This is a genomic window from Vibrio sp. SCSIO 43133 (genome assembly GCF_023716845.1).
GTDB lineage: Bacteria > Pseudomonadota > Gammaproteobacteria > Enterobacterales > Vibrionaceae > Vibrio > Vibrio mediterranei.
The window spans coordinates 1,670,915-2,028,436 of sequence record NZ_CP068025.1 but is presented as its reverse complement, the minus strand read 5'-3'; the positions used below and the strand labels follow the sequence as shown (position 1 = coordinate 2,028,436).

Sequence of the window (357,522 nt, the reverse complement as noted above, 5' to 3'; positions counted from 1 at the left end):
TTTATCAACTCGAAAATGAGTCTCAAAAATAAAGCCAAACTGCACAAGTAAACAGTCATACACAAGATAACCACTTACTTATTGAGTCCGGTATCAATAAAATACAACACAAAACAATTTGTTATATTTTTGTTAACTAAAGGCTAGTTAGAGAATTAGAGATTCGCAAGGATAAAAATAAAAGGTCACTTTTTGTGATGGTGGCTTATCGATTACCGTTTAAATTTTGACAAACTGGAAAACTGATATCTCTAGAACAACGGAAGGCGTGGATTCTGTCATTGCTCACAAAATACGTAAAAAACCATGAACCACCCGTAGAAGTATTTTATTATTGTATGACAATATGGCATATTACTTCTATTCCCTTTAGACATACTTCGTATATACAAGAGAGTTGGTATGAGTAACGACAAATCATTCGATGCAATCAAGGCCATGAAGCTGGAAAACGACACTTCTGCTGGTAACTTGGTTGACCTACTACCTATTGAAGTTCAGAAACGAGACTTTGACCTGTCCTTCCTAGATAACCTTGCAGAGGCTCGTCCTCGCCTACTCATCCAAGCCAATGAACTAGCCGAATTTAAATCAAGAGTTAAAAAAGATGAATCTCACTGCATGTTCGATGACTTCATGAATAACTCGACGGCCAAATTTTACGATACTGAACCTTATCCAGAACCTCAGCCTTACCCAGAAGAAACGGTTGGCAAAGCCTCTCTTTGGCGACCTTATTGGCGTCAAATGTACGTTGATTGCCAGATGGCGCTCAATGCGACACGAAATCTAGCGATCGCAGGCATTGTCAAAGACGATAAAGAACTTATTGGCAAAGCTAAATCTTGGACGCTCCAACTCGCGTCCTATGATCCAGACGGTGTAACATCTCGCGGCTACAACGACGAAGCAGCCTTCCGCGTCATCGCAGCAATGGCTTGGGGCTATGACTGGTTACATGGTCACTTTACTGAAGAAGAACGTACAATAGTGCGTGAGGCATTAGTGACTCGTTTAGACGAAATTATGCATCACCTAAAGGTCACCGTTGACCTATTAAATAATCCATTGAACAGTCACGGCGTTCGTTCTATTTCTTCCGCTATTATCCCGACGTGTATTGCTCTCTATCACGACCATCCTAAAGCTGGTGAATATATTGCGTATGCATTGGAATACTATGCCGTCCATTATCCGCCATGGGGTGGTGAAGATGGTGGCTGGGCAGAAGGTCCAGATTATTGGAATACTCAAACCGCCTTCCTAGGTGAAGCATTCGATCTGTTAAAAGCATACTGTGGTGTAGATATGTTCAATAAAACATTCTACGAAAACACAGGAGACTTCCCACTTTATTGCATGCCAGTTCACTCGAAACGAGCCAGCTTCTGCGACCAATCTTCTATCGGTGACTTCCCTGGGTTAAAACTTGCCTATAACATCAAGCATTATGCTGGAGTAAATCAAAAGCCTGAATACGTTTGGTATTACAACCAGCTGAAAGGCCGTGATACTGAAGCACATACGAAGTTCTATAACTTTGGTTGGTGGGACTTTGGCTATGACGATCTTCGTTTTAATATTCTTTGGGATGCGCCTGAAGAAAAAGCGCCGTCAAACGATCCGTTGTTAAAAGTATTCCCTATCACAGGCTGGGCAGCTTTCCACAACAAGATGACAGAACGTGATAACCATATCCATATGGTCTTTAAATGTTCACCATTTGGTTCAATCAGCCATTCACACGGCGACCAAAATGCGTTTACTCTGCATGCCTTTGGTGAAACATTAGCGTCTATCACCGGCTACTATGGTGGCTTTGGCGTCGATATGCATACAAAGTGGCGTCGTCATACTTTTTCTAAGAACTTGCCCCTGTTTAATGGCAAAGGGCAGTACGGAGAGAACAAAAACACCAAATTTGAAGGTCACCAAGACCGCTTCTGTATCGAAGCAGGCGGTCAAATCACAGACTATGACACAGACTCTGACGTCAAATTTGTAGAGGGCGATGCAACCGAATCCTACAAGTTCTTTACACCAGATATCGAATCCTACAAACGTAAGATTTGGTTCGTGAAAGGCAAGCTCTTTGTCATCCAAGACAAAGCGAGCTTTGGCGAAGAGAAAGATCTCACTTGGCTAATGCATACCACGTTTAATACCGAGACAGCTCAAAAGTCATTTGCTATCCACGGTGACAAAGCTCATCTAGATGTGAGCTTTATCAATCAGAGCGCTGAGAAAATTACGTCAGTGACCAACGTCGAAGGCTTTGGCGATGTGGACCCTTACGAGTTCCAAGATCTCGAGATCCACCGTCATGTAGAAGTAGAATTTTCTGCATCAAAACAACACGACATTCTTACGTTGCTTGTCCCTAATAAGAACAACGGGGAACAGGTGCAGGTATCACACAGCGTTTGCGGTAGTGAACTAACGCTCATTGTAGACGGTGATACGGTAGTCATCGATTTATCGTAATCCGTAAAAAAGGAACACAGCCCCTTTTAGCCATGCTTCAAGGGGCTTTTTTATCACTAACAGCTTTCGACTCTGGTTCATCCGAAACATCAATTTATATACATAATCTAAAAACTGATTATCTATAGCTATCAATTATCAACAGAATAGACACCTGATAATCTCCGCTCTGCAATAAACAACGCATCGAACGCACTGTTGGTGCTGTTCATTGGAGAAACATATATGCAATATGAAGGTAAAGTTTATCGGCCTTGGCCCGAAGCGCGCAGCATCTTGATTCAGACCACTCTAGGTTGCAGTATTAATACTTGCACTTTTTGTAGCATGTTTGACGACAAACGCTTCAAAGTTCGAGATCTTGACGCTGTTTTTAAGGATGTTGACGACGCTAGATTCATCTATCCTCATGTGGACTCTATTTTCTTAATCGACGGTAATGTTATGGCAGCGCGCACCGAGTACCTTGTTAAGTTACTGGATAAACTGCGCAACACGTTTCCCGAAGCCTCTAAGATTTCGATGTACAGCGGCTTAAATGACTTTAGAAGAAAGACGGTCTCAGAGCTTAAAGAGATCAAAGATGCAGGACTGGATATGTGTTATTCCGGCTTGGAATCTGGAGATCCTGTCGTGCTGGAGCGAATCAAGAAACGTATGACCGCACAACACGCGATCGAAGGAATGGCAAGGGCGAAAGAAGCCGGAATTGAGACGCTGCTCTCTTTCATTTTTGGATTAGGTGGTCGTGAGCGTTCGAAAGAACATATCGTAGCAACGACTGAGTTATTGAATATCACCAATCCAGAACAAATTGCGCCCATGGCACTCGCGATTCAACCGGGTACCATCATGAAGCAAGAAGTGCAACGTGGCGAGTTTATTATGCCAACTCAGTTGCAAGTACTGGAAGAAGAAAAATATTTGTTAGAAAACCTCAATATCGATACTTTCTATTGGGGTGATCACGGTAATAACCTTGTACCTCAAAAAGGTTTCTTACTTGACTCACGCGATCAGTTTTTGGCAAATATAGATCGAGCCATCGTGGCGAATCCTTTAGCAAAAGATAATATTATTCATACGTTTGCTTGGTAGAGGTCACGTGCTAGTGTGGCGGCCTACTTTAGACTGCCCACTTCATCGCTTCTCAAGTTCCCAATATGGCTGGCTTCCAAAATAGTCCGAGAAAAAGTCGATAAACGCTCGAACTTTTGGCGCTAGCAAGCGCGAACTTGGGTAGACCGCCCAAATAGCGGTTTCAGATATCAAAGGGTAGTCTTCTAGAATCGGAATCAACTCCCCTCGCTCTAGATACTCGTAGCAACACCATGCAGAGCTTACCGTTATTCCTAATCCATGCACACAAGCGTCTCTTACTGCTTCACCATTGTCGGCTTTAAACTCGCCTTTAGGCTTCACAGATACCGGACCATCTGGTGTCTCGAATGTCCAATTTTCAAAGCCAGTTAAACAGACAAAATCATGTTCAAGCAAGTCAGTAGGATGAGTTGGCTTGCCATGTTTAATGAGGTAACTAGGAGATGCACATACAATTCTAGTATCGCTGGTAAGTTTACGTGCCACTAATGTTGAATCTTTGAGGGCCGCATTCCTTATTGCAACATCAAATCCTCCTTCAACTAAGTCGATAATAGAGTCCGAGAGTCGGCAATCGATTTTTAACCCCGGATGTGCATCCATAAAAGCCTGCATGGCTGGAATCAAATGCATACGTCCAAAAGACGCCGGAGCAGAAACTCGTAGAACACCACTTGGTAGCCTATTCCCCGCTCCTACCGATGCTCTGGCTATTTCTATACTTTCCAATACCTCTTCCGCGTGCGGGAGAAAAGCTACTCCTTCTTCGGTTAGCGATACTTTTCGGGTTGTTCTATGAACCAATCTAACACCTAAAGCGCTCTCTAACTTACTGATATAGGAACTTGCTACGGCTGGCGACAAGCCTAGCTCTTGGCCAGCTTGACTAATATTGTGCGTTGCCGCAAGACGAACAAATAGTTTTAGATGCTCAACATTCATGGTTTCCCTTATCTCAAAACATCAGTAGGCATACTCACTTAGTGAGTAAATTAAAACCTAGCGACGCACTTACACAACAATGACACTTCACCAATAGCATTCAATATCTAAATAATAATGCAAATATCGGACGATTATAAACGTTATCTATAAAGTATTTCAGGAAAACAAGCATAGTTTGCAAGCAACTATCACTCTAAAGTTAGGTCAATAGCAACGGACAACGGACCTGCATCGAGATCAGGTTTGGTGATTTCAATAGTTAATGATCAATAAAAGGAAGGCGATATGTCTATGTATTATTCAGTTTTAGAAGTGACACCAACAAGTCAAGATTGGGTAGCTGACTACATTGGTCCGGCAAATAAACTTGTCGCTAAATATGGAGGTAAGTATCTGGCCCGAACTAATCACCATGAGCGTCTTGAAGGTGAACGACAGGATCCTGCTCTGCGAATTATTATTGAGTGGCCTTCACACCAGGCGGCCAAAGACTTTATGAATGATCCGGAATACCTTCCGCACCTTACCGCACGAACCAAAGGTTCAGTCAGTCATCACGCGCTTATCGAAGCCAAAGATGACTTAACATAAAATAAAAAGCCATCACGTTCGCAGTGATGGCTCAAAATGTCAGCTAAAGAAACTTGATAGTTCAATAAAAATGTACCGTCTGCTAACCTAAATCGCCAGCCATTCCACCTCGACAATGGGTTTGCCTAGATACTTCACACGTCCTAAGAAACGATCACCAGAAACAATCTCGCCAACCCCTTGGGGCGTCCCGGTCATCACAATATCTCCATCTTGCAATTCAGTGTAAGAAGCCAGTTCTTGCAAAATCACAGCTGGTTTATACAACATTTGTTTGGTGCCACCTAGTTGCATTCGCATACTGTTGATAAACAACTCCACCTCAAGCTCACAGACATCCATATCTGATAATGGAATGAAACGGCTAAATTTGGCCGAGTTATCAAACGCTTTAGCTCTTTCCCAAGGCAGACCCTTCTGTTTCAACTTAGACTGTAAGCTTCGTTTGGTAAGATCTAATCCAAAGCCCACTGCGTAGAGTTGTCGGTTGCGGATAAGGAAGCAAATTTCTGCCTCGTAATGAAGAGGCTCATCAAGGTAAGAATAAAGCTCTGATGCGATACTAGAGTTTGGTTTGTTGAACACCACCATATCTTCAGGGATCTCATTCCCTAATTCATTGATGTGTTCGACGTAGTTACGGCCTACGCACAAGATCTTCGATGGGAAAAAAGAGTCATCTCCAACAAATACCGCTTTCATTGCCCTTCCTTGAATGACAGGTAAATTCAACACTAAGAACTGTGCATTTTAACGGATTTATAGTGACAGACTTATGATTTAGAGGAGTATTTTTCAAAGTTGAGGCAAGGATCGAGGTTTAAGTTGTTATCGTAGTTGCGCACCCAGCCCACAAATTTGATAGGAATTCATCTCACTCCTTGCATTTTAATTCAATTTCGACAACCATTTGTATATTCAATTTATCGAGTGACGAGTCGTTAATGTCCGCTGAGCCCCTGTATATTCAAATCAAACAATACATCGAACAGAAGATAGACCAAGGGCACTGGCCTGTTGGACAGCGTATCTCAACCGAAATGGAGCTCACCGAACAGTTTTCTGTCAGTCGAATGACCGTTAATAAAGCCATTAGGGATCTGGTGGGTGAAGGAAAATTAGAGCGACGACCAAGGCTTGGTACGTTCGTAAAAAAGCAGAGTGAAAAGGCTGAGAGTCCTCTACTTGATACACGGAACATCGCCAAAGAAGTCGCTTCTCGCGGTAAAACTTATTCGTGCGATGTCATTAAACACCTCGCAACCAAAGCCGACCAGAATATCGCCACCAAGCTAGGCGTTATGCTGGGGAGCTCGGTTTACTACAGTGAGATCTTACACAAAGAAAACGACCTTCCTATTCAGTTGGAATGTCGTTGGGTAAACGCAAAGTTTGCACCTGACTATTACAAACAAGATTTCTCGAAAATCACTCCAAACGAGTACTTGACGCTAAACTGCCCAATGACTGCAGTTGAGCATACCGTCGAAGCCATTATTTGTAATGATGAAATAGGTCAGAGACTCAAAATGACGACAAAGGAGCCTTGTTTATTGCTCCACAGAAGAACTTGGAGTGACGACCGCCTTATCAGTACAGCCCTGCTCTACCATCCCGGTAGCCGCTATCAGCTGAGCTCGAAAGTCACCCTTTAGTCACGTGTAATACTCTCGAATTAAACAACTCACTAATTTGTAAGCTAACTAACTATAATACAACGAGTTAGCTTACGTTGGCTTACCCCAATACCTAGGTTCCAATGTTAGGATTTCTCGCATAATAACCACACAAACCAGTGAGAAATCAGAATGAAAAAAACAGTCTTAGCACTTTCTTTAGCCATCGCCGCTTTTTCTACGGCACCTTTAGCCAACGAAGGCTTCTACGTTGGTGCCTCTTATTCAAAAATGAGTTACGACGCAGCGTTTGTAAGCAGTAACGAAGTGACAAATGGCTACTCTGTGAAAGGCGGCTATGATTTTCCTTTGGGTAGCTTTTTTGTACTTGGTACAGAGCTAGAATATAAAAACCTTGGTTCAACCAAAGAGTCTTTCCTCAGTGATTATTACACCTTGTCGATGACCTCATACGGAATCAATGTCATCCCAAAACTTTATATGGGCGATCGTTTTTACGCGCTAGCAAAACTAGGTTTCCACAAAATTAATTCTGAAGTTGAAACTAACGTTTCGGTCAACGGTTCATCAGTCTCCGACACTGCATCCGTATACGGACTCGGTCTTGGCTACGACATCACGGAACACTTTGCGATTCAAGCTAGCTACGAAATTCACAACATTGCCGTCTACAATACCAAGTCTGCCAACCTTGGAGTGAAGTTTAACTTCTAATCTTCCCTATATCTGGCAAATTGTACTCACTTCAGTAGGTCACCGTATAGTGGCCTACTTCTGTTTAAGAACATGTATATCAGTCAGTTAAGCCATAGAGTTACCGCCGTTAAGGTTTAAAATCACCTAACCTGATCCTTCTATTTAATCATCTACTAAAACCTCAAATCTTAGACGCTTAGATCACATTTTGTACGATGCACTATTGATCAATTGTATATATTCGACTAAATATTTGTATATACAATAAAGCTCTGGATTGAACATGCACTTAATTCTTAAAAATGCCCGACTTGTTACTATGGAAGAAGGTTCAACTGGATACACTCCTACGGAGCCTTGTTACCTGCTTATTCGTAGTGGGTTAATTGTCGCTATAGGTGAAGACCTATCCACACTCTACGGCAATACGCCAAAAGAGTGGTCAGATTGTCCAGTACTCGATTGCGCTGGCAGTATTGTGACACCCGGATTGATTGATCCCCATACACACTTGGTTTTTGCTGGGAGTCGAGCACAAGAATTCGAAGCACGTTTAAACGGCGAATCGTACCAAGCTATCGCTCAGCGTGGTGGCGGTATTACCAGTACGGTTGCATCGACTCGTGCCGCCTCTGTGGACGAGCTAATTGAACTTGCCCTACCAAGATTGGACAGTTTGATTAAAAGTGGCTGTACAACTATCGAAGTGAAATCAGGTTACGGATTGACGCTAGAAGATGAAGCGAAGATGTTGGTGGCCGCCAAGTCGTTAGAAAACCATAGACGCGTCAGTATTACCACGACGTTACTCGCAGCACATACTGTCCCCCCTGAATATCAGGATAGAGCGGACGACTACATAAACTACGTGGTAAACGACATCATCCCTCACGTCACAAAACACAACTTGGCAGATTCTGTAGACGTGTTTTGTGAATCCATAGGATTTACTCTAGAGCAAACTGAACGTGTTTTTGCCGCAGCTAAAGCGCATGGTCTTGCTGTCAAAGGGCACACCGAGCAGCTCAGTAATCTTGGCGGCAGTGTACTTGCCGCTCAATACAAAGCGCAGTCGGTCGACCATATCGAGTATCTGGACCAAGCGGGCGTAGAAGCTCTTGCCACTTCAGGGACCGTAGCAACACTTTTGCCTGGGGCATTTTACTTCTTAAGAGAAACACAGCTGCCACCCATTGAATGGCTGCGTGAGTTTAACGTGCCAATGGCAATCGGTAGCGACATTAATCCCGGAACCTCTCCATTTGCAGACTTACAGTTAATGATGAATATGGCTTGTACCTTATTCCGTCTAACGCCAGAAGAAGCGCTTCGTGGTGTGACATGCCATGCTGCGGCAGCAATTGGTCAGAAAGACACCATTGGACAAATCCGCAAAGGATTTAAAGCCAATTTAGCCATTTGGGATATCGACCATCCGAGCGAGCTTAGCTATCAGTATGGATTGAAAGGACTTAAACAACGTATCTTTGCTGGGAGTATCGAACATGTCGCCTAAAGCAATCAATACTCAGCACAGTTTTACTTGGTCTGGCCGTGACGACCTAGAAGATGGCGAGAAGCGTCTCAGAGTTCATCACGTCATTACACAGATTCATGAGCTAATGTCAGACACTTGTGGTGCTCAACTTCTAGGTTTTGAAACCGATGAGGGCGTGTCTAGAAACAAAGGCAGAGTTGGCGCTAAAACGGCACCTGATGCTATCCGTGGTGCCTTAAGCAATTTGGCTTGGCACTCAGAAACTAAGATTTTAGACCTAGGCAATTCAGGCTCACAAAACACATCTTTGGAACAAAATCAAAGTACAACGGCCAAAATCATTACCAATGCCCTCTCTCATGGACCTGTCGTTGTGCTCGGCGGTGGACATGAAATCGCTTGGCCATCTTTCTTAGGGCTATCAAACTACCTACGCCAAAGCGAACCCAATCCCAGAATCGGTATCATCAATTTCGACGCTCATTTCGATCTTCGAGAGTATCAATCTGAAACCGTGCCCTTAAAGCCGAGCTCTGGAACACCATTCTCACAAATTGCTGACCACTGCCAATCAGAGCAACTCGCTTTCGAATACCTTTGTATCGGCATCAGTTCAACTTCCAATACACAAGCCTTATTTGATAAAGCGCAGCGCTTGAGTGTTCGCTATATCGAAGACACAGAGCTACTGCTTAACCCCCACACACCAATGCTTGAGGAACTTGAACAGTTTATTGCCAGCGTCGACTACCTCTATCTCACAATCGATCTAGATGTGTTCAATGCAGCGCTTGCTCCGGGAGTCAGTGCTCCCGCTGCTATTGGTTTATCCATTGAACACTTCTATCCATTTTTTAACGCGATATTACAGCACAACAATAAGTTGCTGATGGCGGATATCGCTGAATATAACCCTACTTATGACATTGACAATCGCACCGCCAAACTCGCCGCTAGGCTCTGTTGGCAAATGCTGACGGCAATGTCCAAGCAGCAAAAATAGACAATAGATAACAATTAACAACCAATTACGTGAAACACAGTGCGACGCCGCATAACGAACCAACTTGGCGTCCACCATTCAAAAGGAAAACAAGATGACTGATAGTAATAATGCTCGTCTAGATGCAACTCGCAAAATCAAGGCACCACATGGTACTGAGCTAAATGCCAAATCATGGCTGACAGAAGCACCACTGCGCATGCTGATGAACAATCTTGATGACGAAGTTGCTGAGCATCCTCAATCATTAGTGGTTTACGGCGGTATCGGCCGAGCGGCGCGCAATTGGGAGTGTTACGACAAGATCGTCGAAGTCCTGAAACGTCTTGAAGACGACCAAACACTTTTAGTCCAATCAGGCAAACCCGTCGGTGTTTTCCCGACACATAAAGACGCCCCACGCGTATTAATTGCCAATTCCAACCTTGTCCCACATTGGGCCAATTGGGAGCACTTCAACGAGCTGGATAAGCAGGGCCTAATGATGTACGGCCAAATGACGGCAGGTTCGTGGATTTACATTGGTTCTCAAGGCATCGTTCAAGGCACGTATGAAACCTTTGTGGCGATTGCCAAGCAACATTTTAATGGCAATGCCAATGGCAAGTGGATTCTAACAGGTGGCCTTGGCGGTATGGGCGGCGCTCAACCTCTCGCGGCGACTATGGCTGGCTTTTCAATGATTGCTGTAGAGTGTGACGAATCTCGTATCGATTATCGTCTAAATACTCGTTATGTCGATACCAAAGCGCATAGCCTCGATGAAGCATTGTCCATCATTAAGAATAGCGACAAACCAATCTCAGTTGGTCTACTAGGAAATGCCGCTGATATCTATGCAGAATTGGTAGAGAAAAACATCACGCCAGATGTTGTCACCGATCAAACCTCAGCACACGATCCTCTTAACGGTTACTTACCGCAAGGCTGGACCATGGAACATGCTAAACAGCAACGTGAAAGCGATCCAACGGGCGTGGTGAAAGCGGCCAAAGCCTCGATGGCAGTGCAAGTTGAAGCCATTCTAACTATGCAACAACGCGGCTCGGTAGCAACTGACTACGGTAATAACATTCGTCAAATGGCGTTGGAAGAAGGGGTAGACAACGCGTTTGATTTCCCAGGTTTTGTTCCTGCGTATATCCGTCCACTTTTCTGTGAAGGTATAGGACCTTTCCGTTGGGCTGCACTCTCTGGTGATCCGGAAGACATCTATAAAACAGACCAAAAAGTCAAAGAGCTGATTCCTGATAATCCACATCTGCATAACTGGCTCGATATGGCGCGTGAGCGTATTCAGTTCCAAGGTTTACCTGCTCGTATCTGCTGGGTAGGCCTGAAAGATCGTGAGCGTTTGGGTCAGGCTTTCAATGAAATGGTTAAGAATGGCGAACTAAAAGCACCTGTGGTTATTGGTCGTGATCATCTTGATTCAGGTTCAGTAGCCAGCCCGAACCGCGAAACCGAAGGTATGATGGACGGCTCAGATGCGGTGTCCGATTGGCCATTATTGAACGCCTTACTCAACACCTCAGGTGGTGCTACTTGGGTCTCTCTGCACCACGGCGGCGGTGTAGGAATGGGCTTCTCACAACACAGTGGAATGGTCATTTGCTGTGATGGTAGCGATGATGCTGCTCGACGTATTGCACGCGTTTTACACAATGACCCTGCAACTGGCGTAATGCGCCATGCCGATGCTGGGTACGACATCGCTAAACAATGTGCCAAAGAACAGGGCCTAGATCTGCCAATGCTGAATCAAAATGATGATAACCGAGCTTAAGGAGTACACCATGTTGAAATTAGTTCTTGAGCCAGGTCAGCTAACGTTAGGGCAACTACGCCAACTCAGCCGTTCTCCTGTGAGCTTATCTTTGCATCCTTCAGCGGTTGAAGACATTGATGCCAGCACTCGAATTGTAGAGCAAGTTATCGCCGAAGATCGTACGGTCTATGGCATCAATACTGGCTTTGGATTGTTAGCCAATACACGCATCGAGCCAGAAGATCTCGAGATCCTGCAAAAGAGTATCGTGTTGTCACACGCCGCCGGTATTGGTGAGCTAATGAGTGACGAAACTGTTCGTCTGATGATGGTGCTAAAGATCAACAGTCTTGCACGCGGCTATTCAGGCATTCGACTTAAAGTGATTCAAGCCTTGATTGAACTGGTTAATTCACAAGTTTACCCATGCGTTCCTCAAAAAGGTTCTGTTGGTGCATCAGGTGACTTAGCCCCACTCGCTCACATGAGCACAATCTTACTCGGTGAAGGTGAAGCGAGACATAACGGGAAAATCATTAGTGGTCTAGAGGCTTTGCAAATTGCTGGGCTTGAACCAATCACGCTAGCACCAAAAGAAGGGCTAGCACTACTAAACGGCACGCAAGCCTCGACGGCGTTTGCTTTAGAAGGTCTGTTCTTAGCGGAAGACCTGTTCGCATCAGCAACACTATGCGGCGCAATGTCAGTAGAAGCCGCACTGGGTAGTCGTCGTCCATTTGACCCGCGCATCCATCGAGTAAGGGGACATCGTGCACAAATGGACGCCGCCTCGGCCTATCGCCACCTATTGGAAGGCTGTAGTGAGGTGGGTGATTCTCACCAGGGGTGTGAGAAGGTACAAGATCCATATTCACTGCGTTGTCAGCCTCAGGTGATGGGGGCATGTCTACAACAGATTCGCAACGCAGCAGAATCGCTCCAAGTGGAAGCGAATTCTGTCTCTGACAACCCATTAGTGTTTGCTGATGACGGCGATATTATTTCCGGCGGTAATTTCCATGCTGAACCCGTCGCTATGGCGGCAGATGGCTTAGCGCTAGCGATTGCAGAAATTGGCAGCCTTTCAGAGCGTCGAATGGCATTGCTCATTGATAGTGCCCTGAGTAAGTTACCGCCTTTCCTCGTCGACAACGGCGGTGTTAACTCAGGCTTTATGATTGCGCAAGTGACTTCAGCCGCGTTAGCAAGCGAAAATAAAACCCTTGCTCACCCGGCCTCAGTTGACAGCTTGCCAACTTCGGCTAACCAAGAAGACCACGTTTCTATGGCAACTTTTGCGGCTCGTCGCTTAAAAGATATGTCAGAAAATACGCGTGGTATCTTGGCAGTGGAATACTTAGCGGCGGCACAAGGGTTGGACTTCAGGGCACCACTGAAGTCCTCACCACGAGTAGAGCAAGGTAAACAAATCTTGCGTGAGGCGGTGCCGTTCTACGATAAGGACCGCTACTTCGCCCCGGATATCGCTAAGGCAAATGAGATTATCAAGCTTGCACTTCATAACGCACTGATGCCTGAGAATATACTTCCAAGCCTCTGATTTTATGGATTTAAAAAAGAGCCAGCATACTGCTGGCTCTTTTTTGTTGGACGCAAATATTTACCAATTAAATAACCGGACGACATGTTGGCAGTCACAAGTTTAAAATGAGCCTATGTGTACATGCATCAAATTGCGTTATAACAAATGTGCTTAATAAAAGAACAACGAGGCACAAAAGACATGGAAAATACGTTTAACCACCCTATGCCCAACGATGAGGGCTATTTTGGCGAATACGGCGGTAGTTTTATCCCTCCTCAGCTACAAGAAATCATGGATGAAATCAGCGCCGCTTACGACTCATGCCGCCAAGATCCAGATTTCAGAGCCGAGCTTGCACGCCTATATAAACACTTTGTAGGTCGCCCTAGTCCAATCTTCCACGCTCAAAATCTTTCTGATAAATACGGCGCACCTATTTATCTCAAACGGGAAGATTTAAACCACACCGGCGCACACAAGATTAATCACTGCTTGGGCGAAGCGCTGCTTGCTAAAAAGCTTGGTAAGAAAAAGCTCATCGCGGAAACTGGAGCGGGTCAGCACGGCGTTGCCCTTGCCACAGCGGCGGCTTTAGTAGGTCTAGAGTGTGATATCTATATGGGTGAAGTCGATATCGCAAAAGAGCACCCAAATGTAGTAAGAATGCGAATTCTAGGTGCTAATGTGATTCCTGCCACTCACGGTAGAAAAACGTTGAAGGAAGCGGTAGATGCTGCATTTGAAGCCTACTTAGCGGACCCGCACACTCAGTTATACGCCATTGGATCGGTTGTCGGTCCCCATCCATTCCCTGCAATGGTGCGAGACTTCCAATCGATTATCGGTAACGAAGCCCGCGTTCAGTTCCAAGAAATGACAGGTGAACTGCCCAATAATCTCGTAGCATGTGTTGGTGGAGGCTCTAATGCAATGGGTCTGTTTAGCGCGTTTTTGAATGATGAAGAGGTTAAAATCCACGGGGTCGAACCATCAGGGCGCGATTTGCATACCGAAGGTGAACATGCTGCGACGCTAACACTTGGTGAGCCTGGCGTTATGCACGGGTTCAAATCATACATGCTAAAAGACGGAGAAGGCGAGCCTCAAGAAGTATACTCAGTGGCAAGTGGTCTCGACTATCCATCGGTAGGACCCCAACACGCCTACCTCAAAGATACTGGCCGAGTGAGTTACGGCCATATTAATGATAAAGAAGCCATTGATGCTTTTTTCGAGCTATCTCGTTTGGAAGGCATTATTCCAGCCATTGAGTCGGCTCACGCCGTTGCTTACGCGCTGAAATTGGCAAAAGAGGGAGAAAAGGGGTCTATTCTTCTCAACTTATCTGGTAGAGGCGACAAAGATATCGATTTTGTTGTTGAGCATTATGGGCAAGACTTCGGTATTGAATCGCTGCTGTAGGCCGTAAAAGACCACAACATACCTTAAAGAGTTCTGCCTGATTGAGTCGCTTATCAGGCAGAATTAACATTCTCACTCATTGATAAAATCAACATTAAAACCAACGCTAGACCAGTATTTTAGAATAATCATCTAGAATATGTCATTTTAATGCCAACCTCGCCGATTTATTGAGTTTGATTCCATAAATAAAGCAAACCATTCGCCACACTTATTTTTCCACTCTAAATTACTTTCTATCACTTGCCGGATGCGAGTGACCATAAGAATAAAGACTTCCACTTGCGTGTTAATACGCATTAGAAACTGATTAAGAGAAGGTATTGGTATGAAACAGACAAGAGTCTTGCTTTCAATGGCGGCACTTGGTTTAGTTGCTAGCCCGTTAGCATACAGCCACGGATACGTTTCAGCGGTTGAAAGCGGTGTTGCAGAAGCTCGTGCAACGTTATGTAAGTATCCAGCCGACACTGGAGAAAAGAACGTAAATTGTGGCTCCGTCCAGTGGGAACCCCAAAGTGTTGAAGGTCCTGAGGGCTTTCCTCAAGCTGGCCCTCCTGACGGCCAAATCGCGAGTGCAGGCCTAACACAGTTTTCTCCTCTTAACGAGCAGACGTCTGACCGTTGGGTAAAGCGCCCTATTCAATCAGGTATGCAGACTTTTGAGTGGACATTTACAGCCAATCACGTCACTAAAGATTGGAAGTATTACATTACCAAGCCGAACTGGAATCCGAACCAAGCCTTGACGAGAGATTCATTCGATCTGAATCCATTTTGTGTGGTAGAAGGCAATATGCAAAAGCCACCAAAATTAATGAGCCACCAGTGTAATGTCCCTGAACGGGAAGGCTATCAAATCGTACTAGCGGTGTGGGATGTGGGTGATACTGCCGCTGCTTTCTATAATGTTATTGACGTACAGTTTAATGGTGATAATCCTGGCATCCCTGGCTGGTCTCAAGCAGGTACAATCAATCCAACGATGGATTTGAAGGTTGGCGACTCCGTTTTCACTCGCGTCTTTGATTCTAACGGTGAGCTACCAAACCTTTCTACCAGTATTACCATTACTTCAGAGCAACAAGGACAGGCAAATCAGTGGTCTCACGCTCTCGCGACACAAATTAATCATGAGCACACTGATATCAAAGCTGGACAGCAAGATAGTAACGGCAATATCTCACCAGTTTATGGTAGCAACACCGTGTATGTGGCAGATAATAGCGGCTTAGATCGCGTTGAAATTGGCTATGATATTGTGACACCTCCACCTTCAATTGGTGCAGACGTAACGGGACTGGAGCCAGAGTATCAAATCGGTGAAACACCAGTTGAACTGACACTGAATGTCGCGGCTACAGGTAACGTGGACGTGAGCATGAATGTTTACAACCACGCACAAGAATCTTTAGCGAGTCAGGAACTTAGCTTAGCGGATGGTGAAAACCAGAATGTAACCCTCATACTGTCTAAATCTGAAGCTGGCCACCATATGTTAGTGACACGCGTAAGAGACGATAAAGGCAATCTTGTCGACCAAACAACGCAGGACTTTATGCTGGTAGAACAAACCATCCCCGGCGACTATGACTTCGTTTTCCCTGATGGTCTGTCACAGTACACAGAAGGCACTAAAGTCCTCGCTAAAGATGGTCACATTTATCAGTGCAAACCATTCCCGAACTCCGGTTACTGTGTGCAATGGTCACCAACAGCAACGCAGTTTGAACCTGGCGTCGGTAGCCACTGGACATCGGCTTGGAACAAACTGAATTAATCTTACCTCTAAGGTAGCACCTTCCCCTATGGGTGTTGCCTTTCTTGTTTTCACTCTTTTGAGTGGCCAATAAAAAAGCCCATTAACCTCTAGTTAATGGGCTTTATAATTCGTCGGTCCAGCGTTTAGTTTTGCTGTTCGCCAACCATAGACAGAGCAAGCGCTTCTGCCACTTTGATACCATCTATACCTGCCGACAGAATACCACCGGCGTAACCTGCACCTTCACCTGCGGGGAAGAAGCCTTTAAGATTAACACTTTGATAGTCTTTACCGCGTTTGATGCAAACAGGCGATGAAGTACGAGTTTCAACACCAGTTAACAGGCCATCTGCACCAGCGAAGCCTTTGATCTTTTTATCAAACGCAGGAATCGCTTCTCTGATTGCTTCAATAGCAAAATCAGGTAGTGCTTTAGAGAGATCGGTTAGCTTGATGCCCGGTGTGAATGACGGTTCTACCTCACCTAAAGCACTTGGGTCATTACCTTTTAAGAAGTCACCAATTTTCTGAGCTGGTGCATCGTAGTTCTCACCACCTAGCAGATAAGCATTACTCTCTAATTCACGTTGGAATCGAATACCTGCTAATGGATCACCTGGGTAGTCTTGATCAGGTGAAATACCGACTACAATTGCACTGTTAGCGTTGCGCTCAGCACGAGAGTATTGGCTCATTCCGTTAGTCACTACGCGACCTTCTTCAGAAGTCGCCGCAACAACGGTTCCGCCTGGGCACATACAGAAACTATATACTGTGCGACCATTTTTGCAGTGATGCACCAGTTTATAATCAGCCGCGCCAAGGATTGGGTTACCAGCATTAGGACCAAAACGTGCTTCATCAATCACTGATTGTCTGTGTTCAACACGGAAACCCACAGAGAAAGGTTTAGCTTCCATATAAACACCACGTTCATGCAGCATTTCAAACGTATCACGAGCACTGTGACCTACCGCTAGTACCACGTGGCGTGATTTGATTTCTTCGCCATTTGACAGTGTCAAGCCAGTGATTTGCCCGTCTTCCATGTGAATATCATCAACGCGAGTACTAAAACGAATTTCACCACCTAGTTCGATGATTTTCGCACGCATTTTCTCAATCATGGTCACAAGTTTAAACGTACCAATATGTGGCTTACTCACGTAAAGAATTTCTTCTGGTGCACCAGCAGCTACAAACTCTTCGATGACTTTACGACCATAGTGCTTTGGATCTTTGACTTGGCTATAGAGTTTGCCATCTGAGAACGTCCCCGCACCACCTTCACCAAACTGTACATTCGACTCTGGGTTCAGTGTACGCTTACGCCAAAAACCAAAAGTATCCTTGGTACGTTCACGAACTTCCTTACCACGTTCAACGATGATCGGATTAAAGCCCATTTGTGCCAACACAAGGCCAGCAAATAGACCGCAAGGGCCAAATCCAATAACGACAGGACGCTCAGTGTTATCAGCTGGAGCTTTAGCAACGAATTTGTACTCCATATCCGGAGTGACTTTGACGTGTGGATCATCGGTAAATTTTTCAAGCAGTAATGCTTCATTCTGCACTTCTACATCTAGAGTGTAGATAAGAAGAATCTTGCTCTTCTTACGCGCATCATAGCCACGCTTGAACACATTGAATGACATCATCTGCTCAGCAGAAATGCCGAGTTTTTTAAGAATGGCAGCAGAAATTGCGCCTTCTTCGTGGTCAAGAGGAAGTTTAATTTCAGTTAAACGTATCATGGAGGGGTCTCGCCTAGTCGGTGTCTTAGCCTAATCGGTCAACTTGGGGACCGATAAGCTCACAATGGCGCGCATTTTACGTTAACTTGTTTTGTCTGTCATACTTAATTCACTTTAGGCAGGACTTAGATACACGAATAACCTGCTTCTAATATTGAATTTTGTTGGCGAATGAGTATTATCGCCCCTCCACAAATTTGGCAAATTAAGAGTTGATAACCATGGCTTTTGTCGTCACTGATAACTGTATCCAATGCAAATATACCGATTGTGTCGCGGTGTGCCCTGCTGACGCATTCTACGAAGGCCCAAACTTTATGGTCATTAGCCCTATCGACTGCATTGACTGTGGACTTTGTGTACCTGAGTGTGACGCTCAAGCAATTTTCCAAGAAGACGAGCTTACGGAAGACCAGCAAGTATTTATTGAGTTGAACGCTGAATTAGCAGAAGTCTGGCCCAATATCACCGAAGTCAAACCTGCTATGGATGAAGCAGAGAAATGGAATGGCGTGCCAAACAAGTTAGGCATGCTTGAAAAATAGCACTATGAACACCAAAAAAGGGCGTAATATCAATAAGGTATTGCGCCCTTTTTAGTTCTAATCGTGTTCTGGAAAAGCCGTTAAACTTCACTATGTTGGCGGCGGAAGTTATCGAGAATAATCCCCGTTGCCATGGCTACATTCAGTGATTCGGCACCACCAAATGCTGGAATGGTAATTTTATCTGTCACATACTGTTCAGCGTCAGGGCGGACACCGTGAGACTCACTACCCATTAGCAAGATTCCCTCTGAAGAAAAGGTCATCTTATGCACATTTTCGCCTTCTAAGAACGCTCCATATACCGGTAGTGACGCTTGCTCTAGGTAGCTAGGAAGATCCAAAAGCGTTACTTGAACACGCCCAAAGCTGCCCATCGTAGCTCGGATGGTCTTTGGATTATACGGATCCGCACAATCGGTACTGGCCACGATATGTTTGATGCCATACCAATCGGCGATTCGAATAATGGTGCCCAAATTACCCGGATCAGAGACCCCATCTAGGGCGATCATCATCCCCTTAGCCGCTGGTATTTCCGTTTGAGGGATCGCTACGACAGCCACTGCCGCATTGTTACTCACAAGAGAACTGGCTTTAGTCAGTTCCTCAAGCGATGCTTCGATACATTCAACACGTTGCAACGCTTCTCGATTGCTTGCCAAAAATTCACTGGTGGCAAAGACATGTTTTATCACCATGGATGTCTCCAATAGCTCTAACACGTTCTTCTCACCTTCTACGAGAAATAAGCCATGTGCTTTACGCTGTTTCTTTTGACTTAATGCACGAAGAAGTTTTAATTGGTTTTTGGAAATCATAGTCATACCCCAGATGAAAGCGCGGGCATTATATACTTAATTGAGAATCTGATGCGAGTAGCAAAACGCTGCCTAGCGTCATTTCTAAAACCTTGGCGTTTCAGAGAATATTGGGCAATAGCCATAAAGTTGCACTTATCGACGTTATGAACCAATTTGATAACAAAGTTTATAAAAACGCACACTAAAGAGCCTCAGCAAACGGTTGCCACCTGCCAATACAAAATAACCACAAAATAATCACCGTCACAATAAAACACCTAACTCAATGATTTTATTATGCTAAATATCAATATCACTCGGCTAGCTGTAAAAATACGACAATTCGCCTATTGACTCTCACATTTACATCACCATAATACGCGCCGTTTGCCTGAAATCTGGTAAATGGTGTATTTAAATTTAGATAATTGTGAGGTAAGAGATGTCTGCGGATAACAACTACAGTCTAGGTCCGGTTCCACAATCGGCTAGAAAGGGAGTCGCTTCATTAACCATGGTGATGTTAGGACTGACTTTCTTCTCCGCAAGTATGTGGACAGGTGGTTCACTCGGTACTGGTCTCTCCTTTAATGATTTCTTCCTCGCTGTTCTCATTGGTAACCTCATCCTCGGTATTTACACTTCTTTTCTTGGTTACATCGGCTCTTCCACTGGCCTCTCCACTCACCTCCTAGCTCGTTTCTCTTTTGGCTCTAAAGGCTCTTGGCTTCCTTCTGTTCTTCTTGGCGGCACTCAAGTAGGTTGGTTTGGAGTCGGTGTGGCTATGTTTGCCATCCCCGTACAGAAAGCAACAGGTATCGATACCAATACACTAATCATAGTAAGTGGCCTGCTCATGACAGCGACGGTTTACTTCGGTATTTCTGCGTTAATGGTTCTATCAGCCATCGCGGTACCTGCCATTGCTATTCTTGGCGGTTATTCAGTATTCACCGCAGTCGACAGTGTTGGCGGTATTGGCGAGCTTCAGAAAATTCAACCGGCGGAGCCTCTCGATTTCTCAATTGCACTGGCCATGGTAGTCGGGTCGTTCGTAAGTGCTGGTACACTTACTGCCGACTTTGTTCGCTTCGGTCGTAATCCAAAAGGCGCTGTATTCATTACAATGGTCGCTTTCTTTATCGGTAACTCTCTGATGTTCATCTTTGGTGCAGCAGGCGCATCGGTGACGGGACAATCTGATATCTCTGAAGTGATGATTGCTCAAGGTCTATTGCTTCCAGCCATTATCGTATTAGGTCTAAACATTTGGACAACTAATGACAACGCGCTTTACGCATCAGGTCTTGGTTTCTCGAATGTGACAGGCTTGCCAAGTAAGTATCTGTCTATGGCGAATGGTCTGGTTGGCACACTATGTGCGCTTTGGCTCTATAACAATTTTGTTGGTTGGTTGACCTTCCTATCGCTTGCTATCCCACCTATCGGCGGCGTAATCATCGCGGATTTCATTACAAACAGAAAACGTTACGCAAATTTTGAAACTGCGAAATTCCAAACTGTGAACTGGGCAGGTATCATTGCAGTAGGTCTTGGCGTAGCAGCAGGTAATTTTCTACCAGGTGTAGTACCAGTTAATGCTGTACTTGGCGGTGCCATCAGCTACGTCATATTAGACCGCCTTATCAACAAGAAAGCGGCGCAACTTAAACAAGCAGACGCTTAATAATTAGGAATTTGGTGTTATGTCATCTTTGCTCATTCAAAATGCTTCAATCAATATGAAAGAAGGTCTTTATGACCTTTTGATTGAAGACGGCGTTTTCAAGGCGATTGAACCTGCTGGCTCAAAAACGCTGACTGCGGACAAACACATTGACGCGACCGGTCATATGGCGACAGCGCCATTTTGTGAACCTCACATTCATTTAGACACGACTCAAACTGCCGGAGAGCCTAGTTGGAACATCTCGGGAACCTTGTTTGAAGGGATTGAACGTTGGGCAGAACGCAAAGCACTTCTGTCTATTGAAGACGTTAAGCAGCGTGCTAAACAAACTTTAAAGTGGCAGATTGCCAACGGTATTCAGCACGTTCGTACTCACGTTGATGTGTCTGACCCAACACTAACCGCGCTTAAAGCGATGGTGGAAGTTCGTGAAGAAATGAAGCAGTGGGTTGATATCCAGATCGTTGCTTTTCCGCAGGAAGGTATTTTGTCTTACCCGAATGGCAAAGAGCTCCTTGAAGAAGCGGTACAGCTTGGTGCGGATGTTATCGGTGCGATTCCACATTTCGAATTTACTCGCGAGTACGGCGTTGAATCACTTCATTACGTCTTTGAATTGGCGCGTAAATACGACCGCTTGATTGACGTTCACTGTGATGAAATTGATGATGAACAATCTCGCTTTGTGGAAACTCTTGCGGCGCTCGCTCATAAATACGAAATGGGCGACAAAGTGACAGCAAGTCACACCACCGCAATGGGTTCTTATAACGGCGCGTACGCATCTCGCTTGTTCCGTCTGCTGAAGATGTCAGGCATTAGCTTTGTCGCAAACCCACTGGTTAACATTCATTTACAAGGTCGTTTCGACGATTACCCTAAGCGTCGCGGTGTAACACGAGTAAAAGAAATGTTGGCTGCAAACATCAACGTCTGTTTTGGGCATGATGATGTTTTTGATCCTTGGTACCCATTGGGTACTGCCAACATGCTTCAAGTCTTGCACATGGGGCTACATGTATGTCAGGTGATGGGCTACGATCAAATCAATCAGTCACTTGAATTGATCAGTACTAATTCAGCTAAAGCGCTGAATATCCAAAACAAGCACGGTTTGGAAGTGGGCAAAGCAGGTAGCTTGCTATTGCTGCCAGCGGAAAATGGCTTTGATGCCGTTCGACGCCAAGTACCCGTCAGTTACTCTATTCGTAACGGTTCTGTCATCGCTCAAACGAAGCCAACCGAGACTCAAATCCACCTTGAGTCCTCTGAAAACGTTACGTTTAAACGCTAATCATCATCTCAAAAGAGCAAGTCACGAATGGCTTGCTCTTTTTGTAACTAATTCATAAGAAATTCATTTAATCCTTTGCTAGGTGTGTTACACTGCTTGCGCTCTGGTGTTCAGAGTTATTTAAAGTAAGAGTAAAAGAGTACGAGAAGTATTGTCAGATAATTTCCCTTGCGGGTATTTGTCATTCGTTTTTCCCATTTACGGCTTGATTAAATAAACGGAAACACAAAGCGAGATCGCCGAAAGGCAAATTTTAATCTTAAAAGTAAGGGACATAACATGTCTAACACAAATACTGGCACAGTAAAATGGTTTAACGAAGAGAAAGGCTACGGCTTCATCGCTCAAGAGAACGGTCCAGACGTATTCGTTCACTTCCGCGCTATCTCTGGCGAAGGTTTCAAAACTCTAAAAGAAGGCCAAGCGGTTTCTTTTGGTGTTGAGCAAGGCCAAAAAGGTCCTCAAGCTGTTAACGTTATTCCTCAATAATAACGACAGTTAAAGAATTTCTAAAAGGCTTCGAGTAATCGAAGCCTTTTTTGTATCTGCAAACACAACTACCCACCTCTCTTTTCCACGCTTTTCTAACACTGCTACATTAGGCTACTAAACTCATCATCTTTACGATATCTCCTGTCACTCACCGTGACATAGGCTGTCTCTCCGAGGCTCTAAATCAGGAGAGTCAGTCATCCGATCTTATGGATTTCCACGCAGGGATGCGATTTCGTCAGTTGGTATTTGCTAACTGTATTTTTGACAATTTTGGAATCGTAAAGACAATGAAAAAACTACTCGCATCTGCACTAATCGTGGCTTCTTCCTCTACTATCGCAGCAGGTATGGACGACGTTAATTTTAACATTTTGGCAGGTTACGACCGCAATGCACCTACGGTAGCGTTTGAAGTTGATTATTCAAACATTCTACTGGGTACTCAGCTACACGCTGAGCAAAACTCAAACGTAGCCGATGTAACATCAAAAAACGCAATAGCTCTAGGCACCGTAGAACGCAATAATTTCTCATTCTATTCAGGTTATCACTTTGACATGGGGCTTAGCCTTAAAGCAGGTGTCACCGTTAATAGTCTTAAGTTCGACCATGTCGCAAGTGAGATCGGTTCTTTTAGCAACCGTAAAGTACTGCCATTTTTAGGTGCTGGATATGAATTCAAAAACGGCCTCAATCTTAACCTGCACGGTACTATCGGCAAAAATGACAAACTAGATGTTGGCAGTGCAGGCGAACTGTCCATCGAGGATAAAGCCAACATCAGCTTCTTAGTCGGATACCGTTTCTAAAAGCCTTGTAACTAGTAGCCCACAGTAATGTCATCATTCGAAACAAGACATATGAAAACACTGAAATTAACTATGCTAGTCATTGGCGCTTCACTATTGTCAGGCTGTTCCGTCTACAACGCGGTGAAAGCAGGACAACTGCAAGCGGACTACGACCTAATCTTAAGAAATAGCGCCATTTATAATTCTGATAATGGTAGCCAATACAGTATTCCTGTGCCTCATAATGAAAGCAGGAACAAAATGCTGGTTTGTTATAACCAAAGCGGTATCTTCAGTGCCTCCGATTCTGGGGAGTTACGAGAAGTAGCCAATGAATGGCTAAGCAAAAATAAGCCGGGAAAGCTCGCTGGCGACGAACTAAACCGTTCTGGCGTTTGGGATTCTAGAACCTGTTACGAGTTCGACATTGTGGATATTCAACCGATTGGTGCGTATCTCGATGAAGAAACCGGGGAAGTCGTTATCGTCGGTGAAAGTCACGGATAAGCAATATATAAGAGCCTAGATTTAGGCTCTTTTACTTTATTCATACCACGACTCTGGGATGGGGTCATCGTACAAAAAGACATCTTGGTTTCGTTTTAAGAACGCTTGCACTATATCTGCCATTCCTTTCGCACTGGCTAAAAACGATCTTGCCTCGCCAATAGTCCCCCAATGGCCGATACCTTGTCTAACAAATGGACGCTCAAGCTTGTCATAGTTTTCATGAATGCTACCAAACGGACTTTTATGGCGACGCAGAATCGTCTCAATAGCCTCATCACCTTTAATGATCGTGATGGCTTCTGATTCAGAATCGATACGGTTAGGAATCGCACTCCACTCCTCCACACCATGTATGTATGTGTTACGAGTTAAAGGACACCCTAGAAAGAGAATCTGCGCATCAACGTCATAGAGTCTTCCCCAAGCGCCATGTCGAGGGCATGGAGACGTCAATGTTTCTTCGCCAGCAATAAACTGCTCGGCATTTTTCCCCAACGCGGCCATAGAGTGAGTAGGGTGAAGCGAACGAAGCACGCCCTCCCTTTGCCTAAACATCTCACCAAGGATACCGACACAAGAGGGTTCTGTTTTAGGATCATAAATACCATTAGCAAGATTGTGCTTATCCCAACTGTGCGTGGGTAGCAATAACAGCCCTTCCGACATAAACTCACTCAAAGCATCCAGTACTGTGTCAACCCCACCCTCAACGTCTCCTATGGCTTTCATGGAGGAATGTACGAGCAACGTTCCATTTGGATTGATGCCGATATCTTGAAAATCGCTAATTAATCTCTGTTTCGTGATCATTTTTTTGTTGGTTTTCGTTGTTTCGAAAGATACTGACAAAAACCGCAGTAAATAACCGTTAACCAGACGTGTATTCTGGTAAATTTACAGAGATATGACGAAAAAAGCCGGAGCAAAAAACTCCGGCTTAGCCAAAACTAGAGAACTTAGAAGAAGCCTAACGGACTAGTCGAATAACTCACCAACAAATTCTTGGTGTTTTGATAATGGTCGAGAGCCAGTTTATGAGTTTCTCGTCCAATGCCCGACTTCTTGTAACCACCAAATGCAGCGTGTGCTGGATATGCATGGTAGCAGTTAACCCACACTCGTCCTGCTTGAATTTCACGTCCCATGCGATACGCTAAGTTGCCATTACGAGTCCAAACCCCTGCGCCTAGACCATACTCAGTATCGTTAGCAATTCGCAGGGCATCGGCTTCGTCTTTAAAGGTGGTAATCGCGATAACAGGGCCAAAAATCTCTTCTTGGAATACACGCATTTTGTTGTTACCTGCAAGCATGGTTGGCTGAATGTAATAGCCGTCTTGTAAGTCACCTTCTTGCTTGTTCATGTCGCCGCCAATGATCACTTTTGCACCTTCTTGACGACCTATTTCAAGATAGCTCATGATCTTATCAAACTGCTCTTGTGACGCTTGAGCACCGACTTGCGTGGTCACATCCAGAGGATTTCCTTGCTTTATGGTTGCTGAGCGCTCCTCAAGCTTGGCGATAAATTTGTCATAAATAGACTCTTGAACCAATACTCGGGATGGGCAAGTACATACTTCACCTTGGTTAAAGAAAGCTAATAGTGTCCCCTCAATGCACTTATCTAAGAAGTCATCATCCTTATCAAAGATATCTTCGAAATACACATTCGGAGACTTACCTCCAAGTTCAACCGTCGAAGGTATCAAACTTTCCGCTGCGCATTTCAATATATGGTGGCCAATTTCCGTCGAACCAGTAAACGCTAGTTTATTAATACGCTCGCTAGTTGCTAACGCTTGACCGGCCTCGGCTCCATAACCGTTGACAATATTGACCACACCAGCAGGAATTAAGTGACCGATTTTTTCCATAAGCATTAAGATAGATGCTGGCGTTTGCTCCGCAGGCTTGAGTACCACGCAGCACCCTGCTGCTAATGCTGGTGCTAGTTTCCATGCTGCCATCAGCATTGGAAAGTTCCATGGAATGATTTGACCAACAACGCCCACAGGTTCTGGGAAATGGTAGCTTGCAGTGTTGGCATCAATATCCGCCGCAGATCCCTCCTGCGCACGAATACAACCAGCGAAATAACGGAAGTGATCCACGGCTAAAGGAAGGTCTGCAGCTAATGTTTCACGCACAGGCTTGCCATTTTCCCACGTCTCTGCGACGGCAAGTTCTTCAAGGTGTTGCTCTATCGTGTCAGCGATTTTGAGCAGGACGTTTGCTCGCTCAGTCACACTGGTTTTGCCCCAAGCTTCGCGTGCAGCATGGGCAGCATCGAGGGCCAAACTAATATCATCGGCATCTGAGCGAGGGACTTCGCAAAACGCTTTACCATTAACTGGAGATGTATTTTCGAAATACTTGCCGTTTACTGGTGCTACCCACTCTCCACCAATATAGTTTTCATATCGTTGCTTGTAGTTAACTACTGCGTTTTCCGTTCCTGGCTGAGCGTAAATCATAGCTTATCCTTTTGTTATTTAATCGAATGTTAGCAGCGTCGTATGCAAAAAAGTCATGCCTTATGTGTCATACGACATCGTGATAAACGCAACAATTACGCCAATCTAACAAAAGAGATGTTATAATTTTGTAAATTTATGATTAATATAATTTAAACGTAATTTGTATTTGTCCTTCTATTGTTGATGCTCAAATGGCCGTTGTTCCGTTATGTAGCATGATGTCACAGTGAACTGCTACAAAATGGAACACTCATGTTAATTAGCCATACAACTAACGAAAAGGCGTGGATCAAGGACTCTTGGAAACGCAGTATTCAAGCTGGTTTGAGTAGCCGCCATCTGCCCGAAGATCATCGACTTAGTAACGTCGAAGTTACTGAACGAATCGATAAGCATCAAACGTTAATAAATGTCATTGAAAAACATGCATACCCACTTTTTTGTCAGATATTTTCTCGTACAGATAGCCGACTTATCTTAGCGGATACCAATGGGGCAATAGTAAAGACGTGGGGACAAAAGCGATTTCGCGAGAAACTCACAGAAATAGCACTCGATCAAGGAGTGCTTTGGGATGAGGGACTGAAAGGTACAAACGCGATAGGGACAGCCTTGGTAGAAAAACGTCCAGTCTCCATCATAGGTGGAGAACACTTTATTAGGCATCATCATTTCATTAGTTGTACTGCCAGCCCGATCTTTTCACCCGCCGGAGAACTCATTGCTATATTGGACGTGACCAGTGAATATCAAACCCATAACGATGCCACTAGGGTACTTATTCAGAACATGGTCCAAAACATAGAGAGCGAACTACTCAACTTTATTCCCGATGCAGCATTAAAAATACGCCTTGGTCATGATAGTTCTGTTCTTAATAGTGGTTGGCAAGGAATCGTTGTCACCGATAAAAATGGGCAAGTGCTGGCTCAAAATGCTATTGCCTCCAGTGTACTAGCTAATCAGCTTAAACCGGGTGATCCTATTGAGTCTGTTATTGGCTCACTGACACTTGATCGTATCCGTAAAACAGACCAGTTTTATTATCAAGTTGAGTCTGTTAAACCTCTGCGTCACCTTCCTAAGAGTAAATCAAAAGCCGAGTCTTCAAGCTGCCCATTACACCAAGGAGATAGTTGTGTTGAAAAAGCTTGGCAACAAGCTACAAAAGTCATGTCAAAACGTATCGGCTTGGTAATTTCAGGAGAAACCGGAACCGGGAAAAATGAATTTGTAAAAGCGTTGCATAAACAAAGTTCACTTGCCGAAAGACCTCTTATTGCTATCAACTGTGGAGCGCTGCCAAAGGACCTTATTGAGTCCGAGTTATTTGGTTATGCTCCAGGAGCTTTTACAGGCGCTCACCCTAAGGGGTTCGAAGGTCGATTTAGGCAAGCCAATGGCGGTATTTTGTTTCTCGACGAAATTGCAGACCTTCCCCTTAACGCTCAATCTCGCCTCTTACATGTACTGCAAGAGAAAATTGTTGCACCCATTGGAGCCAATCGCAGCTATCCTATTGATGTCTACGTCATCGTTGCTAGCCACAAGAACCTGACTGATATGGTCGCTAAAGGGGAGTTCAGAGAAGATCTATGGTATCGACTTGAAGGACTGAGTATCACTTTACCAAGCGTTCGTGAAAGAGAAGACACTCAACAGCTGATTGAGTCAACGTTTACGCAGGAGTCCAATAAACAGCGTCTCTCAGATGACGTTATTGACCTCATGCTTAAGTATGATTGGCCGGGAAACCTTCGAGAAGTGCACTCTACCTGCCGTTTGATCGCCGCTCTATGTGATAATCCCATCGTCAATCTAGATGATCTTCCAGAAAACATAATCCGTAAGCTCACCACTACACGAACTGCTACTCTCGAACAAGATAACGACTTACAATCGACCATTGACAATAAGCTATTGAAAACTATCGAAGAAACAAACGGAAATGTGAGCTTGGCATCGCGAATATTAGGCGTGAGTAGAAACACTATTTATCGAAAATTGAGGAAGCTCGGGGTAGACAAAATTTCTTAATCGTTTCGAGAAAAACCTTTTGTTAGACATTAAACCCAATATATCCGTTAATGCGCACGACTCTTGAGTACCCTGCTCCACAACATTGGCACTCAAGAAGCTGTTCGTGACCATCATGGAAGATCATCACGAGGTTTGATTTTTCAGGTTAACGCTAATTCCCAATCATCAAATCGAGCGAAAATTCGAAAAAGAAAAAGATTAGTACCAGCCTGAGCGCATGATAAGTGAGACATGCCGTGACTAATACTTCCAAACTTGACCGCATCCGCGCCGACTACAACGTACAACACTGGAGCCAAAATTTCTTTGGCATCAATGACAGCGGCGATGTAACTGTTTCTCCTCGTAAAGACGGTCAACACCATGTTCCATTAACTCGTATTGCACAAGCACTTGAAGAAAAAGGCTTAACCTTGCCTGCCTTAGTGCGTTTTCCGCAAATCATCCATCAACGAGTTCATGGTATCTGCGACGCATTTAACCAAGCGATCAATGATTACGGATATAACAACGAATATCTATTGGTTTACCCAATTAAAGTGAACCAACAAAAAGACGTAGTAGAACAAATTCTTGCTAGCCAAGCAGAAGCAGAAACGAAACAGCTTGGTCTTGAAGCAGGAAGCAAACCTGAGTTAATGGCAGTACTGGCCATGGCTCAACGTGCGAGCTCAGTGATTGTTTGTAACGGCTACAAAGACAGAGAATACGTACGTCTTGCACTGATTGGCGAAAAGCTTGGCCACAAAGTGTTCATCGTTCTTGAGAAGCTATCCGAGCTGGATATCGTTCTTAAGGAAGCAAAAGCACTAAACGTTAAACCTCGTGTCGGTTTACGTATTCGCCTAGCATCACAAGGTGCAGGTAAGTGGCAAGCAAGCGGCGGTGAAAAGTCGAAATTTGGTTTGTCAGCGTCTCAAGTGCTACAAGTCGTTGAAAGATTGAAAGCTGAAGACCAGCTAGAAATGCTTCAGTTAGTTCACTTCCATCTAGGTTCGCAGATGGCCAACATCCGTGATGTACGCAATGGTGTGAATGAGGCTGCACGTTTCTACTGTGAGCTTCGCAAAATGTCAGTGCCTATTGCTTACTTCGACGTTGGGGGCGGCCTAGCCGTTGATTACGATGGTACACGTAGCCAATCAAGCAGTTCCATGAACTACGGCTTGGCGGAGTACGCTCGCAACATCGTAAGTACCGTAGGTGATGTGTGTGCTCTTTATGAAGAAAGCGCGCCAGTGATCATTTCAGAATCTGGTCGCTCACTCACTGCACACCACGCTGTATTGATTACCAATGTAATAGGTACGGAAAGCTATAATGTGGAAACGGTTGATGCACCGAGCGAAGACGCACCACTGCTGCTGCAAAATATGTGGCAGAACTGGCAAAACCTAAGAGCGGGCACCGATGCACGTGCACTTATCGAGATTTACAACGATACTCAAAGTGACCTGAGCGAAGCTCAAACACTCTTCACTTCTGGTGTCGTGGATTTGCATCAGCGTGCTTGGGTTGAGCAATTAAGCTTAAGCATTTATGGCGAGCTACATAAACAAATGGACAACAAGAATCGTTTCCACAGACCGATTCTTGACGAACTAAGCGAGCGTTTGGCCGATAAGTTCTTCGTGAACTTTTCACTGTTCCAGTCGCTTCCTGATGCTTGGGGTATTGAGCAAGTATTCCCAGTGTTGCCACTATCTGGTTTAGGAAGTGAAGAGCAGACTCGTGCTGTTATGCTAGACATCACATGTGACTCTGATGGTGCAGTTGACCAATATGTTGATGGTCAAGGTATTGAGTCAACACTACCAGTGCCAGCTTGGAACAAAGACCAGCCATACTTAATGGGCTTCTTCCTAGTAGGCGCATACCAAGAGATCTTGGGTGATATGCATAACCTGTTTGGCGATACGCACAGCGCGGTAGTTAACGTCACTGATAATGGTGATTTCGAGTTTTCTGCTATCGACCTTGGCGATACTGTTGAAGATATGATGCGTTACGTGCACATTGACGTAGAAGCGATCAAAAACAACTACAAAGAGCTTGTTGAAAAACACATCGAAGCCGATGAACAGGCCTTAATTTTAGAAGAATTAGAATACGGCCTAACAGGCTATACCTATTTAGAGGATTTTTAAATGAATGATTTGTTTACTAAAACTGATTATTCACTGTATTCAAACGCGATGACGTTTGTTCGTCGTCCATACGTGAAAAATCCAGTTTCTGCTGACGCAGATGTGGTTGTCTTGGGTGTTCCACTCGACATGGCGACCTCTGGTCGCCCTGGCGCTCGTCTAGGACCAGACGCCATTCGCCGAGCATCAGTCAATCTTGCGTGGGAAGGAAAGAAGTTTCCTTGGGATTTTAACGTATTCGACAAAACAAAAGTTATCGACTCTGGCGACCTAGTTTTCGACTGTGGTGACGCAGAAGATTTTACTTATCGCTTAGAAGCAGCGACTAGCGAAATTCTTAAGAGTGGCAAGACTATGCTTGCATTGGGTGGTGATCACTTCATCACATTACCGATCTTACGCGCCTACGCTAAACACCACGGAGAAATGGCGCTAATCCATTTCGACGCACATACTGACACTTATGCTAATGGCAGTAGTTACGACCACGGTACCATGTTCTACCATGCGCCAAAAGAAGGGTTAATTTCAGCCAAGAATTCGGTCCAAATAGGCATTCGTACTGAGTATGATTACGATGACCATGGTTTTAAAGTCATCAACGCAATGCAAGCGAATGACCAGAGTGTTGAAGAAATAGTTAGCCAGATCCGTGAAACTATCGGTGACAAACCAGTATATATCACGTTTGATATCGACTGCTTGGATCCCGCTTTCGCACCAGGAACGGGAACGCCTGTTTGCGGCGGACTAAACTCAGATAAAGTGCTTAAGATCATCCGCGCTTTGGCTGGTATCAACGTGGTAGGTATGGATGTGGTAGAAGTCTCACCTCCTTACGACCAAAGCGAACTGACTGCTCTCGCTGGTGCAACCATAGCGCTAGAGCTGCTTTATGTTTGGGCGAGTAGACCGACTCAAGATTAAACATAAAAAGCAGCAAGGCTTACTGGCCTTGCTGCTTTTCTAATCCAACCACATTTTCGCCAGCGTCGGTACCCCCATTCCATTGATCTCGACCCCTGATAAGTTGTGTGACGTCTTGAAAATCATGTCATCTCGCCATAATGGGCAATAGTAGAACTGTTGGATAAGCCAGTTTTCAGCTTTGTGCATCTTTAATAGGAAGTCGTCACTAGTTTCACTCTCTTCTAGCCATTCATCTAGAAAGCGGGTCATATTTTTCTGGTTCTCCACAGAGAGACACCTTCGGAAAACATCAGAAGTTAAGAGCCACTCGTAGTACTGAAATGCTTGGTCCTCACTAAACACATAGCAGTCAAAAGAGATGTCAACGCTGTAATTATGTGCTTCGTCTTTATCTACCACGACCCAAGATTCAGACGCGGCATCGATTTGCTCTAGCACTTTCAAAAGCAGGCTGCGATGTACGTGCCTGACTTCAATAACCACAGGTCTTCGAGGTAATGCAGATGTTGTCGTAAAGAAGTACAGTCCTTCCTTTTGATGACATCGCATTATGCTGTTTGCCTGACACATATTCACTTCAACCGCTCTGAATTGATTCACGATCCAATGTCGTTCTTCAGACGATAACATGTTGCTATGATGAATAAACTGAAGTACTAAACCACCATCTTGCTCAGCTACTTGGCTATCTTCATCATTGCTATGTGATAACTCTCTTAGTTCTTGAAAGTGGGCAGTTGTGGGAGAAGAATCCGCTTCCCAAAATTCGACTTGATCTATCAAGCCACCGAGTGCGAAATATCTGTGGTTTTTAGTAAAACTCCAGTGAAAAGTCTTAAACATACCAATAGAGTAAGGCCCCGTTCCGTTAGGAAAGCTTGGTTGTTCGGTATCAAAGATCCCTGAATGGACGTCCGCTAAAAGGTGAACAAATACAGGGTCATGTTGACGTAGTTTTATGTGAACCCATTGTCCCTCAATAGTGATGCTCTCTAAATGCCTGAATAGTATTTTGTAGCTATGCTCACTAGTATGCCTGATTAACAGATTGTCCTTCACTCTATCTGCCGTTAGTCTTTGATTATCATGAAAAAAGACGTCATTTCTTAATCGGAAGCTCAGTTGATTATCTTGATAGCTGAAATGGTGGGCAAGGTGCGGTATGACACGCTGAGTGACAGTATCAAATCTTAACAATGTATCAAATACGCCCTCAAGTAGCATGATAGAGCGAGACGAACGAGCATGCATCGGTCGCCATTCAGGAACTGGGAATGGAGTCGCATAGATCAACGTATTTTGCTTTCTTAGCTCACTTTCTGCATCTTGTAACCAATTAGAAAGGTTGGCTTTAAAGTCAATCTGGTAATCAAAGTGTTCCGCTAATTCAAACGCTGTTTGGACTTGTCCTGCACCAACTAAAGCTCTCAGCTGATCTAGGATAACTGCCTTAAAGTCAACAAGTAATGTAACTTTAGACAAGTTACCTCGCCCTCTACCTGCTTTCCAATCTAGCCACCCACGCTCCATCAAAGTGCCCATCAGCTTGCTGACATTACGTTCGGAACACGACAGATTTTCCGCTAGTTCTCCTATCGTAACAGGATGAATGGTTCCGACTGAATATAGCTGATTGAGCTGTTGGAGCCTTCTAAGTTGCGTTATCGAGTAAAAAGGTGAACTTCCCATAATCATCTCTTCATTCTTTGTTCGCCAATTAGTTTACATAATAACCACACACTCAACCCGGAGGTCAATATGTATCCTGTATATTATCCAACACACACTGTAAGGGCCGAACGCCAAGATTACCGCTATGCCGCCAAAGCGACCGAACCTAAGCTGCTGAGCATTTTATTTGTATTTCTTCAACTCATTCTTGTTCTGTAAGCGATTGGGGGAAAACCGATACCATGAGAGCAAACTCACATTTTGCAGATAGAAAAAAGCCTCGATACTGTTGCCAGCATCGAGGCTTCTAGAAAATACCTACTTACCACATCAAGTCATCAGGCACCACATACTGTGCATATGGATCATCCTCTTCAAGGACTTCCTCTTTCGATTCATTCTCGATGATAGTCTCTGAATCACGTTCCATGATCTTCTTGGCAACGATACTTGGAATAACGGTATAAGTGTCTTCTTGTCGTGCTATAGAAAGTATTCCTTTGCTAAGCTGATCTCGGACTTCTTGAGTCACATATATAGACTTCACAAGCGTGCCGTCAGTGAAATTGTATTTAATGTCACCGTCGCGCTGTTCAATAACATTTAATGTGATTAATTGTTTAACTTGAGCCTTAATCTCTTTGCTCAACTTTTCTTCGTCACGTTGTTTGTTTAACGCTTGATCTCGTTCTTTTTGAGCCGCTTTGTTCTCTTCAACAGCCGCTTTTGCTTCACGAGCTTGAACACGAGATTTTTTAGAGCCTTTTTTGGCTTTCTTCAGTTTTTTTTCGTTTACAAGGCCAGCTTTCAACATCTGTTCTTGTAGGCTTAGTTTCGACATGGGACGTAGACCTGAATCAATTTACCTATTGCCTTAATGTTCCCAAGAAATTCGCGCGAGAGCAAGTGCTACGCTGCTATCTCAAAATAAAAATCCGCCACATCAAATCAGAGATCACGTTGGTATTTAAACACTTTGAGACTTACGTAGGATTGCTATATGTTATTGCTTAGAAAATAACAAAAAATTAACGATTTTATGCTGCTCGACATCACTCAATTAGCCACCTTATTTGTTGCCGGTATTCTCGGCGGTATTCTCAACTCCATTGCTGGAGGGGGAAGTTTTATTACTTTCCCTGCCCTACTTCTAGCTGGTGTCCCTCCAATCACTGCCAATGCCACCAACACATTCGCCGCATGTGCTGGCTATATAAGTGGCACCTACGCGTTCAGACGAGAAATTGTCAGAGACAGAGCAAACCTTGCCAAGATCATTGTACTAAGCCTTTTTGGTGGTATTACCGGTAGTTTCCTTTTGATCCAAGTCTCTGAGCAACAGTTTGTTACTGCGGTACCTTGGCTTCTTTTAGTCGCTACCTTGTTGTTCTTATTTGGCGACGTCATCAATAACCACCTCAAAAAGGTCAGCAGCCACGCTAAGCTTGGCTTGTTAATATCGCTGATGCTTTCATTGTTCCTAATAGGGGTAGGTGTATTTGGCGGATTCTTCAATGCGGGTTTAGGGGTTATCGGGCTGAGTTATTTAGCGGTAGCAGGCTATCGTGACATCAACCTAATGAACGGACTCAAACTGCTGATTTCAACCTGTGTGTCAGCTATTGCCATCGTACTTTTTATCTTCAATGGATTGATTGATTGGCAATCAGGTATTGCTGTCATGCTGGGCACGTTAACGGGCGGTTACTTTGCTGCTGATTTATCACGAAAAGTACCCCAATCTTACGTTCGTGGCTTTGTGGCGCTGAGCTCTATTGCCATCACCTGCTATTTTTTCTACGACACATACCTATAACCAGTAGAAATAATCAATATAGCTTATATAACCCTCTGACCTATCAATGACAAAGTGATGACCGGACGGTAATCAACCAGGTGTGTGGATATGTTACTGATACTTCCTACCCTTATTAGTAAATGTATCCAAAAACACCGAGGCCTTCATGTCAGTACGCTACGCGGTTCTATTATCGCTTGTTTCATCGGCGGCTTTTGCACAGCCAAACCCTTTCCCGACCATTCCCAATGATACTGGGAAAGAGTTTATGGTCAGTGCTACCAACCCTTACGTCACAAGCACTGGCTACACCGTTCTCAAGCAAGGTGGAAATGCTATTGATGCTATGGTGGCCATGCAAATGGTTATGTCGGTTGTTGAGCCGGACATGACTGGTATTGGCGGTGGTACCTTCGCCTTATATTACGACAATGAAACCAAAAACTTTACCGCCTACGATGGACGAGATGCCGCTCCAGCGAGTGCAACGCCCGACATGTTTCTCGATGACAACGGCAAGGCAATAAGCCGAAACGACATATTGGGACCTCGCTCCGTCGCAATACCAGGGACCCTTAAGCTCCTCTACGAAACACATCAAAAACATGGCAAGTTAGAGTGGGCACAGTTGGTCCAGCCAGCTATAGATTATGCTGAAAACGGCTACGCCATGAACAGCTATACCTATGACATTGTCGTGCGTGAAAGTGAACGTTTAATCAATGACCCTGAGATAAAAGCGCTGTACTGGAAAGGAGAGACGATTCGGCCAACTGGTACCAAAATGACCAACCCTAAAATGGCGAAAACACTCAAAATGATCGCCCAACAAGGGGATAGCTATCTCTATCAGGGTCCATTGGCAGAGCGTATTGTTGAGACGGTCAACGGACAGCTAAAAGACGGACAAGCCAAACTCACTCTTAAGGATTTTACCGATTATCGAATGAAGCAACGCGATATCGTCCGCTCAAATTACCGAGGCAATCAAATCGTCTCATTTGGTTACCCTGCTTCCGGCGGTGTCCTTGTTTCCCAGTCACTTGATATGCTCGAGAAGTATGATATCTCCAACATGACGTACACCAGTGCCGAACCTTGGCGACTAATGGTAGAAGCGATGAGACTCGCTAAGGAAGATCGTATAGCGTACGCAGGCGATCCTAGCTACGTTGATACGCCCGTCAAAGAACTGCTTGCGGAAGACTATATCGATGATCGTTATGAGCTCATTCCTGAACAAGGGGCAGGTAATAAGAAATCGATAAAACCAGGGTTGCCTCCGGCTAAGACGCCAGCCAATCACGAGGGTTTTGAGAGTCAAGACACTGGACATATTTCTATCGTCGATGCACAGGGTAACGCGGTAGCCATGACGAGTACCGTCGGAACGGGAATGGGCTCCGGCGTTATGGTCGATGGCGTTTTACTTAATGCTCAGATGGCAAACTTCTCTTCAATTCCGAGTATCAAGGGTAAACCAGTTCAAAACTCTATCGAACCAGGTAAGCGACCACGTTCTGCCATCACGCCACTAATGATGATGGATGACAAAGGCCAGTTGCGTTTGGTGGTTGGCAGTCCGGGTAGTTCTCAGATTCCGGGGTATGTGCTAAAAACCATCGTTGGTATTGTTGATTGGAATCTTCCAGCTCAAGATGCTATCGACCTGCCCAACATTCAGTACGGGACAAAAATCGACCGTACCAAGCCATATAACCCCACAGGTCTATTGGTCGAAAAGCGCACCTTTGCAGAGTCTATGGTGCCGGAGTTTGCCGAAATGGGCTACAAAGTTCACGTCATCCCTGTGGTAAGCGGGCTCAACGCAATTGAAATTAAAAATGGCGAGTTACATGGCGCCACTGATCGTCGCCGAGCCTCGACTTCGTTAGGTGATTAAACTTCTCTTTGACATAGTTTCACTCACTTAAAAGACAGGGCCTCATGGCTATACTGAGGCTCCTGTTTTATAACTTAGCTGAACCTTCATAGACAATAAATGAACTAAATTGATAGAAACTATAAGAACTGCCTCAGGATTCAAAAAAGAAGGTTAACTCGAATCTTTACTTCCAACGATACTGAATAAGAAATATCCATCAGCGGTACTTTTTACAGTCCCACTACTTTTAGCTCCTCTGTGCTGTTTCTCCCTCTTCTCAAATTAAGTAGTGTAACTTCAGAGTAAGCTTTATTGACACTGAGTGACATGATGCTGTTTTAACCACTGGTTAATCTAGGCCTTAGTTAAATGAATCAAGACTTTACCTTTAACAGAGGCCAGACATGAAATATCAAGATCGTTTAGAAGAAACCGTGAACCATCTCGGCATGGTATTAGCAGAGCAAAAGCAGTTACTTGAAGAACACAAAGCAACCATGAACTACGCCGAGCGTCTTGAGAATATTCTCACTCCAACAGACACACTCACAACCAAGGGCGATGATCTGTTAATTGGAGGCTGCAAAGCAAACGATCTTATTGAACAGTATGGCAGCCCACTATTTGTGCTGAGTGAAGATACACTGCGTGGTAACCTGCGTCGTGTTAAAGCAGCGTTTGGGAATTACTGGCCGAAACCTGTCAACGTTATGTTCGCAATCAAGTCGAATACTAACTTCGCGGTACGTGCTATTTGTAATGAAGAAGGTGTTGGCGGTGATTGCTTTGGTCCGGGTGAAGTAGAAGCGACTCATACTGCTGGAGCAGATCCGAAAACGATCGCTCTCAACGGCACCGTAAAGCCTGAGCTAGCAATTCGCAAAGCGATTGAGTACGGCTATGCCATTCACCTAGACTCTTATGAAGAAATCGAAATAGTTGAACGTATCGCCCGTGAAGTAAAACCTGAGGACAAAGTAAGAATTGCTGTTCGTCTCAAGGTTCTACCAGACGACTTCTTCGACAACTTCTCACCAGATGCCTACCCATTCCCTGACTTCAAAGGTGCAATGAAGTGGATCAAGTTTGGTTTGTTGCGTGAAGAAGCGAAGAAAATCGTTAACCGCGTAAAAGAGATCGATATATTTGAATTCTACGGCTTCCACACTCACCTAGGTCGTTTCTCTAAAGATCCAGCAGGCTGGGATGCGTTGTATCGCCAATATGCTAAAGATGTGATTGAAATTTCTCGTGCTTGTGATGTTCAACCATTCCAAGTCGACCTTGGTGGCGGTTGGCCACGTGAACGTGAGCCTGAATGTCGTAGCAAAGAGCACATGATGAACGCCAATACCATTGAAGACTACGCAAAAGTGGTTTGCGCGGGCATGTTGGACGAATTCAACCGTGCTGGTTTTGACATCCCTCAGTTGTGGTTAGAACCGGGCCGTTATATTGCAGGTAACATAGGTACGCTTCTCACGTCAGTTTATGTCGTTAAAGACGATCAAGAAATGGACTACACCTACACTATGGTGGATGCGTCTACTTACCTAGCGACCTTGGTGGAATCTCAGGAGTCTAAAAACCCTGTCCTTCCAGCAAATAAAATGACACAACCAGTGGTAGCAAAAACCACTGAGATTGCAGGACCAATCTGCATCCCTTCAATCTGGGAAAGTGGTGCCACCATGCCAGAACTGCAACCAAAAGATGTACTGGCGATTATGGATGTAGGCCACTACGCTGAGTCTCAGGCCAGCCAATTTAACTCGTTACCGCGCCCGGCTACAGTACTGGTTAAGGATGGTCAATCTGAACTAATCAAGCGCGCAGAAACCGTAGAAGATGTGTTTGCAACTCAGATACTTCCAGAACGTTTTATCAAAGCAAAAGCGGAACTCGAAAAAGCCAGAACACCAGTGAAAAAGCCAGCACGTAAAGCTGCGACGAAGAAGCCAGCAGCCAAAACAGCAGCTAAAAAGCCCGCTGCCAAAAAGCCTGCGGCTCGCAGAGTGTCTCGTAGAAGCGCCGACAAAATATAGAGTAACGTAGAACGAAAAAGCTCCTCGCCACTGGTAGGAGCTTTTTTGCCTTAAGCTTATTTGGAGTAGATATGCCTAAACGTGAGATTAATCCTCGGTTCAACATGGCGGGCTGTTTTCGGTACCGTATGTAACCAATGGTGCTGTGTATCACCAGCCATCACTAATAGACTTCCACTGGGTAAATCTAGCGTTATCTTTTGCTTGGTTTCTCGATGTTTAAGCGCAAATCGGCGGGTGCCACCAAAGCTCAACGATGCGATCACTGGAGAGTTGCCAAGTTCTGGTTCGTTATCGCTATGCCAACCATTCGAGTCTTGTCCTGTTCGATACAGATTAGCTAAAACCGAATTAAACGGTGCTTCAGAAGCCAACTCACATCGCCGTCTTAAGTCTTCGAGATGCGGTGTCCAAGGTAGCGGATCCAACGTTAAATTGGAGTATTGATAACTCGCATCACCATACCATGCTTGCAACCTTGGTATCGTCACCCATTTACCAAACATCATGATCTTATCTTCACGCCATTGCAGCTCGCTGTTTAACAGACGAAACCACTCTAATGATTCGAACACGTCAATAAAATCAGGAATCCACAGTAGTTTGCCGCCCAGTACTTCAGTCCAACGTCCTTGTGCTAATTCCATAGTTAAAACTCGATAACTTCTCCGTCTTTGGGAATGAACACTTTATCTGATAGACCATGTTTTTCCAGTGATCGACGCAGCGTTTCTCGGTCAACTGGGCAGTGGTTTAGTGCTTCCATATGATTTGCGATAACTTTACCCGGAGACAAGCGGATGAACTCCATTACCTCATTGGTAGGCATCAATAACGGTTGCCCCACATCCATTTGCGCTTGACCTGCTGCCACAACAGTAATGTCTGGCTTAAGCTCGTTAAGCGCTCTTTTTACGTCCTCTGTCAACACAGTATCACCACTGATATAAATACTTGGTTCATTTGGAAGTCGTAAAAAGAACCCAAATCCATTTGCCATCACTTTATGGATCCAACCATGACCGTGCTGAGCAGGTACACCAACGATTTCTCCTCCTAGAAATGGTATTGGTTTCCATGCTTCGAGACCATTCGCTACCGTTATCCCATATTTTTCGAGATACGCTTTATCTTTGAGAGGAGTCGTAACAGGTACTTGATGATCAATTAAGAATTTTTCACCCGCGGGGTCTAAATGATCCCCATGCTGGAGAGGCTTAAAACCAAATGTCTGGCTGTGAGTAACAAGGGCTTGATTTACCCTATTAAGTATCGAATCCGCATTGGTTGGAAGATCAACGGTAGGGTTCTTTTCTGCTTTAAATCGAAACACAGAAAAAGGAGGCATTGACCCTTTTTCTCCAAGCATTGGGTCAATCAAAATGAAATTTTCGCCAGATTCAATAACAAACGTGGCGCTTCTTAAGTGATGAATTTTCATAGTTACCTCCTATCTGAATATAGGATAATTATGCAAAAGCCAAAGCGTGTGCAATACTGTCCCAAGGGACATCTATCGCTCATATCGGGTCACAACAAATAAAATGAGTCAATACACAGTCGCCTTAGTGGCACTTAACAATATTAGTGCATTTCATCTGTCGGTACCTTGCTTGGTATTTCAAGATGTCTTTGTAGAACAGCAACCGCTTTTTGAGTTGATGATCTGCAGTGAAAGTAGCAACCACATTTCACTCAGTACTGGATTTCAAGCTTCTGTCAGTCACGACTTGTCCGCGCTCGATAAAGCGGACATTATCATTGTCCCCAGCTGGCCTAATTCACTTCCCGAACCAAGTGAGACCTTACTAAAACGGTTACGAGTGAACTATCAACGAGGTGCCACCATCGTTGGTCTTTGTTTAGGCGCTTATGCCCTAGCAAAAGCTGGCTTATTAGATGGTAAACGCGCAACGACCCATTGGGGATTCCAACAGATTTTCATCGACGCTTTTCCACGAGTCGATATAGATTGTGAGCCCCTTTTTATCGAACAGGATAGAATCATCACATCAGCCGGAACAGCAGCCTCGCTTGACTGCTGCTTGCATATTGTTCGCTCTTTGTGCGGGAGCGATATTGCATCAAACCTTGCTCGTATGATGGTGACAGCTCCGTTTCGGAGTGGTGGGCAGCTACAGTACATTCCTAATCCGATCACCAAGCAACCTGACAAACCGACCAGCTTTGGCCACGTTATTGGTGAAATCGAGCAACACCTTGCCGAACATTATGATTTAGACAGTGTTGCACAGCGCTGCGCAATGAGTCGTCGCACATTTACACGACAATTTAAAGCGGCTTACGGCTGTACTTTTGGAGAATGGTTACTAAACAAAAGACTCGCTCTCAGCCAGCAACTACTAGAGTCAACCCACTATACAGTGGCGACCACTGCCGAACTTTCTGGGTTTGGCTCAGAAAGTGTGTTTCGTAAGCACTTCAAAGCAGCGTTTAACACCTCACCGAGCCAATGGCGCGCGACCTTCCAAGGTTAACGTACCTTATGTTAGCCACATGAGCTTCTGACCACCAACTTGGGCGGGAACACCACGCTTTTGTATGGCTGTTTGTCGCCCTCCATGCGAGACAGAATAATCTCTCCCGCCGCACGGCCAATTTCTCGTGCTGAGACAGAGATGGAAGTCAGCGCTGGATTGGTATCCGCGGATTCTGCTACGTCATCAAAACCTACAACCGCGATATCTTTGCCCACGGTTTTACCGAGATCTTTTATGGCTCGCATTACGCCAAAAGCAACAATATCTTGGTAGCCAATAATAGCGGTAATTTCAGGGTGCTGATCCAGTAACTCCCTCGTTACCTTAGCACCCTCAGAACGACTTGCTGAACAGCTTCGAATGTATCGTTCATTGAACGGGATGCCATGTTCCATCAACTTCGACATATAACCCCCAAGACGATGGGAACGCGTCTTCGAGATCTCCAGTCCACCAACGAACGCAATATGCTTGTGACCTTTTTTGATAAGGTGCTCGGTTGCCAACTGCAAGCCCATAAAGTTATTGGTACCAACGAAATCAAATTGATCTTCTCCAATAGGTCGAACAGCCAACACTATTGGGAAACCACGACTTTGTACTGTCTCCAAGAAGTCCAAATTAGTTTCCATCGCAGGACACATTACTACACCACCAGCGTTCTGGCTCAACAATGAATCAATGAACTTGCTTTGACGCTCAACGCTCTCTTCAGCATTAGCGAGAAACAGTAGCGAATCTTGCTCTTCAAGATAATGGCTAAGTCCTGCGATCATTTCAGAGAAAAAAGGGTTGGTAATATCAGGTGTGACGAGCCCGACTAGATTACTACGCTTATGTCGCAAGTTAGCCGCTGCTTGATTGTAAACATAACCAAGCTCCTTAACCGCCTCTAAAACCCGCTCACGAGTAGTCGCCGAGATTCGTCCTTTGTTAGTCAATACCATGGACACAGTCGCGGTGGAAACACCGCAATGCTTAGCCACGTCCGCAATGGTTGCTTTGGCCATGTTGAACTCCAGTAAATGAAATTAGCACCAGTTATAGCGACTTTCTTTTCTGATTAAAACAAGGTTAATCGATTAACCTAATCAACTGTCATTTATCGTCATGATTATGTGATTAACTACAAAATTGCCTTGCCAATTATTGGTTAACAACTGCTAAATGAGTGGTTAAACATGTTAACCAGTTTGTTAGTTGATTAACTGAGTGATTAGACTGTAGTCAAATGATTAACTCAAGGTGATGTATGAAGTACCTATCTGGTCAATCCAATTATGACAAGTTTCCAAATGTAGAAGTGAAGGGCTTTGACCAAGCTGCCGTTCGCGGTTGGGACAGTATCGTTGACACAATTGAACAACGCATTCAGGGCCAAGATAAACATATTTTGGTGATCGACACCTATCATGGTGTCAATCACAATGAACTCCTCGACCAGCTTGTTGCACCGCTCTCCCCAGCCCTTGTGGTGTCAATGGACGATGCGAAATACTCCGAAGAACACATCTTCGCCATGCTAGAACGCAACATTACCGATGATCGAGTATTTGGTGTCATTGCACCGCACAAGCTGGATGAGTTCTTTGACAGCGAGAAGCTACAAGGGCTAAAACAAACCGTTCGCGATGCGAGCTCTGGTTTGATCGTTGTTATTGGCCATGGCGCTAGACTGGTCGCCGATGGTGATACCTTTGTTTACGCCGATTTAGCCCGTTGGGAAATTCAGCAACGCTTCCGCCGTGGCGAACTTGGCAACTGGGGAGCAGGAAACTACAACGAAGACGTCCTGCGTAAATACAAGCGTTCATTCTTTATTGAATGGCGTGTCTTCGACCGCTATAAAACCAAGCTGTTGTCAGATGTTGATTTTCTCTTAGACACTAACACCGCTTTTGACCCCAAAATGGTTTCGGGCGCAGCGTTCAACGCAGGCTTACAGCAAGCGACAACTCAACCATTTAGACTGGTACCTTTCTTTGACCCTGGAGTCTGGGGCGGTCAATGGATGAAAGAAGTCTGCGACCTCGACCAAGACAAACCCAACTATGCATGGTGTTTTGACTGCGTTCCTGAAGAAAACAGCCTACTGCTTAAGTACGGTGACGTTGTTGTCGAGATTCCATCGCAAGACTTGGTATTAACACAACCGCGCGCTCTCTTAGGCGACAGTGTCCATGCACGTTTTGGCGCAGAGTTCCCAATTCGATTCGACTTCCTCGATACCATGCAAGGTCAACATCTAAGCCTGCAAGTACATCCGCTAACAGAATACATTCAGAACGAATTTGGGATGCACTATACCCAAGACGAGAGCTATTACATGTTAGACGCTGGAGAAAAAGCCAGTGTGTACCTTGGCACTAAGTCTGGCATCAACCCAGATGAAATGATGGATGATTTATATGCAGCGCAGCGCGGCGAAAAGTCATTCGATGATGAGCGCTTTATCAATCAATTCCCAGCGAAAAAGCACGACCATTTCTTAATCCCCGCGGGCACTATTCACTGCTCAGGCTCCGATTCTATGGTGCTTGAAATCAGTGCAACCCCATACATCTTCACTTTCAAACTGTGGGATTGGGATCGTCTAGGGCTTGATGGCCTACCACGACCAGTACATTTGGATCACGGTAAAGAAGTCATTCAATGGGAACGAAACACGGAATGGTGTCAGGAGCATCTAGTTAACGCCATTACGCCAATCGCAGAAGGTGAAGGCTGGAGAGAAGAAAAAACGGGCCTGCATGAGCGTGAGTTTATCGAGACCCGACGCCACTGGTTCAGCAAACCCGTTCTTCATAAAACTGAGGGAACCGTCAATGTTCTGAACTTAGTCGAAGGTAAAGAGGCAATTATCTTGAGTCCAGACAATAAATTTGAGCCATTTGTTGTTCATTATGCCGAAACCTTCGTTATCCCAGCTCACATAGACGCTTATGTCATCCAACCATATGGCGAAAGCGAAGGAAAAGAAATTGCCACTATTAAAGCGTTCGTAAGAGGTTAATCATGCTCCATTTTATCGTAGCCAGTCATGGTCCATTAGCCACTGCACTTATCAGCAGTGCCAACATGGTATTTGGCGAACTTAGTAACACGACTGCGATCTGTCTCACCGAAGAGGGAGGCATCGAGCAATTTAAACGAGATTTCCACCGTGAAATCACTGCGATAGCGCCCAATGTCGACGGCATTGTTGTGCTATGCGATTTGGAATGCGGCACGCCTTACAACGTTGCTTGCACTTACGCATTCAACCCAGATTTCAATCCAAAGGTTGAAGTCGTTACAGGGGTGAATTTCCCAACACTTTTAATGACGGCAGACTTTGTTGAAGAGATGGACGCTTCATACGTTGCAACGACCTTGCAGCAAGAAGCGCTAAAAACGGTTGTCGTTGCCAAGCCAGTAGAGCTGGCACAAGAAGACGATTTTTAAGGAGAAACACTATGGCTATTTCATTTGTGCGTATCGACGACCGCGTTATTCATGGACAGTTAATGACTCGTTGGGCGAAAGAACTTCCTTGCGATGGCATCGTAGCCATTGACGATGCTGTTGCAGCTGACCCATTGCTATCACAAGTCATGAAAGGCGCTGTAACCGACGTTAAAGTTTGGCTATTTGACACGGCGACCGCCGTCAGCAAGCTACCGAAGGTGATCGCCAGCGACAAGAAGTATTTCGTCATCGCGAAATCTCCAGTCACGCTGCGCCGTATTCGCGAAGCGGGTATTAGCCTTGAAAATCTCAATAACAAAATCAACGTTGGCCCAATGAGTGCTAGAGAAGGCACAACGACAATTGGCGGCAACCAATGCGTCAACCAAGAAGAAATCTCTGCATTTAACTACCTCTCAGAAGACGGTCACCACATCGACTTCAGATTGGTTCCTGATGCCAGTTCCTACACCTGGCAAGATGCACTGCAAAAACTGAAATAACAACAAGACAACCTCCACTTTTGACGCGACTTTTCGCGGCAAAAGTGGAGCAACTAATACGTGAGCTAAAGGATGACATTATGTTTATAGAAGCAGTATTTATCGGGATACTTTGCTATCTCGGTGCCCTATCCACCCCCTGGTTACTTGGATTAACAGGTGGTTGGTACACCATCACTCGACCACTGGTGTCCGGTATGTTGGTGGGTATCATCTTAGGTGATATTCAAACTGGCATCATGGTTGGTGTGGCAGTACAAGCCGTTTACATCGCAATGGTAACACCTGGCGGCTCTATGCCAGCCGACCTTAATTTCGTCGCCTACCCTGCTGTCGCGCTGGGCATCATGTCAGGACAGGGCGTGGAAGTCGCTGTTGCTATCGCTGCGACTATCGGTATCGCTGGAACCATCATTTTCAACTTTATGATGGTCATTAACTCTTACTGGAACCATAAAGCGGACTTAGCCATAGAAGCCGGTGATGAGAAAGGCGTGTACATGAACTCCGCCATTTATCCGCAGGTCACCAACTTCTTAATGCGCTTTATTCCGACCTTTATTGCGGTTTACTTCGGTAACCAATACATCGAAGGGTTTATGGCTAGCCTCCCGGATATGGTGATTAACACTATGACGGTTCTAGGTGGCATCTTACCTGCTGTTGGTATCGCAATTCTGTTAAAGCAGATTATCAAAGAGTCTACGATGCTGATTTATTTCTTAGTCGGTTTCGTTGGCATCGTATTCCTAAACCTCAACATGGTGGGTTTGGTAATGATTGGCGCACTATTCGCTCTACTTCATTACAACTACAAACCAGAACCACAAACAGCTAACGCTGCGCCAGTTCAACAGGCTGATGATGACGAGGATGAATTCTAATGACTGTACAACACAACAAAATTGGTACTGAGATCGAACCAAAGGTCGCACTCGACAAAAAAGATCTTAAGAAATGCTGGCGTGCATGGATGATGTACAACCTATCATCGATGAGTTTTGAACGCTTGGAATCGTTTGGCTTCTGTCTCGGTATGATGCCTGCTTTGAAAAAGCTCTATCCGAATCAAGAAGACCGAAAAGAAGCGATGAAACGCCATGCTTCCTTCTACAACACCGAACCGCAGTTGGGCGCTATCATCAATGGGATGGCTGTGGGTATGGAAGAGAAGAAAGCCAACGGCGAGCCTATTGACGGTGAGACCATCAATACACTCAAAGTCGGTTTGATGGGACCAGTTGCCGGTATTGGCGATTCCATGATTCCGGGTATGTTAGTACCTATCTTACTCAGTATTGGTATGGCACTAGCCGCTGGCGGTAGCATGCTAGGCCCGATCTTCTACATCGTGGCATTCAACGCCATCGCTATCATCGGCTCTTACCAGCTGTTTATGAAAGGCTACAAGATGGGTGCAGGCTCCGTTGAGATGCTTGTAAGCCACCGTTCAACCAAGATCCGTGAAGCGTTGTCACTATTAGGTGTCTTCGTCATGGGCGGTGTTGCGGCCAGTTACGTCAACCTAGGCACTGGTCTTGAGTTTGCAACCAAAGACGGCGTCGACATTAACGTACAAATGATGCTCGATGGAATCTTCCCTAAACTACTACCATTAGTTGTCGTTTTAGGCACGTGGTTTGCGATGGCGAAAAAAGGCCTTAGCCCAGTAAAAGCAATGCTTTCATTAGTGGTTATCTCTTTCATCGGTGTCGCTATCGGTCTCTTCTAATTTTTCAATACTTAGGGCGCTCATTGAGTGCCCTATTCTTTGGAGCAAACCATGGACTCCCTAACCTTTCAAATTGCTCGTTGCCAGCACTGGCTCACCCAGCATGCCCTACCTCGGTGGCAAAAAGCACAATCCCATCAAAACGGGATTTTTGCCGAAGGCTTACTTTCCGACGGACAAGAGTTTAGTGACAGTTTACTAAGATTTCGCGTACAACCACGCCAGGTTTACGTCTTCGCGCACGCCACTGAGCTCAATCTAATCGACGGTCGCAATCAAGTTTTAACTGCCATTGAACAAGGGTTTGCACACTTTGGCTCACCATCATCCGGTTATCGTTTCGCACTTTGCAAAAGCAGTGAGAGTGAGGCGATTAACCTATACGAACAAGCTTTCGCCCTTCTTGGGTTTGCTTGGCATTACAAACTAGCAGCGGATGAGAGTGCACTAGCCTCAATGGAAGCCATTTATCAATACATCTCAACGCACCTTTGGGATACAGAACAAGGTGGTTTCTTTCTGACTGAAGGCAACGCGGTCAACAAAGGGCAAAACCCCCACATGCATTTGTTCGAAGCGTTAATGGTCAGCTATGAGCATACCGACAACCCCAGTTGGCTAGAGCGAGCAACACAAATCTATCAGTTGTTCCAAACTCATTTTATGCAAAATGACCATTTAGCCGAGTTCTTTCAGGCCGATTTCTCACTTGACATGGAAACAGGTACCCATATTGACCCTGGTCATCATTATGAATGGATCTGGTTACTCAATCATTATCAGAAACTGACTGGCGTTGAAGTCCAAAAGACCATCGACGTGTTGTACCACTTTGCACAACAATATGGACACAACGACAATGGTCTTGTTAAGGACGAGATATACGCTAACGGCAAACCGTTGCGCTCAACATCACGCCTTTGGTGCCAAACCGAATACCTAAAGGCCTGTATTGCACTTTGGGAAAGAGATCCTAGCGAAACTCGCAGAGCCGCAGTCAGTCAAGCAGTGGAACATATCTTCATTCATTACTTGAATCCAGCGTTGCCAGGGTTATGGGTCGATCAAGTAGATAGCACGGGTGAACCGTTAAATGAACACTCTCCAGCGAGCAGTTTTTATCATCTATTTCTAGCCTTTTCTGAATTACTAAGAATCGCCAATAAGGATTAACATGCATTTATCTATTCCTCCTAGCATCAATTACTTAACTGGTCATATTGATGCAGAAAACGTCATCTGCAAAGAAACTACACTTGGCTCACTTGAAGGTGTATTTGCTGACGAAACCCAACGTGCCGCAAGTGCACAGGACCAAATTATCTACCAAGTGGAAATGCTACCTGCCCAGCATGCAGAAGGAGAACTAAACTTTGGTGTCTCGCATATTGAGCCCGGTTCTGTAGGTGATGAGTTCCACATGACGAGAGGTCACATCCACCAACGTAAAGAGCAAGCAGAGTTCTATTTCGGCTCGCAGGGTGAGGGTTTATTACTCATGCAAACAGAACAAGGAGAGGTGTCGATTGAGAAAGTATTCCCGGGCAGCGTGCATCATATTCCAGGCTTTGTCGCCCACCGATTGATCAATACGGGTAACACGCGATTATCTGCGCTTGCAGTTTGGCCTGCTATCGCAGGGCATAACTACGATTTTCTAAATGAGGTGGGGTTTAAAGTACGGGTACTAAAAAGTAATGACGGATACCAAATAGTTTCTGAGGAAGAGCAGCAAACCGTTTAACGATAGTGCAAATCCCTTGCACTCATCATTGTTGGTATTACACGTTATCTTCAACCACATAACCCGCATACTCGCGCCACTCAGGAATATCACGAGGGTCACCGAACTGACGGAAGAATCGGACTGAACTTTGTGGCGCTTTGCAATCAAGTTGATCTTGGCAGAAATTCGTCAGCTTATAATGGCTTTGATATCCCTCTGCCCATGCATCATACGCAAGGTGTGATTGTTTCCAGAAAACGTGGTCAACTTGACCTTTTGTCGCAAGGAATGGGTAACTTGGCTTTACCTGCTGCGTAGCGTAGACCGCGTGCCCAATAAGATTGAGTAACTTAGAAATACAATCGGCACCAATGTCTTCGATAGTCAGCGTCTTAATTTTATCAATGTCGTCTCCAACGATAGAGGCAACACGATTAATAATGAACTCCATATCAATAAGTGGTTGAAGCTCATAAGCAAGCCAATTAAGACGTTCGCCTATTTCATCTAAATATTCCTGACGCGTAAACTGCCCTTCTCTTACTGCTTTCGCATACTGTGCAACATTAGGATTTTTACGAGCCAAATATTCCTGAAGTTCCGGATAGTCGGTCAATGAAGCATGGTTTTTTGAAAGGACTTCTAGCAGAGCTTCCTGGTTCACTAATAGCTTACCTAGCTCATTTTTGGCGTTTTCGTTCATTTTCAATCTCACTTATGATTCGTTGATTATCTTATGGCCGCAATCATACGTTTTCAATCTCTTTTCAGTCTAATTCTATAGCTTTAGTAAAGAGTAGTAATAGAAAAAACAAAGCCCAGCATACACTGTTGCTGGGCTTAGGTATGCGAGCACTAACTAAGTTCGATGAGTTCGTTATTAGAAGGTGAACCAGAGAAGAACGCTTGGATGTTGTTCAATGTGGTATCAGCGATATTGTCCAGCGCTTCATGGGTTAAGAAGGCTTGGTGGCCAGTAAATAGCACATTGTGACAGGCTGACAGGCGTCTAAATACGTCATCAACGATGACATCATTAGACTTATCTTGGAAGAACAGATCTTTTTCGTTGTCGTAAACATCCAGACCAAGTGAACCTATCTTGCCAGACTTCAATGCTTCGATAGCCGCAGAGGAATCCAACAATTCGCCTCGGCTGGTATTAATGATCATAACCCCATCCTTCATCAAGCTAAACGCCTGCTCATTGAGTAGGTGGTAGTTGTCTTTCGTCATAGGGCAGTGCAGAGAAATAATATCACTGGTACGGAATAACTCTTCCTTACTACAGTAGGTTGCCCCTAATTCTAATGCTTGTGGGTTTTCGTAAGGATCGAAACACACCAACTTCATACCAAATCCTTTGAGGATTCGCATGGTTGCAACACCGATTTTTCCAGTGCCGACAATTCCTGCTGTTTTACCGTGGAGATTAAAACCCACTAAGCCGTCTAATGAGAAATTGGCGTCACGTGTGCGCTGATAAGCCTTATGAAAGCGACGGTTTAGACACATCATCAAACCTACGGCGTGCTCCGCCACTGCCTCTGGTGAGTACGCTGGAACACGAACTACCTGCAAACCTAACGCTTTTGCCGCGTCTAAATCCACTTTATCGAACCCAGCACAACGCATCGCAATAAGTTTTATCCCCTCTTGTTGGAGCTTAACCAGCACTTGCTCCGATAAGTCATCATTGACAAAAGCGCACACCACATCACACCCAGCTGCCATCTTGGCCGTTTTTTCGGTCAACCTGAAATCATGAAAATGCATTTCATTGCCAAAGCGTTGGTTCACCTTTGAAAATGAATCCTGGTCGTAAGATTTAGAGCTGAAAAAAGCAATCGAAGTCATACTTACTCTCCCATCGATTATTGTATATCTGTTAGCATACGCCGACTTTTGAGCAATTACACATGACAAAAAGTATGGTTAAACTGTTGATGAATTAATAAGTTATGGCTGTAACGTCTATAAAATTCATCCATTTTCCAATACATCTATCATTAGAATCGCCAACTTAGTTTTAAAATTGACAACCAAGTCAATATTTTGACTCTTCGATAAGTTTTTTGATTGCATATCACTGCTTGAGATCCTAGTATTTCGCGAACACCATCCCAAAAAAATAACAGGTGTGAAGTAACAAACGTCAGGAATAACAGGCAGTGACGCAAACAAATAAAAGAACACTCTCCAGCACAACTCAAAGAAGCACACAAACACTAAATAGTACGGATGCTTTAGCCATGATAGAGCATGGCGGGGATGTGACGCTTACGGTGACCACTCCCGTTGGCACCTCGTTTCGTAGTGCAACTAAATTCATTGGTGCTCACTCCGATCATCGCATTCTGTTAGAAATCCCCAATATCGATGAAAGTGACCTTAAGTACTTTTTTCAAGAAGGCTTTTGGTTAATCGTTCGTGCTATCTCTCAGCGCGGAGAAGGTGGGGTGGTTCAATTCCGTTCTCAACTGCTACATATAATTGATGAGCCGCTATCACTGCTCATCTTGTCGATTCCCCAATCCATGCAGGTGACCAACCTCCGCAAAGAGCCACGATATGAAGTCAATTTGGGCGCACGTCTTTATACTGGTGATACACAAGTTCGTTGTGAACTTCGTGATATGTCAAAAAGTGGATGTCGATTTATCTTACCAGCCTTAGGGAAAAGCTTGACCGTTGGACAGGAAGTCGCCCTCAAAGTAGCTTCGGGTGGAGACAAAGACCGCTTCTTTCCTGCGCTCTCAGGATTAATTTGTAATCAGCAAAAGTCTAGCCACTACACTGGTTACGGAATAAAGTTTGATGAAGAGGGCGAGAAGAACGCAAAAGAGTTGCTCTCTCATCTAAAATTCGATGGTACTAAACTCAAACTACGCGCCTAAAAAAGCCAAGTGATAACACTTGGCTTTCCCTTTAATAATGGCCTAACTACTTTCTAAGTGCATTGAGCCTTGCTTGCGCGATGCCATAAACGGTATCTATAGGATAACTGCCTTCCAATGACGGTGTACCCGCCTCTTTCCCGGTAAACAGTTCTATCGCTTCTGTTACATGATCAATCGCCCAAATGTTAAATTCACCTTTATCAACCGCTTTCACAATATCAGGTCTTAGCATTAGGTTATGAACATTTGAGCAAGGGATAATGACACCTTGTTCAGAGGTTCTACCTTTAATGGCACAAACATCGAAGAAGCCTTCTATTTTCTCATTCACACCACCAATTGGTTGAGATTCACCGAACTGGTTCATCGACCCAGTGATAGCGATGTCTTGTCGATTTGCCTGTCCTGAGAACGCCGACACTACCGCACAAAACTCAGCCATACTCGCACTATCACCATCAACACCACCATACGACTGCTCAAAGGTGATGGTCGTGGTAAGCGGGACTTTAGCAGTCTTACCAAATACCGAAGACAAGTACGCCGTTAAGATCATTACCCCTTTGGAGTGAATACTGCCACCCAAATCCACGCTGCGTTCAATGTCGATAACATCACCATCGCCGTAAGAGGTCGTCGCGGTAATACGATTAGGTGCGCCAAACATGTGGTCGCTGGTTGTCAGAACCGAAAGCGCGTTCACTTGCCCAATGGCCGAACCTTGGGTATGAATTAGCGTTGTGCCATTTACAAACCCTTCCATCACGTTATCTTGTAAGCGATTGACTCTCATCTGTTGGTATTCCAACGCCTGTTCAACGTGCCCAGCTCGGATCAAATTGGATTTGGCATTACGAGCCACATAGTTTGATTCTCGCAATAGGTTCGCTATGTGCGCTGAATGCAATGACAATTTATTTTGATCACCTGATAAACGAGAGCTGTGCTCGATGATACGAGCTATCGCTTTACGGTCACAATGCAACATATTGTTGTCATGAACGATACTGGAGATAAAGCGGGCATAATGTAGCTCGGAGTCCGCGCTGCGCGGCATCTCATCTTCGAAATCAGCAGTCACTTTAAACAACTCGCTAAATTCCGGATCGTAGTGTTGCAACAATTGGTAGGTACGATAATCACCAAACAAGATGATCTTAACGTCAAGAGGAATTGGCTGCGGATCAAGCGAAACCGTACCGGTCAGAGTGACTTCTTTCTCTAATGAGGTAAAACTTAATTGTCGTGAACGCAAAGCACGCTTCAAACCATCCCAGACATAAGGCTGTTCTAGTACTTTTACCGCATCCATTAACAATACGCCGCCATTCGCACGATGCAAGCTGCCAGCTCGAATCAAGGAGAAATCGGTAAATACTGTGCCTTTGTAGGTCGCCGTCTCGATATAGCCGAATAACGAGTGATAATTCGGGTTTTCTTCCACAATGATAGGAAAGTCGGAACAAGACTGCTTAACAATCAAGTTTACCTTGTAGCGACGAGGGAACTTTTTATCAAGGGAGGCAGACGCGATTTCGCCCTGCTCACTGCCCTCTTCTAAGAAAATATCAACGTTTTCACAGATGTCCTTTTGCAACTCTGTAAAGTACTTCTTGATTTCAGTGTAACCGTTATACTCTTTCTTAAGCTTTTTAATCAGATGGCTGATAACACCAAGCGTCACTTCTTCATTAAGCTTTTGAATATTGTCAGTATAGGTTTCTTCCCAGTCGGTTAGCTCACGAGCCATTCCACGTAGGCTTACTTCCAACTCATCGATCGTTAAACCAAAGCGCTCCTGCTCATCATCCGGCAATTCTGCAAAACTCTCTTCTGTATGCAGTTCCTCTTCGTTCATTGCCACAAATTGGTAGTCACCTTGAGGCGTAATGGTCAGGCTAATACCTTTCTCTTTAGCCTCTTCGCTGAGTTTTTGTAACTCTACTTGCTGTTTCTTAGCGAGATCATTTTTCAGCTTATCGGCACGACCAAAGTAAAGTTCATTGTCGAACGCCATAGGTATGGCTTTTACTAGCTTGAGGATAAGTTTTTCAACATCTTTTTTTAGCCTCTCGCCGACACCGCATGGCAACTTCAAGACTTTAGGCGTTCGAGTATCGGCAAAGTTAGCCACATAACACCAGTCATAGAGGTCACTGCTGTCATGAGGATGGCGACTTAAATAACGTAAGATCATCGTACGTTTGCCAAGACCATTCTGGCCAATAGCGTAGATGTTGTAGCCTTTCTCTTTAATTGACATCGCAAACTCAACCGCTTTCTGAGCGCGTTCTTGTCCGACGATTTCATCAATTGGTGGAAGTTCTTTGGTGGATTTACAAGGCAGTTTTTCCAGTTCTGCTGCGTGGTATAGCTGTTTTGTTTCTAATCGTTGGATCGCCATAACCAGCTCCTTATCATTTCCTTCTTCACTTCAGTTTAGCCGAATTGGCTTTACAATTTAGTGACTTAGTAAGAAATTACGTTTAAGTGGTCAGTTTTTAGACAAAGCAGTAGCTTGTAGTAGAAGTGAAAAGTGCCAGAGTAAGGGTATACTCTGGCACGCAGACAAGATGTTTAGCCAATAAACAGTAAGTCCATGGAGTTGTGCTTTCGAAGTTCAGATTCAGCGCCGGAAATCGCAGAGAAAAAGCTGTGCTCTTTACCAAACACAACTAGGTTCGCGTTCAATTCCTCAATCAGTTTAAGTAAGTGTTTCGTCACATTCCCTTCCGACATATGGATAGCACGAATGGGATAACTCGTTCCCTTAGCAAGCGCCATAAGCTCTTCAAACTTACGAAACTGTTCGGAGTCATGAAAAGACGCTAACTCGACTTCAAGATCATTGAAGCTGTTATTGCCGATTCCTGGCTCAACATAAACAACATGTAAATCGGCGTTGTTTTGCTCTGCAATAACACCAGCTTTCACCAATAATCGGTGAGAGCGCTCGTCAGCTGGGTCAAGCGCTAGAAGAATAGTTTGATAAAGCATGGTTTCGTCCCGTTAAGATACCTACCTATAATTTCGGTCTTAACACGATAAAACTCAAGATATTAGTGAATTAATTCCAGCAAGCTAAGTTTACATATTCGCTCAAGTTTCTTTGCTAGGCTGACATTCCAGACGATATAAACGATACACGGTGGTCGACAACACGATGGCATTAAATGTGTCGTTTAGCATCCCACCATAAGAACCTACTATCACCGCGTTAACCAGCCAAATGAGTGTGCAAAGCAAAAACGCCAATCGCATTTTTAAACCATGCCCAAGAAATAGTGCCCAGCAACTCAACGATGACGCCAGCCAAGGTAGAAGATCCTTCGCCTCCGAGTAATAGGTGATGGTCATTACGGTTTGGATAGCCAAAAATAACCAAAACATAGGCGCGCCTTTAAACCTCAGAGAGACAAACGCACGCACTGAATTGATCAATAGATTAATGGCAGCAACTACTGCTCCCATAAAGAAATAATGAGTTGAAAACAACAAACAAGAACAACAAATGAGGGCTCGCATTCTATTATCGTTGACTGTACTCCCAGCTAACAGGTTGACGCCAAACGCCATAAAGCCTAATGCTTGTATTAGTTCACTGCTCACTTAGCTCTCGTTAATTATTTTCGGTAAAGCACCATTATGTCACTTGTCTTGAAACGGTATTGTGATTAACAGCTAGGCGTTATCCATTCCTTACATTTAAAACGGCCCAACTCCTTTTTGTTGCAAATAACGCAGACATCTGAAGTTACTATTGGTGTGCAGATTTGGTTCGGAAAGCGGGTTATTAAGCAGTTGAGTGCTGTGACCTCGATAGAAACTTACGTTGCCATTTTGTTCCGTTTTTTCCAAATAGATATCTCGCAAGAAACACTCAAGACTAGATGCATGAACCACCACATGAAGCTCGCAACCAATGCAAAGTTCTAGAAGAGTTTTTGTTAGACGAATACGAACATCTTCAGCCAGAGCCCCATAACTGGCAAGGGAAAATACCCCGTTTTCAATGGAGAAGATCGCATGCCCAATAATTGCGCCACCGTGCAATAGCCGCAGCACCTGAGGCCGCTGAATATTCATCTTATTCAAAACATTCTCAAGAGGTAACGAAAATATTTTTGAGTGGCCCTGAGAGATAAGTTGCTTGCTAGTGTCCTCCAACATGTCCCAATGCGTTACTACCTGTTTATCAACGGTAAAATTATAAAGGCACTGCTGGGCTAATAGATTATCTTTATTTTTAAGTGCTTTTGAAATAATCGCAGTTTCAGATTCTTCATAAACATAATCTTTAGAGAAAAAACTTGCGATACCAATTCGTCTTAATAGAGAAGGCTCAACATTACCTCTTTCCCAGTGACTAATCATACTCTGGCTAACATTCTGATATAGCTTATGAGAGGTAGACAATTGATCAGTTAACTCTGTTTGGGATAATTTACATTGCTTTCTGAAATAACGCATCGCCTCGGAAAATGTTTGGCGGCTAAACGAATTCATATAACCTCGAATCATTATTATTAGATTTATTAGTAATGGATAAAACTTACACTAAGCCGTAGTCATCAAACGAAGTTTACAGCTAGCTACTCAAGTCTTTTCTTATTCGTTTTGTTCGTCACCGTAATGCGTTGGTTAGCGAACCTTTACACCCAATAACCTTTCAACAGGAAGCAGACAAAAAAAACTTTTCTACCCTAGCATTTAACCTATCGTTTACTCCTAAAATCACATCAGTTATGTTGTTTGTTATGCAAGATTGATGTAATGGGTTTAATACATGGAAAAGTTTATGGCGGCATCTAAGTTCGCCTTTTCGATTGCTTTGATTGTGATGGCAGCGTCCATCTATAACTTTACGCAGGAAGCGAGACAACTCAGACTCGAACTTCCTACGCTATTGGCACAAGTTGACTCGACCGCTCAGAAAATCACCCCGGTCATTCAAGAAATAAAAAATATTCAAGAAATTGTGCCTCAGATTCTGGCTCAAAGTGAAGAGTACCAGAGACTTATTCCAGAAGTTCTAAAACGAATCGATGATGTCAATCAGCAGGTTCCGGTTATTGTCAATGAGGTCGCTCAAGTGCGTGAAGCCATTCCACCCATTCTCGGTGAAACACAAAAATGGCACCAGTCTGTACCCGATATTTTGGCAGAGGTGGACAAAACCAATACAACGGTTCGTCAAACCAACCAGCAAATCGCGGCGACAAATAAACAAATTCCGCTCATTTTGTCTGAGAGTGCGGCTCTTAGAAAAGAAGTACCTGATATTCTTACGCAAGCAGAAGGCCTTGTTCAGCAAGCAGAGCAGGCAGGAAGAGAAGCGAGTAAAGGTGCAGTCTCCGGAGTCATTGGCGGTATTTTAAGCTCCCCTTTTCAATTGGTTGATAAAATAACCGAAGTGTCTGCTGATACGTTCGGGCTAAAAGAGAGCGACAGCTACACCAAGAAAGATAAAGAACTTCATAAAGAGGCAGTCGAAGCCTTAGTTAAGAATCCAAAATCAGGCCAATCGAAGACATGGAGTAACCGTTCCTCCGGTAATTCGGGCGTTGTTAGTATTCAATCAATGAAGGACTCGAGTGAATCGCGCTGTTTCACCATACTGAGTCGACTCACCATTGCCTCTGGCCCAGATAAAGGCACACACAGCGTAACAACAGATAAATGTATAAAACTCTAGGAAGTATCGTGACAGACATTAAATACATACTTGATGACAACGTAGACGACACCATCAACCAACAGTTGATCGCTTTATTAAGTCGCTGTTTTACCAAGCCCAGCGATGAGCGTTTTAAGGTGCAACGCTACTACAATGAGATGCCACAACACCGTTGGTATATTAAGTCACCATCAGAAGACGCCATTATTGCTCATCTAGCGGTACATGAGAAAACAGTTCGTATAGGCTCACAGCAAGCCTTGATTGGCGGTGTTGCTGAGGTGTGCGTGCATCCGGATTATCGAGGTCATGGGTATGTGAAGTTGTTGTTGAAACAGGCTCATAACTGGATGGCGCAGCAAGGCTATGTCTATTCGGTATTATTTGGTAGAGATGAAGTGTATAGCTCTAGTGGCTATGAACGCGTCACTAACCTTTACTTAGTTGGAGAAGAAATTCCACCACGTGCAACTTCAGTCTCCGCCATGGTCACCCCACTTACAGATAAAAAGTGGCCGCACTTCAAAGTTGAACTCAAAGGTTTAGCGTTTTAGTTCTCGAAAAATCTCGACATAGTTATGCTTAACGCTTAAACAAGATAACCTCTGTCACTAACTCGTTTGCGGTTACTTGTTCAGGATTATTGAGGTAACGCTCGATACCTAATGGCTTACGCTTCACTTTGACTTTATGATGCCGTGAAGCGTTCATTGCCATCGACCACGCATTGCCAAGGAATTGATACTCTCCAGTGTGCTTAACGACATATGTGTCACAAGCCTTTATCTGGCCACTTACAAATGGTTCCGGGACGCTCAATTGACGTTCTATTGGGACGCAGGTGATAAATTCAAAAAACTGAGTCTCCATTTTCATACTTTGATAATAACTAAAGGGTGCGCCGGTTGCTGGAAGCTGCTTTTCGTCGATGAGTACAGAGAGCTTTTCAATATGCTCTCGCATAATCGGACCTATTTCGTTTATCGTCCCACTCCCACGTAAGCCAATGTAATTTACGTTATCTTGTTGCCGCTCCCCAACTAGTAAAAGCTCAGAGTTGACTTGCCCGATTTCGAGTTTGGCTTTGAGCATTTTCAAGCCTCGATCATAATCCATACCTATCATGGTTTTGAAAAGACCTTTGAGAAAAAACAGATACCAGGGTACTTGACTTGACATCGTCCAGCGAACTTCGCTTCTTGCCCCCATTTGGACAGCTTGAAACGAAACGTGTGCCTCCGATTTGAACGGTTTGAAAAAGCGTAAATGCATCTCTAATTGATGTGACGTTCGCTTCATCAGAGTCATTTCGCCTGAGCCCACTAAGTCGCCATGCCAACTGTACCCGTCACCAATATTTCCCTGCTCTCCTCGATAATCTAACTTACACTCGCGCTCCATAATGAGCCAAGGTGACCATTCAGGCCAATTTCTATAGTCCGCTAAAAACTCAATTACGTGATCTGCGGTGGACTCTATGTCGATTCGTTTCTCTACGGTGTAGTTCAACATGGCTAAGGAGATCCTATCTTTTTTATCAATAGTTTAGTCACGATTTATGCAATATGCGAACTCAGCAATTAAGAGGTTTAACAGAAACTTGAAACGGTTTTAGTGATCGATAGAAAACTCAACACGTAACAGAGCTCTGCCTATATGAACAAACAAGGAACGCTACTATGAAACACCTTACATCTCGTGTGATCACCTTTTTTTCTGTGCTTCTATTTTCGTTTTCGGCTAGTGCAGGACATCATGGAAAGGATATTGTCGACGTCGCCTCTGAGAACGGCTCGTTCACTACGCTCGTTGCTGCGGTTCAAGCCGCAGGATTGGTCGATACGCTCAAAGGCCCTGGTCCGTTCACAGTCTTCGCTCCAACAGACGAAGCCTTTGCTAAACTGCCGGCAGGTACTGTTGAAAGTTTGTTAAAACCAGAAAACAAAGACAAGTTAGTCGCGATACTCACTTATCATGTCATTCCTGGTAAAGTGATGGCAGCTGACGTCATGGGACTCGACAAAGCAACTACCGTTCAAGGGCAAGACATCATGATTACTAAGAAGGATGGAAAGGTAATGGTAGATAATGCAACGGTTGTGGCGACCGACGTGATGGCGAAGAATGGTGTAATTCACGTCATAGATACGGTAATCATGCCGAAATAAACCCTGAATACCTTTGAGTAGGTGATCATCACAACGACCACCTACTTTTTATTCCTCTCGACAAGGCAACGCCCTAATTAGCTCTAGAGGGAATTAAGTTAAGCATTGAAGTAATGATTTTTTCCATTTCATGTTGCTGACTTGGTTCATCAATACGACGCTCAGTAGGTCCTTGTGCCAACACTCGCCAACGTGGGAAATCGCCAACTGGGGCAAAAGCTGCGACATAGACACTGCCTTTCTCACCTTCCTCACCAGGTTTTGCCTGCACCTTAATACCGGTAGATATTTGGGTCGATTCAAAGATCTCCTGATCATTCATACCAGACTCCGTCGCGATCCCAAAATCCATGAACATATTAGGACGTTGAGAAGAAGAAACTTGAACATAACCCTTATTGGCAAGCTCTTTATCAATAAGATCTTTAATAACTTTGAGATACTTTTCGCCATCAACATTATCCGATACTCTCGCCACTGCAGAGTCTGGTCTCCACGCGTAAGTCGCAACACCTTGAGTTGGCAGGAAAGAGAAATCGCCCGTGGTAGCGATACCATAGGACAAATTGGGCTGCGGTGAGATCGTAGTGGTTGTGCAACCAACAAGTGCCAATCCAGCAATCAGTAATAGGGATAGTTTATTCGTCATCTCGTCACTCTTCTATTAACCTTTCCGTTACAATACTAAATGACTCTAAAAAGAATGACACCGTTTTTCACACATTAGCGAAGAGCTTTCTACTCAAATACAGCGCGATAGGAGATACCTTCCAATCGCTTTCTGAGGCTTTGTGCCTTGCCTTGGCTATCATCAAAATTGGAGAGTATGTGCTCTAAATCAAAACCCTCACCATAGTAGGCCGTGTTAAGTTGATCATTTAAGGACAGTTGAAATGTATCGATACTGCCACCGAAATAGAGCCCCTTGTTTTCGGATACCATCATGGCACTGATTCCACTCGTTCCACCGATCACTTTACCACTAACACCTTTACCAATAGTCAGATCTGCCGTTCCTCCTAGTTTGAATGGTTCTTGTTGTAGTGTGGATAGCACATCATTTGAAAGTACAACACCAACGCCACTAATAGACTGGCCTCCGGCCAAAAGCCCAAACATAAAACTGTTAAAGTTGATAAAAACGGGCTGACTCCAATGGTGTGCTTGTCTAGTCATTAATATGCCCTGACCTCTTTGCATGCCTAGTAAAAAACCGCCTTGTCCACCGGAAGGGAAAATCACGATAGCTTTAGCAACACCAGTGAGATTTTTCACCGAGTCCCAATGAGATGTTGAGTCGAACTGGTCAATTTTCTCGGCAGAATCGACAATAATAGCGTGAGCTTGACGAAAAGATTGGTTATCTGATGATTCAATAGCATACGCCCTAGTCGGTAGCACCAAAGCTAACAGGGCAAAGGAAAGTAACATTGATAGAGTACGATGAGTTAACGACATATAAGCAAACCCAAGTAGAAATATGGATGAGAATTGTAGCAAAAAAAAGGTGACGCCAATGGCATCACCTATTTAAAATTCAGATACATTAAATGTAATTACTTATGAGCGACTGCCATCAGCACTTTTCGCACACCTTTGCCAGTGTCGATTTCAAATGGTGTCGTGACGTCAACTTTATCAAAACCCGCATTAAGCAATGTGTCTTTTGCTCGTTTCAGTGTCAAACCATAATCTTGGTTGTCTGTCTCTGCCACCCAATCCCAATGAACAAATAAACCGTATTCATCAAGCAACGTGTAAATGATATTAACCGTCTCTTGAAGGTTATCTAAAAAGCCGCATACCGAAGACGCGACGACAAGATCAAACTGATTACGAAATGCTGGATGCTGAGCAACCAAACCGCGAGTCAAAAGATCAACGACCGGCTCAACATTTTCCAAGCCTTTTTTGTCTAACTCTTCGATCATCGCTTCAGAGCCATCCAATGCCACAATCTCTTTCGTCTCAGGAGACATCAATTGGCTTAAAAGACCCGTTCCACAGCCAAAGTCTAATACCGATTTACGCTTAAGTGACGTGAGTTCAGTTAACTCTTTGAAGCAGGCTTGTGCAAAGGTTGCCGTCGCTTCGTTGTTTTCCCATGTCGCGGCGTACTCATCCCACTCGTTAGACATAGTTCACTCCATTATTTCTACTAGTACCACGATATCTCAGGCACCAAACTTTAATCCTTAATAACTAGGCATAGATTAAACCAGAACACCAATCAATTCCTAGTGTTATCTTCGTATTCTTTGGCACACATGCTATGATTTTTGTTCCGTTAAGTAACAGGTAGTTTCACCGCTATGTCGATAAATCTTTCTCAAATAGAGGCATTTTGTGCAGTGGCCGACACTGGTTCAGTCTCTGAGGCTGCAAGAGTCCTAGACTGCAACAGAACGAAACTTAGCATGGCAATCAAAGCACTAGAGAAAGATCTCGATACCGAACTGTTTGTGCGTACGGGCAACAACGTCTCTTTGTCTGAGACGGGTAAAGCGATCTACAAAGACTGTGAGAATTTACTGATTACTTCGGCGCGCATTCGTCAAACCTGTGCGCAAGTCTCTGGCGATTTTGCCACCGAGTTACGCATTGCCCATGATGACTCACTGCCTGACACCTTGTGGCGTGATTTCTCAATCCACTTAAATCAGCAGTTTCCTGCCATCTCTTTCAATGTGGTTCTAGTTTCTTCAGGAGACCTAGCCGACATTGTTGAGAAGAAACAGGTAGATTTCGCGTTTGGTGTTGATTTCGAGCGCGTTGAAAACCCTCGTTTGGCCTATCAGCCATTGGGTAAAATCCGCATGATGTCAGTATGTCGTTCGGATAATAAGCTTTCCAAGCTGCCTCGAGTCTCTGATGAAGTTCTACGCGACTCTATGCAGGTTTCCCTCGCTTACCTCAATCATCGCGATAACCCAGAACTATTGCCTTTCTCACTAAAGTACATTGGGTTTTCTAGCTTTGAATTTATGTTGAAAACGATTCTGTCCGAGGGAGCTTGGGGTGTACTGCCAGAGCCGCTGATAAGACAGCACCTAAGAGAGCAAGAACTCTCAGTCATCAAACACACTTATGGTCTAACACAAGAAGATTATTGCATGTTCACTTCAGCAGGTATGTCCGAACACCCCGCGATGATTTGGCTTGCAGACCAAGTCAGTGAATACTTGTTTGCTTTCTAAACCAAGTACCATCAGTGAGCGTCAACATTCCTGCCACCAGAAAAGCGTTCTAATATATTGATTTTCATAAAATTAATTCACACCATTAGATTTTCAAGTCATGTTTAGCAAACTTTTGTTTGAAAGATAACCAGCCTAGCTCAACAATGGATACAGATTTTAAAGAAGGTAAATCGTATGTATCCCAATAATCCACATAATGAGTCAAAAACTCTGACAGTATCAGCCATTATTGCAACAGGCTTTGCTATCGCAGGACTTGTTGTCGGTGTGGTGATGGGCTCATTAGTTATCGCTTTTGATGGTGTGTACTCATTAGTCAGCCTACTGTTAACTTTATTGTCGCTGGTTGCTGCGACACAGTTGAAAAAGCCAAACAGCACACTTGCCAAATACGGCCGCACGACAGTTGAAGGTACCGTGATCGCCATTAAAGCTTCTGTAATTCTACTGATTGTATTGGCGTCGTTGTATTCCGCAGTAACAGCAATGTTTGGTGGTGGCCGTCCAGTAGATACCTCTATTGCAACCATATTTGGACTGTTTAACGTTATCGGATGTGCGCTTTCATGGTGGTATATCGCTAAGAAAAACGTAGCACTTAACTCAAACCTTATTGATGCTGAAACAAAACAATGGCAAATGGACACCATGTTAAGTGTCGCTGTAATGACGGGCTTCATTGCAGCTTGGGTACTAGAGCAATCCCCATTCGCTGCATACAGCGTCTATGCTGACCCAATGATGATGATTTTGATCTCAGCGTATTTTATTAAGGTGCCTGCCGTCATGTTAAAGGACGCATGTGAACAGCTTTCTAGCCCACAAAGTAAGCAAGTATCAACGTCTAACGCTTAACTCAAATTCAATATAGCTTTATTTAAGCCGGAGCATTTTCATGCTCTGGCTTCTCTTTGGTGGCCCAATAACACACAAGTGACCCTATCGTTACTAATGCCACGCCTTGCCAAAATGAAGCGCCTAGAGCAACCGATAAATAGAATGAAGAGAAGATCGTCGAAAATACTGGCGTAAAGTAAGAGAAGGTCGCAAGAAGCACCATATTTCCGCCAATGATAGCTTGATTCCACAGTGCATAACCCGCTCCCATGACTACACCCGATATCAATAATGTTGATACAGATGAGAGCGTAAATGTCATTCCACTTTCAGAGCTGAATGCATATTGAATCCACAGGGTGATGGCTGTCGCGGCGAAAAATAATACTATTGCATTCTTCCCATTACTCATTTTCGGAGTGATATTACAGTAAAATGCCCAAATAAACGCCGCACTAAATGCCATAAAATAGGTAATCGGATTCGTCGCAATATTTGCTGCAAGTACAGACAACGCTAGACCAGAGTCCCCCGAAATACACCATGCGACGCCAACAAATGCCACCAATACACTTGGATACACCAGAGCACTGACTTTGCGTTTAGTCGATACAACGGCAAGCAATACCGTTAGGGCTGGCCACAGATAGTTGATCACCGCCATTTCCATCGCTTGATGACGGTCATTTGCCATTCCTAGCGCGAGAGCCAAGAAGATTTCGTAGCTTACAAAAAGTGCCCCACCTAGTAACAGATATTTACGATTGAAGTCTGATAACTTAGGAACTCCCATCACCATAGCAAGTGAAATGGTACTCACAGTGTACAGCATTGCTGCCCCACCAATTGGCCCAAACAACTCGGCAATATTACGAGTCAATGCCATTAACGTGCTCCACAATAATATTGCAGCAACTCCAAACAGCGTGTATTTGTTTGAACCAAGTCCAGCCATAATCTCTCCTTAAATAATGGCAGTTAATTTTCTATAAACTGATATCAGCAATTGCTATGCAACTGAGCGGGTTTCTATTAACCTTAGATTAAGCAAGTGTGAAAAATATCAGTCAAAAGCCTGAGGATACAGTGCATTTGCCAATGGAAGTGGCTAAACTCGCTCTGCATTTTTAGGAAATCACAATTTAAAGTAACACTTTAACTATGCTCAATTTTTTGTCTATAAAAAACCTGTTTTCTGTTTTACTGATTATTGCCTTAAGCGGGTGTGTATCATCAAGCATTGATCCATCGAGGTACGAAAAATCCCCGTCCTACACAATCATCAACGACACACCCACACGCTTGGACGACTATTTCTCACGAGAAGTCGCCTCACACTCCTTGACCACTGAGACCGGATTCTATCCACTAGACAAAGGTCATGATGCACTGCTTGCTCGTCTAGCGATAATTGAAACCGCGCAATCTAGCATTGATGTTCAATATTATATTTTCCGTGATGATGAAGCCGGCAACTTAATTGCTTGGCGTCTGTTCGAAGCAGCTGAACGTGGCGTTAGAGTTAGGTTGTTACTGGATGACATGCAAAAGTACGATGACAGCGACCTAGTGCGCTTCAGCAGTCATCCGAATATTGAAGTACGCATGTTTAACCCGCATCACTTGCGATCCGCTCGTGGTATCGCAATGCTTAGTGACTTTGAGCGACTCAACCACCGAATGCACAATAAGTCGCTGACCGTAGATGGCGTGGTTTCCATTGTTGGTGGAAGAAACGTTGGTAACGAATACTATTCCATCGAATCAACGGTCGAGTTTGCCGATTTAGATCTACTTATGGTTGGGAAATCGGTTCGACAAGTAAATCGCCAATTTGATCTTTATTGGAATAGTGATTACAGCGTTCCTATTGAATGGATAACACCTCAGATGGAACACTACACCGACGCAGATGTAGATACTTGGGTTAAAAATCTAGGGTTAGAAGCGAAGTTCTCAGGCGGTATTTATGATTTTGCTAAGCTGCCTCTTTATACCGATCTCATCAATGGAACCATTGATTTGTATTGGGGTGAAAGTGACTTGTTATATGATCTGCCTAATAAACCGGACAGCAAACAGAGCACCCTAATCGATAGCCTAGGCGCCGTATTAGATGAAGGAGAAACCTCTTTAGTATTCATTTCACCCTACTTCGTTCCCACGGAGCGTGGTACCCAAGACTTGGTGAATGCCGTCAAGGATGGCCTAGAAGTCGTCATTATAACAAACTCACTGGCTTCCAATGATGTATTTGCCGTTCACGGGTGGTATGCCAAATACCGTAAAGATTTAGTGGAAGGCGGCGTGCAACTATGGGAAGTGAAATCCCATGCCGAAATCAAGAAGAATTGGAGCCTGACAGGGAGCAGCCGTTCAAGCCTGCACACTAAAGCCATGGTTATCGACAAAACCAAGATCTTTGTAGGCTCAATGAACTTAGACCCACGTTCCGCGCACTTGAATACGGAAATGGGCGTTGTTGTTGAACAGCCTGAATACGCACAAAAGGTCTATGATGAGATTATGCGAGAAATACCCACTACTGCGTATGAGATTGCCGTCAAGGATGGTGATGTGGTTTGGATAGATCATTCAACAGGTAAAACACTCACCTCTGAGCCTGATGCCAGTGTCTGGCGCAAAATGGGCGCGTGGTTCAGTGGCATACTACCCATTGAAGAGCAGCTCTAATGGATGAGATAAAAACTAAAAAAGGTAGCCTTGGCTACCTTTTTTCTCAATCTTGAAAGTGATTATGCTTTCTTAAGATCACGTGCTGGGTAAGTTAGAGACATGCCGTCTACTTTAACGTGAACGTAGTAGCCACCACTGCTCAAACCAGTAACAACCATCTGACCTAGATCGATACCTTTTGTTGCAACAACAACATCATCAATAGCAAACATTTTGAACCCTTAATTGGAAATAAGATTAACAGCAATCTTTCGGGCGCTATTGAAGCAAAGTTGATGCGTTTGAACTAATCTGATTTTTTGTCGTTTGGACAAGATTATTTTGTTGTGGCAAGAATAAAAAAACCACCGCTGCGGCGATGGTTTTTACTATTCATAATCAATATATTACAGTGACACTGAGCCGAATGCTTGATGCCAAACTGTGTGGCGATTCTCACCACCGTTTTCTTTCTTGCGCTCTTCAGCTAACCAGCATAGAAGTTCCCAACCAAAACCAGCAGCAATGATGCCATCTTTGTCAGTTGGATCCGTATCAGGCGTGTATTCTGCAATATCTGCTCCCACCAAACGTACTTTGCCTGATGCCTTTACTTTACGAATGATATCGTAAACTTGCAGGTGAGTAAGGCCGAACGGATCTGGGCTTGAGTTTGAACGACAGAATGCAGTATCCAGAGCATCAAGATCAAATGTAAAGTATACCGGACCACCGTCACCACAAAGCTCGATGATCTTATCCGCAACAGCGTCTACGCCTTGCTCGTAAACTTCATTGGTCGTGAAACCTGTAGTCCCGAATGCAATATGATTACCTTTTACTAATGCCGTTTGACGACCACGCATACCAATTTGTACCGTGCGCTCTGGGTCCGCTAGACCTTCAGAGTAAAGCTTTGGTAACCAGTGACCTGATGTGTAAGGGTAATCAAAGTCTGCACGTGTCGACAAGTCATAGTGTGCATCGAAGTGAATCACTCGCAAAGGACCATACTTCTCACCAAGCGCACGCATCGTTGGATATGGGATTGTGTGGTCACCACCAAAAATCAGTGGAGTACAGTCTTTTTCGACCACCATGTGGTGTAGAAGCTCGGTTAACTGCTCGACTTCTGCTTTTAGTTCAAATTGACCTAAGCTGTCCCAGTTACCATAGTCAGAAACGCGGCACCATTCGAATGGAATTTCACCGTTATCACCAACCGTTCCCATCCCCATTTTACTCAGGTGACGTAGACGCTGTGGTGCGAACTTGTGAGAAGAACCAGTTGGAGAGCATTTCTCAATACCCATTCCATAGATAACAACATCAGTGTTATCCAAATCTTGCGAGAACGGCGCTTGATAGAAGCCTAGGTAATCTTTATTGATGAAACTCATCTGCTCGATACCTTTGCCACCACCTTGCTCTTTAACACGAGCTAAGTAAGCCGCTACTTCAGGATCAAGGTTATCTGCTGCCGATACGTTTTCCCAAATATGTTTATATTTAGCAACTTTCTCTGGGTCAATTGCTGGCCACTTCTTAACATTAGACATGGTATTGCCTCTCATTTCTGTTGAACATCATCACTTTAGCGACTCTGTTATGGCAAAACCAGTAGCAAGGGGTATGTTACTTAAGTAACCCTGACACGTCGTCTGGTATCAGGGTTACCAATAGTAAGTCGCGCCACCATTTTAGTGATATCAGGCTAAGCGAATACTCGCTGTAGTCGCTCAATGGCTTCTACCACTCGCGCTCTCGGTGTTGCTAGATTAAATCGCAAAAACTGTTCACCGCCCGTACCGAATGACGAACCATGGTTCGCAGCAATTTTTGCCTCGCTCTGGACTTTTTCAATCACTTGATCAGGGGTTAAACCTGTACCTGAAAAGTCTACCCACGATAAATACGTCGCTTGCAAAGTCATAGATTGCAATCCATCAATAGCATTAATCGCTTCATCAAAGAGACGACGGTTTTCATCCAAGTATTCCACCAGCGCTTCCAACCATGCTTCACCCTGTTCATAAGCGGCCGTTGCCATCAGCATACCGATACGGTTAGGACCAACACCGGCAGCATTAAGAACACTCGTATACTGCGCTCGTAACGTTTCGTTTGGAATGATGGCGGCACCGGTCAAAGCGGAAGCGATGTTAAATGTCTTAGTTGTCGCCGCAAGGATAACCATATTCTGTTCATGTTTAGGAGCTGCAAGTGTTGCCACAATGTGCTTATTAGGAGGGAAAACCAGATCATGATGAATTTCATCCACTACTAATATCAAGTCATGCTGAGCACAAAACTCGGCCACCTCACGAATTTCATCCGCACTCCAAACACGGCCGCCGGGATTATGAGGGGAACACAAGATCACCATCTTTTCTCGGCCATTAAGATTAGCCGCTAAAGCTGGTAGATCCATTTTGTAGTGACCGTCTTCCTGTACTAGCGGACTCTCTACCACAACTCGTTGATTGGCATTGATAACGCGCGAAAAAGCATGGTAGACAGGAGTAAACAAAATAACGCCATCTCCAGGCTTACTATACGCCTGAACGCAGAGTGCCGTACCTTGTACTAATCCTGCACAGGTTACTATCCACTCCGGCTGAACACTCCATTGGTGTCGTTTACTCATCCAAGTAATAACGGCATTTCTATAGCGATGGTCATCACCATAGTAACCATTAACCCCGTTATCCGCGGCTTCCATTAAAACCTGATTGACGGCAGGCGGCGCTTTAAAATCCATGTCAGCGACCCACATGGGTAACCCTTCATCAGGAGAAACACCAAAACTACTCTCCATCTCATCCCATTTGGCCGAATGGGTACCTCTACGCTCTACAATCTCATCGAAGTTAAACATTGCTTATTTCACCGTCCATTTCGTTGGAGAAACAGTTTAACTCGTTGATATTCAGGGAACCAGACAGTTAGCCCGACATTGTCAATTGAATGTGACCTGTGTGGGGGTCAAGGCTTTCATCAACAATGCTAAAACCACAACGATGATAAAAGCCTATTGCACGACAGTTGTGTTTATACACCGACAGGGATAACGCCTGGCTTTTCTCTCTGGCATCCGTTATTAAACGCATCCCAATGCCGTCGCCTTGTGCTTGTGGGTCAACAAACAAGGCCGCTAAATTAGAATTTACCAAAGAATAAAACCCCAAAACCCGTCCGGCTCGCTCATATACAAAGGTATCTGAGTTCGGAAGGTATTTGTTACGCATATCGTCTACACGTTGGTGCCAGAATAGCGGCTCAACAAAATCATGCGCTTCTACTGACGCGCTGAGCCAAATCTTTAACACACTGTCTAAATCTTCTTCGCTAAACTCTCTGATCATTGACCTATTCCATATAGTATTTGAATCCGTAGTGACTTTTCTCGAAACCAAGACGCTCATAAAACTGATGGGCACGTTCGCGAACTTGATTACTAACAAGTTGGACTATCTTGCACCCTTGATATCTAGATTGCTCAATAGCAAACTCAACCAAAGTAGCCCCTACACCTTTTCCTTGAGCATGATTTGCGACAAACACGCCTTCAATATTAGCTCGTATTTCGCCGTTATAGGTAAATTGAGGAATAAAACTCAGTTGCAACGTCCCAACGACGTTGTCATCAATAGTAGCGACATACAGGAAATGATCCTTAGATGTCGCAAAATGGTCAAATATCCGATACATATCGTCAGTAATTTGCTCATCGCAAGCTTGCTTTAATTCAGGCTTATCATCCCAAAACAAAGGCAGGATTGAAGGCAGATCATCAGAGTGGGCAATACGGATTTCTATGGTCATAACACGTTCACTTATTCAAATTGAGAAAGGTATCGTTAAGTATGCAGACCATTCATGACTAAAGCTTTACAGCTTAAAATCAACAAGTTGCTGCGCTACCTTGTCACAAATATACTCTCCAATCGGTATGGCGGATGTCGCTGCCGGAGAAGGTGCGTTACAGACATGCAAGCTTCTAGAAGTTTGAGCAAATAAAAAGTCGTGCACTAACGACCCATCTGCTTTGACGGCCTGCGCACGAATTCCGGCGGGGTAAGGTTTAAGATCATCCAAGACAATCGACGGGCAGTACTTGTGCACTAACCCTAAGTATCCGGGCTTCCAAATGGAATTTTTGAACTCATATAACCCAGTAGTTAAATGCTGCAACGTAACTTTCCAGTAACCTGAAAATGTCAGCATTTGCCAACAGTCACGCCAACTAATGTTAAATGAGCCGTAACCTTCTCGTTTCCAACCTTGCACTGCATTAGGGCCAACAGTAATAGAGCCATCGATCATTTTTGTTAAGTGAACACCTAAAAAAGGTAGCTCGGGATCGGGAATAGGATAGATAAGGTGGTTAACAACATCACGATGCTTATCAGCAAGCCGATAGTATTCACCGCGATAAGGAATGATTTGGAAGTCGGTTTTAATGCCTATCATAGTGGCCATTCGATCCGCCATTAAACCTGCGCAAACCACTAGTTGTCGACATTTAAGAGTGTTCAAAACGCCGTTTTGCAAGCAGGTTAACGTCACATGGTCGTCATACTCCTGCATCGCTTTTACAGATGTTGATAGCTGCACTACACCACCCAATAGCGAAAATTGCTGTGCCATCACTTCGGTAACCTTTCGATAATCAACAATGCTAGTTTCGGTCACTCGAATAGCTCCCAATCCCGATATATTGGGCTCTAACGCTGCTAACTGCTTTTGATCGATAAGCTCGACCTCAATTCCATTTTGTAGGCAGCGTTGATACAAACTCTGCATCCGTTGCATTTCTAGCTCAGAGGTCGCAACAAGTAGCTTGCCACAGTTTTCAACGGGTATTTGGTGTTGATGACAAAATTCTATCGTCGCTTTAAGACCACGCTTACAGAAATCCGCTTTTAAACTGCCGGGTTGATAGTAGACACCTGCGTGAACAACGCCGCTATTGTGTCCGGTTTGATGCTGCGCCACATGCGATTCTTTATCCACAACCAGAACAGAGCTGTCGGGATAACGCTGCTTAAGCTGCCATGCGGTCGATACACCTACAATGCCACCACCAACCACAATAAAGTCGTACATGTCTCTCATCCTTGTGAAACTCGATATTGACTACCTTACTCCGCTGGCTGCTAGGAGGAAAGTGAAGGTGTCACAGCTTTTAAGTACAGCGTTATTGACCCCTGATAAATGTCGTATTTCGCTTGCTGGTCAATCTCGGAAAACTGCATAGAGAATGCGAACCCATGCAAATAATCCGCAAGCAGACTCACTGCGTTTTGTTTCTCTGTCGTAGATAAATCAAGTTCCTCAATAACTTGATTGAACCGACTGATAAATACATTTGCGGGTCCTGCTGTTTTCATCTTGAACAGTGTTTCTAGCAAGCCCGGATATTGTCCCAATAGCTCAAGATAACTCCAACCCAGTTGCTGTAACTCCTGTTGCCATTCTCGTCCTTCCTCCGGCAGATATATCCCCTCAACCAAAGATACTGCTACAGCTTCTAGCAACTCATCCTTGTTTTTGAAGTAATAGTAGATGGCCATCGCATCTATATTCAGCTCAGTAGCTAGCCTTCTGATACTTGGGATCTTTCCATCCACTTGCATCAAGCGCTTTGCATTTTCTACTATCACTTCTTTGCTCAGCGTGACATTACCTTTAGTTGGACGTCCCCTTTTTTTGGCCTTGACAGTCATAAAAGATCCTAGCTAAACTAATATTAATTTCTACACTGTAGAATTATAGCAAAATGACCTTTAATATCAAATAGCGGAGTCTCAACAATGGCAAATATCGTATACATCGGAACCAGTCTAGACGGCTATATCGCAGACAAAAATAACGGTCTCGATTGGCTACATGATGTGCCAAACCCTGAGGGCTCAGATTTTGGTTTTGCGGAGTTTATGGACCGAGTTGATGGACTCGTCATGGGCAGAAACACTCTAGAGATCGTTCTGAGTTTTGGTATTGAGTGGCCCTACTCTAAGCCAGTATTTGTGTTAAGTAATACACTTACTAAAGTGCCTGAAGGCTATGAAGACAAAGTCTTTTTGGTGAAAGGTAAGCTAAGCGACATCGTTAGTGACTTGAACTCGAAAGGCTACAAAAACCTCTACATTGATGGCGGTAAGACGATTCAGAGTTTCTTAGCGGAAGATCTAATTGATGAGATGATAATCACCACCATTCCCGTTCTGCTTGGCGGCGGCATTCCATTGTTTGGCGAGCTCGATAAACCATTGAAGTTCCAACATGTCTCAGCAGAACGTTACGCTGATTGTATTGTTAAGAATCGATACGTTAAGGCTTAAGAATGACCACAGGTGCCAGAGTGATGATGCTCTGGTACCATTAACCACGTCAAAAATTCGCTATCTGTTTGATTTGGCCAACGAGCTGTTTTACGACTCGCCCCTGGTTCTTACTTGGTGCGCACCAAAGATCAATTCGGCACAGAATCTCGGTACAGGAAAACTCTGGATTAATAATGAGCAAGGATCCAACCTCTTGTCGTTGCTTTGCTAGAACCTTGGGAACAAATGCCCAGCCTAAACCTTGTTCCACCATATTCAATACATCCTCCTGATCCGTCATCACCCAGATTTCAGGAGATAAGCGTCCTTGAAGTGATAGTGAAGGGTTTTCAATCATGCTTTCACAACAAATCTGACGACGGGTTAATAGAGCCTCGTTATCGACGATTGCAGTATCCGCTAAATCGCTATCCGGCGCACAAACACAGCACATTTCCATGAGTGCGATATCAAAAAACTCCAATGATTTTGGTTCAGCTGCCGTCGCGCATTGCAAAACGAGGTCCAGTTCATGAAGCTCAATTCGGGATTGTAAGTTGGCATTAGTATCTCTCACAATATGGATAGCGGTATTTGGAAAATCGCTTGCTAGTTTTTGCAGGCCAGACTCAATCATGCAGCTAGGTATTAATCTATCTATACCAATTGTCACTTTGTCTTCCACTTGCTGAGCATAGCTAGTGGCCGCACTCTCAATTCGCTCGATATGTCTAACTAGTAAAGTGCATTGCTGGTAAAGCCTTTCTCCTGCTGAGGTCAACCGGGGATACTTAGTCGAACGATCAAAGAGATCGATACCTAATTGGATTTCAAGGTTTGATATCGAAATGCTGATAGCCGCAGGCGTTTTGTTGAGTAATCTTGCCGCTGCGGAAAAGGAACCTTGCTCGGCTGCAGTCTTAAAGATAAACAACTGTTCAGTACTTAACATCCGTTCGCTCCCTAATATAAATGTCCGTTTTCACCCTACCATCTTTAAATTTTATTTAAACTAACTTATTTAACCTTTCACTATTTCATAAGTATTGTAGCTCCATCTAAACCAACAGGAGCAAACCAATGACAACTTCAATGACTCGCAGAAAGTTCTTTTCACTCACTGGCGCAGCCGCCGCTGTCACAGGCGCCGCTGTTGTCGCACCTAAGGCGTTAGCAAATGCGTTAAAGACCGATACCGTTGCTACAAAAAGTACAAGCCTTGCAGACACCGCGAAGCGTATTCATGTGACAAGCGAATATGGCAGGCTAAAAGAGGTGCTCGTCGGACGCACCCCGAAGTTTGATGATAAATACTTTAACTATAGCGATGGCTACGAAAGAAATATGCCTTGGCTTAAACCAGAAACAGTGACATTCCTAAAAGAGAACCCAAATTCAACATGGGGAGATGTATACGGTGTTGAAGGCTATGAGAAACTCGTCAGCCAAGTTGAAGGATTTGTTTCAGCACTAGAACAACAAGGAGTGAAAGTTATTAGGCCAAAGGCCATTGAAGGCAAAAATGCGCATTATATTGACAGCACAATCGATCAAATATGGCCTAGAGATGTATTTTGTACAGTTGGCAACAACGTCATCGTCAGTTCCCTTCGTATGAGTTTTAAGCGCAAGCAGCAATATGCGTTCACCGGATTTTATTCCAACCTCATGAGACAAAAACAATGTAAATACCTCTCTGCACCACAGGCAGGACTGGATATTTTTACCAACGATGCCATTGCTAATGAACGAGCAAACTCGAAAAACATTTGCCTAGATGGCGGTGATTTCTTTGTAGACGGAAAAAACATCTATCTTGGCATTGGTGAAGGCTCCAACATGAATGGCTATGAATGGCTCGAATCAATGTACGGTGACGAATACACGATCACGCCTTTAATGCTTGATGAGAAAGCCTTACACCTCGATTGCGCACTATCATTACTAAGTCCTAACCTAGCATTGATTTGTCGAGATTGGATTAAATCCGATTTGCCTGAAAGCTTGGCTCACTACACCTTTATTGATGTTAATGAGAAAGAAGCCAGTTGGTTAGCGGCCAATGGGCTGCCTATTAGCCCAGATACGTGCATTATGGACAAAGCACATCAACGTGTAATCAATGAAGTTCGCAAGCACGGACACAATGTCATCGAGGTCGAATTTGATATGCCCTCAATGCTTGGTGGTGCGCTACGCTGTGCAAGCCAGCCTATATACCGTGAGCCTGTTTAAACGCATTTCAGGTATCTCACCAATATGAACACGGGAGACTATCATGGGTGGTATTAGTGTTTGGCAGCTCGCGATAATAGCCTTAATTATCGCGATATTATTTGGAACCGGAAAGCTGAGTACGATTGGCAGCGATGTAGGGAGCTCAATTAAAGACTTTAAGAAAGCACTAAGCGAAAGTCGTACTAGTGATCATAATCTAGATTAACCGCGACTCCGCTGGTCTGACACAGCACTTAGCCATGGAGGGCTAATTGGCGTTACTAGCTTTCAAATGAAAGCTTGTCACCAAACACTTCCAACCAATCTTTATCAAACTGTGCTACTGCTGGTTCAATGGCTGGATGCGAGAACATTTGCGCCGCCACATCAACTGGTAAAGTAATTGCACCAATTCCCAACTTCATCACATCCATCGCCTGCTGGACATTCTTGAAGCTTGCAGCGAGGATTTTTGTTGAAAGTCCATGTTTTTCGATCAGCAATTGAAGGTCACGAACCACTGCAACGCCATCACCATTCATAGCATCAATACGGTTAACGTAAGGCGCAAGGTAATCGGCGCCACACAATGCAGCCATGAATCCTTGCTGCACCGTGTATATTGCTGTAGCTAGAACCTGAATACCCTCTTGTTTCATTAACTTAATAGCAGCTAACCCTGCCTCCGTAGCGGGAACTTTTATCACCATATCGTAAGGAAGTTCACTTAGCTTCTTTGCTTCCGCTAACATTGAATGAGGATCTTTACTCACCACTTGAGCGTGAAAACGCGCCGTATCACCCAATACTTCTGTCATATTAGCAAGTGTCGTCGTGAGCCCCACCTTAGATTTAGCGACAATCGTCGGGTTGGTGGTCACTCCCTTTAACGGGAAACATTGGTTAAAACGTGCGGTCTCGCTGACATCCGCCGTATCTAAGTAGAGTTCAATCATCTTCTATTCTCAAACCTTTATTTGAACATTATCAAGTTACCAACAATATAGATCTTGCCAATTTGATGGATCTTGATTTCGATCAAGACAATCTTCATATGAAGAGTTAAAGTTTCATTTAATGAAAGTATATAACTTCTTAAAATGAAAGATTGGATGGCACATGTATTTTAATATCCAAAGATTCTCTACTCATGATGGTGATGGTATTCGAAGCCTACTGTTTCTCAAAGGATGTAGCTTGGCTTGCCCCTGGTGCCAAAACCCAGAAAGTCGCAGTGCTAAGCATTCTGTGCTATTCGATAAACGCAGCTGTTTAAGTGACTGTCATCGCTGCTCGGACGCTTGCCCTTCAATTGAAGCTACACCAGAAGGCATCAAGATAAACAGAGATACCCTTGATGATTCACAAATCATTGCTTTGCGAAATGTGTGCCCGACACAAGCGTTAACCGTGTGTGGAGAAGATGCTCAACAAAAAATGCTGTTCGATACCTTAATGAAGGATAAGCCGTTTTATGATCAAAGTAGTGGCGGGGTAACTTTCTCTGGTGGTGAACCATTAATGCAGTCGGATTTAGTGGCATCCTTAGCCAAGCAGCTCCAAGCAGAAGGTGTAAATACAGCTGTAGAAACGTGTATGCATGTACCGTGGAAAAACATTGAACAAGCAGCGCCCTATATTGATTGCTGGCTAACCGATCTTAAACACACCAATGAAACAAAATTCTTGGACTGGGCACAGGGTTCACTGAAACGTATTAAGAGCAACTTCCACAAACTAGCGCCTATTGCAAAACGAATCATCATTCGTGTACCCGTAATCCCAGACTTTAATGACTCTCCCGAAGAGCTCGAAGACATTATTGATTTCGCAGCTGATATCGAAAACTGCACCGAACTACACCTGCTGCCCTATCACACACTAGGCATCAATAAATACCGTTTGTTGGACATGCCCTATTTATGCTCCGACAAACCACTCAACAACCCCGAGCTGCTTGAATACGCGCAACAGTACGCCAAGCAGTATCCACGTATCAACGTGATTGTAAGAGGCTAATGACTATGGAACTCAATTACTTACCTAAGCGTATTCAAGAACATAAGAAAGCTCTGGTTAATATTATTACGCCACCTATTTGTACCGAGCGTGCGCAAGCATACACCAAAGTCTACCAGCAGAATGAAGACAAGCCTGTTATCGTCCAACGTGCACTAGCACTGGAAGAACATTTAGCGACACGCACAATTTGGATCGATAATAACGAGCTAATTGTGGGCAACCAAGCCAGCAAACTGCGAGCGGCGCCTATCTTCCCTGAGTACACCGTACGTTGGATTGAAGCAGAGATTGATGAGCTTGCTGACCGACCAGGAGCAGGCTTTGCTGTCACAGAGCAAGACAAAGACGTTATTCACGCCCTTACCCCATATTGGCGGGGTAAAACGGTACAGGATCGTTGCTATGGTTTATTCACCGATGAGCAGCAAGCCATCTTGGCAACGACCATTATCAAAGCCGAAGGTAATATGACATCCGGTGACGCTCACCTAGCAGTCGATAACGAGAAAATTCTCGCCATTGGTTTAGATGGGCTCATTACCGAGGTGGACGATCATCGTTTAAATAACGATATTTCCACTTATGAAGGACTTAAGAAAGAGCAGTTTTATAAGTCGGTCGATATTGTGTTACGTGCGATTCAGCAACACATTTTACGTTTCTCGGAGTTGGCATTGAACATGGCGCAACAGGAGTCGAGTACTCAGCGCAAACTAGAGCTTGAAACCATTGCCGCAAACTGTGAACACATTGCTTATCATCCACCTTGTAACTTCTGGCAAGCATTACAGCTCTGCTACTTTGTGCAATTGATGCTGCAAATCGAATCAAACGGTCACTCGGTGTCATTTGGTCGTATGGACCAATATCTTAATGATTTCTACATCACCGATATCAACAATGGCTCCTTACAGCCTAGCTTCGCCACAGAGCTACTGCAAAGCTGTTGGTTAAAGCTGTTGGAAGTCAACAAAATACGCTCAGGGGCTCATTCTAAAGCCTCAGCAGGTTCTCCCCTTTATCAAAATGTGTGTATTGGCGGTCAAAAGCTTGATGAGAACGGAGTGCCAATGGATGCGGTCAACCCACTCTCTTGGGCAATTCTTGAGTCATGTGGTCAACTCCGCTCCACGCAGCCTAACTTGAGTGTTCGCTATCACGAAGGCCTGAATCAAGAGTTCTTAATGGGTTGTATCGAAGTCATTAAGTGTGGCTTTGGTATGCCAGCGTTTAACAACGATGAAATCGTTATTCCTGAGTTTATAAAACTAGGGGTCGAGCGAGAAGATGCCTACAACTATGCGTCGATTGGTTGTATTGAAACCGCGGTCCCTGGTAAGTGGGGTTATCGCTGCACCGGTATGAGCTTTATTAACTTTGCTCGAATCCTATTGGCCGCGTTAAATGAAGGTGTCGACGCCACGTCTGGCGAGTGCTTCTTACCTCACGCTAAATCACTAGAGAAAAACAATTTCGCTAGTATGGATGAAGTGATGCACAGCTGGGCAGATCAAATCCGCTACTACACCAGAAAGTCGATTGAAATTGATACCGTTGTCGACTCTGTGCTAGAGCAGCAGGCGCACGATATCTTTTGCTCCTCGTTGGTTGATAACTGCTTACCAAGTGGCAAAACCGTCAAGGAAGGCGGTGCGAAGTATGATTGGATATCCGGATTACAAGTAGGTATCGCAAACTTAGGCAATAGCTTGGCAGCCATCAAGCATCTGGTGTTCGATGAAAAGCAGATCAGCCAGCCGGAATTGGCGAAAGCGCTGGCGGAGAACTTTGAAGGTTCACAACAAGAACAGTTGCGCCACCAGCTGATTAACTTTGCGCCTAAATATGGCAACGACGATGACGCTGTTGACCATCTACTAGCGCAAGCGTATCAAGTTTACATTGATGAGCTTAAACAATTCGTTAATACCCGACATGGACGAGGCCCGATTGGTGGTGGGTACTATGCGGGGACCTCTAGTATCTCTGCTAACGTGCCATTCGGAGCCTCGACGATGGCAACGCCTGATGGCAGAAAAGCGTCAACTCCACTTGCTGAAGGAGCAAGCCCTTCGTCTGGCTCAGATCGTTTGGGACCAACGGCTGTGTACAACTCAGTGGCAAAAATCCAAGCAAATCAGATTCTTGGTGGTGTGTTGTTGAATCAGAAACTCTCTCCTGCAGCGGTGCAGTCGGAAAGTGACAAACTGAAGCTATCCATGTTGATTAGAACTTTCTTCAATCATCATAAGGGGTGGCACGTTCAATACAATATCGTATCGAGAGACACCTTATTGGCGGCCAAACGTAATCCTGAACAGTATCGCGATCTCGTGGTTCGCGTTGCAGGATACTCAGCGTTCTTTACTGCATTGTCTCCAGACGCGCAGGATGACATCATCGCTCGTACCGAGCACGACTTATAACAAGTTTCAAATAACGACTTTCAAATGAAATTGAAACGAAAGAGGGCTATACTGGCCCTCTTCTTAATTGATGCATGCAAACACCCGGAGCCTCAATGAATTCCAGACAGTCTGAAATCTTAAACTTAGTGAACGACAGAACACGAGTGCAAGTCACCGACCTTTCTGAGCTCACTGGTGTTTCCGGTGTAACCATACGTCAAGACCTCAACTATCTAGAGCAAAACGGCTACTTAAAACGAGTTCATGGTGCCGCTGTTTCCTTGCAAAGTGATGACATCGACTCGCGCCTTGAAGTACATTTCGATATAAAACAGCAGCTTGCCAACAAGGCTGCTGATCTTGTTGCCGCTAATGAAACGGTGCTTATCGAAGGCGGCAGTGCCAATGCGTTACTTGCTCGTACACTAGCAGAAAGAGGTGATGTCACCATCATCACTCCTTCGGCCTACATTGCGCATCTCGTTCGTCATACCTCAGCCAACATCATTTTGCTGGGCGGTGTTTACCAACATCAAGGCGAAAGTTTAGTTGGGCCACTAACCAAGCTTTGCATTGAGAACATTCATTTTAGTACTGCGTTTTTAGGTATCGATGGCTTTGATATTGATACAGGCTTCACTAGTCGCGATATGATGCGTGCAGACATTGCCGATACCATCATCCGGAAGAAACGCCGCAATATCGTCTTAACCGATTCCAGCAAGTTTGGACAGATCTTTCCGTCGTCGATTGGCGACACCAGCGAAATCTCCATTTTGTTGACTGATGACGCAGTACCAGAAAACATGGTTAAGCATTTGCGGTCCAAGCACGTCGAGGTCATTATCGGCTAGCGATATTAATTCAAAGGCAATAGTATTAGTACTGATATGCTTTTATGTAATAAATGGTGAGCAAGGAAGATATGAAGACTCTTGAGCAGGAACTATCAAGAATAGACTTAAATTTGCTGGTATCACTTAGCGTACTGATAAAAGAGCGCAATGTGTCACGAGCGGCTGAAAAGCTCTACCTCTCCCAACCAGCGATGAGTCGTACCCTTTCCCGGTTGAGAGCGCTTTTTGACGATCCTTTGTTTTACCGCGAATCCAATGGTCTGCAACCCACAACTAAAACCCTTGAACTAGAGCCTGAACTCGATCGAATCCTGCTATCCATTGATGCCTTACTTAATGGACTGAACTTCTCGCCCAGTCAATGTGAACGCGCCTTTAGAATTTCTGTACCACCGTTAATGAGCCGCTTTCTCACTGCTCCTTTAGCCAAAGCAATTAAAGAAGTCGCCCCTAACGCATCCCTTGAAGAATACCCCTCGTCTCTCGACCCTACTCAGCTCTTAAAAGACGGGCAAGTGGATTTTTCAATTCACGTTGAAGAAGTGATACAAAGTGAGGAGTACCACTGTGAAAAGATTGGAAGCACTTACCCTGTTATCTATGGTTCGAATAGCCACCCATTGCTGGATAAACAGACTATAAGCATCAAAGATTGCTTAGAGTATCAATTTGTCGACCTATCTCTAGACGTGCGCTCTACTCAGCATTATCTCAACCCGATTGATATAGAGCTTGCCAATCAAGGACTATCAAGAACCATCGCTTTAAAATCAGGACAACTCGCCACATTGATGGAATCACTTGAAGACACCGATAGATTAATGATTTCGAGCCACGCACTGGCCCAAACGTTTGAGAAAAGCTCCAACCTCAAGATCATCAAGCCGTTTAATGACAAGCCGTATTTAGTCAGTATCTATTTGATTGAACATCGCCGCACCTTGAGCAGTCCCGCTCATAAGTGGTTTAAAACATTGATGTTGGAAACGCTGGCAGAAAAGATATCGGTATCAGGTAGTTAATCAAGATATACGCTTCATGCATATCTGAAATAAAAAGGTATCATTGGTAATAATACCTATCTCTACATAGTCTTAACCTCATTCAAGAACGCGATTAAATACAAGGTTGAGTTAATCGTCACTTTGGTTAATTACTACCCTCGGAGATAGTTATGATACTCAAGAAAACGTTACTCGCCACTTCTGTCATCAGCTTAAGCTTTGTGCTCAGCGCCTGTGGAACCACCACTACTAATAATGACAGCAACGAATTCATCAAAGTAACCGAGCAAAACTACGCGTTTGCAGAGACAGCACGCAACTATCGCAATTGGGCAGCGCTCGGAGCTAACCAACACATCACTCATATGCGAAACCTACCACCACGTGGTAAAGCCGCCCCTACAGTGCAAATGAATGATGACACGCTTTACTCTGTAGCCATTGTTGAAGCGCAGAATGGCTTTGTCTCATTCGATATCCCGCAAAGCGATGTCTATATGGCCGTTCAAGTAGTCAATGAGGGTGGCCATGGGGAACATTACGTCGTGGGTGAAGGTTCTTACACAACCAAAGTAGAAACAGACCATGCCTTTCTGATTTACCGCACTGGTACTGAGAAAGGCCTAGATGCAGCGAGAGCCGCTCAGGACAGAATTACGACTGACCAGTTGAAATTTGGTACTTATCAAGTCAAAAACTACGACTTCGACGAAGTAGAGGCATGGACTTCAAAGTTAACCGCTGAAACTCAGGGCAAAGTCTTCGCTTACACTTTTCCACGCTCATCGTCTGACATTACCGATCTTCATCAGTGGAACCTAGAAAATGCCAACGGCTGGGGAGGCTCTTCGCCTGAGGTCAACGTAGCTAACCTATATACTAACTCGGTCATGTTAAAGGCGAATCAGTGCCAGACAACAACATTCGAGAGTCCTGACTCCAAGTACTTTACATCCGTTACGCCATATGACAAAAACCGCTACCTAATCGATGGTGCCAATCATGTGTCATCAAATAACTGGCAGAAAAATGCGAATGGCTCCGTCACTGTCTCTTTCAACTGTGGGCAAGAGGCAATCAACAACATTGACACCAACGGCCAAAACTTCTCTTTTACCGTTCGCTATTACGGCGTGAACCAAAAAGTACTGGATGGGAAAATCACACCAGAGAAAACCGTAGTTAAGTCGTGACCTTAACTCGATTTCTCAACTGATGATGCGCTCCTAGCGCATCTCATTCTATCCATCGACTTTATTTGCTGCGTCTTAATCGAATTCTAACCACCATGAAGGAGAGTTTATGATTCCCGTTGTTTATAGCGACTATGCCACGAGTATTTTATCTCAATTGCGCCGCAGCGGTGTTGATGTTCACGAGTTCGTATCTTCGGCTGGTCTACCGACCGAATATGAACAAGCGGAACCCACATTTCTTCCTTTGCAAGCCGTCTTTCGTCTGGTTCAACTTACGTATGATCAACTGGGTCCTGAATCTGGCACACAAGTAGTGCGTATTGCATTACGAGAACATATTGTCCCACAATTGCTATGTAACGTAAGTTCAGAAACCACTCTCGAAGACGCACTGAAACAGGTTATTCAAGCACTTCAAGTTCAGTTACCTCAATCGGACATTGAGTTGAAACTATTTGGCGATCATTTTCTATTTTCTCGCTACAAAGCAGTAAATACTGAAGATACCACTTTTGTCTGGTCCGAAGTGTTTAGTCTTTGGGCAATGATAGAAACCATTCAAGCGTTAACCAAAACAGATTGGATACCAACGCAAGTGCACTTACAGTCATTGTGTCATGACGACATTATCCAGTGTTTTCCAGCAACAATTCAGTTTGTTCAAGCTCGCACTGTTTGTGGCGTGGTCATTGAACATTCATTGGCGCAGTCAACTATCACAGTGACGAAAAGTGAGGTGGGGTTTCGTAAAGAAGAAGAGGAAAACAACGGGATTTATTACAACGCCATCAGTCATATATACAGCGCGCTTCGTCCGTATGTATTAGAAATTAAGTTTGACCTAGAGCGAGCCGCTCAAGTGATCAATGTTAGTAAACGCACACTTCAACGGCGACTTAAGGAGCAAGGTATCACTTTTCGACAACTAAGAGACAACCTAATTTTAGACATAGCTATGGAACAACTGCAACGCGGTGAAACAGTATCGCGCGTAGCAGTTAATATGGGCTTCTCAAGTATATCTCAGTTTTCGCGCGCTTTTAAGCGACTGACGGGCATCTCACCATCGCGCATCGCTATTCGTCCGCTTTAGGTGGTGACCACTTTATCCGCACTCAACACACCTCAATTAATCGTCTGTAACAGCGCAGATTAGCTTGGAAACGAACCATATCTAAACCCGCACACTCTGGTTTGTTTCCATCAAGCTCACTATGTTGAACAATTCTTATCTCTCCAAACTGTCTCTCCAGTTGATAGACAATCGACAACGCTGCGTTCAACTGTTCATCGGTAAACACACCAGAGCGACCAATCAAGCATATCCCAACAGATTGAGCGTTGTGCCCTTTCACATGAGCACCTACTTCAAAAGGAGAGACCAAGGAATCGCTATTCAACGCTCGTCCAGTTTCAATGTGACCGTTATAGCAAGGATGATAAGATCTGGCGCTCAGCCAGCCATTCAAAATCACGTAATGATATCCAATCCCTTGCCAGCCTCTCGCCAGATGCCATTTCGCAATGAGCGCAGCATTACCAAAATGAGAATCAGAACAATGCAACACTATGGTTACCACGTAATTTGCTCCTTCACTCTCTGTTCAAGGGTTTTAGCGGAGTTGTCACTTTGTGCTTTTGACGCACCGGTTACCAATCGCGTAACCGAATTAGAGATGCCGCGTTTTTCGGCACTTCTCCCTAATGCGTAGGCACCTGCTACTGTTCCCCACATATACAGAAATGCCGATAATATTGCCGTAGAGCTTTCAATAACGACCGAGCTCGCTTCAAGGTGCGAAAGTAACGCTACTCTCAACCCAAGCAGTTCTAGAAACACAAACAAAAGCCCCGCATAAATCACTGTTGGCCTTGCTCGCTTAGTGTAAAGATCGGATTGGTGAAGCTCGGCGACAATGACATCTTTCGAGGCACTGATTTCTCGTTGGTAGGTATCGTGGATTTGTTTTTCGCGCTCTGCGATTAGCTGTTCTAGTTGAACTTTAAAGCGCTGTTCATTTTGTGCTAACTGTGAAGTAATCGCCGCCATTTGTGCTTTAAACTTTGTGCGATTTTTCTGTGCTGAGACGCTGTCTCTGCTCTTTTCTTCATCCGTATAGAAGTAATCATCTACGGCAGATTCTACCTGCTCAACTATCGAAGCTGCATTACCAGTCACAAATCCCCAGATCTGACTCCACATGTTCAAGTTCTCCTTATTCCTTTACACATCAAAACGTTGGGTAGCGAAATTATAATGACAACTAGAACACTGACGTCGCGTGAAGTATGAGATTTTTCGACCGTATTCACGTGTGAGGATGAAATGTTACCTAGGACTAGGGACAATTAGTTGAGTAGCGCTGAAGAGTTACTAACGTACTTCGCTTTCTAGGCTAACCACCAACTGTTTTGCATCGACAGTAAGATAAAGCAGCGGTTTCATCAGAGTCTCATCTGACGATGACAGAGTTTGCATTGTGACCTGACTAATATCTCCCGTTGCCATTTTGATTAAATACGCTTTGTCATTCACAAAACTACTTTGATCGATAGATTGGAACTGAACAAAAATGAAATCTCGATTGAAGTCCTCATACAGTTTTACACAAGATGCGGCATCAGACTGACATTGAGGAGGCAAGTCCGCCAATGGTAAGCGATATTCATCCGTTACATTTCGGAGGATATGAATGTATTCACTTCGTCCAACGGGCTCTCCATAAAAATGACTGTCGTCATCGCATTTGATGTTGGCCAGTTCGCCCTTAGAATCGTGAGAAACGGTAAGCGATTTGTCTACGGTATGATGAGACAGCGTGTTTTCAGTTAATCCAGCGATTTCAAATCCTCTATGATTGAGCTCCATTAAGAGATAGGTTGCGTCGTTGCTTCCATAAAGCCCATCAGTATAAGTGTAGGTATAACGGCCATTTTGAGCTTGATACTCCGAAGCAGCTCCTCGTGAATACCCTTCACACAGTGTCTTCATTGTCCCTGGCTGGCGTTCCTTTATAGTCAACTCAATGTTGTTAGGTTTACCGTAACGGTATGTCGTAAACCCTGTTTTATCAGTACAGAAACTAACAACCTTATCGTTACGAAGCTCGCATCCCGCTAACCAATTTTCTTCTTGGTGACACAAGGTACTTGCCTGACTTAACACTGGCACAAATGCAAGAAATGATATTAAACCAGATTTCAACCTATCTTCCTTTCTAAACTCCGCCCTTTCGTGGCGAGTCTAACATAGCTAATCGAACGAACTAAATGCCTACGTTGGGGAACGTTAACCACTCTCATCTGATGATTAAATGTGGTTACTACAATTTGAGAATACGAGATCATGAACACGACAAACGCTGTCCTCCTTGTGGCACAATAACGCCCTCATGCTTGAAACCATAGCGCCTCTCCTAAACTATCATTCTCAGCAGGAAAATCGGATGAACAAAGAGATGAAACTACTCGTGGTGGCAATAGTGATTGCTTTACTGAACATCATTTCCCACTTGTTACTTTCAAAATACTTCACCGACTTCCCTTGGCTAGAAATCTCCTTGGCGTCCATTCCTTTTATTATGATGCTTTTGTGTGTGTTCGCAGTTCGCTACGCAGCTAACGCCTTGAAGGAAAAACAGTCAACAGAAGATCGCTAGAGGATCTACGGCGGCATTTCATGGTTGCCTTTAAGTCCTTATGTTGCCCAACACCTTAACTAATATGGTGACTTGCCTAATACAAATATTTATATTGAAAAATCTAGGGTGTATACTTAGCTAAGTGAAATTAAAAAGTTTGTACACTGGAAACTAAATGTTAATAAAAAAAATGGACGCACCATTAGATATGCAAATAGGTGCGAGATTTGAAACTAAAAAGCATGGTTATGTTACTGTTGTGGAATACTACAATACACATACCGTCATTGTTGCGTTTGAAAATACCGGTAATATACGTTCAATTACAGCCGCTAAACTTCGAAGTGGTCAACTTACCGACCGTTCTGTTCCAGTTCAATCATCAATGGTTGGTGAAACTATTCAATCACCAAACCATGGTTTGTTAACTATTATTCAAGTTGAGTCAGATAACATTGTCGTATTGGAAAATGAACTCGGTGATGAAGTTCGCATGCTTTTACCTGCGGTACAGAAATTGAGAGATAAAGCCGAAGATACAGTCGAAGATTCCGATAAACCGCAGCTACCAACCTCATTAAGTGCTCTTACAAAAAGAAATAAAAAGACCAAGGACGTTAATAAGCTCCTTAAGAAAATGCTCACTGATTATGGTAAGTAATAACATCGTCCCCTACCAATTATAAACAAGTGAAAATCTATTCATATACACAGATCACATTATTTCTCTTGTGATGTTTCATCGCTACCATCCTATTAAATCCACAAATAACCCTTAAGTATTAGCGCTCAAGTTTTAATCGATATTACTCCACCAATACTGTGATCCAGATCATAAGGTCAACTTGATTTTGTGATTTGGATCCATGGCAACCCTCCTGTTTTTCGTTATGATGCACTCAATCCAATAGAGAGGTGAACGGCCTCCTTCTCAATAACTCTACAGAGAATGACGATATGAAAAAGATAATGGTTGTATGCGGAAACGGTCTTGGTACTTCATTAATGATGGAAATGGCAGTTAAAGAAGTAGCAGGGAAAATTGGTCTAGATGCAGAAGTTGATCATGAAGATCTATCATCAGCAGCATCAAGCAATGCTGATATTTGGGTAGCAGCTACTGATGTTGCAACGCAATTAGCAGATGCTGGTAAAGAGAATATTGTTAGCCTAGCGAATATTTTTGACAAAGCTTCAATTGAAGAGCAATTAAAAAAATTCATCTAAGGAAAAAGTATAATGGCTAACTTCTTCGAGTTTATGCTGGGCTTATTAAAAGAGCCCGCAATCATGGTTGGTTTAATAGCTTTCATTGGCCTTATTGCACAGAAAGCTGATGTTTCAACTATTCTAAAAGGCACTATTAAAACCGTAATGGGTTTCCTAATTTTAGGTTTTGGTGCTGGCGCTTTAGTTGGCGCACTAAATAACTTCTCCACTGTATTTACAGAAGCATTTGGTGTAAGTGGTGTTATTCCAAATAACGAAGCAATTGTTGCTCTAGCACAAGAAGCATTCGGTTATGAAATGGCACTAATTATGTTCTTCGCATTTATCGTCAATATTCTTTTGGCTCGTTTCACACCGCTAAAATATATTTTCCTAACTGGTCACCACACTATGTTTATGTCTATGCTAGTTGCAGTTATTCTGTCAACAGCAGGTATTAAAGGTGCGACTCTAGTTGCGATGGGTGCAATAATTGTTGGTTCTCTAATGGTCATTATGCCGGCTCTAGCTCAGAAATATACTGAGAAAGTTATGGGTACCGATCAATTAGCAATGGGTCACTTCTCAACACTGTCTTACATCGTTGCTGGCTTCATCGGTAGCAAATTTGGTAACCCAGAAAAATCAACTGAGCACATTAATGTTCCAAAGAGCCTTATGTTCTTGCGTGATACGCCTGTCGCTGTTGCTACAACTATGGCTGTGTTCTTTATGATTGCATCTATCTTTGCAGGCGGTGAGTTTGTAGAAGGTGTTTCAGGTGGTCAAAACTGGGTAGTATTCACCTTCATGCAATCTCTGACTTTCGCTGGTGGCGTGTACATCGTACTACAAGGCGTGAAGATGCTGATTGCTGAAATTGTACCGGCATTTAAGGGTATCTCGGACAAACTTGTACCAGGTGCAAAACCAGCACTAGACTGTCCTATGGTATTCCCAGTTGCTCCTAACGCTGTACTGATTGGTTTCCTATCTTCATTCTCAGCAGGTCTTGTAGCAATGGGTATCCAAGGCATGTTTGACTGGACCATTATCGTAGCAGGTGTTGTTCCTCACTTCTTCGTAGGTGGTGCGGCAGGTGTTTATGGTAACGCAACAGGTGGTCTTCGCGGTGCAGTACTAGGTGCATTCACTCAAGGTCTATGTATCTCGTTCCTACCAATGTTACTACTGCCAGTACTAGGTGGCTTAGGTCTTGAAGCAACGACGTTCGCTGACTTCGACTTCGGTGTAGTTGGTCTGATTCTAGGTTGGATTGTATCATGAGCATCATGAATCTAATTGGAGATAACGGCATCGTTATCTCTCACGAAACGAGCTTAAGCGTAGACGCGGCGTTAGATATCACATGTTCAAAGCTGATTGAACAAGGTAAGGTCGAGCCAAGTTATTTGGAAGCAATTAAGGTTAAGCACAAAGAAATTGGTGCTTACTATGTACTAGCTCCAAGAATCGCCATGCCACATGCTCGTCCAGAAGACGGCGTGAATGAGCAAGCGCTTCAAATCACGGTATTTAAGAATGGTGTTGACTTAGAATCAGAAGATAACGGCGACGTCTACTTCTCGGTCACATTGGCAGCGTTGGACTCTGATAGCCATATCCAAACTATCATGGCATTGGCAGAACTGTTCCAAAACGATGAAGACGTGGACGCCATCATCGCCGCGGATAATGAAGCCGCTATCGTGGAAATTCTTAAAAAGTACTAAGGGTTTAAAAGTTGCGTTAAGCATGCTATTAAATTTAAAGTAGCTAGATTGAAAAGACCTATTCATATAGGTCTTTTTTTGTACATTCAGTTCTAGACTGAAGATTGTCAGCAATATGAGCGCCTACTGGGAAGATAATGTGCGTTTTTCACACATTAAACGTAGAGAATCCCAATTGTATTTGGTCTATTAGCCATTGATGTTTCGGAGAATGTCTATTCCTTCTATGAAGATAGAGGCTAACGGGATAATTAACCAAATCTAGCATTTCAACAAATTCTATACTTTTTAGCTTGTCTGAATACTGCTCTACAATGTGTTTGGATGCCGGACAGAACATATTGGAGTGACAGAGCGTTTCTACGACAGCTTCAAGTGAACTCGAGGTAAACTCAGGCTCCAATTTCACTCCACACTGGCGCTCCGCTTCGTGGATAAAATGCCAGCGCTTACCACCTTCATCTAAATTCAGTTCTATCATTGCACAGCCGTAACCCGCCAACTCCTCAACTCTCGCCGTCTTGCTCGTGATAGGGTGATCTTTTCTAACAGCCATTACCAAAGGTTTGATCTTGAGTGGGAGTTCCATAATGTCTTTTGGAATATCAACCCTCGCATACTCAATACCTATATCTACATCCCCATGCCTGAGGTTACTTATAGTATTTTCTGAAAAACCATTGAAAGTCATGCTCGCTTGATGGGCGCTGGATTTAACCAAAGAAAAAAGCTTGGGTGCAAACCAACTGATAAAGTGTTGCCCTAAATCTATATTCACTCTTCCACTCAGCTTGGCTGGTTCAAACCCTTTTAAACTGCCAATATCGGAATAAAGTTGATTCAACAACGGCTCGACTCTTTCGTAGAGATGATCCGCCAAAGCCGTAGGTTCAAAGCCGGTAGGTACTTTAATAAACAACTCTCCTCCAAGCTCTTGTTTCAACTTATTGAGTTTGACACTTACCGCTGGAGCCGTGATAAACAGCCGCTCTGCAGCACGTTTTAAGTTGCGCTCTTTATAGGTAATCACAAACGCCTTTAAGAGGTTTAAATCTAAGTTCGTCAGAATATTACTCATAGTGTTAAATAAATCTAAAGATGATGCTAATTAATATTAAATATATCTAATCATGTCACCTTGGTAAATTATTTGTCATCAGGATGAATTAACAAGATCGAAGGACACTTTTAAAACCACACTCCAACCCACTTGGAGCAACGCGCAGACCAACACAGGCCAAGCATGAAAAAGACTCTTTTAGCAACCTTATTATCACTGACCTCATCAACCGTTTTCGCTTCGGAATTAGTAACCGTCACGGAAGAGAATTACTCAACTGCCATGTTTGATATGGCAATGAATGTTGAAGCGGGTAACGGTGCTCTTCAAGATTGGCATCATCATAGAGCACCCATTGCACTAGATGAGCAACCTGCACCGATGATGAATCGAGACACGCTATATTCATTCGTTATTGCAGATGCCCGCTCTGACATAAAGGTTACGATTCCAGAATTTGATGGACGTTATGTCTCTCTGCACGTCATGAATCACAATCATGACACCGCCTATGTCTTCTACGGGTCAGGTGAGCACATTATTAAAGCCACAGACACCAGTGACTACATTGCGTTTTATGCACGTACCCAAGTGAATGCCTCCCAAGCATCAGATATCGAAAAAGTAAATGATTTCCAAGATCAACTGCACTTTGAGTATGTAGACAGAGCTTTTGAACCAACACCATATAAAGTCACCGCTTGGGATATGGACACATTTAAACCTATACATCATAAATGGGTATCCATCGCTCAGTCACAGGGTATAGCCAATGCTATGGCAGATCTCCAGGCAGGTATCACGATAGATCAGGATGCACGAAATCGCGGTGTTGCCATCTCAACAGGTCTACTGCCTGATGCGCACGCAAGTTATAAGGTGGCCGAATATAACTTGGATAAAGACGCCTGCTACGTTGCTAATTACCCAAAACCAAAAATGGAAGATGAGGAGCTCGGATTTTTCTCAATCACCATCTACGACGATAAACAATATATCGCAACAGATGACTATTCCATTCTTTCAAATGAGGACATGGCGTTTAATCAAGATGGATCATTTACGGTGTATTACGGCAACACCGAGACCAGATCATGTGGCGAGGTAGATAACCTACTTCATATTCCGACGGACAATATTTCCATCAACATGCGAATCTACTTACCAAGTATGGAGCATATTGGGGCGTATACTCTGCCCGACCTGAAAGCAATTTAAGTCAAGCTAGATAACATTCGTCATGCAACCTCGCTAAGTCAGATGCACTTTGCCTTAGCGAGGTATCTCTCTAAAAGGTATCTATCTACAAATAGAGCCTTCGTAGAACTCGTCGTTATTCCCCCCTTTCCCAATCGAATAAGAATTTTAGAAATTGTCGTTGACCTGTCTATAACTTCACACTTTATAGTGACGACATCACATAAGCTAAGAACAGCGGCTTGATGCTTAAACAAGCGTGGCCAAATAGCAGGTAATTGCATGAAAATCAGAACAGAAACTCACGAAGATACTAAACAGATCCACTCAATAACATATCAAGCATTTGAGAACCACCCACATCACGAACCAGGTGCGAAACCAACAGAACATCTCATTGTCGACGGACTTCGTCGTGACAACGCACTTACTGTTTCTCTTGTGTGCGAAGCCAATAACGAGGTTATCGGTCATATTGCGTTTTCACCAATCCTAATAGATGGTGAAGCTTCAACTTGGGTTGGATTGGGTCCTGTATCTGTCATTCCAGAGCATCAAGGCAAAGGCATAGGCGGAGCGCTGATTCGAGAAGGGGAAGCTCAAATCAAACAACTCGGTTATCAAGGCATTATGTTACTTGGAGACCCAAGTTATTACGGACGCTTTGGTTTCGAATCTCATCCAAACCTAACGTTTGCAGATGTCCCAGCAGAATATTTCTTGGTGAAAGGATTTGAGAATACTATCCCTAAAGGTGAAGTAACCTATCACAAGGCGTTCTTTGAAACGGCATAAGGCATAACAAACAGATAAACCTCTCTGCATATCACAATGCAGAGAGGTTATTCACTATTGTGAGTTTACTGTTGGCACTGTTGAAGGCTACCTAGCATCGCCAGCAACAGCTGACTATATTGGTCTTTACCTACTGCGATATCAGCACCGATAGGATCCATCACACCGATGGTAGTAACAGTAGAGTTTTCAAACACTGAATTTACCAGTTGCGGATTAAACTGAGGTTCCGTAAACACACAAGTCACTCCGAGCTCTTTTACCGTGTTGCGAATTTGAGTAATACGCGCAGGGCTTGGCTTCGATGCGTCCGATACTGATATTGCTCCTGACGCTAACACTCCAAAACGTTGTTCGAAATATTGATAGGCATCGTGGAAAACAATGAATTTAATACCACCCAGATTCTGGGTTTGCTGTTTTATCTCAGAAGTCAGTTGTTGTAAGCGAGAAATCGTCGCTTTTGCGTTCTGCTGATAAATCGATGCATGCTCACTATCAGCTTCAGAGAGTGTTTTAGCGATGGCTTTAACCCAAACCTCGGCATTTTGAGGATCTAACCATACATGTGGGTCATGGCCTTCGTGGTGGTGAGCATGGTGCTCTTCTTGGTGTTTATCATGGTGGTCAGCGTCGTGATGTTCGTGTTCATGTTCATCATGATGAGCCTCATCTCCATGGTGTTCATGCGCCTCAAATGTGGCCCCCTCACGGAAGTCATACAAGGTTGTACCACTCACTTCCATCATCTCAACTTTCTTTGCTGATCCCGCTAAGCTGGATAGTGGTTTTTCGAGCCAAGGGGTCAACCCCTCGCCAACCCAAAATACAACGTTCGCTTCTGAGAGAGCTTTAGCCTCTGATGGACGCAAATGGTATTCATGTGGTGATGACTCGGGACGAATCAATAAGTCAGGCTCACCAACGCCATCCATCACCTGAGACACTAACGAATGCAATGGAGCAATATCCACTGCCACATTAGGTACCTTAGCGTAAGCGTTTGAAGCTACGACCAAACCAACCACCATGCCTGATAAGGCTTTTTTAAACATTTTCTTCTCCCTGTTTTTTTAAGATATAAGATTGGCAACTACAATTGTTATGTTATAACATAACTTTTATTCCAGACGTCTTGCAAGCATCTTTTCTTTATGCACAGGTTTGCAAATCGTCGTTACTTAGTAAGTTGAGAGAAGGTGAATGTTGATTTCATCCCACGGGTTGTCAGTTAAATTTGGCAGCCATTTAATATTGGACAACATAAATATCTCGGTGAGTCAGGGGGAAATAGTCACGATTGTCGGCCCCAATGGGTCAGGTAAATCCACACTATTGAAGACCTTAATAGGCGCAATCTCCCCAATTAGCGGTCACATCGAGCGCAGTGAGAGTTTGAAGATCGGCTACGTGCCCCAGCGTTTACATATTGATGAAACCCTACCTATGACGGTATATCGCTTTCTAACGCTTCCTCTGCGTCATTCCAAATCAAGGATAAAACAAGCCTTGGAGCAAGCTGGTGTTGCTAACTTAGAAACACAGCAACTTCGGTCGCTATCAGGCGGGCAACTACAACGCGTCCTACTGGCTCGAGCACTTCTGGAGCAACCGTCCCTACTGTTACTCGACGAGGCCACTCAAGGACTTGACCAGCGAGGTACTGTCGATTTCTACCAACAAATCGACGCGATCCGCAAACAAACAGGATGTGCTGTCATCATGGTTAGTCACGATCTTCACGTTGTTATGCGAAGAACAGATCGAGTGATCTGTTTAAACGGGCATGTGTGCTGTGAAGGTGTTCCAGAGAAGGTCAGTGCATCACCAGAGTACAAAGCACTATTCGGTTTGGATGATGAAGACGTGTTAGGTGTCTATCGACACCACTCTTCCCCAATCGCTCTCCAAGAAGGAAGACTCAATGTTGGATGATTTTCTCTGGCGAGCGGCCTTAGCAGGAATTGGCGTTACATTAGCCGCCGCGCCATTGGGCTGTTTTATTGTCTGGCGTCGCATGGCCTATTTTGGTGATGCTACCGCTCATGCCTCTATGCTGGGCGTTGCGTTGTCACTAGCATTTTCGCTGCCTATTTTTCCAGGCGTGCTGATTATTGCGCTTCTGATGGCCATAACCGTCTCCACCTTCAGCGGCAGAGGTTACGCCATGGATACCTTACTCGGCGTCATGGCTCATTCGGCATTGGCAATCGGTCTGGTTGCTGTCTCATTTTTATCCGGGATTCGCCTTGATCTGATGGCCTATTTATTCGGCGATATTCTGGCAGTAAGCAAAACCGATTTATTGGTGATTTGGCTGGGTACGTTACTGGTTGTTGGACTGATTGGCTTTCGTTGGTCTGGATTACTGCTCTCCACCTTAAACAAAGATCTCGCGTTAGCAAGTGGCTATTCTCCCAAAAGGGAGCAACTGATTCTCACAATCGCACTCGCTGTCGTCGTTGCAGTCGCCATTAAAGTGGTGGGTGTCTTGCTGATTGTTGCCATGCTGATCATTCCTGCTGCCACCGCCCGCCCATTTAGCCGCACCCCCGAAATCATGGTCGTATTGGCGGCGGTTATTGGAAGCAGTTCCAGCATTGTAGGTCTGCGCACTTCTTATCTAATGGATACGCCTACCGGCCCAACGATCGTTTGTGTCGCCGCTGGGCTATTTCTTGTTTCAAGCTTGGTTTGGAAAGCTACCGTCAAACGTCAAGAGAATGGAGGCTAAGCACTTATGCATAACTACTTAACCAATACAGCCACAGATCTGGGAATATCCCCTCCACTGCCACTGAGCCTGCAACCCAGCGCTCTGACGGGAATTTATCAGCCAGAACACAACATCGCGGTTTGGCATCGCTCACTCTCGACAGAAATGACACAAAGTATAAAGTTGCTGCTTCAAGAGCAGACATCTTTAGCGCTAGTGCAAACTGTCACACCCAGCAACACAGCACATTGGGTAAAGGAGAAGCTGGCTGGTCATGATTGCGCAGAGGCTTTAGGCGAAGACATTGCGCTTATCGTTGATATGTTCTGTTGTCTATTCGATTTAAAGGAGGCGGGCTTACGTCTGACTCGTTTAGATAAACCCATGTGTCCTAAATTTCATGTCGATCATGTCCCCTGTCGACTTGTGACGACTTATCTTGGCAGTGCGACCCAATGGCTAAGTAATAACGACGTTGACCGCCGTAAACTCGGTGCAGGAAGTCATGGTAAGCCCGATCATCTGTCTGGTATTTATCCTAATGAAGCTAGTATCAATCAACTGTCTTCTGGTGACGTTGCGTTGTTAAAAGGCAGTGGATGGGAAGGTAACGAAGCGTTGGGGCTGGTTCATCGCTCACCTGAGGTTCTGCCAAATGAACGAAGGCTGTTACTCACATTAGATATGGTATAGCGATTATGGGTGACATTAACGACATTATTGAGCATGCCGAAAAGCGCTGTAAGATTCGCGGTAAACAACTGACATCTAAACGTAAATTGGTCCTAAAAGCACTAGTTCATGCTGATAAAGCGTTATCCGCCTATGACTTAGTTGATTATTGTAAGACACATTTTGACCAGAATATTCAAGCCATGTCGGTCTATCGTATTTTGGAGTTTCTTGAGAGCGAGCACTTTGCTCATAAGCTCAATGTTTCTAACAAATACATCTTTTGCTCTCACATTCTTTGCGAACATGAGCACGGCGTTCCTCAGTTCCTTATCTGTTCTCAATGCAACAAGATCAGTGAACAAATCATTGATCCTAATGTGGTATCCGGCCTCCAGTCACACGCCAAAAAGGAAGGCTTTACCGTGCTAAGTCCACAATTTGAGATCAGCGGCGTGTGCGACGAATGTGCGAGAAACGACTAATCACCACCATTTAATAGCCTATTTCACTCAAAGGAGTCCCTAATTCCCATGTCTGCCACGCTTATCAAGAACGCGCGCTTAGTCAATGAAGGAAGCATCATTGAGACGGATATTAGAATTGTTGGCCAGCGCATCGAGATGATTGCATCCAATATTAGCAGTAGACCAAGTGACACAATTGTCGATGCTCAAGGAGGCTACATCATTCCTGGGATGATTGATGATCAAGTCCACTTTCGCGAACCGGGCCTTACCCATAAAGGAACGATTGCAAGTGAGTCTCGAGCAGCCGTAGCGGGTGGGATCACCAGCTATATGGAGATGCCAAATGTCAATCCAGCCACAACAACCATTGAAGCATTAGAGCATAAATTTAGCATTGCAGAGCAAAGCTCTTTCGCCAACTACTCATTTTACTTGGGTGCCACCGAAGACAATCTTGAGCAGATAAAGCGGCTTGATCCTCAGAAACATTGTGGCGTGAAGGTCTTTATGGGTGCCTCAACTGGCAATCTATTAGTTGAAGACCCAGCCGCATTGGAGGCTATATTTCGCGACTCACCAGTGCTCATCGTCACTCACTGTGAGAGCGGTGCTGTAATAAAGCAAAACCTACAGAAATTAGCACAAGACAAGTCACCATTGACCATCGACGATCACCCAATACTCCGCGATGAAGAAGCGTGTTTTGCTTCCTCATCCTACGCCGTCGAACTGGCAAAGAAGTATCAAAGTCAGTTGCACGTCCTGCATATCACTACCGCAAAAGAACTGTCTTTGTTTGAGTCTGGTTCAATTAATAAAAAACATATCACCGCCGAAGCGTGTGTTCATCACCTTTGGTTTAGCAACAAAGACTATGAGCGCCTTGGTAATCAAATTAAATGTAATCCTGCTATCAAATACCCAAATGACCGTGATGCCCTGCTTCAAGCTCTGAATACAGGAAAAATCGATATTATCGCTACCGATCATGCACCGCACACTTGGGCAGAAAAACATGTGCCGTACGAGGAAGCTCCAGCTGGACTGCCTTTGGTTCAGCACGCCCTACTCAGCTTACTCGATCAAGTGCATCAGGGTCATATGACTATGACGCAACTGGTTGAGAAAACGGCCCATAACCCAGCGGTCCGTTATGGTGTTCAGCAGCGCGGATTCGTTCGCGAAGGTTACTATGCCGATTTGGTTCTCATCGACCCAGATACGACGACCCTCGTTACTAACGACAATAGCCTGTACCACTGTGGTTGGTCGCCATTTAATGGACACTCTTTCTCTGCGCAAATCAACAAGACTTGGGTAAATGGCAATCTCGTCTATACCAATCAAAAAGTGGTTGAGCAGCCCGTGGGAGCAATGAGATTGGTGTTCAATAATTAGCTCAGACGACTTTTAATCATGCGATACAACGCAATTTTCACTCACTATTGAACAAAGAACACTATGCTAAGAAGAAACCCCAATGGTCATATGCCGCAAGTCTCTGAAACGGCTTTCATCGATCCCACTGCAATTATCTGCGGTAAAGTTATTATCGAAGACAATGTTTTTATTGGTCCTTATGCCGTTATCCGTGCTGATGAAACCAACGAACAGGGCGATATGGAAGCGATAGTCATCAAAAGAGACACCAATATTCAAGACGGTGTCGTTATTCATTCCAAAGCTGGAGCTTCGGTAATCATCGGTGAGCGAACCTCAATTGCGCACCGCTCTATTGTTCACGGACCGTGTGAGGTCGGCAATGATGTATTTATCGGCTTTAATTCCGTTGTGTTTAATGCTGTCATAGGGGAAGGATGCGTGGTACGTCATAACTGTGTGATTGATGGGCTTGACCTCCCTCAGCACTTTCATGTCCCACCTATGACCAATATTGGTGCAGATTTTGATTTAAACAGTATTTCTAAAGTACCACCTGAATATTCAGCCTTTTCCGAGTCGGTGGTTTCAGCTAACCATACGCTAGTTCAAGGCTATAGGAGAATCGCTAATGAACTCTGACAATCAGCCTATAACTGGCGTTCCAACTAACATCATTACTGGTTTTCTCGGTGTTGGAAAAACATCGGCAATTCTTAGTCTGATGAAGGATAAGCCCGAAAATGAGCGTTGGGCCATATTAGTTAACGAGTTCGGAGAAATTGGTATCGACGGTAGTCTGGTACAAGGCCAACACAAAGATAAACAGCAAGTCTTCATTCGTGAAGTCCCGGGGGGATGTATGTGCTGCGCAGCCGGGTTACCCATGCAAATTGCATTAAACCAGTTATTGTCGGAAGCAAGACCCGATCGTCTTTTGATAGAACCTACTGGACTTGGTCACCCTAAAGAGGTGTTAGAAGTCCTTTCTACCGAACACTATCGCCAAGTGCTTTCATTACAAAAAACAGTCACGCTTGTCGATGCTCGTCGTTTGTCCGACTCTCGCTATACTCAACATGACACTTTCAACCAGCAAATATCGATAGCTGACACTATCGTGGGTAACAAGTTCGATCTCTACCAGCAAGGCGATTCTGAAAAATTGACAACCTACGTAGCGAAAGTAGGCCGACCAAATACAAAGGTGATCTTTGCCAAACACGGTGCCATCCCCCTATCGGAGTTTGAAGGGGAGACAAGCATTCATCAACACCCACCTCATCACCACCACCATCATTCCCAAAGCAAGCCGCTAGTGTCTGAGCAAGACCTCCCAGAGAGTGGTTTTCTTAAAGCAGAAAATGAGGGGGAAGGCTTTCAAAGCGTGGGGTGGCGTTTTAGTCCCGATAAAGTATTTAACCGACAGAAACTCATTTTATTATTGGTTGAATTAGACGTTGAGCGCATGAAAGCAGTATTTATTACCGAAGATGGAATATTCGGTTACAACTTAACGTCAGATGGTTTAACAGAAGTCGTCCTCGACGATTATTTTGAAAGCCGAATCGAACTAATTTCAGATACTATTGATGATACGTTTGAAGAACAGCTCTTAAGCTGTTTGCAGGAGTAATCATCTTTGACGATTTATGAACTAAAAAATAGAGCCCGCCAAAAGAGCGAGTATTTATTGGTAGGTTTAGTCGCAGCGTTATTCGTTAACGCTGCTACGGCTCATCCTCACTCTTGGATTGAAATGAAAACACATATCAATGGCCAAGACGGTATCATCACAAGCTTAAGTATGGAGTGGTCTTTCGACGCAATAACCTCTATCTATATGCTTGATGGAGAAGATGTTTCTCCCGCTAAAGAGCAGGAAACGTTGCATAATTTGTCGATGTCAGTCCTCAACAATATGAAAGATGAACATTACTTCACTCACTTTTACGATGGTGAGAAAACAGTAAAGTACGGACTAGCACGCAATGCAAAGATGACCCGTGATAAAGCAAAATTGGTGCTCAGCTTTGAGATTCCCTTTACCAAACCGCTGCCTGTTACTCGCAATTCATTAAAGCTATTAATATATGAGCCGAGTTATTATGTTGATATGGCTTGGCGATCCACTAATGATGTCGTCCTGTCACCAGAGCTAGCCCGCCAATGTCAGGTCAACATCATTGAGCCAAACCCGACTCCAGAGCAAATGAGTTATGCCATGTCTCTCCCTGCTGACGCGGATCCGGATAACACATTGGGTCACCTCTTTACACAAACTGCAAGTATCCATTGTGCCAATGTTTCCGACTCGCAATGACAAACTCAAAGCAAATTGAATCAAACGTTATGAAGCAAAACAAGAACAATGTAACACTCAATCACACCAAAGAAGCACACTTACATTATCGACGTATCTTTGTAACGCTAGTCGTCTCTATACTACTGGTTGTAAGCTTATATCTGTTATGGCAAGCATGGCCGTCACTGGTCGTGATGAGCATTCAATGGCAACGAGAGGTGAACGCACAACTTGCCGATTTGCTATACGATGCTCAAACACAACCTTTGATCGCTGGTGGCTACTTGATTGGCGCCAGTTTTCTTTATGGAATGCTCCATTCCATTGGTCCAGGTCACGGTAAAGTCATCGTGACCACTTATCTGGCAACCCACCCAACCAAAGTTAAAACTAGCTTAGTTTTAACCGTTATTTCTGCGTTGTGTCAGGCACTCGTTGCTATTGTACTCGTGAGCGTCCTCATTTGGGGTTTCAATGCCTCAATGCAGGCCGTCAACCGTGATGCCATGATTTTTGTTTCAATTAGCTTTGCGCTCGTTACTTTATTGGGAGGCATTATTTGCTGGAAGGCCGCAGCGCAGATTTTTAAGCTCTTGCGTTCTCACAACCTCAAGATCCGTAGTCTAGCTCCGCTCTCTTCTCAAAACACGAAACAAAAAACAAAGCTTGAGGTAAATCCTGCCACCTACGCTATCAAGCCCTCACCTATAGTGGCTAAAGCAACAGGTATTCAACATCACCATTCCCATGGCGATAACTGCGGGTGTGGGCATCAGCATGTTGTTAGTGCACAGATGATCAACGAAGCTTCAACATGGAAAGAATACTTAGGCATTGTTGCATCCATAGGTGTTAGACCCTGCAGTGGCGCCATTATGGTCCTGCTTTTCGCAAACGTTGTTGGTCTATATTGGATGGGGGTAATCAGTGCGATTCTGATGGGACTAGGAACGGCTTTAACAACGTCACTGATTGCACTAATGACTCTGTCTGGCAAACATATACTTAAACGGTATCTAGTGGTGGCAAACAGTGAGCACTCCGTTAACTGGAAGCTAACTGGCAGTTATCTAAAGCTGGTTGGTGGCGTTATACTGATGATCATTGGCTTACTTTTCATGGGCGGGCAGGATTACGGAATGTCCCCTGTCTTGTCGAGCTGATCTAGAAAGCTCTAAATAGAAACTATTTAGAGCTTGTTTACTATGATATGCCACCTGTATTGCCTATCCAGAACATATCTCAGCGGGTTTGTGGTCATCGCAGTAGTCGCTAGATAAGATAGAAGCCCATCCTATCGAACTGAAACCGTGTGTTTCTCAGCCAAAGCCATCACGATATTCGAGTCACTGTAGGCACTCTCATTTATAAAGTGTGGGTATACCTCATTGTCGCTCTCCCAATAAATATCATGACCACTGAGAGTGGCCAACAAAGGCTCTCCCTTCCTTAGTACTTCGAAATCTCGCCCACATAGCGTGGGATGTACGACAGCTTCACGCATACCGTCGTTTCCGACTGGTGCTTTGACCTCTTCGGTATAGTAAAAAGCGTCATAATCATTCAGCTCACCAAGTTGCTTCAGGTTGTGCTTTTCTATGTAATCCAAAACCACAGAACACATCGTTTTCATAAGCTCTAACGTACTGTATTTTAGCGAGCTATGAGCTTGACTCCCGACCTCTATCATGACGCCATATTCACTAGCAGTGCAAAGATAGGGCTGATCACTCCAAGATTTCCTGCTTTCAAATAAGATATTTGCCTTAGGTAGACGTTGCTTCACATACGCGCCCATCATTCGATAAAACGGGCTATCCGCAAGTAGAATCAAGGTCGCCCCCATATTACTTGTGGTGTTATGCAGATCAATGATCAGTCGATCACTTGTGTTTGCGTGATGTTCAATAAACTGATTGGCGACTTTCGATTCGTGCGAATTCGAACTCTCAACCTTATTAGATGCAGAGAATTCACGATTTAAGTCAGAATCAATATATCTAATGTTCTGTTTTTGAGCCTCAGGGTTAGCAATGATGGAAGAGGCAGAAAACGTCGAGCGATCAACGGCATAAAGACCTTCTTTAATTAACTTATGTAGATAAATCCCAGAAAGTTCATTGCCATGGGTCCCAGCCACAATCAGGACCTGCTTGAGTTTATCCATTTATCTAATACCTCCAATTAAAATTAATAACATTCCTAAACTAGGGCCGATTGCCTACTAAGTGTGTAAAGGTAAGTCAGGAATAATTGATATGTTATAACATATCAATATAAATATAAAAAAGACTAGGTTTAGATAGGTCAAAAACACAAAAGAGCGGCTGACATGCCGCTCTCTTCTACTGCATTTTTTCTGAGTTATAGACTCCGTTGATGCGCTTCAATTAATGCTAACATTTTGGCTTCAGCCGATTGATTCGCTTGAGCGTAGTCCATCTCTGGTGGAAAATCGCTGATGACCTCATAGTAGCATTTAAGCTTAGGCTCGGTGCCAGATGGACGCACAATGACTCGCGATTGATCCTCAAGCAAATAAATCAGCACATCACTTGCGGGTAAATCGATGGTTTCTGTCGTTCCGTCTGCGAATTGTCGAACGGATGTATTTAGGTCTTCAATCACCTCAATGCGCTTGCCTGCAATCTCTGTCGGTGGGTTGCGACGAAGTTTCTCGCCAATAGGTGGCGACTTAGGATCTAACGCAATACTGCGTTGGGCATTAAAGTAGAAGCCATGTTGACGATAAAGCTCTTCAAGCTTATCCCACAGCGTTTTTCCTTGCGCTTTGAGCTTACCGGTTAACTGTGAAAACGCCACAAGTGCAGAGAGCCCATCTTTATCCCACACTTTATTGCCGACCGTATACCCTAATGCCTCTTCATAAGCGAACAGGAAGGGATGGTCCACGCTCTCTTGAGTCATTGCGACGTTGGTTAGCCATTTAAATCCCGTCAATGTTTGGTAATACTGAGCACTATGCGCCTTGGCAATACTTCTTAGTAGGCGCGACGAAACTATGGTATTCCCCACCAGCGCATTAGGTTGACCCGACAACAAGTAATCGCCAAATAGTGACCCTACTTGATCTCCCGTCAGCATTTGGTACTCATCATCAGGACGTTTAACTGCAACTGCAAAACGATCAGCATCTGGATCGTTGGCACAGGCAATATCTGCACCTACAGACTTGCCGAGCGCCATCACCATATCCATTGCTCCAGCTTCTTCTGGATTTGGGAAGTTAACGGTTGGGAACGCACCGTCCGGTTCTCGCTGCTCAGTTACACTCGCCACTTGGTTAAAGCCTGCGTCTGCTAACAGTGTTTCTGCCATGTCAGCACCGACACCATGCATCGCAGTATAAACAATGGAAATATCCGTATTGCTATCCGGTGTTAGAAGTTCACTTTGGTTTATGGCCTTACGATAGGTTTGATAGTAATCCTCTTCTAACCAAATCAATAACCCCTGTTGTTTCGCTTGGTCTAAGGGTAACAACGTTAGAGGTTGAGTCGCAGCATCGTCAATCTGTGCCGCAATACCAGAGTCATGTGGAGGAATAATCTGCGCCCCGTTTTCCCAATAGACTTTAAATCCATTGTATTCTGGTGGATTATGACTCGCCGTCACTACAACGGCTGCTGCTGCATTCAATTCACGAACACCAAAGGCAACGATAGGCGTTGCTGCAACTTTATAGGTCAGATACACCTTGATACCGAGCGCTGTTAGAACGGACGCGGTATCGTGCGCAAACTGCTTGGAGTCAGAGCGGCCATCATAACCGATCACTACACCTCGCGATGAAGCCTCGCTAACTTGTTCGAGAAGATAATGACCTAACCCAGTCGCAGTTTCTTGAATGACTAAACGATTCATACGATTTGGTCCAGCCCCCACTTTTCCGCGTAAGCCAGCGGTACCGAATGCAAGGCGAGAGCTGAATCGATCTTTCAACTCTCTTTCATCGTTCGAGTCCACCAGCTGCTGCAATTCGTGTTTAGTAATTGGATCAGGATCGCGTGCTAACCATTGAGAAATTTGTTCAGTCATAGTGATGTTTCCTTAATTGAGGCAACCTGATGGAGAGGGATATCTTTCAGGTTCTCATTTGTCTATTTAATAATAGTAAATGACTCTCAATATCATTAAAGAGAGAGCAACCGATAAAATGAACTCCAATTTGATAACAAGCTAGAACAGTAATGATAGGTAAACCAACACTTACCTACCAATGGACAGGGTGACTATGCCTCTTCAGGGTCTATATCGAACGACGCATCAATCAACTTCTGGGTATAGTCGCTCTTTGGATGATAGAAGATTTCATCTGTGGTGCCTTGCTCCATAATCTCACCCTTTTGCATTACCAGAACGCGGTCAGATAGCGCTTTAACCACGCTCAAATCATGGCTGATGAACAAGAAACCGATGTTATGTTTCTTCTGAATGTCTTTAAGAAGGTCTATGACGGTAAGCTGTACCGAGCGATCCAATGCTGAAGTAGGTTCATCAAGCAAGATAAATGATGGCTCAAGAATGAGTGCTCGGGCAATAGCAATACGTTGTCGCTGCCCGCCTGAAAACTCATGGGGATAACGGTTGATACTGTGAGGGTCAAGCCTAACTTCTTCTAAGGCAGTCCGTGCACGCTGCATGCGTTCGGCTTTTGACAAATTGGGATGATGAACCGTAAGGCCTTCTGTAATGATGTCGCCTACGGTCATTCGTGGCGAGAGCGACCCATAGGGATCTTGAAACACCATTTGAATGTCTTTTTTAAGGGCAAATCGAGCTTTAGCCGTCAGTTTGTCCACGTCTTGACCTTTGAACTTCACAGTCCCAGTGCATGGTAGCAACCCGATCAGTGCACGTCCTAAAGTCGATTTACCCGACCCTGACTCCCCTACAATACCCAAGGTTTCACCCTGCTTGAGCTGCAACGAAATCCCTTTAACCGCTTCAAAATACTGATTACGCTGTTGTATAAAGCTCGATTTAATCAAGAATTTCACTCGAATATCGTCAGCTTCTAGCAAAGTAGGGGCGGTTTCTTCTACTTCCTCTTTTTGTCCCTTAGGTACAGAATCGAGTAGCATCTTGGTGTAATCGTGCTGGGGTGATGAAAACAGCGCTTGGCATTCGCCTTGTTCGACAATATCCCCCTTACACATCACTATCACTCGGTCTGCCAAGTGTTTGACCACACCCAAGTCATGAGTAATAAACAGAATCGCTGTTCCAAGCTTAGCTTGGATTTCTTTGATGAGATTAAGTACTTCAGCTTGAACCGTTACATCAAGTGCAGTGGTTGGTTCATCAGCGATCAAAATGTCAGGCTCATTAATCAAGGCCATAGAAATCATAATGCGTTGCAGCTGGCCACCAGAAAACTCGTGAGGGTACTTAAAGTAAGCCGTTTCTGGTTCTGGCAAATGCACCAAATCAAACAGCTCCAAAACGCGTTTCTTGGCTTGTTGACCACTCACCTTTCTATGGCACATCAAAGCTTCCGCAACTTGAATGCCCACCTTCATATAAGGGTTGAGTGAAGTCATCGGTTCTTGGAAGATCATTCCGATACGGTCACCACGAATCTTTTGCATCGCCTTATCATCCATTTTCAGTAGCGAGTGGCCGTTAAATGCGATGTTTGAATCCGCGTGAATAATCGCATTGTTAGGCAGAATCTGCATCAGCGCGTTGGTTGATACAGATTTACCGCTTCCTGATTCACCCACAATAGCTAATGTTTCACCCGCAAAAAGATCGAAGTTGACTTGTTTCACTGCATCAACAATACCGTCATTGGTGGTAAAGCTTACGGAAAGATCGCGGACAGTTAGAATAGGGTCTTGAGACATAATGCTTCCTTGCTCATTCGAATTAGTAATGTGAGTTTGGTGTCGGGTTGGTGTGTGGATTCAAGACCGCAATACTATGATGCGATCGGCTAAGCTCATTGAATTTTCGAGTCCACTCAGCACTGTGTTGAGAAGCGCAGAAGGCTTCCATATGGCTGAGCACAAGATCCGTACTCTCTTCAATCGCCGCATAAACGATCTTGATAAGTTGAGTTTGCTCTAGTGACAAAAATTGCAGTAATGCATAACAGCGATTGAGTGTCTCAAACGCTTGCTGTGGCTCACCAATACTATTGAGGATACTTGATTGATAGATAGACGCGTCTCGTAATCCTGTCACCAAGAAAACGAACTGACATGGGCGAGTTTGTTTACATTCAAGTGCATGATAGACATGCGAAGGCAAGCTATCTAACACTTGTGAAAACAAGTGTTTTGCCTCAGGCCAACTGCCTTGTTTTAGTAATTTCTCTGCATTTACAAAACGAGACCAGCACTGTTGAATTTCCATTGGGTGAGCCTTTTTAAAACGATAGTTGCCTATTAAAATTCAAACCAAATGCGAATGCAAGTAATTATCATTTGACTAATGACTTCACTATTCGAAATTAATGAATACTAAATTCAAAATAAAGCCAATTATCAAATTTAATTAAATGAATACAATGAGCAGACAATAAACATCAGCCACTCAGGACATTCAACATGAGCAAGTTATTTGAGCAAACAGAGATTAAAGGTCTAGGACTTCAAAATCGTATCGCGATGGCACCAATGACTCGAGCACGCACTAGTCAGCCGGGCAATATTCCTAATGATATGATGGCCACCTACTACCAACAAAGAGCCACCGCTGGATTGATCATTTCCGAAGCGACGCAGATTTCCGATGACTCTCAAGGTTACTCTTTCACTCCAGGTGTTTATAGCGATGAACAGGTGGCTGGCTGGAGCAAAGTGACGCAAGCTGTGCACAGTGAAGGCTCAAAAATGTTCTGCCAACTTTGGCATGTGGGCCGAGTATCCCACCCAACGTTCCAAAACGGTGAAAAGCCAATGGCCCCCTCTGCTCTAGCACCAGTAGAAACTCAAGTATGGATTGCAGACGAAAACGGCAATGGCAACATGATAGATTGTGTCGAGCCACGCGAAATGACCAAAGACGACATTCAGCGTGTGGTTAACGATTTTGCCACCGCTGCAAAGCGTGCTGTAGAGGCCGGGTTTGATGGTGTCGAAATTCACGGTGGCAATGGCTACCTTATCGACCAGTTCCTTCGCACCAACTCCAATAAACGTGCCGACGAGTATGGCGGTACACGCGAAAATCGTATTCGTTTCTTACTTGAGGTTGTGGATGCAGTTGTCAGCGCGATAGGTGCTCACAAAGTCGGCGTCCGATTAGCACCATTCATAACTTTTAAAGATATGAATTGCCCAGACATCGTACCGACCATTCTTGACGCAGCGACAGAATTACAACAACGTGATATCGCTTACTTACATTTATCTGAAGCGGATTGGGATGACGCGCCTGAAATTCCTGAAGCATTTCGTATCGAGCTTCGCAAACGTTTCGACAACTGCATCATTGTTGCCGGCGGTTACACTCAGCAAAATGCAGAGGCCGTACTAGCTAAAAACTATGCCGATATTGTCGCCTTTGGTCGCCCGTTTGTGTCTAACCCAGACTTGGTCTCTCGCTTACAACACGACAAACCACTAGCGGAACTCGATGGCGCTACTCTGTTTGGTGGCAATGACAAAGGTTATACCGATTATCCAACAATGCCATAACGGTCAGGCCCGCATTTTGTGCGGGCTTTTTTGTCACCAAATTCCTACATCAATCCTGCTTTTCTTCTTTTTAATCATATATTAACCCGTCACAACCCTTCATTTGCACAAAATATGACCTCGCTCAAAAATATATGCATCATTAGGAGTATTTTAGGAACGTTCATATTTCAGGAGTGAAAAACATGACGGCTTCAAAAATGTTTGTAAGGGATTTTCTGGGATTACTATTAATCGTCTGCACTGTGCTTGCAGGATTGTGCGTTTTACTTTGCCTACTTGCATTGTTTGCATACGTAAACCACGAAACGATTCTCGCCTCTGACTTCTTCCACGAATCGTTCTACCTCATCGCTTTCTTTATTCCACCCTACTTCATAGCAAGACACATCAACCGTGCAGAGACAGTCACTGCCGTTGAGCAATATTTGTTGATGAAGAGTAAAAGCGAGCAACTTCCACACTAATACGCTTTAAGGGTAATCTTCAATTCATCCTGACCATTACCCTTATTCAACCGCAATCGACGTATTCAGTTACGTACTTCACTGAGCAATTAGACGTTTCTTGTCGCTATCTTTCTCTGTTAACTACCGCCCTCAACACCATTAACTCGTCTGACGAATGATGCCCGGTAGTGGAATCTTATTTTCAGCTAAGCACCAATATCCAAAGCTTAAAAAGTTACATTAATGTCACCAGCTGCTCTTTGTCTCTATCACAAAGCTGAAAGCATTACCTGTTCAAACTGCGGTGAAAATAGGGCTATTACGTTGTTAGACTCGGTCAGCTTAACTAATGAATAAAAATAAACCATTGTTATTAAAAGATTTATATAGTTATCCGCCCCTACCAAAAACAGAGCCAGCGCTTGTCGTAACAAATACATTTAATGCATCTAATACATAAACAATTCTTAAACATATGCACAATAAACATATATTGAATGCAAACCTTTCATTTTACTCATAAAAATTATCCATAGTATTTTTGAGGGAAAGTCATCTGATGATGTTTTTCTTATATGAAAAATACTTTGAGCAATGCATTCGGCTCTTGAGGAGTTTTTCATATAAGAATTAATCAGTATAAGGAATATTAACTAATGACAAAGTTAATCGAAGAGATAACGCTTGGGCTGTCCAAGGCCACGCTTAAAAACCGCATTGTCATGGCACCAATGACCATTCAATCTGCATTTTTTGATGGTGGAGTGACTCAAGAAATGGTGGATTACTATGCCTCTCGTTCTGGAGATGCAGGGGCTATTATCGTGGAAAGCGCATTTGTCGAAAATTACGGCCGTGCATTCCCTGGGGCTCTGGGTATCAACCACGACAGTAAAATTGCTGGCCTCGAAAAATTGGCAACGGCAATTAAAGCTAAAGGTTCGAAGGCTATTTTACAAATTTATCATGCTGGACGCATGGCAAATGGTGAATTCAATGGCGGCCACCAACCGATCTCTGCCAGTCCTGTTGCCGCTCTGCGCGATAACGCAGAGACCCCACTCGAGATGACCGAAGAGCAAATTGTTGGCATGATCGACCATTTTGGTGACGCAGTTAATCGTGCCATTCTTGCCGGCTTTGATGGCGTTGAAATCCATGGCGCCAACACTTACCTTATCCAACAATTCTTCTCTCCACATTCCAACCGACGCACTGATAAGTGGGGTGGTGATATTGAGAAACGCACCACATTCCCGCTCGCTATTTTAGAGAAGGCGAAACAGGTAGCCACATCTCACCAAATGCCTGGGTTCATTATTGGCTACCGTTTTTCTCCTGAAGAGATTGAAGAGCCGGGAATCCGTTTTGAAGAGACCATGTTCCTTCTTGATAAACTCGCTCAAAGCGGCCTTGATTACTTCCATTTTTCAATGGGTAACTACGCTCGAAACTCTATTGTTAATCCAGAAGACAAAGAACCGCTTATCCGCAAATTCCATGCGTTGAAGTCTGAAGATGTTGCTAAAGTCCCAGTTATCGGTGTCGGTGGCATTGCTCAGCGTCAAGATGCGGATACTGCGCTTGAGTATGGTTATGACATGGTTAGTATCGGTAAAGGTTTCCTTGTCGAACCAACATGGGCAAAGAAAGCAATCAATGACGAAGTCTGCGCTGAATTTGCTGATATCGCTCAACAACAAGCATTAATGATCCCAACACCATTGTGGGAGATCATGGATTACATGATCATCGACAGCGCAGCCGAAGCATTAAAACACCAACGTATCAAAGAGCTTCAAAGCGTCGAGATCAAGTTCGAACCCGGCGAATACACAGCGTATGGTTATGGCCATAACGGTCAACTTCCAGTCACGGTTAGTTTCTCTGAAGACAGAATTCTTGATATCGCCGTAGATTCCTCAAAAGAGTCAGACGGTATCGCCAACCCTGCTTTTGAACGTATTCCTCAGCAGATACTCGATGGTCAAACACTGAATATCGATGTTATCTCCGGCGCTACTGTCAGTAGCCAAGCTGTTCTTGATGGTGTGTCCAATGCCGTGGATCTCGCTGGGGGCAATTCAGAGGCACTACGTTGTAAAGCACGCGAAGCAGTTGAGTGGTCAACAGAAGTCATCGAAGACACCGTAGATGTGGTGGTAGTCGGTGGTGGTGGTGCAGGTTTGAGCGCAGCGCTTACCGCATTAGATAATCATCAATCAGTGATAGTACTTGAGAAGTTCCCAGCGATCGGTGGTAACACAGTTCGTACAGGTGGTTGGGTTAACGCTGCAGAGCCAAAATGGCAAAAAGCATTCCCAGCTCTTGCCGGGGAAGCAGACTATCTAAAAGCACTTGCTGACACACCAGAGTCTGAGATTGCGCCAGAATATCTCGCGGACTTCCGCATGTTGAAAGATCAGTTAGCAAACTATTTCTTAGATGTAGACGCTGGTAACCACTATCTGTTCGACTCAACAGAACTGCACTTGATTCAGACTTATCTTGGCGGCAAACGCACTAACTTAGATGGTGAATCAATCTACGGCCAATACGATCTTGTACATACACTGACTAGCCGAGCGATGGAATCGATCAACTGGCTAACAGAGAAAGGCATCGATTTTAACCGTGGTATGGTCGACATTGCGGTTGGTGCGCTATGGCGTCGCGCCCACAAACCAAATCGCCCTAAAGGTGTTGAGTTTGTTGAAAAACTGCAAAAGCACATTGTCGCTCAAGGTGGTCGTATTATCACTGATACACGTGCAGACGATCTGATTATTGAGAACGGTCAAGTCGTGGGTATTAATGCCACTCATTCAAACGGCACGAAATACAAACTAACCACGAAGCAAGGTGTAGTAATGGCATCTGGCGGATTTGGTGCCAACACTAAGATGCTTCAGAAGTACAATAACTACTGGAACGAAATCGCCGATGACATCAAGACAACTAACTCTCCAGCGCTTGTGGGTGATGGTATTGCCATTGGTGAAAACGCTGGAGCAGAATTAGTCGGTATGGAGTATATCCAGCTGATGCCAATTGGCGACCCTAAGTCAGGTGCATTGCTTACAGGCTTGATTGTTCCACCAGAAAACTTTGTCTTTGTTAATCAACAAGGCAAGCGCTTTGTCAACGAATGTGAAAGCCGTGATGTGCTGTCTAACTCATTCTTCGATAATGGCGGTGTGATTTACATGATTGCGGATGAAGAGATTCGTAAAACAGCGGCAAACACAACCGACGAGACTATCGAACGAGAAATTGAAGAAGGTATTATCATTAAAGCTGACACAATTGAAGAGTTAGCACAGAAGATCAATGTTCCGACTGCTGAACTTAGCGAAACCATTCGCTTGTATAACTCCTACGTTGATAATGGACGTGACCCAGAGTTCCAAAAAGGTGCACTTGGTCTTAAGGTCGAGCAGGCGCCTTTCTACGCGACGCCTAGAAAACCATCTGTACACCATACGATGGGCGGTCTCAAGATCGACACTGACGCTCGTGTGTTAAATAAACAGGGAGCACCAATTCCTGGGCTATATGCCGCTGGTGAAGTAACGGGTGGTATTCACGCTGGTAACCGCCTCGGCGGTAACGCCTTAATTGATATATTCACTTACGGCCGAATCGCAGGTCAAAACGTTTCTATGAGAAACTCGTAAACAAAAGGGAAGCCTCTGGCTTCCCTACTTTTATTCCTGTTCGGAGACACATTATGCCTAGCTATAAAACTCGCTTTCAAATGATGGGGACCTTCATTGATCTTGTTATTCATCATCACAATGGCGGGCAGTTGCTAAAGGACTGTTATCTCCAACTCCAAGAATTCGCCCAGCGCTTTACCGTGAATCAGTCTCATTCGGAGCTGATGAACGTCAATCACAATGCAGGTATACGCCCGGTGCGTGTCAAAGCTGATTTATATGAACTGTTGAAAACTGCCACCGCTGTGAGCCTTGATAACGCCAATCCTTTTAACATCGCCATTGGGCCGTTAATCAAAACGTGGCGTATTGGTTTTAAGGACGCGACCCTACCCTCCGATTCTGAGCTTGCATCAAAGCTTGAACTTGTGAATCCCTCACACATTGTGTTTGATGACATCTATCAAACGGTATTCTTAACCAAAGTAGGTATGCAAATTGATTTAGGCGCCATCGCCAAAGGCTATTTTGCTGACAGGATAAAGCAGTATTTGGTTAGCCAAGAGGTAGAGTCCGGCTATATCAGCTTGGGAGGGAACGTATTAACCATAGGGCATGCACCAGATAGCAAAGAAAAAGCCTGGACGGTCGGAATTCAGGACCCATTTAGCCCAAGGGGCCAAGTTTGCCGAATCGTACCGCTTAACGACAAGTCCGTCGTCACATCTGGCATCAATGAACGCTTCTTTGAACACAAAGGGGTACGATATCACCATTTACTCGATGCACAGAGCGGCAAGCCCATCGTGACTGATATCGCGAGCGTGACGATTATTTCCAAGTTGTCTGTCGATGGTGAAATTTGGAGCACGGCAGGTTTCCTGACTTCGGTTGATGACGCATTAGCTTACTTGAATCAACAACAGCACGTTGAAGCCATCGTCATTTCCAATCAAGGTCACGTACATATCACTCACGGACTTGTCGACAACGGCCATACGATTCTCGAAAAGTGAGACTATTAGCCCAAGTCGCTCACCCTGCGCAACCTCACTCCAGCAAACGTTTGCAATTCATCTAGAACTCACTATTATTCGCGCTAATTAAAAACAATAATTAAGAGCTACTATGAATATCAAGCAAACGTTACTCGCCACGACGATCGCTGGCTTAAGTACTTTTTCACATGCTGCCCAAAAAGTCGATCTGATGATCACCGACGCTCTCGTGCTTACAATGAACCAAGAGAAGACCGTGTACCAAAACGGCACTGTGGTTATCGATGACAACAAGATTGTCGCCGTAGGCGACGAAGCGCTAGCTGAACAATATAAAGCCAAACAAACACTTGATGTTGATGGTGATATCGTGATGCCCGGACTAATCAACACCCATACTCATGTATCAATGAGCGTGTTCCGCTCTCTTGCCGATGATGTGCCAGATCGCTTACACCGTTATATTTTCCCGCTTGAAGCTAAATTGGTGTCTCGTGATATGGTTCGTATCGGAGCAAACCTTGGTAACGTTGAGATGGTGAAAGGTGGTGTTACCACGTACGCTGATATGTACTACTTTGAAGATGAAGTGGCAAAAACCGTTGATGAAATCGGTATGCGTGCAGTGTTGGGCGAAACCGTGATTAAATTCCCAGTAGCAGATGCTGCCAATGCTGATGAAGGCATCAAATACGCTTTGAACTTTATTGAAGAGTATAAAGACCACCCTCGTATTACCCCAGCGTTTGCCCCTCATGGTCCTTATACCAATACGACAGAAACACTACAGAAAATTGCTAAGCTATCACTGGAGCACGACGTGCCCGTCATGATCCATCTTGCTGAATCTCATCGAGAACAAGAGAAGATCGCAGAACGTTCCAATGGCATGTCTCCCGTTCAATACATGCACAGTATCGGCGCGCTCAATAAAAACCTTGTTGGTGCTCACATGATTTTGGTCGATGACGAAGACATCAAGTTGGTGAAAGAGTCTGATATGGGTGTGGCACACAATATGAGTGCAAATATCAAATCGGCGAAAGGTGTATCTCCGGCGCTCAAAATGTATGACCAAGGTGTACGTATTGGCTTAGGTACTGATGGCCCAATGTCTGGTAACACACTAAGTACTATTGACGAGTTCAATCAAGTGGCTAAGGTCCACAAGCTAGTCAACAAAGACCGAGCAGCGATGCCTCCAATCAAAGTTATCGACATGGCGACCATGGGCGCCGCACGTGCACTGCACATGGAAGATAAAATTGGCTCATTAGAGGCTGGTAAGTTGGCAGATATCATCGTCATTGATACCAAAGCGCCAAACATGGTTCCGGTTTACAACCCTTATTCGGCGTTAGTTTACTCAGCGAACTCCGCTAACGTTAAACACACTATCGTCGATGGTAAAATCATCATGAAAGACCGCGACATGCTAACCGTAGATGAAGATAAGATTCGAGAGGAAGCATTAGCGTTCACGGAAGTGGTTCGCAAGACCGTCGTTGAAGCTGGCGAAGTAGTTCAGTAGATATCTAATTCACCGTTAGAAAAACGCTTGGTATTAGCCAAGCGTTTTTGTTTGGAAGTTACCTGAAGCTATCGAGCAACCAATAGCTAACCGGATTATCCGGACATTGATACGGACCACATTCAATAAAGGTCGACAGCACATTAATAGCTACCGCCACGATAGCCAAAATACAGACGACTCGACCAAACATACTCATTTGGTAGTGGTCATCACTCCAGTCTTTATTCCAAAGTACCAATAACAATGCAACTCCCGCGATAGTCATAGCAAAAATCACAAAAGCCCACGTGTAATAGTGCATTCCCAAAACCGGGCTACCAAAACCCGGGGTTCCCGGAATGACATGCAGTGAAACCTGCCTAAGTGCTGTCGCCGCACCAAATAGAGCCCCCACTAAAATGACACCATAGTGACGCTGCTCCGTGCCATACACAATATTGAGCAGGAATCCAAACATGACCATTACAAAACCAATCCGTTGCAATAAGCAAAGTGGGCATGGCAGTTCATTCCACGCCACCTGTAAAACTGATCCCATGAGCAAAACAAAGGTAATTCCAAGTAATCCTAGAGTATTCAGCAAAGTGATGTGCTTCTGATTCATAAGTAGTCACCTCCGCTATAACAAGATCGATAACGTATCGGTTGCATGGTGATGAAACCAATATAGACCTAGCACAACTGAGACTCCGAAAAATGCGTAACCCACCTCTTTCTTACCAATGAACGCGCTAACCATGGCGATCAAAAGCAATAAGAAAATTAAACTCATCATAAGCGACTTACCTTATTGTTTTATAGAGTATTATCCTTCCGATAACATGAGTTTAAGTATAGAAAGAGTTGCATAGGTTGCAAAAAATGAGGTGTGGGAAATCTGCAGACTTAGATTGTACAAATCAATTGAATGCTCTTTATTAGGCTATTTCGCGCCCTTGTTAAAACATGGAAAAAGCTATCATACTAGCTCCCCAATACCGTCAGCGGTCTTTTCCCATCGCAGGCTCCTTTCTCAAGATCATATAACGGACTAGTACCGTGACTGCTCCAACGGTGGTCTTCTCTCGATAGCTTGCGATATTGTGTGGGCGTGACTCCGATATAGGTTTGAAATGTCTCGTAAAAGCGGCTACTTGAGTTAAAGCCGACGGTAAGTGAGATATCTAATATGGTTCGGTCTGTATCACTAAGCAAGGCTCGGGCATGGTTAATGCGCATGGCGGTGATGTACTGCTTAATGGTCATCTGCATGGTGCGTTGGAACACGTTCATTGCGTAGTTGGTATGCAAACCAATGTGTTCAGCGATATCTTTGATCGTCAGAGGTTGATTGTGGTGCGTTGCTATGTATTCCAACATCTGACTGACGTAAAACTGAGAGTGTTTAGATACCCCTTTAGGTGTTGACTTGTCCTGCTTATTAATAAGTAATTGCTGCCAACCATCAAGGCAAATCCGCTTTAACATCAAGCCTATTTCATCCACAGCAAGCTGCTGGCGGCTTTCCGATGGATGGTTCATTTCTTCTGCCCAACGGGCAATTTCAAACTCACTAATCAGCGAACATGAGTTGGATTGAATTACGCTACCGTGAGTGATTTGATTGACGAGATCTCGGCTCAATGTCCAAGACATAAAGTGATGGATAGGTATATTTATGATTCCCATATTGTGGCTGTGACCCGGGTCAGTCAAGCGATGTGGCACCGATGCCCAGAACAATCCGATCGCACCGCTTTTTACAACAATGGGGCTGCCGTTAATGATGTACTCCACATCATCACCGAACGGAATATTAACTTCAATTTGGCCATGCCAATGGTATCCCGGCATCGAATGTGGCGGTCTCAATTCAATATCAATTTTCTCATACGACGAATAGAGCGACAGCGGACTGACCGATACCGTTTCTGATGAGTATTTGTCTTGGGTGACAACTTTCAGCGCATCTGGGTCATATTGTTTCATCTATCACTCCTTAGGAAATCGTACAAACCTGTTTTAGCAAATCGTGCAATTTAAAACTCTGAACAGGATCATATAGCCAAACTACCCCAATAAGTAAGATTCAAGTTATGTGATTAAAGTCAGTGCGTTACATGAAATTCGCTAGTATTTTCACAATCTTTATCCGCAAAAATGACAATATTGTCCCATTTCCTAAGATTTTTATTTGGCTCATTAGAAATATGAGAAAACAGGATACTCATTGTTATATCTGAGACGAATCTACTCTTGCCACAGGTGTACCTTAGCTTCATCGAAACAGAACTTTGAGAGATAAAGGATTCGACTATGAAAAGCCCCAAAATCACATTCATCGGTGCTGGCTCCACCATTTTTGTTAAGAACATCCTTGGTGACGTTTTCCACAAGCCCGCATTAAAACAAGCGCAGATTGCGCTGATGGATATTGATGAACTGCGTTTAGAAGAATCTCACCTTGTCGTGAGCAAACTTATGGAGTCCTCTGGTGCGACCGGTACCATCACTTGTCATCTAGACCAAAAAGAAGCACTCAAAGATGCTGACTTTGTGGTTATCGCATTCCAAATTGGCGGTTATGAGCCATGTACGGTGACAGACTTTGAAGTGTGTAAGCGTCATGGTTTAGAGCAAACCATCGCTGATACTTTAGGCCCTGGTGGAATCATGCGCTCGCTGCGCACCATTCCTCATCTATGGAGTGTGTGTGAAGACATGACAGAAGTTTGTCCAAACGCCACCATGCTTAACTACGTCAATCCAATGGCGATGAATACTTGGGCAATGTATGAAAAGTATCCGCATATTAAGCAAGTGGGTCTTTGCCATTCGGTGCAAGGCACGGCTGAAGAGATAGCTCGTGATTTGGACCTTGATTATGCTGACCTTCGCTACACCTGTGCAGGTATCAACCACATGGCTTATTACCTCACACTAGAGAAGAAAAATGAGCAAGGCGAGTATGTTGATATCTACCCTGATCTACTCGAAGCTTTTGAAAGTGGTAAAGCGCCTAAGCCGGGTCTTCACCACAATGGACGCTGTACCAACCTCGTACGCTATGAAATGTTCAAAAAGCTTGGCTACTTTGTCACTGAATCTTCAGAACATTTTTCTGAATACACGCCATATTTTATCAAACCAAATCGCCCTGATTTGATAGAACGTTATAAAGTGCCACTAGATGAATATCCGAAACGCTGTGTAGAACAAATTGCAGACTGGAAAAAAGACCTTCAAGAATTCAAAAACGCCGACCAAATTACGGTTCAAGAATCACATGAATACGCCAGTACTATCATGAACTCAATTTGGACAGGAACTCCAAGCGTCATCTACGGCAACGTCAAGAACGAAGCATTGATCGACAACTTACCTCAGGGTTGCTGTGTAGAAGTCGCCTGCTTAGTTGACGCCAACGGTGTTCAACCAATCAAGGCGGGTCGATTACCCAATCATTTAGCCGCGTTGATGCAAACCAACATTAATGTTCAAACACTGTTAACTGAAGCGATTCTCACCGAAAACCGCGAGCGCATCTACCACGCTGCCATGCTTGACCCTCATACCGCTGCCGTACTTGGGTTAGAGGAAATATATGCACTGGTTGATGACCTCATCGACGCTCATGAAGGCTGGCTGCCTGAGTGGGTAAATCAGTAAATCAATACCAATAAAAACAATAACGTGAATATTTAACGCCTTCTCTATGGGAAGGCGTAAGGAGTAACAAATGAGTATCTCAATGAATACCAAGCTGAGCTATGGCTTCGGCGCATTTGGCAAGGACTTCGCAATTACCATCGTCTATATGTATTTAATGTTCTACTACACCGATGTGGTAGGCATTTCCGCTGCAGCGGTGGGTACCATCTTCCTCGTTGCACGTATTTGGGATGCGGTCAACGACCCGATAATGGGCTGGATCGTTAACAATACCCGTAGTCGCTGGGGTAAATTCAAGCCTTGGATTTTGATTGGCACGCTTGCCAACTCTGTAGTCCTTCTGATGCTGTTCAGTGCACACTATATTGACGGCCCTTGGCTGATTGCTTATGCCGCTGTCACCTACATTTTATGGGGTATGACTTACACCTTAATGGACATCCCGTTCTGGTCTCTAGTACCAACTCTAACCTTAGACAAACGTGAGCGCGAAGAGCTTGTTCCTTACCCTCGATTCTTTGCAAGTCTTGCATGGATAGTCACCGCTGCCATTGCTATGCCGTTTGTGAACTATGTGGGTGGTGATGACAAAGGTTTTGGCTTCCAAATCTTCACGTTACTCTTAATCGCTTGTTTCCTTGTCTCAACTTACATCACTCTTCGTAACGTCAAAGAGCGCTACTCGACCGCTAATTTGGATGAAACACAACAGGAAGAAAAAGTATCGTTAAAACAGCTTCTTAAACTCATCTACAAAAATGATCAGTTAACTAGCGTGCTATGTATGGCACTATCCTACAATCTAGCAACAAACATCATTACAGCGTTCGCGGTTTATTACTTTACCTACGTGGTTGGCAACGAAGCTCTATTCCCTTATTACATGGCTTATGCGGGGATTGCGAACCTCATTACCTTAGTACTGTTCCCGAAATTAGCACAAATGTTCTCACGTCGTGTTCTTTGGGCTTGTGCTTCTAGCTTCCCGATTTTAGGTAGCGCGGTACTTATTTATGTAGGCATGTACGACAAACAGAGCATTCTATTGATTTCAACGGCTGGTGTCCTACTCCAAATCGGTACTGCCTTGTTCTGGGTACTGAATGTCATCATGGTGGCAGACACTGTTGATTACGGTGAGTACAAGCTTGGCTCTCGCTGTGAGAGTATCGCCTACTCGGTACAGACATTAGTGGTAAAAGCAGGTTCAGCATTCGCCGCATTCTTCATCGGTATCGCGCTCACTGCTGTCGATTACGTGCCAAACGTAGAACAAAGTGCTGACACTGTCTTTGGCATGCAATGCATCATGGTTGGTTTACCTGCGTTCTTCTTTGCGATTGCATTGGTGGTCTATTTCCGCTTCTACAAGTTGAACGGAGCCTATCACCAACAAATTCAAGACCATCTCACAGAGAAATACGATCACATTACCAATGATGGTTCCGAAAAAGGTCAATCGACTAAACCTGCTGAGCCAGCACAAGCTCTTTAACCCAATACAATAAAACCCATGCAGAAGTCCGGTCTGCATGGGTTCACTAACAATCGTCAAACATCGGCTAGATTTTCCATTTCCAATAAAGAGAACAGTATGAAACTTAAAGTCCTTGCATCCGCAATCACTTTTGCCCTCACAATATCTGGTGCGGCAATTGCACAACAGAACGACAACCTTATTGTGAACCCAACATTTGAAAACAAAGGACTAGGCTGGAGCTATTGGTTTGCCAATATCAAAAACGACCAAACTCATGAAGGTGAATACCGAGGCCGTATTGCCCAAGGTCGAAACCACCACATAAGCCAAGAAATCACGATTCCTGAAAGTGGCTATTATGATTTATCTGCGTTTATCATCAGTCCAGGACAAGACGCCACTCTTGCTATTACCAACCTGTACGATGAAATCTTGGTACGAGATAAAGCTAAACAGAGCAAAAAATACAAACGTAACAAGCTCAAGCACATTCCTTTGGAGCAAGGTGAACAATTAAAGGTCTGGTTCTCGGGTTCTAAACGTGGTGGTGTTAGTGTCGACAGTGTTTCTTTGACTAAGAGTGACAAGAACAAAAAGCTGAACTTCAATCAGATCATCCAGTTCTCCGCTCTAGAGCAAGTGGGCGCAACAAACCTTAACAAGAAGTCTAAACAGATTGAGTTTTACGTCCCTTATGGTACCGACTTAACCCGTATCACCATTGATAATATTCTCGTTTCATCCACCAGCAATGTCTCATTAGAAAACGGAGACACGGTTGACTTTACTCAGCCTGTTCGTGCTGTCGTAACCGATCTAAAAGGTAATAAGCAACGCTGGACAATCAAAGCGATCGAAAAAGAGAAACAAGTTGTTGTCACCTCTTCCAACCAAAAGCTCCAAGAGTCGTTCGATTGGGCTATCGATAAAACCCGTCGCTTCGTTATGACTGGCCAGCATGATCTGGTCAACCGTGACGAATTCAACAACGATGGAGATGGCACCGCGGATTACATCCCATCCTATTGGGCGGGGTATTTTGATAGAACAGCCTTCTATTCTCGCGATTTTTTGCATCAGGCGAGCGGAGCAAAGATCGCTGGATTGGATATAGAAAACTTTTCCATGTTTAAGACCTTTGCCAAACACTCAACAGAATCCAGAAAGTGGTACACCTTGTGGGCTGTGAACTTTGATGGCACACCTCATACTATTGATTACAAAGATGATAGTTGGTTTGTCCGCGAGGTTCCGGCTCAGTTTGAGTTCGTCGAAAAAGCATGGCAGCAATATCAGTGGACTGGTGATAAGCGCTACATCGAAGATGAGGACCTATGGCGCTTTTACACTAAAGTGCTCACAGACTATATCGAATTACACGACGACCAAGATCCAAACGGAATCGCAGAAGGTTACGGTGGGATTTTTGAGGGGTCAGCAACCTACAACGAGCGCGGCGAGTTTCCAATTGAAGCCGGAGATGGTATTGGCTCACAATACCAAGCAACAGTGGCTTACTCCGCTATGTTAGAAGCTCGTGAAGAGCACAGTGAAGCTGCGGTTTGGCGTGAGAAAGCCCAGCAACTCAAAACGTACTTTAACGATGAATGGAGTATCGCCGACCCTGATAAACCACTCGACAACTACGTCAATATAGTTCAAAGAGATGGCTTTAGAATGAATGATTTTGGTAAGGAAAACAGTTGGTTTATGCCAATGAAGCGAATTACCGAACCCGGGGAGCGTAATAATCGTTATCTTGACTTTATCGCCAAAAACTTAGGAGATGGCATCGGTTCGACTCCAGAAGCTCCAAATAATATTGAGGCCTACACTTACATTCCAGAAACCTACTTCCCGTACAATCGTAATGAGGAGGCATGGAAGTGGATGCAATACATCATGGATATCAAAGATGAGCCACATGAACGTCCAACTCAAGGTACCAACGGTGATTACCCTGAAATCTCGTTTACCTTTATCTCCAACACAATCGAAGGCTTGATGGGCATTAAACCTGATGCAGCGAACCACAAAGTGGTTACCGCTTCCCATCTCACTCCAGACATTGGTTGGCTGGAAGTAACACAACTTCCAATGGGAGAACATGAGCTTACTGTCCGACACGATGGTTTAAGTAAGTCCACACTGACTAACGACTCAAATCATAACCTAGATTGGGAGGTGTGGTTCTATGGTAATTATCCAAGTTTAGTTGTCGATGGACAAACCGTTCGCAGTCAGCACAAACAAGTTAATGGTCAGCAAGTCAGCTATGTACTGGTCTCTGTAGCAGCGGGAGACACAAGCACCGTTCACAAGTAGCGCTCTGCTCGTTCATTGAACAAGGCTCAAAGAACAAGGCTCCTCGGATTCATGCCGTGGAGCCTTGATGTCATTGCTAGTTGTTACTCAACCCCAATATGCGCGCCAACCCTTCTCCATAAGCCGTATCCGCTTGAGAGGCGTTGTATACGTGACGCAACTTAACTGCTTCACTCACTCCCGACATAGCACGTGCCGTATTTGCGAACAGACGTTGTTGCTCATCCTCAGACATTAAGCGGAACAAATCGCCAGCTTGCTGGAATTGGTCAACATTGTTTCGATGATTGTAATGGTCTGCGTCCCCAGAGATTTTCAACGGTGGCTCTGAATAGTCTGGTTGCTCCGCCCATTCTCCGTATTGATTCGGTTCATAACCTATTGTTGCGCCCGAGTTAGCATCCACTCGCATCAACCCATCACGATGAGAGGAGTGCACAGGACAACGCGGTGCATTGACTGGGATTTGATGATGATTCACTCCAAGACGGTAGTTTTGTGCGTCACGATAAGCAAAGAGTCGACCTTGAAGCATTTTGTCTGGAGAGTAACCAATGCCAGGTACAACAGCGGCCGGGTTGAAAGCCGACTGTTCAACTTCAGCAAAGAAATTCTCAGGGTTACGGTTTAGCTCGAATTCACCAACTTCTATTAGTGGGTAATCGGCGTGAGTCCATACTTTGGTTAAATCAAACGGGTTAAAGTCCACCGATTCAGCTTCTTCCTCAGACATTACTTGAATGAACAAGGTCCATTTCGGGAAGTCACCACGCTCAATCGCATCGAATAGATCTCTTTGGTGGCTCTCTCTGTCTGCTCCAACGATAACTGCAGCTTGTTCGTCAGTCAGGTTCTTAATACCTTGCTGGGTTTTGAAGTGAAACTTAACCCAAAAGCGCTCATTATCAGAGTTAATCATGCTAAATGTATGTGAGCCAAAACCGTGCATATGGCGATAGCTCGCAGGTATCCCACGATCTCCCATAACGTAAGTGACTTGATGTAGAGCTTCCGGTAGAGAGGTCCAAAAATCCCAGTTGCTCTCGGCGTTATGCATATTCGTTTTCGGATCGCGTTTCACCACTCGGTTTAAATCTGGAAACTTCAGAGGATCGGCGAGGAAAAATACCGGTGTATTGTTACCCACTAAGTCCCAGTTTCCTTGTTCGGTATAAAACTTGAGTGCGAACCCGCGAATATCACGTTCAGCATCGGCAGCACCACGTTCTCCTGCAACGGTAGTAAACCGAGCAAACATCTCGGTTGTTTTACCTACTTCAGAAAACATCGCGGCTCTTGTGAACTTAGTGATGTCCTGAGTCACTTTGAAAGTACCATATGCGCCAGAACCCTTAGCATGCATACGCCTTTCTGGGATTACTTCTCTATTGAAATGGGAGAGTTTTTCCAAATACCAAGTGTCTTGAAGAAGCATTGGACCGCGCTCACCAGCTGTTAGCGCGTGATTATTATGAGCAACAGGGCAACCCGTTGCAGTGGTTAGTTTTTTAGTCATTGCTTATCCTTCCATTACTTCGCGAGTAGGTAACCTCTTACTACCGCTCAAATTAAATACAAGAACAGTAATTACCTTTTATTTAAGACGCCCAAAGTGGACCAAAAGGCGTTATCGACAGGTAGCAAGAGGTTTTATTTGCATTTTGTAGTTGTAAACACTAAGTAGGATACGCTCTATAATGAATAACATAATATCTAAAAAAGCGAATTCTCTTTTTTGCACAGGCGAATAATACAAAGAAGCAAACTAAATAGATGAGTCCATATAATAATTTCCATCACATGGAATAATTTTTTAAAATTTTCTTGCAAGCTCTCTTATTGAAATCTTGCTTACTAAGTTGAAAAAATCACTCATAAAGAGTGATTTTTGTCAGCAATTACGACAAAGCTATTTATCGATTATTTTCCAGCCAATGCTTAGTCACAATATCAATATCCAAACCTTCCCTACTCACTTTGTAGTCTAGCTCTGCGATAATCTCGTTAGAAAACTTCAAATCATCTAGCTGATTGATTTGCGCTGCCGTAAACCTATCTGCTACGTCTTCAGGTACGAGTAGTACAGCACGGTCAACAATACCGAGCAAACCTTTAGGGTCTTCTATCTCTCGAATGTCGTACTTGAAATGCAGGAACTGCGGTTTCCATAGTGGCACAACGAACCACTCATTGTTGGCGACTCGTTGCTCAAAGGTAGTAAAGCAGTCTTCCTCAGTCCCAGTGTGAAATTCGTACCCAGCTTCACTCAATCCATACTCTTCCATCATTTTAATTGAAAATCTGGTAATGCCGGCTCCAGGATTGATGCCCTGAATATCCTTTTGCATTTTGCCCAGTACATCTTGCTTGAGCAAATCCTTCACTTCCCGAACTGCTTCTTCAGGAACATAACTTGGCACTCCCCAATGCGCATAAGGTTCATAGTGCAAACCCAACTCAATCACGGGACGTTTTTGTTCAACATCCTGTTTGTAGATTCCATGGCTAGAAGGCAGCCAAGCAGAGGTTAGAATATCAACCTCACCAGACTTAAGCTTTGCGAAATTTTCTTGGTGCGGAGAGTAGATTCGATTTACCTCAAATCCCATGTCAGTAAGCACATGAGATATAAGAGAGGCGGTAATTCTATGGAATGATAAATCTGTTACGCCTAAGTTTATTTTTTTATTCATTATTTCACCGTATAAATTTATTTATATTAAAAGTTCTGACTTGTTAGCGAATATTTTCTTTCAATAACATTCAATACACGCCGATTAAATCCCTATTAAAATGAAATTTGAAGAGATGGAAGATTAGTAATCAATTATGGTTTGTTCGGTTGGTAGCTTTTTCTTATATTCGAAAAACTGTGCCATTAGGTTGCTTAGAACCATTAAAGCCATCACTGATATTTGAACTTGACTAAATGAATCTCCCATTATTGTCGCTCCGAGAACCATCGCCAATATAGGATTGAAGGTTCCAAAAAAACTCAATTCATTAGTAGATATCATCGGAATTGTATAAATGTAAGCACCATACGCCAAAGAAGTGAGTCCTATCGTCAACCAGAACATCGCGGCCCACTGCTCACTACCAACCGGGATAGCTGCGACAAATGACCTACCGCTCCATACCATTTCCCAATATGCCATGGGGATCAACAGCAAGCCTCCAAAAATCAGTTTCCATGTGAGTAGCTTCCACCAATGGATCTTTTTCATGACGTGCTTTGCTACTACGCTACCGCCTATCAGTGCCGTCATCGCACCAATAAGTAGCACCACCGAACTCACATTGACAGGAACGGTACTCGAAAAGAACAAATACGTTGCACAGGCAATAAGAATTAAGGCTGATAGCAATTGAATCAGAGACGGTTTTACTTGATGGAAGATACCCATTATAGCCAAACCAATCACAGGCAATGCGACCATTCCAACGCCCACCAAAGTGCTAGGAAGCTGCATCGCTGCAGCAAAGAGCAAACCAAAGAACAAAGCGATATTGAGAAACCCTATCAGTAGCAATGCAGGCAGTTCTGACGCCTTTGGTAAGGTTGGTTTAAGTAACAGCAGTATTATGCCCGCTGGTAATGCTCGCCACACCGCCAGTGCAAATGGTGACCAACCGACAAATTCAGAAGCCACTACGGCATAAGTGGTCCCCCACAACAGCGGAGCCAACATGGCTAGAAAGATTTTCATACTACGACTCTCATTTATGTTTAATTAAACATACTTTACATAAACAAAAATAGATAGTAAAGTGCCTTCAAGTCATCAAATGGGGTATGCGGGGTTAACGTGTGCCGTGTTATTAATCAGGTTCGAATGAGCCACATAAGGTCAGTAAGAGTTAGGAGTTACTATGAAAGCACTATCCATATTCAAAAAAGGCGCGAGCGTCGGGGTCACTAAGACTATTTTTTTGGCAATTGAAGTAGTCTCACTACTTGTGCTGGTTTTCCATGTAATCAGTTCGATCAGCAAAATTATGTATTACGGCGTAAAACTCAGCATTGCAAGACACCAATACCGTCAGTCCCATATGGGTAATCAACTCAAATAGTATGAATAGACAAGATTATGAATCTCCGCTGAGATTATTTTTAGATAAGACTAAGGCCCCATTTCATATCAGAAGCTTGACACATGAAATGGTGGCCTTAAATCAGGCAAGACAGTTTTTTAAGTCATGAAAGTGCATATACTTATAAGAGCCATCGCAGATACCCGTTGCGTGGTATCCAGTCTAAGGCGATACCTATATTCAGGCTCCCATCTTACTCATCAATACCATTAGTGTTTCTATCTCACTTGGCTCTAGGGATGAAAACTGACTGGACATTTGCTCGAAGAACTTTGGATACATTTGACGGACTAACTCCACTCCGTCTTCAGTGAGAGATATTTTTACGCTGCGCTTATCAATCGTATCATGTCTTCTCTGAACCAAACCTTTCGCTTCCAGGCGATCAATTCGATTTGATAACGCGCCCGACGAAGGAAGCAAGGTCTGCTCTTTCAGTTCTTTCGCTGTCACTTCATAAACGTCACCCGCTCGATAAAGTGTTGCGATGACATCGAATTCAGACGTATTTAATCCATATTGCTTGCAAAACTCACAACGAACATGAGTAAACTGATTCGAAGCTAAAACAAATTGTGTCACTAACCTAACGGACGATTCAGATAGACCAGCGTCCGCACTCATCCACTGACTTACGATAGATTCTTCTTTTTCTCTATTAATCAAACGATTAACCTCGGTTAATATTGACGATGGTTATAGAGCATTACCCTAGCATATTTCGCCGTTTTTCGCTTTAACATCCGCTAGTCCACCAGCATTCCATTGACGATAAAATACCTAGAGTCCGCCAAACATCATTAATCACAAAACCGACACCTTGGTGTCGGTTTACTCAATAGAAAGGTTATTCAGAACGAGCGCTAGCTGGTTTTGGCGTTCCAACTTTTGTCAGTACCATCTGCCACACGCTCAGTTCTCGACAACGAAATGCACCAGCACAACTCAATAGATAGTACTTCCACATACGGTAAAACCTCTCATTGTAGTTGAGGTCACCTTGCTGCCAAGCCTTGTCAAAATTACGATACCATGCACAAAGCGTATGATCATAATCCTCTCCAATATTATGCAGATCTTCCATATTGAACTCTGGCTCCATCGCCGTCGCTAACTGAGCTAAAGAAGGAATTTCACCATTTGGGAAAATGTATTTGTGGATCCACGGATCATTGGTTTCTGTCGATTCAAACGTACCAATAGAGTGAAGTAAAAAGACCCCATCTTGATTCAAAAAGTTATCTGCACATGTGAAAAAGTCTCGATAATTCGATGAACCAACGTGCTCTAACATACCCACAGAAACAACGCGATCGTATTTCGTTTCCGGTTCATAGAGTCGGTAATCTCGAAGAATGAAATTAACGGGAAGTTGTTTTTCCTCCACCATCTGAGTACCTAGCTTTGCTTGTTCTTCAGATAACGTTAAACCATCACAAACTACACCGTATTTTTCGGCGGCATAGATCATCAAACTCCCCCAACCACAGCCGATGTCCAAAACCCGCATACCTGGTTTTAAGCCTAGTTTTCGACAAATTAGATCCAACTTGGCCTCTTGAGCGTCATCTAGGTTATCTGCATTTTTCCAATATCCACAGGTATACGTCATACGTTTATCGAGCATAGCGCGGTATAAGTCGTTACCGATATCGTAATGAAATGAGACGTTGTGCTTGGAAATTGTCGTGCCTTGAGGGTTAAAAAACTTTTTGATTTTGTCTTTACCAATTTTGGCACCAAGTATCATTTTGGTCCTTAAATCTAAGTGCTTGTCGAGCTCAAACGCTAAGATCCTGTTTACCAATTCTGCGATGTCCTTACATTCCCACATCTTTTCCATATAGGATTCGCCCAAACCAAGCGAACCATCGGCTAATATTCGATCAAACATGGCAACATCATTGACCTGAATATCCCATGGTCTAGAGCCATTAATCTTGATGTCCGCGGAACTCAACATACTTTCGAAAATTGCGTATTCATTACCCTTCATGTGTTAACTCCAAAAGAATCACCTTGAAGCTTCACATTATTCCCAATATATATTTACGTAAACATAATTTATTTAAACATTTATCACTTCAGAAGAGTGTTTTTTTTGGCGACAGTTGGAGTGTTGTGACTAAGACGCTCAACACAGCTCGGATCAACGTGAGTGGAATGCCCTATCGCTACCCATACTCTTAACCGTTCTGCTGCCAAACAAAGAGATTCGATTAGATTGTTCAGTATTTACGAATAATGATTTCATTTTTTTGGGTAATTCTAAAAACTAAAATGAATAAATATACTCTCACCATCACTTGAGAGACGAGCCACCTTACAACTCAGCGTGACTCATCCCAAACCGTTTTAGAGGAGAAAAACCATGAACAAAGAGAAGATGCCATTTCAAGTCTGGATACTAACACTCGCCGCCTTCGCTATCGGCACTGCAGAATTCATTATCGCAGGTATTTTGCCGCAAGTTGCCACATCGCTGTCGATTACTGAGGGTCAGGCAGGTTATTTAATCAGTGCATACGCACTTGCCATTGTGATTGGAGGACCAATCTTAACCATTTATCTCGCACGCTTTAATAAGAAAATGGTTCTTATCGGATTAATGGCATTATTTATAGTCGGTAACCTCATGTCAGCCTTTTCACCAAGTTATGACATCTTGTTCATCAGTCGCATTATTAGTGGCTTAGTACAAGGGCCTTTCTATGGTATTGGTGCCGTTGTAGCGACAAACCTCGTGTCTGAGAAAATGGCTGGTCGCGCCGTAGGACAAATGTTTGCAGGCCTAACTCTAGCGAATGTACTAGGCGTTCCCGGTGGTACTTGGATCGGTGTTGAATTCGGCTGGCACACGACATTTATTGTGGTCGCTGCATTCGGTGTCGTAGCTCTATTCGCCATTCTTGCCGCTATCCATTCAACAGGTCACGGCGAAGCGAAAAATGTTAAAGCACAACTTGCTGCGTTCAAAAATCCAAAGCTTCTTATTAGCCTAGCGATTACCGCTGTAGTTTGGACTGGCTTCATGACACTTTACGGTTACATTGCTCCTATCGCTATGCATGTTGCTGGTTACGGTGAAAGTGCTGTGACATGGATTCTGGTCATTGTAGGTCTTGGCTTAATCATTGGTAATACGCTTGGTGGTCACTCATCAGACAAAGATTTAAACAAATCTTCTCTATTTTGGGCCATTGCAATGATTGCTTCTCTAGTACTTGTCGGTATGTTTACCGACAACAAAATCCTATTCGTCGCCGCATCATTTATTTTCGGCATCGCATCATTCGCTAACGTTCCATCTATGCAATTACGTGTAATGAACAATGGTGGTGACGGACAAGAGCTGGCAGCAACAGCAAATATCTCAGCGTTTAATGTTGCTAATGCGTTCGGTGGTTTCCTTGGAGGTATGGTTCTTGATGGTCAGCTTGGTGCAGAAATGATTCCTTACGTGGGTGTTATCGTTCCAATCATCGGTGTGTTATTGATTCTTAAAGCGAACCGCAACGAGAAACAAGCACAACCTGTAGAAGCGTAATAGGCCTTTCTCCCCCTTGCCTTACCAACCTTGCCGTGGCGTGTTAATGCGCCACGGCATACGCATTAGCAGTCCGACAAGCTCGGTACCATTCTGAAAAAGCCAAATTCGATATTCAGCAAAGTCAACATCGCCTTTATTGGCTTTGCTTTGAGGAGAAAAAGATGAACACTTTTGATAAGACATTACGACTACTCACCCTCATTGCCGCCACTTTCACGGTAATACTCTCTGTCAAAGCCGTTATGGACAACGGACTAGGTAGTTGGGTCTCTACCTCCACAGGCCTATTTATTGCCGTTTTTATCGCGTCCTTACTTAAAACCTATAACAAAGGACAGGTTAACTTTTTTGGTTTGATAGGTGCTTTGTTTGCACAGCTCACTTTAGGAAGAATATTTTCAACCATTCACCTTGAATCAATCGATATTTCAACATTGTCGTCACTTGATCCTCTGATGGTGGCAGAGACAGGCCCAGGTATCCCAAGCATTGAGCTAACCAGCACCCTGTTGTTCGTCTTATTGGCCCTACAACTTATCGCCCTTCCTTGGAGAACCAGACTGTCGCAAACTCAATCGACAATAGGAAAACCAGACCACTACGCGTGGGGCATGACATTAGTAAGAATATATGTAGGACTTATGTTTATTGCCCATTTCACTGGTCACTTGTTAGTCGGAGGTAATCCATTTGCCGTATTTACCGATTACTTTGGCAGCATTGGCCTCCCCTTCCCTCAGGCCTTTGTCATTCTTGCAGGAATCATTGAGATATCCTTGGCGATTATGCTGTCCTTTGGCCTGTTCACACGCCTCGCAGGGTTTGGTTCGGCAGTCTATTTATTTGTATCTGTAGGCTTGGGCGGCCACTATTCAGTGGGGTATGTATGGGTACTACCCACGGGTGGCTGGGAATTCCCTGCAATGTGGATGTTCGTCTCTGGGATATTCATGTTAGCAGGCGGAGGGAAATTGTCTGTTGATTACTTGCTTAGAAAAAAGCTGGGGCAAAACTCCATTAGTTTGCCGGAATATTTGGTTTAACCTATACCAAACTGAGTAACTAAAAAAGCGGGCAATCCTCATTGCCCGCTTTCAATCACATATAGCTACTTCATTGAAGGCTTTTCGATCTGATTGAGAACATCCGACACACTGAGAATACTTGCGTTAAAGATGAAAAACTGAGTTACAGCAGAATCACAAGCACTTGATGTTGAAATGATAGCTGGTTGGCCTTTGAAACCGATACGGGATAGCTTATGGCAAAGTTTCTCTGGCGCTTTATCGAATACTACATTAAGAAAGGGCAATAATTCCTGACTGACTAATCCTTGTTCATTGAACACTTCCATTGCCTGACTAAGGTGATCCGTATCCGTGAATTCGATAATTTCTTCAATTTGTTCCAATTGCATGTACTACTCAATTCCATTTTTATCAGATGCTTAGCTCGAACGCCGAGTCTACACTATCTGATCGCTAGATAACATGTATTGGATCAAATTGAGTCTTTCGGGGACTTTCGATACTGTCGATCATAATCACTTTATGCTCAGGCGATATAAAGAAAGTGGGCTGTCGCTATTAGTTTGATGTAAGCCGATGTATTGAAATCCCAGCTTTTCGAGTAATCGTATACTAGGTGAATTTTGTGGCAGTGATACCGCGTCAATCACTGGAAGTTGGAAAGCATCAATGGCAAAAGTCAGTAATTCGCTACAAGCCTCATGCGCATACCCTTTACCTTGATAGCTGGGCAAGAACGCGTAGCCGAAATCTGGGTAACTCAGGTCAGGTTTCTTTAAGAAACCACAGATTCCTATTGGTGTTGAACATGATTTGAGGCGCACAACGTAATACCCAAAGCCCAATTCTTGATAGGCTTTGATGAAACCGTTGGTTAGATACTCTTGAGCTTGATCTGACGTACGAACATTGCGATCACCTATGTTTTTGAGCCATCCTTCACTGTTCATCAACTCAACAAAGAAGCCTGCATCATTACTGGTAATGTGATCAAGTTGAATTCGAGCTGTATCAAGCAGTGTTTCAAAAGTCATGGTATCTCCAAACTCATTCAATAGTAGGAAGTCTCGTCGGTAAGTCGCCATCTGATTCGATAACCTCAGCATCAACTTCATTAAGTCAAAGCAACCACCAGCCCAACCAGTACTAGCGTAACCCCAATACCTCGAGTATACAGCCATTTCTCATTGAGAAACCAGATGCCCATCAGGAGCCCAAAGACGATACTCACCTGACGCATAGCAACCACATAACTAACGTTATCGACCATAGTCATTGCATACAGCACAATGCCATAGGTCAGTCCCATCATGATCCCAGCGATAGACGAACGATAGCGATGCTGCCAAGTTAGCGCTAACTCACTGCGTTTATTAGTCGCTAATAACCAAGCTACCAAAACAAACGCAATCGCAGCAAACTGCACACCTAGGTAGAAAATAGCTACTTGAACTTTGGTTAGTCCGCTAGTTTCAAGCTGTAGCCATGTTAGTGCCTGCTTGTCGATGATGGAGTAAATAGTTGTGCCGATTGCGGCAATACATGACCAGAACACACCTAAATTTAAATAAGAGCCAAGTCTTAAGTCTTTGATGTGTCGCATTGGGATCAACAAACAACCTAATGTTAAGACCACAAAACCTACCCACGCATTGGGGGACAACGATTGGCCTATGAATACAGTCCCAATCCCAACCATCAGAACTGGTAAGGCTCGCGCGATAGGATAAATCACACCAATGTCACCGGCATCATAAGCCTTGATTAAACCAATTAGGTAGATAGCCTGCCCGATTCCACTTAGCGTGACCAGAAGCCAAAAGTAACCGTCAAGACTGTCAAAACCAATCACCGAAATGCACCAGATTATATACGGCGATAGTAAAATAAGTGGAGCAATAGACGCGCCTAAAGTAAACGAATACCCAGAGCCAGTATTCGATTTTCCAAGAATATTCCACCCCGCGTGGAGCAGTGCAGAAAAAATAACAAGAAGAGCGGCGTAGAGAGTCAAAGTGGGCACCAACAAACATAAAAGTCACCCCTCTCTAGACGTCAAGAGGGGTGAGCAGAAGGATATCAATCGAGCTGAGCAATAGATTCTATATTGATGGCATCGTGTCGCCAGTACTCAATATCGCAATCAATCAACTCACCGTGTTGGTTGTAATTGATGCGCTCAACCATCATAGCCGGAGTGCCAGACGTCGCACGTAATGCTTGCGCGATGTCACCTAGAAGCGAAGTAGTGCTGACTCGGTATTTCACCTTGCTGTAGGTGACGCCATACTCGTCGCGATAGATATCCGTCAAAGACGAGTTTTCCATATCAAACTCTAACAAGTTCGCAAATGGTTCCGTCCGAATAAAGTTTGTCACGAACACGACTGGGCGATCTTCTAAATAACGAACGCGGTCTACTCGATAAATATCGGAGAACGGCGGCAAATGTAAAAGCTCTGCTGCTTGCTTGGTGGCTAACATCGCTTTGGCTGACAACAGCTCGGTTTTTGGCGTTCGATTTTGACTTTTCGCCATATTGGTAAAGTTCAATGTTTGAGTAGGATCATAACGCAGTGGTTCTGGTGAGATAAACCAGCCACGCCTATCTTCGCGATAAATACGACCTTCCGACTCAAGTAGTGACAACGCTTCACGCAGCGTTACACGAGTCGTGTCAAAAGACTCTGCTAACTTTCTTTCTGCTGGCAATTTTTGTCTTGGTGTAAGCATTCCTGAGTCTATTTGCTCAACGATAGCGTCTTTAATTTTTACGTATTGCACACCGCATCCTTAATTCAATCATTGTTATTAGCGCTTGCGCCACGCTTGAGTTCGACCTTCAAACAACTTTCCAACAAACATATGGGTGAGTTTTGCCACCGCTGCCGATAGCATGATCATCACAGCCATTGCCGCAGCACTGCCCGTCTGCCCGGCATCGTCCATATTCAGCACCGCTACTGATGCCGGAATGGTGTTGGTTGAATACAAGAATACTACTGCCGATGTGGTTGTTAAAGCATTGATAAATAAATATATCGCTATATCTAATACCGCTGGTAAACAGCAAGGCAGCGAAACTTTGAAAAACAGCTTATATTGTGGGAGTTTAACCGAAGCAGCGGTGGCTTCAATCTCTGCCGGTAACTGCTTCAGAGCTGTCAAAGCTGTCATGTGTCCAACCGTGTAATAATGGACAATGGTATTAATCACCAGAAACGCCATCGTACCGTACATCACACCCAACGGGTTGTTGGCATCGTTAAAATAGAAGATATATCCCAAGCCGAGTACGAGTCCAGGTACCGCCATGGGAATCACACTCATCATTTGCATCGCTTGACGAACGGGAGCAAAGGCACGACCTTTTTCAATACAGTAAGCACCGACAAAGATAACTACAGGACCTATAATCGCCGTCCACGCCGCCAGTTTCAGTGAATTAAAGTACGGACTCCACCCATAGGTGCTCATCTCAGCAAAGTTATAGTTATTTAGCGTCAGCGCCTTGTTCCAAGGCCAAAACGTCACGAGCGAGCCATAAACCGCCATACCAAGTACCGCTAGAACCGCGAGGGAAATAACCAGGCAATAAACGAAGCACACCGAATCTCGCAGTTTATTAGGGGACGGTTGATAAGGCACAGAACGACTGTCCAACATGCTCTTTTGCTTTTTTTGTACCCAGCGATCAACCGCAAAGGCCAATACCGCAGGAAGCAGAAGTAAGATACTGGTAACCGCCCCCATGGAGAAGTTTTGCTGCCCCACAACTTGCTTAAATATATCCGTAGCCAGAACGTTGTAACTGCCACCAATGACCTTAGGCACACCAAAGTCACACACGACCAGCGTAAAAACGACGATTAACGTACTGATCAAACCGTACTTTGCAGCAGGTAACGTCACCATAAAGAAGGTCTTGAACGAGGAGGTTTTAAGAGCTCGAGCCGCTTCGTAAAGCCTAGCATCTGAGGTGCGTAAAGAGGTGTTGAGAATCATCAAGGCGTGAGGGAATGTCCAAAATATCAAGCCTAGAGAAATGCCAACTAAGCCATAGACTGAATGCCCATGCAGCAACTCTTTTGCGACGCCCTGATTACCAAACAGAAAAATCAAACTGATAGCAGGCAGCAGAGAAGGCGCTAATATTGGAGCCGTGCCCATCAGTTGAAACACGCCTTTAAAGGGCATGCAAGAGCGCGTTAATGCGAACGCATACCCAAACGCCAAAACGCCCACTACAACGGTCACAATCAGACCAAGGGTAAAGGTATTGCTTAGTGAATACCATAAACTGTCGGTAGCAAAATAGGTGGCAAAGTTTTGTAGACCAACAAACTCACCGTCGCTGTTTTGGACACTCTTTTTCATCATGGCCCAAAGAGGCATCAAGATAAACAGTGTCATCGCCACAAAAAGGAACGTCAGAAGACCAAACAAAACAATATTGTCTTTGCTCATTGTTGAGCTCGCTTTTTGCGTTGCCAACTGTACAATTCGTTGTTTCATAGACCCACCTGTCGTCAAGGTTGAAGATGCTTGCATGTCTGTCCCTTAAGCCGCCGACTCTAACGTTGCACTTAGCGATGGATAGCCCAGCAAACCACTTTCAGAAAACGCAACATAGCGAATATCATTACGGCGCAGATTAAGTTCATTCGCCTGTTTCACGGGTACGTCCACATATAGAGCGTTGGCCATTGGTGCATGTTGCATTGCCACTTCGACGCGATAGTAAGACCCTTGAAATTCCTTGGATAACACTCTGACAGGAATAGCGTTCGAAGCGTGCTCGACAAAGTGCAGACTCTCCGGTCGCACGGCTAAATCAAATATATCGCCATGCTTTAGAGTCATATTGTCTAACGCAGGCAAACGCAGCATCGACTCAGCCACGCGCATAGTGTTAGCAGATGGCACCGATGCTTCGATAAAATTCATACTGCCAACAAAATCAGCGACAAATCGAGTCGCAGGTTGCTCATACACCTCTTGTGGCGTTCCAACTTGCTCAATCACACCGTGGTTCATCACCACAATGCGGTCAGCCATAGATAGCGCCTCTTCTTGGTCATGAGTCACCATAATGGTGGTGATACCAAGTTTGCGTTGCATCTGACAAATTTCATCTCGCAGGTGAGTACGCACTTTCGCATCCAATGCAGAGAGCGGCTCATCCAGAAGCAGCAGACCCGGAGACAACGCCAATGCACGAGCCAAAGCCACACGCTGTTGTTGACCACCTGATAGTTGGTTAGGAAACTTCTCTCCCGAGGTTGGCAAGCCGATCATTTCTAGCCAGTGCTCTACTTTTTCAAGCGCCTCTTTGTTCGATATCCCTTGGTTCTTAAGACCGATAGCAATGTTCTCTTGTACCGTCAGATTTGGAAACAACGCGTATGACTGGAACACAATGCCAAAATCACGCTTCTCTGGTGGTAAAAACGTAATCGCCTCATCCGCTTGATGGATTTCTCCTGAGGTTGGAAGATCCAAACCCGCAATAGCGCGGAGCAACGTCGTTTTACCGCAGCCAGAAGGGCCTAGGAAACAGACGAACTCGCCTTTATTAATGGACAAGGAAATGTGCTTTAATGCCGTGAACTGACCAAATTGCTTCACCACATTGTTGATTTCTAGATAAGGTTTGGATACTGACATCGTTTACTCTCCAAATGGTATATACCAAATTTAAATCTGGTATATTTCATTGGGATGACAGTTTTGTAGCAGGTTGATTGCAGTTTAATGATTGGCTTTTCTGGTGTGATTGGAGAGCAGAAATGACAAGAGGAAGATCAATAACAATCTCCCTCAATAGCTTATAATCTACCAATTCCCAGTTATTTTATTTCTTTAAAATTAGGATTTAGGCTCAGACTTTCCATCAAACTTTTTCGACCATGTTTTTAAAATCTCAGCACGATCGGCACCCATTTTCGCAAAATCCATCTCAGCCATCGCACCTTCAACTTCAGGGTAGTTCGAGACCACTGCTTTCACGTCTTTATGAGCAACCACTGGGTAGGATTCAACGTAGAGTTCGTTCGCCGCTTTTGACACTGACCAGTCAACAACACGCTTCGCCGCCTCAGACTCTTTCACCAAACCCACAGCCTCTGATTCCCAACCAATGCCTTTAGGTGTGATAACCGCGAGAGGCGCGCCTTGATTCTTGAGCTTCGCACCACGCACAGCCATCGAAATACCGATTGCCACCTCACCCATCGCAGCTTGAACACAAGGCTTTGAACCAGAATGCGTGTAATGTGCCATGTTGTTATCGAGTTTTTTCATGTAATCCCATGCTTGGTCCTCACCCATGTTTTGTAGCCAAGCTGAGACTTGCATATAACCTGTTCCTGATGAAGCAGGATTAGGCATGGCAATATGACCTTTGTACTCTGGTTTGGTTAAATCTTCCCATGACTGTGGCTTAGGTAGGTTGAGTTGCTTTGCCACCGCTTCGTTAAAACACACAGCATTGAAAAATGCATCATTGCCAAACCAAGCTTGATTAGATTGTGGGTCATTCAAACTGGCATTCAGCTCATCTGCACCTTTTGGAGTATAAGGCTTAAGAATCCCCTCTTCTTTAAGCAATGCCATAGAAGAGCCTGCTAATCCCCACACAACTTCGGCATGCGGATTGTTTTTTTCAGCAAGAAGTTTGGCCGTCATGATGCCCGTTGAATCTCGAACCCATTTGATTTTTACATCAGGATTTTCTTTCTCAAACGCATTCTTATATTTCGCCAGAATGTCAGTTTCGAAAGCGGTATACACCGTGACTTCTGTTGCTGCTAGTGCATTTGTCGCTAGTAGAGAAACCAGTGTCGCTAGTGTTCCCTTCATCAAACGGTTTTTCATCATTCTCTCCAGTTAGATTTGGTCTGTACCAGTTTGTGCGTTAAACGTTAAGTTCCGATTATGACGATTAAATGAACGAATAATGGCAGTTTGAAGAAACTTTGATTGGCAAGAAGAGCGAGTGTGAAAGTTTTATGAAACCTTAAGTTGTGCCGTTTACTTCCCCTAATTATCGCTGTTAGATTAACCAAAACAAATTGGTATAGTCCAAATAGAGAAATAACATGAAGAACGATTATTTGCTGTTAACTCCAGGTCCTTTGTCTACATCAGAAACGGTACGCCAAGCGATGCTTAAAGACTGGTGTACGTGGGACGATGAATACAATAAAGATGTCGTCGAAGTCATTCGTGCCAAGCTGACCAAGTTAGCGACTTCCCATCACGGTTATACCAGCGTTTTAATGCAAGGTAGTGGTACCGCATCGGTAGAGGCAACTATTGGCAGTGCCATCAGTAAAGACGGAAAGTTGCTTGTCATCGACAATGGCGCGTACGGTGCGCGTATCGCCCAGATCGCAAGCTATCTCAATATCGCAACCCAAGTAGTTGCTCCTGGCGAGGTTAACCAACCAAATATTGATGCTATTGATACGCTGCTCAAGCAAGATGACACGATTACTCACGTTGCCATCGTACACTGCGAAACTACGACAGGCATGCTGAACCCTATTAAGCAAATTGCATCGTTGGCAAAACAACATAGCAAAGTGGTCATTCTAGACGCGATGTCGAGCTTTGGTGGTATTCCAATGGATATTGGTGAGTTGGGTATCGACTTTATGATCAGCTCTGCCAACAAATGCATCCAAGGTGTTCCTGGCTTTGGGTTTGTTATTGCCAAGCAAACAGAGCTTGAGAAATGTAAAGGTCAGGCCCGCTCTCTCAGTCTCGATCTTTATGACCAATGGCAATGTATGGAAGTTAACCACGGCAAGTGGCGCTTCACTTCGCCAACTCATACTGTGCGCGCCTTCTATCAAGCATTAATTGAACTGGAACAAGAAGGTGGGATTCCCGCTCGTCATCAACGTTACTTTACCAATCAGAAAACGCTGGTTGAAGGCATGCGTTCGCTAGGCTTTCGCACACTTCTTAACGACGATTTGCACTCACCGATTATCACTTCATTCTACTCGCCAGAGCACAGTGATTATCAGTTCAAAGAGTTCTACGACCGTCTAAAACAGCAAGGGTTTGTAATTTACCCAGGCAAAGTTTCCAACGCGGACTGTTTCCGTATCGGTAACATTGGCGACGTACACCCTGAAGATATTGAGCGCCTTATCATTGCCATCAAAAAGGCAATGTACTGGGAGGTAGCATAATGCCAGAGCAAGCGACCCATTTACGCAGCGAGGGGGACGTGAATAATACGCCCGCTCGCCACGAGTGGAATCAGAACATTCAAGACCAAGCGACTCAAGCACTGCTTAAACGTGACTCGGATGTGTTTCTGCATCAATCAATGTCCACGCCTTGCTTGGATTCTTTAGAAGCAGCTGAAGGTATCTACATTCAAGATACCCGCGGTAAGCGCTATATGGATTTTCATGGCAACAATGTTCACCAACTCGGCTATGGTCATCCTCATGTGATTAAACGAGTGACCGAGCAGATGCACTCGTTACCGTTTTCGCCACGTCGCTTTACCAACGAAACGGCGGTGCAATGTGCAGAAAAACTAACGCAAATTTGCGGTGGAGATTTGAGGCGTGTGTTATTTGCGCCTGGAGGCACTTCCGTTGTTGGCATGGCACTTAAGTTAGCACGCTACATTACCGGCAGCCACAAAGTAGTTTCATTATGGGATTCTTTCCATGGTGCGTCACTGGACGCCATTTCTGTCGGAGGTGAAGCCTGCTTTCGTGAAGGTATGGGGCCTTTGATGGCAGGTGTTGAGCGTATTCCACCCGCCGTGTCCTACCGAGGTGCCTTGCCTTCTCAAGATGGCAGCGATGTACATTATGCAGATTATCTAGAATACGTTATCGAGAAAGAAGGCGGCATAGGTGCCTTTATTGCTGAAGGTGTTCGTAATACCGATGTTCAAGTGCCAAGTAAAGCCTACTGGCAACGTGTACGCGAAATATGTGACAAGCATAATGTGCTGTTGATTATCGACGACATCCCAAACGGTATGGGCCGAAGCGGTGAGTGGTTCACCTATCAAGCTTTTGATATAGAACCGGATATTTTATGCATTGGTAAAGGTTTCGGTGGTGGTTTGGTGCCTATCGCCGCCATGGTAACCAGAGAAAAATACAACACCGCTGCAGAGATTTCTCTGGGTCACTATACCCACGAGAAGAGTGCGCTTGGCTGCGCGGCGGCACTGGCTACCATGGAAGCCATTGAACAAGAGAATCTTTTAGAAAAAACACGTCGTGACAGTGAGTATGTCAAAACTCGCCTAGAAACGATGAAGCAACAGTATCCAGTCATTGGTGACGTACGCGGTATTGGTCTACTCTGGGGTGTGGAATTAGTGAAAAGTCATGTCACTAAAGCACGCGCATTCGATGAGGCAGAACAAGTTCTTTACCAATGTCTGAACCACGGACTGAGTTTTAAGGTGTCGCAAGGCAACGTTATTCAGCTTAGTCCCCCCCTCGTTATTACTCGTGAAGAGCTGACGACCGCACTCGATATTTTCGAGCAAGCAATCACTAAAGTATGTAAGGATTTCAACTATGTCTAATTCATCTCCAATTCAAGCCATTGTATTCGACTGGGCAGGAACTATCGTGGACTTTGGTTCATTTGCACCAACGAGTATTTTCGTGGAAGCATTTAAACAAGGTTTCGACTTCGATATTACGCTTGCCGAAGCTCGTGAGCCTATGGGCATTGGTAAATGGGACCACATTAAAGCGGTCGGCCAACTACCAGAAGTAAAAGTGCGCTGGGTTGCGCAATTCGGCAAAGAGATGAGTGACTCAGATGTAGACGCTATTTACGCTGCTTTCATGCCTTTGCAAAAAGCCAAAGTCGCCGATCATGCCGAGCCGATTCTTAATGCCGTTGAGGTGGTGAATTCATTTAAAGATAAAGGAATCAAGATTGGCTCTTGCTCTGGTTACCCGAGAGAGGTCATGGATGCACTTATTCCTGTCGCTGCGGACTATGGCTACAAGCCGGATTATGTGGTTGCCACAGATGATCTCCCTCAAGGTGGCCGCCCTGCACCATTTATGGCACTGAAAAACGTTATTGAGCTTGGTGTTGGCTGTGTTGGTGCTTGTGTGAAAGTCGATGACGCTGCGCCGGGCATCGAAGAAGGTCATAATGCGGGAATGTGGACCGTTGGCCTGCTGCTATCAGGCAACGAAGCAGGCTTGACGTTTGACGAATACCAATCAGCGGATCACGCCACTCTTGATGCAGCTCGTGAGCGCGCTCGCACGAAACTTGGCAAAGCATCACCGCACTACCTCATCGATACCATCGCCGACCTCCCAGACGTCGTAGCGGATATCGAAAAACGTCTTGCTGCTGGCGAACGTCCTTAACGAGTACACTTCGACAGTACAAGAAGCGCGCCAAGCTCCTTTGGCTTATCGAGCATTTGAACGCAAAACCCGCAGCTAGGCTGCGGGTTTTGCGTTAATGCCGTTTAGCCACCAAGGTAAATTTATATTCACTAGATTTAAAGTAGTTACGACTATACTCGAACACTGTATCTCCACGTAAATAACCTCTAGTTCGCTTCTCTATGATGGGCTGAGCTGGGTTAATTTGCAGTAGATCAGCAATATCTTCCGGTGGTAATACAGGAATGATCTCTTGTTCGCTGCGATCGATGACCAAGCCTTTTTGTTTCTCAATAAAATCGTACTTAGAGCCTTGCATGACCTGATAGGTCAGGTCTGGGAACATACTCGTTGGCATCCAGGTTTCTTCCACTGTGATTGGGTTATCGTCCAAAAAGCGAACGCGTTTAATGTAAAAGATACGTTCTCCTTCTGAGATCTCTAAATGTTCAGCCATAGTGATAGATGCGGCTTGAATCTCAAAGGCCAGTACATCACTGTGAGTCACACCTTGTAAGTGAGCCCATTTCTCAGCAAAACTGGTTTGTTGGTATATATCGTAATTAACACGGTTTTCTTTTACATATGTACCGCTACCTTGAATACTCTCTAGCTCCTGGTTCTCTACCAATAACTTGATAGCCTGCCTGACAGTCACCCGACTCACAGAAAACTCTTCACGCAACTGAGCTTCAGTGGGCAACGCTTCCCCCACCTTATATTCTCCACTACTAATTTTTTCGCGGATCGCATCGGCAATTCTGCGATACATCGGTAATCTCGCCATACTAACCTCTACTACCTGATTACGGCGTCAATTGAGTCGGAGCACTCAACATTAACTATATTTAACCAATATGATACGAATTGATAGACTAATGACAAGCAGTTGTTACTACAAAAAACTTAAATTTAAATACAACAACAATACATATTTCCAGATAAATGAGATCTTGATCATGGATCATTTGTATCAAATAGGTATTATTCACTCATTGTTGACAGGACAACAATAGATGAATGTAACAATGGGACAAAAGTTATGAACCTAACATCTCTTACCAACCCATCGCTGATAAACCTACAAACGACATTTGAAAGTCGTGATGCAGCGATTGAAGCCCTTGCCGAACAATTACACCAACAAGGCAAGTTGTACAATAAGGAAGAATATTTAAAGGCTGTATTCGAGCGTGAAGCTCAAGGTCCAACAGCGCTAGGTGAAGGCTTAGCGGTACCACATGGGAAAACTGACGCGGTGAAAGAAGCCGCTTTCGCAGTCGCCACCCTTTCAAAAGATCTCAAATGGCAAGGACTTGATGAAGATGAAGACGTTAATCTCATCTTCTTAATTGCGATTCCAAATGCAGAGGCAGGCTCAACACATATGCACCTGCTTACCGAACTTACCACCACGCTGGTTGACGACGATGTGCGCCACGCGGTCCTCAATGCTACAACTTCAGAACAAATTCTGGATTTATTGACTGGGAAAGACAACACTGCCGAAGAACAAGACAACTTAGATACAAATGCACCAACCGTTGTTTGTGTAACCGCCTGCCCTGCTGGTATTGCTCATACCTACATGGCAGCCGAGTACCTTGAAAAGACAGGTAAAAAGCTAGGCTACAAGGTCTATGTTGAGAAACAAGGTGCGAACGGGATTGAAGACCGTTTGACTGCAGAACAGTTGAACAAAGCCACGGCTGTTGTGTTTGCAGCAGAAGTCGCAATCAAAGAAGTTGAACGCTTTAGTGGCATCCCACGTGTTGAAGTGCCAGTGGCAGAGCCAATCAAACACGCAGAACGTATTCTGAACGACGCGATTGAAGCAGGTAAGAACAGTGCTGGTGCTGAGCGTACTATCGCAACAGACGATAAACCGCAAAAACTACCGCTGAAAACAGAGCTAAAACAAGCACTGCTCTCGGGTATCTCTTATGCCGTTCCTCTTATTGTGGCTGGCGGTACAGTTCTGGCAGTGGCCGTTCTTATTGCCCAAATTTTCGATCTGCAAGAATTGTATGCAACCGATGGTTCGTGGCTATGGATGTATCGTAAGCTTGGCGGCGGTCTGCTTGGCACCCTAATGGTTCCTGTACTTGCCGCTTACACCGCTTACTCGCTTGCTGATAAACCAGCGCTTGGTCCCGGTTTTGCTGCAGGTATCGCTGCCAACCTAATCGGTTCAGGCTTCTTAGGTGGCGTAGTTGGTGGTCTGATTGCGGGTTATGTAATGCGTTGGGTGAAAGAGAATGTTCGCCTTAGCCCTGCCTTCAACGGCTTCTTAACCTTCTACTTATATCCAGTTATTGGCACTTTGGTTGCAGGTTCATTAATGCTGTTTGTTATCGGTAAACCTGTTGCATGGCTTAACCAAGGCCTGACGGACTGGCTAAACGGCATGTCTGGCACAAACGCTCTACTTCTGGGCGCAGTGATCGGCTGTTTCGTGTCATTCGACTTAGGTGGTCCAGTAAACAAAGCGGCATATGCATTCTGTCTTGGTGCGATGGCGAATGGTGTTTACGGTCCATACGCTATCTTCGGCTCAGTGAAAATGGTCTCAGCTTTCACCGTAACAGCATCGACCATGCTTGCTCCGCGTCTATTCAAAGATTTCGAAATTGAAACCGGAAAATCAACCTGGTTACTTGGTCTAGCAGGTATCACTGAAGGTGCTATTCCGATGGCAATTGAAGATCCTATCCGTGTTATCGGCTCATTCCTACTCGGTTCCATCGTTACAGGTGCCATGATTGGTGCTGCAGGTATCGGTCTATCGACTCCAGGAGCAGGTATCTTCTCAATCTTCCTGCTGCACGATGCAGGTATTGGTAGCTTTATGGCAGCCGCAATATGGTTCGGCGCAGCCTTAATAGGTACCGCTATCTCAACCGTTACCTTACTAGCGTGGAGAGCGCATGCCGTAAAAAAGGGCAAATTTGAAGCTCAGGTAGCCACGCAAAACTAATCAAAATTATTAATCAATAAGCTGAAGGGCACAGATTCTCTGTGCCCTCAATCAGCAACTAGTAACGATCAATCCCTTGATATTAAAGAATTTAAACTCACTGCAAAGCAGTCCAAAGGTTAACACAATGACTACATCTCGCGTTCATATCACTCCTCACATGCACTGGGACCGTGAATGGTATTTCACCACCGAAGAATCTCGAATTCTACTGGTGAATAATATGGAAGAAATCATGCAACGTCTGGAAACAGACCCTGAGTACAAATACTACGTACTCGATGGCCAAACTGCCGTTATTGAAGATTACTTTGCCATCAAACCAGAAAACAAGCAGCGAGTAAAAGCGCTCGTTGAGGCAGGTAAGTTAATTGTTGGTCCTTGGTACTCGCAAACCGACACCATGCAAGTCTCTGGTGAGTCTATTGTACGCAACATGCTTTATGGATTACGCGACTGCCTTGCTCTTGGCGAACCAATGAAGATTGGTTATCTGCCAGACTCTTTCTCAATGAGCTCTCAATTGCCAATGATCTATAACGGTTTCGACATTGACACTGCCATGTTCTGGCGCGGCTGTTCTGAGCGCCACGGTACCGACAAAACCGAATTCTTGTGGCAATCAAACGACGGCTCAGAAGTCATGGCGCAGGTGCTGCCTCTTGGCTATGCGATTGGTAAATACCTACCACAAGACGAAGAAGGTCTGCGTGCGCGTCTCGATAAATACTTCCCCGTGCTTGAAAAGCCATCTGTGACCAAAGACATCCTATTGCCAAACGGTCACGATCAGATGCCAATCCAAAAAGACATCTTTGAGGTGATGGACAAGCTACGTGAAATCTACCCAGATCGTGAGTTCGTTATGAGCCGCTTTGAAGAGGTGTTTGATCGAATCCGCGAAGAGCGTGACAACCTAGATACCATCAAAGGTGAGTTTAACGACGGTAAGTACATGCGTGTTCACCGCACCATTTCTTCGACTCGCATGGACATCAAGCTTATCCACGCAGAGGTAGAAAACAAGATCGTTAATATCCTTGAGCCGCTCGCTTCCATCGCTTGGACTCTTGGGTTTGAATACCACCATGGTCTTATCGAAAAAATGTGGAAAGAGAGTATGAAGAACCATGCTCACGACTCTATTGGCTGCTGCTGCTCAGATAAAGTTCACGCTGAAATTTTAAACCGTTACATCCTAGCGGATGATATGGCGACCAACCTGATCAATTTCTACAAACGTAAGATTGTTGACCATATGCCTGCTCGTGAAGGATGTGACAAGCTTGCGTTCTTTAACCTGTCACCATACGAGCGTGAAGAAGTGATCAATACAACCATCACCATTCGAGCTGACAAGTTCAACCTGTTTGATGATGAGGGCAACGCGGTCGAATACTTTATCCGAGAACAACGTGTTATCGACCCTGGCAAAATTGACCGCCAAATTGTTCACTATGGAAACTACGACCCATTTATTGAGTACGATATCCAGATTAAATATTCTGTACCGGCAATGGGCTACACGACGCTTCACATCCAAGGTAACCAAGACGGGGCACAAAAAGCGATTCATTCAAGCGCCGATATACTTGAAAATGAGTTCTACCAAATCACAGTCAACAGCAACGGTACGTTGACTGTGCTGGATAAAGACACTCAGATGACGTTCGACCAAGTATTGCGTGTCGAGGATGGCTCTGACGATGGCGACGAGTACGATTACTCACCTTCTCGCCAAGAATGGCTGCTGTATTCCGACGAGTTTGATGTTGAAACCAGCATCAAACATGAAGGCTTCCAGTCTGTCGCAACAATCAAGACTCGCATGAACGTACCTGCAAACCTTGAAGAGCGCGAAGCGCGTTCAGGCCAAAACGGGTTTGTTGATGTGGACTGCCAAGTAGTTCTAAAACAGGGCTCTCGCCGTATTGAAGTCCGCATGGAAATGGACAACCAAGCCGATGATCACCGTGTTCGAGTTCTCGTTCCAACACCATTCGTATCTGAAACTGTCGTTGCCGATAATCAGTTTGGTCTCATAACGCGCCCGACGAACGATCCTGCGATGGATGTTTGGGAGCAAGAAGGCTGGAAAGAAGCACCCGTACCCGTTTATCAATTGATGAACTTCGCAGCGGTTGAGAACAACACGGGCGGTATGGCACTAATGAGCAATGGTCTGCGTGAATTCGAAGTCATTTCCAGTCAAGGCAACGCGCAACGTGATACTTTCGCGCTCACGCTATTCCGTGGTGTTGGGGTCCTTGGGAAGGAGAACCTTCTTCTTCGACCAGGCCGACCATCTGGTATCAAGATCCCAACACCAGATTCTCAAACTCGCGGCAAGATCGTGTGTGAGTTTGCGCTGTTTGGTTTTGCTGGCAACCACATAGATGCCAACATTATGGCAGAGTCACGTGACAATGTAACGCCAATACAGTGCTACAACAAAATTCCTTATAACGCGATGAAGTTGAATGTGGGCGAGCAAAACAAACCGCTGACTTACTCCTTGCTCAATAAGAATCAAAAAGGGGCCGTTCTGAGTGTGCTTAAGAAAGCAGAAGATGAAGATGCATTGATTCTCCGAGTCTACAACCCATCAGAAACTGCAACCATTGAAGACAATATCGCATTCAAAGAATCAGTTACCTCTTGGAGAGAGGTCAGTATGGACGAACGAATTCGAGATACTAACATTGAGATGCAATCCTTCGGATCGCTGAAACCGTGTCAGGTTAGAAGCTTCCAAATTAAGCTTTAAGCTAAGTTTGTGGTCAGCAAAAAGCATCGTGCTCCGCTTCTTTGCTGACTACTCCCTTTACCAATATCAAGGGAATGGTACTGTCTTTCGGTTATCACCATACCAGCGACGTACCTAGAGCCTGTTTAATTGAGACTTCACAGGCTCACTATTGGTAACTTATGGTCCTGATAAGTTCATAATCAAGCTCTTTGACCAACCCCGCTGCGAGGCGGGTTTTTTCATTAATCTCCTCCTAATTAGCCCCCCTACCAACGCTCCATCTATTGGTTATAACAATGGTTCCTATTTTGAATCCAATGATTGCTCACTTTAGATTGTCGTTCAAACCAAGTAGGTACTTCTTTAGGCAAGGATGTTATCTATCAAAGAATCGGAGCGAACAAATGAAAAAGTCAATTCTTACACTGTTACTAACCGCAACAACCAGTGGGGTAATTGTTGGTACTGCAGATGCATGCACCTATGCCACTTTTGAAGCTAATGATAAATCCTTTGTAGCTCGCACTATGGAATTGCCATTTGAAGCTCATGAGATGCTCACAGTCGTTCCAAGAGGGCATGAGTTCGCTGAGTTTACGGCTAAATATGGCTTTGTTGGGATGCAACATGGTCAAGAAGATATGGTGTCTTCAGGCATTAATGAGCATGGTGTTTCGGTTGAGGCACTAGCACTCGGAGCTGCGGATTATCTACCAGCAGGTAAGGGTGATATTTCACAGATCGCACTTGGGGCTTACATTCTTGGTAACGCACGTTCAACCGATGAAGCAGTCACGATACTTCATAATCTGAAAGTGCATCTTGGTAAAATGGCAGGGGTCGGCGCTATAGGGGTACATCTTGCAATCAACGATGGTGAGCGTAAGGTCGTAGTGGAACATACTCAAGGCGATGGCATAGCCGAGATTTACGAAAACGATCTCGGCGTCATGACTAATGATCCAGTCTATCCTGTTCAAGTAGAACTGGCGCAGATGATGCTTGATGGTAAAGGTTATGATGATGCAAAAGTACAGTTTGCAGAAGAGACCTTTAAAGGTTTTGACCGCTCACCCACTGGACGTTTCCAACAAATGGTGGCATTAAACGCGACTCAAGATAGCACCAGAATCGTTACTGACTTTGATGCAGTTAACCGTGCATGGTCAATGATCAATAGTGTTGATGTGGTGCAAGGGACCCTGTATTGGCGACACTTCGATCCCGAAAATCCACAAATGACCGGCTATTCGAATGTCACTGATATTAACAACAAAGACTATTACTTCCGTACCTACGACAACCAACAGATTCGCAAAGTCGATATCGATACTATTGATTTCGCCAACACTACTTACAAGCAGTTTGACATCTTCAGAACCATTGATGGCTATCAAGTTATTGATATTAATTAATTTATCCTTCTATCTATAAACTGTGCAAACCTTGTGTGCATTTAACTTTGGCATGATCGGAATTCACAATGGCGTGATCTGATATGAGGTGGCACCGTTTGTAGACCTATAATCTCTCCATCAAACAATGACACTTTCATCGTTAACCTAACACTGGGAGAGATTCATCATGGCGAACACAGCACTTATTACTGGCGCATCAAGTGGCATCGGACTTGAACTGGCTAAAGTCCACGCGCAAAAAGGTGGTGACTTAGTTTTAGTCGCTCGTTCTCAAGCGAAACTCGAAGCATTGAAAGCTGAGCTTGAAAGCCAATTTGGCATTAACGTTACCGTTCTACCCGCCGACTTAGCCAAGCTTGACTCTGCGCACTCGTTGTTTGCACAAACGGAAGCGGCTGGGATCCAAATCGATATACTGATTAATAATGCAGGCTTCGGTGGTCATGGTCATTTTCATGAACGTACTCTTGAAGATGAACAAGCAATGATGCAAGTAAACATGGTTACCTTGACTAACCTCACCCACCTTTATTTAAAAGGCATGGTAGAACGAAACAAGGGTAAGATACTTAATGTTTCGTCCACAGCCTCTTTCATACCCGGTCCTTTGCAAGCCGTTTACTACGCAACAAAAGCATACGTGACCTCTTTTAGCCAAGCGGTCGCTGAAGAAGTAAAGGAACACAACATCTCCGTTACAGCCTTATGTCCAGGTGCAGTCGCGACAGGGTTTGTTGAAGCAGGAAATCTCGAAGGTGTGGATGTTTGGAAGAACGCGAAAACGCCGCGTTCCGTTGCTGAGTGTGGCTATCAAGCAATGGAAAATGGCGAACTGATTGCATTCAATGAGCCAGGTTTGAAGTTCATGTTGAATTGGATTGTTCCTTTCCTTCCCCGTAAGATGGTACTGAAAATTTCGCGCAAAGCGATGGAGAAAAACCGCAAATAACATCACATTACCTCACCTAAATAGAAGTATTGAAATGAAGAGAGCCAATAAGTTCGTTATTCCACCAAACTGGAAACTGATGTTCAGCGACCTAGATCTAAACATAGAGGAAGTACTTGCTTACGCGAAACTGCCCAAAGGGCTATTCGCACAAGAAAAAGTACAGCTTTCCCCGTCTCAATACTTCCAATTGTGGCATGGTGTTGATCTCGCAGCACACAGGCGAGATATGCCGTTAGAATTTGCCAAAGTGATGAGCCTAGAGTTCTTCGATGTCCCAATCTATGCCGCCATATGCACACCTAACCTTAATGCAGCAGCAAAACGTCTTCAGGAATACAAACCCCTTATTGGCCCAATGGCATTGGATATTGATACCAATGATGAATATACGGAGTTACTCATTAGCTGCTACGGATTTGAAGCGCCATTGCCACTTTGCCTGAATCTCTCGGAGCTTATTTTCTTCACTCAACTAACGCGTCTAGCAACGCGCCAGAATATTGCACCACTGCGCGTTGAGCTCCCTGCACTTCCAGACAACCTGGATCAGTACGAAAGCTATTTTGGTTGCCCTATTACCCTAGGCAACAACACCAGTATCCGTTTCAGCTCTAAAGATGCAAATACGCCATTTTTGACCCGTAATCAGTTGATGTTAAAGTGCTTTGATAGTGAATTGCAAAAACAGCTCAGCGAAACCGTTGGCAAACAAAACGTTGTCGATCACGTGAAGAAAGTCCTGCTCGATGCACTACCTCAGGGGCAAAGCAGTATCGATTATGTTGCTCGTGAACTGGCCATGAGCAAACGAACATTACAGCGCAAACTGTCCCATGAAAATCTGACTTTTCAAGAGTTACTTCAAGAGGTTCGGCAAAGCTTGGCGAAAGATTACCTCATTAAATCCGAGCTCCCAGTGAGTGAGATTTCTTTTTTATTAGGCTTCCAAGAATGCAACTCATTTATTCGGGCTTACACCTCTTGGAATGGGCTTTCTCCGGCTCAACAACGTGAGCAGTTAATGTAACTACAAACCATCACGTGGCTTGATACGCAAACTGCAACATAACTTTGTCGATCTATTTTCAATCGATATTTGCTATAAGGTTTAATGGAAATAGCGGTAAAGGAGATTTATTTTGTATAGCCACGTATTTTTAGGTGCCAACGATATCCCAGCTTCCAAGGCGTTTTATGACTCAACTATGTCCGTTTTAGGGTACGGTGAAGGGGTACTAGACGCAAAAGGGCGCTGTATGTATTTCAGTCCAACGGGGGTACTAGGTCTTACGACGCCAATTGATGGTCAACTAGCATCTCACGGCAATGGCATGACTATCGGATTTCTTGCAACTTCGCCAGAACAGGTTGACACATGGCATGAGGTCGGAGTTAGAAATGGTGGGATCGCCTGTGAAGATCCACCTGGAATCAGAGATACCGGTGAACGTAAACTCTATATGGCATACCTAAGAGATCCGGCTGGAAACAAGATTTCGGCGACCTGCTTCTTATAGTTTGAGCATTGCGTTTAATTTAAAGGTCTTCTAAAGGAATGAAGTTTGTCATTCCTTTTTCACATCATAGCTAGCATAGCTTTTACAAAGTGCCTGTCGTTGATCAATACGTTGACCAACACTTTTGCGAACCTCTGTGTCAGATAGTTCTATATTAGTCGGCACTTGAAACTAACAAGCATCCTAATAAAGCTTGATAGTAAGTCATATATTGATATCCTGTAATGCTGCATAAATTTTACCGCACCAGCAGTTGCACTCACCAACCTATCTTAGAAGGTAAAATATGAAGTTTCCGAAATCACTTCCTTCCGCTCATCGTGCACAACTTGAACAAATCGTCAGTGTACTCTCTCAGGATCCTCGATTTTGCGGCATTGGTTGCAGTGGCTCTTACGCGTCTGACACAATGGACCAATATAGCGACTTAGACTTTGTTATTGCTATCGAACCTAAATACTATCAAGAAGTTATGGCACAACGCTTCGATATACTAAGTCAATTTGACGATATGCTAGCAGCCTTTACCGGTGAACATGTGGGTGAACCCAGACTCATTGTGTCTGTATTCGGTGAATTGGAACTTGTTCACGTCGACTTCAAGTTTGTTTCACTACCTGATGCTGCAGTACGAGTCGATGATACTCAAGTTCTTTGGGAAAAAGACAGCATGTTGAGCGATGTGTTTGCCACTGCCAAACCAAGCTACCCTCAACCTGACCCACAATGGATCGAGGATCGCATCTGGATTTGGACGCATTATGCTGCAACGAAAATAGCTCGAGGTGAATATTTTGAAGCGTTAGAGTTTCTCTCTTTCCTGCGTTTTCATGCTCTGTCCCCCCTTGCCCTCAAGCAAGCGGGTTTAACGCCATCTGGCGTACGTACCATAGAAAAAAGGCTACCAGAGTTTGCTAAGAAACTAGAAAAAACTGTAGCGTTACCAGAAAAGGAATCGTTGAAGTCTGCACTTGAACATTGCGTATTAATCTACCTAGAGCTGAGAGCAAACGAATCTATCGAAGTCAATGATAGAGCAAAATTAGCCTGTGTTGATTATCTAAAGAACATAAAGTGATGGCAAATATAGAAAAGTAAGAGTTTCCGTGAGTTGCCTCTTAGCAACTCACATTTTTACATCTATTGGCTCGTTTTCTCATGCCACGGTATGACTATCAACCATTTTTATTACATCCTGCACCGACTCCACGACACAATCCGCAATTGAAAACGCAGGGTTATTTTCAAAAGGCATAGCAATGGTGGTGAGCTGCGCCGCAACAGCCGCTTTCACACCTGTTAGGCTGTCTTCTAATGCGAATGCCTGCTCCACTGGAACATCTAATCGCTGACAAACTTCCAAATAGACATCGGGAGCTGGTTTACCATTTGGTACGTCTTCTGCGCTTAACATCAAGTCAAAGCTGTCTTGTATACCTAGTTTTTCAGTCACCGCATGAATAATTGGATAAGCAGAAGAGCTGGCTAGAGCGAGGCGAAAGTCTCTTTGTTTTAAGTCTGAAATCAGTGTCGGAATACCCTCTATCGCCTCGCCTTCCTGTTCGACAAGTGCAACTACTCTTTGCATTATCTCTGATTCCAGCACCTTAGCATCCACACTCAAGTTAAACATTTGAATCCATATAGCAGCGATATCGTCAAGTCGTTTTCCCATAGTGTTTTCAATGCAGTCGTCAATCGTGGCGCTCGCTCCGTAATTAGCTAACACTTCAATCTGCGCCTTTCGCCAAAAAGGTTCTGATTCAATAAGTACGCCATCCATATCAAACACAAAAAGTGACTTTGTCGTCATGTCTTATCCTACTTCAATCTGAATAAACTCTATGGATAGTATAAGGTTATGCAGGCCAGTGGAATAGAAAGGTATGCCGCAACCGAAACTTGATTGCAGCACTTTGTGTTTTACAATTTACTCATATCTAGCTTGTGACCCAAAGGCTCGACTTGCACCTCGGCGTAGCCCATTGTCACCGCCTCAAATTGCTTACTCATTTCCAAAGCATGTGCGGCATCTTTGGCAAGCACCGCCACCAAATAAGTGGGTCTGACAACACCATTCTCTAAATTCTGAGTATTGATGTACGACGAGGTTACCGTGCCAACTTGATTAAGTGCTATCACTCGCTGTAAATCAATGCCCAATACTCGGTCAATTTCCAAAGGCTCTACCCCAGACTTCCAAATGAAGGTGAGGCCAAAATTATTCGCTTTCGGTGTGTTGTCTAACCACTTTGATCCTAACAACTCAATGTGGTTTATTCTTACCAAATCTTGTTGGTACAAAGGTAAACTTGCTAGCTGGTCACGCACCGATTGCTCGCTTTCTGCTTCCATAACGAATTTTAGTAGCTGTGTTTTCTGTCCGCCTACTTGGCTATTTTCGACAAACATGTCTTTGATTTTTCCGTTATCCACCAGCTTCTTAAATGATGCTCGCTGTTCCGGCATCGTCTTAAGTACTTGTGCGATATCATCAGTGTTCCACTTCAACTCTACGCCATAATCGTACGCATAAGCAGAGCTAGCCCCTGCAAGAAGTGCACCGATAACAAATAGATTTTTGATTATTTTTCTCATGACTTTACCTTCTAATTCAAATGATACTTCTTACCAACGTGAGCGATAGCTGCGGTGACAACTTTTACACGTAGATTCCGCAGCCTTTAGCCCCTTCTCGACTTCTACAATAGATTGATTTTGCGCACCAAGCGCCACCTGCTGATAGCCTTGTTGCATCTGTTGCATTAATCGATTGAATTTTTCTGGCTTACTCCACACGCTTTCTTTCGCTTTACTTCCTTCTTGAGTCCCTAAAACAAAGGCACCGTTTAACGCATCACTGTTAGCTACAAGTTGCTCGCTCGCTTCTAACAAAGTCTGCCAGTCGGTATCACTACCATCGAGCGTTTTTTTAACGGCCTTAGTTTGTGACTCGAGGGCTGTAAAGGCTTTTTGCCGAGCGTCTATGATGTCTAATGTTGCTGAGTCCGGAGCGGAATACGCTAGAGATGAAATACCTGTCGATAGTGCGAGCAAGAATACTAATTTGGTCGTCGAATGATGAGTGAACATATTTCCTCCACCTGTTTTGTATATCGTTGTTGATGCATTTAATTTACACAACAATTATTGCATGCGCAACAATTGTTGTGTAAATTAATGTCAACTATTTAAGACTAGAGGATCAAATTATGCAAAAGGTTAAAGTTTGGGATCTTGCGACTCGACTCTACCACTGGATTCAAGCCCTTGTTTTTGCGGGACTAGTATTCACTGGCTTTAGTAATCAAGGGCCCCATATCCAATTGGGACTAGTTTTATTTACATTACTACTTTGGCGCGTGATATGGGGTTTTATTGGTAGTGAAAGTAGCCGATTCCGTTCTTTTCTTAAGCATCCAAAAGTAATTGTCCGATATACATTCGGTAAGGCAATCTCATATGTTGGGCATAACCCGCTAGGTGCAGTCATGGTTGTTGCAATGATCGGTACATTACTCATTCAGTGTGTTACCGGCATGCTTTTAGCTGGAATGTTTGATGGTTTGGAGAGTATCGGCATTTTTATTCCCGAGCCTCTTTATGACATTGCAGACACCACTCACGCATTATTCGCTGACATGTTACCAATCATGGTCGCGCTGCACGTTGGAGCTATTGTTATCTACAAACTACGTGGCAAAAGTCTGCTTATGTCTATGTTCACAGGGCAACAGATACTCAACGCAGATGCACTATCTCCTTCTTTATCGAGCAACTTTAAAGCGTTGTTAGTGCTAATCATCTCAATATTAGTTACGATGACAATAGTTGCTTTTTCAATGGTGTAAAAATGAAGACAGAATTCGAACGCCAAACCAGCTTTGGTTGGCTACTAAATGTTGTGGCAAATCATGCATCAAAAGAGTTTGATAAGAGATTGCGAGAAAAGGGACTGACGCTAGCGTTATGGCCAACTCTAATGTGTTTGTGGGAAAAGGAGGGCGTCACTCAACGAGAGATTGCGCAAATGTCCAAGGTAGAGAGCTCAACAACGACTAGAACACTCGACAAATTAGAAGCTCTAGAATTGGTCGAGCGACGTGCCGACCCAGAAAGTCGTCGCTCCTTCAGGATCTTTTTGACAGACAAAGGGAAAGCCCTTAAGGAAGAAGTCATTCACCTACCGGTCGAAGTCAATCAAGCGTTGCTAGCCGGGCTTGAAGATGAAGAACAAAGAAATTTGATTGCAACATTGCAGAAGTTGGTAGAGCGTATATGAGTCCATCTGCGCCACTCACATCGCTTTAACTGAATTGTTTGAATGCTTGTGAGTGGCGAAGCGGTTCGACTCTAGAAACACGTCGATTATCAATGATGGTTTGATAATCTTTCAAATCTCTCATTATTTTTGTTTTATTTAAGCCAAGATAAGATGTTGTTATCCAGTTATCACCAACCAAAAGATCCATTCTAACGAGGAAATACCATGGCAAAGCTGACTATCGTCGCTAACATCATTGCAAAACCTGATCAGATTGAACTTGTGAAAGCAGAGCTTCTTAAACTCATTGATATCACACGTAAAGAACAAGGTTGTATCAACTACGACTTACACCAAGATAATGAAAACCCTGCGCACTTTGTATTTTACGAAAACTGGGAGTCGCGCGAGCTGTTAATGGCACACTTAGCCGCACCACATATTGCTCAATACAAAGCCGCAACCGACGGCGCCGTTGAGAGTTTTACGCTTAACGAAATGACTCAAGTTGGCTAATTGCCACCAAACTATTGGTCAAATAGTAGCGCCCTAATGACAAAAATCGCCCAAATTTGTAAGGCAAGGTATTCTAGTTTTATCCATAAATCCATAGTGTTATCGCAGTCCATTGTATGAACTTTTACGGTAACAAGGTATGTGAGGATTGACAGTGAAGAATTCTCAGAACAATGAATACAGCGTGAAGGTTATTAATAGTGCTGTTAGATGCTGGTCATTAGGGTAACCACTAAAGTACGCCCAAACGATGGTTTGGGCGTACGTTTACTACTGTTTTTCAAAAGTTCCTGTGCTTTTGATCATCACATCTAGGAAGCCTGAAGCGTTGCTTTTATCAGAACCGGAGTTTTTCATCTGGTTTTGAGCACCTTTCAATCTCGCCATCAATTCTTGACGCTGTTTTTCTACATCACTAGTGATTTCTTTTTTATCAGTCATAACAGGTTCTCTTGTGTAGCATTGATAAGAACACGTTAGTTCAAGTTTTAAACTTCAACAAATGACAGCTATTCGTAGATCTAAACCTTCATCACCCCACCTATGAACAATTAGAATCAAAAAGTGGAAATTTCATTTATATCAATACATTAGCTAAGCCACCATCGAATCCCCGACATATTGATAATACTCATAGGACATTATCAAATACTATAGTCATTTCGTTCCGAACTGTTGTTTGAGGAATATTCGACAAACTCAAACTGCATATTATGATCCTCCACGTAATAAGCACTACGACGATGGGGATGCTCTCCTCCCCAATGATCCAATTCATAACCTGCGATTTTTAGCCGTTCAACTGTTTCGTCAAGGTCATCTACGACGATTCCTATGTGTTTTACGCCTGTCCAATGGTTGTTCCAATCTGCTATTCGACCATCACCTCCCGATTGGACTGCGATGTAAGAGCGATCATCTCCGACATGAAACCACTCCACTTCCTTGCCATACCATTCTTCCATTTTTCCTTGACCTCTAATCCGCCAGTCTGGTAATGCTGCTAATAAAAACTCTATCGTTTTCCTAGGGTTAACTAGCGTAATGTTGGCATGCTCGATATATCCATTCATCGTATTATTCCTTCTGTTAGTGATTGGATCTTAGCGTAATTCCTCAAGTTAACTTGAGGTCAAGGACTATTTAACAGTGAGGTCATAAGCAGGAGTTATCAGACTATTAATAACTGATGATTAGTGTCTTTTTAACCAATCATTACACTAGCCCTCATCGAAACAGAGCACGGAATGCAAACCACAAGCAGGATTGCTTTTACAATTAAGGGTTAGTAATGAAAAAGTTAGTTCTTGCCACCGCTATCGCAGCAATCTCAACTGGCGCATTTGCAAATACAGATTTTAGTGGTCATCGTGTTGGTATAGGTGCTTCAAGCCTAGAATTTAGTGACTCACTGGGAAGCTGGAATTTAGGCACAGGCGTCAAAGTTGAATACGGTTATGATTTCAACCAAATCTTTGGTATCAACGTGTCTTATGCTTGGAACCAGGATGATGTTTACGTTCCATTCTACGATGAAACATTGGATTACAAAGCTCGCACCTTAAAAATTGATACTGATATTGGTTACGCCTTTGACCTTGGTCAAGGGTGGATTAAACCTTACGGTGTAGTTGGTCTTGCTTTCCTAGGTGATGAAATCAATACATCGAACTATGGCAAAATAACGGGCAATGATTCAAGTGTCTATCTCGGTGCTGGCGTGCGTGGCCAACTTGACATGGGCTTATACGCAGATCTTCGCGTCGATTTACCAATGTATGGTGATCTTGACGCAGACTACCTATCATTTACGGTTGGTTACAAATTCTAACCTAATAGATAACAGGCAGTTAAACCACCTATTCCAAGCCAATGTGATTCCACGTTGGCTTTTGACGTATTTCTAACATTGCAAGTGCTAACATTCCCATGTCATCCATAAAACCGAGTAATACAATGCCGAAAGACCGTTTTGCCAATCTCGATCTTAATCTTCTTCGAGTGTTCAAGGTGCTTTACGAAGAGAAAAACATGCGTAAAGCGGCGGAACGTTTGTACGTATCTCAACCAGCTGTCAGTCAATCACTACAAAAATTGCGTCATCAATTTGATGACCCATTATTCGTTAAAGTGAAATCAGGCTTAGCTCCAACTCCATTTTCTGAGCAGCTATCGAGCTCGTTACTTCCTCTATTGTACGATATCGAAAATGTCGTCAATGATAGTGATGTCTTTGACCCGGCTCAGTTAGACCAAGACATTACCATTGCCCTCTCTTCGAGCTTTGTTTTCTCCATTTCTGGTGAATTGTATCGCTATTTTCGTGAACATGCTCCAGGCCTACGAATCCATATTGCATCGTGGAATGATCAAACAGTAACCGCTATCGAAAAGGGAGAAATACTACTAGGGATCAATGCTGAATTAACCGACAGCTACCCTTTCATGGAAAAGCGAACAATTGGTGAGATTAACGCTTGCTTACTCGTTAGAAAAGAGCACCCGATTACTAAGAAAAAGGTAACGGTTGAGTCTATGTCGAAGTATCCATTGGCACGACTAATCGTCAGTAACTACAGTAAATATACAAGCCCTACCGTTGAAATCTTCAAACGCCTGGGGTATCCACTAGAAGTGGGGTTTAGTTCCGAATACCCAGTTGCACTTATTGATGTTGTGCAGCAATCGGATATGTTTATGGGAACCACCAACTGCTTCCCGATACATAACTACCCAAATTTAGTCATGCTAAGTCCTGACCAAGTATTACCTGAAGCGCAGTATCCTGCATTGTCCTATTTTCACAGTCGCCACCAAAATAGTGCGCTAGTCAACTGGCTTAATGAGTCGATTATTTATATATTTCAGCAACGTAAAACCGAAAATGCCAATCACCACTAATCGTCGGTTAGCAACCCGATAGAAATAGCGTAACGCACTCTTCTATATATTGTTTGCGCTGTGCTTCAGTTTGCACTCCACTCTCACCTAAAAACGCCCAGTAAGCGGCTTTTCCATGGAACATCAGTAGAAGTTGCATCGCTGCATTTTCTGAATCGTTGGGAAGAGAAATCGTACCTTTTTCATGATGACGTTGAAGATAATTGGCTAGAACATGAAGTGTTTTTTGAGGTCCAGATTGCAAATAGAGTGCAGATATTTGAGGGTGAGACTTCACCTGCCCCACTGCATTTCGAAACGTTTGTAGAACTTGCTCTTCAAGATGCATGTTCTGAAAACGAACACCAAACTCTACCAAAGTAGGCTTGATCGGACTATCCAAACTTAACGCCGATTCATCAATCGCGCGCTGCTCACATCGGTATTGAATACAAGTTTCAAACAGCTGGTCTTTAGTTTTGAAATGAGAATAGACCGTTTGCTTTGAGACGTCAGCTAGTTTAGCGATCTGATCCATGCTCACCTTGTAGCCGTGTTCGCAAAACAACTCTCCCGCCGCTTTTAATATCTGTAGTCTCTTCTGTTCACTTTTTTGGATCATGCTCACAATACCAGTAGCAACCTTTGGAATAACTAATTTTTAACACAATCAAACTAGACAGTCTAGTTTGATTATGATTATTCTATGACCAATAGGTTAGGTTTATAGGATGTCTATGATGCAAACAAAGCAATTACTAACAAAAGCATCAGCACTAGCAATTCTGATTTTGCTACAAGGTTGTCAAAAATCAGAGCAACCAGAGGTAGAGACGGTCGAGCCTTTGACTGTTTCCACCACTGAAATTACGTTAAGCCCTTCATACAAGGTTCAAAGGGAATACGTCGGTACAGTAAAAGCAGGTCAACAAGCTAATCTTGGCTTTGAGCTATCTGGCAAAGTGGATGCGTTATTTGTCGATGTGGGTGATGTCGTAGAAAAAGGCGCACCACTCATTAGACTCGATACGGATTTATTGGTCACCGAAGCTAACCAGTTAAGGGCACAAAATAATGAAGTGCGAGCCCAGCTAAAACTGGTTGAAGCCAATCTAAAACGTCAACAGTCTCTTAAGTCAAAAGGCTTCAGTGCGGAGGCCGAAATCGACGCCCTCACAAGCCAAGAAGGCGTATTGCAAGCCAATCTTGTGAGGCTACAAGCCGCGTGGAACGCAAATAAGCTAAAACAAGAAAAGTCGACCATCCTTGCCCCTTATTCAGGCGTTATTGCCAAGAGACATGTCTCTCTTGGAGATGTTGTCAACGTCGGAACACCAACCTTAGTACTGCTCGCCAGTGCCGGTAAAGAAGCCTTTATCGGTATTCCAGCTCAACAGCTTGAACGCGTCACCCAACTGACTTCTCCTGATGTGCGAGTCTCTAATGCTCATTATGGCGTAACACTTCTTAACCCAGGAGCGATGGTAGACACCAAGTCACGCAGCGTGTCACTGCGCTATCAGTTTCCTAAAGATGCTCATGTTTTGGAGGGAGAACTGGCCTATTTGGCATTCGAACAAACAATTGACGAACCAGGTTACTGGGTTCCACTCACCGCACTTATTGATGGCTTGCGAGGAGTGTGGAATGTTTATGTTATAGGCGCCGAAAGTAAAGTAGAACGTCGCAGTGTGAACGTCTTATACGCCGACAGCCAACGTGCCTTTATCAATGGTTCACTTGCCAATGGCGAGTCTATCATTGCCAGTGGCCTGCACCGCGTTGTTCCGGGGCAACCCGTACAAATAAGCTCTCAATAGGTGGTGATATGAAAGCAGTTCAAATCATTACCAATACTCGGTTACTCATTTTAATGACTGCTCTGTTGATCGTTAGTGGTCTCGCCGCATTTTCGTCATTACCAAGAGCAGAAGATCCCATTATCACGAACCGTTTTGCCAATGTAACGACAAGCTTTCCTGGCGCAAGTGCTGAGCGAGTCGAAACCTTAGTTACTGAGGTAGTGGAAAACAAACTTAGGGAGCTTAGTGAAGTCAAACTACTAAGTTCAACATCTAGGCCAGGCATCTCTATTGTCACAATAGAGCTGAAGGATGAGATTACAGAGCCAGAGCCAGTCTGGTCCAAAGCAAGAGATAAACTGTCCGACATCACCCCTGTTTTGCCTATCGGTTCAGGCGCCCCTGATTTAGACAGTGACCACACCTACGCCTTTACCATCATTTCCGCGCTAACTTGGGACGGCCCTGGTGAAACCGATATTCTAATATTAGGTCGTTATGCTAAAGAGTTAGCTAAAAGACTCAGAACATTATCAGGCACTGAGTTTGTCGATGAATACGGCATGCCAAAAGAAGAGATTCAAGTTAACCTGCGGACTGCTGACACCGCGGCGTTTGGCCGCTCAAGTATCAACATCGGTGATAGCCTAACAGGCGCAGACGCGAAAAACTCTGCTGGCCAGCTAGTCAACCATTTCGCACGCTTTGGGCTGGAAATTGAGTCAGAATTGGATTCGATAGAGCGAATTAAACAAGTGCCTTTGATCGTTGACGATAACGGTCATATTATTCGACTCGAAGATGTTGCCAGCGTCACTCGCAGCGCTAAGACACCTGAAAGTGAAATGGCACTCATTGATGGTGAACCCGGTGTTATTGTTGCAGCTCGAATGGTGCCTGAGTTACGTGTTGATCAATGGACCGCTAGAGCAATGAAGGTCATTGAACGTTTTCAGCAAGATTTACCCAGCAATATCAAGGTTAACATTCTCTTTGATCAACAAGGTTACACGACGACACGTTTGGTCGATCTGGGGCAAAGCCTGCTTATCGGTTTTAGTCTGATTCTGATTGTACTGTTTGTGACTTTAGGCGTAAGAGCAGCCGTGCTGGTCGCTATTGCGCTGCCCCTGACTTCGATGTTTACCCTGTCACTAATGAAAATGACGGGCATACCTATTAACCAAATGTCGGTGACAGGACTTATCGTCGCATTGGGAATCATGGTGGATAACGCTGTGGTCATGGTGGACACCATCCAAAGCTATCGATTAAAAGGTCAGGCTCGCTTAAAGGCGACCATCAATGCACTGTCACATCTATGGGTGCCATTGTTAGGTTCAACACTCACCACCATTCTCGCTTTTGCTCCAATTATTCTGATGCCCGGCGCTACCGGAGAATTTGTAGGCGCGATTGCGATCACTGTGTCCTTTTCTTTAGTGGGTTCTTATATCCTCTCACACACCGTCATTGCTGGGTTCGCGACTATGCTATTGCCTAGCCACGCGTCGGGAGACCATTGGTACAATACAGGGCTTCGCATTCCCGCTTTGACCCATGCTTTTGCTCGTTCAGTAAAACTGGCGATCAAACACCCTGCTATTTCTTTGCTGCTTGTCTTAGCCGTTCCCATTACTGGCTATTGGAGTATTTCTCAACTGACTGAACAGTTCTTTCCACCTTCGGATCGAGACATGTTTGAGGTACAAGTATTTTTACCTCCACAAGCCAGTATTTACGCGACTGAGGCGTCTACGGAGCTTGTGGACGACATCATTCGTTCCTATGAAGGTGTAGAGCGAGTCGATTGGTTAGTTGGCGCTAACTTCCCATCGTTCTACTACAATTTACAAGCCACGCAAAACAACGCGCCGTACTTCTCACAAGCCATGGTTAAAATGGATTCATTCCAAACCGCTAATAAAGTCATTCCAGAGCTTCAGGAGCGGTTAAACAGAGAAATCCCTTCCGCTCAAATTTTGGTGAGAAAACTAGAACAGGGTCCTCCGTTTAAAGCACCAATAGAGTTACGAGTCTATGGTGAGAATCTCGATACGCTCAAATCTATAGGAGGGGATGTCCGTCTCATTCTTGCCAATACGCCTCATGTCACACACACCAGAGAAACTCTACAACCTGGTACACCAAAAGTCTGGTTAAAAGTAGATGAAGATACTGCCAAGCTCAATGGCATTACGCTCAACCAGTTTGCCAACATGTTGCAAGCGACATTAGTCGGGCGAGAAACCGGCTCGGTCACTGAAGGCAGCGAGTCTATTCCTATTCGTGTACGTGTTGCTAATGAAGAGCGTGAAAACCTATCGCACCTTGGCAACTTACGTCTACCTATTTCTTCTGATACCTATACTACAGGTGTCAGCGTATCGACACTGGCCGACCTTGAACTCACCACCAGCCGTGGCGCTATTACCAGACGCAATGGCGAGCGCGTCAATACCATTGAGGGCTATATTCAAGCGGGAGTGCTACCACAAACGGTACTTAATGAGTTCCAACAACGTTTGTCCCAATATACCTTACCAGCGGGTTATCATATCGATTTTGGTGGTGAGTCCGCAGAGCGAGACCGCTCTGTAAGTCTGCTTATTTCGAATATTTCGGTTGTAGTGGTCTTGATGATTTTGGTCGTCGTCATGTCGTTCAATTCGTTTAGGCTAAGTACGATTATCTTTATGGTGGCGGGATTAGCTGGAGGATTAGGGCTGCTCTCTGTGTGGGTCTTCAACTATCCATTTGGCTTTACCGTCATCATAGCGATGCTGGGCATCATGGGGCTGGCTATCAACGCGGCTATCGTAATTTTGGCGGAATTGAGATTAGATGAGAAAGCATCATCAGGCGACATCGATGCTTCCGTCGATGCAGTAATGGCGTGTACTCGCCATATTACCTCAACCACTATCACTACCGTTGGCGGATTTATGCCATTGATTATCGCAGGAGGAGGCTTCTGGCCACCATTCGCCGTGGCTATCGCAGGTGGTACCGTCCTCACGACATTGATCTCTTTTTACTTTGTCCCTGTTGTTTATCGAATGATGGTTAAACCTCGCAAGCAGAGAAGCCTTAAGCCAAAAGTAAAACAACAGGCGCTTTAAGCAGTGCTGAAAGAAACAAAAAACACTCACCTCAAAGACTGGGGTGAGTGTTGTTTTCTCTTAACAGCGGTCGTGAGTATTAGACCAACTCCCTTAATAATTTGAACGACTCAGGCGCTCGGCCTCGTGTCGCGATAAAACCTATCATGTCATCGTTGTCATTAAATGCGGTAGCTAAAATACCATTAGTACTAGCGTCGTAGTTCCAGCGAGTAACCTGTTTATCATGGACAACGCCAGCAAACTGAATTGGGTAGTTTGGCGTTTTTACCTTAGTCAGTATAGTTGGTAATGTCAGCTTTGTGGCGTCTCCCGTCAACGTTTTAGCAAGAGCACTCGCACTCATCACGATAGGTTGTAAAAACGCCCTTACTTCTCCTTGAATTTCAGCACAGTCACCTAGGGCGAAAATATTGGCAGTGGAAGTACAAAGGTAATCGTCAACGATAATACCCTTGTTCACTTCCAGTCCCATGTTTTTCGCTAATACCGTGTTGGCCCGAAGACCAGCACACACGAGTATTTCATCGACCATCAACTCTTGACCTTGATTCAAAGTAACAAGTTTTGCTTCTGGACCTTCATCAATATGAGTCACAAACGCATCGGTGATAACCTTAATGCTTTCTTGTTGCAATGCCTGCTTGAGTTTCAATTCGATGTAGTCAGGTAATTGGTTCTGCATTAATCTTGTAGCAGGTTCAACTAAGAAAACCTGCTTTCCAACACTCGCAAGATCCAGTGCCACTTCCACGCCAATTAACCCACCACCCAGTACTAATACACGAGATGCGTTTCGCCAACGTGTTTGATTTTTCTCATAGTCAATTAACGAATTATGAGTAAGGAAATCTTGGGATGCAGAGCCTTTAAAGACTGGAATAAAGGGACTCGCTCCCGTCGCTAAAACCAGTTTTGCAAAGCCCAGCGTTTCACCCTCCACTTCAAGAGTCTGCAGCTGAGGGTCTACATGCTCGACCCAAGTGTTGGTATATAGCGCAATACCATACTCTTGTGCGAACGGTGCTGCCCGCTTAGTGATGACCTGTTCAGCGGTTTGCATTTTGGTGAATACATGACTTAAATCTGGCTTGTTATAGTCATGTCCATCATCACCCGTCACTACAGCCACTGAGACTGAGTTGTCGATACGCCGCAATGACTTAACCAATTGATAGGCAGCAAAACCGCTCCCTACAATGACAATGTCGAACTGCTTCATGCCACGCCCTCTTTAGTGTGAGGCGCAAATACGTCTTTCCCTAGGTTACATTCTGGACACAAAAAATAGTCAGGCACATCGTCCCAAGCCGTCCCTGGTTCAACACCTTGATTCGGTTCTCCTTGAATTGGGTCATATACCCAATTACACACCGTACAGATCATGCATTGGCAGTCGGAATCATGGGATAACTCGGACGTAGCTTTACCCTCATCGCTTGACGCCGTATTGAATTCAATAGGAGTGACATTGAGATTGCTCAATGCCCACTGCTTGGCGACCTTTTGCCCATAGGCTTTGCACTCTCTCATTGCTTTACCATCGGGACGCCATTTAGTTTTAATACTCTCGGTTGTTTCAAAGCCTGCGTCTGTCAAGCGTGTATGAATACGGTCAACAGCGCCACCGTTCCAACCATAACTACCAAACGCAGCTGCTTTCTTTTCTTTGAACCTTAAACCTGTTATCTCTTCTAGCATGCCCGCAATTTTCGGCATCATCACATTATTCATGGTCGACGATCCTACGAGTACACCTTTCGAACGGAACACATTCGCCAGTATTTCATTCTTGTCTTGGCGCGAGACATTGAAGACTTTCACTGCGACGCCTGGATCCACATCGTGAATGCCTTGTGCGATGGCATCAGCCATCATTCGAGTGTTATTCGACATGGTGTCGTAGAAGATAGTGATGCGATCTTCTTGGTAGTTATCCGCCCACTGCAAATACTTCTCGATAATTTGAACAGGATTATCACGCCAGACGATACCGTGAGAGGTCGCAATCATCTCCACAGGAAGGTTAAAACTCAGCACTTCTTTGATTTTCGCAGTCACCAAGGCACTGAATGGCGTTAGAATATTAGAGTAGTAGCGAAGGCACTGCTCAAACAGTTCCGCTTGGTCCACTTCATCATTGAATAGGCGTTCATCACAATAATGCTGACCAAACGCATCATTACTAAACAGCACCGCATCTCCGGTTAAATACGTCATCATACTGTCCGGCCAATGCAACATTGGCGCTTCGACAAAGACAAGTTGTTTGCCATTGCCAATATCAATAGTGTCTCCTGTCTTGACCGTTTTAAAATTCCACTCAGGGTGATGATGGTGACCTACAATAGAGTCTATGGCGGCTTCTGTGCAGTAAATTGGCGTATTAGGGATTTTTTCCATCAACGCTGCAAGGGCACCGGAGTGATCTTCCTCTGCATGATTGATGACGATGAAGTCGATAGAATGCAAGTCGATCTCCATCTCTAAGTTTTGTAAAAACTGATAACTGAATCTATGGTCAACAGTGTCAATCAATACTGTCTTTTCTTCACGAATAAGGTAACTGTTGTAGCTCGTCCCTTTTGTCATTTTGTATTCTGTACCATGGAAGTCTTGAACTTCCCAATCGCGTTGTCCTACCCAATGAATATTGTTTTTTACGTGAATTGTCATGTTACTACCTTATACATAATCAACGTGGCATTTAATCTATCTCTTCTATTGCATTGAGCGTGCCAACCTCTCATATAAACATATCTCATTGTATTTAAAGAATATTAATTCTACCTGGTATGCAAATATTATCTTTATGACAATAACTCATAGTAATCATTAAGACTAAATATTGTTTATATGACAAAATACAAGATAGAAAAAAGGCTCCTGTATGAGGAGCCAAGATGGCCTGGAGGCCTAATTCATTGATTTTTCGATCATCGTGTTTAGTGCATGATGATTACGACTTAGCGTGGAACATTTTTTGGCCTTGCTTATCACTCTCAGACCAGAAATTAATATTAAACTGAGCATCGTCACTTATTTCGATGCGATGCCAGTATTGTGGGGGGCTGGTAGCAAATTGTCCTGCATGAATGACAACTTTTGTTTCTGGCTCCACCGCATTTTCATCCGCAAACCCATAGTAGGTGACTGTACCTTCCATAACACATAACTGTCCAAACACACCCTTTGCAGTATTGTGATGGGTGAGTAACGCCTGTGGCACAGTGTCTGAGGTGAAAAATGGAGTAGAACGTTGAATGGTCCAATGTGAAGGAATTCTTAAATGGCTCATGGAAGTCTCCAATACTTTTATCAGTAAAGTTAGAATGTTAGAAAACGTGATAGCAGTGTAGCTAGCCACGACGATGTTCGGTTTGAAACAGCTCTTGGTGTGACTTCAAGGCTGGTAATTTGATACCACTCTGCATTCACCTCTTGCAAAGGACTGTCTAAGTGTAATTGTGTCATAACGACCTCACCTCTACGCTTAAATAATAATGATTATCTTTACTAATATTAAGCATATCGCGTGCCATGGAGACAGAAACAAGCACTATTTTTGCTAACTACCTGAATACATTTATGAATAAGGCTTATCAGATAACTAAACACTCATCTTTCATATCTTACTTTGTTTATTTGATAATCTTTAAACTTGGTCATTATGATAAATAATTTGTTATAGTGACAAAATTAGCACTGGTAATGGAACTTCGTTATGAGCCAATTTCGTTCGGCATGGTTGCAGATTGCCCTAGACATCACATCCGGTATTTCAGAACAAGATCGCTTTGATCGTTTACTTTCCACCATTCGCCAAGTTCTTCAGTGTGACGCAGCGGCACTACTCAAGTTTGATGGTAAGTCTTTTGTTCCCTTGGCTACTGATGGACTGAGTGCGGATGTATTAGGCCGCCGTTTTGAAATAGACAATCATCCTCGATTTGAAGCAATTGCGAGAGCAGGAGACATTGTTCGTTTCCCTGCAAACAGTGATCTCGCCGATCCCTATGATGGACTTATCCCAAACCATGAAGGCAATCTAGAAGTTCATTCTTGTGTCGGTCTCCCACTTTTACTACAAGATAATCTCATCGGGGCGATCACCATTGATGCTTTCAATCCAACTCAATTTGATACGACCGCAGACAAAGATCTTAGGATACTAAGTGCCTTAGCTGCCAACAGTCTTCATACCGCTTTGTTAGTAGAAAAGCTCGAGCGTTCTGGAGGAATTTCAGAGTCCTCCAGCTCTACTAAACTGGCCCGTCAGGATGCAGCAGATATTATTGGTCAGTCACGACCTATGGGTGCATTAAAACAAGAGATTTCAGCGGTTGCGGATACCGATCTGTCGGTATTGATTATTGGAGAAACAGGAACAGGTAAGGAGTTGGTAGCACAGTCTATCTATTCACAATCCTCTCGCAAGGACGAAGCTTTGGTTTATCTCAACTGTGCTGCACTGCCAGAGTCCGTCGCAGAAAGTGAGCTATTTGGGCACATCAAAGGCTCATTTACCGGCGCTATCAGCAATCGCAAGGGCAAGTTTGAATTGGCTAACAAGGGAACGTTGTTTTTGGATGAAATTGGTGAGTTGTCTCTCGGATTGCAAGCGAAGCTATTACGAGCGTTGCAATACGGGGATATTCAAAGAGTCGGCGACGATCGAAATATCAAAGTAGATGTCAGAATCATTGCCGCTACTAACCGTGTCATGCACGAAGAAGTGAAAGCAGGCCGCTTTCGAGCAGACCTTTACCATCGACTCAGCGTTTTCCCTATCTTTGTCCCTCCACTGAAAGAGCGCGAGGGGGATATTGTTTTATTATCTGGTTTTTTCGCCGAGCGATGCCAACACAAGCTAAAGGTATCAAGCATCAGTCTAAGCGATGGGGCAATTTCCAAATTACAGGCGTACGACTGGCCAGGGAATGTGCGGGAACTTGAACATGCTATTAACCGAGGCGCTGTCATTGCTAAAGCACAAAGTACCTCGTCGCATGTTTCTATATTAGCGCAACACATCACACTAGATGTTCAATCAGAGCAACACCAGCGTGAGAAGGAGCCGCACTTCTCTTCTTCTGGCCATACAACGCGTACTTTGAGCACATCCGCCTCGCTCAAAGATGCTGTCGATGAGTTCCAAACTCAATATGTCCAAAAGGCCTTTTTGGATAATAATCAGAATCTAAGTGCCACGGCAAAACAATTAAGCGTTAACCCGGGAAATCTGCATCGTTTAATGAAGCGTCTTAATCTGAAATAGACTCAATTTATAGGCATCATCAAGGGCATCATCGTATGCCCTTTTCTTTTGCCTACAAGATATTCGATAACAATTTCTCACCCGAACGATTAGAAAATGTCGTGTGTAAAAGCCACACAATAGGAGTAGAGATCAACATGTAACAAATTTTGTCTGTTAACATTTATCTGGATATTTAAACCACTTCCTAATAAATACTAAGGATAAAATTATGTGGAATAAACTAAACAAATCCATGATGCTCTGCCAAATGATGTTTGGCCTTTCATTTTATGGGGTGATGGTCATTCTCACGAGGTTTTTTCTAGAAAATCTCGATTACAGTGAAGCGGACACTATGATGGTGGTGGGTGCGTTTTCATCAATCGGTCCTCTATTCGCTATCGCAGGTGGCTTTATTGCCGACAAATTCTTAGGCGCGTACCGCTCATTGACGATTGCTTATTTTGGATTTACCTGTGGTTACGTGTTGCTTGTCATTGGTGCATCTACTGTTAACATCCCTTTAAGTCTAGCTGGTATTGCTTTAGCGAGTTATGGACGTGGCTTAATGTCCCCTTCTTATCCTAGCCTTTACAAGCGTACGTTCAAAAGCCAAGAAGACTTTGAAAACGGATACCCAGTTAACTACTCAGTAAACAACATCGGTGCTTTACTAGGCCAATACCTATTCCCAATGTTCGTGCTCGTTATTGGTTTTTATGGCAGTTTCATGCTTTCTGGTATCTTGGCGTTCGCGGCGCTATTCACGTTGATGACGTTCCGTAAACAACTTCAGGGCGTCGGTGCAGATATCGACCAAGCATCTGTCTCTAACGCAAACTGGATTAAATTCGGTATTACTTCTATCGCCATGGTTGGAATGGTGTTCTTTATGTTCTCTAATATGGACATCGGCAAGAACATTGTTTACGCCATTGGTTTGGCGGCAATCGGCTATTTTATTTCTCTGATGTTCAAAGCAGAAAAAGCGGACGCGCTGCGTATGGGCACTATTTTAATCGTAACGGTTCTGACTACTGCATTCTTTGTCTACTATGGCCAAATGATGACATCGATGACCATGGTAACCATCAATACTATGCGTGGTGACCTGTTCGGTATCATTCCAATCGCACCAGAAGCATCAATGTCAATGAACCCATTATGGTGTATTGTTGCAGGCCCAGTGATAGCAGCAACCTTCTCAAGCTTAGAGAAGCGTAACATCCACTTCACTACAGCAACCAAAATTGGTTTCTCTTTCATTCTGACTGCCATTGCGTTTGGTATTCTGGCGCTAGCCGTGAAAAACATCGGCGAGGGTGTCATCATTCGACCTGAAATTTTCTTAGTTATCCACTTCTTCCAAGCCTTTGCAGAAGTGATTGTCGGTTCACTGGTTGTAGCATTTATTCTGTCTGTAGCACCGAAACATATTGAGAACTTCTCCGTGAGTTTATTCTCAGTGGCGATTGCACTATCTGGGATTGTGGGCGCAGTGTTCTCGACCTCTATCGCAGCGGAAAAAGGCCAAGAAATCACTCAAGAGTTTGTTAAGACAGTATATGGCGACTACTTCTCACTACTTACTATACTTGCGGTGGTAATGGTAGCAGTAGCCTTCACTGCATCCATTGCTATTCGTAAGATGCTAGCAGCCGCTGATAAGCATCAGCCTCAAAACGAAGCCGAACTTACCGAAGCTGAAAGCTAAATCAAACAAACAGCAAAGCTAATTGGTCAGCGGTTACTGGTTTACTAAACACGTAGCCCTGACCATATTCACAACCATGAGAGCGCAAGTATTCAACTTGATCCCCATTCTCAACACCTTCTGCCACGATTTTTAGAGAAAGCGTTTCCCCCATGACAATGATCGCCTGCACGATAGCGTTGCTGTCATTTTCATCAGGAACATCGCAAATAAACGAACGGTCGATCTTTAGTTTGCTGATCGGTAATCCTTTTAAATACGACAACGACGAATATCCGGTTCCAAAATCATCAAGCGAAATCTCAATCCCCAATTCTCTGATTTGGTTCAGAGTATCAACCGCAAGTTGATGATCAATAAGCAAAAAGCTTTCAGTGATTTCGATCTCCAATCGTTCAGCTGGAAAGTTGGTGTCTAACAGTTTTTGTTTGAGCTTGGTGACAAAGTTAGGATGTTGCAGCTGTAACCCAGAGACATTAACCGCAATTTTGCCGAACTCAATACCCTGGTCGAGCCAACGGCGTCCTTGTTCACATGCTTCACGAATTACCCAAGCACCAATTCGCTGTATTAGCCCCGTTTTCTCCGCAATAGGGATAAATTGAGCAGGTGCAATCACTCCTAATTCAGGATGATTCCAACGCAACAAAGCCTCTACGCCTATCAACGTATTATTCGCTAGATCATATTGGGGCTGGTAAACAAGAGACAATTGTTGCTTCTCAACTGCATCATGCAGCGCAGACTGCACACGTACATGAAGAACCGAACTGTAGGTTAAGTCTGGAGAATAAAACGCATAGCCATTGCGACCATTTTTCTTCGCTAAATACATGGCAGTGTCGGCGTTTTTGAGTAGGGTTTCGCTGTTTTGGCCATCTTGCGGGTACAATGCCACACCAATGCTCCCAGACACTCGTAACGATTCTTGTGAATCTAACTCAAAAGGGCGATTAAACACACCAAGCGTTTCGTCGATTGTGTCCAACAACTGCGCTTCACTGTCATAATCAGTCAGAATAATCACAAATTCATCGCCACCAATACGTCCGATGCTTGCTCTGTGGTGAAGAACATCCGTCAATCGATCTGCTACTTGCGACAATAATCTATCGCCATACAAGTGCCCCTTACTATCGTTAATGTGCTTGAAGTGGTCCAAATCTAAAAATAGTGTGGCAAATTGCTCGCTATGGCGCTGACCACCTTCAATGCTTTGCTCTAATATACTCGTTAGGTGAGAACGATTCGGTAGATTGGTTAGAGGGTCGAAGAATGCCATTTTGCGCAGTTTTTCTTCATGTGCTTTCTGCTTTGAGATGTCCTCAAATACACAGATGTAATGCAAAAGCGAATTGCCATCGTCATTGATGGTACTAATCGTCGCCATTTGAGGATAAATGCTGCCGTCTTTTTTGCGGTTAATAAACTCGCCTTTCCAAAGACCCGTTTCTGAGAGTTGTTGCCAGAGGTTTTGGTAGAATTTATCGTCATGGTGACCCGATTGTAGGAATCTAGGGTTTTTACCGATCACTTCAATAGCTTGATAGCCCGTGACTTCTGAGAAAGCGCTGTTTACATCCAAAATCTTGCCATTTTGGTCGGTAATCATCATACCTTCTTGAAAGTTATTGAATATTTCTGATGTGATCGACAGTCTGACTTCGACTTGTTTACGACGGGTGACGTTTCTCGTCATACCTATGACACCAATTAGCTCGCCATCTGGTTGCTGAATTGGTGACTTGATGGTTTCTAGCCAGACATCATGACCATATGCGTCACGGCTGGCGCACTCTTCCACCGTCTCTTGGGCACCAGAGTCTATGACTCTATCATCGGCTTTTTGGTAGTGCTCTGAGCGACTTTTCGAGAAGAGCTCAAAGTCAGTCTTACCAAAAATCTCCGAACGAGGAAGGTTCCATGCGGATTCTACGCTTTTGTTGACGGCGATGTACTTCCTATCCGAATCCTTCACCCACACATGATCGTCTAAAGCATCAATAAATTGTTGTAGGGATGGGATTTGTTTTGAAGACATGATGATATAACTCGAACCAAACGTGATGAAGTCGCCACCTAGATGACGTTTCAACACATCGTACTAAATACTGAACAAGTTTTATAGCAAACCGCTGTTTAATTAACCAAAATGTGCAGACGATATATAAATCCAAATGCACATCTTAGTTTACATTGATATTACCATCACGCTCATCATACATATCTGGGGTGACATGAAGACCACCCGAATATCCGGCTTTTTCCAGCATTTCACGCACTTCTTTCACATCATTTGCAGTAACAACGTCTTCTCTAGCGCCTAAATATGACCTCACGAAGGTGATCAATTCTGCTAATCGTGTATCCGATAATACGTCCTCGAAACTTGCCATAGGCATAAAGTTTCTGTCCTTATCAATGTACGTTGGCTGAAGTCCGCGAATCGTTACTGCAATCGTGTTGAATGGATCACTGTGCATAATGATGCCGTTGTTAAGTAGCGTTGGAGCAATAGGATCACGCCCCTTACCATCTTCCCCATGACATGCTCCACATGTTTGGTTGTAAGTGGTATAGATCTCCGCAGCGTAGGCCGCCTCATCAAAGCCCGTTGGTTGTAACTGCACCGCATTCTCATCAATGAAATTGTTAGTGTCGCCGCTCAACAGATAGTAAGACATGGACTCAATGTCTTCGCGAGTCATAAGACTCAGACTGTTTTTGATCACATCTGCCATACCTGCAAATGCCGTCCCTTTCGAGGAGTGACCGGTATGAAGGAAGTCTGTCAGACTTTGAATATCCCAACCGTCAACGTATAGCTCAGTAGCAGTAATATTTGGAGCATTCCAACCATCGATTAAATTGCCCTGGAAGATCCTGTCGTTTTCAAGCGCTTGAGCGATGTTCCTTGGTGTATGACATTCGGAACAGTGTCCTAATCCCGCTACCCAGTATTTGCCAAGCTGCCATTTATCTACATCATCTACTTTATCTTTAAGCTCATCAGGTACTTGGTAGTCAATTGGCGTTCTATCCGCAAATACAATGTCCCAACCAAGTAAACCAAGTCGGATATTTGAAGGAAACATCATCTTATTGGGATCGTTTTTACGAGCAACCGACGCAATGGACTGCATGTATTCCCACAGATCGCGCATATCCTGCTCATTAACGTACTGGTAGGAGGTAAATGGCATCGCGGGATACAAGTAGCCATGTTGACCTTTGCCATCGACCAACGCTGCACGGAAGTCTTCGTAGTCGTAACTACCTATGCCTTCTGAAACGTGGGGTGTTATGTTGGTCGAATAAATAGTGCCGAAAGGTGTAACGAATGGCAGACCACCAGCAAACGGTTCTCCCCCCTCAGCACTATGGCAGGCGACGCAATCACCTGCATGTGCGAGATACTCCCCACGCTCCACTGACGACGCATCAAGCTTGGCAAGTCGAGAATTGTTGTCCAACCGCGCTTTAGTTATGTATGCACCAATAGCTAGTATTTCATTTTGAGAAAGCTGCTGTCCAAAGGCTGGCATAACATTGTTTAGGCCTGCACGAATAGTGTGCTGAATCTCCTCAATACTGCCACCATGTAACCAGATGTTGTCAGCGAGGTCAGGCACGCCTTGTTCGATATTGGGAACACTGCCATCCCCATGACACGAAGCACAATTTTGTATAAACAGCTCTTTCCCTAATTGGACTTTGATTTCAGGCACGTCGGTATGACGTTGATTTAGAGAAGCTAAGTAATACGATATTTTGGAGATTTCATCCGGTCGCAATACATCAATCCACCCTGGCATTGCTCCATTTCGACCTAACTCTATAGAGTGGATAATTGCAGCATCCGATCCACCATACAGCCACTCATTATCGATAAGATTTGGAAAGTGTTTCGCACCTTGCGCATTGTCACGATGACACGCAGCACAATGAGTCTGAAACAGCATACGTCCGGATTTCACTATATTTGGCTCATTCGCTAAGGCCAATAACGAGTCATCAGTAAGTCCGGAAAACTGCTGCGCTAGTGTGGTATTTGGACTACTCAGTTTATCGTTAGCTTGGTCGTAATCTATTAGCCCTTTCCAACTGCCGACTCCAGGATACAAGATCAGGTAACCAACAGAGATGGTAAATGCAACAAAATACGAAACAAACAACAATTTTGGTGGCGGCGCATCGTTCTCATCAATGCCATCAAAGGTATCTAATACTCTGTCTTTGTCAGCTTTGTGATTGTTGCGCCAGTACTTAACGACCACCAGCACCATTAGGATGAAAAATACAACAGTGCCGACAGCAGCCCAAAGGCTCCAAAAATGACTCATTGTCCATCCTCCTCTGCAGTGTCCACACCCAAACTTTGAAGGTAGTGAATCAGTGCTTCACCTTTTGTTTTTCCTCTCACTTGCAGTCGAGCATTGGCAATTTCATCATCAGTATAGGGAACACCTAAGAATCTAAGGGTTTCCATTTTCTCTGTGATGTCATCTCCCGTCAGAACCTGTTCGAACAACCAAGGGTAAGCAGGCATAATGGAAGTTGGCACAACTCTACGAGGGTCTATTAGATGTATTAAGTGCCACTGGTCAGAGTATTTTCGCCCGAGATTAGTCAAATCGGGTCCTGTACGCTTCGAGCCCCATAAGTTGGGAAACTCATAGATGTCATCTGGCTCTTGGTTAGCCCTGCCGTTTCGCTTCATTTCGGGCTCAAGCGGCCTCACCATTTGAGTGTGACAAACATGACATCCTTCGCTGATATAGATATCACGACCAGCCACTTGGATCGCCGTAAGCGGTTTCGCAGTGCTGTTCGCAACAAGCTCCGGTGTTCGCAATAAGTTTGGAAGTACCCATACTAAAATAGAGAACGACGCGACCACTATGGTAGAGACAATTAATATGAAGACTGACTTGGTAAAATCTGCACTCATGTTAAGCCTCCTTTGCGATTAACGACGTTGGCATTTTGACGGTCTTGTATATGTTTACAGCCATGAGCAGCAAACCAAGCACAAACAGCGCACCGCCAAAGAATCGAAGGAATAACCAAGGCGCTTTAAAGTTCATAGCCTCCACAAAGCTGTATACCAATTCACCATTATCGCTTTGTGCTAACCACATATAACCCTCACCTATACCTGCTACCCAAAGCGAAATGGCATAGATAGCGACACCAGCATGAGCAAGCCAGAAGTGCCACTTGATGAGACGCGGCGACCACAATTCTGTTTTTCCCCATAGTCGAGGAATGAAATAATAGAATACCGCTATACCCGACATTCCAACCCATCCAAGAGCCGCTGAGTGGACATGCCCTATAATCCACTCAGTGTTGTGTGCGACCATGTTGAACCAACGAATCGCGAGTAAGGGTCCCTCAAATGTCGCCAAGCAGTAGTAAAGAATGGCAGAGAAGAAGAACAGCATGATGTAGTCAGATTTGAGCTTTTGTTTGTTCTGAAGCAGGGTCATGGCACTGTTAAATGCGCCCCCCCAAGACGGTAACCAGAGGATCAACGACATCACTATACCGATGTTCTGGACCCACACAGGTACAGAAGAGTAGACCAAGTGGTGAGTGCCCGCCCAAGTGTAAAACCCGACCAAGCCCCAGAAATGAATAATCGACAAACGATAAGAGTAAATCGGACGCTCAGACACTTTTGGGATGAAATAGTAGTTCATGCCAATGATGCCGGCAGTCAGCAAGAAACCAACGGCATTATGTCCCCACCACCACTGTACGATAGCATCCTGCGCACCTGCGAAGACAGAATAGGATTTCATTAACGAGGCGGGCATCGCGAGGTTATTGACGATAAATATCATCGCGATAACAATAATGAATGCTGCAAAAAACCAGTTAGCAACGAAGATATGAGAAACTTTCCTTTTCGCTATGGTTCCGAAAAAGAGCACAGCATAAAGCACCCACACTAAAACAATGAGAATATCAATCGGCCACTCGAGCTCCGCATATTCTTTTGAAGTTGTATAACCAAGAGGCAATGAAATCAGTGCAAGCAACAACACTAATTGCCAACCCCAAAAGACCATCCAGGCAAGGCTCTTGTTGAAAATCTCACACTGCCCAGTTCGTTGAACAATGTAGAGCGAGGTCCCCATTAAGATATTGACCACGAAGCCGTAAATAACGCCTGAAGTATGAAGCGGTCTAAGTCGTCCAAACTGGAAATACTCGGAATCAAGGTTAAGCGCAGGCCAATAGAGCTGAGCTGCCAAGATAACGCCAATTGTCATGCCCGCCACAGCCCAAACCAACGAGGCGATGATGAAGTATCGAACAACTTTAGTGCTGTAGTTAGGAGATGTCGTATCCATAGAAGCTCTCCTTATTGTTTAGCATCATCAGAGCCAAGTTGAGAGTAATAATAGGCAATATCGGAGATGTCTTGTTCGCTCAAAGCATCAGCTTGCTGCTGCATAAGGACAGCGAGTCCCCCTGAACGTTCTCTAGTTTGATAACTGCGAAGCGAGGTCATGAGATACCCCATTTTTTGACCCCGAAGATTTGGATAGGATTCAATGCTGGATATGCCATCGGCGCCATGGCAGGTCATACAAACTTTTGCTTTCTGTTCTCCAACTTTGAAGCGTTCATCTGCATGAGTGAAAGGAGAAGCACTGAGTGCTCCGAGAAAACAAAGTAAGGGTATGGAAGAGACATATTTACCCATGACACAATTCCTTATGTGGCCTGTGTGATAAAGCTACTGCGTTACTTCAACTTTATTCGTCTATCTAAAATCTAGCCGATTCAGTACGTTGTTAGTGTTGAATGGCACTCGAGGGTGCCAAGAAACGTTGCTCTAGTAACTCCTACGCCTACTTGTACGGTATGGCGCAATAAATGGGGCAAACTTTAGTTGTCTCTAAAACATAGGAAGGGTAAAGCGGATATTCAAATATTGATAGGGATTAAATCGCCTTCGCAGTTGACGAAGGCGAATGGATTTTAGGCAAACAAGGTGTTTTTCAACTCAGCAAGAGACGTTACTTCGTAATGAGGTGCAATACCTTCTGGTCGCGGATGACCTTGTGTATTTAACCAACAGGTTTCAATACCAAAGTTAAGCCCACCGAGTACATCGGAATCAGGGTTATCACCAACCATCAATATCTTTGATTTACTCGGGAGGCCCATTAATTGGTGGGCGTGCTGAAAGATACCATGGTCAGGCTTAGCCACACCTACTTCTTCCGAGATAACCACATGCTCGAAGTAGTCACTTAATCCAGTACGCTCAAGACGAATCGCTTGCAATTCCGTAAAACCGTTGGTGATGATGCCAAGTTTGGCTTGACCATTTAATGCATCGAGTAGCTCTTTCGCTCCCGGCAGCAAAGTACAAATATCAGCCATGGCTTCTAAAAATGCACTGTTCATTTCTAGCGGAGTGATACCAAGCTTAGTCGCCCAACCTTCAAAGCGAATATGTTTGAGTTGTTCTGCGGTGATTTTTCCGTCTTGGTAATCAACCCATAATGGTTTATTAACCAACTGATACTCTTCGTAATCATCACGAGAGAAGTTTACGCCAAAACGTTCAAACATTAGTTTCATACCACCAAAAGAATCAAAGTGGAACAAGGTTTCGTCGGCGTCAAACAAGATCCAATCGTACTTCATTTTTTGTTTTCCATTCTATTTACCGCGAGATTATATACCTAACTCAACTCACGGTGCATCTTGAGATTGTCACTCTCCGTGATAGACTTCGAATACATGCATGCTATGCATAGATTAATTCACAAAATGTCATTTGAGTCATTCAAACCAGATCATTACACTTCGCGCTCTTTTTAAACCACTATTGAGCGTCATGTTTTCACAATCCATTTTTGCTCAACTCGTGAGAATGTTGTTGCTATTGGTTATCACCCTAACCGCAGTGCACCACTCTCCTGTATTGCTGGACCTTATTGCAAAACAGGCAGTGCATACTGGGTGCCACCAACAGAATCCAACCGATCCTATGGATCATTCTCATCACCATCATTAGAGCGTAATTATTAATGAGTATTTTTCGTTTTCCCCCATTAGTTTGGTTGGGTATCGGCATCTTGATTGTCAGCTTGGGTATACGACAGTCATTCGGTATTTTCATGATGCCTATTTCCGAGCACTTCGAAACTGGGCGAGAGTTCTTTAGTTTTGCGATCGCATTGCAAAACCTTTTGTTTGGCCTTTTCCAACCCTTTGTCGGGATGGCTGCAGATAAATGGGGTTCAAAACGCATTATTCTAATCGGTGCTATCGCCTATGCATTAGGTCTCTATCTGACCTCAATAACGAATGAAGCCAGCGTTCTTTATCTATCACTAGGTGCGCTTGTTGGTCTAGGTTTGAGCGCGACAAGCTACGTCATCATTCTAGGAGCAGTCGCGAAAGTCGTGCCGGCGGAACACGCCGCAAAAGCATTTGGCTTAACTACAGCGGCCGGATCATTCGGTATGTTTGCCATGATCCCAGGTGCTCAATTAATGTTGGATGACATGGGTTGGCAAGGTGCATTACAAGGTTTTGCTGCGTTGTGCACTCTGATGGTTGCGTTTTCACTATTTATGAAATCCTCACGTCAAAATAACGCAGGTAAAACACCGATTGAAGACAACGAGCTAACGCTAAAACAAGCACTAAAAGAAGCATTTCATCACAAAGGTTATTGGTTAATTCATGCTGGCTTCTTTGTTTGTGGCTTTCATGTGATGTTTATTGCTACGCACTTGCCAAGTTATCTTGCCGATAAGAACCTGCCAGCAAACAGCGCAGCCCTTGCGCTCGCCTACGTCGGTATTTTCAATATCTTTGGTTCGTATTTTTGGGGGCTAATGGGTGACAAGTACAGTAAACGCCATGTTATGTCGATGCTGTATTTATTTAGAACAGTGGTAATTGCTGCTTTCGTTTCACTTCCCGTGACAGAGTACACAGCGGCGTGGTTTGGCGGTGCGATTGGCTTCTGCTGGCTTGGCACAGTTCCACTTACTTCAGGTTTAGTTCGTCAGATTTTTGGTGCTCGCTATCTTTCTACTCTTTACGGCTTGGTGTTCTTCACGCACCAAGTGGGAAGCTTTTTAGGTGCATGGGCTGGCGGTCGAATTTACGATTACTATGGTTCTTACGAACCGATTTGGTGGTCGACAGTAGTCCTTGCCTTTGTAGCAGCACTGATTCACTTACCGATAAATGACAAGCCATTACGCGTCGCCGCTACCGCTTAATTGAATAAAAAAAGCCCCTCTAACAAGAGGGGCAACAGTACCATCGCTTATAGTTATAGTGATATGCCAGTAAATTCGGGTCACTCGCTAATTGTTTGATTCAATGGAATCGCGCGATAACTGGAAATTGTGTTCAAATGCGATTAACCGAAGTCGCCATTTACATAACCTTGAGTACGGTCATCCGCTGGGTTTGAGAAAATAATCGGTGTTTCATTATGCTCAACCAGTTCTCCCATTAGGAAAAATGCCGTGCGGTCTGAGATACGACGTGCTTGCTGCATTGAGTGAGTCACGATAACGATGGTGTAGTCTTTCTTAAGCTCTTCCATCAACTCTTCAATTTTATGTGTCGCAATAGGGTCAAGTGCCGACGTTGGTTCATCCATCAGAATGACATCTGGTTCCATTGCAATAGTACGTGCAATACACAGACGTTGCTGCTGACCACCAGATAAACCAAATGCATGTGACTTAAGGCGGTCTTTCACCTCATCCCAAAGTGCGGCACCGCGCAAAGAGCGCTCTACCACCATATCAATGTGCTTCTTATCTTTGATGCCTTGAGCACGCAGACCATACGCCACATTCTCGTAAATACTCATTGGGAATGGGTTTGGTTTCTGGAAAACCATACCTACTTTAATGCGAAGGTCAGCCACATCGATATTGCCATAGATGTCTGTACCATCCATTTCCAGCGAGCCGGTGATTTTCACACCTTCGATCAGATCGTTCATACGGTTTAGACAACGTAGTAACGTTGATTTGCCGCAGCCAGAAGGACCAATCAACGCCGTCACTTGGCGAGTTGGAATCGGTAGGTTGATCGATTTCAGTGCTTGGTTTTCACCGTAGAAAAGGTCTAGGTTTTCAATATTAAATTTGTTCATAGTCTTAATCTCTAAATTCTTTATCGTGCAATGTCGTCATGTATGGAGTGGCGAGGCTCTTTGTGTTCTGGCTTTGCCACTCGACATCAATAATCTCTGTTAGTACGTTGCTGTATTGAAGCGGCTAGCGATAAGCTTAGTCAGCATATTGATAAGTAGTACAACTACAATCAATACCGTTGCTGTGCCATAAGCTTGATTCCACTCTTCTATTGTGAACAGTTCCGTTGTGAGTTTATAAAGGTGAACCGTTAGTGTACGACCTGAATCCATCAATGAATCAGGAATACGTGCCACCATACCAGCCGTTAGGAACACTGGGGCAGACTCACCAATTACACGACCAATACTAAGAATGACCGAAGTTAAGATACCTGGCATTGCGCTTGGCAAAATAAGGCGCCAGATAGTGTAGATTTTTGAAGAACCAAGAGCGTACGAACCTTCACGATAAGTTTGTGGTACGGCCATCAATGCTTCTTCTGTAGTACGGATAATAACTGGCAGGATCAAGATACTCAGTGTTAATGCACCGGAAAGAATCGAGAAGCCAAAACCAAGAATAACCACAAAGAACGTCATACCAAACAGACCGAAGATAATCGACGGAATGCCAGCCAACGATTCAGTACAGAATCGAATGACCTTCACTAACTTACTGCCAACTTTCGCATACTCCGTTAAGTAGATTGCGGTCATGATGCCTAGCGGTGCAGCTACCGCAATCGAGGCGATAACCATGTAAATGGTTGACACAATCATCGGGAAGATACCGTGCTCATCGCCAGTACGCGTATAGTTATCGGTAATAAAGCTCCAGCTTACGTGTTGAAGACCATTTGAAAGGATGTACCAAATAATCCAGAACAAGAAACCCACGGTAAGTGCAGCAGCGGCCCATACGAATGCATTCAGAACCGCGTCTTTATTTTGGCGCGCTTTTTTTAGTTTAACTGTATCCATAATGATTACTTCGCTTTCTCACGGTTCAGGTAAAGTAGTGCAGCGTTTAGCATCATGATAAACACTAATAACACTACGCCAGTCGCATACAATGCATTAGCGTGAACACCACTTGCGTAAGACATTTCGATCGCAATGTTTGCGGTTAGAGTACGCGCTGAGTCGAGGATACTTCCCGGCATCGCAGGCGCATTACCCATGACCATAATGATTGCCATGGTCTCACCAAGTGCGCGACCAATACCTAGAATCACACCCGTCATAATGCCCGAGCGAGCAGCCGGTACGAGTAGTTTGAAAATGGTATAAATCTTTGAAGCACCAAGTGCTAGTGAACCTTCTTTATAGGTGCGAGGCACTGCACGAATCGAAGTTTCAGATACGGTAATTACCGTTGGAAGAATCATCACACCCAACACAATGATACCCGCAAGAATCGTGTTACCCGCAGGAACATTAAAGATTTGCTGAATCAAAGGAACAATGATGACTAGACCGAAGAAACCGTAAACAACCGAAGGGATGCCTGCCAATAGTTCAACTGCAGGGCGGATAATGTCCGCCAAACGCTTCGGGGCAATTTCTGCGATAAAGATAGCCGTTAGTACACCTACTGGAACACCGACGACAACCGCACCGAGAGTAGAAACCACCGACGCTACAATCATAGTAGCAACACCGTAAAGTGCTGGTGGAAGCCAGTTTTGGCCTAAAACAATGCCAGAGACGCCCACTGCTTGGAAAGCAGGAAGACTTTCTTTGAAGATAAAGTAAGCAATAACCGCTAGCGATACGATACCGATGATTGCACTGGTAAGGAAAAGTCCATGGAAAATTCGTTCTTTCCAATCCACTCGTTTTTGAGCCTTAAGGCCGCTGCCACGAGTTACGGACTGAGTCGCTTCATTACTCATAAGCTTCTCACTATTTGTTGCGATGGTCATAATTAATTTCTACTCGTCGAAAGTTCGAGTTAGACATATAAAAGGCTCAGCCCTAAACGGTGGGCTGAGCAAGGTATTCAATATTTACTGGTAGAGATTAGTTTACTGAGATGTAACCTTTCTTCTCTACGATTGCTTGAGCTTCGTCAGTTAGCATCCAGTCAAGGAACTTCTGAGCTTCAGCAGATGGCTTACCTTGTTGGTAAAGCACTAGGAAAGGACGAGCTACTTTGTATGAGTCGTTCTTAACATTGTCTACAGTCGCTGGCGTACCATCGATTTCTAGAGCGTGTACAGAAGTATCAACCGTACCTAGAGAGATGTAGCCGATTGCGTATGGGTTGCTTGCTACCATAGTCTTTAGTGCACCGTTACCGTTAGCAACTTGAGCACGCTGAGAGATAGCCGTTACTTTCATGCCGTTGATTTTTTGCTTAAGGCTCATGATGTCTTCAAATGCGCCACGTGTACCAGAAGCTGTATCACGAGTGATAGCTACGATAGGCTTGTCTGCACCACCAACTTCTTTCCAGTTGCTGATTTCGCCTTTGTAGATTGCAGTTACTTGCTCAGACGTTAGACCTTTTAGGTCATTCGCTGGGTTAACAACAACTGCGATACCGTCGCGAGCAACAACTTCTTCTACTAACGTTGCTTGTTTTTCATCTTCTTTTAGTGCACGAGAAGACATACCCATGTCTGCTGAGCCATCTTTAGCTGCACGTACACCCGCAGAAGAACCTGGTCCTTGTACTTCAATGAAAACATTTGAGTTTGCTTTCATATATGTTTCAGAGAAAACTTCCATCAGTGGAGTTACGCTGCTAGAACCTACCGCAGAGATAGTTTCTTTAGCTGAAGCTGGAGTCACTGCTAGTGCGCCTAGTAGAGCGATTGCACCGATAACTGTCTTTTTCATCACAATTTCCTTTATTGGCTTGATTGCCGAGTTTCATTTGAACGCTGACAAGATTAGTGCCCGAATATGACAGTTGTGTTTCACTTAGTTGAAAGGTGTATGACAAATGACAAAAACGTTGAGAGGAGCAATTGGGATAAGATCACTAAAAAATCAGTAAGTTAGTGATAGATTTGATTGTAAAACCAAATATGACGACAAAATTATTTCGATTATATGACTGTCATATAACTGAGGTTTTCAGTTTGAATAGGATAAAAAAAGAGCCTTGATAAGGCTCTTTAGTAGAAATGATTGATTAAGCGTCTTCGGTTGGCTTCGGCTTTTTCTTAGGAATAAAGACCGAATCACCCACCGCAACATTTTTGTAGAACGTTTTGTCGCGTTGTGCCGGCTTCTTAGTCGTCGCTTTCTTCTGTTGAGGTTTACCTTTAGTAGCAGTCGCTTTTTTGTTAAACGCAGGCTTCTTAGGTCTAAAGCCTTTGAACTTACCTTTAAGCCCTTCTAGCTCAGAGAAAGTCAGGTCTTGTTGTAAGAAGGCTTCAACACGTTTAAAGCTATCCCAATCTTTAGGGCCCACGAGAGATACCGCATCGCCCTTGTTACCAGCACGACCTGTACGACCTACTCGGTGTACGTATTCTTCCGTATGTTTTGGCATATCAAAGTTAATTACGTGCGTTACGCTCGCAATATCGATGCCACGCGACGCCACATCGGTAGTCACTAGGATCTTAAATACATGGCGCTCAAATTGACTCATAATCGCGTTGCGTTGAGTCTGATTAAGATTCCCACTTAATGCGACCGCTTTAAGCTTCTTCTCATTGAGCCATTTTGTAAGACGTTCCGTATCGACACGTGTCGCAGTAAAGATGATGACTTGCTTATATTCTGCTTGCTCAAGAATGCGTTCTAGAATCGCTTCTTTATGATCAAGGTGATCACATAGATAGAATTTCTGGGTAATGTCTTTGTGCTCTTCATTCGATACACCAATTGCAATTCGTTTTGGCGCATCTAACATCTCAGCTGCAATATCATTTACTTCAGCATGGTCAAGTGTTGCTGAGAACATCAACGTTTGGCGACGACGGTGTTTAGCCGCGTTATGAATGCGACGTAGTTCTGGTGCAAAACCAAGATCTAGCATGCGGTCAGCTTCATCAAGAATGAGTGTATCTAAGCCATCAAGGAATAGAGAGCGGTGCTCAAGGTGGTCAGCTAAACGTCCTGGTGTCGCGACGATAAATTTTGGGTAACGACGCAGCGCTTTTACTTGATCGTTAAAGTTCTCACCACCTAAGATCAGTGTGGCATCATAAGATAGGCCACCAAGCATCGATTTTAGTTCGCCATAAACTTGCTTCGCCAATTCACGTGTTGGTGCAAGAATAACAGCACGAGGATCTCTTGCTGAGAACGCTTTGCTCTTGAGCGCTTTATGGAGCATCGGCAATACAAATGCCAAAGTCTTGCCAGAACCAGTCTTCGAAGATGCCAACAGATCCTTTCCAGCAATAGCTACTGGAATAGCTTGCTTTTGAATATCAGTCGCTTTCTTAAAGTCATAATGACTTAAGTTCTTCAGTAGTCGGTTATCAAGGCCAAGTTCTTTAAATTGCAATGCGTGTACTCCTAAAAGGTCGTGCAGATAAAAATGAGCGCGCATAATACCTGATAATTGTCATGGTAACCAGCAATGTCAGTAACCCAGAAATTTGCGTCCCCTTGCTTCATTGTAGGAGATGTCCCACTTAATATGGCCCAAATTCTGCTTTCATTAGATAAAATCTGACGATACAGTGACTTATCGTGTTCTCGCGTTATAATTTTGACAGAGATCACATTATCCTATGCCAAATTATTCTCATAATTAAGAAAGAGGAAGTTTAACCGCAAAATCGCGTAATTTTTTGGTTTTTCTGACTTTTAAATAATTTGCGTTCTTAAAATTAGGCACTAAACTCAAAAATAGCCTCAATGCGATGAATTAAGTAGCAGGGCTGTTTTAAATACTAAATCCTGAAGGAGCTTATAATGAAGAAAGTTTTAATTGCAGCAGCAGCGTCATCAGTTCTACTACTAGCTGGTTGTGCATCTGGTCCAGACGAAGCAACAACAGCAAAAATGGATGACCTAAGCAACCAAGTAAGCCAACTAAGCTCTGACGTGCAAGCACTGAAGAACGAAGTTCAAATGGGTAACAAAAACGCAATGGCTGCTCAAGAAGAAGCTGAGCGTGCAAACGAGCGTATCGACAACATCGCTCAGTCTTACACTAAGTAAGCAACAAGAATACTAAGAAAAACACCCGCTTGATGCGGGTGTTTTTTTATATCTGTAAATGGACCTGTTATTCTAAGTCATCCATAGCCGGTACAACTTCAATCGGCACACCATTTTGTGCTAACACCGCCGCGCGAGCAATTCGGTCATTAATACCGTATTCGTCAAGCCACCACGTCAACTCTTGTGGTATGTCCATTTCCTTTTTAGTTCCGTCACTGCGGGTCAAAGGTTCGTGCGCTTCAATAAACACGCTTCTGTCTGGCTCTAATGCGATCTTTATAGGCTCATCAATGATTCTTACTTGCATACCTACTTTCGCTTGGTGGAACAACCAATCAATGTCTTTTGGGTCCATTCGAATACAACCAGCGCTTACCCTCAGACCAATACCGAAGTCTTTGTTAGTACCATGAATCAAGTAAGAACCTGTCCCGTACGCGAGTCTCATCGCATAGTCTCCGAGTGGGTTTTCCGGACCAGCGGGAACGACTTTAGGTAGCTCGACACCTTTGGCTAAATACTCTTTACGAATTGAAGTAGGCGGCGTCCAAGTTGGAGCCTCTCTCAATTGGCTGATTTTCGTTGTCATTTCCGGTGTATCTTGACCAATTCGACCAATACCTACAGGAAAGATGTGAACCAGATTTTTGTCAGGTTCAAAATAGTACAACCTCAGCTCAGCCAAATTGATCACGATGCCTTTATAATCGACATGCGGCAAAATAGCCTGACTGGGAATAGTCAGAACGTAGCCTTCTTTGGGTAAGAAAGGATCCACACCCTTGTTTGCTGCCATTAGAGACAGAAAGCCAACATCATACTGCTTAGCAATATCAGACATGGTTTCCCCAGCCACCACACTGTGATACTGCAACGTTCCCACCATATTACTCCCGTCAGTCGGAAGGTTGTAGGTGGCGGCACTCAACCAGTGTGAAAAGCCCAAACAGGCGGCTAAAAGGGTTTTACGTAACATCAATGTTGGTCCTTTGCATCTTTATACAAAGCTAAGGTTATATCTCTTTGTATCTTATGATCAACTATCGGCTGCGGATAATCGACATTCTCGAACTCATTCCAAAGCCAAGGCTTGTGAATAAATTTGTTAGGGACCGAGTTAAGCTCAGGAATCCACGTTCTTATGAACTCGCCATTAGCATCGAATTTTCCCCCCTGACTTATTGGGTTAAAAATACGAAAATAGGGTTGCCCATCACAACCTGTAGATGCGCACCATTGCCATCCACCATTGTTGGCAGCAAAGTCACCGTCAATGAGTTGTGTCATAAAGTACTGCTCCCCCAACCTCCAATCTAAATGCAAATCTTTAGTTAAAAAACTGGCTACTACCATTCTCAATCGATTGTGCATCCACCCTTTGGTATTAAGCTGACGCATAGCGGCATCAACGATTGGATAACCTGTTTTTCCCTCGCACCATTGCTTAAAATGATCAAGCTTTCCTGTCCACTTCAGGTGTTTCTCCCATGATAAGTATCCGTGATGTTTACAAAGCTTGGGTTCGAAATAGATAAGGTGTTGGTAAAATTCTCGCCAGATCAGTTCACTCAACCATGTCTCGGCACCAGTTGATAACGAAGTGTTGGCTGCATCATACTTAAGCCTAGCAACACATTGGCGAGCCGATATTGCCCCAATGGCGAGATATGGACTTAACATACTTGTGCTGTCCAATGCAGGAAAGTCCCGCTCGGCTTGGTAGAGGTTCGCTTTGTCAGCAGAGAAGTCTCGCAGCTGCTGGATGATCTCATGGCTGTCTACAGACCATCCTGAGCTATCTCTCGTTGGATACGAAAATGAGGAACTGGAGTCGAACAAGAGGTTGGCAGGCGCCGTAACTAGTGCGGATACCTGTGGCTTACGCACGATAAATTCACCAACGATTTTTAACCACGCTTTTTTAAAGGGAGTAAAAACCTTAAAGTAATCCCCTTTTTGATTGAGTACCGAACCGGGTTTTAAAATACACTTGTCATCAAACGCCCTTACACGCCATTCTGTCCCTGCTATCTCTAACAGTTCCTGAATTCGGTTAGCTTCATTAATCTCGTAATCACGGTTCAAAAATACCTCTTGCACATCAAATTGATGACAAATTTCGGCCAACCAAGTATTCGCAGCAGCATAATCTTGAGCTTCTTGGTAGATGAGAGGCACATTGATTTGTTTTAGCTCACTTTGCAAAACAGTCAGGCGTCGCCAAATTAAATCAGCTTGAATGGGTGAGAGCGAATGACTTTTCCACTGTTCTGGGGTAGCAACAAACGCTGCAATAACAGGGGTTTCACCATCTATTGCTTCTATTAACGCCGTATTATCTGTGACGCGTAGGTCTCGATTGAATAGAACTAGCCTCATGATTCGGCTCCTTTGCGCACGTCTATTAAATGGGCAATAACCGGGGAAACTTGAATATTGTGACCATCTCTTTGTAGTGCATCCACAATGGTATCGAGCTGCTTATCAGGTAATGACTTTTGTGCAAAGACATAGACTGCTTGATACTGCGCCACATCCGTGAACAGTGTACTCATCTCCTCCACCCCATCTAAAAAAACAACACTCTCACCCTGTTCTACCAACTGAGCGTAGTAAAGCCACGCAAATATGTTTCCTGTTTCATCCAAACTCACCATTAACTTATTTAAACGGTGACCACGTTTACTCTCTGAGTTAACCATTAAGCTCAGATGCTTAATAAACATCGTTTTGAACAAAGCAAGCTGCAAAGAGCGGGGGCCAAGCTTTAAGAAGTGGATAGCACCCAAAATGGGAATAACGAATTTTGATTCTACAATTGTCAGTGGATACTCCTTGAGTACCATCGCGATCAAGCGATCGGTTTTTCCCCCGTCTAGCCCAGCTAAACTATCCAATGTCTCTGACACTTCTTCCAATTGATTAGCGTCTTCCACTGCACTCGAAACTACTTCAGATTCCAATAAAGACTTTACCTTACCGATAGAAACGCCCTTATTTAACCAACTCTGGATGGTTTTAATCTTTTCGAGGTCATCCGCGGTGTATACCCTATGGCCCTTTTCAGTGCGAAGCGGCTGAACCAAATTGTAACGACGCTGCCATGCTCGTAATGTCACAGGTTTAATACCAGTCAAATCTGCTATTTCTCTGATGGCATATCGTTTTTCATTACAGCCCATATCGTAAACGCATCTCTTCTGGATGTGGTTGAAGGAAGATTTGACTTGCCAAGTAATCATCTGGGTAAGCATTCAAGTAGTGTTTCAACAACGTTAGTGGCGCTAAGATGGGTAATAGTCCAACACGATAGTCATCAATGACCTTCGCAAGTTCCGCTTTTTCATCTTTGTTGAGGGAACGTTTAAAATAGCCTTGAATATGCATCAATACATTGGTGACATTCTTTCTACTGGCTCTATTTCTGAGAGCCTCCATCAAGCCGTTGCGGTAAGCTGTGTAAAATTCACTTGGTGTATACTCGCTTTGCTTGGCAACAAGTCGTCCAAGAGATTTATAAGCACTAGGTTCGTGAGCCATCAACGTAAGCTTGTATCGAGAGTGAAATGCAACGATTTTTCCAGGAGTCGGGTTGCCCTCCATTGAGCGATAGAAGTCTTTCAAGCTGTATACGCGAGATATGAAATTCTCTTTTAACACAGGATCGTTCAATCGTCCGTCTTCTTCCACTGGTAGCCATGGCATTTGTTCCATCAGGTGCTTAGTATATAAGCCGACTCCATCAGTGGATGCGTGACCTTTGCTGTAGACTTTCACGCGCTCCATCCCGCAACTTGGGGATTTAGCGCAAACTATATAGCCGCACATCTCCGTATCTTTTATTTCGGATACTTTCTCCCGAGAAAAGCGCATCATGCCTTCGGTGTGGTCTCGCGTGCTATCTTTCGTATCTACCAAAGCAATGCGCTCTTCATTCGTCATCAATCGAATGGTTGGTCGCGGCACTGGCAGGCCCATGCCTACCTCAGGACATACAGAAACAAAGTCAAAGTAGTCTGCTAATTCTTTGTTAACGTAACTGCTTTGCTTATGACCGGAGTCAAAACGAACTTTCTCTCCTAATAAACAAGAGCTAATACCCACTACGATTGTGTCTTCCATGTTGAATCCCTCGCTTCGCTAAACTGACTGGCTTTTCATTTGTGATTAAGTAAGTGATACAAAATTCTATCTTGTACAATTGTATGCATCGCACAGCAATTTGGTTCACTTCTCCACGAAAAATTTTCTCATCGAGTAATTTTTTCAGAAAAAATCGATTGCCTAACCACTTTCAACAGATTTAGTTATCATTAACTGCCTTTTATATAATTACCGACAAAAATGTGATTAAAATCTCATAGAGCACCGATATATCGTTATAAAATCCCCATCAACGACGAACAACACGTTCAACAGAATTAGTTAAAACTTTAGGAGTGATACAATGGCTACCCCACACATTAATGCTAATCCAGGTGATTTCGCGGAAACTGTACTAATGCCAGGTGACCCACTTCGCGCGCAATATATCGCGGAAACTTTCCTTGAAGACGTTGTAAAAGTGTGTGACGTTCGCAACATGTTTGGCTTCACAGGTACTTACAAAGGCAAAAAAGTGTCTGTCATGGGCCACGGTATGGGTATCCCGTCATGCTGCATCTACGTTCATGAGTTAATCAAAGATTACGGCGTGAAAAATGTTATCCGCGTTGGTAGCTGTGGTGCTGTACGTGACGACGTTAACCTTATGGACGTTGTCATCGGCATGGGTGCATCAACGGATTCAAAAGTGAACCGTATCCGTTTTAACGATCATGACTTTGCTGCCATCGCAGACTACGGCCTACTTGAAGAAGCGGTAAAACAAGCGCGCTTACAAGAAGTACCAGTAAAAGTGGGTAACATTTTTTCTGCGGATCTTTTCTACACTCCAGAAGCAGACATTTTCGATAAAATGAAGCATCTGGGTATTCTTGGTGTAGATATGGAAGCAGCGGGTATTTACGGTGTAGCTGCTGACCTAGGAGCTAAAGCTCTGACTGTACTAACGGTATCTGACCATATTATCCGTGGTGAGAAACTAAGCTCAGAAGACCGTCAAAAATCATTTAATGACATGATGGTTGTAGCGCTAGAGACTGCAATCAACATTTAAAGAACAAAGCCAGCTCAATGCCTGAATGAGCTGGCTTTTCTTTGCCAAGGAATCGACCGAACCATAGGGGGTGAACGTGTCAGAAGGCAGACTGCCGTTAGCCGCAAATGGATTACAGCTCAATTTTTGTAAAACATTGGCGTGTGACAATTTTGGACGAAGTGATGCAAACCTCTATATCCTGCAGCACAGTAATCCTAAACGGCCAGCGATGGTATGCCGAGAGTGTGGCGCGTTTCCCCCCCTACTTAATAACCAAGAAGTTCTTAACGAACTCGATCGCTTAAGCCAACATCACCATGACGGCCTTCCCTCTTGTAAGGACGCTCAATGTGAAAATTATGGCCTGTCCGTTCATACCCATAAAGATCGTTACCACGCTTTTGGCTTTAGCGGTGATCGTCAACGTTACCGCTGTAAATCCTGTCAGGGCACTTTTGTCGATCGTTGGTCTGGAACCAACAAAAAGCTCTCCTTTCAAGAGACACTCTTAGGTTTATTGTTCACTGGCTACTCGGTAAGAGAAATCTGTCGAAAGCTCGAAATCAACCCTAAGACTTTCTATGATCATATTGATCAAATCGCCAGTCGATGCCGACGCAAGCTTGCTGATATTGATGCGAGATGGATTAATCACGCTGATGAGTACCAACTAACATCCAACTATCGGACGCTTCAGCCACTTAGTAACAATGGCGTGTTCTGGTTCGCAACCTGTGACGCTAACTCGGGTTACGTATTGTGTCAGCATACCAATTACTCTGTTGATGCCACGCCAACAAGCTTTACCGATCACAACGCTTTTCAAGTTGACTGCCAAATTGTTCCTTCCGACTACAGTGCAGAAAACAATAGCGAAGTAAATATACCTACCGATGACTTAAAAAGTCGTATCGATGTTAAGTATCAGAACATTCTGGCGCGAAGCAATGTCGAAGATCCTCTCGGTAATTTCGCTGCGTTCAATTATCCGGCCGTCGGAGCGCTGATACGCGCACCTTATACCTCTTATGCGCATTACTTACATATTTTACAGTCGTTAACCGATAGCAAGCGAGTTTCGATTTATATGCCGCAAGATCCGGTATTGCGCTCTGCCGCTCTTACGATTTGCTTGCCTCGTATTCAAGCCGGCACTGTCGACCTTATGTATGTTGAGCAAGATGAAAATTGGGCTGATTCGGAACCATCAGAGATGATCGACGTTGTACTGATGGGGTGGTGGCGCGACCGCTGGGCAGTGACTCAACAACCTTCCGGTGCGAGTAAAGGAATATGTTATTTAGCCGGGAGTAATCCAAATGTTCCTTATTGGTTGAAATCAGCTTCGACCAGACAGATCGATTTTTACCAAGACCGATTCCAATTGCTGTTCGAAAGCTTTATCAACGAACCAAGAAGAAAGCTAAGACCTGCCGGAATTCATCCGCTATTGGATATCTTCAGAGCGTGGCACAACCTTTGTTACCAAGACAAATCTGGTCAAACTGCGGCGCAACGTTTAGGGGTTACCGACTCGCCTATGACACTAAAATGCCTGCTTAGTTAGTAGGCATTTCGATATTATTTTCTGTTTATCCCTGCATTTGATTACAAGAAAAACAGGGAGATTCCTCCCAATGCACATAATGTCCCTAGTACACTTCGTTTAGTCACGCGTTCCCCACGAATCGCGTAAATGATTAGGATAAACAACGGGCTGGTCGCAATCAGTGTTTGGGCAATAGCAGGGTTGGCGTGCTTTAAGGCTACCTGCTGTAACCACAATGCTAAGAATGTTCCTACAAATATCGCGGCAAGCAACCAGGTCCAATTCTTTTTCGACATATCTCGGCTTTGAATAAGAATCGTCGAAAATGGCTTTTTCTCGACAAAGGGAATGATGGCGGCAACCGCCATGACACCAATGACTAATCGAATGAGTGCACCTAGCAATGGAGGGAGATCCCCTTGTACCAGAGCAAAGTGGGAGATCACCACCCCAGAAGCCTGACAGACACTGGCGACGAGTCCATACCCAACACCCTGAAGATTAAGAGCCGAACCGTCACTTTCGTTAGGTTGGAACACAACTGCTGTCACCGCGATAGTAGTAATGATAACGCCTAACCAGCTTTGCAGTTGCAGTGCTGCGCCCAGAAATATAAGTGCGAGAACTCCTGACAAAGGCGGTGCCAAAGATTCCAGCAACAGAGTTTTATTAGCACCGATTCTTTTTAAAGCTGCAAAGTAGGCACTGTCTCCAATGGCTATACCAATAACACCTGAGATACCTAAAACCCATAGATATTTAGGTTCGATCGCGACCTCAGGCATTGGAGTAAATGGCAGAACAATCAACATCATCAATGACGCGATTGATCCTTTAATGATATTAAGTTGTAACGCAGTAAAGTGATGTGAAAACTGGCTGTAAATCCACGTTGCAATCGCCCAAACCATCGCAGCGCCTACCGCAGCTGCTTCTCCAATAAATCCCACTTTCTATCCTTTTAATTACCGCACAGTGTTGTTTAATACATAAATATAACAGATACTTAACTTACCGAATGAACACATTGTTCTCTTCATTACTTGTTAGCAAGGATGCATTATGTTTCTTGATTATTTTGCTCTAGGCCTTCTTGTCTTCGTTGCTCTGGTTATTTTTTATGGAATTATCGTCATTCACGACATTCCTTATGAAATAGCAAAAGAGCGTGACCATCCTCATCAGGATGCCATACATGTCGCTGGTTGGGTAAGCTTATTTACGCTTCACGCAATATGGCCATTTCTTTGGATTTGGGCAACCTTATGGCGTAGTGAACGCGGTTGGGGTTTTCATAAATTAGAAGAAGAGCAACACGATCTTCATCACCGACTCGAACGTCTTATCGATCAAGTTTCCGAACTTGAGCAAGAAGTCACTTATCTTAAAGGCAAGCAATCTAACGCTGCCGTTCAACAACAAGCAGAGGAGAAGTAATCCATGGATTTATTACTTATACTCACTTATGCAGCGCTATGTATTGCCATTTTTAAGATCTTTAAGATTCCTTTGAACAAATGGACAGTGCCTACTGCAGTGCTCGGTGGCGTGGTACTAATCGGTACTCTTATTCTTTTGATGAACTATAACCATCCATTTAGTCAAATCGGTGGACAGTTTTACAGTACTACTCCCATTGTTTCTAGCGTGCGTGGTAAAGTCATTGAAGTCGATGTCGAAGCGAACCAACAGCTTGAGAAAGGCGATGTGTTGTTCCGTATTGATCCAATTCCATTTGAAGCGGAAGTGATTCGTGCAAAAGCCGCGCTTGCAGACGCGGAGCAAGATGTACTTCAACTAGAAAGCGCGTACAAAGCGGCCCAATCTGACACAATCAAAGCTCTAGCCGAGCGCGATAAAGCTGAACGAGAATATGCTCGTTACCAAAAAGGCTTTAAAAAAGGCGCTTTTACGGCGCAACAAGTCGATACTCGCTTGCAAACCTTCAAAGCAAATCAAGCCGCTTTGGAAGCCGCTCAGGCGAAGGAAGAAAGTGCACGTTTAGCGTTTGAGTCGCAAATTTACGGTGAAAACACTACCGTTGCTCAGCTTAAAGCCCAATTGATACAAGCTGAATTCAACCTTCAAGAAACTGTGGTTCGTGCCCCAACAGATGGCTTTGTAACACAGTTGGCTCTTCGCCCTGGCATGATGGCTGTTCCGCTTCCACTCGCTCCTTTGATGACATTTGTCCATACCGAAGAAAATTTCTACATTGGTGCATTTCGTCAAAACTCTTTGCAGCGACTTCAGCCTGGCTTCGAAGCTGAGTTCTTATTTAGAGCACTACCGGGCAAGGTGTTCAAAGGTAAAGTCGTCGAAGTCCTTCCTACAATTCCCGAAGGACAAATTAGCGCTAGCGGCACACTTAGAACCACTCAGAGTTTCAACACCATGGGACGTGCTATGGTGAAATTGGTGATCGAAGATGACATGAGTCAATATGTCCTGCCGACAGGTTCTAACGCAGAAATTGCTATTTATTCAGATAGTTTCACTCATGTTTCTATTATGCGTAAGGTTTTGATACGAATGAAAAGCTGGCAGAATTATCTGTATCTTGATCACTAAATAGATATTTGTATTAGAAACTAGGTACATATTCTCAAGGACACCATATGGTGTCCTTTTTTTGTACTCTAATTCCGACAGAGAAAAGTGAGCTTTAGCACAGTTATAAAAACCCACAAAATTAGTGCGCTTATCTATGATTCAAATCAAAACCAAACATACTACTAAAGGAGTAGCGTTATAAATAATCACGAAATGACACATTTATTAATAAATACTTATGAATTTAAAAAAACGATATATTTTGCTCATTACCTGTGTGGGAATATTAATTGGTTGGCTGAGTTTTGGCGGCACTGCTGCAATTATGCACAAAACATCCAGCACCGAATTTTGTCTTTCCTGCCATACGATGCAGATCCCTTATGAGGAATATCAAGGCTCCATCCACTTTACGAACGCAAAAGGTATTCGCGCAGAATGTTCAGACTGCCATATACCAAGTGACCCACTCGATTACGTCATCACTAAAATCCGTGCTTCAAAAGATATCTATCACGAGTTTGTAACCGGCAAAATTGATGATGAAGACAAATATGAAGCACATCGTATGGAGATGGCAGAAACTGTTTGGGCGCAATTGCGTGCGAATGACTCCGCCACCTGTCGCTCATGTCACTCATTTGATGCAATGGATACCTACGAGCAATCTGAAGATGCCGCAAAAATGCACGAGTACGGTATTGCTAACAATCAAACATGTATTGACTGCCACAAGGGCGTCGCTCACTTCGCGCCTGAACCGGAGCTTGATACCGAAGCTTATAACCGTGTCGTTGCGCAAACGGATAACACACCAGCAGATGCAACGACGGTTTACTCCGTAGGGCCTATAGCTCTGCAAGAACTCGGCACCATCAATCCTGCTGTAGAAATGTCCGTGGTTAAACACACTGACACTACTCGCACAGTGGCGCTGTCAGGCTACCAAATGAAAGGGGCAGAACAAGTCCTATATATGGGCAAAGGGCAGCGAAACATCATCGCAACACTTTCAGACGCGGGTCAACAAGCACTGAACGTTGGCGAGTTCGAAGCAGACGAGTATGGAAATGAATGGCGTACTGCCACCCTCACCACCGACATTACTGAACCAGTATTAGGCAGTCCGGATGCATTGTGGGGCTATGCCGAAGAGCTAGACAATGTTTACTGCTCGACTTGCCACGCAAAAATCCCAGCGAACCACTTTACGGTCAATGCATGGGGACCGGTTGCAAAAGGTATGGGTGATCGCACCGATATCTCAGCTCTTGATTTAGAAATTCTCACTAAGTTCTTCCAAAACCACGCAAAAGACGTGGCTGGTCACTAAAAATAAGGAAAGCGTTATGACAGATATTACACGTCGTGGATTCCTCAAAGGTTCAAGTATGGCAGCAGGTGCGCTCGCTTTTACTTCCTTGACTCCCCTATCCGTTTCAGCAGCATCAAAACGAGGCTCAGGTGTTCTAACCGCAGGCCGCATGGGACCGATGCTTTGTGAAGTGGTTGATGGAAAGCTGATTTCCACTAAGAATGCGCTTGCTCAAACGGTACCAAATAGCTTGCAAACTACAGGTCCAGATCAGGTATACACTAAAGCTCGTATCAAATATCCAATGGTGCGCAAGGGGTATCTCGAAAACCCTGAAGCACCAGCAGGCGAACGTGGCAAAGACGAGTATGTTCGCGTGTCATGGGACGATGCCTACAAGCTGATTCACGAGCAGCATATGCGAATCCGTAAAGCTAATGGTGCAGAATCGGTATTTGCTGGTTCGTACGGCTGGCGTTCATCTGGTGTACTTCACAAAGCGCAAACTCTATTACAACGTTATATGAGTTTGGCAGGTGGCTACTCAGGTCACCTAGGTGATTACTCTACTGGTGCCGCGCAAGTTATCATGCCTCACGTTATGGGCTCGATTGAGGTGTATGAGCAGCAAACTACACACCCAATGGTGCTGGAAAACAGTGACGTCGTTGTGCTTTGGGGTATGAACCCACTAAACACCCTTAAGATCGCTTGGAGTTCAACGGACTGCTCTGGTTTGGAGTTCTTCCACCAGCTTAAGAAGTCTGGCAAAACCATTATCGCTATCGACCCAATGCGCTCTGAAACCATTGATTTCTTCGAAGACAAAGTCCAATGGATCGCGCCTCGCCCAATGACAGACGTTGCTATGCTCATGGGTATCGCACACACCTTGGTTAAGAAAGGTAAGCACGATAAAGCCTTCCTAGATAAGTACACCACTGGTTATGACCAATTCGAAGCTTACTTGTTAGGCAAAGAAGACGGTGTAGAGAAAACTTCAGAGTGGGCAGCGGATATCACAGGTGTTCCAGCTAAACAAATTGAGTTGCTTGCTGACATCTTCAGCGACAATCGCACCATGCTTATGGCTGGTTGGGGTATTCAGCGTCAACAATTTGGCGAGCAGCGTCACTGGATGATTGCTACATTGGCGGCAATGTTAGGTCAAATTGGTCTCCCTGGCGGTGGCTTTGGTTTCTCTTACCATTACTCAAACGGTGGTAACCCAACACGAGACGCTGGCGTTCTGCCTGCAATTTCTGCGTCTATTGGCGGTGGTTCGTCTGCGGGTAATGACTGGGCCATTTCAGGCGCAGTCAATTCATTCCCAGTTGCTCGAATTGTTGAAGCCTTAGAAAACCCTGGAAAAGCGTACCAACACAACGGTCATGAAAAAACCTTCCCGGACATTAAGATGATCTGGTGGGCTGGCGGTGCAAACTTTACCCACCACCAAGATACCAACCGTTTGATCAAAGCGTGGCAAAAACCTGAGCTCATTGTTATCTCAGAGATCTACTGGACCGCAGCAGCTAAACACGCTGACATCGTACTGCCTATCACCACCTCATTCGAACGTAATGATATGACGATGACGGGTGACTACAGTAACCAGCATCTCGTACCGATGAAAAAAGTCGTTGAGCCTCAAGGTGAAGCACGTAATGACTTCGACGTGTTTGCTGATATGTCCGAGCTTATCAAAGCAGGTGGTCGCGATGTCTACACCGAAGGCAAATCTGAAATGGATTGGCTAAAAGGTTTCTATGAAGCGGCTCAAAAAGGCGGTCGTGCTGCACGCGTTCGTATGCCTAACTTTGGTAAGTTCTGGGATACTAATGAACTGATCGAAATGAAGTTCAATAAGAAAGCGGCTGGATTTGTTCGCCACGCTGACTTTAGAAAAGATCCGGTGATGAACCCGCTTGGCACACCAAGTGGCAAAATTGAGATCTATTCGAAAACCATTGAAGGCTATGGCTACGAAGATTGCCCAGCACACCCTACTTGGATGGAGCCGACCGAGTTCTTCGGCTCAGCTAAAGATGGCGAGCTACAGCTAATGACAGCGCACGCTGCTCACCGCCTACACAGTCAATTTAACTACGCTAAGCTTCGTGAAGAATATGCAATCGCTAACCGCGAGCCGATTTCAATTAACACTGAAGATGCGAAGAAGTATGGAATCAAGTCCGGCGACTTGGTTCGTGCATACAATGACCGTGGCCAAGTATTAGTTGGAGCGCTGGTTACCGATGGCATCAAACAAGGTTCTGTTTGTATCCATGAGGGTGGCTGGCCTGACCTTGATCCTGAAACTGGCATGTGCCGAAATGGTGGTGCGAACGTGCTGACTAGCGATATTCCAACTTCACGTCTTGCTAACGGATGTGCAGCGAACTCTTCATTAGTCCGTATCGAGAAGTACACTGGCAAAGTACCGGGATTAATGGCATTCACTCCGCCAAAGAATGCGTAATGTAATTCGGTAAGCAAAACGGGAAACCTAAAGGTTTCCCGTTTTTTCATTGTATAAATATCACGTCAGTCGTTATTTAACCTGAACAATCGTAAACTGCTCTTCAGGCGCCACGATCTCTTCCTGAGCTGCAATAGTTTGTAGTTCCCATTCTTGACGGTTTTGCGTCTCTTTTAAAATGGCATAGCTGGCATTATTCGCGTGAGCAAAAGCTTGCTCGGCCGTCCAGCCCTTTAATAATCCAGCTGTGAATAACGCCGAGATCAAATCACCAACACCAACCGGTTGTTTTGTAAATGTCAGATGTGGACGTTGAGCAATAAAGCAGCCCTCATGCGTTGCCAACATCATGGTAAATTTATCGTTAGAAATACTATGTAGGTGCTTCACCAGTACCATCTTAGGTCCCAATGTCAGTGCTTTCTGGCACGCCGCTACGGCATCTTCTAATGATTCAATATCCATCTGGGTGAACTGGCTGAGTTCAAACTGATTAGGAACGATAACGTCTGCCATTGGCATAACGTCATTAACTAAATACTCGGTGGTTCCTTGAGGGACAATACAACCTTTCTCCGGGTCACCCATCACTGGGTCACAGACATAAATAGCATCCGGGTTTCGCTGCTTCACTTTAGTGACGGCATCCTTAACTGCAAGACACTGCTCTGCACTACCTTGGTAACCAGACAACACCGCATTGCAGTCCTTTAGCTGACCAATATTGTCGATACCAGCGATAAGCTCTGAAATGTCTTCTGCCGAAAATGCTTTCCCTGTCCAACCTTGTTGATACTGAGTGTGGTTTGAAAACTGCACGGTGTGAATTGGCCACACTTCAAAACCCATTCTCTGAAGTGGGAAAACCGCAGAGCTGTTACCTGCGTGACCGTAAACCACATGCGATTGAATAGAGATAACACCTTTCATTGGAACTCCTGCACATTATTGTTCTGATTTAATTCATTGTATTTTCAATATGAGCGCCATCTTGTCAGCAAACAAGAGAAAGGTAATAAATTTCTTATCAGATATTCATAAGTTTCTTTAAACTGTATTGGAAACAAAAGCGTACACTTGTTTCTTCGTCTACGCTTTTTACATAGAATTGCTCCAAAAACGGTCTAACAATATTAAAAACCAAGGACTTTAGTTTGATTGAACACCACTTTCGCGACTTTGTTGCAGATAAATTAAACATCTATATGTCGACAGGCGAGCTCGATGGCGGAACGATGACACTCGTGTTAATCGTTATAAGCTTAGCCATTGCGCTGATATGTTTTATGGTTGCCCATCATGTGTTTGTGCGTTTCTTTAATCATATTCTGCTCAAAACCAATAAACCTCTGGCGGAATGCGTCACTAATAATCGTGTATTCGAAAAACTCTCTATTCTTACACCACTGTTAGTACTAAACATATTCATACCCATTGCCATCAGCCACTATGACATTCTATCGACAGTAATTGATCGAATCTTAGCCATTTTGATTTTGCTTGTGATTCTCTGGATGGTGTATTGCTTCTTAGATGCGGTGAACGATCTGGCAACTTACAAAGGCATCACGCGTCGCATGCCTATAAAGAGTTTTGTCCAACTGATTAAGCTGTTTACCTTCTTTATTGGCGTCATTGTTACTATTTCAATATTGGCCAATGAAGCGCCCGTAATCTTGTTCTCAGGACTTGGGGTGGCGACTGGTTTTGTCATGCTGGTCTTCAAAGACACTATATTGGGGTTTGTAGCCGGTATTCAGCTTTCAGCTAACCGAATGGTGAGCCTCAATGACTGGATACAAATGGACTCTTATGGCGCGAACGGTACTGTAGAAGAGATCTCGCTCACTACCATTAAGGTTCGCAACTTCGATAATACTGTCAGCATGCTACCTGCCTATGCATTAGTGCAAAATGCTTTCATTAACTGGCAAGGAATGTCTGACTCTGGAGGGCGTAGAATTACTCGTTCAGTCAATTTAGATGTAACATCGATTCGGTTTGTTTCCAAAGAAGAAGTTGAAGAACTCACCAAACTTCGTTTATTGAGACAGTATATTTTTGAGAAGTCTAAAGAGATGGACGACTACAATCAGAGCTTGGAGCAAGATGACCTAGAAGCGAATCAACGTAAGTTCACCAACATCGGACTGTTTCGAGCTTATTTGAATGCCTACTTGCACGCGAACAAAGACATTCATCAGTATATGTTGATTATGGTCAGACAACTTCAACCAACACCAGAAGGGATACCGCTACAGATCTACGGTTTCACCAACACCACCGATTGGGGACTCTATGAAGGCATTCAATCTGATCTTTTCGATCATATCTATGCCATCATGCCACTATTCGGACTGCGACCATTTCAACAGCTTACTAGCCATGATTTCACTGCCAGTAATAGCTCACACTCTTCAAAAATCTAACTTCAATTCTCTGGCCTGAGGCGTAACACGCCTCAGCATCAGCCAATAAAACTTTTATAAATCCCATATTATTTCGCATATAAGCCATTAAATTTTCTATCTAAATATATTGTTTATCGATTGGTAACTAGCTCATTATTTCGGCACTAATCACGCCTGTTATGCTTCCCTTCCAACAATAGTATTGGTAGTAAACACCTGCCTTTTGAGACGTTGCTTACTCGTAAGGTTGCCAAGTCGAATACAATTAGATTCGACTTTTTTAGCGTCATAGTTTGCCCAATCACATTATAAGACGACGCTACAGGACGAAAGCAGTCGTTACACTCTCAGCCTCAAGGATGGTATAGACAATCGAAGTTAACTATGCACAACACTATTACCATTGATCCATTACAGTCGTTTTTGATCGCGATTGTTGTCCTGTTCGTCGGTAACTTTCTTAAAAAAAGAGTCGCCTTTCTCGACAAATACAATATCCCAGAGCCAATCATAGGCGGTCTTATTGCTGCTGTCTTAATCACGATTCCGCACTTAAATGGTATTGCGATTGAATTTTCACTGCCGTTAAAAGATACCTTTATGATGCTGTTTTTCAGCACAGTGGGTTTGACAGCTAGTTACAAACAGCTTGCTAAAGGTGGTTTTAAAGTCTTTTTGTTTCTGTTTGTCGCAACGGTCTACATCATTATTCAAAATGGTGTAGGTGTAGCGCTAGCATCAGCGCTTGGCTTGAATCCACTTATGGGATTAATCGCTGGTTCAATCACGCTTTCTGGTGGGCATGGTACTGGCGCAGCATGGGCGGGCACATTTACCGAGCAATATGGCATTCAGAATACACTTGAGCTTGCTATGGCTTCCGCCACATTTGGTCTTATCATTGGTGGCATCATCGGTGGTCCAGTTGGGAACCGACTAGCAACCAAGAACAAGCTAAGTTCAGAGTTTGGCGTAAAGCATGATATTCACGCCTCACACCCAGAACTTATGACATACGACGAGGCTCAGCAAGACAAAGTCACCTCTAAAAGTATCGTTGAAGTGATTGGTCTGCTTATGATTTGCGTCGTAGGTGCTAAAACCCTCGGACCAATGATTAAGTCGCTTGGCATTCGCTGGCTTATGATCCCTGACTTTGTCTACGCACTCTTTATTGGGGTCATCATCACCAATCTATTTGAGGCAACAGGGATTAAACGTATCAATATGGAAACGGTTCATATATTAGGAACGACTTCTCTCAACTTCTTCTTGTCGATGGCCCTGATGAGTTTACAGCTTTGGGAGATATACAATCTCGCGGTACCGTTCCTGATAATTCTCACGGTTCAAACTATCGTAATGGCATTATTTGCGTATTTCGTGACGTTTCGAGTGATGGGAAAGAACTATGATGCTGCAGTTATCGCCAGTGGACATTGCGGTTTTGGGATGGGAGCTACACCGACTGCCGTGATGAATATGGGCTCAACAGTAAGCCGTTTTGGGCCGTCACCAATGGCTTTCATGGTCGTACCTATTGTAGGCGCTTTCTTTATCGACTTAACCAACCTAATTATCATTCAAAGCTACATCTTCTTTATTGGTTGATACCGCTCACGATAGGCCCAGAGCTTGGATAATCATCTCAGGCTCTTGGGTCTCTTCTATATCGAACCGTCTACAACTGTTTTTCTATCATTTGGGTAATTTTAGTGTCAGTAGGAGAAATACCTGAAGAGAATACACCAACCACCGCACCATTTTTGTCGATAAGATATTTGTAGAAATTCCACTTTGGGGAAACCCCGCTCTGCTTAGCTATTTCGGAAAACACCGGGTTGGCTTGCTGTCCTTTCACTGAACTGCGCGCCATCATTGGAAATGTGACGCCAAAATTGAGAAAGCAGACTTTCGCGGTATTCTCTTCGCTGCCACGATCTTGGTTGAAGTCGTTCGATGGGAAACCAACAACACTAAAGCCTTGGTCCTTAAATTGATTATGTAGCTGTTCTAATTGCTCAAACTGTCCGGTAAAGCCACATTGACTCGCGGTATTAACCACCAATAGTACTTTGCCCTGAAACTGCTCACACAGATTGACATCATTCGTCGAGTTTAAGGCTCTTTGAGTTGAATTGAGTATCGTAGGACAAGAGGCTGCCAATGTCTCTTTCGCTAGTAAGCCAAATAGTAGTCCTAAGACCAATGCTTTTAAAACCATGCTCATACTCACCTCCCTTAGACAATGATTTGTTTACGGGTAAGAATAAGAATAGTTCATCGGCAACGATGCTCAAGAATTGAAATAATCACTTATTTGATGCATAAAAATTCAGCCACATAAAGTGGCTGAATTCTAATACGTTACATTGTAATGCGTTGGCTTTAAGGCGGGCTTAGTTCATTTTACTTTAAAAGACTAAAGCGTTGCTCTGAATTGTTCTAACAACTCACGCTGAGCATCGGTCAGATTGGTCGGTGTTTCAACTTGAATCTTCACCAATAGATCGCCCGTTTCACCTTTACGATTTGTTATGCCTTTACCAGTCATCTTGAACTTGCGCCCAGTTTGCGTACCCGCAGGGATTTTAAGCTTAAAGCGACTGTCTAGCACATTCACTTCTACTTCCCCCCCCAGAGCTGCAGTGACCATATCAACCTTGGTATTGCAGATAAGGTCATTACCATCGCGATCTAAAAACGCATGTGACCTGGTTGCAATAACGAGTAGTAAATCACCCGCAGGCCCACCATTGACACCTAATCCACCTTTACCTGAGTAGCGAATCTTTTCGCCATCTTTGATACCGGCAGGGATCTTTACATTGATCTTTTTCTGTTCACCATTGATTGGCAATTCGACCGTTTTTTCAGCCCCTTGAACCGCATCAATAAAGTCGACCGTCAGAGTATATTCTTGGTCTTGCCCTTTTTGAGCGCGCGGACGCCCACGACCACCTCGAGCTTGTGAGAAGATATCCTCAAAGCCACCAAAGCCGCCGCCACCGAAGCTACCTCCGCCAAAACCGCCACCTCGTTGACGGAATGCGTCACCGAAGATGTCTTCGAACCCACCGCCGCCATGACCACCGTGACCGCCATGTCCACCAAAGCCACCACCTTCGAATGCCGCATGACCAAATTGGTCGTACTGACTACGTTTTTCTTTGTCCGTTAGAATTTCATAAGCTTCTTTTACTTCTTTGAAATTCGCTTCTGCCGTCGCATCTCCGGGATTTTTATCGGGGTGATATTTCATCGCCAACTTCTTGTAGGCTTTTTTAATATCTTTCTCTGAGGCTCCCTTGGAGACACCTAGCACGCTGTAATAATCTCGTTTTGACATGCTAAAACCTCACTCAATTTCTCACTCAAACGGAAAAAAGGGCGTATGAGTTCCCTCTTACGCCCTGAATACCGATAAGTTTATGTATTTATGAACATAACTCAACTTTTAATTGCTCGAAAACAATTATCTGTCGGTGGCGTTACTTCACTTCTTCGAAGTCAGCTTCAACCACATCGTCATCAACATTTGATTTAGCTTGAGCCTCACCATTTGCCGCTTGAGCTTTCTGTTGAGCGATTTCCATTAGCTTTTGAGCTGCAGCCATTAGCGCTTGTACTTTCGCGTCGATCGCTTCTTTGTCTTCACCCTTGCGAGCTTCTTCAAGCTCAGTGATCGCTGCTTCGATCTTCTCTTTCTCTTCTGCAGGTAGCGCTTCACCAGCTTCTTCTACTTGCTTACGAGTACTATGAATCACTTGGTCAGCTTGGTTACGTGCCGTTGCTAGCTCTTCGAACTTCTTGTCCGCTTCTTTGTTAGCTTCTGCTTCTTGAACCATTTTCTCAATGTCTGCATCGCTCAGGCCACCTGAAGCTTGGATAGTGATCTTCTGCTCTTTGCCAGTCGATTTATCTTTCGCAGAAACATTCAAGATACCATTGGCATCAATATCGAACGTCACTTCAATCTGTGGCAATCCACGTGGCGCAGGCTGAATACCCTCTAGATTGAATTGACCTAGAGACTTGTTGTACATCGCTTGCTTACGCTCACCTTGAACAACGTGAATAGTCACAGCACTTTGGTTATCTTCTGCGGTTGAGAATACTTGATTCGCTTTAGTTGGAATCGTCGTGTTCTTCTCAACTAGCTTAGTCATTACGCCGCCCATAGTCTCGATACCTAGAGACAAAGGAGTAACGTCTAGCAGAAGTACGTCTTTAACATCACCAGCTAGTACACCACCTTGAACTGCAGCACCCATTGCTACTGCTTCATCTGGGTTCACGTCACGGCGAGCTTCTTTACCGAAGAACTCAGCCACTTTCGCTTGAACCATAGGCATACGCGTTTGGCCACCAACAAGAATGATATCGTTGATATCACTAACAGTTAACTCGGCATCCGCAAGTGCGGTTTTCAACGGCTCAATTGAACGCATCACGAGATCTTCAACTAGAGATTCTAGTTTCGCACGAGTCACTTTTACGTTCATGTGCTTAGGACCCGTTGCGTCAGCTGTTACATACGGTAGATTCACATCAGTTTGAGAAGTAGAAGAAAGCTCGATCTTCGCTTTTTCTGCTGCTTCTTTAACACGCTGCATTGCTAGTGGATCGTTTTTAAGATCAATACCTTGCTCTTTCTTAAACTCATCAACCAAATAGTTGATTAGACGGTTGTCAAAGTCTTCACCACCAAGGTGTGTGTCACCATTAGTTGCAAGAACTTCAAAGGTTTGCTCGCCTTCGACTTCATCAATCTCAATGATAGAGATATCGAATGTACCACCACCAAGGTCATACACAGCGACGGTGCGGTCACCACCTTTCTTGTCTAGACCGTAAGCAAGTGCTGCTGCTGTTGGTTCATTGATGATACGTTTAACTTCTAGACCTGCGATACGACCAGCATCTTTAGTTGCTTGACGCTGTGCATCGTTAAAGTAAGCAGGAACTGTGATAACAGCGCCAGTTACTTCCTCACCAAGGAAATCTTCCGCAGTTTTCTTCATTTTCTTAAGTACTTCAGCAGATACTTGAGGAGCCGCCATTTGTTGGCCTTTTGCTTCTACCCACGCATCACCGTTGTCCGCCTTAACGATTTTGTAAGGCATGATTTCGATATCACGCTGAACTTCTTCGTCTTCAAAACGACGACCGATTAGACGCTTAATAGCAAATAGCGTGTTCTCTGGGTTTGTAACTGCTTGACGTTTTGCAGGTTGACCTACTAGCGTTTCGCCGTCTGTATAAGCGATAACCGATGCGGTTGTGCGCTCACCTTCAGCATTTTCGATTACGCGTGGTTTGTCGCCATCGAGCACTGCAACACATGAATTTGTTGTACCTAAATCAATACCAATAATTTTACTCATAATAATACCTCTCCTCTTCGCATTATTTTTTTTAATGCAAAGTATATAATTCTATTCTTTATTTGAGTGCAAGTATTTCACTCTTGCACTCTAGATGTCGCTACACTGCATGTGTAGGCAGCAATACTTTTTAGATAAGGCTAGTGAGATCCAATTTCAAATCGAATTCTAAAATCGCCTTATCACATTTCACTTCTCAATGATTATTTGTTGATTGAGATTTTACGTGGCTGCATTGCTTCTGGAACTTCACGAACAAGATCAACGTGCAATAAACCATTTTCCATGCTTGCGGCCTTAACGGTTACGTAGTCAGCAAGTTGGAACTTACGTTCAAAGTTACGCTCTGCGATGCCTTGATAAACGTAGTTTGGTTTGGTTTCTACAGACTTAACTTCACCAGAAACGATAAGCATATTTTCGTTCTGAGTAAGAGTTAGGGCATCTTCAGAAAAGCCTGCAACAGCCATCGTAATACGATAGTTATTTTCGTCCTTCTGTTCGATATTGTATGGAGGGTATCCATTAGAAGATGGCTTTTTCGCACTATTTTCCGCTAGGTTGAATAGGCGATCAAAACCAATGGCATGACGGTATAGGGGAGAAAAATCTACATTACGCATAATACTATCCTCATAAATAAGCAATAGTTCTTGATGTTTGATTCACCAAGACCGGAGACATACTCTGTTGCACCTAATTGGCGCCTTAAGACATATGTTCCAAGTGTTAACAGGTTAAAGGAGCTTGTTGATATCGACTATTGCAACGTCAACGTCCTTTGATTACAGTTGCCATTACTTCCCTAATCAGGCGAAGTGGACAACTTAGGAACTCCATTCGGCAGTTCGTGTAATCAATATATGCTTCCGAGACAAACCTGTCAACACTAATATTAGTTTTTTTTATTCTTCTTTCTCTTTGGGCAGCACCGCAACTGTGATCATATCTTTCAGAACGATTTGTTTCGCTAACTGTTGAACATCAGCCGCAGTCACCGCCGATACTAACTGTTTAAACGTCTGCTCATTAGCAAGGTTCTCGGGATAACTTGAAGCTTTGTACATCAGACCAAACCAAAAACCATTATTCTCGTAGCTCTGTTCAATACCATCAATCATAGGCGTCACTGCACGCTTAAGCTCATCATTCGATACACCCGTTTCCTGGATGTCTCTGATCAACTTACTATAGATATCAAACACGATATCGACATTATCAACTGTGGTATTGCTGTTCAAACTAAGATAACCGTAGTCCTTGTACAGTAGTGACTGTGACGAATCTACCCATGGTGAATACGCCTTACCCGTCTTTTCTCGAATAGCATCGTTGACGCGCAGCTGCAAAATAGAACGCAGTACCGCGAATCCAACCACTCGCTTATAATCGCGTCCATCAGGCAAAGAGAAGTAACCCGATGCTAGTGCCGTGTTCTGTTCGCCTTGGTGATACAACGTGTAATGCTCGCCCACATTAAGCTGGATATCATCTCTTGGTCTAGGAACAAAGTCTTGTGCCTTGATATTTAATGCTCCAAACGTCTGAGCGACATAATCCACCGCCTGTTGTTGGGTGATATTACCCAGCAAAGACACTTCGATTGGACCTTGATTAACAGAGCGATCGACAAACTGCTTCAATGCCGTTAACGGTAGTTTGTCGATTACCTCCACTTTCGGGTACTCCCAGCGAGGGTCATCTTGATACAACACCTTGCCAACATTAAAACCTAATACGCCCTCTGGAGTTGTCGGGTAACTGTCATAAACTGACTTGAGGCTCTGTACGGCAAGAGCATGACCGCTTGGTCTGTATCCAGGATGTGTCAAAAATGCCGCTGCCACTTTTAGTTGGTCTAGAGTATCTTGTGGTGGAACTCGGTAGTGACCTTCGATAGCATCATCAGTCAGGTAGTAACTGGCACCAATTTGTCGCCCTGAGAAAATTGACCGCAAATCGTTAATATCATGAGCTTCCAAGCCACCAGCAATGAAGGCAGAGTCAAACAAGGTAGCTAATGGGGCATCTTTCTTTGCAAGATCAAGCTTGCCTTTGCCCACTCGAACACTGATATAGACCGCATTGGATTCAAACTCAGTTGGTTTAACGTTGAGATAAACGCCATTGTCGAATCGATATCGTGTCACATCTCCAAAGGCGGTTTTCTCGATTAGCTTGGCTTTCCCTGGTTGCCCAAAGTTCTGATACGCAAACTGTACTTTTTCTGCTTCTGCATATGGCTTAACTTGTGTCGATTCACTGTCTTTGTATGCCTCTAGTACCGTCTGGGCCGTAACCTTGGACTGGGGTTTGTCCATCACATAAATTCTTGGATGCTTATCGCTCCAATGCTTGTTGAATATTTGGTTATACGCAGAAATCTCTTTCGGTAACACATCACTTTCGAATAATGACAATGCAAATTCATTGCTCGTTGATACCGCTTTATTGTTGATATCATTAACGACACCTGCTGCGTAGCTCGAACTCAGCGTATCTTTAGTGGCTTCGGCATCCAGCTTTAATAATGTGTGATATTTATCTAGTTGGCGCTGAATTTCTTGTTTAGAAAACCCGTACTTAACCGCCTGCCTTAGGGATGATTCCAGCATATTAACCCCAGCCTGCCATTGGTCCGACTTTGTCGCGACACTCAGTTGATTACTCGTAACAACATCAAACTGATTGTAAGAGCCAACATAGGGAGATAACAGTTCGCCTTGGCTTGCGAAAGCGGTTGTCTCTAGACGGTATTGAAGCGCCTGATTAGCTACATAAAGCATGAACTCTTCAACTCGCTTGGCACGAGAATCAGGCGCTCGATTTATAGGCTCTAAGTAGTTAAATTCAACATGTGTCGTCACATTGCTATCTTTAAACACTCTTGCTTCGGCTGTGGTTGGAAACATCACTTGCTTGCTATAAGGAACAATGTCATGACCTTTGTTATCCCAGCTTGCAAATTGTTTCTCTACCATAGAGAACACAGATTGGACGTCAACATCTCCGGCAATAACTAGGGTTGTATGATTAGGCGTGTAATAGTTATGGTAGAACGCTTTTAATCTCGATTGATTAACTTCCTTCATTCCTTCTAACGTGCCAAGTGGAATACGATCGATAATATTCGCCCCTTGAAGTACATAGCTAGACCAATCTTTAAGTATTCTTAAATCTAAAGTTGTTCGTTCGCGAACTTCTGAAGAAATAACGGGTAACTCACGAGCAATAGCATCCTTATCTAGTGTTAATTCTGATGCCGTTTCTCTCATCAAAAACAAGGCCGTCGATAGCGTCTCTTTATCGTTTTTTGGCAGATCTAACATGTAAACCGTCTGCTTAAAGTTCGTTTCTGCGTTACTGTCCTTACCAAAAGACAGTCCGTGTCGCTCGAGAATCTGAATCATGTCGCCTTCAGGCACATTAGTAGAACCGTTAAACGCCATATGCTCTAAAAAGTGCGCAAGACCCGGTTGTTTGCCAGTTTCTTGTAGCGATCCTGCACCAACTCGCATTCGAATCGAAATCGCTTTTTTCGGTTTTACGTTCTGAATTACGACAACCCGCATACCATTGTCTAAGACTTTTACATGCAATTTCTCATTCAACGGCAAATCAGACTGTTCAAACCAAAGGGTTGCTTTATTATTCGGCGTCTCAACATGCGCATTGGTTGCATATGAGAATGATAGAAGGAGCAAGGTAACGATAAATACTGATGATTTCATCAGATAAGCTCGACCTAATTGAGGAAAAACCATATCAAAAATTCCCTGAAAGTTGGTGTTGTCACTTGGGCGTAACAATACACAGATAGTGTGCATAGTTTCTTATTGTATTAAAAACTAACCAATGTCTTTGTAATAGTCTGTAGTAGCGTGTTTCGCAATTACATTGTTGCGAGGCATATGTGACAAATCACCTATTTCATAATTTTTGATAAATCTTTACCCACTATGGTATGGATTGCATAAGAAAATTCTGCTCTTATGGAAAGGATTATTAACGACGTCATCGAGCGTGAGAGTCGACAAATAACCGTCCCAAAGAAGGACGACGACAGCCACACTCCCCCGAAACGTCTTTTGTGCTTGTAATATAAGGAGTTATACAATGCCGAAGGAAAATCAATATTCCCACATTTCTAGTAACGCTCGTCTTCGCAATACCACCGCGATGATCCTAGCGGGAGGTAAGGGAACACGGCTTAAAGAACTCACCTCAACTATTGCTAAACCAGCGGTCTCATTTGGCGGCAAATTCAAAATCATCGACTTTGCCTTATCAAACTGTATTAACTCTGGTATCCGCAAAGTTGGTGTACTCACTCAGTACATGGCTCAGGACCTAATTAGCCATATACAATCAGGTTGGCAATCGTCCTATTCTGCCTTAGGTGAAGGTGTCCATATCATTCCTGCGCAACAACGTGTTGGCGAAAACTGGTATCGAGGCACTGCGGACGCTATTTACCAAAACCTCGACCTGATAAAACGACACGATCAAACTGAGCGCATCTTGATTCTTGGTGGAGACCATATCTACAAGATGGACTACTCCCGAATGATCAACTTCCATGTGGAAAGCGGCGCTGATGTCACCGTGGCTTGTATTCAAAAACCCATCGAGCAAGCATCTGAATTTGGCGTAATGGGATTAAACGACGAAGGCGATATCATCAACTTTGTAGAGAAACCAGCAAACCCAACCCCTATGCCTAATGATGACTCTAAGGCTCTAATTTCAATGGGAATCTACATTTTTAACGTAGATGTTCTAGATGCTGAATTGCGTCAGGCTCTTACCTGTCCTGACTATAAGCACGATTTCGGACACAACATCATCCCTAGTCTTATCGGTCGCAGCAATCTCAAAGGCTATGTGTTTACAGAACGTGGTCACCCGGGCGCCAATGGCTATTGGCGAGATGTCGGTCATGTAGATGAATATTATGCTGCCACGATGGACTTACTAGCTCCGACACCAGAACTAGATATCTATGACAAGAGCTGGCCTATTATGACCAACCAAGTTCAGCGTCCTGGAGCTAAGTTTCTGTTTAATGACCCAAATCGTCGTGGATATGCCGTAGACTCAGTGGTTTGCGCCGGCGCAATTATCTCGGGTGCACAGGTTACACATACTTTGGTATCTTCTGATGTTCGCATCGATGATTTTACCGAAATCACTGACAGCATTTTGCTGCCAAGTGCTTCGGTAGGACAAAACTGCAAGCTGAAGAAAGTGATTGTCGGCGAAAACTGTCACATTCCAAACAGTATGGAAATCGGCTTTGACGTGGAACTGGATAAGCAGCGCTTTACTGTTACTGACGAAGGCATCGTCCTCGTCACTCAGGACATGTTCCCGCTGAAAGAAGACAGCCCTCTCGTTTCCGAAGGTGAGAAAAACGCTCAAACCGCGTAACGGCTTCTCGCATTCCTCTATCAAAACGCCCTAAACTATTAGGGCGTTTTGTGTTTATTAGGTTATACGTTGCGTGAGTTCTTAATAGCTACGATCATCACAAGAAGTACAAAGTACAGTCCAAGAAGCGGAAATGCAGAACCGACAGGCAAAGTCGAAGCAACAAACGAGACCAACGCCGTACACAACCAACTGCCCGAAAAAACAATGGCATTAGCGACTCCGGCAATATGCGGGAAAGGTAACAACGCCTTTCCCAGATATAACGGAAATAGCATTCCCAGAGAAACTATAATCACAGCAACTGGCAACAAGAACGCCAACAAATTCAACCCATAAATATACTGAAATGACATACCAATCACTAACGCGGCTAGCGACGCGGTGATTGCAACGTTGGTTTTCCGTTCAGCGGATACACTAAATAAAAAACGATTCGCCAAATTACCTAGCAACCAACATGCACCCAACGCTAACGCAATATTGCCATAAAACACCGGACTATAACCCAAACGCGACTGGATGATAAAAGGGCCGACGGTATTGAACGCTGGCAAAATACTGTAGAAAACACCACAAATGATGGCTGTGCGTTGAAAGTTTCGATTCAAAACGATCTCGGTAAGATTGCTTTTAATTTGCTCCCCTCGTAATGGCTGCACAATTTGCAATGTTTCACGAAAAAACAAGCAAAGAAAAACGCCTCCTAATGCGACCCAGATTGCCAGAGCAATAAAGACCGATTGCCAACCAAACATAGATTCTAGATGACCACCTACAAACGGGGACAAGGTAATTCCCATCGCAAACGAAATCGTAATCCAGTTAACCGCTTTCAGATACTCCGCTCCATGATACATATCTTTGATCACTGCCCTGCCTCCAACACAAACCAGAGACACGGCTAGTCCTTCAACCAGTCGAAGTACAATTAAGCTGTAGATATTGGGAGAAATGATGGACAGGAGCAAGGCAGCAACCAGCAAGAAGACTCCTATAAGCATTGGTGTCTTGCGGCCGTATGCATCGACAATAAAACCAGCAACTAACTGCCCAAGGCCAAACCCCAACATTGCTGACGTAAATGACCATTGAGTTACCGTTTCAGTAGCCGAAAACTCGGTTTTGATGGAAGGAAGAGATGGCACCACAATATCCACTACTATCCCACCTAGAGAGATGAGCAGGTACATAAGAATTGCGAGGTTATTTCTTTGCTGGTTAGTCATAGCAAGTAATAAAAATATCAATTTGGTGGTATATCTACTCTTTTAATCCTAGTCCTCCTCAACGTCTAGATAACGAAAATTCACAACTAACTCAGCGTAACGTTAATCTCACCATAGCGTTTTATCGATTCAATCCAAGAGTTTACTTCGTTGTCGTCAGGCATTTCCGCATCGACATCATACGTTTTGCCAATTTCGGTCGCTTTTCCTTTGCCAAAATTATGATAAGGAAGCACCTCGACCTTTTGGATATTTGTCATAGACTTCGCATGCTGTGCTATTGCCGCAAAGTGGTCATCAGAAAGGTTGTAACCGGGGATCATAGGGCAACGTAGAATCACTGATGCGTTGATTTCGTTAAGCAGCTGAAGGTTGGTATCTACCAAGCGGCGGGTCATGCCCGTTAGCGTTTTATGAAGCTCATCTCCGGTGGCCTTGTAGTCAAATAAGAACAGATCGACATACGGCGCTATCATTCGATAATGTTCCGTTTTGGAAGCACCATTGGTTTCAACACACACATGCACATCATTAGCTTTGCACATTTTCGCCAACGCTAAACAAAATTCGAATTGCTTAAGCGCTTCCCCACCGGATAATGTAATACCGCCGCCTGACTTGTCGAAATACACCTTGTCTTTAATGACCTCAGCAAAAACCTGTTCTACCGTCATCTCCTTCCCATAGATCTTGAGTGCATCTTGCATACAAGCATCAACGCATTGACCACAGGTTTGGCAAGCGTCAAAATCAACATTGTGGTTACCTTCAGCATCAAAACTATGTACATTGTTAGGACATACTTGCTCGCAACGACGACAACCAACACATTTATCCGCATTGAACGCGAGCTGTTTCTGAGCGCTCAGTGATTCAGGATTGTGGCACCACACACACTTCATTTGACAACCTTTCATAAACACTGCCGTTCTAACACCTGGGCCGTCATTGACACTGAATTTCTGGATGTCGAATACCACACCTGTAGTTGATGATTGAGCGAAGGATGTTTGAGAAGTAGAGTCTTTGATGAGCATGTTTTGCCTCATAACTGTCGCAAGAAAAAAGGGCGAACCTAAACTGCCGTGTTCGCCCAATCGGAGGTGTTTAGTCGTTAAGCGTGCGATTTAGAATTTCTAGCTGTACGTCTTTATCTAGGTTGACGAATTTGGCACTAAATCCACCCACACGAACCACAAGATTCGGGTATTTTTCGGGATTGTGATAAGCATCTTCAAGCTCACCTTTGCCCACTACGCTGACCATAATTTGTGGCCCGCCCTGTTCAAAGTAGCCATCCAGTAAAGCTTCAACGATCATGCGTTTGTTTTGGTACATATTCTTACTGAACTTCATGTTTTGCACCGAACCCGCATGTATCTCGGCTTTCAATTTTGCCAGCGAGTTTAGCATCGCCGTTGGTCCGTTTTTATCAGCACCACTTTGCGGATTGTTGGCATTACTCATATAAACACCAGTATGACGGCCATCAGCCGACGCGCTGGTTGCACGTCCCCACTCAGTGTTCACTTGGTTATTGATGATAACGACTAAGTAGCTGTCCATACCCACCTTTGCCGCGGAATCTTTAATGCCGTTGCATATGTACTCGTGCATTTCCACCGCGATATCATCGACATACGCATCATCATTACCAAACTTAGGTGCGTTGATCAGATCGTATTTCATACGGTCATAACCATCAAAATTGACGCGCAGTGCCTGAATAAGCTCGCTATAACTGTATTTTTTGTCCTCAAAGATGACTTTTTTGATTGCCGCTAAAGAATCGTAAGCGTTGGTGTTGCCGTACGTTTCGTTAGTACCACCCAACTTATACACGCCACCATCCAGTAGAGCTTTACTACGACCAATACAGTCATCCGTCAAAATACTGGTAAACAAGAAACCCACTTCCTGATTCATCACTTGATAAGAGAATGCTTGAGCCTTCGAGGTCAGTTCAATATAGAAGTCCAGCAGATCTTTGTAGTTCTTAATCACATCATCAAAACTTGTGACCTGCTCAGGTTGTAATAACGAGGTACCACCACTTTTGTTTTGACCGTCCCAAAAATCCGTGCCACCTGTAAGCGAAATGTTTAGAATTTTGAGGATGTTGATACACGTATTCGGAGTTCCAACACTTTTACCAGATAGCACAAATTCACCACAGCCGAATGGAACATAGTGTTGTGCATCTTGTTCGGAAATCTGCATCGAGTTCATTACGGCAGGTACGTTCACATCATCATTATAAAGAATCGGATAGGTCAGACCTTCGCCAATCGCTTCTAGGGCATCTTGGTAAACTCCCTGATTCATCCCTTTGTAAATTCGAAGAGTAAACTGCGGCTCAGTATCTTTGTTCTCACGCACTGCCTGAATCGCAAGCTTGCAATATACATCTGCGGTTTCAGGATTGCGTCGACCAAGACCACCAACAACGACTCGACCATTAACCGTGGTTTTACGAGCTTCAATAAGGCGATAGTGTGATCGAATATAATTGATAGCTTGACGTTCAGTAATGCGCCCAGCCTCCAAGTCAGCTACCAGTAAATCACCTAAATAATCATCCATACGACCAAAGTTCACCACCCCAGAACATAAGCTATACAACCATGAGAGCTGGATACCTTGTAAGAATGTTTGTGGTTTATCATTGCGAATGGCATTGAGCGCATCGATCAAGTCATTCATTTGATGTTTTCGCGTTAGGTCAGTGGTGGCTTCAAGCTCTTTCGCACACAGTTTGATATGGTGATCAATGACCTTCTCAACAATATCAAAGCAACCCAAGAAGGATTCATGCAGCGCAATGGCTTTTGTATCGTGACAAGCGCGAGCAGAATCGAGCTTGTCACCAATTAGGCGGCGCATACCGCCGATACCATTATCAATCAGCTTATTGTAATCAAGGTACATGCCGCTAAGGCGTGCTGTGGCAATAGCAGGATAGTTTACGTCAACAAACTTACCAAGCGTGGCTTCGGTTAACGTTTGGCGGAAGTAAATGGAGCGCGTGTCTCTCTCTTTCCAGTAGTCCAACAATACGTCTACTCGGCTATGCTCTTCAGGAGAAAGTTCCGTTTTAAAGGCTTCAAGTTTGTCAAAATTACAGTAGTGACCCACGCCACCGACAGAAGTCACACTACCAAAACCAATATGCAGAGCGTCTAGACGACCCACGACGATATCTTCCGATTCGATTTGGCGGAACAACACAGGATAGAGTTCAGACAAGCAAGCCACTTCTCGTTTATAAAGATTTTCTTCGCTTTGATGGGCTCGCGTATAAGCTTCCATAATTTCAAGCTGCATTATTGCTGGCTTCTCGCATGGAATTTTCTTGTTTACGTCTACTTGGCTTGGATTATTTTCGATTTTGGATGACATGGTAGGGCTCCTCGTATCTTTATGAGATAACCATAAATCCACACTAAAAATATGTAAATACAAATATTGGTGATTTTGCCAAAAGAATGATCGAGATCATGCATCAAAAAATGTTACTAACCACTTTGTTTTGGAATGGGCTTTTCTGGTAACATCTTGAGTATTAACGGATGGTCTCTCGATACCTTTTACTAGATATGTGTTAACAGGTATCGGCTTAAGAGGCTGTGGTCAGCAATTTGTATAGTTGTAAATGAAGTAATGAAATACGTAGAAGTTTATCAAGCAATCAAGGCTGACATTATCAATGGCCTTTCTCCAGCTTGGTCTCAGCTCGAAGGTGAGCACGCACTATCAGATAAATTTGGTGTCAGTCGCCCAACGTTAAGAAAAGCGATTGAGAAGTTAAAACAAGAGTCTTTTGTGCACTCTAGACAAGGTTCTGGTATTTTTGTCAATCCGCCAGAATTTTACCAAGACAACAATTTAACTAGTATTTCTGAGCGAATTAATAAAGACACAGACTTAAAAAACATCGTGCTAGAATTTAGTTCAGTCCTAGCAGATCAATCACTTGCAGATAAGTTTCGTTTAGAAGTTGGCGCTAGTCTTCATCACTTCAAAAGAATGCGAATCATCAATGGTGAACCCGCTATTCTTGAAGAAACTTGGATGCCAAAGAGTTTATTTCCTGACTTCACAGAAGCTCACTGTGAGCACTCTGTTCTTACCTACGTGGAGCAAGTTGCAGGGCATAACATAAGTCATGATGCAAAAACCATCTCCGGCAAGATGCTGAATGACAAAGAAGCATTCCTGCTAAGAGTCGAGCCCGGACACTTGTGCCTTTCTATCCAACATAATGTGTATCTCCTGCATTCAGTACTCGCGCAATACACCATTGAAACCTTGGCTTCAAACGAACTGACCACTGTATCAATACGCTGATTTATCAGTTATTTAAATCACCATATAGGCGGCTTTATCCTATTAAAACCGCCTGTGCTCTCTCCTCAACTACCCCACGCCTTTGGTTAAGGCCCAGTCAAAACCACCACTTGACTTAACAAATATTTTTGTGACTTTGGAAGTGCTTTGGTTTCCAATATTCGTTATCCACCTCACAGTTCACCACAAATCAATATACCCACACGCAATATAATGATTTAGATCAATCTCTATCTACAAAACCATTACTAAGATTATTTTAAATTTGTAAATACATAAATTAAAAATCCCTACCAAGAAGAGATCTACATTATGATGAAAGAGATCCTAAACGCGCAGCTAATCAAGCTTGATTTGGCGGCAACCGACAAGGACGCGGTATTCAATGAATTAGCAGATGTGCTAGTCAATGCTGGCAAAGTATCTGACAAACAACAATTTGTGAAAGATGTCTGGGCACGCGAAGAAACTGGTAACACAGGTTTTGAAGATGGCATTGCACTGCCACATGCCAAGAGCGCCTCAGTTGTTTCACCAGCGATTGCCGTTGGTATCAGCAAACAAGGCATCGAATACGGCTCAGAAGACGGACAACCTTCTAATATCTTCTTTATGATTGCTTCGCCTGAAAAAGCGAGCAACTTCCATGTCGAAGTCCTTGCAAAATTATCTTCAAAGATAGTTGAGCCTACATTTTTAGAAAACCTACGAAGCACGACATCTAATGAAGAGGCGCTTGCCTTATTAGTGGCAGACGACAAAGCATCGCAACCAACTGTCACCGCTACCAAAGGCTTTATTATTGGTGTGACGGGTTGTCCGGTAGGGGTTGCACACACTTACTTGGCAGCAGAAGGCATCGAAAATGCTGCCGCCGAAATGGGGTACGAGTGCAAAGTTGAAACAAACGGCTCTGTCGGTGTTAAAAACATCCCTACCGAAGAAGAAATTGCTCGTGCAGATGCCATTGTTGTGGCTTGCGATAAACAAGTTGATCTTAATCGCTTTAAAGGCAAACGCGTTATTATCACTGGCGTCAAAAAAGCCATCAAAGATGCTGACAAGTTGATTGAACAAGCCCTTGCCGCACCTCTCTATGCGGGTGATGGTAAGTCTAGCGCGAGCCAAGCGACAACGAGTCCTGGTGGGTCAGGCAAAGACCTATACAAGTACCTAATGAATGGCGTATCTCACATGATCCCATTTGTAGTCGTCGGCGGTATTTTGATTGCCATTTCCCTAGCTATCGGCGGAGAACCAACACCGGGCGGCCTTGCTATTCCTGAAGGCAGTTTGTGGAACAAGATCCTTGATGTCGGTGTGGTCGGCTTCACCCTAATGATTCCGGTTCTAGCCGGTTATATTGCTTACGCTATCGCGGACCGTCCAGGGCTTGCACCGGGCCTCATTGGTGGCTGGATTGCCAACAACGGTTCATTCTATGACGCTGATGCTGGTACAGGTTTTATTGGTGCAATCATTGCTGGTCTCTTGGTTGGTTACTTCGTGAAATGGATTGTCAGCTTCAATTACTCGAAGATGATTCAACCACTGGTCCCTATTATGATCGCGCCAATCGCTGGCTCGCTCTTTATTGCCGCCGTATTCATCTTCATCATCGGTGCCCCAATCGCGGGCATCATGGAAACCATGAACAACGTCCTAGCGAACTTATCAACCGGTAACGTAATCATCATTGGTTTGGTCATCGGTTTGATGCAAGGTTTCGATATGGGTGGTCCATTTGGTAAAGTGGCCTTCCTATTCAGTGTTGGTCTGATTGCCGAAGGACAAACTCAGTTTATGGGTGCACAAGCGGCAGCCATTCCAGTTGCTCCATTAGGTATGGCATTAGCTGCATTCCTCGGTAGCCGCATGAAACTGTTCGAACGCGAAGAAGTCGAAAACGCAAAAGCAGCAACCGCTATGGGCATGGTCGGTATCTCCGAAGGCGCCATTCCGTTCGCTGCACGTGACCCATTTGCTGTAATCCCTGCGAACATGATTGGTTCAGCAGTAGCTTGTGTGCTTGGCTTTACCTTCGGTCTAACTTGTAACGTTGCACACGGTGGTCCAATCGTCGTTCTACTTGGTGCGTTCAACAAACCTGTTCTAGCATTGCTCGCAATGGCTATCGGTGTTGTCACTACGGCCGCTGTTGCGATTACGCTGAAGAAGATTCGCTATAACAAAGCGCAAAAAGAACAAGCGACACAGTTAGCAATGAGCTAAGTCCCTTGCATATTCGTAGTCTCAACCATAAGTAACCAGGCGACGTCATAAGCCAGCAGTGAACTCTGCTGGCTTTTTAGTTTAGCCAAATACGCACAGGTCGGCGCACTACAATCATGACCGTCCGAGTTATCGTTTACACATTAAATAGAGTTTCGATTTGGGGGTTGCAGATACGCTTTTTCCACTAAGAAACGCGGCCTGTTCCTCATCTAGCCAAAAGGGTAAAGCTACGGGCCATGCAGTCACATCAATATGACGTTTTAGAGCTTCAATATCCGGCTTAGTTACTAAACTGGCATTTAGCGATTGGCATGTTTGCTTCGCTACTTCATAAGAGAAACGTTGCCAACGTTGGTTAGCTTCCCAGTTAGAAATGCGTGGACTCTCCGGATAGGTAGGAATAAAGAAAGTCTGTTCGCCAACTTGTTGTTGGGTCTCAATAACAACCTTTGGTTCGTTGTAACTCTTAAGGACTGATGTCACTTGACTACGATTCGCAGAGATGAATACGTGCTGCCGGAGAAAAGTCTCTTTTTTAATCAGGCTTGAAATATAACGTCCAACCACCTTGGCATCGATATATTGAAAGTAAGGACCACTCAAGCATCGGTAGTACTCTCCGTCAAAAGATTGCACTAGGTTACTTTGCGTAGCAATTGCCACCTTTCGGTGAGTATCATCAACATGAAATGGATTAGAAGAGGCTCCGCATTGCACCCAATAAAAAGCAGGCTTTTCGTCAGGTTCATCATTTCCATACAGCCCCTGACCAATAGGACAGTCCGGTGATAGAAGCGGAAAAAATGATGAGTATCGCGTTGTATCACAACGCTCTTGTACGTACTCGGTAGCCGCACTTTCATGTTCAAGCGCTAACAGTGGAAAGCTATTGATAAGTAAGACGGTTAGAGCGAACCGTTTGTAGTGTGAAGCAAGCAAAGTGTACATTCCCAAAGCGAGTTCCTTTACAGCACTTCTGGAACGATCATGACCTCTCGCTCTAGCGTTTCATCAATGCATTCGTTTAGCCATTGGATTCGTGCTTGTAGCTGTTTACATTGAAGCTTAGCGGAAGAAGTTTTCTGCCTGTCGTGAGCAACATTTTCTAGATAAAGCAGAATGTTGTTCAGCGCTTGTTGAGTTTGGTGCAAGCCACTGAGCAAATGTGAATGTATGACATCACTAGAATCCATACTTCCGCTTGCCATCAATTTTGCGCACAGCTCATCTCGTGTTGCAGGAAATGCTAGCTTTCGCCCAAGCCAATTGGCAAGTGCCTCTCTCCCCTCTTTTTCAACTATATATTGTCGTTCTGTTGGCTGATAGCTGTGCTCGGTCGTACTCGTACTAATCCAACCATACGAGGTCATTCGTTTTAGTTCGGTATATACCTGTTGAGAGTTAACTTGCCAGTATGGTAACGCATTGATAGTTCGAACTAACGTCGCACCATTCACTGCTTTTGTACTAAGGTGAGTCAATAAAATGTATTTGAGTGCCATATTCGCCAGATGATTCAAGGAGTTGGTTTAACATTCTCTAGAGCTAAGTTCAAAACCTTCTCTATTCATCATCTAAGGCAACATTTATTTTTTTATCTGTTTCGTATTGATTCAGTGCGTACACAGACCAAATAACCGCAGGTATCCAACCAATTAAAGTTATTTGCAGAATCAAACAGATCACCCCCGATACAGGTTTTCCGATTGTGAAAAATTGCAACCATGGAATAAGAATCGCTATTAATAGTCTCATTAGTGTTTCTCTATTGACCAAAAAGTTGGTCATCTACCATTGAAAATATTGCACTAGTATATCTTTCACTCGAAAACATTGATGTCCGATTATTCTTGCTTTGTTTCCTTCATTCTTAATAGGTTGGCATCTATTAGAATCCGCGAACTCGGCCAATGCGCCAATTAATTACGGCAACCTAAAAACAAAGCCAGAAGAAATCAGGCGATCTCCTCTGGCAGTTCATTTAGAACTTAAACCCTACGGTAAAACCAAATTGGGCGTTCTCTTTCACTGGGGTTCGCACTTCTTGGTTTCCGGTCATATAAAGACTTTGTACTCTTGCATCTGCATAAATACCCACAGGCGTGGTTAGCCTTAACCCTGCCGCAGACGTCAGATAATTTCCTGAAAAATTGCCACTATACGCACCAATGTTGTCTTGATTTCCGCTGTGGATGACGGCTAATGGCCCCGTGTTGTATGACTCAATAGAGCCACTTACGTGTGCGCCGCCAAAAGCCGCATACGGCTTTAAACCCCAGCCGTCCGCGATATTAAAAGCATAGCCGACTTCGCCTTCAATTCGCGCATCGTATCCATCAGTTTTGCCACCATACAGCGCATCAGAGGAGTAGTGATTGTTCTCACCATCGAATCTCATTAATGAACCATTAACTGAGAAAATCCGATTAAAATCATAACCAACCTCTATTTTAGGCTGTGCCTTTAATGTCCCTACCCCATCCACTTTCATCCCTGTTGTTGCTCCGGCTCCGATACGAAAACCAACATAGTCATTGCTTGCCTGAGCCATGCTCGAGAAACCCGTTACCAGTGCAACTAACAGTACTTTTTTCATTTACTACCTCTGTCTTTAGAAATGACGCGCAAATAGCGCAAGTTACAACCGCCTAACCCCGCAAAAAAGCGGGGGAAGAAGGAGGAAGAGGTATGTACTACCTTGAAGCTAAGTGGGCTAATTCGACAGGTAGTTTAATCTCGTCGACTGGGCAATCATGGGCTAGCGTTTGGTCGCGCTTGGCAACACGCTCCAATGCAGCTTGTTCCCAACCTTGAATCCGCTTAGTGGCTTCGCCGTGTATAGGAGCAATACCCGTGTCATACACTTCAATAAACACATCGTTATTCTTAATCTTTGAATAGCAGGTGTGTTGGTCACCATAAGGACAGTTTGAAATCACAACATACAGGTCTTTTTCTGCGTACCACTCAATCGCCGTTCCATCTTTCACAGGTGGGGTTGGACACATTCGAGCTCGCGTAATTCTGTTCTCATCTTGGGTAAAGCGATTGCCTTGAAAGATATTCCAATCATTACGGTCCGAGAAAAATTGAATCACTTCCTGACGCAAGGTGTCATCTTCAATGTTAGCAATGGCAGGAATTCGCCCAAAGCCATGAATAAAGTTCTCATGACAAGAGTTACGCACGTTTTCTTTACCTTGTGCCAATCCAATCAACTCAGGAGAACAATGCGCTGCTAACCAAATATGCGAGAAACCTTCTGGTAATTCGTCATATGGGAACTCATCTTCCACCAGCGTCGCCATCTTTTCGAAATGACGGCTTTGAGACCAAATACCGGAATATAGTCTTTGGTTAAGCCCTTCAACAGCTGTAGAGCTTAAATGACAGCTGTATTGCTCTAAGTCTGGGGTTACCATCAGCACGTCCATAATCTGAGTACGACCATTGTTACCTTTTGCGTTTGGACGCTGCTCAATACGAATAACCTGACCTTTTTTCACTAAGAAGGCATTACCGGTTTCTGCTTCAAGTACGTCCGTGTAAACCAATTGACGTTTTTTACCAGACTTAGTCGCTCTCACTTTTTGGTAGAAGTCCAAGTCTGGGCTGATTGCTCTCGCAAACGTCTCTACTGGATCAACATCAGAGTTATAACTAGAGTCGAAGTTTTCTACTTGATTTACATGTTTATGGCACATAAGTATTTACCTATGATTGCAACATCCATGTAGGCTACGGCCGAGGGTTCCTGGCTCGACTTCAGAAATTTAGTAAGCGTCCTTGCTCAGTTTTTGTCCTTTAGAAGATTGATGTCTGTTACTTACTATTGCGCTTTGAAGATTTAAACAACGTCTTAATCTTGCGCTTTATCAAGCCTACGAGAGGCTTTCCTAGAATGGCGATGGAGCCAAATAAAATGACTTCATTAATGGCAAACCCAATGCCGACTATCGATACCGTTTGTTCTGCTGACCAACTCATTGAAGCACCTAGCGCTCCAAGTCCTGCTGGCACAGCAAACATTCCTATGTTGGTAATAATGAAGGCAACCAGCGCCACCTTCTTTATCGAAGTATCAACCAACATTGTTAGATTTGAGTCTGGTTGATTCGACATAAAGACCCCTCTCTATTTAATCGAGTTATCTTTGGTCGCAATGCGTTGGTAGATTCGTTCTTCCCAACCACCGATATCTCCCAAGTGTTTGGTTTCCGGTTGAATTCCCGTGTCATAAACGCTCACATACACTGGGTTTGGACGGGCCTCTGGGTAAGGCAATGCTTGGTCTGCATAAGGACAATTACTTACCACTACGTAAATATCTTTTTCAGCATAGAACTCACAGCCAACACCATCGTCAACCGTCGGTGTAGGGGCTAAGACACAGCGCGTAATACCATTATCGTCTTGAGTGAATTTATTTGGTTGGAACATGTTCACATCATTTCGGTCAGCAAACGTCTGTACCACTTGACGTCGTAGCGTTTCATTTTCAATAGCTGCAATTGCCGGGACTCGGTTGAAGCCTTGAATAAAGTTCTCTTGGCAGCTATTGACGTTGCCTTGTTCGCCATAACACATATGTAGCCATTCAGGGCAGCAATGCGCTGCGAAGAAGATGTGACTAAAATCTTCATCCATTTTTTCGTATGGAAACTCATCTTCAACCAAGGTTACGATTTTCTCCATATAACGGCTTTGTGACCAAACTGCGCTGTACAACCTTTGATTCAGACCTTCTACCGCGCTGGTATTTAGGTGGTCACCATATTGTTCAAGATCTGGAGTGACAAAATGAACGTCAATGATTTGAGTGCGATTATTGTGTAGGCTTGGACGCTGTTCAAAACGAATGACCTGACCTGCTTTCACCAAAAATGCATTACCCGTGTGAGGTAACAACACATCATCATAGACATGCTGGCGTGTGCCATTGGCTTTAGTGCCACGAACGTCTTCATAGAAAGCGACGTTTGGTGAGACTTTACGCTCATAGGTTTTTACTGGGTCAATGTCTTCGTTGTATACAGATTTGATGTCAGTTGTCATGGTCTTTACCTTCTCTAACTATAATAAAGCGCGTCCGTTCAACTATGTATTGTCAAAACGTTGTTGCCGTTTCCCCCTCTGACAACGCTTATATTAGTCATTTTTTCTGAAATATAAATTCAGTAAACCTTAAGAATAATTGACAGAACAAAACAAAAACCTTAGCAGCTACCCCGAGTTGCAAAGCTCATGAATTCACCTAACATTAAGTGTTATCTACAAGATGAAGAACTTAGGTGTAAGTTTTACTGACATGTTAACTGTTAATCTGCTCCAACTTCAGGCATTCGTTCTCGCTGCGGAAACAGGTTCGTTTTCTGCCGCAGCTAGAAAAATGAAAAAAACTCATTCAGCAATAAGCATGACCATCTCCAATTTAGAGTTAGATGTTAATCAAGCGTTGTTTGATCGTGCCACGCGAAACCCCACCTTGACGGCAGCTGGAGAAGTTCTTCTAAAAGAGGCCAAACTTGTCCTAGCACAATGTGAAAATTTTGAGCGCTTGGCTAATGAACTTGACCCAGAAGAAGAAACGGAATTTACCTTGGCGCTGGATAGTGTTTACAGCGTTCCGATGGAAAAAGAGATTCTGACGTTGCTCGCCGACAAATTTCCAAAGCTTAAACTTAAACTGGTCGAGAAGCCTTCCTCCGGAGTTATTGCATCAGTAGTCAAAGGTGAGGCTAACATTGGTTTCACTCTGCTAGAGCAGCCTATTTTTAGCAATCTAGGATCCATCGCTCTACCTTCAGCGGAGCTACTATACGTGGCTAGTCCCGAGCACCCACTAGCCAAGCTGGAAAAGGTGACACTCGTGGACTTACAACGTCACAGGCAAGCCTATCTTTCCCACGACGTCAACGTTAAGGGTACCAGCATCTCAGCCAACGTCTGGGAGTGTGAGTCTATATCAGCGGCCAAGACAGCTATCGCCTATGGAACTTGCTGGGGAATGGCGGTTGAACCCTTTATTCGACCGCAAATTACTTCAGGACAGCTCGTTAAACTCAATGTTGAGTCATCGCTCAAAAAGAGTATTCCTGCGGCTTTGATATGGAAAATTGGTGATGAGTCAGGGCGGGTTCACAGCGCAATTCGCGCTTTGTATACCGAGCGGAAGCTGGACTAAAAGACCAGTAACTTTCTCGTCATATATTATAATTGAACGATTGTTCAAAACATTTGCGATACTAATAAAAACGAGTTAGGATTTTTCTATCAAGTCGGATTCTGATGAAGCAAATAAGCTTTCATTCAATGCATTAGGAGATGCTATGAGTAACGAATATATCCCACCCAAAGTTTGGACTCACGACAGTGAAAGCGGCGGCCAATGGGCTAGCATTAACAGGCCGGATTCTGGAGCACGCCATGAACAAGCGCTGCCTGTTGGAGAGCATGCTTTACAGCTTTACTCTCTCGCTACACCAAATGGGCAGAAGGTTACCATCATGCTAGAAGAGCTGCTTGCTCTGGGTAAATCTGACGCTGAATATGACGCTTACTTAATCAACATTGGCGAAGGCGATCAATTTGGTTCTGGCTTTGTAGACGTTAACCCAAACTCAAAGATCCCTGCACTGCTTGATCGTTCCGGTGACACACCTGTACGAGTATTTGAATCGGGTAACATCCTACTCTATTTAGCAGAGAAGTTCGGTGCTTTACTGCCGAGCGATCCTGCTAAGCGCGTTGAAGCGATGAACTGGTTATTCTGGCTTCAAGGCTCTGCCCCTTATCTTGGCGGCGGTTTCGGCCACTTCTACGCTTACGCACCAGAAAAGTTCGAATACCCAATTAACCGTTTCACTATGGAAACAAAACGCCAGTTACATTTATTGGACGCTAGACTCGCTGAGAATCAATACCTTGGTGGCGACGAATACAGCATTGCTGATATCGCAACTTGGCCTTGGTATGGCAATCTAGTGATTAACAACCAATACAATGCCGCTGAGTTTTTAGACGTAGAAAGCTATCCAAACCTCATTCGCTGGGCTAAAGACATCGCAGCACGACCAGCCGTTCAACGTGGCCGTATTGTTAACCGCTCTTGGGGCGAAGAATGGGAAACACTCACTGAGCGCCATAGCGCTGCTGATATTGACGCAGTATTGGCGAAGCAGCCTAAGTAAATAGCACCATTGAATAAATTTAAGAGCGAGTTCTTCCCAGTTCTCGCTCTTCGTTTGTATCTTGATAATTAGAAATACACCCTAAAACCCGCTCTGGCCTCAAGCTCTATATCAAATTGATCCAAATAGATCGCCGGCGTCACGTCCACATAAAACCCCACAGGCTTCACTCTAAATTCCGCTCCAATTCCCGGTGTAAAGGCGATATAACGACTATTGCGATTCACATAGTGCCCACCTGCGAAAAAATAAATCGGCGTATTCTGTATGCCAAAAACTTTGTTGACACCAAAGCCCATTTTATCGTCGAGGCTGACGTTAAAACGTAAATCATTGTGTTTAACATCGAGTCCCCAATAAGGGTCGCCGACGAATAAACCAATACCGGTGTCTGCTTTAGCCATTGATACCGAAAATAGTGTAATGACTAAGAGTAGTCTGATACGTTTTTTCATTACTGTTCCACTGCTTGTAAAAGCCGCCAAAGTAAGTCAGTAATTTCAATATATTGTTAGCGGTCTATGGGCTTGACCTATGTTTCACAGTGCTGAATAACACTTGAGCAGAATTGACGCAGGCGTAACGCGGTAGAAATAGTTGCTCACATTTAGAATGTAAAACAAGAAAGTAGAAGGTAGGGTGCAACGAAAAACGACCGCCATCGGACGGTCGTTTGGAAACACTACATTATCTTAAAGTACCGTAATGATGTCTTCTTGAGCTAAGCGCGCCTTTGGTAAGCCGTAGTTGTAGTCTTCACCATCTTTGTGGTAACCAAGAGCTAAAGCAAAGTCGCATACATAACCACCCAATTCATCTTTAAAGATGTCACCGATCAACGCGGAATCGACACCTTCCATCGGAGTAGACGCAATCCCCATACGCGCTAGAGTGTGTAAAAGGTTGCCCAGTGCAATATACGTTTGAGCTTTGGTCCACTGACCGTTGTAACCATTTTCATCGGTATTCAGCTCCGCAAAGCCAAACGCGCCATTCAACATTTGGTCAAACATTTCTGCAGGCAGATGACCGGAAGTAACCTCTACATCCACCACTTTCTTATAGTCGTCTTTGGTGAAGTGTGGGTTATGCGCAAAAAGAATCGTATGTGACGCTTCTTTGGCATGCGGTTGATTGAACTGATGCATGTTGGCGAACGTATCGTGAAAGCGCTGCTTAGCTTCATCACTTTCAATCACAATAAACTTCCAAGGCTGTGAGTTAATTGAAGATGCAGAAAGGCGAATCGCTTCTTTAATGACTTCCATATCTTCCGCAGAAATACGTTTAGCTGCGTCGTATTTTTTAGCTGTATAGCGGTTGTTTAGGTCTTTTATGATTTGATGAGTCACTGTGCTCTCTCCACTTATAGAATCTCTAATAGCTTGGGGGGAATTATGCTTTTTTTCGGTGAGTTTCAGTACCGTAAACCGCTACTCTAACCCTTAAGCCAAGCTTGTTGATGAGGTGTAGGTTAGGCGTATTGAAGGCGAAGAAAAAGAACCAAACGATCCAGACATTATGGACGATTAATTCCATAATACTAAAACGGTCAAGATTCAAACTTGCTCTGCTTATTTTCTCTTCAATCCGCGATCTCATCGACAACATTTTGAATAACATAGGACTATGCTAGTAATAAGACTTACAACGTGAGGGCATGGTTATGAAGTACAAACATATACTAGTAGCAGTAGAGCTTTCCAAAGAGAGCCACGTGTTAATAGATAGAGCCGTTTTTCTATCCGAGCTTCTGGATGCTGATGTGTCATTGATACACGTTGATGGCACCCATGGAGAGATTTATCCTGAACTAGTTGATATCAGACTCAACCCAGATCAGCGACCACTTCATTTAGAAACCATGGACCAACTGCATGAGTTTGCCGAGTACGCCAAATGTCCGGTTAAGCACTTCATTGTGGGTACTGGTGACTTGGGAGATAAGCTAAAGAGCGCCATTGCCGAGCATGGTTTTGATCTCATTGTTTGTGGCCATCATCATGATTTTTGGAGCAAAATTGTTTCTAGCTCTCGACAACTTATTAATACGTCACCAGTGGATGTTCTTGTTGTGCCACTTGAAGAATAAAGTTAGATTCAAGGGCATACACACCTAGCTAGGCTGCTCATATGCAGCCTTTATTTTGCCTGCTTTCTTAATTTCTTCTCTGCCTGCTATACTGTTGAACAGTCGTTCAACAGTATAGATTTCTTCCGTTATGGCCAAACCAACAAAATTTAATCGTAGTGAAGTTATCCATAAAGCCATGTTGCTTTATTGGGAAAAAGGATTCCACGCCACATCAATGCGTTGCCTGCAAGATGCTATCGATATGCGCCCAGGAAGTATTTATGCAGAGTTTGGTAGCAAGGAAGGCTTGTTTAAAGCAGCGATTGAGCATTATTCGACTCAGGGACAGGCTCGTTTAGACGATCTCGTAAAGCAGTTTTCTTCACCTCTTCAAGGACTTAAGGCTTTTATCTTACAGTCTGTGCAGCCTTGTAGTGTGGATAACCCTAACGCTATGTGTATGTTGGCTAAAACCGTCGCAGAACTTACCGAAGAAAATGAAGAGTTATTAGAGCTTGCGCGTTACTCACTTAGAAAAAATGAAGCCAAGTTTGCTGAAATTATTGCCGAAGCCCAATCCCTCGGAGAGGTCAATCAAGAACTCTCTCCTATGCGACTAGCGCAGCACCTTCAGATTCAGATTATGGGAATAAAGACCTATATTCACGCTACCGACTGTTCGCAGGCTCAAACTAGAGTTTTGGTTGAAGAGCTCTTCTCCGGATACATGTTTAGAGTTAAGTAATAAACAGCTTAACCCATCAACCTATGTGTGGTTGATGGGTATGTTTTCTCCTCTTACTCAAAAATGACACCCATTATTCTGTTAACGGTGCACTATTTAGAACGGATGAAAATCAGCATCGGCATCATAATTACAAACATCACTCCAACTAATTGGAACGTATGAACGTACGCAACCATCTGAGATTGTTCGTGCAACATCATTTGATACTGTTGCAACGCCAGTGGGTCGGTCATTGATAAGCCTTGCGATGCCGCCCAGTTTTGCAGTGCAGGATTATAGGTATTAAAACCTTCGCTTAGCGCATGCCATTGCTGCTGGCTATCACGGTACTGGTAAGTGGTGGCAATTGAGATACCAAATGAGCTACCGATAGTTCGGAACAAGTTAAAGATACTAGCGCCCGCTACCGACTCTTCTCTTGGTAATGTCAGATACGCCAAAGACGATAACGTTGAGAAGGTCAAACCTAAGCCTAAGCCTTGAATAATACTTGGCGTTACGATCCAAAAAGTATCAATCTCCATCGAATACAGAGTCATGAGATACGAACCGATACCAATGCAGGTCAATCCAAATACTATCTTGAGTCGCGGATCAAACTGAGGATTCAGCCGAATCACCAGAATCAGCATACAAGCCGAGGCAAGACCTCTTGGAGCCATGAGCATTCCCGTTGTTGCAACCGGATAGTCCAGCAAGCTTTCTAAGAACATTGGCTGCTGAGTAGTCAAGCCAAACATGGCCATGGAGACGACTGCCATCATCAGCGACGACACCATCAAGTTCTTATCTCGCAACAGCCAAAGAGGTGCAATGGGACTCTTAGTTTTCCAGCTGCGATACGCCCACATAATCAAACCTATCACAGACAGGACAATTGCGGTTTGAATGATTCGGGAGTCTAACCAGTCTTCGTCATTACCTTTATCGAGGACAAACTGCAGCGCACCTACACCTAGTGCCATAAATCCAATGATCCACCAATCAAAGTTGGGTTTAGATTTATTCGATAGGTGAATGTATTTATAGATAAGCGCGGTACAAACCAAACCAAAAGGCAAATTCACATAGAAGATCCAACGCCAGTTGAGGTTATCCGTAATAACACCGCCAACAACTGGGCCTAAGATAGGCCCAAGCAGGATACCAATTGAAAAAATGGCCATGGCTTTACCTTTCTGCTCAGATGGATAAATCTGAACCAAGGTAGATTGAGCCAAAGGAATAACCGAAGCACCGAACGCGCCTTGAATAATCCGGAATAGTACCATCTCTTCCAAGGAACTAGCTTGGCCACACAGTGCACTCGCGATAACGAAACCGATAACAGCAACGAGCATCACTTTACGCTCGCCAAATCGCGACACCCAGAAGCTGGTCATAGGGATAAAAATAGCTTCTGCCATACTGTATCCCGTTAACACCCAGGTAATTTGGTCCGCCGTTGCCCCCAAAGCTCCCATCATATGTGACAGTGACACATTCGCCACTGTCATATCGATTAAAACCATGATGGCAGACAACATGACCGCTACGGTAGCGATACCTCGTTTATCAGCGGTGATTTGGTTGGTCATTTCGAGTCACTTTTCAGATCGACAGTCACCTCGACACTTGCACCTACACGAAGTTGAGGCGAGTTTTCTGGCACCTCCAATTTAAGTCGCACAGGGAAGCGCTGTTTAATTTTTACCCAATTACCTGTCGCATTTTCAGGGGGCATAAGAGAAAACGAGGTACCGCTGGCTGGCGATAAACTTTCTATCGTCGCGTTCCATACCAAATCAGGATACATGTCGATCTTGATCTCAGCCTTCTGACCTGGTTTAAGATGAGTGAGATCTGTCTCCTTGAAGTTAGCTCGGACCCAGTAGCTGTTGTCAATGATCACTGGAAACAGCGTTTGACCAACAGAAACAACCGTTCCTACGTGCGCACTAACTTCTCCTGATAGTCCATCTACTGGCGAAGTAATGTCGGTATAACTGAGGTTGAGTTCAGCCTGAGCAAGCTGCGCTGCCGCTTGTTGGACGATAGCAGCTTCCAGTCCTTGCTCACCTCGATTCGCAATAGCTTTCTCAACATTTGCTCTTGCTTGCTCCAGGCTTGCCTGAGCATTAGCTAGTTTATTCTTAGCAGTATCTAAGTCTTGTGGAGACGCCAATTTTCGAGTGACCAATGAGTCAGTACGCTTGTATTCGATCTGCGCTTCGCTCAAGTTTGCTCGCGCCGCATCCAGTCCAGCAACCGCTTCCGTCACTTGTTTGTCAGCGACATCATGCTGCTGTACCGCTAACTGATATGCTGCTTTTGCCTGCTTTACTGCAAGTAAGTATGGTCGTTGGTCAATTCTAAGCAACAAGTCGCCTTTGTTGATGCGCTGGAAATCCGCAACTTCAACAGAGACAACCTGTCCTTGAACCTGAGGAGCAACAGAGAGGATCTTCGCTCTAACATAAGCATCCTCGGTACTAGGATGACTGTCTGCATAGATCCATGACCAATACAGAGCACCAAATACTGCTGCACAAACAAGTAGAAAGAGAATTTTTGTCAAGCTAGAACGGGATGATTTTTTCTGATCGGAGTTATCACTCATTTACATAACCTACCTTTATATTTATGTGATCAGTGTAGGATTTTTTTATCACCAAACAATATTATGAGTTGAAACTTTATTAACCACTTTTACAGATTGAAAAATTCACTGAACAGTGTGCAATTGATATTAATCAAAATAGCTTATATCGATGAATTTTATAGGATTTAGTTGCTACGTTCGTATAAGTAGTGCTACTGTTTTTTCAGTTTTTTACCGTACCAGTACCTATCTTAAATGAATCTTAGCCAGCTAGATTTAAGTAATCTTCTGATATTAAAACACTTATTAGAGAAGAAGCATGTTTCTAATACCGCGTTGACACTGAATATCAGTCAACCGACCGTCAGTCGCGCTCTTCAAAAAGGCCGTGATTTATTTAAAGACGAACTTTTGGTTCGCACTACTCACGGTTATGAATTGACTCCCAAAGGCGAACTAATTCGACAAGACATAGGCTCTATTCTGGCTATGTTGGACAATCTAGTTGATGGTTCTGAATTTAACCCAAGCGAATCACGCAAGACCATCAAGTTTTTCGGTTTAGTCCCTCAGGTGAATTGGCTATTGCCTCCCGTATTCAAGCACCTTAGAGAGCACGCGCCTAATATGGTCCTCGATATTGATACTGTCCCTCAAAAGCATTTCGATAAATTAATTGCGGGCGAAGTACACTTCTCTATCTCGAGCCAAACGCCGCCGGCAGCCGATCAAAACCTGTATCGAATGCTCATCGCCACTCGTGATTTTCGCCTGCTTATGAACAAAGACCACCCTTTGGCTCAGCAACCCTTAACTCCTGATAATTTAAAAGATTGTCACTTTGGGCAAATATCGCTCCATGGCGACCGAGCTCTCTCTATCCAAAGTCGTTTTAACGACATCGGTTTGTCCACCAATGACCGACCGCTCTCTACACCATTGAGATTAAGTAACTTCAATGCTGCGCCAAAAATGGCTGAAATGTCAGACGTAATTTTCCACCTCCCTACGCCGTTTGCAGAGGATGCCGCACGCAGTCATAACGTGGTGACGAGAGAAGTACCTGAGGAATTACGCTCACCTTACAGTGACATTTATTTGTATTGGCATAAACGCTACCACAATGACCCCATGTGCCAATGGGTTAGAGAAATATTCAAAACGCTCTATACAAATTAATTTTTGTTACGCAAAATCATTGAAGAAAACAGCCAATTTTCACAGCAAATTCACCTTAATTACACCTCATTTACCTCCATGCTATTTGTGAATAGTGATTATGCAATATCCGGATGCTAGTTATATTGAGCCAATTTATGGATTGATATCTAATGACAATAGTTATCATTAGCAATACCTTTCCCATAAAAATACTCTAACTATTAGGTTTAATATGACCCGCATAACACATGCAATTACGCCCTTAGCAGTGGCGATTTCGACAATCCTTTCTTACCCAGTAATCGCCCAAACAGACTCAGAAAGTCATTCGGATACGCGTATCGACGAACAGATGGTTATTACTGCCACGCATACTGAAGTATCGACAACGAAAGCACCGGCTTCAATCTCAGTCATCACCGAAGAAGATATCCTATCCGAACCAGGTCTAGCACTGAATGACTTAGTCAAAAACATTGCTGGTGTTGAAAGTCAAATGGACGGAGGTAGAGCTGGACGTGAAATGATTTCTATTCGAGGCATGGATGCTGGGTTCACTATGATTCTAGTAAACGGTCGTAAACTCAGCTCTTCGAACGCAGTATTCCGTGGCAATGACTTTGATCTTGCAGCGGTTCCTAAAGAGAGTATTCAGCGCATTGAGATCATTCGTGGTCCAATGTCGGCGCTTTATGGTTCAGAGGCGCTAGGAGGCGTAATCAACGTTATCACCAAGAAGCCAACCAATGAATGGCAATCTCAAGTCAGTGGTGATTATGGATATCGCGACGACGATGGTGGTTCTGAATACACCGCAGGATTTAATACATCTGGCGCGTTACTAGAAGATGAACTGTTTTTATCACTTTCTATGAATAAGTCTTCTCGTGATCCGTGGCACGCCTTTTCTGGTCAGGGGGTTAGCGATAATGGAAATGTCTATGACCGTTCTCAAGCAACCACTTTAGAACAGCGGGACACCCTTACAGCAAGTGGTAGTCTCCAGTGGTATATCAACAACGAGCACGATCTCGCGTTTGACTTTAGCTACGCTGACGACCAGCGTGATGGCGTGATTGAGTCAACCAATGGTCTAACAGACTCTGAGTCTAAAGTCGTTCGTAATACTCAAGCTTTGACCTACAACGGCACCTATGATTGGGGTGATGCGTTACTGCGATATAATCGTGATGCATTTGAAACCAAAGACAATTTCAATGACAGAAATGCCGACCTAGGTTTATATGATGTAAATGAAGTCAATCATACTGTTGACGGACACGGCACTACAGTCGTTGGCAATCACACATTGACGTTTGGTGGAGAGTGGAAATACACCGAACTAAAGAACCCAGACAGCCTGACTCAAACCGGCAAAGCAACGGTTAACCAGCAAGCACTATTTATCCAGGATCAATGGGCATTGAGCCAGAAGAACACACTAACTTACGGTACGCGTGTTGATATGCATGAAAGTTTTGGTACTCACTGGAGTCCACGAGCCTACCTCGTTCATTCTGCAACGGATCAATGGACGATCAAAGGTGGCGTAGGTACTGCATTTAAAGCCCCCTCTTTAACTCAGTTATCCTCTGAAAACATCGTCAACAGCTGTAAGGGTAACTGCCTACTCGTCGGTAACCCTGACCTGCAGCCTGAAACAAGTCTTAACTATGAGCTCTCTACAAGTTATGTCGATACCTATTGGTCGATGGAAGCTGGATTATTCAGAAATGAAATTTCTAATCTAATTGACCGAGACCTCGATAATCCGGTTGATAATGTAGGCGGTCGAGATGTCTATACCTACAAGAATATTGATGAAGCGATTATTCAAGGCGCGGAGTTCAGCGGTGAGTACGATATTTTGGCAAATCTTCGTCTGAACGGCACCTACACCTACCTTACTACGGAAGACAAAACTACCGGTGAAGAATTAGAGAACCGCCCAAATCACATGGCAATGGCAAGGTTGGTTTGGGAACCTGTCGATTCAATCAGCACATTCGCTCGCGTTAACTACACAAGTAGAACCTTGCTTTCAGTTGACGATAACGTATACCGTCCATCTTACGTGACCGCCGACCTTGGTATGAACTACTTCGTTAACAACGACTGGCGGCTAAGAGCTGGCGTTAAGAATGTCACCAATGAACAATTCGACGACTACGATGTGACACGCCGTGGCTATGTAGTCACACCACGTAATTGGTACGTCGGAACAACGTTAAACTTCTAATCCATCAAAACCACTTCCACGCCAACCACCAATCAGGTTGGCGTTTTTTCACCTGAAAAAATTCCTCACGACCAACATATTCCGTTCACACTACTTAACCCATTAATTCAATTCATTAATTTTCCCAAATGCTTCACAGACATTCGTCATTTATGGTCTAAACTCAAACAATAAACATTTTATATAATTATCAGAAACAAGGATTGTCTATGTCTTACTTTCCCAAAGCAGATGGTGTCATCGCTAAAGGACTCATCGTTGCGCTACCTATTCTCCTCCTTTCAGGTTGCGAAAAAACCGTCGAAGCCCCTCCAGCAGTCAAGCCCAGTGTAAAAGTTCTCGAAGTGACCATGAAAGAAATCACACCAAGTGAAGAGTTCGTGGGTCGCACTGAGGCAACTCAAGACATCGAACTTAAAGCAAAGGTAAGAGGCAACTTACTAAAAGCCTATTTTGAAGAAGGCAGTATGGTTGAAGAAGGACAATTGTTGTTTGAGATTGACCCTGAACAATATGAAGCCGCCCTCAAGTCCTCCAAAGCACTTGTGGCTCAATCACGTGCTGCCTATGACACAGCAGTTCGTAACTTTAAACGTGGCGAAGGATTGATTAAAGACAAGTACATCAGCCAAGCGGATTACGACAATCTATTATCAGCCAAACTGCAAAATGCAGCAGCGCTACAGAGTGCCAACGCTGAGTTAGACAATGCCAAACTTGAACTGGGTTACACCAAGATTCATGCGCCATTTGCCGGAAGAATTGGCCGTGCAGAAGTGTTTTCAGGTGATTTGATCATTCCTGAACAAACCGAAATGGTGAACTTGGTACAAATGGAACCGATTTGGGTCAACTTCCAGTTACCAGAAAAAGTCATTATCAACGCTCAAAAAGCAGCTCGTGACGCTCAAAATCAATACAAAATCGAAGACCTACCAGTAAAACTGCGATTCCCTGACGGGTCGATGTTTGAAGAAACAGGCATGATAGATTTCATCGATAACCGTGTTGACGCCACTACCGGTACTCTGGCTGTCCGTGCTGAGTTTGCCAATACAGAACACCTAATTGTGCCCGGACTTTACGTGACGGCAATAATCGAAGCTCCACGAGTTCAAGAAGTTATGCTCATCCCCCAACGCGCGGTGCAAGAAGACCAGCAAGGTCGTTATGTATTAACTGTTAGTAAGGAAAACGTCGTCAAACGTAAAAACGTCACTTTGGGTAAACGATATGGTGTTGACTGGGAGCTAGAAGAAGGCTTAGAGAAAGGTGAACTGGTCATAACTGAAGGGTTACAAAAAGCCCGTGTAGGCGCTGAAGTCGAGTACGAAATGGATACCGTACAGCCTTTCGATGAAAACGACTCTTAAGGACAAGTTATGATTAGTAAGTTTTTTATACATAGGCCGAAGTTTGCCTTCGTTATCTCTATAGTCCTGACTTTGTCCGGTCTGTTGTCGATTCCTGCTCTGCCCGTGGCAGAATTCCCTAACATCTCCCCTCCGATGGTCTCCGTGACTACATCCTATCCGGGTGCGAGTGCTGAGGTTGTTGCCGACACTGTTTCTAAGGTTATCGAGGCCGAAGTCAACGGGGTGGAAAACATGATTTACATGGAGTCCAAGGGCGCAAACGATGGTAGCTACTCGCTCAATGTTACCTTTGAGGTGGGAACCAATGTCGATATGGCACAGGTTAACGTCCAAAACCGGGTACAACAAGCCATGCCTAGGCTTCCCCAAGAAGTTCAACGAAACGGGGTAAAAGTTGAGAAACAAGACCCAAACATCTTAATGATGCTTAACTTGGTATCACCAGATGGAAGTCTAGATAACCTATTTTTAAACAACTACATGGGCATTAATATTAAGGATAACCTTGCTCGTGTTAACGGTGTCTCTAAAGTAAGCATTATCGGTGGTATGGATTACTCCATGCGGATCTGGCTCAACCCCGATCGCATGGCAAGTTTAGGTGTTACCGTAGAAGAGGCCATTGCCTCAATTCAAGAGCAGAATATCCAAGTTGCGGCGGGACGTATTGGCGCAGCGCCAGTACCTCGAGATCAACAATTTCAGTACACCCTCTCCACCAAAGGTCGCTTGAGCCACCCAGAAGAGTTTGAACAGATCATCATCCGTTCGAACCCGGATGGTAGCGCAGTTTATATGAGTGATATTGCGCGTATTGAGCTTGGTGCTGCAAGTTACGATGCGGAAGCGATGCTGGATAACAAACCATCTGCACTACTTTTCATTTACCAATCAAGTGGCGCAAATGCACTCGAAGTAGCGAAAGGTGTCCACGAAGAATTATCCCGCCTGCGCGAGCAATTTCCTGAAGATATGGACTACAAAGTTCTCTACGACACCACTCAGTTCGTAGAAACGTCCATCGATGAAATGATTGAAACACTGTTGATTGCCGTAGCACTGGTTATCTTCGTTGTGTATATATTTTTGCAGGATGTTCGACAAACTTTAGTTCCCGCTATCGCCATTCCGGTGTCTTTAGTTGGTACATTTGCATTCCTACTGGCAACAGGCATGAGCATTAATACCGTGTCGCTCTTCGCCTTGATCCTCGCGATCGGTATCGTAGTAGATGATGCTATCGTTGTTGTAGAAAACACCACTCGTTTAATGGAGGAAGAAGGGCTCAACGCCGTCGATGCCACAACCAAATCCATGCAGGAGGTAACGGGGCCCGTTATCGCTACAACTCTGGTGCTACTAGCGGTATTCGCGCCAACGGCAGTTATGCCGGGTATAACTGGGCAAATGTACGCGCAGTTCTCTATCACCATCTGTATTTCGGTTCTAATTTCCTCGGTGAACGCATTAACACTCAGCCCTGCGTTATGTGCTTCACTACTTAAGCCACCAAAAACGCATGAAAAAGGGTTCCATGCCAAATTCAACGTTTTGTTTGAGAAGGCAACCGGAAAGTACACCAACTTTGTTTCGGGAATGGTGCGTAAACTAATGCTCGTTGGCGTCGTCTATGTCGCCTTGATCGGTGCAACGGGCTATCTGGCTACTTCGCTCCCTACCGGGTTTGTCCCTACGGAAGATAAAAAAGCATTCTTCGTCGATGTGCAATTACCTAATGGCTCTTCCATCAACCGTACCAAAGAAGTTATGACTCAAATGGTAGACGAACTAAACCAAATGGATGGCGTAACCAATGTGATTTCAGCAAGTGGTTATTCGATTATTTCTGGCGCGGTATCGTCTAATGCAGGCTTGATGGTTGTCATTCTTTCTCACTGGGATGAGAGACAAGATCCATCCTTGGTAGAATCGCAAATCGTACGACGAGCTAACGCCGCACTATCGCAATACAGTGAAGCGACGGCGGCTGGTTTCTCCCTACCAGCGTTACCGGGTGTAGGTACGGTTTCCGGTGTAGAGTTCTATATCCAAGATACCTTGGGCAGAACGCCAGCCGAGCTCGCTGGTGTCATGCGAGCAATGTCCATCCAAGCAACTTCTGAGCCTGAGCTAACAACGGCGTTTAGTACGTTCCAGGCTGACGTACCACAACTATTCGTCGACGTAGATAGAAACAAAGCCAAAGTACAAGGTGTTGAACTAAGCAGTATTTTCACTACATTACAAACCATGCTTGGTTCAATGTATGTAAACGACTTCAACCGATTTGGTAAGGTTTTCCGTGTGAACATGCAAGCGGAAACCGAATTTCGCGATTCAGACCGAGACATCGCTCGTTTCTACATCCGAAACAAATACGATGTTATGGTGCCGCTTAATACCTTGGTTAACGTAGAGCCTAAGCTAGGCCCTGAATACATCAACCAATTCAACTTATATAGCGCGGTTAAAGTTAACGCATTCCCAGCACCAGGTTACAGTTCAGGACAGGCGATTGATGCTGTGAAGCGAATCGCGGATACGACTTTCCCGAACGGCTACACCTATGAGTGGTCAGGGCAAACTTACCAAGAGTTGAAAGCAGGTAACTTAGCGCCATTCATCTTTACCTTGGCACTTATCTTTACCTATTTATTCTTAGTTGCACAATATGAAAGCTGGACCATTCCAGTGTCAGTTATGCTCGCTGTTCCAGTCGCTATTCTAGGAGCATTTATCTACATTTGGATAATGGGGTCGGACGTTAACTTATACACCCAAATCGGCTTGGTACTACTAATCGGTCTTGCTTGTAAGAACGCGATTCTGATTGTAGAGTTCGCCAAACAGCTCAGGGAAAGCGGTATGAGTATCACCGACTCAGCCATAAAGGCCGCGCGACTGCGTTTCCGGGCGGTCTTGATGACAGCCTTCTCGTTCATTTTGGGGGTAATCCCACTGGTCATCGCAACCGGTGCAGGTGCTGCAAGTCGTGTCTCATTAGGTTATGCGGTGATGGGCGGTATGATTGCGGCCACTATTGTAGGTACCTGTCTTGTTCCAGTGTTCTACGTGATGTTGCAATCACTTCGAGAGAAGGTAAAAGGACGTAGCTCTTAACACACTCCAACAAAAAAAGCCTGATTTATCAGGCTTTTTTATTATTTCTTAAATAGAGACTACGACTTATCAAGTTCGAGTGTAATTCTCACAAAGTTGTCGTCTTCGTATTGTATCTGGTAGCTAAAGATATCATTGGCATATATCGTTTTTAGGAACAGGTGCTTTTCACGTACCGTTCCTCTAAATAAAATCGATATTCCTGATAACAATTGGTTACGTGCACCGAAATGTGCGTTTAGGTCCGTTGATAGCACACACAGCAAACAACCATTCTCATCATGGTTGAGATCCACTTTCTCAGGACTCGATAACAGCACTGTGGTACCCAGTTTCTTTTCCAACTCACGAATTAATAATAGATAGCTATCTAAATGTGGCTGCGAAACGTCAGGCTTAGCTTCAACTCCTCGCAATAAAACATCTTCTAAATCTACTTGCGATTTCTTTGCTTGCAAGCTCATGGCTTTTAATTGTTTTCTAATCGCTTTGTATTTATTGCTTTTTAGTTTCGGCTTTAACCATCGAACCAATAACTCGTTCTTCTTGGCAAGATCGAATAATTGGGATTTGGACTCTAACTTCTTGAATTCTAGATGTAACAAGGCGTGCAAAGACACCTCGGTCAATAACTGAATTGATACCGAGTTAGACGTACTCATTTGCTTTGAACTGGATCCTTTGTTCTGCATTGTAGTCTGTTGGTATTAAAGAAAGGGAATGGTGCCGAGAGAGGGACTCGAACCCTCACACCAAAGGCACTAGCACCTCATGCTAGCGTGTCTACCAATTTCACCATCTCGGCATCGATAAATGCATCACTAAATCGCATCTATTTATCACCGCTGTTTTTGCGGATTCCGAAATGTTAACTGACGATTTTTTACTTGTATAGCGTTTCAATAGATAAAATCAATAAAACCAGTTCGTTTGATGAACAAATAATCACATTGGCGATTTCACATCCACTCATTTTGAGTATACGAACCTAAACACCCACGCTTGGGTACGTGATTAATACGAACCAAATGCTCAATACATTAATGAAAATGATATCTGAATTATAGTTCACTTAGTGTATTGGTGTGATCAAGCCAGATAATATATCCCCTTACATATTCAAGCTGAACGCTTACATCGACGCATATTGACGAAGTATAAAGCCTATCTGCACAAGGTTTGCCTACATACCTAATCGATATTGAATACAAATTACGAGTCAGCCTTTGAAAGAACGAGTCACAAAAGTCAGACGCTCAACATGACTGACAGGCCGTACGACGATAATTAAGAGAGCAGAATAGCACTCATAAATCTCGCGTCGTACTGTCCTTATTACAAGAAAGCGATAGGTTCGAGCCATAATATTGCTCCAACACCTAAGTTAATTTCAATCCAACAATGCTAAGGATAGCCTGAAACAAGGCAATGACATGTTCAGACTATTGAAACACTCATTACTGGTTACCAGCGCCGTCCCAACGCTGGCCTTTGCAAGTGAACGCCAATCATCCGATAGGCTTAAACTTGGTCCTCAGGAAGTTCCCTTGTACCTACTCGGTACCGATCTGAAGCCATACCACGATGTCGCAAAGCCGAACGAGTAATCGAATCATGAAAAACAAATTAACTGCAGTACTCCGTTTCTTAACCAAGTGGATGTTAATAGTCAGTGGTTTTCTATCACTAAGCTATTTCTTTTCATTACTATCGAAAGTGCATGGTAAAGACCTTCCTGAAAGCTATTTCAGCGATGGTATGCCTAGCATATTAGGGCTTCTTAACTCAGAGCTCTTTATGGGTATTATTTTCGTTATCACCATTTCTATCATCGTTTACGTCTTATACCTGTTGTGGCAATTACATGAAGTCGCGGTTCACCGTAGTCAATACATGCAGAGCGCTCACGCCAACCTAGTATTTGCACTATCCCTTTGTGGGTTATTTATCGACAAATTATGGTGGGTATTAGCTGTCATTATTGCCTTCACTAACTGGGAAGCATTGGCTTCAGCATTAAGTAAGGTCATTCACACCGGAATCCACGGCGACAAAAAGCAGGAGCAATCGTCATGAAAGAAATTATGCTTCCGTATGTCCTGATTGTTTGGTTACTAGTGAAATTAGGCGTCATTAAGTGGACCCTCCGTAATGCGGTGATTAGCGTTGGATTTGGTGCCTTTTTAGCATTTATGCTGTTTACTGCGCACCGATTTTGGTCACCCGCTGATTTGACAGACAGCACCACAGTAAAAGCGCCTCATGCGGTACTAAGCCCTTTGTTTGGGCAGCAAGTCAAAGACATTTACGTGACTCATAACCAACAAGTCAAGAAAGGTGAGTTACTGTACACGTTAGAGTCAGAAGACACAGACGAAGAGTTGAAGAGCTTGAACTCTAGCCTTATTGCAGCTGAACATCGAATTATCAGCATAGAAGAGCAGATTGCGATTGATGTTAAGAACCATCAACGCTTAATCAATCTAGATGAATTTAGCTCTGAACAAGAAAGAGATGAGCTGCATACCAAAATACAACAAGGGAACGCAGACCTAATGGCGGCTCGCTCCGATGTTGATGGTATACAAGCTCAGATCAATCAAAAGCAATGGTTAAACGACCGTAACCAGATTAGAGCACCTTTTGATGGTGTCGTAGGTGTTATTAATATTGCCAAAGGCTCTCGTACTGGCAACTTGTATCTCTATAACATCGAGAAGAAATTCGTCGAAATGCGCGTAAGTGACCAAACTTTCCGGCATATAAAGGAAGGTCAATTTGCTGAGTTTTATGTTAATTCTCATCCAGGTGAAGTATTTCGCGGTCGAGTGCACAGCATTACAACCAATACCGGTGAAGCGACCGTATCTGCTCGCGGTAACACGCAACAAGTTCGCCAGCATGTAGGAAACAATACCGGTGCACATGGTCGTACTGTTGTTATTGAATTTAATGAACCGGAAGGCTACGACGTGCCACTTGGCGCCACAGGTTCAGGCTGGATATCAGCAAGCAAGCCGTCCCAGGCGCTTGGTTTTATGGACATCATCGGTGGTGCAACAGTACGATTGAAAGCACTTAAAGCTTATCTAAGCGCTATTTAATGTTAACCCTTTTAAGGCCCGCGCATAGTTGGAACTCTGATTGGAACTGGTAAGGAAAATTGGGCCTACAACACCTCACTTATGTGGGGTGTTTTTTTATCTTTAACCAGATATTTCTCGTCATTATGGCAGCTTAATAGTCTCTTACCCTAGATACACAAATAGCAACTCAATCCATTCGAATAGCGAATACAAACCAACTAACTCCTATCGGAACTTTTCATTATCTTTTGCATCGCTCTCAACAAGAAGAGTATCAATAAAAGGTAATTAAAATGAAAAAGACAGCAATCGTTCTAGCGTTAACTTCAGTATTTGCAACTAATGCTATGGCAGAAGGTGTAACGGGCGGTGTGGAACTAGATGCTAAGTTCGTAGATGGTGCAGCCGAATATAAAGCAGACAATGGCTCTGGTATCAAAGCGTTCATCGGTTATGAAGGTTTCGGTGCTTCGGCTAAACGCAAAGCAAACTTTGAAAATGAGTACAACCTTAACTACACCCATGATTTTGGTAACATCTGGCTAAAAGGCGAATATGAGTTCGTTGATAAGAAGAGTCGTCAACAGCCAGCTAACGACCAAAACAAATTTGGTATTACCGTTGGTGGTAACGTTGCGGAACTATTCGATACCTCATTGCGTTTGCGTAAAGACACCGATTTAAACTCCAATACTCTCGCTCCACGTGGAGATATCTATCGCTTTGATCTGGCAGCTGGTAAACAAGTTACTGAACGTGTGTACCTGAATGCCAAAGTGGTTGGACAAAAACAGAATAAGAAAGAAGCAATTACTGTTGGCGACAAGAACAAAGACTCTATCTACAACCTAGAGCTGCGCGCCACATTTACCGCTATCGACAATATGATCCCATATGTAGAAGTAGGTAATGAGGGTAAATTTGGCACTGACACTCGCAATACCTACGGTAAAGTGGGCGTTGTTTTCCCATTCTAATTTGACACTATTAGTTAAAGCGCAAAGATATTCGAAGGAATGAATATCTTACAGCGAACCTATTATTCCTTCTTCACCCCTTCGAACAGTCTTACCGCTCAATATCTTCAAAACAACACTAGAACTGGTAATTAAACTCTACCCTCTGGTCACCTTCAAAATAGCTTTGTTCTTGCGTCCAGTTGGCAAAATAGCGCACGTTAAAGCGAGGCGTAAACTGATAAGACACCGCAAATTCATTAGTAAAGATAGAACTCATTCCTACGCCGTATGCATTGTCGACATAAGATTTAGAACCAGATAGAGTCGTTAACCACATCGGATTGTAGTTAAGCCATAGCTTATCCGTAATCGCATATTTGGTATAAGCCCCCACTACTGCGTATGTTCCTGGAACTGTGTAACCATTATCTTGTGGTTCAGTTTGACAATCGTTAGCATCGGTGCAGCTAGGAAAATTCCCATTGCGTACATTGACGCCCAACCCTGCAAGTGGATAGAGGTTAAGGTTGCCCCATTTTGGCAATGCTTGAATAAAACTATAGGACGCATTCAAACTTTCTTGCTCCACGTTATAGTTCAGATCAAGTTGACTACCGCGACCATTGGTGGTGTCCACACTAAAGTTTCGAAAACGAACGCTATCAATTGAATTATCACGACTACCCGTTCCAGACCAACCGAAATATTCTCCAGCTATTCCCTTCACTTCGATGATGTTCATCGCCATGGTATCAGGGTTACCTGTATCGTATGTGCGTCCGACTTTGATGTTTAAACCTTTGTCCGATGTCCCAGCACCCGCTTGAGTATAAACCGCTAAAGGGTCAGACATATCTTGGATTTCAGTATCAGAATTTTGGTCTGCAAAAGAAGAAAAAGAACAAACTGCGACTGTGGCCGCCGTTAGAAAAGAAATGTGTGCACGCATATAAACTCACCCTAATACAAAACAAACCTCCTTTTGTATTACCAACACTACTTTCTCGATTGGCAGCACCTCATCCATAAAATGCTGGGGAAGCCTAAAAGCGAGAGGCTATAACCTCAATTAACTCAAGGTTATAGCCTCTATTACTCTGCGATTATTGACTCGAATATAAGTTAATAAAAATCAGCCAGTTAGTTATCAATTATATCGTCTCAAAGACTGACAAAAGTGTTAATTACATCACTCGATCACCAGCTATCATCAATCGCAGCGTCAACAAAAGCATCCTCAACCACAGCGTCTTCATAGTCTGAAATAATCGCATCTTCAACAACTGCTTCACCAATTAACTGATCACATTCTGCATCCGCATATGCACCATCAATTACACCAGCGGCACCACCAATCATCGCTCCTGATTTGGCATCACCGGCGACTGCTCCTACGACACCACCAACTATCGCACCATCAACAGCATCAGTAATTACATTACCTCCATCGCAAGGATGATAGGCAAACACGTTTGCTGAACAAGTGACAAGAATAGCGCTTAACCATAACCTTGTTTGAAGCTGTTTTATTTTCATCGATTCAGCCTCTATTGTTTGTGCAATTGACTAATGATGGCGTCGATCGCCGAAAGCATCTCACCATCCCATACATCATTGATGGAAGTTGGAGCGCTAGCTTGTCTAACGATGACTACGTTTTCCGTTGGGTCTACATAAATCCACTGTCCAAAGATACCCAGAGCTGTATAAGCTTGGTTGCTATTGTTAGTGTGCCAAAATTGGTTTCGGTAGCTCCAGCCTTCAAAAACTTCGCCTTTCGCTCCATATCCTCCGTTCTCGAAAGCATCAACATCACCGCCATTTTGCGTCGATTGAATGGCTTCTTTAGGTAATACTTGTTCGCCCACTAGATTCTTGCCTTGAGAGACCAACATCTGACCAAATTTGGCTAAGTCGCGCGCTGTCGCGTTGAGTCCACCCGATGCCAAAGCCGTCCCTTCATCGTCAACAATAATGAAGGCGTCTCGCTCCATACCTAGTTTTGACCAGATTCTTTCCGACAACACTACATTAAAGGGTTTACCTTCAACACGTTCAATCAACCAAGCCACCACGTCAGTGTTGGCTGAAATGTAATGGAATTCTTCTCCATGTTGGCGTGAACCTTCTTTATTCAGTGTGCTCAAAAATTCATGAATGGTTTTAGGACCGTTATAGTCATTTTCCATTGGGGCAAAGCCAATGGTTTTCATATGCTGAAATACTTCCGCGTTAGGATCTTCGTATTTTTCTGAGTATTTGACGTTATTACTCATATCCATCACTTTACCAACCGAAGCATCACCGAATGCTGACCCTTTTAGCTCCGGAATGTACTCAGATATCTGTACTTGGCGCTTAAGTTTTCCTTCCGCAACTAGCGTCGCTGCAATGATTCCTGTAAACGACTTCGTCACTGACATCATTTGATGCTGAGTTCGCTCTGTTTGGCCATCGAAATACTGCTCATGCACAATTTTCCCATCTTTCAATACAATGAAGGCATCCGCACGATGCTTCTCCAACATGCCTTGTAAAGTCATCGGCTTGCCTTGATGAAGAAAATGGACGTCACCTAATTGCTGCTCAGCATATGAGAGTAAAATGGGAGTGTTCGCTCCTGAGTCAACATTTTTGGTTTTCATGAACTCTTGCATATTTTTATAGGTGTATCGATTTTGGTCTGCCGCCAATAGGTTCGATTCATTGATGCCCATTTCAACACGTGTTTTTCCTTCTGCTGGGTTTGCATTTGCACCAAACGATCCCATAAGTACAGCAAGTGAAAGGGTTAAAATAGATTTTCTCATAGTAGCCTCAAGTAATTGGGTGCCGAACACCATCGATTTATAGTGCAAACTTTATCCTCAATACTCATTCCTTCAAAAATAGCTACCATTGAAAATTCGAATAAATTAACACAAAGAACTGTCCAAAAAGATATCGAAAATTGGTGTATTCGAACCGCAAATAAAACCTGCCAAACATCTCAATAGATCGACTAGTAACTCATTTGTTATTAAAAATTCACGAGCGTAATATCCGGACAATTTCCAATAACTCGGTGGCTGACATGTTTAAAATGTTCATAGAAAGACCTAAATTCGCGATAGTGATAGCCCTACTCATTTCGCTAATAGGAGCCATTTCTGCAGCAAACTCACCCATAGGCAGGTATCCAGATGTCGCACCTGTTACTGTCGAAGTCCGAACCTTTATGGATGGAGCAAGTGCTAATGTCATGGCTAAATCCGTCGCGCCCGAAATAGAAAAACAAGTCAACGGCGTATCTGGTATGGAATACATGAAATCCACCAGCGGAGCCGACGGTACCTATACGCTGGAAGTGGTGTTTGAAAGTGGGACAGACTCAGACAAAGCAGTGAACCTCGTCCAAAATCGCGTAAACCTTGCGCTACCGGAGTTGCCTGGGGATGTCATGCGCAATGGTGTCAAGGTAGAAAAACTCTCTAACGGTTTAATGCTTGGGATATCTATCACCGACCCGTCAGGCGGCGCCTCTGCCATTGATATCAGCGCCTTCTCTGGAGGCCCATTAAAAGAGAAAATCCAACGTGTGAACGGCGTGTCGAAAGTAGATGTCCTCGGAGAGAAGAAGTACTCCATTCGAGTTTGGCTCAATCCAGATAAAATGAAGTATTACTCTATCAACGTAGGAGACATCAATGATGCTATCGCTACACAAAACAAGATAGCTTCAGCAGGCAGCCTCGTTGATGACAAACTGGAGTTCCCAATCACTGTGAATGGTGGTCTCGCCACTCCAGAGGAGTTTGGAGATATTGTAGTTCGCTCAGACGAGCTGGGTAAGACCATCTATTTGAAAGACGTTGCTAACATTGAGCTTGGTAGTGAAATATACACAGCCAATGCCTATGGCGAAAATGCTAACGGAACGGTTTTATTCATTTACAAAACACCAGAAGCAAACGCGATGAATGTCGCTAAAGAGATTAAGGCACTGTTAGAGCAACCTAACCAGTACCAAATTAAAGTCGTTTATGATGCCACTACCTTCATCGATGGTGCTATTTATAGTGTGCTGGAGACCTTAGTACTTGCGGTTGCAATCGTGTCTTTAGTTACTCTGATTTTCATGCAAAACTTCAGGCTAACACTAATTACCGTTACGGCCATTCCAGTATCTTTAATCGGAACCTTCGCCGTCATGAGTGCGTTAGGTATTCAAGTTAATATCATCTCTATGTTTGGCTTAGTCATGGCAATAGGGATCGTCGTAGACGCTGCCATCATTGTCATTGAGAACGCAGAGCATCAGCTTCACGAGAACCCCGAACTTAGCGTTAAGCAGGCCGTCTCTAAAGCATTGGATATCACTTTCTCACCAATTATCGCTTCAATGCTAGTCTTGCTCGCTGTATTCACTCCATCGTTGTTTATTCCAGGAATGGCTGGAACCATTTACTCTGAGTTTGGCATAGTGCTGTGTGCCTCGGTTGTTGTTTCGACCTTAGTGGCCTTGACGCTAACACCAGCACTTTGTTCGTTATTTATGAAACCACCCAAAAAGAACATCATCGCCAAATCTGTTGAATGGGTGATTACTCAGAAAATTCGTGCCTTTGCTGGTTTAGCGTGGACAGCGACCCGTCTGCCTTTGATAACGATCTTACTATTGGCTGGTGGCCTTTATCTCTCCATTGACCGTGGTGTAAACCTTCCTACTGGCCTGCTTCCCGAAGAAGATACCAGCGCCATTTTTGTTGTTGGCAGTTTCCCTCAAGGTACTGCTCTTGCAGCAACAGATCAGTATTTGGCAACATTAACTCAGCAACTCAACAAAATTCCAGGAATCTCGACCAGTGTTGAAGCGTCAGGTTTTAACTTACTGACCAATACCGCCGAGATGAGCAGTTTTATGATGTTACTGTCATTGGATGACATGCTGAGTCGTCAAGCAAGTGATGCGGAATTGACGGAACAAATTAACCATGTTTTGTCAGAGAATACCGATATCCAAGCGTTCGCATTTAAACCGCCAGTAATCCCGGAATTAGGGATGGTTGATGGTGTTAATTTCGTCCTGCTAGCACCAGAGCTGAGTCCAGTTGAGTTATACGAACTAACTCTGGAATTCAATTCTCGCTTGATGGAAGACGAGCGAGTTGGTTTAGCGATGGGACAATTTGAAGTCACCAAACCATCGATGAAACTGAACATCAAGCGGCAAGACCTCCTCAAATATGGTGCTACGTTTGCTGAAGTAGTGGAAGGTATGCAAACGCATTTTGGTGGTATGTATATCAACACGTTTAATATGGATGGTCGCAATTACAAGGTCATGGTGCAAAACGATCCCAAATTCCGATTAGACCCAGAAGCTTTAAAGAAAACCGGACTTTCTAAGGCTAACGGCACCCGAATAACTTACGATAAATTCTTTGATTTTGAAGAGATCAAAGTGCCTAACTTCATCACCCGATACAATGCAGAACAAGGTGTTTTCATTGATGTTATCCCTGCCGTTTCCACCGGCCAAGCCATTAGTGCAATTCAAGAACTAGCGGATGAGTTAGGTTATCGAGTGGAGTTTACTGGTGCTGCTAAAGAAGAAGTCTCCGCGGGCAATACAGTGGCTATTGTGATGGGCTTAGCGATGCTCGTGACATTTCTTGTTCTTGTCGCCCAATACGAATCTTGGCTAATTCCATTGGCGATTATGCTTACCGTCCCCACTGCCATTATTGGAATTGTAGAAGGCGTTATACATATTCAAGGCAACATCAATATTCTCACGCAACTCGCCGCTATACTACTAATTGGTATGACAGTTCGAAATGCGATTCTCATCGTAGAGTTTGCCAAAACACTACGAGACGACAACAACTTCACCATCAAAGAAGCAGCCGTACAAGCGTTACGTCTTCGTGCTAGAGCAGTATTTATGACGGCATTTTCATTTGGTGTCGGACTTGTACCACTGATGTTAGCTAACGCAGTTGGCTCTGGAGGTCAACAAGCGTTAGGTTGGGCATCATTTGGCGGAATAGTTTCAGCAACTTTCATTGGCTGTATCATGGCGAGCGTGTTCTTTGTCGTCATTCAACAAATTCGGGAACACTTTAAGCCTGTTCCCGCTTGAGCAAACTCGCAGAGCCTTCCCTAGGCTCTGCGACCAATTTGTTATGATGTTGGCGCTCGGCGAAGCGATGACAACGAGAAGCCAGTAACCAGCATTGTGCCACTAATAACCAGAACCGTTCCAACAATGGTATTCACACCTATTGGCTCTCCTAAGAATAGATTTCCCCATAAAATACCAAACATTGGGATAAGGAACGTTACTGATAAAGCCGAAGACGGACCAATGTCGTTAACTAACCGGAAATACAACAGATAGGCAGCGCCAGTGCATACAACACCAAGTAAAACTACCGAGATCCAAACTTCTTGAGTAGGTGTTTCTCGCATTGGCACAAATGGAATCAACGGCAACACGATAAGACAAGCAGCCCACATACTACCGTGTGCATTATTAAATGCAGGAACAGACGGTGCATTTTTCGCATAATTGGTTGCGATGCCATAACAACAGGCCGCCATCACGCCAGCAATTATCGGCAATGTCGCTTGCTCACCAATACGAACTGCATCCCAGCCAACCAATACCGCAACTCCAACAATCCCAACCAATAAACCAAGTGCACCACGCTTAGTTAGCGGTGTTTTGGTCCAAAATACACCAATAACTGCCCCCCAGATCGCTGCGGTAGAGTTGAGTATAGAAAGAGTGGATGCGTTGAGTGTTTGCGCGGCATAGGCAAATAACAAGAAAGGCAATGCCGTATTAAACAGCCCGATAATAAAAAAGTGTTTGGTGTGCTTGGTAAACTCAAGTTTCTTTTTTAAATAAACACTGATGATAAGAAGCGCAAGGGCAGCAAAGAAGACCCGCGCCTCAATAAGCACAGCAGGCCCCATGACATTGGCGGCAATACGCATGAAGAGAAAAGATCCACCCCATATTGATGCCAATAGTACGAGTCTTAAAAAGCTTGCCAAATTCATGGTTGTTACTTATGTCTGATAATCGTTGTCCTTACTTTGCGTGATGGTTAGAAAAACCACAACCCCTACCAAAGGCTTATTCCGCTTACACTACCGAAAATGGCGAATAGATGATGTCGAGAGCACCATCTATTCAGCATTGAAGTGCGCGTTAGAAATCGTAAGTCATACTCAATCTGACCTCACGACCAGGCCCTGGAACGCCATTTGAAAGATAAGGTTCGTAATACACATCTGCGATATTCTTCACGGTAGCTCTTAGCATAAGATCCTTGTGCGCTTGAGGCTGCCAACTGACATAAATATCCTGAAGAGTGTATTGTTCACTCGCTTGGGCAAAGTAGATGGAATCTTCAACATTTTCTTGTGCATCATACCAACGCAGTTTATAGCCTGTAGTGAGCCCTTTAATCCACTCATAGCCCAAGCCAAGTTTTACACTCATCGGTGGAATGCCGTACATATATTGATCTTCGCCACTAGAATCAGTCAATGAGCCCTTGTGTTTGCCTGCGATGTAGCTTGCACTGATATCGGCGAAAAATTCGGCAACACGATACTGTGCTTGCACATCAACACCATAGTTACGATAGCCATCCAAATTCACTTTCCAGCTCTGCAACGTATTAGGGTCACTGTCCAAATTAACCCCAGTTCGGTTCATTACATTGTTGGTGACGTCGTTATAGAAGCCAGTGATTTCCGTTGATAACATATCTTTGTTAGCAAACAGTCCAGACAGGCTGTTGATCATAGATGCACGATAGGCATGAATGCGCTGTGCTTCCAATTCTCTTGCTGTCGCAGAGGCTTTGGCACGCGCATATTGCACCGCGTAGATATCATCAACTGAAGGGGCTTTCATTTGATAGGCATAGGCAAAGTTCAATAACGTTTGATCCGTAAGATCATAATCCAATTGAATCCTTGGGCTGAATCCGGCATGCGACACTTTACTGTAGTCGTGCCCTGCAGCCGGGTCATTGTAGTCCGGCGCAGGATTTTCTTTGCCATTAGACGTAACATAGTCATAGCGTAAAGATGGGGTTACACGAAAACGATCGGTGACTTCAATTTTATCAGCCAAGTAAGCGGAATACGTGGTTTGCGTGCCCGATGGATCGTAATAAGGGATGAAGATACCGTAGTTTTTCTTCGGCTTATTATAGATCTTGGTAGCATTATGAACGAGCGTATCTCGATTGTTTCTCTCATATTGCAGACCAGCAATAATGGTATGGCGACCAATTTTCATTTCATTGTTAATGTCGACATAATCTCGCTGATACGATGCCCACGATTCATGACCATACGCGCCAATGGATACGAACATCTTCTTCCAAGCAACATCAGGACGACGCCAGTGCCTCTCATTGTCACTATGTGCCGCTGTGATTTTTAGGTTCACTAAAGGTGAGCTTGGGTTATATGAATATCGGGCCGATGTGGTTTTATCTTTGTATTCGTTTTGCACTGTGTAGGCGTATTTTGCCGCTTCTAATGAGCCGTATTTGCGAATATTGTAGTCACTTATCTTGGCAAAGGCTCCACGGCGGGTCGCCCAAGGTTGTCGACCCTCATCGCTATAAAAGGTATGGCTGATTTCAAAGAGATGGACTGCATTCTCGTATCCGATTTTAAATAGACCATTGTTTTGGCTATATGCAGAGTATTCAAGCGAGTCTCCTCCACCAACTCGAATATCATTAGCGTCTTTCCACGTTCCAGAAGCGAGTGCGTAAATTCCATTGTCCGCTTTACCGAACGCCGTGACACCGATATGAGTCTGGTCATCGTTATCGTTGTAACCTAAATGAACTCGAGCACCAACTTTACGGCCCGCTTTTAGCAGTTCATCTACCGACTTCGTTCTAATCCGGATAGTACCACCAAACTTACTACCCGCTTGAACATCGTGAGCGCCTTTGGTGACTTCAGCTTCACCAATTAAGTACGGGTCAAAAAAGAACGAACCATATCGATATTGCTCAAAACCAATAGGTGCACCATCAACATACACGCCAAGATCACTAGGGTCAGAAAACCCCCAAATGCTAATGCGTTCGCCACCAGCACGAGCACCACCGTCAAAAGAGACTCCTGGGATGTCTTCAAACAGCTCTGCTATGTTTGTTGGCTGTTCAATTTCAATCTTTTCTTGAGTCACCAAGGTTTCACCCGGTTTATCAATCGTTAACGGCCTCGTGTAGCCTGTCCCGTAGACATCCATGACTTCGGTATCATCATTTGTTGAGCTCTCTGCCACCGCAAAAAACGTCACTTGAGGAAGAGCAAAAGCAAGCAAAATCGCTTTTCTAAGAGTTACATTCATCATTATATTTATGTAGTTATCAGGAGTCGCGAATAGTACATTTACTCCACTTATAGATCAAAATGATAATCATTATCATTACAATATCTATACTCAACTCTACAAACAATGACGTTATGAAATTAAAATGCCCAATCTATGAATACAACAGAGTGGGCACCAACGCAGTGAAACCTATCAACCCGACAGGCCACTTTCTTTTATTTGCCGGTTAAACTCTCGATCAGCGAGTTCTTGCTCATCGTAAAGGTCTTCCAAAACGACTTGATCCATTTCCATCACATCAAAGAATTGATCCTTACAATAACTCGCATTCCACTTAGGTAACATATCGGGATCATTAGCAATGTTACTCACGTGTTCTGCGGCAAAATGTGCATAATGCTCAAACAATTCTTCGTCAGTGCCATTCGCTACCCATGCTAATTTTTTAAACCACACTGCAGATTGTTGCTCTGAAATATGCTCATTTACCTTGCAAACAGACATCGCCACCAACGACTCGGTATAATTTTCATAGTGGGGCAACGTATTATGAACATGTGCACCGCAAGCAATAGCTAATGAAGGAATGAAGGTGGCTAAAATCATCGTGGTCTTTTTCATCGTTTTTGTTCCTCTGGCTGTGTACACATTTGACTAACGTGATCTTTCTGTTCTGCTTCTTGAATGAGTTGCTCACCTAAAGCAACACCTTGAAGGTACAGAGGATCTTCCTCATTAAAGACGTAAGGTTCGTTAAGCACATCTTCAGAAAGTCCTTCTATTGTTTCACGGACTATTTTCGAGTTGTGTTCGGTATACTCTAAGGTCATAGAGCCAGTTCCAACACAATACACATTGACGGTTTCCACTGCGGCCGCAGCCATTATTGCGTTGTCTCGGCTAAATAACGTGTCGTGAGAGTGTTGCGCTGCCATTGCTTTAAACGTGCATAGATATAGCGCTGTTACTACAATCGTAAGTCGTCGCATAAATAGGTTACTCGTTGTTGAAGTTTGGGAAGGAGTTTGAGTTTGTGAGCACAAGAGCTCTATGCCCACAAACAAAGTCACTACTCTTGTTCTTGTTTGGTATTGCCTTCACGAGTGTCGCGATATGGGTCTGCTGAATCTTTACGATGCACGGAACGAGGTTCCAATCCATGAGCTTCGCGCATTTTATCAACCATTCGCTGCTTCTCGCCCATCCCTTGCTTCATGCTTTCTGGCAATACTTCCGTTGGCACGATCAGGTCACGATCCAACGGCCACTCTTTCAATAGTTGAGGGTGGTAACCTTCGGGGTAATACAGTGCTTCATCAATTTCTAAATCACGAATCTCTTGCTCTTGAATATCGGCTCGTGAATTTTTCGGCATTGGAACACGAAATACTTCACCGTCATTGAGATTAAACTGGGGAGCTCGGTTATTTGGAAAATCTGGAATAATCCCCTCTCGGACCCATGCTTTGTCCGGTGTAATGTTCGCGACTATCATATCGGGGGCGCCAAAGTGATATGGACCTTTCCAATGTTCACGTACCTGAGCCACAGTTTCGTTATTGTAGTAAGGGTCAAACTCCATATGAGTAGTCATAAACAAACGTGGTTGTATTTGATCTGCTAGCCATCCCGCCGCATAGCCTGACGTATGATGAGTATCAATGGTATAGCGTGTTAGAAAAGCAGGCACTCCTTGAACGATGGACGCTAATCCGACGAGCTCAGTCTGAACCTCGGTTACGAACAAATCGCAACCTTTGGCATACTGAATATCAAGTTCGGTAGGTCGACCATCCCCAGTCCAGACAAAACAGAGCGACTCCTCGTCATTGATTGTCCAATCAAGGCGATATGCTGAGGCACCATCTTTTGCGTGAGAACGTCTCCAATGTGATACTTTGACGCCATCAACATCATAGATAATGCCGCCATCGTCTTTGAAGTCGAACTCAACAACTTCTATATCATTACCTGATGGGAAAACATCAAACGCGTCTTGATGCCAAGAAAGCATTTGCAACATGCCTTCTACCATATGTCGCGTCCCATCTTCCGGGTTGCGACCTGATGGACCATAAATCGTTAGTGGTTTTTCCCACCGTCCATTCCAACCTCCAAATTGGTACAAATAAGGAAGAGAGCCAAAATGGTCTACATGCAAATGAGTTATGAAAATTTTGTCCAGTTCGTTTAGCGCAACACCAGCCCCAATATAGTTAGCAATTGACGCCTCACCAATATCGAACACGAAATTGTCACCGTTGCCTAACTCTACGTATATGGAGGTATTAGCTTGACCTGGGCGAATCATAGGGGATGTCCCCATGAAGGTCACACGCATTTCATTAGTTAACAGCTCTTCCGTCCTTGGGTACCAATTGGCGGCAGTAACCATATGATCCATTGGTTCAATGCCATCAAACATTAGACCTTCTTTCCAGAGTTCTTCGCCAGTCTGGATATCTGTTTTGAGCCCTCCTTGCAAAATGGCATGTATTTCCTCTGGTGAAGAATAGATTTTCCCACCCTGTTTCATCAACTCTTCGGTATTGACGTTTTGTTCGTAGTTATAGTGCTTGTAACCTGAGAAACTAGCTGAATTTTCAGACTGATAATGTTCAAAAGGCGTTTGAGCTAAAACTGGCGCCGATAGAAGAATCGAGCCAGCAACAGCAGTCATTATATGGATTTTTGGCATAATAATTCCTCCTCTCCCATAACAGGGAAAAGTAATAAATGAATATAAATGAGAGAAATCAGTTGTTGCTGAGCAACGAATATTCTGTTGCTTCTAACGGTTCAACGTTGCAGTTTTGGGAGTAGGCTAAACCACTAAAGATGAGTGCGATTAAAGCCATAATTGAGACAATACGGACATTTTTCATTTTCTCGAAATCTCTTAATTGAATGGAAAAATCACATCCGTGTGTCTATGTTCACCATCTTAACCATAACCTAAGATACGAAAAATAGAGCAAATTTAGCTTTATATATAAATTTAATTTATGTGTTTTAATCTAAATTCGAATCAGCGCACTCCAACTAAGGTCAATTGACAGTCACCTTTGCTCTGCTAGGATAAGAAATAACACTCACTAAATCAGGTCGTTATGGACTTAAATCTACTTACAACTTTTGGCGCGGTTTATCGTCATCGCTCTATAACAATGGCAGCAGAAGAGTTGGAACTGACTCAGCCAGCAGTAAGTGCGGCATTAAAACGATTAGAAGTCGTGGTGGGGAAAACGCTATTTGTCCGTTCTGGACGTGGAATTGCACCAACAGGAGCGGCCGTTGCGTTGGCAGATAAGATTGAGACGCCCCTTGCCATTCTAGAGACCATTGAGAAAAAACAGGAAGTCACTCGAGTCTATTGCAACGAAAGCCTGATGCACCTGCTTTGTGATTTGCCGGGATTGTCGTTTATCGAAACCCCGCTAAGCGAGCAGCAACTTCTCGCTGACATCGATTCGCAGAAAGTCCATCTCGCAATCGACATTGCCACTAGCAAAAGCCAATCACATATCGTTGAAGACATTTTTGATGAGCCTGCGGTGTGTGTTTGCCGAAAAGACCATCCGAATATTGGCACATCACTAACAACGGAACAGTACCTCGAACAACAACATATTGCGCTAAAAATACGTCGTAACAACGTTAACATGATGGATTTTTTAGCAGAAAAACCAATGCCTATAAGAACGATAAAGGCTGAAACAGGGTCCGTTTCAAGTATGTTAGCACTCGCAGCGACAACGGATCTGCTGGGCGCATCAACCTTGTCCTTAGCGAATCACCTCGCGCCCATGCTGGGTCTCAAAGTCATGCCCATTCCCCTTGATATTCGCAATGTGCAATATCGCATGATCTATCACCGTCGATTCGTCAATGATGAGGACCATAAAGCGACGCGAGAAAAAATCATATCAACGATCCAAAATCATCAGTTCCAATGACGTATTGCTTGAACTATGTTTAAGTAAATTAAGATAAAATTATTTGTTCAAGGAGTGAACATGAAGCGAGTTCTGTTACTTTTTAGCCACCTTGCAGCCTTATTCTTTGGGTTTATGTTGGGTATTTATGTCCTGCCGATTCTTACTCAGCCTGATTCCCCCTCAATCGCAAGCGTCACTGCGGATGCCAATCAAATCGTCGTCAAAGGGACATTCGATAAAGACCGACAAGACAGCGATCTTTTTCATTGGGGTGAAGGCGATATCAGTTTTACCAATGACAGCGCTATGTTTATTGGCGAACTTGCTCCGGGGCCTGACTACAAACTGTACCTATCTCCAATATATGTGGAAACGGAAGCGGACTTTAATACTAACAAAGCCAACATGTTACAGGTGGGAGATGTGAAAACCTTCGATAGATTCTTGCTATCGCTGCCAGAAGGCACAGATTTAAGCCAGTACACGGCAGCGATCATTTGGTGTGAAAGCTTTGGCGAGTTTATTACCTCAGCGAAATTACAAGCAAACTAACTTCATAACCAGAAGCTAAGGGTTTAGCGCACCATCAACTAATACCGCATAGGAGCTGTAATCAGAATTAAGTATGGTTGCAGCGGCTCGGTAACCCGGCTTCAAAATACCCACGTCGTCCAGATTAAGCGCCTCGGCTGGATAGGTTGAAGCCATTCTCAATACCTCAGCCTCATTCAGTCCCCAGGCAATGGCATTAGCGACAGACTGGTCCATGCCAATATGCGCACCAGCTAGAGATCCACTTGAGTTCACCAATTTTCCATCTTGTACCGAAATTTCTTCACCATCTAAGACAAAGCGATTGGTTCTACTGCCGACACTCGCCATCGCATCGGTCACAATAAGCAGCTTCCCTTCTGGCTTAAGCTTATGAGCCATCAAAACGTTTTGCGTTGCAACATGAATACCGTCGACAATAATTGAGCACCAAGCATGATCGGTCATCAATGCCGTGCCAACAGTACCCGGCTCACGCCCTTCAAGCGGCGACATCGCATTAAACAAATGCGTAAAACCATTTACTGAAGCAAGTTTTTCTGCCGTTAACTGATGCTGAGTTGCGTTACTGTGCCCACAAGACACCACAACGTGATGCTGCTGTAACCAATTTAGTGCCTGCGTATCGACATTCTCTGCCGCTAACGTGACCAAGCTAACCCCTCGCTCTAACCACGGAAAAGCTTCTAACTGTTCAATCGTTGGGCTATAAAACTTACTGTCATCGTGCGCGCCTTTCTTGTCTTTATTAAGCCAAGGTCCTTCTAGGTGAACACCTAGTACACCTGCCACACCCTGCTCGATCGCACTCTCCGCAGCAATCAACGCCGTTTTCATTTCCTCTGGCGTTGCGCTGATCAAGGTTGGTAATAGATAGGCTGTACCGTGTTGACGATGGGCTCGACAAATAGTGTCTATACCGTCAACAGTTGTATCAGAGTTAAACATGACATCGCCGCCGCCATTCACTTGAATATCGATAAATCCCGGCGCAACAATTTTGTCGCCAACATCAGTAACAATGACTGAGCTAGGCAATGTAGACGTGGGGACTATGTCTACAATCCGGTCTCCTTTCCAAACCAATGCAGAGTCGGAATGGTACTGCTCGCCATCGAAAATCGTCGTGGCTGTGATTGCTCGTATCGTCATTTGTCTATCTATTCCTTCCATCAACAACCTATGAGGCTGTGAAACACTAATTTTTACCCATTTCGCTATGAGAATTGGGCTGCAGCACCCAATAAACATGCATCATAATCACCGGTTGCCTTAACGACATCTACTCGAAATGCTGCTGGCATTGTTTCGATATAGTCCAGAACTAATGGGATGTACACCTCTGTCAGCCCTATTCCTCCACCAAGACAAACAAGATCTAAGTCTAGTGTAGCTTTCAAATTGCAACACAGCTGAGCAACTGCATGCGCACTCTTTTTGATGATGTCCATTGCTTGCGCATTGTCACTGGCGAGTTCAAACAACTCAATATTTGAGATTGTCGGGTGAATAGCTTGACGAGCAGCTCGGTTAATTGCCGTTCCGGAGGCAATGCTTTCAACACAACCACGTTGCCCACAACCACAGACAGGACCATTGATATCAATACTGGTATGGCCGATATGTCCAGCGAGATGCTGACTCCCTTTATACAATTGCCCGTTAAGAACCAAACCACCACCTACACCAGTTGATACCGTTATATAAGCCATATTGTTTACGGGGGTTTTGAGAGAGCGATATTCATACCAAGCAGCCGCTTGAGCATCATTGAGAATAGCAACAGGCTTATCTGTTTGTGCTTCTATCTCTTGATGTAAAGGAAACGGTTGAGGGAAGGCAAGAGTATCGGGATTAATAGAAGTAATGCCTTCCGGTTTCACCCATCCCGTAGTAGAAATCCCAATCTGTGTGACTTGGTGTATCCATGACGGACACTGTAGAAGAATTTGACTAGCAAACTCTTGTACACATGTCGTCTCAGGCGTCGCTAGCTGAGCACGCTCTATCAGTTCACCATTTTGAACCAATCCTAGAGCGACTTTAGTACCACCAATATCAATAGCTAACGTGCTCATACTGTTTCACCTCTGCTTGAGTTGCCGCATTGAACCATTGAGTCACCACTTCTAATCTTGTCAGTGCAGAGCCTACTGTAACGGCTATCGCACCATTGGCAATCGCTTTTGCTGCTAACTCAGGCGTATTGTATCGCCCTTCTGCCATGGTAAAGAAGCCTTCGGCTGCAAATCTTCGAACTAGATTTAGATCGGGCTCGGTAGGCTCTTCGCCCCCCACATAGCCTGACAACGTCGAACCAATGATTTCCACACCTTGCTCATAAGCCCAAGCGCCATCCTCAAAACATGAACAATCCGCCATACCAAAACAAGGCGTGCGTTGAATGGCATCTACAATCACCGCTCTAGATTCAGGACGAACTCGACTGGTTGCATCAAACGCAATAATTGTTGCGCCCGCGGCCGCTAGCGCTTCCACATCCTCAACATAAGGAGTAATTCTAACTGGACTGTCAATAAGGTCACGTTTCACGATACCGATAATTGGTATAGTCACATTAGCTGCTACAGCCGCAACATTTTTAACACCTTCGATACGTAAAGCTTTGGCACCCGCTTGCTGCGCAGCTAGAGCCATGGCAACAATAAATTCGGTTTTCTCGAGTGGACTTCCGACAACTGGCTGAATAGATACTACCGTTTGCCCACGCAATTGCTCTTTTAATTCTCTGATTTTTAGACTTTTATCTCTCACTTCGAGCCTCTCGTCTTATGTTGGCGTCAACGAAATATTGGACATGCTTCCTTGTCCCAAAACCGCTTAACGAGTCTTTAAACAGATAAGTTAGGCTAAATTTTGTCCGTGATCACAGTTTGTGAAAAGTTGATTTGAAAATAATCTTCACGACCATAATAATCCATAACGAAGATTTTTTTCAAACAAAATAAAATTTTTTTTTGAAACTCGCGAATCTCGCCAAACAATGGACAAAAGGGAAGAACATGAAAGCTATAAATAAAATTACTATCGCTATGCTGACATTAGGATGTGCAGTTTCAGTACAAGCGGCGACAACACTTAAGATGGGCATGCAAGCCTCTGTTGGATCTGTGGAATATACCTCTGCGAAACTTCTTGCCGATACAGTAGAAGAGATGAGTAACGGCGACATTAAAATTGCTTTATACCCTAGCGCGCAACTTGGTGATGACCGCGCTATGCTTCAGCAATTAACCCTTGGAGATCTCGATATTACTTACGCTGAATTTGGCCGTATGGGTCTATGGATCCCACGAGCAGAAGCAGTAACCCTACCTTACGTTGCCAAAGACTACGAACACCTACGTCGCATGTTTGATTCAGATTTTGGTCAAGGCGTACGTGAAGAAATGCTGACTAAATTCAACTGGCGTGCTCTAGATACTTGGTACAACGGTACTCGTGAAACCACCTCTAACCGTCCTCTAAACACGATTGAAGATTTCAAAGGTCTGAAGCTACGCGTTCCTAACGCTAAACCGAACCTAAACTACGCAAAACTTTCTGGTGCTTCACCAACACCAATGGCGTTCTCAGAAGTGTATCTAGCACTGCAAACCAACGCGGTTGACGGTCAAGAAAACCCATTGCCAACCATTAAGACAATGAAGTTCTACGAAGTTCAGGACAACCTCGCTATTACTAACCACATTGTTAACGACCAAATGGTGATTATTTCTGAGTCAACATGGCAAAAACTGTCTGATGCGGATAAGAAGATCATTACTGACGCAGTAGCAAAAGCGGGAGCCGCTCATACCGCATCGGTTAAAAAACAAGAAGCAGAGCTTATCTCTTTCTTTGAATCTGAGGGCGTGAAAGTCACTTACCCTGATCTCGCACCATTCCGTGAAGCAATGCAGCCTCTATATACGGAATTCGAAGAGAAGATTGGCGAGCCTATCGTTAAGAAACTTGCTGCAATGTAATTGCCGCAATCAATTCGACGTTCGCTTGAATTGAAGTTGTAATCTCGGCTGGCCGATTTGGTCAGCCTTGGAGCCTAAAATGATACGCAAAATATTTGATAATATTGAAGAAATCATAACAGTGCCGCTGATGGCTGCCCTGTTAGTGGTGCTGACTTGGCAAATAGGAACACGCTGGTTGCTGAACGATCCTTCTTTGTGGAGTGAGGAATTAGCTCGTGTGCTGTTTATGTATATGTCACTCATCGGTTGCGCGATGGCCATCAAACGAGGCACCCACGTCAACATCACCTTTTTTTCGGATAAGCTTCCACAAAATATCCGTTATTCATTAGTAATCGCACTCGAACTCGCTGTGTTGGTGTCCATTTTCGCCATCATTTACCTCGGGTATCAGCACGTACAACGTACTGCTTTCTTTGAACTCATCACCTTAGGCATTTCTAGTAAATGGATGAACTACAGCCTACCTCTTGGTGGCGTGTTCATGGTCGTCCGACAGTTACAAAAGATCTTCTCGATTGGAGCTGAGTTTAAACAAGCTAAAAGCGAAGACGCTTCTAGCTCATCGCAAGTTGCCCAGAGGTAAGGAGTTCTCATGGCAGGTTCAATTTTCGGCTGGCTAGCTCTGTTATTTGCAGGTATGCCCGTTGGCTTCTCACTGATATTTGTTGCTTTAGTATTTTTGGTATTAACCAACAGTACTGGAATCAACTTTGCAGCTCAGCAAATGCTTGGCGGCATTGATAACTTTACCTTACTAGCAGTACCGTTCTTTGTTCTCACTGGACACTTGATGAACAGCGCGGGAATAACCGAACGTATCTTCAACTTTGCTAAATCTATGGTCGGCCACGTGACCGGTAGCTTAGGGCATGTAAACATCATGGCAAGCTTACTGTTCTCTGGTATGTCTGGCTCTGCTCTCGCGGATGCCGGCGGCTTAGGTCAGCTTGAAATCAAATCCATGCGCGACGCAAAGTATCATGATGACTTTGCAGGTGGTTTAACCGCAGCATCTTGTATCATCGGGCCGCTAGTACCGCCGTCTGTGCCACTTGTTATTTATGGTGTAGTTTCCAATACCTCTATTGGTGCGCTGTTCTTGGCGGGCGCAGTTCCCGGCATCCTATGTTGTGGTGCGTTGATGGTGATGAGCTACTTCATCTGTAAAAAACGCGGTTACATGACGCTACCAAAAGCAACTCGCAAAGAGCAGTTTAAGTCGCTAAAAGAAGCCTTTTTATCCCTGCTTACACCCGTGATCATCATCGGTGGTATTTTCTCAGGTAAATTCACACCAACAGAAGCAGCGGTCGTATCCTCTCTTTACGCTCTGTTTTTGGGTACGGTGGTATACAAGCAGCTCACACTCTCAGGTTTCGTCGACATTCTAAAAGAAACTGTCAATACCACGGCTGTTGTTGCGCTTATGGTTATGGGCGTCACCGTCTTCGGTTGGATTGTCGCTCGTGAACAATTACCGCAAATGCTAGCAGACTATTTCCTAACCATCAGTGATAACCCACTGGTACTGCTTCTTCTGATTAACCTATTACTGCTGTTCCTAGGAACCTTTATTGAATCACTAGCGTTATTGCTGTTGTTGGTACCATTCCTCGTACCGGTTGCGGCGGCTGTTGGGATCGATCCTGTTCACTTCGGTGTGATGGCTATTCTTAACCTTATGATTGGTATTTTGACACCACCAATGGGTATGGCGTTGTATGTTGTATCTCGCGTTGGTGACATTCCATTCCATGTATTAACCCGAGGCGTTATCCCTCTTCTAGTGCCACTGTTCATCGTACTGGCATTAGTAGCAATCTTCCCTCAAGTGACGCTTTTCTTACCAGAGCTGTTCTTAGGATACGGACAATAACAATTACGCAGGCCAGCATTGGCCTGCCATTAATCGCAATTTGAAGGCCAATAAAATGAGAAAACTACAAGGACTTATCGCAGCACCACACACTCCTTTTGATGCAAGTAATCGAGTGAACTTTGCTGCGATTGACCAAATCGCAGAACTGCTTGTAAAGCAAGGTGTAACAGGCGCATACGTTTGTGGCACAACTGGTGAAGGTATTCACTGCTCCGTTGAAGAACGTAAAGCCATCGCTGAACGTTGGGTAACAGCATCAAAAGGTCAGTTAGACCTGATTGTTCATACTGGCGCATTGAGTATTGTAGATTCCTTGGAGCTAACCAAGCACGCAGAGACCCTCGACATTATGGCAACATCTGCCATTGGTCCATGCTTCTTTAAACCTGGTTCAGTTGAAGACTTAGTGGACTACTGCGCCCAAATAGCGGCCGCAGCACCTTCAAAAGGCTTCTACTACTATCATTCAGGAATGTCAGGGGTCAATTTAGATCTTGAGCAGTTCCTAATCCAAGGTGATCAGAAAATTCCAAACCTTCTAGGTGCAAAATTTAATCACATGGACCTTTACGAATATCAACGCTGCATGCGAGTTGCTGATGGAAAATTTGATATCCCGTTTGGCGTAGATGAGTTCTTACCGGCAGGTCTTGCCGTAGGCGCAGTGGGCGCAGTGGGCAGTACCTACAATTACGCTGCTCCGCTTTATTTGGAGATTATTGAAGCTTTCAATCAAGGCGATCAACCACGTGTAACAGCACTCATGGATAAAGTCATTGCTATTATTCGTATTCTTGTAGAGTATGGCGGCGTTGCCGCTGGTAAGGCAGCAATGGAAATTCATGGTATCGATGCTGGTGACCCGCGCTCACCAATTCGAGCATTGACCGCGGCTCAAAAAGCGGATGTGGTAGCGAAAATGCGAGACATCGGCTTTTAACGCCTACGCGCACAAAAGGAGGCAGTTGCCTCCTTTTTAGGCTTTCAGGCAAACCGTATATCATTTCTCTATGAAATGCCGCGAATTATATTAATTGTTGGTGTTAAACCGTTAGGGAGTCTGATATTTTTAATCTAGGTACAAGAATTAAGGGGATACCGTGGGATCACCGAACAATCTGCTGGTTCGTTTGCGCTCCAACATGGAACCACTCAGTAAGAAATTAAGACAAGTCGCGGACTACATTCTTGAGAATGCTCATGAAGTGCAGTTCCAGACCATCACAGATCTTGCTCGAAATACCCAAACCAGTGAAGCGACTGTAGTACGTCTTTGCCGCGATATGGGTTACAAAGGTTATTCCGACTTCCGTATGGCCTTAGCAGTCGACCTAAGCCAAAACGCCAGTAAGTCTGCTCCTGTTAAAGATGGTGACATCTGCGATATTTCGGCAAGCAGTGCGGTTGATAGTCTCCAAGATACCGCAAAACTGATTGACAGAAAGGCCCTGGATAGGATTTGTACTTTGGTACATTCCGCCGACTTTATTGGTTGTGTCGGTGTAGGCGCATCAAGCATCGTGGGTCGATACCTAGCTTACCGACTTATCCGAATCGGTAAGAAAGCGATTATGTACGAAGACACTCACTTGGCAGCCATGAATGCTAGCCGCTCTACACAAGGGGACTTGTGGTTTTCTGTATCAAGTTCAGGCTCCACCAAAGAAGTCGTTCATGCAGCAAAGCAGGCGTTCAGTAAAAATGTCCCTGTGGTTGCACTAACTAACATTAATCACAGTCCGCTCTCGGCAATTTCAACGGAAATGTTAGTAGCAGCTAGACCGGAAGGCCCCTTAACTGGTGGGGCATTTGCTTCCAAAGTAGGCGCTTTATTATTGGTGGATGTCCTCGTCAATTCACTTTTGGACAAGTACCCTGAATACAGTGACTCTGTTATGGAAACCGCCGAAGTTGTGGTACCACTCATGTCATAAACGCTAGCAAATCTCCATTTTTAGGCCCATCTTTTGATGGGCTTTTTGTTGCAGGAAAAACCTTCCTAACCACGATTAGATAAAAATTATTTTTATTGTTAACTTGATCAAAGAATATTTTCTCCAAAGATCGATAATGTGTATACATTTTGGCCAAACAGGCCATCACCTATCGATAAGGAAATATCATGAAGACAAGGAACTCGCTTTTTGCACTCGCTCTTTCATCATTGATTGTCACTGGCAACACTCTCGCATCTGAGTCATGGCCAGATTTACCCGAAGGCATCAAAAGCGGCGTCAGTGCACAGATAGGCGACAAAGTGTATGCCGGTCTTGGTTCCTCTGGCAGCGCATTCTATTTGCTCGACCTCGCTAATATCGACAAGGGTTGGCAAAAGCAGGCCGACTTTATAGGCCCCGCAAGAAATGGCGCGACGGCAACCGCGGTTAACGACAAGATCTATATTTTTGGAGGCGCAGGAAAAGAGCAGGCTGATGCCACCTCTCCTATTTTGTTCGACACGGTTTATCAGTTCGACACCACGAACGACACCTGGTCTCAAGTAAAAAGTACCAGCCCAGTTGGTTTACTTGGCGCCGCTTCGTATTCTCCTAACGGTAGTCAGATTGTTTTCTTCGGCGGCTATAACAAAGCCTATTTCGATCAGTATCTTTACGACATCAACACCACCGATAAGAAAGCGCAGCCAGACAAATGGCAATCCATTGTCGACAACTACATGGGCATGGCACCTCGAGATTACAAATGGAACGATAAAGTCGTTAGCTACAACCCAGAAACGAATCAATGGAATACCCTAATTGTTTCGCCTTATCTGCCGAACTGTGGCAGCGCGTTAGTATCCAATGGCAATACTGCCACGCTGGTCAGCGGTGAAATCAAGCCAGGACTTAGAACCGCAGAAGTAAAACAGTTTAACTTTGGCGCAGCGCAACCGTGGAAAAGTCTTCACTCTCTTCCTGCACCTCAATCTTCAAATGTACAAGAAGGCGTAGCGGGTGCTTTTAGTGGCGAATCAAACGGCGTGGTTTTGGTCGCAGGTGGTGCCAACTTCCACGGCGCTAAACACGCCTTTGAACAAGGAAAACTTTTCGCTCATAACGGTTTTAGTAAAGCATTCAATCCTGAGATTTATGTCCTGAAAGACAACTTATGGCAGCAAGCAAACAATCTCCCTGAAGGCTCCGCCTACGGCGCATCATTTACCACACCAAAGGGTGTGCTGATCGCAGGTGGTGAAATGGCTGACCGCTCAGCAAGCAAAAAAGTGTATCTGCTGAGCTGGAATGGCAAATCTGTTGATATTCAAGATTAGGAAATAACCCCAAATGACTATCTGTTTGACCGCATTACCACCCCTACCTATCTCAATGAAAAACGGTATTGGAGGACTGCTTGGCCGCCGCCTCTATACTGGCCTAGGCAGCGCAGGGAAGCGTTTTTATTATTTGGATATGGATGACGTTGAGCTTGGTTGGCAACTCGCTCAGCCCTTTCCAGGATGCGATCGCAACGATGCCGCTAGCGTAACAACAGACACAGGGATCTATGTGTTCTCAGGCGCAGGTAAAATGGACACAGACCCTCACGTCCGCGTGCTGACAGATAGTTATTTTTTCTCTAAAGAGACGCAAACGTGGTCCAAGCTCGATACCACCATACCCGTAGGATTACTCGGTGCCAGTGCCACTTCAATTTCAGACCACCAGCTCATTTTCATTGGAGGATATTGCAAAGAAACATTCGATTCTTTGTTCGCTCGACTCTCTAAGGTCAGCTCTGCCACTGATGAGCGCTCAATATTAGACTCATTTATGTCTCAACCCATCGAGGCCTACGGTTGGAATCCGCATATCTGGATGTTCGATACTCGGACACTCCGTTGGTCAAAGCTAGCAGATAACCCCTATTTGCCTAATTGTGGCGCAGGACTGATAGAGAAAGATCAACAAATTCTGCTCATTGAAGGTGAGATCAAACCGGGTCTAAGAAGTTTGGAAACCAAACGATTCCAAATTAAGACTGACGGATCCATTGAATGTGATTTACTGCCCACCATTGTCCAAAATGAACCAAAACATGAGGGGATAGCTGGGGGTTTTGTGGGACTCATCGACAACATACCCACCGTCGCAGGAGGCGCTTTTTTTGTTGGCAGCCAACAACGCTTTCAACAAGGGCACTTATTCAGCCATCAAGGGCTGGTAAAACACTATAGCAACGCCATTTGGCAACTCAATGGATCTCAATGGAACAAAGTTGGAAACCTTAGCGACGGACAGGCGTACGGAGTGAGTGTATCCATTGATAATGGTATCGCCATACTAGGAGGAGAAAACCAACAGGGAGAATCCATAACTGACTGTTTTATCATGAGTAATTAGAAAGCTGTGATGCTAATTCCAATTAGAAAATTAATAACCAAATGTCCGATGCACACTAACAATAAATTGACAGAGAAAACCGTTTCTATTCGCATAGTGTTTGAGCCTTAAACACCTAGTTGGCGCATTTGCGCATAGACACAGAGGCAGTACGCTCCCCCTTGTACTGCCTCTTATTTTTCAGTTGTGCAACCAATCAAATACCCAGTAAATACACCTAGATTACACCCTATTTACTTCCTCTCTCTATAACGTGACCGAACTTATAAAATCAGCTTTCCATTTTTCATTCAATACGTTGTGTGATCTTTATGTCAAATAGCCATAACTTTTATATGGATAATATTGAGAGTGTTACAAATTGTAAATGGGAAATATTAATGCTCTATTTTGAATTTATGTTCCTGCTCTTGATGCTCTATATCGGGTCAAGAAAAGGGGGAATCGGCTTAGGTGTAGTCTCCGGCATCGGTCTCACCATTGAAGTCTTTATTTTTAAGATGCCGCCAACCTCTCCTCCGGTCACAGTCATGTTGATCATTCTGGCGGTTGTGACGTGCGCATCTATCTTAGAAGCAGCTGGGGGACTAAAGTTTATGCTGCAAGTAGCAGAGCGCTTGCTGCGTAAGAATCCGAAACGCGTGACACTCATAGCACCTTTTGTGACTTACAGTATGACCTTCTTGCTAGGAACTGGTCACGCAGTCTACTCCATCATGCCGATTATCGGTGATGTTGCGTTAAAGAACGGTATTCGTCCAGAACGCCCGATGGCTGCAGCTTCGGTAGCTTCGCAAATTGCCATTACCGCTTCACCTATTTCTGCCGCAGTCGTGTATTACCTCGCACAATTATCGGATCTACGACCAGATATTACCTTGCTGTCCATACTCATGGTCACCGTTCCCGCTACTTTATTCGGCACACTTTTGATGTCACTTTATAGTATGAAACGAGGCAAGGAATTAGAGGACGATCCTGAATATCAAGCTCGCTTAAAAGACCCTGAATGGCGCGAGCGCATTTTGAACACAACGGCGACGTCGTTAGACGAAGTTCTACCTACATCAGCACGTAACTCGGTCTTACTATTTTTACTGTCTATCGTCGTCATCGTTATTATTGCAATGGTTCCTGAAGTGAGAACCATTGGCGACGCGGCAAAGCCAATCAGTATGGCCGTCATTATTCAAATGATGATGCTCTGCTTCGGCGGTATCATTCTGCTCGCAACCAAAACAGATCCACGCCATGTGCCGAATGGTGTGGTCTTCAAATCAGGCATGGTCGCCGCCATTGCGATCTTTGGTATCGCTTGGATGTCAGACACTTACTTCCAATATGCAATGCCACAGTTTAAATCAGGGATCGTCGAAATGGTAACGGATTACCCTTGGACATTTGCATTGGCACTCTTCATTGTATCGGTTGTTGTTAATTCGCAAGCAGCCACTGCTCGAATGATGCTTCCTGTGGGTTTAGGACTGGGGTTGGATCCAGCACTGCTCATTGGTTTAATGCCAGCGGTCTATGGATATTTCTTCATTCCAAACTATCCATCGGATATCGCAACCGTGAATTTCGATTCTTCCGGTACCACTAAGATCGGTAAATGGTACTTCAACCATTCCTTTATGAGTGTCGGTTTAATAGGCGTCGTTGCCGCCTGTTGCGCGGGTTACATTCTCGGTCAAATGGTTATTGGATACTAATCTAGCTACCTAAGTCATCTCACTAAAATGCAAAAACGGTGACCTTGATACGGTCACCGTTTAGTATTCTCGTTGAGACCTAGAATTTCCAGGACACACCCAAGTCAACACCCACACCAACATCAACGCCATCTTTAAATTTGACTTCTGGCGTAGCAAATAAGTCAACATCAAGGTTTTTAACTGGTTCCCAACGGAGTCCCACAGGCGCATGCACGTCGACACGTTCACTATTCCAGTTATAACCCACACCACCCTCAACGAACCAGCTGATATTGTGCTCTTGAGATAGTGGCTTCTGTAAAAACGCCATACCACCGTTTACGTAGTTATCGTTAACACCAATGATAATGTTGTCAAACTGGAACGTAATACCACGTTTGGTATCAGCGCCTAGCTCGAAAGCCTGTGCAGTGGTCGCCGTTAGCGCCAAAATACCGGTTGTTGCAACTAGAGCGTGTTTGATAAGTGTGTTTTTCAATGTTGTAACCTCAGTAAGGCCATCCTGAGCAATGTATTCCTTGAGTTTATGAATCTACTCAAAATCGAGTAATGTCGTTTGATGCAGGTATTCTATTCAAACGACTAATAGCGACTTACCATTTTATGCCACGCGGTTCAGAAAGTGCGCGCTACCTATTCCTACATCTATAAAACTCATTAATATCTCAACCCTAGCTCGGCTCATACATTTGCCGAACCACTTTCATTACACTGCCCATCTAATGAAGCAACGAGAGATAGCCAATGATAACAACCAACCACAACTCTAGCGGCTTGCCATCAAGGACTATGGGAATAACCAACCTATCCGCGGACTGGATTGGAGAACAGATACGCCTCATTAGACAGGGAGTCGAACAGAAGCAAGGACAAAACATAGAAAAGATAAACCAAGCGTGCCAAAGCTGGGAAACCCTACTCGATCATGGTCTCACACCAGCAACTATTCATCACCTCGCTGACACCACTCCCGCCGATTTGATGTTTCTTAGGTACTATGCAATTACACCAGAGAAGTAACGCGTCGTTCCAATTAACACACTAACCAAAAATCAACGACACACCCGATTCCAGCTGCGGTTTTTTCCTTCCAAGTACATGGACCGTACCTGCGAGGTCTGGAGTGAGGTTTCCGTCAAACTTAATAGTGATATGACCTAGGTTTTTCAGGTTGATATTTGCCGCACTACCTACAGAGGTCACCACATAGGGTTCATCATCAATCAATAAGGTGCTTTCAGTAGACAGTTCGCCAGAGTACTCCGCTTGATCATGAATAAAGCAGTAGTCAGCCACATCGTCTGGCGCAGAATCATTAAACAGTATCAACATATCATCTTGAAGCGCCTCTTGTGCAAACTCTCCGACGCTCACAATATTGGCTCGAAATTGATAACCCATCATCATCCCTTATTGATAAATAAACATTGAGACGAACCAAGCAAACAGGACTGTTGGAGCCCCCGTCAGGAAGCGAGAATAAAGCACCGAAGGCACACCAATTTCTACCGTTTCTTGCTTAGCTTCTGCCAGTCCAAGTCCTACAGGTATAAAATCACACGCAGCTTGAGCGTTAATTGCAAACAGAGCTGGAAGCGCCAAATGAGGTGGAATATGTCCCGCACCAATTTGTACCCCAACTAACACACCAATAACTTGAGCGATCACTGCCCCAGGGCCTAAAAATGGTGAAAGTAACGGAAAAGAGCAGATCAATGCCAACGTCACCAGTCCCAAAGGATTCTGTGCCAACGGCGACAGCAGGTTGGCAATCACATCACCAATCCCCGATGCCATGATGACGCCAATCAGCATGGAAACAAATGCCATAAAGGGCAGAATAGTTTTAAGCACCGTGTCGATAGTGTCACGGCCAGCTTGATAAAAAACCGACATGACCGAGCCCATGCCAACCCCGACCTTAGCGATCAACCCATCCGACTGGGCGCTTAACTTCTGAGACGTATCGTATTGAGGAGGCGTCTCAGATTGGCTAACCGGCTCAGCGTGGCTATTGGATTCACCTTCAACCAATTCGATACACTGAGGAGTTACCGAAGAGGCATAGATATCTGCTTTGATGAATTGAGCAAGAGGACCACTTTGCCCTGTCGCGTGGATGTTTAATGTCGGGATGCCTTTTTTAGGATACAGCCCACATCGCAACGTTCCTCCGCAGTCGACAACCGCTAATGCAACATCCTCATCTTCAAGCACCTGTCTAAAACCGTCGACACTCTCCAATCCCGTTAGATTTTCTAAGGCAGTGACCAAATCAGGTTTGGTTCCTCCGGTCACGTAGAGAATTTTCTTTCCGGCAATAATAGGCACAAACAGTGGACCACCCCAGCCTCCATTTCCCGCAGAGACTTTTAACATCATGCTCATGAGCCCTCCTTAGAAATTTCGACCTTGTCAGATAGCGCCCTGCCTTGTTGTTTGCAGATGATGCTTGTCGTCAAATCAGTGATCCAACCTCGAAAAAAGTTAGTCACTAAACCAACAAACAAATAGCTGACAGCAAGCGGGGCCAACGGCAGATTAAGCTGAGTGATTCCGGCAGCAATACCTAAATAGATAAACAACTCCCCCGGATTGACGTGAGGGAACATGCCGTTCATGGAGTGGCAACTGTAAGATGCAGCCGCGTAATAAGAGGGTTTGTACTTTTCAGGAAGAAAACGTCCAAGACTTAGTGTCATTGGATTACAAAAAATGAAAGTCCCAATAAAAGGTAAAACCAAATAACGAGATACTGGATTGCCTGCACACTTTGTCGCTAACCTTTCAATTCTATGTTGACCAATAAAACGAATAAGTGCATTCATGGCGACAAGCAGACAGACCAATAACGGCAAGATGCCAGTGACCATATCAGAAAGAACCTCGCCCCCTTTTTCGAATAGTCCAATAAACCATTCTGCGCCTAGAATCATGTAGTCCAAAGTTATCCTCCTTACACTTTGAACCATATTGTTCCTCTTATCATTATCAAAATGAAAGAGATATACTTTCGCAACGTGAAGGGAGTCACCAATTAACTTTTTATGTGAAAAAATATATCACTTAATGTAAAAGTAAATGCGTAAACAAGGAGGAGTTTTGCGACGGAGATACTGTAGGCAAGATTCCTACAGTATCACTGGGGGAAGTACATTAGACGAGATAAACTTTGATATTGTTTGATTCTAGCTCTGCTAGATGTTCTGGAGAAATATTACTATCGGTAATAACGGCATCGATGTCTTTCAAAGGCACAACAACATTAGGGCTACGACGACCAAATTTGTTGCTATCTAAAACGACAATCACTTCGTTGGCCGCCTCGTACATTGCTTGGCTCACTTGATAAGCTTCATTGTATGTGGTCGTCCCACTGTTAAGATCAAAGCCATCAGCACCGATAAATAGCTTGTCAAAAGTGAACTGACTAAAAGCTTGTTCAGCCAATTTGCCATGAAATGAAGCAGAGATACGACGATAGGTACCGCCTGGAATAATCACGGTATGCTCGCGCTCTAATTGTGCCATCGCGTTTACAATGTGCATGCTATTGGTCATTAGAGTGAGCGCTAGTTTATCTTCCAAATGAGGAACCATTTGTAATGTAGTACTACCGCAGTCGAGTATTATAGAATCACCATCACGTATAAGCTCACACGCTTTCTTTGCAATGGCGGATTTGAGGTCGAGATTCAAGGTCTGCTTCTCATCCATTGACCGATCCTCGATTGAGGCTTGACCAATCTTACTTGCACCACAAGCTTCTGCGCTCCCATAGCGTCTTACAACCAACCCTTCCTCTTCCAATGTCCGCAAATCCGTACGAATGGTCGCTCCTGATGTTTCAAAAATGTTTGCCAAATCATTTACCGAGGTCTTACCCTCGTGTTTCAGATAGTTCACCAACTTCTGACGTCTATTTTCAATGTTCATATGCACCATCACTAATTTTTTTTAAACTATACACAATTTCCCTTTCACTGTGAAAGAAAGAAACCTAAGTTTATATTTCTTGGTACATTCTGCGACCTAGTTAACCTTCGTAGGCAACAGAGATGGCTTCTTGCGTCCCTTTCGCTAGTTCATTCATTACCGCAGCGGATAATGGGTAACTTAGCCCAACAATTTTGTCCAAAGTCTTAGGTCTAGCAAAAACAGAGATTCCATTTAGGACTTTGGCATCCACTATGGTTTGTTGGTCATTCTCAGCAACCACAATGAGCGTTCTCGCCTTCCAACGACTTTTAGTTCTGCCGATCTTTACATGCCCTTTCTGTGACATAGATTGAACCATTCGATTGAAAGAGCGGATTTGAAAAAATCCCAAAGCAATTTGACCAATCCAAGCCACAATGGCCACTAGAATTAATGTAGTTGTTGAGTCCACAAAACACCTCTCTAACTGTTTAAATAAGGGCAGATATTCTGCCCTTGAAATTGCTACCTAACGTAGCATCAGGAGCACAAGACATCACCTAGTGGGGGAACTAGAACATCACCTGTCCGCCAGTGATATTAATCGATTGTCCTGTACAGTACGCGGCTTGTTCACTCGCGTAAAACTTCAGTACGTTCAATACATCTTGATAATCGCAGCCTGCTTTTAGCGGCACTTTATCAATATAAATTTGCTCAACTTCCTCTTCACTGACACCCAGTTTTTTCGCATATTGAGGCTTCAGTGATTGGAACATAGGGCTCTGTAGCAAGTTACCTAGCATTAATGAATGCACGGTAATTTTGTGCTCAGCCAAATCAAGAGCTAAAGATTGCGTCAAGCCAACGCCACCAAATTTAGCCGCCGAATAACCACTGTTGTGTTTCGACCCAACTTTGCCTGATTTAGAGTTAATTTGAATAATGCGTCCACCACGATTTTCACGAATCATGACTTTTGACGCTTCACGTGCACACAGGAAGTAACCTGTTAGATTAACACTTAATGAGCGTTGCCATGCATCCATAGGGAAGGTGTCAATTTTGGCGGCGGTAGCAGTGCCTGCACTGTAAACCATCAAATCGATTCTACCAAACACCTCGTCCACACTTTTGGTCATATTGATAACCGACATCTCATCGGTCGCGTCGGCGGCAATACCAAACGCCATGCCTTCGCCATAAGTTTGATTAATCTTATCAGCAATCTGCTGAGCATTATCACCGTTTAAATCTGCTACGGCTACGCGATAGCCATCTGCTGCCAAGCCTTCACATAAAAAGGCACCCAATGTTTGTCCGCCACCGACTACTAACGCTGTTTTACACATAAATACTCCGACATTCTTACAAATTTAATTCTTTAAAAAGGGCCTCTACATTCCACTTTGGGAGAGTGTTTCAAAGCATCTGCAGAGGCCAAAATACCGATTGGAATCTAGTTAACCTTATGAGAAAGAGATGGTTTCTCCGATGTTGCAGTGAGGAACAGATCCGCTCACATGCAAACACCCTGGATATTCCGCTTCGTTCAAGCTATCGAACCGAATCGTGATGTGACCGAGTTCTGAAAGGTTCTTATTCACCACCTCACCAACAGCAGTGATTGGGTATTCATTCGAACCAAGCTGTAACGTTCCGCCCACATTAATATTGCCTTTCAAGCTATCGTGAGAGTGGATAAAACAGTACTCAGCGGCATCTGCCGGTGCCATTTCACCGAATAGAATCATCATGTTGTCTGCCAACGCTTCTTCTGCGAGTTCACCGACATGCTTGATGGTTGATTGGTATAATTTGGTCATTTTTAGATTCCTTTGGGAGTTACTGTTTTACTTATTGATAGATGAACATTGATACAAACCAAGCGACTAATACGGTTGGAGCACCAGTTAAGAATCGCGAGTAAAGTACTGATGGAACGCCAATTTCGACAGTTCGCGGTTTTGCTTCTGCTAAGCCAAGACCAACAGGGATAAAGTCACACGCCGCTTGTGCGTTAATCGCAAATAATGCTGGTAACGCTAAGTGCGGAGGGATATTGCCTGCACCGATTTGTACACCGACAAGCACACCGATAACCTGTGCGATTACTGCACCAGGGCCTAAGAACGGTGATAGCAGCGGGAAAGAACAGATCAGAGCTAGAGTAACGAGACCAAATGGACTTTGTGCTAATGGTGTCAGCGCTGACGCGATCAAATCACCGAAGCCTGAAGCCATGATTACGCCGATAAGCATGGATACAAACGCCATGAATGGCAGAATGGTTTTCAATACAGTATCAATCGTGTCACGGCCAGCTTGGAAAAACGTCGACATGACCGAGCCCATACCAATACCGATACGTGCCAACAGGCTATCGCTTTGTTCAGTCAGTTTTTTGTCCGTCGCAAAACGAGCTGACTCGTTTGCTGCTGGCTCCGGAGTTAGGGTCACTGTTGGTTGCGCATCAGAAAGCTGAATGTTCTCCGGTTTCACACCAGAGACGTAGATATCTTCTTTGATGTATTGCGCTAGAGGACCACTTTGCCCTGTCGAGTGAATGTTTACTGTTGGAATACGTTTCTTCGGATATAAACCACAACGTAACGTCCCACCACAGTCAATAATCGCGACAGCAACCTCTTCATCTGGTACTGAAGTTTTGAAACCATCTACTGCTTCATAACCCGTCAGTTCGGCAATACGGTCAACGATATCTGGTCGAGTACCACCAGTGATGTAGACAATTTTCTTGCCTGCTTCGATTGGCAAACATAGAGGACCACCCCAGCCGCCATTACCTTTATTAATAATTAATGAGTTTGACATGACACAGGCCTCTTATGATTGGAAGTGAACAGTACGTTCTAGTTGAACACCTTGCTGACGCTCTACCATTGCAGTAGTAAAGTCAGTCACCCAACCTCTAAAGAAGTTAGTTACCATGCCGACTAGTAGATAACTCACAGCTAGAGGACCTAGTGGTAGACCCAGCTGAGTAATACCGTTAGCGATACCAAGGTAAACAAACAATTCACCAGGGTTAATGTGAGGGAACAGGCCATTCATGGAGTGGCAACTGTACGAAGAAGCCGCGTAGTAAGAAGGTTTGTATCTCTCAGGAAGAAAACGACCCAAGCTCAACGTCATTGGGTTACAGAAAATGAAGGTACCGACAACAGGCAGAACCAGATAACGAGATACAGGGTTGCCAGCACTACGCTGTGCCAGTTTTTCTACTTTGTCTTGTCCAACGAGACGTATCAATGCGTTCATGGCGACAAGTAATGAAATTAAGAGAGGAAGTATGCCTGTTACCATTCCGGTAAAGACCTCTCCGCCTTGTTGGAATAGCCCGATAAACCATTCCGCTGAGTGAATTATAAAGTCCATGTTGACCTCTTTTGTTTCAAGGATAAGTGCTGATTGCCTTTTTACTTTTTCATTATTATTTTCATTTTGAAAGTTAATATTTTTCATTTATTGATTCAAATCACAAAATAAATGAAAGAAAAAATAAAAATAATGAAAGTAATAAAAGAGATGGAATTGAGCGCGAGAGAGTATATACCTTTAAAAATCATATACATACAAACACCTCCTTTGAATCAGATTTCAATAACAGCCAATCGTTCTGCATTCCTTTCCATGAAATGAAAATCTTAACTTTCAACTAGACACCAAGATTGAGAGAGATCCCAATAATGAAAATAATGAAAATTACAACTTGCTCTTTACCAGAGGTGTGAAACACTAGGCAGCAATATCTATATCGTTCAGCTCGTAGGACACATCGCCATGCAAGTCGTCAAGACAGAAGTCATCGAATACGCCACACAAGTCATTAATGCCGAGATAGCAGAAGCTCAGAAGCTATTGGGACGATTGGAGGACAATTTTGCGCAAGCGGTGTCGCACATCGTTAACTGTCAAAGCAAGATAATTGTGTCTGGAATAGGCAAGTCTGGGCACATTGGCAAGAAGATGGCCGCAACACTGGCTTCAACGGGTTCACCTGCCTTTTTCGTTCATCCGGCGGAAGCACTTCACGGAGACCTAGGGATGATCACTAAAGGAGACTTAGTGATCTTGATTTCAAACTCAGGCGAATCTGCCGAATTTAAGACTATGCTGCCGATATTAAAAGAGCGCGGGATTTCTATCATCGGTATGACTGGCAACACTTCATCTCATTTGGCGCAGAACAGTGATTGTGTGGTCAACATCGCCATAGACAGCGAAGCATGTCCACTCGGACTCGCTCCAACATCCAGCGCAGTCAACACATTAATCATGGGTGATGCTTTAGCGATTACAGCAATGAAAATTCGCAAATTCGACAGTATTGATTTTGCACAGTCTCACCCTGCTGGTGCTCTCGGAGCGAAACTACTTACGACAGTCGGCAACGTAATCTCCGAGTTTGAACACAATGCCATTTGCCAACCAGAACAAAGCTTAGCAGAAGCGATCAGCGTACTATGTGAGAGTGGTAAAGGGCTTATCGCCATTTGTCGTCAAACGACGCTTGTAGGTGTCTTCACGGACGGAGATTTAAGACGAGCACTCGCCAATGGCGCCGTTCTAGAAGACAAAATTGAACAGCATATGACCACCAACGGCAAACAAACAAGTGCGCGAGTAAAAGCATACGATGCGTTGAACTTAATGCTTGATAATGCCATTTCAGCACTACCTGTTGTCAATGAACGCGATGAGTGTGTTGGCGTAATTAGCATCTCTGATATTCATCGTCGAGGTATCAAGTAGACAAGTTCGGGAAAACACTATGAGTAGCAGCTCAGGCTTACCTTCTATCAAAGCGCTCAAAACCTTCGTGGCAGTGGCGCACAACCTCAGTTTTTCAAAGGCTGCACAGGAGCTGTGTGTAACTCAAGGAGCCGTCAGTAAACAAATCGCGGCACTAGAGCAGCAACTTGGTCAAGCACTGTTTGAGCGACACATTGATGGGATTCGACTTACATCTATTGGTGAGCAATATTTGCCAAGTATTATCGAAGCCTTGGAAAGTGTTCAATCTGCAACGGCAAGGCTCAAGCAGTCTGAAAACAACGAGGCGGTATTAAACCTTGATGTCACGCCATCTTTTGCCAGCTTGTGGTTGATCAACGCATTGCAAGACTTTCGGTCGCAAAACGCCAGTATACGAATCAACCTAAAAACAGGTGATGGTCCCATTAAAGGCTTGAACGCGCGAAGTGACATCATAATCCGCTGTTTACCAATCGCTACCCATTACGAAAATGCCACTCTGCTACACATAGAGACGCTGCGCTTGGTCGGCTCAACAGATCTTATCGAGCGTCATCCTATTCGTAGCCACCAAGATTTGGAAGTTTACCAATTTATTCCTCATATTACTCGACCGCAACTATGGGAAAAGTTTCGAAATCAATTTTGCCCTGATACACCGATGAATTTTTATGGCGTCGGATTCGAGCATTTCTTTATGTCTTTGGAGGCTGTAAAAGCAAACTGTGGGCTCGCTCTTCTTCCTGATTTTATGGTCGACCCTTTAATTGAAGCAAAGCAGTTGAGTAACCCTCTCGCTCTTAGTTTAGTGAGTCAGTACGGTTACTATGCCATCACCCCAAATCATCGTCGCGACAACAAGCTAGTCTATCTGTTCAACCAATGGCTAGAAGAGCAGTTTCGTTGCTAGTCACAGTGACCCCACGACCATTAATAAAAAAGCCCAGCATTACATCGCTGGGCTTTGAAGAGTGTTGCATTACAAGAGTTTGTTAGTCCATCAAACCCGCTTCTTTGTAGTACTTCACGGCACCTGGATGCAATGGTGCTGACAAACCATCTTTGATCATTTCTTCTTTCTTCAGGTTAGCGAAAGCAGGGTGAAGACGTTTGAAATCATCAAAGTTTTCAAATACAGACTTAACGATGGCATAAACCACATCATCAGGCACGGCAGTAGACGTAACGAATGTTGCACCCACACCAAACGTCATCACATCGTCTGGATTACCGTTATACATACCACCCGGAACAGTCGCTTTACGGTAGAAGCTATTGTCTTCAACCAACTTATCTACCACTGGTCCAGTTACCGATACAATGCGGCTATCACAAGACGTTGTCGCTTCCTTAATCGCACCACTTGGGTGACCTACGGTGTAGATCATTGCGTCGATTTTGTTGTCACACAGTGCTTTAGACTGCTCAGATGCTTTTAGCTCTGAAGTCAGTTTGAATACATCTTTGTCCCAACCGTAACCTTGCATCAAGACTTCCATAGTCCCGCGCTGACCGGAACCAGGGTTACCGATATTGACTCGCTTACCTTTAAGATCTTCGAAGCTTTCAATACCAGAATCCGCACGCGCCACCACAGTGAATGGTTCAGCGTGAACAGAGAATACCGCTCTAAGATCTTTATATGGACCAGCTTCCGCAAACTTACTGGTGCCATTGTATGCATGATATTGCCAGTCTGACTGGGCTATACCTAAATCCAATTCGCCAGCTCGAATGGTATTGATGTTGTATATCGAACCGCCGGTACTTTCTACCGAACAACGCACACCGAATTCAGCTCGGTTTTTATTTACAAGACGACAAATAGCACCACCCGTTGGATAGTAAACCCCTGTTACGCCACCGGTTCCGATAGTTACAAATCGGTCTTCTGCCTGCGCGAGAGTTGCTCCTCCCATGGCAATACATGCAGCAGACACGGTCAACATGGTTTTTAATTTGGTCATAGTTATTCCTTTCCTGTCGTAGGGTTCAGAAACCAGTAAACTCCTTAATTACTGGCGAATGGCAAGACTGTTTCTAAATTCAGTAGCGCTCAGTAAATTTATATTAAGCGCCGCTGACGTCTTACAAAGCTGGTTCACTAAAGATGCATTGTTTGTAGCAATAGCACCTTGATTGTCATAATGATTATTTTCAAACCCAACTCTAACGTCAGCCCCCATAAGCATAGCAGCCGTTAAACAATTGTGTTCAAATTGACCAAACGCACAGACCGCCCAACGGTGACGCAGTTCAAATAATCGACAACTAAGAAATGGCACAAGATCTTGAGGTGTTGCTACTTGTCCTTGCTTATAGCGTCCGAGAACAAGTAATAGGTGATGGTCGTGATCAGGCAAGACCTTTTGATCAATCAGTCGAAAATAACGATCAAGATCGTCAGCACTGTAAAGAATGTATTGAGCAATAATGCCTTGCTGTGCAACCCAATGAAAAAACTCGGCCGACTCGCTCAAGTGTTCATCATTTGGAATCAACTCACTTAACGCAAATGACGCCGCTTCTGGTTTGACGGCTTTGATCAATTGCCTTTGTTGCTCAGGTTGATATTGGCCCACCGCTTCTGTTGTTAATTGCACCATAATGCTATCTCCAACAGCATCTTTTAGTTCGTTATACAGCGGGAGGTTGTCTGCAACGTCTAACGAGTGCAGCCCTTTTTCATTGCGAGCATGTAGATGTACCATTGCGGCACCTGCACTTCGGCAAGCAATAACATCTTGGATAATCTCTCCACGAGTGACGGGCAGTGCAGGATGATCTTTCTGCGTTTTTCTTGCGCCATTAGGCGCAACGATAATAGCCGACTGCGATGGCATTGTTAGGTTACTCATAAGCAGGCCCACTTTTCTTCTGCTAACAGTAGCGTTTTTTTCAGCTTGGTCACCAGTTCATCCATTTCGATCTCACTAATAATAAACGGAGGCGCAAGTAAAATATGGTGACCGTGTGTACCGTCGATCGTCCCAGCCATTGGGTAACACATTAAACCATTCTCCATCGCCAACGATTTAATCCATTTGTGCGCTTGAGTTTGGATAGCAAGCGGGGATTTTGAATGTTTGTCAGAAACCAATTCAATGCCGATAAACAATCCTCTACCTCGAATATCACCAATCATATCGAGATTCCCCAACGCTTCGAAAAGCTTTTGCTTAAGCATTTCCCCTTTAGAAACCACCTGAGCTAGTAAGTTATCTTCTATGATGGTTTCCACAGTCGCGAGTGCCGCCGCACACGCCATTGGGTGTCCCATAAAGGTATGACCATGCTGAAAAAAACCGGAACCATTGGCTATTTCCTGATAGATTTTTTCGTGAACAAGTACAGCGCCAATGGGCTGATATCCAGCTCCCAGACCTTTCGCCATGGTCACAATATCGGGTACTACTTCGTCTTGCTCAAATGCGAAGAAAGACCCCGTTCGGCCGACTCCACACATCACTTCATCTAAAATCAGCAATACATCATATTGGTCACAAATCTCTCTTATGCGCTGCAGATAGCCCTGAGTCGCAGGTACTGCCCCCGCAGTTGCCCCTACGACGGGTTCGGCGATAAATGCCATCACATTTTCCGCCCCAAGTTCGAGTATCTTCGCTTCAAGTTCATTGGCAATACGCTGACTGTATTGGTCTTCAGTTTCTGACGCCAATTGGTCACGATAGGCATAACAAGGCGCAATATGGTGAGCAGAGGAAAGCAGAGGACGAAACGGTTCTCGTCGCCACTCATTGCCTCCAACAGAGAGCGCCCCTAATGTATTTCCATGGTAACTTTGTCGCCTTGCGATAAATTGAGTTTTGGACACCATACCGCGCTCAACGTAATACTGGCGTGCCATTTTAAGCGCTGACTCCACCGCTTCTGAACCACCACTAACAAAGTACACATGCTGCAAAGATTCTGGGGCTAACGACACGATTCGCTGCGCTAATTTCTCACTGCTTTCACTGGTAAAGAACCCTGTATGAGCATATGGAATAGTCTCTAATTGAGCTTGAATCGCCGCTTTTACTCGCTGATGGTTGTGACCAAGGTTGGAGACCGCCGCCCCTCCGCATCCATCTAAATAATATCGACCTTCTGAATCAATCAAATACACGCCTTCGCCAAAGCTCACTTTTGGCAAAGTATCTGAACAATGTCGGTGAAATACACTACCCACGCAGCCGCCCTCAGTTAACCACTTATCCTTTATTGGTTAATTTTTGTTCTAATATGGCATTTTTACAAACGAATAATTATCAACCTCTATGAGAAAATGGAATGGCTGCATCATGAAGCTTCCCCTAATCGTTAAAGCAAATCTTGGTGCGATATTATTCTCATAGTGAGCTAATTGTTTGTAACACATACGAAACCTTGTCTATTCTTAAAAGCCTTATCTCTGCATTTTCGGTACAAGGACTCGTACTTATGCATACAGACAACCAAGAAAAACCTGTGGTGCTTGTCGTTGATGACATTCCCGATAATATCCATGCCATTGCTGGCTCTTTGAATGAACATTACAAAGTGAAAGCGGCGACAAGCGGCGCGAAAGCTATACAAATCGCCCTCTCCACACCTAAACCTCATATGATATTGCTCGATATCATGATGCCCGAAATGGACGGTTATGAGGTTTGCGAGACACTAAAAGCCAATCCACTAACCGCTGATATTCCTATTATTTTTGTCACCGCGAAAAGTGAAGTGGTCGACGAGCAGAAAGGCTTTGAGTTGGGCGCGGTGGACTATATTACCAAACCCATTAGTCCACCCATTGTGTTAGCTCGAGTGAAGACACATATTGCGCTGTACGATCAAAATCTCGAACTTGCTATCAAAGTACGTGAAAGAACGGCTCAGCTTGAACAAAGCCGTTTGGAAGTCATCCAACGCTTGGGACGAGCAGCAGAGTACAAAGATAACGAGACTGGTATGCACGTAGTGCGGATGAGCCACTACTCACGCATTCTCGCCTCACAACTAAACGTTAGTAAGCGCTGGGTTGAGCTGGTATTTCAAGCCGCACCAATGCACGACATCGGCAAAATTGGTATTCCAGATAACGTGTTAAGAAAGCCAGGTAAACTCGATGTCGACGAATGGGCCGTCATGCAGAAGCATGTCGAAATTGGTGGTGACATTATTGGTGACAGCGATTCGCTGCTATTACAAATGGCGCAAGAAATTGCGTTAAACCATCATGAAAAATGGGACGGCAGTGGCTACCCCAACCAATTGAAAGGAGAGCAAATCCCGCTTAGTGCAAGAATCGTCGCAATAGCCGATGTGTTTGACGCACTGACCAGTGTGCGTCCCTATAAAAAGGCTTGGTCCATTGAGGAAACGCTCGCATTACTAGAGCGCGATGCAGGAACTCACTTCGATCCAAGTTTAGTACCAATTTTCATCAGTAAATTGGATGATATTCTCGCCATTCGAGATGCTTATAAAGACTAGAACTACATTGGTTTAAAGGATTTCCATGAATTTTCCTATCGGACAAAATCTCGACTCAAAACGCATTCTTATTGGCTTTTTCATCGCAGTGACATTATTGGTGATAGCCGGGTCAATAGGTTGGTCAAAACTCAATCTTCGTTTTGAAACTGTCGACAATTACGCTCAAAGCGCTCAACTTCGTGCCGCCATAGATAGCATTAAGCTGCATGAGCGCAATTACGCACTATCGCCCACCCATCCGCAGGCTGAAAAAACCTTTGAACATATTGATATGGCCTACCTGCTTGCCGATTCCCAGCTTTCCGAGCAGGTCAATCAAGAAGTAAAGGCGCTACTTCAAGATTACAAGACGACTTTTACCGAATACGTAGAACTTAACGACCAAGAAAGAACCACCCGCGTTGCTCTTACCTCAAATTCGGACACGTCTATTTATGATGTAGAAGAGATGCAGGTCGATCTTAAAGTCTCGATAGAAAAACAGGTCGCGTTAGTCGAAAGCATGCGTCAACACATTGATGCTAGTGCTCAAATCGCTATTGAAAGCCATCATTTAGCAAGTCGTATTTCTACAATTCGAAGTCATGAAAAGTCTTTTATCCTCGAACCGAATAATGAAGATTACAAACAACTGCAATTTGGCCTCAATGAAGTGCGTAACCAAATTAGAGCTCTGCAACCAAAGATGGTTACGCAGGCTGCTAAGGACAAACTGACACTGGTTGATAACGCTCGAAATCGGTATTTAACTGCGGTCATTCAGCTCAGAAACCTCAAACTAGTTACCGCCCCAATGCAGCAGCACATCGCCGCCCAGATCGATTCGGCGGGGGAAGAGTTTACACGAGCGAGTGTAGTGCTGAGAACGAGCTTACAAAAAGAGTTAGCCGCCTATCAACAAGAACTAAATGACATACAACAACAAACCAACGTCAAACTCTCCACTACCGCTCAATTGCTGACATTACGTTCCCTATTTAGCGATACCACTCAGTACGAACGCGACTTCTCCTTGGTACAAACACTCAACGAACAGCAAGATATTGCCGAGCAAATTGAAGGAACTATCAAAGAGAGCCAACAACGATTGGCAGATTTGATACCGCATATTTCAGATGCGACCCAACAACAAACGCTTGGGAAAATTAAGGGGCAGTTGACGCAATATCTCGCTTTATTCGAACAGTTATTTACGCAGAAACAAGCTATCGCCCAACAATCATCGGCGCTTGATAATGCCTATCTGAAAGCCTTCAAAGTTATTGAACCTGATTTTGAACACCAGCAAAACATTGTAGAGAACTCATCTCAAATCTCTTTCTATCTTGCCATCGGTGGCATCATTTTCATGAGCACCATAGTTTTTATTGTTTTGCTCGCCAATAAATCCCACGCTGCGCTTGAAAAGTCTGCCGATAAGCTCGCTATTGCCAGAGATGAAGCAGACTACGCAAACCAAGCTAAATCGGATTTTTTGGCGAACATGAGCCATGAGATCAGAACCCCAATGAACGCCATCATAGGCATGAGTTACCTCGCTTTAAAAACAGATTTAACTAAGGCACAACGCAACTATATTCAAAAAGTAAAGCTGTCGGCTGATACCTTACTCGGACTTATCAACGACATTCTCGATTTCTCAAAAATCGAAGCGGGTAAACTCGACATTGAGCACGTAGATTTTAGACTCGAAAACGTCTTGGACAATATTTCTAATTTGGTTGGGCTTAAGGCGTCGGAGCAGGGTTTAGAGCTGCTTATTCATACTTCAAAAGACGTACCAACAGCACTTTACGGTGACCCATTAAGATTGGGGCAAATCTTGACCAATCTTGCCAATAACGCTGTGAAGTTTACCGAACAAGGCGAAGTCAAAATCACTATCACCGCAGACAACTTAGAGAATGACGATGTCACGTTAAGATTTGCGGTCTCTGACACTGGCATTGGAATGACACCAGAACAAACTCAAAAGCTCTTCAATAAGTTCACCCAAGCCGATAGTTCCACCACACGCAAGTATGGGGGAACCGGATTAGGCTTAGCCATCAGTAAGGAGCTTTGTTTGTTGATGGGCGGAGACATTGAGGTTAGGAGTCAATTTGGCGAAGGCTCAACCTTTGAGTTCACAATTAACATGAAGCGCAGCCAAGTGCTAGAAACCAAACCGATTGTCGTGCCAACATCATTGAACCACCTCAACATCCTGATTGTGGATGACAACGCCAGTGCGCGCCTTATCGTTGAAGATATTCTGCAATCACTCAACTTTAATGTTCGAAGCGCTAATGGAGTTGATAGCGCAATCGACGCACTCAATCACGCTGCACAATCAGATTCGGCATTTGATGTGGTTATTACGGATTGGCAGATGCCCGGTAAAGATGGAGTTGAACTCATTCATGCTATCCAGCAATCTGAGTCCCTCAATCCTAAAATCTTGATGCTCACAGCCTATGATCGCCAGCTTCTGGCTGACTCAGTTCAAGAGCGTGGCCTTATCGTACCAAGTATTCTCGATAAGCCAGTAACGGCCTCTCACTTGTTCGATGCGATAGTTGGCTTATATGATATAGAAAACCACCGTAGCAGCCGTGACGAGCTTGAGCAGCAAACCCATTTGGCTAATGTCCAACACCTAGCAGGAGCTCATCTATTACTCGTTGAAGACAACGAAATTAACCAAGAATTAGCGGTAGAACTTTTGGAAAGCCAAAACATCCAAGTCACCGTAGCTCAAAATGGGCAAGTCGCGATCGACTTGTATAAACAAATGACGTTCGATGGCATTCTTATGGACTGCCAAATGCCTGTACTCGATGGCTACAGCGCAACAGAGATAATAAGAAACACACTCAATGACCGAGCTATCCCTATCATTGCCATGACCGCCGACGTGATGGAGCGTGATAGAGAACGCGCCTACCAATCAGGGATGAACGACATCATAGCTAAACCAATCGATGTAGGCATCATGTTCAGCACCCTTGCTCGATGGATCACCTCGCCTCAACGCGAAATTGGGTCAGAAGTAAGCACTTCCAGCTCCGACTCTAATGTTAATACTCAACCAGTGAAACTTCCTGACATTAACACCATCACCTTGTCCCAAGGTCTTGCTCGTGCGAATAACAACCACCAGCTATATCGCCGACTGTTGCAACGCTTTTATGAGCACTACTCTGATTTATCTCAAGTTAGAGAACAACTCGCTAATGCAGCGTCCTCCGATTTAAAACGTTACATCCATAGCTTAAAAGGCGTCTCAGGAAATATAGGTGCGAACGAGTTATTTGAGCTCTGTAGTGCATTAGAATCTGATATCAACAATGAACAACTTCAAAAGAAGCTACTCAATGCTCTGAATCAAACCACTGAGGCAATAAGAGAGAGTGGCGTTTTACACTCTCATACAGCGGCTAACGATAACCCTGAGCATACAGCGAATTTTGACCCAACGCTCTATGAAAGATTACAGAACGCTATTGAGCAGAACGATACCGATGCACTTGAGATAGTGCAAAACATAGAGCAAAGCCAATTACTGGGGCTTACCCAAAATCAACTAAAGCAACTTGATGGTGCTCTACAAGAATTTGATTTTGATAAAGCTTTAGCACTCATTAAATCTAAACACTAATGGGACTTACTTATCTCACTGGCAGCTTCGTCTTTGCTTTTACTTGACCAAAGGCGAAGCTCGATTCGATGGAGGCGATATTTGGCAGGCGAGTTAATTGCTTGCGGATAAACTGCTCGTAGCTTTTTAGCGACTCACTGACTACATGCAACAAGTAGTCGTGGTTGCCCGTCATCAAAAAGCACTCCAACACTTCATCAATCATTTCAATGTGATGTTCAAAGTCTCGCATGTTCTCTTCTGTCGGCTTTTCGAGTTTCACCAATACAAAGACATTAATAGGCAGCCCGCACGCTTCTTGGTCAACACTGGCATGATAACCTCGAATGACTCCTTGCTTCTCCAAGGACCGAACTCGGCGCAAACAGGGGGACGGCGACAAAGCAACCCGATCTGCCAACTCTTGATTAGTTAGCCGAGCGTTGCGTTGCAACTCAGCCAGTATTCTTTTGTCGATCTCATCCATTAGCATTTTCCATCAATTTATAACCAATATACGCAATATAATTGCTCAAAGTTGGTGAGTTACTTCACAAATCGCAATCTTTAACATTTTTATAACACTAAAATTATAAGAGGTACAATAAAGGATGGAACTATGAATACCTCAACTCAACTTAGCCCGCTGCGTAAAACAACCAAACACGAACAAGCAGAAGCTCTTGCCATTGAGCAAGCAAAACACTTTGGCATCGACCCAAATAGTGAATACGGCACCACGCTGGTTGAACTAGCGACCACACTATACAAAGCCAACACGAAAACACACGACCTTTGGGCATTGACCGTTGATGGACTTTCAGAGCTCGACAAAAGTGACCGAATCGCCTGGTTTAACGCCAAGCGATTTTTGTCATTTCAGATCGCGAAGATCCTCGACAACCTGCAAAACCCCATGCGCACTACTTACCAATCCATTGCCACCAATAATGGTCATTTTGCCTCTAAGGGTGCCTACCCTATCTTCGACAATGTTGCCGCTATATTCTCAGCCAGTCCTGTGATTACGCGTACCGCAACATATTTGTTTGCGTGTACCGAATGGATTGAAGATGCATTCAACGGTAAAGAGCCGCTTCACGATATTTACTCTCGACTGCTCAACCCAACATCAATCTCACTGGCTAACCACATGGTTGACCTAGAGGCAGGCTCAAGAGCTAATGAGTACCTTGCATGGAACTTTAACTCTGGCATGGCGGCAATTGATGGGTTGTTGAGCCACTTACTTGGGCATGAAGATATTGTGCTGGCATCACGCAACATCTACGGTGGGTCTTATCAGCTATTAGAAGATTGGTTTGGAAAACCCTCAAACTTGAATGTAGCGGTCGAATGGGTCGATGGTTACTCCGGAGATGAGTTTGCGGCTCGTCTTGATGAGGTTGCCGATAAATACGCCGACCGCCTTGCCGCTGGTAAGAAAATATACGTTTATCTAGAGTCACCTTGTAATCCACATGGATACGTCTTAGATGTTGCTAGCATCAGTAAAGCGGCTCACCTTCGTGGTTGGGACATTATCGTTGACTCAACGGTTGGTACCCCGCTCCTGCACCCAGTGCTAAAACGCGATGACGTGATGGAACGACCTGATTTCGTAGTTCATTCCTACACCAAAGAACTAGCTGGTTCAGGGACCACAACCGCTGGGGTCGTCATCGGCCGTAACGAAGCCATGTTTGTACCAAAAGGAGAAGAAGTCACCTTCACCAAACCTAACGGCGATGAGGTCATCATTCCATGGAACGAAACGCTCTTTTGGAATGTGTATTACATTAAAGGTGCATTCTTAGACGCCGACAAAGCATTTGAAGTACTCAATGGTATGAAAACTTACGAAATGCGTGTGGTGCAGAAAACCATCAATACTCTCACCTTGGCGAAGATCTTCGATGCTCACCCAGACATCAACGTATCATGCCCAGCTCTACCTAACAGTGATAACTACGAACACTGCCAGAACAACATGCACTTGGGCTTGCCTGCGGCTCTGTTTACCATCGATATGGAAGGCAATGGCAATCGCGCACCAATCAATCGTGATGGGTTCAAACAGTTCTTTGACATGCTTGAGCCAGCTATCGGTATGCAGGTAAGTCTGGGACAAACTAACACCGTTGCGCTTTGCCCAGCCCTAACGACCCACTCCGAACTTAGCGACGAAGCGCTAAATGAAGCTGGTATCAAGCCAACCACAATGCGGATCTCCATCGGTTTGGAAGACCCTCGAATGTTTGTCGCTCATATTATCGAGGCAGCCAAACTGTCCATCGATCGTAAACATGTCGACTTCTCATCCAGCTTCCCTTGCGCTGACAGTATCGATGAGATCTACATGCAAACCTACATGGATGTGCACCAGAGGTTTGCTAAGAGTTTGCCGAGGTTTAGTCAGTTATCTGCTTAGTTATCTGCTAACAGTCGATATATAAGAAAAGAGGAGCCAATGCTCCTCTTTTTTGTATTCGATTACTTAGCTAATTGCTGTTCCACTAACGTTTGCCAATAACGCATACCTGTTCCCAAGATATCGTCATTAAAATCATAAAGTGGATTGTGAAGTGCGGTTCCACCACATTCACCGACGCCATTACCAACTAAGATATAGCAACCTTTTACCTCGCGTAGCATGAAGGAGAAGTCCTCACTAATGGTAAATGGCTCACAATTGCCAATAACATTGTCTTTTCCTACAACAGTTTCTGCAGCTTTAATCGCATGTTCTGTTTCCTCTGCAGTATTAATCGTTGAAAGAAAACTATTGTTAAAGTGATATTGGTAATCAACGCCAGCAGATATACATTGACCTGCCACGACACGCTCAATCCCTTTCTCGATTTTGTGAAGAGCTTCATCTGTAAAACTTCGCGTATCACCAGTGATCGTCACTTGCGATGGAATAACATTCACCGTGCCATTTGTCTCAAAGTTTGTAACTGAAATGACCGCAGTTTCGTTGATAGCGCTTAAATTACGAGAAACAATAGTCTGCAACGCTGTAACAACCTGTGCGCCAACCACAATAGGATCGGTTCCCATGTGGGGTAATGCTGCATGACCACCAGTAGCGTTGATAACAATTTCAAAACTACTTTCGCTAGCCATAACTGAACTTGGACGAGTTACAAACTTACCCGCTGGGATACCAGGCAAATTATGCATTGCATATATCGCGTCTATGTTCCAACGAGTAAATAGGCCATCGGCAATCATAGCTTTTGCACCAGTGCCTCGTTCTTCATCCGGTTGGAAGATGAAGTACACGACACCATCGAAGTTCTTACTTTGAGCCAATTCACATGCAGCTCCAAGTAGCATCGCAGTATGACCATCATGTCCGCATGCGTGCATGGCACCTTCGTGTTTAGATGCGTGACAAAACGTGTTTTCTTCTTTAATTCTTAAAGCGTCCATATCTGCTCTAAGACCAATACTGCGATCACTAGTACCTTGACGAAGAATGCCTACAACCCCAGTTCCACCGATTCCACGGTGAACTTCAAGTCCAAACTCTTCCAATTTGTTAGCAACAAACTCAGACGTTTTAAACTCTTCAGTACCAAACTCAGGGTATTGGTGAAGGTGTCTACGCCATTCAATTGCAGATGTTTCTGTGGTCATATCTTTCTCCAGAAAAGAAGCTATCTCCCAAGATAGCTTCCCATATTATTATTTTTTGATTCAGTTTAAGCTTCTTGAGCTTTCAAATTTTCTTCTGATTTTGGCTCTTCTTTAGTCTCATATTTGGTAAAGACATAAAGTGCGACAACAATTAGAGAGACGATAATGGTCTTGCCCATTGCCATTTGTTCACCCAGCGTCAGTACCGCAACAAGGTAACCAACAAGTGGCATTAGGTTTAGAGCCATTGTTGATTTTTCAACGCCAATACGTTTGAAAGAGTAAAGTTGAATGAGGTAACTACCACCTGAAATGCCAGTACCCAAGAAAATCAGTAGTGCAATCAGTAATGGACTAGAGAAGATAATGTAAATTTGAGATAGATCTAGACCCATTGCGAATACGACGAAGATACCCATCACTGCTACAGAAATGTATTGGTAAAGCATTGAAACAACAGAACCGTACTTGTCTGCTAAGCTAGCACGAAGGTGTGCAGTCCAAGCAAGTGCTAGCATCGAGCAGGTCACATATACATAACCTAGTAACGGAGTACCACCTTCAATCGTGTTTGTTGGGCCAACACTCATCGCATAAATACATATGGCCGATGCAATGAACGCACCCCACTGGATTTTATTCATGCGGAAGTTCATAAACATCATGCCAAAGAAGACCGTTGCAAAAGGTTGCATTCCCTGAATAACACCGTTCTCTGTGGCACCGATATGAGCAAGTGAAAGGAAATTAAAGAGTGAGAAAACCCCTTGCCCTACAATGCCACATAGTGCGATTCGACCAATATCTTTCTTGTCGATTTTAAGTGATGAACCCAAATCAACGCTTAAACTTTTACTGCGAGACGTGAAAAAGAAAATAATAGATAGCCCAATCACCGCCGTCACATAACGGAAGAATACCAGTGTCATTGGATCTACCGCCATAGAGAGAGGTTTAGAGACCACACCAGTCACGCCCCAAATACATGCTACTGCTATCGCGGCAACCCACCCTAAAAATGTATCTTTATTTGTTGTGTTCATTTTGAGTCCTTTATGTTTCATATTGTTGCCAACGTCACGAATTTCGTGCGTTGGCTTATCGTTATAAATAATTGATTAATCGATAATGATCAGTTCAGGTTCCGCACGCTCTGATAGCCACTCCGCACCATCTTCGGTAATGACAATGTTTTCTTCGTGAACCATAGATTTACCCGGTGCGTAAACCATGCCCGGCTCTAGCGTCATCACCATGCCTGGCTTCAAAATGGTGTTATCCGTCGCCGTATTTGATGGACGCTCTGTCAGCTCCATGCCCAAACCATGACCCAGACGACCTACGTCATTACCCAGTGCACCGTTCGCTTCTAGTACTTTCCACATCGCGTTATAGATGTCAGTCGTTGTCGCGCCTGGCTTCGCAGCTTCAAAACCTTTTGTCGTCGCTTCATAAGTCGCTCGGTATGCCGCTTTTGTCTGCTCACTCGCATGTCCAAATGCCCAGTTACGGTCAAAGTCAGAGAAGTAACCATCGCGAACGGCACCGGTATCAATGATCAACACATCGCCTGGCTCAATAATGCGGTCTGTTGGGCCCATAATGATGCTGTCGTAACCGTCCGGCCCTGAGCCTGCAATAATGTACGGGCACTCATCGGCACCTTCTAACAGCATGTCAATACGGAACTGTTTGCAAATCTCACGCTCCGTCATCCCTGCTTTTGCATATTCCGGCACCTTTTTGAAACCAACATTGGTGATGCGGCAGATTTCTCGTGTTTTTTCGATCTCTGCTTGAGACTTTATTTGACGAAGCTCATGCATCTCTAAAGACACATCAACAAAGTCTTTCTTAACCATGGTGGTCAGTTGTAGGTAGTTATTCACCGGCATACGTAAGTGGGATTCAATACCCAATGTCGCACCAACTCGGCCATGACGACACGGCAAGGAGTTCAAGGCACTCGCTACCAGACTAATGCCGTCATCTTCTGGTCGAGGCGATGGCCAAGTAATGATGTTGTCAATCCAAGTACCTGCCATACCACTGGCGCCGATTTCTGGAATAATCGCGATTGGTTTGCCTTCCGCTGGCACGATTACAAACCATGGGCGAGTTGGGCTGTGCCAGAACTGAGTATGAAAACCAGTAAAGTAACGAACATTTGGCTCGGTGGTAAAAATCATTGCATCCAGCTTCTTGTCATGCATGACTTTTTGAGCACGTTGGGTACGGTGTTCAAATTCAGATTGGTCAAACCCACGATTCAGAAAATTGTTCATTGGAGCCTCTTTGCTTGTTCTTATTAGACTTAGCTCTGGAGCAATTAAGTCTTATAGTTAATATTTGTGAACGGTATGAGGGCAGTTTACTGATATTTGAGTTAAATAATGTGACCCGGATCCTACAGTTAACTATTGTTCACTATTGAGACTGAAAATCCCTTTTAACTTTGATTTTCATCAAGTTTAGTTTCCTTTAGTGAACTAAAAGGTTAAGAGACATTCGAAATAAGATGAGATTGGTTACATTTAGTTAATGCGTGGGTTGATTTCCAGCCAACATCAAGGGACAATGAATCTCAAGTTAAAGTTAACAGTAGTGGTCTATAATGAATGCATCAGCTTATAAGTCATTTAACGTCAAGTTCACTGAAATTGATCGACAATATCTTGAGTCCAATTTTCGACTAGCGGAAACCATTGCAGACTTTATCGGTCCGCACTGTGAAGTGGTAATTCACTCGTTTGAGAGCTTTGAAAAGTCCGTAGTGAAGATCGTCAACGGACATCACACCGGTCGTGAAGTGGGGTCACCAATCACAGATATGGGATTGCGAATGCTAAGCGCATTCGAAAGGACAGGGGAAGTAACTCCTAAAAGCTACTTTACTAACAGTAAAGACGGCTCACTATTAAAATCAACAACATGTGTGCTTGCAGGAGAAAATGGCAAACCCATTGGGCTGTTCTGTATTAATATGAACTTATCACACCCTTTCCCTGAAATTATCAAAACTTTAATGCCAGATGCTTCATTACCTCATGTTGGTGTACATGAAAACTTTAGCTCTTCGGCTACTGATGTTATTGAGCAATCCCTTGAACATGCGATTGAAGAAGTGCAGAACGACGCTTCGATCAATCTAAAAAGCAAGAATAAGGCGATCACTAAGGTCCTATTTGATAATGGTATTTTCGAACTAAAAGAGGCTACTGGGTTAGCTTCTGAACGTTTGGGTATTACACGCCATGCAATCTATAAGTACATTCGAGAGTTCAAAGGCTAACGGGCGTTTACCCCGGATCCTAAAATTAAGCCTCACAATAAGTGAGGCTTAATTTTCAATTGTTGACGCTTAAAGCCACTTGATGCTTCTTGGACGAAGGCCTAACAAAAATAACCATACCGCCAACAATTAGTCCCATTGCTACCACTCTAAGTATTGTCAGCTCTTCATTAAAAACAAAAGTTCCAATTAAGAAGGCAGATACTGGAATTAAGTTTAAAGCCATACTGCTCCCATCAACTCCAACCCTCTCAATACCATAGATGTATACCAGATAGCCTAATCCGGATACACAAGTTCCTAATATCATTACGCAGAGCAGTTTATAAGAAGGGGTAAGTAATAACTGGATACTGCTAAAATTTACTCCGTCGAAGAGTAGGTAAAAGAAGAACCCCAGAGCAGCAAAACCGAATTGGTAAAACATTGTCTGAGCCCCGCCGTACTTCTGAGCCAATTGTGCCCGTAGGTGAGTCACCGAAGCAAAACTCACCACGCTCAACAAGCAAATGAAATGACCAATATTCAATCCTTGTTGCGAACTTGAAGGTGAGAAGACCAATAACGTCACCCCAACAAGAGCAATAAACGCAGCCCCCATCTGAGTCAAGGTAAACCGCTCGCTATAGAACAGCGTACCCATCAATAGAATGGCAATAGGGACTAGCCCTTGAATAACTCCATTTTCAGAAATAGTAATGTAATCAAGGGAAAGAAAAGAGAAAAAGCTAAATAATCCTTGGCCAACGACACCACATAAAAATAGTTTCAAAACATCTCTACGATTCTGCCAACTAAACCGAAAAACTTGCCTTGATTTTGTTGGCGACTGTCCAAAGAAAAGAGACACTGCCAAGACGATGAATAATACAGCAAAAGCAATCACGTAGCGTAGCCATACCAGGACCTTCGCATCAATGACGCTGAGAGGCAAGGTTGCTAAAGAGCCCTCGGTACCCCACAACAACGCAACTGAAATCGCTGCAATCCATCCCTTAGCAGTGTTTGTCATGGTTAATTACTCTCAGCCAGTTTTGCTTCAACTTCTGGCTCTTTTTTGTGAGCAAATTTCATAAACATCATCATGGAGCCAATAACGACAGCAATGGCTATCAATCTCATTGGCGTCACCGCTTCACCGAGAGCGAAAACGGCAAGCACAAACGAAGATAATGGCATTAAGTTCAGCGCCATACCTGTCCCGTCTACACCTACTCTTTCCATTGCATAGATATAAATTAGGTAACTGATACCAGAAATACCGACACCCAAAATAGTGATGCAAATAATACGCAATGGCGAAGAGAAAATACCTAGAGCAGAAGAGAAGTCCGCACCAACAAATAGTAAGTAGATCCCGAAGCCAATCGCTGCGAATACGAACTGATGATACATGGTCGCAACTGAACCGTATTTCTCTGCAAGCTTAGCCCGTGCATAAGCCATTGTTGAGAAACTCGCTGCACTGGCAAAACAGATTAAGTGACCAATGTTAAAACCGCTGCCTTCGACAGATGGGTCCATGACTAGAATCGCCACACCTGCAAATGCGCCTACCGCCGCTACAATTTGCAGTACGGTAAATCTCTCGCCGTGGCGCAGAAAGCCCACGCAAAGGATGATAATTGGGATTAACCCCTGTATAACGCCATTTTCAGATGCAGTGATATAGTCCAAAGAAAGAAACGACAGGAAACTAAATGCGCCCTGACCAATAATCCCACAAGAAGCAGCCCAAAAGATATCATGGCGATTTTCCCAATTAAGTTTAAAGTCGACTTTTTTCTGTGGCTTACCAATCGCGTTGCTCACCTTGATAATGACAAAAAGGGTCATGAAAGCAACAGTATAACGAACCCAAACTAGCACTTGAGCGTCCATAACTTCTAAGATTGGCGTACCGACAATCCATGGAATACCCCATAACAAACCGATAAATATGGCTGCGATCCAGCCTTTTACTGTATTACTCATTGTTCTTTCCTATAGATTTAGTAATTTTCCGTAACCTGGACATTGAGCTTTCTTACCAACTAGGTGCATGGCATGCCAAAACATAGCCGAGTTGCTACAAACAACCGGGATGTTGAACTTGTCTTCAATTTCTTGGATATGATCTAGAACGCGAAGGTTGGTGCAGGACATAAACACAAGGTCTGCGCCCGATTCAGGTAAGATAGTTTCTAATGCCTCCAACATGGATGCTTTGGAGATCTTGGTAATGTCGGTATCCTTCTCGATCCCCAATGAGCCTAAAATGCATACCTCAAACCCAGCAGCCGTCAATTGGTTGTAGAGAGGGAAGTTCACCTCTGTTGGATAAGGAGAAAATACGGCGATCTTGCGTGCGCCTAAGTGCCTAAATGCAGCTTGAGCAGCAGTCCATGGATTAGTAGCTGGGATATCCCCACGGTTTTTCGTGAGCAGCTGTCCAACCTTTTCTTCCCCAATAATGATTGAGGCAGAGGTACAGCCAAAGGCCATCACATCCATTGGTAAACCCGTTGCTATCAGATCCGATGCTTCACTGATACCCGTGGCAATTTGATCCAGCGCTTCCGGCGTCATTTCACTGCTGTAATAAACACGAGAACTAAATACGCCCGCCTGCGTTCCCAATAACTTTGCCCAATCCATTTCTAGCGAATGGTCAGTGCTGAGTTGAACTAACCCGATATGCACCCGATCAATCCGAGGGGCTTGTGTATGCGACAGGGTAATTTCCCAATCTTTAAACTCTTGTAAGGTTTCCATATTGTTTTCTCGTCTAGGTGCTTCCCTGAATATCAGGCAGACAGAGAAGCACTTTGGGGGGATTAATCGATAATGATCAGTTCAGGTTCCGCACGCTCTGATAGCCACTCCGCACCATCTTCGGTAATGACAATGTTTTCTTCGTGAACCATAGATTTACCCGGTGCGTAAACCATGCCCGGCTCTAGCGTCATCACCATGCCTGGCTTCAAAATGGTGTTATCCGTCGCCGTATTTGATGGACGCTCTGTCAGCTCCATGCCCAAACCATGACCCAGACGACCCACGTCATTACCCAGTGCACCGTTCGCTTCTAGTACTTTCCACATCGCGTTATAGATATCAGTCGTTGTCGCGCCTGGCTTCGCGGCTTCAAAACCTTTTGTCGTCGCTTCATAAGTCGCTCGGTATGCCGCTTTTGTCTGCTCACTCGCATGTCCAAATGCCCAGTTACGGTCAAAGTCAGAGAAGTAACCGTCGCGAACGGCACCGGTATCAATGATCAACACGTCGCCCGGCTCAATAATGCGGTCTGTTGGGCCCATAATGATGCTGTCGTAACCGTCCGGCCCTGAGCCTGCAATAATGTACGGGCACTCATCGGCACCTTCTAACAGCATGTCAATACGGAACTGTTTGCAAATCTCACGCTCCGTCATCCCTGCTTTCGCATATTCCGGCACCTTTTTGAAACCAACATTGGTGATGCGACAGATTTCTCGTGTTTTTTCAATCTCTGCTTGAGACTTTATTTGACGAAGCTCATGCATCTCTAAAGACACATCAACAAAGTCTTTCTTAACCATGGTGGTCAGTTGTAGGTAGTTATTCACTGGCATACGTAAGTGGGATTCAATACCCAATGTCGCACCAACTCGGCCATGACGACACGGCAATGAGTTCAAGGCACTGGCTACCAAACTAATGCCGTCATCTTCTGGTCGAGGCGATGGCCAAGTAATGATGTTGTCAATCCAAGTACCTGCCATACCACTGGCACCGATTTCTGGAATAATCGCGATTGGTTTGCCTTCCGCTGGCACGATTACAAACCATGGGCGAGTTGGGCTGTGCCAGAACTGCGTATGAAAGCCAGTAAAGTAACGAACATTTGGCTCGGTGGTAAAAATCATTGCATCCAGCTTCTTGTCATGCATGACTTTTTGAGCACGTTGGGTACGGTGTTCAAATTCAGATTGGTCAAACCCACGATTCAGAAAATTGTTCATTGGAGCCTCTTTGCTTGTTCTTATTAGACTTAGCTGTGGAGCAATTAAGTCTTATAGTTAATATTTGTGAACGGTATGAGGGCAGTTTACTGACATTTAAGTTAAATAATGTGACCACAGACACAAGGTTAACTATAGTTCACTGAATGACGTTATTTAGAGGTAAAATCGTGATCTAAACCTCACAAAAGTGACATATAGTTAACTTTACCATTGACCAATCGGAATAAAAGTAGTCATATAGTTACCAAGAGTTGATTTTATCTTGAATAAAAAAGCCACTCTCAAAATGACATACGTCAATAAAGTTAACTAAAGTTACCTAATCGGAAATGAAGTTTGCTAACATTCACTTCCGATGTTAGAAGTTAAAGAGGCAAGAGATTAAAAATGAAAACTAAAGTACATACTGACAACGCACCAGCAGCTATTGGCCCTTATGTTCAAGGCACTGTTTTCCAAGATTTAGTGTTTACATCTGGTCAACTTCCACTTGATCCAAAAACAATGGATTTTGTCGAGGGCGGCATTACAGAGCAATCACGCATGTCACTTGCAAATCTAAAAGCAGTACTGGAAGAGGCTGGCGCTTCAATGGAGACAGTTGTTAAAACAACATGTTTTCTATCTAACATGGAAGACTTCGCTGCCTTTAACGAAGTGTACACAGAAGTATTTGGTACAGAAAATGCCCCTTCTCGCTCATGCGTAGAGGCTGCAAGATTGCCAAAAGATGCGCTTGTTGAAGTAGAAGCGATCGCTTACGTCATCAAATAAAATACTACGAAAAGGTCATACCCTCTCGATGACCTTTTTTCTCTCAACTTTATCCATTAAGTGTGCCCTATGCTAAATCTATCTAAAAACTCATTCTTTTCAGGAAATAAAAGCGAACTCTTTAGTGTTGAGCAAGCCAAACAAGCCCGTGCCTTTCATTCTCAGATCGACGGCTACCAACCAACACCTCTCGTTTCTTTACCAGCACTAGCACAGCAACTAGGTGTCAAAGCCATACTTGTGAAAGACGAATCTAAGCGTTTTGGGCTTAACGCTTTCAAAGTCTTGGGTGGCTCATACGCTCTGGGACGTCAATTAGCAAAACACCTTAATGTTGATATTGCAGAGATCGACCTAAAAACGGTTTCCTCCAAACTGGAAGCACCACTAACCTTTGCAACCGCGACCGCAGGTAACCATGGTACTGGCGTTGCATGGGCCGCTCGTGAAATGGGGCAGCAAGCGGTTGTATATATGCCGAAGGGCTCTCCACAAGCAAGTGTCGACCGTATTCGTGGCCTTGGTGCAGAATGTATTGTTACTGAAGTTAACTACGACGATACCGTTAGACTTGCGAATGACACGGCTCAGGCCAATGGTTGGATGTTGGTTCAAGACACTGCTTGGGATGGCTATGAAGAAATTCCAACTTGGATTTCACAAGGTTATATGACAATGGCTGATGAAGCCGTGGATCAAATCGAGCAACTTGGTTTTGAAGCACCTAGCCATGTTATTCTCCAAGCGGGTGTAGGAGCGATGGCCGGTGGAGTACTAGGTTACCTAGCAGATAGATTGGACCCAACTAAGTTTGACACTATCATTGCAGAGCCAAAAGCCGCAGATTGTATCTATCGCTCTGGTACAAGCGAAGCAGGTAATATGGTTAATGTTACTGGCGATCTTAGCTCTATCATGGCAGGTTTAGCTTGTGGTGAACCAAATCCTGTTACATGGCCTATTTTAAGAGATTGCAGCCGCTATTTTATCGCCGTTGAAGATAAGGTCTCAGCAACCGGAATGCGCATGTATGGTAACCCACTCGCAGGCGATCAAGCGATTACCAGCGGTGAGTCTGGTGCGATTACTCTCGGGGCACTAAACGAAATTGTGAAACACGACGGTAATGTTGGCCTTAATGAAGAATCGGTAGTCCTACTCTTCAGTACGGAAGGTGACACAAACCCTGAGCGCTACCGCCGAATCGTTTGGGAAGGTGCTTTCTCGACAAGTGAATAGTATCACTTTATTTTATCCCCCTTTCCAATGCCGCTGTTTAACAGCGGCTTTTTTATCACTCAGTTACGAGAAATAAATTTAAATACTTCACATGGATTATTTATTTAACTACACACAAACGTAACAAAATATATTTATCCTCGGCGAGTTAATTATTCAAGGAGGAAATATGAACTCGCTTAGAACCACTTTTGCTTCGGTTATCGTAGCAAGCATCGCACTATCTGGATGTGCATCAAACTCTTCTTCAAAGACAGCTTTCAATGCCGTTGAGGCGTTTAATATTCAATGTAAAACATCAGTTGTCCCTGAACCTTCAGAAATGTCGATTTCCGGTCTTACCTTGGTCGGCACATCCATCGCAGATGCCCCGTTTGGTACATCTGCCGCAGAGATTGTCAGTTACGATAGCTGCACCGACAAGCTGTATGTGGTCAATGCACAAGCAAAGAAAGTCGATGTACTTTCGCTTGATAAACAAGGTAAGCCAAGTTCGACAGGTCAGATTGATCTAGTATCCGCAGCACAGCAATCCGGCATTAAAATTGGCGCAGCGAATAGTGTATCGGCTCATGAAGGACTGGTCGCTGTCGCTATCGAGAATAGTAATAAGCAAGACAAAGGCATTATTGCCTTGTATCGCTCCGATACCTTAGCGCTCATTACCACCTACCAAGCAGGCTCACTGCCAGACATGGTCAGCTTCTCCAAAGACGGCCGTTACCTTGCTAGTGCAAACGAAGGTGAACCCAACGCAGACTACTCTGTCGACCCAGAAGGATCTGTCACTTTGGTCGACCTAAACAATGGACCTCAAAAAGCAGTAGTGACTCAAATTGATTTTCGCGAGTTTAATCAGGGCCAATCTCGTCACTCAGAACTTAGCTCTAAAGTTCGCATCTCTCATCCTAACGCGACTGTTGCTCAAGACTTAGAGCCGGAATATTTAACGTTTGATGATAAAGGCTCGCTCTATGTAGCTCTTCAAGAAAACAATGCGATGGCGACTATTGATGTTGCTTCAGCGAGTGTTAAAAGTATCGTTGGCTTAGGTGGCAAATCTTGGCAAACAGAGAAGCTTGATGCCTCTAATAAAGACAACATTGTGGGCAACTTGAAGAGCTACCCAATGTTAGAAGGCCTGTATATGCCCGACAGCATAGCTAGCTATAGCGTAAATGGCGAAACTTATGTTGTGACTGCGAATGAAGGTGATGGCCGTGAGTATGGTTTCAACACCACACAACAACAATGTGATAAACAAGGTTTCAAGTGGGGCGGTGACGAACAGCAAAATGCTGAGGACTACACTAACAAGCAAGACTTCTGTATCGCTTACGTTGATGAGGTTCGTGGCAAAAAGCTCAAAGTGGATCCGAATCATCCTCTGGCAATCGCTCTAAAAGACAACGCACAATTAGCACGCCTTAAAGTGATCAAGTCAAACCAAACATTGGCAGCAGATGAAAAAGTGCAAGCCTTTGGCGCTCGCTCCTTCTCTATCTGGAATGAAACGGGTGAACGGGTTTATGACAGTGGCGATGAATTTGCCAATATTGTATTCATAAAGGAAGCGAAGTACTTCAACAGCACTAATGATAATAACAACTCCGCAGATGACCGCAGTGATGATAAAGGTGTCGAGCCAGAAGCCATTGAAGTTGCAAATATTAATGGTCGTCACTACGCGTTCATTGGCTTAGAACGTCATGGCGGCATTATGGTCTATGATGTTACAGAACCTGCACAAGCCCTGTTTATCACCTACGTTAATAACCGTGACTTCTCCCAGTCAGTTTGCACTCAAGTAGATGATGGCGATTGCGATAATGACCAATACAACCCAAAGGCAGGCGATCTTGGGCCTGAATCCATCGAGTACTTCACACGTCAGGGCAACCACTTCATTGCCGTCGGTAATGAAGTCAGTGGTACAACATCGGTCTTTAGAATCGATCTTTAATCACGCCTTAGGCTCTGACCGTTTTGTCAGAGTCCAGAGCATAACCGTGTTAATCGTCACGACAAAAAAACAGATTTGATGACAACGGGTTAATTATCTATAAAGCGCCTCCTGTTTCTTATAACCACGGCGGCGCTTATCATGCAAAAGCTCATCGATTCTTTATTCTCTCAAGGCTATTACATTTGGGACGATTTTCTGTCTCCCGATCAAGTTGATGCGCTCAAAGAGTGTCTGCCAGAGAACTGGAAAAAAGCGTGTATCGGTCGCAACGACGAAGTCATGCGTGAAAGCGCAATTCGCAGTGACAAAATCTGCTGGCTATCGAGCGATCTTGGTGAACCAGTTCAACAATTTCTTAGTAAGATGGAGATCATTCGCCAAGCCGCAAACCAGAATTTTTTCTTGGGCCTATTTGAATATGAAGCGCACTTTGCAAAATATGAAAAGGGTGATTTCTACCAGAAACACCTAGATTGCTTCCGCGGTAACGAGAATCGCCGTTTGACGACAGTGTTCTACATGAACGATGAATGGACAGAGCAAGATGGTGGTGATTTAGTTGTCTACGACTTAGATGACAATGAGCTGACGCGAATCAAACCAAAATCAGGCCGATTATTTGTGTTTTTCTCAGAGCAGTTCCCTCACGAAGTACTGCCAACTCACCGCGAGCGTTTTAGCATCGCAGGTTGGTTCAGAACCAATGGTGTAAAAGACAACATGTTGGATATAGCTCAGTAGCCATCATCCCCTACTAGGATGCTATTCCATTCTGCCGGTCATAGGTGTTTTCGAACTCAATACATCACTTTAATCAAATTAATTGCTAGAAGTGTCCGCCACCGGATACTTCTTCTCTACATTCCCCTATACACTCTCCCTCAACGACGGCAAGAAACGCATTCATAATGTCCGTAAGCCTCTATAATCTATAAGAAGATATAAGCAGAGGCGGTTATGACAAAGACGATAGCGGTTGAACAATTGAGATGGACGACGTCGTTGTCGCCAGAGTTGTCACAAGAACTAGTTTCTGTAGCCCAGCGAATTTCAATCGAAGACCCTGCGTTGGCAAGCTCAAGTCTCATAAATAGAGGCATCAACTTTATAGAAAGTGGAACATTAGCGATTTGTATACAAACTCCAAATTTAAAAACTGCAAATTGCCTATTAGTGGGTCAAGATGGCTGGTTCGGAAATTATATTGACCCCAATGCCTCTTTGTTGCCTTTTATATTTATTGAAATAGAACCTTGTAGCATTATTCATTTTAGTAACCAACGCTTGCGTCCAATATGTGAAAAAAATGCTGAAATCTACAAGTGGTTTTATTCATTAACGTTTGAGTCAAAAGAGAAATGGCTACAAAGCCAGTTGATATATAGCGCGAACATCACAGAAAGAATTGTTTATCAGTTGATAGATATATTGGCTCATATGAACACCAAAGAATCGATGGTCGAAATTTCAGTGTCACAACAACAATTAAGTGACATGACAGGTATCGCACGCCAACGGGTAAATGAAGTAATGAAAGAACTAGAGAGAAATCATCTTGTTACGTTATATAGAGGCAAGATTCGCATCGATTCGCCACAGAGGCTAGCTGCTTATATGGACGGCATTGATCTAAGTATACGCGATCCAAGACTGTATATTTAGTCGTTACCAATTCTATCCAATAATGTGACTACATTTTTGGGAAATGCTTAAACAACTTTTATCAGGTTCTCCTGAGGAACAAACACAGCTGTAGGTTATATATGCCGTTTATCTATGCTATTAAAATTCACACTGATACCAAGGATGACGTAAATAAGAAATTTCGTGTTAATAGACTTGAAGGTGAGGTTATCGTTGACCATTTGGGTCAGGTTTATATTTGCCCTCAGTTAAGTACGACTAAATGGAAATTTTACCCAAAGTCTAGCCAACTTATCGTTAGACAGGATCAACGCTGGAATACTGTTATTGAAGAAACGCTGCTGTTTATGGAAACGCACTATTCCGTTTCAGTAATAGATAGAAAACCAAGCTGGATTAATATCAGCCAACCTTTTCGATGTCCCAAAATGGCTCTGTATATCAAGAGTCTGGATTTCGTCGCCTAAGTAAACTCGAAGACCATTTTCAATTAAGAGAAACTCTATGAATGTACTACGCTCGTTGTTTTGTTTTGTTACCCTTGGAACCGTCAGTACGTTACTTGGGTGTGGAGGAAGTAGTCCAACTAATCCAGAAGCTACCCTACCGCAACCTCAAAGTATGGTTATTCGTACATTTGACTTTATCGCTAGTCCCAGTGAATACACTGAAACTGACGTAATTGCTATGTCTCTAAAGGGAGAGAAACATGACTTGTTGAAAAACCAGTACTCTCGTCATATCGGTTACTCGAAAACCGTACAATTTCGAGACACAGACGACTTGGTTAACTTGTTAAACATTGAACTTATAAGTCGAAATGAACAGCAGGTGCTAGCTAATACTCAAATTGAACTAGTGGATAAAGCTCGCTATTGGGTTTTTAGTCTAGGTAATACCGACACCGATGACTATCAACTATACGCTCTACACCAACCCAACGTTCAACCCGTGGACGGCAAAGTGCCCGTTTTTATCCTAGATCTTGATGTTCACAAGCATATAGGTAAAACCGCGGTTCACATTGGTCAACAATCGCCGCCTATTGATATCTCGTCACACGGTGACTTCAAACAAATAAATATGTCAAAAGATCTTATGAATTTTGACCTCACCGTAAACTACAGCGACACCACGACCTTGGACTGCACAGTTTGGACTCCAGAAAAAGACTCAGTATGGAACGATAGTGCTTGGGTGGTATTCATCGTAAATGAACAGTGTCATCTTCGACATGTTGACCAGTAATTTAAAGGTATGATCATGCTCAGCATCTTATTAGCCGCTTATGTGTCCCTAGCCAATATTCACAAACACGCCATTGATAGAAAAGTAAAAAGCAGCAAACTTTTAGAATGGAACGTTACAGAGCCTAGACGCGACGTTCCATAACTTATGACTTCTAACTATGGTCTTGCTTTGAACTCGCAGTAAACTCGAGTACTTTTTCAGCACAAACATCAATGCAGCGCCCACAGCTAATGCAATCTTGGCTCATAACACGTCTGTCCCCCTGTTTAAGGGGCTGCCTAAGAACATCGGGTTCAGGGCACACGTTATAACAATCCATACATTTAGTGCACGCCTCGCGGTGAGTTGCTTTAATTCTGATAACGCTCTTACGACCGATGACGCCGTAAGTTGCACCCAGTGGGCACAAATGCCCGCACCAACCGTGTTCAACCAAAACGAGATCAAGTAAGAAAACCAATAGAATCAGTATCCAACCAGCACCCATCCCAAATACCAATCCACGATGTAACGATGCCACAGGATCAATCCACGCCCACAACAGTGAACCAGAAACAGCACTACCCAGTAGAATCACCGGAATCAACCAATAGCGAAGTTTTGGAGACCATTTATAACTTGCCTTAAGATTTAGTTTACGTCGCATCCACGCTGCTAAATCGGTGACCATATTGAGAGGGCAAACCCAAGCACAGAACGCACGAGGAGCAATAAGAGCGTAAAACACAACAACAATGGCAACACCAATGAGAGCGTTCACTTCTGGCCAGTGCCCTGTGGCCAATGTTTGCATCACGAGGAGTGGATCACTGAGAGGAATCACCCCAAATAACATGCTGGATGATAGGTTGCCTTCAAGAATTCCCCATGTTGGCCCCACCATGAATAGACCTATGATGGCCAGTTGGCATAACCTTCTTAAAATCAAAAAACGATGTGCCTTCCACCAGCCAAGCTCTTTTATCGCATCTTTACCCGCATCTTTTGCGCGATTCTTAGCCATGGTTATTTCCTCCCGTCATTAATGCGGATGTGCTCACTCGGCGCTATCTCTGGTGTTTCAGGGAAGGTACCATCGCGAAGTTCTACCTTTTCTTCCCATCCAAGCTGATAGTGGTCGCCCATATGGCCTTTAGCGAGTTCAATAGGCACAACCTTTATGACAGGTACATCGGTAACACATGCCTGCTCACATTTACCGCAGCCTGTACAGTGGTCAGAGTGAACCGTTGGAATAAACTTGGCATGGTAACCAGTGCGCTGGTTGCGAATTGGCTCAAGGGTAATTGCTTTATCGATGACCGGACACACTCGATAACAAACATCGCAGCGCAACCCCTGCCAGTTCAAACACTCTTCATGGTCAATAAGTACCGCGAGCCCCATACGGGAGTCGTCGATATTAGTAAGTGAATGATCAAGCGCACCACTTGGACACGCCACCACACAAGGAATGTCCTCACACATTTCGCAAGGAATATCACGGGCGGTAAAATATGGCGTTCCTGATGCTACAGGAGATAAAAGGGTTGCAAGCTTTAGCGTATCGTACGGACAGGCCTGGACGCATAAACCGCAGCGCAAACACGCTTGGTCAAATTGGTCGCCAGCAAGCGCTCCAGGTGGCCGAATAGGCACTCCTCCACTGGTTTTTGCTTGCCCTTGCTTGGATTGTAACCCTAGTAAAGTCGCCGCAGCGCCAACACCAACAGCTGTTCTCGCTGCGTCACGTAGAAATCTGCGACGGCTTTCAGAAGACTTATTGTTTTGCCTAGACATGCTCAGATCCTTTCACTTTTAGTCAAAGGTATTATTTAATTATACTACTTCCGAGCTCATTCAGATGAGCTGTATTAGGCGAATTGTAACTCTTCTAACTGATGTCCCTACTATACGAAAGGGTTATACTGAAGGTTGATTGATTAATATCAACAATGGATAACTATCGTTATCACAAATTGAGAAATTAAGGTTGTAGTTCCAGAAGATTGAGGTGCAGCAAGGGAGCCGCACCTTTCGTGCTTAAGCGCTCTTTTTAATGTCGTTTTTTGGACCACTTTTCGGGTTGATTGGCAATTTTGTTTCCGTCGTCTCTTTTGATTTTAGACTCACTACTTCATCATCCGGAAACTCTGCCGTTTCGCCAAAGAATTTACCGCCCGGTTCAATACTCAAGTTGTTACTCCAGACTTTGCCCTTAACTCGACCATTAGCGAGAATCTGAATATGCTCCGCATGACAATTGCCTTCGACAATACCGTTAACAATTAACTGCTTTGCGAATATTTCACCTTTCACTCGTCCCGACTCAGCAACAACTAATGAGCCTTCGACGTGAACTTGTCCATCGACGATTCCATCGACTTGAATATCACTTTCTAATTTGAGTTTTCCGCTAATAGTACAGCCTTTGGCGATGAGAGTTGCAGCTGCTGAGCGACTCTTTGTTCCACTGTTTTTACTAAAGATTCCCATCGTATTCCTCGTTCCTTTTTAAAGATATCTTCAAATTCATGTACACCCCATTCCACAAAAGGCCTAGGGTTTAGCGCTCGCCCAACAAAGCGAACTTCATAGTGTAAATGCGGTCCAGATGACAGACCTGTGTTGCCGGAAATGGCGATCAAATCCCCTTTACGGACAAATTGCCCATTCTTAACTTTGAAGCTCTTAAGATGTGAGTAAGAACTGGAAAAGCCGAATGAATGTTGCAGTCGAAGAAAGTTGCCAGAGCCTTTACTACTGCGCCTCGTTACCTCAACCACGCCGTCTGCAGGTGCGTAGATTGATGTGCCTGTGTTCACAGCAAAATCCAGCCCTCGGTGCATTTTAACTTTCCCGGTCACAGGATGAGTACGCTTGCCAAATTGAGACGACATTCGATGTTTCCCCACGGGCGAACCGCTCGGGATCTGGGTCAACATCACCATTCGGATATTAGAGTGGATTGCCGCAGCATCCAGACGGGACTCCAACTCAATATCACCGCCTTGGTCAGACACTCCCAGTACTTTCTCTAAATCAGAAAGTCGTTCAGAGACTAACGCTATGCGCTCTTCTCTATCAGATAGGTCGTTCTCTAAGGTTTGTTTCAGGTCCTGCAAATTTGCCAGTTCGTCACCCAATGTTTGCGACTCACTGGCAAGCTCTTTTTGTTTGAGCTCAGCGTAATCCACAACTTGATAAAGGTGTTGAATAAGCAACGCGCCGCCAAACACCACCGCAACACTGACTCCAAGCAAGCTTTTTAAGCTCCGGCGCATCGATTTACTCAACTGCCAGTGCTTGGAGCCGTTAATGGTTGAAACTGAAATCGTTAGTTGGTCTTTCATGTTTGATGCTGTCTTATCCGTGACTGTTGCAGAATTTCCCTACAAACCAAGTTCACCGTATTGCTTGATTTTATTGAACTAAGCGTTAATTTACGGAATACAGATGACAGGTACTAGTCAGAAAGTGCAATGAAATGTCAGGACGTGACTTTGTGTCAAACAATCAATAAAAACTATATGTTAGGTTTAACAACTGGTTAAAAAGATCCGCGCCAAAGTAATCATATTCTGCTCCCCATCTGACAGCTTGTCAGACTCCCCCTGAAATTAATCACTATCTCACCTCCCAACGAATACCAATATCCAAAACGTCTTGACTTCATAACTTTATGAAAATTAGCTAGAAAATAATCAACTGGCTTCTAATATTGACTATATAAGTGATATTTGAGGGTTTTCTATGAAACGGTCGTTGTTCATTGTTTTCTCTATCTTGTTTTCTCTGGTGGGATGCCAAAGTGACGACAATGGCAAAGCACTAGGTACACTTGAGCGAGACCGCATTACATTTTCTTCTACCGCGAATGAAATCATTCGTGAATTGCCTATTCGTGAAGGGAGTATGGTAAAAACAGGAGATGTTCTAGTTCGCTTAGACACCAAACGACAAGAAGCCGTATTGGCTCATTCGATAGCTGAAGAAGCAAAAGCCAGTGCTTACTTACTTCGCCTAACCAATGGTGAAAGACCTGAAGATATTGCAGCTGCGCAAGCTAAAGTAGATATGGCCCAAGCTCGATTGATCGAAGCGGAAAAGAACTACTCTCGAGCAGAAGAGTTAGTGCGCAAAAAACTCGCAAGTCAATCGCAAAAGGACCAAGCGTTGGCTAACCGCGACTCAGCAAGAGCGGAGCTAAACTCGGCAACAGAAGAGTTCTCAAAGCTGACAGCCGGTACCCGACCCGAGGATATCACACAAGCAGAAGCTGCCTTGGCTGCTGCAAAGGCCGACGTTGCATTACAAACCCAGCAGTTGGATGAGCTCACTATCGTCGCGACACGTGATGGCGTGCTTGATAACCTGCCATACAATCTTGGCGAACGAGTCGCTACTGGTTCCTTTGTTGCCGTGGTGCTAGCAGACCGGGTACCCTACGCGCGTGTCTATGTTCCTTCTTCAGTCAGGGTGAAGTTTGTCCCTGGTCTTGAAGTGCCTGTTCATGTGGACGGGTTAGAGCAAATACTAACTGGCACAGTTCGTTGGGTCGCATCCGATCCATCATTCACCCCTTATTATGCTCTAACTGAAGATGAGCGCTCACGCTTGATGTATCTGGCAGAGATCGACTTACCCGACAGTGCTCAAACACTTCCTACCGGAGTACCAGCTCAAGTTGACTTAGCGGGGCTGAAGTAGATGAGCGAGATTGCCGTTACAGCAACCAATATCACCAAAAAGTTCGGTGACTTTACAGCCATCAATGGCATTAACTTGTCGGTTCCCAAAGGCAGTATTTATGGGTTTCTAGGGCCCAATGGTTGCGGGAAATCGACCACTATTCGCATGCTAACAGGCCTGCTTAGTCCTACCGAGGGCACCGTTAATGTTTTGGGATTGGATATTCCCCAACAGTCAGAACAACTGAGATTAAAGATTGGTTATATGACACAGAAATTCTCTTTGTATGACGATCTTTCTGTTCAGGAGAACTTGCAGTTTATTGGGCAAATATTCGGAATGAACCGCTCTTTTTGTAGCAACAGAATAGAAGAGCAACTGAGTATCTACGGTCTGTCCAACCTCAAGAAACAACGAGTCAGCGGCATGAGTGGTGGCCAAAAACAGCGTTTATCCCTTGCGGCTGCGACCATGCACAGACCAGAACTGCTTTTTTTGGATGAGCCGACTTCAGCCGTGGATCCTGAGAATCGTCGAGAATTTTGGGAACAACTGTTTGATCTTAGTGATCAAGGCACCACTATCCTAGTCACCACCCACTATATGGATGAAGCTGAGCGTTGTCATCGATTAGCCATTATGGAAGCGGGAGAAATGCGTGCAGACGATGAGCCAGAAGTGCTGATGAATAATATGGGAGTCAACATTGTAGAAGTGCGAGCGCCCCAATTACGAGCATTGAAAGAGAAGCTCGTCGCTTGTGAAGAGGTTCGATCTGCAGCTCAGTTAGGAATTCGCTTACGTGTACTGATCTATCAATCCGTCGCTGACCCCATCTTGTGGCTTAAAACGCGCTTCCCTGATTTAGCTCAAGCTGAGCTCACACCGGCAAGACCAAGTTTAGAAGATGTCTTTGTTTCCGTCACAGGTAAGGGCAGACAATGAAAAGCTTAACGCGCATGAGCGCCATAATGGTCAAAGAAATTCGTCAGCTCTCAAGGGATCGCATTACGTTTGGGATGGTTGTCATGATACCGCTCATTCAGCTTATTTTATTTGGATTTGCAATGAATACGGACGTGCGGAATATTCCGATTGCGATCGTTGATCAAAGCCAATCAGCCCCAGGGCGAATTATTGTTGAAGCCGTCAAGGTCACTCAGGTAGTCACCGTTAAAGCGCAATATCCAACGGTTGAGGAAGCAGAAGTTGCCATTCGTGAGGGTGTGGTACGTGCGGCGTTAATCTTACCTAACAACCTAACGCAACGTATTACTCATAAGCAGACACTAGGCCAATGGCTGGTCGACGGTTCCGATACTATGATCAGTTCTGCGCTTTTGGGTTTGCAAAACATGCCTATCAAAGAGTTTTCGATTGCAGGCTACCAGCCAAGCTCTCCAAAAACCTTCGAAGCAACCCTACTCTATAATCCAAGTCGCCGATCCGCAGTGAATATTGTCCCTGGACTCTTAGGTGTGATACTGACAATGACGATGATTTTATTTACCAGTGCAGCCATCGTGCGAGAACGCGAACGAGGCAATCTGGAGTTGTTAATCACCACTCCTATTCATTCCCTTGAGTTAATGATCGGTAAGATAGTCCCTTATATCTTTATCGGACTGATTCAGATCTTCATTATTTTAGGACTCGGTTGGGCGATTTTCAGCGTTCCCATAAATGGTCAAGTGAGTCAAATTCTGATGGGAAGTTTGCTATTTATAGCCGCTAGCTTAACTTTGGGTTTGGTGATTTCAACCATCGCGCAGACTCAGTTGCAAGCCATGCAAATGACCGTGTTTATCTTGCTGCCTTCTATCTTGCTCTCTGGATTTATGTTTCCTTATGAAGCGATGCCGAATGCCGCCCAATGGGTCGCAGAAGCTTTACCAGCTACTCACTTTATGCGCATGATACGCGGCATTATTTTACGTGGCGCTGATTTGTCTGACGTATGGCGTGATACCGTCTGGCTGGCTGGATTTACCGTCGTCGGTCTTATTGTTGCCGCCTTTAGATTCAAGAAAACTCTCGATTAACAGACAACGACACAGGACGTTGCTATGGACAATAAAAAGCTAGAAAGCAAACCTAACAAGAAGTTCGACCTAAACTTACTGCGAGTGTTTATTTCTACTTACGAAACAGAATCTGTGACCAAATCAGCAGAGCAACTCGACCTGACGCAATCTGCGGTGAGCAATGCGCTGACACGCCTTAAAGAAAATGTTGGCAAAGAACTATTCTCGAGAACAGGCCGAGGCATCAAACCGACACGCTATGCCAAAGAACTGTATGAGCAGACCCATGACCATATCATGAGTATAGAGAAAGTGATTCAAGGTCTAGAAGCGTTTGATCCAAAGAAAACACAACGTACATTCGTCGTGTATTGTCATGAAGCCGCTATGTTAAGGCTTCAGAAACGTCTCCATGTCTGTACTACCTATCCAAATATCGAGATCATCTTAAAAGAACTTCCTCCCAAAGATGCCAGAATCTACGAAGATCTTCAGATGGAGAAAGTGGATCTAGTTATTGATGTGTCGCCATCAGACAGCAAAGTATTTCAATCAGAATTACTGCACAGTGAAGGGCTAACGTGCGTCGCCAGTAAGAATCATCCACGCATACAGCAAGGTAAATTCGATAAATCCAACTATATGACCGAAAGTCATGTTCTACTGAATATCAGGCGCCACAATCTCACATTTGTGGAATGGTTGGTCAGCGAAGTATTGCCACCACGAAAAGTATTTAGCCAACACTCTTCATTGCTTGGAATGCTTCCTTCAGTATCCAATTCACAAGCGATTGCGGTCATACCTTTATCTGTTGCGGAGCAGTATAGCGATATATTCCAACTGCAAACTTTTCCTTTCCCATTTGAAACTAAAACCTTTGATTCCTATATGGTTTGGCCAAGTAAAATGAGTCACAACTCTGCCATTACATGGTTAAGACAGCAGATGGTACATCATCTGAAAGAGAGTTAAACAAAGGCGGGTTATAAAGATTAAAAAAGGCAGCACTATGTGCTGCCTTTTCAATTCGGTTTGTCGCCAAGCGACAATGTATTCGGTAACGATTAGAAGTTAAACGTTACACCTGCACGGATACGGTTTTCTGTTTTGAAATCCGTGTATTGTGCATTCGCATATGTTTTATCAAGAATTTGATAATCTACGTATGGAGCCCATGATTCAAAGCCAGTGTACTTAACTTGGAATGTGTGTTCCCATTTGGTATCCGCTTGATCTTTACCATTGCCCGTGTATGCACCACCGTCTTTTTGGTTGATGTAAGCAGGGTTATACTCAAGTGCGAAGTCGTTTAGGTTGTAACCAACCCATAGGTCAACTTGGTTAGTGTCATTTGTCTTAACACCTGGAGTTGTGCTGCTAGACGCTGCTTGGTAACGGTAACGAGCTGCAGTATAGAAGTTGCCTTCAGCATACGTTGCTTTTAGGTATGGACGATATTCCATGTGGTCAGAACCGTTCCAGTATACGAAACCAGGAGTTAACGTGAAGTTATCGTTAATTGCCCAGTTGTAGTTTAGTTCTGTTTCGAAAGCAGCAACGCTTTTACCAGAATTGCTAAACAGTTTATCACCTTGAGCTTGAGTACCTTCAAGGTGGATTTGCCAATCTTCTGCAAAGTCAAAACCAGCGCGTACACGAGTTTCGTAAGTTTTAGCTTCTGTTTTGTAAGCACCACGAACGTCAACGTAGTTTGCGCTTGCAGGAAGGGCTACAGCAGCAACAAGTGCCGCCGCTAATGTCATTTTAAAAGTTTTCATGAAAAGCTCCGTATAGAACAGGAATGCCAAAAGGCATTAATTTAACGTGCGAGCGTTTAGGCCACTGCCAAGCATCCTTAGACGCCACACTAAAACTGAGCTCAGCATATTTTGTTGAGCATCATTTTTGTCAGAGGAATGTCAAAGTAGAGTTTGAAGTGATGAGCATCACATCATAATTGAACCACAAGCTAATTTACGGAACAAAATATTCTCAAATCGATAACAAAAATAGATTATACACCTATTTTTGATTCAATTTAATCATAAATGAAACCACGTTAATCATTAACGATGAATTCATACCATAAATACGATTACTGATTGGAGTAAGATGTGTGATAGTTGGAGTAATTGTAATCAGATTCATTCACTTGCATTGAGGTGTCATTATCGGAGGTCGTTTGCTGACTCTCTGAAGATTCCGTATTTGGCTGCTCTTTATTCAAAGTGTCTGCATCTTCAAGTGCAAAAAGAGGTAATTCTCTTTTATAAAGCTTGTTTAATGCCTTGATTAGCGAATGTTTCACCATCGGCCCAAACTGAAGTTTTTTAATGACGGGTTTTGCTAACGATTGAAGTCCCACGACGGAGTCCACTCCTAATGTCGAACCCACCGAGTCTCTTGCTGATTTTGCAGCCTCATAACCTAAATAGGCGGACATAAACAGCCAAATATAAGCGATAGCAGCGCCATTAGGCTTAATGTCTCGCCATGCTTCACCTGCATAATACATAGCTTCCACATTGCCTTTCTCAGCCGCACGTTCTAACCAATAGCAAGCTCTGTCAGTATTTTGTTCAACACCAACACCATTTAGGTAATTCAGACCCAGTTTGGTCATGCCCTCTTCACTTTGCTTTTCCGCGGCTTTTTCAAACCAAAGAGTCGATTGTTTAGGCGATGGTGTTGGGTTATCAGGAGAAATACTCCAGTCGCCCATATAGAGAATGGCCTCTAAATTTCCTTCTTCAGCAACTTCTTGGATGGTAGATACACCTTTGGGAATATTGCGCTCGGTACCTCGCCCATAAATTAAAGCCTTCGCAGCCTCAAATTTGGCATGAGAATCCCCTTCAGTACCAGCAATACAAAGGCGCCAATAGTTTGCTTGCTCACGTAATACCAAGTCTTCGCGCTTTTTATCACTGAGACGAACAATGCCGTACATCGCCGTGACGTTATCCAACTGCGCACCTTTATGGTACCAATACAGCGCTTCTTTCACATTCTTGCGTTCGGCTTCTTTCGCTAAATACAAAATTGTAGGTACATGGCCCGTTTCCGCTTTATAAACACGCTCTTGCCTTTCTTGTTGACGCGCTTTTTCAATAGCACGTCGGTAGGCAGCTTCACGCTCAAGACGCTCTTGCTCCATCCTCTTGCGTCTCAAGGATAACGAGAACATCCAGATAAACGCCAAGATGAGCGAAAGACTGGTTGCACCTATTGCAATAGAAAGTGTCGACATTGATTAATAGCTTTTTGGGTAACGGTTACTCTATATAGTAACGGCAGGAAGGGAGATTAATTAAGTGATATAGGCGATCTATTACACGCTTTTACAACTTAGTTTAGAGAAATGACGTTGGCTGAATATCTGCTTAGAGAAAAAGCCTCGAACCATTGCCACTTCCTATACCGAGCAGAATGATTCGAGATGGAGTAAATTCTATATTAGGTTACTTACGGCTGTTAATTGCTTTAACAAACGTTTCCTGAGCACCTTCGACGTTAAGAGCTTTCGCTTCATCTAGCAGGCTAAGTGCTTTAGGGATGTTGTCCTCGGCGACGGCTTTTTGGATCGCACTATGATAATAGCTTGTCGTCTCTGGTTGAATGGTTGCTGGAGCTGCTTTCACACTAGTTGCTACAACGCCAGTCGTTGCCGCTGTAACAGGTGCCACCATGGAATTATCAACTTTTCTAGACCCCAATGTGAGGGTCTCTATTTCTAAATTCAGTTCACCGACATAACTGTGTTTAAACTTAGGGTCAGTAACAATAGGTAACGGCTCCCCGCTTTCTTCTGCTCTCACCTTGGCAGGATGTGGTACAGAAACTAACTGGCCGACATCTGAACTGTTAGTGAACACAATCATGTAAGGTAATGACTGTGCGTCGACTTCAAAACTCGTTACATAACGATTCGCATCGAACATGTCTGAATAGCGAATATTGAATTCATCAAGAGTGATAGTTCTTACCACATTATATTCTTTGTCGAGTAATTGAACTGTCGGTGCTAACACTCGTTTTTTGAGCATTTTACTGCTCAGGGTTACCTTTACTTTGCCAGAACGAGGAGAGAACTCGAACGCATTGAAAAAGCTCTTACCGGTTTTGAATTCCCATACAGGAGATGATTCATCAATTACAAAACCAACATCTTCAGTCTTATCCAACTCCACCCAAGCAAAATCTTTTTTACTGATACAGCAAACGTCTTCTGACTTCATTTGAGCATCTGTGATGGTGGGCTCAACACCAGAGTTACTCGCACAACCAACCACACTTAGTCCAAGTACTAGCGCCAAAATATTTTTGTTCATAATATTCCACCATTTTAGAAAAAGAAGGCAGTCCTTAGACTGCCTTGTTAGATTAAGACTTCATCTAGTAAATTCAACTAGGTTGATTAGAACCAGATTTCAGCTTCGATACCGAATCGAGTATCACTACCTTTCGATGATTGCGACCATCCATAAGAATCATCGCTAGATGACATATAAGCAATGTATGGTTTGATCTGTGGACGTCCCCAGTAGTCTGCATTCACAGTGAAAACAGGTGCTAATGTAGCTGAGTAGAAATACGTTGTATCGTCTGTACGCCATCCCTTAGCTGTTTCGCTTGCCGCTGTTAAAACTGCTTCCCAACGGAAGTTGTCGCTTACTCGGTACGTAGGAGTTAAGCCCAAGAATGCGCGAGTTACGCCATCCTGCGCGCCCCAAACCTGGCCACGATCATTGTTATCAATGTTCCAATAAACAATTTCTGAACCAAGTTGAACGTTTTCAGTAATGTTGGCAACACCGTAAGACGTTAAGAATAGAGAAACATCGTCTTCTGCCCATCCACCATTCCAGTTACCGAAGTTTGTACCTTTAGTGGCCGCAATGCCTTTACCATAAGTAACACCCGTTAATGACCAGCCATCAAAACCGTAGTAGTCGCGAGAATAAGTAATACCAGCGCCAATACCATTTTCAGCTGCATCTGGTGTATTAGTATCTACACGATATTGATCTGAATGAGCACGTACTTGGTACTTAAGGTCGAAATCAAAGCTTCCGCCGAGTCCTTTAATACCATATAAGTAAAGGTCTAGTGACGTTAATGTTGTACTACGACCATCATCTAGCGTATTACAGTATTTGCCGTTTACAGTCTCGTCATAATCCGGACCATTATCCGGCGTAACTGTGTTCACACAATAACCATCACCAGGATCAGCAGAAACTACTGCAAAACCTAAATTATCCGCAAAATCTAGGCCTTTATATTCTACACCCGCACCTAGACCCGAAGACTGCTTCCAATATTCTTTCGTGATAATACCTGCTTGACGGTTCAAGTAACGTTTACCAGCCCAGATGCTGGTGCCTTCAGCAAACATTGAAAGGTCACCAAGCTCTACATACGCTTCTTTAAACTCTAATTGACCTGACGAAAGGTGACTGTCGTTACCGCCTGAAGAACCATAGAAACCACGACCATTACCACCCTCGTTGTTACCATATTCTGTCTTTAGAACGTATTTAGACCAAGCGCCGTTTTCGTAGTTATTGCCTTTAGTTACCGTAAACTCTACTTGGTTAGGGTTACCAGAGAAAGCTGCACCCGCTGCGCGATAGTCACGGCGGTGCTCCCAAGTTTCATTAAGTTGTAGCGACTCACCTACGTTATATAGAAGGTGTCCATAACCATTAACTTGCCAACCTTCTTGTACTTTGTCTTCCGCCATCACAGCGCCTGAAGCTAAAGCACCCACCACTGCAGCAGCAATTACACTTACTTTTTTCATTAGAAAACTCCGTTTAACTTATCGTTATATTCAATTTCATTTTCCAAAACGCCGCAGAGGCAGTACTGATGCGTTTAGGTCTGAAATATTTATCGGTTTAGGGTCCCGAGTTGATTGAACGGTGTCAGATTAACCAAGTAGTAAGTGCGATACGTCCTCCACCCTGAAGATTGTTAAGGGGGATGAGAAAGGATGAGAAAAATAACCGTATGGTGTTTTTTAAGGATAAGTCACAAAAAAAGGGGGGAGGAGTAGCGGATTTGGTAATGTTTTGACGCACAAAATACGTCTTACATCACTTTTTACAAAATAACGCCAAATAAACTGAAATTAAATTACATTTAAAATTCTGTGATCTTAACTTGACCTAATGTTTACAAAGCTATTAACTATTGAAAGTTAAGTAATGTCATTCACGAACAAATAGAAAAAAATCTTATGACACAACATCAATCAAGCCCATATCCATTAGGGGCGACGCTGGATAAACGAGGATGTAACTTCGCGATCCATGCTCCAGATTGCCCAGATATCCAATTAGCTCTCTTTGATGACAACGATAATATTCAATTGTTCCCACTCCCTAATGAATATGCTGGAGTAAGGCATACCCACATTAGCGAAGTCAAGGCTGGGCAACGTTATGGTTTTGTCATAGAAACGTGTGAAGAGCGTCATTTCATATCAGATCCTTACGCAAAATCGTTGGACAAAGCCCTGCACTATATTCCGCCATTTGATGTATCAAAAAGCTTTGAACTACCGAAATGTGTGGTCATTGCTGACGACTTCGATTGGCAAGACACTAAGCTACCAAGAATCCCTCGCGAAGAAATGGTGCTGTTCGAAACTCATGTAAAAGGCTCCACTAAGCTCAATGAGAAGGTCCCATCGCAGAATAGAGGTAAGTATCTAGGCTTAGTCAGCGAAGAGATGCTGAAGTTTTATAAGCAGCAAAATATCAATTCTATACAATTGCTCCCTGTCGCTGCCTGTATGCATGAACCTCACCTGCTCAACATGGATAAAGTTAATTATTGGGGTTATAACCCATATGTCTTTATGGCACCAGATCCGCGCTATGCAGATTCAGATGCTGTCCTAGAACTAAAATCAGCTATTCGTGAACTTCACCGCCATGGTATTGAGGTCATTCTTGATGTGGTCTACAACCATACTGCAGAGGGTGGAGATAACGGAGCGGTCTTCAATCTGAAAGCCTTGGATTCTAAATTCTATCTACGCCATGGTGAGTTCTTTGCAAACTTTACCGGTTGCGGAAACACGGTTGACCTCAATTATCAGCCAGCACTCAACCTTGTTATGGATACACTCCGTTATTGGGTTCAAGAGTTCAACGTCGATGGCTTCCGTTTTGACCTTGCTGCGACACTCGGTCGTAACGGAGATAACTTTAACCGTGACGCTGCCTTCTTTAGAGCTGTCGCGCAAGATCCTGTATTAAAACAGACTAAGTTAATTGCAGAGCCATGGGATATCGGTCCTAATGGTTATCAAGTCGGTAACTTCCCATTTGGTTGGAATGAGTGTAATGATCGTTTGCGAGACATTACGCGCAGTTTCTGGCGGGGCGATCAAGGTTACTTGAAAGAGTTCGCTACCCGATTAATGGGTTCTCGAGACCTATATAGTGCGGCAAATTGGCCATATAAACTGACCGTGAACTACATCACCTACCACGATGGTTTCACTATGCAAGACTTGGTGTCATACAAGCATAAGCATAATGAGGCCAATGGTGAACAAAACCGTGATGGACACGGTGATAATCGCTCAGACAATTATGGCGCAGAGGGCGACACAGACAACCCAGTCATCTTGGCAACTCGCGAGAAGCAAAAGCGTAACTTTATGGCAACGCTGCTCTTCTCGTTTGGTATTCCCCATATTTTGACCGCAGATGTCCTCTCACACACGCAAAAAGGTAATAACAACGCCTATTGCCAAGACAATGAGATCAGTTGGTTGGACTGGAGCTCAAGCGAGCCGAAAGAGCACTTCAGACAATGGCTAGCAGACATGCTTGCCGCTCGCCAAGAGTATATGGTGCCTTTCATCCGCGCATTTAGCGGTGAGAAGCGTAACGACAATCGCATTTTCTGGAGCCGTGTGGATGGAAAATTAATGAGCATGGAAGATTGGAATCGACTTAGTAGCGTCGCACTACATATTGGTATTGGGGATGACGGTGATGAGATGGTTTACTTAATTAACCAAACCAAAGCACCTGCTCGTTTTACCTTGCCAAACGATCGAAACCAGACTTGGAAGACCATTTGCGATACTCATATTGCAGAGTCTGAAGTAGGACATGCTGAAGGTGAAATACTTCAAGCTCCAATGTCGATGGCTATTTTGCACTTCTCTCCAACAGATTCATGATCTAACGTTAGTCCATTCATCAATAAGAGGTTGTTTTTCAACCTCTTATTTTTATCAATTGATCTCTACTAACTTTACGTCAAATAATTGTTTTGTATCCCTTATCTAAGACGTAGTACCATTTCCGCATGCTCAAATGGTTTAATACAATATGTCTCTGCCGAAAATCCTACTACGAGCCCTAAAACCGCTCACTTTTGCTCTTATTGCAGCGCTTATTTTTATCTCCTATCAGCAATATCAACATTCTCTTCAACTCGCGAAATCTCAATCTCAGTCCAATGTGAAAATGGCAACGGCACTAGTTTGGTCACAAATTGAAGCGACCTTTGCAAAAGTGGATTTACTGCAAAAGAATATTGACGACGCACGTTTTGCTTCACTTGTTACGCAAACACTAGACAACACGTACCTGTATAAAAGTATTAGTGTGTTCGACCCGATCGCTCAAACCTATGTCGATAATCATGGAGAAGGTATTAGCGAGCAGACAAAGTCATCGATTCAGTGGCACTCCTTCGATGCTCTTTCGCACCAGTATGCTGTTTCGACCCTATATCAAAAGCAAGATGGGCTCTGGGTATTTGCTATCAAACAGCAACTTAGTCACCCCAGGCTAGAAGTCTGGTTTGAGGTAGACGCTCAGCATATCACCCAATATCTCGCGAATATGAAAACGCTTAAAGAAGGCTATGTATTCGTAATAGATGGCACCAATGGCCGACTTATTTTCCATCCTAATCCTCTGAGAATCGGCACAGAATCCATCAGCTACCTAAAGGGTCTAGAACAGAAGATCACCTATGGACAAACTAGAGGTAGCTACGAATACCACTACAATGGCGAACTCAAAGTCAGTATGTTTGACGCAAGAAACCCAATGAAATGGATATTCGTTTCTGGAACAAGTCGAGCAGATATTCTGTTTACGTCTTATCAGATTTCACTCACCGCTTTGGTGATATTAGCGCTGTTATCGCTGGCTCTATCTATTAACTACATCAGTTACCAGCTCAACCACTCTTTAGCAAGACTCAACCAGGCGCCTGACATTGCTCATTTTAAACACGATCTTCGCGCCATCTTTGACCGTTTTATCTTCCACAAAGGCGTACAATTTTGTCTATACGAACAAGATACTGGGAGCTTTAAAACCGTCGACTTTCATGGCAATACCAAAGTTATTCATCAATGCCAGTCATTGCCGTCCATCTTCACCTCACGTCAATTGAACTATGTATATAACAGTAACAATGATGCGTTAGCGCGAAAGCTTCAAGTGAATGGGCGTCATTACATATTGCCTCTATTTCAGAGGGATACCCTAATTGGCGTGATATACGTTAAGAGTGCGTTTTTTGCCTTTGATGGCGTAATAAGAGCTATTCGAGATTTCTCTGAAGTCGCTCTTTCAAACTTATTGCTGTTCCAATACCTCAACGATAAGGATTCACTTACTGGACTGGACAACAAGCTCACCATGCGTTCAGAGTTGACCCAGCAACTCAGAAATTCTAGCGCTTATTTTGCTTTGATCGATATAAATGGATTAAAAAGAATCAATGCTGACTATGGCGATATGATTGGCGACACGATTATTCTGTATGTAGCAGACATCATCAAACGCAGCTTCCCAAAGCCAAAGTCACATTGCATTGCTCGCTATGAAAGCGGACTATTTGCGGTACTATTCGAGGCAAACGACAACGTCGATGCGAAAAAGCAGCTTGAATGGTTAAGACAGCTGATAGAAAAGCTACCTTTGAACATTCATGATGAATGGATTACAGCAACCGTCTCTATTGGCGTTACAGCAACAGGAGATAGTACAGATGGCATTATTGGTAGAGCTACTCAAAGCCTACAGCAGGCAAAACTAAAAGGTCGTAATCAAGTCCATATTCATCAAACATAAAAATAGCCCCTCGGTTGAGGGGCTATTTTTACTTAGAAGACACCAAGCATCTCACATAAGTACTTAGCGGCAGGACCTAACCTCGTATTGGATTTCCACAGCACATCCGCTGAGTTCATCATTTCATAGCGCTGGAATTCAGGCCTAAAATCAATCAAGGTACCCATCGCCTGCTTTTCAACAGTGAAATCTTTAGGCACTATCGCCCAGCCGATACCCTGCTCCACCAGCTTGATCACATCTTCTTGATCGTCAGCTTGCCAAATATCTTGAGAAAACGCGCCCTGAGCCTGAAGCACCGTATTCTGCATCATGCTGCGACACACAATTTGTCGTTCGCCAATAAGGGTTTCATTGCTCACTTGCTGCATGTCGGCAAAAATCGAATCCGGGCTACAAATACAGACCCACTCAATATTAGCGATAGAAACAAAGTCTAGCCCTTCTGGCACCGCGTCGGCCGCTAGGTTGAAACCAAGTTCCACTTCATCTTTGATAATCGCGTTAGTGAGATGGTGTGCTGCAAGCCTCGAAACATCAACTTGTGTGAAAGGAAAGCGTTGAGACATTTTCTCAATTGCGGATTCCAACAAAGAGAATGGTAGTAAAGGGTCAATGGCGATCTTTAATGTATCTTCAACACTATCAACACTAGCTTGTGAGTAATTACGAATTCGTTCAGCTTGTCTTAAAAGCACCTTAGCTTGCGACAACATTCGCTCGCCTTGCGGCGTCAGCTTAGGGTACTTGGTACTGCGGTCGAAAAGCGTAATCCCGAGATCGACCTCCAGATTATTGACACCAATGCTCACTGAGCTTTGGCTTTTTCCTAAATGCCTCGCAGCAGCAGAAAATGAGCCTTGTTCTGCCGCAGCGACAAAAGCAACAAGCTGTTCAATATTCAGCATACCCAACCCTTTGACTATATTATTAACAAGCGCACCATCGTAAAACAATAGCACAAAAATTGCACCCAAAGATAAACCAAAACAATAATGCCAGTACCGATTATTTGCGCTATAAATCAATAAAATGGCTTAGCTGGCATCTAGAAAGCTTCTCCAAAACGAATATAAAAGCTGGTATTTCCCATCTTTGATACCGCCGCGTCTACGCCAACAGTAAATCGCTCTTTGGCATTCAATAGGTAACGAACACCGACGCCAGCCGACGGCACAACTTCAGACTGAACCGAGTGCGTGTAGTACCGGTCCTGATTACCTATCACCGCCGCACCAGCGAAAGCCACACCGCTCCAGAGTGTGGAGAACTTATGCCTATATTCAATTTCAGCTTGGTACACTGAACTGCCTCGGTATTTATTCCAATCGGCACCACGTAAACTGGGGGTCACAAACTCATATTCTGGCGCATCACCTAACATTTCCTTACCCATAACTCGGTACGCCAGCACATCATCTCCAATTGGGAAATATTGACTAATTTCTGCATCCAGTCTGGTAAAGCGTTTGCCCGTCCGTTTGTCTCTTGAGTAGTGCAAGGTACTCAAATCGACGTTTAATCCCTGCGTCGCCCCCATCATATTATCGCGAGAGTCGTAGGTCATAAGCAGTCCAAGCGCGCTATTGCTGCCACTCATTTCTTGCTCAAACGCTTTTTTAATTTCTGGATCGGTATGCTCATTAAGGCTTGCGTTACCACCACTCCACAAACCTTGCACCCCCAAATACAGATCATCAATGATTTGCTTACGTACCTCTGCGTAAACAAAGTTAGAGTAGGATGAATATTGAGCGGCTTTAGGTAACTGCATTCCGACGCGCCCTGTGTATTTCAAATTGAGACCAAAGTGTCCAGCATAGAAACCCGCACGCCACGCATCATGCGCGAAAACATGTTCATGTCCTATGATTGCCATGCCACTGCCTGTATCAGTGTATTGACCGTAAAACATACTGGTAGAGGGGTTTTTAGCGCCTTCGGCTCGGTCGTGAAGGTACATGGCATTAACGCCAAGACCCAGACCAAGTGCATCATCAGTAATTGGAACAGGAAATGCGGCGAACTTGCGGTCAGGAAGCTCATCTGATGTTTCCACCGACTCTTCGGGCTTGTCCTGACTCTCTGTTGAAGTCTTCGATTCGCTCGCGTCGCAATAAGGGGCAAAAGCTAGTATTGATATAGCCATCAAAGTCGATGAAAAGTTTGGCGTGTTCAAATGAAATCTCTGTGCGTTATTGAAAATCGTACGTAGCACTTAGATTCCATTCTTTTGAGACCACTTAGGCTCATTGAGTGCAGTTTGGTGGAGGTATCACCAATCGACATCCTACTAAATATTAGTTTGAGGAAAAAGACCAAGTATACGCATAGTTAATAGGTAATTTTCAAAACTGGCAATTCAGAACAAACAATAGTCGATCATATATATATTAATAACACACCAAATGAGCAACACATTCATTGAATTTATTGAAAAAGTATATTTAGATCATATTCTTACGAAAATATGGCATTAGAGTCATCACTCCTCCGACCAATTCGAAAATATAATAGATCGATCTTCAAAATGTAATATTTTTTTTATAAAGTTTGCGCAATTCGATGAGATGTGAAGGAGAGCACATTGTGAATTCAAAAAATGTAATGCGAAGCCCTGCGGATAGATTGAGACATACCATTTTGTTCGAGCTATTACTGTTACTTATTGCAGCACCAATTTGTATGTTTGTTTTCGGAGCTAACGTCAAAACCGCAGCGTTAACTGCATTTTCGCTGTCGTTGATCGCTATGGTCTGGAACTACATTTACAATTATGCTTTTGATCGAGCTTTGATTTACTTACGAGGGACATCAAAAAAGACCCCCACTCAACGTGTCTACCACGCATTACTGTTCGAGTTAGGGTTACTAGTCGCGACTATTCCATTGTTGGCATGGAGCTTAAACCTATCATTAATCGATGCCGTGCTAGCTGACTTGGGCTTCGTAATTGTGGCTCTATTTTACGCCTATTTCTTTAATCTGGTTTACGATGCAGTATTTCCGATCGTCGACCACAACAATGACAAGCATGCATTGTAATTTTTTGATTAAATTCCATATTAGTATTGCGGCGAAGATTGCAATCAATCCATAACATAGGCAATCTAGTGTACGCTAAACTATTAGAATAATTCTGCTAGGATAAAATAAAATGAAAGCTTCTAAGATTCTTGCTTGTGCATTACTCGCCGGTTGCAGCACCATGGCTGTTGCTGATGTGACGATCAAAATCCCAGACTCTGTTGATCTACTATCAGTCAATGCTGGAGACCCAGTTACAAAATCCAACGGTTTCTTCTCTTCTGGAAAAACTGCTACGCTTCCAGATGGTGTAAATCAAATTGTATTTCGCTTCGAGCCTTTGTTTGATTTGAATCGAGAAGAACGTGTTACGGTTCCAAGCAAAGCAATCATCGCTCGATTTGATGCTAGCAATACAGAACTCACTCTAGAAGTGCCCACCTACCAGAATGAACGCCAGGCTAAAAAGGACATTGATAGCTTTAAATGGTCTTTGGTCGACGCTGATGGCAATGTTATTCCAGTGACTCAGGACAAACTGATTAAGGACGGTATGCAGATAGGTCGTGATTACGACCGAGAAGCCGAGGATTACAACCGTAAAGGTGGCGTAGCCGCTATCGCAGTAGCAGGCACTGTTTCCGCAGTAACGCTACCCGCAACTTTACCTGCTAATTCAGCAAACGCAGAAATCGCAGTACCAGGTGGCGCAGCAGACAGTACGGCTGAAGAGATGCTAATCTTTTGGTACAACAAGGCAGATGCTGACACTAAAGCCCGCTTTAAAGAATACATCAGCAGCAACTAATCTACCTTATTCAAAAGCCGCTCTTAATGGAGCGGCTTTTTCGATCATACGAGAATAATACGTGAAAAAAATCGTCCTATTGGGTGACAGCTTGACGGCTGGATGGGGTTTAGCCACAAATCAAAACTGGTCAGATAAACTCATTGCAGCCCATCCAGATATTGAGTTTATCAACTGTGGTGTACCCGGTGACACGACAACAGGAATGCTATCTAGATTCAAACAACAAGTTTTAGACCAAGCTCCTGATGCCGTTGTTCTATTTGGCGGGCTGAACGACCTCAACTGGGGCACAGATATCAGTGTGGTTGCCAGTAACCTCAACGCTATGATAGCCCAGTCTCAACATCATGGTATTCAACCCATTTTAATCGTCACTTCTGCTATCGACCCAGTTGGTTCGCTCTCAATGTTTGGCAATCGTAAAGACACCGTTGAAGCCATACGCAGTGCTATTAAGCAGTTGAGCCAAAAACATGTCGAAAAGTTGAAAGCAATGTACAGCAGCGGAGAGAATGGGCTTGAGATCGTGGATATCTACCAAACGTTTGAACAATATGCATGCGAAAGAGGCTACGCATCGCTATACCAAGCCGATGGTATTCATTTGTCACCGCTTGGCGCTCAGCTTATCTATAATGCGCTGGACGAAATAAACTGGTAAGCAAAAGGGTCATCAGTACACACTGATGACCCTTTTGTATTTACGACCTATTTGATTATTTAGTCAACTCGATGACGTTAGACTATGCCCAAAAGCTCATTGCAATTATGGTCAAAGCACCGATACAAGCGATATTCAAGATAATACCAATACGCATCATCTCTTGTTGTTTAATATGACCAGAGGCAAAAACAATCGCATTCGGAGGTGTCGCTACCGGAAGCATAAACGCACAAGAGGCTGCCACTGCAATTAACACCGACAAAATCACCGGTGACATTCCAAACGCTTCAGCGACACTCGCAAAAACCGGAATCAGCAACGCCGCGCTCGCCGTATTACTGGCAAACTCAGTTAAGAAGACCACGAACGCCGCAATCACCAAGATAATCACCAACATGTTGAACTGAGAGATCATGTCACTTAATTCATTGGCAAGAAAAACACTCGTTCCCGTCGCCTTAAGGACATTACTCAAACAGATACCACCACCAAACAGCAGTAAGACACCCCAGTCTGCGGTCTTCTCAATATCCTTCCAATGAACTACTCGAGCAAAGTTCACCGCAACAATAGCGCCAAGAGCAACAATGGTGTCGAATTTCGCATACCCGCCCAACATTGCATTGATCGGTTTGCTGAATATCCACAAGAATACCGTAAGACCAAAGATAAGCAGAGTAACTACTTTCCCTTTATCCCAATTCACTTGCTCATGATTGATTTCGAACTCACCATCAAGCTTAGGTTTTAATACAAAGAACAAGACAGCTAATGCAATAGGGAGCAGAATGATTGATGTTGGTAAGCCAAATGCCATCCAGTCAGTAAAAGAGAGCCCTACCTCTGCCGCAGCGATCGCGTTAGGTGGACTTCCAACCATTGTTGCAATACCACCAATACTCGCGCTATAAGCAATGCCAAGTAGTACAAAAACGTACGTGTTATGGCCGCTTTCTTCATTTACTTTACTTAATACACCAAGCACCAATGGCAACATCATTGCCGCGGTAGCAGTATTACTGATCCACATAGATAAAAGTGCGGTGACGCCAAACAGCATGAACACCGCAACGCTCATCTTACCTTTTGCCATTACTAGCACTTTATCGGCAATAACCTTGTCTAAGCCTTGCCTATGCATAGCGGCTGCTAGTGCAAAACCACCCAAGAACAAAAATATGATGGAATTGGCAAAGTTATTTAAAGCGGTCTGCGTATCAAACACACCGAACAAAACCGCAATCACCGGCACCAATATAGCAGTCACAGTCACGTGAAGCGCTTCGGTCAACCACAGCACAGCAATAAACGCTAAGATACTAATTCCCAGCACGACACTGGGTTCAAATGGTAAGGTGTTATAGAGCACAGCAAACAGCACGACGTCGGCAAGAATAATCATGCTGTTACGGTTAAAGAACCACTCTCGGGTATTGGAGGGTAAGGGGACACTATCGTTTCTATTCATTATTATGGCTTCCTTTGATTAGACGGGCGAAAGCGACCTTGAAACACGCTTCAATGTCGCGGCCCTAACGCCATAAACGAGATAATGAAACCGGAAGTTAGATTCGATCAGAAGGCTGACTGTATCCGATGTAGTTATATTAAAGAGGATACGACACTGATACTCAGTTTCTACGCTTATGGGACCAAGTTATGATCCCATATAGAAAACCAAGCGCATAATGAAAAATTATCAATCTGTTAACCACATCAACAATATGGATATAATTACAACATCTTGATTTTATTAAGCACCAATCAGCTTATCAAAGCTCGATTTTGCCTCCTGACATTGCATAACCCGACCATGTCCTTGTCCATGTGTAGTGACCAACTCTACATTGACCATCTCTTGCGCTGCTTTCTTCGACACGGAATATTTAGTGAAACGATCCTTTTCATCATGAACGATAATAGTTGGCGCATTGCGAAGCGCTAATTTGTTATAGGGATCGATGGTTTGCAGAGGGTATTGATATTGGGTTTGAATATCATCGACTACCGCTTCAAACAAACGCATCGAATAGCCAGAACGCGCGACGCTACCAAACAAATTATCAAGATAGTCGAGAACCGGCGCGATAAGCAGCAAAGGTTTATCATGAAGTTTCGCGTGCTTACATTCAATCGCCGAAGCCGTGCCCATGCTATGCCCAACTAACCCAGCAACATCGTCTTCATTATCCAGCAGACCTTCTAAACCGCCAACAAAGGCAGGAATATGCCCAAACGCACCTTCACTCTCACCATGAGCAGGATGGTCATACGCAAGCGCAGTAAACCCTCGACTTGCGATGTGCTCCATTAGTGGGAAGAATTGGCTTGCCGTACCAGACCAACCATGAGTCAAAATCCACACAGGACCTGTACCAAGACGATATGTCTTTAACATACCTTCTGGCGTCGCGATCTCACCCTTTACCAATCCCTGAGGCTCAGAATTCTTTGGTTTAGAACGAACAGGCGTCAACAATAGTTTCTTCGCAGTGTTCTTCGCATGATTAGGCGCCAACTTATGATGAGCGCGCGTTGTAAGGTTAATCATGCGCTTTTTAAAACTGAATTTATTAGAAGTGTTGAAGTAAATTTTGTCACTCATGACTGACTCTTCCTTGCAGCACGATTCGAACGGTCGTGCTTTTTTATCTTAAAAAAATGTCTATTAGCTCGACCAAGACTCAAAAGACTTAGTCACACTATTCCAAAACCTTTGGCTACTTTCTTCTTGCCCAACGAGGGAGTAAAAAACATGCGCACTAAGATAGTGCCCATAAAGTTCAAATGCCGCTTGCTTAACATCCAGATCTTTTTTCAACTCACCAGTTTTGACGGCCTTCTCGATTTGTATCGTTAAGTAGCTGATCCAGCGATAAATCGCCTTGCGTAGAGAAACTTGCAGTTCGTCTTGACGATTATCACGCCAAGCATCGATAAACATACAGCTGCCTTGGAAAGATTGATTCCAACACATCCAGTTATCAATCAAATGCTTAAGCTTATCAATAACCAACTCATGCTGATGCTCTCTTACAGGGGCAATCACACGAGTCTGGAACGTAGCGTCGGCATACTCAACCACCGCTACCTGTAGGTTCACTTTGGAATTAAAATGCGCAAATAGACCACTCTTCGACATCTGACACTGCTTAGCCAGCTCACCGATCGTCAGGCTTTCTAAGCCTTCACGACTCGCTATGCCGAACGCTTGATTAAGAATGTGCTCTTTGGTCAGCTTACCTTTGCCCATTTAAATCTCTAATAAAACGAATACACCACCAATTTAGCACGGTCGTACTTTTTTGCAATCCTTGATTTATTGGGATGAGAAGATGTGGAATAATTATTCAATGCTACTGCGCTGATAATATGGAATGTTTATGGACTCTTTGGTCGACCAACTGCTGTTTTCTATCACCATCACGGGCCCAATTTGTCTTATGATCATTTTGGGAGTAGTGTTCAAACGAATCGGTCTGATCAACGATAATTTTATCGACGTGGCGTCTAAGTTAGTCTTTAAAGTTACCCTACCCGCCATGCTATTTTTAAGCATCGTCAACTCCGAGCACAATTTCTCCGCAGCGAGCCAATTCATTACTTTTAGTATTATTGCCAATATACTGTTCTTCATTTTCACATACACCTCCGTTGGCGCCATGTTTCGTCACTCCACGGATAAAGGCGTCATTATTCAAGGAAGTTTTCGAGCTAATACCGGGATTATAGGCTTGGCTTACGTCGCCAACGCATACGGAGAAAAAGGGGTCGCTTTAGCGGCTATCTATGTTGCTGTCACTACCTTTATTTATAATGTTCAAGCGGTTATTTGCCTTACCCCAAAAGGCACAGACTCTGGTGTTTCAGCCGGAAAAATCATGCTGACTACATTGACCAAAAACCCATTAATTATCGCAATTGTGTCTGGTCTGGTATTCTACATGTTGTCGATTCCCGTGCCTGATATAGCCATTGATGCCGGCAATTATTTCGCCAGAATGACACTGCCATTAGCCCTCCTTTGTACCGGAGGGTCGCTAGACTTAAGCTCGATGAAAAAAGAACAGAAACCAGCATGGCTCGCCAGTAGTTACAAACTTATTTTGGCTCCATTTGTGGTGACAACAGCAGGCTACTGGTTCGGTTTTAGAGGTTTGGAGTTAGGCATTCTATTTTTTATGAGTGCATCGCCAGTCGCTGCTGCAAGCTACGTCATGGCTCGCTCTATGGGAGGAAACTCAGTGCTTGCAGCGAATATTATCGCACTGACAACAGTGCTTTCGACGCTTACTTGCACTGTCGGTATCATTATTCTGACCTCTTTACACGCTATCTAAAGCAAACAGAGCTAAATACCATTACAATCATTCAAAAAGTCATAACCTGAGCCTGTTTTAATTTATTGTCATTCTATCGGCTCAATCTAGGTTTGGAGATAAACATGAACAAAGACCTTATTATCAACGCGCTACAAAAAGTACGTGAGCAAAAACCACTTGTCGTCAATATTACGAATTTTGTTGTCATGAATAGCACCGCCAATGCACTTTTAGCGGTAGGTGCTTCGCCAATCATGTCACACTCAAAGCAAGAAATGGCGGAAATGATGTCATTCGCAGGCGCACTAGTCATCAATATTGGAACTTTAGATAGTGTGTGGCGTCCTGGTATGTTCTTCGCCGTAGAACAAGCCAATGAAAATAATAAGCCAGTTGTACTCGATCCTGTTGGATGTGGCGCAACCAAATTAAGAACCTCAACCGCTCGTCAACTTGCAGAACTCGCTGACAACTTAATCATTCGTGGTAACGCATCAGAAATCATTGCCATGGCAGGGGAAAAATCACAAAACAAAGGTGTCGACGCACTGGATTCAAGTGAGGCAGCTTTATCTGCGGCGCGCGCATTAGTAGAAGCCTACAACTGCTGTGTCGTAATCTCAGGTGAAACCGACTACGTCGTCAATAAAGAAGCCACTCACGCACTGAGTAATGGTCATGAGATGATGCCTTTTGTCACCGGTATGGGGTGCTCACTATCAGCGGTAACAGGGGCATTTGCTGCGGTTGGTGAAACCACAGGCCTCGCGGCTGCGGCAATATTTGCCATCGCAGGTGAAATCGCGGCAGAGCAATCAAAAGGCCCAGGTTCACTGCAAATGAATTTGCTTGATGCTCTGTATCAGCTTAGTGATGAAGAAGTGCTACGCCGTCTCCACATTAAAGAGTGTTAAGGACAAACGATGACTCGCAACCCTTATCGACTCTATCTTGTAACAGACGAAAACCAAGACCTCGATGCGTTAATAGAAGTCGTGAAGCAGGCTGTTGAAGGTGGAGTGACAATGGTGCAAATACGTGAAAAGCATCATGATATTAGGACCTTCATCACCAAAGCAGCAGCTGTCAAAAAGGTGCTTGAGGGTACTAACGTTCCATTGATCATCAATGACCGAGTAGACGTCGCCCTTGCCATCGATGCAGATGGCGTGCATTTGGGACAGACCGATATGCCAGCGACCCTAGCTCGAACCCTTATCGGTGAGGATAAGATTCTTGGTCTTTCTATTGAAAGCGAAACGCAACTGCAACAAGCGAAACAGCTTCCAATCGACTATATTGGGCTAAGCGCCATATTCTCAACGACAACCAAAACCAACATAAAAACTGAATGGGGGCTTGAAGGGCTTACGAATGCACTTCAACAGATAGAGCTACCTATTGTTGCTATTGGTGGTATCAACGAATCAAACTTGTTAGATGTAGCAAAAACTGGTGTTCATGGTGTCGCGATCGTTTCAGCAATTAGTCATGCCGGCTCACCCAAACAAGCAGCTCAGCAACTGTTAACTCTTATGGAAAAGGCCGAGTAAGGAATCGAATGCACGATAAACTGTCCACATCCGCACTAGCAAAAAGTCGAAACCAAGAGTCTAAAGTACTGTTTACGCTTTTGAAGCGCGCAGGTTATATCAGCTGGCACGAGTCCAGTTGGTTACTGACTGACATTGGGCATCGTTTCGGCGGTGACTATGTGGACAGTGAAAAATATGGACGCTTTATCGTGTGGCCGTCAAACCTTGTAATCGACGATACACTTATTAGTGACTCAACACTGACTGCAACACAACTTGGTGAACACTTTGCGCTTCCGGCTAAAAAGATCAATCTTCTACTTAGTGAGCTAGGTTGGATAAAGCGTGACGATAGCCAATGGAAGGCGACGGCCATTGGCCTTCGCGCTGGTGCTCGTCTTCGTAAAGATAAACAGAACAACAATGAGTTTGTGGTTTGGCACCCCTCTGTATTGCGCCACGCTCGATTAAAACAGTCCGTCATCGAATTTAAAGGTCACGATGCAGAAGCGCACTCTACTGAAAAATCCTTCTCGAGTTTTCGGCAAAAATTCGCGGCAAAGCACCGCACTCTCGATGGTCATTACGTTCAATCGAAAGGCGAGCTAATTATTGATAACTGGTTATATATGGCAGGCGTTGTTCATGCTTATCAACGGCAATTACCCATAGAACAAGATGTCGTGAGTGATTTTTACTTACCACAAGGGAAAGTCTACCTACAATATTGGGGATCAGATAGCGATGTAGCAGACGACAGAGTCATTGAACACACACGTGCGCTTTATCAAGAGCATGACCTGAGTCTTATTGAAATATTCCCAGACGATATTCAGAATTTGGATGAGCTATTACCGAAAAAATTAAAGCCGTTTGGTATCAAAGCATACTGATTGGCTCTAATCGCAGTAATCAAGCCTTCGCTAAAAGTAACAGAGGCACGAGTTGCGCCCATGCTGCCCACCAATCATAAAAGGAGTGGCCGCAACCACTGCACTATAGCTTTCTTTCAACGAGTTCGCCGATGACTCTCCTTCAGCACTGGCCACCAACTGGGTTTCACTGGTAGTAATCAAAATACTGGTTGTTCTGATAAACGCATCTTTATATGCGGGTAGAGCTTTCACCTCGGCTAAATCGAAACTTGCAGCTTCGAAGTTTTCATACGGACCAATCAAGCAACGATCTCCGTCTATTTCAGGTTTTAACCATATCGATTTACTGACATTTTGCTGCAAGTTGCTAGGCACTGCACGCAAACTTCCCGATTGAACGAACCCACATTGTATCCAGAAAGACTTATCACTCTCGCTTGGCACACCGCGTCCCCATAACCCTTCTCCAATAGGACATTCACTTTCTAAGACTGGAAAAGGTAGGTTTACTTTGTTGGCACTGTCACAGACGTAAGGTTGCGTTTCGGCTAGAGCTGGATTCGCAAATAGAAACATTAGTGTCGTCAACAAGAATGAAATGACTGTTTTCATGAGTTTGCTCCCTTACACCAAATTAGACAGATTCCTTCATCTAAGCCTAGGAGGTCTGAAAACATTGTCAAAAGTCTATTTTTTAACCACAAGCTCTTCATCAGATTCGAGTTAGCTCACAACGAAAATGTTGAATAACCTTTAAAATATCGTATCGCAATTGTTAGCGCCTGATTTTATTTAGCTTTTGAAGGATCAAAACATGATGAAAAAAAGTCGATGGCAGACCCTTTTTGTACTCCCTTTTATCGCCACGTCTACTTTCGCTTCGGAAACGGTATCTTCGGATACCTTTAACTTCACTCAATCCACAGTAGGTTATGCAGCATTACTTATTTTTGGTATTGCTTATACCCTTGTCATGATGGAGGAATACCTTAAATTACGTAAGTCAAAACCTGTTCTGCTCGCAGCAGGCTTAATTTGGATAATAATCGGATTAGTCTATAAAGACCTTGGTCAAATAGAAGTCGCAAAATCCGCACTAGAACATAATCTACTTGAATACGCCGAGCTCTTACTTTTCTTATTGGTCGCAATGACCTACATATCGGCGATGGAAGAGCGGCGACTATTCGATGCGCTTCAATCTTGGATGGTCGGAAAAGGCTTTAACTTTAGAACCTTATTTTGGTTAACAGGCATCCTCTCTTTCTTCATCTCCCCTATTGCCGATAACCTCACCACCGCACTATTAATGTGTGCCGTCGTGCTTAAAGTGGGGGGAAGCAATCTACGATTTGTAAATATTGCCTGTATTAACATCGTGGTCGCAGCTAATGCGGGCGGTGCATTCAGCCCATTTGGTGATATTACCACCTTAATGGTTTGGCAAGCGGGGCATGTGTCTTTCTCCGAATTTATGCCTCTGTTCGTCCCCTCAGTGATTAACTACATTGTGCCTGCCGTGATCATGTCGCTGTTTGTTCCTAAGACACAACCTGATGCGGTTCATGCTCACGTAGAACTAAAACGTGGAGCGTTTCGCATTGTTGGACTCTTTATTCTCACCATTGCAACGGCCGTTGCCTTCCACGCAGTGCTTCATTTCCCTCCGGTCATGGGCATGATGATGGGACTAGCTTACCTACAGTTCTTCGGGTTCTTCCTGCGTAAAACGTTGCCTCGCTCCATTGCTAAGAAGAAAGCCATCGCTATAGCAAACAACGACGAAACCGCACTGAAACGACTAGGTTCCATCGTACCGTTTGATGTATTTAGACGAGTCTCTCATGCCGAATGGGATACATTGCTATTCTTCTATGGAGTGGTGATGTGTGTCGGTGGGTTAAGTTTGCTAGGTTATCTAAGTGTGGTCTCAGAAATCATGTATACCCAATGGGATCCCGTTTGGGCCAACGTAATGGTAGGTATTCTTTCGGCCATCGTCGATAACATTCCAGTAATGTTTGCGGTATTGACTATGAACCCAGAGCTCTCTATGGGCAACTGGCTGCTCGTAACGTTAACGGCAGGTGTCGGCGGTAGCTTGCTGTCTATCGGTTCAGCAGCTGGCGTTGCATTAATGGGTGCTGCCCACGGCAAATACACTTTCTTCGGACATTTGAAGTGGATGCCGGTGATTGCCCTCGGCTACGCTGCCAGTATTCTCGCTCACCTTTCGATGAACGGAGGACTGTTCTAAACCGATTGTCGAAGGCATTATTGTTAAATACAAAGACCGCTATCCTAGTTTGACTGGGATAGCGGTCTTTTTTAAGTCAACCATCATTTCTGGCGAAACACCCAAATAGGTCCAATCAGCAAGAACTGTAAATCATCAAAAAACGATGGCTTTTTTCCTTCAATCTTGTGTCCAACAAACTGCATTATCCAAAGTACCACAAACATACCAATACAGACGGTAAGCACCGACATTCCCAGCATTTCAGCGAAAGTAATAATTGCCAAACATGCAAGAGTAAAGATCAGCATCTGAATAAATACAGACCGTGATAAACGAAAATAGAAAACCATCACAGGTAGCATCACAATCCATACCCAGTTAATAGACATGCCACCAAGTGGTAACTGAGGTAGACACCAGATCAACCCCACAATAGAAAGATAGATACCGGGAACTGCGATTTTGTGTATTTTTCGATTAGTACTGTTCTGGTGACTCTGTCCGTAAGCATCTAACCACTGCTGTAACGACTTCATTTGACTTCCTTGTTATTCGGCTGGTGTTAATACTCTAGACCAAAATCAACAACTCTTCCTATTCATCCACCTACTCCACCCTATTAGCCTTACTTACAGGTACTAATTTAAGCTATTAACGTTAGTTGTCTATTATGGCCTCAACAAAACACAACACAACACCAAACATGTGAGGTCATTATGAAAAAGTCAGTCCTAAGTCTAGCTCTTGTCGCAACACTATCAGCAGGTTACGTCGCAGATGTAACAGCATGCACATCAGCAATCTACAATAACGGTGATGCTAGTCTCTCAGTGAGAACCATGGATTGGTTTGGACACGATGATGCTGTGGTCGTCGGCACAGGTAAAGGCATCTCAAATCAATACAGCACAACTAAAGAGTCAGTTAACACGACCAGCAAATACGCGTCTATCAAAATCAAATCATTCGAGCCACAAATTGTCGCCGAAGCAATGAACCAAGAAGGTTTGGTCGCTCGTATTCTTTACCTGGGTTTGGAATACACCGAAATGGCACCTAACCGTGCCGGCGTGCCTGATGTAGATGCATCACAATTCGCAAATTACGCGGTCGATAACTTCGCTTCCGTTGAAGAGGTCGTTGCTACACTGGACAAGATTGATGTTGTCCAAGACAAAGTATGTGATTTGCCAGGCCATGAAAATGAATGCCTTCCAGCGCCTGTGCATTATCACCTCACCGACGCCAGTGGTGATAGCGCGGTGATTGAGTTTGTTGGTGGCGAGGTCAAAATCTATCACGGCGATATGACAGATGCACCGAGTGTCCAGTACTTATCCAATGATCCTGAGTTCGGTTTCCATATCAACTTGGATAAAGAGAAAGCAGAACCGGGCGCAACGATCCGCGCTTATGATAGACGACTACGTGCCAAAGAAGTGGTTGAAGATATGTATAAGCGTGACGTTACTGACAGTGGCGAAGCCTTGAATAGCCTGAAAGCTGCTGGAGCAACGGTCTTTGCTGGCTATGACCAAATTGACCCATATCTTAATGATGTATTCCCTACACTATGGACAGTCTATACAGACCAGAATGCGAAAGCGATTTACCTAGACCGTTACGACACATGGCAAGTAGAGAGTTACAACTTTACGATGTTCGACAACAATCAAGCCGCAGAAGTCGTGCTCGGTGCTCATCCTAAAGCAGAAGCTGCTAACTAGTCACCTAGATGCGTAGTTAATATCCAAGGCTACATCATGGTTCGTTGATTACAGCGAACCATGATATGCACCAAAAACATATCAATAATTAGATTTAATGATTTCAAAATATATCTTTATCTCTCTATGATTTACCCAGACCTAAGGAAATAAACCAATTGTCGTGCTAGGGAGAGTCATACGGTCAAACGAACGGTCGGGCAGCGTCCTCAATGCTCGAACAGTACAATAGAGACACGAAAGGTTATTGAAATGAAAAAACTGACAATCATCGCTTCCCTGACAGCTACCCTGTTCACTTCTGCGTCAATCGCTCACGATCTTGGTGACCATTTACCTAAGAAAGGGCAACCGACTGAGACTCAAATCTTGAACGGCGGCTCGACAAAAGTTACCAAAGATAACTTTATCCTTGCGGAGTCCGACAAATACTTTTTCGAGCAGCAAGAGAAGTCCGGCATCAACCAGTTTACTCACGATCGTCAACTACTCACCATGGATACTCAGACCGTCGTACGCCAGAATCGAGATACGCTCTATTCAAAATCAATCTGGGATGCCGAGGGTGGCGTAACATTCGAACTACCAATACTCGATTCCTATCAGACTCTTCAGATCATCGATGAACAGCATCGCACTGTCGCTGTCCTATATGCAGAGAAAGGGAAAAATAGGATTACCATTACGCCAGAGATGCTCTCTTCTGGTAAGCATGTTTGGGTCATCGCACGCACCCAAGTTGCTTCCAACTCCCCTGCTGATATTAAGGCCGGAAATGCAAAGCAAGATATGATTAAAGGGACCGCCAACTTTGCAAACCCTTATATACCAAAAGGATTTGACCAGTTTGATAGAGAAAATGTTCGTTTATCTTTAGAAGCCGATGTACTCAAGCTCGACTTTACCAAGGCGATGGGTGGACCTGAAGGCAAGCCTCTAAAACCAGAACAGAATCTAGAACAACGTAAAGTCGAACTTTTTCATGCAAGAGGCTTAACGTCAATGGGATTCGGAGGACTGCCGAGCGAGCACGCTTACTACAAAGTTTTACTTGCTGAGGATCGCTCAGGTCAGTGTCAAACAATGAACTTCGACGCCCCACCACTGGGTAAAAACGGTTTCTTCTCAATCACGACTTACGGCGCAGATGCCTACGTTCACACTGAGAAATTTGCGTTATCAAGTCGTGAAGATGAACTCAGACAAAATAGCGATGGCAGCTATACCGTCAACTTTAATTGTGGTTCTCAAGCCATCAACAACATTGAGGTGGAACAAGGCTGGACGGGAATACTACGAATGTATAAACCTAATTCCGATACCGAAATCGTGACATATGCAAAAGGTGTGGAGCAACCTCACTCAAAATAACGTCGTTCCGTTATCGTTAGCATCAGCAGCGCTAGTTGACATCTAGCTAGCGCTGCAAATTTACAATGTAAAACCTAGGAAATATAAAGAAACAGCCTCGAATAATACCCTTCCAATGAACAAAGTGTCCCTTCATGCTTTACCTCTCTACAAAATTCAAGCACAGTAGAAACACCTTCTTTTCTCGGAGATCAGTATGCTACTTAATACCGAGCGACTTCAATATCTGGTTTGTATTGCCGAGACGGGTTCATTTTCTGCGGCGGCCAGAAAACTCAATGTCAGTGCATCCGCTGTGAATCAAGCGGTACAATCGATGGAAATTGATATTGGCATTCGTCTATTTGAACGTGTTGCCGGAAAGTCTCCCTCACTGACACCTGAAGGAAAAGCGCTGTACTTCCAAGCGCTTGAAATTGTTCCCCGCTTGCAAGCTATAGAACGAAAAGCACGTGCGCTGCAAAGTGGTGAAGAGCCCTCGCTGACGATTGCTACTCACAGTATGACCTTATACCCAAGGTTTACCGAACTAATGTCTTCATTAACCCTGCAGTTTCCAGAACTGGAGTTGATTTTAGTTGATGCAGAAAAGCACCAACTATCAACCAATGATGAGAGCTTAGGCGCTGACATCATGATTGCTCCTGGTGGGTTATGCCCCCAACGAGGCTCAAATGCACAAATCATAGATAATATCGAATGGTGCTTCATAACCTCACCTAATCATCCGTTGGCAAAGCTCAAAGGTGAGATTACACCAGAAGATCTAGAACACTATCCCCAGTTACTATCCTTAGAAGGTAAAGTTGCGACTGGCGAACTACTGGAATCGCTGCGTTTCAGCCCTCGCCTCATTCGTTACGAAGCCCCTGATCAACTGCAAGACATGCTGCTTTATGGTGCTGGTTTTGCCGCTTACCCAATCAAACTGGCTCAACCATTTATCGACCATGGTCTAGTAACCAAGTTAAATGTAGGACATTATGATAGTTCTATGGTGTGGCCAGTGGAGCTGTCGTGGCGCAGTGGACTCGGCACAGTTGGAACGTGGTTTATAGAACAAGTATTAGAACAGGAGCGTTAAATGCTAGAGCAAGACAACACCCAATTAATGATCATTGATGTACAAGGCAAGCTTGCCCAAATCATGCACGATAAAGAGCACTTGTTCGCCAACCTAAATACGTTGACCAAGGCTGCACAACTCATGGAATTACCCATTGTTTGGGTAGAGCAAATCCCAGATAAATTAGGTCATACTATCGATGAAATTCACCATGAACTTCCCCACCTATCCCCCATTGCAAAAGATGTGTTCAGCGCCTGGGGTGAGATAGCTGTTCAAGAGACGCTCCAACGTAACAATAGAAAACAAATACTATTGGTCGGTATTGAAGCACATATTTGTGTCCATCAAACTGCTTGCGATTTGATGGACCAAGGATATGAAGTTCACCTTGTTGTCGACGCTATTTCTTCGCGTGCACCAGAAAACAAAGAGCTCGCAATCCAACGCCTGTCAAAACAAGGGGCCGTGTTAACTTCCACTGAAATGGCACTCTTTGAACTACAAAAAGTCGCCCGAGGCGATCAGTTTAAGCAATTGCTAAAACTAATTAAGTAATCGCTGCTAATTTAAACGATTAACGCTGTTTTTACTAAAACTTTAGTATTTACTGATGAAGATTGTTTACAATAGAACCCAATAGATAGGATTAGTTTTTTCGGTATGATGCCGAAGGGTGTGATTGAATGGCAACATTAAAAGACATCGCTAATGAAGCAGGTGTTTCATTAGCGACAGTATCTCGCGTACTGAATGATGACCCTAGTTTGAGTGTAAAAGAACAAACTAAGCTGCGAATTTTAGAGATCGCAGAAGCCTTAGAATATAAGACCAGCAGTTCGAAGAAATCGATCCAGCCTAAGAAGCATAGCCACCATTTCATGGCCATTTATAATTATAAGCAGGAAGCGGAAGTTAACGACCCTTACTACTTATCCATTCGTCATGGTATAGAAACACAGTGTGAAAAGCTGGGCATAAAACTGGTTAATTGCTACGAAGGAGAGTTAGCTCATTCAGATGCTAAAATCACCGGAATACTGTTTGTTGGACGTTGCCCTGAGACGGTTCGCTCCGAAGCTGAAAGCATCACAGACAATATCTGCTTCATTGATTTCTCTGACCCAAACTCAAAGTACGACTCGGTTGATATCGACCTCACTAAAATTAGCAAAGAAATCATAGACTTTTTTATCAATCAAGGGTTCAATCGGATCGGCTTTATCGGTGGTCAAGATACACCTAATAGTTCTGACATCCGAGAGATGGCATTTGTAGAATATGGCAGCTTAAAAGGCGTGGTATCGCTTGATGATATTTACCGTGGAGAGTTTACGAGTCAATCAGGCTACGAATCTGCGAAAAAGATGTTTTCCAACAATAACTTCCCTCGAGCACTGTTTATCGCTTCAGATTCTATTGCTATTGGTGTATTGCGCGCAATTCATGAACACGGCCTCAAGATACCAGAAGACATATCTCTTATCAGCGTCAACGATATTCCTACAGCAAAGTTCACCTTTCCTTCACTTTCTACCGTCAGGATTCACTCTGAGATGATGGGTATTCAAGGTGTTAACCTGTTGATGGAAAAAGCAAGAGATGGACGTGCACTGCCATTGAAAGTCTATGTACCCAGTAAACTAAAACTACGAGGCACAACAAAAGAATAGGCATTTTCGTATTTTTTAGTAAAACTTATCTATCTATTCTACATTCCATCTTAGTTCGACTCATTGACATCGATTAGCCAACTTTATTTAAAGTTGGCTCACCATTCCCCCTCTTCGTAAAATCATCAAACACCACGAAAAAGCTATAATTAATTGTATTTAAACAATTAAATTCATTATTTCTACCTAAAGACCTACTACTTATATCAAGTTAAGCCCACCCCTATCATTCACTCCGTTTATTTAAACCCGATCACAACTTTAACTCTCTTGAACGCTTAAATCGTGATCAAGTTAAAGTAAAAAACAAAATTCAATATATTTTAGTAAAACTTTTACTAAAATTACCTCATATCCTAAACGGGCATTTTTAACACAGCATCGACACGGTTTACCTGTCGAGGGAGATTTAACGTGAACAACTGGGAAAACTTTCTTCATCTTCATGAGAATCGCATGGCTCCACGCGCGTATTTCTTCTCATATCCCTCAGTTAACGCCGCTCGAACATTTCAGCGAGAGCTTAGTAGTCACTTTATGCTGCTTAGCGGTCAGTGGCAGTTTCAACTTTTTCATAACCCTATTCTTGTTCCCGACGAGTTTTACTCTCAACCAATGACACAATGGGGACAGATCACCGTACCTAACATGTGGCAAATGGAAGGACACGGTGACCTTCAATACACTGACGAAGGCTTCCCGTTTCCAATTGACGTACCTTTTGTACCCACTGATAACCCAACAGGTGCATACCAACGTACTTTCACTCTCGGCGACAACTGGCAAGACAAACAAACCATCCTCAAATTCGATGGCGTAGAGACCTACTTCGAAGTTTACGTTAATGGCAACTATGTTGGTTTTAGTAAAGGCAGTCGACTCACCGCAGAATTCGACATTTCATCCGTTGCTCAAGTTGGTGACAACCTGCTAAGCGTTCGAGTCATGCAATGGGCTGATTCGACTTACATTGAAGACCAAGATATGTGGTGGACCGGTGGGATCTTCCGTGATGTCTACTTAGTAGGGAAAGAACCGCTGCATGTGCAGGATGTCTCTATTCGTACTGACTTCAGCGCTGACTATTCGCAAGCGACATTGTCGTGTGAACTGATGCTAGAAAACCTTGCGTCTGCGCATAGCGATGCTGTTTCAGTTGATTATGAGCTAAAGGATAATCAACTAAGTATTGCCGCTGGAACCATTGACCACATATCAGTACAAGGTGCTACCACAACTAACTTCATTATTAATGTCGATGAACCTACTCATTGGACAGCTGAGAACCCTTACCTTTATCAACTTTTTATCACTTTGAAGAACAACCAAGGTGAGACCATAGAAGTCATTCCACAACGAGTTGGCTTTCGAGATATCAAAGTTAAAAATGGCCTGTTCTACGTTAACAACCAATACGTCATGCTGCATGGCGTTAACCGACACGATAACGATCATTTAAAAGGCCGGGCAGTAGGCATGGATCGTGTTGAAAAAGACATCATCTTAATGAAGCAGCACAACATCAACTCCGTGCGAACTGCTCACTATCCTAATGACCCGCGATTCTACGAACTCTGCGACATCTATGGTTTGTTCGTTATGGCAGAGACTGATGTGGAAACCCATGGATTCGCCAATGTTGGCGATCTTAGCCGCATCACCAACGATCCTGCATGGGAAGCCGTCTTCGTAGACCGTGCTGAACGTCATGTTCACGCACAAAAGAACCACCCTTCCATCATCATGTGGTCTTTAGGCAATGAATCTGGCTATGGCTGTAACATCAAAGCGATGTACGACGCTACTAAAGCCATTGATGACACGCGTCTTGTTCACTATGAAGAAGACCGTGACGCCGAAGTCGTTGACGTTATCTCAACCATGTACTCTCGCGCTCAATTGATGAACTACTTTGGCGAACACCCCCACGAAAAGCCACGCATCATCTGCGAATACGCTCACGCAATGGGCAACGGCCCTGGTGGTCTGACCGAGTATCAAAATGTGTTCTACGCTCACGATCATATTCAGGGACATTTCGTTTGGGAATGGTGTGATCACGGCATTCTCGCCACCGATGAAAAGGGACAAAGTTTCTATAAGTATGGTGGGGACTTTGGTGATTACCCAAACAATTACAATTTCTGTATGGACGGATTGGTTTACTCCGACCAAACACCGGGACCGGGGTTGAAAGAATACAAACAAGTCATCGCTCCAGTGAAAATTACCGAGGTAGATGCACACCTAGGTACCTTCATCGTTAGCAATAAACTTTGGTTTACCAACCTAGACGACTACACCATCACCGCTGATATTCGTGCAGAAGGTGAAACGCTTCGCAGTGTTCAATTTAAGGTTGCGGATCTTAGCGTAAATAGCGAGCGTCAAATCGAAATTAGTCTTCCTCAACTCGATGACCGTGAAACATTTATCAACTTCACCGTGCGTAAAGATAGCCGCACTTTATATAGCCAAGCAAATCATGATATTGCCGTTTACCAATATCAAATCAAAGAAAATACCGCACAAGAAACCGAGTTTGTTTGTACAAATACCACACCTCTTTCGCTAGAGGAGAGCCGATTAGCGTACCTAATTTCTGGTCACAACTTCACAATGACTTTCTCGAAAGTCAACGGCAAGCTCTCTTCGTGGGTAGTAAACGGGAAACAGTTTATCGAATCAGAGCCTAAGCTCAATTTCTTCAAACCGATGATCGATAACCATAAACAAGAACACGAAGGTCTATGGGAGCCTGCTCACTTACCAATCATGCAAGAGCATTTCCGAACCATTGAAGTAGAGCAGATCGACGGGCGCATTGAAGTTCGCACCACCAGCATTATTGCACCGCCTGTGTTCGATTTTGGCATGCGAACCGAATATCGTTATCAGATTTCACCTCAAGGTCAGCTCAACATTGAGCTTCAAGGTAAGCGTTATGGTGACTATCCACATGTGATTCCTGTTATTGGTTTTGAACTAGGTATCAATCAACAGTTCGACCAAGTGAAATACTATGGCCGAGGCCCAGAAGAGAATTACCTCGACAGCCAACAAGCCAATATTATCGACGTGTATCAAAGCACGGTCGCGGATATGTTCGAAAACTATCCATTCCCGCAAAACAACGGCAATCGTCAGCACGTGCGCTGGGCAGCTCTGACTAACCGTAACGGCAATGGTTTGTTTATTAAGCCACAACAAGAGCTCAACCTAAGCGCTTGGTTCTACAGCAATGAAAACCTGCACCAAGCCCAGCACACCAACGAGCTTAAACCAAGCGGTCACATCACACTAAACCTTGATCACAAGCTCATGGGCTTAGGCTCTAACTCGTGGGGAAGTGAAGTTCTCGACTCTTACCGTGTCTACATGGATACCTTCCGCTACGGTTTAACGTTACTTCCAATGCAGTCCGGAGACTGTAACGCCAATACGTTGGCCAACTATGACTTCAGTAACCAGTTTTTTACCCGCACAACCACAAACGAGGCATAACCCATGATCATCTTAGAGAGCTTAGAACAATTTAAGTCGGTCTATCGTGATGGCCGGAAGTGGCATCGTTGCATAGAAGCCATTGAAAATATTGAAAATATCAAAGATGGCGTAATGCACTCTATCGGGGATTCTCTGGTTTATATGATTGAAACCAATGAGAGCAAACGGACTGGACTCTTCGAGGGCAACCGTCGTTACTTTGATGTGCACTACTACTTGGCAGGTCATGAGGTTATTGAGTTTGCAAGCAAAGCCGACCTGACACTTGAGCAGCGATATCAAGACGAAACTGACCGAGAGTTTTTCTCTGGACAAGGTGAGCGACGTGAAGTCCATCAAGGACAGGTAGTGATTTTCGACAATAGCGAAGCGCATCGATTTGTCAGTAACGAGCCTGCTCGCAAGGTCGTGCTTAAAGTCACCATCGAAGATGGCTACTTCTTAAACAAATAACACTATTCGGGCCAGACACAAGTATCTGGCCCCCTCAAATAACTGCTCTTCAAGAATGAGAGTACAATAGACGTGATTCATTGGAGGACACTATGTCTGAATCTATGCGCGGCACAATAGGCAAGTTTGCCCTATTGTCCATGACATTTGCGGCGGTTTTCAACGTTCGCAACATTGTAAACAACAACATTGAGTTGGGCCTAAGCTCGGCTCCTATTTTCCTATTAGCGACAGTCGTTTACTTCATCCCTTTCGTATTTATCATCGCTGAGTTTGTATCTGCAAACAAAAACTCTGAATCTGGCATGTACGATTGGCTCAAAAAGCCACTAGGCACCAAGTCTGCCTATTTAGGTTCTTTCCTTTACTGGTTTGTAAACCTATTTTGGTTTGTCTCCCTGCTTCCTAATGTTATTGCTTACGCGTCTTACGCGATGTTGGGTTACGAGTACACTTTCTCGCCACTAGTCACGTCTATTATTTCTATCGCACTGTTTGCGGCCGCCACTCACATCTCAACAAAAGGCGCGAGCTGGCTGGGTAAAATCGCTGAAATCGTTGCTTACGGTGTGTTTGCGTTATTTGCAGTTTACGTTCTTGGTGCATTGATGGCGCTGAGTGGTGACCACACGCCTGCAGAGCCAATTACACTGCAAGCCATGACACCAACCGTAAACTGGGCAACACTGGGCATTATGTGTTGGATTTTCCAAGCAGCAGGCGGGGCAGAAACCGCAGCGGCGTACCTTAACGATGTCAAAGGTGGTCACAAATCCTTTATCAAGGTCATCATCGCCGCAGGTGTTGTGATTGGTGGCATGTACGCTGTAGGCTCATTGTTAGTTAACGTTTTTGTCGCCCGCGAAAACCTGACCTACGCTGGCGGGATGGTAGAAATCTTTAGAGGAATGGCGCAGTACTTCAACATCTCAGAAACTTTGGTCGGTCGTTTCGTTGGTATTGTTCTCTTTATCGCTATGTTCGGCTCAATGATGATGTGGACCGCGGCACCAGTAAAAATCCACTTCTCGGAAATTCCAAAAGGAGTCTACGGCGAGAAAACCACAGAACTCAACGAACACGGCGTTCCTGTGCGTGCAGCTTGGTGGCAATTTGCCTTTGTCTTCGTGATGTTGGTTATCAACGGTTTTGGTTCAGAATCAGTACAAGACATGATGAACACCGCGATCAACCTCACCGCAGGTACCGCGATGCTGCCACCAATCTTTATCATGGTCGCTTACTTCGTATTCCGCCTCAAACATGACGACACGCCACGCGACTTCCGCATGGGCTCTCGAAAATTCGGAATGGGCGTGGTTTCAGTACTGATTGCTATCTTCGTGATTAGTATGACAGCGTCGGCCTTCCCAACTGGAGTGGATTTAGTCAGAGCGTTCTTTATCAACGTCTTTATGACTGCTGTTTTCTCTGGTCTTGCTTGGTGGTGGATTTCCCGCTTTGAAAAGAAGCAAGCTGATAAATCTCGCCTCGAGGAGCAGCTGGAAAGTAAGCCGATTACTCAGTCTTAATTTGGCTACCGCACAATAATGAAAAGGCACGAGTTGGTTACTTGTGCCTTTTGAGTATCCGTGAACTATAGATTTATTCCGCGGAGTCGACAGCATTGTCGTTCTTTAGCTCAAAATAAAGCACTGACAATTTTTCAATACTCTCTGGTATCGACTCTAACGGCGCATTTCCATAACCTAACACAACCGAACCGCAGAGACGCTTGTGGTTGATAGGTTCATAATAATTCATCGGTCGCACCACGATATTATGAGATAGGGCGAGACCGGAAAATTGATGCTCATCGACGTCACTTTGCCACTGAACAGTAATGTGCAGCCCAGCTCCTTGGGAGACAACTTGCCACTCACTTCCAAAACGCTCAGTAATGCATTGCTTCATCAGGTGGTATTTTTGCTCATATCGACGGCGCATTTTGCGTATATGGCGAACCAACATACCTTCATCAATGAACTCAGCTAACGCGGCTTGTGTGTGCGATGGTGTGTCACCGGAAAGCGCGTCTTTTATTTCTAGACAGACTTTAACTAAACCTTCCGGAACCACCATATAGCCGATTCGTAATGCATTAAACATTACCTTACTCATTGAGCCGATATACACCATATGGTTAGCATTACCACTCTCTGCAGCCAACCCTTGCATACTTCGTAGCGGACGACTATCAAATTGGAACTCACTGTCATAGTCATCCTCAATAATCCAACTTTGGTTTTCTTGAGCCCAACTGATTAACTGCAAACGTTGCTCCGTCTGAATAGAGCTACCCATTGGATATTGATTGCTTGGCGTTAAGTAAACACCTAGTGCTTTTTGGTTGATGATATGTTCGGTATTCAATCCATGCTCAGCTGTCACGTCGACAAATCCATAATCCATATTGAAGATATCGAGCACCTTGACGACCTGACGGTAACCGGGGTATTCAACCAACAACTTGTCGTTGTTTCCCAAGCTATTGATTGCCAGCAAAGCGATAGCTATAGATTGCTGAGCTCCAGAGGTAATAATGATTTGGTTTGGATTACACACAACAGAGCGACTGCTGGTTAAATAACGATGCAACGCTTCACGTAGTGGTAGATACCCTTGTAGATCTTGGTTTCCCAGTAGAGAGATTCGGGTGCTATGACGTTGTAATAAGCGGTTCCATTGGGCTGTAGGAAACAGCGCTAATTCAGCGACACCAGGTGAAAATAAACCACTTTTAGGCGTATTATCAACGCCCAACGCAATTTCATTCTTGCCTTCGGGCGCGTTGAGATATTGGTCGGGCAGGCTTAAAGAAACAAAAAAGCCACTATGCGGCTTCGATACTAGATAACCTTCCGCTACCAACTGATCATAGGTTTGAATAATGGTATTGCGACTGACCTTTAAGTTGGTTCGCCATCGTACGAGTGGACGGCAATTTGGCGCCCGATACCCAACGTCCATTGAGGATCCTTGAGCGTATTTGGCTAAAGAGATTGTGCTGAAGCGTGACACCGGATTTTGCCAATGAGATGTCGCTGATATCAATAACATTCAAACTGGATCCACCATTTTTATCTATTTGGACCCTAACTAGAGTACCAAATATTATTTACTTTGGCGTTAACTGCAATCGAATGGAGAACGCCAGTGCTTTCAAACACGACAAGAACACAGATTAAGAAAGGCAGCCATAAAGCTGTCTTCGACCCACAAGCACTCTATGACATTATTGATGAGTCATTAATTGCCCACGTCGCCATCAATGATGACAACGGTCCTATCGTGATTCCTATGCTGGCATGGCGATTGGGCAATAAAGTCTATATACACGGCGCCAAGAACAGTCGTTTGCTTCGTACGCTCAAAGCGGGACAAAAGACCTGCTTAACGTTTACCCTGTTTGATGGCTGGGTATTGGCCCGCTCCGCTTTCCATCATAGTGCACACTATCGAAGTGCAATCGTCTTTGGCCAGTTTGAAAACATTGAAGAAAATAAAGAGAAAGACCGAGTGTTAAACCACTTTGTTGAGCATATTGCACCAGGTAGAACTGAAGAAGTTCGCCTCAGCAACGATAAAGAGCTCACCGCAACGGACGTGCTTGCTATTGAGCTCAACGAAGCTTCGGTGAAAATTGGCCGTCATGGAGTCAATGACGACAAAGAGGATCTCGATCTAAAAGCGTGGGCAGGCATTCTACCCTACCGCACCGTTATAGGACCGCTTGAGCCTTGCGATGATCTCCATCCTAGTATCGAAACACCTGATTATTCGAGTGCATACAAAAATCGTTGGCACGAGCAGTAGGCTATTAACAGTTGTTGTTAAGCCGTCAATAAATGGTCGCTTCCAATACTAAGAAGTGGCCATCACTCCGATTAGCACTCCCATCGCAACCGCTAATAAACCGATGAAATAGAAACTCCAGCAGAGGGGTCGTCTGCGTATTGCTTTCGCCTCTTGAAGATCTTTAACCATCGAAACACACTCGATAGGTAACAATCGCAACGGCACCGACTAAAATCAGTAAAAACACCAATAACTCTATTAACCATTCTTTGTCATTCCAACCAAGAAACTCAACCTCACTCTCATTTAATTCAAAATTGAGGTCATCATAGCCTTCGTCTAACTCACACATAGCCACTCCTGCTCATCACATTACACAGGTGCATACTACTCAGAGATAAGCGTTCAATATATCAAGTAATATCTAAATATCGTTCAGGATAAACTTAACTTTACGTGCAAAAAAAATGAGAGAAAAAAAACGGTTCCTAATTGGGAACCGTTGAGATTGGAAAAAGTGCGTCTACACCATGTGTCAATCAAGACTTAAATCAGTGATTCAAGTTAATTACAAGCTTAAGGTACCAAAGCATTGAAGTGCTTCAGTAAGGTTACTTTAGTGGAATCGGACAGCACAGGACAAAATAGGTCCTATCAAGTATTCTGATATGTAGCACGAGAAACGTGTAAGAATAGTCAACATCTGATTAGTCAAAACTGCGATATACAACAAATTGTTGCAATTCACATCAGGTCAGAGACGCAATTATTGACTTTGAACACTGCTAAAAATGGGCTAGATGATACTGTTTGCTTCGAAGTATTACTAAGAGATTGTTACCTCCATTTATGTCATCAAAGCAGAAAATTGCCAGCTTCGAATTCGCTAGAGTCATCGCTCTGATCGCCGTCATTTTCATCCATTGTCAGCTCTTTATGGATTACGGGTTTATTAACGGTGAGCCTTGGCTTAACTACATCACCAATCAACTTGCTCGATTTGCCGTTCCGTTGTTTTTCCTTATTGCTGGATATCTTATCTATCCCAAGCTAAACGAAAAGCCATATCAAACCACCAAGGCTTACACTTTACCTTTGATGCTCATTTGGGTGATTTGGAGCGCGATTTATTTAGTATTGCCTTTCAATTTAGCCGTAGTGGCCGAACATGGTTATTTAGCTGAGCGTCAAGGTTATTGGAACTACTTGCTACAAAGTCCGCTCAACTCACTGTTTGAAGGCGGGTTAGTACACTTGTGGTTTATTCCATCGCTTGCGTTAGCGGTTTTAATGATTGCATGGTTTGTAGACAATAAGTGCCGTTCACTTCTACTGCCATTCGCCGCCATCTTCTACGTTCATGGCTTAATGGCGGGTAGTTACTTGAACATTACCGAAATCGAAACACCGATCTTTAGTCGAAATGGGCCATTTTTTAGCTTTTTGATGGTCGCAATAGGATTTGAAATAAGACGTAGAGAGTGGTCAATAACCTCGACACAAGCGGTGGTGCTTGCGTTGTTTGGCATGTTGCTGCACTTCTTTGAAGCGTTTTATCTCAACTCTCTTGGGCAAGTGTTCAACATGAATGACTTCCTACTTGGCACTGTTTTTTGGTCGACTGGCATTTTCTTCTGGCTTCTGAATCATCCAAACTTGGGGAACCATAAAGTCTGGCATGACCTGGCGAAGTGGGTACTTCCTATTTATGTGGTACACCTGCTCGTCACTATCTACATGAATAATATTGCGGGAATGTTGGGCGCAACTCAGTGGACACGTGATCTCATTGTGTTCTTTGGAACACTATTTGGCTCGTACCTGTTAGTTATCTTGTTAGAAAAAACACCACTTGCATTTAAAAAGCTAAGAGGTTTGCCTAAACCAATTACGCCAAGCTCTTGTGAACCTCGATAAGACCTGTTAGAAAGTGTCCAATTTCAATGATTGGACACTGCAATGAGCCACCCATCTCATCTAGAACTTCTTCTTAATACTCGTCGCTCTGTTCGTAAATACGACCAGAGCGCGACCTTTGACCACGATGCCGTTAAAAAGGCCCTTGAACACGCCACGCTAAGCCCGAACAGTAGCAACATGCAGATGTGGGCCTTCCACCGTGTGATCAGCGAAGACAAACGTGCTGCATTGAGTGAAATCTGCATGGGGCAAAATGCCGCTAAAACCGCAAACGAATTGGTTGTGGTGACGGTGACACCAAACAAATGGAAGCAGCGCGCCAAGATGAATGCTGACATTGTTCGCAGCAACTTTAACGGCCGCGAAGATGAGACCTCAAAGCGAGCATTTAAATATTACGACAAACTGATCCCAATGGTTTATAACAATGATTCACTTGGCATCCGTGGGGTAGTGCGCAAAATATACAGCTTCTGGCTTGGCAGAAACAAACCGATGGTGCGTGAAGTCAGTAAGGAAGACGTTAGAGTCTGTTTACATAAAAGTGCAGCTCTTGCCTCTATGACCTTTATGTTGTCAATGCGCGAGCAGGGCTATGACACTTGCCCGATGGAAGGCTTTGACTCGGTGAGAGCAAAACAACTTCTCGGCTTAGGTGACAATGATGAAATTACCATGATCATCAGTTGTGGTGTTCGTACCGACGAAGGTATTTACGGCGACCGTCACCGCGTTCCCAACGAAGAGGTGATTTTTAGTCACTAAATGGGGTAAAGGTTCATACTTAAAATTGATAGCATTTAACTATCAATATAATATTTACAATCGATTTAACCTAAGTTTTTATTGCTCATATACTGGTCTCAACGAAACAAGATTCCACTCTGATTCAAAGAGGACAGTATTATGACAAACACTAATTTTATCGGTCTAGACCAAGCAGCTTCTGACTCAATTGCGATTGAACTTAATCAGCTACTCGCTAACTATCAAGTGTTGTACATGAACACTCGTGGTTATCATTGGAATATTAAAGGTGAACAGTTCTTCGAATTGCACGCTAAGTTCGAGGAAATCTACACGGACTTACAAACGAAGATCGATGAGCTTGCTGAGCGTATTTTGACTATTGGACATACTCCAGACCATAGCTTTAGTCGCTATCTTGAGCTAAGTGCAATTGAAGAGCACCAAAATGCCTTTCGTGGTAAAGAGTGTGTCTCTGGCCTAGTAAATGGTTTCTCTGTGCTTATCAATAAACAGCGTGAAATCCTAGAGCAAGCTGGCGAAGCGAGTGACGAGGGTACTGCAGCATTGATGGGCGACTATATTCGCGAGCAAGAGAAACTACTCTGGATGTTGAATGCCTATCTTCAATAATTCGACCGCAACAAAAAAGGCGCTTAAGCGCCTTTTTTGTCATCAATCTGTCTGCGAGGTTAGCGTGATATTCCCTGAATATCGATATTGACCATCTGGCCAAAGATGGGTCGGGTAATGATAGTCCCTAGACTCCATTAAAGAGACTAAATCTGGCAATAAATGCCTCAACTCTTTGCGACTTTTTACTCGCATTTCATCACTTTGCAAATCAGCACTAGACCCTAAATACGCCGCAGTAGCCAAGTAAAAGAACTCGACGGTTTTGCACGCATCATCACACGTTGGGTCATCATAACTGTACAGTCCCTTTTGCTCGGCTAGCTGCCATTGCTTATACAGCACACTTTGTTTTGTCTTTTGGTCGCTAAATACCGCTGGTAAATACGGCTGCCAACCCGCATTGACTATCAAATGATGTATCTCTTCTTGCGACGCATCTCGCCCAAACTTCGGTGCAGTTTCATCTGCCGATAAATCTTGCCCTAACATATGGTCAAAGTAGGGTTCGAGCTTTTCAAATGCATCATCACTAAAGCCTGATTTGCTCATCAACAAAGTAGCGTGATTACTTCTAAGCGGCTCTATGATATTCGGTTCATCAATCTGACCGTTTTGATCGTTGTCTAGCCATTGTGCGGTCACATTGGCGGCATGTTTGAGCTTATCTTGGGGTACCGATGAGGTGGCACAAATCGTAACCACGTCAAAGACTCGGGCTTTCTGGGTAAAGAAATCACCTGGGCATCCAGCAACAGGCGATTCGACAGAAGAAAACTCTCCCGCACTAGATAATGCACTGATAAAGAATAGTAAGCCTATACAACGTTTCATCCCTGCTCCTCAACCGTTGCTTATTTTTGGTCCTCATTCTAATAACAGTGATGAAGACTTACTGTATTAACAGGTCATTAATTGTCAGTGTTAGCCATTATTCTATTGCCTTAACAAATTAAATAGGCAACAATTATATTGCACACAATATATTTTCAAGGATATCGATATGATCAAACTTCACCATCTCAATCACTCCCGTTCAAAACGAATTATTTGGCTGCTAGAAGAGCTTGGCCTCGATTATGAAGTCGTCCCATATCAGCGTGACTCAGTGACATTTCTTGCACCGCCCGAGCTGAAGTCGGTGCACCCACTTGGCAAATCTCCAGCGATAGAATTAGACGGCCAAATCATCACCGAATCCGGCGCTATTACTGAATATCTTATTGAGCGATTTAGCGCAGACCAATTGGCGCCAGCTCGTCAAAGCCCCATCTACGCCGATTATCTGACTTGGTTACACTTTGCAGAAAGTTCTGCGATGCTTCCGCTACTTCTGAACGTGTTTCTTGCAAAAGAGCCTGCAGAAACCGCCTTCCTATCAAGCTATGCAGATATGGAACAAAACAAAGTATTGGATTATGTGAATCAGCGACTTGAGGGTAAACGCTATCTGATTGAAGATCGTTTGACTGGTGCGGACATCATGATGTCGTTCGTGGTGGATGTTGTCACGAATTTAGGCGTCATTAGCCAATACGCCAACATTCAGCGCTACTCAGAGCAGCTGGAGAAAAATCCAAACTACCAAAAAGCGATCGAAATTGAACGTCAACATAATCATTAAGCGGCGCTTGGTCATTCCTATGATGAGCTAATCGCCGAACCACGCCGCTCCATATCAATCAGCATTACTGATACGAGCGGCGTAATGCGTATCTCGCCCTACTTACCTGACGACCAAAACATCAGATCCGATTTATAATCATTAACTATGCTTTGGTTTGGCAGTGTCGAACCATGCTCACTGAGCCAACGATTCAGCACTTTGTATGCATACCATGCTCCGATTACATTGGCGATGGACAACCCTACCCAAGTCCCTTCTAACGACCAATATGACCCAAGCAAAGCAAGCGGTATTGTCAAACCGGAGCGACTTCACCATGGTAAGTTTTAGCGACGTTCGAGGCGATTGCACCCCATTGAGAAAAGAGGTCGTAATGAGCAGCAGGCCAAACATAGGGAAACTTAAGCCGACAGTCCAAAAATAATCAACTCCTTGTGCCACAACCGTATCAGATTGGGTAAACAGCGTCATGATCGTCTGTGGAAATAGCGCCACCACAGTGACGGCCGCTATCCCCCAATACACGGTCAGTCGCCCGGCATGAGCAACGATTTTATCCAGTCTATGCCAATGTTTAGCGCCGAAATTCTGAGCCACGAAAGGCGTCATCACCACACTCAATGACAAAATGCCCACCAGAATTAGCGATTCTATGCGCGTGACAATACCAAAAGCCGCGACCGCATCCTCGCCGTAACCAGACACGATGCGGGTTATCACTGCGATCGCGATTGGGTTCAAAAGCTGAGCCGCAATTGCCGGCATGGCAACATATAGCATGCCTCTGAGATCCTTTATCGCCTGTCGAATATCCATAAAGAAGCTGAGTGAGAGCAACGACTCGCGCACTAACAACATCATCATCAAGAGGAAGATGACCGCCCAAGAAAGAACTGTAGCGTAGGCAGCTCCCGCTAACCCCATGGCAGTAAAAGGGCCAAAACCAAAAATCAGCACATAGTCGAAGATTACATTAACAATCCCGCCAATCCCCATCACCAATGTCGAACGAATCATAATCCCTTTCGCCATCAGCGCCGCATTACCAATTAATCCAGCTACCAGCGCAAACATGCCGATAAGCAGAGGCTCCATGTACTGCTTGACCAAAGGTAACATCACCTCAGTCACACCTAGCGCAAAGAATAGGGTATCCATCACCCAAAAGCTGATACTAGAGAGCAGCACGGTTAGAAAGACAAAAGCAACGATAGCGAGAGTCGTCAGCTGCTTGGCTTTTACCCATTGCTTTTCTCCCAGTGCTTTTGCTACCGACGAAGACACGCCGGCAGCGGCGCCCATAAAGAAGGACACGACTAAGATGTATACTGGGTAAGAGAAGCTCATCGCAGCCAGTTCTTGCGTACCAAGCTTACCGACAAAATAGGTGTCGATAAGCTGGAACATGAAGGTCATCAGCATGCCAAATGCGGCGGGAGCAGTCATGGAAATCAGTGCCGGACGAACCGGCGAGGTAAGTATTTTCGCATCCATTGCGTTATCCCTCTTCCCTATCGGTCGGATTAGCTCACGGTCAGTTGCGCTACCGCAGAAGCTACTTGATCCGCTAGCTCACCATTGGTGATTTTCTGCTGCTCAACATCAAAATTGTCGTAGAAACTAGGAATCGACACTGATGCTTTCACATCCGCGGCAAAATAAGGTGCAGATCCACTGGCTGCAGCTAGCACGCTTTGCGCTCCACCTGGGCCAGGTGAGGTTGCCAAATACACCACTGGTTTATTTTGAAACACTTGCATGTTGATGCGAGAGGTCCAATCAAACAGGTTTTTGTAGGCTGCGGTATACGACCCATTGTGCTCGGCAAGGGAGATAATCACTGCGTCAGCATCTCCAATCAACTGATAAAAGCGCTGCGCTTGTTCTGGAATTCCAGACTGTTTTTCACGATCTTCACTATAAATTGCGGCTTCAAAATCGTTGAGGTCGATAAGATTCACCTCAGCGTTCTCAAGTAAGTGTGCCGCGTAACTGGCTAGGGTCTGGTTAATGGATGCTCGGCTATTACTGGCACCAAATGCGAGTACTTTAATTGCTTTTGTCATGATTGTTCTCCTAATTTTTGTATGCGTCTAAACCCACGTATTCAATAAACTCAATCACATTGTCGTCAGGGTCTCTGATAAAAAACGACAAACCCGTTGGGTGAGTCATGGGACCACCACTCAGGGGGATGTTGAGCTCTGCCAAGTTCGCCATCACTTGCTCGGCACTCGACACTTCAATGGCCACATGGGTGTAACCTGTGTGTTTAACGGGTACATCCATAAGTTGGTTTTTCTTTTCACCTGAATTCGCATTCAGAATAAAATTAATATTGATACCACTTGGATGCTCAACAATGGCTACAGGCTCGGGGCCTGCTGGTCCTGCGATGTATTCAAAACCTAGCTTGGCGTAAAAGTCTCTCGATTGTTCAAACTCACTCACTCGAATTCCTATGTGATTCACTCGGCTAATCTGCTTCATGTTGGCACTCCATTGTTCTACTTGTTCATGGTTAAATTCAGTGTAATTGCTAGTCATATGGAAATTAATGACTAAAATGTAAAATCATTATTTCCATATGACTAGGAATAAGCACGATGTACAACGGGAAGCTATTGGATGGTTACGTGGTCTTTGTCGAGGTTGTGGATAGTGGCAGTTTCACTGTCGCAGCGGAGCGGACACAGCACTCCACCTCATACATCAGCAAAGAAGTGACCAAGTTAGAAGAACGCTTAGGCGTGCGTCTACTTCAACGCACTACACGTGCGCTGAAACTCACTCCTGAAGGGGAAAATTTTTACCAACATGCTCGTGATGTTGTCGATGCGGCACAAGCGGCGGAAGAGTCGTTGTCCGGTAGTCAAATTGAGCCGTCCGGCCTACTAAAAATCACCTGTCCTGTTGCCCTTGGGCTGTCTACTATGAGCGCGATCTTTACCCAGTATGCGCAACGTTATCCCAAGGTTACCTTAGATATCGATCTGAGCGATAAGAAAGTCGACGTCATTGAGCAAGGAATCGATATTGCGATTCGTGCGTCTGATAGGCTTGAAGACTCCTCACTCATCAGTCGTAAACTCTTTACTGATAGAGGAATTACGGTGGCCTCTCCTGCTTACCTTCAGCAATATGGAACACCAAGAGCGCCTAGCGAATTGGCTCATCACAACCTCATTAGTTATAGCTACGCGAAAAACAACAAACGCTGGGTTTATGAGGATCTTGATGGGAATGAAGCTTCGGTGGACATCACCAGTAGAATCACGGTCAACAGCGCTAAAATGGAACTAGAAATGTGCAAAGCCGGATTGGGCATCACCCGTTTGCCGCGATTTTATTTAGGTAACGAACTAGAAGCCGGAGAACTGATCGAACTGTTTGACGACTATCCAAAGCATCAACTTGGTGTCTACATGGTGTATCCGAGTAGAAAACACATGTCAGCAAAAGTAAGAGCGTTCAAAGACATTGTCGAAACAGAGCTGGTTCATTCCTT

The 357,522-nt window shown here is 44.2% G+C and carries 328 protein-coding genes, 1 tRNA gene and 2 pseudogenes (1 of these 331 running past the window's edge); 173 read left to right on the top strand and 158 right to left on the bottom strand.

Annotation, left to right across the window (positions count from 1 at the left end):
* Positions 1–402: 402 nt before the first annotated feature.
* Together JKJ11_RS26005 and JKJ11_RS26000 are read left to right on the top strand one after the other, a co-directional pair.
* Positions 403–2,484: a DUF4962 domain-containing protein gene (locus tag JKJ11_RS26005; RefSeq protein WP_252039586.1), complete on the top strand. Its 2,082-nt coding sequence runs from the start codon at positions 403–405 to the stop codon at positions 2,482–2,484.
* Positions 2,485–2,709: 225 nt separating this feature from the next.
* Positions 2,710–3,582 (top strand): radical SAM protein, encoded by an 873-nt coding sequence (locus tag JKJ11_RS26000; RefSeq protein WP_252039585.1) that lies wholly within the window; start codon positions 2,710–2,712, stop codon positions 3,580–3,582.
* Positions 3,583–3,624: 42 nt separating this feature from the next.
* Here JKJ11_RS26000 and JKJ11_RS25995 read toward each other — a convergent pair whose 3' ends face one another.
* Positions 3,625–4,527 (bottom strand): LysR family transcriptional regulator, encoded by a 903-nt coding sequence (locus JKJ11_RS25995; protein WP_252039584.1) that lies wholly within the window; start codon positions 4,525–4,527, stop codon positions 3,625–3,627.
* Positions 4,528–4,815: 288 nt separating this feature from the next.
* Here JKJ11_RS25995 and JKJ11_RS25990 point away from each other — a divergent pair, with 288 nt between their 5' ends.
* Positions 4,816–5,121 (top strand): DUF1330 domain-containing protein, encoded by a 306-nt coding sequence (locus tag JKJ11_RS25990; RefSeq protein ID WP_124941835.1) that lies wholly within the window; start codon positions 4,816–4,818, stop codon positions 5,119–5,121.
* 87 nt (positions 5,122–5,208) lie between these two features.
* Here JKJ11_RS25990 and JKJ11_RS25985 read toward each other — a convergent pair whose 3' ends face one another.
* Positions 5,209–5,823, bottom strand: a complete 615-nt coding sequence (locus JKJ11_RS25985) for a fumarylacetoacetate hydrolase family protein (protein WP_006069131.1) — start codon at positions 5,821–5,823, stop codon at positions 5,209–5,211.
* A 242-nt stretch (positions 5,824–6,065) separates the two neighbouring features.
* Here JKJ11_RS25985 and hutC point away from each other — a divergent pair, with 242 nt between their 5' ends.
* The 8 genes from hutC to gbpA all read left to right on the top strand — a co-directional run bounded on the left by hutC (position 6,066) and on the right by gbpA (position 16,471).
* Positions 6,066–6,776: a histidine utilization transcriptional repressor HutC gene (hutC, locus tag JKJ11_RS25980; protein WP_198558715.1), complete on the top strand. Its 711-nt coding sequence runs from the start codon at positions 6,066–6,068 to the stop codon at positions 6,774–6,776.
* 153 nt (positions 6,777–6,929) lie between these two features.
* Complete coding sequence (locus JKJ11_RS25975) at positions 6,930–7,472, top strand: porin family protein (protein ID WP_198558714.1); 543 nt, start codon at positions 6,930–6,932, stop codon at positions 7,470–7,472.
* A 265-nt stretch (positions 7,473–7,737) separates the two neighbouring features.
* Entirely contained in the window at positions 7,738–8,970 is a 1,233-nt protein-coding gene (gene hutI, locus JKJ11_RS25970) for an imidazolonepropionase (protein WP_252039583.1), read from the top strand.
* Positions 8,960–9,955, top strand: coding sequence for a formimidoylglutamase (gene hutG, locus JKJ11_RS25965; protein ID WP_252039582.1), 996 nt, complete (start codon positions 8,960–8,962; stop codon positions 9,953–9,955). Before hutI ends, hutG begins: the two co-directional genes overlap by 11 nt.
* A 94-nt stretch (positions 9,956–10,049) precedes the next feature.
* Positions 10,050–11,741 (top strand): urocanate hydratase, encoded by a 1,692-nt coding sequence (gene hutU, locus JKJ11_RS25960; RefSeq protein WP_252039581.1) that lies wholly within the window; start codon positions 10,050–10,052, stop codon positions 11,739–11,741.
* A gap of 10 nt (positions 11,742–11,751) precedes the next feature.
* On the top strand, positions 11,752–13,284 hold the full coding sequence (gene hutH / locus JKJ11_RS25955; protein ID WP_239913666.1) for a histidine ammonia-lyase: 1,533 nt from the start codon (positions 11,752–11,754) through the stop codon (positions 13,282–13,284).
* 207 nt (positions 13,285–13,491) lie between these two features.
* Positions 13,492–14,691 (top strand): tryptophan synthase subunit beta, encoded by a 1,200-nt coding sequence (gene trpB / locus JKJ11_RS25950; RefSeq protein WP_240206436.1) that lies wholly within the window; start codon positions 13,492–13,494, stop codon positions 14,689–14,691.
* A 328-nt stretch (positions 14,692–15,019) separates the two neighbouring features.
* Complete coding sequence (gbpA, locus tag JKJ11_RS25945; protein WP_006069139.1) at positions 15,020–16,471, top strand: N-acetylglucosamine-binding protein GbpA; 1,452 nt, start codon at positions 15,020–15,022, stop codon at positions 16,469–16,471.
* 125 nt (positions 16,472–16,596) lie between these two features.
* On the opposite strand, the gene JKJ11_RS25940 is transcribed toward gbpA, so the two are convergent.
* Positions 16,597–18,210, bottom strand: coding sequence for an NAD(P)/FAD-dependent oxidoreductase (locus tag JKJ11_RS25940; RefSeq protein WP_236110112.1), 1,614 nt, complete (start codon positions 18,208–18,210; stop codon positions 16,597–16,599).
* A gap of 221 nt (positions 18,211–18,431) precedes the next feature.
* Here JKJ11_RS25940 and fdxA point away from each other — a divergent pair, with 221 nt between their 5' ends.
* Positions 18,432–18,755: a ferredoxin FdxA gene (gene fdxA, locus JKJ11_RS25935; protein ID WP_006069141.1), complete on the top strand. Its 324-nt coding sequence runs from the start codon at positions 18,432–18,434 to the stop codon at positions 18,753–18,755.
* Positions 18,756–18,835: 80 nt separating this feature from the next.
* On the opposite strand, the gene JKJ11_RS25930 is transcribed toward fdxA, so the two are convergent.
* Positions 18,836–19,576, bottom strand: a complete 741-nt coding sequence (locus JKJ11_RS25930; protein WP_171388794.1) for an RNA methyltransferase — start codon at positions 19,574–19,576, stop codon at positions 18,836–18,838.
* A 424-nt stretch (positions 19,577–20,000) separates the two neighbouring features.
* On the opposite strand from JKJ11_RS25930, the gene codB reads away from it, so the two are divergent.
* The 5 genes from codB to JKJ11_RS25905 all read left to right on the top strand — a co-directional run bounded on the left by codB (position 20,001) and on the right by JKJ11_RS25905 (position 24,335).
* Entirely contained in the window at positions 20,001–21,245 is a 1,245-nt protein-coding gene (gene codB / locus JKJ11_RS25925; RefSeq protein ID WP_006069143.1) for a cytosine permease, read from the top strand.
* Positions 21,246–21,264: 19 nt separating this feature from the next.
* Positions 21,265–22,542, top strand: coding sequence for a cytosine deaminase (locus tag JKJ11_RS25920; RefSeq protein ID WP_252039580.1), 1,278 nt, complete (start codon positions 21,265–21,267; stop codon positions 22,540–22,542).
* Between the two features lie 279 nt (positions 22,543–22,821).
* Positions 22,822–23,031 (top strand): cold-shock protein, encoded by a 210-nt coding sequence (locus JKJ11_RS25915; RefSeq protein ID WP_006069145.1) that lies wholly within the window; start codon positions 22,822–22,824, stop codon positions 23,029–23,031.
* Positions 23,032–23,324: 293 nt separating this feature from the next.
* Positions 23,325–23,846 carry a hypothetical protein gene (locus JKJ11_RS25910; protein WP_252039579.1) on the top strand — a complete coding sequence of 174 codons (522 nt, stop codon included), beginning with the start codon at positions 23,325–23,327 and terminating at the stop codon, positions 23,844–23,846.
* Between the two features lie 51 nt (positions 23,847–23,897).
* A complete protein-coding gene (locus tag JKJ11_RS25905; RefSeq protein WP_031493245.1) occupies positions 23,898–24,335 on the top strand; it encodes a hypothetical protein in 438 nt (145 codons plus the stop codon).
* Between the two features lie 36 nt (positions 24,336–24,371).
* Here the strand turns inward: JKJ11_RS25905 and JKJ11_RS25900 are convergent, their stop codons facing one another.
* Both JKJ11_RS25900 and exaC read right to left on the bottom strand, forming a co-directional pair.
* Positions 24,372–25,148, bottom strand: coding sequence for an AAC(3) family N-acetyltransferase (locus JKJ11_RS25900; RefSeq protein WP_252039578.1), 777 nt, complete (start codon positions 25,146–25,148; stop codon positions 24,372–24,374).
* Positions 25,149–25,294: 146 nt separating this feature from the next.
* On the bottom strand, positions 25,295–26,815 hold the full coding sequence (gene exaC, locus JKJ11_RS25895; RefSeq protein ID WP_006069149.1) for an acetaldehyde dehydrogenase ExaC: 1,521 nt from the start codon (positions 26,813–26,815) through the stop codon (positions 25,295–25,297).
* A 255-nt stretch (positions 26,816–27,070) separates the two neighbouring features.
* Between exaC and JKJ11_RS25890 the strand changes: the two genes are divergently transcribed.
* The 3 genes from JKJ11_RS25890 to speB all read left to right on the top strand — a co-directional run bounded on the left by JKJ11_RS25890 (position 27,071) and on the right by speB (position 31,932).
* Positions 27,071–28,855: a sigma-54-dependent Fis family transcriptional regulator gene (locus tag JKJ11_RS25890; protein WP_252039577.1), complete on the top strand. Its 1,785-nt coding sequence runs from the start codon at positions 27,071–27,073 to the stop codon at positions 28,853–28,855.
* 239 nt (positions 28,856–29,094) lie between these two features.
* Positions 29,095–31,005, top strand: coding sequence for a biosynthetic arginine decarboxylase (gene speA, locus JKJ11_RS25885; protein ID WP_252039576.1), 1,911 nt, complete (start codon positions 29,095–29,097; stop codon positions 31,003–31,005).
* Positions 31,006–31,932 carry an agmatinase gene (speB, locus tag JKJ11_RS25880; RefSeq protein WP_088878114.1) on the top strand — a complete coding sequence of 309 codons (927 nt, stop codon included), beginning with the start codon at positions 31,006–31,008 and terminating at the stop codon, positions 31,930–31,932. It begins immediately after the preceding gene.
* Positions 31,933–31,971: 39 nt separating this feature from the next.
* On the opposite strand, the gene JKJ11_RS25875 is transcribed toward speB, so the two are convergent.
* Positions 31,972–33,624: an SgrR family transcriptional regulator gene (locus JKJ11_RS25875; RefSeq protein ID WP_252039575.1), complete on the bottom strand. Its 1,653-nt coding sequence runs from the start codon at positions 33,622–33,624 to the stop codon at positions 31,972–31,974.
* Between the two features lie 304 nt (positions 33,625–33,928).
* Positions 33,929–34,447, bottom strand: coding sequence for a DUF2058 domain-containing protein (locus JKJ11_RS25870; RefSeq protein WP_252039574.1), 519 nt, complete (start codon positions 34,445–34,447; stop codon positions 33,929–33,931).
* A gap of 198 nt (positions 34,448–34,645) precedes the next feature.
* Here JKJ11_RS25870 and JKJ11_RS25865 point away from each other — a divergent pair, with 198 nt between their 5' ends.
* The 3 genes from JKJ11_RS25865 (at position 34,646) to JKJ11_RS25855 (ending at position 39,334) form a co-directional block, all read left to right on the top strand.
* On the top strand, positions 34,646–35,422 hold the full coding sequence (locus JKJ11_RS25865; protein WP_198558699.1) for a sulfite exporter TauE/SafE family protein: 777 nt from the start codon (positions 34,646–34,648) through the stop codon (positions 35,420–35,422).
* Positions 35,423–35,570: 148 nt separating this feature from the next.
* Positions 35,571–37,307, top strand: a complete 1,737-nt coding sequence (gene ggt / locus JKJ11_RS25860; protein WP_252039573.1) for a gamma-glutamyltransferase — start codon at positions 35,571–35,573, stop codon at positions 37,305–37,307.
* A 386-nt stretch (positions 37,308–37,693) separates the two neighbouring features.
* The gene (locus tag JKJ11_RS25855; RefSeq protein WP_252039572.1) at positions 37,694–39,334 is read left to right on the top strand and encodes a diaminopimelate decarboxylase family protein; all 1,641 of its coding nucleotides are present in this window, start codon (positions 37,694–37,696) and stop codon (positions 39,332–39,334) included.
* 56 nt (positions 39,335–39,390) lie between these two features.
* Here JKJ11_RS25855 and JKJ11_RS25850 read toward each other — a convergent pair whose 3' ends face one another.
* Both JKJ11_RS25850 and JKJ11_RS25845 read right to left on the bottom strand, forming a co-directional pair.
* Positions 39,391–39,981 carry an alpha-ketoglutarate-dependent dioxygenase AlkB family protein gene (locus tag JKJ11_RS25850; RefSeq protein ID WP_006069158.1) on the bottom strand — a complete coding sequence of 197 codons (591 nt, stop codon included), beginning with the start codon at positions 39,979–39,981 and terminating at the stop codon, positions 39,391–39,393.
* 2 nt (positions 39,982–39,983) lie between these two features.
* Positions 39,984–40,775 carry an MBL fold metallo-hydrolase gene (locus tag JKJ11_RS25845; protein ID WP_006069159.1) on the bottom strand — a complete coding sequence of 264 codons (792 nt, stop codon included), beginning with the start codon at positions 40,773–40,775 and terminating at the stop codon, positions 39,984–39,986.
* A gap of 103 nt (positions 40,776–40,878) precedes the next feature.
* Here JKJ11_RS25845 and JKJ11_RS25840 point away from each other — a divergent pair, with 103 nt between their 5' ends.
* Complete coding sequence (locus tag JKJ11_RS25840) at positions 40,879–41,832, top strand: GlxA family transcriptional regulator (RefSeq protein WP_124941815.1); 954 nt, start codon at positions 40,879–40,881, stop codon at positions 41,830–41,832.
* Positions 41,833–41,843: 11 nt separating this feature from the next.
* On the opposite strand, the gene JKJ11_RS25835 is transcribed toward JKJ11_RS25840, so the two are convergent.
* Positions 41,844–42,845 carry a LacI family DNA-binding transcriptional regulator gene (locus JKJ11_RS25835; protein ID WP_006069161.1) on the bottom strand — a complete coding sequence of 334 codons (1,002 nt, stop codon included), beginning with the start codon at positions 42,843–42,845 and terminating at the stop codon, positions 41,844–41,846.
* 242 nt (positions 42,846–43,087) lie between these two features.
* Between JKJ11_RS25835 and JKJ11_RS25830 the strand changes: the two genes are divergently transcribed.
* From JKJ11_RS25830 to JKJ11_RS25800, 7 genes are all read left to right on the top strand, one after another.
* A complete protein-coding gene (locus JKJ11_RS25830) occupies positions 43,088–44,848 on the top strand; it encodes a class I mannose-6-phosphate isomerase (protein WP_252039571.1) in 1,761 nt (586 codons plus the stop codon).
* Positions 44,849–44,850: 2 nt separating this feature from the next.
* A complete protein-coding gene (locus JKJ11_RS25825; protein WP_006069163.1) occupies positions 44,851–45,279 on the top strand; it encodes a PTS sugar transporter subunit IIA in 429 nt (142 codons plus the stop codon).
* Positions 45,280–45,290: 11 nt separating this feature from the next.
* Complete coding sequence (locus tag JKJ11_RS25820; RefSeq protein ID WP_006069164.1) at positions 45,291–45,785, top strand: PTS sugar transporter subunit IIB; 495 nt, start codon at positions 45,291–45,293, stop codon at positions 45,783–45,785.
* A gap of 80 nt (positions 45,786–45,865) precedes the next feature.
* A complete protein-coding gene (locus JKJ11_RS25815; protein WP_006069165.1) occupies positions 45,866–46,669 on the top strand; it encodes a PTS mannose/fructose/sorbose/N-acetylgalactosamine transporter subunit IIC in 804 nt (267 codons plus the stop codon).
* The gene (locus JKJ11_RS25810; protein ID WP_006069166.1) at positions 46,669–47,517 is read left to right on the top strand and encodes a PTS system mannose/fructose/sorbose family transporter subunit IID; all 849 of its coding nucleotides are present in this window, start codon (positions 46,669–46,671) and stop codon (positions 47,515–47,517) included. Before JKJ11_RS25815 ends, JKJ11_RS25810 begins: the two co-directional genes overlap by 1 nt.
* Positions 47,518–47,568: 51 nt before the next feature.
* Positions 47,569–48,690 (top strand): AGE family epimerase/isomerase, encoded by a 1,122-nt coding sequence (locus JKJ11_RS25805; RefSeq protein WP_252039570.1) that lies wholly within the window; start codon positions 47,569–47,571, stop codon positions 48,688–48,690.
* Position 48,691: 1 nt separating this feature from the next.
* Positions 48,692–49,261: a glucose-6-phosphate isomerase family protein gene (locus JKJ11_RS25800; protein ID WP_252039569.1), complete on the top strand. Its 570-nt coding sequence runs from the start codon at positions 48,692–48,694 to the stop codon at positions 49,259–49,261.
* Positions 49,262–49,298: 37 nt separating this feature from the next.
* Here the strand turns inward: JKJ11_RS25800 and JKJ11_RS25795 are convergent, their stop codons facing one another.
* A complete protein-coding gene (locus JKJ11_RS25795; RefSeq protein ID WP_006069169.1) occupies positions 49,299–49,946 on the bottom strand; it encodes a hypothetical protein in 648 nt (215 codons plus the stop codon).
* A 152-nt stretch (positions 49,947–50,098) separates the two neighbouring features.
* Positions 50,099–51,100 carry a 2-hydroxyacid dehydrogenase gene (locus JKJ11_RS25790; RefSeq protein ID WP_252039568.1) on the bottom strand — a complete coding sequence of 334 codons (1,002 nt, stop codon included), beginning with the start codon at positions 51,098–51,100 and terminating at the stop codon, positions 50,099–50,101.
* A 395-nt stretch (positions 51,101–51,495) separates the two neighbouring features.
* On the opposite strand from JKJ11_RS25790, the gene JKJ11_RS25785 reads away from it, so the two are divergent.
* Complete coding sequence (locus tag JKJ11_RS25785) at positions 51,496–52,140, top strand: flagellar brake protein (RefSeq protein ID WP_252040004.1); 645 nt, start codon at positions 51,496–51,498, stop codon at positions 52,138–52,140.
* Between the two features lie 46 nt (positions 52,141–52,186).
* On the opposite strand, the gene JKJ11_RS25780 is transcribed toward JKJ11_RS25785, so the two are convergent.
* The 4 genes from JKJ11_RS25780 to JKJ11_RS25765 form a co-directional block, all read right to left on the bottom strand.
* Positions 52,187–54,547: a Lon protease family protein gene (locus tag JKJ11_RS25780; RefSeq protein ID WP_252039567.1), complete on the bottom strand. Its 2,361-nt coding sequence runs from the start codon at positions 54,545–54,547 to the stop codon at positions 52,187–52,189.
* 173 nt (positions 54,548–54,720) lie between these two features.
* Positions 54,721–55,140, bottom strand: a complete 420-nt coding sequence (locus tag JKJ11_RS25775; protein WP_006069193.1) for a universal stress protein — start codon at positions 55,138–55,140, stop codon at positions 54,721–54,723.
* Positions 55,141–55,242: 102 nt separating this feature from the next.
* Complete coding sequence (locus JKJ11_RS25770) at positions 55,243–55,752, bottom strand: YgjV family protein (protein ID WP_171393728.1); 510 nt, start codon at positions 55,750–55,752, stop codon at positions 55,243–55,245.
* Positions 55,753–55,848: 96 nt separating this feature from the next.
* On the bottom strand, positions 55,849–56,649 hold the full coding sequence (locus tag JKJ11_RS25765) for a helix-turn-helix domain-containing protein (protein ID WP_252039566.1): 801 nt from the start codon (positions 56,647–56,649) through the stop codon (positions 55,849–55,851).
* A 280-nt stretch (positions 56,650–56,929) separates the two neighbouring features.
* On the opposite strand from JKJ11_RS25765, the gene JKJ11_RS25760 reads away from it, so the two are divergent.
* Together JKJ11_RS25760 and JKJ11_RS25755 are read left to right on the top strand one after the other, a co-directional pair.
* Positions 56,930–57,838, top strand: a complete 909-nt coding sequence (locus JKJ11_RS25760) for a PilN family protein (RefSeq protein WP_252039565.1) — start codon at positions 56,930–56,932, stop codon at positions 57,836–57,838.
* An 8-nt stretch (positions 57,839–57,846) separates the two neighbouring features.
* Positions 57,847–58,374 carry a GNAT family N-acetyltransferase gene (locus tag JKJ11_RS25755; RefSeq protein WP_162174938.1) on the top strand — a complete coding sequence of 176 codons (528 nt, stop codon included), beginning with the start codon at positions 57,847–57,849 and terminating at the stop codon, positions 58,372–58,374.
* Between the two features lie 28 nt (positions 58,375–58,402).
* Here JKJ11_RS25755 and JKJ11_RS25750 read toward each other — a convergent pair whose 3' ends face one another.
* Positions 58,403–59,332 (bottom strand): SRPBCC family protein, encoded by a 930-nt coding sequence (locus tag JKJ11_RS25750; protein WP_252039564.1) that lies wholly within the window; start codon positions 59,330–59,332, stop codon positions 58,403–58,405.
* 167 nt (positions 59,333–59,499) lie between these two features.
* On the opposite strand from JKJ11_RS25750, the gene JKJ11_RS25745 reads away from it, so the two are divergent.
* A complete protein-coding gene (locus tag JKJ11_RS25745; RefSeq protein ID WP_252039563.1) occupies positions 59,500–59,988 on the top strand; it encodes a fasciclin domain-containing protein in 489 nt (162 codons plus the stop codon).
* A gap of 73 nt (positions 59,989–60,061) precedes the next feature.
* Here the strand turns inward: JKJ11_RS25745 and JKJ11_RS25740 are convergent, their stop codons facing one another.
* The 3 genes from JKJ11_RS25740 to JKJ11_RS25730 form a co-directional block, all read right to left on the bottom strand.
* Positions 60,062–60,637: a DUF4136 domain-containing protein gene (locus JKJ11_RS25740; protein ID WP_198558688.1), complete on the bottom strand. Its 576-nt coding sequence runs from the start codon at positions 60,635–60,637 to the stop codon at positions 60,062–60,064.
* An 89-nt stretch (positions 60,638–60,726) separates the two neighbouring features.
* Positions 60,727–61,446 (bottom strand): lipid-binding SYLF domain-containing protein, encoded by a 720-nt coding sequence (locus JKJ11_RS25735; protein ID WP_006069201.1) that lies wholly within the window; start codon positions 61,444–61,446, stop codon positions 60,727–60,729.
* A gap of 98 nt (positions 61,447–61,544) precedes the next feature.
* A complete protein-coding gene (locus JKJ11_RS25730; RefSeq protein WP_006069202.1) occupies positions 61,545–62,126 on the bottom strand; it encodes a class I SAM-dependent DNA methyltransferase in 582 nt (193 codons plus the stop codon).
* 180 nt (positions 62,127–62,306) lie between these two features.
* On the opposite strand from JKJ11_RS25730, the gene JKJ11_RS25725 reads away from it, so the two are divergent.
* Positions 62,307–63,185, top strand: coding sequence for a LysR family transcriptional regulator (locus JKJ11_RS25725; protein WP_038221630.1), 879 nt, complete (start codon positions 62,307–62,309; stop codon positions 63,183–63,185).
* A 177-nt stretch (positions 63,186–63,362) separates the two neighbouring features.
* Positions 63,363–64,043, top strand: a complete 681-nt coding sequence (locus JKJ11_RS25720) for a cation efflux transmembrane domain-containing protein (RefSeq protein WP_124941803.1) — start codon at positions 63,363–63,365, stop codon at positions 64,041–64,043.
* A gap of 22 nt (positions 64,044–64,065) precedes the next feature.
* Here the strand turns inward: JKJ11_RS25720 and yddG are convergent, their stop codons facing one another.
* Entirely contained in the window at positions 64,066–64,980 is a 915-nt protein-coding gene (yddG, locus tag JKJ11_RS25715; RefSeq protein ID WP_006069205.1) for an aromatic amino acid DMT transporter YddG, read from the bottom strand.
* Between the two features lie 206 nt (positions 64,981–65,186).
* On the opposite strand from yddG, the gene JKJ11_RS25710 reads away from it, so the two are divergent.
* Positions 65,187–66,719 carry a phospholipase D family protein gene (locus tag JKJ11_RS25710; protein ID WP_198558685.1) on the top strand — a complete coding sequence of 511 codons (1,533 nt, stop codon included), beginning with the start codon at positions 65,187–65,189 and terminating at the stop codon, positions 66,717–66,719.
* Between the two features lie 62 nt (positions 66,720–66,781).
* Here the strand turns inward: JKJ11_RS25710 and JKJ11_RS25705 are convergent, their stop codons facing one another.
* From JKJ11_RS25705 to JKJ11_RS25675, 7 genes are all read right to left on the bottom strand, one after another.
* Positions 66,782–66,934, bottom strand: coding sequence for a hypothetical protein (locus JKJ11_RS25705; protein WP_006069207.1), 153 nt, complete (start codon positions 66,932–66,934; stop codon positions 66,782–66,784).
* 174 nt (positions 66,935–67,108) lie between these two features.
* Positions 67,109–68,260, bottom strand: a complete 1,152-nt coding sequence (locus JKJ11_RS25700; protein WP_031494544.1) for an arginase family protein — start codon at positions 68,258–68,260, stop codon at positions 67,109–67,111.
* Between the two features lie 155 nt (positions 68,261–68,415).
* Complete coding sequence (locus JKJ11_RS25695; RefSeq protein WP_124941801.1) at positions 68,416–69,579, bottom strand: MalY/PatB family protein; 1,164 nt, start codon at positions 69,577–69,579, stop codon at positions 68,416–68,418.
* A 67-nt stretch (positions 69,580–69,646) separates the two neighbouring features.
* On the bottom strand, positions 69,647–70,066 hold the full coding sequence (locus JKJ11_RS25690; protein ID WP_038226292.1) for an N-acetyltransferase: 420 nt from the start codon (positions 70,064–70,066) through the stop codon (positions 69,647–69,649).
* A 4-nt stretch (positions 70,067–70,070) separates the two neighbouring features.
* Positions 70,071–70,526 (bottom strand): GNAT family N-acetyltransferase, encoded by a 456-nt coding sequence (locus tag JKJ11_RS25685; protein WP_124941800.1) that lies wholly within the window; start codon positions 70,524–70,526, stop codon positions 70,071–70,073.
* 66 nt (positions 70,527–70,592) lie between these two features.
* Positions 70,593–71,819 (bottom strand): L-2-hydroxyglutarate dehydrogenase, encoded by a 1,227-nt coding sequence (lhgD, locus tag JKJ11_RS25680; protein WP_124941799.1) that lies wholly within the window; start codon positions 71,817–71,819, stop codon positions 70,593–70,595.
* Positions 71,820–71,860: 41 nt separating this feature from the next.
* Positions 71,861–72,430 carry a TetR/AcrR family transcriptional regulator gene (locus tag JKJ11_RS25675; RefSeq protein ID WP_124941798.1) on the bottom strand — a complete coding sequence of 190 codons (570 nt, stop codon included), beginning with the start codon at positions 72,428–72,430 and terminating at the stop codon, positions 71,861–71,863.
* Between the two features lie 87 nt (positions 72,431–72,517).
* Between JKJ11_RS25675 and JKJ11_RS25670 the strand changes: the two genes are divergently transcribed.
* Positions 72,518–73,048 (top strand): dihydrofolate reductase family protein, encoded by a 531-nt coding sequence (locus JKJ11_RS25670; RefSeq protein WP_124941797.1) that lies wholly within the window; start codon positions 72,518–72,520, stop codon positions 73,046–73,048.
* A gap of 49 nt (positions 73,049–73,097) precedes the next feature.
* Here JKJ11_RS25670 and JKJ11_RS25665 read toward each other — a convergent pair whose 3' ends face one another.
* Positions 73,098–73,982, bottom strand: a complete 885-nt coding sequence (locus tag JKJ11_RS25665) for a LysR family transcriptional regulator (protein WP_006069215.1) — start codon at positions 73,980–73,982, stop codon at positions 73,098–73,100.
* Between the two features lie 128 nt (positions 73,983–74,110).
* Between JKJ11_RS25665 and JKJ11_RS25660 the strand changes: the two genes are divergently transcribed.
* Both JKJ11_RS25660 and tatA read left to right on the top strand, forming a co-directional pair.
* Positions 74,111–75,265, top strand: a complete 1,155-nt coding sequence (locus JKJ11_RS25660) for a dimethylarginine dimethylaminohydrolase family protein (protein WP_252039562.1) — start codon at positions 74,111–74,113, stop codon at positions 75,263–75,265.
* A gap of 43 nt (positions 75,266–75,308) precedes the next feature.
* A pseudogene (tatA, locus tag JKJ11_RS25655) lies at positions 75,309–75,443 on the top strand (twin-arginine translocase TatA/TatE family subunit); the annotation flags it as partial.
* Between the two features lie 85 nt (positions 75,444–75,528).
* Here tatA and JKJ11_RS25650 read toward each other — a convergent pair.
* A complete protein-coding gene (locus tag JKJ11_RS25650) occupies positions 75,529–76,203 on the bottom strand; it encodes a fructose-6-phosphate aldolase (protein ID WP_171393203.1) in 675 nt (224 codons plus the stop codon).
* Between the two features lie 163 nt (positions 76,204–76,366).
* Between JKJ11_RS25650 and JKJ11_RS25645 the strand changes: the two genes are divergently transcribed.
* The 6 genes from JKJ11_RS25645 (at position 76,367) to JKJ11_RS25620 (ending at position 83,827) form a co-directional block, all read left to right on the top strand.
* Complete coding sequence (locus JKJ11_RS25645) at positions 76,367–77,266, top strand: glycyl-radical enzyme activating protein (protein WP_124941793.1); 900 nt, start codon at positions 76,367–76,369, stop codon at positions 77,264–77,266.
* A gap of 5 nt (positions 77,267–77,271) precedes the next feature.
* Positions 77,272–79,695 carry a formate C-acetyltransferase/glycerol dehydratase family glycyl radical enzyme gene (locus tag JKJ11_RS25640; protein ID WP_353505912.1) on the top strand — a complete coding sequence of 808 codons (2,424 nt, stop codon included), beginning with the start codon at positions 77,272–77,274 and terminating at the stop codon, positions 79,693–79,695.
* Positions 79,696–79,790: 95 nt separating this feature from the next.
* Positions 79,791–80,531 carry a DeoR/GlpR family DNA-binding transcription regulator gene (locus tag JKJ11_RS25635; RefSeq protein WP_252039560.1) on the top strand — a complete coding sequence of 247 codons (741 nt, stop codon included), beginning with the start codon at positions 79,791–79,793 and terminating at the stop codon, positions 80,529–80,531.
* 71 nt (positions 80,532–80,602) lie between these two features.
* Positions 80,603–81,556: a LysR family transcriptional regulator gene (locus JKJ11_RS25630; RefSeq protein WP_240206359.1), complete on the top strand. Its 954-nt coding sequence runs from the start codon at positions 80,603–80,605 to the stop codon at positions 81,554–81,556.
* A gap of 152 nt (positions 81,557–81,708) precedes the next feature.
* Positions 81,709–82,731, top strand: a complete 1,023-nt coding sequence (locus JKJ11_RS25625; protein ID WP_252039559.1) for a DUF1254 domain-containing protein — start codon at positions 81,709–81,711, stop codon at positions 82,729–82,731.
* Between the two features lie 109 nt (positions 82,732–82,840).
* The gene (locus JKJ11_RS25620; protein WP_240206358.1) at positions 82,841–83,827 is read left to right on the top strand and encodes a helix-turn-helix domain-containing protein; all 987 of its coding nucleotides are present in this window, start codon (positions 82,841–82,843) and stop codon (positions 83,825–83,827) included.
* Positions 83,828–83,849: 22 nt separating this feature from the next.
* Here the strand turns inward: JKJ11_RS25620 and JKJ11_RS25615 are convergent, their stop codons facing one another.
* The 3 genes from JKJ11_RS25615 to JKJ11_RS25605 all read right to left on the bottom strand — a co-directional run bounded on the left by JKJ11_RS25615 (position 83,850) and on the right by JKJ11_RS25605 (position 85,939).
* Positions 83,850–84,314 carry an N-acetylmuramoyl-L-alanine amidase gene (locus tag JKJ11_RS25615; RefSeq protein ID WP_006069225.1) on the bottom strand — a complete coding sequence of 155 codons (465 nt, stop codon included), beginning with the start codon at positions 84,312–84,314 and terminating at the stop codon, positions 83,850–83,852.
* Complete coding sequence (locus JKJ11_RS25610; RefSeq protein WP_252039558.1) at positions 84,308–84,937, bottom strand: 3TM-type holin; 630 nt, start codon at positions 84,935–84,937, stop codon at positions 84,308–84,310. Before JKJ11_RS25610 ends, JKJ11_RS25615 begins: the two co-directional genes overlap by 7 nt.
* 171 nt (positions 84,938–85,108) lie before the next feature.
* Positions 85,109–85,939, bottom strand: coding sequence for a hypothetical protein (locus JKJ11_RS25605; protein ID WP_252039557.1), 831 nt, complete (start codon positions 85,937–85,939; stop codon positions 85,109–85,111).
* 241 nt (positions 85,940–86,180) lie between these two features.
* Here JKJ11_RS25605 and JKJ11_RS25600 point away from each other — a divergent pair, with 241 nt between their 5' ends.
* From JKJ11_RS25600 to JKJ11_RS25580, 5 genes are all read left to right on the top strand, one after another.
* A complete protein-coding gene (locus tag JKJ11_RS25600) occupies positions 86,181–86,393 on the top strand; it encodes a hypothetical protein (RefSeq protein ID WP_006069228.1) in 213 nt (70 codons plus the stop codon).
* A 157-nt stretch (positions 86,394–86,550) separates the two neighbouring features.
* Complete coding sequence (locus tag JKJ11_RS25595) at positions 86,551–87,036, top strand: hypothetical protein (RefSeq protein WP_038221557.1); 486 nt, start codon at positions 86,551–86,553, stop codon at positions 87,034–87,036.
* 296 nt (positions 87,037–87,332) lie between these two features.
* On the top strand, positions 87,333–87,602 hold the full coding sequence (locus JKJ11_RS25590) for a PTS sugar transporter subunit IIB (RefSeq protein WP_006069230.1): 270 nt from the start codon (positions 87,333–87,335) through the stop codon (positions 87,600–87,602).
* A gap of 12 nt (positions 87,603–87,614) precedes the next feature.
* A complete protein-coding gene (gene ulaA / locus JKJ11_RS25585) occupies positions 87,615–88,871 on the top strand; it encodes a PTS ascorbate transporter subunit IIC (RefSeq protein WP_252039556.1) in 1,257 nt (418 codons plus the stop codon).
* On the top strand, positions 88,868–89,317 hold the full coding sequence (locus JKJ11_RS25580) for a PTS sugar transporter subunit IIA (protein ID WP_252039555.1): 450 nt from the start codon (positions 88,868–88,870) through the stop codon (positions 89,315–89,317). The genes ulaA and JKJ11_RS25580 overlap by 4 nt, the downstream gene beginning before the upstream one ends.
* A 148-nt stretch (positions 89,318–89,465) precedes the next feature.
* Here the strand turns inward: JKJ11_RS25580 and JKJ11_RS25575 are convergent, their stop codons facing one another.
* Positions 89,466–90,395, bottom strand: coding sequence for a LysR family transcriptional regulator (locus JKJ11_RS25575; RefSeq protein ID WP_124941784.1), 930 nt, complete (start codon positions 90,393–90,395; stop codon positions 89,466–89,468).
* Positions 90,396–90,560: 165 nt separating this feature from the next.
* On the opposite strand from JKJ11_RS25575, the gene JKJ11_RS25570 reads away from it, so the two are divergent.
* Positions 90,561–91,595, top strand: coding sequence for a DUF1214 domain-containing protein (locus JKJ11_RS25570; protein ID WP_252039554.1), 1,035 nt, complete (start codon positions 90,561–90,563; stop codon positions 91,593–91,595).
* A gap of 261 nt (positions 91,596–91,856) precedes the next feature.
* Positions 91,857–92,369, top strand: coding sequence for a GNAT family N-acetyltransferase (locus JKJ11_RS25565; RefSeq protein WP_252039553.1), 513 nt, complete (start codon positions 91,857–91,859; stop codon positions 92,367–92,369).
* A gap of 65 nt (positions 92,370–92,434) precedes the next feature.
* Here the strand turns inward: JKJ11_RS25565 and JKJ11_RS25560 are convergent, their stop codons facing one another.
* The gene (locus JKJ11_RS25560; RefSeq protein WP_252039552.1) at positions 92,435–93,424 is read right to left on the bottom strand and encodes a zinc ABC transporter substrate-binding protein; all 990 of its coding nucleotides are present in this window, start codon (positions 93,422–93,424) and stop codon (positions 92,435–92,437) included.
* A 148-nt stretch (positions 93,425–93,572) separates the two neighbouring features.
* On the opposite strand from JKJ11_RS25560, the gene JKJ11_RS25555 reads away from it, so the two are divergent.
* The 9 genes from JKJ11_RS25555 to JKJ11_RS25515 all read left to right on the top strand — a co-directional run bounded on the left by JKJ11_RS25555 (position 93,573) and on the right by JKJ11_RS25515 (position 101,075).
* Positions 93,573–94,304 (top strand): ATP-binding cassette domain-containing protein, encoded by a 732-nt coding sequence (locus JKJ11_RS25555; RefSeq protein WP_006069237.1) that lies wholly within the window; start codon positions 93,573–93,575, stop codon positions 94,302–94,304.
* Complete coding sequence (locus JKJ11_RS25550; RefSeq protein WP_107305992.1) at positions 94,294–95,103, top strand: metal ABC transporter permease; 810 nt, start codon at positions 94,294–94,296, stop codon at positions 95,101–95,103. The genes JKJ11_RS25555 and JKJ11_RS25550 overlap by 11 nt, the downstream gene beginning before the upstream one ends.
* A 6-nt stretch (positions 95,104–95,109) precedes the next feature.
* Positions 95,110–95,778 (top strand): DUF1826 domain-containing protein, encoded by a 669-nt coding sequence (locus JKJ11_RS25545; protein ID WP_252039551.1) that lies wholly within the window; start codon positions 95,110–95,112, stop codon positions 95,776–95,778.
* Positions 95,779–95,783: 5 nt separating this feature from the next.
* On the top strand, positions 95,784–96,242 hold the full coding sequence (locus JKJ11_RS25540) for a Fur family transcriptional regulator (protein WP_031493159.1): 459 nt from the start codon (positions 95,784–95,786) through the stop codon (positions 96,240–96,242).
* Between the two features lie 48 nt (positions 96,243–96,290).
* Positions 96,291–97,625: a dihydroorotase gene (locus JKJ11_RS25535; RefSeq protein ID WP_252039550.1), complete on the top strand. Its 1,335-nt coding sequence runs from the start codon at positions 96,291–96,293 to the stop codon at positions 97,623–97,625.
* A 63-nt stretch (positions 97,626–97,688) separates the two neighbouring features.
* Positions 97,689–98,249: an LbetaH domain-containing protein gene (locus tag JKJ11_RS25530; protein WP_006069242.1), complete on the top strand. Its 561-nt coding sequence runs from the start codon at positions 97,689–97,691 to the stop codon at positions 98,247–98,249.
* Positions 98,239–99,243 carry a CobW family GTP-binding protein gene (locus JKJ11_RS25525; protein WP_252039549.1) on the top strand — a complete coding sequence of 335 codons (1,005 nt, stop codon included), beginning with the start codon at positions 98,239–98,241 and terminating at the stop codon, positions 99,241–99,243. Before JKJ11_RS25530 ends, JKJ11_RS25525 begins: the two co-directional genes overlap by 11 nt.
* 57 nt (positions 99,244–99,300) lie before the next feature.
* On the top strand, positions 99,301–99,930 hold the full coding sequence (locus JKJ11_RS25520; protein WP_286036765.1) for a DUF1007 family protein: 630 nt from the start codon (positions 99,301–99,303) through the stop codon (positions 99,928–99,930).
* Positions 99,927–101,075 carry a nickel/cobalt transporter gene (locus JKJ11_RS25515; RefSeq protein WP_252039548.1) on the top strand — a complete coding sequence of 383 codons (1,149 nt, stop codon included), beginning with the start codon at positions 99,927–99,929 and terminating at the stop codon, positions 101,073–101,075. The genes JKJ11_RS25520 and JKJ11_RS25515 overlap by 4 nt, the downstream gene beginning before the upstream one ends.
* Before the next feature lie 131 nt (positions 101,076–101,206).
* Here JKJ11_RS25515 and JKJ11_RS25510 read toward each other — a convergent pair whose 3' ends face one another.
* The 4 genes from JKJ11_RS25510 to JKJ11_RS25495 all read right to left on the bottom strand — a co-directional run bounded on the left by JKJ11_RS25510 (position 101,207) and on the right by JKJ11_RS25495 (position 106,293).
* Positions 101,207–102,079 (bottom strand): aspartoacylase, encoded by an 873-nt coding sequence (locus tag JKJ11_RS25510; RefSeq protein WP_252039547.1) that lies wholly within the window; start codon positions 102,077–102,079, stop codon positions 101,207–101,209.
* 197 nt (positions 102,080–102,276) lie between these two features.
* Positions 102,277–103,971 (bottom strand): phospho-sugar mutase, encoded by a 1,695-nt coding sequence (locus tag JKJ11_RS25505; protein WP_252039546.1) that lies wholly within the window; start codon positions 103,969–103,971, stop codon positions 102,277–102,279.
* Between the two features lie 194 nt (positions 103,972–104,165).
* Positions 104,166–105,782: an ABC transporter ATP-binding protein gene (locus JKJ11_RS25500; RefSeq protein ID WP_252039545.1), complete on the bottom strand. Its 1,617-nt coding sequence runs from the start codon at positions 105,780–105,782 to the stop codon at positions 104,166–104,168.
* A gap of 22 nt (positions 105,783–105,804) precedes the next feature.
* On the bottom strand, positions 105,805–106,293 hold the full coding sequence (locus JKJ11_RS25495; RefSeq protein ID WP_006069249.1) for a hypothetical protein: 489 nt from the start codon (positions 106,291–106,293) through the stop codon (positions 105,805–105,807).
* Positions 106,294–106,487: 194 nt separating this feature from the next.
* On the opposite strand from JKJ11_RS25495, the gene JKJ11_RS25490 reads away from it, so the two are divergent.
* The 5 genes from JKJ11_RS25490 (at position 106,488) to JKJ11_RS25470 (ending at position 114,216) form a co-directional block, all read left to right on the top strand.
* The gene (locus tag JKJ11_RS25490; protein ID WP_252039544.1) at positions 106,488–107,579 is read left to right on the top strand and encodes an alkene reductase; all 1,092 of its coding nucleotides are present in this window, start codon (positions 106,488–106,490) and stop codon (positions 107,577–107,579) included.
* A 185-nt stretch (positions 107,580–107,764) separates the two neighbouring features.
* Entirely contained in the window at positions 107,765–108,046 is a 282-nt protein-coding gene (locus tag JKJ11_RS25485) for a hypothetical protein (RefSeq protein WP_038226228.1), read from the top strand.
* A 638-nt stretch (positions 108,047–108,684) separates the two neighbouring features.
* Complete coding sequence (locus JKJ11_RS25480) at positions 108,685–111,705, top strand: NADH-dependent flavin oxidoreductase (RefSeq protein ID WP_252039543.1); 3,021 nt, start codon at positions 108,685–108,687, stop codon at positions 111,703–111,705.
* A gap of 53 nt (positions 111,706–111,758) precedes the next feature.
* Positions 111,759–112,703: an FAD:protein FMN transferase gene (locus JKJ11_RS25475; RefSeq protein ID WP_252039542.1), complete on the top strand. Its 945-nt coding sequence runs from the start codon at positions 111,759–111,761 to the stop codon at positions 112,701–112,703.
* 112 nt (positions 112,704–112,815) lie between these two features.
* Positions 112,816–114,216 carry an amidohydrolase gene (locus tag JKJ11_RS25470; protein ID WP_252039541.1) on the top strand — a complete coding sequence of 467 codons (1,401 nt, stop codon included), beginning with the start codon at positions 112,816–112,818 and terminating at the stop codon, positions 114,214–114,216.
* Positions 114,217–114,274: 58 nt separating this feature from the next.
* Here the strand turns inward: JKJ11_RS25470 and JKJ11_RS25465 are convergent, their stop codons facing one another.
* The 3 genes from JKJ11_RS25465 to melR all read right to left on the bottom strand — a co-directional run bounded on the left by JKJ11_RS25465 (position 114,275) and on the right by melR (position 116,187).
* The gene (locus JKJ11_RS25465; protein ID WP_252039540.1) at positions 114,275–114,823 is read right to left on the bottom strand and encodes a disulfide bond formation protein B; all 549 of its coding nucleotides are present in this window, start codon (positions 114,821–114,823) and stop codon (positions 114,275–114,277) included.
* 15 nt (positions 114,824–114,838) lie between these two features.
* Positions 114,839–114,994, bottom strand: a complete 156-nt coding sequence (locus JKJ11_RS25460) for a DUF5993 family protein (RefSeq protein ID WP_006069256.1) — start codon at positions 114,992–114,994, stop codon at positions 114,839–114,841.
* 188 nt (positions 114,995–115,182) lie between these two features.
* Positions 115,183–116,187, bottom strand: a complete 1,005-nt coding sequence (gene melR, locus JKJ11_RS25455; protein WP_038226208.1) for a transcriptional regulator MelR — start codon at positions 116,185–116,187, stop codon at positions 115,183–115,185.
* Between the two features lie 327 nt (positions 116,188–116,514).
* Here melR and JKJ11_RS25450 point away from each other — a divergent pair, with 327 nt between their 5' ends.
* The 3 genes from JKJ11_RS25450 to JKJ11_RS25440 all read left to right on the top strand — a co-directional run bounded on the left by JKJ11_RS25450 (position 116,515) and on the right by JKJ11_RS25440 (position 121,675).
* Positions 116,515–117,867 (top strand): alpha-glucosidase/alpha-galactosidase, encoded by a 1,353-nt coding sequence (locus tag JKJ11_RS25450; RefSeq protein WP_240206341.1) that lies wholly within the window; start codon positions 116,515–116,517, stop codon positions 117,865–117,867.
* Positions 117,868–117,937: 70 nt separating this feature from the next.
* The gene (gene melB / locus JKJ11_RS25445; protein WP_062455911.1) at positions 117,938–119,365 is read left to right on the top strand and encodes a melibiose:sodium transporter MelB; all 1,428 of its coding nucleotides are present in this window, start codon (positions 117,938–117,940) and stop codon (positions 119,363–119,365) included.
* 99 nt (positions 119,366–119,464) lie between these two features.
* Positions 119,465–121,675, top strand: a complete 2,211-nt coding sequence (locus JKJ11_RS25440) for an SGBP N-terminal domain-containing protein (protein ID WP_252039539.1) — start codon at positions 119,465–119,467, stop codon at positions 121,673–121,675.
* A gap of 76 nt (positions 121,676–121,751) precedes the next feature.
* Here JKJ11_RS25440 and JKJ11_RS25435 read toward each other — a convergent pair whose 3' ends face one another.
* The 3 genes from JKJ11_RS25435 to JKJ11_RS25425 form a co-directional block, all read right to left on the bottom strand.
* Positions 121,752–123,191 carry a catalase gene (locus JKJ11_RS25435; protein ID WP_252039538.1) on the bottom strand — a complete coding sequence of 480 codons (1,440 nt, stop codon included), beginning with the start codon at positions 123,189–123,191 and terminating at the stop codon, positions 121,752–121,754.
* Positions 123,192–123,588: 397 nt separating this feature from the next.
* Entirely contained in the window at positions 123,589–124,368 is a 780-nt protein-coding gene (locus tag JKJ11_RS25430; protein ID WP_252039537.1) for a glycine betaine ABC transporter substrate-binding protein, read from the bottom strand.
* Positions 124,369–124,491: 123 nt separating this feature from the next.
* Complete coding sequence (locus JKJ11_RS25425; protein ID WP_239913709.1) at positions 124,492–125,385, bottom strand: DMT family transporter; 894 nt, start codon at positions 125,383–125,385, stop codon at positions 124,492–124,494.
* 163 nt (positions 125,386–125,548) lie between these two features.
* On the opposite strand from JKJ11_RS25425, the gene JKJ11_RS25420 reads away from it, so the two are divergent.
* On the top strand, positions 125,549–125,749 hold the full coding sequence (locus JKJ11_RS25420) for a hypothetical protein (RefSeq protein ID WP_006069264.1): 201 nt from the start codon (positions 125,549–125,551) through the stop codon (positions 125,747–125,749).
* A gap of 201 nt (positions 125,750–125,950) precedes the next feature.
* On the opposite strand, the gene JKJ11_RS25415 is transcribed toward JKJ11_RS25420, so the two are convergent.
* Both JKJ11_RS25415 and cfa read right to left on the bottom strand, forming a co-directional pair.
* On the bottom strand, positions 125,951–126,436 hold the full coding sequence (locus JKJ11_RS25415; RefSeq protein ID WP_231892903.1) for a MarR family winged helix-turn-helix transcriptional regulator: 486 nt from the start codon (positions 126,434–126,436) through the stop codon (positions 125,951–125,953).
* A gap of 181 nt (positions 126,437–126,617) precedes the next feature.
* Positions 126,618–127,766: a cyclopropane fatty acyl phospholipid synthase gene (gene cfa, locus JKJ11_RS25410; RefSeq protein ID WP_031494225.1), complete on the bottom strand. Its 1,149-nt coding sequence runs from the start codon at positions 127,764–127,766 to the stop codon at positions 126,618–126,620.
* A 375-nt stretch (positions 127,767–128,141) separates the two neighbouring features.
* Between cfa and JKJ11_RS25405 the strand changes: the two genes are divergently transcribed.
* Positions 128,142–129,317: an MFS transporter gene (locus JKJ11_RS25405; protein ID WP_252039536.1), complete on the top strand. Its 1,176-nt coding sequence runs from the start codon at positions 128,142–128,144 to the stop codon at positions 129,315–129,317.
* A 21-nt stretch (positions 129,318–129,338) separates the two neighbouring features.
* On the opposite strand, the gene JKJ11_RS25400 is transcribed toward JKJ11_RS25405, so the two are convergent.
* Positions 129,339–129,503 (bottom strand): hypothetical protein, encoded by a 165-nt coding sequence (locus JKJ11_RS25400; RefSeq protein WP_156750258.1) that lies wholly within the window; start codon positions 129,501–129,503, stop codon positions 129,339–129,341.
* Between JKJ11_RS25400 and JKJ11_RS25395 the strand changes: the two genes are divergently transcribed.
* Positions 129,482–130,363, top strand: a complete 882-nt coding sequence (locus JKJ11_RS25395; protein ID WP_252039535.1) for a DoxX family protein — start codon at positions 129,482–129,484, stop codon at positions 130,361–130,363. The two genes, JKJ11_RS25400 and JKJ11_RS25395, sit on opposite strands and share 22 nt — an antisense overlap.
* A 65-nt stretch (positions 130,364–130,428) precedes the next feature.
* Here JKJ11_RS25395 and JKJ11_RS25390 read toward each other — a convergent pair whose 3' ends face one another.
* The 7 genes from JKJ11_RS25390 to JKJ11_RS25360 form a co-directional block, all read right to left on the bottom strand.
* A complete protein-coding gene (locus JKJ11_RS25390; protein ID WP_031493168.1) occupies positions 130,429–130,737 on the bottom strand; it encodes a hypothetical protein in 309 nt (102 codons plus the stop codon).
* A 126-nt stretch (positions 130,738–130,863) separates the two neighbouring features.
* Entirely contained in the window at positions 130,864–131,382 is a 519-nt protein-coding gene (locus JKJ11_RS25385; protein ID WP_252039534.1) for a GNAT family N-acetyltransferase, read from the bottom strand.
* 80 nt (positions 131,383–131,462) lie between these two features.
* A complete protein-coding gene (locus JKJ11_RS25380) occupies positions 131,463–132,362 on the bottom strand; it encodes an EamA family transporter (RefSeq protein ID WP_252039533.1) in 900 nt (299 codons plus the stop codon).
* A 65-nt stretch (positions 132,363–132,427) separates the two neighbouring features.
* A complete protein-coding gene (gene phnR / locus JKJ11_RS25375) occupies positions 132,428–133,132 on the bottom strand; it encodes a phosphonate utilization transcriptional regulator PhnR (protein ID WP_006069272.1) in 705 nt (234 codons plus the stop codon).
* 27 nt (positions 133,133–133,159) lie between these two features.
* The gene (locus JKJ11_RS25370; protein WP_252039532.1) at positions 133,160–134,863 is read right to left on the bottom strand and encodes a putative 2-aminoethylphosphonate ABC transporter permease subunit; all 1,704 of its coding nucleotides are present in this window, start codon (positions 134,861–134,863) and stop codon (positions 133,160–133,162) included.
* A 45-nt stretch (positions 134,864–134,908) separates the two neighbouring features.
* Positions 134,909–136,015: a putative 2-aminoethylphosphonate ABC transporter ATP-binding protein gene (locus JKJ11_RS25365; RefSeq protein WP_252039531.1), complete on the bottom strand. Its 1,107-nt coding sequence runs from the start codon at positions 136,013–136,015 to the stop codon at positions 134,909–134,911.
* Between the two features lie 201 nt (positions 136,016–136,216).
* Positions 136,217–137,227, bottom strand: coding sequence for a putative 2-aminoethylphosphonate ABC transporter substrate-binding protein (locus JKJ11_RS25360; protein ID WP_038226175.1), 1,011 nt, complete (start codon positions 137,225–137,227; stop codon positions 136,217–136,219).
* A 221-nt stretch (positions 137,228–137,448) separates the two neighbouring features.
* Between JKJ11_RS25360 and phnW the strand changes: the two genes are divergently transcribed.
* From phnW to phnX, 3 genes are read left to right on the top strand one after another with little or no spacing between them, the layout of a single operon-like run.
* On the top strand, positions 137,449–138,552 hold the full coding sequence (gene phnW, locus JKJ11_RS25355; protein WP_031493165.1) for a 2-aminoethylphosphonate--pyruvate transaminase: 1,104 nt from the start codon (positions 137,449–137,451) through the stop codon (positions 138,550–138,552).
* Entirely contained in the window at positions 138,552–139,925 is a 1,374-nt protein-coding gene (locus JKJ11_RS25350; RefSeq protein ID WP_006069277.1) for an aspartate aminotransferase family protein, read from the top strand. The genes phnW and JKJ11_RS25350 overlap by 1 nt, the downstream gene beginning before the upstream one ends.
* Complete coding sequence (gene phnX, locus JKJ11_RS25345) at positions 139,918–140,736, top strand: phosphonoacetaldehyde hydrolase (protein WP_088878045.1); 819 nt, start codon at positions 139,918–139,920, stop codon at positions 140,734–140,736. Before JKJ11_RS25350 ends, phnX begins: the two co-directional genes overlap by 8 nt.
* Before the next feature lie 94 nt (positions 140,737–140,830).
* Here phnX and JKJ11_RS25340 read toward each other — a convergent pair whose 3' ends face one another.
* Positions 140,831–141,544 carry a GntR family transcriptional regulator gene (locus JKJ11_RS25340; RefSeq protein WP_006069279.1) on the bottom strand — a complete coding sequence of 238 codons (714 nt, stop codon included), beginning with the start codon at positions 141,542–141,544 and terminating at the stop codon, positions 140,831–140,833.
* Positions 141,545–141,799: 255 nt separating this feature from the next.
* Between JKJ11_RS25340 and mngA the strand changes: the two genes are divergently transcribed.
* The 7 genes from mngA to JKJ11_RS25305 all read left to right on the top strand — a co-directional run bounded on the left by mngA (position 141,800) and on the right by JKJ11_RS25305 (position 151,448).
* Positions 141,800–143,734, top strand: a complete 1,935-nt coding sequence (mngA, locus tag JKJ11_RS25335; RefSeq protein WP_252039530.1) for a PTS 2-O-a-mannosyl-D-glycerate transporter subunit IIABC — start codon at positions 141,800–141,802, stop codon at positions 143,732–143,734.
* Positions 143,735–143,861: 127 nt separating this feature from the next.
* Positions 143,862–146,501, top strand: coding sequence for a mannosylglycerate hydrolase (mngB, locus tag JKJ11_RS25330; protein ID WP_252039529.1), 2,640 nt, complete (start codon positions 143,862–143,864; stop codon positions 146,499–146,501).
* Positions 146,502–146,887: 386 nt separating this feature from the next.
* Positions 146,888–147,898, top strand: coding sequence for a linear amide C-N hydrolase (locus tag JKJ11_RS25325; RefSeq protein WP_198558649.1), 1,011 nt, complete (start codon positions 146,888–146,890; stop codon positions 147,896–147,898).
* Positions 147,899–148,067: 169 nt separating this feature from the next.
* On the top strand, positions 148,068–148,850 hold the full coding sequence (locus JKJ11_RS25320) for an SDR family NAD(P)-dependent oxidoreductase (protein WP_006069283.1): 783 nt from the start codon (positions 148,068–148,070) through the stop codon (positions 148,848–148,850).
* Positions 148,851–148,884: 34 nt separating this feature from the next.
* Positions 148,885–149,880 (top strand): AraC family transcriptional regulator, encoded by a 996-nt coding sequence (locus JKJ11_RS25315; RefSeq protein ID WP_252039528.1) that lies wholly within the window; start codon positions 148,885–148,887, stop codon positions 149,878–149,880.
* 112 nt (positions 149,881–149,992) lie between these two features.
* A complete protein-coding gene (locus JKJ11_RS25310; RefSeq protein WP_006069285.1) occupies positions 149,993–150,370 on the top strand; it encodes a VOC family protein in 378 nt (125 codons plus the stop codon).
* Between the two features lie 286 nt (positions 150,371–150,656).
* Positions 150,657–151,448, top strand: a complete 792-nt coding sequence (locus tag JKJ11_RS25305; RefSeq protein WP_252039527.1) for a nucleotidyltransferase domain-containing protein — start codon at positions 150,657–150,659, stop codon at positions 151,446–151,448.
* Positions 151,449–151,526: 78 nt separating this feature from the next.
* Here the strand turns inward: JKJ11_RS25305 and JKJ11_RS25300 are convergent, their stop codons facing one another.
* From JKJ11_RS25300 to JKJ11_RS25290, 3 genes are all read right to left on the bottom strand, one after another.
* On the bottom strand, positions 151,527–152,183 hold the full coding sequence (locus tag JKJ11_RS25300; RefSeq protein WP_252039526.1) for an HAD family hydrolase: 657 nt from the start codon (positions 152,181–152,183) through the stop codon (positions 151,527–151,529).
* Positions 152,184–152,293: 110 nt separating this feature from the next.
* Complete coding sequence (locus tag JKJ11_RS25295; RefSeq protein WP_252039525.1) at positions 152,294–152,968, bottom strand: hypothetical protein; 675 nt, start codon at positions 152,966–152,968, stop codon at positions 152,294–152,296.
* A 30-nt stretch (positions 152,969–152,998) separates the two neighbouring features.
* Positions 152,999–153,463 carry a c-type cytochrome gene (locus tag JKJ11_RS25290; RefSeq protein ID WP_252039524.1) on the bottom strand — a complete coding sequence of 155 codons (465 nt, stop codon included), beginning with the start codon at positions 153,461–153,463 and terminating at the stop codon, positions 152,999–153,001.
* A 119-nt stretch (positions 153,464–153,582) separates the two neighbouring features.
* On the opposite strand from JKJ11_RS25290, the gene JKJ11_RS25285 reads away from it, so the two are divergent.
* The 3 genes from JKJ11_RS25285 to JKJ11_RS25275 all read left to right on the top strand — a co-directional run bounded on the left by JKJ11_RS25285 (position 153,583) and on the right by JKJ11_RS25275 (position 155,150).
* Complete coding sequence (locus JKJ11_RS25285) at positions 153,583–154,221, top strand: cytochrome b/b6 domain-containing protein (protein WP_198558643.1); 639 nt, start codon at positions 153,583–153,585, stop codon at positions 154,219–154,221.
* Between the two features lie 2 nt (positions 154,222–154,223).
* Positions 154,224–154,652, top strand: coding sequence for a MarR family winged helix-turn-helix transcriptional regulator (locus tag JKJ11_RS25280; RefSeq protein ID WP_252039523.1), 429 nt, complete (start codon positions 154,224–154,226; stop codon positions 154,650–154,652).
* 207 nt (positions 154,653–154,859) lie between these two features.
* Positions 154,860–155,150 carry a putative quinol monooxygenase gene (locus tag JKJ11_RS25275; protein ID WP_006069292.1) on the top strand — a complete coding sequence of 97 codons (291 nt, stop codon included), beginning with the start codon at positions 154,860–154,862 and terminating at the stop codon, positions 155,148–155,150.
* Positions 155,151–155,420: 270 nt separating this feature from the next.
* Here JKJ11_RS25275 and JKJ11_RS25270 read toward each other — a convergent pair whose 3' ends face one another.
* Both JKJ11_RS25270 and JKJ11_RS25265 read right to left on the bottom strand, forming a co-directional pair.
* On the bottom strand, positions 155,421–155,591 hold the full coding sequence (locus JKJ11_RS25270; protein WP_006069293.1) for a hypothetical protein: 171 nt from the start codon (positions 155,589–155,591) through the stop codon (positions 155,421–155,423).
* Between the two features lie 203 nt (positions 155,592–155,794).
* Positions 155,795–156,223, bottom strand: a complete 429-nt coding sequence (locus JKJ11_RS25265) for a VOC family protein (protein ID WP_006069294.1) — start codon at positions 156,221–156,223, stop codon at positions 155,795–155,797.
* 218 nt (positions 156,224–156,441) lie between these two features.
* On the opposite strand from JKJ11_RS25265, the gene JKJ11_RS25260 reads away from it, so the two are divergent.
* Positions 156,442–156,981 (top strand): porin family protein, encoded by a 540-nt coding sequence (locus JKJ11_RS25260; RefSeq protein ID WP_006069295.1) that lies wholly within the window; start codon positions 156,442–156,444, stop codon positions 156,979–156,981.
* A gap of 125 nt (positions 156,982–157,106) precedes the next feature.
* Positions 157,107–158,051 carry a LysR family transcriptional regulator gene (locus JKJ11_RS25255; RefSeq protein ID WP_252039522.1) on the top strand — a complete coding sequence of 315 codons (945 nt, stop codon included), beginning with the start codon at positions 157,107–157,109 and terminating at the stop codon, positions 158,049–158,051.
* Between the two features lie 7 nt (positions 158,052–158,058).
* On the opposite strand, the gene JKJ11_RS25250 is transcribed toward JKJ11_RS25255, so the two are convergent.
* Complete coding sequence (locus JKJ11_RS25250) at positions 158,059–158,658, bottom strand: TetR/AcrR family transcriptional regulator (RefSeq protein WP_206379148.1); 600 nt, start codon at positions 158,656–158,658, stop codon at positions 158,059–158,061.
* 109 nt (positions 158,659–158,767) lie between these two features.
* On the opposite strand from JKJ11_RS25250, the gene JKJ11_RS25245 reads away from it, so the two are divergent.
* Entirely contained in the window at positions 158,768–159,850 is a 1,083-nt protein-coding gene (locus tag JKJ11_RS25245) for an efflux RND transporter periplasmic adaptor subunit (protein ID WP_503061071.1), read from the top strand.
* An 8-nt stretch (positions 159,851–159,858) separates the two neighbouring features.
* A complete protein-coding gene (locus tag JKJ11_RS25240; protein ID WP_252039521.1) occupies positions 159,859–162,954 on the top strand; it encodes an efflux RND transporter permease subunit in 3,096 nt (1,031 codons plus the stop codon).
* 79 nt (positions 162,955–163,033) lie between these two features.
* Here the strand turns inward: JKJ11_RS25240 and norW are convergent, their stop codons facing one another.
* The 4 genes from norW to JKJ11_RS25220 form a co-directional block, all read right to left on the bottom strand.
* The gene (norW, locus tag JKJ11_RS25235; RefSeq protein WP_252039520.1) at positions 163,034–164,176 is read right to left on the bottom strand and encodes an NADH:flavorubredoxin reductase NorW; all 1,143 of its coding nucleotides are present in this window, start codon (positions 164,174–164,176) and stop codon (positions 163,034–163,036) included.
* On the bottom strand, positions 164,173–165,630 hold the full coding sequence (gene norV / locus JKJ11_RS25230; RefSeq protein WP_252039519.1) for an anaerobic nitric oxide reductase flavorubredoxin: 1,458 nt from the start codon (positions 165,628–165,630) through the stop codon (positions 164,173–164,175). The genes norW and norV overlap by 4 nt, the downstream gene beginning before the upstream one ends.
* Before the next feature lie 283 nt (positions 165,631–165,913).
* The gene (locus JKJ11_RS25225; RefSeq protein WP_006069303.1) at positions 165,914–166,252 is read right to left on the bottom strand and encodes a TehB family protein; all 339 of its coding nucleotides are present in this window, start codon (positions 166,250–166,252) and stop codon (positions 165,914–165,916) included.
* A 29-nt stretch (positions 166,253–166,281) separates the two neighbouring features.
* Positions 166,282–166,428, bottom strand: coding sequence for a hypothetical protein (locus tag JKJ11_RS25220; RefSeq protein ID WP_252039518.1), 147 nt, complete (start codon positions 166,426–166,428; stop codon positions 166,282–166,284).
* Positions 166,429–166,678: 250 nt separating this feature from the next.
* On the opposite strand from JKJ11_RS25220, the gene norR reads away from it, so the two are divergent.
* Positions 166,679–168,232, top strand: coding sequence for a nitric oxide reductase transcriptional regulator NorR (gene norR / locus JKJ11_RS25215; protein WP_124941745.1), 1,554 nt, complete (start codon positions 166,679–166,681; stop codon positions 168,230–168,232).
* Between the two features lie 211 nt (positions 168,233–168,443).
* The gene (locus tag JKJ11_RS25210; protein WP_252039517.1) at positions 168,444–169,928 is read left to right on the top strand and encodes a peptide MFS transporter; all 1,485 of its coding nucleotides are present in this window, start codon (positions 168,444–168,446) and stop codon (positions 169,926–169,928) included.
* 1 nt (position 169,929) lies between these two features.
* Here the strand turns inward: JKJ11_RS25210 and JKJ11_RS25205 are convergent, their stop codons facing one another.
* From JKJ11_RS25205 to yjjG, 6 genes are all read right to left on the bottom strand, one after another.
* The gene (locus JKJ11_RS25205; RefSeq protein WP_081411514.1) at positions 169,930–171,969 is read right to left on the bottom strand and encodes a sensor domain-containing protein; all 2,040 of its coding nucleotides are present in this window, start codon (positions 171,967–171,969) and stop codon (positions 169,930–169,932) included.
* 145 nt (positions 171,970–172,114) lie between these two features.
* Positions 172,115–174,271, bottom strand: coding sequence for a cytochrome c (locus JKJ11_RS25200; RefSeq protein WP_252039516.1), 2,157 nt, complete (start codon positions 174,269–174,271; stop codon positions 172,115–172,117).
* Positions 174,268–174,879 carry a cbb3-type cytochrome c oxidase subunit II gene (locus tag JKJ11_RS25195; RefSeq protein ID WP_006069308.1) on the bottom strand — a complete coding sequence of 204 codons (612 nt, stop codon included), beginning with the start codon at positions 174,877–174,879 and terminating at the stop codon, positions 174,268–174,270. The genes JKJ11_RS25200 and JKJ11_RS25195 overlap by 4 nt, the downstream gene beginning before the upstream one ends.
* A gap of 1 nt (position 174,880) precedes the next feature.
* Positions 174,881–176,290 (bottom strand): cytochrome-c oxidase, cbb3-type subunit I, encoded by a 1,410-nt coding sequence (ccoN, locus tag JKJ11_RS25190; RefSeq protein WP_006069309.1) that lies wholly within the window; start codon positions 176,288–176,290, stop codon positions 174,881–174,883.
* An 11-nt stretch (positions 176,291–176,301) separates the two neighbouring features.
* Complete coding sequence (locus JKJ11_RS25185) at positions 176,302–176,646, bottom strand: c-type cytochrome (RefSeq protein ID WP_006069310.1); 345 nt, start codon at positions 176,644–176,646, stop codon at positions 176,302–176,304.
* Positions 176,647–176,924: 278 nt separating this feature from the next.
* Positions 176,925–177,599 (bottom strand): pyrimidine 5'-nucleotidase, encoded by a 675-nt coding sequence (gene yjjG, locus JKJ11_RS25180; RefSeq protein WP_006069311.1) that lies wholly within the window; start codon positions 177,597–177,599, stop codon positions 176,925–176,927.
* A 193-nt stretch (positions 177,600–177,792) separates the two neighbouring features.
* On the opposite strand from yjjG, the gene JKJ11_RS25175 reads away from it, so the two are divergent.
* Both JKJ11_RS25175 and JKJ11_RS25170 read left to right on the top strand, forming a co-directional pair.
* Positions 177,793–177,972, top strand: coding sequence for a hypothetical protein (locus tag JKJ11_RS25175; protein ID WP_081411508.1), 180 nt, complete (start codon positions 177,793–177,795; stop codon positions 177,970–177,972).
* Between the two features lie 13 nt (positions 177,973–177,985).
* Complete coding sequence (locus JKJ11_RS25170) at positions 177,986–179,194, top strand: MFS transporter (protein ID WP_006069312.1); 1,209 nt, start codon at positions 177,986–177,988, stop codon at positions 179,192–179,194.
* 143 nt (positions 179,195–179,337) lie between these two features.
* Here JKJ11_RS25170 and pstB read toward each other — a convergent pair whose 3' ends face one another.
* From pstB to JKJ11_RS25145, 5 genes are all read right to left on the bottom strand, one after another.
* A complete protein-coding gene (gene pstB, locus JKJ11_RS25165; protein WP_006069313.1) occupies positions 179,338–180,087 on the bottom strand; it encodes a phosphate ABC transporter ATP-binding protein PstB in 750 nt (249 codons plus the stop codon).
* Between the two features lie 99 nt (positions 180,088–180,186).
* Positions 180,187–181,050, bottom strand: coding sequence for a phosphate ABC transporter permease PstA (gene pstA / locus JKJ11_RS25160; protein WP_006069314.1), 864 nt, complete (start codon positions 181,048–181,050; stop codon positions 180,187–180,189).
* A 5-nt stretch (positions 181,051–181,055) separates the two neighbouring features.
* A complete protein-coding gene (gene pstC / locus JKJ11_RS25155; protein ID WP_006069315.1) occupies positions 181,056–181,994 on the bottom strand; it encodes a phosphate ABC transporter permease subunit PstC in 939 nt (312 codons plus the stop codon).
* 97 nt (positions 181,995–182,091) lie between these two features.
* Entirely contained in the window at positions 182,092–182,913 is an 822-nt protein-coding gene (locus tag JKJ11_RS25150) for a phosphate ABC transporter substrate-binding protein (RefSeq protein ID WP_006069316.1), read from the bottom strand.
* Positions 182,914–183,211: 298 nt separating this feature from the next.
* Positions 183,212–184,585 carry a DEAD/DEAH box helicase gene (locus JKJ11_RS25145; RefSeq protein WP_252039515.1) on the bottom strand — a complete coding sequence of 458 codons (1,374 nt, stop codon included), beginning with the start codon at positions 184,583–184,585 and terminating at the stop codon, positions 183,212–183,214.
* Positions 184,586–184,953: 368 nt separating this feature from the next.
* Here JKJ11_RS25145 and JKJ11_RS25140 point away from each other — a divergent pair, with 368 nt between their 5' ends.
* Positions 184,954–185,202 (top strand): Lpp/OprI family alanine-zipper lipoprotein, encoded by a 249-nt coding sequence (locus JKJ11_RS25140; RefSeq protein WP_006069318.1) that lies wholly within the window; start codon positions 184,954–184,956, stop codon positions 185,200–185,202.
* 67 nt (positions 185,203–185,269) lie between these two features.
* Here the strand turns inward: JKJ11_RS25140 and JKJ11_RS25135 are convergent, their stop codons facing one another.
* From JKJ11_RS25135 to JKJ11_RS25120, 4 genes are read right to left on the bottom strand one after another with little or no spacing between them, the layout of a single operon-like run.
* On the bottom strand, positions 185,270–186,181 hold the full coding sequence (locus tag JKJ11_RS25135; RefSeq protein WP_198558629.1) for a L,D-transpeptidase family protein: 912 nt from the start codon (positions 186,179–186,181) through the stop codon (positions 185,270–185,272).
* A complete protein-coding gene (gene phrB / locus JKJ11_RS25130; RefSeq protein WP_252039514.1) occupies positions 186,181–187,584 on the bottom strand; it encodes a deoxyribodipyrimidine photo-lyase in 1,404 nt (467 codons plus the stop codon). The genes JKJ11_RS25135 and phrB overlap by 1 nt, the downstream gene beginning before the upstream one ends.
* Positions 187,581–188,387: a MerR family transcriptional regulator gene (locus JKJ11_RS25125; RefSeq protein ID WP_286036757.1), complete on the bottom strand. Its 807-nt coding sequence runs from the start codon at positions 188,385–188,387 to the stop codon at positions 187,581–187,583. Before JKJ11_RS25125 ends, phrB begins: the two co-directional genes overlap by 4 nt.
* Positions 188,377–189,327 carry a YbgA family protein gene (locus JKJ11_RS25120; RefSeq protein WP_006069322.1) on the bottom strand — a complete coding sequence of 317 codons (951 nt, stop codon included), beginning with the start codon at positions 189,325–189,327 and terminating at the stop codon, positions 188,377–188,379. The genes JKJ11_RS25125 and JKJ11_RS25120 overlap by 11 nt, the downstream gene beginning before the upstream one ends.
* A gap of 325 nt (positions 189,328–189,652) precedes the next feature.
* On the opposite strand from JKJ11_RS25120, the gene deoD reads away from it, so the two are divergent.
* Both deoD and JKJ11_RS25110 read left to right on the top strand, forming a co-directional pair.
* On the top strand, positions 189,653–190,363 hold the full coding sequence (gene deoD / locus JKJ11_RS25115) for a purine-nucleoside phosphorylase (RefSeq protein ID WP_006069323.1): 711 nt from the start codon (positions 189,653–189,655) through the stop codon (positions 190,361–190,363).
* A gap of 76 nt (positions 190,364–190,439) precedes the next feature.
* Positions 190,440–191,912 (top strand): lactate dehydrogenase, encoded by a 1,473-nt coding sequence (locus tag JKJ11_RS25110; RefSeq protein WP_252039513.1) that lies wholly within the window; start codon positions 190,440–190,442, stop codon positions 191,910–191,912.
* 41 nt (positions 191,913–191,953) lie between these two features.
* On the opposite strand, the gene JKJ11_RS25105 is transcribed toward JKJ11_RS25110, so the two are convergent.
* Positions 191,954–192,844 (bottom strand): DMT family transporter, encoded by an 891-nt coding sequence (locus JKJ11_RS25105; RefSeq protein ID WP_006069325.1) that lies wholly within the window; start codon positions 192,842–192,844, stop codon positions 191,954–191,956.
* 112 nt (positions 192,845–192,956) lie between these two features.
* On the opposite strand from JKJ11_RS25105, the gene JKJ11_RS25100 reads away from it, so the two are divergent.
* The 4 genes from JKJ11_RS25100 (at position 192,957) to JKJ11_RS25085 (ending at position 198,244) form a co-directional block, all read left to right on the top strand.
* Positions 192,957–193,331, top strand: a complete 375-nt coding sequence (locus tag JKJ11_RS25100; protein WP_006069326.1) for a DUF3302 domain-containing protein — start codon at positions 192,957–192,959, stop codon at positions 193,329–193,331.
* 3 nt (positions 193,332–193,334) lie between these two features.
* On the top strand, positions 193,335–194,465 hold the full coding sequence (locus JKJ11_RS25095) for an HlyD family secretion protein (RefSeq protein ID WP_006069327.1): 1,131 nt from the start codon (positions 193,335–193,337) through the stop codon (positions 194,463–194,465).
* A 220-nt stretch (positions 194,466–194,685) separates the two neighbouring features.
* The gene (locus JKJ11_RS25090; protein ID WP_006069328.1) at positions 194,686–195,780 is read left to right on the top strand and encodes a NapC/NirT family cytochrome c; all 1,095 of its coding nucleotides are present in this window, start codon (positions 194,686–194,688) and stop codon (positions 195,778–195,780) included.
* Between the two features lie 16 nt (positions 195,781–195,796).
* A complete protein-coding gene (locus JKJ11_RS25085; protein ID WP_124941738.1) occupies positions 195,797–198,244 on the top strand; it encodes a molybdopterin guanine dinucleotide-containing S/N-oxide reductase in 2,448 nt (815 codons plus the stop codon).
* A 72-nt stretch (positions 198,245–198,316) separates the two neighbouring features.
* On the opposite strand, the gene pdxY is transcribed toward JKJ11_RS25085, so the two are convergent.
* Positions 198,317–199,174, bottom strand: a complete 858-nt coding sequence (pdxY, locus tag JKJ11_RS25080; RefSeq protein ID WP_252039512.1) for a pyridoxal kinase PdxY — start codon at positions 199,172–199,174, stop codon at positions 198,317–198,319.
* 224 nt (positions 199,175–199,398) lie between these two features.
* On the opposite strand from pdxY, the gene JKJ11_RS25075 reads away from it, so the two are divergent.
* On the top strand, positions 199,399–200,673 hold the full coding sequence (locus tag JKJ11_RS25075; protein ID WP_006069331.1) for a mechanosensitive ion channel family protein: 1,275 nt from the start codon (positions 199,399–199,401) through the stop codon (positions 200,671–200,673).
* A gap of 366 nt (positions 200,674–201,039) precedes the next feature.
* Positions 201,040–202,266, top strand: coding sequence for a sodium/glutamate symporter (gene gltS / locus JKJ11_RS25070; RefSeq protein WP_006069332.1), 1,227 nt, complete (start codon positions 201,040–201,042; stop codon positions 202,264–202,266).
* Positions 202,267–202,336: 70 nt separating this feature from the next.
* Here the strand turns inward: gltS and JKJ11_RS25065 are convergent, their stop codons facing one another.
* From JKJ11_RS25065 to JKJ11_RS25045, 5 genes are all read right to left on the bottom strand, one after another.
* On the bottom strand, positions 202,337–202,879 hold the full coding sequence (locus JKJ11_RS25065; RefSeq protein ID WP_252040001.1) for a glutathione peroxidase: 543 nt from the start codon (positions 202,877–202,879) through the stop codon (positions 202,337–202,339).
* A gap of 198 nt (positions 202,880–203,077) precedes the next feature.
* Positions 203,078–204,004, bottom strand: coding sequence for a DnaJ C-terminal domain-containing protein (locus tag JKJ11_RS25060; RefSeq protein ID WP_038226117.1), 927 nt, complete (start codon positions 204,002–204,004; stop codon positions 203,078–203,080).
* A gap of 142 nt (positions 204,005–204,146) precedes the next feature.
* On the bottom strand, positions 204,147–206,042 hold the full coding sequence (gene dnaK / locus JKJ11_RS25055) for a molecular chaperone DnaK (RefSeq protein WP_252039511.1): 1,896 nt from the start codon (positions 206,040–206,042) through the stop codon (positions 204,147–204,149).
* A 203-nt stretch (positions 206,043–206,245) separates the two neighbouring features.
* The gene (locus JKJ11_RS25050) at positions 206,246–206,665 is read right to left on the bottom strand and encodes an Hsp20 family protein (protein ID WP_031493751.1); all 420 of its coding nucleotides are present in this window, start codon (positions 206,663–206,665) and stop codon (positions 206,246–206,248) included.
* Between the two features lie 282 nt (positions 206,666–206,947).
* Complete coding sequence (locus JKJ11_RS25045; protein ID WP_252039510.1) at positions 206,948–209,806, bottom strand: M16 family metallopeptidase; 2,859 nt, start codon at positions 209,804–209,806, stop codon at positions 206,948–206,950.
* Between the two features lie 352 nt (positions 209,807–210,158).
* Between JKJ11_RS25045 and glgC the strand changes: the two genes are divergently transcribed.
* On the top strand, positions 210,159–211,472 hold the full coding sequence (glgC, locus tag JKJ11_RS25040; protein ID WP_124941733.1) for a glucose-1-phosphate adenylyltransferase: 1,314 nt from the start codon (positions 210,159–210,161) through the stop codon (positions 211,470–211,472).
* Positions 211,473–211,534: 62 nt separating this feature from the next.
* Here the strand turns inward: glgC and JKJ11_RS25035 are convergent, their stop codons facing one another.
* The 3 genes from JKJ11_RS25035 to JKJ11_RS25025 all read right to left on the bottom strand — a co-directional run bounded on the left by JKJ11_RS25035 (position 211,535) and on the right by JKJ11_RS25025 (position 216,100).
* Positions 211,535–212,665, bottom strand: a complete 1,131-nt coding sequence (locus JKJ11_RS25035) for an MFS transporter (protein WP_252039509.1) — start codon at positions 212,663–212,665, stop codon at positions 211,535–211,537.
* A gap of 122 nt (positions 212,666–212,787) precedes the next feature.
* Positions 212,788–213,738, bottom strand: coding sequence for a glycyl-radical enzyme activating protein (locus JKJ11_RS25030; protein WP_252039508.1), 951 nt, complete (start codon positions 213,736–213,738; stop codon positions 212,788–212,790).
* Positions 213,739–213,808: 70 nt separating this feature from the next.
* Positions 213,809–216,100: a pyruvate formate lyase family protein gene (locus JKJ11_RS25025; protein WP_252039507.1), complete on the bottom strand. Its 2,292-nt coding sequence runs from the start codon at positions 216,098–216,100 to the stop codon at positions 213,809–213,811.
* Positions 216,101–216,361: 261 nt separating this feature from the next.
* On the opposite strand from JKJ11_RS25025, the gene JKJ11_RS25020 reads away from it, so the two are divergent.
* Both JKJ11_RS25020 and JKJ11_RS25015 read left to right on the top strand, forming a co-directional pair.
* Positions 216,362–217,048, top strand: a complete 687-nt coding sequence (locus JKJ11_RS25020) for a GntR family transcriptional regulator (protein WP_031493323.1) — start codon at positions 216,362–216,364, stop codon at positions 217,046–217,048.
* A gap of 312 nt (positions 217,049–217,360) precedes the next feature.
* Entirely contained in the window at positions 217,361–219,280 is a 1,920-nt protein-coding gene (locus JKJ11_RS25015; RefSeq protein ID WP_252039506.1) for a PTS fructose transporter subunit IIABC, read from the top strand.
* 129 nt (positions 219,281–219,409) lie between these two features.
* Here the strand turns inward: JKJ11_RS25015 and JKJ11_RS25010 are convergent, their stop codons facing one another.
* The 7 genes from JKJ11_RS25010 to JKJ11_RS24980 form a co-directional block, all read right to left on the bottom strand.
* Positions 219,410–220,231: a hypothetical protein gene (locus tag JKJ11_RS25010; RefSeq protein ID WP_252039505.1), complete on the bottom strand. Its 822-nt coding sequence runs from the start codon at positions 220,229–220,231 to the stop codon at positions 219,410–219,412.
* A gap of 17 nt (positions 220,232–220,248) precedes the next feature.
* Complete coding sequence (locus JKJ11_RS25005; RefSeq protein ID WP_252039504.1) at positions 220,249–220,785, bottom strand: PadR family transcriptional regulator; 537 nt, start codon at positions 220,783–220,785, stop codon at positions 220,249–220,251.
* Positions 220,786–220,846: 61 nt separating this feature from the next.
* Positions 220,847–221,038, bottom strand: a complete 192-nt coding sequence (locus tag JKJ11_RS25000; RefSeq protein ID WP_252039503.1) for a YqaE/Pmp3 family membrane protein — start codon at positions 221,036–221,038, stop codon at positions 220,847–220,849.
* A 226-nt stretch (positions 221,039–221,264) separates the two neighbouring features.
* Positions 221,265–221,879: an outer membrane beta-barrel protein gene (locus tag JKJ11_RS24995; RefSeq protein WP_062458621.1), complete on the bottom strand. Its 615-nt coding sequence runs from the start codon at positions 221,877–221,879 to the stop codon at positions 221,265–221,267.
* A gap of 97 nt (positions 221,880–221,976) precedes the next feature.
* A complete protein-coding gene (locus tag JKJ11_RS24990) occupies positions 221,977–222,987 on the bottom strand; it encodes a DUF1989 domain-containing protein (protein ID WP_006069348.1) in 1,011 nt (336 codons plus the stop codon).
* Positions 222,988–223,105: 118 nt separating this feature from the next.
* A complete protein-coding gene (locus JKJ11_RS24985) occupies positions 223,106–223,405 on the bottom strand; it encodes a hypothetical protein (protein WP_252039502.1) in 300 nt (99 codons plus the stop codon).
* 12 nt (positions 223,406–223,417) lie between these two features.
* Positions 223,418–224,338 carry a DUF1989 domain-containing protein gene (locus tag JKJ11_RS24980; protein WP_006069350.1) on the bottom strand — a complete coding sequence of 307 codons (921 nt, stop codon included), beginning with the start codon at positions 224,336–224,338 and terminating at the stop codon, positions 223,418–223,420.
* 253 nt (positions 224,339–224,591) lie between these two features.
* Between JKJ11_RS24980 and JKJ11_RS24975 the strand changes: the two genes are divergently transcribed.
* Complete coding sequence (locus JKJ11_RS24975; protein ID WP_165483429.1) at positions 224,592–225,467, top strand: LysR family transcriptional regulator; 876 nt, start codon at positions 224,592–224,594, stop codon at positions 225,465–225,467.
* 145 nt (positions 225,468–225,612) lie between these two features.
* Positions 225,613–226,473, top strand: a complete 861-nt coding sequence (gene yghU, locus JKJ11_RS24970) for a glutathione-dependent disulfide-bond oxidoreductase (protein WP_006069352.1) — start codon at positions 225,613–225,615, stop codon at positions 226,471–226,473.
* A gap of 68 nt (positions 226,474–226,541) precedes the next feature.
* Here the strand turns inward: yghU and JKJ11_RS24965 are convergent, their stop codons facing one another.
* Together JKJ11_RS24965 and JKJ11_RS24960 are read right to left on the bottom strand one after the other, a co-directional pair.
* The gene (locus JKJ11_RS24965; protein ID WP_006069353.1) at positions 226,542–226,928 is read right to left on the bottom strand and encodes a hypothetical protein; all 387 of its coding nucleotides are present in this window, start codon (positions 226,926–226,928) and stop codon (positions 226,542–226,544) included.
* Between the two features lie 237 nt (positions 226,929–227,165).
* Positions 227,166–227,825 carry a nitroreductase family protein gene (locus JKJ11_RS24960; RefSeq protein WP_006069354.1) on the bottom strand — a complete coding sequence of 220 codons (660 nt, stop codon included), beginning with the start codon at positions 227,823–227,825 and terminating at the stop codon, positions 227,166–227,168.
* A 314-nt stretch (positions 227,826–228,139) separates the two neighbouring features.
* Between JKJ11_RS24960 and JKJ11_RS24955 the strand changes: the two genes are divergently transcribed.
* Both JKJ11_RS24955 and JKJ11_RS24950 read left to right on the top strand, forming a co-directional pair.
* Entirely contained in the window at positions 228,140–228,565 is a 426-nt protein-coding gene (locus JKJ11_RS24955) for a universal stress protein (RefSeq protein WP_252039501.1), read from the top strand.
* A 130-nt stretch (positions 228,566–228,695) separates the two neighbouring features.
* A complete protein-coding gene (locus JKJ11_RS24950; RefSeq protein ID WP_198558561.1) occupies positions 228,696–229,292 on the top strand; it encodes a TetR/AcrR family transcriptional regulator in 597 nt (198 codons plus the stop codon).
* Between the two features lie 92 nt (positions 229,293–229,384).
* On the opposite strand, the gene JKJ11_RS24945 is transcribed toward JKJ11_RS24950, so the two are convergent.
* Both JKJ11_RS24945 and JKJ11_RS24940 read right to left on the bottom strand, forming a co-directional pair.
* Positions 229,385–230,872, bottom strand: a complete 1,488-nt coding sequence (locus tag JKJ11_RS24945) for an MDR family MFS transporter (protein WP_062458657.1) — start codon at positions 230,870–230,872, stop codon at positions 229,385–229,387.
* A complete protein-coding gene (locus JKJ11_RS24940) occupies positions 230,869–231,894 on the bottom strand; it encodes an HlyD family secretion protein (RefSeq protein ID WP_006069358.1) in 1,026 nt (341 codons plus the stop codon). The genes JKJ11_RS24945 and JKJ11_RS24940 overlap by 4 nt, the downstream gene beginning before the upstream one ends.
* Before the next feature lie 237 nt (positions 231,895–232,131).
* Here JKJ11_RS24940 and JKJ11_RS24935 point away from each other — a divergent pair, with 237 nt between their 5' ends.
* The 4 genes from JKJ11_RS24935 (at position 232,132) to JKJ11_RS24920 (ending at position 239,772) form a co-directional block, all read left to right on the top strand.
* On the top strand, positions 232,132–233,055 hold the full coding sequence (locus tag JKJ11_RS24935; RefSeq protein WP_252039500.1) for a LysR family transcriptional regulator: 924 nt from the start codon (positions 232,132–232,134) through the stop codon (positions 233,053–233,055).
* 214 nt (positions 233,056–233,269) lie between these two features.
* Entirely contained in the window at positions 233,270–235,276 is a 2,007-nt protein-coding gene (locus JKJ11_RS24930; protein WP_252039499.1) for a TonB-dependent receptor domain-containing protein, read from the top strand.
* A 209-nt stretch (positions 235,277–235,485) separates the two neighbouring features.
* The gene (locus JKJ11_RS24925) at positions 235,486–236,649 is read left to right on the top strand and encodes an efflux RND transporter periplasmic adaptor subunit (protein ID WP_252039498.1); all 1,164 of its coding nucleotides are present in this window, start codon (positions 235,486–235,488) and stop codon (positions 236,647–236,649) included.
* A 9-nt stretch (positions 236,650–236,658) separates the two neighbouring features.
* Positions 236,659–239,772 carry an efflux RND transporter permease subunit gene (locus JKJ11_RS24920; protein ID WP_006069362.1) on the top strand — a complete coding sequence of 1,038 codons (3,114 nt, stop codon included), beginning with the start codon at positions 236,659–236,661 and terminating at the stop codon, positions 239,770–239,772.
* A gap of 59 nt (positions 239,773–239,831) precedes the next feature.
* Here JKJ11_RS24920 and JKJ11_RS24915 read toward each other — a convergent pair whose 3' ends face one another.
* Together JKJ11_RS24915 and JKJ11_RS24910 are read right to left on the bottom strand one after the other, a co-directional pair.
* Positions 239,832–240,434 carry a DUF2913 family protein gene (locus JKJ11_RS24915; protein ID WP_006069363.1) on the bottom strand — a complete coding sequence of 201 codons (603 nt, stop codon included), beginning with the start codon at positions 240,432–240,434 and terminating at the stop codon, positions 239,832–239,834.
* A 59-nt stretch (positions 240,435–240,493) separates the two neighbouring features.
* A tRNA-Leu gene (locus JKJ11_RS24910) sits at positions 240,494–240,577 on the bottom strand.
* Positions 240,578–241,205: 628 nt separating this feature from the next.
* Here JKJ11_RS24910 and JKJ11_RS24905 point away from each other — a divergent pair.
* The 4 genes from JKJ11_RS24905 (at position 241,206) to JKJ11_RS24890 (ending at position 243,835) form a co-directional block, all read left to right on the top strand.
* A complete protein-coding gene (locus JKJ11_RS24905) occupies positions 241,206–241,379 on the top strand; it encodes a hypothetical protein (protein WP_006069364.1) in 174 nt (57 codons plus the stop codon).
* A 7-nt stretch (positions 241,380–241,386) separates the two neighbouring features.
* Positions 241,387–241,848 carry a hypothetical protein gene (locus JKJ11_RS24900; protein ID WP_006069365.1) on the top strand — a complete coding sequence of 154 codons (462 nt, stop codon included), beginning with the start codon at positions 241,387–241,389 and terminating at the stop codon, positions 241,846–241,848.
* On the top strand, positions 241,845–242,876 hold the full coding sequence (locus tag JKJ11_RS24895; RefSeq protein WP_252039497.1) for an HlyD family secretion protein: 1,032 nt from the start codon (positions 241,845–241,847) through the stop codon (positions 242,874–242,876). Before JKJ11_RS24900 ends, JKJ11_RS24895 begins: the two co-directional genes overlap by 4 nt.
* A gap of 275 nt (positions 242,877–243,151) precedes the next feature.
* A complete protein-coding gene (locus JKJ11_RS24890; RefSeq protein WP_006069367.1) occupies positions 243,152–243,835 on the top strand; it encodes a hypothetical protein in 684 nt (227 codons plus the stop codon).
* Between the two features lie 118 nt (positions 243,836–243,953).
* On the opposite strand, the gene JKJ11_RS24885 is transcribed toward JKJ11_RS24890, so the two are convergent.
* The 3 genes from JKJ11_RS24885 to JKJ11_RS24875 form a co-directional block, all read right to left on the bottom strand.
* Complete coding sequence (locus JKJ11_RS24885; protein ID WP_252039496.1) at positions 243,954–244,766, bottom strand: hypothetical protein; 813 nt, start codon at positions 244,764–244,766, stop codon at positions 243,954–243,956.
* A 248-nt stretch (positions 244,767–245,014) separates the two neighbouring features.
* On the bottom strand, positions 245,015–245,353 hold the full coding sequence (locus tag JKJ11_RS24880; protein ID WP_252039495.1) for a YMGG-like glycine zipper-containing protein: 339 nt from the start codon (positions 245,351–245,353) through the stop codon (positions 245,015–245,017).
* Positions 245,354–245,364: 11 nt separating this feature from the next.
* A complete protein-coding gene (locus JKJ11_RS24875) occupies positions 245,365–246,627 on the bottom strand; it encodes a serine hydrolase domain-containing protein (protein WP_252039494.1) in 1,263 nt (420 codons plus the stop codon).
* Between the two features lie 263 nt (positions 246,628–246,890).
* Between JKJ11_RS24875 and JKJ11_RS24870 the strand changes: the two genes are divergently transcribed.
* The gene (locus JKJ11_RS24870; protein WP_252039493.1) at positions 246,891–249,941 is read left to right on the top strand and encodes an efflux RND transporter permease subunit; all 3,051 of its coding nucleotides are present in this window, start codon (positions 246,891–246,893) and stop codon (positions 249,939–249,941) included.
* 41 nt (positions 249,942–249,982) lie between these two features.
* Here the strand turns inward: JKJ11_RS24870 and JKJ11_RS24865 are convergent, their stop codons facing one another.
* The 5 genes from JKJ11_RS24865 to gntH form a co-directional block, all read right to left on the bottom strand.
* On the bottom strand, positions 249,983–250,867 hold the full coding sequence (locus JKJ11_RS24865; protein ID WP_006069372.1) for a DMT family transporter: 885 nt from the start codon (positions 250,865–250,867) through the stop codon (positions 249,983–249,985).
* A gap of 151 nt (positions 250,868–251,018) precedes the next feature.
* On the bottom strand, positions 251,019–253,202 hold the full coding sequence (locus JKJ11_RS24860) for a TonB-dependent receptor domain-containing protein (RefSeq protein ID WP_252039492.1): 2,184 nt from the start codon (positions 253,200–253,202) through the stop codon (positions 251,019–251,021).
* Positions 253,203–253,376: 174 nt separating this feature from the next.
* The gene (locus JKJ11_RS24855; RefSeq protein WP_031494541.1) at positions 253,377–253,805 is read right to left on the bottom strand and encodes a hypothetical protein; all 429 of its coding nucleotides are present in this window, start codon (positions 253,803–253,805) and stop codon (positions 253,377–253,379) included.
* Positions 253,802–254,173: a hypothetical protein gene (locus tag JKJ11_RS24850; RefSeq protein WP_107306605.1), complete on the bottom strand. Its 372-nt coding sequence runs from the start codon at positions 254,171–254,173 to the stop codon at positions 253,802–253,804. The genes JKJ11_RS24855 and JKJ11_RS24850 overlap by 4 nt, the downstream gene beginning before the upstream one ends.
* Before the next feature lie 80 nt (positions 254,174–254,253).
* On the bottom strand, positions 254,254–255,882 hold the full coding sequence (gene gntH / locus JKJ11_RS24845) for a guanitoxin biosynthesis MBL fold metallo-hydrolase GntH (protein ID WP_096442058.1): 1,629 nt from the start codon (positions 255,880–255,882) through the stop codon (positions 254,254–254,256).
* Positions 255,883–256,294: 412 nt separating this feature from the next.
* Between gntH and JKJ11_RS24840 the strand changes: the two genes are divergently transcribed.
* Entirely contained in the window at positions 256,295–257,140 is an 846-nt protein-coding gene (locus tag JKJ11_RS24840; RefSeq protein ID WP_107306607.1) for a LysR family transcriptional regulator, read from the top strand.
* Between the two features lie 60 nt (positions 257,141–257,200).
* Positions 257,201–257,674, top strand: a complete 474-nt coding sequence (locus JKJ11_RS24835) for a DM13 domain-containing protein (protein ID WP_006069378.1) — start codon at positions 257,201–257,203, stop codon at positions 257,672–257,674.
* A gap of 15 nt (positions 257,675–257,689) precedes the next feature.
* Here the strand turns inward: JKJ11_RS24835 and nagA are convergent, their stop codons facing one another.
* The 3 genes from nagA to JKJ11_RS24820 form a co-directional block, all read right to left on the bottom strand.
* Complete coding sequence (nagA, locus tag JKJ11_RS24830) at positions 257,690–258,826, bottom strand: N-acetylglucosamine-6-phosphate deacetylase (protein ID WP_198558572.1); 1,137 nt, start codon at positions 258,824–258,826, stop codon at positions 257,690–257,692.
* Positions 258,827–258,891: 65 nt separating this feature from the next.
* On the bottom strand, positions 258,892–259,752 hold the full coding sequence (locus tag JKJ11_RS24825) for an N-acetylmannosamine kinase (RefSeq protein WP_198558573.1): 861 nt from the start codon (positions 259,750–259,752) through the stop codon (positions 258,892–258,894).
* On the bottom strand, positions 259,733–260,449 hold the full coding sequence (locus JKJ11_RS24820) for a putative N-acetylmannosamine-6-phosphate 2-epimerase (RefSeq protein WP_088878935.1): 717 nt from the start codon (positions 260,447–260,449) through the stop codon (positions 259,733–259,735). Before JKJ11_RS24820 ends, JKJ11_RS24825 begins: the two co-directional genes overlap by 20 nt.
* Before the next feature lie 248 nt (positions 260,450–260,697).
* Here JKJ11_RS24820 and JKJ11_RS24815 point away from each other — a divergent pair, with 248 nt between their 5' ends.
* The 8 genes from JKJ11_RS24815 to JKJ11_RS24780 all read left to right on the top strand — a co-directional run bounded on the left by JKJ11_RS24815 (position 260,698) and on the right by JKJ11_RS24780 (position 269,603).
* A complete protein-coding gene (locus JKJ11_RS24815) occupies positions 260,698–261,663 on the top strand; it encodes a sialic acid TRAP transporter substrate-binding protein SiaP (protein WP_006075310.1) in 966 nt (321 codons plus the stop codon).
* 79 nt (positions 261,664–261,742) lie between these two features.
* A complete protein-coding gene (locus JKJ11_RS24810; protein WP_006075311.1) occupies positions 261,743–262,252 on the top strand; it encodes a TRAP transporter small permease in 510 nt (169 codons plus the stop codon).
* A 9-nt stretch (positions 262,253–262,261) separates the two neighbouring features.
* A complete protein-coding gene (gene siaM / locus JKJ11_RS24805) occupies positions 262,262–263,545 on the top strand; it encodes a sialic acid TRAP transporter large permease SiaM (protein WP_198558574.1) in 1,284 nt (427 codons plus the stop codon).
* 55 nt (positions 263,546–263,600) lie between these two features.
* Positions 263,601–264,488: a dihydrodipicolinate synthase family protein gene (locus JKJ11_RS24800; RefSeq protein WP_252039491.1), complete on the top strand. Its 888-nt coding sequence runs from the start codon at positions 263,601–263,603 to the stop codon at positions 264,486–264,488.
* A 160-nt stretch (positions 264,489–264,648) separates the two neighbouring features.
* Positions 264,649–265,482, top strand: coding sequence for a MurR/RpiR family transcriptional regulator (locus JKJ11_RS24795; RefSeq protein WP_031493297.1), 834 nt, complete (start codon positions 264,649–264,651; stop codon positions 265,480–265,482).
* Positions 265,483–265,670: 188 nt separating this feature from the next.
* Positions 265,671–266,822, top strand: coding sequence for an N-acetylneuraminate epimerase (locus JKJ11_RS24790; RefSeq protein ID WP_006075316.1), 1,152 nt, complete (start codon positions 265,671–265,673; stop codon positions 266,820–266,822).
* A gap of 13 nt (positions 266,823–266,835) precedes the next feature.
* Positions 266,836–267,891, top strand: coding sequence for a YjhT family mutarotase (locus JKJ11_RS24785; protein WP_252039490.1), 1,056 nt, complete (start codon positions 266,836–266,838; stop codon positions 267,889–267,891).
* Positions 267,892–268,271: 380 nt separating this feature from the next.
* Positions 268,272–269,603, top strand: coding sequence for an anaerobic C4-dicarboxylate transporter (locus JKJ11_RS24780; RefSeq protein ID WP_006075319.1), 1,332 nt, complete (start codon positions 268,272–268,274; stop codon positions 269,601–269,603).
* Between the two features lie 79 nt (positions 269,604–269,682).
* Here JKJ11_RS24780 and JKJ11_RS24775 read toward each other — a convergent pair whose 3' ends face one another.
* Positions 269,683–270,084, bottom strand: a complete 402-nt coding sequence (locus tag JKJ11_RS24775; protein WP_006075320.1) for a hypothetical protein — start codon at positions 270,082–270,084, stop codon at positions 269,683–269,685.
* A 266-nt stretch (positions 270,085–270,350) separates the two neighbouring features.
* On the opposite strand from JKJ11_RS24775, the gene JKJ11_RS24770 reads away from it, so the two are divergent.
* Entirely contained in the window at positions 270,351–270,626 is a 276-nt protein-coding gene (locus JKJ11_RS24770; RefSeq protein ID WP_131451037.1) for a hypothetical protein, read from the top strand.
* Between the two features lie 21 nt (positions 270,627–270,647).
* Here the strand turns inward: JKJ11_RS24770 and JKJ11_RS24765 are convergent, their stop codons facing one another.
* From JKJ11_RS24765 to srlA (JKJ11_RS24725), 9 genes are all read right to left on the bottom strand, one after another.
* Positions 270,648–271,007, bottom strand: a complete 360-nt coding sequence (locus tag JKJ11_RS24765; RefSeq protein WP_286036756.1) for a PTS glucitol/sorbitol transporter subunit IIA — start codon at positions 271,005–271,007, stop codon at positions 270,648–270,650.
* A gap of 9 nt (positions 271,008–271,016) precedes the next feature.
* A complete protein-coding gene (srlE, locus tag JKJ11_RS24760) occupies positions 271,017–271,994 on the bottom strand; it encodes a PTS glucitol/sorbitol transporter subunit IIB (protein ID WP_038230741.1) in 978 nt (325 codons plus the stop codon).
* Positions 271,991–272,551 carry a PTS glucitol/sorbitol transporter subunit IIC gene (srlA, locus tag JKJ11_RS24755; RefSeq protein ID WP_306305461.1) on the bottom strand — a complete coding sequence of 187 codons (561 nt, stop codon included), beginning with the start codon at positions 272,549–272,551 and terminating at the stop codon, positions 271,991–271,993. The genes srlE (JKJ11_RS24760) and srlA (JKJ11_RS24755) overlap by 4 nt, the downstream gene beginning before the upstream one ends.
* A 211-nt stretch (positions 272,552–272,762) precedes the next feature.
* Complete coding sequence (srlR, locus tag JKJ11_RS24750) at positions 272,763–273,542, bottom strand: glucitol operon DNA-binding transcriptional repressor SrlR (RefSeq protein WP_038230883.1); 780 nt, start codon at positions 273,540–273,542, stop codon at positions 272,763–272,765.
* A gap of 100 nt (positions 273,543–273,642) precedes the next feature.
* The gene (locus tag JKJ11_RS24745) at positions 273,643–273,996 is read right to left on the bottom strand and encodes a transcriptional regulator GutM (protein WP_006075326.1); all 354 of its coding nucleotides are present in this window, start codon (positions 273,994–273,996) and stop codon (positions 273,643–273,645) included.
* Positions 273,997–274,096: 100 nt separating this feature from the next.
* Positions 274,097–274,876: a sorbitol-6-phosphate dehydrogenase gene (gene srlD, locus JKJ11_RS24740; protein WP_006075327.1), complete on the bottom strand. Its 780-nt coding sequence runs from the start codon at positions 274,874–274,876 to the stop codon at positions 274,097–274,099.
* A 117-nt stretch (positions 274,877–274,993) separates the two neighbouring features.
* On the bottom strand, positions 274,994–275,350 hold the full coding sequence (locus JKJ11_RS24735) for a PTS glucitol/sorbitol transporter subunit IIA (protein WP_006075328.1): 357 nt from the start codon (positions 275,348–275,350) through the stop codon (positions 274,994–274,996).
* 31 nt (positions 275,351–275,381) lie between these two features.
* A complete protein-coding gene (srlE, locus tag JKJ11_RS24730) occupies positions 275,382–276,359 on the bottom strand; it encodes a PTS glucitol/sorbitol transporter subunit IIB (protein WP_006075329.1) in 978 nt (325 codons plus the stop codon).
* Positions 276,360–276,371: 12 nt separating this feature from the next.
* Positions 276,372–276,923, bottom strand: coding sequence for a PTS glucitol/sorbitol transporter subunit IIC (srlA, locus tag JKJ11_RS24725; protein ID WP_038230885.1), 552 nt, complete (start codon positions 276,921–276,923; stop codon positions 276,372–276,374).
* A gap of 405 nt (positions 276,924–277,328) precedes the next feature.
* Here srlA (JKJ11_RS24725) and JKJ11_RS24720 point away from each other — a divergent pair, with 405 nt between their 5' ends.
* Both JKJ11_RS24720 and JKJ11_RS24715 read left to right on the top strand, forming a co-directional pair.
* Complete coding sequence (locus JKJ11_RS24720) at positions 277,329–278,300, top strand: KpsF/GutQ family sugar-phosphate isomerase (protein ID WP_038230744.1); 972 nt, start codon at positions 277,329–277,331, stop codon at positions 278,298–278,300.
* A 19-nt stretch (positions 278,301–278,319) separates the two neighbouring features.
* A complete protein-coding gene (locus JKJ11_RS24715; RefSeq protein WP_252039488.1) occupies positions 278,320–279,213 on the top strand; it encodes a LysR family transcriptional regulator in 894 nt (297 codons plus the stop codon).
* An 82-nt stretch (positions 279,214–279,295) separates the two neighbouring features.
* On the opposite strand, the gene JKJ11_RS24710 is transcribed toward JKJ11_RS24715, so the two are convergent.
* Genes JKJ11_RS24710 through JKJ11_RS24700 form a run of 3 tightly spaced genes read right to left on the bottom strand, consistent with a single transcriptional unit; the run spans position 279,296 to position 282,495 of the window.
* A complete protein-coding gene (locus JKJ11_RS24710) occupies positions 279,296–280,270 on the bottom strand; it encodes a TAXI family TRAP transporter solute-binding subunit (RefSeq protein WP_006070071.1) in 975 nt (324 codons plus the stop codon).
* Between the two features lie 48 nt (positions 280,271–280,318).
* On the bottom strand, positions 280,319–281,161 hold the full coding sequence (locus JKJ11_RS24705; RefSeq protein ID WP_252039487.1) for a beta-keto acid cleavage family enzyme: 843 nt from the start codon (positions 281,159–281,161) through the stop codon (positions 280,319–280,321).
* Positions 281,158–282,495, bottom strand: coding sequence for an aspartate aminotransferase family protein (locus JKJ11_RS24700; protein WP_252039486.1), 1,338 nt, complete (start codon positions 282,493–282,495; stop codon positions 281,158–281,160). Before JKJ11_RS24700 ends, JKJ11_RS24705 begins: the two co-directional genes overlap by 4 nt.
* A 251-nt stretch (positions 282,496–282,746) precedes the next feature.
* Between JKJ11_RS24700 and JKJ11_RS24695 the strand changes: the two genes are divergently transcribed.
* Together JKJ11_RS24695 and JKJ11_RS24690 are read left to right on the top strand one after the other, a co-directional pair.
* On the top strand, positions 282,747–283,778 hold the full coding sequence (locus tag JKJ11_RS24695; protein WP_252039485.1) for a response regulator: 1,032 nt from the start codon (positions 282,747–282,749) through the stop codon (positions 283,776–283,778).
* Between the two features lie 25 nt (positions 283,779–283,803).
* Entirely contained in the window at positions 283,804–287,421 is a 3,618-nt protein-coding gene (locus JKJ11_RS24690) for a response regulator (protein WP_252039484.1), read from the top strand.
* Between the two features lie 10 nt (positions 287,422–287,431).
* On the opposite strand, the gene JKJ11_RS24685 is transcribed toward JKJ11_RS24690, so the two are convergent.
* Complete coding sequence (locus JKJ11_RS24685) at positions 287,432–287,887, bottom strand: Lrp/AsnC family transcriptional regulator (RefSeq protein ID WP_252039483.1); 456 nt, start codon at positions 287,885–287,887, stop codon at positions 287,432–287,434.
* A gap of 132 nt (positions 287,888–288,019) precedes the next feature.
* On the opposite strand from JKJ11_RS24685, the gene JKJ11_RS24680 reads away from it, so the two are divergent.
* Entirely contained in the window at positions 288,020–289,831 is a 1,812-nt protein-coding gene (locus JKJ11_RS24680) for a trans-sulfuration enzyme family protein (protein ID WP_252039482.1), read from the top strand.
* A gap of 62 nt (positions 289,832–289,893) precedes the next feature.
* Here the strand turns inward: JKJ11_RS24680 and JKJ11_RS24675 are convergent, their stop codons facing one another.
* From JKJ11_RS24675 to JKJ11_RS24665, 3 genes are all read right to left on the bottom strand, one after another.
* On the bottom strand, positions 289,894–291,045 hold the full coding sequence (locus tag JKJ11_RS24675) for a M20 aminoacylase family protein (protein ID WP_240205733.1): 1,152 nt from the start codon (positions 291,043–291,045) through the stop codon (positions 289,894–289,896).
* Between the two features lie 65 nt (positions 291,046–291,110).
* On the bottom strand, positions 291,111–292,088 hold the full coding sequence (locus JKJ11_RS24670) for a DMT family transporter (protein WP_006070079.1): 978 nt from the start codon (positions 292,086–292,088) through the stop codon (positions 291,111–291,113).
* A gap of 75 nt (positions 292,089–292,163) precedes the next feature.
* A complete protein-coding gene (locus tag JKJ11_RS24665; RefSeq protein ID WP_006070080.1) occupies positions 292,164–293,330 on the bottom strand; it encodes a M24 family metallopeptidase in 1,167 nt (388 codons plus the stop codon).
* A 329-nt stretch (positions 293,331–293,659) separates the two neighbouring features.
* Here JKJ11_RS24665 and JKJ11_RS24660 point away from each other — a divergent pair, with 329 nt between their 5' ends.
* Positions 293,660–294,337 (top strand): helix-turn-helix transcriptional regulator, encoded by a 678-nt coding sequence (locus JKJ11_RS24660; RefSeq protein ID WP_252039481.1) that lies wholly within the window; start codon positions 293,660–293,662, stop codon positions 294,335–294,337.
* Between the two features lie 55 nt (positions 294,338–294,392).
* On the opposite strand, the gene JKJ11_RS24655 is transcribed toward JKJ11_RS24660, so the two are convergent.
* From JKJ11_RS24655 to JKJ11_RS24640, 4 genes are all read right to left on the bottom strand, one after another.
* The gene (locus JKJ11_RS24655) at positions 294,393–295,349 is read right to left on the bottom strand and encodes a DMT family transporter (RefSeq protein ID WP_124941699.1); all 957 of its coding nucleotides are present in this window, start codon (positions 295,347–295,349) and stop codon (positions 294,393–294,395) included.
* A gap of 2 nt (positions 295,350–295,351) precedes the next feature.
* Positions 295,352–296,311 carry a DMT family transporter gene (locus JKJ11_RS24650; RefSeq protein WP_062463904.1) on the bottom strand — a complete coding sequence of 320 codons (960 nt, stop codon included), beginning with the start codon at positions 296,309–296,311 and terminating at the stop codon, positions 295,352–295,354.
* Positions 296,312–296,320: 9 nt separating this feature from the next.
* Positions 296,321–297,091 carry a maleate cis-trans isomerase family protein gene (locus JKJ11_RS24645; RefSeq protein WP_062463906.1) on the bottom strand — a complete coding sequence of 257 codons (771 nt, stop codon included), beginning with the start codon at positions 297,089–297,091 and terminating at the stop codon, positions 296,321–296,323.
* A gap of 62 nt (positions 297,092–297,153) precedes the next feature.
* Positions 297,154–298,320 (bottom strand): M24 family metallopeptidase, encoded by a 1,167-nt coding sequence (locus JKJ11_RS24640; RefSeq protein WP_006070080.1) that lies wholly within the window; start codon positions 298,318–298,320, stop codon positions 297,154–297,156.
* A gap of 390 nt (positions 298,321–298,710) precedes the next feature.
* On the opposite strand from JKJ11_RS24640, the gene JKJ11_RS24635 reads away from it, so the two are divergent.
* From JKJ11_RS24635 to JKJ11_RS26055, 8 genes are all read left to right on the top strand, one after another.
* Positions 298,711–299,097, top strand: a complete 387-nt coding sequence (locus tag JKJ11_RS24635) for a RidA family protein (protein ID WP_006070086.1) — start codon at positions 298,711–298,713, stop codon at positions 299,095–299,097.
* 69 nt (positions 299,098–299,166) lie between these two features.
* Positions 299,167–300,336: a diaminopropionate ammonia-lyase gene (dpaL, locus tag JKJ11_RS24630; protein WP_006070087.1), complete on the top strand. Its 1,170-nt coding sequence runs from the start codon at positions 299,167–299,169 to the stop codon at positions 300,334–300,336.
* A gap of 169 nt (positions 300,337–300,505) precedes the next feature.
* Positions 300,506–302,299, top strand: a complete 1,794-nt coding sequence (locus tag JKJ11_RS24625; protein WP_252039480.1) for a choice-of-anchor I family protein — start codon at positions 300,506–300,508, stop codon at positions 302,297–302,299.
* 141 nt (positions 302,300–302,440) lie between these two features.
* Positions 302,441–303,043 (top strand): 2OG-Fe(II) oxygenase, encoded by a 603-nt coding sequence (locus tag JKJ11_RS24620; protein ID WP_006070089.1) that lies wholly within the window; start codon positions 302,441–302,443, stop codon positions 303,041–303,043.
* 216 nt (positions 303,044–303,259) lie between these two features.
* Positions 303,260–303,964 (top strand): Crp/Fnr family transcriptional regulator, encoded by a 705-nt coding sequence (locus JKJ11_RS24615; RefSeq protein ID WP_006070090.1) that lies wholly within the window; start codon positions 303,260–303,262, stop codon positions 303,962–303,964.
* 101 nt (positions 303,965–304,065) lie between these two features.
* Positions 304,066–304,413, top strand: coding sequence for a hypothetical protein (locus JKJ11_RS24610; RefSeq protein ID WP_252039479.1), 348 nt, complete (start codon positions 304,066–304,068; stop codon positions 304,411–304,413).
* Between the two features lie 37 nt (positions 304,414–304,450).
* Positions 304,451–305,194, top strand: coding sequence for a hypothetical protein (locus JKJ11_RS24605; RefSeq protein ID WP_252039478.1), 744 nt, complete (start codon positions 304,451–304,453; stop codon positions 305,192–305,194).
* 15 nt (positions 305,195–305,209) lie between these two features.
* Positions 305,210–305,338: a hypothetical protein gene (locus JKJ11_RS26055; RefSeq protein ID WP_269458204.1), complete on the top strand. Its 129-nt coding sequence runs from the start codon at positions 305,210–305,212 to the stop codon at positions 305,336–305,338.
* 10 nt (positions 305,339–305,348) lie between these two features.
* Here the strand turns inward: JKJ11_RS26055 and napH are convergent, their stop codons facing one another.
* From napH to JKJ11_RS24585, 4 genes are all read right to left on the bottom strand, one after another.
* Entirely contained in the window at positions 305,349–306,200 is an 852-nt protein-coding gene (napH, locus tag JKJ11_RS24600) for a quinol dehydrogenase ferredoxin subunit NapH (protein WP_198558585.1), read from the bottom strand.
* A gap of 2 nt (positions 306,201–306,202) precedes the next feature.
* Positions 306,203–306,976, bottom strand: a complete 774-nt coding sequence (gene napG, locus JKJ11_RS24595; RefSeq protein WP_006070094.1) for a ferredoxin-type protein NapG — start codon at positions 306,974–306,976, stop codon at positions 306,203–306,205.
* A gap of 243 nt (positions 306,977–307,219) precedes the next feature.
* Positions 307,220–307,672: a bactofilin family protein gene (locus JKJ11_RS24590; RefSeq protein WP_081411526.1), complete on the bottom strand. Its 453-nt coding sequence runs from the start codon at positions 307,670–307,672 to the stop codon at positions 307,220–307,222.
* Positions 307,576–308,529 carry a M23 family metallopeptidase gene (locus JKJ11_RS24585; RefSeq protein WP_006070096.1) on the bottom strand — a complete coding sequence of 318 codons (954 nt, stop codon included), beginning with the start codon at positions 308,527–308,529 and terminating at the stop codon, positions 307,576–307,578. Before JKJ11_RS24585 ends, JKJ11_RS24590 begins: the two co-directional genes overlap by 97 nt.
* A gap of 400 nt (positions 308,530–308,929) precedes the next feature.
* Here JKJ11_RS24585 and JKJ11_RS24580 point away from each other — a divergent pair, with 400 nt between their 5' ends.
* From JKJ11_RS24580 to JKJ11_RS24565, 4 genes are read left to right on the top strand one after another with little or no spacing between them, the layout of a single operon-like run.
* Positions 308,930–309,886 carry an HlyD family secretion protein gene (locus tag JKJ11_RS24580; RefSeq protein ID WP_124941692.1) on the top strand — a complete coding sequence of 319 codons (957 nt, stop codon included), beginning with the start codon at positions 308,930–308,932 and terminating at the stop codon, positions 309,884–309,886.
* Positions 309,887–310,813 carry an ABC transporter ATP-binding protein gene (locus JKJ11_RS24575; RefSeq protein ID WP_006070098.1) on the top strand — a complete coding sequence of 309 codons (927 nt, stop codon included), beginning with the start codon at positions 309,887–309,889 and terminating at the stop codon, positions 310,811–310,813.
* On the top strand, positions 310,810–311,910 hold the full coding sequence (locus tag JKJ11_RS24570) for an ABC transporter permease (RefSeq protein ID WP_240205740.1): 1,101 nt from the start codon (positions 310,810–310,812) through the stop codon (positions 311,908–311,910). The genes JKJ11_RS24575 and JKJ11_RS24570 overlap by 4 nt, the downstream gene beginning before the upstream one ends.
* Positions 311,911–311,934: 24 nt before the next feature.
* Entirely contained in the window at positions 311,935–312,867 is a 933-nt protein-coding gene (locus JKJ11_RS24565) for a LysR family transcriptional regulator (RefSeq protein ID WP_063604787.1), read from the top strand.
* A 92-nt stretch (positions 312,868–312,959) separates the two neighbouring features.
* Here the strand turns inward: JKJ11_RS24565 and JKJ11_RS24560 are convergent, their stop codons facing one another.
* The 4 genes from JKJ11_RS24560 to JKJ11_RS24545 all read right to left on the bottom strand — a co-directional run bounded on the left by JKJ11_RS24560 (position 312,960) and on the right by JKJ11_RS24545 (position 317,701).
* A complete protein-coding gene (locus JKJ11_RS24560; RefSeq protein ID WP_252039477.1) occupies positions 312,960–313,673 on the bottom strand; it encodes an oligogalacturonate-specific porin KdgM family protein in 714 nt (237 codons plus the stop codon).
* A gap of 317 nt (positions 313,674–313,990) precedes the next feature.
* Positions 313,991–315,145 carry a tetratricopeptide repeat protein gene (locus tag JKJ11_RS24555; RefSeq protein ID WP_006070102.1) on the bottom strand — a complete coding sequence of 385 codons (1,155 nt, stop codon included), beginning with the start codon at positions 315,143–315,145 and terminating at the stop codon, positions 313,991–313,993.
* A gap of 211 nt (positions 315,146–315,356) precedes the next feature.
* Positions 315,357–316,226, bottom strand: coding sequence for a MalM family protein (locus JKJ11_RS24550; protein ID WP_006070103.1), 870 nt, complete (start codon positions 316,224–316,226; stop codon positions 315,357–315,359).
* 86 nt (positions 316,227–316,312) lie between these two features.
* Positions 316,313–317,701, bottom strand: a complete 1,389-nt coding sequence (locus JKJ11_RS24545) for a carbohydrate porin (RefSeq protein ID WP_038230787.1) — start codon at positions 317,699–317,701, stop codon at positions 316,313–316,315.
* Positions 317,702–318,139: 438 nt separating this feature from the next.
* On the opposite strand from JKJ11_RS24545, the gene glgX reads away from it, so the two are divergent.
* Positions 318,140–320,104 (top strand): glycogen debranching protein GlgX, encoded by a 1,965-nt coding sequence (gene glgX, locus JKJ11_RS24540; RefSeq protein ID WP_252039476.1) that lies wholly within the window; start codon positions 318,140–318,142, stop codon positions 320,102–320,104.
* A gap of 151 nt (positions 320,105–320,255) precedes the next feature.
* Positions 320,256–322,019, top strand: coding sequence for a sensor domain-containing diguanylate cyclase (locus JKJ11_RS24535; RefSeq protein WP_252039475.1), 1,764 nt, complete (start codon positions 320,256–320,258; stop codon positions 322,017–322,019).
* Between the two features lie 32 nt (positions 322,020–322,051).
* On the opposite strand, the gene JKJ11_RS24530 is transcribed toward JKJ11_RS24535, so the two are convergent.
* Both JKJ11_RS24530 and JKJ11_RS24525 read right to left on the bottom strand, forming a co-directional pair.
* Positions 322,052–322,927, bottom strand: a complete 876-nt coding sequence (locus JKJ11_RS24530) for a LysR family transcriptional regulator (RefSeq protein WP_038221951.1) — start codon at positions 322,925–322,927, stop codon at positions 322,052–322,054.
* A 140-nt stretch (positions 322,928–323,067) separates the two neighbouring features.
* The gene (locus JKJ11_RS24525) at positions 323,068–324,237 is read right to left on the bottom strand and encodes a BamA/TamA family outer membrane protein (protein WP_006070109.1); all 1,170 of its coding nucleotides are present in this window, start codon (positions 324,235–324,237) and stop codon (positions 323,068–323,070) included.
* Positions 324,238–324,608: 371 nt separating this feature from the next.
* Between JKJ11_RS24525 and JKJ11_RS24520 the strand changes: the two genes are divergently transcribed.
* The 3 genes from JKJ11_RS24520 (at position 324,609) to JKJ11_RS24510 (ending at position 326,518) form a co-directional block, all read left to right on the top strand.
* A complete protein-coding gene (locus tag JKJ11_RS24520) occupies positions 324,609–325,064 on the top strand; it encodes a PACE efflux transporter (RefSeq protein ID WP_038168217.1) in 456 nt (151 codons plus the stop codon).
* 112 nt (positions 325,065–325,176) lie between these two features.
* Positions 325,177–325,854 carry a DUF2057 family protein gene (locus JKJ11_RS24515; RefSeq protein WP_252039474.1) on the top strand — a complete coding sequence of 226 codons (678 nt, stop codon included), beginning with the start codon at positions 325,177–325,179 and terminating at the stop codon, positions 325,852–325,854.
* Between the two features lie 61 nt (positions 325,855–325,915).
* Positions 325,916–326,518 carry an SGNH/GDSL hydrolase family protein gene (locus JKJ11_RS24510; RefSeq protein WP_252039473.1) on the top strand — a complete coding sequence of 201 codons (603 nt, stop codon included), beginning with the start codon at positions 325,916–325,918 and terminating at the stop codon, positions 326,516–326,518.
* 82 nt (positions 326,519–326,600) lie between these two features.
* Here JKJ11_RS24510 and JKJ11_RS24505 read toward each other — a convergent pair whose 3' ends face one another.
* The 3 genes from JKJ11_RS24505 to JKJ11_RS24495 all read right to left on the bottom strand — a co-directional run bounded on the left by JKJ11_RS24505 (position 326,601) and on the right by JKJ11_RS24495 (position 329,774).
* A complete protein-coding gene (locus JKJ11_RS24505) occupies positions 326,601–327,989 on the bottom strand; it encodes an SLC13 family permease (RefSeq protein WP_006070113.1) in 1,389 nt (462 codons plus the stop codon).
* Positions 327,990–328,274: 285 nt separating this feature from the next.
* Positions 328,275–329,126 carry an alpha/beta fold hydrolase gene (locus tag JKJ11_RS24500; protein WP_031494422.1) on the bottom strand — a complete coding sequence of 284 codons (852 nt, stop codon included), beginning with the start codon at positions 329,124–329,126 and terminating at the stop codon, positions 328,275–328,277.
* Positions 329,127–329,189: 63 nt separating this feature from the next.
* Entirely contained in the window at positions 329,190–329,774 is a 585-nt protein-coding gene (locus JKJ11_RS24495) for a TetR/AcrR family transcriptional regulator (protein WP_252039472.1), read from the bottom strand.
* A gap of 130 nt (positions 329,775–329,904) precedes the next feature.
* Here JKJ11_RS24495 and JKJ11_RS24490 point away from each other — a divergent pair, with 130 nt between their 5' ends.
* The 4 genes from JKJ11_RS24490 (at position 329,905) to JKJ11_RS24475 (ending at position 333,271) form a co-directional block, all read left to right on the top strand.
* Positions 329,905–330,861, top strand: coding sequence for an AEC family transporter (locus JKJ11_RS24490; RefSeq protein ID WP_006070116.1), 957 nt, complete (start codon positions 329,905–329,907; stop codon positions 330,859–330,861).
* A gap of 104 nt (positions 330,862–330,965) precedes the next feature.
* Positions 330,966–331,757: a hydroxyethylthiazole kinase gene (thiM, locus tag JKJ11_RS24485; RefSeq protein ID WP_038230796.1), complete on the top strand. Its 792-nt coding sequence runs from the start codon at positions 330,966–330,968 to the stop codon at positions 331,755–331,757.
* A 9-nt stretch (positions 331,758–331,766) separates the two neighbouring features.
* Complete coding sequence (thiE, locus tag JKJ11_RS24480) at positions 331,767–332,396, top strand: thiamine phosphate synthase (protein WP_198558592.1); 630 nt, start codon at positions 331,767–331,769, stop codon at positions 332,394–332,396.
* An 8-nt stretch (positions 332,397–332,404) separates the two neighbouring features.
* On the top strand, positions 332,405–333,271 hold the full coding sequence (locus JKJ11_RS24475; RefSeq protein WP_198558593.1) for a glycerol kinase: 867 nt from the start codon (positions 332,405–332,407) through the stop codon (positions 333,269–333,271).
* A gap of 30 nt (positions 333,272–333,301) precedes the next feature.
* On the opposite strand, the gene JKJ11_RS24470 is transcribed toward JKJ11_RS24475, so the two are convergent.
* A complete protein-coding gene (locus JKJ11_RS24470; protein ID WP_096442083.1) occupies positions 333,302–333,865 on the bottom strand; it encodes an SPOR domain-containing protein in 564 nt (187 codons plus the stop codon).
* A gap of 202 nt (positions 333,866–334,067) precedes the next feature.
* Here JKJ11_RS24470 and nhaD point away from each other — a divergent pair, with 202 nt between their 5' ends.
* Entirely contained in the window at positions 334,068–335,510 is a 1,443-nt protein-coding gene (gene nhaD / locus JKJ11_RS24465; protein ID WP_006070121.1) for a sodium:proton antiporter NhaD, read from the top strand.
* 83 nt (positions 335,511–335,593) lie between these two features.
* Here the strand turns inward: nhaD and JKJ11_RS24460 are convergent, their stop codons facing one another.
* Entirely contained in the window at positions 335,594–336,028 is a 435-nt protein-coding gene (locus JKJ11_RS24460; RefSeq protein ID WP_252039471.1) for an Mpo1 family 2-hydroxy fatty acid dioxygenase, read from the bottom strand.
* A 180-nt stretch (positions 336,029–336,208) separates the two neighbouring features.
* Here JKJ11_RS24460 and JKJ11_RS24455 point away from each other — a divergent pair, with 180 nt between their 5' ends.
* From JKJ11_RS24455 to JKJ11_RS24420, 8 genes are all read left to right on the top strand, one after another.
* Positions 336,209–337,219 carry a linear amide C-N hydrolase gene (locus tag JKJ11_RS24455; protein WP_252039470.1) on the top strand — a complete coding sequence of 337 codons (1,011 nt, stop codon included), beginning with the start codon at positions 336,209–336,211 and terminating at the stop codon, positions 337,217–337,219.
* Between the two features lie 252 nt (positions 337,220–337,471).
* Positions 337,472–338,590, top strand: a complete 1,119-nt coding sequence (locus tag JKJ11_RS24450; protein WP_062461998.1) for a DUF1254 domain-containing protein — start codon at positions 337,472–337,474, stop codon at positions 338,588–338,590.
* A gap of 196 nt (positions 338,591–338,786) precedes the next feature.
* A complete protein-coding gene (locus JKJ11_RS24445) occupies positions 338,787–339,674 on the top strand; it encodes a LysR family transcriptional regulator (RefSeq protein ID WP_252039469.1) in 888 nt (295 codons plus the stop codon).
* Positions 339,675–340,214, top strand: coding sequence for a hydrolase (locus JKJ11_RS24440; protein WP_252039468.1), 540 nt, complete (start codon positions 339,675–339,677; stop codon positions 340,212–340,214). It begins immediately after the preceding gene.
* A gap of 128 nt (positions 340,215–340,342) precedes the next feature.
* The gene (gene ebgR, locus JKJ11_RS24435; protein WP_062461989.1) at positions 340,343–341,329 is read left to right on the top strand and encodes a transcriptional regulator EbgR; all 987 of its coding nucleotides are present in this window, start codon (positions 340,343–340,345) and stop codon (positions 341,327–341,329) included.
* A 414-nt stretch (positions 341,330–341,743) separates the two neighbouring features.
* Positions 341,744–344,833, top strand: a complete 3,090-nt coding sequence (gene ebgA, locus JKJ11_RS24430; protein ID WP_252039467.1) for a beta-galactosidase subunit alpha — start codon at positions 341,744–341,746, stop codon at positions 344,831–344,833.
* Between the two features lie 3 nt (positions 344,834–344,836).
* Positions 344,837–345,289 carry a beta-galactosidase subunit beta gene (locus tag JKJ11_RS24425; RefSeq protein WP_252039466.1) on the top strand — a complete coding sequence of 151 codons (453 nt, stop codon included), beginning with the start codon at positions 344,837–344,839 and terminating at the stop codon, positions 345,287–345,289.
* Between the two features lie 92 nt (positions 345,290–345,381).
* Positions 345,382–346,821: an amino acid permease gene (locus JKJ11_RS24420; RefSeq protein ID WP_088877686.1), complete on the top strand. Its 1,440-nt coding sequence runs from the start codon at positions 345,382–345,384 to the stop codon at positions 346,819–346,821.
* A gap of 73 nt (positions 346,822–346,894) precedes the next feature.
* On the opposite strand, the pseudogene pdxR reads toward JKJ11_RS24420, so the two are convergent.
* Positions 346,895–348,353: pseudogene (pdxR, locus tag JKJ11_RS24415) on the bottom strand (MocR-like pyridoxine biosynthesis transcription factor PdxR).
* Between the two features lie 92 nt (positions 348,354–348,445).
* Here pdxR and JKJ11_RS24410 point away from each other — a divergent pair.
* The gene (locus JKJ11_RS24410) at positions 348,446–349,105 is read left to right on the top strand and encodes a pyridoxamine 5'-phosphate oxidase family protein (RefSeq protein WP_252039465.1); all 660 of its coding nucleotides are present in this window, start codon (positions 348,446–348,448) and stop codon (positions 349,103–349,105) included.
* 163 nt (positions 349,106–349,268) lie between these two features.
* Here the strand turns inward: JKJ11_RS24410 and JKJ11_RS24405 are convergent, their stop codons facing one another.
* Positions 349,269–349,439, bottom strand: coding sequence for a hypothetical protein (locus tag JKJ11_RS24405; protein ID WP_164491492.1), 171 nt, complete (start codon positions 349,437–349,439; stop codon positions 349,269–349,271).
* Between the two features lie 497 nt (positions 349,440–349,936).
* Here JKJ11_RS24405 and JKJ11_RS24400 point away from each other — a divergent pair, with 497 nt between their 5' ends.
* The 3 genes from JKJ11_RS24400 (at position 349,937) to JKJ11_RS24390 (ending at position 352,387) form a co-directional block, all read left to right on the top strand.
* A complete protein-coding gene (locus JKJ11_RS24400) occupies positions 349,937–351,004 on the top strand; it encodes an acyltransferase (RefSeq protein ID WP_252039464.1) in 1,068 nt (355 codons plus the stop codon).
* A gap of 42 nt (positions 351,005–351,046) precedes the next feature.
* Positions 351,047–351,772 (top strand): nitroreductase family protein, encoded by a 726-nt coding sequence (locus JKJ11_RS24395; protein WP_124941671.1) that lies wholly within the window; start codon positions 351,047–351,049, stop codon positions 351,770–351,772.
* 141 nt (positions 351,773–351,913) lie between these two features.
* Positions 351,914–352,387, top strand: a complete 474-nt coding sequence (locus tag JKJ11_RS24390) for a Dps family protein (protein ID WP_006070136.1) — start codon at positions 351,914–351,916, stop codon at positions 352,385–352,387.
* A 42-nt stretch (positions 352,388–352,429) separates the two neighbouring features.
* On the opposite strand, the gene JKJ11_RS24385 is transcribed toward JKJ11_RS24390, so the two are convergent.
* The gene (locus JKJ11_RS24385) at positions 352,430–353,221 is read right to left on the bottom strand and encodes a hypothetical protein (protein ID WP_252039463.1); all 792 of its coding nucleotides are present in this window, start codon (positions 353,219–353,221) and stop codon (positions 352,430–352,432) included.
* A gap of 169 nt (positions 353,222–353,390) precedes the next feature.
* Here JKJ11_RS24385 and JKJ11_RS24380 point away from each other — a divergent pair, with 169 nt between their 5' ends.
* Positions 353,391–354,011 carry a glutathione S-transferase family protein gene (locus JKJ11_RS24380; protein ID WP_252039462.1) on the top strand — a complete coding sequence of 207 codons (621 nt, stop codon included), beginning with the start codon at positions 353,391–353,393 and terminating at the stop codon, positions 354,009–354,011.
* A 177-nt stretch (positions 354,012–354,188) separates the two neighbouring features.
* On the opposite strand, the gene JKJ11_RS24375 is transcribed toward JKJ11_RS24380, so the two are convergent.
* The 3 genes from JKJ11_RS24375 to JKJ11_RS24365 all read right to left on the bottom strand — a co-directional run bounded on the left by JKJ11_RS24375 (position 354,189) and on the right by JKJ11_RS24365 (position 356,504).
* Positions 354,189–355,460, bottom strand: coding sequence for an MATE family efflux transporter (locus tag JKJ11_RS24375; RefSeq protein WP_252039461.1), 1,272 nt, complete (start codon positions 355,458–355,460; stop codon positions 354,189–354,191).
* A gap of 77 nt (positions 355,461–355,537) precedes the next feature.
* Positions 355,538–356,068 carry an NADPH-dependent FMN reductase gene (locus tag JKJ11_RS24370; protein ID WP_096994489.1) on the bottom strand — a complete coding sequence of 177 codons (531 nt, stop codon included), beginning with the start codon at positions 356,066–356,068 and terminating at the stop codon, positions 355,538–355,540.
* Positions 356,069–356,090: 22 nt separating this feature from the next.
* A complete protein-coding gene (locus JKJ11_RS24365) occupies positions 356,091–356,504 on the bottom strand; it encodes a VOC family protein (RefSeq protein ID WP_038230892.1) in 414 nt (137 codons plus the stop codon).
* 116 nt (positions 356,505–356,620) lie between these two features.
* Here JKJ11_RS24365 and JKJ11_RS24360 point away from each other — a divergent pair, with 116 nt between their 5' ends.
* Positions 356,621–357,522, top strand: partial view of a LysR family transcriptional regulator gene (locus tag JKJ11_RS24360; protein ID WP_252039460.1) — the 5' portion only. The gene runs 40 nt beyond the window's last position; 902 of the gene's 942 nt are visible here — the first part of the coding sequence; its start codon is at positions 356,621–356,623; its stop codon lies beyond the right edge, outside the window.

What these genes read in the sequence shown, in the direction of transcription:
- JKJ11_RS24365 (WP_038230892.1), bottom strand. Translation starts at nt 356,504, where the DNA reads ATGAAGCAGATTAGCCGAGTGAATCACATAGGAATTCGAGTGAGTGAG.
- JKJ11_RS24555 (WP_006070102.1), bottom strand. Translation starts at nt 315,145, where the DNA reads ATGTCGACACTTTCTATTGCAATAGGTGCAACCAGTCTTTCGCTCATC.
- JKJ11_RS24850 (WP_107306605.1), bottom strand. Translation starts at nt 254,173, where the DNA reads ATGCGACGACTTACGATTGTAGTAACAGCGCTATATCTATGCACGTTT.
- JKJ11_RS25650 (WP_171393203.1), bottom strand. Translation starts at nt 76,203, where the DNA reads ATGATTGAACTCTACTTAGATACGGCGGATGTCAGCGAGACCGCACGT.
- JKJ11_RS24470 (WP_096442083.1), bottom strand. Translation starts at nt 333,865, where the DNA reads ATGAAAACAGTCATTTCATTCTTGTTGACGACACTAATGTTTCTATTT.
- JKJ11_RS24955 (WP_252039501.1), top strand. Translation starts at nt 228,140, where the DNA reads ATGAAGTACAAACATATACTAGTAGCAGTAGAGCTTTCCAAAGAGAGC.
- JKJ11_RS24880 (WP_252039495.1), bottom strand. Translation starts at nt 245,353, where the DNA reads ATGAAAATAAAACAGCTTCAAACAAGGTTATGGTTAAGCGCTATTCTT.
- thiM (WP_038230796.1), top strand. Translation starts at nt 330,966, where the DNA reads ATGAACAAAGACCTTATTATCAACGCGCTACAAAAAGTACGTGAGCAA.
- JKJ11_RS25495 (WP_006069249.1), bottom strand. Translation starts at nt 106,293, where the DNA reads ATGGAAATTCAACAGTGCTGGTCTCGTTTTGTAAATGCAGAGAAATTA.
- JKJ11_RS25670 (WP_124941797.1), top strand. Translation starts at nt 72,518, where the DNA reads ATGGCAAATATCGTATACATCGGAACCAGTCTAGACGGCTATATCGCA.
- JKJ11_RS25905 (WP_031493245.1), top strand. Translation starts at nt 23,898, where the DNA reads ATGAAAACACTGAAATTAACTATGCTAGTCATTGGCGCTTCACTATTG.
- ulaA (WP_252039556.1), top strand. Translation starts at nt 87,615, where the DNA reads ATGGCTAACTTCTTCGAGTTTATGCTGGGCTTATTAAAAGAGCCCGCA.
- JKJ11_RS26005 (WP_252039586.1), top strand. Translation starts at nt 403, where the DNA reads ATGAGTAACGACAAATCATTCGATGCAATCAAGGCCATGAAGCTGGAA.
- hutU (WP_252039581.1), top strand. Translation starts at nt 10,050, where the DNA reads ATGACTGATAGTAATAATGCTCGTCTAGATGCAACTCGCAAAATCAAG.
- JKJ11_RS25530 (WP_006069242.1), top strand. Translation starts at nt 97,689, where the DNA reads ATGCTAAGAAGAAACCCCAATGGTCATATGCCGCAAGTCTCTGAAACG.
- JKJ11_RS24965 (WP_006069353.1), bottom strand. Translation starts at nt 226,928, where the DNA reads ATGAAAAAACGTATCAGACTACTCTTAGTCATTACACTATTTTCGGTA.
- JKJ11_RS25690 (WP_038226292.1), bottom strand. Translation starts at nt 70,066, where the DNA reads ATGATCAGAGAGTTTAGCGAAGAAGATTTAGACAGTGTGTTAAAGATT.
- JKJ11_RS25570 (WP_252039554.1), top strand. Translation starts at nt 90,561, where the DNA reads ATGAAAAAGACTCTTTTAGCAACCTTATTATCACTGACCTCATCAACC.
- deoD (WP_006069323.1), top strand. Translation starts at nt 189,653, where the DNA reads ATGGCTACCCCACACATTAATGCTAATCCAGGTGATTTCGCGGAAACT.
- JKJ11_RS25060 (WP_038226117.1), bottom strand. Translation starts at nt 204,004, where the DNA reads ATGTCAAAACGAGATTATTACAGCGTGCTAGGTGTCTCCAAGGGAGCC.
- glgX (WP_252039476.1), top strand. Translation starts at nt 318,140, where the DNA reads ATGACACAACATCAATCAAGCCCATATCCATTAGGGGCGACGCTGGAT.
- JKJ11_RS25760 (WP_252039565.1), top strand. Translation starts at nt 56,930, where the DNA reads ATGGAAAAGTTTATGGCGGCATCTAAGTTCGCCTTTTCGATTGCTTTG.
- hutG (WP_252039582.1), top strand. Translation starts at nt 8,960, where the DNA reads ATGTCGCCTAAAGCAATCAATACTCAGCACAGTTTTACTTGGTCTGGC.
- JKJ11_RS25485 (WP_038226228.1), top strand. Translation starts at nt 107,765, where the DNA reads ATGACGGCTTCAAAAATGTTTGTAAGGGATTTTCTGGGATTACTATTA.
- JKJ11_RS24735 (WP_006075328.1), bottom strand. Translation starts at nt 275,350, where the DNA reads ATGACCAAATTATACCAATCAACCATCAAGCATGTCGGTGAACTCGCA.
- JKJ11_RS25985 (WP_006069131.1), bottom strand. Translation starts at nt 5,823, where the DNA reads ATGAAAGCGGTATTTGTTGGAGATGACTCTTTTTTCCCATCGAAGATC.
- JKJ11_RS25840 (WP_124941815.1), top strand. Translation starts at nt 40,879, where the DNA reads ATGAGTCAATACACAGTCGCCTTAGTGGCACTTAACAATATTAGTGCA.
- JKJ11_RS25005 (WP_252039504.1), bottom strand. Translation starts at nt 220,785, where the DNA reads ATGGCACTCAAATACATTTTATTGACTCACCTTAGTACAAAAGCAGTG.
- JKJ11_RS25490 (WP_252039544.1), top strand. Translation starts at nt 106,488, where the DNA reads ATGAGCAAGTTATTTGAGCAAACAGAGATTAAAGGTCTAGGACTTCAA.
- JKJ11_RS24855 (WP_031494541.1), bottom strand. Translation starts at nt 253,805, where the DNA reads ATGAAAAAGACCACGATGATTTTAGCCACCTTCATTCCTTCATTAGCT.
- pstC (WP_006069315.1), bottom strand. Translation starts at nt 181,994, where the DNA reads ATGACCATCGCAACAAATAGTGAGAAGCTTATGAGTAATGAAGCGACT.
- JKJ11_RS24825 (WP_198558573.1), bottom strand. Translation starts at nt 259,752, where the DNA reads ATGAGCACGTTAGCTATTGATATTGGTGGTACTAAAGTCGCTCTAGGA.
- JKJ11_RS24935 (WP_252039500.1), top strand. Translation starts at nt 232,132, where the DNA reads ATGAATCTTAGCCAGCTAGATTTAAGTAATCTTCTGATATTAAAACAC.
- JKJ11_RS24635 (WP_006070086.1), top strand. Translation starts at nt 298,711, where the DNA reads ATGAAAACTAAAGTACATACTGACAACGCACCAGCAGCTATTGGCCCT.
- JKJ11_RS24445 (WP_252039469.1), top strand. Translation starts at nt 338,787, where the DNA reads ATGCTACTTAATACCGAGCGACTTCAATATCTGGTTTGTATTGCCGAG.
- JKJ11_RS25400 (WP_156750258.1), bottom strand. Translation starts at nt 129,503, where the DNA reads ATGTCTTATCAAAAGTGTTCATCTTTTTCTCCTCAAAGCAAAGCCAAT.
- JKJ11_RS25280 (WP_252039523.1), top strand. Translation starts at nt 154,224, where the DNA reads ATGAAGACAGAATTCGAACGCCAAACCAGCTTTGGTTGGCTACTAAAT.
- JKJ11_RS25600 (WP_006069228.1), top strand. Translation starts at nt 86,181, where the DNA reads ATGAACAAAGAGATGAAACTACTCGTGGTGGCAATAGTGATTGCTTTA.
- norW (WP_252039520.1), bottom strand. Translation starts at nt 164,176, where the DNA reads ATGAAGCAGTTCGACATTGTCATTGTAGGGAGCGGTTTTGCTGCCTAT.
- thiE (WP_198558592.1), top strand. Translation starts at nt 331,767, where the DNA reads ATGACTCGCAACCCTTATCGACTCTATCTTGTAACAGACGAAAACCAA.
- JKJ11_RS25425 (WP_239913709.1), bottom strand. Translation starts at nt 125,385, where the DNA reads ATGAAAATCTTTCTAGCCATGTTGGCTCCGCTGTTGTGGGGGACCACT.
- mngB (WP_252039529.1), top strand. Translation starts at nt 143,862, where the DNA reads ATGACTACATCTCGCGTTCATATCACTCCTCACATGCACTGGGACCGT.
- JKJ11_RS25365 (WP_252039531.1), bottom strand. Translation starts at nt 136,015, where the DNA reads ATGTCAGTATCCAAACCTTATCTAGAAATCAACAATGTGGTGAAGCAA.
- dpaL (WP_006070087.1), top strand. Translation starts at nt 299,167, where the DNA reads ATGCTAAATCTATCTAAAAACTCATTCTTTTCAGGAAATAAAAGCGAA.
- JKJ11_RS25785 (WP_252040004.1), top strand. Translation starts at nt 51,496, where the DNA reads ATGATAGAGCATGGCGGGGATGTGACGCTTACGGTGACCACTCCCGTT.
- JKJ11_RS24785 (WP_252039490.1), top strand. Translation starts at nt 266,836, where the DNA reads ATGACTATCTGTTTGACCGCATTACCACCCCTACCTATCTCAATGAAA.
- ggt (WP_252039573.1), top strand. Translation starts at nt 35,571, where the DNA reads ATGTCAGTACGCTACGCGGTTCTATTATCGCTTGTTTCATCGGCGGCT.
- JKJ11_RS25150 (WP_006069316.1), bottom strand. Translation starts at nt 182,913, where the DNA reads ATGAAAAAGACAGTTATCGGTGCAATCGCTCTACTAGGCGCACTAGCA.
- JKJ11_RS24815 (WP_006075310.1), top strand. Translation starts at nt 260,698, where the DNA reads ATGAAAGCTATAAATAAAATTACTATCGCTATGCTGACATTAGGATGT.
- JKJ11_RS25300 (WP_252039526.1), bottom strand. Translation starts at nt 152,183, where the DNA reads ATGACGACAAAGTCACTTTTTGTGTTTGATATGGATGGCGTACTTATT.
- JKJ11_RS24930 (WP_252039499.1), top strand. Translation starts at nt 233,270, where the DNA reads ATGACCCGCATAACACATGCAATTACGCCCTTAGCAGTGGCGATTTCG.
- JKJ11_RS25890 (WP_252039577.1), top strand. Translation starts at nt 27,071, where the DNA reads ATGTTAATTAGCCATACAACTAACGAAAAGGCGTGGATCAAGGACTCT.
- JKJ11_RS24765 (WP_286036756.1), bottom strand. Translation starts at nt 271,007, where the DNA reads ATGGGTTATCAATTTCGAGCCAATATTGTGAGCGTCGGAGAGTTTGCA.
- JKJ11_RS24945 (WP_062458657.1), bottom strand. Translation starts at nt 230,872, where the DNA reads ATGACCAACCAAATCACCGCTGATAAACGAGGTATCGCTACCGTAGCG.
- JKJ11_RS24625 (WP_252039480.1), top strand. Translation starts at nt 300,506, where the DNA reads ATGAACTCGCTTAGAACCACTTTTGCTTCGGTTATCGTAGCAAGCATC.
- srlA (WP_038230885.1), bottom strand. Translation starts at nt 276,923, where the DNA reads ATGGACTTTATAATTCACTCAGCGGAATGGTTTATCGGGCTATTCCAA.
- JKJ11_RS24500 (WP_031494422.1), bottom strand. Translation starts at nt 329,126, where the DNA reads ATGAGTGACAAAATTTACTTCAACACTTCTAATAAATTCAGTTTTAAA.
- JKJ11_RS25480 (WP_252039543.1), top strand. Translation starts at nt 108,685, where the DNA reads ATGACAAAGTTAATCGAAGAGATAACGCTTGGGCTGTCCAAGGCCACG.
- JKJ11_RS24530 (WP_038221951.1), bottom strand. Translation starts at nt 322,927, where the DNA reads ATGCTGAATATTGAACAGCTTGTTGCTTTTGTCGCTGCGGCAGAACAA.
- JKJ11_RS24655 (WP_124941699.1), bottom strand. Translation starts at nt 295,349, where the DNA reads ATGACAAACACTGCTAAGGGATGGATTGCAGCGATTTCAGTTGCGTTG.
- JKJ11_RS25825 (WP_006069163.1), top strand. Translation starts at nt 44,851, where the DNA reads ATGCTCCATTTTATCGTAGCCAGTCATGGTCCATTAGCCACTGCACTT.
- siaM (WP_198558574.1), top strand. Translation starts at nt 262,262, where the DNA reads ATGGCAGGTTCAATTTTCGGCTGGCTAGCTCTGTTATTTGCAGGTATG.
- JKJ11_RS24680 (WP_252039482.1), top strand. Translation starts at nt 288,020, where the DNA reads ATGAATACCTCAACTCAACTTAGCCCGCTGCGTAAAACAACCAAACAC.
- JKJ11_RS24570 (WP_240205740.1), top strand. Translation starts at nt 310,810, where the DNA reads ATGAAAAGCTTAACGCGCATGAGCGCCATAATGGTCAAAGAAATTCGT.
- JKJ11_RS25995 (WP_252039584.1), bottom strand. Translation starts at nt 4,527, where the DNA reads ATGAATGTTGAGCATCTAAAACTATTTGTTCGTCTTGCGGCAACGCAC.
- ebgR (WP_062461989.1), top strand. Translation starts at nt 340,343, where the DNA reads ATGGCAACATTAAAAGACATCGCTAATGAAGCAGGTGTTTCATTAGCG.
- JKJ11_RS25665 (WP_006069215.1), bottom strand. Translation starts at nt 73,982, where the DNA reads ATGTTAAGTACTGAACAGTTGTTTATCTTTAAGACTGCAGCCGAGCAA.
- JKJ11_RS24405 (WP_164491492.1), bottom strand. Translation starts at nt 349,439, where the DNA reads ATGTGTGAGTTAGACGAAGGCTATGATGACCTCAATTTTGAATTAAAT.
- JKJ11_RS25460 (WP_006069256.1), bottom strand. Translation starts at nt 114,994, where the DNA reads ATGATGAGTTTAATTTTCTTATTGCTTTTGATCGCCATGGTTAGCGCG.
- JKJ11_RS25750 (WP_252039564.1), bottom strand. Translation starts at nt 59,332, where the DNA reads ATGTTGAACTACACCGTAGAGAAACGAATCGACATAGAGTCCACCGCA.
- JKJ11_RS24885 (WP_252039496.1), bottom strand. Translation starts at nt 244,766, where the DNA reads ATGCGTGCACACATTTCTTTTCTAACGGCGGCCACAGTCGCAGTTTGT.
- JKJ11_RS24390 (WP_006070136.1), top strand. Translation starts at nt 351,914, where the DNA reads ATGACAAACACTAATTTTATCGGTCTAGACCAAGCAGCTTCTGACTCA.
- JKJ11_RS25765 (WP_252039566.1), bottom strand. Translation starts at nt 56,649, where the DNA reads ATGAATTCGTTTAGCCGCCAAACATTTTCCGAGGCGATGCGTTATTTC.
- srlD (WP_006075327.1), bottom strand. Translation starts at nt 274,876, where the DNA reads ATGTGTAAAACAGCGTTAGTAGTCGGTGGCGGACAAACATTGGGTGCC.
- JKJ11_RS25635 (WP_252039560.1), top strand. Translation starts at nt 79,791, where the DNA reads ATGAATTCCAGACAGTCTGAAATCTTAAACTTAGTGAACGACAGAACA.
- JKJ11_RS25815 (WP_006069165.1), top strand. Translation starts at nt 45,866, where the DNA reads ATGTTTATAGAAGCAGTATTTATCGGGATACTTTGCTATCTCGGTGCC.
- JKJ11_RS24980 (WP_006069350.1), bottom strand. Translation starts at nt 224,338, where the DNA reads ATGACAACTGACATCAAATCTGTATACAACGAAGACATTGACCCAGTA.
- JKJ11_RS25255 (WP_252039522.1), top strand. Translation starts at nt 157,107, where the DNA reads ATGCCGAAAGACCGTTTTGCCAATCTCGATCTTAATCTTCTTCGAGTG.
- JKJ11_RS24865 (WP_006069372.1), bottom strand. Translation starts at nt 250,867, where the DNA reads ATGAATTTGGCAAGCTTTTTAAGACTCGTACTATTGGCATCAATATGG.
- JKJ11_RS24455 (WP_252039470.1), top strand. Translation starts at nt 336,209, where the DNA reads ATGAAAAAGTCAGTCCTAAGTCTAGCTCTTGTCGCAACACTATCAGCA.
- JKJ11_RS25740 (WP_198558688.1), bottom strand. Translation starts at nt 60,637, where the DNA reads ATGACGAATAAACTATCCCTATTACTGATTGCTGGATTGGCACTTGTT.
- JKJ11_RS25900 (WP_252039578.1), bottom strand. Translation starts at nt 25,148, where the DNA reads ATGATCACGAAACAGAGATTAATTAGCGATTTTCAAGATATCGGCATC.
- phnX (WP_088878045.1), top strand. Translation starts at nt 139,918, where the DNA reads ATGTCTAATTCATCTCCAATTCAAGCCATTGTATTCGACTGGGCAGGA.
- phnW (WP_031493165.1), top strand. Translation starts at nt 137,449, where the DNA reads ATGAAGAACGATTATTTGCTGTTAACTCCAGGTCCTTTGTCTACATCA.
- gltS (WP_006069332.1), top strand. Translation starts at nt 201,040, where the DNA reads ATGCACAACACTATTACCATTGATCCATTACAGTCGTTTTTGATCGCG.
- JKJ11_RS24535 (WP_252039475.1), top strand. Translation starts at nt 320,256, where the DNA reads ATGTCTCTGCCGAAAATCCTACTACGAGCCCTAAAACCGCTCACTTTT.
- JKJ11_RS24640 (WP_006070080.1), bottom strand. Translation starts at nt 298,320, where the DNA reads ATGAACAATTTTCTGAATCGTGGGTTTGACCAATCTGAATTTGAACAC.
- JKJ11_RS24685 (WP_252039483.1), bottom strand. Translation starts at nt 287,887, where the DNA reads ATGGATGAGATCGACAAAAGAATACTGGCTGAGTTGCAACGCAACGCT.
- JKJ11_RS25560 (WP_252039552.1), bottom strand. Translation starts at nt 93,424, where the DNA reads ATGTTTAAAAAAGCCTTATCAGGCATGGTGGTTGGTTTGGTCGTAGCT.
- JKJ11_RS25515 (WP_252039548.1), top strand. Translation starts at nt 99,927, where the DNA reads ATGACAAACTCAAAGCAAATTGAATCAAACGTTATGAAGCAAAACAAG.
- yghU (WP_006069352.1), top strand. Translation starts at nt 225,613, where the DNA reads ATGAGTAACGAATATATCCCACCCAAAGTTTGGACTCACGACAGTGAA.
- JKJ11_RS25350 (WP_006069277.1), top strand. Translation starts at nt 138,552, where the DNA reads ATGCCAGAGCAAGCGACCCATTTACGCAGCGAGGGGGACGTGAATAAT.
- JKJ11_RS26055 (WP_269458204.1), top strand. Translation starts at nt 305,210, where the DNA reads ATGCTCAGCATCTTATTAGCCGCTTATGTGTCCCTAGCCAATATTCAC.
- JKJ11_RS25125 (WP_286036757.1), bottom strand. Translation starts at nt 188,387, where the DNA reads ATGGGCTGTAATGAAAAACGATATGCCATCAGAGAAATAGCAGATTTG.
- JKJ11_RS25145 (WP_252039515.1), bottom strand. Translation starts at nt 184,585, where the DNA reads ATGCGCGCTCATTTTTATCTGCACGACCTTTTAGGAGTACACGCATTG.
- nagA (WP_198558572.1), bottom strand. Translation starts at nt 258,826, where the DNA reads ATGACGATACGAGCAATCACAGCCACGACGATTTTCGATGGCGAGCAG.
- JKJ11_RS25220 (WP_252039518.1), bottom strand. Translation starts at nt 166,428, where the DNA reads ATGACACAATTACACTTAGACAGTCCTTTGCAAGAGGTGAATGCAGAG.
- mngA (WP_252039530.1), top strand. Translation starts at nt 141,800, where the DNA reads ATGAACCTAACATCTCTTACCAACCCATCGCTGATAAACCTACAAACG.
- JKJ11_RS24590 (WP_081411526.1), bottom strand. Translation starts at nt 307,672, where the DNA reads ATGGGAATCTTTAGTAAAAACAGTGGAACAAAGAGTCGCTCAGCAGCT.
- JKJ11_RS25030 (WP_252039508.1), bottom strand. Translation starts at nt 213,738, where the DNA reads ATGCTCATCAAAGACTCTACTTCTCAAACATCCTTCGCTCAATCATCA.
- JKJ11_RS25830 (WP_252039571.1), top strand. Translation starts at nt 43,088, where the DNA reads ATGAAGTACCTATCTGGTCAATCCAATTATGACAAGTTTCCAAATGTA.
- JKJ11_RS24995 (WP_062458621.1), bottom strand. Translation starts at nt 221,879, where the DNA reads ATGAAAAAAGTACTGTTAGTTGCACTGGTAACGGGTTTCTCGAGCATG.
- JKJ11_RS25085 (WP_124941738.1), top strand. Translation starts at nt 195,797, where the DNA reads ATGACAGATATTACACGTCGTGGATTCCTCAAAGGTTCAAGTATGGCA.
- gntH (WP_096442058.1), bottom strand. Translation starts at nt 255,882, where the DNA reads ATGCCAAAAATCCATATAATGACTGCTGTTGCTGGCTCGATTCTTCTA.
- JKJ11_RS24705 (WP_252039487.1), bottom strand. Translation starts at nt 281,161, where the DNA reads ATGAGTAACCTAACAATGCCATCGCAGTCGGCTATTATCGTTGCGCCT.
- JKJ11_RS24800 (WP_252039491.1), top strand. Translation starts at nt 263,601, where the DNA reads ATGAGAAAACTACAAGGACTTATCGCAGCACCACACACTCCTTTTGAT.
- JKJ11_RS24645 (WP_062463906.1), bottom strand. Translation starts at nt 297,091, where the DNA reads ATGGAAACCTTACAAGAGTTTAAAGATTGGGAAATTACCCTGTCGCAT.
- JKJ11_RS25910 (WP_252039579.1), top strand. Translation starts at nt 23,325, where the DNA reads ATGAAAAAACTACTCGCATCTGCACTAATCGTGGCTTCTTCCTCTACT.
- hutI (WP_252039583.1), top strand. Translation starts at nt 7,738, where the DNA reads ATGCACTTAATTCTTAAAAATGCCCGACTTGTTACTATGGAAGAAGGT.
- JKJ11_RS25470 (WP_252039541.1), top strand. Translation starts at nt 112,816, where the DNA reads ATGAATATCAAGCAAACGTTACTCGCCACGACGATCGCTGGCTTAAGT.
- JKJ11_RS25850 (WP_006069158.1), bottom strand. Translation starts at nt 39,981, where the DNA reads ATGGAATTAGCACAAGGACGTTGGACTGAAGTACTGGGCGGCAAACTA.
- JKJ11_RS24915 (WP_006069363.1), bottom strand. Translation starts at nt 240,434, where the DNA reads ATGAGTACGTCTAACTCGGTATCAATTCAGTTATTGACCGAGGTGTCT.
- srlE (WP_038230741.1), bottom strand. Translation starts at nt 271,994, where the DNA reads ATGAGCATGATGTTAAAAGTCTCTGCGGGAAATGGAGGCTGGGGTGGT.
- JKJ11_RS24690 (WP_252039484.1), top strand. Translation starts at nt 283,804, where the DNA reads ATGAATTTTCCTATCGGACAAAATCTCGACTCAAAACGCATTCTTATT.
- JKJ11_RS25430 (WP_252039537.1), bottom strand. Translation starts at nt 124,368, where the DNA reads ATGAATAAAAAAATAAACTTAGGCGTAACAGATTTATCATTCCATAGA.
- glgC (WP_124941733.1), top strand. Translation starts at nt 210,159, where the DNA reads ATGCCGAAGGAAAATCAATATTCCCACATTTCTAGTAACGCTCGTCTT.
- JKJ11_RS24495 (WP_252039472.1), bottom strand. Translation starts at nt 329,774, where the DNA reads ATGGGCAAAGGTAAGCTGACCAAAGAGCACATTCTTAATCAAGCGTTC.
- JKJ11_RS24710 (WP_006070071.1), bottom strand. Translation starts at nt 280,270, where the DNA reads ATGACCAAATTAAAAACCATGTTGACCGTGTCTGCTGCATGTATTGCC.
- JKJ11_RS24425 (WP_252039466.1), top strand. Translation starts at nt 344,837, where the DNA reads ATGATCATCTTAGAGAGCTTAGAACAATTTAAGTCGGTCTATCGTGAT.
- JKJ11_RS24550 (WP_006070103.1), bottom strand. Translation starts at nt 316,226, where the DNA reads ATGAACAAAAATATTTTGGCGCTAGTACTTGGACTAAGTGTGGTTGGT.
- JKJ11_RS25505 (WP_252039546.1), bottom strand. Translation starts at nt 103,971, where the DNA reads ATGACTGAACAAATTTCTCAATGGTTAGCACGCGATCCTGATCCAATT.
- JKJ11_RS25610 (WP_252039558.1), bottom strand. Translation starts at nt 84,937, where the DNA reads ATGTGGAGTCAGATCTGGGGATTTGTGACTGGTAATGCAGCTTCGATA.
- JKJ11_RS25245 (WP_503061071.1), top strand. Translation starts at nt 158,768, where the DNA reads ATGATGCAAACAAAGCAATTACTAACAAAAGCATCAGCACTAGCAATT.
- JKJ11_RS25090 (WP_006069328.1), top strand. Translation starts at nt 194,686, where the DNA reads ATGAATTTAAAAAAACGATATATTTTGCTCATTACCTGTGTGGGAATA.
- JKJ11_RS25205 (WP_081411514.1), bottom strand. Translation starts at nt 171,969, where the DNA reads ATGTCTTCAAAACAAATCCCATCCCTACAACAATTTATTGATGCTTTA.
- JKJ11_RS25210 (WP_252039517.1), top strand. Translation starts at nt 168,444, where the DNA reads ATGTGGAATAAACTAAACAAATCCATGATGCTCTGCCAAATGATGTTT.
- JKJ11_RS25435 (WP_252039538.1), bottom strand. Translation starts at nt 123,191, where the DNA reads ATGACTAAAAAACTAACCACTGCAACGGGTTGCCCTGTTGCTCATAAT.
- JKJ11_RS24650 (WP_062463904.1), bottom strand. Translation starts at nt 296,311, where the DNA reads ATGAGTAATACAGTAAAAGGCTGGATCGCAGCCATATTTATCGGTTTG.
- JKJ11_RS24770 (WP_131451037.1), top strand. Translation starts at nt 270,351, where the DNA reads ATGATAACAACCAACCACAACTCTAGCGGCTTGCCATCAAGGACTATG.
- melB (WP_062455911.1), top strand. Translation starts at nt 117,938, where the DNA reads ATGAGTATCTCAATGAATACCAAGCTGAGCTATGGCTTCGGCGCATTT.
- JKJ11_RS25800 (WP_252039569.1), top strand. Translation starts at nt 48,692, where the DNA reads ATGCATTTATCTATTCCTCCTAGCATCAATTACTTAACTGGTCATATT.
- JKJ11_RS25065 (WP_252040001.1), bottom strand. Translation starts at nt 202,879, where the DNA reads ATGGTTTTAAAAGCATTGGTCTTAGGACTACTATTTGGCTTACTAGCG.
- JKJ11_RS25035 (WP_252039509.1), bottom strand. Translation starts at nt 212,665, where the DNA reads ATGTACCTGCTCATCTCTCTAGGTGGGATAGTAGTGGATATTGTGGTG.
- JKJ11_RS25025 (WP_252039507.1), bottom strand. Translation starts at nt 216,100, where the DNA reads ATGTCATCCAAAATCGAAAATAATCCAAGCCAAGTAGACGTAAACAAG.
- JKJ11_RS25940 (WP_236110112.1), bottom strand. Translation starts at nt 18,210, where the DNA reads ATGATACGTTTAACTGAAATTAAACTTCCTCTTGACCACGAAGAAGGC.
- JKJ11_RS24905 (WP_006069364.1), top strand. Translation starts at nt 241,206, where the DNA reads ATGTTCAGACTATTGAAACACTCATTACTGGTTACCAGCGCCGTCCCA.
- JKJ11_RS24835 (WP_006069378.1), top strand. Translation starts at nt 257,201, where the DNA reads ATGAAGCGAGTTCTGTTACTTTTTAGCCACCTTGCAGCCTTATTCTTT.
- JKJ11_RS24580 (WP_124941692.1), top strand. Translation starts at nt 308,930, where the DNA reads ATGAAACGGTCGTTGTTCATTGTTTTCTCTATCTTGTTTTCTCTGGTG.
- JKJ11_RS25835 (WP_006069161.1), bottom strand. Translation starts at nt 42,845, where the DNA reads ATGGCCAAAGCAACCATTGCGGACGTGGCTAAGCATTGCGGTGTTTCC.
- JKJ11_RS25200 (WP_252039516.1), bottom strand. Translation starts at nt 174,271, where the DNA reads ATGAGTCATTTTTGGAGCCTTTGGGCTGCTGTCGGCACTGTTGTATTT.
- JKJ11_RS25565 (WP_252039553.1), top strand. Translation starts at nt 91,857, where the DNA reads ATGAAAATCAGAACAGAAACTCACGAAGATACTAAACAGATCCACTCA.
- napH (WP_198558585.1), bottom strand. Translation starts at nt 306,200, where the DNA reads ATGGCTAAGAATCGCGCAAAAGATGCGGGTAAAGATGCGATAAAAGAG.
- JKJ11_RS25270 (WP_006069293.1), bottom strand. Translation starts at nt 155,591, where the DNA reads ATGACTGATAAAAAAGAAATCACTAGTGATGTAGAAAAACAGCGTCAA.
- JKJ11_RS25845 (WP_006069159.1), bottom strand. Translation starts at nt 40,775, where the DNA reads ATGAAAATTCATCACTTAAGAAGCGCCACGTTTGTTATTGAATCTGGC.
- JKJ11_RS24870 (WP_252039493.1), top strand. Translation starts at nt 246,891, where the DNA reads ATGTTTAAAATGTTCATAGAAAGACCTAAATTCGCGATAGTGATAGCC.
- JKJ11_RS24605 (WP_252039478.1), top strand. Translation starts at nt 304,451, where the DNA reads ATGAATGTACTACGCTCGTTGTTTTGTTTTGTTACCCTTGGAACCGTC.
- JKJ11_RS24610 (WP_252039479.1), top strand. Translation starts at nt 304,066, where the DNA reads ATGCCGTTTATCTATGCTATTAAAATTCACACTGATACCAAGGATGAC.
- JKJ11_RS25240 (WP_252039521.1), top strand. Translation starts at nt 159,859, where the DNA reads ATGAAAGCAGTTCAAATCATTACCAATACTCGGTTACTCATTTTAATG.
- JKJ11_RS24450 (WP_062461998.1), top strand. Translation starts at nt 337,472, where the DNA reads ATGAAAAAACTGACAATCATCGCTTCCCTGACAGCTACCCTGTTCACT.
- JKJ11_RS25225 (WP_006069303.1), bottom strand. Translation starts at nt 166,252, where the DNA reads ATGAGCCATTTAAGAATTCCTTCACATTGGACCATTCAACGTTCTACT.
- exaC (WP_006069149.1), bottom strand. Translation starts at nt 26,815, where the DNA reads ATGATTTACGCTCAGCCAGGAACGGAAAACGCAGTAGTTAACTACAAG.
- JKJ11_RS25340 (WP_006069279.1), bottom strand. Translation starts at nt 141,544, where the DNA reads ATGGCGAGATTACCGATGTATCGCAGAATTGCCGATGCGATCCGCGAA.
- JKJ11_RS24985 (WP_252039502.1), bottom strand. Translation starts at nt 223,405, where the DNA reads ATGTCGAATCAACCAGACTCAAATCTAACAATGTTGGTTGATACTTCG.
- JKJ11_RS25405 (WP_252039536.1), top strand. Translation starts at nt 128,142, where the DNA reads ATGAACAAAGAGAAGATGCCATTTCAAGTCTGGATACTAACACTCGCC.
- JKJ11_RS25000 (WP_252039503.1), bottom strand. Translation starts at nt 221,038, where the DNA reads ATGAGACTATTAATAGCGATTCTTATTCCATGGTTGCAATTTTTCACA.
- JKJ11_RS24560 (WP_252039477.1), bottom strand. Translation starts at nt 313,673, where the DNA reads ATGAAAACTTTTAAAATGACATTAGCGGCGGCACTTGTTGCTGCTGTA.
- JKJ11_RS24860 (WP_252039492.1), bottom strand. Translation starts at nt 253,202, where the DNA reads ATGATGAATGTAACTCTTAGAAAAGCGATTTTGCTTGCTTTTGCTCTT.
- JKJ11_RS25260 (WP_006069295.1), top strand. Translation starts at nt 156,442, where the DNA reads ATGAAAAAGTTAGTTCTTGCCACCGCTATCGCAGCAATCTCAACTGGC.
- JKJ11_RS25555 (WP_006069237.1), top strand. Translation starts at nt 93,573, where the DNA reads ATGTTGATTTCATCCCACGGGTTGTCAGTTAAATTTGGCAGCCATTTA.
- JKJ11_RS25050 (WP_031493751.1), bottom strand. Translation starts at nt 206,665, where the DNA reads ATGCGTAATGTAGATTTTTCTCCCCTATACCGTCATGCCATTGGTTTT.
- JKJ11_RS24940 (WP_006069358.1), bottom strand. Translation starts at nt 231,894, where the DNA reads ATGAGTGATAACTCCGATCAGAAAAAATCATCCCGTTCTAGCTTGACA.
- JKJ11_RS25535 (WP_252039550.1), top strand. Translation starts at nt 96,291, where the DNA reads ATGTCTGCCACGCTTATCAAGAACGCGCGCTTAGTCAATGAAGGAAGC.
- JKJ11_RS25100 (WP_006069326.1), top strand. Translation starts at nt 192,957, where the DNA reads ATGTTTCTTGATTATTTTGCTCTAGGCCTTCTTGTCTTCGTTGCTCTG.
- JKJ11_RS25500 (WP_252039545.1), bottom strand. Translation starts at nt 105,782, where the DNA reads ATGTCTCAAGACCCTATTCTAACTGTCCGCGATCTTTCCGTAAGCTTT.
- lhgD (WP_124941799.1), bottom strand. Translation starts at nt 71,819, where the DNA reads ATGAGAGACATGTACGACTTTATTGTGGTTGGTGGTGGCATTGTAGGT.
- napG (WP_006070094.1), bottom strand. Translation starts at nt 306,976, where the DNA reads ATGTCTAGGCAAAACAATAAGTCTTCTGAAAGCCGTCGCAGATTTCTA.
- JKJ11_RS24505 (WP_006070113.1), bottom strand. Translation starts at nt 327,989, where the DNA reads ATGAATAGAAACGATAGTGTCCCCTTACCCTCCAATACCCGAGAGTGG.
- JKJ11_RS25170 (WP_006069312.1), top strand. Translation starts at nt 177,986, where the DNA reads ATGAGTATTTTTCGTTTTCCCCCATTAGTTTGGTTGGGTATCGGCATC.
- JKJ11_RS24400 (WP_252039464.1), top strand. Translation starts at nt 349,937, where the DNA reads ATGTCATCAAAGCAGAAAATTGCCAGCTTCGAATTCGCTAGAGTCATC.
- JKJ11_RS24395 (WP_124941671.1), top strand. Translation starts at nt 351,047, where the DNA reads ATGAGCCACCCATCTCATCTAGAACTTCTTCTTAATACTCGTCGCTCT.
- JKJ11_RS25820 (WP_006069164.1), top strand. Translation starts at nt 45,291, where the DNA reads ATGGCTATTTCATTTGTGCGTATCGACGACCGCGTTATTCATGGACAG.
- JKJ11_RS25640 (WP_353505912.1), top strand. Translation starts at nt 77,272, where the DNA reads ATGGAACTCAATTACTTACCTAAGCGTATTCAAGAACATAAGAAAGCT.
- JKJ11_RS25700 (WP_031494544.1), bottom strand. Translation starts at nt 68,260, where the DNA reads ATGTCTAATGTTAAGAAGTGGCCAGCAATTGACCCAGAGAAAGTTGCT.
- yddG (WP_006069205.1), bottom strand. Translation starts at nt 64,980, where the DNA reads ATGGCTGGACTTGGTTCAAACAAATACACGCTGTTTGGAGTTGCTGCA.
- JKJ11_RS24670 (WP_006070079.1), bottom strand. Translation starts at nt 292,088, where the DNA reads ATGAACACAACAAATAAAGATACATTTTTAGGGTGGGTTGCCGCGATA.
- JKJ11_RS25135 (WP_198558629.1), bottom strand. Translation starts at nt 186,181, where the DNA reads ATGTTACGTAAAACCCTTTTAGCCGCCTGTTTGGGCTTTTCACACTGG.
- JKJ11_RS25685 (WP_124941800.1), bottom strand. Translation starts at nt 70,526, where the DNA reads ATGACCATAGAAATCCGTATTGCCCACTCTGATGATCTGCCTTCAATC.
- JKJ11_RS25020 (WP_031493323.1), top strand. Translation starts at nt 216,362, where the DNA reads ATGAAATACGTAGAAGTTTATCAAGCAATCAAGGCTGACATTATCAAT.
- JKJ11_RS24665 (WP_006070080.1), bottom strand. Translation starts at nt 293,330, where the DNA reads ATGAACAATTTTCTGAATCGTGGGTTTGACCAATCTGAATTTGAACAC.
- JKJ11_RS25320 (WP_006069283.1), top strand. Translation starts at nt 148,068, where the DNA reads ATGGCGAACACAGCACTTATTACTGGCGCATCAAGTGGCATCGGACTT.
- JKJ11_RS25775 (WP_006069193.1), bottom strand. Translation starts at nt 55,140, where the DNA reads ATGCTTTATCAAACTATTCTTCTAGCGCTTGACCCAGCTGACGAGCGC.
- JKJ11_RS24920 (WP_006069362.1), top strand. Translation starts at nt 236,659, where the DNA reads ATGATTAGTAAGTTTTTTATACATAGGCCGAAGTTTGCCTTCGTTATC.
- JKJ11_RS24420 (WP_088877686.1), top strand. Translation starts at nt 345,382, where the DNA reads ATGTCTGAATCTATGCGCGGCACAATAGGCAAGTTTGCCCTATTGTCC.
- srlR (WP_038230883.1), bottom strand. Translation starts at nt 273,542, where the DNA reads ATGAACATTGAAAATAGACGTCAGAAGTTGGTGAACTATCTGAAACAC.
- JKJ11_RS25705 (WP_006069207.1), bottom strand. Translation starts at nt 66,934, where the DNA reads ATGTTTGCTATTGATGATGTTGTTGTTGCAACAAAAGGTATCGATCTA.
- JKJ11_RS24875 (WP_252039494.1), bottom strand. Translation starts at nt 246,627, where the DNA reads ATGAGAAAATCTATTTTAACCCTTTCACTTGCTGTACTTATGGGATCG.
- JKJ11_RS25305 (WP_252039527.1), top strand. Translation starts at nt 150,657, where the DNA reads ATGAAGTTTCCGAAATCACTTCCTTCCGCTCATCGTGCACAACTTGAA.
- speB (WP_088878114.1), top strand. Translation starts at nt 31,006, where the DNA reads ATGAATGATTTGTTTACTAAAACTGATTATTCACTGTATTCAAACGCG.
- JKJ11_RS25275 (WP_006069292.1), top strand. Translation starts at nt 154,860, where the DNA reads ATGGCAAAGCTGACTATCGTCGCTAACATCATTGCAAAACCTGATCAG.
- JKJ11_RS25385 (WP_252039534.1), bottom strand. Translation starts at nt 131,382, where the DNA reads ATGACTTTTGAAACACTGCTTGATACAGCTCGAATTCAACTTGATCAC.
- JKJ11_RS24810 (WP_006075311.1), top strand. Translation starts at nt 261,743, where the DNA reads ATGATACGCAAAATATTTGATAATATTGAAGAAATCATAACAGTGCCG.
- srlE (WP_006075329.1), bottom strand. Translation starts at nt 276,359, where the DNA reads ATGTCAAACTCATTAATTATTAATAAAGGTAATGGCGGCTGGGGTGGT.
- JKJ11_RS24575 (WP_006070098.1), top strand. Translation starts at nt 309,887, where the DNA reads ATGAGCGAGATTGCCGTTACAGCAACCAATATCACCAAAAAGTTCGGT.
- JKJ11_RS25595 (WP_038221557.1), top strand. Translation starts at nt 86,551, where the DNA reads ATGTTAATAAAAAAAATGGACGCACCATTAGATATGCAAATAGGTGCG.
- pstA (WP_006069314.1), bottom strand. Translation starts at nt 181,050, where the DNA reads ATGGATACAGTTAAACTAAAAAAAGCGCGCCAAAATAAAGACGCGGTT.
- JKJ11_RS25875 (WP_252039575.1), bottom strand. Translation starts at nt 33,624, where the DNA reads ATGGGAAGTTCACCTTTTTACTCGATAACGCAACTTAGAAGGCTCCAA.
- JKJ11_RS25590 (WP_006069230.1), top strand. Translation starts at nt 87,333, where the DNA reads ATGAAAAAGATAATGGTTGTATGCGGAAACGGTCTTGGTACTTCATTA.
- JKJ11_RS25185 (WP_006069310.1), bottom strand. Translation starts at nt 176,646, where the DNA reads ATGGGTAAATATGTCTCTTCCATACCCTTACTTTGTTTTCTCGGAGCA.
- phrB (WP_252039514.1), bottom strand. Translation starts at nt 187,584, where the DNA reads ATGAGGCTAGTTCTATTCAATCGAGACCTACGCGTCACAGATAATACG.
- JKJ11_RS25625 (WP_252039559.1), top strand. Translation starts at nt 81,709, where the DNA reads ATGATACTCAAGAAAACGTTACTCGCCACTTCTGTCATCAGCTTAAGC.
- JKJ11_RS24615 (WP_006070090.1), top strand. Translation starts at nt 303,260, where the DNA reads ATGACAAAGACGATAGCGGTTGAACAATTGAGATGGACGACGTCGTTG.
- JKJ11_RS25675 (WP_124941798.1), bottom strand. Translation starts at nt 72,430, where the DNA reads ATGACTGTCAAGGCCAAAAAAAGGGGACGTCCAACTAAAGGTAATGTC.
- JKJ11_RS24925 (WP_252039498.1), top strand. Translation starts at nt 235,486, where the DNA reads ATGTCTTACTTTCCCAAAGCAGATGGTGTCATCGCTAAAGGACTCATC.
- JKJ11_RS24715 (WP_252039488.1), top strand. Translation starts at nt 278,320, where the DNA reads ATGAGTAGCAGCTCAGGCTTACCTTCTATCAAAGCGCTCAAAACCTTC.
- JKJ11_RS25735 (WP_006069201.1), bottom strand. Translation starts at nt 61,446, where the DNA reads ATGTCGTTAACTCATCGTACTCTATCAATGTTACTTTCCTTTGCCCTG.
- JKJ11_RS24515 (WP_252039474.1), top strand. Translation starts at nt 325,177, where the DNA reads ATGAAAGCTTCTAAGATTCTTGCTTGTGCATTACTCGCCGGTTGCAGC.
- JKJ11_RS24720 (WP_038230744.1), top strand. Translation starts at nt 277,329, where the DNA reads ATGCAAGTCGTCAAGACAGAAGTCATCGAATACGCCACACAAGTCATT.
- JKJ11_RS25390 (WP_031493168.1), bottom strand. Translation starts at nt 130,737, where the DNA reads ATGCAATTGGAACAAATTGAAGAAATTATCGAATTCACGGATACGGAT.
- JKJ11_RS25315 (WP_252039528.1), top strand. Translation starts at nt 148,885, where the DNA reads ATGAAGAGAGCCAATAAGTTCGTTATTCCACCAAACTGGAAACTGATG.
- cfa (WP_031494225.1), bottom strand. Translation starts at nt 127,766, where the DNA reads ATGAAGGGTAATGAATACGCAATTTTCGAAAGTATGTTGAGTTCCGCG.
- JKJ11_RS25265 (WP_006069294.1), bottom strand. Translation starts at nt 156,223, where the DNA reads ATGAATGGATATATCGAGCATGCCAACATTACGCTAGTTAACCCTAGG.
- hutC (WP_198558715.1), top strand. Translation starts at nt 6,066, where the DNA reads ATGTCCGCTGAGCCCCTGTATATTCAAATCAAACAATACATCGAACAG.
- JKJ11_RS25140 (WP_006069318.1), top strand. Translation starts at nt 184,954, where the DNA reads ATGAAGAAAGTTTTAATTGCAGCAGCAGCGTCATCAGTTCTACTACTA.
- JKJ11_RS25475 (WP_252039542.1), top strand. Translation starts at nt 111,759, where the DNA reads ATGCCTAGCTATAAAACTCGCTTTCAAATGATGGGGACCTTCATTGAT.
- JKJ11_RS24895 (WP_252039497.1), top strand. Translation starts at nt 241,845, where the DNA reads ATGAAAGAAATTATGCTTCCGTATGTCCTGATTGTTTGGTTACTAGTG.
- JKJ11_RS25695 (WP_124941801.1), bottom strand. Translation starts at nt 69,579, where the DNA reads ATGTTTAACTTCGATGAGATTGTAGAGCGTAGAGGTACCCATTCGGCC.
- JKJ11_RS25545 (WP_252039551.1), top strand. Translation starts at nt 95,110, where the DNA reads ATGCATAACTACTTAACCAATACAGCCACAGATCTGGGAATATCCCCT.
- JKJ11_RS25865 (WP_198558699.1), top strand. Translation starts at nt 34,646, where the DNA reads ATGCTGCTCGACATCACTCAATTAGCCACCTTATTTGTTGCCGGTATT.
- JKJ11_RS25745 (WP_252039563.1), top strand. Translation starts at nt 59,500, where the DNA reads ATGAAACACCTTACATCTCGTGTGATCACCTTTTTTTCTGTGCTTCTA.
- JKJ11_RS25440 (WP_252039539.1), top strand. Translation starts at nt 119,465, where the DNA reads ATGAAACTTAAAGTCCTTGCATCCGCAATCACTTTTGCCCTCACAATA.
- hutH (WP_239913666.1), top strand. Translation starts at nt 11,752, where the DNA reads ATGTTGAAATTAGTTCTTGAGCCAGGTCAGCTAACGTTAGGGCAACTA.
- trpB (WP_240206436.1), top strand. Translation starts at nt 13,492, where the DNA reads ATGCCCAACGATGAGGGCTATTTTGGCGAATACGGCGGTAGTTTTATC.
- JKJ11_RS24900 (WP_006069365.1), top strand. Translation starts at nt 241,387, where the DNA reads ATGAAAAACAAATTAACTGCAGTACTCCGTTTCTTAACCAAGTGGATG.
- JKJ11_RS24790 (WP_006075316.1), top strand. Translation starts at nt 265,671, where the DNA reads ATGAAGACAAGGAACTCGCTTTTTGCACTCGCTCTTTCATCATTGATT.
- JKJ11_RS25015 (WP_252039506.1), top strand. Translation starts at nt 217,361, where the DNA reads ATGATGAAAGAGATCCTAAACGCGCAGCTAATCAAGCTTGATTTGGCG.
- nhaD (WP_006070121.1), top strand. Translation starts at nt 334,068, where the DNA reads ATGATGAAAAAAAGTCGATGGCAGACCCTTTTTGTACTCCCTTTTATC.
- JKJ11_RS24375 (WP_252039461.1), bottom strand. Translation starts at nt 355,460, where the DNA reads ATGACTGCTCCCGCCGCATTTGGCATGCTGATGACCTTCATGTTCCAG.
- norV (WP_252039519.1), bottom strand. Translation starts at nt 165,630, where the DNA reads ATGACAATTCACGTAAAAAACAATATTCATTGGGTAGGACAACGCGAT.
- JKJ11_RS24975 (WP_165483429.1), top strand. Translation starts at nt 224,592, where the DNA reads ATGTTAACTGTTAATCTGCTCCAACTTCAGGCATTCGTTCTCGCTGCG.
- JKJ11_RS24565 (WP_063604787.1), top strand. Translation starts at nt 311,935, where the DNA reads ATGGACAATAAAAAGCTAGAAAGCAAACCTAACAAGAAGTTCGACCTA.
- JKJ11_RS25010 (WP_252039505.1), bottom strand. Translation starts at nt 220,231, where the DNA reads ATGTACACTTTGCTTGCTTCACACTACAAACGGTTCGCTCTAACCGTC.
- JKJ11_RS24695 (WP_252039485.1), top strand. Translation starts at nt 282,747, where the DNA reads ATGCATACAGACAACCAAGAAAAACCTGTGGTGCTTGTCGTTGATGAC.
- JKJ11_RS24585 (WP_006070096.1), bottom strand. Translation starts at nt 308,529, where the DNA reads ATGAAAGACCAACTAACGATTTCAGTTTCAACCATTAACGGCTCCAAG.
- norR (WP_124941745.1), top strand. Translation starts at nt 166,679, where the DNA reads ATGAGCCAATTTCGTTCGGCATGGTTGCAGATTGCCCTAGACATCACA.
- JKJ11_RS25510 (WP_252039547.1), bottom strand. Translation starts at nt 102,079, where the DNA reads ATGGATAAACTCAAGCAGGTCCTGATTGTGGCTGGGACCCATGGCAAT.
- JKJ11_RS25870 (WP_252039574.1), bottom strand. Translation starts at nt 34,447, where the DNA reads ATGTCGAAACTAAGCCTACAAGAACAGATGTTGAAAGCTGGCCTTGTA.
- fdxA (WP_006069141.1), top strand. Translation starts at nt 18,432, where the DNA reads ATGGCTTTTGTCGTCACTGATAACTGTATCCAATGCAAATATACCGAT.
- JKJ11_RS25550 (WP_107305992.1), top strand. Translation starts at nt 94,294, where the DNA reads ATGTTGGATGATTTTCTCTGGCGAGCGGCCTTAGCAGGAATTGGCGTT.
- JKJ11_RS25620 (WP_240206358.1), top strand. Translation starts at nt 82,841, where the DNA reads ATGATTCCCGTTGTTTATAGCGACTATGCCACGAGTATTTTATCTCAA.
- JKJ11_RS24380 (WP_252039462.1), top strand. Translation starts at nt 353,391, where the DNA reads ATGATCAAACTTCACCATCTCAATCACTCCCGTTCAAAACGAATTATT.
- JKJ11_RS24385 (WP_252039463.1), bottom strand. Translation starts at nt 353,221, where the DNA reads ATGAAACGTTGTATAGGCTTACTATTCTTTATCAGTGCATTATCTAGT.
- JKJ11_RS25370 (WP_252039532.1), bottom strand. Translation starts at nt 134,863, where the DNA reads ATGAAACAACGAATTGTACAGTTGGCAACGCAAAAAGCGAGCTCAACA.
- JKJ11_RS25465 (WP_252039540.1), bottom strand. Translation starts at nt 114,823, where the DNA reads ATGAATCAGAAGCACATCACTTTGCTGAATACTCTAGGATTACTTGGA.
- JKJ11_RS25720 (WP_124941803.1), top strand. Translation starts at nt 63,363, where the DNA reads ATGTATCCCAATAATCCACATAATGAGTCAAAAACTCTGACAGTATCA.
- JKJ11_RS25730 (WP_006069202.1), bottom strand. Translation starts at nt 62,126, where the DNA reads ATGTCTAACGAGTGGGATGAGTACGCCGCGACATGGGAAAACAACGAA.
- JKJ11_RS25660 (WP_252039562.1), top strand. Translation starts at nt 74,111, where the DNA reads ATGACAACTTCAATGACTCGCAGAAAGTTCTTTTCACTCACTGGCGCA.
- JKJ11_RS25450 (WP_240206341.1), top strand. Translation starts at nt 116,515, where the DNA reads ATGAAAAGCCCCAAAATCACATTCATCGGTGCTGGCTCCACCATTTTT.
- JKJ11_RS24490 (WP_006070116.1), top strand. Translation starts at nt 329,905, where the DNA reads ATGGACTCTTTGGTCGACCAACTGCTGTTTTCTATCACCATCACGGGC.
- JKJ11_RS25045 (WP_252039510.1), bottom strand. Translation starts at nt 209,806, where the DNA reads ATGGTTTTTCCTCAATTAGGTCGAGCTTATCTGATGAAATCATCAGTA.
- JKJ11_RS24460 (WP_252039471.1), bottom strand. Translation starts at nt 336,028, where the DNA reads ATGAAGTCGTTACAGCAGTGGTTAGATGCTTACGGACAGAGTCACCAG.
- melR (WP_038226208.1), bottom strand. Translation starts at nt 116,187, where the DNA reads ATGAAACAATATGACCCAGATGCGCTGAAAGTTGTCACCCAAGACAAA.
- JKJ11_RS25795 (WP_006069169.1), bottom strand. Translation starts at nt 49,946, where the DNA reads ATGAACGAAAACGCCAAAAATGAGCTAGGTAAGCTATTAGTGAACCAG.
- pdxY (WP_252039512.1), bottom strand. Translation starts at nt 199,174, where the DNA reads ATGAAAGGTGTTATCTCTATTCAATCGCATGTGGTTTACGGTCACGCA.
- codB (WP_006069143.1), top strand. Translation starts at nt 20,001, where the DNA reads ATGTCTGCGGATAACAACTACAGTCTAGGTCCGGTTCCACAATCGGCT.
- JKJ11_RS25285 (WP_198558643.1), top strand. Translation starts at nt 153,583, where the DNA reads ATGCAAAAGGTTAAAGTTTGGGATCTTGCGACTCGACTCTACCACTGG.
- pstB (WP_006069313.1), bottom strand. Translation starts at nt 180,087, where the DNA reads ATGAACAAATTTAATATTGAAAACCTAGACCTTTTCTACGGTGAAAAC.
- JKJ11_RS25420 (WP_006069264.1), top strand. Translation starts at nt 125,549, where the DNA reads ATGAAAGCACTATCCATATTCAAAAAAGGCGCGAGCGTCGGGGTCACT.
- yjjG (WP_006069311.1), bottom strand. Translation starts at nt 177,599, where the DNA reads ATGAAGTACGATTGGATCTTGTTTGACGCCGACGAAACCTTGTTCCAC.
- gbpA (WP_006069139.1), top strand. Translation starts at nt 15,020, where the DNA reads ATGAAACAGACAAGAGTCTTGCTTTCAATGGCGGCACTTGGTTTAGTT.
- JKJ11_RS25805 (WP_252039570.1), top strand. Translation starts at nt 47,569, where the DNA reads ATGGACTCCCTAACCTTTCAAATTGCTCGTTGCCAGCACTGGCTCACC.
- JKJ11_RS25395 (WP_252039535.1), top strand. Translation starts at nt 129,482, where the DNA reads ATGAACACTTTTGATAAGACATTACGACTACTCACCCTCATTGCCGCC.
- JKJ11_RS25790 (WP_252039568.1), bottom strand. Translation starts at nt 51,100, where the DNA reads ATGACTTCGATTGCTTTTTTCAGCTCTAAATCTTACGACCAGGATTCA.
- JKJ11_RS25120 (WP_006069322.1), bottom strand. Translation starts at nt 189,327, where the DNA reads ATGGAAGACACAATCGTAGTGGGTATTAGCTCTTGTTTATTAGGAGAG.
- ccoN (WP_006069309.1), bottom strand. Translation starts at nt 176,290, where the DNA reads ATGGATACGACATCTCCTAACTACAGCACTAAAGTTGTTCGATACTTC.
- dnaK (WP_252039511.1), bottom strand. Translation starts at nt 206,042, where the DNA reads ATGAGTAAAATTATTGGTATTGATTTAGGTACAACAAATTCATGTGTT.
- JKJ11_RS26000 (WP_252039585.1), top strand. Translation starts at nt 2,710, where the DNA reads ATGCAATATGAAGGTAAAGTTTATCGGCCTTGGCCCGAAGCGCGCAGC.
- JKJ11_RS25915 (WP_006069145.1), top strand. Translation starts at nt 22,822, where the DNA reads ATGTCTAACACAAATACTGGCACAGTAAAATGGTTTAACGAAGAGAAA.
- JKJ11_RS25575 (WP_124941784.1), bottom strand. Translation starts at nt 90,395, where the DNA reads ATGAGTAATATTCTGACGAACTTAGATTTAAACCTCTTAAAGGCGTTT.
- JKJ11_RS25920 (WP_252039580.1), top strand. Translation starts at nt 21,265, where the DNA reads ATGTCATCTTTGCTCATTCAAAATGCTTCAATCAATATGAAAGAAGGT.
- JKJ11_RS24475 (WP_198558593.1), top strand. Translation starts at nt 332,405, where the DNA reads ATGCACGATAAACTGTCCACATCCGCACTAGCAAAAAGTCGAAACCAA.
- JKJ11_RS25645 (WP_124941793.1), top strand. Translation starts at nt 76,367, where the DNA reads ATGTATTTTAATATCCAAAGATTCTCTACTCATGATGGTGATGGTATT.
- JKJ11_RS24675 (WP_240205733.1), bottom strand. Translation starts at nt 291,045, where the DNA reads ATGACCACAGAAACATCTGCAATTGAATGGCGTAGACACCTTCACCAA.
- JKJ11_RS24990 (WP_006069348.1), bottom strand. Translation starts at nt 222,987, where the DNA reads ATGTGCCATAAACATGTAAATCAAGTAGAAAACTTCGACTCTAGTTAT.
- JKJ11_RS25290 (WP_252039524.1), bottom strand. Translation starts at nt 153,463, where the DNA reads ATGTTCACTCATCATTCGACGACCAAATTAGTATTCTTGCTCGCACTA.
- JKJ11_RS24780 (WP_006075319.1), top strand. Translation starts at nt 268,272, where the DNA reads ATGCTCTATTTTGAATTTATGTTCCTGCTCTTGATGCTCTATATCGGG.
- JKJ11_RS25710 (WP_198558685.1), top strand. Translation starts at nt 65,187, where the DNA reads ATGCTCAATTTTTTGTCTATAAAAAACCTGTTTTCTGTTTTACTGATT.
- JKJ11_RS25095 (WP_006069327.1), top strand. Translation starts at nt 193,335, where the DNA reads ATGGATTTATTACTTATACTCACTTATGCAGCGCTATGTATTGCCATT.
- JKJ11_RS25630 (WP_240206359.1), top strand. Translation starts at nt 80,603, where the DNA reads ATGAAGACTCTTGAGCAGGAACTATCAAGAATAGACTTAAATTTGCTG.
- JKJ11_RS25855 (WP_252039572.1), top strand. Translation starts at nt 37,694, where the DNA reads ATGAAATATCAAGATCGTTTAGAAGAAACCGTGAACCATCTCGGCATG.
- JKJ11_RS24660 (WP_252039481.1), top strand. Translation starts at nt 293,660, where the DNA reads ATGAATGCATCAGCTTATAAGTCATTTAACGTCAAGTTCACTGAAATT.
- JKJ11_RS25175 (WP_081411508.1), top strand. Translation starts at nt 177,793, where the DNA reads ATGTTTTCACAATCCATTTTTGCTCAACTCGTGAGAATGTTGTTGCTA.
- JKJ11_RS25295 (WP_252039525.1), bottom strand. Translation starts at nt 152,968, where the DNA reads ATGAGAAAAATAATCAAAAATCTATTTGTTATCGGTGCACTTCTTGCA.
- JKJ11_RS25195 (WP_006069308.1), bottom strand. Translation starts at nt 174,879, where the DNA reads ATGAGTGCAGATTTTACCAAGTCAGTCTTCATATTAATTGTCTCTACC.
- JKJ11_RS24890 (WP_006069367.1), top strand. Translation starts at nt 243,152, where the DNA reads ATGAAAAAGACAGCAATCGTTCTAGCGTTAACTTCAGTATTTGCAACT.
- JKJ11_RS24440 (WP_252039468.1), top strand. Translation starts at nt 339,675, where the DNA reads ATGCTAGAGCAAGACAACACCCAATTAATGATCATTGATGTACAAGGC.
- JKJ11_RS24620 (WP_006070089.1), top strand. Translation starts at nt 302,441, where the DNA reads ATGCAAAAGCTCATCGATTCTTTATTCTCTCAAGGCTATTACATTTGG.
- JKJ11_RS24840 (WP_107306607.1), top strand. Translation starts at nt 256,295, where the DNA reads ATGGACTTAAATCTACTTACAACTTTTGGCGCGGTTTATCGTCATCGC.
- JKJ11_RS25325 (WP_198558649.1), top strand. Translation starts at nt 146,888, where the DNA reads ATGAAAAAGTCAATTCTTACACTGTTACTAACCGCAACAACCAGTGGG.
- JKJ11_RS24950 (WP_198558561.1), top strand. Translation starts at nt 228,696, where the DNA reads ATGGCCAAACCAACAAAATTTAATCGTAGTGAAGTTATCCATAAAGCC.
- JKJ11_RS24545 (WP_038230787.1), bottom strand. Translation starts at nt 317,701, where the DNA reads ATGAAAAAAGTAAGTGTAATTGCTGCTGCAGTGGTGGGTGCTTTAGCT.
- JKJ11_RS25990 (WP_124941835.1), top strand. Translation starts at nt 4,816, where the DNA reads ATGTCTATGTATTATTCAGTTTTAGAAGTGACACCAACAAGTCAAGAT.
- JKJ11_RS25975 (WP_198558714.1), top strand. Translation starts at nt 6,930, where the DNA reads ATGAAAAAAACAGTCTTAGCACTTTCTTTAGCCATCGCCGCTTTTTCT.
- JKJ11_RS25525 (WP_252039549.1), top strand. Translation starts at nt 98,239, where the DNA reads ATGAACTCTGACAATCAGCCTATAACTGGCGTTCCAACTAACATCATT.
- JKJ11_RS25360 (WP_038226175.1), bottom strand. Translation starts at nt 137,227, where the DNA reads ATGATGAAAAACCGTTTGATGAAGGGAACACTAGCGACACTGGTTTCT.
- JKJ11_RS25580 (WP_252039555.1), top strand. Translation starts at nt 88,868, where the DNA reads ATGAGCATCATGAATCTAATTGGAGATAACGGCATCGTTATCTCTCAC.
- JKJ11_RS25540 (WP_031493159.1), top strand. Translation starts at nt 95,784, where the DNA reads ATGGGTGACATTAACGACATTATTGAGCATGCCGAAAAGCGCTGTAAG.
- JKJ11_RS25810 (WP_006069166.1), top strand. Translation starts at nt 46,669, where the DNA reads ATGACTGTACAACACAACAAAATTGGTACTGAGATCGAACCAAAGGTC.
- JKJ11_RS25930 (WP_171388794.1), bottom strand. Translation starts at nt 19,576, where the DNA reads ATGATTTCCAAAAACCAATTAAAACTTCTTCGTGCATTAAGTCAAAAG.
- JKJ11_RS25780 (WP_252039567.1), bottom strand. Translation starts at nt 54,547, where the DNA reads ATGGCGATCCAACGATTAGAAACAAAACAGCTATACCACGCAGCAGAA.